Here is a 461,373-nt window from a genome sequence, read left to right on the forward strand (position 1 = left end):
CGCGGTGCCGTGCAGCAGATCGGCGAGGCGCGGGCCGCCCGCCACCACCACGGTGAACACGCCCTGCATCCGGCCGCGCATGTCGTCCGTGGCGGCCGACTGGAGGATCGTCCCGCGGAAGACCATCGAGACCATGTCGGCGACGCCCGCGAGGGCGAGGAAGGCCGCCGCCCACCACAGGCTGGGGCTGAGGCCGAATCCGGTGATGGCCACGCCCCAGGCCACCACGGCGGCGATGACCATCAGACCGTGGCGGCGAGCGCGGGAGAAGGTGCCGGACAGCAGGCCGCCGGCCACCGCGCCGAGCGGGATCGCGGCGAAGAGCAGGCCGAGCGCGAATCCCTCGCCCCAGGGCGCGTAGGTGTCCGAGGCGAGCTGGGGGAAGAGCGCGCGGGGCATGCCGAAGACCATGGCGATGATGTCCGCGAGGAAGGACATCAGCAGGATGCGGTGGGCGGCGATGTAGCGGAAGCCGTCGGTCACATCGCGCCATCCGGCCCGCCGCCCGCCGCCCGTTCCGCTCTTGGCGAGGGGCGGCAGGGCGGGCAGCCGCCAGACGGCCCACAGGGTGACGCACAGCGCCACCGCGTCGAGCAGGTAGAGCGTGGGCAGGCCGAGGACGGGGATCAGGGCACCCGCGAGCAGCGGGCCGATGATCATGCCCGTCTGGGCGACGGTGGACTGGAGGGCGGCCGCGGCGGGCAGCTCGTCGGCGGGGACCAGACGGGCGACGGAGGCGTTGCGGGCCGGGGAGTTCATCCCGAAGAAGCCCTGCTGGGCGGCGAGCAGCACCATGAGCACCGCCACCGAGTCCAGACCGGCGAAGGACTGGGCCCAGAACAGCACCGAGGTGACGGCGATGCCCGCGTTGGTGATGAGCATCAGGGTGCGCCGGTCCATCCGGTCGGCGATCACCCCGCCCCACAGTGCGAAGACCACCAGCGGGAGGAGCCCCACGAAGCTGGCGTAGCCGACCCAGGCCGAGGAACCGGTGATGTCGTAGATCTGCTTGGGTACGGCGACGGCGGTCAGCTGACTGCCGATGGCGGTGACGGTGGTGGAGCTCCACAGCCGGCGGAAGGGGCGGTGGCGCAGCGGCCGGGTGTCCATCACCCAGCGGCGCCAGCCGGATCTCGGCGGCGGGGCGGGGGCGTCGTCCTCGCCGCCGGGGGCCGCGGGGGCGTCGTCCTGGGCGCCTGGGGCCGCGCCGCCGTCGCCGGCGGTGGGTTCTATCTCGTCGTCGCTGCTTCGAGCGGTCTCCACGGCTGGTTCGATTCCTCCTACACGCACTCGGGCCGGGAACCATTGTGACGATCTCCGGCCCGAGCCGTGGCCCCGTCTCAGCCTCCGGCCGCGTGCCGCATCGGCGGCCGGCGGTGGATGGTGCCGCTGGTCGAGGTCAGACGGGTGCCGCTGCCGCCCCAGCGGTCGGCGATGATCTCGGCCGCGATGCTGACGGCGGTCTCCTCCGGGGTACGGGCGCCGAGGTCCAGGCCGATCGGCGAGGCGAGCCGGGCCAGCGCCTCCTCGCCGAGGCCGGTGGCGCGCAGCCGGCGGAGCCGGTCGTCATGGGTGCGGCGGGAGCCCATGGCGCCGACGTAGGCCAGCGGCAGGCGCAGGGCCACCTCCAGCAGCGGCACATCGAATTGGGGTCGTGGGTGAGCACGCAGACCACCGTGCGCTCGTCGATCCGGCCCGCCTCCGCCTCGGTGCGCAGATAGCGGTGCGGCCAGTCGGTCACCACCTGGTGCGCCTCGGGGAAGCGGCGCGCGGTGGCGAAGACCGGCCGGGCGTCGCACACGGTGACGTGGTAGCCGAGGTACGCGCCGATCCGGGCCATGGCCGCCGCGAAGTCGACGGCGCCGAAGACCAGCATCCTCGGCGGGGTGGCGTGGACGGAGACGAACAGGGTGAGTTCCTCGTCCATGCGGGTGCCGTCGTAGCCGTAGCGCAGGGTCTCGGTACGCCCGCCGGCCAGCAGTCCGCGGGCGTCCTCGGCGACGGCCGCGTCCAGCCGCCCGGAGCCGAGGGAGCCGGAGGTGCCCTCGGGCCGTACGACGATGCGGCGGCCCAGCCGCCCCTGGGGGTCGGGTCCGTCGACCGCCACGCAGATCACCTCGGCCACCGGCTCCCCGGCGGCCACCGCCGTGGCCACCTCGCCCAGTTCGGGGAAGCCGGCCGGGTCGATCCGCTCCACATAGACATCGATGATTCCGCCGCAGGTCAGCCCGACCGCGAAGGCGTCGTCGTCGCTGACGCCGTAGCGCTCCAGCACAGGCGTGCCGCTGTCGGTCACCTCCTGGGCCAGTTCGTAGACGGCGCCTTCGACACAGCCGCCGGAGACGCTGCCGATCGCGGCGCCGTCCGGCCCGACCAGCATGCTCGTCCCGGGCGGCAGTGGCGAGGAATGCCAGGTCGCCACCACCGTGGCGCGGGCGAACGGCTCGCCCTCGCCCCACCATCGGTGCATCTGAGCTACGACGTCTCGCATGGAATCCTGCTTCCCCTCGCCAGCAATGTAAGAGGTTGATACATTCAATGTATGAGCCTCTCACATCACTCACCGAGTAGCGACATCACCTTGCGGATCAACGGCACGTCCCACTCCATGACCATCGACAACCGGGCGACGCTGCTGGATGTGCTGCGCGAGCGACTGGGGCTCACGGGCACCAAGAAGGGCTGTGACCACGGTCAGTGCGGGGCCTGCACCGTGCTGCTCGACGGTGAGCGGGTGAACAGCTGCCTGATGTTCGCGGTGGCCGCCGAGGGGCGCGAGATCGTCTCGATCGAGGGGGTGGCGGATCTGGCGGACGGCGCGGCGCTGCATCCGGTGCAGCGGGCGTTCCTCGACCACGACGGGCTTCAGTGCGGCTACTGCACCCCGGGCCAGATCTGTTCGGCCATCGGGGCGCTGGGCGAGGCCGCCCGCGGCTGGCCCAGCCATGTCACCGAGGACACCGCCGCCGGTATGGCCGCCGTCTCGGAGCTGGACGCGCGGGAGGTGCGCGAGCGCATGAGCGGCAACCTGTGCCGCTGCGGTGCGTACAACGGCATCGTGGACGCCGTCCTGGAGGCCGCGGGCGCCCAAGGCCCGCAGGACGCCGCCACCGCCGCCACGAGCGGTGCCGGAGGCGCCCGATGAAGGAGTTCGCCTACGCCCGCGCGGGCGACGCCGACGAGGCGGCCGCGCTGATCGCCGAGCGCCCCGACGCCGCCTACCTCGGCGGGGGCACCAATCTGGTGGACCTGATGAAGCTCGGTGTCACCGGCCCCGGGCTGCTCATCGACGTCTCCCGGCTGCCGTACGACACGATCGAGCACCGCGCCGACGGCTCGGTGCTCATCGGCGCCACCGTGCGCAATGGCGAGCTGGCGGGCGATCCGGGCATCCGCGACCGCTTCCCGCTGCTGTCGCAGGCGCTGCTGGCCGGGGCCTCCGGGCAGCTGCGCACGGTCGCCACGGTGGGCGGCAATCTGTTGCAGCGCACCCGTTGCGGCTACTTCCAGGACGTCACCAAGCCGTGCAACAAGCGCGCACCGGGCACGGGATGTCCGGCGATCCAGGGCGCGCACCGCGACCTGGCCGTGCTGGGCACCTCCGAGCACTGTGTGGCATCCCATCCGTCCGACATGGCGGTGGCGCTGGTGGCGCTCGACGCGGTGGCGCACGTGCGGTCGGTGGACGGCGGCTCGCGCACCGTTCCGGTGGCCGAGCTGTATCTGCTGCCCGGCGACACACCGCACCAGGAGACCGTCCTGGACCACGGCGACCTCATCACCGCCGTGGAGCTGCCCCCGCCGCCGCCAGACGCCCGGATGCGCTACCGCAAGGTGCGTGACCGCTGGTCGTACGCCTTCGCGCTGGTCAGCGTCGCCACCTCGGTGTCCATGGCCGAGGACGGCTCGCTGACGGACGTGCGGATCGCGCTCGGCGGGGTGGCGCCGCGCCCGTGGCGCGCCCGGATCGCCGAGGAGCGGCTGCGCGGCGGCCGGCCGGACGAGGAGACGCTGCGCGAGGCCGCGCGGGCCGAGCTGGCCGGGGCGCGCCCGCTGCCGGACAACGCCTTCAAGGTCGACCTGGCCGTTGATCTGATCGTCGCGGGCGTCCGCGACCTCGTCGCGAGGAAGGATCGCGCATGACCACCGTCGAACAGAGCATCGGCGCCCCGATGACCCGGGTCGACGGCCTGGCCAAGGTGACCGGCGCGGCGCGCTACGCCTATGAGTTCCCCACCCGGGACGTGAGCTACGTATGGCCGGTGCAGGCGACCATCGCCCGCGGCCGGGTGACGGAGGTGGACCCGGCCCCCGCCCTGGCCCTGCCCGGGGTGCTGGCGGTGCTCGACCACACCAACGCCCCGCGGTTGAACGCCGAGGCGCAGGCGAGCGCGGACCTGTTCGTGCTCCAGTCCCCTCAGGTGGCGTACCACGGCCAGATGGTGGCCGCCGTGGTGGCCACCTCGCTGGAGGCGGCGCGCGAGGGTGCGGCGGCGGTCCGGGTGAGCTACGAGCGGGAGCCGCACGATGTGGTGCTGCGCGCCGGCGACGAGCGGCTGGAGATCCCCGAGACGGTGACCGACGGCTCCCCGGGCCTGGTCGAGCGCGGCGACGCCGACGCGGCGTGGGCCGCCGCCCCGGTGCGGGTGGACCGCACGTACACCACCCCGGTCGAGCATGTGAGCCCGATGGAGCCGCATGCCACCATCGCGGTGTGGGACGAGGAACGGCTGACGCTGTTCAACTCCGACCAGGGTCCCTACATGAGCGCGCAGCTGATGTCCGCGCTGTTCGGGATCGAGCTGAGCGCGGTGGAGATCGTCGCCGAGTACATCGGCGGGGGCTTCGGCTCCAAGGGCATTCCGCGCTCGCCGACCGTCCTGGCGGCGCTGGCCGCGCGGGCCGTCGGACGGCCGGTGAAGATCGCCCTGACCCGGCAGCAGATGTTCCAGCTGATCCCCTACCGCTCCGCCACGATCCAGCGGGTGCGGCTGGGCGCCGGGCGCGACGGCCGGCTGACGGTGATCCAGCACGAGTCGGTGCAGCAGCGGTCGGCCCAGGTGCCGTTCGCCGACCAGACGGTGTCCTCGACGCGGATGATGTACGCGGCGCCCCACGCCCGTACCACGGTCAAGGTGGCGCCGCTGGATGTGCTGACGCCCGCCTGGTTCCGCGCCCCCGGTCACACCCCGGGCATGTTCGCGCTGGAGTCGGCCGTCGACGAGCTCGCCGAGGCGCTGGGCATGGACCCGATCGAGCTGCGGATCCGCAACGAGCCGGAGACCGATCCGGAGAGCGGTAAGCCGTTCAGCAGCCGCGGCCTGGTGGAGTGTCTGCGCACGGGCGCGGCCCGGTTCGGCTGGGAGCACCGCGATCCGGCTCCGGGGATCCGGCGCGAGGGGCGCTGGCTGATCGGCACCGGGGTGGCCGCCTCGCACCACCCGGACTACACCTACCCCTCCTCCGCGGTGGCGCGCGCCGAGCCCGACGGGACGTACCGGGTGCACATCGGCGCGGCCGACCTCGGCACGGGCGCGCGCACCGTCCTCACCCAGGTGGCGGCCGACGCGCTCGGCATTCCGCCGGCGCGGCTGCGGCTGGAGATCGGCCGGGCGTCGCTGGGCATGGCCCCGTTCGCGGGCGGTTCGCTCGGCACCGCCTCATGGGGCTGGGCGGTGGACAAGGCGTGCCGTGCGCTGCTCGAGGAGCTGGACACCTACGGGGGTGTGGTCCCGGACGGCGGTGTGGAGGTGCGGGCCGACACCACCGAGGACGTGGGGCGGCAGGCGGATCTGTCGCGGCACACCTTCGGGGCGCAGTTCGCCCAGGTGCGGGTGGACATCGACACCGGTGAGATCCGGGTGGACCGGATGCTGGGGGTGTTCGCGGCCGGGCGGATCGTCAATCCGCACACCGCGCGCTCGCAGTTCCTGGGGGCCATGACGATGGGTCTGTCGATGGCGCTGCTGGAGATCGGCGAGGTCGATCCGGTCTTCGGCGACTTCGCCAACCACGACTTCGCGGGCTATCACATCGCCGCCCACGCCGATGTCCCGAAGCTCGACGTGATGTGGCTGGAGGAGAGTGACGAGACCGCCAACCCGGTGGGCGCCAAGGGCATCGGCGAACTGGGCATCGTGGGCGCGGCGGCGGCCATCGCCAACGCCTTCCACCATGCGACGGGAGAGCGGGTACGGGATCTGCCGATCCGCCTGGAGCGTTCGCGGGAGGCCCTGCGGACGGCTCGCGCCGCCGAAAGGCACAGGCCAGGGGCCGGAGAGCCAAAGCCGCGGGTCGGGTAGGGTCAGCCGGATGGCACCCACCCAAAGGGGACGCGCCACCTACCACCACGGCGATCTGCCCGCCGCGCTGGTACAGGCGACCCTGGAGATCGTCGACGAGGTCGGGGTGCGTGGCTTCTCCGTGGCGGAGGCCGCGCGCCGCACCTGTGTGAGCCCCGGTGCGCCGTACCGTCATTTCGCCGACCGGGACGCGCTGCTCGCGGCCGCCGCGCTGGAGGTCTCGCGGCGGCTGCGGGCCATCTACGTGGAGACCGTGGCCGAGGTCGAGTCCGCTCAGGAGCGGCTGGCGACGGTGGCGGGCAGCTTCGTGCGCGCGGCCGCCCGCTACCGCGGCGGCCTGGACATCCTCTTCGCTCCGGGGCTGCGGGCCACCCATCGGGAGCTCCAGGACAGCAGCAGGGAGTTCGTCGGCCTGCTGCTGCCGAGCGCCTTCGAGGTGATCGCCCCGGACAAGGGCGCGGAGGCCGCCGTCGCACTGCTGGACGCCCTGCACGCGCTCGCCCGCGGCTATGTCGCCCAATTGCTGGAGGGCAAGTTCGGCGATCCGGACGAGGTCGTCGAGAACATCGCCGCCCGTGCGACCCAGGCCGCGCGGGCGCTGGTGGCGGGCTACGGCCTGCCGTCCGGGCCGGGTGGAGAGGAGGGCCCGGCCCGCTGACGAGCGGGCGGAATGCCCGGGGCGCTTCGCGTCCGCGCTCGCCGTACGCCGTCGGCGGGCTGCACCGCCGGGCGGACTTCCTCGTGCGGGGCGGAGGCGACTGGCCCGACGTTCAAGTCGCCGGCCACGGGGTGAGGCGGCCCCGGCTCCACGGGTGAGGCCGCCTCAGCTCACCGGGGGAGGCGGGTTCAGCCGCCGAGCGCGTTGCCGAGTCCGCCGAGTACTCCGCCGAGGGTGTCCCCGACCCCGTCCACCAGACCGCCCACCAGGCCCTTGCCGTGCTCACCGCTCTGCTCGGGGGTCTGCGAGGGCTGGCTGGGCTGCTCCGAGGGAGCGATGGTCGGTTCGGCGCTCGGGGTCGTCCCACTCGGCGCGGAGGGATCCTCGGTGACCTGGTCGCCCCGCTGGGCCGGGGCGGGGGCCGCCTCGCTGGGCGTGTCCTTGGAGGGGTTCGCGTCCGGAGTGGCCGGGGTGGTGTGCCGCTGCCTGTCGTCGCCGCCGTCCGTGGCGCCGCCGCCGGGTGTGGCGGTGGCGTCCGTGTCATCGGAGATCGGCTTGGGCTTCCCGGACTCGCTGGGCGAGACATGGTTCTGCGACGGCGTGGGATCCACGGCGGGATCGATATGCGCCGGGGCCTGGTCCTGCTGGGTGCTCAGCTCGGCGCGGGCCTCGACGGACTTGTCGCCGCCGAGCGCCACGTGAAGTCCGATGGCTATGGTTCCGGCCACTCCGAGGGCGGTGGCCGCCTTCAGCGTGGTGGCACGCGCCTGCTGTGCGGCGGTCGGTCGGCTGTGTCGACCCATTTTCGCTGCTCTCCCCGTTGTGGCAAGGGTGGGTGTAGTGCGCCGGAAGGTCCGGTTCCGCCGGGGAAAGATTATCCGACGCACAGGTTTTCACAGTAAAGAACGAGCCAGATGATAACCACCACCCCCCGGTGCACGGCCACCCGCACACCGGGGGAGGTGTGTTCACGGCGTCCGCGCGGCCTCCGGATAGAACTCGCGGGAGCCACCCTGGCCGTCCTTGAGCTTGCCGAGCAGGCTCGCCGGATACTCGATGACCCAGTAGCTCACCGTGGCGGCGGCCACGGCCACCACCAGCACGATGACCACGGCCAGCGGGAAGCCCTCCGGCCCGTCGGGGGGCAGCAGCCCGGCGTTGTACAGGCCCAGCATGATCGGCTCATGCCAGACGAACAGGCTGTAGCTGGCCAGGCCGACACCGGTGAGCCAGCGGGCCGTGAGCCATGAGTGCCACCGGCCCCGCCGCCGCACATGGATGGTGCTGTACAGCAGCGCCATCCACAGCAGGGCGGACAGCGGGTGGAAGAAGGTGGTGGGGAAGTCCTCCGCCTCCGTACCGGTCAGCGACAGCAGGTACAGCCCCGCGACGGCGGCCACCCGCAGCGGGATCGCCACCTTCCCGTCGAGCCGTCCCCGCTCGCCGAGGGCGACCATCAGCACCGCGAGGCCCATGCCCACCGCGAACCCGCCGAAGCGGGCCTGCGGACCGAAGTACACCGGCCATTCGGTGTGCGGTATCTCCAGCCCGTAACGGGCCACGGCGATCCACACGAACGGCCCGATGTACAGCAGGGCGCATCCCGCGGCGCACACCGCCACCCGGCTGGACCGCCGGCGCAGCGGACGGCAGGCGCGGACGGCCAGCGGCCCGAGCACCACCATGGCCAGATAGAACATGATTTCCAGCGACAACGACCAGGTGGGGCCGATCGTGTAGAAGATCTGCTCCTTGTCGAAGACCTGGGTGAAGGTGAGATGGCGCAGCAGATCGGACCACTCGCCGGGCAGGGTGGGGTTGCGGGTGGCCCAGATGAACAGGATGGCCAGGAAGTACAGCGGGACGATCCGGATGGCCCGCCGGAAGAGGAACACCCGGCCCGGCCGGGTCGAGCCCCCGTCGATCGCCGCCCGCGCGTACGACAGCGTCAGCAGATAGGCGGACAGGACGAAGAAGAGGTCGATGACCTCCAGCGACACCAGCGCGTTGGCGTACCGGTTGGGCACCGGTGAATGGGCGCCGTCCCGGTCGTAGGTGAAGTACTGCTGCCAGACGTGGAAGACGACCGTCAGGAGCGCCGCCATTCCCCGGAAGCCCTGGAGCTCCGCGTTCCTGCGGTTCGGGGAGGACGCGCTCTTGGCGGACGTGCTCGGGACGGACGTGCTCGGGACGGACGTGGCCTTCGGCCGCGGCCGGCCGTTGACCGCGGTGGGGGCGGCCGTCGTGGACACCGTGCTCATATCCGCTTCACCGCCTTCTCACCGGGCCGCGGGGTGACCCGCCACTGGCGGTCCCGCAGCACCTCCTTGAGGAGCGACTGGCGGGCCACGATGTTCTTGAAGTGGCTGTAGAAGAAGGTCGACACCAGCAGGTACCGCCAGAACCAGGCCCGGTGGCGGCGCAGTTCGGGCGCCGCCAGCCGCCAGGCGAACAGCGCCTGTACCACCCCGGCGGACAGCGTGAACAGCGTGGCCAGCAGGCAGACCGGCACCGCCCAGTCGAGCTGGTCCACTCCCCCCGCCCGCCACGCCGAGTACAGCAGTACGGGCAGGATCTGCAGGGTCAGCCACGGCTGGAGCTCACGCCAGCCCAGCAGCACCAGCAACCCCGCCTTCTGCCGCCTGGTGAACGCGGAGGAGCGCAGCGCGCGCCACAGGTACTTGAGCGACACCTGGAGCCAGCCCTGTGCCCAGCGCGACCGCTGGTTCCACAGCGCCTTGAGGGTGGTGGGCGCCAGTTCGCGGGAGATGAGCGTGCGGTCGGTGGCGATCCGGGCGCCCTCGTGCAGGGCGCGCATCGAGGAGTCGATGTCCTCGGTGAGCATCGTGCCGTGCATCCGGGTCCGGGCGAGCAGATCGGTGCGCCAGAAGCCGTTGGAGCCGCCGAAGACACCGAAGGAGTAGAGCCGGGTCCGGCCCGGGTGGCTGACGGCGTAGATGGCCTCGAACTCCACACCCACCAGCTTGGACACCCAGGAGCTCTCGCCGTTGCGGATCACGCAGTGGCCCTGGACCACGTCGTAACCGTGGGACAGCCAGTGCCAGGCGTGCTGGAAGGCGTCCGGGGCCGGGTGGTGGTCCGCGTCGAAGATGCCGACGAACTCACCGCGCACCCGGGTGACCGCGGCGTTGACGTTCTGCGCCTTGGAGGTGCTGCCCGCCACCGGCATCAGCACCAGTCGCGGGTCGCGGCGGGCCATCTCCCGCAGGGTCTCCTCGACGGGCATGGGGTGCGGCGTGTTGTACGCGAGCACGATCTCCAGCTCGTTGGGGTAGTCCAGGCGCAGGAAGGACTCGATGGTGTCGACGATGGTCGCGGCCTCGTTCGGCAGATAGGCGGCGATGACCGCGCTGGCCGGTGGATACGGCTGGGCGGGCCGTTCGGGCCGGGGTTCGGCGTCGAGCGAGAAGAGGCACTCCAGCACGATCAGCCCGGCGGAGAGCACCAGGCCGGACACCACGATCCAGTAGGCGGCCGAGCCGATGTCCCAGCCCAGCTCGTACATCCGCTGGTAGAAGAGGAAGGGGATGCCCACACCGACGAGCAGCACCAGTAAGGGCGAGAGCACCGACAGCGAGGTGCGCAGCGCGGCGGCGAGCGGGCGCCGCCGGCGGCGGTGGCTGCCGCGCATCCACGCCGCGTACTTGACCGGCCGCAGATCCCGGTGGCGGATGGATTCGTTGACCGCGTTCCGGGCGTTGGCGACGGCCTGGGCCCGGTCCGCGCAGTCGGCCAGCGGGGTCCAGCCGATCGCCGGGGTCAGCCGTACGTTCTCATCGGCGACCACGAAGCGGGTGCCGGCCACGGCGTTGGCGAACTTCTGGAGTTCGCGGCGCGCGGTGTCCTCGTCCACACCGGGCATCAGCATCAGCAGGTGGCCGTCGTCGTCCCAGCCGAGCCGGTCGCAGACGCCGCCCAGCTTCTCCGCCACTCCCGCGAGGCGTTCGGCGACCTCGCGGCGCACCCGCGGCCCCAGCCGGGCCTCGAGGGCGGCTATCTCGGCGACACCGACCATGGCGACGACACCGCCGCTGCGGCTGTCGTCGACACGTTTGAGTTCCCGGTCGAGTTCGCCCAGGAAGTGGGGCTGGGAGTACAGGCCGGTGCGCGGGTCGAGCAGCAGGTTCTCGACGGGGACCGGGACCCGGCGCAGCTTCGCCTCGATCCGGGCGGAGAGTTCCACGGGATCGGAGCTGTCCGGTACGCAGTCGTCGGCGCCGCCGCGCAGCATGTCGGCCACACCGGTGGGGCCGGACGCGGAGGTGACCATGACCAGGGGGAGCGCTCGTCCCGCGGGCACGGAGCGGACCTCCTGAATCACCTCCAGCCCGTCGTGGGCCTCGTCCAGGGCGACGATCGCGTCCGGAGGGGACTGCCGTATCCGGCGGCCGACATCGCCGGGCTCCGCATGGCTCACCTCATGCCCGGTCGATATGAGTGTCCGTGTCAGCTGGTCGAGTCTGGGTCCCGGGGTGCCGACCGCCAGCACATGCCCGCTCGCTCCCGCCACCTCGCCGCGGGCGGCGGGTACGGGCTGCTGGGATTCGCGTGATCGTGGGTGGTGCGAAGTGAGCACCTGAGGGGTTCCTTTCGTGAGGAGACGTACGTCACCGAACGGGCCGTGGGGCGCGCGGACATTCCGGCCGGGGCATGACACACCACATGGCCCCTACGCATACGCGTACGGGCAGGCCGGATGACGGCGTCGCCGGGACGGCCGGGGCGATCGGCCGTTCGGTGGTTGAGAGGCGGCTATGCCGCGGCCGTGGCCGATCCGCGCGGGAAGAGGTGAGGTCTCCGGCGGGATCTCGGGCAGGTGAGCGCGACGGCGGCAGGGCCTCTGGACACGCGTACGTGCTCCAGCGAGTAGCGCATATGGTCCCATCCTGTTCGGATCGTGGGGGGCGGACCGAACGTCACCAGTGCGAGTCGACCGATCTTTTGGGCTGACCGGTCGGAAACTCCAGTCTCATCGATCACTACAGAACCACACAACACATCGAGGTAACACTCTCATTAATCAATGGCCGCGTTCCGCATGTCTGTTGAGCCCTATCGGAGCCCTGTCGGCGCGCCGTCGGCTCGGCGTCGGTGCCGTGTCGGTGCCTCGTCGGTGCCGTGGACCAGTGTTTTCCCAGCACCACATGCGGTATTGAACGCGGAAGGGACAACGCCATGCGGAACACACGGGTCTTGATTTCCGGGGCGAGTATCGCCGGGCCCGCCCTCGCCTACTGGCTGGACCGTTATGGCTGCCAGGTCACGGTCGTGGAGCGGGCCGCCGGGCCCCGGCCGGGCGGACAGGCGATCGACGTGCGGGGCCCGGCGCTGGAGGTGTGCGAGCGGATGGGTGTGCTGGAGGAGATCCGCGCGCACCGCACCGGACTGCGCGGCATGTCGATGGTCGACGACGACGGGAAGGAGCTGTACAGCACCACCGGACACACCGCCAGTGGCGGGGATCTCAGCCGCCCCGACATCGAGATTCTCCGGGACGACCTGGCCTCGGTTCTCCTCAGCGCGCAGGGTGACGGGATCGAGTACCTCTTCGGCGATTCGATCGTCTCGCTCGCCCAGGGCCCGGACGGGGTGGCGGTCACCTTCCGTCGGGGCGCCTCGCGCACCTTCGACATCGTGGTGGCGGCCGAGGGGGTGCACTCCGCCACCCGGGCGCTGGTCTTCGGCCCGGAGGAGGACTACCTCCGCCATCTGGGGGGTTATCTGGGGGTGTGGACGGTGCCGAACTATCTGGGCCTGGACCGCTGGCAGGTCGTCTACGAGATGTCCGGCGGCATCTGGGGCGGCATGGTGATGAGTGTCCGCGACAACACCGAGGCCCGGGTCTACATCGGCGTCGACTCGGACGAACCGCCCGCCCGGATGCTGGGCTCCCGGAGCGTCTCGGAGCAGAAGCGGATGGTGGCGACGTGGTACGAGAACGCGCGCTGGGAGATGCCCCGGCTGCTGGAGTACATGTGGGGGGCGCCCGACTTCCACTTCGACGCGGTGGCCCAGATCCATATGGACTCCTGGTCCCGTGGCCGGGTGGCCCTGCTGGGCGACGCCGGCTACTGCGGCTCGCCCATGGCCGGACAGGGCAGCAGCCTGGCCCTGATCGGCGCCTATGTGCTGGCGGGCGAGCTCAAGGCCGCCGACGGCGACCACACCGCGGCCTTCGCCGCCTATGAGCGCGAACTGCGCGACTACGTGGCCGCCAACCAGCGGCTCGCGCTGGCCAACAAGGACCGGCGGGAGGCACGGCGCGCCCTGGCCGGGCAGGAGCCGGACACCCACCCGACCAATATCCAGGGCCCCTTCTACGAGGTGGTCAACTCCTACACGCTCAGGGACTACTGACCGCGGGTCCGGGCGCCGTGGCCGCCTTGGGACCCCTCGTCCAGGAGAGCGCGGCTAGGACACCACGTCCTTGCGGGCGAAGCCACGGAAGGCGAGCGCGAAGAACACCAGCGCGTACGCGAGGGACACCGAGACGCCCTTCACCATTCCGCCCCACTCCAGGTGGGGCTGGAGTGCGTCCGCCCACGCGAACTGCCAGTGCGAGGGGAGGAAGTCGCGCCAGGAGCCGAGCGCGGTGACCGCGTCCAGCACATTGCCCACGATGGTGAGCCCCACCGCACCGCCCACCGCACCCAGCGGCGCGTCCGTGACGGTCGAGAGCCAGAACGCCAGGGCGGCCGTGACCAGCTGGGACAGGAAGATGTACAGCACCACGAGGGCGAGCCGGACCAGGGCGTCCCCGATGGGCAGCTCACCGCCCGTGGGAATCCGCAGCGGCCCCCAGCCGTACGCGACCGTGCCCACCGCGAGCGCGACCAGGGGTAGCAGCACCATCGCGGCCGCGCTGAATCCGAGGGCGACCGCGAGCTTGCTCGCCAGCAGCCGGGCCCTGGGCACCGGCGCGGCCAGCAGATAGCGCAGCGAGGACCAGTTGGCCTCGGCGGCCACGGTGTCACCGCAGAACAGTGCCACCGGCACGACCAGCAGAAAGGCGGCCGAGACGAACAGCGCGGTGGCCGCGAGGTTGGCGCCGGAGGCGGTGGCCGTGTCCATCAGGCTGATCCGGTCGTCCCGCCCCTCGGGGGTGCCGCCGATGGCGAACGCCGCGACGAGGACGAACGGCAGCGCCGCCAGCACCACCGCCATCACCAGGGTCCGGCGCCGGCGCAGCTGCCGTACGGCCTCGACCCGCAGCGGCAGCGTGTGGCGGGCCCGGTAGCCGGGCGCGACCTGGGACAGGGAACTCACGCGGATCCTCCTTCGATCAGCGTCAAGAAGGCCTCTTCCAGACGTCGGTTGGGCCCGAAGCTGGTCACCGGGATCTCCAGCCGCACCAGTTCGGCGAGCAGCCGCGCCGGCGCGGCCCCGTCGAGCTGGACGAGCAGCCCGTCGGCGGTGCGGCGGGCGGACCCGATGCCGGGCAGCGCGTTCACCTTGTCCATGAGGGCCTCGCTCAGCTCGCCCTCGTGGCCCACCAGCACACTGCCGCCGGTGCCGGTGATCTCGCCGACCGGGCCTGCCTGGATGAGCCGGCCCCGGTCCATGACGACCAGGTGGGTGCAAGACTGTTCGACCTCCGCCAGAAGATGGCTGGAAACGATCACCGTGCGGCCCGCGGCGGCGTACCGGATCATCACCTCGCGCATCTCGCGGATCTGCGGCGGGTCCAGGCCGTTGGTCGGTTCGTCGAGGATCAGCAGATCCGGCAGGCCCAGCATGGCCTGGGCGATGGCGAGCCGCTGCCGCATGCCCTGGGAGTAGGTGCGCACGGCACGCTCCAGCGCGCTGCCCAGGCCCGCGATCGCAAGCGCCTCCTCAACATGGGCGTCGGCGGCGGGGCGGCCGGTGGCCCGCCAGTACAGCTCGAGGTTGGCCCTGCCGGTCAGATGCGGCAGGAAGCCCGCCCCCTCGACGAAGGCGCCGACGCGGGAGAGCACGGGCGCACCGGGCCTGATGGCCTGGCCGAAGACGCGGATCTCGCCGCCGTCGGGGGTGATGAGCCCCATCAGCATGCGCAATGTGGTGGTCTTGCCCGCGCCGTTGGGCCCGAGGAGCCCGAGCACCTGCCCCTTCTCGACGCGGAAGGACAGATCGCGCACCGCGTAGCGGTCGGCGGACCTGGCGTAGCGCTTGCTCAGGCCGGTGATCTGGAGGGGGACGTCGGCCAGTTCGGGGTCGGGCGCGGGAGCGGCCGTACGCCGCCTGCCGGTCAGCAGCAGCGCGAGCGCCACCACGGCTCCGGCCAGCGGCAGCCCCCACACCCACAGCGGCAGCGGGGCGGGCTGGGTGTGCACCCCGGGCGCGGTGGGGACCGTCAGTCCGCCGTCCACCAGCCCGACCGTGTAGGTGGCGGGCTCGGCCGGGGAGGCGTAGGCGAGGTCGGTGGAGGCGAGGACGAGCCGCAGCCGATGGCCCGCGACGAGCTCGTGGTCCACGGCGGGCAGCCGGACGGTGACGGTACGGCCCTTCTTGGCACCGGTGACCCTCAGGGGCGCGACGAGCTGCTCGGGCAGCACCTGCTGCCCGTCGGGTCCCACGTCGTACACCTTGGCGAAGAGGACGGCGTCCTCCGTGTCGGCCTTCACCCGCACCCGCACCTCGGGCGATCCGGTGATCCGCAGGGTGCGGTCCAGCGGCGCCGAGTCGAACCGGGCGAACTGGCCGGGGACGTCGAGGGAGAGGCCGACGCCGAGCGAGGACGCCTGGGACAGCCCGGCCACGCCCGGCACCGTGGAGACAGAAGGCGGTCCCGCCCCGGGCGGGTTGGCGAACGACTGCTCACGTCCGCGCAGCGCCACCGTCCGTCTCCCGTCGCCGAGGCCCGGGTAGCGGTCGCCGGTGGCGCCGCGCAGCTGGAGCGCGCCGTTGGTGGTGTCGACGCCCCCGGTGCGGCTGATCCGGAAGGCGGGTCCGGTGTCGGTGCCCTTGTCGCCCTTGAGGTAGCGGTCGAACCAGGCACGGGTGCGCGCCGCCACCCGTGAGGTCTCGCGGTCGCCGCCATCATGTCCCCCGGCGGTCCAGTCGACGGCGACCGGCGCTCCGCCGGCCCGGATCGCCTTCGCCATGGCATCGGCCTGGTCGAGGGGGAAGAGGGAGTCGGCCTGGCCCTGGAGGATCAGGGTCGGGACCTTGATCCGGTCGGCGACGGCGAACGGGCTGCGTTCCTCGAGCAGCCGGCGGGCGGCGGCGTCCGGCTTTCCGGCGACCGCGACCCGCTCGTACATCTCGCACAGTTCCTTCTCGAAGCGGCCGCAGCTCCAGCCCTCCTGGTCCGTCGCGCGGTTCGCCACTCCCCCGCCGTCGCCGTCCTCGTTCCCCGCGCCCTCCGGGGCCTGGGTGAGGCCGGCCGACCCGGTGGTGAAGAACAGCCCGGCCCACAGCTTCTTGTAGACACCGTGGGGGAAGAGCGCGTCGGCGAGGTTCCAGTAGGTGATCTCGGGCGCGATGGCGTCCACCCGGCGGTCGTACCCGGCGGCCAGCAGGGAGATGGCCCCGCCGTAAGAGGCCCCGGCGACACCCACCCGGGGGTCGCCTTGGCCGTCGAGCCGCACCTCGGGGCGTTGGGCCAGCCAGTCGACCAGCCGCCGGACATCGGCCACCTCGTGGTCGGGGTCGTTGAGCCCGATCTTCCCGGTGGACCGGCCGAATCCGCGTGCCGACCAGGTCAGCACGGCATACCCGTCGCGGGCCAGCGCTTCGGCCCGGTCTCGTACGTCGTCCTTGCTGCCGCCGAAGCCGTGGCCGAGCAGGACCGCGGGCCTGCGGCCGGCGCCCGCCGTGAAGTACGAGGTGTCGATGCGCGCGCCCGGCATGTCCAGCACGCGGTCCTCGCGGTGGACGGCCGGCCCGTCGTCGGGGGCGGCGACCGCCCAGGTGCCCGCGCCCACGAGGACGGCCGCGGCGGCCACGACGGCGGCCGGACGCAGGCCCCGCGGCCGGGTCTTTCGGAGTTTCATGTCTGCACCCTAGAAGCAGGAGGCGAACGCCGGAGCTGACATCAGACGGATTCTCGTCCCCTCCCCGGGGTGTACCCGGACACCCGCCGTACACCCGGCGCGGTATGCCCCGGGCCCTGGCATCCGGGCTTTTGGCGCCGCCTGATGATGCTCCATAAGATGCGGCGGTGATCATAAAGAAACGTCTGGCGACAGGCGCGTTGGGGCTGCTCGCGGCTCTCGCCTGCGGCCTGATATCCCCTCCCGCCGCCATGGCCGGTGAACCGTCGGCCGATTCCCCCAAGGTCGAGCTGGTGCTCGACGTCAGTGGCTCCATGCGGGCCCGCGACGTCGACGGCGCCTCCCGGATGGCGGCCGCGAAGCAGGCGTTCAACGAGGTGCTGGACGCCACACCGGAAGAGGTACGGCTGGGCATCCGCACCCTCGGCGCCAACTACCCGGGCAAGGACCGCGAGACCGGCTGCCAGGACAGCGAACAGCTCTACCCGGTGGGCCAGGTGGACCGCACCGAGGCCAAGGCGGCCGTCGCCACGCTGAGCCCCACCGGCTGGACGCCCATCGGACTCGCGCTGCGCGGGGCGTCCAAGGACCTCTCCAGCGGCGAGGGGACCCGCCGGATCGTACTGATCACGGACGGCGAGGACTCCTGCGGCCTGCCCGATCCCTGCGATGTGGCCCGGGAACTGGCCGCCCAGGGCACCCATCTGGTCGTCGACACGCTCGGGCTGACGCTGGACAGCAAGGTCCGCGAGCAGCTCAGCTGCATCGCCGAGGCCACCGGTGGCACCTATACCGCGATCCAGCACCGGGACCAGCTCTCCAGCCGTATCAAGCAGCTGGTCCGGCGCTCCGCCGACACCCCCGCGGAGGCACCCACGCCGGTACAGGGCGCCGCGCAGTGCGCCAAGGCCCCGTACCTGGGCTCGGGCCTCTACAGCGACCGGGAGAGCTTCGGCGAGCACCGCTGGTACCGGATGCGGGTGGCGCCCGGTCAGGAGCTGCGGGCCTCGGCGAGCGTGGCCGCGGACCGTGCCGTCGACCCCGACTACGGCGTTCTGCTGCGGGCGGTGACCCCGGGCGGCCGGGAGCTGGTGCGCGGCAGTGAGGCGGGCAGCGGCCGTACGGACGTCATCTCCAGCGGGCTGCGCTATCCGATCGCCGACGCGGACGACGACGAGGACACCACCGAACGGACCGTGTGCCTGGAGCTGAGCCAGTCGTTCTCCGCACCCGCTTCCGTCAAGCGCACTCCGGGCCTTCCGGTGGAGCTGGCCGTCGATGTGGTCGGCAACGACGATCCGCCCGCCGACGTGGCCGCCTTCGGCCTGGGCCGCGGCTGGGTGCTGCTGGGCGTGCTCACCGTGGGCGGACTGCTCGTGGGGTTGCTGTGGGGCTGGCTGGCCCGCTGGCGTGTCACCGTCTGGAGGACCAACTGATGCGAGCCCTGCGTACCGTGGGCGCCGCGCTCACCCTGTGCGCCGCCGCCTGGCTGACCGCCGCCGCCCCGGCGGCCGCCGACAGTGCGGACGGCAAGGACGGCAAGGACGCGCCCACCGAGGCGGGCACGGACTTCCGTACCGCCACCGAGATCGAGCCGGGTCAGAAGGCCACCGCGGCGGCCTCCACCGGCGACTATCTGTACTGGGTGTTCCCGGCCGCCGCCGGGCAGGTCCCCAAGGTCGAGGCGACGCTGAAGCTGCCCGACGCGTCGAGCCGGCACGGCAGCGCCACCTGGCAGCTCGATGTCTACGACGGTCTGCGCCGCCACCAGGCGTGTGCCTCGGGCACACCGACGCGCAAGGCGGCCCAGCAGGACGAGTCGGTCACCGTCAGCTGCACCCTGCGCCAGGTGCGGTCCTGGTCCGAACGCTGGGCCAACGACCCGCTCCAGGGCGCCTATTACGTGCGGCTCACCGTCGTCGACCTGCCCGACCAGGACCTCGGGCTGCCGATCGACGCCGAGGTCGAGGCGTCCGTGGGGGACACGGGCGGGGCACACGCCGACGGCGGGGACGTGACCCCGCTCAACCCGGTGCTACGGGCCGGCACGGCCCCCCAGACGGGCTCCGAGTCGACGGACGACACGTCCTCGGATTCCCCGTCGGGTGCCGAGGACGACGGCAAGGACGGGGACGTGCCGCACGCGGTCGCCGAGCCGGAGGACGGCTGGGGCTCCGGCTGGTGGTCGGACCGATGGGTGTGGACCGTGATCGGCGCGGCGCTGGCGGCGCTCGCCGGGGTGGGCGGCTACACCCTCACCCGGGGGCCGCGATCCTCGGGCCGCCCACCGATCGACGCTTGACCCGATATCGAACCTATCCACCCCATCCAACCTATCCGACCCATCCGTCCTACCTGTCTTGCCTGTCCCACCTGTCCCATCTGGCCTGATGTCCGGAATCGGCGCGCGGTCCGCACGAGACAACCGTGCGGACCGCGCGCCGAACCGGGGCCCGTTCGCCCCGCTGCTCAGGAATAGTTCTTGCCCATGAGGTGTGCGAAGTCTTCGGGGGCCGCATCGAATCCACGAATAGCGCTCTGAATTCCCCATTCCCCCGAGTCGCCCCGGGTGAATACCGCGACCGTGGCGGCAGTGGCTTCCGAGACACCGGTGAAGTCGCTCTTAATGAGCTCGGTGTATCCGTCGAGAATCCGGACGCTGGTGTTCGGGACATCTCCGAACGTCTTCCGCCCCGAGCGCTGCTGGATGGCTATCCCGACGACCACCCGCGAGTATTCGGACGACAGCCGTTCGAGTTCGAGGGTCATGGACTCGTCGGTGCCCAAGCCCTGACCGGTACGGCTGTCCCTGTTGAGGTTGATGGTGCCGTCCGGTGAGCGGCTGTCGAAGTGGACGAGATAGGCGGGCTCACCGTACGGATCCGTGGCGCGGTATGTCCCGGCCACGATGTCGAGATCGTTGGGCGGCTCGCCGGTGGGACTCGGATCCCACTTGAGCGCCACCTCGATTTTCCGAAGCCCCTTGTTGAGACCAGTCACCCGGACTTCCCTTCCCTGGAACCGTGGAGATGTTGAATGCGCGTGGCGTCAAGCCTATCGCGAGCAGGGCGAGTTGAGGTTTTTCCGACAGCCGCGTGCGGCACCCCGCCGAGGGGTCTCTACTATGGGCCTCCGTACTAACGGCGGAAGGAAGCGTCCATGCGACGGTTGGGGGAGCTCGAGGCGGAGATCATGGACCGCCTCTGGGCTTGGCAGCGTCCCACCACGGTGCGCGAGATCGTGGACGACATCAACGATCACCGCCCGGTCGCCTATACCACGGTGATGACCGTCGCCTCCATCCTCTACAACAAGGGCTGGCTGCTGCGCGCCAAGGAGGGCCGGGCCTGGGTGTACTCACCGGTCCGCAGCCGCGAGGAGTACACCGCCGCCCTGATGGAGGACGCGCTCAGCACCAGCGAGGACCGCTCCGCCGCCCTCACCCACTTCGTCGAGCAGATGGGCCCGGAAGAGGTCAGCGCGCTGCGCAAGGCCCTGCGGGCCGCCGGGCGGCGCACCCAGTCGTGACCGCATGTCGACGGCCGCCGTTTGGCGCACTCTTTTTGCCAAGTGTTGACCGTTCCGTGGGTGTACCGGCAGCGTCACGCGCGATTCGGCCTCTATCGGCGCCACCCGGAGTCACACCTTTCCCCTAAGCCGGTTAGTACACGCACGGACCCCCGGGAGGTCGCCCGAGGCCCTCAGCCCTCCCGCATCGCGAGCCTGGCCAGCATGTTCTTCGCCTCCTCGGCCACCTCGGCATCCGCGACTACGTCATAGCGCGAGGCCACGATCTGACTGCGGGAGGCGAAATCGCGCTGTCCTCCGGTCATGGCATGACCGACAAAACCAAAGATCGCGCCGAAAATCGCCCCATAGACGACACCGCTCACCAGCAGCGCGATCACACTGTGGGTCCCCGCGGCGAACACCGTCAGCAGCAGTCCGACGAGCAGCCCGAACCAGGCCCCCGTACCGGCCCCGGCCAGCGCGGCGCGGCCCCGGGTCAACCGTCTGAGGACCGTCTCGACCATCCGCAGATCGGTGCCGATGATGGCGATGTGCTCGACCGGGAACTTGTTGTCGGCCAGGAAGTCGACCGCGCGCTGGGCGCCGGCGTAGGTCGGGTACGAGCCGACGGCCGGACGGTCGACCGCCTCCGACGGCGGTTGCTGGGTCATCGCATGGCTCCCTCCGTCAAAGAGAGCGTGCGCCCGCTCCGCGCCCCTCGCAACGGGAGCCCCTCGGGGGAGAGCGGAAGAACGCCCGCGGACGGTTCACGCCGCCGGAATTCCCTCAGCACTCCCCGCGCCTTTTTCCCGACCGGGACAACGGCGCACGATTCCCGGAAGCGGCCGGTCCTTTCCGTCGTGCGGAAAGCAAGCGGGGAAGGTGAGCGGGGCCGTGCGGACCTTACGTGTCGCGGGCGAGTGCCTCGATGTCCGCGGCGCTCGCCGGGCCCGCCGCGCCCCCGAGGAGGCGCGGCGGGCCGGCGATGTCAGCGGCGAGTGGATCGGGGCCGGGCGGGGCCGGTGCGCTCGGCGTGGTCGGCGGGGCTGGTCTGATCGGTGTGGAGGAGGGAACGCACCATGCGGCAGGTGGTGGCGGAGGGCGGATGCACCCCGATCCGCGCCGCGGTGGAGCGTATCTTGCGGTTGGGCGCCTGCTCGGGGCGGTAGACACCGGAGTTGAGCAGCGCGATGGCCAGGCGCATGGCCTTCAGACGGCGGTTGTGGGACTCGTACCACTCACGCGGGCGCCCTGCGGGCATCCGCTTCTTCGGCAAGGTCGGAAAGCTCGGCAGATCCTGAAGAGGGGGTCCGGCAACGGCCATCGGCAGCCTCCTGAGATGGTCGGGAAACCTTCCCTTCAACTGCCTCCATTCTACGTCCGGGCACTGACAAAGTCCCCTGGTCAGGCGCCGTTCCGGGGCATTGTCGCGATACCGTGTGCGGCATGGAGATCTGGATCAATCCGGCATGCTCGAAGTGCCGTAGCGCACTGACCCTGCTCGACGCGGAGGGCGCCGGCTACACCGTCCGCCGCTATCTCGAGGACGTCCCCAGCCAGGACGAGATCCGCGCGGTGCTCGGCCGGCTCGGGCTGGAGCCCTGGGACATCACCCGGACCCAGGAGGCCGCCGCGAAGGAGCTCGGTATGAAGGACTGGCCACGTGAGGAGGGCGCACGGGACCGCTGGATCGCGGCGCTCGCCGAGCACCCCAAGCTCATCCAGCGCCCCATCATCACGGCGGACGACGGTTCGGCGGTGGTGGGGCGTACCGAGGAGGCGGTACGGGAGGCGCTGTCCCGGTCCCGGGGGTGACCGGCGTGCGCGCGCCCCGGCGTCCCGTCGACGACACGGGAGGCCGGGGCGTGCGGTGCCCGGTACGGAAACCGCCTCGGTACAGAAGCTGTCTCGGTACAGAAGCCGCCTCGGTGGAGTCGCCTCGGTACGGAGCGGCCTCGGTGCGGTGGCCTGCTCAGCGGCGCCGCGAGGAGGCGGGCGGCTGCGGGCGCAGCAGGAACCGCTGCGTCTTGCCGCTGGAGGTCTTCGGCAGTTCGGCCACGAAGTGGACCTTCCGCGGATACGCGTGCTTGGCGTACCGCTCCCTGACCAGCTGCTGAAGCTCGGCGGCGAGCGCGTCGCCCGCCTCGGCGCCGGGGTACGGCACCACGAACGCCTCCACCACCTCGCCGTACTCCTCGTGCGGTACACCGACCACGGCGGCCTCCGCCACCGCGGCGTGCTCCAGCAGCACGGTCTCCACCTCGAAGGGGCCGATGCGGTAACCCGCCATCAGGATGACGTCGTCGCCGCGCCCGGAGAAGAACAGATCGCCGTCCGCGTCCCGGGAGGCGGTGTCACCGGTGTAGAACCAGCGCCCGTCGGGGCTGAACTTGTCGGCGCTCCGCTCGGGGGCGCCGACGTAGCCCTTGAACCACATCAGCGGGGATTCGGCGATGTCCACCACGACCCGGCCGGGGACACCGGTGCGGGCGGGCGCGGAGTTGGTGTCCTCGCGCAGCACCTTCACCTCCCAGCCGGGCAGCGGACGGCCCATGGAACCGGACTTGATGTCGTCGCGCAGGGCCGGGTGCCAGGCGTGGGCGACCATCATGCCGCACTCGGTCGAACCGTAGTGGTCGCGCACCGGGACGCCGAGCGTCTCCCGCGCCCAGTCGACGACGTCCGGGGGCAGCGGTTCGCCGGCCGCGGAGCAGCAGCGCAGGCGCAGATCGCCGGGGGCGGGGATGCCGGAGCCGCGCAGCTTCCGGTAGACGGTGGGCCCGGCGGTGAAGTTGGTGACGCCGAACCGGGAGAGCACCTCCCAGGTGGACTCGGCCGAGAACAGGCTGTTCAGCAGCAACGCGCGCTGCCCGAGGGCGAGGGGGGCGATGATCGCGTAGTAGAGGCCGTACGCCCAGCCCGGGTCGGCGGCGTTCCAGAACACATCGGTGGGCCGGTGGTCCAGGCCGAACTGCTGGTACATCACGAAGCCCGCGACGGCCCGCAGCGGGATCGGGACGGCCTTCGGGGTGCCTGCGGTACCGGAGGTGAACAGCTCCACGATGAGCCCGTCGCCGCCCACGGCCACCGGCTCGGACAGCGGGGCGTGAGACTCGGCCAGCTCCGCGAAGGACAGATCGGTCCCGGTGACGGGCCCGGTGGTGACGATCCGCCAGGGGCGCTCGTCGGGGAAGCCCGACTCCGGGTCCAGCTTGGACCGCTGATCGGCATCGGTGATCACGACCTTGGTGTCGTTGCCCTTGATCCTCAGCGCGATGGCCGGCGGGGCGAACGCGGTGAACAGCGGCACCTGGACGGCCCCGAGCCGCCAGATCGCGAGGGAGGCGACCAGCAGTTCGGCGGATTTGCCCATCAAGGTGGCGACGCGGTCGCCCACTCCGACTCCCAGGGCGGCCAGGGCACCGGCCATACGTGACGAGCGGTCACGAAGCTCCCCGTACGTCAGGTCGTGGCCGGTCATGTCCTTGCCCACCACCGTGAACGCGACCGCGTCGTCCGGATGGCTGTCGCACAGCAGGTACGCGGTGTTCGCCGCAGGCTCACCGAAGGTCTTGAGCAGGTCAGCCATGCGCTGTTCTGGGCTGGTCAAGAGGGCTCCTAGTGCTGGTATCCACGAGTGGCGCCGGACGGGAGGAAGAACCGGCGCCCGGCTCGGGGAGCGCGGACGCGCCTGGCCCTCCGGGGGGGGCTGTTCCCGGGTGTGCCGCACCGAAGTCCCGGACCGGCGGCGGCCTCCCGTTGGCCTGTACACGCTATCGCGCTTCCGCATCGGCCCGGCAGCCGTACCCCGGTACCGAGACCGGGACGATATCGGCAGGCCGGAGCGGAGGGCGCTGGGTCGGGCACCGCGCGGGTAGCGTGGCCGCCATGTGTGTCTCCATGGACCGGGCCGAGTTCTCCGGCACGACGGTGTACGCCGGACGCCGCCACCATCCGGCACACGGTCTGATCCACGTCCTGGGCTACCAGAACACGGCGCACAACCTCGCCGACGGCCCCAACGCCATGCTGCTGCATCTGCCCGCCCTGCCCATGACCCGGGAGAACTTCCTCTCGGCCGGCCGCTGCCAGGACATCCTGACCCGGATGGTGGACGCGGTGCGCCCGCGCCCGGTGGCCGCGGACGACCAGATGGCCTGGATGGGATGGGAACCACGCCCGGCGGTCGAGGTGTTCGACCACGACGTCTACACGGTGCTGCTCGCCGCCGACGCCACGCTCATCCCGTCCGCGCTCACCCGCGTCCCACGGCGGAAGCGGCCCCGGATCGACCCGCGGCTGCTGGAGTTCTACGCGGACCGGTACCCCTGCCACACCCTCGCGGTGTGCTGTTTCGACAACGCCGACGCGCGGCGCGCCAAGCCGCTGCTGATGTGGTACGAACCCCTCGAACCCGATCGGCTGACCGTGCCGGCGCTGGACTGCCACACGGGCGGCCCGCCCGATCCGGACGCGGAGGTGGCCGTGGACCACTGGGTGCTGTTCGGCACCGACGAGGCCCCGGAGGGATGGGGCGAGCCCGTGGACTACCCCGCCGGGATGCGCCATGAGTTGCGCTCGTACCTTCCCGGCACCGTCGTGGGCGCCTACTTCGGCGACCGGCTGCTGAGCAACGGCGACTTCGCCATCGGCCATGACGACCTCCTCGCCGGGGATCTGAGCCGGGTGCGACGACTGCGGCCCGGCTGACCACGGCGGGCCACGGCCTCCTTCGCGACGGCCCCAGCCGTCACCGCTCCACTCTGGCGTCACTTTCTGCCCCGCCTTACCGTGGGGCAGCGGTAGGCATACCGCCCGCACGGCTTGTCATGTTCGAGCTCCACGACGCCCGACACGAGGTGAGCCTTGTTCCTCCGCCGAAGACACGCCCGCCGGCTGACCGTCGTCGCCACCCTGCTCGCCACCGCGGCGGCCCTCGCCGCCGGACCCGCGCGGGCCACCCCCGACGGCACACCGTCGGCCGGCCCTGCCCGGCCACCGCTGGTACGGCCGATCGACCCGCAGAACTGGCGCAACCCCGACGACATGACCTGGGCCGACTACCGTGCGGTCCCCGGAACACACTGGGCGGATCCCACCGTCGAGCCCACCCGGCGCACCTTCAAGGGCGCGCTGGTGCTCCTGGACTACCCCGACGAGGAGTTCACGGTCAGCCAGCCGGCCGGGTCCACCCTGTTCGGCAATCCGCAGCCCAGCGCCTCCGATGTCCCCCGCGACCGCCTCCCCCGCTTCTACCAGGACTTCCTCAACAAACCGGGGCCACTCAACCACGGCCACACCATCAACGAGTACTGGATGGAGGACTCCGGGGGCCGCATCGGTGTCGAGCTGACCGCCTTCGGTGTGTACCGCATGCCGGACCCGTCCTACCGTTACGGCGTCGAGAACTCGATGAACCCGGGCGCCTGCCCGGCCGGGGACACCTGCGGCAAGGACATCCGGGCCGACGGCAGGGCCGCCTGGGTGGCCGATGTCGGCGCCGGCGAGGCGGACGCGTTCGACTTCGTCTTCTATCTCACCGCCGGACAGGACGAGTCGTCCACCTGGCAGGAGTTCGGCCCGATGAAGTTCCCCGGCGCACAGGACATACCGGCCGCCTGGGGCCCGCCGAACCCCGCGGGCGACAACTCCGCCCGGACCCGCTATGTGCCGTGGACGTCCTGGCAGGCCGCCGCCCGTATCTGGCCCAACGCCTCGAACGGGTCGTCCGTGCAGGCCGAGAGCTCCGGTATGGCGGTGTACGCCCATGAACTCAGCCACATCCTGGGCATCGCGGACAACTACAACAACCCGTACGGCACCCCCCTCAGCCGCGCCTACACCGGCATCTGGAGCATGCTCTCCCGCGGCTCCTTCAACGGCCCCGGCGGCCCGCACAGCCGCTGGCGGATCCCGGCCACGGCCGGGGGCTCGATGGGCTCCCAGCATGTGCTGCGCGACAAGCTGAAGCTCGGCATCGTCGACGACAAGAACGTCCTGCGGCTGGACCGGGACGCCCTGAAGAGCTCCGGCCTCGTCGTCGCCCGGGTCACCGCACGCTCGGCGCCACCGGGCGAGAAGGGGCTCTCCGGAGTCAACATCGCCCTGGGCGACGATCTCTCACCGCCCTGCGACCTCGCCACCGACCCCCTGTGCGACGGCGGCGGCTACGACAACTACACCGTCGAGGTCGTCGACCGCATGGGCATGGACTCCTTCACCCCGGACCACGGGGTGCTGCTCGCCAAGACCAAGGACGAGGACCGGGCCCCGTTCGCCTGGGTGGTCGACGCTCATCCCGAGGACATCGACCTGGTGGACTTCCACCGCCCCGACGGTACCGCCCAGAAGATCACCATGGGCGACTACCGGCAGCTCAGCGATGCGCTGTTCCACGCCGGAGCCGACTCCGGCAGCCAGTACGAGTACCTCGACCCGGCCAACCGGCTGCACTTCTACGTGCTCGACCTCGAGCGTGACAGGTCCGGAGTGCTCTCGTACACCGTCGCCGTGCGGTCCCTCGACGGCGCCGGACCGCAGCGCCGCGATCTGACGCTGCACCGCGGCCAGGCCACGGGGGACGCCTCCCGCTCCCGGGCCGTGTGCACCTTCGGCCTCGACAACACCACACGCGCCACCGGCGGACCGGCCGGTGCGCCCGCCACCTCGGTGGACTCGGATGTCTACCGGCTGTCGGCGAAGGCCGTCGGCCGGGGCTGGTCCGCCTGGCTGCCCAACCGTCTCGCCACCGCCAGGGCAGGTGGATCGGTGGATGTCGAGGTGGCCGTGGCCGCGGAACAGGACGCCGCACGGCAGGGCACGGTGGTTCTCACCGCCCGTTCCGAAAGCGATCCGCACCGGACCGCCAAGGCGCTGTGCCGGCTGTCGGGCCACCGGTAGCGCGCGACCGGTGACGGCCCGCCGGTAGAACGGATGGGTGGTGGCCCACCGGCACCCGGCGGGCCACCACCGATGCGGTCGGTGTGCGGCGGTCCTATCGCGTCTCGTCGGCCTTGGCCGTCTGGATGGGCACCCGGAGGGTGTCGGGCTCGCAGCCCGCCGTACCGGCGATGATCCGCGCCGCCCCCTTGGTGAGCGGCACCAGGCTCTGCTCGTCCACCTTGTCCGGGGTGTCCCGCGGATCGAAGATGTACATGGGCGTGGTGATCAGCTGCACCAGCGGCACGCCCGTGTAGTAGAAGTAGGCGCCGTCGGTGGCCGGGTTCGGCGCGAAGGCGGTCGGCGACAGAATCCACGAGCGGCGCAGGTCCTCCGCCGCCAGGGACTCGGCCACCAGCCGCTCCAGCTCGGGCGCCTCAGTGGTGAACCACCAGCGCACCTCGGGGTCGTCGGTGGGCACGACCTCTCCGTCGACCACATCCGCCTGACGTGCCGCGTGTTCCAGATGCATTTCCAGCACGACCTGGGGAAACAGCTCGGGATGGGCGGCGATGAACGCCTGTGTGCCCGCGGCGCCCGCCATATGGCCGGACGTCAGCACGAACAGCATGTTGTGCGGCCGCAGTTCCTGGGGCACCGACGCCCAGAACCTGGCCTGCGCCAGGACGAGCGCGACCCCGGAGGCGTCCTCCACGGCCGACGCCCAGGGACCGTCATGGTGGGATCCGACGATCACCCAGTGGTCGGAGGCGCCGGGCAGTGTGCCCACCACATTGTGGGTGGTTTCCTCGGTGATGGTGGCATCGGAGACGATCCGCCCCTCGCACTCCCCCGACGCCATCAGCTCGCGGACCCGCCGTCCGTCCTTGCCGCTCAGCCAGATGCCGGGGACGGAACGCGGTTCGGCGTCATAGGGCCAGTAGAAGTCGCTGGTCTCCCAGGGCAGTCCGGTGAGCAGGCCGACATAGGCCGTGGCGCCGTCCTTGATGGCGATGTCGAAGTCCAGCACATGGGGGAGGTCGAACGGCACGGTCTGCACGAGGTCGGGGAACACGCCCTCGGGATCGTAGGAGCCGGTGGCGCGGGCCTGCACCTCGGTCTGCGGCAGGCGGGTGAAGCCGATCTCCTGGACCGCGATGGAACCCCGCACCTCCCCGTCCGCCATCCGCACCAGCCGACCCTCGGTGCCCTCGGTCGGGGTGGTGTACGGCAGCGCGAGTCCCTCGAAACGGATGAGCTCATCGGCCCGGCCGGCGGGCCAGATCTCGAAGGCGGCGGACCGCGGCCGCCAGATCGGCGTGGCCAGCGGCTCCAGCCGGACGTCCGCCAGCCCGATCTCCCGGAACTGTTCCGCGGCCCACTCCTCGGTCCAGCTGTCGGCCGGATAACCGGCGCGGCGGATGCCCTGGCTGACGATCAACTCGATCCAGGACATCATCTCCTTCGACGTGGGTGCCCGATCGATGTACTTCTCCAGCGCGGGCCAGCCGCTCATCGCCATCCTCCTCATCGCCAAGGTCCGGTTCATGGTCGAAGGGCGGACTAAAGCTGGACTAACGCGATGCCAGTGCGTCCCCCTTTTTCCGCGGCGCCCTTTTCCACCGCACGAGAGGGTTCCGCCGCACGAGGAGATTCCGCCGCATGGGGAGACTCCACCGCCTGGGGAGACTCCACCGCACGCGCAGGCCAAGCCGGGCGTTAGGCCCACTTTGGTGACGGCGCAAATGATGGTCGCCGTATCCGAACAGGCCGCTTATGAGGTGGCTCAGCCGCAGGTCAGCGCCCGATTGAGGGTTGGGAGTCGAGTGTGCGTACCGAGAAGTCAGCGGAACGGGACCCGCGTGGCGCGGTCCGGCGAAGGAGGGGGAGCCGACGAGTCCCGGCCGGTGTCATGGGCGCGGCCGCGGTCGGCCTGGTCGCCCTCACCGTGTCCCCGGTGAACGCCGAGCCGGATACTCGAGCCACATCGCCACGGGGCAGGAATCCACTCCCCTCTCCCCCGCAGATCCACGCTCTCGACTTTCTGCTCGGCTCCTACACCTGCGACTACACCCCACCGCCGGGCGGCAAACCGGCGGTGCTGCGTCTGACCACGAAGCGGGCGATGGGCGGGCATTACCTCTACACGGACGCCAGCCTCGAACCCGGAAACGTCGTCGGCCGCTCGTCCTTCGGCTGGAATCCGGTCGACGGGAAATTCATCAACCAGTACCACGACAACTGGGGTTCGTCCGGAAACTACACCTCCCCCGGCTGGAAGGACGGCCATCTGATATTCAAGGGCCCCCTCACCCAGGTGATCACGCCTAATGCCACCGGGCAGACATCGGGCGTGAAGCTGGATCTCGTGGACGACTATCAGGTGCTCGATCGAGGACATTTCAGGGACACCACGAGCTTCACCTTCCCCGACGGAAGTACCTTGCAGGGCAGTTACGACTGCCGCCGCCAATAGCGTTCAGCATTCCGGACCGAGGGTAGTGGGGGTGGCCGACCATGGCGGGCAATGAAGAGAAACTGCTCGACTATCTGAAGCGGGTGACGGCGGATCTGCGTCAGACGCAGCGCCGTCTCAAGGACGTCGAGTCCGCGGGACATGAGCCGGTCGCGATCGTGGGAATGTCCTGCCGTTTCCCCGGAGGCGTACGGTCCGCCGAAGACCTGTGGGAACTGGTCGCCGCCGAGCGGGACGCCATCTCGGAACTCCCCACCGACCGCAATTGGGACCTCGAGAACCTCTTCCACCCCGACCCCGAGCACCCCGGGACGAGCTATACCCGCGAGGGCGGCTTCATCGACGACCCGGCGGGATTCGACGCCGCGTTCTTCGGCATCAGCCCCCGCGAGGCTCTCGGAATGGCGCCGCAGCAGCGGCTGGCCCTCGAGGCATCCTGGGAGGCGATCGAGCACGCCGGGATCGACCCGGAGTCGCTGCGCGGCAGCCGGACCGGCACCTTCATCGGCTGCGATCACCTCGACTACTGCTCCGACGCCTCCCAGGTGCCCGAGGGCTCGGCGGGCTACTTCACCATCGGCAACTCCGCCAGCGTGGTGTCCGGCCGAGTGGCGTACGCCCTCGGTCTGGAGGGAGCCGCGGTGACCGTGGACACCGCGTGCTCCTCCTCCCTGGTCGCCCTGCATCTGGCCTGCCAGGCGATCCGGCAGGGTGACTGCGACACGGCGCTGGCCGGGGGCGTCGCCGTGATGTCCTCGACGGCGCCGTTCATCGGCTTCAGCGAATTGCGCGGGCTCGCCCCCGACGGCAGATCCAAGGCGTTCTCGGCCGACAGCGACGGTATGACCCTGGCGGAAGGCGTGGGCGTCCTGTTGCTGGAGCGGCTGTCGGACGCGCGGCGCAACGGCCACCGGGTGCTTGCCGTGGTACGTGGCTCGGCGGTCAACCAGGACGGCGCCAGCAACGGCCTCACGGCGCCGAACGGGCCCTCCCAGCAACGGGTGATCCGGCAGGCCCTCGCCAACGCCCGGCTGTCACCGTCGGACGTGGACGCGGTCGAGGCGCACGGTACGGGCACGACGCTGGGTGATCCGATCGAGGCCCAGGCGCTGCTGGCCACGTATGGCCAGGACCGGCCCGAGGGACGTCCGCTGTGGCTGGGCTCCATCAAGTCCAACATCGGGCACGCCCAGATGGCGGCGGGCGCGGCCGGTGTCATCAAGATGGTGATGGCGATGCGGCACGGGGTGCTGCCCGCCTCGCTGCACATCGACGCACCGACACCCCATGTCGACTGGAGCGCGGGCGATGTCCAGCTGCTGACCGAGGCGCGGGAGTGGCCGCGCGCCGAGCATCCACGCCGGGCGGGCGTCTCCTCGTTCGGCATCAGCGGCACCAACGCACACGTCATCATCGAGCAGGCCCCCGAAGAGCCGGCGGCGGCTCGTGGCACCGTCGAGACCGATCCCGTGGACGGGCCGGTGCCGTGGGTGGTCTCGGCGCGCGGTGGCGAGGCACTGCGCGGTCAGGCACGGGCACTGGCCGACCGGGTGACCGCCGACCCCGACGTGAGCGCTGCGGAGGTTGGATGGTCGCTGCTGCGCTCCAGGACACTGTTCGACCACCGGGCCGTACTCATCGGCCAGAACCGCGAAGAACTGCTGGCAGGACTGGACGCACTGGCCGCAGGAGAACCGCATCCGGGTCTGGTCCACCCCGGAAAGGCCGCCGACACCGCCGGACAGACCGTCTTCCTGTTCAGCGGACAAGGCAGCCAACGCCCCGGCATGGGCGCCGACCTGTACAACCGCTTCCCCGTCTTCGCCGAAGCCTTCGACGAAGTCTGCGGCCTGCTCGACCCACATCTGGACCGCCCACTGCGGGAACTCGTCTTCAACCACGAGCCAGAACAGGCAGCGCTGCTGGACCACACCACCTACGCCCAAACCGGACTGTTCGCCCTGCACATCGCCCTCGCCCGGCTACTCGCCTCCGTCGGCATCCACCCGGACGTGGTCATCGGACACTCCATCGGGGAAGTTGCCGCCGCCCACATCGCCGGAGTCTTCAACCTCCCCGACGCCTGCCACCTCGTCGCCGCCCGCGCCACCCTCATGGGAGGGCTCCCCGCCGGCGGAAGCATGGCCACCATCGCCGCCACCCCCGACGAACTCGCCCACGACCTCACCACCCACAACGGCCACGTCACCATCGCCGCCCACAACACCCCCGGCAACACCGTCATCTCCGGACCGACCGAGCCGGTGGCCGAGATCAGCGCCATCTGGGCAGCCAAGGGCCGCAAAACCCGGACACTCACCGTCAGCCACGCCTTCCACTCCCCCCTGATGGACCCCATCCTCAAACCATTCCGGGACCAGATCAGCGGACTGACCTACCACCACCCCACCATCCCCCTCATCAGCAACCTCACCGGACAACCAGCCGACAACCACATCACCACCCCCGACTACTGGGTCCAGCACATCCGCCAACCCGTCCACTTCCACCAAGCCATCACCCACACCGCCCCCCAAACCCGCATCTTCCTCGAACTCGGCCCCGACCCCACCCTGACCACCGCCACCCACCACACCCTCCACCACCACCCCACCCACCAACCCACACCCCTCATCACCTCCACCCTCACCCGCAAACACCCCGACACCCACGCCCTCACCCACACCCTCGCCCGCCTCCACACCACCGGCGCGAACGTGGACTGGACCAGCTGGTTTCCCACCGACCCGGCCCCCCGGGTGGTCGGGTTGCCGACGTATGCCTTTCAGCACCAGCGCTTCTGGCTGGCCCCGCCCGCGGCCCGTACGAGCTTCGAAGGGGCGGCCGAGGACCCGGCCGAGGCACAGCTCTGGCATGCCATCGAAGAGCTCGACGTCGACACCCTCAGCAGCACACTTCAACTGGAGGAGGGCGGCCCCGGCGTCGACGCCCTGCTGCCCGCGCTCCCCATACTGTCCACCTGGCGGCGCCGGCACCGGGAACGCTCCACCATCGACTCCTGGCGCTACCGGACCACCTGGCAGCAGCTCCCCGACCCGGCCACACCGGCCCTGACCGGCACCTGGCTGGTGGTCGCCCCGACCGGTCAGCTGGAACACGCCACGGTCCGGGTCACCGTCCAGGCGCTTCAGGCGCACGGCGCCACCGCGCTCCCGCATGCGGTCGGCACACATGACATCGATCGCGCCGCGCTCCGCGAACGTCTGGACCGGCTGACCGAGGACGCCCGACCCGCCGGGGTCATCAGTCTGCTCGCCCTCGATCAGGACCCGCTCACCGACCACCCGGCAGTGCCCGCCGGGCTTGCCGCCACCACCGCGCTCCTCCAGGCTCTCGGCGACGCCGGAATCAGCGCGCCCCTGTGGTGTCTCACCCAGGGCGCCGTCGCCACCGGCCGCAACGACCTTCTCCCCCACCCCGAGCAGGCGCAGATCTGGGGACTCGGCCGCGTCGCCGCGCTGGAACACCCGCAGCGTTGGGGCGGCCTCATCGATCTGCCCGCCACCATGACCCACCACACCGCAGGTCGGCTGGCAGCCCTTCTCGTACCCGGACAGTCCGAGGACCAGGTGGCCATCCGTACCACCGGGACATACGCGCGCCGCCTCGTCCGGGTGCCCGCCGCCGACACCAGCCCGGCCCCTTGGGAACCGTCCGGCACCACGCTCATCACCGGCGGCACCGGCGGTCTCGGCGCCCAGATCGCCCGCTGGCTGGCCCACCGGGGCGCGCCCCACCTCCACCTCATCAGCCGCTCCGGCCCCGACGCCCCCGGCGCCGCGGAGCTCAGCGAGGAGCTCACCGCGCTGGGGACGGCCGTCACCATCACCGCCTGCGACGCCTCCGACCGCACCGCACTCCAACACCTCCTCGACACCATCCCCGCCGAACACCCCCTCACCGCCGTCATCCACACCGCCGGGACGATGGAACTGGGACAGATCGACGAGCTGGACCCGGGACGGTTGCAGTCCGTACTGCGGTCCAAGGCCCTGGCCGCCACCCATCTGCATGAGCTCACCCAGGAGCTCGATCTCACCGCCTTCGTTCTCTTCTCGTCGAACGCCGCCACATGGGGCAGTGGCCGGCAGGCCGCCTACGCCGCCGCGAACACCTACCTGGACGCGCTCGCCGCACACCGCCGCGCCCGGGGACTGGCCGCCACCAGCCTTGCCTGGGGCCCGTGGGGCGAGGCAGGCATGGCCGCCGACCAGCACACGCTCTCCCACCTCAAGCGGCGCGGTCTCTCGCCCCTCACCACCGACCTCGCCGTCAAGTCGCTGCATCACGCCCTGACCCACCACGACACCGCCGTCACGATCGCGGATGTCGACTGGGAGAAGTTCGGCCGTACGTTCACCGCGCAACGCCCCAGTCCGTTCCTCAGCCGACTGATGACGTCCAGTGCGGAGCCCACCACGCCCGCGGCAGCCGCCGACGACAATCCGCTGCGGCAACAGCTCGGCTCGGCACCCGCGGCCCAGCGGCACCAGATCCTGGTCCGCCACATCCAGACCCTGGCCGCGGCCATCCTCGGCCACTCCGGTCTGGACGCGATTGCCCCCGTCCAGCCCTTCCAGGAGCTGGGCTTCGACTCCCTCACCGCGGTGGAGCTGCGCAATCAGCTCGCCACCACCACCGGCCTCCCCCTCGCCCCGGCGCTGGTCTTCGACCATCCGACGCCGAACGCGCTCGCCACCTATCTGTGTGCCGAACTCGCGGGGCAGAAGGCCGCCGTCACCCCCCACATGTCGTCCGCGTCCGCGGCCGCCCAGGACGAGCCGATCGCGATCGTCGGCATGGCCTGCCGCTACCCGGGAGGCGTGCGCTCACCGGAGGGACTGTGGGAGCTGGTCGTCGCGGGCCGGGACGCCATCGGAGGGATGCCCACCGACCGCGACTGGGATCTGGCCACGCTCTTCGACCCCGACCCCGAGCGTCTGGGCACCAGCTATGCGCGTGAGGGCGGCTTCCTCCACGACGCGGCCGGATTCGACGCGGCGTTCTTCGGCATCAGCCCGCGTGAAGCGCTCGCCATGGACCCCCAGCAGCGGCTGCTCCTCGAAACCGCCTGGGAGACCTTCGAGAACGCGGGCCTCGACCGGGACACGCTCGCCGGCAGCGACACCGGCGTCTTCACGGGCGGCACCTATCAGGGCTACGGGGCCTCCGGAAGCTCCTCGGCGCAGGAGGTCGAGGGGTATCTGCTGGCGGGCGGTACGCCGAGCGTCATGTCCGGCCGGGTGGCGTACGCGTTCGGCCTCGAGGGCCCGGCGGTCACGGTGGACACGGCGTGCTCGTCCTCGCTGGTGGCGATGCATCTGGCGGCCCAGGCCCTGCGGCAGGGCGAATGCTCCATGGCGCTGGCGGGCGGTGTGACGGTGATGGCCACGCCGACCACCTTCATCGAGTTCTCCCGCCAGCGTGGACTGGCGGCCGACGGTCGGTGCAAGCCGTTCGCATCGGCGGCCGACGGCACCGGTTGGGGCGAGGGCGCCGGACTTCTGCTGCTGGAGCGGCTGTCCGACGCACGGCGCAACGGCCACCGGGTACTGGCGGTGATCCGGGGCTCGGCGGTCAACCAGGACGGTACGAGCAACGGCCTGACCGCGCCGAACGGGCCCTCCCAGCAACGGGTGATCGGCCAGGCGCTCGCCAACGCCCGGCTGTCGCCCGCAGAGGTCGATGTGGTGGAGGGACACGGCACCGGGACCACGTTAGGTGACCCAATCGAGGCACAGGCGCTGCTGGCCACGTACGGCCAGGACCGGCCCGAGGGACGTCCGCTGTGGCTGGGCTCCATCAAGTCCAACATCGGCCACACCCAGGCCGCCGCCGGAGTGGCCGGTGTCATCAAGATGGTGATGGCGATGCGGCACGGGGTGCTGCCCGCCTCGCTGCACATCAACGCACCGACACCCCATGTCGACTGGAGCGCGGGCGATGTCCGCCTGCTGACCGAGGCGCGGGAGTGGCCGCGCGCCGAGCAGCCACGCCGGGCGGGCGTCTCCTCATTCGGCATCAGCGGCACCAACGCACACGTCATCGTCGAGCAGGCACCCGAAGAGCCGGCGGCGGCCCTTGGCACCGTCGAGACCGAACCCGTTCACGGGCCGGTGCCGTGGGTGGTCTCGGCGCGCGGTACCGAGGCACTGCGCGGTCAGGCACGGGCACTGGCCGACCGGGTGACCGCCGACCCCGGAGCAACACCGGCCGAGGTCGGATGGTCGCTGCTGCGCTCCAGGACACTGTTCGACCACCGGGCCGTACTCATCGGCCAGAACCGCGAAGAACTGCTGGCAGGACTGGACGCACTGGCCACAGGAGAACCGCATCCGAGTCTGGTCCACCCCGGAAAGGCCACCGACACCACCGGACAGACCGTCTTCCTGTTCAGCGGACAAGGCAGCCAACGCCCCGGCATGGGCGCCGACCTGTACAACCGCTTCCCCGTCTTCGCCGAAGCCTTCGACGAAGTCTGCGGCCTGCTCGACCCACACCTCGAACAGCCGCTACGGCAGGTGACCTTCGGCACCCACCCCGAACAGGCAGCACTGCTGGACCACACCACCTACGCCCAAACCGGACTCTTCGCCCTGCACATCGCCCTCGCCCGGCTACTCGCCTCCGTCGGCATCCACCCGGACGTGGTCATCGGACACTCCATCGGGGAAATCGCCGCCGCCCACATCGCCGGAGTCTTCAACCTCCCCGACGCCTGCCGCCTCGTCGCCGCCCGCGCCACCCTCATGGGACAACTTCCCCCCGGCGGAAGCATGGCCACCATCGCCGCCACCCCGGACGAACTCGCTCACGACCTCACCGGCCATGACGGCCAGGTGACCATCGCCGCCCACAACACCCCCGGCAACACCGTCATCTCCGGACCGACCGAGCCGGTGGCCGAGATCAGCGCCATCTGGGCGGCGAAGGGCCGCAAAACCCGGACACTCACCGTCAGCCACGCCTTCCACTCCCCCCTGATGGACCCCATCCTCAAACCATTCCGGGACCAGATCAGCGGACTGACCTACCACCACCCCACCATCCCCCTCATCAGCAACCTCACCGGACAACCAGCCGATGACCACATCACCACCCCCGACTACTGGGTCCAGCACATCCGCCAACCCGTCCACTTCCACCAAGCCATCACCCACACCGCCCCCCAAACCCGCATCTTCCTCGAACTCGGCCCCGACCCCACCCTGACCACCGCCACCCACCACACCCTCCACCACACCACCCACCAACCCACCGACCACCCCACACCCCTCATCACCTCCACCCTCACCCGCAAACACCCCGACACCCACGCCCTCACCCACACCCTCGCCCGCCTCCACACCACCGGCGCGAACGTAGACTGGACCAGCTGGTACCCCGCAACCCCCACCCCCCGCACCATCGACCTCCCCACCTACGCCTTCCAACACCAGCACTACTGGCTGTCGTCCGCCTCCTCCGCAGACCCAGCGCACCCGACGCCCACCGAGGCGGCGCTGGTCGACCGGGAGTTCTGGGAGGCGGTGGAGCGCGAGGACCTGGAAGCCCTGGCGGCGACCATCGACTCACCGGCGGACCAGCAGCCCATGCTGAGCGCGGTCCTCCCGACCCTGTCCGCCTGGCGGCGGCACCACCGGGAGCAGTCGGTCATCAGTTCCTGGCGGTATCAGACCGTCTGGAAGCCCCTTTCCGCTCCCTCCGCGCCTCCGGCCCTCGCCGGCACCTGGTTGCTGATCATCCCTGCTGGTCAGTCCGACCACCCTGCCGTGGCGGCCGCCGAGCATGCGCTGGCCTCCCACGGCGCCACCCCCCTCCACCATGTGCTCGACACCCGGGCCATCGATCGCGACGCCTTGGTGGCACACCTCAGCCGTCTGACCGTCGAGGGCGGATTCGCCGGTGTGCTGAGCCTGCTCGCGCTCGATGAGGAGCCGCACCCCGAATACGCCGCCGTTCCCTCCGGGCTGGCCGCCACCACCACACTCGTCCAGGCCCTCGGCGACGCCGAGATCCCGGCGCCCCTGTGGTGCCTCACCCAAGGCGCCGTCGCCACCGGTCCCGGCGATCCGCTTCCCAGCCCGCGGCAGGCGCAGGCTTGGGGGCTCGGCCGCGCCGCGGCCCTGGAGCACCCTCGCCGCTGGGGTGGCCTGATCGACCTGCCGACCGCCATCGACCACCACACCTCCGGCCGTCTGGCCGCCCTGCTCGCCCCCGGTCAGCCGGAGGACCAGACCGCCATCCGCGCCACCGGCAGCTACGCCCGGCGCCTCCGCAGGGCCGGTACCCCCACTACCGCCCCCAGGACCTGGCAGCCCATGGGCACCACGCTCATCACCGGTGGCACCGGCGCTCTCGGCGCCCATGTCGCCCGCTGGCTCGCCCACCGGGGCGCCCCCCACCTCCACCTCATCAGCCGCTCCGGCCCCGACGCCCCCGGCGCCGCGGAACTCACCCAAGAACTCACCACCCTGGGCACGACCGTCACCATCACCGCCTGCGACGCCTCCGACCGCACCGCACTCCAACACCTCCTCGACACCATCCCCGCCGAACACCCCCTCACCGCCGTCATCCACACCGCCGGGACGTCGGACACGGAGCTCATCGCCGGTCTGGGACCGGAGCGGCTTCAGCATGTACTCGGGGCCAAAGCCCTGGCGGCCGCCCATCTGCACGAGCTGACTCAGGGGCTGGACCTCAGCGCCTTCGTGCTCTTCTCGTCCGGTGCGGCGGCGTGGGGCGGCAGTCGGCAAGGCGCCTACGCCGCCGCGAACACCTATCTCGACGCGCTCGCCGCACACCGCCGCGCCCGAGGACTGGCCGCCACCAGCCTCGCCTGGGGCCCGTGGGGTGAGGCAGGCATGGCCGCCGACGAAACCGCGCTCTCCTTCTACGGCCGACGTGGGCTGTCACCGCTGAGCCCCGATCTGGCCGTGGCATCGCTCCAGTACGCCCTGGACCACCGTGACACCACGATCGCCGTCGCGGACATCGACTGGGAGCGGTTCCCGACGGCCTTCACCGCCCAGCGCCCCAGCCCGCTGTTCGACGACCTGATCGCCGTCACCGAGAACCCGGCCGGGCGACCCACCGGCGCGTCCACCGCCACGTCGCTCCAGCAGCGGCTCTCCGACTGCACCCCCGACCAGCAGCACCAACTCCTGCTCGAACGGATCCAGTCCCTCGCCGCCTCGATCCTGGGGCATTCCGGGCCGGACGCCATTCCGCCCACCCAGCCCTTCCAGGAGCTCGGGTTCGACTCCCTGACCGCCGTGGAGCTGCGCAACCAGCTTGCCACCGCCACCGGGATCGACCTCGCGCCCACACTCGTCTTCGACCACCCCACACCCAACGGGCTCGCCACCTATCTGCGCGGAGAGCTCACGGGCCGGCGGACCGACGTACCCGCTCACAGCCCCGTCGCGGCCGCCCAGGACGAGCCGATCGCGATCGTCGGCATGGCCTGTCACTACCCCGGCGACGCCCACTCCCCGAAGGATCTGTGGGACCTGGTCACCGCCCACCGGGATGCCATCGCGGAGATGCCCGCCGACCGCAACTGGGATCTGAACGCCCTCTACCACCCCGACCCCGACCACGCGGGGACGAGCTACGTCCGCGAGGGTGGTTTCCTCCACCAGGCGGCCGAGTTCGATCCCGCGTTCTTCGGCATCAGCCCGCGTGAGGCGATCGCCATGGACCCCCAGCAGCGGCTGCTCCTCGAAACCGCCTGGGAGACCTTCGAGAACGCGGGTCTCGACCGGGACATGCTCGCGGGCAGCAATACGGGAGTGTTCGCGGGGGTGACGTCCCAGGACTATCTGTCCCTCACCGGTGATACGGCGAGCGACGTCGAAGGCTATGTCGCCACGGGCAATATCGGCAGTGTGGTGTCAGGGCGGGTGGCCTACTCGTTCGGCCTCGAAGGCCCGGCGGTCACGGTGGACACGGCGTGCTCGTCCTCGCTGGTGGCGATGCATCTGGCGGCCCAGGCCCTGCGGCAGGGCGAGTGCACCTTGGCGCTGGCGGGCGGTGTCACGGTGATGGCCACACCGGGCGCGTTCATCGAGTTCTCCCGCCAGCGCGGACTGGCCCCCGACGCCCGGTGCAAACCGTTCGCGGCAGCGGCGGACGGCATGGTGTGGGGCGAGGGCGTCGGTCTCGTACTGCTGGAGCGGCTGTCCGACGCACGGCGCAACGGCCACCGGGTGCTTGCCATGGTACGTGGCTCCGCCGTCAACCAGGACGGTACGAGCAACGGCCTGACCGCGCCGAACGGCCCCTCCCAGCAACGGGTGATCCGGCAGGCCCTCGCCAACGCCCGGCTGACGCCGTCCGATGTGGACGCCGTCGAGGCGCACGGTACGGGCACGACGCTGGGTGACCCGATCGAGGCACAGGCGCTGCTGGCCACGTACGGCCAGGACCGGCCCGAAGGACGTCCGCTGTGGCTGGGCTCCATCAAGTCCAACATCGGCCACACCCAGGCCGCCGCCGGAGTGGCCGGTGTCATCAAGATGGTGATGGCGATGCGCCACGGCGTGCTGCCCGCCTCGCTGCACATCGACGCACCGACACCCCATGTCGACTGGAACGCGGGCGACCTGCGGCTGCTCACCGAACCCGTCCCCTGGCCCCAGGACGAACGGCCACGCCGGGCGGGCGTCTCGTCCTTCGGCATCTCTGGTACGAACGCCCACCTCATCCTCGAGCAGGTTCCTGAGCCGACCGAGCCCGCTCCCGTATCGAACGCCGGCGGTGTGGTGCCCTGGGTGATCTCCGCACAGAGCGACGCGGCGCTACGGGGCCAGGCGCGGGCCTTGACCAGGCGCATCATGGACGACCCCGACGTGAGCGCTGCGGAGGTCGGATGGTCGCTGCTGCGCTCCAGGACACTGTTCGACCACCGGGCCGTACTCATCGGCCAGAACCGCGAAGAACTGCTGGCAGGACTGGACGCACTGGCCACAGGAGAACCGCATCCGAGCCTGGTCCACCCCGGAAAGGCCACCGACACCACCGAACAGACCGTCTTCCTGTTCAGCGGACAAGGCAGCCAACGCCCCGGCATGGGCACCGACCTGTACAACCGATTCCCCGTCTTCGCCGAAGCCTTCGACGAAATCTGCGGCCTCCTCGACCCACACCTCGAACAGCCGCTACGGCAGGTGACCTTCGGCACCCACCCCGAACAGGCAGCACTGCTGGACCACACCACCTACGCCCAAACCGGACTCTTCGCCCTGCACATCGCCCTCGCCCGGCTACTCGCCTCCGTCGGCATCCACCCGGACGTGGTCATCGGACACTCCATCGGGGAAATCGCCGCCGCCCACATCGCCGGAGTCTTCAACCTCCCCGACGCCTGCCACCTCATCGCCGCCCGCGCCACCCTCATGGGAGGGCTCCCCGCCGGCGGAAGCATGGCCACCATCGCCGCCACCCCTGACGAGCTCGCCCACGACCTCACCGGCCATGACGGCCAGGTGACCATCGCCGCCCACAACACCCCCGGCAACACCGTCATCTCCGGCCCCACCGAACCAGTCACCGAGATCAGCGCCATCTGGGCAGCCAAGGGCCGCAAAACCCGGACACTCACCGTCAGCCACGCCTTCCACTCCCCCCTGATGGACCCCATCCTCAAACCATTCCGGGACCAGATCAGCGGACTGACCTACCACCACCCCACCATCCCCCTCATCAGCAACCTCACCGGACAACCAGCCGATGACCACATCACCACCCCCGACTACTGGGTCCAGCACATCCGCCAACCCGTCCACTTCCACCAAGCCATCACCCACACCGCCCCCCAAACCCGCATCTTCCTCGAACTCGGCCCCGACCCCACCCTGACCACCGCCACCCACCACACCCTCCACCACACCACCCACCAACCCACACCCCTCATCACCTCCACCCTCACCCACAAACACCCCGACACCCACGCCCTCACCCACACCCTCGCCCGCCTCCACACCACCGGCGCGAACGTGGACTGGACCAGCTGGTACCCCGCGACCCCCACCCCCCGCACCATCGACCTCCCCACCTACGCCTTCCAACACCAGCACTACTGGCTCGCCCCGCCCGCCCCTCGCGGCGACGGCCACACCAACAGCCACACCAACGGCCACGTCCGGGCCGAGGCCAGGCTCTGGGACGCCATCGAGAAGCTCGACGTCAGCGCCCTCACCAGCACACTCCAACTGGAGGAGGGCGGCCCCGGCGTCGACGCCCTGCTGCCCGCGCTCCCCATACTGTCCACCTGGCGGCGCCGGCACCGGGAACGCTCCACCATCGACTCCTGGCGCTACCGCGTCACGTGGAAGCGTCTGCCGGACCTCGCCACCGCGCCGACGCTCGGCGGGACCTGGCTGCTCCTCGTCCCGTCCGGGCTGGAGGAGCACCCGGCCGTCCACGCCGCCGCCCAGGCGCTCGACGGCCATGGCGCGGCCCATGAGGTCCTGTCGGTCGATGGCGCGGACGCCCAGCGCGACGCCCTCACTCCCCGGCTCTCACACCTGACCGATGGCGGCACACCCGAGGGTGTGCTGAGTCTGCTCGCCCTCGACCAGACGCCCCACCCCGGCCATCCGGCCGTCCCCATGGGGCTGGCCGCCACGGCCGCTCTTGTCCAGGCCCTCGGCCAGACGGGACTCATGGCGCCCCTGTGGTGCGTCACCCAGGGTGCGGTGGCCGCCGTCGCCACCGATCCGCTCCCCCACCCCCACCAGGCGCAGATGTGGGGTATGGGCCGGGTCGCGGCCCTGGAACACCCCCGCCTCTGGGGTGGTCTCATCGACCTCCCGACCGTCCTCGACGCCCGCACTCCGGCCCGTATCGCCGCCGTGCTGGTGCCCGGTCAGCCGGAGGACCAAGTAGCGATCCGCTCCACCGTCCTCGCCCGCCGGCTGGAGCGCGCGGTCGGCACCGACACCGTGTCCACCGCGTGGCACCCCACCGGTACGACCTTGATCACCGGTGGTACCGGCGCTCTCGGCGCCCATGTCGCCCGCTGGCTCGCCCACCGGGGCGCGCCCCACCTCCACCTCATCAGCCGCTCCGGCCCCGACGCCCCCGGCGCCGCGGAACTCACCCAAGAACTCACCACCCTGGGCACGACCGTCACCATCACCGCCTGCGACGCCTCCGACCGCACCGCACTCCAACACCTCCTCGACACCATCCCCGCCGAACACCCCCTCACCGCCGTCATCCACGCGGCCGGTGTCGCGGAGAACACCCCGCTGGCCGAGCTCGACCTGTCGCGGATCGATGCGGTGCTGCGGCCCAAGGCGCTCGCCGCCACCGTGCTCCATGAACTCACCGAGGATCTCGACCTCAGCGCCTTCGTGCTCTTCTCATCGGGTGCCGCCACGTGGGGCGGTAGCCGACAGCCCTCCTACGCCGCCGCCAACGCCTACCTCGACGCCCTCGCCGAGCACCGCCGCGCCCGGGGGCTCCCCGCCACCAGCGTGGCCTGGGCGCCGTGGAGCGAGGGGGGCATGGCCGCCGACGAGGCCGTCGTCGACTACTACCGCCGGCGCGGAATGCGTCCTCTCGACACCGATCTCGCCATCGCCTCGCTCCAGCACTCCCTCGACCACGGCGACACCACCATCGCCATCGCGGACATCGACTGGGAGAGGTTCCCGGCCGGTTTCACCGCACAACGGCCCAGCCCGCTGCTGTCCGGCCTGGCCGCCGCGGCGGCACCCACCGATGTCGTCCCGGACGCCACCGCGGCCATGAGCGGCTCACTTGCCCGGCAACTGGCCACTGGCACCCCCGCCCAGCGGCATCAGCTTCTCCTCCATCACATCCGCACGCATGCCGCCGCGATCCTCGGCCACTCCACCGTCGACGCCGTCCCGCCCGCCCAGCCGTTCCAGGAGCTGGGGTTCGACTCCCTCACGGCGGTCGAATTCGGGCATCGGCTCTCCGCCGCCACCGGTGTCGAGCTTCCGCCCACCCTCGTCTTCGACCACCCCACGCCCAAGGAGCTGGCCGACTTCCTGCGCGAGCGGCTCGTCGAGGGGGAGCTTGCCTCGGAAGGGCATCTGCTGTCCGAGCTCGACCGGTGGGACGCGGTCTCGGAGCCCTCAGCGGTGGACGAGGCGGCCCGGCGGCGGATCACCGGGCGGCTGCGGCTGCTGCTGGCCAAGTGGGGTGAAACGGAGGGGGAAACCCGGCGTTCCGCGGCCCACAGCGAGCTCGAGGCGGCGACGGCGGAAGACATCTTCGACCTCATCTCCGACGAGTTCGGAAAGTCGTGAGCCCGATGACCCCCATCCTCCGCGACGCGCCAAGGAGCCTCCGCTAGATGTCGAACGAAGAGAAGCTTCTCGACCACCTGAAGTGGGTCACGGCCGAGTTGCGCCAGACCCGTGAGCGTCTGCGGGAGGCCGAGTCCGCCGAGCCGGAGCCCATCGCGATCGTCGGCATGGCCTGCCGCTATCCGGGTGGGGTGCGGTCGCCGGAGGAGCTGTGGCGGCTGGTGCGGGACGGTGCGGACGCCGTCTCCGGCTTCCCCACGGACCGGGGGTGGGACACCGAGGAGCTGTTCGACCCGGATCCCGAGCGCTACGGGAAGTCCTATGTGGACCAGGGCGGGTTCTGCTACGACGCGACCGCATTCGACGCGGCCTTCTTCGACATCAGCCCCCGCGAGGCCCAGGCCATGGACCCCCAGCAGCGACTGCTGCTGGAGACCGCGTGGGAGGCGTTCGAACGCGCCGGACTCAGCCGGGAGTCGCTGAGCGGCAGCAACACCGGTGTGTACGCCGGGGTGGGTTCGCATGACTATCTGTCGGTCATCGGCGACATCACCAGCGAGGTGGAGGGCTACGTCGGCGCCGGGAACCTCGGCAGTGTGGTGTCCGGCCGGGTCGCGTACGCACTCGGCCTCGAGGGCCCGGCGGTCACGGTGGACACCGCGTGTTCCTCGTCGTTGGTCGCCATCCATCTGGCCTGTCAGGCGCTGCGGCAGGGCGAATGCGATCTGGCCCTGGCCGGCGGGGTGGCCGTGATGGCCACACCCGGCGCCTTCATCGAGTTCTCCCGGCAGCGTGGCATGGCCCCGGACGGCCGCTGCAAGCCATTCGCGGCGGCCGCCGACGGCACCGGCTGGGGCGAGGGCGCCGGGCTGATCGTTCTGGAGCGCCTGTGTGAGGCGCGGCGCCGCCATCGCCGCGTCCTCGGGGTGATCCGGGGTTCGGCGGTCAACCAGGACGGCGCCAGCAATGGCCTCACGGCGCCGAACGGGCCCTCGCAGCAGCGGGTGATCCGGCAGGCGCTGGCCAATGCGCGGCTGTCCACCGCCGAGGTGGACGCGGTCGACGGACACGGCACCGGGACCACCCTCGGCGACCCGATCGAGGCCCAGGCGCTGCTGGCCACGTACGGCCAGGGCAGGCCGGAGGGACGTCCGCTGTGGCTGGGCTCGGTCAAGTCCAACATCGGCCACACCCAGGCCGCCGCCGGTGCGGCCAGTGTGATCAAAATGGTGATGGCGATGCGGCATGAGCTGCTGCCCGCCTCACTGCACATCGATGAGCCGACGCCCCACGCCGACTGGACGTCGGGTGCGGTGCGGCTGCTGACCGAGCCGGTTCCCTGGCCGCGTGGGGACCGTCCGCGCCGGGCCGGGGTGTCCGCGTTCGGCATCTCGGGGACGAACGCCCATCTGATCCTGGAGCAGGCCCCCGAGGAGACCGGAACCGACCCCGAACCCGACACCTCGCACAACGACGGCACGGCGACACCCGGTGTGGTGCCATGGGTCGTGTCCGGGCGCGGCACCCACGCATTGCGCGGCCAGGCACGAGCACTGGCCGAGCGGGTAACCACCGACACCACCCTCTCACCGACGGACATCGGATGGTCACTGATCACCACCCGATCCGTCTTCGACAACCGCGCCGTCATCGTCGGCCACCACCGCGACGAACTCCTCGCCGGACTCAACGCCCTCGCCACCGGCGAAACCCACCCCAACCTCATCCAACCAACCACCACCACAAGCAACCCCGGCACAGACGGCACCGGACCCGTCCTGGTCTTCCCCGGCCAAGGCTCACAATGGCTCGGCATGGGCGCCGGACTCCTGGACGCCTCACCCGCCTTCGCCACCCGCATCGCCGAGTGCGAACAAGCCCTCACCCCACACATCGACTGGTCATTGACCGACGTCCTGCGCGGCGGAATCAACGCCGCCGACCTCACCCGCGTCGACGTCGTCCAACCCGCCCTCTGGGCCGTCATGATCTCCCTCGCCACCCTATGGGACCACCACGGCCTCACCCCCACCGCCGTCATCGGCCACAGCCAAGGCGAAATCGCCGCCGCCTGCGTCGCCGGAGCCCTCACCCTCGACGAAGGCGCCCGCATCGTCGCACTCCGCTCCCAAGCCCTACGCCGCCTCGCCGGCCACGGCGCCATGGCCTCCCTGACCATCAACCCCGACCACGCCACCGCATTCCTCACCAACCTCGGCACCCACGCCGCAGACGTCGCCATCGCCGCCATCAACGGACCCGGCTCCATCGTCATCTCCGGACCACCCGACCAAATCACCCACACCATCACCGCCTGCGAACGCACCGGCCACCGCGCCCGACTGATCGACGTCGACTACGCCTCCCACAGCCCCCAAGTGGACCAGATCGCGGAGGAGCTGAGGGAGGTGCTGTGCGGTATCGAACCCGTCCAGGCGGAGATGGCGTTCTACTCGACCGTCACCGGCGCCCGCATGGACACCAGCGGGCTCGACACCGCCTACTGGGTGACGAACCTCCGCGAGCAGGTGCGCTTCGCCGACGCCGTACGCGCCCTGCTGGACGACGGCCACCGCGTGTTCATCGAGGCCAGCACCCACCCCGTCCTCACCATCGGCATGCAGGAGACCTTCGAGGAGGCGGGGGTCGACGCGATCACCATCCCGACCTTGCGGCGCGACCACGGTGGCCCGGCCCAGCTGGCGCGGTCGGTGGCGCAGGCGTTCACCGCGGGCGTCGAGGTGGACTGGACCCGCTGGTTCCGCACCGACCCCACGCCCCGCGTCATCGACCTGCCGACGTACGCCTTCCAGCGCCGGCGGTACTGGCTGGACGGGCGTGGTGGCCACAGTGGCGACCCGGGCGATCTCGGGCTGGGGCGCGCCGGGCATCCGCTGCTCGGCGCCGCCGTGGAGCTCGCCGAGGGCGGTGCCCATGTGCTCACCGGCCGGCTCTCCCCGCGGACCCATCCGTGGCTGAACGACCACCGGGTGCTGGACACCGTCCTGCTGCCGGGCACCGCCTTCGCCGAACTCGCCCTGCACGCGGCCGCGCGGACCGGCTGTGACCATGTGGCGGAGCTGACCCTGCACGCGCCGCTGGTGATTCCGGAGGGTGAGGCGGTCGATGTGCAGATCGCCGTGGCCGCGCCCGATCACACCGGGGAACGGCCGATCACGGTGCATGCGCGGCCGGCGGCCGACGACGCCGGCGACGCGGCCTGGACCCGGCATGCCACCGGGGCGCTGGCCACCTCGGCCACGGCCGGCTCCTCGGCGCTCGACGCTGCCTGGCCGCCACCGGGGGCCACGCCGCTGCCCGTCGAGGACTTCTATCGGCGGCTCGCCGACCACGGCTACCACTACGGACCGTCCTTCCAGGGGCTCACCGCCGCCTGGCGGCTGGACGGCGATGTCTACGCCGAGGTGTCCCTGCCCGAGGGGGAGCGCGCCGGCGCGGCCGCGTACGGTATCCATCCCGCCCTGTTCGACGCCGCGCTGCACGCCCGCGCGCTGGACGTCGACCCGGACTCCGAGGACGCCCACCGGATCCTGCTTCCCTTCACCTGGAGCGGTCTGCGGCTGCGCGCCACCGGGGCGGACACCCTGCGCATCCGTATCAATCCGACGGCACCGGACCGGCTCACGCTGATCGCGGCCGATCCGACCGGCGCCACGGTGGCCGTCGTGGACGACCTGATCCTGCGCCCGGTGCCGGACGGACAGCTGGGCCGGGCCCGTTGGGCGGGCAGGAACTCGCTGTTCCAGCCGGTCTGGACGCGGATGACACCGGCCGAGGGCGCCGCCGCGTTCCGTTCGGCCGTCATCGGCCCGGAGGGCGGTCCGCCGGCCGATGCGCTGCCGGACGCCCCTCGTCTTCCGGATCTCACCGCCGTGCGGACGGCCGTGGCGGACGGGGCCCCGGCCCCCGAGGTGGTGTTCGCCTTCTTCGGCTCCCCCGCCAATGGCCGGGGCGGTCCGGTGGAGCGCGCCCACGACCTCGGCAAGGAGGCCCTGGGGGTGTTGCGGGAGTTCCTCGCCGCCCCCGAGTTCACCGGCGTCCGGCTGGCGGTGGTCACCCGTGGGGCGGTCGCGCCGCGCGGCCATGACGATGTCCACGACCTGCCGGCCTCCGCTGTCTGGGGTCTGGTGCGCAGCGCCCAGTCGGAGAACCCGGGCCGGGTGCTGCTGCTCGACCTCGACGAACGGGACACTTCGCGACGGGCGCTGGCCGGTGCGGTGGCCTCGGGCGAGCCCCAGCTGGCGCTGCGCGACGGCACGGCGTACGTACCGCGGCTGGTTCATGACGACGCGGCCAGGCGCCTCACCCCTCCGGATGGTTCGGGCGCCTGGCGTCTGGGACTGACAGGCCAGGGCAGCCTGGACCATCTGGCCCTGGTCGACTGTCCGGACAACACCCGCCCGCTGGGGCGCGGCGAGGTCCGGGTGGCGCTGCGGGCGGGCGGTGTGAACTTCCATGACGTCGTCGTGGCGCTGGGCATGGTGGAGGACCCCAGGCCGCTCGGCGGCGACGGTGCGGGGGTGGTCGTCGAGGTGGGGCCCGGGACGGCTGGGTTCGCGGTGGGCGACCGGGTGATGGGGCTGTTCAACGGCACCGGGCCGCTGGTCGTCACCGACATCCGGATGATCACCCCGATCCCCGCCGGATGGTCCTACGCGCAGGCGGCGACCATGCCGTCCGCCTTTCTCACGGCCTACTACGGTCTCGTCGATCTCGCCGGGCTGCGGGCCGGGGAGAAGCTGCTGCTGCACGCGGCCACCGGTGGTGTGGGGCTCGCGGCCGGGCAGCTGGCGCGCCACTGGGGGGCCGAGGTGTACGCCACCGCGGGCCCCACGAAGTGGCATGCTCTGCGGGAGCGCGGTTTCGACGACCGTCACCTCGCCTCCTCGCGCACTCTCGACTTCGAGGAGCGGTTCCGCGCCGCCGCGGGATCCGTCGATGTGGTGCTCAACTCCCTGGCCGGTGACTTCGTGGACGCGTCCTTGCGGCTGCTGGCGCCCGGCGGTCGCTTCATCGACCTGGGCAGGACCGACATCCGCGACCCCGGGCAGGTCGGCGCCCGGTATCCGGGGGTCGTCTACCGTGCGTTCGACCTGGTGGGCGACGCGGGGCCTGACCGTATCCAGCAGATGCTGGCCGAGTTGTCGGCCCTGTTCGCGGACGGGACGCTCCAGCCGCTGCCGACCACGCTGTGGGACATCCGCCGGGCTCCCGAGGCGTTCCGCCACTTCAGCCAGGCCCGTCACATCGGCAAGATCGTCCTGACGCTGCCCACCGCCCTCGACCCGGAGGGCACGGTCCTCATCACTGGTGGCACGGGCACCCTGGGCGCCGCCACCGCCCGCCATCTGGTCGTCCACCACGGCGTACGGCGGCTGCTGCTCCTCAGCCGCCGGGGCCCGGACGCCCCGGGTGCCGCGGAGCTGGCGGCCGAGCTGACCGGGCTCGGCGCGCGCGTCTCGATCGCGGCGTGTGACGCGGCCGACCGGGGTGCCCTGGCCAAGCTGCTGGAGACGGTTCCCGACCGCCATCCGCTCACCGCCGTCGTCCACGCCGCCGGGCTGCTGCGCGATGCCACGGTCGAGGCGCTCACCCCCGATCAGCTGGACGAGGTGCTGCGGGCGAAGGCCGACGCGGCGTGGCATCTGCACGAGCTCACCCGGGACGCCGGGCTGTCGGCATTCGTGTTGTTCTCCGCGGCCGCCGGGCTGCTGGGCGCCGCCGGACAGGGCAACTACGCCGCGGCCAACGCCTTCCTGGACGCGCTCGCCGTGCACCGTCATGCCCAGGGTCTGCCCGCCATCTCCCTCGCCTGGGGGTACTGGGCGCAGGCCACCGGCATGACCGGAGGGATGACCGACACCGACCGGGCGCGGCTGGCGCGGTCCGGCATGCTGGGGCTGGAGACCGAGCTGGGCCTGGCGTTGCTCGACATCGCCCTCGGCAGTGGTCTTCCCGCGCTGGCGCCCATCCGGCTCGACCTGGCCGCCCTGCGGCGTGAGGCCGGTGTCGGAGAACCGCCGGCCCTCTTCCGGAGTCTGGTGCGCGGCGCCACCGCGCAGGCGGCCACCGGAGCCGCCGGCACGGGCGGAGCGGCGCCGGCGGAGGCGTTCGCCGCCCTGTCCGAGGAGGACCGGCAGCAGGCGCTCCTCAGGCTGGTGCGCAACGCCACGGCGACGGTGCTGGGCCATGACACGGCGGATTCCATCCACCCCGCCCAGAACTTCCGGGAGCTGGGCTTCGACTCGCTCACCGCCGTGGAACTGCGGAACCGGCTGGGCGCCGCCACCGGTCTGCGGCTGCCCGCCACGCTGGTCTTCGACCACCCCACGCCCACCGCGGTGGTGCGGCTGCTGCGGGAGCTGCTGGCCCCGGCCGGGGTGACACCGATGGCCTCGCTCCGCACCGGTCTCGACACCCTCGACACGGCCTTGGCCGAGGGGATCCCCGACCGGGAGCAGCGGGCCGGGATCGCGGCGCGGCTGCGGGAGCTGCTGCGCAAGGTGACCGGCCCGGCGTACGGAGCCGACGGGGACGACCCCGTCCAGGAGGATCTGGCGTCGGCCAGCGACGAGGAGTTGTTCCGGGCGCTCGACAACGAGCTGACCGTCTCCTCCGACGACGGTCCCCGGTGAAGCGGGACCGCGGAACCAGACCGTTGAACCACACCGCCGAATCAAGACCGCCGAATCAGGACCGCTGAATCAGGACCGCCGTGACGATCGGGTTGATGCGATATGACGGATGACGAGAAGCTCCGCAGCTATCTCAAGCGGGCGACCGCCGATCTGCGTCTGGCCAGGCGGCAGTTGCGCGAGGTCGAGGACCGCGCCCGGGAGCCCATCGCCGTCATCGGGATGGCCTGCCACTTCCCCGGCGATGTGGCGACCCCCGAGGACCTGTGGCGGGTGGTGGCCGAGGGGGTGGACGTCATCTCCTCGTTCCCCGAGGACCGTGGCTGGGACCTGGAGAACCTCTATGACCCGGATCCGGAGAACGCCGGTACCAGCAGCGCCCGCGAGGGCGGCTTTCTGCGCGATGTGGCCGATTTCGACGCCGAGTTCTTCGGGATCAGCCCGCGTGAGGCCGCGGCGATGGATCCGCAGCAGCGGCTGCTGCTGGAGACCGCGTGGGAGGCGTTCGAGCGCGCGGGGCTGACGCGGGAGGCGCTGAGCGGCAGTGACACCGGGGTGTACGCCGGGGTGGACTCGTATCACTATCTGTCGCTCATCGGCCAGACGACGAGCGACTCGGCGGGCTATGTGGCCACCGGGAACCTCGGCAGTGTGGTCTCGGGCCGGGTGTCGTACTCGTTCGGTCTGGAGGGGCCCGCGGTCACGGTGGACACGGCGTGCTCGTCGTCGCTGGTGGCCACGCATCTGGCGGTGCGGGCGCTGCGGCAGGACGAGTGCTCGCTGGCCCTCGCGGGCGGGGTGACGGTGATGGCCACGCCCGGTGGGTTCACCGAGTTCTCACGTCAGCGGGCGCTGTCCCCGGACGGGCGGTGCAAGGCGTTCGCCGCGGCGGCGGACGGCACGGGCTTCTCCGAGGGCGTCGGCCTGGTGCTGCTGGAGCGGCTGTCGCAGGCACGGCGCAACGGCCATCGGGTGCTGGCGGTGATCCGGGGTTCGGCGGTCAACCAGGACGGCGCCAGCAACGGCCTCACGGCGCCGAACGGACCCTCCCAGCAGCGGGTGATCCGGCAGGCGCTGGCCGACGCCGGGCTGTCGCCGTCCGAGGTGGACGCGGTCGACGGACACGGCACCGGGACCACCCTCGGCGACCCGATCGAGGCCCAGGCGCTGCTGGCCACGTACGGCCAGGGCAGGCCGGAGGGACGTCCGCTGTGGCTGGGCTCGGTCAAATCCAACATCGGGCACACCCAGGCCGCCGCCGGAGTGGCGAGCATCATCAAAATGGTGCAGGCCCTGCGGCACGGGGTGCTCCCTCTCTCGTTGCACATCGACGAGCCGACACCGCATGTGGACTGGGGCACGGGTGCGGTGCGGCTGCTGACCGAACCGGTCGAGTGGGCGGCGCACGGGCGGCCGCGACGTGTGGGTGTGTCGTCGTTCGGCATCTCGGGGACGAACGCCCATCTGATCCTGGAGCAGGCCCCCGAGGAGACCGGAACCGACCCCGAACCCGACACCTCGCACAACGACGGCACGGTCACACCCGATGTGGTGCCATGGGTCGTGTCCGGGCGCGGCACCCACGCATTGCGCGGCCAGGCACGAGCACTGGCCGAGCGGGTAACCACCGACACCACCCTCTCACCGACGGACATCGGATGGTCACTGATCACCACCCGATCCGTCTTCGACAACCGCGCCGTCATCGTCGGCCACCACCGCGACGAACTCCTCGCCGGACTCAACGCCCTCGCCACCGGCGAAACCCACCCCAACCTCATCCAACCAACCACCACCACAAGCAACCCCGGCACAGACGGCACCGGACCCGTCCTGGTCTTCCCCGGCCAAGGCTCACAATGGCTCGGCATGGGCGCCGGACTCCTGGACGCCTCACCCGCCTTCGCCACCCGCATCGCCGAGTGCGAACAAGCCCTCACCCCACACATCGACTGGTCATTGACCGACGTCCTGCGCGGCGGAATCAACGCCGCCGACCTCACCCGCGTCGACGTCGTCCAACCCGCCCTCTGGGCCGTCATGATCTCCCTCGCCACCCTATGGGACCACCACGGCCTCACCCCCACCGCCGTCATCGGCCACAGCCAAGGCGAAATCGCCGCCGCCTGCGTCGCCGGAGCCCTCACCCTCGACGAAGGCGCCCGCATCGTCGCACTCCGCTCCCAAGCCCTACGCCGCCTCGCCGGCCACGGCGCCATGGCCTCCCTGACCATCAACCCCGACCACGCCACCGCATTCCTCACCAACCTCGGCACCCACGCCGCAGACGTCGCCATCGCCGCCATCAACGGACCCGGCTCCATCGTCATCTCCGGACCACCCGAGCAGATCGCCCACACCATCACCGCGTGCGAACGCACCGGCCACCGCGCCCGACTGATCGACGTCGACTACGCCTCCCACAGCGCCCAGGTCGATGAGATCGCGGAGGAGTTGCATGAGCTTCTGGCCGGGGTCAAGCCGGTGCCGGGCCAGGTGGCGTTCTACTCGACGGTCACCGGGGCCCGCATGGACACCAGCGGGCTCGACACCGCCTACTGGGTGACGAACCTCCGCGAACAGGTGCGCTTCGCCGACGCCGTACGCGCCCTGCTGGACGACGGCCACCGCGTGTTCATCGAGGCCAGCACCCACCCCGTCCTCACCATCGGCATGCAGGAGACCTTCGAGGAGGCGGGGGTCGACGCGATCACCATCCCGACCCTGCGGCGCGACCACGGTGGCCCGGCCCAGCTGGCGCGGTCGGTGGCGCAGGCGTTCACCGCCGGTGTCGAGGTGGACTGGACCCGCTGGTTCCGCACCGACCCCACGCCCCGCGTCATCGACCTGCCGACGTACGCCTTCCAGCGTGAGCGGTACTGGCTGGACGGCGAGGGCGGACCGGGTGGCGATCCGGCCGGCCTGGGGCTGACCTCCGCGGGCCATCCGCTGCTCGGCGCCGCCGTGGAGCTCGCCGACGGCACCACCCATGTGCTCACCGGCCGGCTCTCCGCACGGTCCCACCCGTGGCTGGCCGAGCATGTGGTGGCGGGCACGGTGCTGGCGCCGGGAGCGGTGCTGGTGGAGTGGGCGCTGCGGGCGGCCGACGAGGTCGGCTGCGGCGGGGTGGAGGAGCTGGCGTTGCAGGTTCCGCTGGCGCTTCCCGAGTCCGGTGGGCTGCGGGTGCAGGTGGTGGTCGGTGCCGCGGCGGAGGACGGTCGGCGCGAGGTGCGGATGTACTCCCGTCCCGACCGCCCCGGCCGCCCCGGCCGCTCCGACCGCTCCGACCGCCCGGACCGCGTCGGCCAGGCCGTCGATCCCGGCCCGGACGCGGAGTGGCGGTGCCATGCGGTGGGTGTGCTGGCGCCCGCGACCGAGGTCCCCGCGCCGGTGGAGGGCCTGGAGGGGGCCTGGCCGCCCGTGGGCGCCGAGCCGTTGGACGTCGACGCCTTCTACGAGCAGGTGCTGGCGGCGGGGTACGGATACGGTCCGGCGTACCAGGGGCTGAAGGCCGCGTGGCGCCATGGCCGGGATGTCCTCGCCGAGGTGACGCTGCCCGAGGCCGCGGGAGGACGGGGCGGATTCGGCATCCATCCGGCGCTGCTCGACGCGGCGCTGCATCCGTCGCTGCTGATGGACCGGCCCGAGGGGCAGGAGGACGACGGCCGGGTGTGGTTGCCGTTCGCCTGGAACGGCGTGTCGCTGTGGGCCACGGAGGCGGCCACGGTACGGGTACGGCTGTCGCGGGACGAGGAGCGGCAGTCGCTGCGGCTGACGGTGGCCGACACGGTGGGCGCTCCGGTGCTCACGGTCGACTCACTGGTGACCCGTCCGGCCCCGACCGACCAGTTGCGTACGGCTGCCGCCGCGCGGGGCGTGGACGGGTTGTTCAGGCTGGAGTGGGCTCCCCTGCCCGCTCCGGCCACCGAGCCGTCCCCGAAGTCGGTGGTCGGCGACGGCGGCTGGGTGGTGCTGGGCGAGGACCGGCTGGGGCTGGCAGAGCCGGTCGCGGCGGGTCTCACCGCTGATGCCGTGGTGTGCCATCCGGATCTGGAGGCGCTGATCGCGGCCGTCGACGCGGGCGAGGCCGCCCCCGCGGTCGTCCTGACCCATCCGCAATCCACCGGGGACGGCCACGGGGACGGGCTGGGGGCGGCCGAGGAGTTGCTGGGGCTGGTGCAGTCCTGGCTGCGGCGGCCGGCGCTGGCCGAGACCCGGCTGGTGGTCGTCACACGGGGTGCGATGGCGACGGGTCGTGCGGGCGACGACGCCGCGCTGGATCCGTCCGGTGCCGGTGTCTGGGGTCTGGTGCGCAGCGCCCAGTCGGAGAACCCGGGCCGGTTCGTGCTGCTCGACCTCGACGCCAGCAACTTCGCCGAGAGCCACCTCGACGCCAGCAAGCTCGACGCGAGCCGCGAGGGCCGCGAGGGCGTCGTGGCGGCCGTGGTCCGCGCCATCGATCTGCACGAGCCCCAGGTGGCGGTGCGGGACGGACGGGTGCTGGTGCCCCGGATGGTGCGTGCGGGAGCTGCCGCGCCCGGCCCGGCCGTCGATGAGCCGGCCGAGGGCGCCGTCGGGATCGACACCGATGGCACCGTACTGATCACGGGAGGCACCGGCACCCTGGGCGCTCTGGTCGCCGAGCACCTCGTCCGCGCCTGGGGGGCCAGGCATCTGCTGCTGGTGAGCCGGAGCGGTCCGGACGCCGCCGGGGCCAGTGAACTCGTCGACCGGCTGGCGGAGTTGGGCGCTGACGTGCGGATCGCCGCGGCCGATGTCACCGACCCGGACGCGGTGGCCGGTCTGGTGGCCGGGGTCGATCCGGCACATCCACTGACCGGTGTCGTCCACGCGGCCGGGGTGCTGGACGACGGCGTCCTCACCACCCAGACTCCGGAGCGGCTGGCGCGGGTGTGGCGTCCGAAGGCCACGGCCGCGGCCCATCTGCACACCGCGACGGCGGAGCTGCCGCTGTCCTTCTTCGTGATGTTCTCCTCCACGGCGGGCACGCTGGGCGCCTCCGGGCAGTCCAACTACGCCGCGGCGAACGCCTACTGCGACGCTCTGGCCGCCCGGCGCCGCGCCCTGGGCCTGCCGGGTCTTTCGGTGGCGTGGGGCCTGTGGGCGGACGCCAGCGGGATGACCGGACATCTGGGGGAGGCGGACCGGGCCAGGATGGCCCGGTCGGGCATCGGGGCGATGTCCAGCGAGCGGGCGCTGGGGCTGCTGGACGCCGCCGTGCGCCACGGCCATCCCCATCTGATCGCCATCGACCTGGACGTCCGTGCGCTGGCCGGGCAACCGGCCCTGACCCTGCCCGCTCCCCTGCGGGCGCTCACCGGGGGCGGTGTGGCCCGGCGCACCGCGGCCACCGCCCGGCCGCACACCGACTGGGCCGGTCATCTGGCCGGGCTGCCGCTGGAGGAACAGCGCCGCACACTGCTCCATCTGGTGCTCACCCATGCCGCGGCGGCGCTCGGCCACTCCGACCCCGGCCGGATCCAGACCGAACGCGGCTTCCTGGATCTGGGCTTCGACTCGCTGACGGCGATCGAGCTGCGGAACAGGCTGACCGCCGTGACCGGTCTGCGGCTGGCCACCACCCTGATCTTCGACCATCCGAATCCGGCCGCCCTCGCCGCGCATCTGCATGAGGAACTGGCGCCCGAGGACGTGGATCCGCTCACCCCGGTGCTGGGCGACATCGACAGGCTGGAAAGCGCGCTGCTTTCCGTGGCCCGGGACGAGGCGGCACGGGAAACCCTGCACCAGCGCCTGCGAACCACATTGACGAGGCTGGGCGCGCCGCACGGCGACGTAACGGACGAAGGTCCGGCGGCCGGCCGTATTCAGGACGCCACCACGGCCGACGAGATCTTCCAGTTCATCGACCAGGACCTCGGCCGCAAAAGCGACGGAGAGCACGCCCATGGGGGTACACGGTGATTGATGAGCGAAGCCGTAAGAAGCTCATTCTCGAGCACAGCCGCCGGATGAACGCCGCGGATGTCGACGGGCTGCTCGAACTCTACGCGGACGAGGTCGTTTTCGAGGATCCGGTCGGCTCGGGGCGCAGGACCGGGCGGGACGCCTTGCGTGCGCATTTCGAGGAGTTCATCCGGGCGGGTATCACCGAGATTCCCGGCGAGCCGGTGGCGGGGCAGGACGGTGCGCACGTCCTGGTGCCGGTGACGGCCACGATGGACTATCTGCCCAAGGGTCCCGGCTTCGCCGAGCGCGGCTGGCTGGCGGCCCCCGACGCCCCGGAGAACGCCCGTATCACCTGGGATTACGTGCTGATGATGCGCACCGGGTCCGGTGGTCTCATTCAGGAATTGCAGATGTTCTGGGGGAGGTCGGACATTGGCATCGCCAGCTGATCCCCCACGGTCCCGGCACCGCACAGGAGGCGTTCATGGCCGATGAGGCGACTCTCAAGAAGATGGCTCTGGAATACGCGCGGCGGATGAACGCCGGTGATGTCGAGGCGGTATTGGAGCTGTTCTCGGACGATGTCGTCTTCGAGGACCCGGTCGGCGCGCCCCCGCTCATCGGAAAGGACGCCCTGCGCGGACATATCGCCTGGTCCATGGAATGCCAGGTGCATGAGGTCCCGGGCCGTCCGGTCACCTCGATGGACGGTCGCAGGGTGGTGACACCGACCACGGTCACGGTGTACGCGCCGGCCAAACTCACCTTCAACATCATCGGTGTGATCGAACTCGATGATGACGGTCTGGCCCGTCATGCCCAGGCGTTCTGGGGCATCACGGATACGAAAGTGGGCGACGGTCCAGAACTCACCGGTGTCGCGCATTTCATGGCGGTCACCCAGAACCTCGCCAAGATGGTCCAGGCCAAGGGCAGCCCCAGTCCGACGTAACAGGCGTAAGCGGTGAAGGGACGAAAGCGAAACCATGACCGAACCGAAACACGGAATCGTTCTGGGCGGCGGCTGGGCGGGAATGCTGGCTGCCCATGTGCTGGCCCGCCATCTGGAGCGGGTGACCGTCGTGGAGCGTGATGTGCTGCCGGACGGCCCCCGGCACCGCAAGGGATCGCCGCAGGGGCGCCATGTCCATGTGCTGTGGTCCAGCGGTGCGCGCATCATGGACACGCTGCTGCCGGGCATGATCGACCAACTGCTCGACGCGGGCGCCCGCCGGATCGGATTCCACCAGGACCTGGTGACCTTGACGTCCCACGGCTGGCAGCACCGCTTTCCACCGCGGCAGTTCGCCCTCATGTGCACCCGCCCGTTCCTGGACTGGAAGGTGCGCGAACGCGTGCTGGCCACCGGGCGGATCGCGGTGCGGCAGCGCGCCGAGATCCTCGATCTGGTCGGTGACACCGAGCGGGTGACCGGGGTCCGGGTGCGCGACATGGACAGCGGCGTGTCGGAAACGCTGGAGGCCGATGTGGTGATCGACGCCTGCGGGCGCGGTTCACGGCTCAGGCACTGGCTTACCGCGCTGGGCCTGCCGCCGCTCGAGGAGGATGTCGTCGACGCGGGCATCGCGTACGCGACCCGGGTGTACCAGGCGCCGCCGGGCGCCGCCGCCGGGTTCCCGGCGGTCAATGTGGCCGCCGACCACCGGCTGCGCGAGCCGGGCCGGTTCGGGGTGGTGTATCCGCAGGAGGACGGCACCTGGATGGTGACCCTGTCATGCACCCGTGGCGCCGGCCTGCCCACCCATGACGAGGACTTCCTGCCCTACGCCCGGACGCTGCGCCATCCGCTGGTCGCCGATCTCATCGGCCTCGCCGAGCCGCTGACCTCGGTGGCCGTCTCCCGGGTCGGCGCCAATCGGCGGCTGTATCCGGAGCGGCTGGACAGCTGGCCGGAGGGGCTGCTGGTGCTCGGGGACGCGCTGGCCGCGTTCAATCCGATCTACGGCCACGGGATGAGCTCCGCGGCCCGCGCGGCCGCCGCGCTGGACACCGAGCTTCAGCGGTCCGGGACCGGCGGCGGGGCGACCCGGCGGGCCCAGCGGGCGATCAGCGCGGTCGTGGACGATCCCTGGATCATGGCCGCGTCCAAGGATGTGGAGTATGTCAACTGCCGTATGAACACGACGGATCCACGGCTGACGGGCGGGGTCGTGGCGCGGCAGCGCTTCTCCGATCTGATCGCCGACCGGTCGATCCGCGCCTCGGCGGTGTGCGATGTGGTGACCGATGTCATCAGCCTGACGGCACCGCAGTCCGAGCTGGCGTCCAGCGGCTTTCTGTCGCTGATGCAGAAGGACCGGGTCCTCCCGGAGCTCACCGAGCCGCCGCTGACCCCCGATGAGCTGGCGCTGGTGAAGCTCAATCCGCGCAGCACGGTGGGTGCGGGCGGGTCATGAGCAACGAGGAAAAGCTCGTCGACTATCTCAAGTGGACCACGGCCGAGCTCCATGAGACCCGGCAGCGGCTGCTGGAGGTCCGGGCGGACCTGACGGAGCCGATCGCCATCGTCGGCATGGCCTGCCGCTTCCCCGGCGGGGTGCGCACCCCGGCACAGCTGTGGGACCTGGTGGCCGACGAGCGGGACGCCGTCTCGAGCTTCCCCACCGACCGGGGCTGGGACCTGGAGAACCTCTACCACCCCGATCCGGAGCACCACGGCACCTCGTACGTCCGGGCGGGCGGCTTCGTCCATGACGCGGCCGACTTCGACGCGGAGTTCTTCGGCATGGATGCCCGGGAGGCGGCGGCGGTCGAGCCGCAGCAGCGGATGCTGCTGGAGCTGGCGTGGGAGGCGACGGAGAGCGCGGGCATCGATCCGCACACCCTGCGGGGCAGCCGGACCGGCGTCTACACGGGGGTGATGTACCACGACTACGCCTCGCGTCTGGACGAGATCCCCGAGGGCCTGCTGGGCCATGTGGGCAACGGCAACGCGGGCAGTGTGTCCTCGGGCCGGGTGGCCTTCACCCTCGGTCTCCAGGGCGCGGCGGTCACCTTGGACACCGCGTGTTCGTCGTCGCTGGTGGCGATGCATCTGGCGGCCGGAGCGCTGCGGCGGGGCGAGTGCACGCTGGCGCTGGCCGGTGGCGCCGCCATCATGTACACCGCCAGCGTGTTCCAGGTGGCCTCCAGTCAGCGCCAGTTGTCGCCCGATGTCCGGTGCCGGTCGTTCGCCGACGCCGCCGACGGCATGGTGTACGGGGAGGGCGCCGGTCTGGTGCTGCTGGAGCGGCTGTCGGACGCGCGGCGCAACGGCCGTCCGGTGCTGGCCGTGATCCGCGGCTCGGCGATCAACCAGGACGGTGCCAGTACGGGCATGGCCGCGCCGAACGGCCCCGCCCAGCAGCAGCTGATCCGCGACGCGCTGGCGGACGCCCGGCTGTCCACGGGCGACGTGGACGCGGTGGAGGCGCATGGCACCGGTACCGCGTTCGGCGACTCCATCGAGCTCCAGGCGCTGCTCGCCACGTACGGCCGGGACCGCCCGGACGACCGGCCGCTGCTGCTGGGGTCGATCAAGTCGAACATCGGCCATACGCAGGCCGCCGCCGGGATGGCCGGTGTGATCAAGATGGTGATGGCGATGCGCCGGGGTGTGCTGCCCCGTTCGCTCCACATCGACCGGCCGACCCGGCTGGTGCGGTGGCGCAAGGGCGCGGTGCGGCTGCTGACCGAGCGGATGGAGTGGCCACGGGTGGCGCGGCCGCGTCGGGCCGGTGTGTCCTCGTTCAGCGCCAGCGGCACCAACGCCCATGTGATTCTCGAGGAGTTCACCGAACCGGCGGAGGGCGCTCCCGGCGGCGGTGGTGCCCACGACCCGGGGGTGGTGCCGTGGGTGCTGTCCGCGCGGAGCGTGGCCGCGCTGCACGGTCAGGCCCGTGCGCTGGCCGCGCACACGGCGGCGGCCGGTCCGGGGCTGTGCCCCGCCGATGTGGGGTGGTCTCTGGTGACCACGCGGTCGTCGTTCGACCACCGGGCGGTCGTGGTCGGCCGGGGGCCGGACGAGTTGAGGGCGGGGCTGGTGGCGCTGGCGGCCGGTGCGCCGCACCCCTCGGTGGTGGGCCCGGAGGCGGCCGGTACTGGCGCGGCGGCGGCCTCGACGGGCGGGACGGTGTTCGTCTTCGGCGGTGAGGGCGGTCACCTCCCCGGCACCGGCGCCGGACTGTACGACCGGTTCCCGGTCTTCGCGGCGGCCTTCGACGAGGTCGGTGAGATGCTCGGGGTGAAGGGCGAGCACGACGCGTCCTCCCGGGCCGGGATGTTCGCCCTGTACATCGCGCTGGCCCGGCTGCTGGCCTCGGCGGGGGTGCGCCCCGACGGGGTGCTGGGCCATGGTGTCGGTGAGATCGCCGCAGCGCATGTCGCCGGTGTTCTGGACCTGGCGCACGCCTGTCGGCTGGTCGCCGCCGGCACCGATAGGAGCACGGTGAACGGTGCGCGCCCGCCCACGCCCTCACTGGACGAGGCCACCGCGGTGTGGGAGCTGGGAGGCGGGGCGGCGCCGCCGTCCGCCCCGGCGGCGCTGGTGCTGTCGCCCTTCCGGGGCGAGGGGTGCGAGGTGCGGGCGCTGATGCGCGGCCTGGCCCGTACGCACACCATGGGCGCCACGGTGGACTGGGCCGCCCTGTTCGGCGGCGGCCCGGCTCCCCGTACCGTCGCACTGCCCACCTACGCCTTTCAGCGACAGCGCTACTGGCTGGAGAACGAGGTTCCGGCTCATGCCGTGCCCAGGGCGGAGAGCTGGGCGGACGCCGAGTTCTGGGATGCCGTGGAGCGTACCGACACCGCGGCGCTGACCCGGGCGCTCGAGGTCCCCGCCGGCCGGCGGGACGCGCTCGCGGAACTCCTGCCCGCGCTCGCCACCTGGCGGCGGCAGCGGCAGTGGCGCTACCGCATCGCCTGGACGTCCCTCGCCGATCCGGTGGCGCCGCGGCTGACCGGCAGCTGGCTGGTCGTGACGTCCGGCGGCACCACGGACGGCGCCACAGTGCCCGCCGTGGCCGCCGCACTGCGTGCCCACGGCGCCGAGACCATCACGCTCGCCCCGGACACCACACCGTCAAACGAGGCGACCCGGGCCCGGCGGATGGCCGGGGCCGTCGCCGGACGGCCGGTCGCGGGGGTGCTCTCCCTGATGGCCGTGGACGACGGCCGGCCACCGGCCGAGGACGGACGGAGCCCGGCGCTCGGCACCACCGTCGAGTTGTTCGGGACGCTGCGGCGGGCCGGGATCGAGGCCCCGGTGTGGCTGGCCACCCGCGGTGGCGTCAGCGTCGACCTGGGCGATCCGATGTGCCGTCCGGAGCAGGCCGCGCTGTGGGGTCTGGGCGGTGCGCTGGCGGTGGAGCGGCCGCGCTGCCGGGGCGGGCTGGTCGATCTGCCGGCCAGGTTCGACGACCGGGCGGGACGGCGGCTCGCCGGGGTCCTGGCCGGGTCACACGGCGAGGCGGAGGTGGCCGTGCGGGCCGACGGCTGCTTCGCCCGGCGCCTGGTGCGCGACGTACCCACGCTCCCCGTCTCCCCTGTCCGGCGGTTCCGGGGAACGGCCCTCATCACGGGTGCCGCCTCCGCTCTGGGCGGGCACACCGCCCGCTGGGCGGCCGAGGCGGGCGCCGAACACCTCCTGCTCATCGACACCGCGCCACCGGCCGCCGCCCTGACGGACGAGCTGCGCGCCTCGGGCGTACGGGTGTCCGTCGCCACCGTGGACGTGGCCGATCCGAAGGCGCTCGCCGCGGCCGTCGCGGGCATTCCGGCGGACCTCCCGCTGACGGCGGTGCTGTATCTCACGGCGCCGCTTTCCGAAGAGACGGGGCAGCTGGAGGTGGCGCGGATCGAGCGTGAGTGGGCGGCGACGGTGGCGGGCGCGGTCAACCTCTGTGCCCTCGCCGACGGCCATGAGCTGTCGGCCTTGGTGCTCGGCTCCTCGGTGACGGGCGTCCTGCCCAGCCCGGGACTGGGCAACCAGGCGCCGGCCCACGCCTACGTGAGCGCGCTCGCCCAGGAGTGCCGGGCCCGGGGCGTTCCGGCGACCTCGGTGTGCTGGGGTTCGATCGACGATCCCGACACGGCCGTCGGCGCCGCCAAGCAACTCCGGAGCAACGGGATGTCCGCACTGCCGCAGCGCTCGGCCGCCGCCCTGCTGCGGCAGGCGGTCACGGCGGACACGGCGTGCGTGGTCATCGCGGACATCGACTGGACCTGGATGCGCGCACACGCCGCGGAGCTGGGCACGCATCGGCTCTTCGACGACCTTTCCGGCCTTCGGCCACGCCGCACACACACCGCGGTCGGTGACCACGCCGACCAGCCCCAACCAGGCGGGAGCATCCGATGAACTCACACACCACAGTCAACAACCACCCCAGCGGCGACGCCGCCGGCCCCCAAGGAGACGGATCCGCGATGCACACGGACAACAGCGAGAGCGCACTCGACGGGACGGCGCTGCACCAGGCGCTCGCCATCGCCACGGCCGAGGAGCGCGAGGACATCATGCGGGAGACGGTACGCGCGCAGCTCGCCGACATCCTCGCACCCGCCGCGATCGACGACGACAGCAACTTCCTGGAGAGCGGGCTCACCTCGCTGACCGCTCTGGAACTGACGCGCAATCTGATGACGCTCACCGACGTGGAGATCCCCCTCGTCGCCATTCTGGAGTACGCCACCCCCGCCCAGCTCGGCCACTACCTCGCCGAGGCGTACGCCGCGGTCAACACCGGTGACAGCGCCACCGCGTAGTCCAGCCCCGGGATGGCACAGCGCCGCGCGGGAGGGGGAGGTCCCCCCTCCCGCGCGGCGCTTCCCGGTATTGCCACGCGGCCGAGCCAGGGGTCAGAACGCGCACTCCACATGCTTGATGGCCTCCACGAAGCTGGCCACCAGCCGCCGCGGCTCCCCCACCGTACGGATCTCCGGCAGCCGGCTGAACAACTCGCGGAAGAGGACGGTGACCTCCATCCGGGCGAGATGGGCGCCCAGGCAGAAGTGCGGTCCGACCGACCCGAAGGTCAGATGCGGATTGGGGTCCCGGGTGATGTCGAACCGATAGGGGTCGGTGAAGACCGCCTCGTCCCGGTTGGCGGACCAGTAGAAGAGCAGCAGCTTGTCGCCCTCCTGGAAGCGGTGGCCGTTCATCTCGCAGTCCCGGGTGACGGTCCTGCGCATCCAGTTGATGGGGGTCGCGACCCGCAGGATCTCCTCGACCGCGCGCGGCGCGTACGCCTCGAAGTCGGAGAGCAGCAGCTTCCGCTGCTCCGGATGCTCGGTGAGCAGCACCAGACCACGCGAGATCGCGTTGCGGGTCGTCTCCATGCCGGCGACGACGAGCAGGATGAAGAACGAGGAGAGTTCCTCGGGGCTGAGCCGCTCACCGTCGATCTGCGCCTGCACCAGCCGGGTGATCAGGTCCCCCGTGGGGTTGCGGACGCGGTCGGCGGCGAGCCGCGAGATGTAATCGGCCAACTCGTGTGAGGTCTTCAGCAGGGCGGCGGTGGCCTGATCGGCCCGGGGCACGTATTCGGGGTCGAAGGTGCCTACGATGATGTTGGACCGGTCGTAAATGAACTCGTAGTCGTCGCTGGGAATTCCCATCATTCCGCTGAGCACCGCGATCGGCATGACCGCGGCGACCTTCCGGACGAAATCGCCAGGACCTTCCGCGACAAGGTCGTCGACAATCTTCCGGGCCGCCTTGTGGGACGCCGCCTCGAACTCGGCGGCCATTCCACGGCCGAACGCACGGGAGACCAGCCGGCGCAGCCGGGCGTGCTGGGGATTGTCCATATTGATCATCGACCCGAAGAAAGCGTTGAACTCCTTTGGCAGATCGATGATGCTGATCGCGGTGGGCAGGGAGCCGAAGTCCTGCGGGCGCCGGCTCACCTCGGCGATGTCCGCGTGCCTGACCAGCGCGTAGTAGCCGGACCCGCGCCCGAACCCGGGCATGACCGGCTCACGGAAGCGTACGGGCCGCGGTCGTCGGCGCAGCGCCGCGAAAGCGGCGTCACGATCGCCGTAGGGCCGTGCCCAGAAGGACAAGTCGGTGAGGTCGATGTTGTCGACATGGTCGAACCTGGATTCCGGGGGATACACGGCGCCTCACTTCAGCTCGGGATCTACGGTCGGCGATGGGGGTGGGCCGGCATTAGGCATGAATCGCCCGGCGGATCAGCATCTCGCATTCCGCTTAAGTGCCGCTAATCCGCGCGCACTTCATCTCCACGGCCGTCGAACCGGAATGGGCGGCCCGGCTAGAATTCCATTATGGATCTTTCCGTGCCCGTAACCGACGATGTGACATTGCATGTCCGGCACCGGCCGGGAACGGCGCCGTCCCCGGGGTCGCTTCCCTTTCTCCTGGTCCATGGCATGGCGTCGAGCGCCCGGCTGTGGGACGAGGTCGCCGACCATCTGGCCGCCGCGGGCCATGCGGTGTACGCGGTGGATCTGCGCGGCCACGGCGACTCCGATACGCCGGAGACCGGGTACGACACCCCGACCGCGGTCGCGGACCTGGTGGCGGTGGCCGCCGCCCTCGGGCTGGACCGGGTGGTGGTGGCCGGTCACTCGTGGGGCGGCAATGTCTCGGTGCGGCTGACCGCCGAACACCCGGAACTGGTCGCCGCGCTGGCCCTCGTGGACGGCGGCTGGCTGGAGCCGGCCACGTCGTTCCCCTCCTGGGACGCGTTCGTCGGGGCGTTGCGGCCGGCGTCCCTGGAGGGCGCCACCGTGCAGAGCGTGAGCGACTACTTCCGCGCCATCCACCCGGACTGGTCCCCGGCGGCGATCGAGGCCGCGGTGGCCACGATGCGGGTGAACCCGGACGGGTCGCTGTCCCGGCGCATGTCCACCGAGCAGCACATGTCGATCCTGCGCAGCATCTGGAACGAACCACCGGGGCCGTGGTACGCGGCCATCGCCGTGCCCACCCTGCTGATGCCCGCCATTCCCAAGGGCGCGGACGGGAAGTGGGCGGACCGCATCCGCTCCCGCATCAGGGAGACCACCGCCGAGCTGCGCCACGCCACGATGCGGGAGTATCGCGACTCCGAGCACGATCTGCACGCCCAGCACCCCCGGCGGGTGGCCGAGGACCTGCTCGGCCTGGCCCACGGCGTCCAGCCGGTCCGAACCGCTCGTTGACCGGCAGCGCGAACCCCCCGTACGCGGACGGTACGGGGGGTTTCCGTGCGCGGTGGCCGGGGTCCACGGGGCCCCGGCCGCCGGTCAGACGCCGAGCTCGCGGTCGATGAGGGCGAACACCTCATCGGCGGTGGCCGCCGCCAGGTCCCGCTCGTCCGCCGGTTCACCGGCCTCGTCCCCGGTGTCGGTGTACTTCCACACCATCGCCTGCAACCGGTTCACCAGGCCGGCCCGCCGCGGGTCCGCGGCCGGCAGTCCGGCCAGCGCCGTCTCGATCTCGTCGATGTGTCCGGAGACCGGATGTGCCGTGGCGGCCTCTCCCGGGTCCACCTCGGCCAGCAGATGGCCCGCCAGCGTCCGGGGGGTCGGGTAGTCGAAGACCACCGTCGTCGGCAGGCTCAGCCCCGTGGCGGCGCGCAGCCGGTTCCTGAGCTCGACGGCCGCGATGGAGTCGAACCCCAGCTCCTTGAACGGGCGGTCCGGCTCGACCGACTCCGGCGCCGGATAGCGCAGTACGGCGGCCACATGGGCGCGCACCAGCGCCAGCAGCCTCTCGTCCCGCGCGTCCCCGGCCAGGGCGGCCAGCTCCCGCCGCAGCGCCGACGCCTCGTCGGTGCGGGTCTCGCCGGCGGGTTCCCGCGCGGCCTCGATGGCCCGGCGGGCGGCCGGGACGGCGTCGAAGAGCCTGCTGGGACGGGCGAGGGTGAACAGCGGCGCGAAGCGTTCCCACCCCACGTCGGCGATCGTGACGCGGGGGTCGTCGTGGTCGAGCACCTGGCGCAGCGCGGTCAGCGCCAGCCGGGGGTCCAGCGGGTACAGGCCCTGCCGCCGAGAACGCTCGGTGTGCGCGGCCGCGCCGGACACGTCGGGCGTGTGGGGCGCATCGGGCGCGTTGGGTTCATCGGGTGCGCCGGACACGTCGGGCGCGTTGGGCACATCGGGCGCGTCACCGCCGTACGGCAGATCCCACAGTCCCCACGCGATCGAGATGGTCGCCCGGCCGTCGGCCCGGTCGCGCTGCGCCAGCGCGTCGAGGCAGGCGGCGGCGGCCGCGTAGGAGCCGTGGTCCTTGCTGCCCCAGGACGCGGCGACGGTGGAGAAGTGGACCACGGTGTCCTCGGGACCCGCGCCGCACAGTTCGTCCAACTCCCTGTTTGCACAGTCGAGTTGGGCACGGACCTCCTCGGCCAGCCGCTGGGGGGTGAGCTCCGTCAGCGGGGCCAGCCCGCCGGAGGACGAGGTGTGGATGATCGTCCCGATCCGGCCGTCCGCCCCCGCCACCCGCTCGACGAGACGCGCGGCGCCTTCCCGGTCGGCGGGCGCGTGGTCCGCGACGGTGAGCCGGGTGCCGAGCGCGTCCAGTTCGGCCGTCAGCTCCACGGCGCCGGTGGCGTCGCCACCTCCGGGGGCCAGCATCACGATGTGGTCCGCGCCGTCGGCGGCCAGCCGGCGGGCCACATGAGCGGCGGGGCCGTCCACGGCTCCGGTGATGAGCACGGTGCCCCGGGGTTCCCAGGCGCGCCCCGGGGCGCGGCCGCCGGTCGGGGCGGGGACCAGCCGGCGGCCGTACGCACCGGTCGCGCGCAGCGCCGCCTCGTCCTCACCGGACGCACCGGTGAGCAGGGCGCGCAGCCGGTCGGCGTCCAGGTCGCCGGGGCCGGGGGGCAGATCCACCAGCCCGCCCCACCGGTCGGGGTGTTCCAGGGCGGCCACCCTGCCGAGCCCCCACAGCTGGGCCTGATGGGGAGCGTCCAGGGGGTCGGTGTCGTCGATGGAAACCGCACCGCGGGTGACACACCACAGGGGCGTGGCGACGGGGGTGTCCACCAGCGCCTGGAGCAGGGTGAGCGTGCCCGTCAGGCCGGTGGCGACCCCGGGGAGCGGTGGCGGCGCGTTCTCCTCCAGGGCCAGCAGCGACAGAACGCCCGTCGGCGGCGCCTCCTCCGCGTACCGGGAGCGCAGCAGCGCGGCGAGCTCCTCCCGGCCGGTGTCCTCGGCCATCTCCAGCCGGCGCACCTGGCCACCGCCCGCGCCCAGCGCCCGTACGCAGGCGTCCGTCCAGCCGTCGGCGCCGCCCTTCGGGTGGACCACGAGCCAGGAGCCCACATCGGCGGGGGCGCCGTCGGTGACGGGCCGCCACTCGACGCGGTAGCGCCAGGAATCGACGGCGGAGCGCTCACGCCGGCCGCGACGCCAGGTCGAGAGCGCGGGGAGTACCGTGCCCAGTGAGGTCCGGTGGCCGGTGTCGTCCGGGAGGCTCAGCGTCTCGGAGAGGGTGCGCAGATCCTCTTCCTCCACCGCGGCCCAGAACCGGGACTCCGCCTCGTCCGCCGGTGCCCCGGTGTCGAAGGACACCGAGTCGGCCAGCCAGTACCGCTCCCGCTGGAAGGCGTAGGTGGGCAGTTCGACGGTGCGCGGGGCGGCCGGGCCGGTGGGGTGGAGGGTGGTCCAGTCGACCTCGACCCCCGCGGTGAAGGCCGAGGCGAGCGACTGGACCAGCCGCGCCCGGCCGCCGTGGTCGCGCCGGAGCGTGGACACGGTGACCGCGTCGGCCCCGGCCTCCTCGAAGGTCTCCTGCATGCCCACGGTCAGCACGGGATGGGTGCTGCTCTCGATGAACACCCGGTGGCCATCGGCCAGCAGCGCCCGGACGGTGTCGGCGAACCGCACCGGCTCCCGGAGGTTGGTCACCCAGTACCCGGTGTCCAGCCCGGTGGTGTCGATCCGGCCGGCGGTGACCGTGGAGTAGAACGCCACCTTCGACGCGGCCGGACGCACACCGGCCAGAGCCTCCGTCAGCTCCTCGGCGATCTCGTCCACCTGGGGGCTGTGCGAGGCGTAGTCCACCTCGATCGGCCGCGCCCGCTCGCCCGCCTCCCGACACGCCGCCACGGCGTGCGCCACCTGCTCGGGCGGCCCGGAGATCACCGTGGAGGAGGGGCCGTTGACCGCCGCCACGCCGACCGCGGCGGCCTGGTCGCCCAGCCCGGCCAGCAGCTTTCCGGCCTGCTCCTGGCTCACTCCGAGGGAGGCCATCGCTCCGCCACCGGCCAGCCGCCGCAAGGCCTTGCTGCGCAACGCCACGACCTTCGCACCGTCCTCCAACGACAGGGCCCCGGCCACCACGGCCGCCGCGATCTCGCCCTGGCTGTGCCCGATCACCGCCGCGGGGCGTACGCCGTGCCCGGCCCACACCGCGGCGAGCGACACCATCACGGCCCACAGGACGGGCTGCACGACATCGACCCGGCCCAGATCGGCCGCCCCGTCGGCGTCGCGCAGCACCTCGGTGAGCGACCAGCCGACGTACGGCGCCAGCGCCCGTTCGCACTCCGCCACGCGGGCCGCGAACGCGGGCGAGGCGTCGAGCAGTCCTGCCCCCATACCGGCCCACTGCGAGCCCTGGCCGGGGAACACCAGTACCGGGCCCAGGTCCCCGGCGGTCGCGGCGCCGCCGGGGTGGACCAGGCCCGGGTGGGTCCCGCCGGCGGCCAGCGCCTCCACGGCCGCCATCAGCTCCTCACGGGTCTCGCCCACGGCCACCGCCCGGTGGTCGAACACCGACCGGGTGGTCACCAGCGACCAGCCCACATCGGCGGCGGACGGCCGCGGATCGCCGGCCATCCGCCGCGCGAGCGCCGCCGCCTGTCCCCGCAGGGCCTGGGCGCTACGGGCGGACAGCACCCACGGCACCACCGCCCCCGGCACCTCGGGAGCGGGCTCGGCGGAGTCGGCGAGGGCGGCGTTGGGCTCGGCGGAATCGGCGGAATCGGCGGAGTCGGCGGGCTCTGCTGGCTCGGCGGGCTGCGCGGGCTCTGCCGGGGGGCTCGGCTGGGGAGCCTGTTCCAGGATCAGATGGGCGTTGGTGCCGCTGATCCCGAAGGAGGAGATCCCGGCCCTGCGGGGACGTTCGCCGCCGGGCCAGGCCACCGGTTCGGTCAGCAGCCGCACTCCGCCGCCTGCCCACTCCACGTGCGGGGTCGGCTCATCGATGTGCAAGGTGACCGGCAGGGTCTCGTGCCGGAGCGCCATCACCATCTTGATCACGCCGGCCACACCGGCGGCCGCCTGGGTGTGGCCGATGTTCGACTTCAACGACCCCAGCCACAGGGGCCGTTCGCGGGGCCGGTCCTGTCCGTAGGTGGCCAGCAGCGCGTGTGCCTCGATCGGGTCGCCGAGGGAGGTGCCCGTGCCATGGGCCTCCACCGCGTCGACCTGGTCGGGGGCGAGACGTGCGTTGGCCAGTGCCTGGCGGATCACCCGTTCCTGCGATACGTCGTTGGGCGCGGTCAGACCGTTGCTGGCACCGTCCTGGTTGACCGCCGAGCCCCGGATCAGCGCCAGCACCCGGTGGCCGTTGCGCCGGGCGTCGGACAGCCGCTCCAGCAGCACCAGTCCGACGCCCTCGGAGAAGCCGGTGCCGTCCGCGGCCGCCGCGAAGGACTTGCAGCGCCCGTCCGGGGCCAGTCCGCGCTGCCGGGAGAACTCGGCGAAGGCGGTCGGTGTGGTGAGCGCGGTGACCCCGCCCGCGAGCGCCAGATCGCATTCGCCCTGCCGCAGCGCCTGGCTCGCCAGGTGCATCGCCACCAGCGACGAGGAGCACGCCGTGTCCACGGTCACCGCCGGCCCCTCCAGGCCGAAGGTGTACGCCACCCGGCCGGACACCACACTGGTGAGGCTGCCGGTCGTGGCATAGCCCTCGAAGCCCTCGGGGACCCGGGGCATCCGGGAGAGATAGTCCTGGCTGGACACGCCCGCGTACACACCGGTCCGGCTGCCCTTCATCGTCACCGGGTCGACACCCGCGCGTTCGAACAGCTCCCAGGCCACCTCCAGCAGCAGCCGCTGCTGCGGATCCATCGCCAGGGCCTCGCGCGGGCTGATCCCGAAGAACTCCGCGTCGAAGCGGTCGGCGCCGTCCAGGAACCCGCCGTGCCGGACATAGCTGGTGCCGGGGTGGTCGGGGTCAGGATGGTAGAGGCCCTCCAGGTCCCAGCCGCGGTCGGTGGGGAACGCGGTGATGCCGTCGCCGCCGGAGGCCACCAGCTCCCACAGTTCCTCGGGGCAGCCGACACCGCCCGGATAGCGGCAGGCCATGCTCACGATGGCCACCGGCTCCTGGGACCGTTCCTCCATTTCGCGCAGCCGTTGGCGGGCCTGCCCGAGATCCACCGTGACCCGCTTCAGATACTGGCGGAGTTTGTCTTCCGTACCCGACATCAGTCCTCACTCACGGTCAAGAGGGCAGTTCCCTGTCGATGAACGCGAACAACTCGTCGTCCGAGGCGGAGTCGAGGGCGTCCCCGTCCACGGGCCGGCCGGGGGCCTCGGCCGGCGTGTCGTCGTTCAGCCGCCACAGCAGCGCCTCCAGGCGCTTCACCAGCCGGCCGCGGGCTTTGGCATGGATCTCGTCATGGGCCTCGTCGTGGGCCTCGGCACGGGAGGTGAGCCGCGCGATCGCGGTTTCGAGCCGCTCCAGCTCACCGAAGACGGGCGCCGAGGTGTCCGCCCGCGCGGGGCACAGCTTCTCGCGCAGTTCGGCGGCGATGGCCGAGGGTGTCGGATGCCTGAAGACGACGGTGGCGGGCAGCCGCAGCCCGGTGGCGGCGGCGAGCCGGTTGCGCAGTTCCACCCCGGTCAGCGAGTCGAAGCCCAGGTCCTTGAAGGGGATGTCCCCCGGGACCGCGTCGACGTCGGTGTACCCCAGGACCGCCGCGGCCTGGGTGCGCACCAGGGTGAGCAGCATCCGGTGCTGCTCCTCCGCGGTCAGCGCCGCGAGCCGGGCGACCAGACCGGCGGCCGGTGCCGCGGTGGCGGCGGTACGGCGTGTGGCCACGCCGTTGTCGAGAAGCGTGCGCAGCAAGGCGGGCAGGGCGTCCGCGGGCGCGGGCTGAGCGGCCAGGGCTCGCAGGTCGAGCTGGACGGCCGCGGGCTGCGGGGCGCCGTGCCAGCAGGCGGCGTCCAGCAATCCCAGCGCCTGCTCGCCGGGCATGGCGGCGATACCGGAGCGGGACATCCTGGCCAGGTCGGCCTCGTCCAGGTGTCCGGTCATGCCGCTGGCGTCCGCCCACAGCCCCCAGGCCACCGAGACCGCCGGGAGGCCCATGGCCTGGCGGTGAGTGGCCAGGGCGTCGCAGAAGGCGTTGGCGGCGGCGTAGTTGGCCTGTCCCGGGCTGCCCATCACTCCCGCGGCCGAGGAGAACATGACGAACATGCCCAGCCGCAGCTGCGCGGTGGCGGCGTGCAGATGGGCCGCGGCCGCGGCCTTGGGCCCCCACACCCGCGCCAGCCGCTCCGGGGTCTGCGCGGGGAGCATCGCGTCGTCCAGCACACCCGCCGCGTGGACGACACCGGTCAAGGGGTGTGCGGGGTCGACGCCCGCGACGAGGTCGTGCACCACGGCACCATCGGTGACGTCCGCCGCCACGATACGTACGTCGGCGCCCAAGTCGGTGAGCCGGGCCGCCAGCTCCCGCGCTCCCGGCGTGTCGGGACCGCCCCGGCTGACCAGCAGCAGATGGCGAATGTGCCAGCTGCGCACGAGGTGCTCGGCCACATGTCCACCGAGGGTGCCGGTGCCACCGGTGATGAGCACGGTGCCATCGGGGTCCACCGGGGCGGGCACATCCAGCACCAGCTTGCCCGTGTGCTTGGCCTGACTCAGATACCGCAGCGCCTCACGCGCCCGGCTGAGCGGCCACGCCCGCACCGGAGGCGGCACCAGCACACCGGAGGCGAACAACCCGCCCAGCTCCCGCAGCATCTCACCGATACGGTCCGCACCGGCATCAGTGATCAGGTCGTAGACCTGGTACCTCACCCCGGGGTGCGCCTCCGCGATCCGCTCGGGGTCGCGGATATCGGTCTTGCCCATTTCCATCAGCCGGCCGCCTTCGCGCAGCAGCCGCAGGGAGGCGTCGACGAACGGCCCGGCAAGACTGTTCAGCACCACATCCACACCCCGGCCACCCGTGGCCTCCCGCACCACACCCTCGAAATCCAGATCGCGCGACGAGGCCCGATGCGCCTCATCAATACCCATCGCCCCCAGAACCGCATGCTTGCCAGGACTCGCCGTCGCGTAGACCTCCGCACCCAGATACCGCGCGATCCGCACCGCCGCCATCCCCACACCACCGGTCGCGGCATGAATCAACACCGACTCCCCCGGCTGAAGCCGGGCGAGGTCCGTCAGTCCGTACCAGGCGGTCAGATAGGCCACCGGTACGGCCGCCGCCTGCCGGAAGTCCCACCCGTCCGGGATCGGCGCCAGCAATCGCGCGTCGGTGACCGCCAGTGGTCCGAACGACTGGTCGAGGACGCCCATGACCCGATCGCCCACGGCCACGTTGACCACATCGGGACCGATGTCCACCACCACACCGGCACCCTCGCCGCCGAGTCCGGTCTGGCCGGGCACCATGCCCAGACCGACCAGCACATCACGGAAGTTGACACCGGCGGCACGTACGGCGACCCGCACCTGGCCCGTGCCCAGGGGCTCCAGCACCTCGGGGCAGGCCACCGGTACGACGTTCTCCAGGGTTGCCGTGCCCGCCGTGTCCAGCCGCCACGCTTCCGGCTGTGCCACGGGGCCCACCAGCCCAGCGCCTCCGATACCGGCATGGACCAGGCGGGGCACCAGCACCCGTCCCGCGCGCAGGGCCAGCTGGGGTTCGTCCATCTCCACGGCCCGCGCCACGGCGATGCGCACGGCGTCGGCGCGGGCGGCGGCGCCGGTGTCGGTGCCAGTGCCAGTGCTGGGCTCGGTGGCAGTGTCAGTGGTGCGGGCATCGGCATGGCGGTCGTCGTCGCGGTCCAGGAGCACGAACCGGCCCGGGTTCTCCGACTGCGCGCTGCGTACGAGGCCCCACACAGCGGCCCCGGACAGGTCCACCCGGGTGGCGCTCTCGGGGCCGTCGACCGCGACCGCGTCTCGTGTGACCACCACCAGCCGGGCGTCGGCCAACCGCGGTTCGGCCAGCCAGCCCCGCACCAGCTCCAGCGCCCGTTCCGTCACAGCCAGCGCCTCGGCAGACGTCCCCTCGGCGCCCTCGCCGGTGGTCGTCATGTCGGCGAGAACGACCGACGGGGTGGACTCCTCGTCATCGAGCGCGTTGATCAGCGCGGCCAGATCCGGGTGACCGCCGGCGCCCAGGACGGCCCAGCCGTCGTCACCGGCCGCCGCGTCCTCGGCCCCGGCTCCGGTCCCGGTTCCGGCTCCGGCCCCGGCCACGAGCGGCAGCGGCGTCCAATCGACGGTGAACAGGCTGTCCGTTCCGTGGCCGCCGTGGCTCACCGCGGCCCGCAACTGATCGGCGTTCGCGGGTCGCATCGCCACGGAGTCGACGGTCAGCACCGGCGCGCCGACGGCGTCCGCCACGGTCAGGCGCAGTGCGCGCTCGCCCTCCGCGTTCTCCTGGTGGGGAGAGAGCCGCACGCGGACCGTGGTCGCCCCGGCGGCCCACAACCTCACGCCGTTCCAGGCGAACGGCAGCCACACCCGGCCATCGGTGGGTTCGGTACCGGTCTCGGTGTTGTCCGTGTCGAGTCGGCCGACCAGCAGGGCGGGGTGCAACGCGGCGTCCAGCAGTGCCGGGTGGATACCGAATCCGGTCTGCTCTCCGGCGGCCTCGGGCAGGACCACCTCGGCGCACACATCCGCCCCGTCCCGCCACACGGCCCGCAGCCCCTGGAACGACGGCCCGTAGCCATATCCGGAGGCCGCGACCCGGTCGTAGAACCCCTCGACGCCGAGCGCCGTCGCACCGGCCGGAGGCCACGCCCCGCCCAGCCCCGACACCTCGTCACAGCGGTCAAGGCGATCAAGACGGTCCGACGGCGGGCTCAGCACACCCTCCGCATGGCACACCCACTCCGTGGCAGGGGGCCCTTCACCAGCAGGGCGGGAGTACACCCGCACATCGCGCCGCCCGTCCTCGGTGGCCTCGCCCACCACGATCTGCACCCGCAGCCCGCCCGACGACGGCAGGACGAGCGGCACCTGAAGGGCCAGTTCCTCCACACCGCCACAGCCGACCTCATCGGCCGCCCGCAGCACCCACTCGGCCAGCGCCGCACCCGGGACCAGCGCCGCGTCCGCGACCACATGCTCGGCGAGCCACATCTGCGTACGCGCCGAAATCCGGCCCGTCAGCACATGGCCACTGCCATCGGCCAGCTCCACAGCGGCACCCAGCAGCGGATGCCCGGCGGAGACCAGCCCGAGGTCGGCCGGATCGCCGGCGCGGCGGTCGGGGCCGTCGAGCCAGTAGCGCTCGCGCTGGAAGGCGTAGGTGGGCAGATCGACGGTACGAGGCGTGGGGTCGGTCGGAAACGCCGCCCGCCAGTCGACGTCGACCCCGGCGACGAACGCCTGGGCGAGGGAATGGACGAGCTGGGCCTGACCGCCATGGTCACGGCGCAGGGTGGGCACGGTGACGGCGGGGACCCCGGCTTCCTCGAAGGTCTCCTGCATCCCAAGAGTGAGCACGGGATGGGTGCTGGCCTCGATGAACACCCGATGCCCATCCGCCAGCAACGCCTGGACGGCCTCGGTGAAGCGCACCCGCTCCCGCAGATTCGCCACCCAATACCCGGTGCCCAAATCGGTGGTGACGGCCCGACCACCGGTCACGGTCGAGTAGAACGCCGTACCGGAAACGGACGTCTCGAGCGGCCGGACACCCGCCAGAGCCTCGGTCAACTCCGCACGGATCTCATCCACCTGCGGACCATGCGAGGCATAATCCACCTCGATCAACCGCGCCCGAACCCCACGCTCCTCACACGCCGCCACCACAGCAGCCACCTGCTCCGGCGGACCCGAAACCACCGTAGAAGACGGCCCATTCACAGCGGCAACGCCCACTGCGTCCGCCCGCTCCCCCAGGTCGGAGAGCAACTCCCCCGCACGCTCCTGGCCCACCCCCAGGGACGCCATCGCCCCGCCACCAGCCAACCGCCGCAGAGCCTTACTCCGCAGCGCCACCACCTTCGCACCATCCTCCAACGACAACGCCCCCGCCACCACAGCCGCCGCGATCTCACCCTGGCTATGACCCACCACCGCAGCAGGGCGCACCCCGTGCCCCGCCCACACAGCGGCAAGGGACACCATCACCGCCCAGAGGACGGGCTGGACCACATCCACCCGCCCCAGATCCGCCGCGCTCTCCGTCCCGCGCAGCACATCCGTCAACGACCAATCGACATACGGCAAAAGCGCCCGCTCACACTCCTCCACCCGCGCCGCGAACACCGGCGACACCTCCAGCAGCTCCGCCCCCATACCGGCCCACTGCGAACCCTGCCCCGGAAACACCAACACCGGACCCACACCCCCCGGCGACGCGGCCGTACCCGACTCCACCAGCCCCGGATGCGATACCCCCCGCGTCAACGCCTCCAACCCCGCCACCAACTCACCACGGCCCTCACCCACCGCTACCGCACGATGCTCGAACACCGACCGCGACGTCACCAACGACCACCCCACATCGACGGACGAGAGCTCGGAAACACCGCCCACGCGTTCAGCCAACGCCGTGGCCTGGCCGCGCAGTGCCTCCGCGCTCCGCGCCGACAGCACCCACGGGACCGCGTCCCTGTCGGAGGGCGCCGACTCCGTCCGCTCGTCCTCCTCGGGCGGTGCGGGCGCCTGTTCGAGGATCACATGGGCGTTGGTGCCGGAGGCTCCGAACGAGGACACCCCGGCCCGGCGCGGACCCTCACCCATCGGCCACTCCACCGCCTCGGTCAGCAGCCGCACCGCACCACTGCCCCAGTCCACATGCGGAGTCGGTTCATCGATGTGCAGGGACGCGGGCAGCAGTCCGTGGCGCATCGCCTCCACCATCTTGATCACACCAGCCACACCGGCCGCCGCCTGCGTATGCCCGATGTTGGATTTGATCGAACCGAGCAGCAACGGCCGCTCCACCGAGCGTTCCTGCCCGTAAGTGGCCAGCAACGCCTGCGCCTCGATCGGATCACCCAACGTCGTACCCGTACCATGCGCCTCCACCACATCCACATCCGCAGCCGACAACCCCGCACTGGCCAACGCCTGACGAATCACCCGCTGCTGCGAAGGACCATTCGGCGCAGTGAGCCCGTTCGACGCACCATCCTGATTGACCGCCGAACCCCGGACCACCGCCAACACCTCATGACCATTGCGCCGAGCATCCGACAACCGCTCCAGCAACAAAACCCCCACACCCTCACCCCAGCCAGTACCGTCCGCAGCCGCAGCAAACGGCTTGCACCGACCATCAGGCGCCAGCCCACGCTGACGCGAGAAACCAGTGAACACATCCGGCGTCGCCATCACCGTCACCCCACCCGCCAACGCCAACGTGCACTCCCCCCGCCGCAACGCCTGCGCCGCCAGATGCATCGCCACCAACGACGACGAACACGCCGTATCCACCGTCACCGCCGGACCCTCAAACCCCAGCGAGTACGCCACCCGCCCCGAAACCACACTCCCCGAGCCCGCGAGCATCGCATAGCCCTCGAGCTTCGCATCCGCACCACTGCTCAGCCCGGCCGCGTAGTCGTGGTACATCACGCCCGCGTAGACACCGGTCGGACTGCCCTTCAACGACACCGGATCGATCCCCGCCCGCTCCAGCACCTCCCACGACGCCTCCAACAACAACCGCTGCTGCGGATCCATCGCCAACGCCTCCCGCGGACTGATCCCGAAAAACGCCGCATCGAACGCATCAGCGTCATACAGGAACCCACCCTCGCGCGCATACGACGTACCGGGGTGGTCGGGATCCGGATGAAACAACCCCTCCAGATCCCAGCCCCGGCCGGTCGGAAACTCCCCCATCACGTCTTTCCCCGAGGCGACGAGGTCCCACAGCGCTTCGGGAGAGTTCGCACCACCCGGGAAACGGCAGGCCATCGCAACGATCGCGATCGGCCCGTCCGCATCGGCCGCCACCACCACAGAAGCACCCGCGCCGGCAGTCGTCTCACCCATCAGCCGGGCACACACATACTCCGCCAACACCCGAGGCGTCGGATAGTCGAACACCATCGTCGCCGGCAACCGCAACCCCGTCACCGACGACAACCGATTACGCAACTCCACCGCCGTCAACGAATCAAAACCCAACTCCCTGAACGCCGCATCCACCCGCACCTCACCCGGCGAACCAAACCCCAACACCACCGCCACACCACCCCGCACCACCTCAACCACCACATCCAACCGAGCCTCAGCACCCAACCCCCTCAACCGCTCCACCAACCCCGAAACCCCCACCTCACCCACCGCCAACCGCCGCCTGACACGACCCACCACCAAACCCCGCAACACCGCCGGAAGACCTCCACCACCCACCCCAGCCGGATCGAGGTCCACGGCCACCACCAGCGGGTGCGCGCGGCGGCACGCGGCGTCCAGCAGGGCCAGCCCACGCTCGGCGGACAGCGGCCTCATTCCGCGCAGTCGTGTCAGGTCCGCCCGGCCCATGTGTCCGGTCATCTCGCTGGCCTGCGCCCACAGCCCCCATGCCAGGGACAGTCCGGGCAGTCCCAGCGCCCGTCGATGGGCGGCCAACGCATCGAGGAACGCGTTGGCCGCCGCGTATCCGGCCTGACCCGCGTTACCCACGACACCGGCGGCCGACGAGAACATCACAAACATGCGGAGCGGCAGATCCGCCGTGGCGCGGTGCAGATGGGCGGCCGCCGCGGCCTTCGCCGCCCACACCCGCGCGAGTTGCTCCCGCGTCTGCGAGGTGACCACCGCGTCATCCAGCAGCCCCGCCACATGAAGGACACCGGTCAGCGGATACGCCGGGTCGATACCGGCCACCACATCGGCCACCGCGTCGGCGTCCGCGACATCCACCGCGGCGATCCGTACCCGAGCGCCCAGGCCGCTCAGCCGCTCGGCCAGCTCCGGCGCGCCGGGCGCGTCCGCACCACGTCGGCTGACCAGGACCAGATGCTTGACCTGCCACGTACGCACCAGATGCTCGGCCACCAGACCGCCCAGCAGGCCCGTACCGCCGGTGATCAGCACCGTGCCGTCGGGGTCGAGCCCCCCGGGGACCGGTCCTCCGGAAACCGCCTCGTCGGCGGGGCCGGTGTCACGCGCGCGCGTCAGCCGGGGCACCACCATCCGCCCGGCTCGCAGCACCGCCTGTGGCTCATCCGCGCGTACGGCACGGACCACGGCGTCCGCCACATCACGCCAGGTCGGATCGGCGACCGGATCGAGGTCGAGGAGGACGAACCGGTCCGGGTGCTCCGCCTGCGCACTCCGCAGCAGGCCCCACAGCCCCGCCGCGGCCACGTTCAACGCCCCGTCAGCATCACCGTCGCCGTCGTCGCCCGAGTCCACGTCTCCACGACGGCCGACCGGCACCGCACCGCGCGTCATCACCACCAAATGGGCGTCGGCCAGCCGCGGTTCGGCCAGCCACCCCTGCACCAGCTCCAGCGCCCGGCCGACGGCAGCCAAGCCATCAGCCGCCGTCGCCATCGTCACCGAGCCGTCCTCCGCCTGGCTGCCGTCTGCCGGCAGGTAGGTCAGGGCGAACGCGGGAGGTGCCGCACCGTCGTCCATCGCGGCCACCAGCGCTTCGAGACCCGGATGGCACACCACACCCCCGCCGCCGAATCCAGGTTTCCCGGCCAAGCGCAGGACGTTCTGGCCCAGCACGGCCCAGCCCTCACCGTCGGAAACGTCCGCATCGGGCACGGCGGGCATGGGAACCCAGTCCAGCGTGAACAGCCCATCCACCCCACGCCCGCCCCCGGCCCGCAACTGGCCGGGGTCGGCGGGGCGCATGGTCACGGAGTCGACCGTCAGCACCGGGGCGCCCATGGCATCGGTCACCACCATCCGTAGCCCGCGCTCTCCCTCCGCACCGTCCTGATGGGGAGAGAGCCGGACCCGGATGGTGTGCGCCTCGGTGGCCCACAGCGACACGCCGTTCCAGGCGAACGGCAGTCTCATCCCCTCGTCGTCGGCCGGCTCCGCGTCGGCTGCGAGCAGCATGGGGTGCAGGGCGGCGTCGAGCAGCGCCGGGTGGATGCCGAACCCGCCCGCGTCCCCCGCGACCTCGGGCAGCGCCACCTCGGCCAGGAGGTCCGCGCCGTCCCGCCACACGGCCCGCAGCCCCTGGAACGACGGCCCGTACGCATAGCCCACCGCCGCGGCACGCTCGTAGAATCCCTCGACATCCATAGGGCTCGCGCCCTCGGGAGGCCAGGCTCCCGCCACCTCCTCGACCGCGCTCGGTGCGGGCGACGGGCTCAGGACGCCCTCCGCATGGGACACCCAGTCCGGATCCGCGCCGGGCTGGACATCACGGTCGGGCCGGGAGTACACCCGCACATCGCGCCGCCCGTCCTCGGCGGCCTCGCCCACCACGATCTGCACCCGCAGCCCGCCCGACGACGGCAGGACGAGCGGCACCTGAAGGGCCAGTTCCTCCACACCGCCACAGCCCGCCTCATCGGCCGCCCGTAACGCCCACTCCACCAACGCCGCGCCCGGTACCAGCGACGCTCCGGCGACCACATGGTCACCGAGCCAGCCGCCGCCGGTGGCCGACACCCGTCCGGTCAGCACCAGCCCGCCGTCGGCGAGACCCACTGCCGCCCGCAACAACGGGTGCTCCACCCGCTGCAACCCCGCCCCGCCCACATCGCCGACCCCACCAGCGGCGGCGGCCCAGTAGCGTTGGCGCTGGAAGGCGTAGGTGGGCAGATCGACGGTACGAGGTGTGGGGTCGGTCGGAAACGCCGCCCGCCAGTCGACGTCGACCCCGGCGACGAACGCCTGGGCGAGGGAATGGACGAGCTGGGCCTGACCGCCATGGTCACGGCGCAGGGTGGGCACGGTGACGGCGGGGACCCCGGCTTCCTCGAAGGTCTCCTGCATCCCAAGAGTGAGCACGGGATGGGTGCTGGCCTCGATGAACACCCGATGCCCATCCGCCAGCAACGCCTGGACGGCCTCGGTGAAGCGCACCCGCTCCCGCAGATTGGCCACCCAATACCCGGTGTCCAAATCGGTGGTGACGGCCCGACCGCCGGTCACGGTCGAGTAGAACGCCGTACCGGAAACGGACGTCTCGAGCGGCCGGACACCCGCCAGAACCTCGGTCAACTCCGCACGGATCTCATCAACCTGCGGACCATGCGAGGCATAATCCACCTCGATCAACCGCGCCCGAACCCTGCACTCCTCACACGCCGCCACCACAGCAGCCACCTGCTCCGGCGGACCCGAAACCACCGTAGAAGACGGTCCGTTCACAGCGGCAACGCCCACGGCGGCCACCCGCTCCCCCAGACCCGACAGCAGCTGCTCCGCACGCTCCTGGCCCACCCCCAGGGACGCCATCGCCCCGCCACCAGCCAACCGCCGCAGAGCCTTACTCCGCAGCGCCACCACCTTCGCACCATCCTCCAGCGAGAGCGCCCCCGCCACCACAGCCGCCGCGATCTCCCCCTGGCTATGACCCACCACCGCAGCAGGACGCACCCCATACCCCGCCCACACCGCCGCCAACGACACCATCACCGCCCAGAGAACGGGCTGGACCACGTCCACCCGCCCCAGATCCGCCGCACCCTCCACACCGCGCAGCACATCCGTCAACGACCAGTCCACATACGGCGAAAGCGCCCGCTCACACTCCCCCACCCGCGCCGCGAACACCGGCGAGACCGCCAGCAGCTCCGCCCCCATACCGGCCCACTGCGAACCCTGCCCGGGGAACACCAGCACCGGACCCACATCACCCGGCGACGCGGCCGTACCCGACTCCACCACCCCCGGATGCGACACCCCCCGCGCCAACGCCTCCAACCCCGCCACCAACTCACCACGACCCTCACCCACCACCACCGCACGATGCTCGAACACCGACCGCGACGTCACCAACGACCACCCCACATCGACCGACGAGAGCTCGGAAACACCCCCCACCCGCCCCGCCAACGCCGCCGCCTGACCCCGCAACGCCCCCACACTCCGCCCCGACACCACCCACGGCACCACACCACCCACGCCACACGACACCGCCCCCACCAACGGCACATCCTCCTCAGGAGCCTGCTCCACAATCACATGCGCATTGGTGCCACTGATCCCAAAAGACGACACCCCGGCCCGGCGCGGGCGCTCGGCCGCCGGCCACTCCACCGCCTCGGTCAGCAGCCGCACGCCTCCGCCGTTCCACTCCACATGAGGCGTCAGCTCATCGACATGGAGGGTGGCCGGGAGCATGCCGTGCAGCAGGGCCATCACCATCTTGATCACACCGGCCACGCCCGCCGCACCCTGCGTATGGCCGATGTTGGACTTCAGCGAGCCCAGCCACAGCGGCCGGTCCTCCGGACGGTCCCGGCCGTAGGTGGCGATCAGCGCGTCGGCTTCGATCGGGTCACCCAGTTTGGTGCCCGTGCCATGGGCCTCCACCGCGTCCACCTCGGACGGGGCCAGCCGGGCGCCGGCGAGCGCCTGGCGGATGACGCGCTGCTGCGAGGGGCCGTTGGGCGCGGTGAATCCGTTGCTGGCGCCGTCCTGGTTGATGGCTGAGCCCCGGATCAGCGCGAGTACCTGGTGGCCGTTGCGCCGTGCGTCGGACAGCCGCTCCAGCAGGAGGAGTCCGACGCCTTCGCCCCATCCCGTTCCGTCGGCGCTCGCCGAGAACGCCTTGCACCGGCCGTCGAGGGACAGCCCTCGTTGCCGGGAGAAACCGGTGAACACCTCGGGGGTGGTCATCACCGTCACCCCGCCCGCCAGGGCCAGGGTGCACTCCTCCTGCCGTAGTGCCTGGCAGGCCAGGTGGATCGCGACAAGGGATGAGGAGCACGCCGTCTCCACTGTGACGGCCGGTCCCTCCAGGCCGAGGGTGTAGGACACCCGGCCGGACAGCAGGCTCGGTGCGTTGCCCGCGTATCCCTCGGATCCGTTCTGGGCATCGCCCGCCGCGCCGCCGCCGGTGGTCGCCGTGCCGGCGTAGACGCCCGTCCGGGAGCCCTTCAGGGACACGGGGTCGATACCCGCTCGTTCACATGCCTCCCAGGCGGTTTCCAGCAGCAGTCGCTGCTGGGGGCTGGTGGCGAGCGCCTCGCGCGGGCTGATGCCGAAGAACTGGGGGTCGAACCGGTCGGCGTCGTCCAGGAATCCGCCCCGGCGGACGTAGGTGGTGCCGGGGTGATCCGGGTCAGGGTGATAGAGGCTGTCGAGGTCCCAGCCCCGGTCGGTGGGGAAGTCCCCGATCGCGTCCACCCCCTCGGCGACCAACCGCCACAGCTCCTCGGGCGTTGTCACCCCGCCCGGGAAGCGGCAGGCGATGCTCACGACGGCGATCGGCTCCTGGTTCCGCTCCTCCGCTTCGCGCAACCGCAGACGCGTATCGTGCAGATCCGCGGAGACGCGCTTGAGGTACTCGACCAGTTTCTCTTCGTTCACATTCACCATGAGGTTTCACCCGGTCCTCAGCGGTCGTCGCGTCCGGCACATTCAGGACACGCCCAGTTCGTTGTCGATGAATTCGAGAACCTGGGCCGCGGACGCGGACTCCAGCCTCTCCGCGGCGGTCATCTCTTCCTCCGCCGGCTTTCGTGTCGCCTTCCACTTCGCCAGCAGGCTCTCCAGCCGTGCCGTGATCGCCCCCGCGTCGCCGTCCGCCATGTCGAGGCCGACCAAGGTGGCTTCGAGCCTGGCCAGTTCGTTGAGGACCGGATCGGCGCCGTCCCGGCCCGGTGCGGAACCGACCGCCGGGGCGATGCGCTCCAGCAGGTAGTCGGCGAGCACGGCCGCTTCCGGATAGTCGAAGACAAGGGCGGCGGGCAGCCGCAGACCGGTGGCGGCGGCGAGCCGGTTGCGCAGTTCCACGGCGGTCAGGGAGTCGAAGCCCAACTCCTTGAAGTTGGTGTCGGCCTGCACCGTGTCGGTGTCGGCGTGTCCGAGCACGGTGGCCACATGGCCACGGACCAACCGCAACACCACGCGGTGCTGCTCCGCGGCGGACAGGCCCGCCAGTCGATCGGCCCAGTCGTCCGGCCGCGCTTCGGCCGCCGCAGCGGTACGCCGCGTCGCCGCACCGCCGACGCCGGAGGCACCGGAGGCGGCGAGGGCGCGGAGGGTGGCGGGAAGCGTGTCGGGGGGCTGGGTGGCCAGGACACGTGTGTTCACATCCGCCGCGACCAGCTGGTGGCCGCCGTGTTCGGCGGCCGCGTCGAGCAGCCGAAGGGCGTGGTCGGCGGCCATCGCGGTGACGCCGGAGCGGGACATTCGGGCCAGGTCCGCCTCGGCGAGAGCGCCCGTCATCTCGCTGGACTCGGCCCACAGGCCCCACGCCACCGAAACCGTCGGCAGGCCCAGGGCCTGGCGGTGGGCGGCGAGCGCGTCGCAGAAGGCGTTGGCGGCGGCGTAGTTGGCCTGTCCCGGGCTGCCCATGACTCCGGCGGCCGATGAGAACAGTACGAACGCGCCCAGCCGCAGATGTGCCGTAGCGGCGTGCAGATGTGCCGCGGCGGTGGCCTTCGCCGCCCAGACCCGTGCCAGCCGCTCGCGCGTCTGCGCGGTGACCACCGCGTCGTCCAGCACACCGGCGGCGTGGATCACGCCGGTCAGCGGATGCCGCGGATCGACACCGGCCACCAGGCCGGTCACGGCGGCCGCGTCGGTGACATCGGCGGCGACGATCCGTACCCGCGCGCCCAGGTCGGTCAGCCGGGTGGCGAGATCCTGGGCGCCCGGCGCGTCCGGGCCCCGGCGGCTCACCAGCAGCAGATGCCCGATCCGCCAGACCCGCACGAGATGTTCGGCGACCAGTGCGCCCAGCGTGCCGGTGCCACCGGTGATGAGCACGGTGCCGTCCGGATCCACCGCGGCGGGGACGTCCAGCACCAGCTTTCCGGTGTGCTTGGCCTGGCTGAGATGGCGCAGCGCCTCGCGTGTCCGGCCGAGTGGCCAGGTCCGCACCGGCAGCGGCCGCAGGGCTCCCGTGGTGAACAGCTCGCCCAGTTCGCCCAGCATCCGGCCGATGCGTTCGGGCCCGGCGTCGGTGATCAGGTCGTAGACCTGGTACGTCACCCCCGGGTGTGCCTCCGCGATCCGCTCGGGGTCGCGCAGGTCGGTCTTGCCCATTTCCATCAGCCGGCCGCCTTCGCGCAGCAGCCGCAGGGAAGCGTCGACGAACGGTCCGGCAAGACTGTTGAGCACCACATCCACACCCCGGCCACCCGTGGCCTCCCGCACCACACCCTCGAAATCCAGATCGCGCGACGAGGCCCGATGCGCCTCATCGACACCCATCGCCTCAAGCACCCCATGCTTCGCCGGACTCGCCGTCGCATAGACCTCCGCACCCAGATACCGCGCGATCCGCACCGCCGCCATCCCCACACCACCGGTCGCGGCATGAATCAACACCGACTCCCCCGGCTGAAGCCGGGCCAGCTCCACCAGCCCGTACCAGGCCGTCAGGAACGCCACCGGCACCGAGGCCGCCTGCTGATGGGTCCACCCGTCGGGAACGGGCGCCACCATGCGGGCATCGGTCACCGCCGTCGGGCCGAACGCGCGGTCGAAGACCCCCATGACCCGGTCGCCCACCGCGAGCCCTGTCACCTCGGAGCCGACGTCCACCACCACACCGGCACCCTCGCCGCCGAGCCCGGTCTGGCCCGGGACCATGCCCAAACTGATGAGTGCGTCCCGGAAGTTGATACCGGCCGCGTGCACCGCCACCCGCACCTGCCCCGGTCCGAGCGGCTCCAGCACCTCCGGACACGGCACCGGCTTCACGTTGTCCACCGTGGCCGCCCCGGTCAACTCCAGCCGCCACGCGGGCTGCCCCACCAGTGCGGAAACACCCCCGCTGCTCACGCCACCGGCACGCATCAGCCGAGGCACCCGGACACGTCCCGCCCGCAGCGCGACCTGCGGCTCGTCCATGCGCACCGCGCATGCCACGGCGCTGTGCACACCCTGGCCGAGCGGCTCGGAGTCCGGGTCGAGATCGACCAGAAGGAAGCGCCCCGGGTGCTCCGCCTGTGCACTGCGCACCAGTCCGCACACGGCGGCCCCGGCCACGTCCACGCCGCCCTCCCCGGCACCGTCCGTCTCGGACCCGCCGATCGCCACCGCTCCGCGTGTGACCAGCACCAGCCGGGCGTCGGCGAGCCGCGGTTCGGCCAGCCACCCCCGCACCAGTTCCAGCACGCGCTCCGAAGCCGCCAGGCCGGCGGCCGCCAGGTCGGTAAGCGCGTCGCCGTCGGCGGGGCCGCAGAGGGCGGGCACATACGCGATGGCCACCGAGGGGGCGGGGGCGTCACCGTCGAGGGCGGAGACCAGGGTCTCCAGACGCGGATGGCGTACCGCGCCCGGCGCGATCGGCTCGCACTCCCGTGGGCCGATAACCACCCACCCGTCGGCCTCCGCCGGGTCCGGTTCCTGTCCTGCCGCCTCGCTGTCCTGTGCCGGGCCGGGCAGGGGCGTCCACTCCAGGGTGAACAGCCCGTCCGCCTCGGGTCCGCCGGAGGTCCGCAGCTGGCCGGCGGCGGCCGGTCGCATCACCAGCGAGTCGACGGTCAGCACCGGCCCGCCCACGGCGTCGGCCACCATCACCCGCAGACCACGCTCGCCCTCGGCGCCACCCGCCTCTCGCTGTTGAGGAGAGAGCCGGACCCGGACGGTCGTGGCGCCGCCCGCCCACAGCGACACGCCACGCCACGCGAACGGCAGCCAGACCCGGCCGTCGTCGTGCCCCTGCTCGGGCCGGTCGAGGAGGAACGCCGGATGGAGCGCGGCATCCAGGAGCGCCGGGTGGATACCGAAACCTTCCGGGGCTCCGGCGGCCTCGGGCAGCGCCACTTCGGCCAGCACATCCGCACCGTCCCGCCATACCGCCCGCAGTCCGCGGAACGACGGACCGTATGCGTATCCCGCCGCCGCGGCACGCTCATAGAACCCGTCCAGCCGTACGGGCTCCGCGCCCACCGGGGGCCATGTCCCGCCCGGCTCGTCCATCGGGCCCCGCGCGGGGCTGAGCGCGAGGCTCTCCGGTGACGACGACGGGGATGGCGGGGACGGTGGCGATGGCGGGGACTGCGGCCCCAGGACGCCCTCGGCATGGCACACCCAGTCCGGGTCGGCGCCGGGTTCGACATCGTGGTCGGGCCGGGAGTGGATCCGCACATCACGCCGCCCGTCCTCGGTGGCCACGCCGACCACCACCTGGACGCGCAGCCCACCGGACCCGGGCAGAACGAGCGGAACCTGGAGCGCCAGCTCCTCCACCCCACCACAACCCGCTTCGTCGGCCGCCCGCAGCGCCCACTCCACCAGCGCCGCGCCCGGCACCAGCACGGTGCCCGCCATCACATGCTCGGCCAGCCAGCCCCTGGCGCCCCCGGCGGAGATCCGTCCGGTCAGCACCAGCCCGCCGTCGGCGAGTCCGACGGACGCGGGCAGTTGCGCATGCTCGACCCGCTGTAGTCCGGCGGCCCCCACGTCCCCGACGCCACCGCCCGCGGCCAGCCAGTAGCGCTCGCGTTGGAAGGCGTACGTCGGCAGATCGATCCTCCGTGGGGCAGGATCGGCCGGGAACCAGCGGGCCCAGTCGACATCGGTGCCATGGGTGTGCAGGTGGGCGAGGGCGTGGCCGAGTGCCTGGACATCGGACCGTTTACGGCTCAGGGTGGCCGTCACCAGCGGGCTCGGCCGCCCGGCCCCGCTCTCGTCGGACCCGCCCTCGCCGGTCCCACACTCATCGGTCCCGCCCTCATCGGCATCGGCCGTGGCATCGTCGGCGGTGAGGTGTTGAAGGGTGTGTTGGGTGGCGGTGGCCAGGACCGGGTCGGGGCCGAGTTCGAGGAAGACCCCGGTTTCGGGCGCGATATGGGTGATGGCGGGGTGGAAGAGGACGGGCCGGCGGATCTGCCGCACCCAGTATTCCGGTGTGGCCATCACCTCGTCGGCTGGCTCACCGGTCAGGTTGCTGAGCACTGGAAGGGTGGGCCGGTGAAAGGTCAGACCGTCGATGGCCTGCGCGAACGGCTCCAGGATGGGATCCATCAGCGGGGAGTGGAAGGCATGGCTGACGGTCAGCGTCCGGGTCTTGCGGCCCCTCGCTGCCCAGATGGCGCTGATCTCGCCGACCGGTTCGACCGGACCGGAGACGACGGTGTTGCCGGGGGTGTTCAGGGCGGCGATACCGACCCGCCCGTCGTATGCGGCCAGATCCTCGGCGAGTTCCTCGGCGGTGGCCGCGATGGTGGCCATGCCTCCGCCAGCGGGAAGTCCCCCCATCAGGGTGGCGCGGGCGGCGACGAGACGGCAGGCGTCGGAGAGATCGAAGACCCCGGCGATATGGGCGGCCGCGATCTCCCCGATCGAATGCCCGATCACCACATCCGGGCGTACGCCGACCGAGGCGAGCAGCCGCGCCAGGGCGATATGCAGGGCGAACAGTCCGGCCTGGGCATAGGTGGTGTGATCCAACAGCCCCGGCCGCCCGGCCACACCGTGGAAGACCACCTCACGGAGGGGATGGTGCAGGTGAGGATCGAGCAGTCCGCAGACCTCGTCGAACGCCGTGGCGAACACCGGGAACCGGTCGTACAGCTCGGCTCCCATCCCCTGGCGCTGGCTGCCCTGGCCGCTGAAGAGCCACACCGTCTTGCCCGAGGCTGTTCCACCGTCGGGGAGCACCACGCCCGGATGGGGTTCACCGGCCGCCAGGGCCTCCACGGCGCCCATCAGCGCGTCGCGGTCGTCGCCCCAGGCCACCGCCCGGTGTTCGAACAGCGACCGCGTGGTGGCAAGCGACCAGCCCACATCGACCGCCGACGCCTCCGGGTCCCTGGCCACGCGTTCGGCCAGGGCCATGGCCTGGCCGCGTAGCCCTTCCGCGCTCCGCGCCGACAGCACCCACGGGACCGCGCGCATGTCGGGGGATGCCACAGGCTCGGTCGTGACACGGTCGGCCGGGCCGGGGGCTTGCTCCAGGATGAGATGGGCGTTGGTGCCGGAGGCGCCGAACGAGGACACCCCGGCCCGGCGCGGACCCTCACCCATCGGCCACTCCACCGCCTCGGTCAGCAGCCGCACCGCACCACTGCCCCAGTCCACATGCGGAGTGGGCTCGTCGATGTGCAGGGACGCGGGCAGGGTTCCATGGCGCATCGCCTGCACCATCTTGATGACGCCGGCGACTCCGGCCGCCGCTTGGGCGTGTCCGATGTTGGATTTGATCGAGCCGAGCAGCAATGGCCGCTCCACCGAGCGTTCCTGCCCGTAAGTGGCCAGCAACGCCTGCGCCTCGATCGGATCACCCAACGTCGTACCCGTACCATGCGCCTCCACCACATCCACGTCGGATGGCGATAACCCAGCAGTGGCCAACGCCTGACGGATCACCCGCTGCTGCGAAGGACCATTCGGCGCAGTGAGCCCGTTCGACGCACCATCCTGATTGACCGCCGAACCCCGGACCACCGCCAACACCTCATGACCATTACGCCGAGCATCCGACAACCGCTCCAGCAACAAAACCCCCACACCCTCACCCCAGCCAGTACCGTCCGCAGCCGCAGCAAACGGCTTGCACCGACCATCAGGCGCCAACCCACGCTGACGGGAAAAACCAGTGAACACATCCGGCGTCGCCATCACCGTCACCCCACCCGCCAACGCCAACGTGCACTCCCCCCGCCGCAACGCCTGCGCCGCCAGATGCATCGCCACCAACGACGACGAACACGCCGTATCCACCGTCACCGCCGGACCCTCAAACCCCAGCGAGTACGCCACCCGACCCGAAACCACACTCCCCGAGCTGGCCAGCATGGCGTAGCCTTCCAGCCGCGCGTCGCCACCACTCAGTCCGGCCGCGTAGTCGTGGTACATCACGCCCGCATAGACACCGGTCGGGCTGCCCTTCAACGACACCGGATCGATCCCCGCCCGCTCCAGCACCTCCCACGACGCCTCCAACAACAACCGCTGCTGCGGATCCATCGCCAACGCCTCCCGGGGGCTGATCCCGAAAAACGCCGCATCGAACGCATCAGCGTCATACAGGAACCCACCCTCGCGCGCATAGCTGGTACCCGGGTGATCGGGATCCGGATGAAACAACCCCTCCAGATCCCAGCCCCGACCGGTCGGAAACTCCCCCATCACGTCACGCCCCGAGACCACCAGATCCCACAGCCCCTCGGGCGAGGTGACGCCACCCGGGAAACGGCAGCTCATCGCAACGATCGCGATCGGCTCGTCCGCATCCGCCGCCGCCACCACAGAAGCACCCGCGCCGGCAGTCGTCTCACCCATCAGCCGGGCACACACATACTCCGCCAGCACCCGAGGCGTCGGATAGTCGAACACCATCGTCGCCGGCAACCGCAACCCCGTCACCGACGACAACCGATTACGCAACTCCACCGCCGTCAACGAATCAAAACCCAACTCCCTGAACGACGCATCCACCCGCACCTCACCCGGCGCACCAAACCCCAACACCACCGCCACACCACCCCGCACCACCTCAACCACCACATCCAACCGAGCCTCAGCACCCAACCCCCTCAACCGCTCCACCAACCCCGAAACCCCCACCTCACCCACCGCCAACCGCCGCCTGACACGACCCACCACCAAACCCCGCAACACCGCCGGAAGCCCCCCACCACCCACCCCAGCCGGATCGATATCGGCGGCGACACAGAAGGGGCTGTCCTGCGCGCAGGCGGCATCGAGCAGGCCCAGCGCCTTCTCGCTGGACATCGCGGCGATGCCCGAGCGGGACATCCGGGCGCGGTCCGTCGCCACGAGTTTTCCGGTCATCCCGCTGGTCTGGGCCCACAGGCCCCAGGCCACCGAAAGTCCCGGGAGGCCGAGCGTCCGGCGGTGGGCGGCGAGGGCGTCGCAGAAGGCGTTCGCCGCCGCGTAGTTGGCCTGTCCCGGACTGCCCAGGACCCCGGCGGCCGAGGAGAACATGGCGAACAAGGACAGCGGAAGGTCTGCGGTGGCGCTGTGCAGATGCGCCGCGCCCGTCGCCTTGGCCGCCCACACCCGGGCCAGCCGCTCGGGTGTCTGGGAGGTGACCACCGCGTCGTCGAGCAGGCCCGTGGCGTGGATGACACCGGTCAGCGGATGCTCGGCATCGATTCCCGCCACCAGCTCGGCCACCGCCGGCCCGTCCGTGACGTCCACGGCGGCGATCCGCACCCGCGCGCCCAGCTCCTCCAGGCGGGCGGCCAGATCGCGGGCCCCCGGAGCGTCCGGCCCGCGACGGCTCACCAGGAGCAGATGGCCGACCTGCCACGTACGCACCAGATGTTCGGCCACCAGGCCGCCCAGGGTGCCGGTGCCGCCCGTCACCAGCACGGTGCCGTCCGGATCGAGCGCCGCCGGGGTGTCCGGAGCCTTCGGGTCCCGGTCGGCTGAGGCACGGACCAGTCGCGGCACCCACACTCGTCCATCGCGCACGGCCAGCTGCGGCTCGTCCGCCTCCAACGCCCGTGCGACGGCGCCCCGTACGCTGTCTGCGGTGACGTCGGAAGCCGGGTCGAGGTCGAGCAGGAGGAAGCGCCCCGGGTGCTCCGCCCGCGCACTCCGCAGGAGACCCCACAGCCCGGCGGCGGGCACATCCGTACCACGCTCGGCATCGGTGACGGCGACCGCGCCACGCGTCACCACCACCAACCGGGCATCCGTCAGCCGTGGCTCGGCCAGCCACCGCTGCACCAGCTCCAGCGCGCGTTCCGTCATCGCCACACCGTCGGCCGCCATGTCGGCCACGGCTTCGGCGCCCGAGCGCGGGAACTCGGCGAGAACCACGGCCGGGATCGGCCCCTCGCCATCGAGTCCCGCGAGAAACACCTCCAGATCCGGGCGCGCACCCTCGGTCGCCAGCACCGCCCAGTCGTCGGGCTCGGCCATCGGCCCGTCAGTCCCCGTCGGCTGCGGCAAGGGGGCCCAGTCCAGGACGAACAGACCGTCGGCACCACGCGTCGCCACGGCCCGCAACCGATCCACGTCCGCCGGACGCGTCGCCAAGGAGTCGACCGTCAGGACGGGGGCACCCACGGCGTCGGCCACCACCACCCGCAGCCCGCGCTCACCCTCCGCGCCGTCCCGACGCGGGGACAGCCTCACCCGTACGGTGCTCGCTCCGGCGGCCCACAGCGACACCCCGTTCCAGGCGAACGGCAGCCATACCTGTCCGCCGTCCCGCTCGCGCTCCCACTCGATTCCGGTATCGAGCAGGAGCGCCGGGTGCAGGGCCGCGTCGAGCAGCGCCGGATGGATACCGAACCCGTCCGCGTCCCCCGCGGCCTCGGGCAGCGCCACCTCGGCCAGGAGGTCGGCGCCGTCCCGCCACACGGCCCGCAGCCCCTGGAACGACGGCCCGTACGCATAGCCCGCCGCCGCGGCACGCTCGTAGAACCCCGTCAGGTCCACCGGTTTCGCACCCGGCGGCGGCCATGCCCCGCCCAGCCCCTCGACCGGCTGACCCATACCTTCCGATGCCGGGTTGAGCACTCCCTCCGCATGGCAGACCCAGTCCGCGTCGGCGCCGGCTTCGGCCTCGCCGTCCGGGCGGGAGTAGACCTGCACACCGCGCCGTCCGTCCTCCGCCGCGGCGCCCACCACCACCTGGACCCGCAGTCCGCCCGTCTCCGGCAGCACGAGCGGTACGTGCAGCGCCAACTCCTCGATACCACCGCCGCCGACCTCGTCGGCCGCCCGCAACACCCACTCCACCAACGCCGCGCCCGGGGCCAGGACGGCGCCCGCGACGATGTGTTCACCGAGCCAGCCGTCACCGCCACAGCCGCCGCCACCGGCCGCGATGCGCCCGGTAAGCAGGTGGCTGCTCCCATCGGCCAGCTCCACGGCGGCGCCCAGCATCGGATGGTCCGAGGGGGCCAGGCCGAGGTCGCTGGGATCACCGACCGCGCCGGACGGGTTCATCCAGTAGCGCTGGTGCTGGAAGGCGTAGGTGGGCAGATCGACGGTACGAGGCGTGGGGTCGGTCGGAAACGCCGCCCGCCAGTCGACGTCGACCCCGGCGACGAACGCCTGGCCTACCGACCGCAGAAGCTGCCCCTGCCCACCATGGTCACGGCGCAGCGTGGGCACCGCGACCGCCCCCACACCCGCCTGCTCAAAGGTCTCCTGCATTCCGACGGTCAGTACGGGATGCGAACTGGCCTCGATGAACACCCGATGCCCATCCGCCAGCAACGCCTCGACCGCATCGGCAAACCGCACCCGCTCCCGCAGATTCGCCACCCAGTAGTCCGTATCCAACACGGAGCCATCCACCCGGCCACCAGTCACCGTCGAGTAGAACGCCGCACCCGACGCGGACGCATCAACCGGCCCAACACCCGCCAGAGCCTCGGTCAACTCCTCACGGATCTCATCCACCTGCGGACCATGCGAGGCATAATCCACCTCGATCAACCGCGCCCGAACCCCACACTCCTCACACGCCGCCACCACAGCAGCCACCTGCTCCGGCGGACCCGACACCACCGTGGACGACGGCCCATTCACAGCCGCTACACCCACCGCGTCCGCCCGCTCCCCCAGATCGGAGAGCAACTCCCCCGCACGCTCCTGGCCCACCCCCAGGGAAGCCATCGCCCCACCACCAGCCAACCGCCGCAAAGCCTTACTCCGCAGCGCCACCACCTTCGCACCATCCTCCAACGACAACGCCCCCGCCACCACAGCCGCCGCGATCTCCCCCTGGCTGTGACCCACCACCGCAACAGGACGCACCCCATACCCCGCCCACACCGCCGCCAACGACACCATCACCGCCCACAACACCGGCTGCACCACATCCACCCGCCCCAGATCCGCCGCACCCTCCACACCGCGCAGCACATCCGTCAACGACCAGTCCACAAACGGCGAAAGCGCCCGCTCACACTCCCCCACCCGCGCCGCAAACACCGGCGACACCTCCAGCAGCTCCGCACCCATCCCCACCCACTGCGAACCCTGCCCCGGAAACACCAACACCGGACCCACACCACCCGTCAACGCCGCCGCACCCGACTCCACCACCCCCGGATGCGACACCCCCCGCGCCAACGCCTCCAACCCCGCCACCAACTCACCACGACCCCCACCCACCACCACCGCACGATGCTCGAACACCGACCGCGACGTCACCAACGACCACCCCACATCCACCACCGACACCCCCGAAACCCCACCCACCCACCCCGCCAACGCCGCAGCCTGCCCCCGCAACGCCTCCACATTCCGCCCCGACACCACCCACGGCACCATGCCCGTCTCGCAGGACACGGCCCCCACCAACGGCGCATCCTCCTCAGGAGCCTGCTCCACAATCACATGCGCATTGGTGCCACTGATCCCGAACGCGGACACACCGGCCCGGCGCGGCCGCTCGTTCCTCGGCCACTCCACCGCCTCGGTCAGCAGCCGCACCGCGCCACCGGACCAGTCCGCGTGCGGGGTCGGCTCATCGACGTGCAAAGTGGCCGGCAGCTGTTCGTGCCGCAGGGCCATCACCATCTTGATCACACCGGCCACACCCGCCGCACCCTGCGTATGGCCGATGTTGGACTTCAGCGAGCCCAGCCACAGCGGCCGGTCCTCCGGACGGTCCTGGCCGTATGCGCCGATCAGCGCCTCGGCCTCGATCGGATCACCCAGCGTCGTACCCGTGCCATGGGCCTCCACCGCGTCCACCTCGGCGGATGACAGCCGGGCGTTGATCAGCGCCTGGCGGATCACCCGCTGTTGTGAGGGCCCGTTGGGCGCGGTGAGGCCGTTCGACGCGCCGTCCTGGTTGACGGCCGAGCCTCGGATGACCGCGAGCACCTGATGGCCGTTGCGCCGTGCGTCGGACAGTCGCTCCAGCAGCAGAAGGCCCACGCCCTCCGAGAAGCCGGTGCCGTCCGCGGCGGCGGCGAAGGGCTTGCAACGGCCGTCGGGGGCCAGTCCGCGCTGGCGGGAGAACTCCACGAAGGTGTTCGGCGTGGTCATCACGGTCACGCCGCCGGCCAGGGCCAGGGTGCACTCCCCCTGCCGCAGCGCCTGGCAGGCGAGATGCATCGCGACCAGCGATGACGAGCACGCGGTGTCCACCGTGACCGCCGGCCCCTCCAGGCCGAGGGTGAAGGCCACCCGGCCGGAGACGACGCTCAGGGTGTTTCCGGTGAGCAGGTATCCTTCCGCGCTCTTCTCGATCCGCGGGGTGCCGAAGCCGAGGAGGCCGGCGCCCGCGTAGACACCGGTGGGGGTGCCCTTCAGCGTGGTGGGGTCGATTCCGGCGCGTTCGAGCAGTTCCCAGGAGACTTCCAGCAGTTGGCGCTGCTGGGGTTCGGCGGCCAGGGCCTCGCGCGGGCTGATGCCGAAGAACGCGGCGTCGAAGCCGTCGGCCCGGTCGAGGAATCCGCCGTGGCGGACGTAGCTGGTGCCGGAGTGGTCGGGGTCCGGGTGGTAGAGGGTCTGGGTGTGCCAGCCGCGGTCGGTGGGGAACTCGCCGATGGCGTCCCCGCGGGAGGCGACCAGCTCCCACAGGTCCTCGGGCGAGGCGATCCCACCGGGGAACCGGCAGGCCATGCTCACGATGGCCACCGGCTCCTGGGACCGTTCCTCCAACTCGCGAAGTCGTCGGCGGGTCTGTCCCAGGTCGGCCGTGACCTTCTTGAGGTACTGGCGGAGCTTCTCTTCGGTACCCGACATCAGTTCCGCTCCTCCATCAGGGCAGTTCACGGTCAATGAGCTCGAACATCTCGTCGTCCGAGGCGGCTTCGAGCGCTTCCAGGGCATCGAGGGTGCCGAGGGCGTCGAGGCCCGTCGCGCCGTCCGGGTCGCCGGCCCCGCCACGGTTCCATTTCGCCAGTAGCCCACTCAGCCGTTGGGTGATCCTCTGCCGCCCTTCGTCGTCCGTGACGAGGGTGGCCAAGGTGGTGTCCAGCCTGGCCAGCTCGCCCAGGACCGGGTCGACGGTGTCGCGCCCCGGTGCGGCTCCCCCGCCCGGGGCCAGCCGTTCCAGCAGGTGGTCGGCGAGCACGGCCGCCTCCGGATAGTCGAAGACGAGGCCGGCGGGCAACCGCAGACCGGTCGCGGCGGCAAGCCGGTTGCGCAGTTCCACGGCGGTCAGGGAGTCGAAGCCCAACTCCTTGAAGCTGGTCTCCGCCTGCACGGCGTCCACGTCGGCGTGTCCGAGGACGGTGGCCGCGTGGCCACGGACCAACCGCAGCACCTCGCGGTGCTGTTCGGCCATGGACAGGCCCGCGAGTCGGGCGGCCCAGTCGATCTGCCGGTCCTCCCCGGCGGCCGCCGCGGTGCGCCGACCGCCACCGCCGCCGGTGGCGGCCAGGGCGCGCAGCGCGGCGGGCATGCTGTCGGCGGGCAGTTCGGCGAGGGTGCGGGGGGCCACGTGGGCGGCGACCAGGTGGGCGCCGCCGTGCTGGACCGCGGCGTCGAGCAGGGCCAGGCCGTGCCGGGTGGTCAGCGCCGCGACGCCGGTACGGGCCATCCGGGCCCGATCCGCCTCGGCCAGGTGGCCGGTCATCCCGCTGGCGTCGGCCCACAGGCCCCAGGCCACCGACACCCCCGGCAGTCCGGCGGCCCGGCGGTGGGCGGCGAGCGCGTCGCAGAAGGCGTTGGCGGCGGCGTAGTTGGCCTGGCCGGGGCTGCCGAGTGTGCCCGCCGCCGAGGAGAAGAGGACGAACATGCCCAGCCGCAGATGGGCGGTGGCCGTGTGCAGATGGGCGGCGGCCGTGGCCTTGGCGGTCCATACCCGCGCCAGCCGTTCGGGGGTCTGTGCGGTCACCACCGCGTCGTCCAGCACACCTGTGGCGTGGATGACTCCCGTCAGTGGATGCTCGGGGTCGACACCCGCCACCAGGTCGGCCACCGCCGAGGCGTCGGTGACATCCACGGCCGCGATCCGCACCCGTGCGCCCAGTGCCTCCAGTCGGGTGGCCAGGTCGCGGGCTCCCGGGGCGTCCGGCCCGCGCCTGCTCACCAGCAGCAGATGGCCGACCTGCCACGTGCGGACCAGGTGTTCGGCCACCAGGCCGCCCAGGGTGCCGGTGCCGCCGGTGATGAGCACCGTGCCGTCGGGGTCGACCGCGGCGGGGACGTCGAGCACCAGCTTGCCGGTGTGCCGGGCCTGGCTCAGCTGCCGTAGCGCGTCCCGCGCCCGGTCGAGCGGCCAGGGCCGTACGGGTGCGGGCCGCAGCGCTCCGGTGGCGAACAGCTCGCTCAGTTCGCGCAGCATCTCCCCGATGCGATCCGGACCGGCGTCGGGGACCAGGTCGAAGCCCCGGTAGCGGACGCCCGGGTACGCGGCCGCGAGCCGCTCCGGGTCACGGATGTCGGTCTTGCCCATTTCGGAGAGCCGTCCGCCGTCGGCCAGCAGCCGCAAGGAGGCGTCGACGAACGGCCCGGCGAGGCTGTTCAGCACCACGTCGACGCCACGTCCGCCGGTGGCCTCGCGGAACACCTCCTCGAAGTGCAGATCGCGCGAGGAGGCGCGGTGCGCGTGGTCGATGCCCATCTCCGCCAGCACACCGTGCTTGCCGGGGCCTGCCGTGGCGTAGACCTCGGCGCCCAGGTGGCGGGCGATCTGCACCGCGGCCATGCCGACGCCGCCGGTCGCGGCGTGGATCAGCACCGATTCGCCGCCCCGCAGCCCGGCCAGGTCCACCAGTCCGTACCAGGCCGTGAGGAACACCACCGGTACGGCGGCCGCCTGGCGGAAGCTCCAGCCTTCGGGGATCGGCACGACCATGCGGGCGTCCGCCACCGCCCACGGGCCGAACGCGCCCTCGAACAGGCCCATGACGCGGTCGCCCACCGCGAGCCCGGTCACTTCCGGGCCGATGTCCACGACCACGCCGGCGCCCTCGCTGCCGCGGAACACCCCGCCGCCGGGGTACATCCCGACGACGATCAGCGCATCGCGGAAGTTCATGCCCGCCGCGTGCACCGCGATCCGGACCTCTCCGGGCCCCAGCGGTTCCAGCGCCTCGGGGCAGGGCACGGGTGTCACATTGTCCACGGTGGACGCGCCGCGCACGGCCAGCCGCCACGCGGGCTGCCCCACCGGGCCCACCAGACCGCCGCTGCCCGGGCCGCCGGCGCGCATGAGCCGGGGTGCCCACACCCGGCCGGAGCCCACGGCCACCTGCGGCTCGTCCATGGCGACGGCCCTTGCCACCCCGTCCTGTACCGCCGCGCCGATCTCGTCGGGGCCGGTGGCGGCGCCGTGCGGATCGAGGTCGAGCAGGATGAACCGGTCCGGGTTCTCCGCCTGCGCACTGCGCACCAGCCCCCACACCGCGGCCCCGGCCGGGTCCACGGCCTCGGCGCCCGGGTCCTGCCCCATGGTGTCACCGGCCGCGACCGCGCCGTGTGTCACGACGACCAGGCGGCTCTCGGCCAGCCTGGGTTCGGCCAGCCAGTCCCGCAGCAGGTCCAGTGTCCGCCGTACGGCCGCGAGGGCTTCCGCTTCGGCGGCACCCGCGTCGGTGGCCGTCCGCGCGGTTGGCACGGCGGCCAGGACCACCGGTGGCACGGGCGCCTCGGCGTCGATCGCCGCGACCAGCGACGCCACGTCCGGGTGGCGGACCACACCGGGTGTGGCCCACTCGTCCTCGAAGCCCAGCGCCGCCCAGGCGCCGTCCCCGGCCACCGGCTCGGGCAGGCCCGTGCCGGCGCCGGGCGCCGTGGTGGGGAGCGGGGTCCAGCCCAGTGTGAACAGCCCGTCCACGGCACCTCGGCCGGTGGTCCGCAGCTGGTCCGTACGGGCGGGGCGCAGCACCAGCGAGTCGACCGTCAGGACCGGGTCGCCCACGGCGTCGGCCACGGTCATCCGCAGCGCCCGCTCGCCATCCGCGCCCGGCTCACGCGGGGACAGCCGGACGCGTACGGTGGTCGCTCCGGCGGCCCACAGCGACACCCCGTTCCAGGCGAACGGCAGCCACACCCGGCCGGTGTCCGGCTCCTGTCCGGGTCCGGCGGTGAGCAGGCCCGCCGGGTGCAGCGCGGCGTCCAGCAACGCCGGGTGGATGCCGAATCCGGTCCGGTCGCCCGCGGCTTCGGGCAGCGCCACCTCGGCCAGTACGTCCGGGCCGTCGCGCCACAGCTTGACGACGCCCTGGAACGCGGGCCCGTAGCCGTACCCGGCGGCCGCGGCACGCTGGTAGAAGCCGTCGGTGTCCACCGGCTCGGCGTTCGCCGGGGGCCAGGCCCCGGAGGGCTGGGGTGCCGGTGGATCCTGGGGCCCGAGTACGCCGACCGCGTGGCACACCCAGGCCGGGCCGGCGGTGGCTTCGGCGTCGTGGTCGGGCCGGGAGTACACCCGTACGTCGCGGCGTCCGTCGTCGGCGGCCTCCCTCACCACCACCTGGACGCGCAGCCCGCCCGTGTCGGGGAGGACGAGCGGGATCTGGAGGGCGAGTTCCTCCACGGTGCCGCAGCCCGCCTCGTCGGCGGCCCGCAGCGCCCATTCGACCTGGGCCGCGCCCGGCACCAGCCGGGTGCCCGCCACCACGTGGTCGCCGAGCCAGCCGGCGCCGCCACCGGCCGTCAGCCGTCCGGTGAGCAGATGGGTACTGCCGTCGGCGAGTTCCACGGCCGCGCCGAGCAGCGGGTGGTCCGATCCGACCAGGCCGAGGTCGGTGGGGTCGCCGCCACGGCCGGCGCTGCCTTCGAGCCAGTAGCGCTCGCGCTGGAAGGCGTACGTGGGCAGCGGAACCGTGCGGGGCGCGGGGTCGGTGTGGAACAGGGTGGTCCAGTCGACGTCGGTCCCGGCGGTGAACGCCTGGGCCAGGGACCGCGTCAGCTGGGCGAGATCGCCGTGGTCGCGGCGCAGGGTGGGCACGGTGACGGCGGTGACGCCGGCCCGCTCGAAGGTCTCCTGCATGCCCATGGTGAGGACGGGGTGGGTGCTGGCCTCGATGAACACCCGATGCCCGTCCGCCAGCAACGCCTCGATCGTCTCCGCGAACCGCACCCGCTCCCGCAGATTCCGCACCCAATAGCCCGTATCCAGGACGGAGGCATCGGCCCGGCCACCGGTCACCGTGGAGTAGAACGCCACCCCGGCCCCGGACACCCCGACCGGCTCCACCCCCCTGAGCACCTCGGCCAGCTCCCCGGCGATCTCATCGACCTGCGGACTGTGCGAGGCATAATCCACCTCGATCATCCGGGCGCGTTCCCCGGTGTCCCGACAGGCGGCCACGGTGGCGGCCACCTGCTCCGGCGGCCCGGACACCACAGTGGATGCGGGACCATTGACCGCGGCCACCACCACAGCGGCGACCCGGTCACCCAGCCCGGACAGCAACTCCTCCACCCGCTCACAACCCAACGCCAGCGAGGCCATGGCCCCACCACCGGCCAGCCGCCGCAACGCCCGGCTGCGCAACGCCACGACCCTCGCACCGTCCTCCAAGGACAACGCCCCCGCCACCACAGCCGCCGCGATCTCGCCCTGGCTGTGGCCCACCACAGCAGCAGGACGCACCCCGTACTCGGCCCATACGGCGGCCAGGGACACCATCACCGCCCACAACACCGGCTGCACCACATCCACCCGCCCCAGGTCGGCGGTGCCATCCACCCCCCGCAGAACATCGGTCAGCGACCAGTCGACATACGGCGCCAGCGCCCGCTCACACTCCGCCACCCGGGCCACGAACACCGGCGAAACATCCAGCAGACCGGCACCCATACCGACCCACTGCGAACCCTGACCGGGGAAAACCAGCACCGGACCCACACCACCACTCACCACCGCACCGGGGCCCACCACACCCGGATGGCTCTCCCCTGCCGCCAACGCCTCCAGAGCGGCACTGAGTTCGGCACAATTCCCGCCGACCACCACCGCACGGTGGTCGAACAGCGTGCGGGAGCGGATGAGGGACCAGCCCACCTCGGCGGACGATGCCGAGGGGCCGGTGGCCAGCCGCGCGGCCAGCGCTCGTGCCTGGTCCCGCAGCGCCGTGGCGCCCCGCGCGGACAGCACCCAGGGCACCACCCGGGGGCCGTCGGGTTCGGGCTTCGGCCGCTGCGTGTCGGGGGCCCGGTCGGGGGCCTGCTCCAGGATCACATGGGCGTTGGTGCCGCTGATGCCGAAGGAGGAGACGGCCGCGCGCCGGGGCCGCTCGGCCCGTGGCCACTCGACCGCCTCGGTCAGCAGCCGCACTCCGCCGTCGTCCCATTCCACATGCGGGCTGGGTTCGTCGATGTGGAGCGAGGCGGGCAACAGCCCGTGGCGCATCGCCATCACCATCTTGATCACACCGGCCACGCCCGCGGCGGCCTGGGTGTGGCCGATGTTGGACTTGATGGAGCCGAGCCACAGCGGACGGCCCTCCGGCCGCTCCCGCCCGTAGGTGGCCAGCAGCGCCTGGGCCTCGATGGGGTCGCCCAGAGTGGTTCCCGTGCCGTGCGCCTCCACCGCGTCCACCTCGGCCGGGGACAGCCGCGCGTTCGCCAGCGCCTGGCGGATCACCCGCTGCTGCGAGGGCCCGTTCGGCGCGGTGAGCCCGTTCGACGCACCGTCCTGGTTGACCGCCGATCCCCGGATCACCGCAAGCACCTCACGGCCGTTGCGGCGGGCGTCCGACAGCCGCTCCAGGACGAGCAGGCCGATGCCCTCGCCCCAGCCGGTGCCGTCGGCCGCCGCGGCGAACGGCTTGCACCGGCCGTCCGGGGCCAGTCCGCGCTGGCGCGAGAACTCCACGAAGGTGTTGGGGGTGGCCATCACCGTCACTCCGCCGGCCAGGGCCAGAGTGCACTCGCCCTGCCGCAGCGCCTGCGCCGCCAGATGCATGGCCACCAGCGAAGAGGAGCAGGCCGTGTCCACCGTCACCGCGGGCCCCTCCAGGCCGAAGGTGAACGCCACCCGGCCGGAGGCGATGCTCGGTGTGCTGCCGGTCATCAGACGGCCCTCGACGCCCTCCGGGGTGCGGCCGAGGAAACGGCTGCCGTAGTCGTCGTACATGACCCCGGTGATCACCGCGCTCCGACTGCCCCGCAGGCTCACCGGGTCGATGCCCGCGCTTTCGAACGCCTGCCAGGCGGTCTCCAGGAGCAGCCGCTGCTGTGGGTCGGTCGCCAGTGCCTCGCGGGGGGAGATGCCGAAGAACTCGGCGTCGAACCGTGGGGCCTCGTAGAGGAATCCGCCTTCGCGGGCGTAGCTGGTGCCGGTGTGGTCGGGGTCGGGGTCGAAGAGGCCCGCGAGGTCCCAGCCGCGGTCCCCGGGGAACTCGCCGATCGCGTCCACGCCGTCGGCCACCAGCCGCCACAGCTCCTCGGGCGAGCCGGCCCCGCCCGGGTAGTGGCAGGCCATGCCGACGATGACGATGGGATCGTCGTCGGCCGCCGCGGCGGTGGCCTCCGGCGGGAGCGGCGCCGCGGCCGGTGCGCCGGTCAGCCGCTCCCGCAGAAAGCCCACGAGGGCATCGGGGGTCGGATAGTCGAAGATGACGGTGGCGGGGATCCGGATGCCGGTGGCCGCGTTGAGCCGGTTGCGCAGGTCCAGTGCGGTGAGCGAGTCGAAGCCGAGCTCCTGGAAGGCCTTGTCCGGTTCGATGGCCTCCGGTGCCGGATGGGCGAGCACGGTGGCGACCTGATCGCGCACCAGCTCTTCGACGAGACGGTCCCGTTCCCCGGCTGGCAGCCCGGCCAGCCGCTCGGACAGGGAGTGCGCCCCGGTGGTGTGCGGGGCCCGCGTGGGGGCGTGCACCAGCCGTCGCAGCACGGGCGGAAGCGGCCCGGTGGCGGCCCGGGTGCGCAGCGCCGCGAGGTCGAAGCGCGCGGGGACGAGCGTGGGGTGGTCGGTGGTGAGTGCCGTGTCGAGCAGGGTCAGCGCCTGCTCGTTGGAGACGGGGGCGATACCGGAGCGGGCCATCCGGGCCAGGTCCGCGTCGTCCAGGTGGCCGGTCATGCCGCCGGCGGACGCCAGCAGCCCCCAGGCCAGCGCGTGGGACGCCCGCCCCTCGGCGTGGCGGTGTTCGGCGAGGGCGTTGAGGAACATGTTGGCGGCGGCGTAGTTGGCCTGGCCGCCGTTGCCCATGATGGCGGCGGCGGAGGAGAACATCACGAACGCGGCCGGATCCATGGTCCGGGTGAGCCGGTGCAGATGCCATGCGGCGTCGAGCTTCGGGGCGAGTACGGTGTCGAGCTGCTCGGGTGTCATGGAGGTGACCACGCCGTCGTCGAGCACCCCAGCGGCGTGGACGACGGCCGTCAGCGGATGTGCTTCGGGGAGGGTGGCGAGCAGCGCGGCCAGCGCCTCGGGGTCGGCGGCGTCACAGGCGGTGACGCGTACGTCCGCCGCGCCCAGCGAGGTCAGTTCGTCCGCGAAGGCGTCGATGTCCTCCGTGATGCCACCGCGCCGGCTGACCAGCAGCAGATGGCGCACGCCGTGCGCGGTGACCAGGTGCCGGGCCACCAGCCGGCCCAGCGCTCCGGTACCTCCGGTGATCAGTGCCGTGCCATCCGGGTCGAGGGCGCGGGCCGGGGTGTCGCGGTCGGGGCGGACCCTGACCAGACGGGGCACGTGGGCCGTTCCCGCCCGTACCGCCAGCTCCGATTCGGCAGCGGCCATCGCGGCCGGGAGGGCGGTGCGCAGGGCATCGCGCGACGCGGTGTCGTCGTCCAGGTCGAGCAGCCAGACGCGCTGCGGGTGTTCCGCCTGGGCGGCGCGGACCAGCCCCCAGACGGGCGCGGTGGTCAGGTCGGCGGGCGCGTCCCCGGGGCCGGTGGCGACCGCGCCGCGGGTGGCGATGACCAGCCGGGCCCCGCTGAACCGCTGGTCCGTCAGCCAGGTGCGCAGGGCGCCGAGGACGGGATGGACCGCCGCGCGGACCCGGGCGGGCGTCTGGTCCGGGTCGTCCGCCGAGGTGTCCGGTGCGCCGGGGCATGCCAGGACGACGACGTCGGGGACCGGCTCTCCGTCGTCGAGGGCGGCCCGCAGGGCGGCCAGATCCGGATGTGCCGGGAGGCCCAGGTCCGGCTCCCGCGCTCCGACGAGCACCCAGCGCGCCGTGGGCGCGGCCGCTTCGGCGGAGACCGGGTAAGGCTGCCAGTCCAGGCGGTACAGGGGGGCGTCGGCGGTGGCGGAGCGGGCGGAGCGCCAGCGGTCGGCGGGGACCTCACGCAGCCCGAGGGAGTCGATGGTGGCCACGGGCGCGCCGTGGTCGTCGGCCAGCCTCAGGGCGACGGTGTCCGGGGCGGTCGGGGTGATGCGCACGCGGAGCCGGGTGGCGCCGGGGGTGAACAGCCGCACCCCGCCGAAGGAGAACGGCAGTCGGACGGTCGCCTCCGGGCCGTCCGCCACACGGCCGCCGTGGAAAAGCTCCTCCACCGGGTGCAGGGCGCTGTCGAGCAGGGCGGGGTGCACTCCGTACGCGTCGGCCTCGCCGCGCCGTTCCGGGGCCAGTCGTACCTCGGCGAACATCTCCTCGCCGAGCCGCCACGCGGTGTGCAGTCCGCGGAAGGCGGGCCCGTAGGCGTATCCCTGGGCGGTCAGGCGCTCGTACAGGTCCGCCACGTCGACCGGGACGGCCCCGGCGGGCGGCCAGGCCGTGGTGGGCGGTTCCGCCGCGGGCGGTGGCGTGGCCGCGTCGGCCAGTACGCCGGTGGCGTGGTGGCGCCAGGCGGCCGCGCTGTCCGGGCCGTCGTCGGCGGGGCGCGAGGCGATGGTGACGGTCCGCCGCCCGGTTTCGTCGGGGGCGGTGACGGCGAGCTGGATGCGTACCGCGCCGGAGGCGGGCAGGATCAGCGGTGTCTCCAGGGTGAGGTCCTCGATCAGCTCCCGGCCGGTGTGCGCGGCGGCGAGCAGGACCAGCTCCAGCAGGGCCGTACCGGGCAGCGGGACGCTGTCCGCGATGGTGTGGTCGGCGAGCCAGCTGTGGGTGTGCGGGGACAGCCGTCCGGTGAGCAGCAGCCCACCGTCGGGTGTCTCCACGGCGGCCTGGAGCAGGGGGTGGTCGGTGGTGCCGAGGCCGACGGCGCGTACGTCGGCGGTGGCGTTCGGGGCGGGCCGCCAGTACCGCTGCCGCTGGAACCGGTAGGTGGGCAGGTCGACCCGGCCCGCGTCCTCGGGGAGGGCGGCGGCGAAGTCGACCGTGGCGCCGTCGATGTGCGTCAGGGCGAGCGCGGTCAGCAGCGTGCGGGGCTCGTCGCGGCCGGGGCGCAGGGCGGTGGCGAACACGGGGGCCGGGTCGGGGGCGTCCGAGGTGTCCTGGGCTCCGGGCGCGCCGGTGGCGAGGGCGTCCTGGGCCATGGTGGTGAGGACGGCGTCCGGGCCGAGTTCGAGGTAGCGGGTCACGCCCTCGCCGTGCAGGGTGCGCAGACCGTCGTGGAACCGTACGGGCCGGCGGACGTGGCGTACCCAGTACTCGGGGTCGCGGAGCTGTTCGGGGTCGGCCTGCCGGCCGGTGACGCCTGAGATCACCGGGATGCGCGGTGGGTGGTAGGTGAGCCGCCGGGCCACGTCGCGGAAGTCGTCGAGCATGGGGTCCAGGAGCGGTGAGTGGAAGGCGTGGCTGACGCGGAGCCGCTTGGTGCGGTGCCCCCGCTCCTTCAGGGTGCGGGCGATCTCATCGACGGTTCCGGCGGCTCCGGACACGACCACCGAGGTGGGGCCGTTGACCGCGGCGAGCGCCACGCGGTCCTCGCGGCCGGCGAGCAGCGGGACGACCTGTTCCTCAGTGGCTTCCACGGCGGCCATGGCGCCACCGGACGGCAGCGCCTGCATCAGCCGGCCGCGGGCGGCCACCAGCGCGCAGGCGTCCGGAAGGGACAGGACGCCCGCCACGTGCGCGGCCACCAGCTCGCCCACGGAGTGGCCGGTCAGGAACGACGGGGTGAGGCCGAACGACTCGACGAGCCGGAACAGCGCCACCTCGACCGCGAACAACGCGGGCTGGGCGAACGCGGTCCGGTCCAGCTCCTCGGCGTCGTCCCCGAACGCCACGCCCTTCAGGGGCCGTTCGAGATGCGTGTCCAGCGCATCGCAGACCGCGTCGAACGCCTCCGCGTACACGGGGTAGGCGTCGTACAGCCCACGGCCCGTGCCGGGGCGTTGGCTGCCCTGTCCGGTGAACATGAGGGCGGTGCCGCCGGAACGGGTCGCCGCCGTGGTCCGGGTCAGTCCGGGGTGGCTTCGGCCGTCGGCCAGCGCCCGCACGGCGGCCAGCAGTTCGTCATGGCTGTCGCCGATGGCCACGGCCCGGTGTTCGAAGGCCGACCGGGTCCGGGCGAGCGACCAGCCCACATCGGTCACGGGCAGCCCGGGGTGGGCGGTGAGATGTGCGGCGAGGGCCTCGGCCTGGTCCTGTAACGCCTGGCCGGTGCGGGCGGACACCACCCAGGGCACCACGCGGCCGCCCAGTGGCGGTGCGGTGCCCACTGGCGGTGCGGTGCCCAGTGACGGTGCGGTGCCCGCGGCGGTCGGCCCGGGGGTCCGGTCCGGTGCGGGGGGCTCGTCCGCGGGGGCCTGTTCGAGCAGCAGGTGGGCGTTGGTGCCGGAGATACCGAAGGAGGACACCGCGGCCCGGCGCGGCCGCTCGCCACGCGGCCAGCCGACCGCCTCGGTGAGCAGACGTACGGCACCGGTACCCCATTCGACATGGGGCGTGGGCCGCTTGACGTGCAGGGTGGCGGGCAGTGTCTCGTACCGCATCGCCATGATCATCTTGATGACGCCGGCCACGCCCGCGGCGCCCTGGGTGTGTCCGATGTTGGACTTGACCGAGCCCAGCCACAGCGGCCGGTCCTCGGGCCGGTCCCGGCCGTAGGTGGTGAGCAGCGCCTGGGCCTCGATGGGATCGCCGAGCCGGGTCCCGGTGCCGTGCGCCTCCACCGCGTCCACCTCGGCCGGGGACAGCCGCGCGTTCGCCAGCGCCTGGAGGATGACGCGCTGTTGGGAGGGTCCGTTGGGCGCGGTCAGACCGTTGGAGGCGCCGTCCTGGTTGATGGCCGAGCCCCGGATCAGCGCCAGCACCCGGTGGCCGTGGCGCCGTGCGTCGGACAGCCGCTCCAGCAGCACCAGGCCCACGCCCTCGGAGAAGGCGGTGCCGTCGGCGTCGGCGGAGAACGCCTTGCACCGGCCGTCGGGCGCCAGTCCGCGCTGCCGGGAGAACTCGGTGAACACGTTCGGGACGGCCATCACCGTCACCCCGCCGGCCAGGGCCAGGGTGCACTCGCCCTGCCGCAGCGCCTGGCAGGCCAGGTGCATCGAGACCAGCGAGGACGAGCACGCCGTGTCCACGGTGACCGCCGGCCCCTCCAGGCCGAGGGTGTACGCGACCCGGCCGGAGAGCACACTGGGCGCGTTGCCCGTCACCAGATAGCCCTCGGCGCTCTTGTCGATGTGCGGGGTGCCGAAACCGGGGAGCGCGGTCCCGGCGTACACGCCCGTCGAGGAGCCTTTCAGCGAGACCGGGTCGATTCCGGCGCGTTCGAGAAGCTCCCAGGCCACCTCCAGCAGCAGCCGCTGCTGCGGGTCGATCACCAGCGCCTCACGCGGGCTGATCCCGAAGAACTCCGGGTCGAACCGGTCGGCGTCATAGAGGAAACCGCCCTCACGGGCGTGGCTGGTGCCGGGGTGGTCCGGGTCCGGATGGAACAGCCCCTCCAGGTCCCAGCCGCGATCGGTGGGAAACTCCGCCATCGCGTGTGCGCCGGAGGCGAGCAGCCGCCACAGCGCCTCGGGCGAGTCGGCCCCGCCCGGATAGCGGCAAGCCATGCCGACCACGGCCACCGGCTCCTGGGAACGGTCCTCCATCTCGCGCAGCCGCTGACGCGTTTCGTGCAGATCGCCTGCCACTCGCCTCAGATAGTCGACCAGCTTCTCTTCACTAGCGTGCGTCACAGAGGGTCACCCGGCCTTCAGCGAAGGGCGCGCCACGTTGTTCATGACAGGCCAAGTTCGTTGTCGATGAATTCCAGAACCTGATCGGCGGTCGCCACCTGCAACCGCTCCACGGCGTTGCCGTCGTCCGCCTCCGCCGACGAGCACAGCGCCTTCCACTTCGACAGCAAGGTCTCCAGCCGGGCGGTGACCGCGCCGGAGTCCACGTCCTCGACAACCACGGCCGACAGGCTGTTCTCCAGCCTGACCAGCTCGTTGAGGACGGGGTGGGGTACGTCGGGGCCCGAGGCGGCCGGCTCACCGTCCGGCGAGAGCTCCCGGCGCAGATGCTCGGCCAGCACCGCCGACTCCGGGTGGTCGAAGACGAGGGCCGCGGGCAGCCGCAATCCGGTGGCGGCGGCCAGCCGGTTGCGCAGCTCGACGGCGGTCAGCGAATCGAAGCCGAGGTCCTTGAACGACGCGTCCGGCTGCACCACACCCGGATCGGCGTGGCCGAGCACCGTGGCCGCGTGGGTACGCACCAGGTTGAGCAGCAGCCGGTGCTGTTCGGCGGGCGGCAGCCCCCTGAGCCGGCCCGCCCAGTCGGTGGGCTGCCCACCGGCGGCCGCCGTGGGCCGGGGCCGTCCGCTGCCGCCGACGGTGGCGAGGGCCCGCAGCGGACTGGGCAGGGTGCCGGGGTTCTGGGCGGCGAGGGAGCCGGTGTCCAGGCGGAGCGCCAGCAGATGCGGGTGGCCGTGCCGGCAGGCCGCGTCCAGCAGCGCCAGACCCTCCTCGGTGCTGTTGGCCTTGATGCCGAGACGGCCGATCCGGGCCAGGTCGGCGTCGGCCAGCCGCGCGGTGAGACCACTGGTGGCCGCCCAGAGACCCCAGGCCACCGAGACCCCCGGAAGCCCCGTGGCCTGGCGGTGGACGGCCAGCGCGTCGCAGAAGGCGTTGGCGGCGGCGTAGTTGGCCTGGGCGGGAGTGCCGAGATCCGAGGCGAAGGAGGAGAACATGACGAACATGCCCAGCCGCAGATGCGCGGTGGCGGTGTGCAGATGGGCCGCGGCCGCCGCCTTCGCCGCCCAGGCCCGCGCCAGACGCTCCGGGGTCTGCGCGGGGAGCATCGCGTCGTCCAGCACACCCGCCGCGTGGACGACACCGGTCAGGGGGTGTGCCGGGTCGACGCCCGCGAGCACCTCGGCCACCTGCGCCGCGTCACCGATGTCGCGCGCCAGGATCCGTACGTCGGCGCCCAGGTCGGTGAGCCGGGCCGCCAGCTCCCGCGCGCCCGGCGCGTCGGGACCGCCCCGGCTGACCAGCAGCAGACGGCGAATGTGCCGGCTGCGCACGAGGTGCTCGGCCACATGTCCACCGAGGGTGCCGGTGCCGCCGGTGATGAGCACGGTGCCATCGGGATCCACCGGGGCGGGCACGTCCAGCACCAGCTTGCCCGTGTGCTTGGCCTGACTCAGATACCGCAGCGCCTCACGCGCCCGGCCGAGCGGCCACGCCCGTACCGGAGGCGGCACCAGCACACCGGAGGCGAACAACCCTCCCAGTTCTCGGAGCATTTCGCCGATACGGGATGGACCGGCGTCGGCGATCAGATCGTACGCGTGGTAGCGGACACCGGGGTGCTCGGCCGCGATCCGCTCCGCGGCACGGACATCGGTCTTGCCCATCTCCAGCAACCGGCCGCCCCCGCCCAGGAGGCGGAGCGAGGCGTCCACGAACTCCCCGGCGAGGCTGTTGAGCACCACATCGACGCCCCGGCCACCGGTGGCCTCCCGGAACGCCTCTTCGAAGGCGAGGTCGCGCGACGAGGCCCGGTGGGCCGCATCGATGCCCATCTCCTCCAGCACCCCGTGCTTCGCCGGACTCGCCGTCGCGTAGACCTCCGCGCCGAGATGCCGGGCGATCCGCACGGCGGCCGTTCCCACACCACCGGTCGTGGCATGGATCAGCACGCGCTCGCCCGCCTGGAGTCCCCCCAGCTCCACGAGCCCGTACCAGGCGGTGAGGAACACGACGGGGACGGCGGCCGCCTGCCGGAACGTCCAGCCTTCGGGGATGGGTACGACCGTACGGGCGTCCGCCACGGCCAGCGGGCCGAACGCGCCCTCGAACAGGCCCATCACCCGGTCGCCCACAGCGAGACCGGTCACGCCGGGGCCGACGTCCCGCACCACACCGGCGCCCTCGCTGCCACCGAACACCGCATCCCCGGGGTACATCCCCAACACCATCAGCGCATCGCGGAAGTTGACGCCCGCCGCGTGGACATCGATCCGAACCTGGCCCTCCCGCAGAGGTGCCAGGGCCTCCGGGCACGCCACGGGCCGCACACTGTCCACCGTCCCGGCGCCCTCGAGTCCGAGCCGCCAGGCGGACTGCCCCACCGGGACCGCCAGGCCCGCGCTCGGCGCGGCGCGCACCAGCCGAGGCATCAGCGCCCGCCCGGCGCGCAGGGCCAGCTGCGACTCGTCCATCTCGATGGCGCGCGCCACGGCGTCGGTCACGAGGTCGGCGGACACCTCGGCGTGGGGGGCGAGATCGAGCAGCAGGAAACGGCCGGGGTTCTCGGTTTGCGCACTGCGCACCAGACCCCAGACAGCGGCGCCCGCCACATCCACACCGTCGGCCACGAGGTCACCACCCGGGTCGCCGGTCGCGACGGCGCCACGCGTCACCACCACCAACCGGGCCTCGGCCAGGCGCGGCTCGGCCAGCCAGCTCCGCAACAGCTCCAGGACCCGTTCCGCCGAGGCCAGCCCGTCGGCCGCCATCCCGCCATCTCGGGCACGGACCGCCTCGGCGGGCTCGAGTGCCAGGACGACGGCGGGGGCGGGGGCGCCCGCGTCGAGCGCGCTGATCAACGCCCGCGGATCCGGATGGCATACGGCGGCGGACCCGGCCGGAGCCCGGTCCTCGGGCCCCAGGATCACCCAGCCGGTGTCGTCGGCCGTGTGATCCGCGGACCGCCCGTCGCCATTGGGCGGCGCGGGAACCGGCAAGGGGGCCCAGTCCATGACGAACAGCCCATCCCCGCCCGGCCGTTGGGCCATACGGAGCTGATCGGCGTCGGCGGACCGCAGCACCACCGCGTCGGCGCTCAGCACCGGGGCGCCCAGGGCGTCCGCCACGGTCACCCGCAGCGTACGTTCCCGCTCCGCGCTCGGCCCGTACGGAGAGATCCGCACCCGTACCGTGCTCGCCCCGGCCGCCCACAGCGACACCCCGTTCCAGGTGAACGGCAGCCACACTCGGCCATCGGGCGACCCGGCGTCGCTCGGTGAGCCATCGGTCAGCAGCACGGGATGCAGGGCGGCGTCGAGCAGCGCCGGGTGGATACCGAACCCCGTCCGCTCCCCCGCGGCCTCGGGCAGCGCCACCTCGGCCAGCAGATCCGCGCCGTCCCGCCATACCGCGCGCAGTCCCTGGAAGGCCGGACCGTACGCGTACCCCGACGCCGCGATGTGTGCGTAGAAGTCCACGGGGTCGATCGGTTTCGCACCCGCCGGTGGCCATGCCCCACCCAACTCCGCTCCTGGCGTGGAGCCGTCGGGAGGTGGGCTCAGGACGCCTTCCGCATGGCACACCCACCCGGCCGCCGTGTCGGCGTCGTCATCAGGGCGCGAGTACATCCGCACATCGCGCCGGCCATCGGCGCCCGGCCCGCCGACGACCACTTGCAGTCGGACCCCGCCACTGGGCGGCAGCACGAGCGGTACCTGGAGCGTCAGCTCCTCCACACCACCGCAGCCGACCTCATCGGCGGCCCGCAGCGCCCACTCCACCATGGCCGTCCCCGGCACCAGCGCCGCGCCCGCCACCACGTGGTCGGCGAGCCAGCCATGGGACTGCGCCGAGAGCCGTCCCGTCAGCAGATGCCCCTGGCCGTCGGCGAGCTCCACGGCGGCGCTCAGCAGCGGATGGCCCGCGGCGACCAGTCCGAGGTCGGTGGGGTCGGCACCCCGGCCACTGAGTCCGTCGAGCCAGTAGCGCTGGTGCTGGAAGGCGTAGGTGGGCAGGTCGACGGTACGCGGGGTCGGGTCGGCCGGAAACGCGGCCTTCCAGTCGACGTCGACCCCGGCGATGAACGCCTGGCCGAGGGAGTGGAGGAGCTGGGCCCGGCCACCGTGGTCACGGCGCAGTGTGGGCACCGCGACCGCCTCCACACCCGCCTGCTCAAAGGTCTCCTGCATTCCGACGGTCAGTACGGGATGCGAACTGGCCTCGATGAACACCCGGTGACCATCCGCCAGCAACGCCTCGACGGCGTCGGCGAACCGCACCCGCTCCCGCAGATTGCGCACCCAGTAGTCCGCGTCCAGGCCAGCCGCATCGACTCGGCCACCGGTCACCGTCGAGTAGAACGCCACCTCATCCGCGCCACCGACGACCGGCCGGACACCGGCCAGAACCTCGTTCAACTCCTCACGGATCTGATCCACCTGAGGACCATGCGAGGCATAGTCCACCTCGATCAGCCGGGCACGCTCCCCCACGTCCTGGCACGCGGCCACCACACCGGCCACCTGCTCCGGCGGACCAGAAACCACCGTGGACGAGGGTCCATTCACAGCGGCCACACCTACTCCACCGGCCCGATCACCAAACCCCGACAGCAGTTCCCCCGCCCGCTCCTGACCTACGCCGAGCGACGCCATCGCCCCGCCCCCGGCCAGCCGCCGCAACGCCCTGCTCCGCAACGCCACGACCTTCGCACCGTCCTCCAAAGACAGCGCACCCGCCACAACAGCCGCCGCGATCTCACCCTGGCTATGGCCCACCACCGCCGCAGGACGCACCCCATACCCCGCCCACACCGCAGCCAACGACACCATCACCGCCCACAACACCGGCTGCACCACATCCACCCGCCCCAGATCCACCGCGCCCTCCGCACCACGCAACACATCCGAAAGCGACCAATCCACAAACGGCGCCAGTGCCCGCTCACACTCCGCCGCCCGCGCCGCGAACACGGGCGACGCTTCCAGCAGCTCCGCCCCCATACCGGCCCACTGCGAACCCTGACCGGGGAAGACCAGCACCGGACCCACACCACCCGTCAACACCGCCGCACCCGACTGCACCACACCCGGATGCGACACACCCCCCGCCAACGCCTCCACACCCGCCAACAACTCCACGCGGTCAGCACCCACCACCACCGCCCGATGCTCAAACACCGACCGCGCCGTGACCAACGACCACCCCACATCCACCGACGACAGCTCGGACGCACCCCCCACCCACTCAGCCAACGCCGCAGCCTGCCCCCGCAACGCCGCCACACTCCGCCCCGACACCACCCACGGCACCACGCCCATCTCGCAGGAGACCGGAGGTTCCTCCTCAGGAGCCTGCTCCAGGATCAGATGGGCGTTCGTGCCGGAGATGCCGAACGAGGACACCGCCGCACGGCGGGGGCGTTCCAGCCGGGGCCACTCCACCGGCTCGTTCAGCAGCCGCAGCCCACTGTCCGCCCAGTCCACATGCGGGGTGGGCTGGTCAAGGTGCAGGTTCGCGGGCAGCCGGGGGTGCCGGAGCGCCATCACCATCTTGATCACACCCGCGACACCGGCCGCCGCATGCGTATGGCCGATGTTGGACTTCAGGGAGCCCAGCAGCAGGGGCCGGTCTGCGGGGCGGTTCTGGCCGTAGGTGGCGATCAGGGCCTCGGCCTCGATCGGGTCGCCGAGTTTGGTGCCGGTGCCGTGTGCCTCGACAGCGTCCACATCACCCGGCGTCAACCGTGCGTTGGCCAGTGCCTGCCCGATGACGCGTTCCTGGGCCACGTCGTTGGGTGCGGTGAGGCCGTTGCTGGCGCCGTCCTGGTTGACCGCCGAGCCCCGGATCACCGCCAGCACCCGGTGGCCGTTGCGCCGCGCCTCCGAGAGCCGCTCCAGCACCACCACGCCGACGCCTTCGGAGAAACCGGTGCCGTCCGCGTCGGCGGCGAAGGACTTGCACCGGCCGTCCGGGGCCAGTGCGCGCTGCCGGGAGAACTCGGTGAACATGATGGGGGTGGCGAGTGAGGTGACACCGCCCGCCAGGGCCAGGGTGCATTCGCCCTGCCGCAACGCCTGCACCGCCAGATGGATGGCCACCAGCGAGGCCGAGCACGCGGTGTCCACCGTCACCGCCGGCCCCTCCAGGCCGAAGGTGTAGGCCACCCGGCCCGAGATCACGCTGGTGAGTCCGCCCGTGGTGGCGTAGCCCTCGAATCCCTCCGGGATGCGCGGTGCCCGGGACAGATAGTCCTGGCTGGACACCCCGGCGTAGACACCGGTGCGGGTTCCCTTCAGCGACACCGGGTCGATACCGGCCCGTTCCAGGGACTCCCAGGCCGTCTCCAGCACCAGCCGCTGCTGCGGGTCCATGGCCAGCGCTTCCCTGGGGCTGATGCCGAAGAACGCCGCGTCGAACCGGTCCGCCGCGACAAATCCGCCCTGGCGGACGCAGCTGGTGCCGTAGTGCTCCGGATCGGGGTGGTAGAGGCGCTCCAGATCCCAGCCGCGGTCCGTCGGGAAGTCCCCGATGGCGTCGACACCCGAGACGAGCAGTTCCCACAACTCCTCCGGGGAGGTGACCCCGCCGGGGAAACGGCAGGCCATGCCGATCACGGCCACCGGTTCCTGGGCACGCTCCTCCACTTCGCGCAACCGCAGACGCGTATCGTGCAGATCGGCGGAAACGCGCTTGAGGTACTCGACCAGCTTCTCTTCGTTCGCCATGAGGGGTCACCCGGCCTTCAGCGATCGTCGCGCCCGGCACATTCAGGACACACCAAGCTCGTTGTCAATAAACTCAAGGACCTGGTCCGCGGAGGCGGACTCCAGTCTTTGGGCCGCGCTCATTTCATCCGTCGGCTGCCGTGGCAACTGTGTGCTCGGAGGGTGAATCGCGGTGGGGGCGGGGGTGGCGGCGGTGCCGTCGGAGGACAGCCGTCGCACAAGGTGGTGGGCGATGCCTTCCGGCGTCGGATATCTGAAGATGAGGGCCGCGGGCAGCCGCAGCCCCGTGGCGGCCGCGAGGCGATCGCGCAGTTCGACCGCGGTGAGGGACTCGAAGCCCAGCTCCTTGAAGTTGGCGTCGGCGTGCACGGCCTCGGCATCGGTGTGGCCCAGCACGGTGGCGGCGTGGTCGCGTACCAGTGCGAGGAGTGTGCGATACCGGTCGACGGCCGACAGCCGCGCCAGCCGGGCGGCCCAGTCGGCGGACGAGGCCCCGGCGGCGGCCGCGGCGCGCCGCCGTACGTTTCCGCCACCGCCGGTTCCGGCGGCCGCATGGCCGGTGTTCGCCGAGCGCAGCTGCTCGGCCTCCGCGGGGCGCAGCACCAGCGCGTCGATCGTCAGGACCGGGGCGCCCACGGCGTCGGCGACGACGACCCGCAGTTCACGCTCGCCCTCAGCGGTCCGCGGACGGGGGGTGAGTCGGACCCGTACGGCCGTGGCCTCGGCCGCCCACAGGGACACACCGCTCACGGTGAACGGCAGCCACATCCGCTTCTCGTCCGCCTCGGGGCCAGGGCTCGCGCCGAGTTGGCCGGTCAGCAGCGTCGGGTGCAGCACCGCGTCCAGCAGGGCGGGGTGAATACCGAATCCGCCGGGCTCTCCGGCGGCCTTGGGCAGCGCCACCTCTGCCAGCAGGTCCGCGCCGTCCCGCCACACCGTGCGCAGCCCCTGGAACGCGGGGCCGTACCCGTAGCCGGATGCGGCGATCCGCTCGTAGAAGCCGTCGGTGTCCACCGGCCGTGCCTGTGGCGGGGGCCATGTTCCGGGCAGCTCCCCTGCTCGGCTCCCCGGTGCGGCGGGGCCGAGTACGCCCACGGCGTGGCACCTCCAGTCGGCGTCCCCACCGCTGCGAGAGCCGTCGCCCGGTCCTGAGTAGACCGCGATGTCGCGGCGTCCGTCGTCGGCGGACGGGCCCACCACCACCTGGACGCACCGCCCGCCCGTCGCGGGCATCACCAGCGGCAGCCGCAGCGCGAGTTCCTCCACCGCACCGCAGCCGGCCTCGTCGGCCGCCCGCAGCGCCCACTCCATGAGCGCTGCCCCGGGCACCAGGGCCACGTCCGCCACCACGTGGTCGGCGAGCCAGCCGTGTGTCTGCGGGGAGAGGCGTCCGGTCAGCACATGGCCACTGCCGTCGGCGAGCCGCACCGCGGCGCCCAGCAGCGGATGGTCCGACCCGACCAGGCCGAGGGCGGCGGGGTCGCCGCCGGGTCCGCCGGGGGCGTCCAGCCAGTAGCGCCGGCGCTGGAAGGCGTAGGTGGGCAGGTCGACCGTTTGAGGCGGGGGGTCGGCCGGGAACGCGGCCCGCCAGTCGACCTCGGCCCCGGCGAGGAACGCCTGCGCGACGGACCTGGTCAGCTGGTCCAGGTCCCCGTGGTCCCGCCGCAGCGTGGGCACCGCGGCGGCGTCGCTCTCCGCGTGCTCGAAGGTCTCCCGCATGCCCATGGTGAGGACGGGGTGGGTGCTGGCCTCGATGAACACCCGGTGCCCGGCGCCCAGCAACGCCTCGATCGCCTCCGCGAACCGCACCCGCTCCCGCAGATTCCGCACCCAATAGCCCGTATCCAGGACGGAGGCATCGGCCCGGCCACCGCTCACCGTGGAGTAGAACACCACCCCGGACCCGGACACCCCGACCGGCTCCACCCCCCTGAGCACCTCGCACAGCTCCCCGGCAATCTCATCGACCTGCGGACTGTGCGAGGCATAGTCCACCTCGATCATCCGCGCCCGCTCCCCCGCCTCCCTACAGGCGGCCACCACGGCGGCCACCTGCTCCGGCGGCCCGGACACCACAGTGGATGCGGGACCATTGACCGCGGCCACCACCACAGCGGCGACCCGGTCACCCAGCCCCGACAGCAACTCCTCCACCCGCTCACAACCCAACGCCAGCGAGGCCATGGCCCCACCACCGGCCAGCCGCCGCAACGCCCGGCTGCGCAACGCCACGACCCTCGCACCGTCCTCCAAGGACAACGCCCCCGCCACCACAGCCGCCGCGATCTCTCCCTGACTGTGGCCCACCACAGCGGCAGGACGCACCCCGTACTCGGCCCATACGGCAGCCAGGGACACCATCACCGCCCACAACACCGGCTGCACCACATCCACCCGACCCAGATCGCCCGCGCCGTCCACCCCCCGCAGAACACCCGTCAGCGACCAGTCGACATACGGCGCCAGCGCCCGCTCACACTCCGCCACCCGGGCCGCGAACACCGGCGAGGCATCCAGCAGCCCGGCACCCATACCGACCCACTGCGAACCCTGACCGGGAAAAACCAGCACCGGGCCCACACCACCACTCACCGCCACACCGGGGCCCACCACACCCGGATGGCTCTCCCCTGCCGCCAACGCCTCCAGAGCGGCACTGAGTTCGGCACGACTCCCGCCGACCACCACCGCACGATGGTCGAACACGGTCCGGGTGGTGGCCAGTGACCAGCCCACGTCCCGGGGTGACAGCGTCTGGTCGGCGGCCGTGCGGGCGGCCAGTGCCCGTGCCTGTCCCCGGAGCGCCTCGGCGCCGCGGGCGGACAGCACCCAGGGCACCGGCCCGTCGCCGCCGTCCGGCTGTGCGCCGGTGGGAGCGGTTTCCGGCTCGGGGGCCTGTTCCAGGATCAGGTGCGCGTTGGTGCCGCTGATGCCGAAGGAGGACACACCGGCGCGGCGTGGGTGTTCGCCGCGCGGCCACTCCACCGGCTCGGTCAGCAGGCGCACCGCACCGCTGTCCCAGTCGACATGCGGGCTGGGCGTGTCGATGTGCAAGGTGGCGGGCAGCAGTCCGTGCCGCATGGCCATCACCATCTTGATGACGCCCGCCACGCCGGCCGCCGCCTGGGCATGGCCGATGTTGGACTTCAGCGAACCCAGCCACAGGGGCCGGTCGGCGGGACGCCGCTGCCCGTAGGTGGCGAGCAGGGCCTGGGCCTCGATGGGGTCGCCCAGGGTGGTTCCGGTGCCGTGCGCCTCGACGGCGTCCACGTCGGGCGGCGACAGCCGGGCGTCGGCGAGGGCCTGGCGGATCACTCGCTGCTGGGAGGGGCCGTTGGGCGCGGTCAGACCGTTGGAGGCGCCGTCCTGGTTGACGGCCGAGCCGCGGATCACCGCCAGGACCGGGTGGCCACGCCGCCGGGCGTCGGACAGCCGCTCCAGCAGCAGCAGACCCACGCCTTCGCCCCATCCGGTGCCGTCGGCGGCCGCCGCGAACGGCTTGCACCGCCCGTCGGGGGCCAGCCCCCGCTGGCGGGAGAAGCCGGTGAACATGCCGGGTGAGGCCATCACCGTCACCCCTCCGGCCAGGGCCAGCGCGCACTCGCCCTGGCGCAGTGCGCGCACCGCCAGATGGACGGCCACGAGCGACGACGAGCACGCCGTGTCCACCGACAGGGCGGGTCCCTCCAGGCCGAAGGTGAACGCCACCCGGCCGGACGCCACGCTCACGGTGCCACCGGTCAGCAGATGGCCGTCGAGTCCCTTGGGCGCCTCGTGCAGCCGGGGTCCGTAGTCCTGCTGCGTCACTCCGACGAACACCCCGGTCGGGCCGGCCCGGAGGGTGGCGGCGCGGATGCCCGCCCGTTCGAAGGTCTCCCACGCGGTTTCCAGCAGCAGCCGCTGCTGTGGATCGGTGGCCAGCGCCTCCCGGGGGCTGATCCCGAAGAACTCCGCGTCGAATTCCGCTGCGTCGTACAGGAAGCCGCCCTCGTGGGCGGTGCTGGTGCCGGTGCGGTCCGGGTCGGGGTCGAGAAGTCCGGCCAGGTCCCAGCCGCGGTCCCGGGGGAAGTCCCCGATCGCGTCGACGCCCTCGGACACCAGCCGCCACAGCGCCTCGGGCGAGTCGGCCCCGCCCGGGAAGCGGCAGCCCATGGCCACCACCGCGATCGGCTCGTCATCGTCGCGCGATGCGGGCGCCGCCCACGCGGGCGGGGTGGCCGACGGACCGGGAGCGGGGCTGGTGCGGGCCCGCAGATGTTCGGCGACGGCCAGTGGTGTGGGGTGGTCGAAGGTGAGCGTGGCGGTCAGGGACAGTCCGGTGGCCGCGCCGAGCCGCTCGCTCAGTTCGGTCGCCGCCAGCGAGTCGAAGCCCAGCTCCTTGAAGGTGAGGCCCGGATCGACGGCGGCCGGATCGGGGTGCCCGAGGACGAGGGCGACATTCGTCCGTACGGTGTCCAGCGGATCGCGGTCCCGCTCCGTGGCGCCGGGCCCGGCCGTTTCGGTGGCCGGCGCCGGGCCCGGTGTGGCGCCCGGCTGGGCGGCCGGGGTGGCCGGCTGGGCGGCCGGGGTGGCCGGCGCGGTGGCTTCGGTGGCGGGCCAGTAGCGGTCCCGCTGGAAGGCGTACGTCGGCAGGGGGACCCGCCGCCGGGGGTGCCCGGCGGCGCGTCCCCAGGCCACCTCGGCACCGCGGACATACGCCTGGGCCATGGCGGCGGCGAAGGTGCGCGCCTCGGGCCGGTCACGGCGCAGCGCCGCCACGGTGGCGGGCCGCGGCCGGCCGGGGGCCGGTCCGGGCCGTGCGGTGAGGCATTCGCGAGTCATGGCGGTGAGGGCGGCGTGCGGTCCGAGTTCGAGGAAGGTGGTGACACCGTCGTCCAGGAGGGTGTGCACGCCGTCCATGAACCGCACCGCGTGGCGGGCGTGCCGGGCCCAGTAGGCCGGTGAGGCGAGTTGGGAGGCGGTGGCCGGCCGTCCCGTCACATTGGAGACGAGGGGGATGGCCGGCGCGGCGAAGGTCAGCCTGGAGGCGACGGCGCGCAGTTCGTCGAGGATGCCGTCCATGTGCGGCGAGTGGAAGGCGTGGCTGACCTTCAGCAGCCGGACCTTGCGGCCGCGCTCGCGCCAGGCGGCGGCGGTCTCGTGTACGGCGTCGTGGTCGCCGGAGATCACCACGGACATCGGCCCGTTGACGGCGGCCAGGTCCAGCCGGCCCTCCCGTCCGGCGAGCAGTCCGGCGAGCAGTCCGGCGGCCTCGTCCGGACCGGCCTGCAACGCGGCCATGGCGCCCGCCGCCGTGACCGACTGCATCAGCCGGCCGCGGGCGGCCACCAGGGTGCAGGCGTCGGGCAGGGTGAGCACACCGGCCACGTGGGCGGCGGCGATCTCGCCGACCGAGTGGCCCATCACACGGTCGGGGGTGAGCCCCCAGGATTCGGCCAGCCGGTACAGGGCCACCTCGATGGCGAACAGCGCGGGCTGGGTGTACGAGGTCCGGTCGAGCAGGGCCGCCCGCGGCGAGGGGTGCCGGGCGAACATCACCTCGCGCAGCGGCTCTTCCAGATGCGCGTCCAGGCAGTCGCACACCTCGTCCAGCGCCGCGGCGAAGACCGGGTAGGCGGTGTACAGCTCGTGGCCCATGGCCGGGCGCTGGCTGCCCTGGCCGCTGAAGAGGAACGCCAGGCCGCCGTCCGTGGTGCTGCCCCGGACCGCCGCGGCGGTGTCCGCGCCGTCGGCCAACGCGTCCAGCCCGCCGAGCAGTTCGTCGGCGCCGTCGCCGAGGATCACGGCGCGGTGGCCGAAGGCGGTGCGGGTGGTGGCCAGGGTGTGCGCGATGTCGGCCGGGGGAAGGCCGGGGTGGTCCGTCAGGTGGTCCCGCAGGCGCCGGGCCTGGGCGCTGAGCGCCGCGGGGGTCTTCGCCGAGAGCGGCCAGGCCAGCACGGGCGGCGCGGCGCCGGGCGCGATCGGTTCCGGCGCGGAGGCGGCTGCGGGTGCTTCGCCGAGTACGAGGTGGCAGTTGGTGCCGCCCATGCCGAAGGAGCTGACCCCGGCGAGCAGTGGCCGGTCCGGGCGTGGCCAGTCGGTGAGCCGGTCCTGGACCCGCAGTCCGAGTTCGGTCAGCGGGATCCGCGGGTTCGGGGCGGTGAAGTGGAGACTGGGCGGGAGCTGCCGGTGCCGGATGCCGAGGGCGGTCTTGAGCAGTCCGACGATGCCGGCGGCGCCCTCGAGGTGGCCCACGTTGGTCTTGGCGGAGCCGACGAGCAGCGGTGTGCCGTCCGTCCGGGCGGTGCCGAGCGCGGCACCGAGCGCGGCCGCTTCGACGGGGTCGCCGACAGGGGTTCCGGTGCCGTGCAGCTCGACGTACTGGACCTCGTCGGGGGAGACTCCGGCGCGCCGGTGGGCCGTGCGCACCACCTCCTCCTGGGCCGCCGGGCTGGGGGCCGTCAGTCCGTCGGTGGCGCCGTCGTTGTTGACGGCGCCGGCGTGGATGACGCAGTACACCGGGTCACCGTCGCGCACGGCCGCGGCCAGTGGTTTGAGGAGGACCACCGCGCCGCCCTCGCCCCGGACGAAGCCGTTGGCGCGGGTGTCGAAGGTGTGGCAGCGCCCGTCCGGGGAGAGCCCGCCGAACTGGGCTGCGGCGGCCGCCATGCTGTCCTCGGTGAGGATGAGGTTGACACCACCGGCCAGCGCCAGGGCGCACTCCCGGCGCCGCAGGCTCTCGCAGGCCGTGTGCACGGCCACCAGCGAGGAGGACTGCGCGGTGTCGACGGTGAGGCTCGGGCCGCGCAGACCGTAGCCGTAGGAGACCCGGTTGGCGATGATGCTGCGGTGGACGCCGGTCATGGCGTGCCGGGTGGCCTCGGCGGGGGTGTGCCGGCGCAGCACGGTGGCGTACTCGTCCCAGATGGCGCCGACGAAGACACCGGTCGCGCTGTTCTTCAGCGTTCCGGGTCGGATGCCGGCGTCCTCGAACGCCTCCCAGGCGAGTTCGAGCATCAGCCGTTGCTGGGGGTCCATGGCCGTCGCCTCGCGGGGCGAGATGCCGAAGAAGGAGGCGTCGAAGGTGTCGACGCGGTCCAGGAAGCCGCCGTACCAGGTCGGTTCCGGCCGGTCGGAGCCGTCGGAGCCGTCGGGGCGGTCGGCGGTGGTGCCGGTCCGGCGGCGGTCCTCCGGCATGGTGGTGACGGCGTTCCCGCCGTGCCGCAGCAGCCGCCAGAAGGCTGACGGGCTGGGTGCCTGCGGCAGGCGGCAGGCCATTCCCACCACGGCGACGGGTTCCGTGTGCTGAGGTGTCCGGGTGGCCGTGGCGCTATCCATCGCACCCCATCCGGCGCTCGGAGAACATCGGCGTGTTCTTGGTCATGGGCGGTACTCCCGCTCCGGATTGATGATCGGTGCCAGCACGTGGCCCATCGTGCGGCGCTGTTCTAAAGCAAGACCAAATAGGTCACGGCCGGTGACTTTAGAGACGCGTTACCGGAATCCCTGACCATCGCTGAGCGGGTGAGCCTTTATGCGTCCTTGGCCGACCCCATCCAACGAGCACACAGGAGGAGTGCCATGACCTCTTCATCGGCCGTGCCGCCGGGCGGCACCGTGTCGGACTACTACAGCTCGCTGGGACCGCTTCTCCAGATGGCGTGGGACGACAACTTCCACTTCGGCTACTGGGACGGCCCGTCAGATACCAGTTCGGTCGAAGAGGCCACCGACCGCTTCACGGATCTGCTCATCGAACGGCTGCGGGTGGGTCCGGGAGCCCGGGTGCTGGATGTCGGGTGCGGAATCGGGAAACCGGCGATGCGGGTGGCGTCCACCACCGGCGCCAATGTCCTGGGCATCACGATCAGCGAGCTCCAGGTCAAACAGGCGACCGAATCCGCCCGGGTGGCCGGACTGTCCGGCCGGGTGGCATTCCAATACGCCGACGCCATGGCCATGCCTTTCGAAGACGCGTCTTTCGACGCCGTACTCGCATTCGAATCGATCAATCACATGGACCGTCCGACGGCGCTGCGCGAGATGGCCCGGGTGCTGGCGTCCGGAGGCCGGCTGGTGCTCACCGATGTCACCGCGCCGGAGGACGGCAGCTACCAGCCGGACGGCGATCCCGGCGTGGTCACCTCGCTGACCCGGCTGGACGACTGGCCCGGTCTGATCGGCGACGCGGGGCTGGTGCTCGACGAACTGGCCGATGTCACCGAGAACACGAAGGACACCGCGAACCGGATGATCGACGGGATCCTCCGCTGTCGCCGGGAGTTCGAGGCGCGACACGGCGTCAGCGTGCAGGAGGTGCTGGACGCCGCCAAGTCGGCACTGCCCACCGTTCCCAGTGCCGGCTGTGCGATCGTGGTCGCCCACAAGCCCTGAATCGACAACAAACCACGGATATTCGACCAGCCGTTCATGAGTGCCACGCAGCCGGAATTTCCCCCTCCTCATCAAAGCGGCGCCAAGGGACCCACGAACTCGCAAGACACGCTTGTCCCGCCGGACATCATCCGCGTATTCTCTTTCGCGACTACAGCACCTCATGTGCAGGTATCCGGACTCCGATCTTCCGGAACTGTTTTGCGAATACTCGCTCCGCACCGTCGAGGAGACGCCTCGAGGGCGCTTATATCCGGATTCTAGGCGAGGTGGGTAGTCATAGGACTCGCTTACGATGTGGGACACCTGCCGACGACATCACTTTCGTCCGTTCTCCGATTCCTCGGCAGGCCGCGACAAAAGAGGGGTGAGTAATGGCAGTCGCGAACGGCGTGCGTCAGGGGATCCGGCGGCACCACCCGTTCCCGGACGGCGCGGGACGACGATCCGCACGGACCGCCGGAGCCCACCCCGTACACGCGTTCACTTCCAGAACCAGACGGACCTCGCCCTTGGTATCGAGAGAAATCACAGACAACCCCGCGGGCACTTCCGGCAACGGCGCCGACTGTCCCATGACCGCACTCGTCGGCGACTCGGATGGGGCACATTGTGCGATATGAGATCATGGGTCCCCTTCGTGTGGTGGAAGGGGACAGGAAATTAACCATCAGGGCGCGCAAGATCGAGGTCCTGCTGACGGTCCTCCTCGTCCGCGCCGATCAGGTGGTCCCGATCGACCAGCTCATCACCGAGATCTGGGGGGAGGACCCACCGCGCCGGGCGATCGCCGGGCTGCATGTGTATGTCTCCCAGATCCGTAAGTTCCTGCGCCGGCCCGGCCAGAGCGAAAGCCCCGTTCTCACCCGCCCGCCGGGATACGTTCTGCGGCTGGGGCCCGATCATCTCGACTTCCACTGCTTCGAACGACTGGTGTGCGAGGGCCGGGACCAGCTGAGGGAGCGGCGTTATCAGCAGGCCACGGCCACTTTCGAAGGCGCGCTCGATCTCTGGCGCGATCCGTTGCTGGACGACGTATGCCACGGGCCGATTCTCGAGGGCTTTCAGACCTGGCTGAAGGAAGCCCGCCTGGAATGCATCGAGATGCTGACGGATTCCCGGCTCATGCTCGGCCGCCACCGCGAGCTGGTGAGCGATCTGTACCAGCTGACCACCGAACACCCGCTGCGGGAGGCACTGCACCGTCAGTTGATGCTGGCGCTCTACCGCTGTGGCCGCCGGGCGGACGCCTTGCATGTGTATCAGGCGGCGCGCAAGACGCTCAACGAGGAACTCGGGCTCGAGCCGTGCCGGGCCCTACAGGACATGCAGCGGGCCATCCTCACCTCGGACGACCGACTGGAACTGCATGTGCCCGCATGAGAAAGACGTGGAGGAGGTGGGCGTATGAGCGATCACATCAGTTGTCTGTCCGACGGCAGCCCGATCGAGGTCGTCCTCGAAGGCGGACCGGACGATCTGCCCCGGGCATTCCGTACCGGGCGGTCGACCCTGACCACCAGGAAGCTCAAAATCCAGCACCGCAATGGATACGAGCATTTCGAACTCGTCAACGAATCCGCTGACATCACCCCAGCGATCTTTCGCTGGACCATGCGGACGAAAATCGCCGAGTAGCGTCCATGGTCACCTCACGATGGCGCGGGGCCGTGGTCGCCGCGCTCGCGATCGCGGCATCCCTCGCCGCACCGCCCGCCGGACCCGCGTCGGCCCGGACCCCGGCCGAGTCCGCCGGCCCGGCCGGGGTCCGGGTGGTGGACGGACGTACCCAGCCGGTCTTCTCGTACTCGGACGCCGTGCGTGAGCACCTCATGGTCCAGGCGCCGGTCGACAGTGACGGCGATGGGCGCCGGGACCGGATCGCGGTGGACATCATCCGGCCGAGGGAGACGCGGCAGGGGCTCAAGGTGCCGGTCATCATGTCGGCCAGCCCCTACAACGACACCGTGGGCCGCGGATTCGAGTCGGAGCGCAAGCTCTACGACGCCCAGGGCGCCCCGGTCGGGTTCCCCCTCTTCTACGACAACTACTTCGTGCCGCGCGGCTACGCCGTGGTCGATGTCGACATGACCGGCACCGGCAGATCCGACGGCTGTCCGACGGTCGGCGGCGCCTCCGATGTGGCGGCCGCCAAGGCGGCGATCGACTGGCTGGGCGGCCGCGCCACGGCGTACGCGGCCGACGGCAGCGAGGTGAAAGCCTCCTGGTCCACCGGCAAGGTGGGCATGATCGGCCACTCCTACGAGGGCACACTGGCCAACGCCGTGGCCGGCACCGGGGTGGAGGGGCTGGAGACCATCGTCCCGATCTCCGGGATCAGCTCGTGGTACGAGTTCGCCCGCTCGGGCGGCGCCAAGCACTGGAACGGCTTCGCCTCGTGGCTGACCACTGCGCTGGACTCCGACCCGCCGAGGAAGTGCCAGGCGGTGCGCGACCGGCTGCAGGCCGGTGAGGACGACGCCACCGGCAATTACAATGCCCACTGGCACGAGCGCGATTACATCGCGCGGCCCGCGCCCGAGGTGAACAAGGTGCGCGCGAGCGTCTTCGCGGTGCATGACACCAATGACTACAACGTCAGGATCGACCAGTTCGCGAACTGGTGGGCCCCGCTGGCCGAGCGCGATGTGCCGCGCAAGCTGTGGCTGGGCCGCTATGGGCACACCGATCCGTTCGACTGGCCCGGCCGGCGCGCGCTGTGGGTCGACACCGTGCACCGGTGGTTCGACCACTGGCTGTACGGCCTACGGAACGGAATCATGGACGAGCCGCGGGTCGATCTCCAGACCGGCCCGGCCACCTGGACGACCCGGGCCGACTGGCCCGCGCGCACCTCCCCGGTCTCTCTGCGCCCCGGCCCCGACGGCTCACTGGCGCTGGGCCCCACGGGCGGCACCGGCACCTTCACCGACACCAAGCTGAGCGAGGCGGACCTCACCGCCGACCCGTCGGCGAGCCGTCCGGGCCGGCTGGTGTTCCGCACCCCGCCGCTGCGCACCGGAGTGCGGCTCTCCGGCACGCCCACCGTGGATCTGCGGGTCACGCTCGACAGACCGACGTCCAACCTCACCGCGCTGCTCGTGGACTACGGCGAGGACGAACGCATCGACTGGAACCGCAACGAGCCCGCGAACGGAATCCACGACGGTCTGCGGGGGCTGGACGAGGAGTCCTGCCACGGGGAGAGCACCGCCCAGGACGACGCCTGCTACCGCAAGACCGCCAATGTGACGGCGCGCAAACCCTCCGAGGTGATCGCCCGGGGCTGGCTGGACGCCCAGAACCGCCACTCGATCACCACCCCCGAGCCGCTGACCCCCGGCCGGTCCTACCGGATCACCTGGAAGACAACGCCGGACGACTACGAGATCAAGCCGGGCCATCGGCTGGGGCTGGTCCTCGGCGGCACCGACGCCGACTTCCTCTACTACGAGGACCCGACCGGGGCGAAGGTGACGGTGGACCTGGGCGGCAGCCGCGTCACCGTACCGGTGACCGCCGCTGACGGGCTCCGCGCCTCCCGGTAGCCGCCCGCGCGTTGACGGGTCCCGGGCCGCCACCGGTCCGGGCTCAGCCCGGGATCCAGGCGTGGATCACATGGGCGCCCAGGTCGGGGGGTCCGGTGGCGGTGCGGTGGCCGCTTGCGTACCGGTCCGTGAGGTCGCGGTAGCGGATGTCCTCGCGCGCGGAGAAGCCCAGCCGGCCCAGTTCGGCGGCGAGTTCCCCCGGGGTGAAATAGCTGAGAAAGGGCTCGCCGGCCTGGGCGGCCCATGCCGCGCGGGCCTCATGCACGGCGCGTTGCTCCGGTGGCAGCGCGTCCGGCGGCTCACCGTAGTCGAAGACCACTCCGGAGCCGCGCGGCAGGGCGGCGATGAGGCCGAGCGTGCCCAGTACGGCGGTGTGCGTCAGATACGGCACCACGCCGAGCCAGACGAAGAACGCCGGGCGGGCCGGGTCGAAGCCCACCGCCGTCAGCCCGTCGGCCAGGCCCTGCCGCTCGAAGTCGACCGGTGCGAACGTCAGCGACGCCGGTACGGGGATCTCCACGGCGGCCAGCCGGTCCCGCTTCCACTCCTGGGTCGCGGGATGGTCCACCTCGAACACCCGTAAGCCCTCCGCCTGGTACGGGTTGCGGCAGCCGAAGGTGTCCAGCCCCGCTCCCAGCGCCACCGCCTGCCGCACACCGCGCGCCACGGCGGCCGCGACGGCGTCCTCGGCGTACCGCGCACGGGCGGCCACGGACAGCCGCACATCCTCCCGCTCGGGCCGGAAGGCCGCCTCGAGGGCGGGGTCGTCCGCGTCGGCGGCGAGGATACGGAGCGCCAGCGGATCGTGGAACACCCGGCCGCCCTCCAGCTCCTGGTGGGCCGCGCGGAACGCGGCCGCGCCGCGTGCGGTGATGCTGGGCCGGCCGATCCGCATGGCATGTCCTCCCCCGGGATCGCGCGCCACCACGCGCGCGACACACCCCATGGTGTCAGCTCCGCACCCCGCGCACACCGCCAACGGGCGACCGGTTCCACGGGCGCGCTGTTCCAGTCGGGTGCAACCGGTCGGCCGATCCGGTGAAGCCGCGCACCGCTCCGCGCGTCTCTTCTCCGCCGGGCAATAAATATGACAATCCGACAATCAGAACAAAACGGTCCGGCATGGTCCGGACCAGTGCGGAGCGCACCGTGTCCCATCACCCTCACCCTCGGACGGCACTGCTGGCCGTCGCCCTGCTCGGCGCCGTCACCGCGTGCGGCAGCGGGACACCGGCCACCCCCAAGGCCGAGGAGAAACCCTCGAAGAAGGCGGGAGTCACCAAGAGCGGGTCCCCACACGACTTCACCCTGGTGGCCACCGGCGATCTGCTGGTGCACGCCTCGGTCATCCGGCAGGCACAGGCGGACGCGGGCGGCGACGGATATGACTTCCAGCGCATGATCAAGGCGGCCGCGCCCGTTGTCGCCCAGGCCGACCTGGCCATCTGCCATATGGAGACGGTCTACGGGGCCGCCCAGGGCCCGTTCACCGGCTATCCGACCTTCAAGACGCCCCCGCAGCTCGCCTCGGCCGTGAAGAGCCTCGGCTACGACTCCTGTTCCACGGCCTCCAACCACACCCTCGACGCCGGTCCGGAGGGGGTGGTCCGCACCCTCAAAGCCATGGACAAGGCCGGGCTCAAGCACGCCGGATCGGCCCGGTCCGCCGCGGAGAGCAGCCGTCCCACGATGCTGCAGGCCGGCGGCGCCAAGGTCGCCCAGCTCGCCTACGCCTACGGCACCAACGGCATCCCGGTCCCCAAGGGCAAACCGTGGCTGGTCAACCTGATCGATCCGGCGCGGATCATCAAGGACGCGCGGGCCGCCCGGCGCGCCGGCGCCGATGTGGTCGTCGTCAGCATGCACTGGGGCACCGAATGGCAGCAGGCACCGGACAAGCTCCAGCTCTCCCTCGCCAAGAAGCTCACCGCCTCCCAGGACGGGGACCGTCGCGACATCGACCTGATCATCGGCACCCACGCCCATGTGCCGCAGGCGTACGAGAAGGTCAACGGCACCTGGGTGGTCTACGGCATGGGGGACCAGATCGCGGGTGTGATGCCCGACAAACGCGGTCAGATGGGCTCGGCGGCCCGCTTCACCTTCACCCCGCCCGCCGCCCCGGGCAAGGCGTGGAGGGTGAAGAAGGCGGAGTACATCCCGCATGCGGTGGACAACGATCCGATCAGCCTGGTGAACCTTCCCCGGGCCCTGGAGAAGAACCCCGGCAACCCGGGCTACACCAGCAGCCTGAGCACCATCCAGGAGGCGGTGCTCAGCAGGGGTGCCAAGAAGGACGGCCTCACCATGGGCCGCTGACCCGGCGAGGGCGGCCTGCTTACTCCTTCTGCTCCCCCTGCTCCCCCTGGTCCGGCGGCGGGCCGAGCCCTTGTGTCCCCTCGGTCCGCCGGGTGCGGAAGGCCAGCTTGTCGTTCTCCACCTCGACCCGGACCTGGCTGTGCGCGGGCAGCGTGCCGCCGAGCAGCATCCGGGAGAGTGGGTTGTCGACCTCGCGCTGGATCGTCCGGCGCAGCGGCCGGGCGCCGTACTCCGGCTGGTGTCCGTGCCGGGCCAGCCATTCGACGGCGGCCGGGGTGAACTCCACGCCGACGTCCTGGGCGTGCAGCCGGCGCCGGGTCTCCTCCAGCAGCACATCGGCGATCTGCCGCAGCTGGTCGTCGGCGAGCCGGCGGAAGATGACGGTCTCGTCGATGCGGTTGAGGAACTCCGGCCGGAAGTGTTCCCGCAGCGGGCGCAGCACCCGCTCCCGGCGCGCCGCCTCGTCGGCCTCCTCGTCACCGCCGCCGAAGCCGAGGCGGCCGCCGCGGCCGGTGATGGCCTCCGAGCCGAGGTTGCTGGTCATCACGATGACGGTGTTCTTGAAGTCGATGGTGCGGCCCTGGGAGTCCGTGAGCCTGCCGTCGTCGAGCACCTGGAGCAGGATGTTGAAGACATCGGGGTGCGCCTTCTCCACCTCGTCCATGAGCAGCAGCGAGTAGGGCTGGCGGCGCACCGCCTCGGTGAGCTGCCCGGCCTCCTCGTGCCCGACGTATCCGGGGGGCGCGCCCACCAGCCGGCTGACGGTGTGCTTCTCCTGGTACTCGCTCATGTCGAGGCGGACCATGCGGTCCTCGCTGCCGAAGAGCGCCTCGGCCAGTGCGCGGGCGAGTTCGGTCTTGCCGACGCCGGTGGGGCCGAGGAAGAGGAAGCTGCCGCTGGGGCGGTTGGGGTCGGCGAGCCCGGCGCGGGCACGGAGCACGGCGTCGGCCACGGCGGACACGGCCTCCTCCTGCCCGACGACCCGCCGGTGGAGGTGCTCCTCCAGGCCGAGCAGGCGTGCGCGCTCCTCCTGGGTCAGGCTGGAGACGGGGATTCCGGTCTGCCGGGAGACGATCTCGGCGATGTCCTCGACGGTGACCTCGGCGACGCGCCCGCCGTGGTACTGGGTGCCGGACGCCTCGGCGATCCGGGCGTTCAGTTCGGCGATCCGGTCCCGCAGGGCGGTGGCGCGTTCGTAGCTCTCGGACGCGACGGCCTGGTCCTTGTCCCGGGTGAGCTGCTCGACCTCCCGCTCCAGGGCGCGCAGATCGGTGCCGCGGACGCTGGAGCGCAGCCGTACCCGGGCCCCTGCCTGGTCCATGAGGTCGATGGCCTTGTCGGGCAGGAAACGGTCGGTCAGATAGCGGTCGGAGAGCTCGACGGCCGCGAACAGCGCCTTGTCGGTGTAGCGGACCTGGTGATGGGCCTCGTAGCGGTCGCGCAGGCCGTGCAGGATGGCGACGGCGTCCGTGGGGGTGGGCTCGGGGACCATGATGGGCTGGAAGCGGCGGGCGAGCGCGGCGTCCTTCTCGATGTACTGGCGGTACTCCCGGAGCGTGGTCGCGCCCATCACATGGAGTTCGCCGCGGGCCAGCGCGGGCTTGAGGAGGTTGCTCGCGTCCATCTGGCCGCTCTCGCCGCCACCGCCGCCGCCCGCGCCGACGACCGTGTGCAGCTCGTCGATGAAGATGACGAGCTCGTCGGAGTTGCCGCGGATCTCGTCGATGATGCTGGTGACGCGTTGCTCGAAGTCGCCGCGGAAGCGGGTGCCGGCCACGACGCTCGCGATGTCGAGCTGGACGACCCGGCGGCCGAGCAGGATGTCCGGCACATCGGCGTCGGCGATCCGCTGGGCGAGCCCTTCGACGACGGCGGTCTTGCCGACGCCCGCCTCGCCGATGAGGACGGGGTTGTTCTTGCCGCGCCGGGCGAGCACCTCGATGCTCTGCTCGATCTCCTCGTCGCGGCCGATCACCGGGTCGATCCGCCCGTCGCGGGCCAGTTCGGTCAGGTCACGGCCGAACCGGTCGAGGGTGGGGGTCTTGGGCTGCTCCGCGACGGGCCGCTGATCGGCCGCGGGGGCGCTCGGTGTGAGGCCGCCGGTTTTGGGTGGTCCGGTGGGCCGGGGCTCGAAGCGGGCGGCGTTGAGGATCTGCCCGGCCGTGGACTCGCGGTTGGCGGCGAGCGCGATCAGCACGTGTTCGGGGCCGATGTAGGACGATCCGCGCGAACGGGCTATCTCATGGGCGTCGAGCAGTGCCCGCTTGACGGCCGGGGTGACGGCGACCGAGTTGCGCGGCGGCCCGTCGCCCGCCTCCCGGTCGATATCCGCGGCGATCCGGTCGGGGTCGGCTCCGGCGCGCGAGACCATGGTCCGGGTGGGTTCGGCGGTGAGCGCCGCCCGCAGCAGATGCTCGGTGTCGAGGTCGGTGCTGCCGTGTTCGGCGGCGTAGGACGCGGCGGCGGAGACCAGGTGCCGCGCGTTCTCGCTCATCAGCCGGCCGAAGTCGACATGGCGTGAATCGGGCCGCTGCCCGGCCGGCCCGGTCCCGAGGAAGCGTGCGAGGAAATCGCCGAGTGGGTCCGGCCCGAAGTCTTCAGGGCCCTGGGGCGGGCCCTCGTTCCCACTGCCCATATGACCATTTTAATGGCGATCGACCCTGATGTCCGTTCCGGATCGGTTTCACGGACCGTTCCCCGGCGGTTTCCCGGGCGGGCGGAGCGTCGAGGCGGCCGCCCGGCGGCCTCAGCGCTCGGCCGGGTGGCGTTCGAGGACGACCAGAGCGGCGTCATCGCCCTGGTGGCCGCCGATATGGCTGAGCAGATCGCGGTGCAGACGGTCGACGAGGTGCTGGGGGCCGTCGACGTCCCATCCGGGGAGCCGCTCGGCGAGCGGGTAGAAGGTGCCCTCGGCGTCCCGCGCCTCGACGACGCCGTCCGTGTAGAGCAGCAGCTGGTCGCCCTCGCCGAAGGGGAAGTCCGCGGCGCGGTAGCCGTCGGACGCCAGGTGGCCGAGGCCCAGCGGCAGGGCGGGCGCCGGGCCCGCCAGCTCCTTGACCTGGGAGTCGCGCAGCAGGATCGGCGGTGGATGCCCGCAGTTGACGAGGCGGACCACCGGCTGGTCGTCGGGGATCTCCAGCACCGCGGCGGTGACGAACGACTCCCCCGCCCCGGGCGCCTTGCCCAGGGGCTCGGTCCGCTCGGCGGACAGGGTGGTGTCCAGGTAGGCCACCAGATCGGTCAGCGGTACCGGCCAGTGGGCGAGCGCGCGGAAGGCACCGAGCACCAGGGAGGCGTCCGCGACGGCGGTCAGCCCGCTGCCCCGGACATCGCCGATGATCAGGCGGGTGGTGTTCGAGGTGCGCGCCGCCGCGTACAGATCGCCGCCGATCTCCGCCTCCGGCTCGGCCGCCAGGTAGACCGACGCGATCAGCAGCGGGCCGATCCTGCCGGGCAGCGGGCGCAGCAGCACCCGCTGCGCCACGTCGGCCACCGCCCGCACCCGGTTCAATTCGCGTCTGTGCCGGTCCAGGACCGCGCGGAACAACACGATCAGCGCGGAGGCCAGGACCAGGGTGATGACCTCGGTCAGCCGGCCGGGCCGGCCGAGGAGGCCCATCGAGGCGTTGGCGCTGATCTGTGCGACCACGGCCAGCCCACCGACGCACGCGGTGAGCAGGGGCCCGGCGAACGACGCGGTCATGGCGGGGGCCGCGATCAGCAGCGGGCTGAGCCGCACGCTGGCCGGGGTCAGCACATCGCCGAGCATGATCGCCACGATGGCCAGCAGGGGAATCACGACCAAGACGTGGGTCCGCCACCTTGGCCGGCGCAGATCCGAGGGACCTTGCCGCGTGTGCACATGTCTTGCTTACGCCTGTCCGTGGCCCCCGCGCCAGCCGGACCACCCGAGACGAGAAGATCAGTGCATGGCGGAGCTGACAGACTTCGAACAACAGCGCGACCGGCTGTGGGCCGTCGCCTATCGCATCACCGGCTCGGTGGCCGACGCCGATGACGCGGTGCAGGAGACCTGGCTGCGCTGGCAGGCGCTGCCCGGGGACGAGGTCGCCGATCCCCGTGCGTATCTGACCACCGTCATCAGCCGGATCTGCTACGACCTGCTGCGCTCGGCACGGGTGCGGCGCGAGGCGTACATCGGCCCCTGGCTGCCCGAGCCGGTGGTGACGGCCGACGGTCCGGAGGACCGGGTGGCGCTCGACGAGTCGGTGGGGCTCGCGATGCTCACCGTGCTGGAGCGGCTGACCCCGGCGGAGCGGACCGCGCTCATCCTGCACGACGTCTTCTCGGTGCCCTTCCCCGAGATCGCCGAGGTGGTGGGCCGGAGTCCGGAGTCCGTACGGCAGCTGGCCTCGCGTGCCCGTAAGCGGGTCCGGGCGGAGGCGCCGCGGCGCTCGGTCGACCGGGGGGAGCACCGCCGGGCCGTGGAGGCGTTTCTCCAGGCGGTCATGGGCGGCGACCTGGACGGGCTGCTGGAGATCCTGGACCCGGAGGTCGTCTGGCGTTCGGACGGTGGCGGCAAGGTGACGGCTGCCCGCCTCCCGGTCCTGGGCCACGAGAAGGTGGCCCGCTTCGCCTACCGGCTCACCCGTGCTTTCGACACGGGCACGATGGTGGTGCACCGGCGCGAGGTCAACGGCGCCCCGGGCGTGGTCATGGTCGACCACGCGGACGGGCAGGCCGCCGTCTTCGCGTTCACGGTGCACCACGGCCGGATCACCGAGATCGACGCGATCCTCAACCCCGACAAGCTGCGCCACCTCGACCCGCGGACCGTGTGACCGGTATCACCGTCACACCCCGGGCCGCCCTGCCGTCCTCCTCGTGGAAACCGCCCAAGGAGGAGTCGGCGACGTCCGTGTCCGACGCGCCCCGGACGCTGTCAATCGAGGCGCCGGCGCGGGCGGGGCCACCGGACGCCGCCGGACGCCGTGACCGCCAGGACGCCCAGGAGGGCGAGTGCGGCGGCGGGGGCGAGGACCGCCCAGGGGGCACGCTCGGCGTAGGGGTGGTTCTCGGCCAGCAGCCGACCCCACTCCGGGGACGGCGGCTGGGCGCCCAGGCCGAGGAAGCCCAGCGAGGCGAGGGCGAGCGCCACGGACGGCAGCCGCAGCAGGGCGTGGCGGACGACCGGGGGCAGGACGGCGGGCAGCACGTGGCGGCGCAGCAGATGGCGGCGGGAGGCGCCCAGCGCGCGGGTGGCGGCCAGATGCGTGGCGGCGCGCTCCTGCCGCAGCAGGGCGGAGGTGTGCGCGGCCAGCGGCGCCCAGGCGACGGCGGCCACGGCCAGCGCGGGGGTGTACGGGCCGCGGCCCGCCGCCCCGGCGACCAGGAGCCCGGCGAGCACGGGCGGCACCGCGTTCACCGTCTCGACGAGTCCGCCGGACAGCCGGGGCAGCAGTCCGAGCACTACCCCCGCCACCAGTGCGGCGGCGCTCACCGCCACCGCGAGCGCGAGCGTGGACAGCGCGCCGTGTGCCACCCGGGCCAGCAGATCGCGGCCGAGCGCGTCGGTCCCGAAGGGGTGCGCCCAGGTCGGGGCGGTGAGCCGGGCTGCGGTGTCCACGGCCAGCGGGTCGCGGAAGGCGCCGAGCACCACGACGGCGAGCAGGAGAGCGCCGTAGAGCAGCGGAAGGGAGCGTGCGGACGGCGCGGACGGCACGGACGGCCGGTCCAGCGAGGGCAGCGCCCCGTCCCGCAGCGCGGGCCCGAGCAGCGGCCGGGCCGCGAGCCGGGCGAGACCACCGGCGGCGGCCGCGAGCAGGACGAGGACGAGGGTGCCCGCCTGAAGGTTCGGCAGGTCCTGGGCGATGGCCGCCTGGAGGGTGAGCCGGCCGAGCCCGGGGATGTCGAAGACCTGCTCGACGGCGACCGCGCCCCCGGTGAGCCCGACCACGAACAGCCCGATGTTCGGCAGCACTCCGGGCACGGCACGGCGCAGCGCCTGGCGGGCGATCCGCCGGGCGGGCAGTCCGCGCGCGGCGGCGGCCCGTGCCCAGGGTTCGGCGAACGCGCCGGGCAGGGCGTCGTCCAGCACCCGGCCCAGCAGGGCGCCCGCGGGCAGGCCGAGGGCGAGCGAGGGCAGCACCATCCACCGTGGCCCGTACCAGCCGACGGCGGGCAGCCAGCCGAGCCGCACCCCGACCACGGCCGCCAGTACGGACGCCAGCAGGAACTCCGGCAGCGCGGCGAGCAGCGCGCCGCCGCTTCCGGCACCGGCCCGGCGCCGGGCGGCCCGCCGCCGCGGCCCGAGCCACAGCGTGCGTGCGCACACCGCGGCCGCGGTGACCGCCGCGACCACCAGCGCCCCGCCCATGAGCAGCAGCGAGACGCCGAACGCCTCGGCGACCGTGGGGGTCACGGCCGTCCCCGAGAGCCAGGACCGGCCCGCGTCACCGTGCGGCAGTCCGGCGAGCCACCTGCCGAGCAGCCGCAGCGGCCCCGCGTCGAGCCCGAGTTGGGAGCGCACGGAGTCCAGGAGTTCGGGGGTGGGGTCGCGTTCGGCGTCGCGCGCTGTGAGGACGGTGCGGGCGGGGTCGGTGCGGGACAGCCAGGGCAGCAGGCCGATGGCGCACAGCAGCGCCGCCGCGAGCGCGACGCGCCACAGGACGACCAGCCCGGTGGACCGCTCCCGGGCCCGTGCGCCGCTCACCGCCGCGTACCGGTGCCGACGAGCGTGCGCTCGTACGGATCGAGGATCACACCCCGCACCGAGGCACCGACGCCGTGCAGGATCCGCTGATGGACCAGCGGCACGACCCCGTCCGTGCGCAGGACGGCGGTCTGCGCGGCCAGGGCGGCGCGGTGGCGCGCGGCGGCATCGGCCTGGGCACCGGCCTCGGCGACGGCGCGGTCCACGGCCTTGTCGCACACCCCGGCCAGGTTGTAGCCGCCGTCGCAGGTGAAGTCGTCAGCGAGGTAGGAGACCGGGTCGCCGGTGTCGAGCATGGTGTTGCGGGCGGCCACCACGGCGTCGAACTTCCCGGCCAGGGCGTCGCTTTCCAGCCGGGAGTACTCCCGCACCTCCAGCCGCACGCTGAACCCTGCCGTGCGCAGCTGCTGTTGCAGCACCTGGGCGACCTCGGGCAGCTCGGGCCGGTTGTCATAGGTGGCGAGGGTGACCGAGGTGTGGTCGGCCCGCGCGGCGGCGGGGCGGCCGGATAGCCGGGGACGCTCGCCCGCGGCCCAGGTGAGGGCCGGGCCGAACAGGCCGCGGCCGGTGTCGGCGTGGCCCTCGTACACGTCCTCGGCGAGGGCGGCGGCGTCGACGGCCTGACGGGCAGCGGCGCGGACGGCGGGGTCGGCGAAGGGCCCGGACCGGGTGTTGAGGAAGAGGGCGGTGGTGCGGGCGGTGGGCACCTCGCGCAAGGTGGGCCGGTCGAGGGTGGCCGCCTGGGAGACCGGGACGGCCTCGGCTATGTCCACCTCGCCGCTGCGCAGCGCGTTGGTGCGGGCCGTGCCGTCGGCGATGAACCGGACGTCGATGCCGGAGGCGTGGGCCAGACCGCCCCAGTAGTCGTCGAAGCGGTGGAGGGTGGCGCGGGTGGCGCCGGTCGTCTTCGCCAGGGTGAAGGGCCCCGTGGCGGTGCCGGCCGGATCGACCGCCGCTTCCCGGCCCGCCGTGCCGCCACCCGCCGTGCCGCCACCCGCCTTCGGCGTACCGGCCTTGGTCCGGTACGCCTTGGGCGACAGGATGGCCAGGCTCGGGCTGGACAGCCGCAGCGGCAGCGCGGAGTCGGCGGCGCCGGTCGTGATCCGGACCCGCCGCTCGTCCACCGCCTCGGCGCTGAGCGTGACCCCGGTGAGCGCGGCGGGCAGGGGATCGGCCCGGCCGGCGTGGGTGAGGGCGCCCGCCACCGCCGCCGGGGTGACGTCGGTGCCGTCCTGGAACCGGGCCTCGCGCAGGGTGAACACCCAGCGGCGCGCGCTCTCCCGGGTCCAGGACTCGGCGAGTGCGGGTCCCGCGTCGCCGTTGCCGTCCAGCCGGGTCAGTTCCTCGGTGACGCCGAGCCGGCTGAGCAGGGTGGCGTCGGCGCCGTACGGGGAGAAGCGCTCGGCCGGCGGGAAGGCCAGCGCGACCCGGAGGCGGCCGCCGCCCGCCCCGGCCCCGGCGTCGTACGGCGAACCGTCACGGGCCGCGAAACAGCCGGAGAGCAGCGGGAGGAGCAGCAGCGCGGCGGCCCACCGGCGGCGGACAGGGTGCATGGGCGTGGTTCTCCAGGGGCTGCGCGGACACGGGCGTGCGCGGAAGCGGCGGAACAGAACGCTATCTGATTATCATTTCCATCAACTCACGGGCCCCCGAGGGGCATGGGGACCTCGAAGTGGACGACGCCGTTACCGCCTCCGGGCGCCTCCCGCTCATCGCAGACCACCTTTCCCAGCGACCGCCAGAACGGCTCGGCGCCCGGCACCCCCGGATCGGTGTGCAGATAGACCGCGCGATAACCGCCGTCCGCGGCGGCGAAGTCCAGCAGCGCGCCCACCAGCCGCCGGGCCAGCCCGTTGCGCCGGTGCGCGGGACGCACGTAGACCCGGCGCAGCTGGGCGGTCTCCCCCGACGGATAACGCCCGGCCAGCCACGCGGGGTTGGGCGGATGGGCCGGGCCCCGGGAGTCGAGCGCGGCGGTCGCCACGACCGCCCCGTCGCCCTCGTCCACCGCCACCAGCAGGGTGTGGCGCCCGTGGTCCAGATACGCGGCGGCGGGATCGACGATGTCGGCGTGCCAGCGCGGCACATAGCCCGTGCCGAAGTCGCGGTAGACGGTGTCGAGCATCACGCTGCGGGCAGCGTCGAGGTCGTCGGGGGTCGCGGTCCTGATGCGGTAGCTGGGCACCTGCACATCGTACGCAATAAGCGGGTGCGATCACCGTACTGGCAGACTGGGCCGGGAGCGGAGGAGGGGCGGATGGGGCGGGCACGGCCGTCGCTGCAGGAGCTGATCCAGCGGCGCGAGAACGCCGGATTCGTGGGCCGGCGCCGGGAACTGGACGCGTTCCGGGACAACTTCGGGCTGCCGCCGGAGGAGGGTCGGCACCACTTCGTCTTCCATGTGCACGGCCATGCGGGCGTGGGCAAGACCTGGCTGGTGCGCCGGCTGGAACAGGTCGCCCGCCAGGAGTACGGCGCGCTCACCGCCCGCGTCGACGAGACGGTGGGCTCGGTCCCCGAGGCGATGGCCGCGATCAGCGCCCAGTTCCACCGGCAGGGGAAGGAGTTCACCGCCTTCGACCGCCGGCTCGCCACCTATCGGCAGCGCCGCCACGAGGCGGAGTCGGCACCGGACCCGGCCGAGCGGCCGGGACCCAGTACCGGCAGCATGGTCGCCGCGCGGACCGGTCTGGCCGGCCTCGGGCTGGTGCCGGGCGTCGGGGCGCTGGCCGGCGCGGTCGACCCGGTGCCGCTCGCCGAGGGCACCGACCGGCTGCGGGCCGCACTCAGCTCACGGTTCCGCGACCACAAGGACGTCCAGCTGGTGCTGGACCCGGTGGAGGCCCTGACCCCGCTGCTGGTGCGGGAGTTGTCGGAGGCGGCCGCGGCGGTCCCGTGGCTGGTGCTGTTCTTCGATACCTACGAACGGGTCGGCGCACTGCTCGATCCCTGGCTGCACACCCTGCTGACCAGCGAACGCCTGGGCAGGCTCCCCGCGAACACCGTGCTGGTGCTGGCCGGGCAGACCCGGCTGGACCCCGGCCGCTGGGGCGAACTGGCCGATGTGGTCGCGGAGCTGCCACTGGAGCCGTTCACCGACGCGGAGGCCCGGCACCTGCTCACCGCCAAGGGCATCACCGAGGAGCCGGTGGTGCGCGAGGTGCTGCGGCTGTCGGGCCGGCTGCCCGTCCTGGTGTCCACCCTCGCCGAGAACCCGGGGACCTCCGGCGACCTGGACGACCCCAGCGCCACCGCCGTCGAACGGTTCCTGAAGTGGGAGCCCGATCCGGTGCGCCGCGCCGCCGCCCTGGCGGGCGCGCTGCCCCGGCGGTTGAACGAGGACGTCTTCCGGGCGGCGGTGGGCGAGGAGGCGGCCGGGGCCGGGCTGTTCGGCTGGCTGCGGGCGCTGCCGTTCGTGGGCGGTCGCACCGGGTCGGCCCGTTACCACGACGTGGTCCGCGCCCCGATGCTGCGACTCCAGCGGACCACCTCACCACAGCGGTGGAGCGAGGCGCACACCCGGCTGGCGGAGACCTTCGCCGGGTGGCGGGAGACGGCCGCCGGAGGGCTCGACCCGCGCGACGGGTGGAAGCTGGACGCCTGGAGCGGACCGCGTCTGGAGGAGTGGTACCACCTGCTGTGCGCACGGCCGTCGGCGGCACTCCCCGGAGCGCTGCGGGACGGCATCGACGCCTGCGACGCGGGACCGGCGGTGGCCCGGCGGTGGGCGGCCACCCTGGCCGAGGCGGGCGAGGACGCCGACTCGGACGAGGTACGCGCCTGGGGGCGGCGCCTGGAGGGGGCGCTACGGGACGAACGGCGGCGCGGCATCGAGGCGATGGGACTGCTGCTGGCACGGGCCGGACTGGACACCGCCGGCCGGGCCGCGGCGCACGTGGTCCGGGGCTGGCACCGCCGGTCGGTCGAGGAGAACGACGCGGCGCTGGAGGACTTCCGCCGAGCGATCGAGCTGGACCCCGAAGACGTGCGGGCGCACTTCGGATGCGCCGCGATCCACCGGCTGACCGGGGACTTCACCGCGGCGATGGACGCGCTGGACCGCGTGGACGCGCTGGAGCCGGGCGCCACCTGGGTCCAGCGGGAGCGCGGGGAGACCTGCCGCCGGGCGGGCCGGTACGAGGAGGCGCTGGCCCTGCTCGACCCGGTGATCGAGGCCGATCCGGGGGACCATGTGGCGCTGGGCAGCCGCGGCCGGATCAAGGCGGTGCTCGGCCGGCCCCGGGAGGCCCTGGCGGACCTGGACCGGGCCATCGCACTGAACGGCGACTACACCTGGGCCCTGGTCCGGCGGGCCCGTGTCCGCAGCGCCCTGGGCGACACGGCGGGCGCGCTGGACGATCTGGACCGGGCGGAGGAGCTCGCCCCGGACACCCCCGGAACACTGGGCGAACGCGGTGATGTCCACCGCTTCGCGGGCCACTACGAGGAGGCCATCGCGGCGTACGACCGGGCACTGGCCCTCGACCCCGGCTACGCCTGGGCCCTGGGGAGCCGGGCGATGGCCCACGAGGGGCTGGGCAGACGGGCACAGGCGCTGGCGGATCTGGCACGTGCGGTGGAGCTGAACCCCGGCTACGCCTGGGCCGTGGCGCAGCGCGAGCGTTTGCTGAACTCACCGGAGGGCGGACGGCACGACCGACCGGTGTGACCTCCCGGCACCCGTGTCCCGCGTCCTGTCGTCGCGGCCGGTCACTGGCTCTGTCGTGAGGTGCGCCCGGTGAAGCAGGACGACACGATGCCGCGTAGGGCGCGCAGCACGGCGCGGCAGCACGCCGGGCACCGGGACGGGCGAGCCCGGCGGACCGGGTGCGGTACGGCCGCCGGAGCCGGTACGGCCTCGGGGCCGGACACGTCCTGAGCGGTGGCGTCGACCGCGGCGGCCGGAGCCGCCGGGGCCGATGAGGGCGGTGAGGGATCGGCGGTCCGCGCGACGGCGGGGCGGCGGGCGGCCTCCGCGCGCATCATCGCGCGCATGGCGGCATAGACATCGGTGGGCATGCGGATACTCCTGCGGTCTCGGACGTCCGACGGCTGGCCGGGCAGGGCGCACCGCATCCGGAATCCGCGGCACGGCCGCGGAAACGGATGGCGGAGGACCCGGGCCCGGTCAGCAGCGCAGTACGACGGACCGCGAGGAGAGCCGCCCGGTCGGGGCGTCACCCCCGGCGCCGAACGCGCGGACACCGGTCGCGTGGTCGGCGAGGCGACCACGGACCACGACGAGCCCGAGGGGGCCGGGGGACGTCGAGAGGGACCGATGAGCGCCGAGCGAAGCACCGTGCACCAACCGCCCGGCGTGCCGCGCCGGATGCCCGCCACCGTCCCGAGCGGAGAACACGGCCGACGCCGACGCCGAACGCTCCTCCTCGACATCCGGCCCGACCGGAGCGAGGACGGGAGCGCCCGCGGGGGTGGATGTGGCGAGGGCCGGGGCCGGGACGGAACCGGGCACGGCCGGAAACGGGGTGCCGGACGCGACCGAGACCGGAGCACCGGGCACGGCCGAGACCAGGGTGCCAGGTGCGGCCGAGACGGGGGTGCCGGGTGCGGCCGAGACCGGGGGGCCAGGTGCGACCGCGACCGGGGGGCCGGACCCGACCGAGACCAGGGTGCCGGACGCGCCCGAGACCAGGGTGCCGGACCCGACCGAGACCAGGGTGCCAGGCACGGCCGAGACCAGGGTGCCAGGTGCGGCCGGAAACAGGGTGCCGGACGCGACCGAGACCGGAGCACCGGGCACGGCCGAGACCGGGGTGCCAAGTGCGGCCGAAACGGGGGTGCCGGGTGCGGCCGAGACCGGGGGGCCAGGTGCGACCGCGACCGGGGGGCCGGACGCGACCGAGACCAGGGTGCCAGGCACGGCCGAGACCAGGGTGCCGGACGCGACCGAGACCAGGGTGCCAGGCACGGCCGAGACCGGAGCACCGGGTGCGGCCGGAAGCGGGGTGCCGGGCGCGGGCCGGGCAAGGCCCGTGGTGGGCGAGTCGCGGACGGCGCCCAGGGGCAGTACGGCGTGCAGCAGCGTGACCGCCAGCAGCAGAAGGACGGCGGCCGCGCACGGGCCGCCGCGCACCGCGGGGCGGTTCATCCTGCGGCCGTGCACCATGCGGCCTCCCTCGCTGAATCCCCCTCCAGGGAACCCCGCACAGCGGAAGACGGCACTCCGATTACCGGGAAAAGTCCGTACTTTCACCCGTGTCAGTTATCTCCTCGAACACGCATATCGTCGCATTTCGAGGAGTCACCGGCCGCCCTGGGGCGGTCATTCGAGCAGCGTGGCCGGTGCGGCCTGCCGCCAGGAGTCGAGCAGGATGTCCCGCAACTCGTCCAGGTCGTCCAACGCCGCGAGCCGCACCCTCACCCACGCCGAGCTCGCCTCGTGACCGGCGACCCAGAACTTCTCCGGCTCGGCCAGCACCAGCTCCCCGCGCTCCTCCTTGGGGCATCTGACGGCCATCGAGGTCTCGTCCTCGGGCAAGGTGGCGAACATCTTCCCGGCGACCCGGAAGGTGGGCATCGACCAGGCGATCTTCTCTGTGGTCTGCGGCAGCGACAGGGCGATGGTACGGACATCGTCGGACGTGATCATGGCCCGACGGTAGAGCACCCCACCGACAACGCCGACCAGCCGCCCAGGCGCCCGCGGGAGGCCGGTCCGCCGCCTGGGCGCGGCAGGGCGGCGCGGTCGGTCAGCCCTCCGACCGGGCGTAGTGGATCGCGATCCGCGCGCCGAGGCGCGCGTTGTTCTTGACGAGGGCGATATTGGTCCGCAGGCTCTCCCCTTCGGTCAACTCCACGATCCGGCCCAGCAGATACGGGGTCGCGTCCTTGCCGCCGATCCCCGCCTCCGCCATCTCGGCGAGGGCCCGCTCGATGATGCCGTCGATCCGCTCGGCGGGGATCTCCTCGGCATCGGGGACCGGATTGGCGATGCTCAGCCCCGCCGTCATGCCCAGCTCCCATTGGGCGCGCATGATGGCGGCGATCTCCTCGGGTGAGTCGGCGCGCAGCGGGGAGCGGAAGCCGCTCACCCGGGAGTAGAAGGCGGGGAAGTCGTCGGTGCCGTAGGTGAGCACCGGAACGCCGAGGGTCTCCAGCTTCTCCAGGGTCAGCCCGATGTCGAGGATGGACTTGACCCCGGCGCTGACGACGGCCACCGGGGTGGTGGCGAGTTCGGTGAGATCCGCGCTGATGTCGAAGGTGCGCTCCGCTCCCCGGTGCACCCCGCCGATGCCGCCGGTGACGAAGACCCTGATCCCGGCGAGCGCGGCGAGCCGCATCGTGGACGCCACGGTGGTCGCGCCGTGGCCGCCGCGCGCCATGACATGGGCGAGGTCGCGCACGCTGACCTTGGCGACGTCGGGGCTGGTGGCCAGCAGTTCCAGATCGGCCCGGCCCAGACCGGCGCGCGGGGTGCCGTGGAGGACGGCGATGGTGGCGGGGACCGCGCCCTCGGCGCGGATGATCTCCTCGACCTCGGTGGCCATCTCGACGTTCTGCGGATACGGCATGCCGTGGCTGATGATCGTGGACTCCAGCGCGACCACGGGGCGGCCGTCGCGCAGGGCCTGCGCGACCTCCTCGGTGAGGGTCAGCCGGGGGTGGGGCGTGGTCATGTGGTCCTCCGCAGCGGGGCGTTCAGCGCGTCCTCGATCAGACGCGGGGTCAGGTCGGGCCGTACGGTGGCGGGGGTGGCCACGGTCAGCGCGGCGGCGGCGTGGCCGTAGCGGGCGGCGCCGGCCGGGTCGGCGCCGGTGAGCAGGGCGTGCGCGAACGCGCCGAGCATCGCGTCCCCGGCCCCGGTGACGTCCTGGACCTCGGCCGGTGGCGCGTCGAGCGGCACCCGGTCCGCGCCCTCGGTGCTCAGCAGGGAGCCGCGCGCGCCGAGCCGCACCCACACATGGCGGACCCCGCGCTCGTGGAGGTCGGCCACGGCGCGCAGCAGCTCGCGGTCGTCGCCGCCGGCCGTCCCGGCGAGGTCACGGCCGGTGAGCGCGGCCAGCTCCGCCACGTTCGGGGTGACGGTGAAGACCGGCCGCCGGGCGGCGAACAGCGGGGCCAGCAGGGCCGCCTTGGGGACGCTCACCGGGTCGATCAGCGTCCGCACCCCGGTGGCCGAGGCGATGTCCAGGACGTACGACAGGGTGCGGGGGGAAAGGTTCCCGTCCAGCACCAACAGGCCGGCGTGGCCGATGAGGTCACGCGCGCGGTGGAGGTGTTCGGGGCTCAGCGCGTCGGTGGCGGCCATGTCGGCGATGGCCACGACCAGTTCGCCGTCCGCGTCCAGCACCGCCGTATAGGTGCCGGTGGGGTGCGGGCCGCGGTGCACATGCTCGACGCGCACTCCGGCGGCCTGGGTCTCCGTCAGCAGCCGCTCCCCCGCCGGGTCCTGCCCGACCGCGGCGATGAGATGGGTGGGGGTGCCCAGCCGTGCGAGGTTCTCGGCGACATTGCGGGCGACTCCGCCGGGGCTGGTGTGGGACCGCCCGGGATTGCTGGTGCGGTAGGCGACGGGTGCCAGGCTGCGCACCTTGATGTCCACATTGGCCCCGCCGATGACCACCACCGCGTGCTCCTGGCGGAGGATGTAGCCGCGCCCCAGGATGGCGCCCTTCTTGCCCAGGTTGGAGAGGTGGACATTGACCGCGGCCCGGGTGGTGCCGAGGGCGTCGGCGATGGACTGGGCCCCGGCCAGCGGGTCCCGCCGCAGCAGCGCGAGAATCTCGCGTTCCCTGCGCGTCAGCGTCATGTTCAGCAGAGTAAAGAACTCTTGGCCCGGTAAACAGACCGCCGGCGCCCGCCGGCCGGCCCGGGAGGTCCGATGATCGGCCCTGGAGATCGTCGAGGAACGGCGGATGACATCCTGGAAGGCCATGGCGCGCCGGACACTGTCGGCAGCGGCCCGGGAACCTGTCCGGTGACGAGGAAGAAGACCGATGAGACTCTGCTTTCTGGTGGAGGAGCGCTATCGCCATGACGGCATGCCCCGTGAGGTGATCCGTCAGCTCTCCGCCTGGGGGCACCAGGTGGACGTGGTCCGGCCGGGCAGTTCCCTGATGCGGATGTCGGACGCGGTGCGGGCGGGGAGCCATGACGCCTGGGTGCTCAAGACGGTGTCCGGTGGCCCGGGGCTGACGCTGCTGGAGGCCGCGGCGGCGGTCGGGCTCACCACCGTCAACGACGCCCGTTCCATCCGTGGCGTACGGGACAAGGCCCTGGCGGCCGCGATCGGACGCAGCCGCGGGCTGCCGATGCCGCAGACCTACGCGGCGGCCCGGCCCGAGGCGCTGGAGAAGATACCGGAGGCGGAGTTCCCGCTGGTGGTCAAGCCCGCGAACGGCAGCTCCGGGCGGGCCGTGCGGTTGGTGCCGACACCGGACCGGCTGCGGGCGCTGCGGGCCGAACTGGCCGCGGAAGAGGGGATGCTCATCGCCCAGCCCTATGTGCCGAATTCGGGCATCGACCTCAAGGTGTACAGCGTGGCCGGGGAGTTGTACGCGACCGAGCGGGTGTCCCCGCTCTCCCCCGACCGGGGCGTACGGGGACGGCGGGTACCGCTGTCCGCCGAGGTGGCGGCCATCGCCGCCGAGGTCGGCACGGTCTACGGTCTCGATCTGTACGGGGTGGATGTGCTGCTGGGCCCGGACGGCCCGGTGATCGTCGATGTGAACGACTTCCCCAGCTTCAAGGAGGTGCCGGACGCGGCGGCCGAGGTGGGGCGCGCGGTACTGGAGTTGGCGCGCCGGGGCGGCGTCCGGTCCGGGGCCGGGGCCGTCGGCGTCCGCGCCGAGCCGGGGCCGGCTCCGGAACCGGTCCCGGCGGCCACGGGCACGGGCCCGGCCACGGACCTGATGACCGCGACGGTGGGCGGCGGCCGATGAGGATCGGTCTGATCACCGCCGACCCGGGCCATCAACTCCTCGCCGACACCACGGATCTGCTGGTCCCCCGCCATGAGGTGGTGACACTCGACCCGGGCGGCCACGTCTGCCCCGGGGAACTGGCGGATGTCTATCTGCTGAAGGCCCGGACACCGCGGGCGCTGGCCCTCGCGGCGTCCCTGGAGCGGGCCGGCGCCTCGGTGGTGAACTCGGCCGCGGCGACCGCGCGGTGCCAGGACCGGACGGTGATGGCCGAGCTGGCGCTCCGCGCCGGTCTGCCGTTCGCCCGCACCCGGACCGTGGCCTCCCTGGCCGGCCTGGCGGCGGAGCGGCTCCACCGTCCCGTTGTCGTCAAGAGCCGCCACAGCCGCCGCCATGACCTGGTGGCCCGCGTGGACGACGCCGCGCGGCTGAGCGCGCTGAGCGCCGACTGGGCCGATGAGCCCGTGGTGGTGCAGGACTTCGTCCCGAACGATGGCTGGGACCACAAGCTCTGGGTGGTCGCGGGCAGGGTGTTCGCCGCGCTGCGCCGGTCGGAGCTGGCGGCCGGCGGCCGCGGCCCGGCCCTGCCGCTCGCCCCGGACGCGCTGCCGTCCGGCTGGCTGGAACCGGTGCGCCGGGTCGGTCCGGTGTTCTCGCTGGACGTCTACGGCGTGGATCTGATCGACGCGGGTGGCGGCACCCCGCTGATCGTGGACATCAACGCCTTCCCGGGGATCCGCGGTCAGGCCGGCGCCCCCGAGGCACTGGCGGCCCTGGCCCTGCGGGTCGCCGAACGGGGCGGGCGCAGCACCCCTCATGCCATGACCGACACGACGGAAATACTGGGGGAGCCCCGTCCGAAATAGGGGTTGTCGCAGGTCGGACCGGACCGGCAGGGTGGTCTACTGGTCTCCGCGCGGTCCGAGGCACACGCGCGACAGCCCACGACAGCCGCCGCGGAACGCGCGGCACGAAAGGACATCAGGTGACCGCAAACCCCACCGGCACAAGCCTGTGGATCAGGCAGTTCCACCCCGCGCCGAACGCGGCGACGCGACTCGTCTGCCTGCCCCACGCCGGCGGGTCCGCCTCCTACTACTTCCCCGTCTCCAAGGCGCTCTCGCCCACGGTCGACGTACTGGCCGTGCAGTACCCGGGGCGGCAGGACCGGCGCAACGAGAAGTGCATCGACAACATCGCCGAGCTGGCCGACGCCCTGGTGCCCGAGCTGCTGCCGTACACGGACAAGCCGCTGGCCCTTTTCGGCCACAGCATGGGCGCCACCCTCGGCTTCGAGGTCGCGCTGCGCCTGGAGCAGAAGGGCGTGGTGCCGCTGGCGCTGTTCGCCTCGGGGCGGCGCGCCCCCTCCCGCCACCGTGACGAGACCGTGCACCTCAGGGACGACGACGGGCTGATCGCCGAGATGAAGGCGCTCAGCGGCACCGAGGCGCAGGTGCTGGGGGACGACGAGATCCTCCGGATGGTGCTGCCCGCGATCCGCAGCGACTACAAGGCCGCCGAGACCTATCGCTACACCCCCGGTCCGCAGCTGGCGGCGCCGATCCACGCGCATGTGGGGGACGACGACCCCAAGGCGAGCGTCGAGGAGGTCCGCGCCTGGGGCGAGCACACCACCGGCGGATTCGACCTCCAGGTCTACTCCGGCGGCCACTTCTACCTCAACGACCAGGCTCCGCGGGTCATCGCGTCGATCCGGCAGGTGCTGACCGCGCAGGCGTCCTGAGCCTCGGCCCGACCCGGGTCACCGGGTGACCGCCCCGACGGTGCGCAGGGCGATATCGCCGGCGACGGCGGCGTACCGCGAGGCGGTCATCCGTGCGGGCGGTGGGCCGCCGCGGTCCGTATGTAGTCCTCGACGGTGGCCTCCAGGCCCACGTCATGGCCGGCCCGCTCGCACAACCGCCAGCGGTGTTCGAGCAGTTCGTAGTAGATCTGCGCGGTGTCGGTGGCACCCCGCAGCTCCCGGGGAACCATCCGTACGGTGGGCCGGAAGACATCGCGCACCCAGCGGTGGGCGAGTACCTCCGGGCGCGCGCCGAGCGGATCGCCGGGCGCGTAGTCGTCCTGGGTGGCCATCCAGGTCTCCAGGTCGTTCAGGAGGCTGCGGGCCTGGTTCTCCTCCGCGTCCAGTCCGGTCAGCCGCAGCAACTGCCGCTGGTGGTGGCCCGCGTCGACGACCTTGGGCACGAAGGTGACCGTGTCGCCGTCGGGTGAGCGCTCGATCTGCATCTCCGCCACGTCGAACCCGAGGTCGTTCAGGCGCCGGACGCGCTGGTCGATGGCGTGGCGCCGGGCGAGCGGATAGACCGACTGGCGGGTCAGTTCGTGCCACAGCTCGCGGTAGCGCTCGACGATGGCCTGGCCGAAGAGCACCGGGTCGACCGAGGGGTGCAGGGAACCGCTCGCCTCCAGGTCCATCAGCTCGCCCGCGATGTTCACCCGCGCCACCTCGACGTCGTACTCCCGCTGTCCGCTGGTGAGTCTGGGCTGGATCTGCCCGGTCTCGGCGTCCACCAGATAGGCGGCGTAGGCGCCCGCGTCGCGCCGGAAGAGGGTGTTGGACAGCGAGCAGTCGCCCCAGGCGAAACCGGCCAGGTGCAAGCGCACCAACAGCACGGCGAGCGCGTCCAGCAGCCGTCTGATGGTGCCCGGCCGCATCGTCGTCTCGAACATCGACCGGTAGGGCTGCGACCCCACCAGATGACGGGTGATCAGTGCCGGTTCCAGCGGTTCGCCGTGCTCGTCGGTGCGCCCGGTCACCACGGCGAGCGCGTCCACGGCGGGGACGGTGAGCCGGTCCAGGTCGCGCAGCAGTCCGTACTCCCGTACGGCCGCCCATTCGCCGACCTCCTTGACCGCGACGATCTCGCCGCCCGCCTGGGCGAAGCGGACGACATGGCGGGAGATGCCCCGGGGCAGCGGGATCAGATGCTCATCCGGCCACTCCTCCAGCGGAATGTGCCACGGCAGATCGAGCAGGGACGCGGGATGCTCCGGCGACGTGGCGGTGATCTGCAACTCCATGGCACCCCAGTGTGCGGCACGGATAACCACAAGTGGACAGAATCTGTCCAGATACATACGCTGAAGATCCAATCGGACAAGATCTGTCCGTTTAGGGAGGCCGCCACGACAGGACCGAGACCCGAAAGGAGCCCCTGCCATGAGCCATCTCGCCGGCACCACCGCAGTGATCACCGGGGGCGACGAGGGCCTCGGTTACGCCATCGCGGACGCCTTCGCCGTGGAAGGCGCCGATCTGGTGCTGCTCGCCCGTGACCGGGACACACTCGACCGGGCCCGACAGTCCCTGGCCGGACACGGCACCACCGTGCGCACCCTCTGCGTCGACCTGGCCGACCCCGGCGGCGCGACCGCCGCCGCGCGGCAGGTACTCGCGCTCACCAGGCGGGTGGACACCCTGGTCAACAACGCGGGCACGGCACATTTCAGCCCGCTCGCCCAGACCTCGGCCGAGTCCTTCGACGCCATGCTCCATCTCAACGTCCGGGTGCCCTTCCTCCTCGCCCAGGCACTGCTGCCCGCGCTCATCGAGGGCCGCGGCAGCATCATCAACATCAGCAGCTACTGGGCCCACAAGATGTCCGCCGACGGCCCGTCCGCGGCCTACTCGGCCACCCGCGGCGCGGTCAACGCGATGACCAGGGCGCTCGCCAGTGAACTGGGCCCCTCCGGCGTCCGGGTCAACGGCATCGCCCCCGGCGCCGAACGCGCCCCGGCCTGTGAACGGGACCGCCTCGCGGCGACGCACGCCGAGGAGCACGGGACCGCTGACGGCCACGCCCCGGACGCCCGTCTCCTGGGCCCCGGCGAACCCCGTGAGGTGGCCGCCGCGGCGGCCTTCCTCGCCTCCCCCCAGGCCGGCTGGACCACCGGCACCATCATGAACGTGGACGGCGGGCCCACCGTACGGTGACGGCCCTGGCAGGCTCCGGCGGTCGGCAAGACCGGGGAAACGGCCGGGGAAAGCCTTCCCGGCCTTCGGCCACACCCCCGGTGCCCACCGTGCGCTCGGCTGACCGGCGCGCTCTCGTTCAGTCCTCGGCGAGGACCACGACCGTATCGCCCTCCTCCAGGGTCAGCGGTGCGGTCTTGGACGGGTTGAGGTGGACGCCGTAGAGCGGTGGCTGGTCGCCGTGCCGGGCCAGCCGGTAGCCGATGGCCGTCTCGCCCCGCTGGCGGGCGGCCTCGATGACGGTGGCGAAGTTCGCCTCCGCGCCCGGTATCAGATAGCCGGCCGCCGGCTTGAGGTAGATCTCGGATCCCTGCGGGTCGAAGAGGTCGGCGAACACCGCGTACAGATGGCGGTTCTCGGTGAGCTGGGTGAGCAGCAGGCTGATCACCTTGGTGGAGACGATGAAGTCGTCGGCCTTGGTGACCTGTGCCACCTCGCGGTTGGCGTCGTCGTGCATCTCGGTGACGATCGAGTACGGATCGCCGAGCTGGATCTCGATGTCGCGCAGGTGCAGCAGGGTGACCAGGGTGCGGTCGTCGGCCCGCCCGGGGTCGATCCCGTCGTCCGTCAGCACCACGATATGGCGGTAGCCGTCCAGCCCGAGCGCCTCCAGCGAGGGGCGGCGGGTGGGTTCGCAGTGCTTGAATCCGACCGTGAGGTTCCGCAGTTGCCGGTTCATCTCCTCGCGGGGCGGGCGCGGGGCCGCGATGTCCACCACCGACCCGGGCTTCACCAGCAGGTCGAGCTGTTCGATGATCTTCTCCGCGCGGGAGTTCCAGCCGATCAGCAGCGTCCGGTCCGGGACCGGCGGCCGGACCTCGGCCGCCGCGATGGCCTCGCGTACGATCCGGGGCCGGGTGGCCGCCGCCTGGATGAGCAGATCGTCCTCCGCGAGCATCAGCAGCCGGTCCCCGTGCCCGATCACGGTGTCCATGGCGGGGTTGACCAGCGCCTCGCCGTCCGCGCGGTGCAGACCGATGGGCACCCCGAGTGCGAAGGCGTTCAGCGACTCCCCGTAGGTGGAGCCGACCAGCGCGGGCTCGTCCCAGGGGTAGATCTCATTGCCGACGAAGCTGAGCAGTTCGTTGAAGACGGTGGACAGACCGGACTGCCGGTGGGACTGCACGATCAGCCCGACCGCGATGTCATCGGCGTCGATCACCAGCGCGGTGTCCCCGGCGGCCAGCCGGGCGGCCGCCAGGTTCGCCGAACTCTGCACGGCGGCCACCACATTGGGGCGCGGCCCGGACCAGGTGCGGCTGTTCAGCAGCAACAGCGACTTGATGACGTCGATGTCGCTGTCGTCCCCGACCGGGGAGAGCACCATGATGGACTTGGCGGTGTCCGGGCTCACCAACTCCAGGTCGCCGCGCTGGAGCGGATTGCCGGAGCGGCAGATCACCCGGGTCTTCCCGGTGTCCGGGATACGGCGCCGGATCTCGTCCTCCATGTCGACCTTGTCCCGGTCGGCGAGGATCACCACACAGGAGCGCCGCTCGCTCTGATTGGCCTCCACCAGCTCGGCTATCACCGTGAAGACCTGTTCCGACCAGCCCAGCACAATGGTGTGACCGTGCTCGATCAGCCGTGATGTGCCCTTGCGCAGCTCGTGGATGCGGGCCTCCAGGCCGGTGGTCATCACACCGATCAGCGCGCTGACGATGAAGATCCCGCCGATGGTCACGATGAGCATGAGGATCAGGAACAGCGGCCGGCCGGTGTCCCCGCCCATCGTCCCCGGGTCGAGGGTGCGCAGCAGGCTCATCCAGACGATGCCCAGCCAACCGCCATTGTCCTCGGTGTCCTTGCGGGCGAAGGCGACCACCACACCGGAGACCAAGGTGATCAACGCCAGGGAAGCCAGCCCCAGCCAGCCGATCAGCGCCGGGGTGCCACGGTCCATCGTCCCGTCGAACCAGTACCGCAGCCGCTCCCGCAGCCTTTTCATGCCGCACTCCTCCATCGCCCACAACGCCGCCAGGGGCCCAACGGCCCCTGGTGAGCGGTGTGCTACGGCATGGTGCGCGGCGGTCAGCCGGGGAGGTCGTCCCACTGGTCGAGGAGGTCGTCGCCCTCGAGGTCGCCCAGCGCGGCCACCGGGTCGGTCAGGGGCTGTTCGGCCCAGATGATCTTACCGTTGGGGGTGTAGCGGGTTCCCCAGCGCTGGGCGTACTGGGCGACGAGGAAGAGCCCCCGGCCGCCCTCGTCGGTGGTGGCGGCGCGGCGCAGATGGGGCGAGGTGCTGGAGCCGTCGGCCACCTCGCAGACGAGGGTGCGGGCGCGCAGCAACCGGACGCGGAGAGGGGCGGATCCGTAGCGGACGGCGTTGGTCATCAGCTCGCTGAGGATGAGTTCGGTGGTGAAGCCGAACTCCTCCAGGCCCCATGCGGTGAGTCGCCGGGCCGCCTCGTTGCGGATGCGGGCGACCGCGGCGGGGTCGGCGGGCAGCTCCCATTCGGCGACGTGTCCGGGGTCCAGACGGCGGGTGCGGGCGACGAGGAGGGCGATGTCGTCGCCGGGGTGGTCGGAGGTCATGGCCTGGAAGACGGCCTGACAGGTCTCCTCCGGGGTGGCCTCGGGGAGCCCGGTGAGGGTGGTGCGCAGCTCCTCGAGCCCCTCGTCGGCGTCCCGGTCCCGGTCCCGGACCAGTCCGTCGGTGAACAGGGCCAGCCGGCTGCCCTCGGGCAGCTCCAGCTCGGCGGTCTCGACGAGTTCGCCGCCGAGGCCCAGCGGCGGGGCGAGGGGGACGTCGGGGAAGGTGACCTCGCCGTCGGGGAGGACCACCGCGGGGCCCGGGTGACCGGCGCCCGCCACCGTGCAGCGGCCGGAGACCGGGTCGTAGACGGCGTACAGACAGGTGGCGCCACCGATCCCCGGGGCGTCGGAGCCCGCGGCGGCCTGGTCCTGGTCGAACCGGCTGACCAGCTCGTCGAGATGGGCGAGGAGTTCGTCGGGCGGCAGGTCGAGGGCGGAGAAGTTGTGCACGGCGGTGCGCAGCCGGCCCATGGTGGCGGCGGCGTGCAGTCCATGGCCGACGACATCGCCGACGGCGAGGGCGACCCGGGCGCCGGGGAGCGGGATGACGTCGAACCAGTCGCCGCCGGCCGAGGACCGGGCGGGCTGGTAGCGGTGGGCCACGTCCAGGGCGTCCTGTTCGGGCAGGCCCTGGGGCAGCAGACTGCGCTGGAGGGTGACCGCCATGGCGTGTTCGCGGGTGTAGCGGCGGGCGTTGTCGATGGCCACGGCGGCGCGGGCGACCAGCTCCTCGGTGAACGCCACGTCGTCCTCGTCGAACGGCGCGGACTTAGCCGAGCGCCAGAAGGTGGCGAGGCCCAGGGGGACGTCCCGGGCCCGCAGCGGGACGGTGATCATCGAGTGGATGCCATAACGGACGATCCTGGCCGCCTGTTCGGGGTCCTGCTCCCGCCATCCCGCGCGGGTCCGCAGATCCGCCTCGAGCACCGGCCGGCCCGCGCCGAAGCCCAGCGCCTGGGGCGCGGTGCCGGTGTAGGTGATCATCTTGCCGGTGCGCCACAGCGGATGGTCGGCCCGGACGCCACGGATGGCGGTGCGGCGCATGGCGCCGTCCGCGGGCTCGTCGCCGCGCAGCACGGGGTCCACGAGGTCGACGGTGGCGAAGTCGGCGAACCACGGGACGGCGAACCCGGTCAGCTCCTCGGCGGTGCGCACCACATCGAGGGTGGTGCCGATCTTCGCGCCGGCCTCGTAGAGCAGCCTCAGCCGCCGCTCCGCCACTTCGGCCTTGCCGGACAGCGCGCGCAGTTCGGTGGAGTCGCGGAGGGTGGCGACGCTCCCGGACACCCCGCCGTCCCCTCGGGTGGGGCGCTGGTTGACGACGAGCAGCCGGTCCCCGGCCGGACGCACCTCGTCGGTGGCGGCCCGGCCCGAGGCGAGCAGGTCGGCGGTGCCCGGTTCGAGGCCGAGCTCGGTGACGGGGCGGCCCTCGGCGTCCGGGGGCAGCTCGAGCAGGCGGCCGGCCTCGTCGTTGGCGAGGACGAGGCGGCCCTGGCCGTCGACGATGAGCACACCTTCCCGGACGGAGTGGAGCACGGCGTCGTGGTGCTCGTACATCCGGGTCATCTGGGCGGGGCCGAGTCCCCGCGTCTGCCGCCGCAGCCGTCTCCCGACCAGCGCCGTGCCGCCGGTGGCGAGCGCGAGCGCGCCGGCCGCGGAGCCGAGGACGAGCGGCAGCTGGTGCTCGACCCGGCCGGTCGCGTCCGAGCCGGTCAGGCCGGCGCAGACCACGCCGGCCACGGTGCCGTCGCTCCTGGTGACCGGGACGGTGGCCTGGACCTCCCGGCCCAGGGGCCCCTGGACGGACTCGGTGACGATCCTGCCCCGGGCCGCGGACCGGAAGTCGGCGACGAGCCGCTTGCCGATGAACTCCGGCCTGGGGTGGGTGTAGCGGATTCCCTTGGTGTCCGCCACGACCACGAAGTCCACACGGGCCTGCCGCCGGGTCTGCTCGGCCCGCGGCTGGAGCCGGGCGGTCGGATCGTCGGTGCGCAGCGCGGCCACGACCTCCGGCGAGGTGGCGAAGGTCTGGGCAACGGCGGTCGCGCGGCCCATGGCCTCCCGCTCGCTGTCGCTGCGGGCCTGGAGGACGAGCGCGGCGGTCGCCGCGGCGATGAGCAGGCCGACGAGCACCACCTGGACGGCGAAGACCTGTCCGGCGATGCTGCGCACCCCCAGCAGGGAGCCGAAGCGCTTCCGGGAGGGGGCGGGCGGGGAGAGCCTTGATCGACCGAAATCTCCGATCACGTCCCCCTTACTACCATTCACCACCTCGCGGTCGTGCCGCCGGGCGGGGCCGGACCAGGGGCGTTCCGGTCTCCGATACGTATCGGTACGGCGGGTGGCGGCTCGCGCACGCGACGTTCACCGGCGGCGCCTGGCCACGTGACGCCGGTCACACATCAAGCCGACGGGCCACATCGCGCATCGTCGCCCGGGTGGCGCCCAGATCCGCCCGCGCCCGGTCGGCCACCAGATAGAGGAAGACACCCTGGCGGGCGCGCCGGCTGAGCGGGCGGATCACGTGGTACTCGGTGTCCAGTGTGACGACGATGTCCTCGAGGCGCTCCGGGTCGTAGCCGAGCAGCTCCAGGGTGGACAGCTTGGCGCGCAGCACGTCGGTGTCCCCGTAGGCCACCTTCTCCAGGTCCGGTCCGCGCGGGGCCTGGACGGCGCCCAGGCTGATCCGGCTCAGATAGTCGACGAGCGAGGCCGCCAGCGCTCCCTCGCACCCCATCACCTCACGCAGCGACTCCTGGATGTCGGTCATGACCGCCGCCCTCCCGGGACCTGCATGTCCATACATTTCATCCTCGCACAGGGTTCGTTGGCGCACCCCCGCACGCGATTCCCCCGTCCCGTACGGCACCACCCGTGGTGGCCGGCCGCCGATCGTCCTATCCTGACCAGGCATGACGCAGGATTGAATCGTTTTTCCCGCTGGAGGGCGCATGACCGTCGGCAGCACCCCGTCCCGGGCCGTGGTGGTGGGCACCGGATCCCGGGCCCAGATGTTCACCGAGGCACTGGCCCGCCGTCCACAGCTGCGGGTCGCCGCGCTGTGCGATCCGAACCCGGTGCGCATCGCCCACCACCAGCGGCTGCTGAAGGATGCGGGCGAACCGGAGGCGGCCGCCTGGAGCCCGGATGAGTTCGAGCGGCGGCTGCGCGCGGACGACATCCAGGAGGTCGTGGTGACCTGCGTGGACGCGCTGCACGACGCGTACATCGTGCCCGCCCTGCGAGCCGGCTGCCGGGTGGTCACGGAGAAGCCGATGACCACCGACGCGGCCAAGTGCCGCCGCATCCTGGACACGGTCGAGGAGACCGGCAACCATCTGGCGGTCGCCTTCAACTACCGCTTCAACCCGGTCCACGAGGAGGTCCACCGGCAGCTGTCCGGCGGTGCCATCGGCCAGGTGCTGTCGGTGCACTTCGAGTGGCTGCTGGACACCCGGCACGGGGCCGACTACTTCCGCCGCTGGCACCGCGAGAAGGAGCACAGCGGCGGGCTGATGGTGCACAAGTCCAGCCACCACTTCGACCTGGTCAACTGGTGGCTGGGGGCCCGGCCCGAGGAGGTGTTCGGCTACGGCGGGCTCGGCTTCTACGGCCGTGCGGCCGGCGAGCGCAGCGGCTACCGGCGCGACTACGAGCGGGCCCACGGCGCCGCCGCCGCCAAGGACGACCCGTTCGCGCTGGAACTGGCCGAGAACGACGCGCTGCGCTCGCTGTACCTGGACGCCGAGGGCGCGGACGGCTACCACCGCGACCGCAATGTGTTCGGCGACGGCATCACCATCGAGGACGACATGGCGCTGCTGGTCCGCTACGACACCGGCGCCACCATGACGTACCACCTGACCGCCTACTCCCCCTGGGAGGGCTACCGGGTGATGTTCAACGGCACCCGGGGCCGGCTGGAGCTGGAGGTGGAGGAGAGCAAGTGGCAGCCGCCGCTGCTGGGCACGGCCTCCGGCCGCGGCACCATCCACGGCGACCAGGCGCTCGCCAACGCGGGCGGTCCGCGGCTGGTGCTGCGGCCGCTGTGGGAGCCGCCGCGGGAGGTGGAGCTGCCGGAGTTCGACCACGCCGGGCACGGCGGTGGCGACCAGCGGATGCTCGATGTGCTCTACGGTCCGGTGGACCCGGCCGCGGCCGCCGGGGCGGACGCCTCGGACGCCTCGGACGCCTCCCGCCGGCGGGCCACCGAGGAGGACGGGGCGCTCGCGCTGGTCACCGGGCTCGCTGCCAACCAGTCGTTCGCCGACGGGAAGCCGGTGGCCACGGCGGATCTCGTGGCGCGGTAGCCGGGGAGTTGGGTCCGACGCGGCTCATCCCGCCCCCGGCTGAGGCAGGATGAGCCGCATGGACACGGAAACGATCAGAACACCCGGCGCGCCCCGCTTCCGGGGTGCCGCGCGGCGCCGCCGAAGACTTCTGCCGGTCTCGCTCGCGGCGGCCGGTCTGCTCACCGCCTGCGGTACGCAGACCTCGTCGGGGGTCGCCGCGGTGCCCGACGAGGCCACGTCCCGCCCGTCGGGCCCCGTCGCCGTCGAATCGCTCACCGTCACTCCGCCCACCGCCTCGCCCACCGCTTCCCCGGTCTGCCCCGACTCGGGGGTGCTGCTGCGGGCCGCGGAGGCCGACGCGGCCATGGGGTTGCGGGTGCAGACGGTCGAGCTGGTGAACTGCGGCAAGCGGGACCGTACGGTGAACGGCCATCCGTCCGTCCAGGTCCTCGACGCGGACCTGGAACCGCTGGAGGTCACGGTCGGCCACGGGACGTCGGGCATCGCCACCATCGGCGGCTTCGAGACCGCCACCGGGCCGGTGCGGCTGAAGCCCGGTGAGCGGGCGGTGGCGCGGCTGGTGTGGCGGAACACGGTGACGGAAGGCACGCGCCCCGCCGCCGACGGGCGCTATCTGCGGATCGCGCCGAACGGCGACGGGAGGGACTGGCAGACCGTGCCCGACCACATCGACCTGGGCACCACCGGCAAGCTGGGCGTGAGCGCCTGGGCCCGGCCCACGGCGTCCGCTCCGGCCGAGCCCCGCCCGTAGCGCCGCCGGTGGCGCCCGCCGGTGACACCTGACGCCCGGCGTCCGTCGTCGCGTCAGTCCGGGGCGGGCAGCCCCCCGGCCTGGTGGGGCGTCAGCTCCAGTCCCATGTGCTGGGCGAGACCTACGGCCAGGGCCGCCACGGTCGGATGCCGCCAGACGAAGTCGCCCGCGAGCTTGATGTCCAGTCCGGTCTCCAGGCGGACCCGCAGCTCCATGGCGAGCAGCGAGTCGAAGCCCAGCGACTTCAGCGGGGTCTGCGGATCGAGGGTGGTGCTGCTGAGCCGCAGCACGGCGCGGATGTGCTCGGTCAGCCAGGACTCCAGCGCGGTGCGGCGGGCCGGACCGGCCGGGAGGGCGGCCAGCCGGGCGCGGATGTCGTCGCCGTTCTCCCCGGTGGCCGCCGGAGTGCCCGCGCCGGAGGTGAGCGGGGTGAACAGGGAGCTGTGGCGGCCGGCGGCGGGGATCCAGGTGTCCGGTTCACCGGGGAGCACACCGGTCCGTACCCGCCGGTGGGCCAGGAGGTCGCCGAGCGCCCGCAGCCCCTCGTCGGTGGCGATGGTCCGGTAACCGCGGTCGGCGAAGCCGGTGGCCACCCCGGTCTCGCCCCACGGGCCCCAGTTGACCGCGAGGGTGGGCAGCCCGCGCGCCGAGCGCCACGCGGCGAAGTCGTCCAGCCAGGCGTTGGCGGCCGCGTAGGCGCCCTGCCCTGGGTTGCCGAGGAGGGAGGCCATGGAGGAGTACACCGTGAACCAGTCGAGCCGGTGTCCCTCGGTGGCCTGGTGCAGCCGCCACGCACCGGTGGCCTTCGGCGCCCATACGCGGCACAGCTGGTCCTCGCGGAGGGTGGTGACGGCCGCGTCGTCCAGGACCATGGCGCAGTGCACCACGCCGCGCAGCGGCGCCCGGTCCTCGGCGGTGGCGGCGGACACGAGCCGGCCGGCCGTGTCCGGGTGGCCGATGTCGCCGAGCACGACGCTGATCCTGGTGCCGTGGGCGGAGAGTTCGCCGAGCGTCCGCGCGGCGGCGCCGTCCGGCCCGGTGCGCCCGTTGAGCACCAGATGGCCCGCGCCCCGCCGGGCCAGCCAGCAGGCAGTGGCGAGCCCGAGGCCGCGCAGGCCGCCGGTGACGATGTACGTCGCGCCCTCCCGTACGATCGGCGGCCCGTCCGGCAGCACCGCGTCGGCCTGGCCCTCCTGCGGGATGGTCAGCACCAGCTTGCCGATGTGGCGGGCGCCGGCCATCTGCCGGAACGCCTCGGTGGCCTCGGCCAGCGGATAGGTGGTGCAGCGCAGCGGCTTGAGACGGCCCTCGGCGAACGCGGCGAGCACCTCCCGCAGCATCGTGGCGTACACCCGCGGGTGGGCCAGCTGCACCTCTTTGAGGTCCACGGTGGCGAAGGTGATGTTGTGCCGCAGCGGGGCGAGCCCGAGCGGGGCGTCGGAGAGGATGTCGCGCACGCCGAGTTCGACGAAGCGGCCGAACGGGCGCAGACACTCCACCCCGGCCCGGATGGCGGCCCCGGCGAGGGAGTTGAGCACCAGGTCCACGCCCTCGCCCCCGGTGGCCTCCTTGACCTGGTCGCGGAAGTCCAGCGATCTGGAGTCCATCACCTGGGCGATGCCCATGGCCCGCAGAAAGCGCCGTTTCTCCTCGCTGCCCGCCGTGGCCAGCACCTCGGCGCCCAGCAGCCGGGCGACCGCGATGGCGGCGAGTCCGGTGCCGCCGGTGGCCGAGTGGATCAGCACCCGCTCCCCCGCCGCCACCCGGCCGACGTGGCGCAGCGCGTACCAGGCGGTGAGGAACGCGATCGGCAGTCCGGCGGCGGTGGCCGGGTCCATGCCCTCGGGGAGGGGGCCGGTGCGGTCCGCGGGGACGACGAGGAACGATCCGAAGGCGCCGCCGTGCACATCGGCCGCCACCACGCGGTCGCCGGTGCGCAGCTGGTCGACACCGGCTCCGACCGCGGTGACCTCGCCCGCGCATTCGAAGCCGAGCCGGTAGCGGACGTCCTCGTCGCCGGGGAGCAGGCCCATGGCGGTGAGGACATCACGGAAGTTCAGGCCCGCGGCGAGCACCCGCAGTTCCACTTCGCCGGGTCCGGGCGGGCGGCGGGGGGTGACGGTGAGCTCCAGGCTGCCGAGGTCACCGAGGCGGCCGGCGCGCAGCCGGAAGCCGTCGGTGCCGCAGCGCACGGTGCGGGCGGCGGCGGTGGTCCGCTCGGTGTCGGTGAGGGGCGCGTAGGCCAGCTCGGCGGCGTAGCGGGCCCCCTCGCGCAGCGCGATCTCGTCCTCGGGGCCGTCGGCGAGGAGTTCGGCGGCGAGGGTTTCGGCGAGCCGGTCCGGGGCGGCCGGGTCGGTGTCCACCGAGGTGGTCCGCAGTTCGGGGTGTTCCAGGGCCAGCACCCGCAGCAGTCCGCGCACCGCGCTCTGTCCGGGGTCCGCCGGATCCCCGGGGGCCACGGTGCGGGCGCCGTGGGTGACCACGTACAGGCGGGGCGGTTCGGGGCAGCCGACGGTGAGTGCCTGGGCGGCGGCGAGCAGTCTGCGGACGCGGCGCAGCCCGTCCTGGGGGCCGCTGTCGGCGGGGCGCCGACCACACAGGAGCACCACGGCGCGCGGCCGGGCTCCGGAGCGGGGCAACCGGCCGGTGAGGGCGTCCCGGAACGTGTCGAGCCCCTCGTCGGTCAAGGGCGCGTCCCACACCCGGGCGGTGGCGCCGGCCGCGCGCAGGGCTTCGGCGACCGGGCGGGCGGTGCGGTCCGCCTCGCCGACGAGCAGCCACCGCCCCGGGGGGCGGGTGGCCGGGGGCCGGGTGGCGCGCCGCCAGCCGATCTCCAGGAACCACCGGTCGGTCTCGGCCGTGCGGGGCGCGGTACTGCCGACGGCCCGCAGGCCGTCGATGGCCAGGACCGGCCGGCCGGCCGCGTCGAGCAGGCGGATGTGGCCGACGAGGGTCCCCGGTCCGGCCTCGGTGAGACGGGCGTGGCAGTACACGGCGGTCTCGGGGTCCCCGAGGACGCGGACGCTGTGGATCCGGGAGGGCAGCATGAGTCTGCGGTCCTCCTCCTCGAGCAGTCCGGCGACGGGGAGTTGGGCGCACAGGTCGACCAGGACGGGGTGGATGCGCAGGCCGTGGCCGGGGGTGCGGGCGGTTTCGGGGATCCGTACCCGGGCCCAGAAGCTGTTGCCCTGGCGGGAGGTGGACACCTCGGTGAGACCTTGGAAGGCCGGTCCGTGCGCCACGCCCCGGGCCCGCAGTCCGGCGTAGAGGGCGTCGGGTTCGACGGGGAGCGGATGGCGCAGGGCGAGGGTCTCGACGGAGGCGGCGCGGGAGCGCGGGGGTACGGCGAGCCGGCGCAGTACCGCGGTGGCCTGCCGCACCCAGGCGCCGTCCTCGCCACGGCCGAAGATCTCGCATTCGGCGCGGTCGGTCGCGGCGACGGTGACCGTGGTGGACAGGTCGGTGTGCTCGGCGAGCCGCAGCACTTCGTGGAAGCGCAGATCGGTGACCTCGACCTCGGTGGGCGCGGCGGTGAAGACCTCGCAGGCGGCGGTGAGCGCGAGGGCGTAGGAGGCGGCTCCGGGCAGCACGGGCGCGCCGAGCACCCGGTGGTCGTCGAGCCAGGGCAGGGGGCCGGTGCCGGTACGGGCGCGCCAGGAGTGGCGGAGGGGGTCGCCGGGCACTTCGGTGTGCGCGCCGGGCAGTGTGCCGTCCGGGGCCGGGTCCGCCGGGGCGTCGGAGGATACCGCCCCGGTGGTGTCGGCCCAGTGGCGGGTGCGGTCGAAGGTGATGGTGGGGACGTCGGCGAGGGCGGCGTCCGCGTACCGGGCGGACCAGTCGACGGGGACGCCCGCGCAGTGCAGGGCGGCCAGTTGGGTGTGGAAGGTGGCCGGCTCGTCCTCGTCGCGGCGCAGTGTGGGCAGGACCACGGGGTTCTCGACCAGTCCGGTCAGACCGCTGTGCAGGGGGTGGGTGACGACCGGGTGGGGGGATATCTCGACGTACACCAGGTGGCGGTCGGCCGCCGCGGCGGCGACGGCGGCGGCGAACCGCACCGGCCGGCGCAGGTTGGCGCACCAGTAGTCGGCGTCGAAGGCGGGCGGGGTGTGCGGATCGTCCAGGACGGTGGTGTAGAAGGGCACCTCCGGCGGGCGGGGGGTGAGGTCGGCCAGCGCGGTGTGCAGATCGGGCAGGAGCGGATCCACCTGGGGTGAGTGCGAGGCAACGTCCACGGCGATCAGGGCGGCGGGCACGGAGCGGGCCTGCCAGTCGGCGACGAGCCGCTCGACCCGTGCGGTGTCCCCGGCCACGACGGTGGAGCCGGGCGCGGCCATGACGGCGACGGTGACCGCCGCCGCGGCGCCACAGGCGTCGAGTTCGGCCTGTATCTCCTCGGCGCCCAGGCCCACGCCGGCCATCGCGCCGTTTCCGGCGACGCGGGTGAGCAGCGCGGAGCGGCGGCAGATCACCTTGGCTCCGTCGGCCGGGGAGAGCGCCCCGGCCACCACGGCGGCGGCGACCTCGCCCATGGAGTGGCCGATGACGCCGGCGGGCTGGACGCCGTGGGCCCGCCAGGTGGCGGCGAGCGCGGTCTGGAGGGCGAACAGCACGGGCTGCACCCGGTCGCAGCCGGTGACCGGCTCACCGGAGCGGACGATGTCGAGCACCGAGAAGCCGGACTCGGCGGCGATGAGGGCGTCGGCCTCGGCGAGCGCCTCGGCGAAGGCCGGTTCGGTCTCCAGCAGCCGCCGTCCCATACCGGGCCACTGGGAGCCCTGACCGGAGAACACCCACACCGGCCGGCGGGTGACCTCGGCGCCCACCGCGCCGGTGACCACACCGGGGTGGGCCCGGCCGGCGGCGAACTCCCGCAGAGCGCCGACGAGTTCGGCGCGCGAGGCGGCGGTGACGCCGAGCCGGCCGCGCCCGGCGCTGCGGCGCAGCGCGAGGGTGTGGGCGATGTCGCGCAGCGGGGTGTCCGCGCCGTCGCCCTCCAGCCAGTCCGCCATGCGGCGCGCGGCGCCGGGCAGCGCGGCCGGGGAACCGGCGGGCACGAGAAACACCTGCGGGACGGTGCGGGTGGCGAGCCGGGGCCGCCGCGCCGGGCGGGGCGCGGGGGCGGCGGGAGGTTGTTCCAGCACCACATGGGCGTTGGTCCCGGAGAAGCCGAAGGAGGACACGGCGGCCAGCCGCGGACCGGTGCGCACCGGCCAGGGGGTGAGCTCCCGGGGAATGAAGAAGCGGGTCCCCTCGGCGGTGATGGCCGGGTTCCAGCGGGTGAAGTGCAGATTGGGCGGGATCAGTCCACGGCCCAGGCACAGCACGGCCTTGATCATCCCGGTGACACCGGCGGCGGGTTCCAGATGGCCCAGGTTGGTCTTGACCGAGGCGAGGGCGCAGCGGTCGCGGCCGGTTCCGTAGACCTGGGCGAGACTGGCGAATTCGACCGGGTCGCCGACGGGGGTGCCGGTGCCGTGGGCCTCGACCATGCCGACGTCGGCGGGGTCGACTCCGGCGCGGCGGAGCGCCTCCTCGTACAGGGCGCGCTGAGCGGTGGCCGAGGGCGCGGCGAGCCCGTCGGAGTGGCCGTCCTGGTTGACGGCCGAGCCGCGCAGCACGGCCAGGATCCGGTCGCCCTCCCTCAGGGCGTCGGTAAGGCGTTTGAGGACGACGATGCCGCAGCCCTCGCCGCGTACGAAGCCGTCGGCGGCGGCGTCGAAGGCGTGGCAGTGGCCGGTGTGCGAGAGCATGCCCATCCGGTCGAACGAGCGGGTGATGCGGGGCTCGAACATCAGGGTGACACCGCCGGCCAGGGCCAGGTCGCATTCGCGGGTGCGCAGCGCCTGGGCGGCCAGGTGGACGGCGACCAGGGAGGACGAGCACGCGGTGTCCAGGGCGACGCAGGGGCCGTGGAGGCCGAGGAGGTAGGAGATCCGGCCGGCCGCGACGCAGTGCGCGTTGGCCAGAGCGGAGCCCTCGAGCGCACGGGGGTGCCGGTCGAGGCGGTGCATGTAGTCGTTGTAGCTGAGCCCGGTGAAGACGCCGGTGGCGGTGGAGCCGAGCCGGTCGGGGGGCATACCAGCGTGTTCCAGGGCCTCCCAGGCCACTTCGAGCAGCAGCCGGTGCTGGGGGTCGAGGACGTCGGCCTCGCGTCCGGAGACGCCGAAGAAGTCGGCGTCGAAGCCGGACACGTCGCGCAGGTATCCGCCGCGCACCGGCGGTGCGGCCTGGGGCCGGGCCGTCGTGGCGGGCTCGGCCGCCCAGAGCTCGGCGCGCTCCGGCGGGAGGTCGGTGACGGCGTCACGGCCGTCGGCCAGCAGCCGCCACAGGGCGGCGGGTGAGTCGGTGTCACCGGGAAGCCGGCAGCCCATGCCGACCACGGCGATACGGTCCGGGGGCGGGCCGGAGGCGGGGGTGTGCTCACTCATCGGGGTCTCCATGGGTGGTGCGCGGCCCGGGGTGGGGGCCATGGGGTGGAGATCGCCGGGGGACGGACTCATATGGTGTCCGGGCCACCCAGCAGCATCGCGTGCTTCACCCCACCGATCTGGTAGTTGAAGCTGAGCGCGTAGTCGAAGTCGAGGGGACGGGTGCGGGTGCCGGGGACGGGATCGAAGGGGAGTCCGTCCGCGGGCTGTTCGCAGTTGGTGGTGGGGCACACCTCGCCGAACTCCATCATCATGCAGGTCAGGGCGAGGCCGAGGCAGCCGGCGGCTGCTCCGTGGTGGCCGAAGCAGCCCTCCTGGGACGAGAGCAGCACGGTGGAGTCGGGGCCGTAGAGCTCGCGTACGGTGTTGGCCTCCAGCGCGGTGACCGCGGCGCCGCCGTCGCTCGCGCCGTTGATGTACGGCACCTGCTCGATCCGCCACCGGTCGCCCAGGCAGGCACGGACCGCCCTGGCGAGCTGGGTGCCGGTGTCGTCGGTGGCGAGCGGGTTGGCCAGGCCGTCGCGGGTGAGGGCGGTGGCGAGCACGTGGCCGTAGAGGTGGGCACCGCGCCGCTGGGCGTGTTCCCGGCTCTCCAGGACCACGGTGGCGGATCCCTCGCCGTAGTTGACGCAGTCCGCGCGCCGGTCGTAAGGACGCATCAGGGAGCTCATGGACGGCAGCAGATCGGGCATTCCGGCGGCGTCCATCGCATCGCGGGCGTGGAGCGCACCGCGCAGCAGCCGCCTGCCCTTGCGGATCAGGTCGAGGCTGGAGACGTCGACGCCGGTCACCACCGCGATGTCGATCTCGCCGGCCGCGATCAGACGGCGAGCGTTGCCGATCTGCACGGCGGCGGACGAGCAGCCGCAGGACACGGTGAAGCAGGGGCCGACGGTTCGGGTCAGCGCCCCTTGGACGACGGCGACGTCGGAGGGTGACACGGACTGTTCGGCCGCGACGAAGATCTCGAGGGCGTCGAAGGCGGACATGGATTCGGCGTCGAGGCCGAGCAGTTTCAGATAGCTGTCCACATTGGCGTCCACGCTGCCGCGCCCGACGAGCACCGCCGCCTCGCGCAGGTCACCGGCGTGGACGTCCAGCTCGGCGTCGGCGCACGCCTCGACGAGGGAGACCAGGCCGTACCGATGGGCGTCGGTGTAGTGGCGGGAGAAGAACTCGGGGATATCGGGGAGGCGTTCCTCGAACTGCCCGGCGCTGAGGTCGACCGAGCCGAAGTGGATGCCGTTCCGGACGAGGACGGTGCGGCCGTGGGAGGCGATGTCCCACACCTGGGCCGCGGTGAAGACGGGTTCGGCGCCGCCCGGCAGACAGAAACCCAGGCCGGTGACGACGGCGTCCCGCGCGTTGCCGGCGCCGCCCGGGTCCGGCCGGGGCGCTTTCACCGTGCCCTGCCGGGGCTGGTCCGTGCCCTGCCGGGGCTGGAGAGAATCATGACGGTGTTTCCTTTCGCTCACACCGGAGTGCTGAGTCGCCGGTACGGCGAGTGGCCGGATACGCGATGGCGCCGCCGGTGGGCCGGAATCGGTGCACCGGCGAATTCGGCGCATGCGGCGCGGCACGGGAAGTACGCGAAGCCTTTTCCGTTGCATCGTGAGCCGGTTCCGCCCGGAGCCGCTCGTCGTTCGGAAAGGACGGTGGAATAGCTGAGGCTACGCCTCTGGGGTGCGGTCCGGTAGGTGGTGTCGTATCACCGGAGGCGGATTCGGGCGGTCCGGAGCACCGCTGCCGTACCCCCGGAGCCCATGCCGCGCGACCCCGGTGAAAAGGGGGCTCGTGTTCGGGCGCACGCCCCCTCTTGCGGAACCTTCCTGAAAGAGCGTACGGAAAAGGGCGCCTCGGGCATTCAATGAGCAGGCGTCGGTTCCTGCGCGCGGAAGGGCCTCCGCGCGCAGGGAGCGAAGAATGAACCGCAAAGGACGGCAAAAGATGACACATCAGTCCGTACCGTTCGACGATCTGGACCGGAAGATCGTCGCGGCGCTGGTCGCCAACGCCAGGACGAGTTTCACCGAGATCGGCGCCGCGATCGGACTCTCGGCCTCCGCGGTCAAACGCCGCGTCGACCGGATGCGGGAGACCGATGTGATCACCGGCTTCACCACCACCGTGCGCCCGGCCGCCCTCGGCTGGCGGACCGAGGCGTATGTGGAGGTGTACTGCGACAGCGCGGCACCGCCCCGGCGCCTCGCGGAGGTCGTACGCGACTATCCGGAGATCATCGCGGCCATGACGGTGACCGGCGGCGCGGACGCCCTGCTGCATGTCATGGCCACCGATGTGGAGCATTTCGAGGAGGTGCTGGAGCGCATTCGGGCCGAGCCCTTCATCCGTCAGACGATCAGTTACATGGTGCTGTCCCATCTGCTGACGAGCAGTCCGGAGGCCGGTGCGGCCCCGCCCTCGGCCGCGCCCGCGCCCGCGACGCAATGAACCGGCGCGGACCCGCCCCAGCGCGCAGCATCGGTGCGTCAACACGCAGTTTTCCTTTCTTGTCTCCCCTCTCCTCCGCTTTCTACCTTTGAGGTATCCCCGGTCGCCCGCGGCAGCGAGAGGAATTCTCCATGTCCCCCACCCGTGTGTCGCGCCCCAGGCGCTTTTTGACCTGTGCCCCCAGATATTTCGATGTGCGGTATGCCATCAATCCCTGGATGCGTGCGGACACCGAGGTCGACACCGACCTCGCCCGAGCACAGTGGGAGACCCTGATCCGCGCCTACCGCGACCACGGCCACCGGGTGGACCACATCGAACCGGTGGTGGGGCTGCCGGACATGGTGTTCGCCGCGAACTCGGCCCTCGTCCTGGAGGGCCGGGTCTTCGGCTCCCGGTTCCACGCACCGCAGCGCCGGCCGGAACAGCTCGCCTACGAGCGGTGGTTCAAGGCGGCCGGGTTCGATGTCCACCCGCCGGAGTCGGTGTGCGAGGGCGAGGGCGACCTGGTGCCGGCCGGGCCCTTCGTCCTGGCGGGCACCGGCTTCCGGACCACCCGGGCGGCCCATCAGGAGGTCCAGGAGTTCTTCGGGGTGCCGACCATCAGCCTGCTGCTGGTGGACCCGTACTTCTACCACCTGGACACCGCGCTGTTCGTGCTCGACGACCGGAACGACGGCGGGAACATCGCCTACTACCCGGAGGCGTTCTCCCCCGGCAGCCGTGAAGTGCTGCGGCGGCTCTACCCCGACGCGCTGATCGCCACCCGCGACGACGCCATGGCCTTCGGGCTCAACGCGGTCTCCGACGGCCGCCACGTCTTCGTCGCCCCCCGCGCCACCGGCCTCATCGACCAGCTCACCGACCGCGGTTACGTCCCCGTCCCCGTCGACCTGTCGGAGCTGCACAAGGCCGGCGGGGGCATCAAGTGCTGCACACAGGAGATTCGCTGATGACCGCCACCACGCCCGGCACGGCTACCACCGCCGCCACCTCCGCCACCGCCCGCGCGGCGGGCGCCGACCGCCCTGACCTCCCCGCCCGCTCCTCGCGCGAGCTGATCCGCGCCGAGGAGACCTCGCTGGCGCACAACTACCATCCGCTGCACGTGGTCGTCGCCCGCGCCGAGGGCGTATGGGTCTGGGACGTCGAGGGGCGCCGCTATCTGGACATGCTGGCCGGCTACTCGGCCCTCAACTTCGGCCACCGCCACCCGGCGCTCATCGAGGCCGCCCACCGCCAGCTCGACCAGCTCACGCTGACCTCACGGGCCTTCCACAACGACCGGCTAGCCGGGTTCGCCGAAGCGGTGGCGGAGCTCACCGGGCTCTCCATGGTGCTGCCGATGAACACCGGCGCGGAGGCGGTGGAGAGCGCCATCAAGGTCGCCCGCAAATGGGCGTACGAGGTGAAGGGCGTCGCCCCGGACCAGGCCACCATCGTGGTGGCGGCCGACAACTTCCACGGCCGCACGACGACGATCGTCGGATTCTCCAGCGACCCCGTCGCCCGCGACGGCTTCGGCCCGTTCGCCCCGGGCTTCCGCGTCGTGCCGTACAACGACCTCGCGGCGCTGGAAGCCGCCGTCGACGCGACCACGGCGGCGGTCCTCATCGAACCCATCCAGGGCGAGGCGGGCGTCGTCATCCCCGATGACGGCTATCTGCGGGGGGTGCGCGAGCTGACCCGGCGCACCGGGACGCTGTTCATCGCCGACGAGATCCAGTCCGGCCTCGGCCGCACCGGCACCACCCTGGCCGTCGAGCACGAGTCGGTGACGCCGGACGTCCTGCTGCTCGGCAAGGCGCTGGGCGGCGGCATCGTGCCGGTGTCGGCGGTCGTGGCCGACCGGGCGGTGCTCGGGGTGCTGCGCCCCGGCGAGCACGGCTCCACCTTCGGCGGCAACCCGCTGGCCGCGGCGGTCGGCTCGGCCGTCGTCGATCTGCTGCGCACGGGCACCTACCAACGCCGGGCGGCGGAGCTGGGCCAGGTGCTGCGGGACGGACTGGCCGCGCTGACCGGCAAGGGCGTCGTGGGCTACCGCTGCCGCGGACTGTGGGCGGGCGTCGACGTGGACCCCGCCCTCGGTACCGGCCGCGAGGTGAGCGAGCGGCTGATGGCCGAGGGGGTCCTGGTCAAGGACACCCATGGCTCGACGATCCGCCTGGCACCGCCGCTGACCATCACCCGCGAGGAGCTGGAGTCGTCGCTGGCGGCGCTGGAGAAGGTGCTCGGCTGATCGACCGGTCGCCCGTTGTGGTGCGACTGGGGGTGCCCGGGTGCCTGGGTGCCGGGAGCCGCGCTCGGTGGCGGGGCGCGGGAGGTGTCCAGGCACCGAGGCCGCCCAGGCACGGAGCGCGCCCCAGCGCGGGACGTATCCCAGCACGGGACGCGCCCCAGCGCAGGACGTACCCGAGCACGGGAGTGCGCCAGCGCGGGACATACCCCAGCACCGTGGCATACCCCAGCGCGGGACGCACCCCAGCACGAGGCGTGCGCCAGCACGACACGTACCCGAGCACGAGAAGTGCTCCTCAGCGCGAGACGTACCCAGCACCGGGCATACCCCAGCACGAGACGCATCCCGCAGGTGCGCGGGGTCCGGCCAGCCGCGCCGCCGGGCCCCGCGCGCCGCCAGATCGCCGTGCCGCTTCCCAGTACGCGCCACAGGGCACGGTCTGGCCCCGGAGCGCGGCCGGTGGGCGCCAGGGGAGGCAGAGTGGAAGGTGGTGGGACCCGCGTGGTCCGGCAGGCACCGCCGCCGAGCGGGACGTCGGCCGCGTCCGCCGCGTCCGCCGGATCCGTGGCCACCAGAAGCGGCCATTCGCAGGTGAGGAGCAGGCCATGGCGCACACAGTGGAGTGGACGGTCCACCTCTACCTCTCCGAGGACGAGGGGAGGACCACGGCGCGCGTGGAACTGGAGACCGGGGCCACGGCGCTCACCGGCCGGGGACTGGCCCGGTGCAATCCGGACGACGAGGACGTGCCGGTGATCGGCGATGAGCTCGCGGCCGGGCGGGCGCTCAGCGATCTGGGGCAGCAGCTGGTGCACGCCGCCGAGCGGGACCTGGAGAGCGTGGGCGCGCCCCCGGCCTCGCGCAGGCCGCGGCCCGGCTACGGCTGGATCGCCTGAGGCACCGCGGATACGGCCGGCACCGCGGGTACGGCCGGCGCCCGGACGCCCTCGGCGTCGGGCCGGGCGGGCGCCGCCCGGTCGACGTCCTCGGCCGCCTTGGCGAGCAGATCGAGCATGGCCAGCTCGGCGCCGGGCGCGTCGCGGTCCCGTATGGCCTCCAGCACCCGGCGGTGGCTGGGCACGGGGTCGTCGGCGTCGCCGTGGGCGTGCACCAGGCGGTCGCGCTCCCGCAGTCCGGGCTCCAGGATCAGCTCGAGGCGGGCGAGGAGTTCATTGCCGGTGGCGGCGAGCAGCGCGCGGTGGAAGGCGGCGTCCGCCTCCGCCTCGGCCGCCAGATCGCCGCGGGCGCGCTCCATGGCGGCCAGCGCGGTCTCCAGCTCGGTCAGGTGGGCGTCGGTGCGGCGCAGCGCCGCGCGGTGGGCGGCGGCGGGTTCGACGACGGCGCGGATGTCGGTGAGGTCGCGCATCAGCCGCCGTCCGTCCCCGCCGGCCATGCGCCAGCGGATCACATCGGCGTCGAGGAGGTTCCAGGCGGAGCGGGGGCGGACGAAGGTGCCGCGCTTCTGCCGGGCGTCGATGAGGCCCTTGCCCGCGAGCACCTTGAGGGCTTCGCGCATCACCGTAAGGCTGACGTCCAGTTCCTCGCCCAGGGCGCGGACGTCGAGGATGTCGCCCTCGGCGAAGTCTCCGGTGACGACGCGGGCACCCAGCCGCTGGACCACTTCGCCGTGCACGCCTCGGCCGGCATAGGACGCCATGGGGTCTTCTCCTCGGGGAAGGCCGGATGAACGGGGTCGGAAGCCACCCGTCGTCCGTCCACCCTAGCGTCGGCCATTATTTATGGATACATCTTGACAGTCCGTTGACGCCCCCCGGACGATGAACCGATCCCTCATCGCCGAGCCGCCGACCGCGGGGAGTCCCCTGTGACGCTGTCGCCGCATCTGCCGGACAAACTGACCATCTCGCTGTGGGACTTCAGCTGGTACACCCGCACCGGCCCGGGTGAGCCCTTCGCCGACCTCGACCGCGCCTTCGAGGAGGCCGTGACGCGCGGCTACAACACGGTGCGTATCTGCGCCATGCCGTTCCTCCTCTTCGGCTCCCGGCTCGACACGGCCAAACTGCGGTTTTCGGGGCTGGGCGGCGCGTACGGGCAGCGGATGCGCTGGTACGACGTGGGCGGCGGCGGCGAGATCGACGGACGGGCCCGGCTGCGCGAACTGTTCGAGGCGGCCCTGCGCCATGACTGCTTCGTCATCCTCTCCAGCTGGGAGTACCAGCAGAGCCCGGCGTTCGGCGAGGGCCGCGCCTGGTTCGACGCGCTGATGGCCGTCGACCCCGAGCGGCGCGCCGAGGTGCTCGCGGACGCGCTCGCCGATCTGATCGACTTCCTGGTGATCCACGGTCTGGACGACCGGATCGCCTTCACCGAGCTGCACAACGAGGTCCAGGGCAGCCGGCTCACTGACGGGCTTCAGGGCGCGGACAAGGTGGTCGCCCTGCGGCCGCGGCTGGAGCGGGGCATCGCCCGGTTCAAGGAGCGCCACCCCAACCGGCCGGTCACGGTCAACTACGCCAAGGTGCCGGTCGGTTCGCTGCGCGGGGTGCCCCGCGAGGTGGATGTGGCGGTCTTCCACCCCTATGTCTACGGGGTGCTGGACGAGCTGTTGACCACCTTCGCCGTGCGCGACCGGGGCCGTCCCTTCCCCCAGGAGCCGGTCCGCCGGGAGCTGCTGCGCCCCGGCGCCCCCGATCTGGCCGACTGGGCTCCCCCGCCCGGCGATCGCTGGCGGCTGGAGGCCACCACGGTCGGCCCCCGTGAGATCTACGTCCACGACTGGTGCGACCCCGCCCGCTGGGACGCCTGGCTGTACGACCGCTATGCCGTGCACCGTACGGCGATGGACCAGCGGCTGGTCACCTGGATCGAGGCGGCCGCGGACTGGGCGGCCGGAAGCGGGGTCCCGCTGGTCTTCGGCGAGGGCTGGATCGGCTACACCCCGCTGCACGGGACCTTCGAGGAGGGGCCGGTGGGGGCCGCGTTCTGCCGCCGCGCCGTGGCGGAGTCGGCGCGGGTGGGCGCGTGGGGCGCGGTGGTGTGCTCCAACGCCGCGCCCCAGCACCCGATGTGGCAGGACATCGCGCTCCAGCGGGAGTGCAACGCGGTGCTGCGCGGCTGACCCGTGCGGCCGCCCACCGGCCGCGGACCCGCTGCCCCTTGCGCATCGACTGCGAACCGGCGCTCACTCGTGCGCCGCTGGAGCCGCGTTCGCACCGGTAAGCACCCGCCCCGAGGGGTACGGACATCACATCTCCTGTGGCGGTGACGGCGGAAAGGGCCCGGATGTGACGACGTCCCCAGCGGATTCCCCAGACCATGCCGCCGGGCGGGTCCGGCGCCGTGCGCTGGTGGCCGGTTCGGTCGGCAACCTCATCGAGTGGTACGAGTTCGGTGTCTACGGTTTCTTCGCGACGATCATCGCCGCGAACTTCTTCACCCCCGACGGGGGCAGTGAGCTCGAGGGCCTGGTCAAAACCTATGCCTCCTTCGGGATCGCGTTCTTCTTCCGTCCCGTCGGCGCCGCCGTCTTCGGCCGGGTCGGCGATCGGATCGGCCGTCGGCCCACGCTGATCCTGGTGCTGCTGCTGATGACCGGCGCCACGACGCTCATCGGCGCGCTGCCCACGTACGACACACTGGGCGCGGCCGCTCCCTGGCTGCTCACCCTGTTGCGCATCCTCCAGGGGCTGTCCGCGGGCGGGGAGTTCGGCGGCGCGGTGTCGATCATGACGGAGTTCGCTCCCCCGGGCCGGCGCGGGCTGTACGGGGCGTGGCAGTCGTTCACCGTGGCGCTGGGGCTGCTGGCCGGGGCCGGTGCGGCGGCGCTGTCGGCCACCGTGATGAGCGAGGAGTCGCTGGGCGACTGGGGGTGGCGGGTGCCGTTCCTGCTGACCCTGCCGATCGGGCTGGTCGCCCTGTGGCTGCGGCTGAGGCTGGAGGAGACCCCGGCCTTCCGGGCGGCGGCGGGCAGTCAGGCCACCGCGGCGGCGGACGGGGAGGCCACCACCGCGCCGGACCCGGTGGCGCCGCCCACCGGGCCGGAGCGGGTGGCGACCCCCCGCGAGGTGGCCGGGGCCGTCGTCCTGGGCGCCGCGCGCATCATGGGCTGGGCGGCGGCCGGTTACACCTTCCTGGTCGTCATGCCGTCGTACCTCCAGGCCACCTTGAACGCCACCTTCCAGCAGGCGCTGGTGGCCACCGTGGTGGCCAACGCCGGCTTCGCGCTCTCCATCCTCCCCGCCGGTCTGCTCAGCGACCGGATCGGGCGGCGGCCGGTGATGCTGACCGGGGCGGTGCTGGTGGTGGTGCTGGCCTTTCCGCTGCTCCATGTGGTGCAGCAGCCGGACGGCTCGGCGTTCACCCAAGGAGTGGCGGTCTTCGTCGCGGGCGTGGTGGTGGGGCTGATGGCGGGCCCGGGGCCGGCCATGCTCGCCGAGATGTTCCCGACCCGGGTCCGCTACACGGGGCTGGGGCTGGCGTACGCGCTGTCCAACGCGGTGTTCTCCGGCTGCGCGGGGCTCATCGTCACCGAGGTCGTCAAGCGCACCGGCGAGGTCGACATCCCGGCCTACTACACGGCGGTGACCTGCGCCGTCAGCGTGCTCGCGCTGCTCACCCCGCGTGCGCAGGACCGCCACGGCGCGCCGCGCGGCCGGGCGCGGGCGGCCGACGGGAACCAGCGGCAGGAGGAAACGCCATGCGGGTGATCGGCCTGATGTCGGGCACGTCCCATGACGCGGTCGACGCCGCGGCAGCCGATCTGGTGCTGGACGGCGACACGGTGGTGCTGGCCCCGCTGGGTCTGGTCAGCGAGGCGTATCCGGAGGAGCTGCGGTCGGCGCTGAGCGCCGCGCTGCCCCCGGCGGCGACCACCATGAAGGAGGTGTGCGCACTGGACACCCGTATCGGCCAGGCGTTCGCCTCGCTGGCGGCCCGCGCCGACCGGGAGCTGTGCGCCGGGCGCGCGGATCTCATCGGCTCGCACGGTCAGACGGTGTACCACTGGGCCGAGGGCGGGCGGGTGCACGGGACGCTGCAACTCGGCCAGCCCGCCTGGATCGCCGAGGCCACCGGCCGCCCGGTCGTCTCCGATCTGCGCGCCCGCGATGTGGCCGCCGGCGGCCAGGGCGCTCCCCTGGTCAGCCTGGTGGACGCCCTGTGGCTGCGCGGGCGGCCCGGTGTCCGCGCCGCCCTGAACCTCGGCGGGATCGCCAACATCACGGTGGTGTCGGGCGCCGGGGATCCGCTGGCCTTCGACACCGGCCCGGCCAACGCGCTCATCGACGCGGCCGCCCGGGACCTGACGGGCGGCCGGCTGGACCATGACGCGGACGGCGCCATGGCGGCGCGCGGCACCGTCCACGGGCCGCTGCTGGAGCGGCTTCTGGCCGAGCCGTACTATGCGCTGCCCGCGCCCAAGACGACCGGCAAGGAGCTGTTCCACGGGTCGTATCTGCGGGCTGCCCTGGCCGCCGTGGGCCCGGTGCCGGACGACGACGTGGTCGCCACCGTCACCGAGCTGACCGCCCGCACCGTCGCCGACGCGGTGCGGTCGGTGCACGCCACGGAGGTGATCGCCTCGGGCGGCGGCACCCGTAACCCCACCCTGATGGGGGCGTTGCGCCGGGCGCTGGGCGGCATCGCGCTGCGGACCTCCGACGAACTCGGCCTTCCGGCGGCGGCGAAGGAGGCGTACGCCTTCGCCGTCCTCGCCTTTCTGACCGCCCATGGGCTGGCCGGTACGGCTCCGAGCTGCACCGGGGCCCGTCATCCCCGCGTGCTGGGGTCGATCACACCGGGGCGCCGCGGCCTCACCCTGCCCGCGCCGGGACAGCAGGCGCCCACCCGGCTGGAGATCTTCCGGCGCTGAGCGACGGTGGCCGAATCTCGTCCACCGACGGTCCGAAATCGGTGACGGAGTCTCCCTTCTCCTAGCGCGTCCCGACCGCGCCCGAGGTACGTTGGGAGGGTCTGTTAGCGGATGGGGTGAACGCGACTGAGCGACCCCCTGGTTGCCGGCGGGGGGCCGAGGGGGCTGACGGGGGGACGGGGGCACGTGGCGGAATCCGGAACGGGTGTGGGCTTCAGAGGCCGCAGCGGGATCATCAGTCTGGTCGGTGAATGCCTCAGGCTGGGGCCCACCGACGAGCGGCCGGTGACCATGCTGCTGGGGCCGCGCGGCAGCGGGGCCAGCGAGGCCCACGGCGCGCTGATGGAGCGGTTCGGCCCCGAGACACCGTTCGCCTATGTCAATCTCGGCGGTGAGCAGTCCCTGCTGCCGCGGTACGCCCTGGCGCTGCTCGCCCGCCAGCTGGAGCGCAAGCTTCCGCGCTATCGCCGCTCCCACTTCCCCCGGCTCACCCTCGGCCTGCTGGCCTCCGACCATCAGCTGCGGATGACCAGCCTCGAGGAGGGGCGGCGCACCATCCGGCGCGAGCTGGACGCGTTCCAGGAGCAGGCGGAGGCGCGCTACGGCGACTACCTCGCCGCCTTCTTCGAGGTGGCCGGGGGCGCCGTGGGCGCCCCCGACGGCGCCTCCACGGCGGCGCTCGCGCTGCTGCGGGACGCGCTGCGGCGCGGGCGAAGACGGCTGCCGGGCCGCAAGTTCACCAGCAGCGCCGCCTGGTACGGCGACCATCGGCTGCTGCGCAGCCGGGACCCGTGGGAGGCTCTGGTCGAGCTCAACCTGTGGCGCCACGACGGGGACGAGGACGATCAGGAGCGGCTGGACCGGGTGCTGTTCTCCGCCCTGCTGGAGGACATGCGCAGCAATGTGCGGCACTCGTTCATGCCCCGCTCCTATCTGCTGCTGCTGGACAACTCCCATACGGAGTACGGGCGCCGGTTCCTCGATCTGCTGATCCGCGCCCGCCATGACGACGTCGTGGTGGCGGGCGCCGACTGCGATCCGCTCACCGTCGTGGCCAGCTCCAACCGGTGGCTGCCCCGCTGGGGCCCGGCCACCGGCGATCAGTGGCCCTGGCGGCTGCGCGGCCCGGACCGGGCCTCCCTGGAGGACTGGCGGGAGCACCGGCCGGGCCGGGACAGCGATGACACCTGGTGGTATCCGCTGCGGCTGCGCGACCTCAATCTGGACGAAGTGCGCGTCCGCATCGAGCTGGAGCTGCACCACCACCCCGACCTCGCGCCGTTCACCCGGCTCGCCCCCTTCATCCACCGGCTGACCGGAGGGCTCCCCCGGGCGGTGAGCCAGATCCTGGAGCTGCTCCGGCACTCGGCCGTGCCCACCGAGGACGGCGCCGAGCAGGACCGCTGGCTGCGCACCCTGCCGGATCGCACCCCACGGGAGGGCGAGGACCCGCGGACGCTGGCGGAGGCCGCCCTGGACCATCTGCTGCGCGGTCTGGGCCCCGCGCAGCGGGTGGCGCTGGAGGAGTGCGCCGCGGCGCGCGACCTGTCCATCGGCACCCGGCTGCTGGGCTCGGGCGACTCGCTGTTCGGCGAGGTCCGCGGCCGCTGGCTGTTACAGAGCCCGGGGATGGTGTCCTCGTCCCTCCACCCCTGGCTGCGGCGGCTGCTGCTGTGGCGGCTGGCCGGGCGTCCGGACGACTGGGACGCGGTGCACGAGCTGCTGGCCGAGCACTTCAGGTCCGAGGGCCGCACCGTCCAGGAGATGTACCACCGGCTGGCGGCGGAGCGGATCGACGAGGTGACCGGGTATCTGGTGGCGCGCTTCCCGGCGGTGCCGGCGGCGCAGTGGATCAGTGAGTTCAACGCCATCACGACCGCCCCGAACCGGCTGGGCCAGGCCGGCGGGCCGCTGGAGCTGCTCGCCGGTCTCGCCCCGGACCATCCCCCGGAGGCGGTCACCGCCGCCTCGGTGGTCCGGGAGCTGATCACGGTGCGCTGGGTGTGGAGCGATCCGCTCGCCGACCCCGGGATGCGGTTGAACAACCTGATCGCCGACGGGTTCAACCAGCTGTCCCGGCTGCGCAGGAATGACGTGGTGTCCCTGTTCAACGAGGCGGAGCGGTACCGCCACTGGCGCCATCCGCTGACGTCCACGAGCGAAGGGTGAGACCGGTGCCGAGACTCGAATGGCCACTGCACATCGTGCGCCGGGTGGTGATCGGCGTGATCGTCGTCGCGGTGCTCGCGGTGGCCGTCCCGCTCACCGTGAACTGGATCGACGAGCGGCAGGCCCGGTGCGGCGACGGCGTCGTCAAGGTGGACGGCGACGAGTGCGTGGGCGTCACCGACGGCTCGTACGTTTTCGCCGCGCATCTGAAGCCCGTGGAGGAGAAGGTCAAGGCGGAGAACGACCGGGTGGACAAGAGCGGCGACAAGTACGTCAGCGTCGCCTACATGACCTCGTTCACGCTGACCGACGACGACAGCAACTCCGCGGAGTCGGTCCGGCACGAGCTGGAGGGCGCGTATCTGGCGCAGTACCGGCACAACCGCGGAGACCTCTCCTCCTCCCCCAAGATCAAGCTGCTGATCGCCAATATGGGCAGCAACGCGCATCACTGGGAGCACACCGTCGACGAACTGATCGACCGGAAGACCTCGGACGACGAGCTGGTCGCGGTCACCGGGCTGGGCCCCAGCGACACCCAGAATCTCGACGCGCTGAGGCAGCTGTCGGACCACGGTCTCGCCCTGGTCGCCAGCACCATGACGGCCACCAACTTCAAGGACATCAAGGGGTTCGTCCGGGTCACCCCGACCAATGTGGACGAGGCGTACGCCGCCTCCGCCTATCTGAAGAGGGAGAAGGTCCGTACGGCGGTGGTGGTCCAGGACGACGCGTCGGACAACGACTACGCCAAGACACTGGGGGACGCCTTCACCGAGGTCTTCCAGGACATCAAGGGCCACCGGCTGGTGGCGGACCGGATGACCTATGACTCCTCGGTGCGCGGCACCTGGCAGAACGAGCTGCGCATCATGCCGGGGCAGCTGTGCGACCAGAAGCCGCAGGCGGTCTTCTTCGCGGGCCGCGGCAAGCACCTCACCCGGTTCCTGGACGCGATCGCCAACCGTCCGTGCCAGGAGCGGACGTTCAAGGTGATCACCGGTGACGACACCACCAACCTCACCGCCGAGGACCTCGCCCACGCCGCCGAGAGCAAGGTGGAGGTGTACTACACGGGTCTGGCGCACCCCGATATGTGGAACGAGGACCCCACCTCCGTCTCCGGCCCCTCGGCCCGCCACTTCCAGCCGGGCGGGTCGCTGGACACCTGGTTCCCCACCGATCAGCGCCAGGACGGCCAGGCCATCATGGCGCATGACGCGGTGCTCACCGCCGCCCAAGGCATCCAGATGGCGGCGCTGGGCGAGGTGACCGGGGAATCGGTGGCCCGGATGTTCCACCAGATGAACGCCCGTCAGCGGGTGCCGGGCGCCAGCGGGTTCATCTCCTTCCAGAACGACGGCAATCCGCGCAACAAGGCCATTCCGATCCTGCACCTCAACGCCAAGGGGCAGGCTGAACTCGTGGAGGTCTCGGCGCCGCGGGGCGAGCCGGACAGGAAGCGGTGACGGTCAGCCGGCGTCCCCCTTGGGCTTCTCGTCGTCGACGATCTCCGCGTCCACGACGTCCTCGTCGGACGACGGGTGGGCCCGGCCCCCGCCGTCACCGGAGGAGCCGGCCGAGGAGCCGGCCGCGGAGCCGCTCGGTCCGCCGCCGGACGAGGACGGCTGGGCCTGGGCGTAGATGGCCGTGCCGATCTTCTGCCCGACGGCGGCGGTCCGCTCGGTGGCCTCGCGGATCGCGTTGGTGTCCTCGCCCTCGAGCGTCTTCTTCAGGTCCGCCACCGCCGCCTCGGCCTCCTGCCGCACGTCCTGCGGCACCTTGTCGGCCTGGTCGCGCAGCAGCCTCTCGGTCTGGTAGACGAGCGACTCGGCCTGGTTGCGGGTCTCGGCGGCCTCGCGGCGCCTGTGGTCCTCCTCCGCGTAGCTCTCGGCCTCCCGCATCATGCGGTCGATGTCGTCCTTCGGCAGCGCGGAGCCACCGGTGACGGTCATCCGCTGCTCCCGGCCGGTGCCCAGGTCCTTGGCCGAGACGTGCATGATGCCGTTGGCGTCGATGTCGAAGGCGACCTCGATCTGCGGCACGCCGCGCGGGGCCGGGGGCAGGCCGGTCAGCTCGAACATGCCGAGCTTCTTGTTGTACGCGGCCATCTCCCGCTCGCCCTGGAAGACCTGGATCTGCACCGACGGCTGGTTGTCCTCGGCCGTGGTGAAGACCTCCGAGCGCTTGGTCGGGATCGTGGTGTTGCGCTCGATCAGCCGGGTCATGATGCCGCCCTTGGTCTCGATGCCCAGGGACAGCGGCGTGACGTCCAGCAGCAGGACGTCCTTGACCTCACCCTTGAGGACACCGGCCTGGAGGGAGGCGCCGATGGCCACGACCTCGTCGGGGTTGACGCCCTTGTGCGGCTCCTTGCCGGTCAGCTCCTTGACCAGGTCGGTGACGGCGGGCATCCGGGTGGAACCGCCGACCAGGATCACATGGTCGATATCGGAGGTCTTGATCCCCGCGTCCTTGATCGCCTGGTGGAAGGGGGCCTTGCAGCGCTCCAGGAGATCCTCGGTCAGCCGCTGGAACTGCGAGCGGGTGAGCTTCTCGTCCAGATGCAGCGGACCCTCGTCGGACGCGGTGATGTACGGCAGGTTGATCGTGGTCTCGCTGGCCGCGGAGAGCTCGATCTTGGCCTTCTCGGACGCCTCGCGCAGCCGCTGGACCGCCATCTTGTCCTTGGACAGGTCGACGCCGTAACCGCCCTTGAAGCGGGTGACCAGATGGTCCACGATCCGCTGGTCCCAGTCGTCGCCGCCGAGGTGGGTGTCGCCGTTGGTGGCCTTGACCTCCACCACCCCTTCGCCGATCTCCAGCAACGAGACGTCGAAGGTACCGCCGCCGAGGTCGAAGACCAGGATGGTCTGGTCGTTCTCCTTGTCCAGTCCGTAGGCGAGGGCGGCGGCCGTCGGCTCGTTGATGATCCGCAGCACCTTCAGCCCGGCGATCTCGCCCGCCTCCTTGGTGGCGGTGCGCTGGGAGTCGTTGAAGTACGCGGGGACGGTGATCACGGCGTCCGTGACGTCCTCGCCGAGGTACGCCTCACCGTCGCGCTTGAGCTTCTGCAGCACCCGCGCGGAGATCTCCTGCGCGGTGTAGCGCTTGCCGTCGACGTCGCCGGTGGCCGGGAACCGCCAGCGGTCCTCGCCCACGTGGCGCTTGACCGAGCGCGCGGTGCGCTCCACGTTCGTCACCGCCTGACGCTTGGCGACCTCCCCCACCAGCACCTCGCCGTTCTTGGCGAAGGCCACCACCGAGGGCGTGGTCCGGGCGCCCTCGGTGTTGGTGATGACGGTCGGCTCGCCGCCCTCCAGGACGGATACGACCGAGTTCGTCGTACCCAGGTCAATACCGACTGCGCGAGTCATCTCAGCACTCCTCCCGGTCTGCCTCCCAGTATCCCAAAAGGGGATATTCCGGATGGCGTACGGAAGCGGGCCGGGATTCAGTCCCGTAGGTGGTCGACCTCGCGCATCTTGTTGGTGGCGTCCAGCGCGGCGACCTTGTAGGACTCGGCGAAGGTCGGATAGTTGAACACCGCGTCCACCAGATAGTCGACGGTGCCGCCGCAGCCCATCACCGCCTGGCCGATGTGGATCAGCTCGGTGGCGCCGGTGCCGAAGCAGTGCACCCCGAGCAGCCGCCGGTCCTCCGGCGAGACCAGCAGTTTCAGCATGCCGTGCGCATCCCCGACGATCTGGCCCCGGGCCAGTTCGCGATAGCGCGACACGCCGACCTCGAAGGGCACCTTCTGCTCCGTGAGCTGGTCCTCGGTGCGGCCGATGAAGCTGATCTCCGGGATGCTGTAGATCCCGATCGGCTGGAGATCGTGGATCGGGTTCACCGGCTCCTGGCAGGCGTGGTATGCCGCGTTCCGCCCCTGTTCCATGGAGGTCGCGGCCAGGGCGGGGAAGCCGATGACATCGCCGACCGCGTAGATGTGGGGGACGGCGGTGCGGTAGTGCTCGTCCACCGCGATCCGGCCCCGCCGGTCGGCGGTCAGCCCCGCCTTGGCGAGATCCAGCCCGTCGGTGAGCCCCTGGCGCCCCGCGGAGTACATCACCGCGTCGGCGGGGATCTTCTTGCCGCTCTCCAGGATGGTCAGGGCGCCGCGCGGATGGCGCTCGACCGCCGCCACGGTCTCGCCGAAGCGGAAGGTGACGGCCAGGTCGCGCAGCCGGTACCGCAGCGCCTCGACGATCTCGACGTCGCAGAAGTCCAGCATCCCCTCGCGCTGCTCGACCACGGTGACCTTGCTGCCCAGGGCGGCGAACATCGAGGCGTACTCGATGCCGATCACCCCGGCGCCCACGATGACCATGGAGCGCGGCACCCGCTCCATGTTGAGGACGCTGTCCGAGTCCATGATCGTCCGCTCGTCGAACGCCACGCTCGCGGGGCGGGCCGGACGGGTGCCGGTGGCGATCACGATATGCCGCGCGGTCAGCAGCTGTTCATGACCGGTCGCGTCGGTGACGGCCACCGTGTGGTCGTCCACGAACCGCCCGGTGCCCGGGAACAGCGCGACCCGGTTGCGGGACAGCTGGCTGCGGACGACGTCCACCTCACGGCCCACCACGTGCCGGGTACGGGCCGTCAAGTCGGCGACGGTGATCTCCTCCTTGAGCCGGTAGCTCTGGCCGTACAGATCCCGCTGGGTCAGTCCGGTGAGATACAGCACCGCCTCGCGCAGGGTCTTCGACGGAATCGTGCCGGTGTGGAGGGAGACCCCGCCCACCATCTCCGTCCGGTCGACGACGGCCACCCGGCGACCGAGTTTGGCGGCCGCGATGGCGGCCTTCTGGCCGCCCGGCCCGGACCCGATCACAAGCATGTCAAAGTCGTTCACGGACCGAGTCTGGCATCGGACGACGGCCCGCTGGAAGAGCGAGCCACCGGTCAACCGGCCTTCGTGGCAGGCGACTTGGGGCGCGCTATCCGGTGTGGGGCCACAGCCGGCCGTGGGCGTCCCGGGCCAGCGGGGTCACGGACGTCAGCAGGACGAGGCCGACCAGTGCGACGGGCAGGGCGGGCGCGGCCGGCGCGGCCCAGGACACCAGAACCCCGCCGGCCGCCGCGCCCACCACCAGGGCCCCCAGCAGCGCGGCGCTGAGCCGGCGCACCTTTCCGCTGCGCGCCGCGTCGACCAGCAGCCCGGTCAGGATGCCGGTGAGATAGGTGGTGGAGAGGCCGGGCGGCCCGATGGCCCGCACCAGACCGCTCTGCCCGCCCATGGCGAGCGCGGCCACCGCCAGCAACCCCAGCTGCCGGCCGCCGACGGGGTGGCCGCCGGCGGTCGCCCATCCCGCCCACAGCCCGCCGAGCGCCACCAGCTCCACCGCGAGCGCGCACCGGGCCCGCCAGACCGGCCGTGGGCCGCGGACGATCCGGCCGCTCAGCAGCGCCCCCGCGATGTAGCCGGCCATGGCGACCGCGGAGTCCCGGGCCCGCGCCGGGTCCGGGGACGCGGTCGACATGCCGAGCAGGGAGAGGTTGGCGGTCATGACGCTGGTGAAGACGCCGCCCAGGGCCAGGAAGCTCATCGCGTCCATCGCCCCGGTCGCCACGGTCAGCGCCACGGCGGCCGCCACTCCCCGGGCGTCGCCGGCCCGGCCCGGACGCCGTCCCTGCGCGGTGGGGCCGGTATCGGTCTGATCGGCCATCGGCAACCCTCCGGCCACCCCGGGTGCCCCCGGCGGCACACCGGAAACACGCGCACCGGACACAGGTGTGCCGGAAAAGCAGGCGCACCGGACACAGGCGCACCGAGGCCGGTCAGGAGCCGGCCGGGGCGGCGGAGGCCCGCCGCCGGCGGTGTTTCGCGGCCTTGGCGCTGTTGCCGCACAGCCGCATGGAGCACCACCGGCGCCTTCGGCCCGGCGTGTGGTCGAGGTAGAGCATGGTGCACAGCGAGGAGTCGCAGGCCCGCAGCGCCCCGCGCCGCTCCGGGTCCCCGAGCAGCGCGATCAGATCGCGTACCACGACCGACTGAAGCTCCCGCCCGGACAGGGGCCGATCGGCTCCGTCGACCGCGACACCGGTGCCGGTGGCCCTCAGCCGCGGCTGCGGCGGGGCGGGGCGCGCCCGGTCGTTGAGCAGCGCCACGGAACCGGCGGACGGGGACCGGCCGTGGACGACCGCCGCCACCACGTCGTACGCCGCCTCGCGCAGCGTCCGCAGTTCGGCGAGGAACTCATCGGTGACGTCCTGGTCGCGCAGGACCAGCCCGACGCCCGCGCACCACTCCCGCAGCCGGTCGAGGGTGCCCAGCCGCTCGATCGGGACGCTGCTCCGCCGCCCGAGGGTCGCGACCAGGTTCAGGGCGAGGCTGCCGGCGTCGAAGCGCAGTGCCCGCAAGCGAACCGTCACCCGCGGCCGCGGGACCGGCTCCGTCGAGGAATCCATGCGCTTATAGTAACCGCCTGAAGGGTTACCAAGCGGCTGAGGGTGAAGGGGACATCATGCGGATCGCGGTCATCGGCGCGGGTGGCGTCGGCGGATACTTCGGCGCGCGGCTCGCCGCGGCGGGGGACGACGTGACCTTCGTGGCACGCGGCCGGCATCTCGCGGCGATCCAGGAGAAGGGGCTGACGGTGCGCAGTCCGCTGGGCGAGCTGCGGGTGACGCCCGAGGCGGTGGTGCCGGCCGTCTCCGACCTCAAGGCCCCGGACCTCGTCGTGGTGGCGGTGAAGCTGTGGGACACCGAGGACGTCGCCCGGCAGCTGGCACCCCTCGCCGAGCGCGGCGCCACCGTCGTCTCGTTCCAGAACGGCGTCCAGAAGGACACGGTGCTGCGGCGCCATCTGCCGGCCGCATCCGTCCTCGGCGGGGTCGGCTACATCTCGGCGTTCATCGAGGAGCCCGGGGTGGTGGTGCACAACGGCACACTGCAACGGCTGGTGTTCGGGGAGTACGACCGCGCCGAGTCCCCGCGGGCCCGCCATTTCCTCGACCGCTGTCTGGCGGCGGGTATCGACGCGGAGATCAGCGGCGACATCGAGCGCACCATCTGGGAGAAGTTCGTCTTCCTGGTGGGCCTGTCCGGCACCACATCGGCGGTGCGCCGGCCGATCGGAGTGGTCCGCGCGCACCCGGGGTCGCGGACCCTGCTGCGCGAGGTGATGCACGAGGTGGTCGCCGTGGGACGGGCCAAGGGAGTGGCCCTGGACCCCGGTTTCGCCGACGACCGGCTCGCCTTCTGTGACGGGCTGCCCGCCACGATGACGTCCTCCATGCACAACGACCTCGTCCACGGCAACCGTCTGGAACTCGGCTGGCTCAGCGGAGCGGTGGCCGAACTCGGCGCCGAGCTGGGGGTCGCGACCCCGCGCAACCGGGCCATCGCCGAGATCCTCTCCCCCTACGCGCTGGGCGATCCGGACGCGGCGGGCGGCGCGGAGGTCACCGCAGCAGGGGCAGCTTCCCGATGAGCTTGCTCACCTTGTTCCGCGGGCCGACGAGGCTGATCGCGAGATAGTCCAGGTCCTCGCTCTTGGTGCCGGCCAGGCTCTCGAGGTACGCGTCGTAGACCCGTGAGGTCTGGGCCTGTCCGGGCATGTCGACCAGGAACAGGTCGTCCTTCCCGGTGGCCTTGGCGCGCAGCTCGCGCAGCGCCTCGGGGCCGGCGGCCAGGATCGAGCAGCCGGCCCACGGCAGCCCCGGGTGGCCGGCTCCGGACCCGTCCGTGCCGTCCGGCCCCAGCAGCTCCGGCATCGCCCGGCCGACGGCGGCGGCCATGCAGGCGGCGGCGTTCACCGCCCGGCCCGCCGGCAGTCCCTCGGCCACGACGATCACCCACTTCAGCTTCGCCTGCCGGGTGGACTGGTCGGTGCGCACGTCCTCATCGGACAGCTGGGGAACGGACACGAGCGGCACTCCTTGTCGATGACTAATGTGGTGGACGGTACCCATCCATCCGTGTCCTGGCGTGGCTCGCCGAATTTCCTCAGGCAAAGGAGCGCTTTCGTGGAACTTGATGCACTCGACCGTGCTCTTTTGCGGGAGCTGCAGAACGATGCGCGCCAGACCAATCGCGAGCTGGCCCTGCGGACAGGGGTCTCGCCGTCGACCTCCCTGGAGCGGGTCCGGGCACTGCGGGAGCGCGGCATCATCAGCGGGTATCACGCCGCCGTCGACCTGGAGGCGGTCGGCCGTCCGGTCCAGGCGCTGATCTCGGTGCGGATCCGCCCGCCGTCCCGGCCGGTCATCGAGGGCTTCCGCGAATGGGCCGCCCGGCTGCCGGAGACCATCGGCCTGTTCGTCACCTCCGGCGCCCATGACTTCCTCATCCACGTGGCGGTGCCGGACACGGGCGGGCTGTACGCGTTCGTGATCGACCGGCTCACCGAGCGCCGTGAGGTGGCGGATGTGCAGACCACGATGGTGTACGAACACGCCCAGTCGCGGTGTATCGACCCCGCCCCGGCCGAGCGCCCCGCGCCCTCCCACCGCAGGCGCTAGGGCGTGTTTCGAAAGTAGCGCCGTCCGCCCGGAGGGCGGGCCCCGCGGCGTCTGGTGCGTGTGATCGCAAGGCGGAGGGTCGTCCTCGTAGTGGGCCTACTCGGACGATCCCGACAACGCGGCGAGCGCGCGTGCCAGGCGTCGCGGGGCAGGCGGGACTTTCGAAACACGCCCTAGGCGCGCGGGCGGGCGGGCGCCACCGAGGTCGCGGTGGCGCCCGCCCGGGGGTACGTACGCCGATGGCGGTCAGGAGCCCGTCGCCGCCGTCGTCTTCTCCGGCCGCGGCTCGGCGGTGGCCGGGGCGTGGCGCACCCACAGCGGCCGCAGCCGGCGGGTCAGCAGATAGAGCACCGCGGCGACGGCCGCCGCGACGAACATGCTCAGATCTCCCGCGTGCGGATGGGCCGAGGCGAACGCCCCGGTGTAGAGGTCGGACCGCCAGAACGGCACCGAGGCCAGCACCCCGCCGCCCCAGGCGACGATGCCCCAGGAGAGCACCCGTCCGCGGTCGTACAGCTCGGCGATCCGGCCGGGGTCACTGCGGCCGCCCACGTGGTAGTCGAGCAGCAGCACGGTGGCGAACGGCGCGATGAAGTACGCGGTGAGGTTGAGGAACACCGCGAACTTCTGCTCGGTCCCGGAGTGTCCCCACAGGCTGATCCCGTACGCCAGCGCGCAGATGAGGGTGACGGCCTGGGTCCGGGTGACCGGCACCTTCAGCGTCTGGACGGAGATGGCGCCGCCGTAGACGTTGAGGAAGTTCTGGGCGAGGGCCGAGAGCCCGATGGCGATCAGGGCGGGGACGGCGAACGGCCCGGTCAGCTGGTGCAGGGCGGTGATGGAGTCGGTGCTGGTGGCGTTGGAGCCGAGGAGCACACCGAGGATGCCGAGCCAGCAGATGGTGACGAAGTTGCCCAGTCCGGTGTACCAGGCGGTGCGGCTCACCACGCGTGGCGTATCGGGCAGATAGCGCGAGTAGTCCGAGGCGAACGGCGCCCAGGCGACGAGGAAGGAGAGGAACCAGCCGCCGAAGGTGATCCAGCCGCCGGTGGAACCGATGTAGTCCGGCGCCTTGGGATCGGCGCCGAAGGTGCCCGCGCCCCGCGCCAGGGCCACCACCGTGATCATGACGAACAGCGGAGTGAGCACATAGGTCAGCACCCGCTGAAGGAAATTGATCATGTTGTAGCCGTAGATGGACACCACCAGCTCGATCAGGGTGAGCGCCAATCCACAGACCCAGAAAGGCAGATGGGTCAGTTCGGAGATGGCCTTGCCGCCGAGGATCACGGTGACGGCGGCCCAGCCGACCCCGGCGAACACGTTGATGTACGCCACCGGCAGGAAGTTGCCGAAGAAACCGAGCGGCCCGCGCGCCTGGATCTGCTGGGGCACCCCCAGCCGTACCCCCATCCGGGACATCACGGCCATCAGCAGTGCGCCGAGCCCCGCGCCGACCACGATCGCGACGACGGCGGCGCCGAAGCTGAGGCCGAGTCCGACCGCGCTGAACCCGAGCAGGATGACGGGGAAGTTGAGACCGGCGGCGAACCAGACGAAGAACTGCGAACTGGGCTTGCCGTGCCGCTCGTTGTCGGGGATGTGGTCGACCCCGAAGGGCTCCACCTTGGTGACCGCGCTGCCGTACACCGGCGCCGGGTCGTCGTGGGTCATGGGGGTGCTCCTGTGCGGGAGGAGGGGACGTCAGGGGGTGGTGCGGGCCCGGTGGATCTGCGGATCGAGGCAGCGGCGTCTCACCACGGCAGGGGCGCGGTGTGGGAGATGTCGAAGAAACCGCCGCCGCTGTAGACCAGCGGGGCCAGCTCCTCGTGGCGGGCGGAGACCACCCGGCCGGTGAAGACGGTGTGGCTGCCGGCCTCCAGCCGCTCGCCGATCTCCACCTCCAGCTGGGCGCAGGACCCGTCGATCAGCGGGGCGCCGAAGCCACCGGGGGTCCAGGACAGCCCGGCGAACTTGTCGTCCGCCTTGGAGGCGAAGGTCTTGGCCACGTCGAGCTGGCCGGCGGCGAGGATGTTGATCCCCAGATGGGTGGCCCGGTGCAGCGCGGGGTGGGTCGCGGAGCTGCGCTGGACGCAGACCAGCACCATCGGCGGGTCCAGCGAGATGCTGGCGAAGGCGTTCACCGCGAGACCCCGTGGCCTGCCGTCGTCGTCGCAGGTCACCACGGTGACACCGGTGATGAACTTACGGTGCACCCCGCGCACCAGGTCGGCGTCGACGGCCGCCTGCTGGGTGGTGGTGATGATCCCGAGAGCCTCCAGCAGCTGGCGGGGGTCCCAGGTCACCCACTCCTCGCTGACCACCCCGTGGTCGAAGCGGGTGAAGGTGGCGCCGGAGACCTCGACCGGCCGGCCGGTGGCCGGCACTCCGAGGAAGTCGCCGGTGTGACTGCCGGTGCTGCGCCAGCGGATCGCCAGCGTTTCGCCGTCCTCCACGATCTCCTCGATCTCGGTACGGAGATCGGGAAAGGCCTGGCGGATGGCGCGGATGGACTCCTTGAACTGCTCTCGGTCCTGGGGGGCCGCGGCGGGGCCGCGACGGCGTACGTAGGCGGGGCTGAGCAGGTCGTCGAGCACGTCGACCTGGCCCCGGTCCCAGACGGCCTGCCAGGTGGAGCGGATGCGGGCGGTGCGGTCAAGAGTATGCGTCATGCCGTGTTCCCTCAGTCAGCTCTTGTATGGCAGAGGACCGTAGAAAGGCCATCAGCTGCTGTCAACACCCTGAGCCGAATGAACCGGAAACGGACCTGGGACTCCCTGACTGAACAGCAAAGACACAGGTCAAAAGTTGTTGCCTGGGCCGTGACCCTTGACGGGGCCAGAAATGGACTCCTAGCCTCCCTGCCATGGCACAGCGTGACCCGGAAGAACAGGACGGACGCTGCATGCGCTTCTCGATATTCCACAACCTCGGTGCCCCGGGCCGTCTCGGCGAGTACGCCGACGTCATGGCCGAGGCACGGGAGTTCGCGGTCGCCGCGGACCAGGCGGGCTTCTGGTCCACCTGGTACACCGAGCACCACTTCGGGCACGAGGCGATCGAGATCACCCCGAACCCGGTGCTGATGGGCGCGGACATCGCCGCGCGTACGACACGGATCCGGATCGGCCAGGCGGCCTCCATCGCCACCTTCTGGCATCCGCTGCGGCTCGCCGAGGACATCGCGATGCTCGACCAGCTCTCGGGGGGCCGGGTCGAGGTCGGCCTCGGCCGGGGGCTGTACGGGCGTGAGGCACTCAACCTCAACGCCCTGGCCGATCCGCGCGACCAGGAGCAGAACCGCGCCCTGTACGACGAGACGGTGGAGGTGCTGCGCAAGGCGTGGAGCGGCGAGTTCTTCTCGCACCGGGGTCGCTTCTACGAGTTCCCCGCCCCCGGGGTGAAGTGGAACCATCCCCTCTCCCCCGCCACCCCGGAGTACACCGAGGCCGGTGTCATCACCAAGATGCAGGTCACGCCGTTTCCGTTGCAGCGGCCGCACCCGCCGCTGTGGCAGGTCATCGACAGCCCCCGCTCGATCAAGGCCGCCGCGGCCGACGGCGTCCAGGGGATGTTCTGGCTGCCGCCGGTCTCCGCGCTCAAGGAGCGGTTCGAGCTCTACCGGGACACCGCGAGCCAGGCGTCCGGCCGCAGCTACGCGCTCGGCGAGGGCATCGGCCTGGTGCGCGATGTGTATGTCGCCGACACCGTGGAGCAGGCACGCGCCGAATTCGAAGAGGCGCTGATGACCACCTACCGGTGGATCATGCACTGGCGGGGGCTGGCCAACCTCATGGAGGCGGGCGAGGAGCTCACCGACGCCCATGAGCTGTCCTTCGACTTCCTCCAGCGGCGCAATCTGCTGGTCGGCACCCCCGAGTACGTCGCGGAGAAGATCGCCGAACTGCGCGACGAGGTGGGCCTGGAACATCTGCTGCTGTGGACCACCCACCCCGGTCTGCCGCACCGCAACGCCATGCGCAGCCTGGAGCTGTTCGCCGAGAAGGTCATGCCGCAGTTCACCACCGGCGGCGCTCATGGCTGAGGCGCTGCTGCGCAAGGTCGTCACCGTCACCGATGAGCTGCTGCTGGAGCTCGGCCGCCCGGTCGCGGTGCCGGTGCGCCGGGCCGCGGCGGCCGCGGTGATCCGCAACCCCTGGGCCGGTGCCGGCTTCGTCGCCGATCTGGGGCCCGAGGTCGAGCGGATCGCACCGGGGCTGGCCCGGCTGCTCACCGGCCGGATCAGCGAGGCGCTGGGCGGGGTCGACCGGATCGAGTCCTTCGGCAAGGCCGCGATCGTGGGGCTGGACGGGGAGATCGAGCACGGCGGCGCGCTGATCCACACCCCCTTCTTCGGCAATGTCCTGCGTGAGCTGACCGAGGGCACCTCGATCATCGTCTTCAGCGACGACCGGCTCGCGGCCGGTGAGCCGCTGACCGTGCCGCTGTGGCACAAGACCGCGGCCGCGACCCGCTCGCACTACCTGACCTGCCAGATCCGCATACCCGACGCGCCCCGCCCGGACGAGATCGTCGTCATCGCGGCCGGGGCGTCCGGCCCACGCCCGAACGCCCGGATCGGGGACCGCTCCACCGACCCCCTCATCCGCCTCGCCGACCTGGACGACCTGGAGACCGTGACGTGAACCTCCGCAAGATCATCACCTTGACCGAGGACATCCACAGCGAGGGCGGCCGCCCGGTGGACCCGCCGGCCCGTACGGCGGTGGTGCTCGCCGTCATCGAGAACCCGTGGGCCGGACAGGGCTTCGTGGCCGATCTGCTGCCCGGGATCGACGAGGTGGCGCCGAAACTCGGCGAGCTGCTGGCCCCGCGCGTGGTCGAGGCGCTGGGCGCGCCGGTGGAGGCGTACGGGAAGGCCGCGATCGTGGGGCTGGACGGGGAGATCGAGCACGGCTCCGGGCTGATCCACACCCTCAAGTTCGGCGACCACTTCCGGCGGGCGGCGAACGCGACGACCCTGCTGCCGGCCGTGGAGAAGCGGGCCGCCGCGGGAACGGTCTTCGACATTCCGCTCAAGCACGTCACCGACGCCACCATCCGCTCGCACCACCAGAGCATCGAGGTGCGGGTGGCGGACGCGCCGCGCGCCGACGAGATCGTCATCGGGCTCGCGGCGGCCGCCCAGGGCCGCCCCCAGGCCCGGCTGGCCCCGCTGTCGACGGAGCGGTGAGCGCATGGTGAGTGACATGGGCAGGTCCCCTGCGGGCGCGCGGGCGCGCGTCCCGGCCTCCCGGGCCGGGCACCGCCCCGCCGCGGCGGCCACGGCCGGCACCGAGCCGTCGGCGCGCACACCTCAGGCGCGCGCCGCGGACGCGCCCGCGGACCCTCCCCGCGCTGCGGCGCGACCGGAAGGCCCCCGCCGGGCGGCGCGGGCCGGTGCCCCGGTGCCGGTGGCGCTGAGCCACGAAGTCCACGGCGACGGCCCCGGGCTGGTGCTGCTGCACGGCGTGGGTCTCGACCGCCGGATGTGGGACCGCTGTCTGCCGGCTCTCGCGGCCCGGCACCGGGTCACGCTGGTCGATCTGCGCGGCCACGGCGACTCCCCGCCCGCGGCGGCCGGGGTGTCCCTCGCCGAGCTGGCCGCGGATGTCGGGGCGCTGCTGAGCGGTCCCACGCATGTCGTCGGCTTCTCGCTCGGCGCCCTGGTCGCCCAGCGGCTGGGGCTGGACCGGCCGGACCTCACCGCCTCGCTCACCCTGGTCAGCTCGGTCGCGGACCGGTCGGCCGAGGAGCGGGCCGCGGTGGCCCGCCGCCAGGAGCTGGCCGCCCAGGACTTCGGGGCGTCCGCGCGGGCGGCGGTCGACCGCTGGTTCTCGCCCGCCTGGCGGGAGCGGGAGCCCCAGCTGGCGCGGCAGGTGCTCGACACCCTGCTGGCCAACGACCGGGCCTGCTACCTCGCCTGTTACCGGGTCTTCGGGACGGCCGACGGCGAGCTGTGGCCGGGGCTGCCCCGGATCGCCGCCCCCACCGTGGCGGTGACCGGCGAGCGGGACCCCGGTTCGACCCCGGCCATGTCGCACCGGCTGGCCGAGCGGATCCCCGGCGGCCGGGCGGTGATCGTGGCCGGCGCCCGCCACCTGCTGCCGCTGGAGTGCCCCCAGGAGCTCACCGACGTGATCCTCGCCCACACCGGAAACGCCGCCGGAAACCCCACCGGAGCCCCCGCCGGAAACCCCAGCGGAGCCGCAACCGGAACCCCCACCGGACAGGAGTCCCACCGCTCATGAACCCCCTGCCGCGCCATGACCACTACATCGCGGGCGAGTGGACCGCCCCCGCCGACGGCGGCTACTTCACCAGCCTCAACCCGGCCACCGCCGAGCCCTGGTACGAGGCGGCGAGCGGCACCGCCGCCGATGTGGACCGCGCGGTGGGTGCCGCCCGCGCCGCCTTCGAGGATCCGCGCTGGCGCGATCTGAGCCAGACCCGGCGCGGGCGGCTGCTGCGGAACCTGGGCGATCTGATCGGCGAGCACGCCGAGCGGCTGGCCCGTACCGAGACCCTCGACAACGGCAAGCTGCTGCGCGAGATGCGGGCCCAACTCGCCGGACTGCCGGAGTACTTCTACTACTACGCGGGACTCGCCGACAAGATCCAGGGCGAGGTGATCCCCGGGGCGAGCCGCGAGCTGCTCAACTACACCCTGCGCGAACCGGTGGGCGTGGTCGGCGCCATCACCCCCTGGAACTCCCCGCTGCTGCTCACCGCCACCAAGCTCGCGCCGGCGCTGGCCGCCGGGAACACGGTGGTGGTCAAGCCCTCGGAGCACACCTCGGCCTCGCTGCTGGCGCTGGCGCCGCTCTTCGCGGAGGCGGGTTTCCCGCCGGGGGTGGTCAATGTGGTCACCGGGTACGGCCCGGACGCGGGCGGACCGCTCACCGAGCACCCGGACGTGGCCAAGGTGACCTTCACCGGCTCCTCGGAGACCGGCCGCCGGATCGCCCGGACCTGCGCCGACCGGCTGATCCGCTGCACCCTGGAGCTCGGCGGCAAGTCGCCCAACATCATCTTTCCGGACGCCGACCTCGGCTCGGCCGCCATGGGGGTGATCGCGGGGATCTTCGCGGCCGCCGGCCAGACCTGTGTGGCGGGCAGCCGGGTGCTGGTGCACCGGGAGGTGTACGACGAGGTACTGGAGCGGGTGACGGCACGGGCGGCCACGATCCGGATCGGCGATCCGCTGGCGGAGACCACCGAACTCGGCCCGCTCGCCATCGCCGAGCAGCTGGACAAGGTCGAGTCCTACGTCGAGCTGGGGCGGGCCGAGGGCGGAAAGGTGGTCTGCGGCGGCAGCCGGCCCCGAACCGGCCTCGCCGGGTACTTCTACTCCCCCACCGTCTTCACCGGCACCGACAACGGGATGCGGATCTGCCAGGAGGAGATCTTCGGGCCGGTCGCGACCGTGCTGCCCTTCGACTCCGAGGAGGAGGCCCTGGCGATCGCCAACGACTCCGCGTACGGCCTGGCGGCGGGCGTGTGGACCCGGGATGTGAACCGGGTGCACCGGATGGCCGCGCGGCTGGAGGCCGGGACGGTGTGGGCGAACACCTACCGCTCGATGTCACCGATGTCCCCCCGGGCCGGGTTCAAGACCAGCGGGATGGGGACCGAGCACGGCACGGAGGTGATCCGGGAGTACACCCGGCTGAAGAGCGTCTGGATCAACACCAGCGAGGAGCCGGCCGGGGATCCGTTCATCCTGCGGTCCTGAGCCGAGCCGGCTACCCGGAAGAGGGTTCTTGTATGGCACAACACCCGAGTATGTCCGCGGCTGCCGCCACGGTCCCGTCCTCAGTTGACGGGAAGCGATGGTCACATCTAGGGTCACGTGCCATGCAACGACCCGCCGGAAAGCGGCTTCAGCAGACCAGCATGCAGGCGAGGGTCGCCGAAGAGCTGCGGCAGATGATCATCAGTGGTGAGCTGCCGCCCCGCTCCAGCCTCTCCGAGATGGCGCTGTCCGAGACCTTCGGCGTCAGCCGGACGCCCATCCGCGAGGCCCTCAAACAGCTCCAGATCGAGGGACTGGTCGAAGTGCGGCCGCGGGTCGGCACGTTCGTCGCCGTACCGTCCCGGCGCGAGCTGACCGAGCTGTTCCAGATGAAGGAGCTGCTGGAGGGCGCCGCCGCCCGGCTGCTGGCCTTCCGCGGGAACGTGCCCGAAGTGGAGCGGCTGGAAGCCACCATGACGGCGGCCGACGCGGCCGTCCGGGACGGCGACGCCGAGCGGTACGCGGCGCTGGTCCACGAGTTCCACGACGTGATCGTGGTGGGCGCGGACAACAGCAAGCTGGAGGCCCACTACCGCACCCTGATGAACCAGCTGGCCTACGCCCGGCTGGTGCGCACCTCGCTGTCCCGGCCCGGCCGGCTGGTCGAGTCCGACGATGAGCACCACCGCGTCCTGAGCCTGATCCGGGCCAAGGACGGCGACGGTGCGGAGCGGGTGATGCGGGAGCATGTGCGCATGAGCCACCAGGCCCTGATGGCGGGCATGGACGAGCGCCGGGCCGACTGAAGCGGGCCCCGGCGCCCGTCCGCCGTCACGGCGCCGAGTCGGCCAGCGCGTGTCCGATGTGCCGGGTCGCCTCGTACAGCTCCCGGTACAGCGGGTAGCGGGTGTCGTAGACCGCACGCCACTCCTCGTCCGGTGCGACGGTCGCGACCACCGGGTTCCAGTCCTCGGTGTCGGCGCCGAGGGCCCCGGCCACCAGGGCGGCGTCGCCGAAGGATGCGCCGACGGTCTCGGCGGGGACGCACTGCGGCCGACCGGTCGCCGCGGAGACGGTGGCCGTCCACAGGCTGCGGGCGCCGCCGCCGACCGCGACCAGCCGGTCGATCCGGGCCCCCGCGTCGGCGAACGCCTCCAGGTTGTGGCGCACTCCGAACGCGGTGGCCTCCAGCGCCGCCCGGTACAGCTCGGCGCGCCCGTGGTGCAGGGTCAGCCCGATGACGGTGCCCCGCGCCCGGGGGTCGAACACCGGGGTGCGCTCCCCGGCGAAGTACGGCAGCATCAGCAGGCCGCGCGCTCCCGGCGGGATCCGCTCGGCCTCGGCCAGCAGGGTGGCGAAGTCCGAGCCGGTGAGGTCGCGCAGCCACTCGGTGAGGCTGCCGGAGGTGGCCATGCCGGCCGCGAGGCAGTAACTGCCGGGCCGCACCCCGGTGGTGCCCCACAGCGCGGGGTGGCGCATCGGCCGGTCGCCCATGGCGGTGAGGAACATGGTCGAGCCGTACATCACCATGGTGTCACCGGGGTCCAGCGCCCCCACGCTGGCGGCCTCCGCCCACGCGTCGATGGTGCCCGCGGTCACCGGCGTCCCCTCGGGCAGCCCGGTGGCCTCGGCGGCGGCCGCGTGCACGGTGCCGACCACCTCACCGGGCCAGGCGAGCTCCGGCAGGCCGAGGCCAGGGGCGACCCGCTGGGCCCAGTCCTCGTTCCAGCGCCGGGCGTCGAGGTCGTAGAGCGGATCGCACTGGCTGGCCGAGTGGTGGTCCAGCCGGTACTCCCCGGTCAGCCGGTGCACCAGCAGGCTGGAGGCCATGAAGAACCGGCGGGTGCGCCGCCACACCTCCGGTTCCCGGCGGGCGAGCCAGCGCAGCTTCGGGCCGACCGCCTGGCTGGTGAGCGGGGAGCCGCCGCGGGCCAGGATCTCCGCTGCGCCGAGTTCGGCGGTGAGCTCGGCGATCTCGGCGGTGGCGCGGGTGTCGACGCCGTACAGGATCGCGGGGCGCAGCGGCCGGCCGGCCGCGTCGGCGGGCAGCAGACACGGCCCGATGCCGGACACCCCGACGCCGGCCACCGCCCGCGCGGCCACGCCTTCGGCGGCCAGCAGTTCGCGGACGACAGCGGTGAAGTCGGCCCACCACACGGTCTCGGCGTCGTGCTCGAACCACCCGGGCCGGGGTGTGGCGGTGCGGTGCGGGCGGGTGGCGCGGGCGAGCACCCGGCCGTCGGCGCGGACCACCACACCCTTGGACGAGCCGGTGCCGATGTCCACCCCGAGGAAGAGCGGATCACTCATGGCCGGCCGCCGCACGGGCCGAGCGCGGCGCGGAGCGCGGCCGGTTCCTGGCGCCGAGGAGGCGTTCGCACGAGGTGGTCAGGGCGGTCTCGCCGAGGGGCTGCTGCTGCCGCAGCGAGGTGACGGGCACCGACGGGCTCCTTCCGACGGGTGGGCGGCACTGGTCAACGGTTGACCGTTGACCTCATCATCGCCCTTCGCCACCGGCCCGGAACAGTGCCGCCCGGCGGAAGCGGGACCCCCGGAAGTACCGGGGCCCGGACGCCGATCGTGGCGTACGTTGGCAGAAGGCCCACGGCGAAGGTGGCCGCTCCCCTCCCGCACTCGGACTCCTCACGGCCCTCGGAGGCTCTTCACGGGATCACTCGGGGTACTCCTCAAGGGATCAAGACCATGAACGATGTGCGCAGACGTACGGTGCTCGCCGCGGCCGGGGGGACGGCCATCGCGGGCAAGGCCGCGACCGCACGGGCCCAGGGCCCGCCCGCCTCCGCCGACGGGGCCCGGCGGGCGCAGGCGGAGCCCGGTCCCCATGAGGCCAGGATCCAGGCCCTGCTAGGGCGGATGACCGTCGACGAGAAGCTGGGCCAGCTCCAGCAGCTGGCCTGGACCGGCGCCACCGGACCCGGCGGCGGGCAGACCGCCGCCGCGGAGAAGGCGGCCCGCAGGGGCAGGCTGGGCTCCGTGCTCAACATCTACGGCGCCCGGACCACCAACACCCTGCAACGGATGGCCGTCGAGAAGTCCCGGCTGGGCATTCCGCTGATCTTCGGGCTCGACGTCATCCATGGCATGTGGACCACCTTCCCCATCCCCCTCGCCCAGGCGGCCGCCTTCGACCCCGCGGTGGCCGAGCGGGACGCGGAGGTGTCGGCGAAGGAGGCCCGCTCCAACGGGGTGCACTGGGCGTTCTCCCCGATGATGGACGTCACCCACGAACCGCGCTGGGGGCGGATCGCCGAGGGCGGCGGCGAGGACCCGTATCTGACGGCGGCGCTCGCGGCCGCCAAGACCCGCGGCTACCAGGGCGAGGACCTCAGCTCCCGGCACCGCCTCGCGGCCTGCGCCAAGCACATGATCGCCTACGGGGGCGTCGAGGGCGGCCGCGACTACAACACGGTGGACGTCTCCGAGGCCCGGCTGCGCAACCTCTACCTGCCCCCGTTCAAGGCGGCCGTGGACGCCGGGGTGGCCACCGTCATGGCCGGCTTCAACACCGTCAGCGGAGTTCCCGCCCACGGCTACCGGCACGCGCTGACCGAGATCCTCAAGGAGGAATGGGCCTTTACCGGCTTCGTCGTCAGCGACTACGACGGCGTCGAGGAAATGATCGTCCACGGCTATGCCGCCGACCGCGCCGACGCCGCCCGGCTGGCCTTCGACGCCGGGATCGACATGGAGATGGCCAGCACCACCCTCAACGAATACGGCAAGCGGCTGCTGCGCAGCGGGCGGATCACCACCGCCCACCTGGACGAGGCGGTGGCCCGCGTCCTGCGCCTGAAGTTCCGGCTCGGGCTCTTCGACCACCCCTACGCGGACGAACACACGGCGATCGCCGGACCCACCAAGGCGTCCCGGGCGGCGGCACGCGCGGCGGCCGCGCGCACCATGGTGCTGCTCAAGAACGAGAAGTCCACGCTCCCGCTCGGCAGGTCGGGCTCCATCGCCGTGGTCGGGCCGTTCGCCGACTCCACCGATCTGCGCGGCTCCTGGGCCGGTACCTGGGCCGAGGCGTATCCCCCGGTCACGGTTCTGGACGCGGTCAAGGACGCGGCCCCGAAGGCTCATATCAGCCATGAGCGAGGCGTGGCCGCCTCCGGCCGGAACACCAGGGGCATCGCACGGGCGGTCTCGGCGGCCAGGGCGACGGATGTGACCGTGGTGGTGGCCGGCGAGGCGGCGACGCTCAGCGGGGAGGCGGCGGTGCGCAGCGACCTCGGGCTGCCCGGCGCGCAGGAGAAGCTGATCAGCGCCATCGCGGACACCGGCGCGCCGTTCGTGGTGGTGCTGCTGAGCGGACGCCCGCTGACGATGGAGGGCTGGCTGGACCGCACCCCCGCCGTGCTCCAGGCGTGGCATCCGGGCATCGAGGGCGGCAACGCCATCGCGGACGTGCTCTTCGGCACCGTGAACCCCGGCGGCAAGCTCCCGGTGACCTTCCCGCGCACCGTCGGGCAGATCCCCCTCTACTACAACCACGAGAACACCGGACGCCCCTACGACCCGCACAACCACTACACCTCGGGGTACCTGGACCTGGTCAACGGGCCCCAGTTCCCCTTCGGCCACGGCCTCAGCTACACCACCTTCGACATCGGCGAACCCCGGCTCAGCGTGAGCCGCGTCCGGGCCGAGGCGCTGCGCAAGGGCGACACCGTGGAGGTGGCGGTCCCGGTGCGCAACACCGGGCGCCGCAGGGGAGATGAGGTGGTGCAGCTGTACATCCGCGATCCGGTGGCGAGCATCGTGCAACCGGTCCGCAGGCTCAGCGGCTTCCGCCGGGTCAGTCTCGGCGCCGGCCAGGCCACCACGGTCCGCTTCCGGCTGAGCGCCGAGGAGCTGGGCTTCTGGACGCAGGACCCGCACGGCAGGTTCCTGCTCCAGAAGGGCGAGATCCAGGTGTTCGCGGGCAACAGCTCGCGGGCGCACCAGAAGCGGATCCTCACCATCATCTGAACATCATGCGCGGGACGTCATGCGCGGGAACGTCATGCGCGTAAGCGACTTCACAGCGCCGCGGCCGCGTTACTTGTAGGGTGCATGCTGACCGCTACGCACCCCGGAAGACGCCCTTGATGACCGCCGCGCCCCCGCCCCCGACCACCACGACGACCGGGCGGGACCCCGCGGCCCACCGCATGGCCCGCCCCCGCCCCGGTGGGGCGGAGGTCCCGTGGGCGGTGTGATCACCGGCTTCGGCGTCATCGCGACCATCATCGTCACCGGCTATGTCATCGGGCGCCGCGGCTCCTTGGGCGACCACGGCCGGGATGTGCTCACCAAGCTCTCGTTCGATGTCGCCTCCCCGGCCCTGATGTTCACCACGCTCTCCAAGGCCGACCTGTCCGTCATCGTCTCCACCCCGCTGCTGGTGACGGCCCTGAGCACCTTCGTCGTCGCGGGGGCCTTCGTCACCGTCGGCGCCGTGCGGCGGTGGAGCGTCGGCCGGACGACGATCGGCGCGCTGTGCGCGAGCTATGTCAACGCGGGCAACCTCGGCATTCCCATCGCCATGTACGTCCTCGGGGACGCCACCCTGATCGCGCCGGTGCTGCTCTTCCAGCAGCTCGTGATGACCCCGATCGCCCTGACCGTCATCGATCTCAGCCGGCCCGCCCAGCGGACCTCGGCGGTGCGCAGGCTGACCACGCCGTTCCGCAACCCGATCGTGATCGGCTCGCTGTCCGGTGTCCTGGTGGCCGCCGCCGGCTGGCATGTCCCCGGGCCGGTCATGGAACCGCTCTCGCTGCTGGGCGGCATGTCCGTGCCCGCCGTACTGCTGGCCTTCGGGATCTCGCTGCCGGGCAGCGAACTCCCCGGACGTGGCGCGGAACGCGGGCCGGTGCTGCTGTCGGTGGCGCTGAAGTCCTTCGCCCAGCCGGTGGTGGCCTGGGCCATCGCGGCGGGGGTATTCCGGCTGAGCGGTCCGGCGCTCTTCGCCGCCGTCGTGACCTCCGCGCTGCCGGCCGCCCAGAACCTGTTCACCTATGCCGCACGGTATGAGACCGCCACCGTCCTGGCCCGGGAGTCGATTCTGCTGTCCACCCTGCTCGCGGCACCGGTGCTGATGACGGTCGCGGTGCTGCTGGGCTGAGTGAGGCCCGGCGGCGGCCGGCGCACCGGGGCGTATCGCACCGGTGTGCCGCTCGGCCAACCCGCCGGGAAGAACGCCTGGTTTACCCCTCGGGGCCCAGGGCAGGCGGATACTCGTGCTTCGGACCGCAGGCACGCACCGCGGGAGCAGTCTGTACTGCTCCGGACCGCGGCGGCGCGCCGGTCCGCACGTCCCCGTAAACCTCCCGCGGTGCACCCCAGGTCCCAGGCGACCCGTCAGCCCATCGCAGGAGGTGTGTTCCGTGACGACCGCGACGCAGGACATGGCACGACCCCGGACCGGCCCCGGGAAGCACCCGCATGACGACGCGCCCGACACCAGCGCCGAGTTCGCGCAGCTGGCCCGCCTCCCGGAGGGGCCCGAGAAGGAGGCGCTGCGCGGGCGGGTGGTGGAGGCGTGGATGCCGATGGCCGAGCGGCTGGCCCGGCAGTACCGCAACCGCGGCGAGTCCCTGGAGGACCTCCAGCAGGTGGCGGCGCTCGGCCTGGTGAAGGCGGTCAAGCGGTACGACCCGGAACACGGCACCGCCTTCGTCGGGTTCGCGGTGCCCACCATCGTCGGTGAGATCAAGCGTCACTTCCGGGACCACCTGTGGGTGCTGCACGTCCCCCGCCGGGTCCAGGACCTGCGCAACCGGGTGCGGGCCGCCGACCGGGAGCTGTCCCATTCGCTGGACGACCGGCCGCCGCGGGCCCAGGACATCGCCGAGCGCACCGGTCTGACCGAGAAGGAGGTGCGCACCGGTATGGAGGCCATGGGCAGCTTCACCCCGCTGTCCCTGGACGCCCAGCTGCCCGGCTCCGACGACGGCTACTCCCTGGCCGACACGCTCGGCGCCCAGGAGCCCGCGTACGACCGGGTGGTGGACCGCGAGGCCGTACGGCCCGGACTCACCCGGCTCCCCGACCGGGAGCGGCAGATCCTCTACCTGCGGTTCTTCTGCGATATGACCCAGAGCCGGATCGCCGAGCAGCTGGGCATCTCCCAGATGCACGTCTCACGGCTCATCAACCGCACATGCTCGACGCTGCGCGCCCAGGCGCTGGCCGAGGCCGGCTGAGCCGAAGCCCCGCGTTGCGCCGCTGGAACGATGTGCATCGCCTCAGTGGGTGACCGCGGCGCCGTGGGGAGCGAGGACTCCCGCCGCCGGCTGCGAGGGTCGGGGCGGCGGATGACGGACGCCCGAACGAAGGAGACGAAAGCCAGTGAACACCCTTCCCGATCGTCCCCCTCCGGTGCACGTCCCGGAACTCCTCAAGGGGCAGAAAGCGCTGGTGACCGGGGCCAACTCGGGAATCGGAAAAGCGACCGCGATTGCCCTGGGGCGCTCCGGCGCGGAGGTGGTGGTCAACTACGTCAGCGACCGGCCCGCCGCCGAGGCCGTCGTCGCCGAGATCAAGGGCCACGGGGTGCGGGCCTACGCCCACCAGGCGGATGTGTCCCAGGAGGACCAGGTCGTCGACATGATGGCCACGATGATCGACCGCCTGGGCACGATCGACGTTCTCGTCACCAACGCGGGACTGCAGCGCGACGCCCCGACGACGGAGATGACGCTGGCGCAGTGGGAGAAAGTGATCTCGGTCAACCTCACCGGCCAGTTCCTGTGCGCCCGGGAGGCGATCAAGGAGTTCCTGCGGCGCGGAGTGGTTCCGGAGGTGTCGCGGGCGGCCGGGAAGATCATCTGCATGAGCTCGGTCCACCAGACCATCCCGTGGGCCGGCCATGTGAACTACGCGGCGGCCAAGGGCGGCGTGGCGATGCTGATGGAGACCCTGGCCCAGGAGTTCGCGCCCCAGCGGATCAGGGTGAACGCCATCGCGCCGGGCGCCGTCAAGACCCCGATCAACCGCAGTGCCTGGGAGACCCCCGAGGCACGGGCCGCGCTCGGGGAGCTGATCCCGTACGGCCGGATCGGTACCCCTGTAGACATCGCCAACGCCGCCGTCGTCCTGGCCTCCGACCTGTGCGACTACGTGGTGGGCACCACCTTCTACGTGGACGGCGGCATGACCCTCTTCCCCGGTTTCGCCACGGGCGGCTGAGCCGGGACGGGGCGGGGCCTGGGAAGGCGGGTGGGGCCCGGGAAGGCGGGTGGGCCGTCCGGACCACCGGGCCGGCCGCGTCACTCGTGCGCACCGTTGCGGTTTCCGCGCGGCCGGGTACCCATGTGGTTCCCGCAGAGATCGGCGCATCTTCCCAAGGAGCCGCAGTGAGAATCGGCGTGTCCACCTTCGTCACCGACCAGGGCGTCCAGCCCGTCCCCCTGGGGCGGGCCCTAGAGGAGCGCGGGTTCGACTCGCTCTTCATCGCGGAGCACAGCCATATCCCGGTGGAGCGCCGCACCCCCTATCCGGGTGGCGGAGAGCTGCCGGAGATCTACTACCGCACCCTCGACCCGTTCGTCACCCTCAGCGCGATCGCGGCGGTCACCCGGTCGCTGCTGCTGGGGACCGGTGTCGCCCTGGTGGCGCAACGGGACCCGATCATCACCGCCCGGGAAGTGGCCTCCCTGGACCTGGTCTCCGGCGGAAGGGCGGTCTTCGGGGTCGGTATCGGCTGGAACCGCGAGGAGATGGAGAACCACGGCACGGATCCGGCCACCCGGGGCCGGCTGGTGAACGAGCGGCTCCAGGCCATCATCGCGCTGTGGACGAAGGAGAAGGCCGAATTCCATGGGGAGTTCGTGCACTTCGACCCCGTGTACCAGTGGCCCAAGCCGGTCCAGCGGCCGCATCCGCCGATCTATGTGGGCGGCGGTGAGGGCGCGTTCCGGCGGATCGCCGCCCTCGGCGACGCCTGGCTGGCCAACAGCGAGTCGCCCGACGCCCTGCGTCCGCAGATCGAGCGGCTGCGCGAGGTGGCCGGCCGCGAGGTGCCGGTGACGGTGTACGCGGTGCCCGAGGACCCCGACGCGCTCGAGGGATATCAGCGCCTCGGGGTGGAGCGGGTGCTGTTCTATCTGCCGACGGTGCCGGAGGCGGAGACGATGACACGGCTGGACGCGATGGCACGGATCGCCGCCCGGTTCCAGTGAGCCGCCGAGGACCACGATGCCGAAGATGACGAGCGCGCAGGCGCGCGAACGTTTCGCACGGGCCCCGCTGGCCCGGCTGGCGACCGTCGGCACCGGGGACCGCCCGCATCTGGTGCCGGTGGTCTTCGCGCTGACCGGTGACACGGTGGTGATGGCCGTCGACCACAAGCCGAAGCGGACGACTCGGCTGAAGCGCCTGGACAACATCCGCGCACACCCCGCGGTATGCCTCCTGGTGGACGACTACGACGAGAACTGGGACCACCTGTGGTGGGCGCGGGGCGACGGTACGGCCCGCGTCCTGCCGCCGGCGGACGAGTCGGCGCTGTCCGCGGGTCACGTCCGGCTGCTCGTGGACGCCTATCCCGCCCAGTACCGGGACCGGCCGCCGCGCGGGCCGGTCGTGGAGGTCGCCGTCGAGCGGTGGAGTGGCTGGCGGGCCGTATGAGCCCGGCGTCCAAAGCCGCGTCGGCGCGTGGACCCCGCGTCAGGGCGTGGACTCCGCGTCGGCGCGAAGTCTTCGCGTCGGCGCGTGGTCTCCGCGTCAGGGCGTGGACTCCGCGTCAGGGCGTGGTCTCCGCCATCCTCGCGAACTCGCTGCCCAGCTGGGACATGGCGTGGTCGTACTCCTCCCGGGAGACGGCCTCCCGGAGCGTGGCGAGGACCGCCCGGACGCCTCGGCCGGCCTCCGTCTCGGACAGCCCGGTGCGCTCCCGCACCCTGCGGATCGACTCGTCGACGTCGAAGACCTCCATCTCGTCCCGCCCCCGCCGGAGGGCTTCGCGGAGGCGCTCGGGCAGCTCCGAGGCGAGATCGCGGGCCTCGCCCGCGCTCAGCCGGGCCGCGAGGGTCTCGAGCGTGGCGCGGGTGACGTCGGCCGCTTCCTGCCGGGAGAGCTGGGTGCGGTCCGCCACGGCCTGGAAAAACTCCCTGTCGTCCATGCGGGCCTCCCTCTGACGCGCACCAGGAACCGCCTCACCACCACCTTGCCACGCGCGTCCGCCACCCGCGAGGCACGTCCGGACCCGCCCGGACGCCGGAGGTGTCCCGGTGGCGCGGTGTCATCAGGCGCCGGGACGGGCACGGGGGGACGATGGTGGTGTGGGCTACGGCCGTCATGTTCCCTCAAGGAGGTGGACGACCATGACTTACTCCTCCGACACTCCGCACGGCGCCGGCCGGCCGAGAGAGGAACCCTATGGTCAGCCGGGACAGCGGCCCTTCGGTGAGGGCGACCCGTACGCGACGGTGCAGAACGTCCTGTCCGACGCCGCCTGGCAGGTCCTGGTGACCGCCGGTGTGGTGGCGATCGCGCTGGGTGTCATGGTGCTGGCGTGGCCGGGGGCCACTCTGGCGGTGGTCGGCGCCCTGTTCGGCGCCTATCTGGTGATCAGTGGGGCCTTTCAGCTGGCCGGGGCCTTCGGTGCGCACATACCGGGACATCTGCGGGTGCTGAGCTTCATCACCGGGGCGCTGAGCGTGCTGCTGGGACTGCTGTGCTTCCGGGGTCCGGCCCAGTCGATCCTGCTGCTCGCGCTGTGGGTCGGCTTCTCCTGGCTGATCCGGGGCGTGATGCAGACCGCCACCGCCATCTCCGGCGAGGGCATGCCCGCCCGGGGCTGGCAGCTGTTCCTCGGCGCGATCACCATCCTGGCCGGGATCATCCTGATCGTGGCGCCCTTCGGCTCGATCACCGCGCTCACCGTGGTGACCGGCATCTGGCTGCTCGCGCTCGGCATCATCGAGGTCATGCACGGCATCCAGTTGCGCGCCCGCCTCGGCGGCCGCGGCGCTCCCCGCAAGGAACACCGGGGGCTGCACTTCCCGTTCCGCTCGCAGCCGCATCCTCAGCCGTAGCCCGATCCGCGGCCCGGTCCACGGCCCGGTCCGGGTCAGCGGGTCTGCACCCACCACGCCATCAGACCGATGGCCGCGGTGCCGCACGCGTACGACGCGCCCCGGACGAAGTTGGCGGCGGCGAGCCGGCCGTATCGACGCCATCTGCTGCTGGAACGGCTGGGTACCGGTGGGCGAACCTCCATGGTGTGCATATGGAGCCCCTTTCGTGAGCGTACGGACAGTGACTGTCCGACACGAGGGAACGACGCGCTGGAGAAAGCATACAAAAGTGTGAACTTGCACCATGCGCCGGACGCGCCGAGAAAATCCCTTTCGACACGATTTCAGGACACCGTCGTGCAGCGTGGGTTGCGGGCCGCGGGGACACTACGGGTGGCGGTGTTCCAGTCCGAGATCCCCGGCCACCGGCTCACCGCGGTCACCGCGGTCACCGCGGTCACCGCGATGGTCACGCGTGCCAGCGCAGCACCGCGCCCAGGCCACCGGCGGGCCCCGGCACTCCCTCGGGCACCAGCAGCACCTCGGTGTCGGCCACCGCCGCGGACCGCATCAGCGCGTCGTCCACGCGCGCCGGTTCGGGCGCGCGGACGCCCATGGCGCGTGCCTGGGACCGCTGCACGGCCAGCTGATCGGCGCCGGGGCCGATCCACACCTCATGGCGCATGTCGCCCCCCTCGTGCCCCAGCAGCAGCGTGGCCGCCTGATGGCTGCGCATGACCTCCACGACCGCCGGCACCCCCTCCGCCGCCCCGCTGCTCGGCGTCGCGGTGGCGTCGTGCCCGCCCAGGCCCGGCCCGCCGGGGCGGCCCCGCCCGGCGCGGAAGAGGTCGAGGACCGACTCCAGATGGGCACGGGCGTGCTCCGCCCGCGCGTGGGCGATCTCCACATCGAGCAGCTCGGAGCAGCCGGCGGCCCTGCTGCCGTGGCGCATCTCCGCCACCTGGTCCCGCAGCGGCTCGGGCAGCCGGTCGCGTACCGCCCGGCGCCCGCGCGGGTCACCGGCCAGGACCAGCAGCTCGGCCTCGCCGTCGGCCCACCGCCGCTCCAGCTCGTCGGCCACCCGGTCGGCGGTCTGCTCCCAGGTGTTCCCGACCCGGTTGCGGTAGTGCCACTCCTGGCGGTCGGCGGGCACCGACCGGTGGCCCCGGCCGTACACCCTGCCGCCCGCGGCGCGGCCCGCCGGGCGGGTACCGGTGTCGTCCCGCAGTTCCAGATCGGCGCCCGCCTGGTCGACGAGGGCCACCAGACAGACCGGCCACTCGCCGCGCAACGAGGCCAGCGGCGCCACCCGGGGCAGCGCGGACCAGGAGGTCTCGACATCGAGCGGGGCCGTGGCCAGCGGCAGGTCGAGCAGCACCTCGCCGCCCGTCGCGAACAGCGCCCGCCCCGCGGAGGCCCTGGCCTCCTGCTCATCGGCCAGCCGCGCGACCACCGCGTCACAGGTGGCGCGGTCGGCGCCCTGGCCGGCCAGCTGGTCCGCCACGAACCGCTCCCGCAGTCGGCGCCGCCTGGGCGCGTCCTCCATGGTGCGGGAGGTGTCCATGTACACGCACGCCCATGGACCGGGGCGGTCGAACAACGGCTTCAGGAATCCAACGTCCATGACCTCCCCCAAACCCGGGGAACCACACGGCCGGAACCGGTCGACCCGACGTCCTCGGATCGCGGTTCCACTCCTGTCCCCAGCATCCCTCCACCTCACCGGGATCGCCAGGGACGACTAGAATCGCTGTCATGGCTCGCTCCAACGAGGAGGTCGAAGCCCTCCTGCGTGAGTACGCCGATCTCCTCCTGATCACGGGCGGGGACGCGTACCGGGCGCGTGCCTATGAGAAGGCCGCCCGCGCGATCGGCGGCCATCCGGCCGACATCTCGCAGTTCGACGCCAAGGGGTTGCGGGAGATCCCCAATGTGGGCCGGTCGATCGCCGACAAGGTGGTCGAGTATCTGCGCACCGGGACCATGCCCGCCGTCGAGGAGGCGCGCGCCGCGATCCCGGCCGGGGTGCGGGAGCTGACCGCCATCCCGGCGCTCGGCCCCAAGAAGGCCATGATCCTCTACGAGGAACTGCGGATCTCCTCGATCGACCAGCTGGCGGGGGCGATCGAGGAGCATCAGCTGCGCGATCTCAAGGGCTTCGGGCCGAAGTCCGAGGAGAACATCCTCCACGGCATCGAGATGATGCGCGCCGCCGGCCGGCGCATCCCGCTCCACGAGGCCATGGAGGTGGCCGATGACATCGTCTCCGCACTGTCCCGGGTGCCCGGCTGCCGGCGGTGTGCGTACGCGGGGTCGCTGCGCCGGATGAAGGAGACCGTGGGCGATGTGGACATCCTGGTCGCGGCGGAGGAATCCGGCCCGTTCATGGAGGCGTTCACCGGGCTGCCGCTCACCTCCGAGGTGATCGCACACGGCGGGAAGAAGACCTCGATCCGCACCACGAAGGGGCTCCAGGTGGATCTGCGGGTCCTGCCGCTGGACTCGTGGGGCGCGGGGCTGCTCTACTTCACCGGCTCCAAGGCGCACAACATCCGCGTCCGCGCGATCGCGGTGCGCCATGGCCTCAAACTCTCCGAGTACGGCCTCTTCGAGACCAGGAGCGGGAAGACCGTCGCCTCACGGAGCGAGGAGGACGTCTACGCCCGGCTCGGCATGGACTGGATCCCGCCGACGCTGCGCGAGGACCGGGGCGAGGTCAAGGCCGCCCTCGAAGGCCAACTCCCCCGGCTGGTGACGGAATCCGATCTGCGGGGCGATCTGCACACCCACACCGATCTCACCGACGGGCTGGAGCCGCTGGAAGCCATGATCGACAAGGCGGAGCGGCGCGGATACGCGTACTACGCCATCACCGATCACGCGCCCAAGCTGTACATGCAGCAGATGACCGAGGAGAAGATGCTGGCCCAGCGGGAGCGGGTGCGCCGGCTCGACCGGGGACGCGGCCGCCGGGACACCCGGCTGCTGCACGGAGTGGAGCTGAACATCGACGCCGACGGGGACGTGGACTGGCCGCCCGACTTCCTCGACGACTTCGACCTGTGCGTGGCCTCGGTGCACACCCATTTCGGCCAGCCCCGCGACGTCATGACCCGGCGGCTGGTGAGGGCCTGCGAGAACCCGAACGTCCATGTCATCGGCCATCCGACGACCCGGCTGATCGGCAAACGGCCGGGCATCGACGCCGACTTGGACGAGGTGTTCGACGCCTGCGCCCGCACCGGCACCGCGCTGGAGATCAACGCGCATCCGGACCGGCTCGACCTGTCGGACGAGAACATCCTGCGGGCCAAGTCGCACGGGGTGGTGTTCGCCCTGGACAGCGACGCCCACTCGACCCGGGACCTGGACAACATGCGGTACGGGGTGGGCATGGCCCAACGGGGCTGGCTCACCCCGGACGACATCATCAACACCTGGCCGCTGACCCGGCTGCGGCGTTTCCTGCGCAAGGACACGGGGCACCAGCCTGCCACATGAGCACCTTCGAACCCGCACACTCCTACCCCGCCCGTCAGGCCCCCGCCGCCGGAACCCTCGCCGGGCTGGACGAACGGCTGATCCACTGCCGCGCCTGCCCCCGGCTGGTCGAGTGGCGGGAGGAGGCCGCCCGCACCAAGCGCCGGGCCTTCGCCGACTGGGACTACTGGGGGCGGCCGGTGCCCGGGTTCGGGCCGCCGGACGCCGCGGTGGCGCTCGTGGGGCTCGCACCGGCCGCCCACGGCGCCAACCGCACGGGCCGGATGTTCACCGGCGACCGCTCCGGCGACTTCCTGTACGCGGCGCTGTACGACCTGGGGCTGGCCAACCAGCCCACCGCCACCCACCGCGACGACGGCCTGGAGCTGCGCGGGGTCAGGATCACCTCGCCGGTGCACTGCGCCCCGCCCGCCAACCGGCCCACCCCCGAGGAGCGGGACACCTGCCGCCCGTGGCTGGCCCGGGAGCTGCGGCTGCTGCGGCCGACGCTGCGGTCCGCCGTGGTGCTCGGCGCGTTCGGCTGGCAGGCCGTGATGCCCGCGCTGGCGGAGGCCGGATGGGCCGTGTCCCGGCCGCGTCCGGTGTTCGCGCACGGCGCGCGGATCACCCTGCCGGCGGCCGACGGCGGGGCGCCGCTCACGCTCTTCGGCTGCTATCACGTGAGCCAGCAGAACACCTTCACCGGACGGCTCACCCCGGCCATGCTGCGCGAGGTGCTCGCCGCCGCGGCGGAGGCGGCCGGACTACCGGTCCCGGGCCCCGGCCCGTCCTGACGGCGGCGGCCGGATCAGTCGCGTCCCCGGGCCGAACCGCTGCCGGTGTCCCCGGCACCCGCGTCGCCCGCTCCGGCACCGCCCGCCGCGTCACCGGCACCACCGGCGGCGTCCCCGCCACCTGCGCCGCCATCGGCGCCGATGACCGCACCGGTGGCCTCCAGCGCGGCGGTCACCGGCTGGAAGAACGTCTCGCCGCCCTGGGTGCAGTCGCCACTGCCGCCGGACGTCAGTCCGACCGCCGCGTCCCCGGCGAACATCGCACCGCCACTGTCGCCGGGCTCGGCGCACACATCGGTCTGGATGAGGCCGTTGACGATATCGCCGTTGCCGTAGTTCACCGTGGCGTCGAGGCCGGTGACCGTGCCGTCGGTGACGCCGGTCGTGGAGCCTGAGCGCCGCACCCGAAGACCCACGCTCGCCTCGACGGCGCGCCCGATCTCCTGGGTGCTGCCGTCCCCCAGGTCGACCGTGCCGACCGCCTGGGTGGTGGCGTCGTCGTACATCACCAGCGCGAAGTCGCTCTCCGGGAACCGGGAGTCCCGCACCGTACCCACCTGCTGGGCCCCGGCCTGGTCCGCGCTCCAGGTCCGGGACGCGTTGCCACAGTGGCCGGCGGTCAGGAAGCCCGGTGCGCCGTCCACGCTGACGTTGAAGCCCAGCGAACAGCGGGCGCCGCCGCCGAAGATGGCATCGCCGCCGTCGAGCCCTCCGGCCGCGTCCCCGCCCCCGCCGGCGTCCCCCGCACCTCCGGCACCGGCACCGCCCGCGCCCTGGTCCCCCGCGCCTGCGGCACCGGCACCGCCCGCGCCCTGGTCCCCCGTGCCGCCGTGGTCGCCGGGCCGGGCCGTCCCACCGCCGTCGAACCTCCTGAACTCGCCCTCGGTGCGCTTGACGCTCACCGTGCCCGCCATCCGGTCCGTGGTCCCGGTCAGCGCGGCCCACTTCGCGCCGGTCACCGTACGGTCGGCGGTCACCTGGACCGTGTTGGTCACCGGGTCGATCGACCAGGCGGTGCCGGGGACCGACGCGTCGCTGCTCAGCGTCTTGGCGGCGGCCTTCAGATCGGCCATGCTGTTCCGCACGACCTTCGCCACGGCGCCCTTGGCCCGGACGTCCTCGGCGGCGTCCTCGTTCAACACGTTCATGACCAGGCGGCGGTTGGTGGTGTCGTAGTACCAGCCCGCGCCGTCCGCACCGAGGTCCGAGGCGAGACTCCGCGCGAGCTTCACCGCGACCGGGGACGAGAAGGCCGTGGCGCTCGACGTCCTGTCCTGGCTCGCGTTGGCGTGGGGCAGCGCAATGGCCGCCGCCCCCAGCGCGGCGAGGGCGGCTCCGGACAGGACGAGGTTCCGCTTGTTCACACGTCGATGGCTCAACTCACTGACCTCCAGTCGGGGATGCGCGGCGGGCGGGTGCCGAGCGCCTGCCGCGTTCCGCCCCGCCCCGCGCGGGGCCACCACGTCGTACGCGGGGGCGTTGACCCCGTTCTCATCCGTACTCACGGTGTGATGAATGGCTGCGCCGAACGCTCCGGACGGGTAGGCTCCGCCGGTTCGGCCGACCTCGGTCGGATCGTCGGCCGCGGTGGTCGGCAACGCCACCGCGTTCGACTCCCGAAGCCTCGCATGGCTCCATTGGAGGTTGCGTCACACATCGCGCGAGTTCTGGTGACACATCTTGACGCCCCGTTCAGGTGGATGAAGCATGCATCCGGCAAGAGCGCTCTCAACCCCCCGCATCTTTCACTTCCTGAACTCAGGAGAGTCGTGTCATGACGTCATCCCCCACAGAGTCCTCGTCCCGCCCGGAGCCAACCTCCGCCACGGAGTCCTCCTCTCCGCGCCGGTCCGCGGTCGGCCGCCGGGCCGTCCTCGGCGCCGCGGCGGCCGCATCGGCTCCCGCCCTGCTCGGCCTGTCCACCCCGGCGTCCGCGGCCCCGGCGTCCGCCGCCCCGGCCGCCGCCACGTCGTCGCGCAGAAGCCCGCGGGCCCTGCCGGGCGGCGGCGACCTGGGCCCGAACGTCATCGTCTTCGACCCCGCCACGCCCGGTATCCAGGCCAAGCTCGACGAGGTGTTCAAGAAGCAGGAGTCGGCGCAGTTCGACACGGGACGCTACGCCCTGCTGTTCAAGCCCGGCACCTACAACGGCCTCAACGCCCAGATCGGCTTCTACACCTCGATCGCCGGACTGGGACTGTCCCCCGACGACACCACCATCAACGGCGATGTCACGGTCGACGCCGGGTGGTTCGACGGCAACGCCACGCAGAACTTCTGGCGTTCGGCGGAGAACCTCGCGCTCGTCCCCGTCAGCGGCACCAACCGCTGGGCGGTGGCGCAGGCCGCGCCCTTCCGGCGGATGCATGTGCGCGGCGGGCTCAACCTCGCCCCCGACGGTTACGGCTGGGCCAGCGGCGGTTACATCGCCGACAGCCGCATCGACGGCCAGGTCGGACCGTACTCCCAGCAGCAGTGGTACACCCGCGACAGCGTCGTCGGCGGCTGGCAGAACGCCGTGTGGAACATGGTGTTCTCCGGTGTCGAGGGCGCGCCCGCGCAGAGTTTCCCCGACCCGCCGTACACCACGCTCGACACCACCCCGGTCTCCCGGGAGAAGCCCTTCCTGTACCTCGACGGCGGCGACTACCGGGTCTTCCTGCCCGAGAAGCGGACCGGCGCCCGCGGTGTCACCTGGGGCAACGGCACCCCCAGGGGCACCTCGCTGCCCCTGTCGCAGTTCTATGTGGCCCAGCCCGACGTCACCGCGGCCACCCTCAACGAGGCGCTCGCCCAGGGCCTCCATCTGCTGCTCACACCGGGCATCTACCACCTCGATCAGCCGATCCAGGTGGACCGGGCGAACACCGTCGTCCTCGGGCTCGGCTACGCCACGCTCGTCCCGGACAACGGCGTCACCGCGCTGAAGGTCGCGGACGTCGACGGGGTGCGGCTGGCCGGTTTCCTCATCGACGCCGGGCCGGTCAACTCCGAGACTCTGCTGGAAGTCGGCCCGGAAGGGGCCTCGGCCGACCACTCGGCCAACCCCACCACCGTCCAGGACGTGTTCATCCGCATCGGCGGCGCGGGCCCCGGCAAGGCCACCACCTGCATGGTGATCAACAGCCGGCACACCATCGTCGACCACACCTGGGTCTGGCGCGCCGACCACGGTGACGGTGTCGGCTGGGAAACCAACCGCGCCGACTACGGAGTCCGGGTCAACGGCGACGACGTCCTCGCCACCGGCCTGTTCGTGGAGCACTTCAACAAGTACGACGTGCAGTGGTACGGACAGCGGGGCCGGACCATCTTCTTCCAGAACGAGAAGGCGTACGACGCCCCGAACCAGGCGGCCATCCAGAACGGCTCCATCAAGGGCTACGCGGCCTACAAGGTGGCCGACTCGGTGACCGAGCACGAAGGATGGGGGCTCGGCAGCTACTGCTACTACAACGTCGACCCGAGCATCGTGCAGCACCACGGCTTCGCCGCGCCGAACGCGGCGGGGGTGAAGTTCCACAACCTGCTGGTGGTCTCGCTCGGCGGCAACGGCCAGTACGAACGCGTCATCAATGACACCGGCTCTCCCACCTCGGGCACCTCCACCGTGCCGTCCACCGTGGTCTCCTATCCCTGATCTACGATGCCTCGCGGGCCGGTGTCCACCGCGCACCGGCCCGCGAAGAGCCGATACCCAGGAAGGACCACCACGCCATGGCCACCACATCCGTGCGCGACCGTTCCACGATCCTGGTCCTCAACGGACCCAATCTGAACCTCCTGGGCCGTCGGCAACCCGAGATCTACGGCACCGACACCCTGGCCGACGTCGAGAAGCTGGTCGCCGAGACGGCCGCCCCGCACGGTCTGACGACCGACTGCCGGCAGAGCAACCACGAGGGCCAGCTGATCGACTGGATCCACGAGGCCCGTGAGCACCACGCGGCCGTCATCATCAACCCCGCGGGCTACTCCCACACCTCCGTCGCCCTGCGCGACGCCCTGGCGACCTGCGACGGTCTGCCGATCGTGGAGGTGCACATCTCCAACATCCACCAGCGGGAGACGTTCCGGCACCACTCCTATGTCTCCGCGCTGGCCGACGGGGTGATCGCCGGATGCGGTGTGCAGGGCTACGCCTTCGCCGTCGAGCGGGTGGCCGCCCTGCTCGCGGCCGCCAGGCAGGCGTAGTCGCCGGGCCGTACCGGGCCGTGGTCGGGGCCCGGTACGTCAGGCCCTGATCACGCGGACACCGGCCTCGGTGTACGGGGCGACCAGCTCCTCACCGGCCCCGGTGTCCGTGACCAGAACATCGATCTCCTCCAGCGCGCAGATCCGGGCGAACGCCCGGCGGCCCAGCTTGGAGCTGTCGGCCACGACCACCACCCGGGCGGCCCGCGCGGCCATGAGGTGGTTGATGCTGGCCTCGCCCTCATGGTGGGCGGTCGCGCCCTGGGCGGTGTCCAGCGCGTCCACGCCGAGGATCGCCAGATCCAGCGAGACCTGGTCCAGCACCCCGTTGGCCAGCGGCCCCATCAGCTCGAAGGACTGCGGACGGGCGACCCCGCCGGTGAGCACGATCTTGACCTGGGGGCGCACCGCCAGTTCGCTGGCGATGTTCAGGGCGTTGGTGACGACCGTGACGGCCGGGCCGCCACCGGGCGCGGACAGATCGCCGCGGGTGGAGAGGGCTCGGGCGACCTCGGTGGTGGTCGTCCCGCCGTTGAGGCCCACGATCGAACCGGGCTCGGCCATACGGGCCGCCGCGGCGGCGATCCGCTGCTTCTCCGAGGCGCGCCGGGCGGTCTTGTAGCGCAGCGGAAGGTCGTACGAGAGGTTGTGCGCCACCGCACCGCCACGGGTACGGCTGAGCATCTGCTGCTGGGCGAGTTCATCCAGGTCACGCCGGATGGTCGCGGCGGACACCGCCAGCTCGGCGGCCGCCTCCTCGACATCGATACTGCCGTCCCTGGCCAGCAGATCCAGCAGGGCGTTCCAGCGCTCGGGCCGTTTCACGCCGCTCACCCTACCCTCGCACCCCTCCGCTCTGGACTTCCATGCGTGATCCTGCGCATTATCAGCTCGTACGAAACAACTCCGCGCAACTTCGGGCGGCGCCGCTGCCCGGGTCATCCGTGCGACGAGGGGAGTCCCATGAGCCACACCGAGGCCGAGATCGCGAGCCAGCCCGACTGCTGGCGGCGCGCCATCGCCCTGGCCCGGGAGCCGGAGGGGCCCGTACGGGAGGCGCTGCCCCGGCCGGGTGAGCGGGTCGCCGTCGTCGGCTGCGGCACCTCGTGGTTCATCGCCCAGTCGTACGCGGCGCTGCGCGAGGCGGCGGGCCAGGGCGAGACGGACGCGTTCGCCGCGTCGGAGATGCCCTCCGGCCGCGCCTACGACCGGGTGCTGGCGCTGTCCCGGTCCGGCACCACGACCGAGGTGCTGGAGCTGCTGGGCGCGGTGCGCGGCCGGGTGCCCACCACCGTCATCACGGCGGTCCCCGGCTCCCCGGTCGTGGGCGCCGCGGACGCCGCGGTCGTGATGGACTTCGCCGACGAGCGGTCGGTGGTGCAGACCCGCTGGGCCACCAGCGAACTCGCCCTGCTCCGCGCCCACCTGGGCGCGGAGCTGGAGCATCTCGCGGCGGACGGCGAGGCGGCGCTCGCCGAGCCACTCCCCCAGGCGCTCGTGGACGCCGGGCAGTTCACCTTCCTCGGCCGGGGCTGGACCTACGGGGTCGCCCAGGAGGCCGCGCTCAAGATGCGCGAGGCGGCGGGGGCGTGGACCGAGGCGTACCCGGCCAAGGAGTACCGGCACGGCCCGATCAGCGTGACCGGCCCGCACAGCGTGGTGTGGTGGCTCGGCGAGGGCGCCTCCGATGTGACGGACGAGGAGATCACCCGGACCGGTGGCCGGGTCGCCGGACACGGCCGCGATCCGCTGGCCGAACTGGTGGTGGTGCAGCGGCTCGCGGTCGCGATCGCGGCGGCCCGCGGGCTCGACCCCGACGAGCCGCGCCATCTCACCCGCTCGGTGATCCTCGGCTGAGCCGGGAGGAGCGGGCGGAGCACGGGAGAAGGCCGAAGTCGGAGTCGGGCGGAAGGAGCCGGGAGATGCCGCTGGTGGCCACCGGAGAGATCGTCGGGACGGCCGTGCGGGCCGGGCTCGGCGCGGGTGCGTTCAATGTCATCCAGATCGAGCACGCCCAGGCGATCGTGGCCGGGGCGGAGGCGGCGGGCGCGCCGGTGATCCTCCAGATCAGCGAGAACGCGGTGCGGTATCACGGCGCCCTGGCCGCCATCGGGCGGGCGGCGGTGGAAGTGGCCCGCGCGGCCCGGGTGCCGGTGGCCGTGCACCTGGACCATGCCACCGGGCCCGAGCTGGTGCGGGAGGCGGTGGGCCTGGGCTTCGGCTCGGTGATGTTCGACGCCTCGCGCCTGGATTACGACGGCAATGTGGCGGCGACCGCCGAGGTGGTGGCCGACTGCCATGCCCACGGGGTGTGGGTGGAGGCCGAGTTGGGCGAGGTGGGCGGCAAGGACGGCGTCCACGCACCGGGCGCCAGGACCGATCCGGCCGAGGCCGCCGCCTATGTGGCGGCGACGGGCGTGGACGCGCTCGCGGTGGCGGTGGGCACCTCGCACGCCATGGTCGTCAAGGCGGCGGTGGTGGATCTGGCGCTGGTCGCGGCCCTGCGCGCGGCCGTGCCCGTACCACTGGTGCTGCACGGCTCCTCCGGGGTGCCCGAGGCCGATCTGACCCGGGCGGTGGAGGCGGGGCTGACGAAGGTGAACATCGCCACCCATCTGAACGTGGCCTACACCCGGGCGATCCGCGACCATCTCGCCGGCCACCCCGATGTGGTCGACCCCCGCCGGTATGTCGCGGCGGCGCGTGACGCGGTGGCGCGGGAGGTGACCCGGCTGCTGAGGCTGGTGCGGGCCACGCGCTGAGCGGCGCCGCCGGTGAGCCGATGACTTTCCCCGGGCCGGGCGGTCTCCACCGGTGAACACCACGCCAGGAGGTGGACGTTGGCCGCACCCGAGCCCGAGAACCCGCCCACGCCGTACCCGCCCGCGCCGTACCCGGCCGTGCTGGTCCTGGACCGGCCGGTCACCCGCGCCGAGGTGGAGCGGCTGTGCGAACGGCTGCGCGCCCTGGTGCGCCACCGGCCCGGCCCAGGGCCGGTCACCGTGGACGTGGGCGGGGTGCGCCGGCCGGACCTGACGGTGGTCGAGGCCCTGGCCCGGCTGCGGCTGACCGCCCATCGGCTGGGGTGCGGCATCCGGCTTCGCGGCGCAGGCGGCGAACTGCGGCGGCTGCTCGCCTGGACCGGGCTGGACGAGGCCCTGACGGCTCCCGCGGCGTCAGGCCACGCCCTGGGGCTCGAGCCGGGCGGGCAGACCGAACAGCGGGAAGAGGCGCTCGGTCTCCAGGAAGGAGTTGAGCCCGGTGATCCGGCCGCCTGATATCTCCAGGACCTGGAGCGCCCAGGGCTCATGGCCGCCACCGGCGCCGCCCGGACGGTACTGGCCGAAGGCGGGCATGCCGTTGGCCACGGTCGGGACCAGGCGCGAGCCCCGGCAGCCGATGCCATGGCCCACCAGCCATTGGCGGATGTGCTCATGGCCGCGCAGCCACAGCTCGTACGGTGGCATGGAGAGGGTGGCGTCCTCGTGCAGCAGGGCGGTGAGGGAGTCCAGGTCATAGCGCTCGAAGGCGTCCACATAGCGGGCCAGCAGCGCGCGCTGCGCCTCGTCCAGCGGCTCGGCCGGGTCGGAGTCGCTGATCCCGCTCGCGGCGAGGGTGGCCCGCGCCCGCTGGAGCGCGCTGTTGACGGACGCGACGGTGGTGCCCAGCAGCTCGGCGACCTCGCTCGCCTTCCAGGCCAGCACCTCGCGCAGGATCAGCACCGCCCGCTGGCGGGGTGCCAGATGCTGGAGCGCGGCGATGAACGCGAGCCGCACCGCGTCCCGCTGGGCGGCCACCTCGGCGGGGTCTCCGCCGTCCGGCAGCACCTGGCCGTCGGGGACCGGCCCGATCCAGGTGGCCTCCGGCTGCTCGACGAGGGCGGCCGGGAAGGGGGTGGCCGCGGAGGTCAGATCCATGGGGCGGGCCCGCCGCTTACCGGCGCCCAGCATGTCCAGACAGACATTGGTGGCGATGCGGTAGAGCCATGATCGCAGCGCGGACCGGCCCTCGAAGCGGTCCAGGCCCCGCCAGGCGCGCACCATCGTCTCCTGCACCGCGTCCTCGGCCTCGAAGGCCGAGCCCAGCATCCGATAGCAGTAACCGGTCAGCTGCGTGCGGTACGGCTCCAGCCGGAGCTCGACACCGGCCGCGCCGTCCACCGCCACCACATCACCCATCGCCGCACCTCATCGCTGCTCGGAACCGCCGCTCGGACTCCCGTGGGTGAGAAACGTAGCGGGCACCACTGACAACGGCGCGGAGCTGGGCATTCGCGGAGGTGTCCGAGTGCGCCGGACGGGTGCCTCAGGTCACCGGGCGGGCGGTGACCATGGCCGCGTGCACCTGGTGCCCGCCGCTGGCGATCATCCGCACCTCGGCCCGGTCGCTGATCTCCGCCCGCACGATGCCGGTGTCGTCCGCGTACACCGGGTGACCGCCCGGACCGCTGCTGTCCGTGCGGTGCACCATGACGACGTCCGCGGCCTCCGGGTCCGGGGTGGTCGTATCCACGAAGACCAGCTCATACCTCTCTCGGCTCCGCATCACGTCCTCCTCCGCACCGACCCGCCCCCGCCATCTCAAACCATGACATTCCACACTATCGCTCGGCTCCGGGAGCGCAAGAGGTTCGAAGGACAGGCCCGTCGAGGTGGGACACGGCGTCCAGCTTGGTCGGCAGCACCGCCTCCAGTGCCTTGGGGGTGAGTCCGCGGAACATGCCGTCACGTGTCGCGCCGGCCGCGTGGATGACGCCCCGCAGCGGAAGGTCCGCCGGTATCCGGGAGAGCAGTCCGTTGACGGCGGCGACGCCGACGGCCGCACTGCCCGCCAGCACGCCGTAGGCCGTGCCCGCGTGCCGTGACAGGGCCGAGCCCACCACCCCGCCGGCGCCCGTGACATCGAGGAGCAAGACCGTCCTTCGCCTCGATGGCCACCTCCGCGGCGGGGACGGAAAGGAGTGAACGGCCGCCCGGCCCGGTGGGCGTCGTCAGGGCCGGGCTTCTGCAGGGGCGGAGGTCTGGTCGGTGGCATCGGCGTCCTCCTGCTCCGCCGTGACCCTCCCGATGCCCAGCAGCGACGCCAGGAGGGGGCCGAACAGCGTGGCCACGACGATGGAGCCCAGGGTGATGGCCCAGGCGAACGGGCCGAGCGGGGTGCAGTCGAAGAACTGGCTGACGCCCGGGGTCTGGATGATGGCGACGAGCACCGCGGCGGAGCCCAGACCGGCGATCAGCACATGCCGGTCCCGGCCGCCCGCGGTCAGGGTCTGCGCCAGCTGGGTGCCGACCAGGGCGGCGAGCGCCACCGTACCGGCCCGGCGGGTTCTGCCGGTGACCCGGCCACCGGTCCACGCCAGTCCGGCGCCGGCGGCGGTGATGACGCCCCGCAGCAGCATCTCCTTGGTCAGCGCCACGCCCAGGGAACGGCTGGGGCCCTCCTTGAGCAGCCGTTCGCCGGTGTGCCCGGTCGGCTCACGCACCGCGATGGCGAGCGCGGGCGCGAGGTCGGTCAGCAGGTTGACCAGCATGATCTGACGGGCGCTCAGGGGTGTGGAGCCGGTGAGGGCGGAGGTCGCCACGCTGAAGGTGACCTCGCCGAAGTTGCCGCCGATGAGGATGGCGAGGGCCACCCGGACCGAGGCCCACATGGCGCGCCCCTCCATCAGGGCCGAGACGATCGTCTCCAGGCGGTCGTCGGTGACGACCAGGTCCGCCGCGGCGGTCGCGGCGGGGGTGCCGCGCCGTCCCAGGGCGATGCCGATGTCCGCGAGCCGGATGGCGGGGGCGTCGTTGGCGCCGTCCCCGGTCATCGCCACCACCCGGCCCAGGCGCTGATACGCCTGGACGATACGGACCTTGTGGTGCGGGCTGCACCGGGCGATCACGTCCACCGTCGGCAGCAGTTCGTCCAGCCGCGCGTCGTCCATCTCGTCCAGCTCCGGGCCGGTGCACACCATCGGCTCGGGGACGTCCATGATGGTGGCCGCGATGGCGTCCGCGGTGGCGGGGTGGTCGCCGGTGAGCATCACGGTCTGCACCCCGGCCTCGCGCAGCCGCGCGGTGGCGGGGGCGGCGCTGGTGCGGACGGGGTCGGCGAGCGCGATGAAGCCGAGGAACTCCAGGTCCCTGACGGTCTCGTCGGTCAGCTCCTCGTCCTGACGCATCGGGCGCTCGGCCACCGCCAGCACCCGCCGCCCCGCACCGGCCAGCTCCTCCGCGGCCTCGGTCAGCTTCCCGATGCCCTCGGCGTCCAGTTCGGCGGCCCGTCCGGTGCCCGGTACGCGCCACCGGGCGACCCGCTCCAGGACGCCCTCGGGCGCCCCCTTGACGCTGAGCAGCGCACCGTGCGCGGTGCGCCCGGCGGTGGCGTGGTAGGCGCGGGAGGGTTCGAAGGGCAGCGCGTCGGTACGCCGCCAGCGGGGCGCCCCGCGCCGCACCCCGACCCCGGCCCGGCGCGCCCCGGTGCTCACCGCGCGGTCGGTCCGGTGCGCCATGGGTTCGGCCTGGCGGGCCGGCGGGGTCGCGCGCAGGGCGGCGGCGAGCACCGCCTTACGGGGCGCGTCGAGCCGGTCGGCGGGGAGCGGGCCGGCGCCGTCGCTGACCGCCGCGAGCTGGAGGTTGCCCTCGGTGAGGGTCCCGGTCTTGTCGAAGCACAGCACGTCGGCGCGGCCGAGCGCCTCGATGGTGCGGGGGTTGCGGACCAGCGCGCCGAGGTCGGCCAGCCGCCGGGCGGCGGCCAGCTGGGCCGCGTTGACCAGGAACGGCAGCCCTTCGGGGACGGAGGCGACGGCGAGGTTGACGGCCGAGGCGAGGTTCTTGGTGAGCGGGAGGCCGTGCAGCAGCCCGGCCCCGGTGACCGCGGCGGCGGAGCCCAGCGCGATGGGCACGCTGGACCGGGTGAGCGAGGTCAGCCGCGCCTCGACACCGGTGACGGGCGCGGCCTGGCGGGCGGTGGCCAGGCTGCGGCCCACCTCGGTGGCCGGTCCGGTGGCCACGACGACGGCCACGGCGCGCCCCGCGGAGACCGTGGTGCCCTCGTAGAGCATCGACCGGCGCTGGGTGATGTGCCCGCCGACGACCGGCGCCGGGTCCTTGGGGACCGGGAGGGACTCGCCGGTCAGCGAGGACTCGTCGGCCTCGAGCCCCTCGGCCTCCAGCAGCCGGCAGTCGGCGGGCACCACGTCCTCGGGGCCCAGTACGACGATGTCGCCGGGGACGAGGTCTCCGGCGGTCACGAGGCGTTCGGTACCGCTCCGGCGGACCCGGGCGCCGATGGCCGACCGGGCGAACAGCTCGGACAGCGCCCGCTCGGTCCTGACCCGCTGGAATCCGCCGACGAGGGCGGAGGTGCCGGTGATGGCGGCCACCAGCGCGGCGTCGGTGCGCGAGCCCACGGCGGCGGCCAGGGCGGCCCCGGCGGCGAGGACCGGTGTCAGCGGGTTGGCCAGCTCCTCGATGAACGCGGCGGGCAGGCTGGTGCCGGTGGGCTCGCCCCGGCGCGGCCCCTGGCCCGCGCGGGCCGCCGCCTCCTGCGGGGTCAGACCGTCGAGCCCGGTGCCCAGACGCTCCAGGACGCGCGGTACGGGCATCAGATACCAGGGGGTGGTGGTCACCGGAGGGTCCATGGGGCGGGCGAGGAGCTGGCGCACCCGCCAGTTGCCCAGGGCGAAGGCCAGGGTCCCCGCGGTGGTGCCCGCCGCCGCGCCGCGCGCGGCGGCCTGGTCCGGGGCCGCCTGGAGGGCGGCCACCGCGCCGATGGCGCTGCCGCCCGCGGACAGCAGGGCGCTCTCCCGGTCGACCCGCGCGGCGACCCCCACGGCGTCCACGATGAGCCCGGCCGACTCCAGGTCGGCGCCGACGAGCAGATGGGCTCCCCAGGCCGGGGGCTCGCCCTCGCGGTGCACCCCGATGCCGCAGTCGGCCGCTCCCAGCGCCCGGCGGTTGCCGGAGAGCAGCAGCACGACCGCGCCGTCGGCCTGAAGGGAGCGTACGGAGGCCACGAGACGGCCGCCGGACGGCGCCACCGCGTCGGCGAAGGTGATGCCCGTGGGATGCGGCCGGTCGGTGGCCAGGACGATGCGCGCGCCCGCCCGGCGGGCGGCGGCCGCCACGGCCTCGGCCCCGGGGACGGTCTGCGGCGCGAGGCCCACCACCGCCTGGAGCCTGCGCCCCCGGGCCAGGCCGAGCACCCGCTCGCTGCCCCGGCGGCGGAGCCTCGCCGCGGTCTGCCGGCCGGTGCGGCCGGTCAGCTCGAGACGGTCCAGGGGGCCGAGCACCCATCCGTTGTCGCGGCGGATCTCCAGGGGCTGATCGGCGTCGAAGAGGCCGAAGAGCCGCCCGGTGGTCCGCTCGGGTTCGGCGCCGCCGAGGAGTTCCAGGTCGACGGGCTCGTAGCGGTCGCCGCGCAGGGCCTCCTCGTCCAGCACCACGGTGTCCACCCGGCCCAGCCGCCGCAGACAGCTGCGGTCCATGGCCAGGACGCCGCGCAGCGCCAGGAACCGGCCGAGGCTGGTCGCGAACCCCTCCCGGCCGGCCCCCGGCGCCTTGGGCACGGACGCGAAGGCGACGGCCAGGGCGCGCCGTGGGCGGGCGAAGGGGGCGGCGAGGGCACCGGCCACGGCTCCGGCGGCCATGGAGCGCTCCGCGAAGCGCTCCACGGTGTCCTGGGGGGACGGTCCCGGCCGCTCGACCACGATCGGCTCGGCCCGCACGTCCTGGGGGCCGTGCACCAGCTGCGGCTCCATCGCGGCCCAGGCCCGGCCCTCCGCCTCCGCCTCCCGCCACAGGGCCATCCGCTGGAGGAGGTCGAGCGCGAGCCCGCCGCCCCGGGTGGCCACGCTCTGGGCCAGCGCGCTCAGCACCGGCAAGGCCGCCTCGGTCGGCTCCCCGCGGGTGATGGCCAGGGCCAGCCGCCGCAGGCGGGGGTGGTTCTGGACGACGGACACGGTCGCGGCCACCTCGGCCGGCAGCCGGAGCCAGGGGGCCAGCCGCAGGGCGGTGGCGACGCTCAGCCCCGCGACGTCCGCGGCCACCACGGCCAGGGACTGGGCCGCCTTCGGGCCGCCGGAGGGATGGCGTGGCTCCGGGGCCCACTCGTCGAACTCCTCGGGGCGCGCGGCCGGCTCCTGGGCCTCCGCGCGCTCGATCCGGGCGAGCAGGGTCTGCTCGGACGGGGGCGGTCTGTCCACGGCCACCACGACGCGTTCGGAGGGCGCGTTCACCCGCGCCCACCGCACCCGCGGATGCTCCTCGAGGGCCTCTTCCACCCGGCGGGCCACTCGCTCGCCGCCGATCCCGTGCACCCCGCGGACCTCGATGTAGTACCGCCCCGGAGAGGACCAGATCCCCCGCTGGGAGGGCCGGACCAGCCGTGCGACGGCTCCGGCGGCATCCCGCACGCCCGCGGCCACGCCGCCCTTGATGGGGGCGAGCAGGGCGGGCGGCAGGGGCAGGCGCAGTGCTGACAGCGGTGACATCGAGGGGACCTCCGCTCTCCGGGCAGCCTGCCCGGTTCATCCCGATTACCCTGAAAAGGGAAGAAGATTCCATTCGCCATCACCGTGTGGACGTGAGACCAGTGACCACTCCCACCCCTTCACGCAAGCGCGGCTCCCCGGCCGCCAAGAAGACGGCCCCGGCGCGCGGCGGCGGCACGTCGTCGAAGTCCAAGGCCGCGTCGGGCACATCGCGGTCCTCGCAGCCGAAGAAGGCGGCGAAGTCCACCTCGTCGTCGCGGAGCACGCAGCGACAGCGGACCGCGAAGGCCGCCGCCAAGGCCCCCGTGGAGGTCTCGCGCGGCGACGGCAAGCGCACTCTGAGCGTCACGGTGCCCACGCTCGACACCATGGGCCACGCCACCAAGGAGACCCTCGGCACCGTCGGCCACGCCACCAGGGACACGCTCGACACCGTGGGCCACGCCACGAAGGAGACCTTCGGCACGGTCGGCCACGCCACGACCCGCGCGAGCGGCGGCGCGGCGAAGGCGGCGCTGAAACCGGTCGAGGTGGCCCGCCGGGTGCTGCCCGCCAAGGGCGGGCTGCCGCTGTACCTGGGGCTCGGCGCGCTGGGTGCCGTGGAGGTCATCGAATGGCCGGTGGCCGTCGGCATCGGCGTCGGTTACGCGGTGCTGCGCAAGGGGGGCATCATGGCCCCACCGGCCGAGAAGCACCCCGAGGGCCGCGCCGAAGGGCGCACCGAGAGCCGTCCGAAGAGCCGCTCCTCGGCCCGCAAGCCCGCCAAGGCCGCGGCGTAGCGCCCGGCCGGCGGCCCCGCACCGTGCCCGGACCGGAACGGAAAGCGGGCAGAAAGCGGGCACGACTCTGTGGAAAACGGGCACCCCATAGTCGCCATGGCGTTGGTATACACCAGGAAGCGGACCTAAACACCCGTCACTGAATTCCCCCTGGGGTCCGGCGCGTTGCTCCCCCGTGGCGCGCGGACCCTCCGTCACCTGGGGGTTCACCCGAGGCGGACGACCACTCCGTCAGAAAACGACCGAAAGCGGTGACTCCTCTTGGCCCTCCCCCACAGCGCTCAGGGTCCCTCTCGAGTGCCCGGACAGGCAGCCGTCACCCCGCGGCATGCCACCGGAATGGCCACCCTCGCCCCCGACCTCCATGTGATAGCCGGGGACGAGGACTTCTTCCGGCACTTCGGCGCCTCTTCCGCCGAGTTGTGCGGCCGGAGCCTGTTCGACCTGCTGCATCCCAGCACCCCCTCCGTCCTGCGGGAACACTTCTCGCGGCTGCACGACGGACGGCGCACCCGCTTCACCGAGCGCGTCCTCGGCTACCGCTCCCGCGACCGGGTGTTCTCGGGCAAGCTGACCGGCACGGCCATCCAGGGCCGGTCCGATCGGCTCGCTGCCATCGTCGTGATGGTCAAACCGGATGACGAACGACCCGAGGAGGAAACGACCCCCGCGAACCAGAAGCTGCTGTCGGCGCTGGAGGCCCGGATACTGGAGGGCGTGGCCACCGGCGCGTCCACCGTCCAGATGGCCGCCAAGCTGTATCTCAGCAGACAAGGCGTCGAATACCACGTGGGAGCCATGTTGCGGAAGATGAAGGCACCCAACCGGGCGGCCTTGGTCTCCCGCGCCTACGCGTCGGGCATGCTGACCGTGGGCACCTGGCCGGCCCAGGTGCGCCCGGAATTCATCAAGTGACGTACGACACCTGAGATCTGACCCTCCGAAAGCCCGGGGCGGCCGCCCCGGGCTTTCGTGTCCGGCCGCCCGGCCGGTACGTCACCGGGCCCGGCGTGGAACGCCTCCGCCGCTCAGTAGGCTGAGACGGCCATGCGTTCCTTTCCCTCCGGTCCGCGCACCGCGCGACGACGCCCCCGCCACCGGCCGCCACGCGGCCTCGTGTCCGCCGTGGTGGCCGCGTGCGCCGCCGTCGCCACCGCGGGCTGCACGGCCCAGGCCGGGGTGCGGGACGACGGTACGGCGCCCACGCTGTCGGCCCCGGCCAGCGCGGTTCCGCTGTGGCCCGGGTACACCCCGCCGGCCACGTCCGCACCCGCTCAGGAATCCGACCTCGCCCGCTATCTGCCGGTGGACGAGGTCCAGGTGCCTGCGGGCGGGCTGGCCGCCCTGTCCGCGAAGAACCTGCTGCTCCACGACCCCAATGTGCCGTCGCTGGTGCAGAAGGAGATCTCCGCCTGCCCCGCTGACGGCACCTGCCCGCTGCGGGACGCCGTGCACCGCGATCTGACCGGCGACGACCGGGACGAGATGGTGGTGGCGGTCGATCTGCCGAGGTTCGAGCGGACGTTGCTCCAGGTCTACACGGCCTCGGGCCACACGGTCCGCCCCGTGCTGATCTACTGGGGCCCGCAGGGCCTCACCGGCGAGACCCGCGGCCGCGATCTGGTGATCAGCGCGATCGGCGAGGACGGCCGGGTCACCACCCGCTTCCGCTGGAACGGCAGGGTCATGGCGGCCGTGACACCCGCGGGCGGGACGGGCACCCGGCCGGACTTCCCCGGGGCCGTACCGGCCGTGCCGGATGCGGTATCGACCGTGCCGCAGTCCGTGCCGACCGTGCCGGACGCCGTACCGGACGACCGCGGCGCAGTGGACACGGCCCCCCGTACGGAGACGAGGACGACGCGATGACCACCGCCACCCCACCCGGCCCCGCCCCGGGCCCCGGCTCCCCGACCGAGGCGCATCTGCTGCTCGTCGAGGACGACGAGGTGATCCGCAATACGGTACGGATGTCCCTGGAGCGGTACGGCTTCACCGTGTCCACCGCGGGCGACGGCCTCACCGGTCTGGAGATCTTCCGTGAGCGACAGCCCGATCTGCTGCTCCTCGATGTGATGCTGCCCGAGCTGGACGGCATCGGACTGTGCCGCAGGGTCCGCGAGTTGAGCCTGGCGCCGATCCTGATGATGTCCGCGCGCGGTGACGCCCTCGACGTCGTCTCCGGTCTCGAGGCGGGTGCCGACGACTATGTCGTCAAACCGTGCGAGTCCGCCGTCCTGGTGGCCCGTATCCGCTCGCTGCTGCGCCGCGCCTCCTTCACCCCGATGGCCCGCGGCCCGCGCGACGAGGCGCGCGGCGGGGCGCCGGAGGCGGACGGCGCGGCCCGGCCGGACACCCTCGTCTTCGGCGAGCTGACCATCGACACCCTTGGCATGGAGGTGTGCCGCGCGGGAGAACCGCTGGCCCTGACCCCCACCGAACTGCGGCTGCTGCTGGAGTTCGCCGGCTCGCCCGGTGTGGTGCTGGAGCGCCGTACGCTGCTCAGCCGGGTCTGGGACCACGCGTGGCAGGGCGACACCCGGGTGGTCGACCTCCATGTGCAGCGGCTGCGGGCGAAGATAGGCGCCGAACGGATCGAGACGGTCCGCGGCTTCGGCTACAAACTGCGGCGCTGACGATGACGCTGAGATGGCGGATCGTCGCGCTGGTGGCGGCGGCGACCTGTGCCGCCGCGGCGGCGGTCGGGGTCCTGGTGCACCACGCCTCACGCGACCGCGAGCTGTCCCAGGCGCGCGACGGGGCCCGCACCACCCTCGACCACGCCGCGCTCATCTACGCCCGCACCGGCGGCGTCCAGGGCTCCGGTGCCGTGCTGGACGCCCCCGGGCTCCCCGCCGGGCTGCGGCGCCTGGTGGCCAAGGGGCATCAGGGCACCGAGTTCGTCACCGGCCCGGACGGACCCGCGATGTGGGCGGCCCGGCCCGCCGATGGCCAGGTCCTGTCCGTACGCGTCGACATGAAGACCGCGATGCGCAACATCGGTGCGCTGGACACCAACATCATCCTGGCCGGGCTGATGACCACCGCCGTGGTGCTGCCCCTGGGGGTGCTCACCGCCGAGCGGATGAGCCGGCGGCTGCGGCTCGCGGCCGCCACCGCGCGGCGGATCGCGGCCGGGGACCTGGACGCCCGGATCTCCGCCGCCACCCGCCCGCACGACGAGATCGCCGAGATCTCCGGGGCCGTGGACTCGATGGCCGCCGCGCTCCAGGAACGGCTCCTGGACGAGCAGCGGTTCACCGCCGATGTGGCCCATGAGCTGCGCACTCCGCTGATGGGTCTGGTCACCGCCGCCGAGCTGCTCCCGCCGGGCGAGGCGGCCGGGTATGTGAGCGACCGGGTACGGGTGCTGTCCACCCTGGTCGAGGACCTGCTGGAGATCTCCCGGCTGGACGCGGGGGCGGAGGAGGCCGATCTGTCCCCCTGTCCGATGGGGCCGGTACTCGACGAGGCCATCACCGGCACCGGGCTGCCGGCCCGGCTGCGGACCGGCGCGGCGCCGGACGCCGGGCAGGCGGACGCCGGGCAGCCGGACGCCGGGGAGGGCCCGAAGGTGTGGACCGACCCCCGCCGGCTGGCCCGCATCGTCGCCAATCTCGTGGTCAACGCCCATCGCCACGGCCGGGAACCGGTCGAGGTGACGGTGGCCGCGGACGGCCGGACCGTGACGGTCCGCGACCACGGCCCCGGCTATCCGGACGACCTGCTGGAGAGGGGCCCGCAGCGGTTCCGCACCGGGGTCCGGGAGCGGGGCCGGGGCCATGGCCTCGGGCTGACCATCGCGGCCGGGCAGGCCAAGGTCCTCGGCGCCACACTGGAGTTCGGCAACGCGCCGGACGGCGGAGCGGTCGCCACGCTGCGCCTGCCCGAGGGGCCGGAGCCCGGACCGATACAGGACTGATACATCGTCGAGCGGAAGTCGAGGCGTGTCAGCGTCCCCGCCGAGACCTCCCGTTGCGGTTTCGAAGATCTTCGCTGAGGAGGATGGCGCCGACCCCCGCGAATCCTCGCGGCCGGGATCGACGGAGGAGCAATCGGTATGGCAGGTCCCCTGACGGCCCTAGGCGCACGACGCGCACCGGACCCGGAGTCGGCGCCGCAGGACTCCAGCCCCCCGGGGCGGCGGCGCCGGACGAAGGGACGCGGGAAGGGGAAGCGGACCGGCATCCGGCGGTTCTTCACCTGGCGGAAGCTGATCGCCTATGTGGTCGGTCTGTTCGCCCTGCTGATCGGGGCGTTCACCGTGCTCTACTACTCCATCGAGGTCCCCGAGGCCAACGCCCAGGCGAAGGCGCAGAGCAACGTCTACAAGTACAGCGACGGCACGATCCTCGCCCGCACCGGCGAGATCAACCGCGAGATGGTCTCCCTCGACCGGGTGCCCACGGGCGTGCAGCACGCGTTCGTCGCGGCCGAGAACAAGTCCTTCTACCAGGACCCGGGCGTGGACCCGATGGGCATCGTGCGCGGACTGGTCAACACCGTGACCGGCAAGGGCACCCAGGGCGGGTCGACCATCACCCAGCAGTACGTCAAGAACTACTACCTGAGCCAGGAACAGACCGTCACCCGCAAGATCAAGGAACTGGTGATCTCCCTCAAGGTCGACCGGAGCAGCTCCAAGGAGGAGATCCTCCGGGGCTATCTGAACACCAGCTACTTCGGCCGCGTCGCCTACGGCGTCCAGGCCGCCGCCCGCGCGTACTACGACAAGGACGTGGACGACCTCGACATCGCGGAGGGCGCGTATCTGGCGGCGCTGGTGCAGGCCCCCAGCCAGTACGACTGGGCCGTCGCGACCCCCAAGGCGAAGCGCCTGGTCACCCAGCGCTGGAACTATGTGCTGGACAACATGGTCGACATGCACTGGCTGGACGCCGCACAGCGGAAGCGGATGCGCTTCCCCACGCCGGTCGCCCCCGAGCCCGCCCCCGGCCTCAGCAGCCAGGCCGGCTATCTGGTGGACGCCGCCCGCAATGAGCTGATCGCCGCGGGCGTCAGCGAACAGGAACTCGCCGCGGGCGGCTGGACCATCACCCTCTCCATCGATCCGGCCAAGCAGCGGGCGCTGGAGGAGACGATGCGGCAGGGCCTGGACGGCTCCGCCAAGGGCAAACAGGGCCGTGCGGACGCCGCCGCCACCCAGGGCGGCGCGGTCTCGGTGAACCCGGAGAACGGGCACATCGTCGCGCTCTACGGCGGCCGGGACTACACCGAGCACTATCTGTCCAACGCGACCCGCGGCGACTACCAGGTGGGTCCGGTCTTCGAACCGGTCATCACCGCCGCGTCCATCGACACCAAGGCGCGGAAGAAGCCGACCGCGGACAGGCTGAGCGCGGTCAAGAGCACCGCCCGTGCGCTCGGCATGGACACCGACAGCGGCGGCTTCGACAAGGAGCAGTCGGTCGAGCTGGGGCTGATGGGGTCGAGCCCGCTGAGGATGGCCGGTGTCTACGCCTCCTTCGACCACGAGGGCAAGCGGATCACCCCCAGCATCGTGAAGTCCGCGCGGCGCGGCGACGAGACGGCCGATCCGCCGGACGCGGTGGGCGATCGGGCGATCGCCCCGGCGGCGGCCCGGCTGATCACCCGGAGTCTCATCGACGGCGACGGCGGACCGGACGCGGTACGCGCGATCAACCGGCCCGCGGCGGGCAAGGGCGGGGTGTCCGACGACAAGCGGGCGGCCTGGTACGTCGGCTACACCCCGGACCTGGTCACCGCGGTCGGCCTGTTCGGCGAGGACCCCACCACGCGAAAGCAGATCCGGTTGCCGAACGCCGGTGTCCAGCGGGTCGCCGACCTGTGGAACCGCTACACCGGCAAGGCGCTGAGCGGGGTGCCCGCCGCGTGGTTCGACTTCGGGGAGGGCTCGGTTCCGGTCCCGGCCCAGACGGTGGCTAGCGCACGGTGAGGGTGGCGGCCAGGCCGCCGGAGACCAGCGCGGCCCCGAGGAGACAGGCCAGGAGCAGCCGGCGGCGCAGCGTCCGGTAGACCTCCTGGTACTCCGCCCGCAGCTGCTCGCAGCGCCGCACCACCGTGCGCAGGTTCCGCTCGGTGACGGCCAGCTGGTCCTGGACGTAGAGCCGTTCGACCTCCGCCCGCTGGGCGGAGGTCAGCCAGTCGAGCCGACCGGTGAAGCGGCGGGCCCGCTCCCGGGCCGCGTCCCGCTCCGTCTGGAGCAGCAGATAGCCCTCGATCTGGTTGATTCCGGCGGCGATACCGGGGGACTCGGCGGCTCGGGCCATGCTCACGCCACACTCTCCTTCTGACCGACATCGGGATGGTGCAGATCGAACGCGGGGGATTCGGAACGGATCTTCGGCAGGCTGACGAAGTTATGGCGCGGCGGCGGACAGGAGGTCGCCCATTCCAGCGAACGGCCATAGCCCCAGGGGTCGTCGGCCTCGATCTTCTTGCCGTACTTGGCAGTCTTCCAGACGTTGTAGAGGAACGGCAGGAACGACAGGCCGAGGACGAAGGAGCTGATGGTCGAGATGGTGTTCAGCGTGGTGAAGCCATCGGCGGCCAGATAGTCGGGAATTCTGCGGAGCATTCCCTCGGCGCCGAGCCAGTGCTGCACCAGGAAGGTGCCGTGGAAGCCGAGGAAAAGGGTCCAGAAGGTGATCTTGCCGAGCCGCTCGTCGAGCATCTTGCCGGTGAACTTGGGCCACCAGAAGTGGAATCCGGCGAACATCGCGAAGACGACGGTGCCGAAGATGACGTAGTGGAAGTGAGCCACCACGAAGTAGGTTTCCGAGACGTGGAAGTCCATCGGCGGCGACGCCAGGATCACACCGGTCAGACCGCCGAAGACGAAGGTGATGAGGAAGCCGACCGCCCAGAGCATCGGGGTCTCGAAGCTCAGCGACCCCTTCCACATCGTGCCGATCCAGTTGAAGAACTTGATACCGGTGGGCACGGCGATCAGGAACGTCATGAACGAGAAGAACGGCAGCAGCACACCGCCGGTGACATACATGTGGTGCGCCCAGACGGTGACCGAAAGGCCCGCGATGGAAATCGTCGCGGCGATGAGCGAGACATAGCCGAACATCGGTTTCCGGGAGAAGACCGGAATGACCTCCGAAATGATGCCGAAGAACGGCAGGGCGATGATGTAGACCTCCGGGTGGCCGAAGAACCAGAAGAGGTGCTGCCAGAGCAAGGCCCCGCCATTGGCCGCGTCGAAGACGTGCGCCCCGAATTGGCGGTCCGCCTCCAGGGCGAACAGCGCCGCCGCGAGCACCGGGAAGGCCAGCAGCACCAGCACACCGGTCAGCAGCACGTTCCAGGTGAAGATCGGCATCCGGAACATCGTCATGCCCGGGGCGCGCATGCAGATGATCGTGGTGATGAAGTTGACCGAGCCGAGGATCGTGCCGAAGCCGGAGAGGGCCAGACCCATGATCCACATGTCCGCGCCCACACCCGGTGAACGCACCGCGTCCGACAGCGGGGAGTAGGCGAACCAGCCGAAGTCGGCCGCGCCCTGCGGGGTCAGGAAGCCGCCCACCGCGATCAGCGAACCGAACAGGTACAGCCAGTACGCGAACATGTTCAGCCGCGGGAACGCCACATCGGGTGCACCGATCTGCAACGGCATGATCCAGTTGGCGAACCCCGCGAACAGCGGGGTGGCGAACATCAGCAGCATGATCGTGCCATGCATGGTGAACGCCTGGTTGAACTGCTCGTTCGACATGATCTGCGTCCCCGGACGGGCCAGCTCGGCGCGCATCAGCAGCGCCATCACCCCGCCGAGGCAGAAGAAGGCGAACGAGGTGATCAGGTAGAGCGTGCCGATCGTCTTGTGATCGGTGGTGGTCAGCCATTTCACGGCCGTGGCCCCCGGCCCGGGGCGGCGTGACGGCGGGGCGGCCGGCGCCGCCGCGACAACGGTGTTGTTCCTCATGATCGCTAGGTGTCCGGCACCCCGTGGATCGTCACTCCGACGGCCGGTCAGAACTATCTGCCGCGAGGTGTGATGATCTGCGGTGTGCCGGACACCTTCGGATCATGAGCACCGACGACGCCTTCGACGCCGCCTACCGTGAGCATTACTGGGCGGTCAGCCGTTTTGTGGCACGGCGGCTGGACGACCAGGCATGGGACGTCGAGGAAGTGGTCGCCGAGGTCTTCGCGGTGGCCTGGCGCCGCCGGGTCGAACTGCCCGAGTCACCCCTGCCGTGGCTGTACGGGGTGGCCCGGCACTGCCTGGCCAACACCGTGCGCGGCAAGGGCCGTTACCGCAGACTGCTGCTCAAACTGGGCCACCACGAGGTGACGCGCGGCGGGCACACCGTGGCGAGCCCGGACGCGGAACGGCCCGGCTCCTGGGTGCTGGAGGCGCTGTCCCGGCTCGCCGAGGCCGATCAGGAGGTGCTGCGGCTGACGGCGTGGGAGGAGCTGACCGTCGAGGAGCTCAGCACCGTGCTGGGGTGCGGCCGGTCCGCCGCGGCCATGCGGCTGCACCGGGCGCGGCGGCGGCTGCGGGAGCAGATAGAGACCCTGCGCCGGGACGACCGGGTCTCGCTGGGGTGCACGAGCGGCAAGGGCGAGATGGCCGATAAAGCCAATAAGGCCAATAAGGCCTATAAGGATGGACACGCATGACCGACGAACTGGATCTGCTCCGCGAGGCCAACCCCGTGTCCGCCGACACCGGCCGTTGGCGGGACCGGCCGCTGGACGCGCGCGCCGAGCTGCTGCTGCGGCAGCTGGCGTCCCGGGACCGGGGGCGCCGTACCGTCCGGCGCGTGGTCTGGAGCCTGGAGGCCGCGGCGGCCGCGACGATCCTCGCCCTCGCGCTGACCGTCCCGGGCACCGGCTCCTCCCCCGCCGTGGCCGCGTCCAGGCCACTGCCGCTGGTGGCACACGCCTCCCGCGCCGACGTACCGCTCGCCGCGATCGTCCGGCGGGCGCGGGCGGCGGCCGAGGAGTCCCCGGCGAAGAGCGAGCGAGGCAGCCATATCCAGTCCTGGTCGCTGGGGATGGCGTCGGGGAAGGACCCGGTGACACTCCCCCAGGAGTCACTGACCCGCTGGAACGCGGACGGCAGCGGTTCGCTGCTGGTGGTGGCCACCGATCCGCGCCACCCGGGCCGCCCCGTGATCGAGGACGGTCCCCCGCCGCGCACCGTCAACGACGGCAAGGTGCTGCGCAACGAGCGCTATCCGGCCGGTATCGGCGGCGCCAACGAGAACTACTTCGAGGACCCCCCGTCCGGTGCCCAGGCGCTGCGCGAGTATCTCGCCGTCTGGACGCCGGGCGCGGACCGCGACCCGGCGGACCTGATCTCGGCCGTGCGGTCCTTCCTCTCGGTGTGGACCCCGGGGCCGCGCCAGAGGGCGGACATCCTCACCCTGCTGTCCGGGATCGAGGGGCTGCGCCCGGCGGGCAAGGTCACCGACCGGCTGGGCCGGGAGGGACAGGGGTTCCGGTTCACCACCACCCCGGGGGGCCGCTATCTCATCGTCCTCGACCCGGACGACGGCAGGGTGCTGGACGTCGAGGAGACCGTCACCCGGGACGATCCCGAGTACCGGGTGAAGGCGGGCGATGTCATGTCCTACACGGCCTGGATCTCCTGACCGGGCAGGACGAGCGGCGGATCGCGCGGGCGGGCGTCAGGCGTCGTCCTGCTGGCAGTGCGGGCACCACAGGGTGGTCCGCCCGGCGATCCGGGCGCGGTGCAGCGGACGGCCGCAGCGGGGGCAGTGCGGGTCCGGATCGTCACGCCGTCCGGTGAGCCAGTCCGGGTCGTCCGGCACCCGCCCCACCCGCACCGAAGCGCGCAGCACCTCGCGCAGCGCGGTGTGCAGCCGATCGTGCTCCTCGTCGGTGAGCGTGTTCACCGGCCGCCGCGGATGGATCCGCGCCTGCCACAGGATCTCGTCGCCGAGCAGATTGCCGAGTCCGGCGATCACCGCCTGGTCGGTCAGGGTGGCCTTGACGCGTCCGTGCCGCCCCGCCAGCAGCCGGTCGAGCCCGGCCCGGCTCAGGGAGAGCGCGTCCGGGCCCTGGTCGCCGAGGATCCGGTCGACGTCGGCGTCGGTGGCGGCGAGCCAGACGCCCTGGAGCTTGCGCTGGTCCTCGTAGCCGAGGCGGTGTCCGTCGTCGAGGTCGAAGGCGACGCGTTCGAACCGGCCGACCGGTTCGGAGTCCGCCCCGCAGACCAGCCGCCCGGTCATGCCGAAGTGCAGTACGAGCGTGGGGCCGTCGGTGGGGGCGATGAGCCACTTGCCGTGGCGGCGCGGCGCGGCGAAGCGGCGGCCCTTGAACTCGCGCTTCAGCCCCTGCGCGGTCACCCCGTGCAGTACCCCCGGATCTGCCACCTCGGCCCGCTCGACGCGGCGGCCCTGGGCGCAGGAGACCAGCGTCCGCCGGAACCCCTCGACATCCGGTAGCTCGGGCATAGCGTCAGGCTACGCCAGGGGCTTACATCCCGCGTCGCCAAGAAACATCCCCTTCGGGTAGTTTCATCGGATAAAGTACCGAAATATGCGATGCATGCGCTCCGGCCGGAGGGCGAGCGGTCGCAGCCAGACGCTTTTCGCGGTCACCCGGTGTCTGCCGTTTCTGGTCCTGGCGACGGTGCTCGGCATCGAGCTCTCCCCCGCCCACGTCGTCTACACCGGCCCCCTGCTCTCCCCGGCCCCGGCGCTGGCGGCGGTGACCATGGGCCCGGTCGGCACCGGCGGGGTGGCGGGCCTGGCGGGCGTGGTCAGCGCGATCACCGCCACCCACAACCACGCCTGGGGCAGCCAGCAGGTGTACGCGAATCTGCTGGCCCTGCTGGTGGTGGCGGTGGCGAGCGTGGCCACCAGCGCGGTACGGGTGCGCCGGGACCGTGAGCTGACCCGAGTCCGCCGGATCGCCGAGGTGTCCCAGAACGTGGTGCTGCGGCCGCTGCCCGCCCGGTTGGGCGCGGTGAACACCGCGAGCGTCTATCTGGCGGCCGAGCGCGGCGCGCGGATCGGCGGGGACCTCTACGAGGCGATGTGCACCCGCTACGGGGTGCGGCTGATCGTCGGGGATGTGCGGGGAAAGGGGCTTGCCGCGGTGCGGTCCGCCGCGGCCGTCGTGGGCGCCTTCCGGGAGGCGGTGCACTACGAGACGGACCTCGCCGAGGTGATGCGCCGCTGCGCGGCCGCGCTGGCGCGTGAGTACGAGCTGTTGGACCGCTCCCAGCTACGGGACGCGCGGGAGCTGGAGGAGCAGTTCGTCACCGTGGTCCTCGCCCAGGTGCCGGACGAGTCGATGGTCCAGCTGATCAACCGGGGCCATCCGCCGCCGCTGATGATGCGCCGGCGCGAGGTGCGCGCCCTGGGCCCGGTGCGCCCGCTGCCGCCGCTCGGCCTCGAGGAGTTCCTCACCCCTCCCCCGATCGGCGTCGAGACCTTTCCGTTCCTGCCCGGTGACCGGCTGTTGCTGCACACCGACGGAGTGATCGAGGCCCGTAACCGCCGCGATGAGTTCTTCCCGCTGGCCCGGACCATGGCGACGCTGGACGGCACCACCCCGGCCGAGTACCTGGACCGGCTGCGCCAGGCCCTGGTCCGGCATGCCGGGGGCCGGCTGGCGGACGACGCGGCCATGGTCCTCGTCGAGCGGGCCGCCGACGGCACGGCGCCGCCGGCCCGCGTCGACCACGTGGGCATGGACTGACCACATGGGCTGGGACCGACCACGTGGGCTTGGACTGACCACGTGGGCATAGGGTTGACGCCCTCGCGGAGCGCGACGACACTGTCAGGGACGGTCACGATGGTCAGCGCCCACCGTGCGGAATCCCCGCTGAGGTGGGTCATCGGCCCCGGCTCGCTGACAGGCAACCCTTCTCCCGCGACGGGGTGCCCCCGGGTGACGACCGGGTCTCGTCGACGTGGACGGGACAAGCGCGGTCTCGCTGCCTCGCGAGCCCGATGATGATGGGATCGGTGGAGATGCCCAGGACCGACAGCCACGGGGAAGGCGCCCGTCGGCGTTCCCGGCCGTCGTCCCCGTTCCGCCGTCCCCGTCCCCTGACCCGGCGCCTGCACATCGATCTGCTGCGCATCTGCAGCGCTTCCAGTCCAGCCGGCTGAATCGACACGGTCACCGAGCGCGGCCCCGCGCATCGGCGGGTCGGGTGTGTCCCGGCACCGCCCCCGGCGGGTGCGCCGCGCGGGTTTCCCTTCCATCGCGCCATCGGCGCCGCCCAGGCCGGCGGGGCCGGGGCTCCTTCACTGCCTTGGAGAGCCATGTCCGAGACGTCTCCGCTCAGTTCAGGTCCTGCCGCTCTTCTCGATCCCGACCCCTGCCGGCCCCGCCCCCGGACCGCCCCGCCCACTCCGCCGCACCGCTTCCGCAGCCGCATCGGCGTCGACCTGGCCGGGGGCTTCTATCCGGCGCCGCATCGCTATCGGCTCTATCTCTCCGCGAGCTGTCCGCTCTCGCTGCGCGTCTCCATCACCCTGGACCTGCTCGGGCTGCGGGACACCATCACCACCACCCTCCTCGGGCTCCCGGGCGAAACCCCCGCGGCGTTCGCCTCGCTGCGCGGTGCCTACGAGGCCACCTGGCACCGCTACAGCGGGCCGGTGGACGCGCCCGCGCTGTGCGACCGCTGGACCGGACGTGTCGTCAGCAACCACACGCCCGACATCCTGCGCGACCTCGCCGGCCATCTGAGCGACCACGTCGGAACCGACCGTCCCCGGCTGCGTCCGGCGGCTCTCGCAGCGGACATCGACGCCCTCCGCGAACTCCTCGACACGGACATCACCCATGCCGCGCGGCAGGCCGGGACCGCGCCTGAGGCGGAGTGCCGGGACGCGGCGCTGGAGCGGCTGCTGACGGCCCTCGGCCGGCTCGACCGCAGGCTGGCGTCCGCGCCGTACGCACTGGGCGACGAGCTGACCGCCGCCGATGTGGACCTGTGGGTGGCCCTCGTCCAGCTCGACACCGAGCACCGGCTCCAGCTGGCCGCCGACGCGGCCCACCGGGTCTCCCGCCACGAGCGGCTGCGCGCCTATGTGCGGCGGCTGCACGCCCATCCGGCCTTCCACACCACGCTTCCGGAGGCCCTCCGGGCCGGTGTGTCCTGAGTCCGCCGCTCCGGTCGCCGCCGGCCGTGACGGCCGGGGGCGACCGGAGCGACCAGGGCGACCAGGGCGTTCAGTCCGCTCAGGACAGGGCGGCGCGGGCGCCGCCGAACTCCCCCACCGCGCGGGCCACGATGGCCTCCAGCCGGGCGTGGTGGGCGCCGCGCCAGTAGACCCGGTCGCAGACCGTGCAGCGGGCGAAGACGTCGTAGGTGCGCCGGGTCCCGTGCTGGAGCCGCTCCCGGACCGCCTCCTTGTCGGCGTCCTCCAGCGAGCCGTTGCAGGCGGTGCAGCGGGTCCAGGGGGCCAGGCTCGGGGTGAACCGGCCGAGGACGTCCCGCAGCTGCTCATCGGGACGGTCGCTGTAGACGTACGCCCCGGCCCACAGCTCGCGGCGGCGCAGCAGCCCCCGGTCGCGGGAGAGCAGCACCCGGCGCTGGGCGGCCGAGCGCGCGGCCAGCTCGGGGTCGCCGACGTCCTCGCTCTCGTACGCGGCGTCCACGCCTAGCAGCCGCAGCCGGCGCGCGAGCGTGCCCAGGTGCACATCGAGCAGAAAGCGCAGCGGCGCCCCCGGCACCCGCTGCGGGCGGACCACCGGGTGGACCTCCACGGTCTCCCCCGCGCCCGGCACATGCGAGACGGCGGTCTCCTCGCCGTCCACCAGCAGCCGGCCGACCTCGGTGAGTGGGACCCCGAGCGACTCGACGACATGGCCGAGGGTGGAGACGCCGTCGGTGGCGACCGCCGTCCAGGGGCGGCGCCGCTCCGGGACGGCGAAGAAACGCAGTTCAGGGGCGAGGCTGAGATGGATCTCGGGTCCGTTCACACCGCCAGCATGCCAGGCGTGCCCGGCCGGGGCGACGGCGTTTCTCCCGGGCGGCGCGACGGGCCCCGTGATCGCGGGCCGGGGGCGTCAGCGCGCCGGCGGGGCCGCCTTGGCCTGGTCGCGCCGTCGCTTGCGGCGCCAGGCGACCATCCGCAGACACTCCTCGTGCGTCACCCGGCCCAGGAGCGCCCCGCCGAACACCACGAATCCGACCCCGACCAGCCAGGACTGGACGACCAGCACGGTGCCGACCGGACCGTAGGAGACCGCGCTGGAGGCGATCAGCGGGGAGAACACCAGCTGGGAGAAGAACCGCAGCCCCAGCAGCCCGACGCTGGTGGCCAGCGCGCCCGGCAGCAGGGCGCCCCAGCTGATCCGCCCGCCCAGCAGCAGCCGCTGTGACCACCAGAAGAACAGCACCGTGCCCACCACCGCCACCAGCAGCCGGGAGACGCCGGGGGCCAGATGGGCGGAGAGCAGCAGATAGCCGATCAGCGCCACGAGCCACACCAGATGGCGCCAGACGGTGTGCCAGCGGCCCGCGGGCAGCTCCCACACCTTCTCGTAGCCGACCTGGAGCACGGTGCCGAAGCGCAGTCCGAAGATGGCCAGCGTGGCCAGACCGAAGGCGGTGGTGGACTCCAGCGCCTGCTTGGGCGGGGCGAACAGCCGCTGCACCTCGTCCCGCGAGGTCGGGGAGAGTCCGAGCCCCTCGGCCAGCCACTGGGCGAACCCGAGCCGGTTCACCGGATCCGCCGCGGCGACCACGATCAGCAGGGGCACCAGGGTGAGAAAGCCCAGGGCGGCGAAGCCCATCGCGCGGTGCAGCAGCTCGAATTCGCTGCCCCGCCGCCATCCGCGTCCGATCGCGGACCGCTGGACCACGTCACGCAGCCGCCGCCACCACGCCCGGGGGCCCCGGGCGCCGGACGCGGACGGATTCTCGGACATGCCCACGGGTGCCGGTCAGTACGGGTGCCGGTCGGGCTTGTCCGTCCACGCCTGGTACGCCTCGGCACCCATCTCCGGGTGGATCTGCTCGATCAGGATGGAGCGCTGGTCCATGGGCTTGCGGAAATCCTCGTACATGAACGAGTCGTCGAAGCCGATCTTCGCGGTGGCGGCCGGATCGCAGCTGAAGTAGACGGCGTCGATCCGCGACCAGTAGATCGCGCCCAGGCACATCGGGCACGGGGCGCCGCTGGTGTAGAGCGAGCAGCCCTGGAGCATCCGGGCGCGCTCCGGCACCGGGTCGGCGGACCCCTCGGGGCGCGGCACGAGCGCCAGTGTGCTCTCGTCGACGTGTTCCGGGGCTATCGCCGGCGCTTCGGGGTTGAGCACCTGGATCGCCTTGCGGATGGCCTCCACCTCGGCGTGGGCCGTGGGGTCGCCGGTGAGCAGCACCCGGTTCTGCCCGCGGGCGATGATGTCGCCGTCCCGGCTGATCACCGCGCCGAACGGGCCGCCCCAGCCGTTCTCCACCGATTCGGTGGCCAGCCGTACCGCTTCGGCGAGGAACTCCCGCTTCGCCATCCGCACCTCCGCTCGGCGCTGTCGTGCCTGTGCTGGACACACTGCGGAACGCTCGATTTGTCCAGGAACGTGACCAAGAGTACTCGCCATGGATCGCGGTGCAACCCTCGGCCGCGGCCCCGGACCTCACGGTGGGTCAGGGCCCGGACGGTGGGTCAGGGCCCGCACATCAAGCCGGGGCCATGACCGGGGCACCGCTGTCCGCGTCGATGACGCTGACCCGGACGGCGGGCTCGTCCACCGTGTCCAGGCTGGCCGCGGCGTCCACCGCGAACAGCACCAGAACGGGCCGCGCGGCCGCGCCGCCCCCGTACACCCCGGCGAACTGGAGGATGCGCCAGCCGTCGTCGTCCCAGTGGTCCAGCAGCGCCGACCGCACCACGCGGGAGGCGCTCTGCCAGGCCCGCGAGCGCTCCAGCAGTTCGACGGTCGCGGCGAGCGGGACCGCCGCCGACGCCGCGGTCCCGGCGAGCGGATGTCCGGCGATCCGCAGCCGCAGCCGGCGCAGCGGCATCCGCCACCGGCGGTCCACATCCGCGGTGAGGCCCGTCAGCACCGCCGCCGCGGCCAGGACCAGGCAGGACGCCGCGGCCGGACGGCGGGCCGCCGCGTCCCACCAGGGCTGCTGGGCCAGGGCCGCCGCGATCCCGCCCGCGAGGACCACGGCGGCGCGGGCGAAGGCGCGCCAGGTGGGCGGGGCGTCCTGCCGTGCCGTACAGCCGCAGGAGGATCCGGGCGCCGCGGCGCGGGCGTAGCCGAGGTAGCCGAGGAAGGCCGCGCCGAGGAGGGCGGCCGCCACCCCCGGGAACGGGGTGGCGGGCGACGCCGGCAGCGCGGCGGCGAGGAGGAGTTCCGCCGCGCCGAGGACGCGGAGGGCCGGCGCGGCCCGGCGGCCGTCGCGCAGCAGCCGCGCGAGCGCGGTACGGGGCGCCTGCCGGGCGACGCCCCGGCCGAACAGCTTGCCCGCACCGGCCGGGCCCAGCACCCCGGCGAGCAGCAGCGGCGCGAGGGCACAGACCAGGGCGCTCACCGCCGGCTCCCCGCGGCGGGGGCGACCGCGACCCGGACGAGGTCCACGGAACCGTCGGACGGCCGCCAGGCGCCCAGGACCTGGGCGCTCTGCCCGATGGTGAGCCGGGACAGATCGGCGGTGGGCGAGGCGCCGCCGTACGAGGCACTGGTCCGCTCCGGCATGAGGTTGCCGACGATCTCGTGCTGCCCGTGGGCGAGATGCAGCCGGGCCTTCTCGATGCCGCGGATGGTGGCGTGCAGGTTGACGATGTTGACCCACACGGCGTCGGCGGCGAGGGTGCCGTCGGGCAGCGGGACGCCGCGGGCGTAGAGCCCGTCGCCGGTCTCGATGTCGGCCGCGGTGGTGGCCCGCGCCTTCCAGACGCTGGTGGCGCCCGTGACCCGCACCCGGAAGTGGTCGCCGTAGGAGCCCGCGACCCGCAGGACGTCGTGATCGATCCCGGTGATCCGCCCCTCGGCGAAGGCGCTCTCGGCCACCGCGGGGTCCAGCGGGCGGATGGGCGCGGCGAAGGCGGCGTCGGCGTCCACCGCGCCCAGGGCGGTCGCCCCGACGACTCCGGTGCCGAGGACTCCGGCGCCCAGAGCCCCCGTGCCGACGACTCCGGTGCCGATGACCGTGGCGCCGCGGAGGGCGGCGGCGGTGAGGAAACGACGGCGGTCCAGGGGGCCGCCGGTTCGGTACGCGCTCATGGGCGGGCCCGCCTCATTCGAAGATGGAGACCGGCAGGGTGCCGGAGCTCAGGCTGCCGATGGCGGAGAAGGCCGCGGGGGTGAGGTCGATGACCCGGTTGGTGCGGCATACGTCGTCGCAGCAGGTGGACTCGGAGCAGAAGCTGCGCGTGCGCGGACCGCAGTCGCTGACGGTGACGCAGACGCTCGCGCCCGAGCAGTCGTGGCGCACCTTCATCACCGAACCGCAGCCACGCCGTGGTATGTCCTCGCCGCACAGATCCGGCCGGGTGATGTCCCAGCACGCCTTGGAGGCGTTGGGCCAGGCGGCCTGAAGCGCACTGGACCGGCAGGTGCCGCACGCCCCGCCGCCGGCCGCGGCGCACGGCCCCCAGGCGTTGCCACAACAGAACCAGGTGGCCTCGCCGTTCCAGAGTTTGGTCGATCCGCACGCCATGCCGCAGTCCTCCCGGCTTCGGTCCGGCCCCCCGGAGCAGCACCATCATGCGTGGGGCCGGGAGCCACCGCCACGGGAGGGCGCCCGGTCGGAGTCCTCACCGCCGCTCGACGATCGTCATGCCGACGGCGGCCGGATCGGCGCCCGAGCGTTCCATCAGCGTGCGCAGGACGTGCGCGCCGAGGTCGGCGGGGTGGACGGCGGCGAGCCCGCCGTTCCGCCGCCCCACCGGCGTCCGCACCGCTTCGACGATGTATGCCTCGGCCATGGCAGCTCCTCGGGGTCCCTCAGGTCATGACGGTCCTGCGGTCGTGGTCTCGCGGGCGGTCGTGGTCGCGCCGAGGGCCGTGGTGGTGCTGACGGCCGTGGTCGCGCTGACGGTCGTGGTCGCGTCGCGCGGAGTGATGCCGTCCAGGACCATCGACAGGTACTGGCGGGCGATCTCCTCGGGGCTGTGCTGCCCGCCCGGCCGGTACCACGACGCGGCGACCCAGACGGTGTCGCGCAGAAAGCGGTACGCCAGCCGGATGTCGAGGTCGGCGCGGAAGACCCGCTCGGCCACTCCGCGCTCCAGAGCGCCCAGCCACGCCCGCTCGAACTTCCGCTGTGACTCGGTGAGATAGCCGAAGCGCGGCTGGGCGGACAGGTGCTTGGACTCCTTCTGGTAGATCGCGACGGCGGCGCGGTGCCGGTCGATCTCCCGGAAGGACTCGGTGACGAGCGCCTCGACGGTCTCCCGGGGGCCGAGCCCGGCGCCGAGCACCGCCTCGTATCCGGCCCAGAGCTCGTCGAGGAAGGTGGAGAGGATCTCGTCGACCATCGACTCCTTGGAGTCGAAGTGGTAGTAGAGGCTGCCCGCGAGCATCCCCGCCTCGTCCGCGATCCGGCGGACGGTGGTCGCGTTGTACCCGTGCGCGGCGAAGACCTCCGCCGCGGTCGAGAGCAGTTCGCGCCGTCGCTCGGGGGACGCGCTCACGGTCGGCTTCTTCCCGCCGTTCTTCCGAGTGTTGTTCTTCTGGCTGTTCTTCTCGTTGTTCTTCGCACTGTTCCCGGTGGAAGCGCGGTTCCTGGTGGAGTTCGGCACCTTCTCATTCTCGCCCCATGGGCGCGGGGCCCGCGCGCCGCGCTCCGCCCGGGGTCCCCGGTGATCTGCCGTGTCCGCGTCCTCGCGCCCTGACCGGTTGTGATCCATGCTGTATCGACCGTAGTTGAGCGAACAGCGAGGTATGCGCGGATGCACCGGCCCCGGCCCACTCTGGAGAACGTGGCGCGGCGTGCGGGTGTCTCGCGCGCCACGGCCTCCCGTGTCGTCAACGGTTCCACCAAGGTCGGCGAGGACAGCCGTGAGGCGGTGCTGAACGCCATCCAGGAGTTGGGCTACGTCCCCAACCAGGCCGCCCGCAGCCTGGTCACCCAGCGCACCGACTCCTTCGCGCTGGTGCTCCCCGAGGAGCCGGGCCGGGTCTTCTCGGACGACCGGTTCTTCCCTGGTGTGGTGCGCGGGGTGAGCCAGGAGCTGGAGTCCGCCGACAAGCAGCTGGTGCTGATGATGGCCCGCTCCCCCGCCAGCCGTGACCGTATCGAGCGCTTCGCCCTGGCCCGCCATGTCGACGGGGTCATGGTCGCCTCGATGCACGGCGCCGATCCGCTGCCGGCCGCGCTGGCCCGGATGGGTATCCCGGTGGTCTGCAACGAGCGGGTGCTGGGTCCGGCCTCGCCGCCGTACGTGGGGGTGGACAACGCGGCGGGTGCGGCGCTGGCCGTGGAGCACCTGGTCCGCTCCGGGCGCACCCGTATCGCCACGGTCGCGGGCCCGCAGGACATGGTGGCCGGCATCGACCGGCTCGCGGGCTACCGGGCGGCGCTGGCCGGGGCGCGGCTGGAGGCGTGCGTGGCGGTCGGGGACTTCACCCAGGAGTCCGGGGCGGCCGCGATACGCGAACTGCTGGACCGCCGGCCGCGGCTGGACGGCGTGTTCGTGGCCTCCGACCTGATGGCGATCGGGGTCCTGCGGGCGCTGCGCCGAGCCGGCCGGCGGGTGCCGGACGACGTGGCGGTGGTCGGCTTCGACGACATCGAGCCCGCCCGCTACACGGAGCCCGCGCTCACCACCGTGCGCCAGCCGATCGGCGGCATCGGTCGCCGGCTGGCCCGCCAGCTGCTGCGCCTGGCCGCCGGAGAGACCATCGAACCGGCACTGGTGCTTCCCACGGAGCTAGTGGTGCGCGAGTCGGCGTAGCCAAGCCGCACCACGGAAGCGCTGCCCGACGGGCCGCCTCCCGACGGGCCCGGCCCGGGGCAGCGCCCCGGTACCCACTCCATCGCGCCACCCCGGCGTCCCAGGAGCGGCGCTCCGGCCCGTGAAGCGGCATCCGGGCTGAGGCGGCACCCCCGGCGGCCACCCGCATCCCCCGTAACGGCGGCGCCCCCGCACCGTGCGGCAACGCCCCGACGTCCGCGACACGTCCTGGGCGAGGCCCGGCAACGCCCACACGGGACGCGCAGCCTCCCAGGCGAATCCCGGGTGATCTCGGGCGACGCCCGGCGACCCTCTTGGCCGCACTCGCGGACGCGCCGCCGCGCCCCCATGGCGGCACCCAGACGTCCGCAGGACAGCCGTCCAGGCCGAGGCAGCACCACCCGGCGGCGCACCGGGCGGGAACCGCCGCGCGGGAGCCACCGCACGGGGACCGCCGCACGGGGGCCCCACGCGGGAGCCGCCGCGCGGGAGCCCCACGCGGGAACCCCCACGCAGGGACCGACCGCCACACGGGAGCCGCCGCGCGGGAGCCACCGCACGGAAACCACCACGCGAGAACCACCGCACGGGAACCACCGCACGGGAAACCCCCACGCGGAAACCACCACACGGGAACCACCACGCGAGAACCACCACGCGGAAACTTCCACGCGAGAACCACCACGCGGAAACCGCCACACGGAAACCACCGCACGGGAACCCCAACGCGGGAACCCCCACACGGGAGCCGCCGTTCCGGTCAGTCGCTCCCGGCGTACCGCGGCAGCAGCGCCCGGAACTCCCTCTCGAACGCGTCGTAGCGGCGCCGCAGCTCCCCGCCCGGCCAGTCCTCGGGCAGCAGCCGGGCGGGGAGGACGGAGTCGGCGAGGAGATGGCGCAGGGCCGCGGCCGCGACGGTGAACCGCTGGGCCGGCCCCTCCGCGTCGTCCAGTGCCGTCCCGAGCAGCCTGGCCTGGCGGGCCCAGCCGTCCAGGTCCCACAGCCGCGCGGCGAGCCCGGCCGGATCGGCCTCCGGCGCGCCGGTGAACCAGCGGCACTGCTCGGCGACGACGTCCGGGCGCGGGCGGATCAGATTGGCGGGGCGCATCCAGGTGCCCTCGCGCAGTTCGGCCAGGCGCAGGGTGGCCATGGCCTGGCGGAGGGCGGCGCGCTCGGCCGCCTGGCGCCGGTCGGAGGTGACGACCGCGATCTCCCAGCCGCCGTCCCAGCGCCGGGTGCGCGGGGCGCGGCTGTCGTCCTGCCGCGCCTGACGGGCCAGCAGCCGCTCGGTGAGCCGGTAGGTGCCGCCGTGCTGCTCCAGGTCACCGGCCGCCACCATGCGGGTGAGCGCGACCCGGATGGTGCCCTCGGCGGTGCCGAAGAGCGCGCCGACGCGCACCAGCGCGCGGGCGGGCAGCTGGGGCGGGTGATGGCCCAGCAGGGTGCTGAGCACGATGGAGCGCGCGGTCAGCGGCCGCAGGCTGGGCGTTCCGGTGTCGTCCATGGTTACCGGAAACCCTATCCATTACAGTTCTGAAGCGCGCATGATGGAAGTGTAAGACGGATCGACCGGCCGGCCGCGGGAGACCGTGCGGGAGACCGCCGCGAACGAGGAGATGTCTGCCATGAGCGCTACGCACGAGGTCCTCAACCAGGTCCCGCCGCTCGTCGGCTTCAGCACGGCGGACGATCCCGCCCTGATGGAGGCCCTGCGGCGGGACGGCGGCGGCTGGGCCGAGCGGGAGGTGCGGGAGCTGGGCGCGCGGGCCGGTTCCGCCGAGGTCCAGGAGTGGGCGCGGCTGGCCGAGGAGCACCCCCCGGTGCTGCACACCCACGACCGTTACGGCCATCGCGTCGACGAGGTCGAGTACCACCCCGCCTACCACCAGCTGATGGGCGCCGCCGTGGCGAGCGGCCAGCACGCGGCCGCCTGGAGCGAGAGCCGCCCCGGCGCCCATCTGGTGCGCGCGGCCAAGTTCTACGCCTTCGCGCAGGCCGAGCCCGGCCATGGCTGCCCCATCTCCATGACGTACGCCGCGATCCCGGCGCTGCGCGCCGAACCGGAGCTCGCCGCCCGGTACGAACCGCTGCTGGCCGCCCGCGCCTACGACTTCGGGCTGCGGCCGCCGCTCGGCAAACAAGGTCTGATCGCGGGCATGTCGATGACGGAGAAGCAGGGCGGCTCGGACGTCCGCGCCAACACCACCCGGGCCGTGCCGACCGGGGACGGCGGCTATGTCCTCACCGGCCACAAGTGGTTCACCTCCGCGCCGATGAGCGACGTCTTCCTGACGCTGGCCCAGACGGAGGAGGGGCTGACCTGCTTCCTGGTGCCCCGGGTACTGCCGGACGGCAGCCGCAACCCGCTGCGGCTGATGCGGCTCAAGAACAAGCTGGGCAACCGCTCGAACGCCTCGGCCGAGATCGAGTACGAGTCCGCCGTGGCCTGGCGGGTCGGCGAACCGGGCCGCGGGGTGCGGACCATCGTGGAGATGGTCAACGTCACCCGGCTGGACTGTGTGATCGGCTCGGCCGCCGGTATGCGGGCCGGACTGCGGCAGGCGCTGCACCACGCCGAGCACCGCCGGGCGTTCGGCGCCGAGCTGGTCGACCAGCCGCTGATGCGCAACGTACTCGCCGATCTGGCGGTCGAGTCGGAGGCGGCCACGACGCTCGCGATGCGGCTCGCGGCCGCCCTGGACCGCGCGGAGGCGGGGGACGAGGGCGAGGCCGCGCTGCGCAGGCTGGGGCTCGCGGTGAGCAAGTACTGGGTGTGCAAGCGCGGTTCCGCCCACGCCGCCGAGGCCCTGGAGTGCCTGGGCGGGAACGGCTATGTGGAGGAATCCGGGATGCCGCGCCTGTACCGCGAGGCGCCCCTGCTGTCGATCTGGGAGGGCTCGGGGAACGTCGCGGCGCTCGACGTGCTGCGGGCGCTGGGCCGGGAGTCGGGCGCGCTGGAGGCGTTCCTGGCCGAGGTCGGCGCCGCCGCCGGGGCCGACGCCCGGCTGGACGCGGCCGTGGACCGGCTGCGCGGGCTGCTGCCCCAGCTCGCCGATCCGCAGCGGGCGCAGCTGCTGGCGCGCCGCCTTGCCGAGCAGATGACGCTGGTGCTTCAGGGCAGCCTGCTGGTGCGGTACAGCCACCCGGCGGTCGCCGACGCGTTCTGCGCCTCGCGGCTCGACGGCGACTGGGGGCACGCCTTCGGCACCCTGCCGCCGGGGACGGACACCGAGCCGATCCTGGAGCGGGCCCGCCCCAAGGCCGAGCGGTGACGCCGTGAGGTGAAGCCGTGGACCGGGCGGGGTGAAGCCCGTGAACCGGGGGACCTCCTGCGGAATCTCCGTCAGAAGGTCCCTAAACCTCGATGCGCAAAACTTCGCGGGATTCCCCCATTCGGGGGAATCCTGGTGTTCGTACGGCTGGCAGGCGCCCGTTCGGCCGAACATCTCCTCGTGAAACGATGGCAGCGATTATGGCGTGCGGGGGTCCTGACCACTGCCCTTGTTCTCGCCTCGGCGGGGGCGACGGCCCTGGCCGAGGCGGACGGTGACGGCCCGGCGGCCGTGCCCGCCACCGCTGGACCGACGGCCGGTCCCCGGCCAGGGGCCAGGACCGAGGTCCCGGGCGACGGACCGCGCACCTCGGTGAGGATCAGGGTCGGTCCGGGCCTGTGTGTCTGCGTCGCCGCCTCGGTGGGCCGGGCCCGGCTCATCGCCCGGTACGGCTGGTGCCCCCATCCGACGCCCACGCCGACCCCTACGCCCACGCCGACCCCCACTCCGACTCCGACGCCCACGCCGACTCCCACCCCCACCCCGTCCGGCACGCCGAGCCCCACCCCCACCCCCACCTCGACTCCGACGTCCGCCCCGAGCCCCGCTCCCACACCCACCCGGACGCCCCGGCCCCCTGCGCGGCTCCCCACGCCGGGCCCCGCACCCGCGCCCGCGCTTCCGCTGCCGTCACCGCCCCTCCGCAGCACGCCTCCGGCATCGCCCTCCGAGCCGGTTCCCACCCCGACCAGGACCCGTGCCGTCGAGATGCACGCGTATCAGAAACCCGCACGCGACAAGCCCGACAACGGGACCTCCGTGGTCACCTTCACCCTGCTGCTCACCGCGCCCGCGGTCCTCGCGGCCGCGGCGCTCCGCCCGCGTTCGCGCTCCGCCGCCCGCGGCGGGCGGCGCGGCTGACGGCGCACCACCGAACCGCCGAACCGCTTGGGAGGCTGTCCATGCCCGAATGGCTGATTATGACCCTGGTGATGGCCGGGACCTGCGCGGTCGTGGTGACCGGGGCGGTCCTCAACGCCCGCCGATTAGGGAGCGAGGACGATCCGGACGAGACCCCCGATGTCCTGGACTACATGATCATGATGATCGGCGTGGTCTACGCGATCGTGCTGGGCCTGGCGATCGCCGGCGTCTGGGAGTCGCGCGGCGCCGCGCAGGACGGGGTCCGCACGGAGGCGCAGGCGTTGCACGAGGTGACCGAGCGGGCGAGCGTCTACCCCCGCCAGGTGCGCGACCGCATCGGCGACGACGTGGACGCGTATGTGCGCCATGTGGTGCGCACGGAGTGGAAGGTGATGCTCGACAAGGGCGAACTCACCGACCGCGGCGACGAGCTGCTGGCCACCCTGCGCCGCGATGTCACCCACGCGACCCCGCACAGCGCTCTCCAGTCGCAGGCGTACCAGCCGATGGTGGACCAGGTGGCCGCCGTGGACGACGCCCGCGGCGCCCGGCAGCAGAGCGCCGGGCCGACGATGCCCCATCTGGTCTGGTTCGGACTGGTGCTGGGCGCGGCGCTGGTGATCGGGCTGGTCTTCACCCTCCAGATCCGCCGTTCGCCCCGGGAGCTGATGCTCGCGGTGATGTTCACCGCGCTCATCGTCTTCCTGCTGTTCCTGGTGTGGGACTTCGACGAGCCCTTCGGACGGTCGGTCGGCGACTCGACCGCGCCCTTCACCGATCTGTTCCCCAGCGCACGGGGAGGGTCTTGAGCCCGTTCTGGAAGTTGGAGGTGAGCCGCACCGGCTCACCCGCCCGGCGCAGCCCCGGCAGCCGGTCCAGGGCGGCGCGCAGCATGGCCCGCATCTGGACGCGGGCCAGATGCGCGCCCAGGCAGACGTGCGGTCCGAAGCCGAAGCTCAGATGGTCGTTGGGGGCGCGGACGATGTCGAACCGGTCGGGGTCGGTGAAGACCGTCTCGTCGCGGTTGGCCGAGGCGTGGAAGACGACGACCTTCTCGCCGCGCCGGATGAGCCGTCCGCCCAGCTCCACATCGCGGGTCGCGGTGCGCCGGAAGTCGATGACGGGCGGCCAGAAGCGCAGCATCTCCTCCACCGCCGAGCCGGTGAGTTCGGGCCGGTCGCGCAGCAGCCGCAGGCTCTCGGGATGGTCGAGCAGGGTGAGCAGTCCGCCGGGGATGCCGTTGCGCAGCGTCTCGTTGCCCGCCACGGCGAAGAGGAAGAACATGTTCTCGAACTCGTCCCGGCTCAGTCCGCCCTCCCGCATCCGCGCCATCACACTGCCCGGCCGCGGCCGCTCGGCGAGTGCGTGGGCGTAGGCGAACATATCGGCCAGGGCCTCACGGGAGCGTGGGTTCATCGGCCGGCCGTCGGGACGTCGCGGCGGCCGGGCCGGCCGGTGGGCGAGGGCGGCCCGACCCATGGGGCTCAGCTGCTCCCCGGCCGCGGTGGACGATCCGGCGTGGTCGGCGTCCTGGTAGCCGATGACACGGCTCGCCCAGTCGAAGAGCAGCCGGCGGTCCCCCTCGGGGACGCCCATCACCTGGGCGAGGGTCCACACCGGAAGATCGGCGGCGAGCTCGACGAAGTCGGCCTCGCCGCGCGCGGCCACGGAGTCCACGAGCGCCACCGCCCGCTCCTCGATGACCGCCTCCAGCTCCCGTACGGCGCGCGGGGTGAAGGCCGCGGCGACGATGCGGCGGGTGCGGGAGTGGTCGGGCGGGTCCTGATTGAGCATCATCGCCCGCACGAACTCCAGATCGGCGGGGGTGTCGGGGTCGCGGATCTGGGTGGCCCCGAGGTGGGAGGAGAAGACCTCGGGGGTGCGCAGGACGTACTTGACGTCGGCGTGCCGGAACACGGCCCAGAAGCCGGGGCCGGCGGGCCAGGCCCCGACCGACGGTTCCTCGATCCGGCAGACGGGGCGGGTGGCGCGCAGCTCGCGGAAGAGCGCGTAGGGGACGCCGGTGGCGTAGGTCTCGGGAAGGAACGCCTCGACAGGGTGCACAGCCGAGACCGTACGGCGCCGCCCTCCGGGCCCGTCAAGACGCCTGAGCCCGCGGCCTGGACGCCCCGGACCCACCGGACCCGTGCGCCGGCCGGACCCCTGAGGCCCCTACGCCTCACCGGGCCCTATGGCACGGGCACCGGGAGGATCCGGCGCAGCGGGTCCTCCGGCAGCCGGCCGTGGGCCTTCCACTCCCGCGGATAGCCGACCGAGACCTCCTGGAACTTCACCCCGTCCTCGACCGTGGTCCGGGGGATGTGCAGATGGCCGTAGACGACGGTCTCGGCCCGGAACCGCACATGCCAGTCGGCGGTCAGCTCGGTGCCGCACCACAGCGCGAAGTCGGGGTAGCGCAGCACCCGGGTGGGCAGCCGGGTCATCGGCCAGTGGTTGATGAGCACGGTCCGCAGCTCCGGGTCGACGGCCGCCAGCCGGGCCTCGGTCTCGGCGACCCGGGCCCGGCACCACGCGTCGCGGGTGGGGTAGGGGTCGGGGTGCAGGAAGTGCTCGTCGGTGCAGACCACCCCCACGTCATGGGCGTGGGCCAGCGCGGCCTCCTTGGTGGCCAGGCCGTCGAGGCGGAAGGTGTAGTCGTAGAGCAGGAACAGCGGCGCGACGACCAGCGGTCCGCCGATGCCCTCCCAGAGGGGGTAGGGGTCCTCGGGGGTGACGATGCCCTTCGCGCGGCACATCTCGACCAGTGCCTCGTAGCGCGCCACCCCCCGGGCTTCCAAGGGGTCCTTGGGATGGGTCCACAGCTCGTGGTTGCCCGGGGACCAGATGACTTTGGCGAACCGCTCGCTCAGCAGCCCGAGGACCTCCTCGATCTCGGAGAACACCTCTCCGACGTCCCCGGCGACGATCAGCCAGTCGTCGTCGGAGCCGGGCCGCAGCCGCTCCACGATCGCGCGGTTCTCCGGATAGGCCACATGCAGGTCACTGATGGCGAGGAGTTCGCCCCCGTGGGTGCCGCCCATTGTCTCTCCTGTCGTACGGTGGCGGTCATGACGCGGTCGCCGGTGTGCCGGCCCCGCGGTACGGGCCGGGTGATCACCGGACCGTACCTGGCGCTAGCCTCGCAGATGTGGTGGACAAACTCCCTCCGTCTTTCGAACGCGGAACCGACGGACCCAAGGTCATCGTCGCCGGACTGGACGGTTCCGAATCCTCCTGGCGTGCCACGGCCTACGCCGCCGGGCTGGCCAGACGCCAGAACGCGCTGCTCGTCGTGGTCTATGTGCAGCCGGTGCTGGCCGCCGGGGCGGCGCTGGGGGCGTCGGTGGCCGACACCACCGGTGAGGTCGCCGAGGAGCTGATGCGCGAGATGCGGGAGGCCACCGAGCGGCTGCGCGGGGTGTTCGAGGTGCGCTGGGAGTTCCACACCTTCCGCGGCGATCCGTACAACGGTCTGGTCCAGGCGGCCGATGAGCTGAAGGCCGACGCGGTGGTGGTGGGCGCGTCCGAGCAGGCCGGGCACCGCTTCGTCGGCTCGGTGGCCGTGCGGCTGGTCAAGACGGGGCGCTGGCCGGTCACCGTGGTGCCCTAGGGCGTGTTTCGAAAGTCCCGCCTGCCCCGCGACGCCTGGCACGCGCGCTCGCCGCGTTGTCGGGATCGTCCGAGTAGGCCCACGACGAGGACGACCCTCCGCCTTGCGATCACACGCACCAGACGCCGCGGGGCCCGCCCTCCGGGCGGACGGCGCTACTTTCAAAACACGCCCTAGGGGCGCGGCCGGCTCGCGGAGCCCGGCGCGGTGGGGCACGGTGGGAGAGGTGACGGGACCGCCCCGGACACCGGGCGGACCGCCCTGCCCGGAGGGTGCGTACGGGCGTGTCAGCCGGCCTTGTCCTCCAGCCGGAATCCGACCTTCAGTCCCACCTGGTAATGCGCGATGCGCCCACCTTCGAGGTGCCCACGGATCTCCGTGACCTCGAACCAGTCCAGCTCGCGGAGCGTCTGGGAAGCCCGGTTGATGCCGGTCCTGATCGCGTCGTCGACGCTCTCGGTGGACGAGCCGACGAGTTCCGTCACTCGGTACGTGTGGCAGGACATACGCCTCTCCCCTCAACACGACCCCCCTCCACCGTGCACCGCGCAGCCTGACTCCGCGACTTTACAGGGGGTACGCGGGCCGCGAGCCATGGCGGCCGCGGCGCGCGCCTTCCGCGCCTTCGTCGCTGCCGCCGTCCGTGGGCTCGGTCTGTGCTCAGCCGCGTGGGAGCACGGTGGAGAGCACCGACGGCAGCGGGTACCAGTCGGCGGTGGCGAAGCTGGCGTGTCGCGCGGCGAGTTCGGACACCCGGGTCCGCGCCTGGGCCTCGGTGGGGTTGGTGCCGTCGATGGCGGGGGCCACCTGGTGCGCGTCGGTCATGATCAGCAGGTAGTGGCGGTCGTCGTACCAGGCGGTGTCGATACCGCCGGTGACATACGCGGACGCGTCCCCGTCGTAGAGCACGAACCACGGCCGGAGGGTGGCGTCGGTGTAGCGGGTGCGCGGGTCGTCCGGGGCGGCGCCGTGGACGGCGGGGAAGGCGGCGGCCTGGGCGAGCTTCCCGGCGGCGGACAGGTCCCGCAGATGGGTGGCGTACTCCCGGTCGGTCCACAGGGTGTCCAGGGGGTTGTTCTCCTCGACCGTGCCCGGGATCAGCTCGACGACGAACTTACCCGCGAGCGCGGAGCGGGACGGCCAGCCGTCCGCCCGCACCGCCTGGTCCAGGTCGGCGTGGCCGCCCACCACGTCCGCCGGGCGCAGCAGCGCGTCGCCCAGGGTGGCGCCGAGGAGGGCGTCGAGGTCGGCCGGGCCGCGCCCCGCCTTGCCGTAGAAGCCGTCCTTCATCTCGACCTTGACGAGGATCGGGCGGTGTCCCGGATGGGCCTCGTGCCAGGCCCTCATGTTGGCGAGGCAGCCGGCCAGGCTCTGGTTGCGGGCCTTGGTGCGCAGCTCGGCCGGGCCGGCGGCGTTCTCGCAGTTGTTGGCGTTGCCGAGCGGGTTGCTGTGCGAGACCCGCCAGCCGGGGCCGAACACATTGGTCCACACGTCGAGTTCCAGGAGCGAGGCCCCGGAGTCCAGCGCGTCGGCGAAGTAGGGGTACGTGGCCTGTTCGTACGCGTTGTGCACACCCACCGAGGTGGTGGCGGAATACGCCGGATCGTCCGCGGCGGACTCGGCCCCCGCCGGTGCCGGTGTCGTCAGACACAGTGCGGCGGCCGCCGCGGCGACCGCCACCTTTCCCGTGCGCCGGACATGACCGCGCGCCTGTCTCCCCGCCCTGCCCATGTGTCCCCACCCTTGTCGACGTCCCGGCCAACTGGGCAGCAGCGTACGGGAGTCGGCTCATGGGTGACGAGGGGCACCGGGCACAGCGGACCGGGCCCGGCGGCGGGTACCGCCGCTGAGCCCGGCTGAGTCCGTGTCATGTGCCGTGTATCACACGGCGGGAGTCGTGCTGTCCGGCGGTCAAGGGCGCTCCCGTCCGGGAGTCGATGATGACGGTCCGTCCGGGGTCAGGGGCGCTCGCCCACACCGGTCGTGGCGGCCTCGCGCGGCCGTCCGCCGGGCAGCTTGGAGGCCAGCGGGGCGGTCTGCTCCATACCGGTGCCGCGCCGCAGCCCGGTGAGGAACTCCCGGAGCGTCTCGACGGCGGTGTGCCGGGGCCGCCAGCCCAGTTCCCGCTGGGCGCGGGAGGTGTCCATCAGCGGGAGCCGCAGGGCGGCGTCGAACAGCTGGGGCGAGGGCGGCAGCAGATGCAGATGCCAGGCGGTGGCCATGGCCGAGCGGGCGGCGACACGCGGAATCCGCACCGACCGGGCGTCGAGGAGGCCGGCCAGCGTCTCGCCGTCGACCGGCGGTTCGGCCGCGAGGTTGAAGGCGCCGCGCACCTCCCGGCCGAGCGCGAGCCGGTACGCCTCGGCGACGTCGTCGGTGTGCAGGATCTGCAACCGCAGACCGGGCAGGTCGAAGACGGCGGGCAGGAAGGTGGAGCGGATCAGCCGCCGGGGCACGAACGGCCCCATGAACAGCCGGCGCTGCTCGGCCGCCGACTCCTCCTTGAAGAGGAAGCCGGGCCGCATCCGCACCACCCGGATCTGCGGATGCTCCAGCTCGAAGGCGTCGAGCAGCCGCTCCACATACGCCTTCTCACGGCAGTACGCGGCCTCCGGCCAGCCGTGGGTGGGCCAGGACTCGTCCACCGGGCGGCCGTCCTCGGGGCCGGGCGAGTAGGCGCCCACCGAGGACGCGTACACCAGCACCGGCACCTCGGCCCGCGCCACCGCCTCGAAGACCCGGGTGGCGCCGAGGACGTTGGTGTCCCAGGTGACGGCGGGCCGGTGGCTGGGCTGGATCAGCCAGGCGAGGTGGATGACCGCGTCGGCGCCCTGGAAGTGCCGTACGAGACCGGCCTCCTCACCGGCGTCCCGCCCGATGTCCGCCCGTGCCCAGGTCGTCTTCGGCGGCGCCCAGTTCGGCACCCTGCGGGCGATGCCCACGATCGACTCGATGTCCGGGTCCTCACCGAGCGCGCGGACCACGCTCGTACCGGCGTTGCCGGTGGCCCCGATCACCACTACGCGCATTCCCTGCTTGAGGCCCATGTGTCCGCTCCTTCCGGCCGCGTCGTGCCGTCAGCCGTCCCGGCCGACCAGATCCCGCGCGGCCGCCACGATCGCGTCCGCGTCGATCCCCGCGTCGTGCAGCTGCTCGGCGGGGGTGGAGGAGGCCGGCATGGTGCGCACCGCGAGCCGGACCAGCCGGGGCACCGGACGGCCGTCGCCGAACGCCCCGAGCACCGCGTCGCCCAGTCCGCCCTCGGGGTGGTGGTCCTCCACGGTGATCAGCCGCCCCGTCACCTCGGCGGCGGTGCGCAGTGTCTCGGCGTCCACCGGCTTGAGCGAGTACAGGTCGATGACGCGGGCGGGGATGTTCTCCTGGGCCAGCCGGTCGGCGGCCTCGATCGCCTCGTGCAGGGTGACGCCCGCGCCGACGAGCGTGACCCGGTCGTCCTCGGTGGCGCGGACGACCTTGGAGCCGCCGATGGGGAAGGTCTCCGAGGGCGGGTAGATGACGGGCGTTCCGCCGCGGCTGGTGCGCAGATAGCGGATGCCGGACCGCTCGGCCATGGCCGCGGTCAGCTGGGCCGTCTGGTTGGCGTCGCACGGGTAGAGCACCGTGCTGCCGTGCACCGCCCGCAGGGCCGCCAGGTCCTCCAGGCCCATCTGCGAGGGCCCGTCCTCGCCGATGGCCACCCCGGCGTGGGAGCCGATGAGGTTGAGGTCGGCGTGGCTGATGGAAGCCATCCGGATGAAGTCGTAGGCGCGGGCGAAGAAGGCCGCGAAGGTGGCGACGTACGGGTTCCAGCCGCGGGTCTGCATGCCGACGGCGGCGGCCACCAGCTGCTGCTCGGCGATGAAGAACTCGAAGTACCGCTCGGGGTGCTCCTTGTGGAAGTACTCCAGGCGGGTGGAGTCACCCACCTCGCCGTCGAGTGCCACCACATCGCCGCGGGCGGTGCCGACGGCGGCCACCGCCTCCCCGAACGCGTCACGGGTGGGGACCGAGTCGCCGGTGTTGTAGCGCGGCAGGGCCAGCGGGCCCTCGGCGGAGGGCCGGGTGGGGGTCACCGTGGGCGGGCCGAGCACCGGCACGGCCAGGTTGCGTACGCCGCCGAGCTCGGCGATGGCCTCGTCCGCGTTCTTCAGCGGTTTGCCGTGCATGCCCTCGCGGTTCTCCACCGAGGCGACGCCGCGGCCCTTCATGGTGCGGGCGATGATGGCGGTGGGGCGGCCGACGGTGGACAGCGCCTCGCCGTACGCGCGGTCGATGGCCTCGATGTCATGGCCGTCGATCTCGACGGTGTGCCAGTCGAAGGCGCGGATGCGCCGGGCGTAGGCGTCCAGGTCCCATTCGTGGCGGGTGGGTCCGCGCTGGCCGAGCCGGTTCACATCGATGATGGCGATGAGGTTGTCGAGCCGCTCGTAGCCCGCGTGCTCGAACGCCTCCCACATCGATCCCTCGGCCATCTCGCTGTCCCCGCACAGCACCCAGACGCGGTAGGGCAGGTGGTCCAGCCGTTTGCCGCTCAGCGCCATGCCCACGCCGTAGGGCAGGCCCTGGCCGAGCGATCCGGTGGCCACGTCCACCCACGGCAGCCGGGGAGTGGGGTGGCCCTCCAGCCTGCTGCCGCGCTTGCGGAAGGTGAGGAACTCCTCGTCCTGGAGGGCGCCGGCCGCCTTGTAGAGCGAGTAGAGCAGCGGGGAGGCGTGGCCCTTGGAGAAGATCAGGTGGTCATTGCCCGGGTGGTCGGGCTGCTCGAAGTCATAGCGCAGATGGTTTCCCATCAGGACGGCCATCAGGTCCGCCGCCGACATCGACGACGTGGGATGGCCGGACCCGGCGGCCGCGGCGGCGCGCACCGAATCCACACGGAGCTGCTGCCCGAGCTCGCTGAGCTGTTCGTGTCGCATTGTTCTCCTTCCAGGTATGCGCCGGGAGTCAGCCGCTGCCCGCGCGCACCGTCTGCGCGACCTCGGGCGACTCGGTGTCCAGCGGCACCGCCCACGGCGGGATCACGCCCAGCTGCACCCCCTGGCGTGGCAGCACCGCGTCGAGCAGCCAGTCGGCGGTGACCCGCACGCGGTTCCCCGGCATCGCCATCAGGTGGTAGCCGCGGGTGACCGCGTTGGCGACCGGCCCGGACAGCGGTATGTGCAGCGGGTCCGCGGCGGCCTGCACCCCGCCCAGGTCGACGGTGAACCCGAGGTCATGGTGTTTGTACGGCTTGGGGGTGCCGCGCCCGAGGGAGGCGAGCACGTTGTGGCCCGCGATCTTCCCCTGTCGCTGGGCGTGCTGCGCGGTCATCGGGGTGAACTGGCCCGGCCGGGTCAGATCGGGCACCGCGGCGGCGTCTCCGCAGGCCAGCACGTCCGGGTAGCCGGGCACGGCCAGATACTGGTCGACCCGCAGCCGGCCGCGTTCGGTCGGCAGCCCGAGCTGCTCCACCAGCGGGTCGGGGCGTACCCCGACACACCAGATCAGCGACCGGGTGTCGATGAACTCGCCGTCGTCCAGCAGCACCCCGTCCTGGGTGGCCTCCTTGACGGTGGTGCGGGTGCGTACCTCCACACCGCGTTCGCGCAGCACCCGGTCGGCCGTGCGGGACAGCTTCTTGTCCAGCTCCGGCAGCACCCGGGGGGCGATGTCGAGCAGCAGCCAGCGGGGGCGCGGCGCGCCGCGCAGGGTGGTGTTCTTCCGCGCGATCGAGTCCGTGAAGAGCACCCCGTGGGCGGCCACCTCGGTGCCGGTGTAGCCGGCGCCGACCACCACGAAGGTGCGCCGGGCGGCCCGCTCTCGCGAGTCCTCCACGGTGCCGGACATCTCCATCTGCCGGGTGATGTGGTCGCGCAGGAAGAGCGCCTCCGGCATACCGCGGAAGCCATGGGCGTGCTCGGCCACCCCGGGGATGGGCAGCAGTTTGTTGACGCTGCCGACGGAGAGGACGAGCCGGTCGTAGTCCATCTCGCCCGGCCGGCCGTCGGGGTCCTGCCAGGAGATCCGGCGGGCGTCGAGGTCGACGCCGTGGACCTCGCCCAGCACCAGCCGGACATGCGGCAGGGTGCCGGTGAGGGAAACCGAGACCCGGCGGGGTTCCAGGACCCCGGCGGCCACTTCGGGCAGCAGTGGCAAATACAGGAAGTAGTCATTGGGGTTGATCAGGACGATGTCCGCCGCGCCGCGCAGGGTGCGGGAGAGCGTACGGGCGGCCTGATAACCGGCGAATCCGGCACCTACGATCACGATGCGTACTGGGCTCACACGAAACTCCCGGGCGTACGGGGCCAGAGCGCTCCAAGTGCCCGTGAGAGCCCGGACCAAACGTGTGGCCCGGCCGGTCCCGCCCCCCGGACCCGGGCCGGGAAGGTTCGGCGCGGTCCCGGGGACGGGAACGGGGACCAGGGACGACGCGGTCCCGGGGACGGGGACGGGACGTTACCGGGGGATCAGCGGCGCGGGCGGGCCGTGGGCCGGTCGACCGGTTCGTCCCAGTCGATGCGGTAGCCGGTCAGCCAGTCCGGGGCCCCACCGCCGGACCGGTCGAGCTTGCGCGGCATGGTGACATCGCGCAGGGCCCGCGCCATGGGCCCCGGCGTCCGGCGGGCCATGCCCGCGCCGGCCGCGGCGACCTTCTCGACCCGCTGCCGGCGCAGCGCCTCGTACGCGGCGAAGGCCGAGCGGGGCGTGCGCAGATCGCGCAGGCATTTGGCGAGCACCACACCGTCCTCGATGGCCATCGACGCGCCCTGCGCGGCGTTGGGCGCGCAGGCGTGCGCGGCGTCGCCGACGATGACCATGCCCTCCTCGGACCAGGTGGGGGTGGAGACGAGGTCGTAGGCGGCGGTGGCCACGATGGAGTCACCGGTGGCGCGGACCAGGTCGGCGGCGGGGGTGTGGTCCTCGGCGAAGAGCGTCAGCAGCCGCTCCCGCCACTGCTCGGGGGTGACGGCGGCCAGCTCGGCCTTGGACATCTCCTCGGCCGGGGCGTTGCAGAACCACCAGACCTCACCGTCCGGGGCGGTGGTGCAGCCGAAGAACGCCTGCTTGCCGAAGATCATGGTGTAGGTGTCCGGGTCCGGGGGCGAGTCGGCGTCGCGGGTGTAGCCGCAGACGGTGTGCCGGCCGGTGTAGCGGGGCCGGGGCGCCCCCGCGTCGATGACCCGGCGGATGCGCGAGCGGATGCCGTCGGCGCCGATCAGCACGTCGCCCACGGCGCGGCCGCCGTCCGCGAAGGAGCCGACGATCCGGCCGTCGGGGCCGGTATGGGCGGCGAGCAGCCGCTTGCCGTACTCGATGCGCACTCCGCGGCGCACCGCCTCCTCGCGCAGCACCCGGGCGAGCGTGGCGCGTTTGAGTGTCACGGAGCCGAGGCCACCGTCCTGCGAACCGGACATGGGCCGGTCGCCGAGCCGCTTGCCGGTGTTGCTGATGAAGCCGACGCGGCCGGCCGGGAAGGAGTTCTCCAGCACGGGTCCGTGGGCGTCGATGGTGCGCAGTGCCTCCAGGCCGTTGGCGGCGACGACGAGGAACGCGCCCGCGTCGGCGGCGTCCGCTGGGTAGGCCTCGTAGACGACCGCGTCGATCCCGGCTTTCCGCAGGGCCATCGCGGTCACCGTGCCGGCGATGCCGCCACCGATGATCAGGGCTGTGGTCATGGTGCTCCGTGACGTGGCGTGGGGTGTCGTGTCGTGGGATTGCGACAGCACCATATGGCGGGGCCGGGCTCCCGGGGTCAAGAGCGGGGAATCAACTGACCGGTGGCAGGGTCCGGTTGACACGGCGGTGGTTTCCCGCTGTCGGTGCCCGCTGTGTGAAACTGCCGGTGCCCGCTGTGTGAACAGCCCGCTATTTGAGGAGCCGGGAGAGCCGACGGTCGGCGAGCGGCTTGCCGCCGGTCTGGCAGGTGGGGCAGTACTGCAACGAGGAGTCGCGGAAGGACACCTCGCGGACGGTGTCCCCGCACACCGGACACGGCTCTCCGGTGCGCCCGTGCACCCGCATCCCGCCACGCTTCTCACCCTTGAGGTCGGTGGCGGCCAGACCCGCCGACCGCTCGACGGCGGAGCGCAGTGTGGTGCCCATCGCCTCGTACACTCCGGCGATCTCCTCCTCGGTGAGGTCCGAGGCCAGCCGGTAGGGCGACATCCGGGCGGCGTGCAGGATCTCGTCGGAGTAGGCGTTGCCGATGCCCGCGATGACGCTCTGGTCGCGGAGCACCCCCTTGATCCGGTGGCGTGCGCCGCGCAGCAGCCCGGCGAACGTCTCCAGGGTGAAGGAGTCGTCGAGCGGGTCCGGGCCCAGCCGGGCGATCCCGGGAACCTCTCGGGGGTCGCGGACCACGTACACCGCGAGCCCCTTGCGCGTCCCGGCCTCGGTGAGGTCGAAGCCGGAGCGCTCCGGGCCGGCCAGGAGCAGCCGCAGCGCGAGCGGGCCCTTGCCGGGGCGGGGCGGGGCCTCGGGCAGCCCGTCCCGCCAGCGCAGCCAGCCCGCCTTGGCGAGGTGGACCACCAGATGGGGGCCGTCGGTGGCCAGGTCGAGGAACTTGCCGTGGCGGGCCGCCGCCGTGACGGTGCGGCCCTCGAGCGCGCTCGGCGGCGGGTCGTAGGTCTTCAGGACGCTCACCGCGACGGGGAGGACACGGGCGATCTCCCGGCCGGCGGCACGCTCGGCCAGGATCGCGGTGAGGGCCTCCACCTCGGGCAGCTCCGGCATGCCACCAGTGTGCCGCAGGGCCGGACGCGAAACCTTCGGCCGCTCCTCGGAAGGCCGGTTACCACTGGCGCACCGCTCCGGGCTGCGGCACCGCGCGCCCTCCCTTACGGTCGCACGTGTCCCCTCTCATCCCGTCTGCCCCTGTACGGAGCGTTCCCCATGGCCGACACCCGACAGCAGTCCGTTCTCGACGAGGCGACACGCGGCGGTGCGACACGCGGCGGTGCGACAGGACACGGGGCGACGGGCGGGACGTACGCGCCGGGCGGGACGTACGAGGGTTATGAGGCGTACGAGGGCGGCAGCCCCGAGGCCGAGCGGCGCCGCTTCGAGAAGCTGGTGCGCGAGCTGTTGCGGGTGCAGGGGCCGGCCCCTGGCGGTCCGGGCGGCTCGGGCGGCCCGCGGCTGCCGCGCGCCGTGCCCGCCGAGGCGGCCCTGGGCGTGGAGAACGCCCGGCTGCGGTTCCGTGACGACCTTCCGCCGGAGCTGTGCGTGGGATACGTCCGGCCGGGCGCCGAGTACCCGGCCGTGGTGCGGCTGTCCACCGCGAGCGGCGCCGAGCGGCACGACGCCTCGCCCTATCTGCGCAGGATGGCGGTGCGGGTGCAGGCCGGTCCCGAGGAGATCCACGATCTGCTGACCACCAGCTTCCCGGTGGCCCACGCCGCCGACGCACGCGAGTTCATCGCCTTCGCCAAGGTCACGGCGGGCGCCGGGAGCACGGTGGAGAAGGCGTTCGGACTCTTCGTCCGGCTGCCGCTGGCGGTGGGCTGGGCGACCGCCGACCGGATGCGCCGCAACGTGCGGATCGCCACCCGCCATACGGTGGGTTCGCTGGCCCGTGAAACCTTCTGGAGCCGGGGCGCGATCCTGTGGGGCCCGGCCGGTCCGGTGCGGTACCAGCTGCGTCCGGCGCCCGGCGGCATGCCCGCTCCGCCGCCCGACCGCGGCGACCCCGACTATCTCCACCGCGAGCTGGCGATGCGGCTGTCCACCGGCGACATCGCCTTCGAGCTGTGTGTGCAGCGCTATCTGGACGACCGCCGCACCCCGGTCGAGGACGGTTCGGTGGAGTGGCGGGAGAGCGACGCGCCGGTCGTCCCGGTCGCGATGCTCACCGTGCCGCGCCAGGACCTGGACAGCGCCCGGTCCCGGTCCGTGGCCCGCCGGGTCGAGCGGCTGGCGTTCAACACCTGGCACACCACCGAGGAGTTCCGGCCGCTGGGCAACCTCAACCGGGCCCGCAAGGCCGCGTACGAGGCCGCCGCGGCACACCGCCCCGAACCGCGCCCGCACACGGCCGAACCGCGGCGCGACGCGCTGCTGTGCGCACCGGTGCGCGCGGCCCTCGGCCTGGTCGACCGCTGTGTGCCCTGGCACCGGCTGCCGGCCCCGCTGGGGCTGCTCAACCCGGCCGCGCTGGGCCGGACACTGCGCCGGCTGGGCCTCGTCGGCGCGGATGTGCCCGAGGAGCCGCTCGTCGGCGCGGACGTGCCCGACGTCATCGGCGTGGACGTGCCCGACAAGGCGCTCGTCGGCGCGGACGCAGCCGAGGAGCCGCCGCGCCCCGGTCCCGCCTCCGCCCCGGCCGGGGAGCGGCGGCCCGGCACGGCGGCCGCCCGCTGACCGTGCCGGGGCCGGGCGGGGACACGTGTCCGGAGGACGGCGGCCGCCCCCTGACCGCTCCCCGGGCGGGCCGCGCCCGACTGGACCGGTTTACCGACGCGCTATCGTGTGGCGGTTCACACGGGACGGACGGCGGGGAGCGGTGGCATGGACAGCGAGGCCGGGACGGATCCGCCGCGGCGCGTGACCATCAGGGACGTGGCGGCGCGGGCGGGGGTGTCCAAGGGCGCGGTGTCCCTCGCCTTCAACGACCGCCCCGGGGTCTCCCGGGCCACCCGGGACCGCATCTTCGCCGCCGCCCGGGAGCTGGGCTGGTCGCCCCATCTCTCCGCCCGGTCGCTGTCCAACTCCCGTGTGGAGGTGGTCGGTCTGGCCATCGCCCGCCCGGCCCGGATGCTGGGTCTCGAGCCGTGGTCCATGGAGTTCGTCTCGGGCATAGAGAGCGTGCTGGCCGAGCGGTCCTGCTCGCTGCTGCTGCGGCTGGTGCGGGATGTGCGGGAGGAGATCACGGTCCAGGAGGCGTAGTGGCGGGGGCGGCAGGTCGGCGGGTCCATCCTGGTGGACCTGCGGGACGGCGATCCGCGTGTCCCCGCGCTGCGGCGGCTGGGCCTGCCCGCCGTGGTGGCCGGACACCCGTCGCTCGCGGACGGGTTCACCTCGGTGTGGACGGACGACGCCACGGCGGTCACCGAGGCGGTGCGCTATCTGGTGGCCCTGGGCCACCGCCGGATCGCCCGGGTGGGCGGCGCCCCCGGTCTCGGGCACACCACGATCCGCACGGCCGCCTTCGAGACCGCCGTACGGGAGGCGGGGCTGGGCGAGGGGCGCACGGTGGCCACCGACTTCTCGGGCGAGGAGGGGGCGCGGGCCACCCGTGCCCTGCTGGCCTCGGCGGACCGGCCCACCGCGGTCCTCTACGACAACGACATCATGGCGGTGGCGGGACTTTCGGTGGCGGCCGAGATGGGGCTCTCGGTGCCGGCCGATGTCTCGCTGCTGGCCTGGGACGACTCCCAGCTGTGCCAGTTGACGCACCCCACGCTGTCGGCGATGAGCCATGACGTCTTCGGCTACGGGGCGCAGGTGGCCCGTAGCCTCTTCGACGTCCTGGACCGGGCGGCCCCCCGCGCCCACCAGGCCCCCACCCCGGCCCTCACCCCCCGGGGCAGCACAGCCCCGCCGCGCCGCCGGGAGCCGTGACCCCCGTCGGGCGACCCGGGGAGCGGGCCGGGATGTGAACCGGTTCAGTCCCGGCGGCAGGCCCTCGTCTCATGGACTCCGGCCACCGTATGACCCGGTGCGTGGCGGGCACCCGACGCGGGTGGTACGGATACAGGCAGGCCGAAGGCAGACAGGCTCAGGGAGCGGCCCCCATGGAGTGGTTCACCTCACCCGACTACTGGCTGAGCCGACTCGTCTTCCAACGGGGGCTGGCCGCCATCTATCTGGTCGCCTTCTGGGCGGCGGCCCGGCAGGGCCGGGCCCTGCTCGGCGAACAGGGGCTGACCCCGGTGCCGCGCTTCCTCGCCCGGGTGCCGTTCCGGCGGTCGCCCAGCCTGTTCCATCTGCACTACTCCGACCGGTTCTTCGTCTGCTGCGCCTGGCTGGGGGCCGCCCTGTCGGCCGCGCTGCTGGCGGGGGCCGGGGACCAGGTGCCACTGGCGGTGGCGATGGTGGCGTGGCTGGTGCTGTGGCTGCTGTATCTGTCGATCGTCAACGTGGGGCAGGTGTGGTACGGCTTCGGCTGGGAGTCGCTGCTGCTGGAGTCGGGCTTCCTCGCCGTCTTCCTGGGCAATGAGCACACCGCGCCGCCCGTGCTCATCCTGTGGCTGCTGCGCTGGCTGCTGTTCCGGGTGGAGTTCGGCGCCGGGCTGATCAAGATCCGTGGGGACCGCTGCTGGCGCGACCTGACCTGCCTCTACTACCACCATGAGACCCAGCCGATGCCGGGGCCGCTGAGCTGGTTCTTCCACCATCTGCCGAAACCGCTGCACCGGGTGGAGGTGGCGGCCAACCATGGGGCGCAGCTGATCGTGCCCGTGCTGCTGTTCACCCCGCAGCCGGTCGCGAGCGTGGCCGCCGGCATCATCGTGGTCACCCAGCTGTGGCTGGTCGCCTCCGGGAACTTCTCCTGGCTCAACTGGCTGACGATCCTGCTGGCGCTCCCGGCGGTCGACGGGCGCCGCGCCGCCGAGGTGCTGGGGCTGCCCCGGCCGCCGGCCCCCGCCGCGCCCCCGGTCTGGTACGAGGCGGTGGTGCTGGCCGCCACCGCGCTGGTGCTGGTGCTCAGCTACTGGCCGGCCCGCAATCTGCTCTCGGGCCGCCAGCTGATGAACTACTCGTTCAATCCGCTGCACCTGGTCAACACCTACGGGGCCTTCGGCAGCGTCAACCGCAGCCGGCAGGAGGTGGTGATCCAGGGCACCGACGATCCGGTCCTCACCCCGCACACGGTCTGGAAGGACTACGAGTTCCGGGGCAAGCCGGGCGATGTGCGCCGGATGCCGCGCCAGTACGCCCCGTACCATCTGCGGCTGGACTGGATGATGTGGTTCGCGGGGATCTCGTCCGCCTACGCCGGGTCCTGGTTCACCCCGTTGATCGGCAAGCTGCTGGTCAACGACCGGGCGACGGTGAAGCTGCTGCGGGCCACCCCCTTCCCGGGGACGCCGCCCACCCATCTGCGCGCGCGGCTGTATCTCTACCGCTTCACCACGCCTGAGGAGCGGCGGGCCACCGGGGCCTGGTGGCACCGGACCCTGCTGGGCGAGTACCTGCCGCCGGTCAGGCTGGAGGAGACGGAACAGTCGGAGCGCCCGGCCTGACGCCCGACGCGCGGGGCGCGGTGGAGCACGCCACGGGCGGCGGCCCCAGGACCTCGCCCTCCGTTCACCTGGATCTCACCTGGACTCCCCCGGCCGCTTTCCGAGGCCGTCCACCCTCCTCAATGGAAGCGGATGTCTGGATTCCGCATCGAGCATCGACTATCGAGTTCCCCAGTGAGGTACCACCCCATGGCCGAGATCCTGACGACCGTCCTGGGCAGGCTGGCCCGTATCGCCCTCGAGGCGCTGGTCGCCCATGTCACCAAGAAGGTCCTGACCGCCGTCTTCGCCCCGGCCGCCCCGGCCGCCGCCTGAGGCGACGGCCGAAGGGCGCGCGGGATCGCCCCCGCCGTCCCACGCCCCTCAGCGGTCCCGAGGGGCGGCCCGGTGCACCGGGCCGTGGGCGGTCAGACAGTGCTCCCCGTCCTCCCGCCCCCGTGGGGCCAGGTCGTCCAGATGGTCGACCTGGAGCGTGGTGTGAGTGATCCCGTACTCCTCGCGCAGCACCGCTTCCAGGTCCTCCCGGACGGCGTGGCAGTCGCCGTCCGCCGCGACCAGGACATGGGCGGAGAGCGAGACCTCACCCGAGGTGATCTGCCAGACATGCAGATCGTGCACCTCGGCCACCCGTCCGTGGGCGACCATCCGGCCGCCCACCTCATCGGGCTCGACACCGGCGGGGGCGGCCTCCAGCAGCACCCGTCCGGAGGCCCGCAGCAGGTCCACGCCCGCCTTGACCATGAGGACGACCACCACCAGACCGGCGATCGCGTCGGCCCGTGCGAAGCCCGTCGTCAGCACCACCAGTCCGGCGATGGCGGTGGCGACGAAGGCGTAGAGATCGTTGAGCACATGCTGGAAGGCGCCCTCGACATTGAGCGAGGCGCGGTTCGCCCGCGACATGCACCACGCGGCCGCGAGATTCACCACCACACCGGCCAGCGCGGTGGTCAGCACCAGACCACCGGTCACCTCGGGCGGATCGATCAGCCGCGCCACCCCCTCATAGCCGAGATAGGCGCCGAGCAGCAGCAGGGAAAGGCCATTGGCCTGGGCGGAAAGAATTTCCGACCGTTTGAGCCCATAGGTGTATCCGCCACGTGCGGGGCGCGCCGAGAGCCGGATGGCGATGAGCGCGAGAACGATCGAGGCGGCGTCGGTGAGCATATGGGCCGCGTCGGACAGCAGCGCCACCGAACCGGCGATGATCCCGACCACGACCTCGATCACCATGAAACCGCTGATCAGCGCGAGGGCGATGGACAACCACCGGCGGTCGGCGTGCTCCGCCACCCCGTGCGTGTGGCCGCTGTGCCCAAGTCCGCCGTGCCCCTCGCCGGGTCCGTGCGTATGCGCTCCCACCCGCTCCTCCTCGGATCGTCTTCGGCCCAGCGCAATTGAAACAGCCTCGGGTGGAATTCACCAAAGGCTGCAATGGACACGGTTATCAATAAACTCTGGCGAATGGCTTTCATGAACGCGGCAACGCTTTTCATTTCCGGGTACGGAATGGGTGCCCGGCCGGTCACACGGGCGGGGCCACCACGGAGTCGCTGACATGTGCGACACCACGCCGATGCGGGTGAGACCGGCATGCGGAAGGTGACCCGGCGGGGCACGGCGCGTTGTCGGAATATGACGACGACGATGCGACGCCGTTCTCTCTCGCAGCCGAGCAGAGCGCTGGACCGGAGCACCGAAGGCGACGGAACGGTTCATCAGACCGTTCACACCTCCACATCCGTACCGATCTACGCCGCGCTGGTCGAGCGCTGGGCATCCGCGGGGCGGGCGGTCCCCGGGCGCTACGACCGCGAGTGGGCCGAACTGGTCAGCTGTCCCGCCTGGCCGGACCGGGTCCGTGCGGCGGCCCGCCCGGCGGGACGGCCGTCCGCCGACTGAGCCACCGCCCGTCCGCCGACCGAGCCACATGCCGTCTCACCGCCCGTCCGCCGACTGAGCCACGTGCCGCCTCACCGGCCGTCCGCCGCACGGCCACCGACCGGTGCGCCGTACGGCTCATCGCGCGGGGGCGCGGACGCGGCTACTCGTCCCCGCCCTCCAGGCCGCCCTCCGTCTCCAGGTACAGCTCCCGCACCCGCTCCAGCACCTCCGGGTCGGGCTCGGCCCACAGTCCGCGGCTCTCGGCCTCCAGCAGCCGTTCGGCCATGCCGTGCAGCGCCCAGGGGTTGGCCTGCTCCAGGAAGGACCGGTTCTCCGGGTCGAGCAGATAGGTCTGGGCGAGCTTGTCGTACATCCAGTCGGCCACCACACCCGTGGTCGCGTCGTAGCCGAAGAGGTAGTCGACGGTCGCGGCGAGCTCGAAGGCGCCCTTGTAGCCGTGACGGCGCATCGCCTCGATCCAGCGCGGGTTGACCACCCGGGCGCGGAAGACCCGTGAGGTCTCCTCGTGGAGGGTGCGGGTGCGGACCGTCTCGGGGCGGGTGGAGTCGCCGATGTACGCGGCGGGAGCGGTGCCCTTGAGCGCGCGCACGGTGGCCACCATGCCGCCGTGGTACTGGAAGTAGTCGTCGGAGTCGGCGATGTCGTGCTCGCGGGTGTCGGTGTTCTTGGCCGCGACCGCGATCCGGCGGTAGGCGCTCTCCATCTCGGCCCGCGCCGGGCGCCCCTCGAGACCACGGCCGTAGGCGTAGCCGCCCCAGACCGTGTAGACCTCGGCGAGGTCGGCGTCGGTGCGCCAGTCCCGGCTGTCGATGAGCTGGAGCAGTCCGGCGCCGTAGGTACCGGGCCGGGAGCCGAAGATCCGGGTGGTGGCGCGCCGCTCGTCACCGTGTTCGGCGAGGTCGGCGCGGGTGTGCGCCCGTACGTAGTTGTCCTCGTCGGTCTCGTCGAGGGAGGCGGCGAGCCGTACGGCGTCGTCGAGCAGTCCCACGACGTGCGGGAAGGCGTCCCGGAAGAACCCGCTGATGCGCAGGGTGACATCGACGCGCGGACGGCCCAGCTGGTCGAGCGGTACGGGTTCGAGTCCCGTTACGCGTCGCGAGGCGTCGTCCCACACCGGGCGGACGCCCAGCAGCGCCAGCGCCTCGGCCACGTCGTCGCCGGAGGTGCGCATCGCGCTCGTCCCCCACAGCGACAGGCCCACCGACATCGGCCACTGGCCGTCGTTGTCGGCGCGGTAGCGCTCCAGGAGCGAGTCGGCGAGCGCCTGGCCGGTCTCCCAGGCCAGCCGACTGGGCACGGCCTTGGGGTCCACGGAGTAGAAGTTGCGGCCGGTCGGCAGGACGTTGACCAGCCCGCGCAGCGGTGAGCCGGACGGGCCCGCGGGGACGAATCCGCCGGCCAGGGCGTGGACGGCGTGGTCGATCTCGTCCGTCGTGGCGGCCAGCCGGGGCACGACCTCGCGGGCGGCGAAGCCCAGCACGGCGGAGACGGCGGGGCGCTGCTCCACGGGCAGCGTGAGCACGGCCTTCTCGGCGGCCTCCGGCTCCCATCCGGCGTCCTCCATCGCCTGGACCAGCGCGCGGGCCCGCTCCTCTGCCTCGTCGGCGCCGGTGCGGGTGGCGGCCGACTCGTCGAGGCCGAGCGCCTCGCGCAGGCCGGGGAGGGCGGTCGTACCGCCCCAGATCTGGCGGGCGCGGAGGATGGCCAGGACGAGGTTGACGCGCTCGGGCCCGGTCGGGGCGGTGCCCAGGACGTGCAGGCCGTCGCGTATCTGGGCGTCCTTGACCTCACACAGCCAGCCGTCGACGTGCAGCAGGAAGTCGTCGAAGCCGTCGTCGTCCGGCCGCTCCTCCAGGCCCAGGTCGTGGTCGAGCCGGGCGGCCTGGATGAGGGTCCAGATCTGGGCGCGGATGGCGGGGAGCTTGGCCGGGTCCATCGAGGAGATGGCGGCGTACTCGTCGAGGAGCTGCTCCAGCCGCGCGATGTCGCCGTAGGAGTCGGCGCGGGCCATCGGCGGGACGAGGTGGTCGACGAGGGTGGCGTGGACACGGCGCTTGGCCTGGGTGCCCTCGCCGGGGTCGTTGACCAGGAAGGGGTAGATCAGCGGCAGATCGCCGAGCGCGGCGTCGGGGCCGCAGGCGGCGGACAGTCCGGCGTTCTTGCCCGGCAGCCACTCCAGGTTGCCGTGTTTGCCCAGGTGGACCATGGCGTCGGCGCCGAAGCCGCCGTCCGCCCGCGGGGTGGCCATCCAGCGGTAGGCGGCCAGGTAGTGGTGCGAGGGCGGCAGATCGGGGTCGTGGTAGATGGCGATGGGATTCTCGCCGAAGCCGCGCGGGGGCTGGATGACGACCAGCAGGTTGCCGCGGCGCAGCGCGGCCAGGACGATCTCGCCCTCGGGATCGCGGCTGGTGTCGACGAACATCTCGCCGGGCGGCGGGCCCCAGTGCTCCTCGACCGCGTCCCGCAGCTCCCGCGGCAGCGTGGCGTACCAGCGGCGGTAGTCGGCGGCCGGGATGCGGACGGGGTTGCGGGCCAGCTGTTCCTCGGTGAGCCACTCCTGGTCGTGGCCGCCCGCCTCGATGAGGGCGTAGATCAGCTCGTCGCCATTGCCGGAGCCCAGGCCCGGGAGCGCGTCCGGCCCGTCCTCGGGGCCGAGGTCATAGCCTTCGGCGCGCAGCCGGCGCAGCAGGGCGACGGCGCTCGCGGGGGTGTCGAGTCCGACGGCGTTGCCGATCCGGGAGTGCTTGGTGGGGTAGGCGGAGAGGACGAGCGCCAGGCGCTTGTCGGCGGCGGGGATATGGCGGAGCCGGGCGTGTCGTACCGCGATCCCGGCGACCCGCGCGGCGCGCTCGGCGTCGGCGACATAGACCGGCAGCCCGTCCTCGTCGACCTCCTTGAACGAGAACGGCACGGTGATGAGCCGCCCGTCGAACTCGGGGACGGCGACCTGGGTCGCGGCGTCCAGCGGCGACAGCCCCTCGTCGTTCTCCTTCCACGCGGCGCGCGGCGAGGTCAGGCACAGCGCCTGGAGCACGGGCACGTCGAGCGCGGCCAGCGCGCCCGCGTCCCACGCCTCGTCGTCACCGCCCGCGGACGCCTCCGCGGGGCGGGTGCCGCCGGCCGCGAGGACGGTGGTGACGACGGCGTCGGCCGCGCCCAGGGCCTCGATCAGCTCGGGTTCGGGGGCCCGCAGCGAGGCGACGAACAGCGGCAGCGGGCGGCCCCCGGCGTCCTCCACGGCCCGGCACAGGGCCTCGACGAAGGCGGTGTTGCCACTCATGTGGTGGGCGCGGTAGTAGAGCACCGCGACGGTCGGGCCGGTGGCGTTCTCGCGGGCGGTGCGCTCCAGCGGGCCCCAGGTGGGCGCGGGCGCCGGCGGTTCGAAGCCGTGGCCGGTGAGCAGCACGGTGTCGGAGAGGAACCGGGCGAGCTGGTCCAGGTTGCCGGGCCCGCCGTGGGCGAGGTAGGCGTGGGCCTCGGCGGCGATGCCGACCGGGACCGTGGACGCCTCCATGAGCTGGGCGTCGGGCGCCTGTTCACCGGTCAGGACGACGACGGGGAGGTCGCCCGCGAGCAGGGTCTCGAGCCCCTCCTGCCAGGCGCGGATGCCGCCGAGGAGCCGGACGACGACGAGTTCCACGCCGTCGAGGAGCCCGGGGAGGTCGTCGAGGGCGAGGCGGGCCGGGTTGGCGAGGCGGTACGGCACCGGGCCCGTGGCGGCACGGGCGCTGAGCAGGTCGGTGTCGGACGTCGACAGCAGCAGAATCATGCGGCGGCAGGCCTTCCTCGGGGTCCGCGCCCCGGGCGGGTTGAAGACGGCGGCAGTTCCTGGCTCGCCCGGCCGCCGCCCTGAGGGCAGCCGCCGCGCTCACAGTGGCGGGACCGCGCCGGATTTCCACCGGCTTCCTGCCGTGAGTGCCGTCTTGTGCGTCCGGCGGGCCGGGATCGACCCGCCGCTGAGCATAGTAGGCGTTGCTGACCTGCCACGGGACGGTGAGTTCCGGCCTGGCCGGGGCGGTGGGCCGGACCGGATCGTCGGTATGCTCGCCGCCATGCCCCTCCCCCCGACAACCACCCCACCAGGGGATGAAACCCCCGTGCGCGGACGCGATGACGCCTGTCCGGGCGCGCTGCGGCTGCACCCGGCGGACGACGGCTCGCTCGCCCGGATCCGGGTGCCGGGCGGTCTGCTGACGATCCGTCAGGCGCGGGCGGTGGGGCGGCTGGCCGAGGAGTTGGGCGACGGCCGGCTGGACATCACCTCACGGGGCAATCTCCAGGTGCGCGGTCTGGAGGCGGGGTGCGGCGCCGAACTGGCGGCCCGGCTGCGGGCGGCCGGCCTGCTCCCCTCGGACCGCCATGACCGGGTGCGCAACGTCGTGGCGTCGCCGCTGTCCGGTCTGGACGGCAGGGGGCACGCGGATGTGGCGGCGTGGGTACGGGAGTTGGACACCGTGCTGTGCGACGACACACCCGCGGGGCACGGGGAATTGTCGGGCTTGTCGGGCCGGTTCCTGTTCGCGCTGGACGACGGGCGGGGCGATGTGGCCGCGTTGGGCGCGGATGTGACATTGATCGCAACGCCGGACGGCGGAGCCGTGTTGCGGGTCGGGGGTCCACTGCCGTGTACGGGTGTGTCGTCGCCGTCGCCGTCGACTGCGGCGACGACACACCCGGACACGGCACCGCGGCGAACGCCGCGTACGGACGGCTCCGACCTGCCCGACGGCGACGCGGGGGCGAGCGCCGGCGACGCGGGCGTGGCGGGCGTCGCCACGGACGGGCCGGTTGCGGGCGGCGATCTCTGGGTGCGGAGCGGGGACGCGCCGCGGGCGGCCGCGCTGGCCGCGGTGGAGTACCTGGCCAAGGCCCGCGAGAGCGGCACCCGAGCGTGGCGGGTACGCGAACTCCCCGCGCGACACGCCGTGACGGCCGACGGTTTGGCCGCGCGACTCGCCGACGCGGGCATCGAGGCCGTACCGGTGGAGCGCGGACCAGCCGGTGCCTCCGCCGCACCCCCCGCCCCCGGGCCGGTCCCCGGCCCGCACGGGCGCCACGCGCTGTCCGTCGTCCTCCCCCTGGGCCGGGTGAGCGCCGCGCAATGGCGGCTGCTCACCGCGCTCGCCTCCCGGGGCGGGGCGGATGAGCTGCGTATGACACCCTGGCGCGGCGTGGTGCTCCCCGGGTTCTCCCCGGCCGACGCGCGCGGTGCCGCGCTGGAACTGTCCGACGCGGGACTGGTGACCGTGCCGGACTCGCCGTGGCTCGGGGTCGGCGCGTGCACGGGACGCCCCGGCTGCGCCAAGTCCCTGGCGGATGTGCGGGCCGACACGGCGCGCATGGTGTCGGGCACGGCGCGGGCGGTCGCGGACGCGGCGCACCCGGCGCACCTGGTCGACGCGGCGCACCGTGTCGCGGGCGCGTCGTCCGGCGGCGGCCGGCCCCGGGGCGACCTGGCCGGGGACGTCCGGACTGACGGCGGCCGGTGCGGGGACGACCGGTGCGGGGACGACCGGTGCGGGGACGGCCGGACCGGGGGCGATCCGCTGCCGACCGGGCCCGGTCCGCTGCCGGTGTACGTCTCCGGCTGTGAACGGCGCTGCGGTCACCCCGGGGGCCGCTATGTGGACGCGCTGGCCACCGGCGACACGGCCTACCGGGTCACCGTACGGGGCGCGGGAGACGACACGCCGGAGGCGGACAGCGTGGATGTGACAGCAGAGCAATTGGCCGGCGCCGTGGCGGCGGCCCGTGGAACGACATGATCGAGGACACCGTGTTCGACTACGAGAAGGACGGGGCGGCCATCTACCGCGCGTCCTTTGCCACCATCCGTGCCGAGGCCGACCTCGGCGGGCTCCCCGCCGACGTCAGCCAGGTGGCGGTGCGGATGATCCACGCCTGCGGCATGGTCGACCTGGTCAAGGACCTCGCGTACACGACCGGGGTGGTCTCCCGCGCCCGCGCCGCGCTGCGGGCCGGCGCGCCCGTGCTCTGTGACGCGCGCATGGTCGCCAGCGGGGTCACCCGCAAGCGGCTGCCCGCCGACAACGAGGTGCTCTGCACGCTCGCGGATCCCGCGGTACCGGAGTTGGCGCGGCGCATGGGCACCACGCGCAGCGCCGCCGCGCTGGAGCTGTGGCGGGACCGGCTGGACGGGGCGGTGGTGGCGGTCGGCAACGCCCCCACGGCGCTCTTCCGGCTGCTGGAGATGATCGACGAAGGCGCGCCGTGGCCGGCGGCCGTGATCGGTGTGCCGGTGGGCTTCATCGGCGCCGCCGAGTCCAAGGAGGCGCTGGCCGGCCATCCGGCGGCGCTCGACCACCTGGTGGTGCACGGCCGGCGCGGCGGCAGCGCCATCGCCGCGGCCGCGATCAACGCGATAGCGAGCGAGGAAGAGTGAGCGAGCAGCAGACCGGCCGGCTCTACGGTGTGGGGCTCGGCCCCGGCGACCCCTCCCTGATGACCGTACGCGCCGTGGAGGTCATCACCGAGGCCGATGTCATCGCGTACCACAGCGCCCGGCACGGCCGCAGCATCGCGCGCTCGATCGCCGAGCGGTACCTGCGGCCCGACCACATCGAGGAGCGGCTGGTCTACCCGGTCACCACGGAGTCCACCGACCACCCGGGCGGCTATCGCGGCGCGCTGGAGGAGTTCTACGCGGACGCGGCCGCCCGGCTCGCCGCGCATCTGGACGCGGGGCGCACGGTCGCGGTGCTCGCGGAGGGCGATCCGCTCTTCTACGGCTCGTACATGCACATGCACAAGCGGCTCGCCGACCGCTACCCCACCGAGGTCGTCCCCGGTGTCACCTCGGTCAGCGCCGCGGCCGCCCGGCTGGGCACACCGCTGGTGGAGGGCGAGGAGGTGCTGACGGTCCTCCCCGGCACGCTGCCGGAGGAGGAGTTGACGGCCCGCCTGGCGACGGCGGACGCGGCGGCGGTGATGAAGCTCGGCCGGACCTTCCCCACGGTGCGGCGGGCGCTGGAGCGGTCGGGGCGGCTCGCGGACGCGCGCTATGTGGAGCGCGCCACGATGGACGCGGAGCGGACCGCCCCGCTGGCCGAGGTCGACCCGGAGTCGGTGCCGTACTTCTCGATGGCGGTGCTGCCCAGCCGGGTGGACGCGCCGCGCGGCGGGTCCGGCGCGGGTGAGGTCGTGGTCGTCGGCCTCGGCCCTGCCGGTCCGCTGTGGCTCACCCCCGAGGCACGGGCCGAACTGGCCGCCGCCGAGGACCTCGTCGGCTACACCACCTATCTGGACCGGGTACCGGTCCGCCCGGGTCAGCGGCGCCACGCCTCCGACAACAAGGTCGAGGCCGTACGCGCCGAATTCGCCCTCGACCTCGCCCGGCGGGGCCGGCGGGTCGCCGTCGTCTCCTCCGGCGACCCGGGCGTGTTCGCCATGGCCACCGCCGTCCTGGAGGCCGCCTGCGAGGACCCCTACCGCGAGGTCCCGGTGCGGATCGTGCCCGGCATGACCGCGGCCCACGCCGCCGCCGCCCGGTCCGGCGCCCCGCTCGGCCACGACTACGCGGTGATCTCCCTCTCCGACCGGCTCAAGCCCTGGGAGGTCATCGCCGAGCGCCTGCGCGCCGCCGCGGCGGCCGACCTGGTGCTCGCCCTCTACAACCCCGGCTCGCGCAGCCGCGTCTGGCAGGTGGGCAAGGCCCGCGAACTCCTGCTGGAGCACCGCGCCCCCGACACCCCCGTGGTCCTGGGCCGCGACATCGGCGGCCCCGGGGAACGCGTACGGATCGTCCGCCTGGCCGACCTCGACCCGGCCGAGGTCGACATGCGCACCATCCTCCTGGTGGGCTCCTCCCAGACCCGCACGTCCCGCCGCGGCGACGGCACGCAGGTCGTCTGGACCCCGCGCCGGTACCCGGAGGCGTAGCCGCCGGGTAACGCGGGTCAGCCCAGGGTCGTCCGCAGCCAGGCGGCGGCTTCGGCGGGGGTTTCGGCCACGGGGACGCCCTCGGGGGCGGGCGGGCGGCGGACGAGGACGACCGGGAGGGCGGCGGCGCGGGCCGCGGTGAGTTTGGGGGCGGTGGCGTGGCCGCCGCTGTCCTTGGTGACCAGGACGTCGATGCGGTGGCGGCGCAGCAGCTCCGTCTCGCCCCCGAGGGTGAACGGGCCGCGGTCCAGGATCACCTCCATGCGGGGCGGGGCCGGCGGCTCGGGGGCGTCGACCGACCGGACCAGGAACCACTGCTCGGTCAGGTGGGCGAAGGTGGCCAGGCCCATCCGTCCCGTGGTGAGGAAGATCCGCTCTCCCAGGTCCGGCAGCAGCCGCGCGGCCTCGGCCAGCGAACCCGCGGAATGCCAGCGGTCGCCCGGACCGGGGACCCAGCCGGGGCGGCGCAGGGCGAGCAGGGGAACATGGACGTCGGCGGCCGCCTGGGCCGCATGGGAACTGATCGTGTCGGCGAAAGGATGGGTGGCGTCGATGAGCGCGTCCACCTGGTGCTCGCGCAGCCAGCGGGCCATGCCCTCGGCGCCCCCGAACCCGCCGATCCGCACCTGCCCCACGGGCAGTCGCGGTGCGGCGACCCGGCCCGCGAGGGAGCTGGTCACGCGCAGGGCGGGGGCGTCGGCGAGTTCCTCGGCGAGGCGGCGCGCCTCGGTGGTGCCGCCGAGGATGAGCACATGGCGCGCCGGTGCGCTGTTCATCGGGTGCCTTTCGTCGTCCGTGCGCCCGTCATCGTATGCGCGGCGGCCGGCCCATGGCTGAGGCGGAGGCCAGGACCGAGGCGGCCGGGGGGCGGGGCGCGCAACTGGAGCGGACGGGGCTGCGGCACGGCTGGACCACCGGGGCGTGCGCGACGGCCGCGACGACGGCCGCGTACACCGCCCTGCTCACGGCGGAGTTCCCCGATCCGGTGACCATCGCACTGCCCAAGGGGCAGCGGCCCGCGTTCGCGCTCGCGGCCGAGGAACTGACGGCGGACCGGGCCATGGCCGCGATCGTCAAGGACGCCGGGGACGATCCGGACGTGACCCACGGAGCGCTGGTCAGGGCCACCGTACGGGCCCTGCCACCCGGCCGCGGCGTGGTCTTCCGGGCCGGTCCGGGCGTCGGCACGGTGACCCGGCCCGGACTGCCGCTCCCGGTGGGCGAACCGGCCATCAACCCCGTGCCGCGCCAGATGATGCGCGACCACATCGCCTCGGTCGCGGCCCGGCACGGCGCAACCGGCGACGTCGAGATCGAGATCTCGGTGGACCACGGCGAGGAGATCGCCCGCTCCACCTGGAACCCGCGACTGGGCATCCTGGGCGGGCTGTCCATCCTCGGCACGACGGGCATCGTCGTGCCCTACTCCTGCTCGGCGTGGATCGACAGCATCCGGCGCGGAGTGGACGTCGCACGCGCGGCGGGCCGCCGCCATGTGGCGGGCTGTACGGGCTCGACGTCCGAGAAGGTGGCGGTGGCCGTGCACGGACTGCCGCAGGACGCGCTGCTGGACATGGGCGACTTCGCGGGGGCGGTGCTGAAGTATCTGCGCCGCCACCCGGTGGACCGGCTGACGGTCGCCGGCGGCTTCGCCAAGCTCTCCAAGCTGGCCGCCGGGCATCTGGACCTGCACTCCTCGCGGTCCCAGGTGGACAAGGGGTTCCTTGCCGAACTGGCCCGCCGTGGCGGGGCGGACGAGGCTCTCGCGGAGGCGGTGGCCACGGCCAACACAGGGCTGGAGACGGTCCAGCTGTGCTCCGCCCACGGCGTGCCCCTCGGCGACCTGGTCGCGACGGCGGCCCGCGACACGGCACTCGGGGTGCTGCGCGGCGCACCGGTGGCGGTGGACGTGATCTGCATCGACCGCGCGGGCACGATCGTGGGCCGTGCGGAGCCGCGGGGTCCGCGAGGCCGCTGAGCGCTGTTCGCGACGCCTGGCGCGGCGCCGGCGCGGCGGGTCGTGCCGATGCGGCGTGTCGTGCCGATGCCGGCGCCGCCGCTTGGGGCGCCATCCGCCGGCGCGGCGGCACACCGACCTGCTGGCTCGGCGACACGCCGACGCAGCGGCCCGCCGACTAGCGGCACACCGACCAGCAACCCGTCGGCGCGAGACAGCCGGGGCGGCGGCACACCGGTGTGGCGGCACGTGGGCACCACGTGATTCGGCTGCCGCCCGTCACCCGTGAGGCGCGGGTGCGGACGGTGCGAACGGGGGAGGCGGCCCGCCGCCACGCCCCGCCATACTGCGCCGGTGCGCCGGCCACGCTGCGGGCCCCGCGCGCCATGCGTCGCACGGGACCGTGCGACGCCGCTGCCGGTGCACTGCGCGGGCGCACCCCGCACGCCGTCGGCGGCGGGTGGCGGCAGGCGGGGGCCCAGCCGCGCCGGGGGCCGGCTCAGACGACGGGCGGGTGGCAGGGCTCGTGCGGGCGCTCGCGCTCCGGGGAGTAGAGGTGGCTGTCGCGGAACTGCTCCGCTCCGAGGGTGCGGCCCACCATGATGACGGCCGTCCGCACCACGCCCGCCGCCTTCACCTGCTCCGCGATGTCGGCCAGCGTGCCGCGCAGCACCAGTTCGTCGGGGCGGCTGGCCATGGCGACCACGGCCGCCGGGCAGTCGGCGCCGTAGTGCGGGAGGAGTTCGTCGACGACGCGATCCACATAGCGGGCGGCGAGATGCAGCACGAGCAGGGCGCGGCTGCGGCCGAGGGTGGCCAGGTCCTCGCCCTCGGGCATGGGCGTGGCCTGCTGGGCGACGCGGGTGAGGACGACGGTCTGGCCGACGGTCGGCACGGTCAGCTCACGCTTCAGCGCCGCGGCAGCGGCAGCGAAGGCCGGGACGCCCGGAACCACCTCGTACGGAATGCCGGCGGCGTCGAGGCGGCGCATCTGCTCGGCCACGGCGCTGAACACCGACGGATCGCCGGAGTGCAGCCGGGCCACGTCATGGCCCGCCCGGTGCGCGGCCACCAGCTCGGCGGTGATCCGGTCGAGGTCGAGCCGGGCGGTGTCGACGAGGCGGGCGTCCGGCGGGCATTCGGCGAGCAGTTCACGCGGCACCAGGCTGCCCGCGTACAGGCACACCTGGCAGCGGGCCAGGGTCCGTGCGCCGCGCACCGTGATCAGATCGGCGGCACCGGGGCCCGCGCCGATGAAGTACACCGTCATCGCGTCTCTCCTTGAGCGGCTTCAGCAGGTGGTACGAGGAGCCGCCGATCGGCGAGTCCGCCGACACCGCCCTCGGCTCCGGCCGAACTCCCCACTGCCGAGGGCCCGGCGGGCTCGCGGGGCTCAGCCGGAACGGCAGGGGCGGCAGGCCCAGCGGGGGCCGCAGACCCGGCGGAAGCGGCGAGCCCAGCAGGCCCGGCCGCAGGCCCGGCGGGGGCGGTGAACCCAGCAGTGACAGCGAGCCCAGCAAGAGCGGCGGCGGCCGCAGACCCAGCAGACCCGGCAGGAGCCGCAGGCCCGGCGGGAGCGGCCGGCCCAGCAGACCCAACCGGGACAGCGAGCCCAGCAAGAGCGCGGGCGGCCACAGGCCCAACAGACCCAGCAGACCCGGCAGGCCCAGCGGGAGCGGCAGAGGCGGCGGCAGCCGCAGGCCCGGCAGGCCCAGCAAGGGCCGCGGACCCGGCAGGCCCGGCGGGCCGGTGGGGGGTGTCCGGGGTGGTGTGCGGCTTTGTGGCGGTCCATTGGGTGACCGGCATCGCCTGGCGCCAGCCGGTGAAGGTGCCGACCGGGGTGGCGTGGGATACGGCGAGGCGGATCAAGTCGCCGCCGTGGCGGCGGTACCAGTCGGCGAGCAGCGCCTCGGACTCCAGGGTCACCGTGTTGGCGACGATCCTGCCGCCCGGCGGCAGCGCGGTCCAGCACGCCTCCAGCACTCCGGGGGCGGTCAGGCCGCCGCCGATGAACACCGCGTCGGGGGTGGGCAGTCCGGCCAGGGCGTCCGGGGCGGCCCCGGTGACCACGGTCACCCCGGGCGCCCCGAGGGCCGCCGCGTTGCGGCCGATGCGCTCGGCGCGCACCGGATCGCGTTCCACCGAGACCGCCCGGCAGGTGCGGTGGGTGCGCGTCCACTCCACGGCAATGGAGCCCGAGCCGCCGCCGACGTCCCACAGCAGCTCCCCGGGGGCGGGGGCGAGCGCGGCGAGCGTCGCGGCCCGCACATGGCGCTTGGTCAGCTGGCCGTCGTGGTCGTACGCCGCGTCGGGCAGTCCCGGCGCGAGCGACAGGCGCGGGGCGCCGGCCGCCGGGGCGCAGTCGACGGCGATGACGTTGAGGGGGTCGCCGGGCGGATGCGGCCACTCCTCGGCCGTCCCCTCCACACAGCGTTCCCGCGCGCTCCCCAGCTGTTCGAGCACCCGCATCCGGCTCGGGCCGAAACCGCGGTCCCCGAGCAGCCGGGCCACCTCGGCGGGGGTGTCGGCGCCCGCGCTGAGCACGAGCAGCCGCCGCCCCGCGTACAGCTCACGGGTCAGCGTGGCCAGTGGCCGGCCGACGAGGCTGACCACCTCGGTCTCCTCCAGCGCCCAGCCGAGCCGGGCACAGGCCAGGGAGACCGACGACGGATGGGGCAGCACCCGCAGCCGTTCGGCGCCCAGCAACTCGGCCAGAGTGCGGCCGACGCCGAAGAACATGGGGTCGCCGCTGGCCAGCACACACACCCGCCGCCCGGTGTGCGCGGCGAACAGCCCGGGAACGGCGGGGCGCAGCGGCGAGGGCCAGGGCACCCGTTCACCGGGGCACTCCGGCGGCAGCAGGCCCAGGTGGCGCCGGCCACCGATGACCACCTCGGCCGTGCGCAACGCCTCGCGGCCCGCGGGACCGAGCCCGTCCCAGCCGTCGGCGCCGATGCCGATGACGGTCACGGGGGGAGGCGGCGGGCTCACGGTGGTCACCTCACGGGTCGGGGACAGTCCCCGAAACTCTACTGACCTACTGACCTGCTACGACGCCCCGGCCCCCGGCTCCCGCTCCAGCCCCTGCGTCTGCGTCTGTGCCTGTTCCCGATCCCGATCCCGGTCCCGTGCTTCATCCTGCTCCTGCTCCTGCTCCAGCTCGGCCAGCGCGAGCAGTTGCTCGACGGTCATGTCCTCGGGGATCGGCACCGGCGCCGGGGTGCGCAGCGGTGGCTGCCAGCCCTCGTCCGGGGCCCAGCGCCGTATGATCCGGGCCGGTGCCCCGGCCACCACGGCGTGGTCGGGCACCTCGCCCCGTACGACCGCGCCTGCCGCGACCACCACATTGCGGCCCAGCCGGGCCCCGGGCAGGATCACCGCGCCCGCGCCCAACCAGCTGCCGGGGCCGATGTGGACGGGCGCGAAGCGCGGCCACTGCCGGCCGATGGGCTGGTCCGGATCGTCGTAGGAGTGGTTGTCGCTGGTCACGTAGACGTACGGACCGCAGAAGACGTCGTTCCCGAACTCCACGGGCACGGAGGCGATCACATGGCTGCCCCGGCCCAGCACCACGCCGTTGCCGATGCGCAGCACGGGGTCGGGGCCGAGGTCCACGCCGGGCATCATGCCGGCGGTGAGGGTCACCTGCTCGCCGATGACGCAGTGCTCGCCGAGTTCGATCCACGGTTCGCCGAAGACGGTGCCCTGGGGGAACGCCAGCCGGGTGCCGGCGCCGATGCGGCGGAAGCGGTACGGGCCGGGGCGCTCGGCCGTCACCGCGCCGGCCCGCTGTACGGCGCGCCATCCGCGGTGGACCAGACGGGAGGTGGCGCGTCCGCGCCAACCCCGCCAGGATGAGAACAGGTTCCCGTTCTTCGGCATTCGCCCACCGTATCGGCCCAACGCCGGGACCGTCCGTCTCACCCCGGCGTCCCGCTCACCCCGGCGTCCCGGGCGCCTCACCGACGCCCCCGCGCCCCGCGCAGTACGCAGTCGCCGCACAGCCCACCGCCCGGCACCCGGTAGTAGAGACAGCAGGTGCGGCGCCGGTAGCCGAGCGGCGCGAAGGGCGTCGGGGGCGTCAGGGTGCCGGTGTCGCGCAGCGGTGGACGGACAAGCTGGGCACGCGCCAGTTCGGTGGCCCGGTCCGCCGCCTCCGGAAGGCCGTGCGTCCGGCACCAGTCGTGCAGCACCCGCAGCGAACCGGCGAGCGCGGAGGCGGCGTTGCCCCAGAGCAGCCGCCCCGAGACCCGGTACGCCCGCTCGACGGCGTGGTGCAGCGGCGTCAGATGGACGTACGCCGCGGTGCCCATCCGACCGGCGAGCCCTCCCGGTTCGCCCATCACCGGCGGCATCGCGCCGGGCCACCACAGATCGTCGGGGGCGGTGCGCTCGGGGTTCCACCACAACCGGTCGGGCCGCAGGTGGGGCACCCGGCCGGAGAGGGCCGCCGGGCCGAGCGCGAGGGACCACATCCGGGCGGCGAGTCCCTGGAAGGCGAGCGAGGCCGCGACCCTCGGCTCCTCGGTGCGCAGGCTCGCGGCGACCGCCTCGACGCGGGCGCGCAGCACCGGCCCGGCGGCGCCCTGGCCGGTCAGCCGGTACGCCTCGCCGATCCGCGCGTACCCCTCCTGGTGTGGCTCGCCGGTGCCGGTGCGCAGGGCGAAGAACGGACCGACCCGCCCCGCCCCGGACAGCGGCGCCTCATCCACCGTCGACCGACGGTCCGCCATCGACCGGCACTGCTCCACCCTCGACCGACGGCCCACCATCGACCGGTGCTCCACCGCCGGCCCGCGCTCCGCCCTCGGCCGACCCCTGGAAAGCCGCCAGCAGCCGGTCCGCCGCCAGCGTGGCCGTCAGTGTGCCGTCGCGGACCTGCTGTTCCAGCCCGGGCCCGAGCCGCCGCACCTCGGGGTGGGCGTGCAGCCGCGCGAGCAGCTGGTCGCGCACCATCGACCAGGTCCAGTCGACCTGCTGGTCGCGCCGCTTGGCGTGCAGCGCGCCGGTGGCGTCCAGCACCCGGCGGTGCTGTTCCAGGCGCTCCCACACCACGTCGAGCCCGGTGGACTCGCGTGCGCTACAGGTGAGCACCGGCGGGTTCCACGGCGCGTCCGGCGGCTGCAACAGCCGTAGCGCGCCCGCGAGTTCGCGGGCCGCCGACTTGGCGTCCCGTGCGTGGGGGCCGTCCGCCTTGTTGATGGTGACCACGTCGGCCAGCTCCAGGACGCCCTTTTTGATGCCCTGGAGCTGATCGCCGGTGCGGGCCAGGGAGAGCAGCAGGAAGGAGTCGACCATATTGGCCACCGCGGTCTCGGACTGGCCCACGCCGACGGTCTCCACCAGCAGCACGTCGTAGCCCGCGGCCTCCATGACGACCATGGACTCGCGGGTGGCCCGTGCCACCCCGCCCAGCGTGCCGGCGCTCGGCGAGGGCCGTACGAACGCGTCGGGGTCGACCGCCAGCCGCTCCATCCGGATCTTGTCGCCCAGGATGGAGCCGCCGGTGCGGGTCGAGGAGGGGTCGACGGCGAGGACCGCGACCTTGTGGCCGGCCCCGGTGAGCATGGTGCCCAGCGCGTCGATGAAGGTGGACTTGCCCACCCCGGGCACCCCGCTGATGCCGATCCGCCGCGCCCCGCCGGTGTGCGGCAGCAGCTCGACCAGCAGCCGCTGGGCGAGGTCGCGGTGGTCGGGCCGGGTGGACTCGACGAGCGTGATCGCGCGGGCGATGTACGCGCGTTTGCCGTCGAGCACACCCTTGGCATACTCCTCGAGGTCGATCGTCCGCGGCATTACAGCTCGTGGCCGAGGTCGGCGGCCAGCTTCCGCACCAGGTCGTGGGCGGCGTCGGGGATGACCGTGCCCGGCAGGAAGACGGCGGCGGCGCCGGCCTCGTGCAGGGTCTGGACGTCCTGTGGCGGGATGACCCCGCCGACCACGATAGTGATGTCCTCGCGCCCCGCCTCGGCCAGTTGCTCGCGCAGCGCGGGCACCAGCGTGAGGTGGCCGGCCGCGAGCGACGACACGCCGACGATGTGCACATCGGCCTCCACCGCCTGCCGGGCGACCTCCTCCGGCGTCTGGAACAGCGGGCCGACGTCGACGTCGAAGCCCAGGTCGGCGAAGGCGGTGGCGATCACCTTCTGGCCGCGGTCGTGCCCGTCCTGGCCCATCTTGGCGACCAGGATGCGGGGGCGGCGGCCCTCCTCGCGCTCGAACGCCTCGACCAGCGCGCGGGTGCGGTCCACACCGGACGACGGTCCGGCCTCGTCTCGATACACACCGGAGATCGTACGGATCTGGCCGGAGTGGCGGCCATAGACCTTCTCCAGCGCGTCGGAGATCTCCCCCACGGTCGCCTTGGCGCGGGCGGCGTCCACGGCCAGCGCCAGCAGATTGCCCTCCAGGCCGCTGCCGGGGCCGGACTCGGCGGCGCGGGTCAGGGCGCGCAGCGCGTCCTGGCAGACCGTCTCGTCGCGCTCGGCGCGCAGCCGCCGCAGCTTCTCGATCTGCTGGGCGCGCACCGCGGAGTTGTCGACCTTGAGGACCTCGATCTGCTCATCGCTGTCGACGCGGTACTTGTTGACCCCGATCACCGGCTGGCGACCGGAGTCGATGCGCGCCTGGGTGCGGGCCGCGGCCTCCTCCACGCGCAGCTTGGGGATGCCCGCGTCGATGGCCTTGGCCATGCCGCCGGCCGCCTCGACCTCCTCGATGTGCTGCCAGGCCCGCCGCGCCAGGTCGTACGTCAGCTTCTCGACGTAGGCGCTGCCGCCCCACGGGTCGATGACCCGGGTGGTGCCCGACTCCTGCTGGAGCAGGATCTGGGTGTTGCGGGCGATCCGCGCGGAGAAGTCGGTGGGCAGCGCGAGCGCCTCGTCGAGGGCGTTGGTGTGCAGCGACTGGGTGTGGCCCTGGGTGGCGGCCATGGCCTCCACGCAGGTGCGCGCCACGTTGTTGTAGACGTCCTGGGCGGTCAGCGACCAGCCGGAGGTCTGCGAATGGGTGCGCAGGCTGAGCGACTTGGGGTTCTTCGGGTCGAACTGCTGCACCAGCTTGGCCCACAGCAGCCGCGCCGCCCGCAGCTTGGCGATCTCCATGAAGAAGTTCATGCCGATCGCCCAGAAGAACGACAGCCGGGGCGCGAAGGCGTCCACGTCCATCCCGGCGTCCAGCCCGGCCCGCAGGTACTCCACACCGTCGGCGAGGGTGTAGGCCAGCTCCAGATCGGCCGTGGCACCCGCTTCCTGGATGTGGTAGCCGGAGATGGAGATGGAGTTGTAGCGCGGCATCCGCTGCGAGGTGAAGGCGAAGATGTCGGAGATGATCCGCATCGACGGCTGCGGGGGATAGATGTAGGTGTTGCGGACCATGAACTCCTTGAGGATGTCGTTCTGAATGGTCCCGGCCAGCTTCTCGGGCGGTACGCCCTGTTCCTCGGCGGCCACGATGTAGAGCGCGAGCACGGGCAGCACCGCGCCGTTCATCGTCATCGACACGCTCATCCGGTCCAGCGGGATGCCGTCGAAGAGCTGCCGCATGTCGTAGATGGAGTCGATGGCCACGCCCGCCATGCCGACGTCACCGGTGACCCGGGGGTGGTCGCTGTCGTAGCCCCGGTGGGTGGGCAGGTCGAAGGCGACCGACAGGCCCTTCTGGCCGGCCGCGAGGTTGCGGCGGTAGAAGGCGTTGGACTCCTCGGCGGTGGAGAAGCCCGCGTACTGCCGGATGGTCCAGGGCTGGTTGACGTACATCGTCGGGTACGGGCCGCGCAGATAGGGCGCGGCGCCGGGGTAGGTGCCCAGGAAGTCGACGCCCTTCAGGTCCTCGGCGGTGTAGAGCGGTTTGACCCCGATGCCCTCGGGGGTGTCCCACACCAGGTCCTCCACGCCCTTGCCCACGCTGTTCTGCAGCGCGGCGGCCCAGTCGCCGGAGCCGGGCACCGGGCCTTCGGCCGGTCCGTCCAGATCGACCGCCGAGAAGTCGGGGATCTTCCCCGGCTCCGCCGGAGCGCCCGCCATCACGCCACCCCCATGGTGTCCAGAGCCGAGGAGAGCACCTCGACCGCGTCGCAGCCCGCGAAGACGTATCCGTCCACGCCGGCCCGCTCGTACTCATCCTGTCGTGTCCCCGGCCGTCCGGCCAGGTAGACCTGTGCCGCACCGGCGGCCTTCAGCCGCTCGGCCACGGCGGCCGCCTCCTGCGCGTACAGCGTGTCGCTGGAGCACAGGCAGGCCACCCGGGCGCCGCTCGCGGTGAACGCCTCGGCGACCGTCTCGGCGGTCACGGTGACCGGTTCGTGGACCGCCTCGATCCCGCCCGCCTGGAAGAGGTTGACGGCGAAGGAGGCGCGGGCGGTGTGCGCGGCGGCGGGGCCCAGCGCGGCCAGGAAGATCCGGGGCCGGGCGCCCTCGGCCGCCAGATGCGCGTCGGAGCGGGTGCGCAGCGCCTCGTACGCCTCGTCGCGGCGCACCCTCGGCAGTCCGCCGCCGGGCGGCTCGGGCGCGGGCTCGCGCTCGACGGGCCGCTCGGCGAGGTTCGGGAACTCGCTGACGCCGGTGATCGGCTCCTTGCGGCGGGCGAGGTCGCGGGTGCGGCGGGCCCAGGTCTCGGCGAGCCGGTCGCGTACCAGCCCGGAGGCGAGGGCCGCGGCCATGCCTCCGGCGCGCTCGATCTCCTGGAACCAGGCCCAGGCGGCGCGGGCGACGTCGTCGGTGAGCTTCTCGACGTACCAGGAGCCGCCGGCCGGGTCGATCACCCGGGCCAGGTGCGCCTCCTCCAGCAGGATCGTGGAGGTGTTGCGGGCGATGCGGCGGGCGAAGTCGTCGGGGAGGCCGAGGGCGCTGTCGAAGGGCAGCACGGTGACCGCGTCGGCGCCGCCGACGCCCGCCGCGAGGCCGGCCACGGTGGTGCGCAGCATGTTCACCCAGGGGTCGCGCCGGGTCATCATCACCGGGGAGGTCACCGCGTGCTGACGCTGGGCGCGCGCCTCGGACGGCGCGCCGCACGCCTGCGCCACGCGCGCCCACAGGCGCCGGGCGGCCCGGAACTTGGCGATGGTGAGGAACTGGTCGGCGGTGGCCGCGTAGCGGAACTCCACCTGGGCGCAGGCGGCCTCGACACTCAGCCCGGACTCGGTGAGGGTGCGCAGATAGGCCACCGCGGCGGCGAGGGAGCAGCCGAGCTCCTGGGCCGCCCCGGCGCCCGCCTCGTGGTACGGCAGCGCGTCCACGGCGAAGGTCCGTACGCCGGGGTGGTCGCGGTCACAGGTCCGCGCGAGGTCGGCCGCGGCGGCCAGCTGCCCGGCCAGGTCGTCGTCGCGTCCGGTGCGGGCCGCCAGCCCCAGCGGATCCGCGCCGAGGTTGCCGAGCGCGGCGCCCGGCGGCACCTCGCGCTCGGCGTAGAGCCGCAGCAGCGCGCGGGCGGCGTCCGCGAACTCGGCTCCCGCGTCGAGGACGACGGGGGCGAGGTCGAGATAGACCCCCTTGAGCGCCTCGGGCAGGGCGGCCACGGGCACCCCGGCCGCGCCGACCGCGAGCCAGACCGAGCCGGCGCCGTTCTCCAGGTCGGCGAGGACCGCCTGGTTGGTGCGGACCGGATCGGGGTGGGCGTGACGCTGCCGTACGTCCCAGCCGGAGAGGGCGGAGCCCTCGGCCCGGCCGCCGCGCACGAAGGGCGCGAAGCCAGGGAATCCGGGGTCCTGGGGGGCGTCCTGTGCGGTGTAGAGCGGGCGGACGGTGATCCCGTCCTCGAGCGCGGTCGCGAGGGCCTCTTCGGCCTCGGCGCCCGCGGCGTCCGAGGTGCCGGTTTTACGCAGCACGCCTTCGACGAGGTGGCGCCATTGGTCGCGCGTCACTTCCGGGAAATCGTCGGCTAGGGAAAGCCCGTCGGGGAGGACCGTCATAGGAGGAGGCTAATGGGATCTTCTCAAGCCACAGCAGAGGTTCAGGCTGTGAGCTTACTCTCGGGACCGGAATGCCAATTCCGTCCGATTAAGCGCCGATAAGGCCAAAAACCCGAGGGGTCTTAGGGGTTGCGCCCCGATACGGCAGGGGTGGGGCGTGAGGGGCACCCTCGGCTCCGCTCGGAAACGGCCGTCGACACGAGGCACATGTCGTGCATACAGCGGCCCGCCCGGTGCGACGGGGGATGCACACCGGGCGGGCTCAAGAACCTTTCTACCCCATCCTCCCGGGGTCACGCATCAAAAACGTGTACGCCTCCCCGGTTCACCAGGCGACAGGGAGCGAGATCAGGCCACGCGCGCGGATGGACGGCCGCCACCGCAGCCGCTCCCTCGGGACGTCCAGCCGCAGCCCCGGGAAACGCCGAAGCAGCGCGGCCAGAGCGGTTTCCGTCTCCATCCGGGCGAGGGGCGCGCCGAGGCAGTAGTGGATGCCGTGACCGAGCGCAAGATGACCTGACCGGCCAAGATGTGGATTGAACACGTCCGGATCCTGGAAATGGGCCGGATCGCGGTGTGCGGAGGCCGTCGAGAGCAGCACGGTCTCCCCGGCCGGGATGGTCACACCGCCGATCTCGATGTCCTCCAGGGGGAAGCGGCGGATCGCCAGCGACGCCGGGCCCTCGTACCGCGCCAGCTCGTCGAAGGCGGCCGGAAGGCCGCCCGGATCCTCGCGCAGCTCCTGGAGGACCTGGGGGTGGTCGAGCAGGGTGAGCACCGAGTTGGCGATGAGATGGACGGTGTTCTCGTAGCCCGCGAGGAGGATGAGGAAGGCGAGCGAGGTCAGTTCGTCCTCGGTGAGCCGGTCGTCACCGTCCCCGGACTCGTCGTCCCGGACCCGGATGAGGTCGGACAGCAGGTCGTCGCCGGGTTCGGCGCGCTTCGTCGCGATGAGCCCGGTGTAGAAGCGGAGCATGCTGCCGACCGCTTCCTTCGCCGCCCCCGGCCGCGCCGGGTCGGGTGTGATCAGGGCGTCGCTCCAGGCCCGGAAGTCGCGCCGGTCCTGTTGCGGTACGCCGAGCAGATCGCAGATGACGATGATGGGCAGCTGTCCGGCGTAGGCGGCCAGCAGGTCCGCACGGCCGTCGGCCTCGATGGCGTCGAGCAGTTCGTCGGCGATCCGCCGGACCGGTTCGCGCATCTTCTCCACACGGCCGGGGGTGAACGCCTTGACCACCAGCCGGCGCACCCGGGTGTGGTCCGGCGGGTCCATGTTGAGCAGGTTGCGGTCCAGGGCGGGCGGCAGGGCGAAGCCGCTGAAGTTGCCCGGGGCGGCGTGCCGCTTGTCCAGGGCGAGGCGCGGATCGGCGAACAGCTGCCGCACGTCCTCGTAACGGGTCACCAGCCAGGCGGGCCGTCCGTCGGTGCCGGCGATCCGGTGGACCGGGCCGGCCTCGCGGAGCGCGGCCAGGGCCGGATAGAGGTCCTCGATCATCGGGGCGGTGTCAACGAGTTCCAGGCCGTCCGTTCCGGCGGCGTTCGCGGTGTTCTGCATGGATCCCGACTCTAGGCGGTGGTCTCTTCCCGGCCTGGACGGACGGAGCGTTCCAGCCCGTCCAGGCGATGTGCGCGGCCGCGCGTCGTGGTGGCCGGGAGGCGGCGCCGGGACTGAATCTCCCCGGCGCCGCCTGTGCCACGGGCGGCCCCGACCCCCGTCCAGGGCCACCTCGTCTGTGATCCCCCCTCACCGCCGCTCGGCGGCGGTCTCCTCCCTCAGTTCCGCCAGCACCTCGTCCACCAGCGGCAGGCGGTAGACGTCGGCGACGCGGGCCAGATGCTCGTGCTCGTCCACCAGTTCGGCCCCTGTCGTCAGCACCACGCTGTCCGCCGCGGACTCCGGTAGGTGTCCGCTTGCTTGGTTCAGCAAACCGCGTCTGAGCGCCGCCGCTTCCACTACGGCAGCAAGTTGCCAATCGTCGAGTCCGGCCGCGCTGGCCTTGACATGCGCGATCTCCATCACGCGGGCCTCCGCGTGACGCCGTATGGCGCGCTGGACGTCCCGGATCTCCGCCATCTGCCGGTTGGCCCGCCACTCCAGATCCGCGAAGGGCCACCAGCCGGTCCAGCGGGAGCGCCCCATGGACACCTCGGGGGCCTGCGCGGTGACCTCCCGCCACAGCGGCCGCAGCCGCCGGAAGCGGCGCCACGCGGCGGCCCGCGGCCCCACGGCGGGGATGGCGAACCCGGCCAGCACCAGGAGGGCCGCGACCGAGGCCGTCAGCGGGGCCACACCGTTGGAGAGCCAGTACAGCTCACGGCCCGCCCAGGAGAAAACAAAACCGATCAGCTTGCAGGCGCAGTACGCCAGGCCCAGCCAGCATCCGGCGGCGAGCACCCGCAATCCACGGGCCAGCCATGAACCGCGCAGGCTGGCGGCATAGCGCGGGCACAGGATGCCCAGTCCCGCCAGACCGGCTCCGAAAATGGCCAAATAGAGCACCAGGAAGAGGACCACACCGGGGGCGTCGGCATACGCGGTGCTGAAGTCGCGGGGGTGTTCCACGGCGTCCGGGCGGCCGACCGCGAAGCCGATGATCGCCACGGTCCAGGCCGCGGTCACGGCGCCGACCACCACGCCGGACCGCATCGCCGACCCCGTCCAGCGCAGCAGGAGCACCAGCGCACCGGTGGCGAACACCACGACGGAGGAGTACAGGAAGACCATGGCGAGGTTGGCGACGCCCACCAGGCGGTCGAACCAGCGGTAGACGCTGGGCGCGGAGAACAGGAACACGTTCGCCACGGACGCGGTCATCACGCAGGCCAGGCCGAGATCGGCGTTGGCGCGGTCGCGGAACCAGGCGCGGGCCTTGTATCCGGCCATCGTCCACGCGGCGATGCCGAAACACAGATACACAAGGTCAAACATCGCTCGTGTCACCCCGTTCACCGGGTAAGCCACCGTCGGTGCGGTCGGCGCCGTCGGCCCGGTCGGTGCGCACATGGCGCAGCGCCGGACCGAGGGCCGCGGCGAGGTCGGCCGCCCGGCCCTGGAGCGGCAGTCCGTGGTCCGGCGAGGTCGGCACCACATGCTCCATCAGCAGGGTGCCCAGCACCTCGGTCTCGCGCTCGGTGAGGTTGTCGTAGCAGTGGTGACGGGCGAAGTCCGGGGTCATCCCCAACCGGCGCATCGCGGTGGTCACATCCACCGACGGCGTCCACATCCGCAGCGCGTCCTCGGTGACCGCCGGGTCCTGCTCGTGTCCGAGCAGCAGATGGCCGATCTCGTGCAGCACGATATGGATCTGGTGCCAGGGGGACGTCCGGAGCTCGTAGAAGATCCAGTAGTCCTCGTCGGTGGAGGCGGTCATGCCCGACACCACACCGCCCAGGCTCATCGGCACCATATGGACGGGGCGTCCGACGCGGCGGGCGACGATGTCGCACAGACCGGGCAGGTCGGTGGAGGCGGGCAGTCCGAGCTCCTTGATGAGCTGTTTGCAGCGCCGCCGTATCCGGCCCATTCTCATGCCCGTACCGCCCTCGTATCCGGTCCGCCGCCAGGAGGTGAACAGTTGCTGCGGGTCACTGCCGGCCATGCGTCGCCCCGTCGTCCGGACCGCCCGAACCGTCCGTCCCCCCGGCGCCGTTGGCCCCGTCCGGCCCGGCCGGTTCGGAGGATTCGGGCGGTTCCGGCGGGAGGTTCATCTGCTGCCGGAACTGGGAGATGATCGTGGTGAGGCTGTCCTGGACCTCTGGCGGGAGGCCCACGGCGCGCAGCGCGATGCTGCGGACCCGCTTGTCGCGCATGGCGACGAGGAACCGTACCTCTTCCTCGACCCGCTCGGCCTGGGAAGGCGACAAGTCGCCCAGCAGATAACCGACGGGCACGGCGAAGAACTTGGCGAGCGCCCGCAGCACGTCCGGGCTGGGGTTGGTGCGCTTGCCGTTGCGCAGCATCGACAGGTACTGCTCGGTGAGGGTCGTCTCGCCGTACTCGTCGCCACCGCTGATCGCCTCGGCCACATGGGCGTTGGTGTACGGGGCGCCCGGCGGGTGCATGGTGGTGAACAGGTAGTTGAGCCGGTCCGCCAGCGGGCTGCCGGCCGCGTCCGGTGACCTGTCGGCACCCACTGCCATCTGCGCCCCCTCACGACTGCTCCCCGGGGTCGAACGCCCTCACGGTTGGTTAAGGCGGACGACATCCCGAGATGCATCCTGTCATGTCCGGCGCGAGGCGACCAGCCCACTCCCGGATCGCGGGGGCGGACGACTTAACTACCAGTTGGTAGCCGAGCCGGGAGGGTGATCCACAAGGCGAGGGAGGCGACCGGGCCGGCGGCCGGGATGTCCGCTTGCTGCCAGCGGCCGCGGCCGGAGAACCGGTGCCCTCCCCGCTCTCAGCGCTCGCGCCGGGCCATCAGTCCACGCTCTGGAGGATGTGCGGCTCGGCGAGGTCGTCCTCGTAGCCGGCCAGGCGAATCGGCGCGGAACGCGCCCACACTTCCAGACTGCCCACCTCCACGGCCCGCACGAACCGCCCGCTGTTATCCGCGTGCGCGTCGTCGCTCTGTGTTTGTTCGGGGGTCACCGCGCACTCCCTCGTGTCGCTGAACCGGATCTGTCGTCAGGTTAACCAGCGCCTGAACGCTCCGCGCGTCGATTCTCAGGGAGTGGACAAGGCGTCGGCGACGGGGCCCCGTTCCTGGTCCGGTGGCCGCGCGCCGACCTCCGTGGTGAGCTGGTACGGACGAGACCCACCGAACTCGTCTCACTGGGTGGACAGGGCGGTGGCCCAGGCGACATGGCCGTCGGGGCGCACCAGGACCGTCCGCCGGCCGGTCCAGCCGTCATGGGCGGTGGTGGGCCGTGCGGTCACCACCCGTAACCGGTCCGGGCCCCCGGCCGTCGCCTCGGCGGCGGCGCGGGCCTCGGCGGCGCCCGGACCGGCGGCCGCTTCGCGCTCCGCGGCGCGCCCGGTGCCGCCGCCGGGGCCGTCACCGGCGGGGTCGACGTGCAGCAGCAGGAAACGCCCGTCGGCCAGCAGCGGGTGGAGGCTGGGCTCGGGCGCCCCGTCCAGTCCCAGGTCGGGCGCGCGGGTACCGGCCAGTGCGTCGCTCTCCGCTGCCCGCCCGGTGGCCGGATAGGCCACGTCCAGCGCGGACAGCTCCCCCGCGAGCTGCCGGTTCACCGCCGGGTGGGTGGCCAGCAGGCGGGAGAACACCGACCGCAGGGCGCGCACGTCGGCCGTGTGCGTGGTGCCGAGCACGGTCTGGGCCTGGGTGTTCTCCAGCAGCGCGGCCCCCACGGGATGGCGTTCGGCGTGGTAGGTGTCCAGCAGTCCGGCGGGGGCGTGGCCCCGGCAGACCGCGGCCGGCTTCCACCCGAGGTTGAAGGCGTCCTGGAGCCCCACGTTCAGGCCCTGGCCGCCCATCGGCATGTGCATATGCGCGGCGTCCCCCGCGAGCAGGGTGCGGCCGTCGCGGTAGCGGGCGGCCTGCCGGGCGGCATTGCCGAACCGGGACAGCCAGCGGGACACCCGCATCCCGAAGTCGGTGCCCGCGACCTGGCGCACATGGCCGCGCAGCTCCTCCAAGGTGAGCGGCCGGTCGGCGGGAACGGTGCGGGAGTCGCCGGTGGAGTCCGCGATGCGATGCCATCCGTCGGACATCCGGACGATCAGGATGCTCCCGTGCTCATTGTCGACGGAGCGGGCCGAGGGCGGCGCGTCGAGCATCACGTCACCGAGGAAACCGGTCACGGTGGCCGAGGTGCCGGGGAAGTCGATACCGCCGGAGGTCCGTACGGTGCTTCCGGGCCCGTCGCAGCCCACCACCCATGCCGCGCGCAGGGTGTACCTCCCGTCGGGGCCCGCCACGTCCACCTCGGCGCCGTCGGCGTCCTGGCGCACCTCCAGCGCCCGGTGCTCCCAGCGGATCTCCCCGCCCAGCGCCCGCAGCCGCTCCTCCAGCAGCTGCTCGGTGCGGAGTTGCGGCAGGACCAGCGTGTACGGGAAGCGGGTGCCTGGAGCAGTTGCTGCGAGCGGCCGCCGACGAGCGCTACCCCTCCGTAGCCGCGGTCGCCCAGCACGTCGGCGACTTCGAGCACCGCTTCCGGCATGGCATCGGCCTGATCATCAGCGGACCGGAAACGACACCCTGACCCGCGGCGGGCCCCGGTCCGTCCGGGCCGGCCGGTGGCCGATGACGCGTGCCGAGGGGCGTTCCGGGATACCCATCACGCATGAGACGCATCAGTGACTTCGACCGCCGGCTGTTCGCGCGGGTCGCGGCGAGCCGGCTTCGCGGGGCCCATCCGCTGCTGCCCCGGCTCAGCCGGGCGGCCGACCACGGCCGGCTGTGGTTCGGCACGGCCGGAGTGCTCGCGACGGTCGGCGGGCGCACCGCGCGGCGGGCCGCGCTGCGCGGGATCGGTTCGCTGGCCGCCGCCTCACTCGTGTCGAACGTCGTGGTCAAGTGGACCGTGGAACGCCAGCGTCCGGTCCTGGACGTGGTGCCCCTGGTGCGCCGGCTCCGCCGGCAGCCGTGGACCAGCTCCTTTCCCTCCGGGCACTCCGCCTCCGCCGCCGCCTTCGCCACCGGGGTGGCCCTGGAGTCGTCGCGGTACGGCCTGCTGGTCGCCCCGCTCGCCGCCGCGGTCGCCGCCTCCCGGGTCTACGTGGGCGTCCACTACCCCAGCGATGTGCTGGCCGGTATCGCGCTCGGCGCCGGTGCCGCCGCGCTGACCTGCCGCTACTGGCCGCCGCGCCCCGAGGCCCCGGCGCAGGCCCGGCCGCGGATCTCGGCGCCCGCCCTGCCCAAGGGCGAGGGGCTGGTGGTCCTGGTCAACCAGCGGGCCGGCGTGGCCACTGCCGCCGGCGGGTTCACGGTGGCCGAGCAGCTGCGGGTGCTGCTGCCCGCCGCGGAGATCCTGGAGTGCGGGCCCGGGGACGACTTCATGGACCTGCTCGGGCAGGCCGCCCGGCGCGCCGCGGACCGGGCCGGGGCGCTCGGCATCTGCGGCGGGGACGGCAGCGTCAACGCGGCGGCGACGATCGCGGCCGAACGCGGACTGCCGCTCGCGGTGTTCCCCGGCGGCACCCTCGACCACTTCGCGCTGGACGTCGGCGTACCGGCCTTCGAGGACACCGCGCACGCCGTGACCGAGGGCGACGCCGTGGCCGTGGACCTGGGCCGCGCCACCCCGCTCGCCGGGGGCGGCGGGACCAGCCAGTTCGTCAACACCTTCAGCCTCGGCTTCTACCCGGAGCTGGTGCGGGTCCGGGAGAGCCTGGAGGGGCGGCTCGGCAAGTGGCCCGCGGCCGCCGTCGCGCTCGCCCGGGTGCTGCGCACCGCGAGCCCCATGGAGATCCAGGTCAACGGGCGGCAGCGGCGGCTGTGGATGCTGTTCGCCGGCAACGGCGTCTACTCCCCCGAGGGGTTCGCGCCCGCCTACCGTCAGCAGCTCGACGACGGGCTGCTCGATGTGCGGGCGATCGACGGGGAGGAGCGGCTGGCCCGCACCCGGCTGCTGATCTCGGCGCTCACCGGCACGCTCGGGCGGTCGCACGTCTACACGACGCGGCGCATGCGCCAACTGCGCCTGTCGGGCCTGGACGGCGTGAACAGCAGGGCGTACGACGGAGAGGTGGCCTCCGACCCCGCGCAGGAGCTGCTCATCGACACATGGCCGGGGGCGCTCACCGTCTACCGCCCCGCCGAGCCGCAGAACGAACTGCTCCAGCGGGCCCGTACGGCCGCCGCGAAGGCCCCCCATCGGTGGAGGGCACTACTACGCAAGTAGTACTCGGAAGTCTGTGCTCAAGGACGACGACGGGGGGACCTCTCACCGTCGAGGATGAGGTCATGGATGACGACCGATCGGCCCAGGGGGCCGCGACGTGACCTCCCTCGCGCTGTCCGTGGTGCTGGCCCTGGCCTCGGCGGTCTGCTACGCCGCCGGAGCCATACTCCAGGAGCATGTCGCGGCAACGACGCCGCGCCTCACGTCCGCTCCGCTGCGGCGCGGGAGCTGGTGGACCGCGGTGACCCTCAACGGGGCCGGTGCGGTCCTCCATGTGATCGCCCTGGCCTACGGCCCGCTGAGCGTGGTGCAACCCCTGGGGGCCCTGACGATCGTCTTCGCCCTGCCGATGGCGGCGCTGTTCGTCCGCCGCCGGGTCGGCGCGTCCGGCTGGCGGGGCGCGCTGCTGGCGACCGTAGGGCTGGCCGGGCTGCTCTCGCTGACCGGCTCCGCGCAGGCCCAGGCGCTGACCGAGCGGGAGGGCGGCTGGCTGATCACGATCACGGTCGCCGTCATCGTGGGGCTGGCCGGGACGGCCCGGTTGCTGCGGTCGCCCGGTTTCCGCGCCGTGCTGCTGGCGGTGGCCGCGGGGACGGCCTTCGGCGTCTCGTCGGTGTGCACCAAGAACGTGGCCGTGGAGTGGACCTGGGACGCGTGGCAGGACGCCCTGCCCGGCCTGGTCATGATCGGGCTGCTGGCCTCCAGCGGGGTGCTGCTGTCCCAGGCGTCGTACCGGGGCGCCGGGCTGGCCTCACCGCTGGCGACGGCCACCGTGGTCAACCCCGTGGTCGCCACCGTCGTCGGCATCGCGGCGCTGGGCGAGCACTTCCGGTACGGCGCACCCGGCGCCCTGCTCGCCGTGCTCGCCGCCCTCGTCGCGAGCACCGGCCTGGTCATGCTGACGGTGCACAACGTCGAGGCGGAGGCCGAGGCCGCAACGGCCGCCGGGGACGCACAGACCGCACCGGCCGGGGCCGTCGCCGCGGCCGTCGAGGGGCCGGACGCCCCCGGACCCGGCGGACCCGGCGGGCCCGACGCGGCCGACGGCAATGGCGGGCCGGAGGCGCCGGAGGGGGCCGCCGGGCCTGGCCCGCAGGAGGGGCTGGCCGGTCCCGCCGGGCCCTCCGAGCCCGGTCCGCCGCTCCGTCTGCCCCACCCGATCCCCCGCCAGGCCACCGGCGAGGACGACCCCGTCCCCCGGCTGCCCGACTGCGGCGAGGCCGTACTGCGGGCGCACGCCCAGGCGCCCCGCATCCTCACGCGATGAGCGGTGCTCTCAGGCGGTGCGGTTCCGGCCCACATAGACGTTCCGGGCCCGGTAGTAGGTGTCACCGCTGGGGCCGGAGGAGCCCGAGGAACCCTCCATCTGGAGGTTGATGATGAGCCAGAGCGGTTTGCCGACGAATCCGGCCCCACGGTGGACCGCTTTCCAGACCCCGTCGAGATAGTAGTGAATGTCCACATCGCTGCCGTTCACCTTGGTGATCCAGGCGCGATAGGCATGCCAGTCGCCCGGTGCGGAAACTCCGACAATGGTGCTCGATACGTCCGATGAGGTGCGGAAGGTGTTGAACCAGTTGTTGGAGTTCCCCTTGAATTCCAGGATGTCGCTCTCCGGCGGCCAGTTGTTCACCCCGGTGAGCCAGAAGGCGGGCCAGGTCCCCGCCGCGCTGGGCGCCTGGAATTCGCCCTTCACCTCGTAGTCGGGGAACTGGTCGGTCACCACGATCTGGTTCTTGGCGTGCACCGCGCCGGAGTGATACCGGATCGGCAGATACGGGGAGGCGGAGCTGGTGCCCTCGTCCCAGGTGATCCGGGCCGCCTTCAGGGTGAGCACTCCGGAGGCGAGCGTGATGTGGTTGTGGTCGCTCGTGCTGCCGTACATCCGGGCGCTGCCGTTGTGGTCGGAGCCCCAGGGGTAGAGGTAGTTCCACTCCGATTCGAAGGCGCTGTAGCTGCCGAAGGATCCGTTGATCACGTCTTCCCAGGTCGCGGCCGGGGCGGCGGCCGCGGGGCGGGGCCATCCGGCCAGGGCGGCCGCACCGCCGAGGGCCGCCGCCCCACCGAGGAATCTCCTGCGTCCGTACGACTCGCTCCGTGCTGACATGCCGTTCACGGCTGCCTCCCGAAGTTCGAAACTTCGAACACAAGCCAACAGGAGTCATCACAATCCCAACGGGCTCGTACAACGTCAACCGCCGCCGTCGCACGTATTTTCCAACCGGCCCTCCACGGGGTAGGGGTGTGGAGATCACCCGCTCACTAGGAGACCCCGTGACCGACAGCGCTCCCCCAAGTCCAGCCCGCACCCCATGGCGAGCCGTGATCGGCGGCTCGATCGGCAATCTCGTCGAGTGGTTCGACTGGTTCGTCTACGCGAGCTTCGCCACCTACTTCGCCGGAGCCTTCTTCCCCAAGGGCAACGACACCGCACAGCTCCTCAACACCGCCGGGATCTTCGCGGTCGGCTTCTTCATGCGTCCCGTCGGCGGCTGGCTGCTGGGCCGGTTCGCCGACCGGCGCGGCCGCAAGGCGGCGCTCACCCTGACCGTGACGCTGATGTCGGCCAGCGCGCTGCTCATCGCCATCGCCCCGACCTATGACCAGGTCGGCTACTTCGGGGCGGCCGTGCTGCTGGTGGCGCGGCTGCTGCAGGGGCTGTCGGTCGGCGGTGAGTACGCGGCCAGCGCCACCTATCTCACCGAGGCGTCCCTGCCCGGCCGCCGCGGCTTCGTCTCCAGTTTCCAGTACGTGTCGATGACGATGGGTCAGCTGATCGGCCTCGGCCTCCAGATCGTGCTGCAGCACACCATGTCCGATGACGCGCTGCACTCCTACGGCTGGCGCATCCCGTTCATCTTCGGCGCCGTGGCCGCGGCCGTGGTCTTCTGGCTGCGGCGCAACCTGCTGGAGACCGATGTCTACACCGAGGAGGACACCCGTCAGGACAACGAGCGGGGGACGCTCGGCGAGCTGCTGCGCCACCGCAGGGAGGCGGCGCTGGTCATCGCGTTGACCATGGGCGGCACGGTGGCGTACTACACGTACACCACGTATCTCACCAAGTACCTGTCGAACACGGCCGGGATGAGCAAGTCCGACGCGTCGCTGGTCAGCTTCTGTGCCCTGTTCCTGTTCATGCTGTTGCAGCCGCTGGCCGGATCGCTCTCGGACCGGATCGGACGCCGTCCGCTGCTGATCACCTTCGGTATCGGCTCGATGCTCGGCACCGTCCCCATCATGACCGCGCTGTCGCACGCCGACTCCTTCGTCGGGGCGCTGCTGCTCTCGCTGGCGGCGCTGGTCATCGTCACCGGCTACACCTCGATCAACGCCGTGGTGAAGGCCGAGCTGTTCCCCACCCATGTCCGGGCGCTCGGGGTCGCCCTGCCGTACGCGCTGGCGAACGCGCTGTTCGGCGGCACCGCGGAGTATGTGGCGCTGTGGTTCAAGAAGGGCGGTGCGGAGTCCGGGTTCTACTGGTACGTCTCGGCGTGTGCCGCCGTCTCGCTCATCGTCTACCTCACCATGCGGGAGACCCGCGACACCGCTCTCACCCGGGACCGGGCCGACGGCCCGGCCGCCTCGGGGAAGCAGCAGAAGAGCGCGGTGTGACGCCGCGACGGCGGGCGGGCGCCGGCTAGCCGACGGCCACGCTCATCTGGGCCCAGACGACCCGTCCGCCGTTCAGGCCCGGCCGGTCCCCCCACGCGTCGACCAGGGCGCGGACCAGCGCGAGTCCGCGTCCGCTCTCATCCTCCAGACCGGCCACCCGCGGTGTGGGGACGGCCGGTCCGCCGCCTTGGTCGGCGACCTCGACATACAGCATCCGCCGCTCATGGGCGCGCAGCAGACAGAGGATCTGCTCGCTCCCGGTGTGCACCAGGGCGTTGGTGAACAGCTCGGACATCACCAGCTCGGCGGCGTCGCAGACATCCTCCCGGAACCCCCACTCCGGCACCCGCGACCGCACCCGGTGCCGGGCGACGGCGACCGAGGTCCCTCTGGCGGGCAGCTGGAACCTCTCTTGACGGAGGGCGGAGTCAACGCTCCCGGCGTCCAGGTGGTGGGCCATCGTCGAGCGTTGACGCAATGCCACGGCCATGTGCCTTCCGTCCGTCTACCTGTGGGGGCGTGAATGCCGTACGTGAATGCCGCAAGTACGCGACACAGCAGTCACGTTGGACTGGTCACACCTGTCACTATCGTTGCTGTAAGCATCAGTTGGCAAGGTGCGATCTGCAAAATGCAGAATAGCCAGAGCACTCTGTTCCCCTCACCTCGCACATGGCACACTGACTCCTGAAAAGACCGTCCCAGGAGGTACGACGTGGGTGAAGCGCGATCTGCCCCGACCGTCGGGCAGATGGTCCTCGGCATGCGACTGCGGGACCTTCGCGAGAAAGCCGGCGTCAGCTACGACCAGGCTGCCAGGGCGCTGCACGTCAACCAGACCACGGTGCGCAGGATGGAGAAGGCCGAGGTCGGCCTGAAACTCCCCTACGTCGAGAAGCTGCTCCAGACCTACGGCGCCGAGCAGGAGGAGATCGACTCCTTCCTGGCACTCGCCGAGGAGGCCAACAGGCCCGGCTGGTGGCACCGGTTCCGCGATGTGCTGCCGGACTGGTTCAGCCTCTATGTGAGTCTCGAGGGCGCGGCGAGCCGCATCCGCGCCTATGAGCCGCACTTCATCCCCGGGCTGCTCCAGACCGAGGAGTACGCCCGCACCCTGCTCTCCATCGGCTTCCCCCACGGGTCCGACCGGGAGCTCGACCGCCGGGTGGCCCTGCGGATGGAGCGCCAGGAGTTGCTCAACCGCCCGGACGGGCCCCACCTGTGGGTCGTGATGGACGAGACGGTGCTCCGCCTGTCCATCGGCGGCCCGGACGTGATGCGCGCCCAGATCGACCACCTGATCGAGGCCGCTCAAAGACCCAACGTCACCCTTCAGGTGGTGCCGTTCTCCGCCGGCCCGCACCCGGGCATGGGCGGCCCCTTCCAGCTCTTCCGGTTCCAGATCCCGGAACTGCCGGACATCGTCTACGCCGAGGGCCTGACCGGCGCCGGCTATCTCGACCAACGCTCCGATGTGGTCGCCTATTTGGAAGCCCTTGACCGCATGGGCACCCAGGCCACACCGGCGCGGCGCACGGAGAGCTATCTCCGTGGGATTCGCGAGGAGATCTGACTGTGGATCAGGTACATGTGTACAACGGCATGCCGGCCAAACATCTGGGGACCGAAGGCTGGGCGAAGCCGTGGAGCGGTCCCAATGGCGGTGCCTGCGTAGAGGCCCTGAGGCTGAGCGACGGGCGGGTCGCCCTGCGCCAGTCGACCGACCCCGACGGCCCTGCCCTGATCTACACCCACCATGAAATGGAGAAGTTCATCCAGGGCGCCAAGGCCGGCGCCGCGGATTTCCTTCTCTCACGTCCAGAACCGAACCTGACCACTTCGGCGGGTACCGCACCGGAACGGAGGGCCGCGTGACCGACTACGGACTCGCCCCTGGCCACATCGACACCACCAAGCCGCACCCGGCTCGGATGTACGACTTCTACCTCAACGGCAAGGACCACTACGAGGTCGACGCGGAGGCCGCCGGGAAGGTGCTGGAGGTCTATCCGACCGTCCGGCTCAACGCCACCGTCAACCGGGGCTTCATCCACCGCGCCACCCGCTGGCTGGCCCGGGAGGCGGGGATACGGCAGTTCCTCGACATAGGCACCGGCATCCCCACCGAGCCCAACCTCCACCAGGTCGCCCAGGAAGCCGCCCCGGACGCCCGGGTGGTCTACACCGACAACGACCCCATCGTGCTGGCCTACGCCCAGGCGCTGCTCACCGGCACCCCCGAGGGCCGTACGGCGTACGTGGAGGCGGATGTGCGCGACCCCCAGCGGATCATGAGCGCCGCCGAGCTGCATGAGACGCTGGACCTGGCCAAACCGGTGGCGATCTCGGTGAACGCGCTCTTCCACTTCATTCCGGAGGAGGACAAGCCCTACGAGATCATCCGTGAGCTGATGGCGCCCCTGGCCTCGGGCAGCTATCTGATGCTCACCCACTCCACCCATGACTTCTCGGAGGAGACCTGGCGGAACGTCGTCCAGGTCTACGCGGAGAGCGGGATCTCCTTCACCACCCGCTCCAAGAGCGAGGTCGGGGCCTTCTTCGATGGTCTGGAGCTGGTCGACCCGGGCGTGTCCGAGCCGCAGCACTGGAAGCCGGACGCCGGGGAGCGCCCGGAGGACATCCGCAGCGCGGACATCAACATGTGGGCCGGAGTGGCCCGGAAGCCCTGAGTCCCGGCCATCGTGCCCCGGCCGGCCGGGGCATGACGGCCGGGACTTCGCGGCGCGGTGCTACGGCGCTTCCGCGCCGTCGCCGACCGTGAAGCCCAGTATCGCGCCCCCGCCCGCCCGCGACCGGGCGAAGACGGTGCCGCCGTGCGCGAGGGCGACCTCGCGCACGATGGCCAGGCCCAGTCCCGAACCGGGCAGGCTGCGCGCTCCGGGCGCGCGGTAGAAGCGGTCGAAGACGCGCTCGCGGTCCTCCTCGGCGATGCCCGGACCCCGGTCGCGGACCTCTACCCGGCGGCCGCTGATCACCACCTCGACGGGCTCGGTGCCGTCCTGGTCGAACTTGGCGGCGTTCTCCACCAGGTTGGAGATCGCCCGCTGGAGGGTGGCCGGGCGGCCCGTCAGCCGGGTGTCGCCCTCGGCCCGTACGGTGATCTCCCGGCCGGTGCGGCGCCGGGCGAGGGTCACGGCGGTGGTGGCCACCTCCGCCAGCGAGACCTCCGTACGGGGCTCGTCGTCCCGCTGTCCGGCCGCCAGCTCCACCAGCTCGTTGACCAGGTCGGTCAGCTCCCGGGTCTCCCCCGCCAGGTCGGCCAGCAGATCCTCGCGCGCGGGCCCCGGCAGCTCCTCGAAGCGGCGCAGCAGCGAGACGTTGGTGCGCAGCGAGGTCAGCGGGGTACGCAGCTCATGCCCGGCGTCCTGGACCAGCCGGCGCTGGTCGTCCTTGGAGCGCGCGAGCTGTCCGAGCATGCCGTCGAAGGCCCGCCCGAGGCGGCCCACCTCGTCGTCCCCGGCGACCGGCACCGCCACCTCCATCCGGCCCGTGGCGGCCACGCTCTCGGCGACCCGGGTCAGCCGCACCAGCCGCCGGGTGATCCGCCCGGCCAGCCACCAGCCGGCCAGTCCGGCGGCCAGGATGACGGCGACCACGAACAGCGCGGTGCGCTTCTGGAGCTCCCGCAGCAGATCCTCGGTGTCGCTGAGCTGCTGGGCCACCTGGACCGCTCCGGTGCCGTCGCCCACGGCCACCGTGGCCATCCGGTACTGCTCCCCGCCGATGCCGATCTCGCGCCGCACCAGGGTGCCCGCCGTCCGGGAGGCGGCGATCCCGCGGTCCTCGTCGGCCACCGGCAGCGGGGGCTTGCCCGCGTCGTAGACCGTGCCCCGGCCGTTGATCACCTGGACGTCCATCCGGCTGATCCGGCGCAGATCGTCCCTGAGGTCGTACGGGACGGGCACGGCGGACTCGGAGGGGTACTGCCGCAGGACCACCTTGTCGCCGCGGACCTGGCTGCGCAGATCGTGGACGACATCGTCGAACGCCGACTGCTGGTCCACCCGCACCAGCCCGGCCGCCGCGTCATAGCTGAGACCGCCGACCAGGAGCGTGACCACGGAGGCCACCGCCGCGAAGGAGAGCGCGAAGGTGGTCCGCAGACTGGGCCGCCCGCGGCGGAGCGGCCAGAGCCGCGCCATCACTCCTCCCGCAGGGTGTAGCCGACCCCGCGCACCGTGTGGATCAGCGGGGTGCGTCCCTCCGGATCGACCTTGCGGCGCAGATACCCGATGTAGACGGCGAGGTTCTTCGAGCCCGGTCCGAAGTCGTAGCCCCAGATGCGGGCGTAGATGGTGGTGTGGTCCAGCACGATGCCCGCGTTGCGCGCCAGCAGCTCCAGCAGGTCGAACTCGGTACGGGTCAGCTCCAGCTCCGTATCGCCGCGCCAGACCCGCCGCGCCCAGGGGTCCAGCCGCAGATCCGCGACCTCCAGCACCCCGTCGACGGCGGCGTCCTCCGGCGCGGTCTCCGGGGCGGGGGCGGCGCGGCGCAGCAGCGCGCGCAGCCGCGCGAAGACCTCCTCGACCTCGAAGGGCTTGGCCACGTAGTCGTCCGCGCCGGCGTCCAGGCCCTCGATCCGGTCGGCGGTCTCGACCCGCGCGGTGAGCATGAGGATGGGGGTGCGGTCGCCCTCGGCGCGCAGCACCCGGCACACCTGGAGTCCGTCCACGCCCGGCATCATCACATCCAGGACGATCACGTCCGGACGCTCTCGGTGGATGGCCGCCAGCGTCGCTATGCCGTCGGGCACGGCGGTGACGCGGTACCCCTCCAGGGTCAGGGCGCGTTCCAGGGCCTGGCGGATGGCACGGTCGTCCTCGGCGAGCAGCACGGTGTTGGTCACACCATTGAGTCTGCCAAGGTCACAGCTGTGCCCGCGCCGGGCGGGGGTGCCGGGCGGGGCTTCTTACCCCGCTCTCACCTTCTTCACGCGACCGGCTTACCGGGCCCGGTCAAGGTGTCCGCCAGGTTCCGTGGGGAACTCGCCCCGGGGATGCAACCGGCCGGAGAAGAACACCGCATGAAGATCGCTTTGTTGCTGCACAACGCCTACGGGATCGGCGGAACGATCCGGACCACGATGAATCTGGCGGCGGCGCTCGCCGACCGCCATGACGTGGAGATCGTCTCGATGATGCGCCATCGCCAGACGCCGCGTTTCGCCCTCGACCCCCGGGTGCGGCTGGTCCCCCTGGTGGACACGCGCCCGGACGGCGAGGACGCGAAGGACCCGCTGTTCTCCCAGGCCAGCCAGGATTTCCCGGCCGCCGAGAAGCGGCACCACCAGTACAGCCGGCTGATCGACACACGGGTGGCGGCGTATCTGCGCGGCTGCCCGGCCGATGTGATCATCGGCACCCGGCCGGGGGTGAACGTCTACATATCCCGCTTCGCCCCGCGCCGCGCGCTGCGCATCGCCCAGGAGCATCTGCGGCATGACGCGCACAGCAAGAAGCTGCGGGCGGAGCTGGCCTCGCACTACCGGGCGCTGGACGCCGTCGTCACCACGACCGAGGCGGACGCCGCGGTCTACCGCGCGAAGATGCCGATGCCGGGGGTGCGGACGCTGGCGATACCCAACAGCGTCCCCGAACCGGCCGTCGCCCCTTCCGAGGGCACCGCGCCGGTGATCGCGGCGGCCGGGCGGCTGGTCCCCGGCAAGCGCTTCGACCTGCTGATCGACGCCTTCGCCACGGTCGCGGAGAAGTACCCGGACTGGCAGCTGCGGATCTACGGCGGGGGCGCGGAGAAGGAACGGCTCGCGGCGCGGATCGAGCGGCTGGGCCTGACCGGGAGCGCGGAGCTGATGGGGTCCCGCTCCCCCATCGAGGCGGAGTTCGCGAAGGCGTCGCTGGTCGCGGTCGCCTCGGACGCCGAGTCGTTCGGGATGACGATCGTGGAGGCCATGCGCTGCGGGGTGCCGGTGGTGAGCACCGACTGCCCGCTCGGCCCCGGCGAGATCATCCAGGACGGGGTCACCGGACGGCTCGTCCCCACCGGTGACGAGCAGGCGCTGGCGAACGCCCTGATGGACCTGATCGCCGACGCCCCGGGGCGGCGGGCGATGGGCGCGGCCGCCCTGGAGCGCTCCCGGGCCTACGACCCGGCGCCGATCGCCCAGCGCTACGACCGGCTCTTCACGGAGCTGGAAGCGAGCCGGTTCGCCCGCTCCTGGGAGCGCGGCCGGGCCACCACCCGCACCCGCTTGGGGCGCCTGGCCCGTCGCCTCGGCGTCTCCCCGGGCCGTCGCCGGGCCCCGGCGGCGCGCAAGGAGGCGAGCGCATGACCGCTGGAGCCGCGGCCGCCTGAGCGGCGCCCGGCGCTGCCGGGGCGGCTACCAGGACGTCGGGGCGTAGTCCTTCAGGAAGCAGCCGAAGAGGTCCTCGCCGCGCTCGCCCCGCACGATCGGGTCGTAGACCCGCGCCGCGCCGTCCACCAGGTCGAGGGGGGCGTGGAAGCCCTCGGCCGCCAGCCGCATCTTGTCCGGGTGCGGGCGCTCGTCGGTGATCCATCCGGTGTCGACGCTCGTCATCAGGATGGCGTCGGTCTCGAACATCTCCCGTGCGCTGGTGCGGGTCAGCATGTTCAGCGCGGCCTTGGCCATATTGGTGTGCGGATGGCCCGCCCCCTTGTAGCCGCGGCCGAACTTGCCCTCCATCGCGGATACGTTCACCACGTACTTGCGCCGGGCGGGCGAGGCGGCCATCGCCGGGCGCAGCCGGCTGACCAGGATGAACGGCGCCGTCTCATTGCACAGCTGCACCTCGAGCAGCTCCACCGGGTCCACCTCGTCGACCCGCTGCACCCAGGTGTTGGTCGGGTCCAGGTCCGGCACCAGCCCGCCCGCGTCGATCGCGGTCCCGGCCTCGATCCGGGCCGGTGAGGCGGAGCCGCGGGTGAGGGCGAGGGCGGTGAGGTCCTGCGGGGTGAGCGCGCCGTCCCGTGGAGTGCGCGGCGCCGGCAGGGCCGCCTGGGCGCCGCTGCCGAAGGCGCCCAGGACCAGGGACTCGGGAAGCTCCCCGGCCGGGAGCGGCGCCGACTCGCCCGCTATCAGCTCCGCGTACGCCTGGGGCGTGCGGCGGACGGTCTGGGCGGCGTTGTTGATCAGGATGTCCAGCGGGCCGGCGGCGCTCACCGTGTCGGTCAGCGCGATGACCTGGGCGGGGTCACGCAGATCGATGCCGACGACCTTGAGCCGGTGCAGCCACTCGCCGCTGTCCGGCATGGCCTTGAAGCGGCGGATGGCATCGTTGGGGAACCGGGTGGTGACGGTGGTGTGGGCGCCGTCGCGCAGCAGCCGCAGCGCGATATACATGCCGATCTTCGCGCGGCCGCCGGTGAGCAGCGCACGACGGCCGGTGAGATCGGTCCGCGCGTCGCGGCGGGCCCGGTTCTCGGCGGCGCAGTCACGGCACAGCTGGTGATAGAAGGCGTCGACCTCGACATACCGGGCCTTGCAGACATAGCAGGAGCGGGGGCGCCGCAGGATGCCCGCGATTTCCGTGGAGACGGAGCTGGTGAGCGCGCGGCCCAGCGTCTCGTCGTCGATCCGGTCGGCGGCACCGGTGGCGGTGGCCTCGGTCACGGCCTTGTCATGGGCGGTCTTCGCGGCCCGCCGCTCCTGGCGCCTGCGCTGCTTCACACTGCGGTAGATCCCGGAGGTGGCCCGGCGGACCGCGATCGCGTCCGGGTGGTCGATCGGCAGCCGGTCGAGTTCCGCGAGGACGCTCAGACAGGTCGCCAGCCGCTCCGGGTCGATGCCCGGCTCCTCGGCCGCCGCCCGCTCGGCCCGGCCCTCGTCAGTCACCGTCATCGCCGCTGCCGCTTTCTGGTTCGCCTGATCCCCTGGATAACGGCGAAACTTTACGGAAGCCGGGGCACATGCGCCAAACCGCGGCCCGCCTCCCCCTCCGGACCCGCCGCCGCCCGGGTCGTCCCGTGGGACACCACTCGGCGCCTCGGACGCCGGCACCGCCGCCGGATTGGCCGAAACCGCTCCCCGCGAAGAGCGGACCGGTCCCGCCGGCCCCCTCGACGTCCCGGCCGACGGTGTCAACCTCCGACCGGCATAAGCCACCGTCACACCCCGTATGCGGGCGGGACGAACGCGTCACCACAAGAGGGTTCTCAGGCAATAGTCTCGGCATACAGGCCGTGGCTGAGGAGGCACCCATGGAGACCGGCGAGCGCGAGCAGGCATACGCACGGGCACGGCAGGAGGCCGAGCGGCTCACCGCGAACGGAATCCAGGGCGTCGCGCTGACCTGGGTGGACAACGCGGGTCTGACCCGGGTGAAGTCCGTGCCCGCCGCGCGGCTGCCGCAGGCCGCGCGGCGCGGGGTCGGGATGTCCCCCGTCTTCGACGTCTATCTGGTGGACGACTCCATGACCACCAGCCGCCATGTCGGCGGCCCCGACGGCGATCTGCGGCTCTTCCCCGACCTGGACCGGCTCACCCCGCTGGCCGCCCAGCCCGGCTGGGCGTGGGCCCCGGTCGACCGGTACGACCAGCGGGGCCGGGCGCACCCCGTCTGCCAGCGGCTGTTCGCCCGGCGGATGGCCGAGCGGGCGCGGGAGCGGGGGCTGACCGTCCGCATGGGGTTCGAGACGGAGTGGGCCGTCACCTCGGGCGATCCGGACCAGGACCCCCCGCGCTACCCCACCGCGGGTCCCGCGTACGGCATGGCGCGGATGACCGACCTCTCCGACTACCTCGCCGGGCTGCTGGGCGCGCTGGAGGCACAGCGCGTCGAGGTGCACCAGCTGCATCCGGAGTACTCACCGGGGCAGTTCGAGGTGTCCCTGGCGCCCGCCGATCCGGTCGGCGCGGCCGACCTGGCCGTGCTGGTGCGGGAGACGGTCCGGGCGTGCTCCGGGCGCGCCGGGCTCAACCCGGTGTTCGGGCCCGTGGTGGAGGCGGGCGGGGTGGGCAACGGCGCCCATCTCCATCTGAGCCTGTGGCAGGGGGACCGCAATCTGTGCCGGGACGGCGACGGGCCGCACGGTATGACGGCGACCGCCGAGGCGTTCCTCGCCGGGGTGCTGCGCGCGCTGCCCGCCCTGCTCGCCATCGGCGCCCCCTCCCCCGCGAGCTATCTGCGGCTCGAACCGTCCCGCTGGGCCGGCGCGTACCAGTGCTGGGGCCTGGAGAACCGGGAGGCCGCGGTGCGCTTCATCACCGGCGCCCCGGACGACCCGGGGGCGGCCAACGCCGAGATCAAGTGCTTCGACCCGGCGGCCAACCCCTATCTGGTGGTGGGCGCGGTCATCGCCGCGGGCCTCGGCGGGCTGGACTCCGGGCTCACCCTGCCCCCGCCGGTCTCCGGCGACCCGGCGGTCGAGGGCCGCGAGCGGCGGCTGCCCACCTCGCTGCTGACGGCGCTGGAGCACTTCGAGGACGCGACGGTGCTGCGCGAGGCGCTGGGCGATCCGCTCTTCGAGTCCATCGCCGCGGTGCGCCGGGCGGAGGCCGCCCTGTTCGAGAAGTCGTCCCCCAGGGAGATCGCGGTCGCGACGCGGAGGCGGTACTGACCCATGGAGGCCGCCGAGCAGACGGATCCGACCGAGCCGCCGCTGCCGCCCCTGGTGGACCACCACTGCCACGGGGTGGTCCGCTCCGAACTGGACCCGGCGGCGTTCGAGGCGTTCCTGACCGAATCCGACGCGCCCGCGGCGCTCGGCACCACGTTCTTCGACAGCCAGCTGGGGTTCGCGGTGCGCCGCTGGTGTCCGCCGCTGCTGGATCTCGAACCGCACTGCTCGCCCGCCCGCTACCTCGCCCGGCGGCGTGAGCTGGGCGCGCCGGAGGTGACCCGGCGGCTGCTGAGCGCCGCCGGGATCACCGAGTTCCTGGTGGACACCGGGCTGCCGGGCGATCTGACCACCCCTCGGGAACTGGCCGTCGCGGCCGGCGGCACCGCCCATGAGATCGTCCGGCTGGAGCAGCTGGCGGAGCGGATCGCCGACACCTCGCCGACCGCCGACGACTTCCTGGCCGGGGTGACGGACGGGATACGGGAGGCGGCCCGTACGGCGGCCGGTTTCAAGTCGGTGGCCGCCTACCGCTACGGACTGGACTTCGAGCCCGATCCACCGGACCCCGGCGCCGTGCACGCCGCCGCCGGGCGCTGGCTCGGCCGGCGCGGGCAGGACGGCACCGCCGCCCGGGTCACCGACCCCGTGCTGCTGCGTCATCTGCTGTGGTCGGCGGCGTACACCGGGCTGCCGCTGCAACTACACACCGGATTCGGCGACCCCGATCTGCGGCTGGACCGCTGCGATCCGCTCGCCCTCACCGACTTCGTCCGCGCCGTGCGCCCCACGGGCTGCACGCTGATCCTGCTGCACGGCTATCCGTACCACCGCGGCGCCGCCTATCTGGCCGCCGTCTTCCCGCATGTCTACGCCGATGTGGGGCTGACCCTGTCGCACACCGGGGCGCGGGCCGGGGCGGTGCTGGCCGAGATGCTGGAGCTGGCCCCCTTCGGCAAGGTGCTCTTCTCGACCGACGCCTATGGGCTGCCCGAACTGTACGTGGTGGGGGCGCGGCTCTTCCGGGAGGCGCTGACCGGGCTGTTGACCCACTGGGTGGCGGAGGGCGCCTGGTCCCGCCGGGACGCCCGCCGCGTGGCGGCGCTGCTGGGCGCGGACAACGCCCGCCGCGTCTACGGCCTCAGCACTCCCACTCACCGCGACGGCTAGACGAGTAGTTCCGATATGGCTCAGTGGTCGTAGGCGATCAGTGAGCGGGTGATGGGTGCGCCGATGCTGCGGTTCTGCCATATCGCGCAGGTCATCGCTAGGATCCGCTGAGCCACGCGGACGCCGACGCCTTCGATGGTCCGGCCGCCATGCTGTTCCAGGTCGAGCTGGCCCTTGAGGGTGTCGTTGACCGACTCGATCAGCTGGCGCACCGTCTTGAGCAGGCCCTCTCCCGGCCGCGGGGTGCCGCGGTTGCGGTAGGAGGGCCGTAGCAGCTGGATGCCGCGGGCGGCCAGGAAGCGGTCCAGTTCGGCGGCGATGTAGCCCTTGTCAGCCAGGATCAGCAGGCCCGGACGGTCAGCGGCCAGGTGCGGTTCATTGTCGATCAGCGCGGCCAGCACCTGCCGCTCGTCGATCTTGGGGTCAGCCAGAGCCCACGCGACGGGCAGACCGGCCGGGGTGCACACCAGGTGCAGCTTCAGGCCCCAGTAGAAGCGTGAGTGGGATCGGCAGTAGCCGTAGTTGGCCCATCCAGCCAGGTCGGAGCGTTTCACGGTCTCACGCGAGCGAGCGCACTCAACGGGCGTGGAGTCCACGATCCACACCGGGTCCAGCCACAGGTCGCAGTCGCTGGCCAGGGACCGGATGGCCTGCTTGACCAGACCCAGGGCGGCCCGCAGACGCTTGTTGTAGGCGGGCCGCTGTGGCAGGTAGGGGAACAGCCCGTGCAGGTGGGCGTGGGCGAAGCGCAGCCAGCGAGCCTCGCAGTGAAAGCCCAGCATGGCCTGGGCCACGGCCAGGGTGATCAGTTCTGCGTCGGTCAGCCGGGGCGGCCGACCACGCCACCGCGAGGTCTTCAAGCGGTCGTCGATGTGCACATACAGTGCGGTCAAGAGGGTGTCTAACTCGGTCGTCACAACCCGATGTTGGACACCCTCCCCGCGTTCGTGAACCCCGCATTCGGAACTACTCGTCTAGGTGTGCTGCCCGGGGTCGTTGGTGACGGGCGACCTCGCGGCGGACGGGCTGCGCGCAGCCCGTCCGCGCCCGGAGGCGGCGGCCCGGAGACACGGCGGGCGGCTGGACGCCGACCCGCGCGCGCCCAGCGGCGGGCGGCGGGAGGGCCGGGCGGCACACCGCCGCGGGCGCATCGCGCGGGGACGAAAGGCGGGGTGCGTGCCCGGCGCGGAGCGTATCCGCAGTACCGTGCCCGGCACGTACTCGACCGTGCACCGGAGGAAATCGCATGCGGATCGGCGGCACGACCGTCCTGCTCACCGGGGCCACCGGCGGCATCGGGCAGACACTGGCCCGCGCGCTCGCGGCCAAGGGCGCCAGGCTGCTGCTCACCGGGCGCCGCGAGGAGGTGCTGCGACCGCTGGCCGAGCGGCTGGGCGGCCGGGCGATCGTCGCCGATCTGGCCGAACGGTCCGATCTGGAGCGCCTCGTCGAGGAGGCGGCCGAGGCCCGGATCCTCATCGCCAACGCCGCCCTGCCCTCCAGCGGCCCGGTCCTGGAGTACCGGTCGGAGGAGCTGGACCGCGCCCTGGACGTCAATCTGCGCGCGCCGATGCTGCTGTCCCGGATGATGGCGCCGCGCATGGTGGAGTCGGGGTCCGGCCACCTGGTGATGATCGGCTCGCTGTCCGGCCGTACCGCCTCCCCCGGCGCCGCGCTCTACAACGCGGCCAAGTTCGGGCTGCGCGGGTTCGCCCTCGGGCTGCGGCAGGACCTGCACGGCACGGGGGTGGGGGTCTCGCTGGTGCAGCCCGGATTCGTGGGCGACGCCGGGATGTTCGCCGAAGCGGGCGTGTCCACCCCCGCCGGGGTCCGTACGATCTCCAGCCGGCGGGTGGCGGCCGCGACCGTCCGGGCGATCGAGCGGAACCGGGCCGAGGTGAACGTGGCCCCGCTGGAGCTGCGCCTGGGCAGCGCCCTCGGCGGGCTGTTCCCGAGCCTGGCCGAGCGGGCCCAGCGCGGTGCGGGCGCCGCCACGACGTCCCGCCGGCTCGCCGACGGACAGCGCGACAAGCGATAGCGCCGTGGCCGTGCGCGGGCGGTGCCGAAAAACCGTCCGCGCAGGGGCCATTGACACCACCCTGCCCCCGTGCCAAAGTTTCGCGACCTTGGTCAGACAACGTTGTCAAACGGAGGTGCGTCCCATGCGGTCGCTGATCGGTGGAATCCGTGCCCGTGCGGCGGGCACGGTCGCGGGCGTGATGACGGCGGCGCTGCTGGGCGGCGGTCTGCTGGGACCGCCAGGGGCGGCGGCCGCCGCCCCTCCGGCCGACCCCACCTCGCTGGTCCATCCGTTCGTGGGCACCGAGAACTTCGGCAACACCTTCCCCGGGGCGAGCGCCCCGTTCGGCATGGTCCAGGTCAGCCCGGACACCGGCGGTCAGGGCGGCTACGACTACGACCAGAACGCCATCCACGGCTTCAGCCAGACCCATCTGTCCGGCGTCGGCTGCGGGGTGGCGGGTGAGCTGCCCATCATGCCGACGACCGGCGCGGTCACCGACGTCGACCCGGACCACTACCGCTCCACCTACAGCCACGACGACGAGGAGGCCACCCCGGGCTACTACCGGGTGGGCCTGAAGAGCTACGACATCGACGCCGAGCTGACCGCGACCCAGCGCACCGGCTGGCAGCGCTACACCTTCCCGGCCACCGGCGCGGCCAATGTGCTGTTCAACACCGGCAAGGCCAACCAGAAGGTGTTCGACTCGGAGATCCGCGTGGTCGGTGACCGGACCGTCGAGGGCCGGGTGCGGGCCGGCAACTTCTGCGCCGGGAAGGACCAGCACACCGTCTACTTCACCGCCACCTTCGACCGCCCCTTCGCCTCCTACGGCACCTGGCGCGGCACCACCCCCACCCCCGGCTCCCGCGAGGCGGCCGGAGAGGGCGGCAACGGCGCCTGGGCCACCTTCGACACCACCCAGGACCGGGATGTCGTGGTCAAGGTCGGGCTGTCGTACACCGGGCCGGAGGGCGCGGTCAAGAACCTCGCGGCGGAGACCGGGGACTCCTACGACTTCGACGCCACCCGCGCCGCGCTGCACGACACCTGGCGGGAGAAGCTCGACGCGATACGGATCGGCGGCGGCACCCAGGAGCGGCGCAGCGCCTTCTACACCGCGCTGTACCACGCCCAGCTGCACCCCAATGTGGCGGGCGACGTGGACGGCCGCTACACCGGTTTCGACGGTGCGACGCACACCGCCTCGGGCTACACGCCGTACCAGAACTTCTCGCTGTGGGACACCTACCGGCCGCAGAACCAGCTGCTGGAGCTGCTGGAACCGGGGGTGGCCCGCGATGTCGCGCTGTCCGTCGTCGGCATCGGCCGGGACGGCGGCTGGCTGCCGCGCTGGGCGCTGGCCAACAGCGAGACCAACATCATGACGGGCGACCCGGTGACCCCGTTCCTGGTCGAGGCGTGGTCCAAGGGCCTGCTGGCCGGGCACGAGGAGGAGGCGTACGCGCTGCTGAGGAAGAACGCGACCAGCACCCCGCCCGCCGATTCGCCCTACAACGGCCGCTCCGGCATGGACTACTACCGCGAGCTGGGCTACGTCCCCTCGGGACTGGAGCTCGGCACCGACTGCGCCCACAAGGGCGGTGACAACGACTGCGTCCACCCCGCGTCGGCCACCCTGGAGTACTCCGCCGCGGACGCCGCGCTCGCCCTGATGGCCCGGGGGCTCGGACACCGCGCCGACGCCCGGATGTTCGCCGAGCGCGGCCAGACGTACCGCACGCTGTGGGACCCGTCGATCGGGCAGTTCCGGCCGCGCACGGCCGACGGCGCGTGGGTGACCCCGTACGACCCGGTGGCGGCGGGCCGGCAGTTCCACGAGGGCGGCGCCTACCAGTACCAGTGGCTGGTGCCGCAGGACCCGGCCGGTCTGGTGGAGCTGATGGGCGGCAGGCGCGCGACCGAGCGGCGGCTGGACGACTTCTTCGTCTACGACAAGCTGCTCACCGACCCGTCGGGCACCGCCCGCCAGGACTGGATCTCGGCCCCCTACGACTACTACGGCAAGCCCACCTACAACCCCAACAACGAACCCGATCTGCATGCGCCGTACATGTATCTGTGGGCGGGCGCGCCCGCGAAGGCGGCCACCGCGGTGCGGGCGGCGATGACCCTGTTCACCACCGGGCCGGACGGGATGACCGGCAATGACGACCTCGGCACGATGTCGGCCTGGTACGTCTTCTCCTCGCTGGGCCTGTACCCGACGATGAGCGGCGGCAACTTCCTCGCCGTGTCCAGCCCGCAGTTCGCCTCGGCGGTGGTCCGCGTCGGGCACTACGGCACCCGGCAGGGCGGCACGCTGACCGTCACCGCTCCGGGCGCGAGCGACGCCAAGCGCTATGTGCGGAGCGTCTCGCTGAACGGCCGGAACGTGGCGCGCACCTGGCTGGACTGGGACCAGGTCGCGCACGGCGGGAAACTGGCCCACCGGCTGTCCACCGAGCCGTCGGCCTGGGGCACCGGCCGGGGCGCGGAGCCGCCGTCGGTGGGGGCCATCCGCAAGGGCTGATACCGGCCGGTTGTGGTGTAGGTTCTAGGGCCCGCCCGGACATTCGGGCCATGGGGGGTGTGTTCGAGCGAGGGAGCGGGTCCATGCGTGCTGTGGTGTTCGACGACTTCGGGCGCCGGCCCGAGGTCCGGAGCGTCGAGGATCCCGCTCCCTCCCCGCGCGGCGCGGTGATCCGGGTCGAGGCGACCGGGCTGTGCCGCAGCGACTGGCACGGCTGGATGGGACACGACCCGGACATCCGGCTGCCGCACGTGCCCGGCCATGAGCTGGCCGGGGTGATCGAGGAGGTCGGCCCCGGCGTCCTCAACTGGCGGCCGGGGCAGCGGGTCACCGTGCCGTTCGTCTGCGCCTGCGGGCGCTGTGCCGCCTGCGCGGAGGGCGACCAGCAGGTGTGCGAACGGCAGACGCAGCCGGGGTTCACCCACTGGGGCTCGTTCGCCGAGTACGTCGGGATCGAGAACGCCGATGTGAACCTGGTGGGCCTGCGGAACGAGCTGTCCTTCACCACGGCCGCCGGTCTGGGCTGCCGCTTCGCGACCGCCTTCCGCGCCGTCGTCGCCCTGGGCCGGGTCGCCCCGGGCGAGTGGGTCGCGGTGCACGGCTGCGGCGGGGTGGGGCTGTCGGCCGTGATGATCGCGGCCGCGGCCGGGGCCCGGGTGGTGGCAGTGGACATCTCCCCGCGAGCGCTCGCCCTGGCCGACCGGTTCGGCGCGGCGGTGTGCGTGGACGCGGCGTCCACTCTCGGCTCGGTGGCGGAGGCGGTCGCGGACGCCACGGGCGGCGGCGCCCACCTCTCGCTCGACGCGCTGGGCTCGCCGCGGACCTGCGCGGCGTCCATCAAGAGCCTGCGCCGCCACGGCCGCCACGTCCAGGTCGGGCTGCTGCCACCGGCCGCCGGGACGCCGATGATCCCGATGGACCGGGTCATCGCACTGGAGCTGCGGCTGCTGGGCAGCCACGGCATGGCCGCGCACGCCTACGGCCCGATGATGGCGATGGTCGAGGCCGGTTCGCTGCGGCCGGATCTGCTGGTCACCGATGTCATCGGGCTCGACGAGGCCCCGGAGGCGCTGGCCACGATGGCGTCCGGGGCCAGGAGCGGGGTCACGGTCATCGAACCGCACCGCGCCCGCCCCTGACGGGTACACCGCACCGCGCCCGCCCCTGACGGGTACACCGCACCGCGCCCGCCCCTGACGGGTGGGCTGACGGGCCGTTCCGCACGGCCCGTCCGTCCGGGCGGCGTCAGTCCAGGCCGGTCAGGTCGAGCCGGTCCAGCCGTGCGGGGTCGGCCAGCACGTCGATCGCCGCGATCCTCCCGTCCACGACCGTGAAGGCCAGGACCGAGAACGGCCGCCCCGCCCGGGAGCCGACCACGCCCACGGCGCCGTTGACGAGCGCGGGCCGGGTGAGCACACCCGTGCCGCCGTGGCGGGAGAAGGTGAGCGCCTGGTCCGCCACGGCTGCCGCGCCCCGCACCTCACGCGGGGCGAGGGCGGCCGCGCCGCCGTAGTCGGCGCGCAGCACCACATCCGGGTCGAGCAGCGCGATCAGCCCCTGGAAGTCGCCCTCGTGCGCGGCGGCGAGGAAGGCGTCCACCACCGCGCGCTGCCGGGCCAGGTCCGCGTCGGGGACCGGGGCCGCGCCCCGCACCCGGCGGCGGGCGCGGCTGGCGAGCTGACGGGCGGCGGCCGGGGTGCGGTCGACGATGGGGGCGATCTCGTCGAACGGCACACCGAACAGATCGTGCAGGACGAAGGCCAGCCGTTCGGCCGGGGCCAGCGTCTCCAGGACGACCAGCAGGGCGAGGCCGACCGAGTCGGCCAGCAGCGCGCGGTCCTCGGGGCCGGGCCCGCCCTCGCCGCTGATGACCGGGTCGGGGAGGCGCACCCCCAGTGGCTCCTCGCGCCGGGCGGTGCGGACGCGCAGCATGTCCAGGCAGACCCGGCCGACGACGGTGGTCAGCCAGCCGCCCAGGTTCTGCACCGCGCCGGTGTCGGAGCGGCTGAGCCTCAGCCATGCCTCCTGGACCGCGTCGTCCGCCTCGCTCAGCGAGCCCAGCATGCGGTAGGCTACCGCCCGCAGATGGCCGCGGTGGGCCTCGAAGCCCTCCGCCAGAAGGTGGTTGTTCTTCATCGCTCACATCCCCTTGTCGCGGGCCGCACCGTCGCGGGCCACACCGTCTTGACGGATGAGCCGGGTGCGATGTGACAGGGCGATGGAGCCGGCCCGGCGGGCGAGGCGGCCGTGGCCCCTCACCCGCCCTCGTCCCGGCTCACCTCACCGGGGAAGCCGCGCCTCTCACCGGGGGAGCTGCGCCTCGATCGCGGTGACCACCTCGGCCGCCTCCGGCTCGGTCCGCGGCCGGAACCGGCCCACGACCTCACCGGCCGGCGAGATCAGGAACTTCTCGAAGTTCCACTGCACATCCCCCGCCTCGCCCTGCGCGTCCGGCGTCCGCGTCAGCTCGGCGTAGAGCGGATGCCGCTGCTCGCCGTTGACATCGGTCTTCTCCAGCAGCGGGAAGGACACCCCGTAGGTCGTCGAGCAGAACGTCTGGATCTCCTCGCTGGTCCCCGGCTCCTGCCCCGCGAACTGATTGCACGGAACGCCCAGCACGGTGAACCCGCGCCCGGCATAGCGCTGCTGCAACCGCTCGAGCCCCTCGTACTGCGGGGTGAGACCGCACTTGGACGCCACGTTGACCACCAGCAGCGCCGCGCCGCGATGCTCACCGAGGGAGGTCGGCTCGCCGGTGAGGGTGCGCAGGGGAATGTCGTACAGGCTCATGGGATCAACCGCCTTCGTCGTTCGATGGACGAGCCCAATCTATGCGCCGGCCGGATCATCCGGTGGCTCGTCCTCGCCGTGCTCCGCACGTGATGCGAGACAACGGTGGGGCGGACCACAGGGCCCGCCCCACCGCCGTTTCGGACCGGAGGATCACTCCGGCGGCGTCGGCATGTCGGGGGCGCGGTACATCGCCTGGATGTCGAACTCCAGCTTGACCGTGGGGCCGACCACGGCGATGCCACGGGCGAGCATGTTCCGCCAGTTAAGGGTGTAGTCCTCGCGGTGCAGTTCGGCGGTGGCGAGGGCCGCGCAGCGCAGTTCCTGTTCGTAGCCTCCGTTCACGGCGCCGAGGTAGGTGGTGTCCAGGGTCACCGAGCGGCTGACGCCGTGCATGGTGAGGGGGCCCTGGATGGTCCACTTGGGTCCGCTGCGCCAGGTGAAGCGGTTGCTGACGAAGTGGATCTCCGGGTAGTTCTCGACGTCGAGGAAGTCGGCCGAGCGCAGGTGGTTGTCGCGGGTGTTGTTGCCGGTGCTGATGCTGGAGGCGTCGATGACGACCTCGACGCGGGAGTCCTCCATCCGCTCGGCGACGTGGATACCGCCCCGGAAGCGGGTGAAGCGGCCGTGCACATTGGCCATGCCGACGTGGCGGGCGATGAACCGGATCGCGGTGTGCGGCGGGTCGAAGAGCCAGGTGCCGGGCGGGGGGAGTTCCAGCTGCTGGGAGGGCTCCAGCTGCACCCTGCGGGCCGGTTCGCACTGGCCCGGGGCGATGTCCACGGTGAAGCGGTTGGGCTGGAGACCGCTTCCGGTGACCAGCACGGTGTACGTCCCCGGCTCGAGCGTGGCGAGGAACAGTCCGTGCGGATCGGTGGTGGCTCTGGCCACGGTACGGGCGGCGCCACGCGTTTCGGTGACGGTCACCTCGACGCCGCCCATGGGCTCGCCGACCGGATCCAGGACCTCGCAGCTGAAGGCTCCGGCGCCCACGGGCATGGGCATCCGGAGCGCTGGTCCACGGTCCGGGCGCTTGGTGCGCCTGCGCCGCAGCAGTCCGAGAGGCATTGCAGTCATCTCACTAACGGTTATCTGGGTACGGGGGTGTCCATGATGGTGCTTCACGGTGCACCGCGAACGCCCGGGGGGTGGATGTCGGCCGCGTCCGACGATCTTGCGCGCCGCGCCGCTCGGCAACTCCCCCCTGCGCGAACGGGTTTCGGCACGCCGCGGCCCCACCGGGCCGGCGGCCCGCGCGGCGGCCGGGTCATGGCGGTACCGGAAGTCGCGGGCGTACGGAATAAACCAGTCGTAGGGGCGGAAACAGTCACCACGGGGGCCGGTGACGACGAATCCGGCACGCGGTCACAGAGGGGGAACGGTGACGCGAGACGACAGCACCGACGGCGAGGCGGCCGCGGACCGGCTGCTGATCGTGGAGTACGAGCAGGTGAAGGAGGAACAGCGGGCGCGGATCGGGTTCCGCGACAATCTGCTCTACGCGACGCTCGCCTCGATGGCGGCCATCATCACCTTCTCCCTCCAGGGGCACGGACGTCCGGAGCTGCTGTTGCTGCTGCCCCCGGCGTCGACGCTGCTGGGCTGGGCGTATCTGGTCAACGACGAGAAGATATCGGCCATCGGGCGGTATGTCCGGGAGGATCTGGGGCCGCGGCTGGGGACGCGGGCGGCTCCGGGCCGGCCACCGGTGTTCGGCTGGGAGCGGGCCCATCGCGACGACGGCCGCCGGGTCTCCCGCAAGCGGCTTCAGCTCGCGGCCGATCTGCTGCTGTTCGGGGTGGCGCCGATCGCCGCCCTCACCGTGTACTGGACCTCGGAGCCGGTGCGGGCGGTGCTGCTGGCGGTGTCGGTGGCGGAGGTGGCGCTGGTCGCCGTGCTGGCGGTGCAGATCGTGCTGTACGCGGATCTGCGCCGGCCCTGAGCCATGGGGCGCACGGGGGCGGGTCGGGTCCGTAAGGTGGTGCCGGAGGCTGTCCCAGGCGGAGCATCGCCCTCGTACCGGGCGTACTTGGGTGCTTGGGTGATGCGACAACGCGGCGAGCGGCCGTGCCAGGCGCCGGGAGCAGGGCGCCTCCTTTGACGACAGGCCCTAGGGGGATACGTGGGCGCTGGTGACAACGGGGTGGCGGCGCGGGCCGATGTGGTGGTCCTGACCGCGCTGGAGGTCGAGTACCGGGCGGTCCGCGCCCATCTGGAGGATCCGCGCCCGGACCGGGCGGAGCGGGGCGCGCTGTTCGAGCTGGGCGTGTTCCGCGACGGGCCCGCCGCGCGGACGGTCGCCCTCCATATGACCGGTCCGGGGAATCCGGGCGCCGCCGCCTCGGTCGAGCGGGCCGCGGCGCTCTTCGCGCCCCGGGCGGTGCTGTTCGTGGGGGTCGCGGGCGGCCGTAAGGACGTCGCGCTGGGGGATGTGGTGGCCGCCGACTCGGTGTACGACTACGAGACCGGCAAGGACACCGAGACGGGGTTCCTGCCCCGGCAGAAGACCTATCAGTCGGCGTACGGCCTGGTGCAGCTGGCCCGGCTGGTGGCGGCGGGCGACACATGGCAGCGCCGGATCCCCCCGGGGGACGGCGCCCCGCGCCCCCGCGCCCATGTGAAACCCCTCGCGGCGGGCGGGCGGGTGGTGGCGCACCAGCGCTCGGACGTCGGGCTGAGGCTGGCGGCCGGCGCGGGGGACGCGCTCGCGGTGGACATGGAGGGCTTCGGCTTCCTCGCGGGCGCGTATGTCAACCAGCATCTGGACGCGCTGGTGATCCGTGGCGTCTCGGATCTGCTCGGGGACAAGGGCGAGGCGCACGACGAGCGCTGGCAGCCCGTGGCGTCCCGGCACGCGGCCGCCTTCGCCTTCGAGCTGATCGGCCGGCTCCCGGTGGCCCCCGACGCACCGGCGGCCCGGCCGTCCGCCGCCCGTACGCCGCCCCGGGCCGCCGTACCGCGCGGACAGCGGCTGACCATCCACGACCTCGGCGGTCTCGCGGACACCTTGCTGGCCGTGTCCGGGATGACCTCGCCCGCCCGCTGGCAGCAGCTGCTCGATGAGCTGCCCACCGTCGGCACCGCGGTGGGCCGCCAGTCGGCGAGCCGCCCGGAGGCCCTGTCCCTGCTGCGCACCTGCGAGGCGCGCCGGGCGCTGCGGGAGCTGGTGGAGGTGGTCGCGGTGCTCGCCCCGGACGATCCGGCGGCCGCCGAACTCGCCCGGCGGGTCGAGGAGCTGGGTCTGGAGTGACCCTTCTCACCCTCCCGTCCCGGCGGCCAACCTTCCGCGCGGGGGTCCGTGCTCGCCCCGGCCGCCGAGGGACGGCGGCCGTCACCCGGCGCCGCCGGAAGCGTCCAGGTGGGCCCCGCGAGGACGGCTCGCCACCGCGCGGAGGTACGCTCCCCGGGCCGGTCGCCGGGAGGTGTCGCCGAGGCGGCGGGGGCCGTCCGGGGGCGGCGGGCGGCGCCGCGGACATCCTCGCCCCGGGGTGTCAGGAGAGGCTCGCGGGGCATACAAGTTGTCCGGAGTCCGGGCGGGTGGCGCCCGTGTGGGGGAAGGGCTCCGGCGGGATCATCGGCGGCGGGGACCGGTGATGCGGCCTCGGGGGAGGGCAGCGCATGGCGGTCATGGGGGAAGGTGGCCTGAAATCGGTCGGCAACCTCGTCACGGCGTTGAAGGAGTTCCGCTGTCTGACGGATCCGGATCTGCGCTCGCTGTGCCTGGATCTGGTCGCCATGGAGCTGGAGATGACCAGCCTGCCCGTGCGCGCCCACCGGGTGACCGACTACTTCCTGGTGGAACTGGCCCGCGAATGCCTGGAGAACGCGCGGGTCATGCACGCGCTACGCGCGTCCCTCGCGGTGCTGGCGGCGGCCGACGAGGACGCCATGAAGCGGCTCGACTCGGTCATGGAGCAGATGACGGCCCGTCCGGCGCTGCCTGGGGCCGCCGTCGCGAAGCTGCGGTCGCTGCTGGAGGAGCTGGAGGTCGAGCAGCTCGGCCAGTTGTGCCGCATGGCCGCGGGCCCGCTCCAGGACGTCCCGGCGGTCACCGGCCCCTGGCACGCCTTCGAGGTGCTGAGCCGGATGAACGCGCAGCCGGGCGGGCTGCCGCCGCAGCTCGCCCTGGTGGAGTACCTCGCGGCGGCCGCGCGTCCGCTGCGCAGAGCCGACGAGCTGCGCGAATGGGCCGATGAGCAGGCCCGGGAGCTGGGTCTGACGCCCCAGCTGCGGTCGCTGCGTCAGCAGGTGGGGCACGCCGCCCCGGCCGGGCCGGTGGACGCCTATCTGGTGATCCGGCTGCTGCCGCGGGAGGAGTCGGGGGCTTACGAGCTCTCGTCCTGGTACCAGTACGATCCGACCGGCTGGCATCCGGTCCGCGGCCCGGTCGCCCAGGTCACCTCACAGACGGCGGAGCGGGCGGTCCAGACGCTGGTGTACGAGGCGGCCGAGGAGTGGGACGACGCACGGGCGATCCACGTGGAGTTCATGCTCGGCCCGGATGACCTGAATCTGCCGGTCCACCGCTGGCGTCTGGAGCTCGACAGCGAGCTTCCCACCCCGCTGTACATGGACCACCCGGTGGTCGTACGGAGCCTGGAGAGAAGCCGGACCAGACGCTGGCACCGCGAGTGGAAGCAGCGCTGGAACCTCTTCGAGCGGCAGCCCGAGCGCGCCAGACAGCTCGTCGTGGACGGCGCGGACCCGGACAGTCCGCGCTCCGGCGACCCCACCGCCCTGCTGGCCCGGCTCAAGGCCGATCCGCATGTGGTCGCCCTGGTCCTGACCTCGCCCCCGGGCACCACCCCCGAGGGCAGCGCGGAGGCGCTGGCCGCCTGGCGGGCCGGGATCCCGCTGGTCGCCTGGGACGGCCGGAGGGTCCGGGACCCCCGCTTCGTCGAGCGCCTGAGACAAAAACCGGCCGACGCCAGCGGGGACCTGGCACGGCTCCGCGAAGCCGTGACAGAGTTACGTCTGGACGCCCATACGATCGACGCCGCGGAGCGGGAGCACCACCTCGGGCAGCATGTGGTGCTCGTCTGGGACGACCCGACCCGCCCCGTGGAACCGCAAGGACGCATGACGGGGCCGGACGAGGGGGTGGGTGCTCGATGAGCGACGGAGAGCCTGCGCGACGGCACAACGGACAGATCCACCCTGATGCGGCCGCCTCGGGCGCGCCGCCGTCCGGGATACCCCGCCCCTGGTGGATCTACCAGGGCACCGGGCGCCCGCTCCGCGATGTGAGCCTGGAGGAGATCCTTCCGCCGCCGCCCCCGTGGCGTACCTTCGACGGGGTCTCGGCCTGCCCGGTGGACGGCGACGGCGCGCCCGGCGCGTTATCGGACCCCGAGGACCCGCCCGCCGAGCCCCCGGCGCCGCCGGAGGACGAACAGGACACCGCCCGGCGGATGGGCACCGCTCCCCTGGGCCTGCGCTCGGACCCGGAGGAGGCCGATCTGGTCAACGCGGCGCTGATCCTGAGGCGTCCCCTTCTGGTGACGGGCCGTCCGGGCACCGGCAAGTCGACGCTGGCGTACCGCATCAGCCGGGAACTGGGCCTCGGCCGGGTGCTGCGCTGGCCGATCACCACGCGATCCACCCTGCGGTCCGGGCTGTACGGCTACGATGCCGTCGGCCGGGTGCACGCCGCCGCGGCCGGTCAGGCGTCGGAGGGGGACACGCACGAACCCGGACCGGAGGACATCGGCGACTTCCTCCAACTCGGCCCCCTGGGCACGGCGATGCTGCCGCACCGGCTGCCCCGCGTCCTGCTCATCGACGAATTCGACAAATGCGACATCGACCTGCCCCATGACCTGCTCGACATCTTCGAGACCGGCGAGTACACCATTCCCGAGCTGGTGCGCATCCGCAGGCGCCGCCCGGCCGTATCGGTCCTCACCGACGATCCGGAGCGCAGTACCGTCATCGCCTCGGGGCGGGTGCGCTGCCGCGCCTTCCCCGTCGTCGTCATCACCAGCAACGGCGAACGGGAGTTCCCGCCCGCGTTCCTGCGGCGCTGTCTCCAGCTCCGGCTGCCCGACCCGGACGCGGACCGGCTGGCCGCGATCGTAGCCGCGCATCTGGGACGGGCCGACGATCCGCGTGCGCGGGAGCTGATCCAGATGTTCGTCGAGCGCAGCGAGCGCGAAGGCGGGCTCGCCGCCGACCAGTTGCTCAACGCGGTGTACCTGGTGACGTCCCAGTCACATGGTCCGGGGCCCGAGTGGGAGGAGCTGCTGCAAGCCGTCTGGCACCGGCTGGACAGCGCAGCGGGCTCGACATGACACATGACCCAGGCGGCAGGCCCGCCGGGCCCGGTCCGCGGGACCTCGACTGGCGACAGCTGGCCGACGCCCTGTGGCTGGCGGCCTGCACGGCCGGACGGGACCCTGGCCCCGGACGGCCGGCCCCCGGCCCCCTCCCCGGCACACCGGAGGCGGACCCTCCGCCGCCCGGCGCCGAACCGTCCGGCGAACGGCCCGACGAGCCCTCCGGCGAACCGCTTCCGGAGCCTGCCGGGGAGCGGCCGGTGCCCGAGGGCGGGGACGGGCCCACCGGCCCGGCGCCGCCCCGTCCCGCGGAGCTGGCCGGCGTGGCGGCGTCGCCCGGTGAGGCGGAGCCGGTGACCGTCGCGGAGACCTTCGCGCCCGTGCGCCGGCCGTCCGCCGATACCCCGCCGCTGCCCGAGCGCGCCCTGTCCCGGGCGCTGCGGCCGCTCAAGCGCACCTCGCCCTCGCCGGTCGAGACGGAGGTCGACGAGGAGGCCACGGCCGAGCGGGCGGCACGCGAGGGACTGTGGGTGCCCGCCTGCGTGCCGGTGCGCGAGCGCTGGATGGACGCCGTCCTGGTGCTGGACTGCGGCAGTTCGATGGTGGTGTGGCGGCGGACGGCCGCGCGTCTGGCCACCGTGCTTCGGCGCACCGGAGCCTTCCGGGATGTGCGGGTGCACCGGGTGAACACCGACCATCCGTGGTCCGAGGACCGATCGCCGGTCGACGGCATGCCGCCGCGCGGCAAGCGGACGGTGCTGGTGCTGACCGACGGCATCGGCGCGGCCTGGGCCGACGACAGCGCCCGGCGCGCGCTGGCCCGTTGGGCGCGGCACGCGTCGGTCGCGGTGCTGCACGTCCTGCGCCAGGGCCGCTGGCACCACACCGGTGTGGCCCCGGAGCGGGTGCGGGTGCGGGTGCCCGAACCGGGTGCGCCCAACGGCACCTGGCGGCGGGCGGACGGCGGCCCCTGGCCGGGCGGCGCACCGCCGGTTCCGGTGCTGGAGCTGGACGCGCGCTGGATGGCCAACTGGGCGCGGCTGGTGGCCCGGCCGTCGGTGCGCGGCGAGGACACGATGGCACTGCTGCCCGGCGCGCCGGCCGAGCGCTGGGAGCCCGAACCGGAACCGAGCGCCTGGGACCGCGTCTTCCGGTTCCGCGCCACCGCCTCGCCGAGCGCCTTCCGGCTGGCGTCCCGGCTGGCCGCCGCCCCGTTGAACATCCCCGTGATGGAGTTCGTCCAGGGGATCCATCAGCCGGAAGGCAGCCCCGGCGATCTGGCCGAGATCCTGCTGGGCGGGCTGCTGCGCAAGGTGGCCACCGCCGACCCGCTGGACGAGACGGGCATCGGCTACGAATTCCACGACGGGGTACGGGAGCTGCTGCTGTCCGCCGGGCTGCGGGACGAGTCGCTGTACATCCTCGGCAGCGTCCTGGACCGGCTGGGCCGCCGCTGGCAACCGCTGCTGATGCTGCGCGATCTGCTCAACCACCCCTCAGGGTCGGTGCGGGACCTGCCCAGGACGGAGCGCCTGCTGCCGTACATCCGCCTTCAGGAGCAGGTCTACCAGGCGCTCTCCGGACCGTATCTGGAAGGTGCGCGCTCCTTTCGCGCCCTGGTCCTGGCCCATCAGGCGCTCGTCCGCTCGGGGGAAAGCCGACCCGATCCAGTTGAAGACGCATCACACAGGGGAAAACATGTGGTCTCCGAGGCGGTTGGGATGACTGACTCCACGACTCCCCGAGCCGATCCGCTGTCCCAGGCCGACGATTCACCATCCCCGCCGGCGCACGGCACGCCGGGCCCGGCGGGGGAGCATCCGAGAGGAACATTCGTGTCCGTGACCGCTGCCCGGTCCCTGCCCGCGGCGGAGCGCCGCGCCGGGGAACCCCCGGCCATCTGGGGCAACGTACCGCCCCGGAACAACAACTTCACCGGGCGGCAGTCGTTGCTCGACACGCTCCACCAGCGGCTGCGCAGCGAGGGCACGGCCGCCGTGCTGCCCGAGGCCCTGCACGGGCTCGGCGGGGTGGGCAAGTCACAGATCGCCCTGGAGTACGTCCATCAGCACGCCGCCGACTACGACGCGGTGTGGTGGATCCCGGCGGAGCGCCCCGAGCAGATCCGCCAGGCGCTGGTCCAGCTCGCCGACCGGCTCGGGCTGCACGCGGGCATGGAGGCCAACACGGCCGTGCCGAGCGTGCTCGACGCGCTGCGCACCGGACGCCCGTGCCGCAACTGGCTGCTGGTCTTCGACAACGCCGAGGAGCTGGAGACGGTGCGGCCGTTCTTCCCCGCCGGCGGGCCGGGCCGGATCCTGGTCACCTCCAGGAACGCGCAGTGGTCGCGCGCCGCCCGCACCGTCGAAGTGGACGTCTTCGAGCGGGAGGAGAGCATCGAGCTGCTGCGCCGCCGGGGGCCGGAGCTGCCGCGCGACCAGGCGGACCGGGTCGCCGACGCGCTGGGGGACCTGCCGCTGGCCATCGAGCAGGCGGCGGCGTGGCTCACCGAGACGGGTATGCCGGTCGACGAGTATCTCCAGGTCTTCGAGGACGAGCGGGCCGATGTCTCCACCCGCCGCAGCGAGCTGCTGGCGGCGGGCGTTCCGGTGGACTATCCCGAACCGGTCGCCGCCGCCTGGAACATGTCGCTGCGGCGGCTCGCCGAAACCCATCCCGGCGCCCTCCAATTCCTCCAGATGTGCTCGTTCTTCGCCCCCGAGCCGATCTCCCGCCGGCTGTTCTCCGGGGTGCGGGGCGTCTCCCTCTCCCCCGAGCTGTCGGGGGTGCTCCAGGACCCCATCAAGCTCGGCCACGCGATCCGTGAGATCAACCGCTACGCCCTGATCAAGATCAACCACCGCAGCAACACGATCGAGATGCACCGGCTGGTGCAGGCCGTGCTGATCGGCCAGATGTCCCCGCAGCAGCAGGCGGACATGCGGCACAGCGCCCATGTGCTGCTGGCCTTCGGCGATCCCAATGAAGTCTCCCCGCCGAACTGGGGTCGGTACGCCGACCTCCTCTCCCATGTCCGGGCCTCGCGCGCGATGGAGTGCGACGACAAATGGGTGCGGCAGATGGTGCGGAACCTGGTCCGCTTCCTCTATACCTGGGGGGACCACCAGGGTGCGCTGACCCTTGGTAACCAGGTGCGGCGCAAATGGGTGGAGACGCTCGGCGAGGACAGCCCGGAGACGCTGGCCGTCTCCCGGACCCTGGGCCATGTGCTGACCGTGCTCGGCCACTTCGAGGAGGCCCGGGAGCTCAACCGCCGGACACTGGAGCTGCAGCGCGCCACCGAGGGCGACGACCACGAGAACACCCTGGTCAGTCTGGGCGCGGTCGCCGTCGACGCCCGCTACCAGGGCGACTACGCACGATCCGTGGCGCTGGAGAAGGACCGCTGGACCAGGACCCTGCGGCTCTTCGGCGACGAGGACCCCTACGCCATCGCCGCCGCGAACGACTACGGCGTGGCGCTGCGCGCGGCGGGGGACTACGCACGCGCCCGGGAGCTGGACGAGGGCGCCCGGCGCACCGCCGGTCTGGTGCTCGGCGAGGACGCCCTGCTGACCATCCTGGTGGAGGCGAACCTGACCATCGACGTCCGCGAGAGCGGCGACTACCTGGCCGCCCGCGACATGCTGGAGCAGACCTGTGACCGCGCCCGCCGGGTGCTCCCGCAGAACGCGCCCATCCTGGTCTACGCCCTGCGCAACCTGGCCGTGGCGCGTCGCAAGGCGGGCGACCACGAGGGCGCCCTGGACCTCAGCCGGGAGGTGCTGGAGCGCTACCGGCTGCGCTACAGCGAGCCCAACCTCCACATCACCACCACGGCCCTGAACCTCTCGATGGATCTGCGGCAGACCGCCGACCTGGAGGGCGCCCGTGAGCTCGGCCGGAAGTGCCTGGAGGACATGCGCGTCTCCCTCGGGGAGCGGCATCCGGTCACCATGAGCGCGGCGACCGACCTCGCCGTGACGCTGCGGCTGCTGGGCGAGACGGACGAGGCGCTCGCGCTGAACAAGGAGACGCTGCCGGTGCTGGTCGAGCAGTTGGGGGCCGACCACCCCGTGGCGCTGGCCTGCGCCATCAACATGGCCAGCGACCACTACACCCTGGCGGACTACCAGGAGGCCCACGACCTGGACACCGAGACCCTGGCGGCCTGCCGGTCCCGGCTGGGCGCGGACCATCCCACGACGCTCGCCTGTGCGGTCAACCTGTCGGCGGATCTGCGGGCGCTGGGCGAGGGCAGGCAGGCGGAGGAGCTGCACCAGGACGCGCTCCGCCGGATGCGCCAGGTGCTGACCGCCGGCCATCCGGCGACGGTCGCGGCGGCCCGGGGCATCCGGGCGGACTGCGATATGGAGGCGATCGCCGTCTGAGTCGCCACCGAGCCGCCACCTGAGGCGCCGTCCGACCCGCTGACCGCGTCGCCTCCGAGCCACCGTCCGCGTCGCCGTTCGGGCGGGCCGCTCCGCGGGCCGTTCACCGGCGCGTGCGGGTGCCGATCCACCGCGCCAGCGACACCGGATCGGGACCCGTGCCCGCCGCGGTGCGCACCTCCCGGTGGACGGCCAGGACCAGCTCGGGGTGGCTCAGCAGCGTGGTCCTGGCCGTGCCGGCCGGCAGGCTGAGCGCGAGCCCCGCCCATGCCGCGATGTCCTCCGGGTCCGCCTCCACCCGGCCCCGGTAGCCGCGCAGCGCGGCGGCGGTGTCCCCCGCGGCCCAGTCGAGGTCGGCCCGGTCGGGGGCGTCGCCACCATCGGGCGTCCCCGCTCCCCCGCCTGCACGCAGCCGGGCGAACCCCGCCGGGTCCCTGAGCCGGTGCCGGGCGAGCGCGGGGCGCGTCAGCGCCTCGGTGGGGGCCGGCCGGACCGAGGTCCCCGGCGGTTCCCGGGGCGGCGCGGTCCGCTCCCGCCAGGCCCGTGCCCACCGGGCGAGCTGCCCGGGGTCCGGCCGCAGATGGCGCATCCGGTGGACGATCCGGTGGTCGTCGATCAGATCGGCCGCCAGGCGCCCCGGCAGGGCCGGCACGGGCCGCACGAGCCACTCGGCCAGCCGCTCCTCCAGCCGGTGCAGGAACTCCCGTCCCGTGGGCGTCAGCTGGGCGTGGCTGAGGAGCGTGCGCAGCCCGGCGGAGGTCTGTGCCCGGCGCAGGGCGAACTCGAACGCGGCGGTGGACCGGGCCGGCCCGGCCTCGGCGCGGCGCATGCGGTCCTGCCAGAATCCGGTCACGCCCAGGAACGCGTACACGCCCTGGAGGAGTCCGCGCAGGGGCCTCGGGTCCAGCCGCCAGGGCGCGTAGTGCACCTCCTCCAGCCCGTGTTCGATGAGCGGCACCAGGTCCATCAGGGCGCTGAGTTTGATGTGCTGGGCCTCGTGCACCAGCGCGGTGGCGAGGGCCAGCGCGTCCGTGGCCCCGCCCAGCAGCACGCATCCGTACGCCTCGGGTGAGGAGGCGCTGAACGGCTCGGGCCAGGCCACATAGGGCACGGGCACGACGGAGGTGAGGCAGGCGCCGATTCCCCCCGGATCGACATGAGGCTGTTGGGCGACCAGCCGCCAGGCGCTGTCGAATCGTTCCTGCCAGTCCGCCCGTTCTCCGTCGGTGAGCCGCTCCGGACCTCGGATCCGGAGAAAATCGCGATAGGGATCGATGTCATCGACAAGGGGTGCGCAGACAATTCCCCGGTGTTCTCCGCGCAGTCGCCGCAGACCGTACCAACCAGGGGCCTCGGCGGAGAAGTCGGCGGGCAGCGTCACAGAATGGGGGCCGGATAACACCGCCGCCTTCCGATCGGTCATGACGACTTCCACGACATCGGCCTCATGGGGAATGCGGGCGAATCCCAGGGCCGGCAGCATCACCCCGCGATCGCGCACCGGGACGGCGATACGGAAGTCGATTCCGGCGAGCAATGCGGCGGAGGCGGCCATGGCATGCAGATATCCCACCGTGCTCCACAGCGGTTCGTTTCCCGATTCCAGCCCGCGCAGTCTGCGCAGACAGCGGTTGAGCCACACTCCCACGGTGGGGTGCAGCAGCAGCCCCTCCACGGCGGCCGGAGAGCGGCGCTCGGCCTCGATCAGCAGGTGCCAGGCGTGCCGGGGCGAGGGGAGTGGGCCGGGCAGGGCGGGGTGCGCGGGGGCGATGTCCACCAGGGCGCGCAGCAGCAGCATGGCCCGGCTGCGCTGTCCCGACCTCAGCTCGGCCACGGCCGCAGGGCCGCCCGAACCCCGCGCCAACTCGGCGAAACCCTCCGCCGACAAACGATGGTTACGACCTCGTGTGGCGGAGAACGCCATGGCCGCCTAACTCACACAGACGTTCGACGCCGACGAGTTGCCGTTGACCGTCGGCGGGAACTGGACGACGTCCAGCAGCCGCTCCGTCACCGCGGAAAGCCCCTCGTGCCGCTCGAGGTCTGCGAGTGTCGCCCCCGAAAGGTCCAGCAGCTCCGTCTCGACCTCGGTCGCGACCCGCTCCATGACACCGTCCCCCTCCGGACGCTCCCTACCGGCTCCTATGAGGCATCCCCATGGTGGCCTACCCCTCTTGATTGCGAAAGGGTGAACACGGCCAGTCGGCGGCCGCCCCATCAAGATTTTCGGACACTTCCCCGCACGCGGACGCGCCTCGATATGCCGGTGTCACCCACCCGTTCCGGAGCGCACCGCCTCGACCTCGAAGACGCCTCCGCACACCCGGAAGGAGCGCGCCGAGGTCTTCATCGCGTCGAAGGAATCCGGCGGATAGACCCGGATCCGCTCGGGGGCGCGCCGGCACGGGGTGTCGGTCATGCCCTCGTTGAGCGTGTGCAGGTCGGCGGAGGCGCTGCCGCCGGGCGGCAGGGTGACCGTGGAGCGCGTGGGGCCGCGCCGGGTGGCGGGGTCGCCGATCGCGGAGCCGCCGGAGTCGAGCAGCGAGACCCCGGGATATCCGGTGAGGGTGCAGGTGGTGGCGGACGTGTTGGTGAACACCAGGGGCAGATGCACATTGCCGGCGCCCACGTCCACCCGGCCGGCCGACAGCGTCAGCTGCGTCCGGGAGCAGACGCGGCGGGCCCCGGACGCCGCGGCGGGCTGCGAGGAGGAGGCGCGCGAGGGCGCCGGGTGCGCCGAGGGCGGAGCGGACCGCGCGGTGTGCGAGGCGGACGGTCCGTCGGACGCGGTCCCGCTCCCGGGAGCGGCGGAGGAGGCCGCCGGGGCGGACGAAGGTGGCGCGGCGGAGGAGGCGGAGGTGACGGACGAGGCGCGCCGCGCGGAATCCCCGTCCCCGGTGTCGCTGCCGCACGCGGTGGCCGTGGCCAGCGCGCCGACCAGCAGGACGGATAAGACCGGCGGACGGAGCGAGCGGGGTCGCGATGCCGTCGTACGCCGAGGAGCCGAACCGTTCCGTGGACCCATGAGCGACCTCCCGAGGTCAGCCGTCGGCCGGGGCACCGGCCGCGGGTCGAGTGCCCCGGAGCCTGTGGTGCATGCCCCCTCCGGTCTCCCTTCCCCGTGTGGGCGGCCTCATGTCCGGGCGATGTCCGGGCGCACGGTGGGGAACGGAGCACAGGGGCGCACGGGCAGGAGGCGCCGGCCGCGGCGGCGTACGGGCACAGGAGCGTTGGCGTACGGGCACAGCGGCGTCCGCCGCGGCGGACGGCCGCCGCGGACGCTCCTTCGCCTCAAGGGGCCTTAGATCACCAAATGGGCCTTGGAGTGGGTGACTTCCTCGATGTCACCACCCGCCTTGCCGATCAGCCGGTGGGCCAGGTTGGTCAGCGCCCGCGCCGCCGCGATCTCCTCGCCGACCCTCGGCTGTGCCGGGTCGTCGGGATTCCGGTTGGCCCGGCCCTGAGCCAGCATCTCCGTGCCGTCGTGCATCCTCAGCCGGACGACCGCTTCGGTCAGCGGGCCGATCTCACGGAACTCCATCTGGATGTCGCATCCCACGATCGTCTCCATCGCGATCACCTCCTGCGTCACCTTCCAGAATGCGCCTCCCCCGTCTCTCCAGTCGACCGGGACAGCAACTCCACCACCTCGGCGTCCGTCGTCTGGGAGAAGTCCCGGTACCACTCCCCCACCGCCGCGAAGTCCGGGGGCGTGGAGAGGGCCACCACCTCGTCCGCGTCCTCGCGCAGCGTCGCGACCGCGTCCGGCGGCGCCACCGGGACGGCCAGGACCACCCGTGCGGCTCCCTGGGCCCGTGCGACCCGGCAGGCGGCCTGGGCCGTGGCGCCGGTCGCGATGCCGTCGTCCACGATGACCACCGTCCGGCCCTCGACCGGGATCCGCGAGCGGCCCCGGCGGAACCGCCCGGCCTTGCGGGCCAGCTCCTCCCGCTCGGTCCGCTCCACCTCGGCGAGGTCCTCCTCGTCGACCCGGCTCATCCGGACGATCGCCTCATGGACCACCCGCACCCCGCCCTCGCCGATCGCGCCGAACCCCAGCTCGCGGTGGTACGGCACGCCGAGCTTGCGGACGATGATCACGTCCAGCGGGGCATGGAGCGCTCGGGCCACCTCGTAGGCCACCGGCACCCCGCCCCGCGGCAGCCCGAGCACGACCGGTCGCTCATCGCCCAGGGGCCGCAGCGCCTCGCCGAGGCGCCGCCCGGCGTCCACCCGGTCGGTGAAGATCATGGTTCACCCCCGCGATGTGGGACTCGTCCGCGTAGGCCGGCCGGCGGGCCCCGGCGGCCCGCCAGAGCGCGCGAAAACCGGGGGCTCCGGCACCCTGGAGGTATGGAGCACACCACCGGCCCGGACGAGTCCGGATACCCCGTCTTCGTCGAGTCATTCGACGCCGACAGCCGCTACCGGCGGGTGCGGCTGCGCGGCCTGGGCTGTGAACCGCTCGAACGGGAGGAGTTCGAGCCGCGTGTCCGGCAGGTCTTCCCCGATATCGACCTCGACGACCCGGACCAGGTCCACTGGGCGGACCGGCCCGGACAGTGGCCGCCCTGGCATCCGGGCGAGGCATGACCGTCCTGGTCGGCACCTCGGGATGGCAGTACCGGGACTGGCGCGGCGGGCTCTATCCGCAGGGCTGTCCGCAGCGGCTGTGGCTGGAGGAGTACGCCCGCGCCTTCGACACGGTGGAGAGCAACAACGCCTTCTACCGGCTGCCCACGTACGACCAGTTCGCCGCCTGGCGGGAGCGCACCCCCGAGGGCTTTGTGATGGCGCTGAAGGCGAGCCGCTACCTCACCCACATCAAGCGGCTGCGGGATCCGGACGAGCCGGTGCAGCGGCTGATGTCCCATGCGGCCGGGCTCGGCGACCGGCTGGGCCCCGTGCTGCTCCAGCTGCCGCCCACCCTGCGGGCCGACGGCGAGCTGCTGGACCGCTGTCTGAGCCGGTTCCCCTCCGGGACGCGGGTGGCCGTCGAACCGCGGCACACCTCCTGGTGGACCGAGGAGATCCGCGCGGTGCTGGAGCGCCGCGCGGCCGCGCTGTGCTGGGCCGACGCCGGTTCCCGCCCGGTCACCCCGCTGTGGCGGACCACCGGGTGGGGGTATCTGCGCTTCCACGGCGGCCGCGCCGAGCCGGCCCCGCGCTACGGACACCGGGCGCTGGCCACCTGGGCGCGGCGGGTCCGGGACACCTGGCCGGCCGACGCGGAGGTCTACGCCTACTTCAACAACGACACGGGCGGGGCCGCGGTACGGGACGCGGTCGTCTTCGCCCGCGCCGTCGCCGGGCTCGGCCGCCCGGTCAGCGGCACCCCCTCGCCATAGCGCGGGTGCCGCTGACCGGGCGGCCTCACTCCTTCACCGCCCCGCCCAGCATGCCCTCGATGAACCGGCGTTGCAGCGCCACGTAGACCACGACCACCGGCAGCGCGATGAGCACCGAGGCCGCCGCGAGCAGCGCCGCGTCGGAGCTGTGCTGGCCCTGGAAGAAGGCGAGCCCGAGGGGGACCGTGCGATGGGCCTCGTCGCTGACCATGACCAGGGCCATCAGGAACTCGTTCCAGGTCCACATGAAGGTGATCACGACCATGGTGGAGATCGCCGGGCGGCCCATCGGGACCAGCACGCGCCACAGCGTGGTCCAGGTGGTGGCCCCGTCGAGCCGGGCCGCCTCGATCACCGCCCGTGCGCTGCCGCGGAAGTACGTGCGCATCCAGAAGACCCCGAAGGCCAGGGACTGCGCGGTCTGCGGCAGGATCAGCGCCCAGTAGGTGTCGGTGAGTCCGGCGTAGCGCAGATCGAAGTAGAGCGGGACGACCAGCGCCTCCTGGGGCAGCGTCAGCCCGATCACGAAGAGGTAGAACAGCACCGTGGAGCCGGGGAAGCGCATCACCCCGAAGGCGTAGGCGGCGAGGACGGCCAGCACGGTGGTGGCGGCCACCACGACCGCCGTGACCAGGACCGAGTTCCCCAGATAGGTGCCGAAGTGGCCACGGCTCCAGGCATCGGCGAAGTTGTTCCAGTGCAGACCGCCCTTGGGCAGCGAGAAGCCGGTGTCCAGGGAGCTCTGTGAGCCGAAGGCCGTGGCGAGGACGCCGATCACGGGGGTGAGCGCGATGACGGCGAAGAGGGCGAGGATGCCGTAGGTGACGGTGCGTTCCAGGCGTGTCGTCATGCCCGCCGCCCTTCCACGAGCCGGGCGGCCGCCACCGTCAGGACGAAGATCAGGACCGTGAGGGCCACGCCGACGGCGGCGGCCGAGCCGACCTGGTTGGTCTCGAAGGCCCGGTGGTAGACCTCGTAGGCGGGTACGGAGGTGGCGTTGCCGGGGCCGCCGCTGGTGGTGATGTAGATCAGGTCGAAGTTGCGCAGCCCGGCCACGATGGTCAGGGTCAGCGCCACCGCGATCTGCGGCCTGAGGCCCGGCAGGGTGACGGCGCGGAACTCGCGCAGCGGACCGGCGCCGTCCATCCGCGCCGCCTCGTACAGCTCGCGTGGGATGCGCTGGGCCCCGGCGAGGAAGAGGACCATGCACAGTCCGGTGCCGACCCAGGTGCCGACGACGCCGACGGCGGGCAGCGCCCAGGTGTAGTCGCCGAGCCAGGGGCGGGCGAGGCCGCCGAGGCCGACCGCGCGGAGGAGGTCGTTGAGCAGCCCGTCGGGGGCGAGGATGGAGCGCCAGGCCACGCCGACCACGATCAGCGCCAGGACCTGCGGAAGGAACAGGACGGTGCGGAAGAAGGTCATCCCGCGGACCCGGGCCCGGGACATCACGGCGGCCAGCAGCAGCCCGATGGCCACCGGCAGCGCCGAGTAGAAGACGAGCAGCAGCAGCGCGTGGAGGAAGGGGGCGCGCAGGCTCGGATCGCTGAACAGCGCGCGGTAGTTGTCGAATCCGGCGGGGGTGGCGACCGTCAGCCCGTCCCAGTGCACGAAGGACAGCCACACCGACTGTCCGAAGGGGTAGAGCAGGAAGACGGCGTACACGGCGAGGGCGGGCAGGATGTAGAGATAGCCGATGGCGCGCGGCTCACCGGGTGCCCGGCGGCGGTAGGCCCTGGTCGGGGCGGTGAGCCTCATCGGTTGCCCGCCGATGTGTGCTGCTCGCGCTGCTTCCTCATGAAGGCCCCGTAGTCCTTCTGCAAGGTCGCGGCGAAGGCGTCCGGGGAGGTCTTGCCGCTGATCACCCCCTGGAGGGCGGCCGAGAGCGTGTCGTAGAAGCTCGGGGTGGTGTAGTCGAGGTACGGGACGAGTCCGTCGGCGGCGCTCAGCCGCTTCCAGCCGGCGATCATCTGGCCGTCGGCGCTGTCCGGGGCGACCCGCGCCGCGGCCTGCGCGGGGACGGCGGGCAGCACGCCGTGCCGGGTCATGACGTCGGCGGCGTGCGCGTCGGTGAGGAAGTCCAGATAGGCGGCGGCCACCTCCGGGTGGCGGGAGCGGGAGGTGATGGACCAGGCCAGCCCCTGGCCCCCGGTGGTGACGGGGTTTCCGCCGGCCTTGGCGGGCGGGGGCGGCATGATGCCGAGCCGGTCGCCCATGGACTTCTTGAGGTCGGCCAGCTGCCAGGTGCCGGTCAGCAGATACGCGCCGTCGCCGGAGGCGAACTTCTTGGCCGCGTCGTCGTAGCCGAGTCCGTTGGCGCCCTTGGGCAGATAGCCGCGTTCCGTCCAGTCGGCGAGGGTCGCCGCGGCGCCCTTGGTGGCGGCGTTGTCGAAGCCGTCGCCGCGGCCGAGGACGGTGTCACGGGCACCGGCGGCGCCGAGCTGGTCGTGCAGCACCCCGAAGGTGTGGATGGCCGGGTACTTGTCGAGGTTGCCGAACTGGATCGGCAGTTCGCCCCGCTTCTTGAGCCGGGCCAGGCCGTCGGTGAACTCGCCCCAGCTGCGCGGGGGTTCCAGCCCGGCCCGCCGCAGCAGGTCCTTGTTGTAGTACAGGCCGATGTACTCGCCGGTCTGGGAGATGCCGTAGAGCCGCCCCCTGCCGAAGTCGCCGCCGTCGGCGGAGACCCGGTTCAGGTTGAGCAGTGTGGCGGGGTAGCGGGTGTTCCAGTCGTAGATCCCGGCGTAGTTGTCCAGCGGGGCGAGCAGCCCGGCCCGGACGAAGGCGACCATGTCCGGGTAGCCCTGGTTGGCCTGGATGACATCGGGCGGGTTGTTGCCGGAGACGGCGAGCTTCAGGGTGGTCTTCAGATCGGTGAAGCTGCGGGCGACCCGCTTGATCCGCACATTGGGGTACTTCTTCTCGAACTCCCGGTTCAGCTGCTGTATCTCGCCGTTGGTCCCGCCGCGTATCTCCTGGTCCCATACGGTCAGCGTGGTCTTTCCGGCCCTGGCCGGGTCGGGTACGGCGGTGGCCGCGCCGGTCCCGGCACCGGCGGCCCCCGAGCCGTCGGTGCCGGGCACACAGCCCGCGGCGAGCAGGACGGCACCGACGGCGAGCGCGGCCGGGGCGGCTCTGCCACGTATGCGGCGGCGCGCCCCGGTACGGGCGAGTTCCATGGGGTTCTCCTCGATGCGTCTGATCAGGGGCCGTCAGGACCGTTGGGCACTGTCATGCACCCGGAAGCCGATGGTGGGCAGCGCCCGCAGCCGCGGGCAGTCGCTCACCCGGTCCGGGATCAGATCGCCCAGGAAGGCGTAGCGGCGGGCGAGCCCGGCCGCGTCCGCGTGGCGGTCGGCCGACCGGCGCGCCCGGCTCCACCAGGCGGCCACCTCCGACCAGCCGGGAGCGGCCAGGGAGCCGCCGAAGTGCTGGACGGAGAGGGCGGCGGTGAGGTTGGCGAAGGCCAGCCGGTCCACGAGCGGCCAGCCCGCGAGCGTTCCGGTCATGAAACCGGCGACGAAGACATCGCCCGCCCCGGTCGGGTCGAGCGCGTCCACGGACAGTCCGGGCACCTCGGCGCGCTCCCCGGTGAGCGAGTCGATGGCCACGGCGCCCTCGGCGCCCCTGGTGACGACCGCGATCGGCACCAGCTCGGCCAGGGCGCGCACGGCCCGCTCGGGGCTGTCGGTGCGGGTGTAGCGCTGGGCCTCGGCCGCGTTGGGCAGGAAGGCGTGGGCATAGGGCAGGTCGGGCAGTGCGGCGGGGTCCCAGCGGCCGGATTCGTCCCAGCCGACATCGGCGAAGATCTTGGCTCCCTGGGCGTGCGCCCGGCGCACCCACTCCTCCTGGCGCCCCGGTTCGAAGGCGGTCACACAGGCGCGGGAGCGGGGCGGCGCGCCCTGGGCGGCGGGCGGCGGGGCCGGGTGTTCATGGGTGACCATGGTCCGCTCGCCCTCGTACGCCATGGAGACGGTGACCGGGGAGTGCCAGCCGGGGACGCGCCGGGAGTGGGTGAGGTCCACGCCCTCGCCGAGGGCGAGGCTCTCCCAGCAGTAGTCGCCGTAGACATCGGTGCCGAAGGCGGCGGCGAGGGTGGTGTGCAGCCCCAGCCGGGCGAGCGCGGTGGCCATGTTGGCGATGCCGCCGGGGCTCGATCCCATGCCGCGCGCCCAGGACTCGGTGCCGCGGACGGGGGCGTGGTCGAGCCCGGTGAAGATGATGTCCAGGAACACGGTGCCGGTGAGGTAGACGTCGTGCTCGGGGTCCGCGGGAGCGCGCAGCGCCGCCAGCGGGTCGATCGGTTGGATCGGATCGGGTGTTCCGGCCGTGGTGCTCACCGACGTGCCTTTCCTTGTGCGGCATGACCTGTTCGCGCCTGGGGCCCTTCTGACGGGGTGGCGTGAGCGACACCTTGCACCTCACCTGCGGTGAATGCAAGAGGTCAATCACAGTCGCGCAGACTCGCTCATCTGGAGTAGGTTGCCACCATGCTGCGAGAGACCCGCCACGAGAAGCTGCTGAGCATCCTCGGCGAGGAGGGCGTGCTGCCCATCGGGGAGATCGCCACGCGTCTGGGCGTCAGCGAGGCCACCGCCCGCCGGGACCTCACCGAGCTGGGCCGGGCCGGCCGGCTCACCCGGGTCTACGGCGGCGCGGTGGCCGCGCCCACTCCGGACGAGGAGCGTCCGTTCGGCGAGGTGGCGGTCGACGACCTGGACGACAAGCGGGCCGTCGCCCGCGCCGCCGCGGAGCTGGTCGCCGACGGCGATGTGCTGCTGCTGGACATCGGCACCACCACCCTCCAGCTCGCCAAGCTGCTGCGCGGCCGTCCGGTCACGGTGGTGACCAGCAATCTCGCGGTCTACGACGAGCTGCGCGACGACCCGAAGGTGACCCTGATCCTGCTGGGCGGGCAGGTGCGCGCCAACTACCGGTCCGTGGTCGGCTTCCTCACCGAGTCCAACATCCGTCAGCTGCGGGTCGGCCGGCTCTTCCTCGGCGCGAGCGGGGTGCTCCCCGACGGCAGCGTGCTGGACAGCACCCATGTGGAGGTGCCCGTCAAACGGGCCATGCTCGGCGCCACCCGGGAGGTGGTGCTGCTGGTCACCGCGGGGAAGTTCCCCGGTGACACCGGCCTCGCCCGGATCTGCGGGCCGGAGCGGATCGACACCCTGATCACCAACGAGACATCCGACCCGGCGACGCTCGCCGTGTTCCGCGAGGCCGATGTGGAGGTAGTGACCGTATGAGGCTGACTGTGCTGGGCGGCGGCGGATTCCGTATGCCCCTGGTGTACCGGGCCCTGCTCGAGGACACCGGGGACGAGGCCGGACGCTGCACCGAGCTGGTGCTGTACGACACCGACCCCGGCCGGCTGGACGCCATCCGCGCAGTCCTGGCCGAACAGGCCGAGGGCCGCCCCACCGCGCCCGCGGTCCGGGCCACCACCGATCTGGACGAGGCGCTGCGCGGCGCCGACTTCGTCTTCTCGGCCATCCGCGTCGGCGGCCTGGAGGGCCGGGCGCGCGATGAGCGGATTCCGCTCGGCGAAGGGGTGCTGGGGCAGGAGACGGTCGGCGCGGGCGGGGTGCTCTACGGGCTGCGCACCCTGCCGGTGGCGCTGCGGATCGCCGAGCGGATCGCCACCGTGGCCCCGGACGCCTGGGTCATCAACTTCACCAACCCGGCGGGCATGGTCACCGAGGCGATGCAGCGGGTGCTCGGCGATCGGGTGATCGGCATCTGCGACTCCCCGGTCGGTTTGTGCCGCCGCGCCGCGCGGGCGGTCGGCGCCGACCCGGACCGGGCCACCTACGACTATGTGGGCCTCAACCACCTGGGCTGGCTGCGCCGGGTGGTGGTGAACGGCCGGGACCGGCTGCCGGAGCTGCTGGGCGACACCGCCGCGCTGGAGTCGTTCGAGGAGGGCAAGCTGTTCGGCGCCGAGTGGCTGCGGGCGCTCGGCGCGCTGCCGAACGAGTATCTGCACTACTACTACTTCAACCGGGAGGCGGTGGCCTCGATCCGTCAGGCCCCGGCCACCCGTGGGGAGTTCCTCCGCGAGCAGCAGGCCCGGTTCTACGCGACGGCCGGCTCCGGAGCCGCCGGGGCGCTTCAGGCGTGGGAGCGCACCCGGCTGGAGCGCGAGGCCACGTACATGGCCGAGAGCCGCGAGGCCACCGGCGGCTGGGAGCGCGACTCCTGCGATCTGGACGGCGGTGGCTACGACCGGATCGCGCTGGCCCTGATGCGGGCCATCGCCCGCGATGAGCGCGCCACGCTGATCCTCAACGTGCGCAACCGCACGGCCGTCCCCGGTCTGGACGAGGACGCCGTGGTGGAGGTGCCCGCCGTGGTGGACGCGGGCGGGGCGCGCCCGCTGGCGGCCGGCGCGGTGGCGCCGGACCAGCTTGGCCTGATGCTCACCCTCAAGGCCGTGGAGCGCGCGGCCATCGAGGCGGCCACGACCGCGGCGGGCACCGAAGCGGGCACCGATTCGGGCATCGCCCGCGGTGCGGCCCTGCGGGCCCTCGCTCTGCATCCGCTGGTTGATTCGGTCAAGGTCGCGGGCAGGATTCTGGATGCCTCCGGGGCGCTCGACCGCCCATAGCACATGTCCGTTCGGGCATTCCCCAGTATCTGAACACGCCCGGTTGGGCTCCGTTCACGTCCTCTTTCGGTAATCGGGCGAGAAACGGGCCCACCGGGCGGAGAACCAGGCATCCGAGTTCCTCACCGTCCGTTGCCTCACCCCTGCTGAACTGCCAAGATAACGATCGTGAAACGGGCGCATACGGTCACGATCTCTCCTGCGCCAAGGCTGGCGGCTCTCGTTGCGTGCTTGTAAAACTGCCACGCAAGCTCGAAAGACCAAGGCAGGAGGTGCGGCGTGGACGCGGAGGAACGCCGTCGGGAGATCCTCGACACGGCTCGCCGTGCCGGCGTCGTGGACGTCGGCAAACTCGCCGCCGACCTCGGGGTGTCCAAGGAGACGGTGCGCCGCGATCTGCGTGTGCTGGAGCAGCACGGACTGGTGCGGCGCACCCATGGTGGCGCGTACCCCGTGGAAAGCGCCGGTTTCGAGACCACCCTCGCCTTCCGTACCACCATGCATGTGCCGGAGAAGTCGCGGATCGCGGCGGCGGCGGCCGATCTGCTGGGCGATGCCGAGACGGTCTTCATCGACGAGGGGTTCACCCCGCAGCTGATCGCGGAGGCCCTGCCCCGGGACCGGCCGCTCACCGTGATCACCGCTTCCCTCGCGACCGCCACCGGCCTCGCTCCCCGTGACAACACCACCGTGCTGCTCCTCGGCGGCCGGGTGCGCGGGGGCACGATGGCCACCGTCGACCACTGGGCGACGCATATGCTTTCGGGCTTCGTCATCGACCTGGCCTTCATCGGCGCCAACGGCATCTCCCGCCAGTACGGCCTGACCACCCCGGATCCGGCGGTCAGTGAGATCAAGGCGCAGGTGGTGCGGGTCTCCCGGCGGAAGATCTTCTCCGGGGTGCACACCAAGTTCGGAGCCGTCAGCTTCTGCCGGTTCGCGGATGTGTCGGATTTCGAAACCATCGTGACCGACACCGGTCTACCGCTGACCGAGGCACATCGCTATTCGCTGCTGGGCCCGCAGATCGTCAGGGTCTGACGTCCCTCCTCCGCTGTTTTTACTTTTTCCCCCGTCCCTTCGATTGGACCCGTTATGCCAGTCCTGACTCTTCGTGCTGCCCGGATACCGGTGGTGGCCCTGACCGCGGGCGCGCTCCTGACCGGTTGCGCCGGTATGGGAGGCGGCAGCTCAGGCGATAAGACCGTCAATGTCCTGATGGTGAACAACCCGCAGATGGTGGATTTGCAGAAGCTCACCAAAAAGTACTTCACCAAGGAAACGGGCATCACGGTCAGGTTCACGATGATGCCGGAGAACGAGGTCCGCGACAAGATCAGTCAGGACTTCGCCAACCAGGCCCGCCAGTACGACGTGGCCACCATCAGCAATTACGAGGTGCCCTTCTACGCGGAGAACGACTGGCTGCTGCCGCTCGACTCCTACGCGGCCAAGGACAAGGCGTTCGACCAGAAGGACATCCTCCCCTCGATGCGGGAGTCGCTGACCGCCGAGGACGGCAAGCTCTACGCCGAGCCCTTCTACGGCGAGTCGTCGTTCCTGATGTACCGCAAGGACATCCTCGCCGAGAACCATCTGAAGATGCCCGAGCACCCCACCTGGCAGCAGGTCGCGGACATCGCGGCCAAGGTGGACGGCTCCCGCAAGGGGATGAACGGCATCTGTCTGCGCGGACTGCCCGGCTGGGGTGAGCTGATGGCCCCGCTGACCACGGTGGTCAACACCTTCGGCGGGACGTGGTTCACCAAGGACTGGAAGGCGCAGCTGGACTCGCCCGAGTTCACCAAGGCGACCAAGTTCTATGTCGACCTGGTGCGCAAGCACGGTGAGGCCGGTGCGGCCCAGTCGGGCTTCGCCGAGTGCCTGAACAACCTCACCCAGGGCAAGAGCGCCATGTGGTACGACGCCACCTCGGCCGCCGGGTCGCTGGAGGCCGCCAAGTCCCCCGTCAAGGGCAAGATCGGCTACGTCCAGGCGCCGGTGGAGAAGACCGAGAGCTCCGGCTGGCTCTACACCTGGGCCTGGGGCGTCCAGAAGGCGTCGCGCCACCCCGACAACGCCTGGAAGTTCATCTCCTGGGCCTCCAGCAAGGAGTACGAGGCCCTGGTCGGCAAGGAGTTCGGCTGGTCCAACGTGCCCGCGGGCAAGCGGTCGTCCACCTACACCAATCCGGACTACAAGGACACCGCCGGCACCTTCTCCGAGGAGACCCGTAAGGCCATCACCAGCGCCAAGCCACGTGATCCTGGGGTGCAGCCGCGGCCGACCATCGGTATCCAGTTCGTCGACATCCCCGAATTCGCCGATCTGGGCACCAAGGTGGCCCAGGAGATCAGCGCCGCCATCGCCGGAAAGCAGTCCGTCGAGACGGCATTGAAGAATTCGCAGAAGCTGGCCGAGAAGGTCGCCGAGGAGTACCGATGAGTAACCCGACGACGGCAGTACCCGTACACGACGAGCGGCCACCGGCCGCGGCGGCCCCCGCCGCCGCCAAGCGCCCCGGGGCGCCGAGGAACCGGGCCCGGGAGTGGGCCACCCGGGCGCCGCTGCTGCCCGCGCTGATCTTCCTGATCGTGGTCACCCAGCTTCCGTTCGTGGCGACCCTGGTGATCTCGCTCTTCGACTGGAACTCCTTCCGTCCCGACCGCCGTGAGTTCGCGGGACTGGAGAACTACAAGACGGTGCTGAGCGATGAGGCACTGCGCGACTCCATCGTCACCACCGTGCTGCTGACCGCCTCCGTGGTGATCGTCAGCGTGGTGCTGGGGCTGCTGCTGGCGCTGCTGCTGGACCGCAAGTTCCGCGGCCGGGGCCTGGTCCGCACCATGCTCATCGCACCGTTCCTGCTGGTGCCGGTGGCCTCCGCGCTGCTGTGGAAGCATGCGCTGTACAACCCCGAGTACGGCCTGTTCAACGGCGTGCTCAACTGGCTGGGCGGGCCCCAGCCGGAGTGGCTCACCGATACTCCGCTGATCGCGGTGGAGGCATCGCTGATCTGGCAGTGGACACCGTTCATGATGCTCATCCTGCTGGCCGGACTCCAGAGCCGCCCGCTGGAGACGATGGAGGCGGCCCGGCTGGACGGGGCCGGCAACTGGCAGATCTTCCGCTATCTGACGCTGCCGCATCTGCGCCGCTATCTGGAGCTGGGCACGCTGCTCGGGTCCATCTACATCGTGCAGAACTTCGACGCCGTGTTCACCATGACCCGCGGTGGCCTGGACACCGCCAACCTGCCCTACACCATTTACGAAACCTTCTACAACGCCCACGAGTACGGGCTGGCATCGGCCGCGGGTGTCGTGGTGGTGATCGGCACGATCATCATCGCCACCTTCGCGCTGCGCGTGGTTTCGTCCCTCTTCCGTGAGGAGGTGTCCCACGCATGACCGCCGTGAGCACCCCGGTGACCATCACCCCCGTGACGGACGCGGCCCGCCGGGCCAAGCGGCGCGGTGCGGCACTCGGCCTGCTGGCCTGGTTCGTCGGCATCGTGTTCGTCCTGCCGGTGCTGTGGATGCTGCTGACCTCGTTCCACTCCGAGGCCGACGCCGCCACCAACCCGCCGTCGCTGACCGCTTCGCTGACCCTCGACGGGTACAAGGAGTTCTTCGGCTCGGGCGGCGGGGCCAGCCCGTGGCCCTCGCTGCTCAACTCGCTGGGCACATCCCTCTTCTCCACCTGCTTCGTGCTGCTGCTGGCGCTTCCGGCGGCGTACGCGCTGTCGATCCGGCCGGTGCGCAAGTGGACGGATGTGATGTTCTTCTTCCTGTCCACCAAGATGCTGCCGGTGGTGGCCGGACTGCTGCCGATCTTCCTGTTCGCCAAGGACATCGACTTCCTGGACAACGTCTGGCTGCTGGTCATCCTCTACACCTCGATGAACCTGCCGATCGCGGTGTGGATGATGCAGTCCTTCCTCGCCGACGTCCCGGTGTCGATCATCGAGGCCGCCCAGATGGACGGGGCGCGGCTGCCGACCATCCTGTGGCGGGTCGTCGCCCCGATCGCGGGGCCGGGCATCGCCGCCACCTCGCTGATCTGTTTCATCTTCAGCTGGAACGAGATGCTCTTCGCCCAGGTGCTCACCGGTGTGGTCGCCCAGACCGCCCCGGCGTTCCTGACCACCTTCGTCACCAGCCAGGGCCTGTTCCTGGCCAAGGTCTGCGCCGCGTCGATCGTCATTTCCCTCCCGGTGCTCGCCGCCGGTTTCGCCGCCCAGGACAAGCTGGTTCAGGGCCTTTCGCTAGGAGCAGTCAAATGAGGGCCGCCGTCATCGAAGCCCCCGGCAAGGTCACCGTCACCACCGTCGCGGACCCCACCCCGGGGCCCCGTGAGGTCGTGGTGGACGTGGCGGCCTGCGGGCTGTGCGGCACCGACCTGCACATTCTTCAGGGGGAGTTCGCGCCCACGCTGCCCATCGTCCCCGGGCACGAGTTCGCCGGTGTGGTCGTGGGCATCGGCAGCGGTGTCACCGAGGTCGCGGTGGGCGACCGGGTCGCCGTGGACCCCTCCCTGCACTGTCATGAGTGCCGTTACTGCCGGATCGGCCGGGGCAACCTGTGCGACAACTGGAACGCGATCGGGGTCAGCGTCCCCGGCGGGGCCGCCGAGTTCGCGGTGGCCCCGGTGGCCAACTGCGTCAAGCTGCCCGAGCACGTGGAGGTGGCCGACGCGGCCCTGATCGAGCCGCTGTCCTGCGCGGTGCGCGGCTATGACGTGCTCAACGGCAACCTGGGCGCCGAGGTGCTCATCTACGGCTCCGGCACCATGGGGCTGATGATGCTGGAGCTGGCCAAGCGGACCGGCGCCACCAGCGTGGACGTGCTCGATGTCAACGCCGAGCGGCTGGCCACCGCCACCACCCTCGGCTGCAGCCGGGCCGCCGCCTCGGCGGACGAGCTGGACCAGCCGCGCGGCTGGGACGTGGTCATCGACGCCACCGGCAACCAGGCCGCCATCCAGGACGGGCTGGGCCGGGTGGCCAAGGCCGGCACGTTCCTCCAGTTCGGCGTCTCCGACTACGCGACGCGGGCCGTCATCGAGCCGTACAAGATCTACAACCAGGAGATCACCATCACCGGCTCCATGGCCGTGCTGCACAGCTACGAGCGTGCCGCCGGGCTGTTCGCGACCGGGGTGCTGGACCCGCAGATCTTCATCAGCCACCGGCTGCCGCTGGAGGAGTACCCCAAGGCGCTCGACCAGTTCCAGTCGGGCCAGGGCCGCAAGATCGTGGTCGTCCCGTAACCGTACGTGGTTGACGGCCCAAGCCCGGGGCACCAGGCTTGGGCCGTCGTCAATCATGATCGGGAGAGGGCGGGACATGGGCAAGGGCCACGCGGTGGTGGTGGGCGGAGGACTGGCGGGCACGCTGGCGGCGGGCGCGCTTCTCGGCCACGTCGAGGGGGTCACCCTCGTGGAGCGCGACCGCTATCCCGAGCAGCCCGTCTTCCGCAAGGGCGTACCCCAGGGCCGCCATCTGCACGTCTTCCTCAGCGGCGGGCGGCGCGCCCTGGAGGAGCTGTTCCCCGGGCTGGGAAGCGAACTGGAGGCGGCCGGCGCGCACCGCCTCGAAGCGCCGCGCGATGTGATCACCAAGGCCCCCAACGGCTGGCAGCGCCGCTACCACGAGGGCAGACACATCACGACCAGCTGCACCCGGGCGCTGTTCGACGCCACCGTACGGGCGCGGGTGCTGACCGAGGCCGAGAGGTCCGGGACCCGGGTGGAGGTGCTCCAGGCCACCGAGGTCATCGGGCTGCTCGGCGGCGCGGACCGGGTGACCGGCGTACGGGTACGGGCACGGGACGCCGGACACGCCGAGCGGGAGCTGCCCGCCGATCTGGTCGTCGACGCCTCGGGGCGCGGCTCGCGCGCCCCCCGGTGGCTGGCGGAACTGGGCGCTCCGGTGCCGCGCGAGGAGGTCGTCGACGCCGGGATCGGCTACTGCACCCAGATGTTCCGGCCCGCCGAGCCGCTGGACATGGTGATGGTCATCCAGCCACGCCCGGACTGTCCGCGCGGCGCGGCGTGGTCCCCCGTCGAGGACGGCAACTGGCTGCTGACGCTGTCGGGGGTGCGGGGTCAGCATCCGCCGACCGAGGGCTCGGAGGTGCCCGGCTTCGTCAAGTCCCTGGGCGAGCCGGCGCTCTACGAACACCTGCTGACCTGTGAGCCGGTCTCCCCGCCGTACGGATTCCGCGACACCTCCAACCGCCGCCGCCACTACGACGCCCCGGGCGGGGTGCCCGAGGGGTTCCTCGCGGTCTCGGACGCCGCCTGCACCTTCAACCCGGTCTACGGACAGGGCATGTCGGTGGCCGCCCTCAGCGGACTGGCCCTGCGCCGCTGCCTGGCCGAGGGAGGTCTGCGGCCCGGTTTCGCGGCCACCGCGCAGCGCGCCGTGGCCCGCGCGAGCGACACCGCCTGGCTGACCGCCGTCGGCGCGGACCGCCCGTACGCCACGGACGCGGACGCGACACCGCCGGGCGCGGCCGAGCGGCTGCGGAGCTGGTACTTCGGGCGGCTGGCGGCTCGGGCGACGATCGACCGGGTGGTGGGCGCGGCGTTCCGGGACGTCACATACCTGGCCGCGGCCCCGTCCCGCCTGATGTCCCCCGCCGTCGCCCTGCGGACGGTGCTCCTGCCAAAGGCCCGCGGCCTCACGGCCCCGCCACTGCGCGTGGAGACCTGACCCCGGCCCGCGCACCGGCGCCCGCCGGAGGCCCAGCCCCCGGACGCCGGTGTCGCGGGCTTCATCCCCGCCCCCGCGGGGGACAGGCCCCGGCCCGGTGCCGCGGGCCTCGCCCCGGCTCCCGCGGGGGCAGGCTTCGGGTTCCCGGTATCGCGAGGCCGCGCCCCAGCGCCCCGCCAGGCACATGAGCCCAGCCCACGGCCCGGCATGGCGGCCCGGCTCGCAGGAGCCTCCGCCCCACCCCTGGCCCACCCGGGGCGGCCCCGCCCCGCGAGGGGGCGGAGCCCCCGGACCCCCGCCCCGCCCCCGTGCAGGAGATCCGGGTTTACGCACCGGGTACTGCCGGACGGAGGCCCCGGCGGACCCCCGTCCCGCCGGGACCGGTGGCCCCGGGCTCCTCGCAGGACAAGCCCCGGCCCCCGTATCGCGGGGCGGCGCCCCAGTCCGCCGGACACATAGGGCCCTGCCCGCCGCCGGACTGCCTGGACCGGGGTCCGCGCCCCGCCCCAGGCCCCACCGGCAGCGGCCTCGGCCTCCGGTCGTGGAGCCCGGCGCCCCCTGCCAGGCTCTCCGAAGCCACGTCCGGAAAGCGCCCGGAGGCGGAGGGCGGCCCGAGTGGGGCCGGGAGAGCCGCGGTCCCGAGGGGGTGCACTCAGGCGGTGGCGTCGCGCAGGTGTGCCGCGGCGGCCTGCTCCAGGTGGACCAGGTCGCTGCTGACCGTGGCGAAGGTGAAGCCCTGGGCCAGGCGCTTGGCGGCCGTCGCGCCGTCGGGGCAGTGGATACCGGCGGCGATGTTCGCGGCCCGCGCCTCCTCGGCGACCTTCGCCAGGGCCGCGTCGAACTTCTCCGCGACCGAGGTGTCGGTCGAGGTGCGGCCGCCGAGCGCGATGGTGAGGTCGGAGGGGCCGATGTAGACACCGTCGAGCCCGTCCGTCGCGCAGATCTCCGCCGTGTTGGCCAGCGCCTGGGCCGTCTCGATCATCACGATGCAGGCGACCTGCTCGTTGGACTCGGCGGGGGTGGGGCCGACCCGCAGGCCCGAGCGCATCGGGCCGTAGGAGCGCACCCCGAGCGGGGGGTAGCGGCAGTAGCTGACCGCGGCGGCCGCCTCCTCGGCGCTGTTGACCAGCGGAACGATGACCCCACGGGCGCCGGCGTCGAGGGCCTGGCCGATCCAGAAGCCGTCGTTGGCCGGAACGCGCACCATTCCGGCGGAGGTGCCGCGGGCGTCGATGGCGGTCATCGCGCCGAGGGTGCCCTGGTAATCGAGGAGGCCGTGCTGGGCGTCGACGCAGATGTAGTCGTAGCCGAGCCCGGCCAGGCGCTCGGTGCCGACGGGGTTGTCGAGGACGACCCAGTAACCGATGATCCGCTGGCGGGCGCGCAGCCGGGCCGCGAAGTCGGCGGGGGAAGTGTTCATGCTGTCAGCTTCTCTCGTTGTGTCTCGGGGGCGGATGCGGGGGTGGTCATGGGGATCCGGGGTGCGTCGCCCGGCGTTCCGGTGTTCCGTTGTTCCGGTGTTCACACCACGGCGTTCACCGGGTCCTCTCCCCGCAGGACGCGCACCACATCGGCGGCCACGGTGGTGCCCATCGCGGCGTTGGCCTGCTGGGTGAACGCGGCGCAGTGCGGGGTCAGCACCGCGTTGGGCGCGGTGAGCAGCGGATTACCGGCCGGGGGTTCGGTGGCGAACACATCGATACCGGCCGCCGCGATATGCCCGCTGTGCAGCAGTTCGGCGAGGGCCTCTTCGTCGATCAGCCCGCCCCGCGCCGTATTGATGACACAGGATCCGGGCTTCATGGCCGCCAGTTGGGCGCGGCTGAGCAGCGGTCCGCCCGAGGGCACCGGCAGATGCAGGGTGAGCACATCGGCGGCCGCGATCAGCTCCTCGAAGGTCACGGACCGCACCCCCTGTTCGGCGAAGACGGCCGCAGGAAGGTGCGGGTCGTAGGCGATGAGGTCCATGTCGAAGCCCCGGGCGCGGCGGGCGACGGCCTGCCCGATCCGGCCGAAGCCGACGATGCCGAGGGTGCGCCCGGCCAGTTCGGGCCCGAAGAAGCGGTCCCAGCGGCCGCCGGTGACCGAGGCGTGCGCGGGCACGATGCGCCGTACGGCGGCCAGCAGCAGGGCCATCGTCATATCGGCGACCGCCGTGGTGTTGGTTCCGGGAGCGTTGACCACGCGGACGCCGTGTGCGGCGGCCGCGGCCAGGTCGATGTTGTCGGTGCCGACGCCGTGTTTGGCGACGACCTCCAGCCCCGGCGCCGCCGCCAGGACCGCCGCCGTCACCGGGTCGAGCCCGACGACCAGCGCCCTGGCGCCCTCGGCCTCCTCGATCAGCTGCCGTTCGGTGAGCGGATGCGCCGCCCGTGCGGTGCGCACCGGCACCCCGGCGGCCGCGAACACCTCCCAGGGCTCGCTCGCATGCTGTCCGAAGCTCGGTGTGGTCACCAGGACGCCATGGCCGGTGGCCGCACCGGACCCGCCCGCCCCGCTCGGCTCACGCAACTCGCTCAACTCAATCAACTCCCTCAACTCCCCACCCCGAGCCCGAGGACATCGAGGACCGAATAGACACCCAGCGCGCCGATGGCCGTACTGCTGAGCACCAGCGCGCCGTTCAGCACGGGGTTGGCGCGGAACCGCCGATCGACTTCCGTGCTGCGCAGCCGCCATACCGCGATCACGACCGCGAGCAGGAAGATCCCGCCCGCGATACCTCCGGCCTGCACCATCAGCACCGGCTCCTGGAGATAGAGGTAGAACGCGGCCCACAGGGGCGGCAGGACCACGGTGAGCAGACGGATGACGCGCTGCCGGGCCTTGACGTCCCGCCAGTCGAACACGCCGAGCAGGCCGAGGGTGTTGGTCCACAGCCGTGGCACGCTCGCGGTGGAGGCGATGATCGTGGAGTAGAGGACGGCGATGGCACCGGCCAGGAAGAGGTACTTGCCGGCGGGGCCGAGCGTGTCGGTGTACATCCGGGACAGCGTGGTGATCATCTCGTTGCCCTCGGGCACCAGGTTCTGCCGGTGCAGGATGGCCGCGCCGATTATGTAGAAGGAGAGCGTGCACAGGGTGCACACGGCCCATGAGGTGAGCGCGTCGATGCGCATCACCCGGATCCAGCCCTCGGCGCGCCGGGCCCGTGCCTCGGTGCCGTCGTCGGGGCCGGTCCAGCGGGCGTACCCCTTCTCCAGACACCAGTAGGTGTAGGTGGTCATCTCATCGGCGCCGACGCCGGTGATGCCGAACATGGCGACGGCGAAGCCGAGCGTCCCGGCCGGGATGGACAGGGTCAGTCCGGAGGCCAGGTCGGAGCCGCCGTACGGGAACTCGGTCCAGGGCAGTCCGACCGCGAGGGCGACGGTGGAGAGGGTGAAGAGGACGACGGTGATGAACCCGGCCTTCTCCACCATCCCGTAGCGGTTCGTATACATCAGCGCGACGACGGACACCACGACGATCACGGTCCAGGCGGTGAGCGAGGTCCGGCCCAGCGGTTCGCCCCCGATGGGGGCGAGAATGCTGAAGGCCGCCGCGGCACCGCCGATCATGCCTCCGCGCTGGAGCATCTTGGCGAAGTCCATGAGGATCCACAGCACGTTGATCCAGCCGACCCGGCCCACTCTGGGGGCGACCTGGCTGTAGCCGGCCAGGGCCGTCTTGCCGGTGAGGATGGTCCAGCGGGCCAGCTCCATCTGGACCCACACCTTGACCAGCGCGCTGGCGATGACCAGCCACAGCAGGACGAAACCCGCCTTGGCGCCCAGTGAGGTGGTGGTGATCAGCTCGCCGGACCCGACCACGGCGGCGGAGAGGATCATTCCGGGGCCCAGCCGGCGCACCGTGCCGCGTAGATCGCGCGGCGGCTCCTTGATGTCGCTCGCCCGCAGTGCGTACGGATCGTCGGACGGCGCCTCGTCCTTCGGCCCGACCTGCGTCGGCACACTCTCCGCCGTCATACGACCTCCCCGCTCCGTGCGTGTTGTGTGCGGAACGCTCGCACGATTGCACGTAACGCGCAAGAGTCTGCGCAGTGTCCACCATGAAACAGCGCGGAATGCGCAGACTGATAGTGTTGCTCAGTGCTGCGCAGCGTCGCGCGGAGTGAGCGGAAGGATGGGCCGCCATGACTCAGGAGGCCGGGGCGGAGGAGCGCAGACGGCTGCGCGCCGGGGACCGCCGGGAGCTGATCGCCCGAATGATCCGGACCGATGGCACGGTCGTGGTCGAGGAGCTGGCCCGCTCGCTGGAGGTGACCCCCTCCACCATCCGCCGGGACCTCGCACTCCTCACCGAACAGGGCACCATCGCCCGTACCTACGGCGGCGCGATGAGCGCCGGTCACACCACCGAGCCCAGCCTCGGGCAGCGCAGCGGGCTCGCCGTCGCCGAGAAGGACCGCATCGGGCGCTGGGCGGCCGCGCGGATCGGGCAGGGCGACACCGTCATCCTCGACGCGGGCACCACTACCGGACGGCTCGCCCACCATCTGCGCGCCCGCACCGACCTGACCGTGATCACCAGCGGGCTCACCGCGCTGCGCGAGCTGGCCGAGGCGGACGGGGTCGAGCTGATCACCCTCGCCGGGACGCTGCGCCACGTCAGCCAGGGCTTCGTCGGGCCGCTCGCCGAGCTGACCCTGTCCCGGCTGACCGCGGACAAGGTCTTCCTCGGCGCGGACGGGCTGGACGCGCGGCTGGGCATCTGCGAGGCGAGCCTGCAACAGACCTCGCTCAAGGAGATGATGGCCGACCGCGGCAAGGAGCTGTACGTCCTGGCCGACAGCAGCAAGCTCGGCCAGGCCCCGTTCACCGCCTGGGCCCCGCTGGACCGGGCGTGGACGCTGGTCACCGACAGCGGCGCCACCGACGCCCAGCTCGCCCCCTTCCGCGCGCTGCCGGACACCGAGGTGATCACCGTCTGACGACGTGCCGCCCCGCGCCCACCTCTAACGGTGTGTCATCCCCCGGCAGCCGCACCTCGGCCCGGGTGCCTGGCGGCACCAGCACCTCGACCACCAGCTCCTCGCCCCCGCGCCGCCAACCCGCCTCGGCCCTGCCGTACGGGGTCGCTCCGCCTTCCGTCGGTCCGCGCCTGCACCGGGCTGCCGACACAGCCCGCCGCTGTGCGGGGCCGGCCCGTCGCGAGGGAGCGGGCCGGGAGCCGTGCTCCCGGCCCGCTCACCCGGGTCAGTCCTGGTACAGGCGCGGTGCGGCCGCCGCGCCCACGAGGCCGAAGCTGTCCTCGACCTCCGCCTTCTCGGCGGCGTTCGGGTAGGGGTTGGTGCAGGAGGTGCCCGCGCTGGCACCGGACATCAGGCTCGAACACGGCCCCGGCTTGACGTCCGGCAGACCGAGGATGTGGCCGAGCTCGTGTGAGGAGATCCGCACCGTGTTGTGGCCCTCGTCGACGGCCTGGCGGCCGAAGTAGATCGTGCCGCTGCCCAGACCGGTCGACAGGGTCCGGGGCCAGCCGTTGTCCGCGATGATGCGGACGTTGGCCCGCTGCCCGGAGGCGGCGGGCTTCAGCTGGACGTTGACCACGCTCTCGTTCCAGACCGCCGCGCCCTTGGCCACGGCGTCTTTGAATTCGGCGGCCCCGCTGGCGTCGTACGTCACGACCCGCGCGGCGGCGGTGTGCTCCGCCGGGGCGGCGGGAGCGGCCACGGCCTGCCCGGCCGCCAGGGCGAGCACCGCCGTCACCGCGGCGGGTAAGGCGCGGACGGGCAGGACACGGACGCGCTTGCTGGATCTCACGATCGGCCTCCTCGTGGGGTAAGGATGGACAAGGCGAGTGGGCATGAGCATGGCACGTGCCCGTCTCCTCGGCCACTGTGCCCGCACACCGTGCCCCATCCGGACGGTTGTCCACAGCCGGTCGGCGCGCGTACGCCGGGCCCCCTAGAATCGCCGGATGGCTCTCCCCGACACCGGCCCCGAGATGAGCGACGCGCCCGCCACCGACAGGAGCGACGCGCTCGGCGTTCTGCACCGCGTCTTCGGCTACGACTCCTTCCGGGGAGGTCAGCAGGAGATCATCGACCATGTCGTGGCCGGCGGCGACGCGCTCGTCCTCATGCCGACCGGCGGCGGCAAATCGCTGTGCTACCAGATCCCGGCGCTGGTGCGGAAGGGGGTCGGCGTCGTCGTCTCCCCCCTGATCGCGCTGATGCAGGACCAGGTCGACGCCCTGCGGAACCTCGGGGTCCGGGCCGGTTTCCTCAACTCCACCCAGGATCTGGACGAGCGGCGGCTGGTCGAGGCCGAGTTCCTCGCGGGCGAGCTGGACCTGCTCTATCTCGCGCCGGAGCGGCTGCGGGTGGAGTCCACGCTGCGGCTGCTGGAGCGGGGCACCATCTCGCTGTTCGCCATCGACGAGGCGCACTGTGTGGCGCAGTGGGGGCATGACTTCCGGCCCGACTACCTGGCCCTGTCCGAGCTGCACGAGCGCTGGCCCACGGTGCCCCGGATCGCGCTGACCGCGACCGCCACCGAGGCCACCCACGCCGAGATCGCCTCCCGGCTCAAGCTCCAGGACGCCCTGCACTTCGTGGCGAGCTTCGACCGCCCGAACATCCAGTACCGGATCGCCGCCAAGAACGAGCCCCGGAAGCAGCTGCTGGAGCTGGTGCGCACCGAGCACGCGGGCGAGGCGGGCATCGTCTACTGCCTGTCCCGCTCCTCGGTGGAGAAGACGGCCGAGTTCCTGGTCGCCCAGGGCGTCGACGCGCTGCCGTACCACGCCGGGCTGGACGCGGCCACGCGCGCCGAGCACCAGGCGCGTTTCCTGCGCGAGGACGGCCTGGTCATGGTGGCCACGATCGCGTTCGGCATGGGCATCGACAAGCCCGATGTGCGGTTCGTGGCCCATCTGGACCTGCCCAAGTCCGTCGAGGGCTACTACCAGGAGACGGGCCGGGCCGGGCGGGACGGCCTGCCGTCCACCGCATGGCTGGCGTACGGACTCCAGGACGTCGTCCAGCAGCGGAAGATGATCGACACCTCCGAGGGTGACGACGCCCATCGGCGCCGCCTCGGCGCCCATCTCGAGGCGATGCTGGCGCTGTGCGAGACGGTCGAGTGCCGCCGGGTGCGGCTGCTGGCCTACTTCGGCCAGGAGTCCGCTCCCTGCGGCAACTGCGACACCTGCCTCACGCCCCCGGAGTCCTGGGACGGCACCATCGCCGCGCAGAAGCTGCTGTCGACGGTGGTGCGGCTCAAGCGGGAGCGCAACCAGAAGTTCGGCGCGGGCCAGATCATCGACATCCTGCTCGGCAAGAAGACGGCCAAGGTCATCCAGTTCGACCATGACGCGCTGTCGGTGTTCGGCATCGGCACCGAGCTGCGCGAGGCCGAATGGCGCGGGGTGGTGCGGCAGTTGCTCGCTCAGGGGCTGATCGGCGTCGAGGGGGACTACGGCACGCTGGTGCTCACCGACGCGAGCGCGGAGGTGCTGAACCGGCGGCGCGAGGTCAGGCTGCGGCGCGAGCCGGAGAAGGCGTCGCGTGCCGGAAAGGGGAAGTCGGCGGCTTCGGGTTCGGCTTCGGGTTCGGGCAAGGCCAAGAAGGCTCCGGTGGATCTGCCGGAGGAGGCCGTCCCGGTCTTCGAGCGGCTGCGCGCCTGGCGTGCCGCGACCGCGAAGGAGCAGGGCGTCCCCGCGTATGTGGTCTTCCATGACGCCACCCTGCGCGAGATCGCGACCCGTTCCCCGGCCACGCTGGAGGAGCTCGGCACGGTGAGCGGGGTCGGTGAGAACAAGCTGGCCAAGTACGGCCAGGGGATTCTGGACACCCTGGCCTCCTGAACGGGCGGCCCACAGCCCGCTCCCGGCGAGCCGGGAGCGGGCTGCGGCACGTTGTGGCTACAGCTCCTTGATGCGGATGTCACGGAAGGAGATCACATCGTCGGTGCTGTGGGTCTGCAGACCGATGTATCCGGAGGCGTACCGACGGCCGTCCGTGCCGGGGTCGCCGGCGCGCGGCGGGGTGAACTCCTGGCCGCCGGTGTTCTCGAACTCATTGATCAGCACACCGTTGCGGTAGATCGAGTAGTGCTGACCGACCACCCGGATCTCATAGTCGTTCCAGCTGCCCTTGGGGGTGACCCCGGCGCCGCCGAGCCCGACCCGGTCGAAACCGTAGATCGAGCCGGTCTTGTACATATCGCCGTCGGGCCGGTCGAGGATCTGCACCTCGTGCCCGTACGTGATGGCGACCCACTCCGGGCGGGACTCCTCGGGGTGGTCGTGCACATTCGGGAAGCGCACGAAGACACCGCTGTTGGCGTTGCCGGTGCCGGGTGCGTCATCGCGGAACTGGAGCTTCAGCGAGAAGTCGTCGTACGTCCGCTGCGGGAACCACAGCATGCCCATGCCCTCGACCGTGGAGCTGCTGGTGATGCTGCCGTCGTCGTTGAGACCGAAGGCCCCGCCGCCCACGTGTTGCCACGCCTCGAAGGACTTCTTGGTGCCGTCGAACAGCGGTCGGTAGCCCTCGTTCTCACCGGGCTCGCCGATGCCGGACTGCCGGGCCGCCTTGTTGATCAGCCGGTATTCGCGCTGGTCGATGACGCCGTCGGCGAGCAGCTTGTCGGTGACGGCGGTGACGTGCTTGAGGAAGAGGGCGTGCGAGGACCAGTCCTTCTCGTCCTCGATCAGCTCGTTGATGGTGCACCGGCCGCGGGTGATGCGGTTGGGGACACCGGTGTCCACCGTGCCGACGATCACGGTGAGCCGCTCGTCCCACTCCGGGCACGCGGGTGCGGGCACTCCACCGCCCTCGGCCACGGTGAACGCGATCTGCCGGGCGGTGGCGGTGTTGCCCGCCGTGTCGGTGGCGCGGTACGCGACGGTGTGGCGGCCCACCCGGTCCACCACCACGGGAGTGGTGTAGGCGAGATACGGCCCGCTGTCCAGGGAGTACTCGACCTTCTCCACCCCGGAGTCGTCGTCGGCCGCGGTGAGCGTGACCTTGGCGCTGCCGACATAGGCGCCGTCGGAGTTCTTCGTCCCGCCGACCTCCGCCGAGACCACCGGGGGTGTGGTGTCCTGGCTGGGCGGGGCCACCACGGTGAAGTCCACCGACTTCACCTCCGACACGTTCCCCGCCCGGTCCACGGCCCGGTAGCGCACCGTGTGGTCACCGGTGTCATGGACCATCACCGGGCCGGTGTACGGCTGGAAATCCCCCTCCCTTAGGGCGTAGTCGATCCGGTTGACCCCGGATCCGGTGTCCGAGGCGGTGATGGTCACGGTGGCCATGCCGAGGTACGCGCCGGAGGGGTCCTGCTCACCGGAGACGGTGGCGGAGGTCGCGGGCGGTGTGGTGTCATCCGTCGGCGGCGCCACCAGGCGGAAGTTCACCGACTTCACCTCCGACACGTTCCCCGCCCGATCCACGGCCCGGTAGCGGAGGGTGTGCGTGCCGACCTCGTGGACCATCACCGGGGCGGTGTACGGCTGGAACGCCCCGTCCCCTTCGGCGACCTCGATCCGGTCCACGCCCGAGCCGGCGTCGGTGGCGGACACCGTGACGGTGGCCATCCCGATGTAGGCGCCGTCCGCGTTCCGCTCGCCCTCGACCTTCGCCGAGACCTCCGGCGCGGTGGTGTCCTCGCCTCCGCCGCCGTCGGTGACCACCAGGACGCCCTGCATCTGGCCGTGGCCGGGGATGGTGCAGTGGTAGTGGTAGCGGCCGGGGCTGAGGGTGACCTCGGCGGTGTGCTTGCCGCCGCTGTCGTCCGAGGGGTTGGCGAGGATGTTCAGCGCGACGTCGTTGTTGTACTCGGGGTCGGAGACGTCGAAGGTCAGGGTGTGCGGCATCCCGGTGGTGTTGCCGGTGGCCGTGCTGTTCTCGAAGACGATGGTGGCCTTCCCGGCGACCGCGGTGGTGGGCGCCGAGGTGTACGCGGTGATGTCGTCGCCCGCGGTCCAGGTGAGGGTCTGCGGTACGGCCTGCCGGGTGTCGTCCCGCCCGTAGGCGGCCGTCGCCGCCGCCGAGCTCAGCCCGAGGACCATGAGCAGCGCGGCGAGGAGCGCCGTCCAGGGTCTGCTGGGGCTCTGGCGCCTTCGTTTCACGGTCACTCCGCCTTCCTGGCCAGATCCTGGGCGAGCGGCGTGGGCTCGCCACCGGTGTAGGTGATGTGCCACAGCGCCGACTTGGAGTCGGAGGTGAAGAAGCCGCGCCCGTAGTCGAGGACGTAGAGCGAGCCGTCCGGGGCGAACTTCCAGTCCATGAGGTTGCGGATGCCGTTGGCGCCCACCGGGATGATCTGCCTGAGGGATTCGGCGTGCACCGGCAGCCCGCCCTTGCCGACGGTCTTGGGGTCGGTCAGCACCGCGTGGCGCGGCTGGTCGCCGTCGTAGAAGTCGCCGACGAACCACTTGCCGTCCCAGTAGGCGGGCCACTTGGTGGTGGAGTCGCTGTCGGCGTCGTAGCGGTAGACCGGGCCGTTCATGGTGGCCTGCCCGCCGCCCTTGAGCCACGGCAGCAGGTAGGTGGCCTTCGACGTCTCGTAGCTGGGGATGCCGTTCGCGTCCCGCGGGTAGTCGGGGGCGCCGCCCTGGGGCGAGTACCAGATGGTGTTCGCGGTGACCGGCGGCAGGTTCACCAGGCCGTCGTTGTTGGGGGACTCGTTCTTGGGGTGGTCGCAGTCGTACCACCCCAGGGGCTTGGTGGGATCGGGCAGGTTCCGGTCCCGGTAGGGCTGTTTGTTGCCCATGCAGAACGGCCAGCCGTGGTTGCCCGCCTTGGTGATGGCGGCGAAGGTGTCGTACTTGGCCGGGCCCCAGGTGGTGCTGGGCTCGCCCGCGTCGGGGCCGACCCACCCGGCGTAGAGGATGTCGGTCTTGGGGTCCACGAAGATCCGGGCCGGGTTGCGCACCCCCATCACATAGATCTCGCCACGGGTCTTGCCGCCGCCCTCGTCGGGCTCCTCGCCGGTGAAGAGATTGCCCTCGGGGAGGGTGTAGGTGCCGTCGTCCTCGGGGTGGATCCGCAGGATCTTGCCGTTGAGGTTGTTGGTGTTGCCGGCGGTGCGGCGGGCGTCGGCGAAGGAGACGCCCTTGTAGTTCGGCTGCGGGTTGTTGCCGGAGTAGCCGTCGCTGAACTGGGAGGAGTTGTTGTCCCCGGTGGCGATGTAGAGGTTGCCCTTGGAGTCCCAGGACATCCCGCCGCCCGCGTGGCAGCAGCTGTGGATCTGGACCGGCCAGGAGAGCAGGACCTTCTCCGAGCTCAGGTCCAGCTTGTCGGTCGTCAGGTCCAGGGTGAACCGGGAGACGCGGCGCTCGGCCATCCGGGTGTCCCGGTTGATCCGGGAGTGCGGGGTGTAGTGGAGATAGACCCAGCCGTTGCTGAGGAAGTCCGGGTCCAGCTCGATGCCGAGCAGCCCCTCCTCGTTCTTGACCAGCTCCTCGCCGCCGCCCTTGTTGCCGAAGACGGTCAGGGCGCCGGCGAGGGTGACCTTTCCGGTGGCGGGGTCGTAGACGTGGATCTGGCCCTGGCCCTTGCCGATCTCCGGGTCGTTCCAGTCGGTGACCACGGGCGCGCTGTTGTCACCGCCGCCCCGGCCGATGTAGAGCACCCGGCCGTCCTTGGCCACGACGAGGCCGTGCGGCTCGCCGATCTGGTCGGACTGGCCCGGCTGATTGGGCTTGGTGACGCGCTCGGCCTCGTAGTTCGCGGAGATGGTGGCCTTGCAGTCGGCGCGGGAGAGACGGGTGGTCCACATCAGGGCGCCCCGCAGATGGGCCCGGAAGTCGGTCTCCTGGAAGCTGGAGACCGTACCGCCCATCCCGGTGTAGAAGGAGCGGCCGCCGTCGTAGTCCCGGCACCAGGAGATCGGGTGGTCCCAGCCGTTGGCACCGGCGCCCGGCTGGTAGCTGGACTCCCGGACCCGGGCCACGGTGTGCACCGTGCCGGAGGGGTTGTCCCGCCAGTTGAGCCAGGTGTCGGTGCGCTTCCACTCCACCGGCAGCTCCTTGGTGGCCGGGTGGACGCGGTCGCCGACCTCCACCACGGCCCGCTGGGCGGTGGCCGGGCTCGTGGTGGCGGGGCGGGCGCCGATGAGCCCGGTGAACCAGTCGGAGTACGGCTCGTTGCGGGCCGCGTCACGGATGCCGAGGAAGCCGCCACCCGCCTCCATGTACGCCTCGAGCCCCGCCTCCTGCTCCGGGTCGAGCACATCCCCGGCGCCGGTCAGGAAGACCACGGCGTTGTACCTGCCGAGCCGGGGCTTGGTGAAGACCGAGGCGTCGGCGGTGGCGTCGACGGTGAACCGGGTCTCCGCCGGGCCCTGGTTGCCGATCTTCTCGATGGCCTCGATGCCCGCGTTCACCGTGGCCGGCTCGTCCCCCGCCGAGCCGTGGAAGACCAGCACCCGGACGTCGGCACCGCCGGGCGGGGACGGCAGCGTGAGTGGCGCACGATCCTCGGGCCGGGCGCTGGCGGGGGTCCCGCCCAGCAGGCTCGCGGTGAGGGCGCCGAAGAGCAGTGCCGCCATCCCCGCGCGTCTCTTTCGCAGCCGACCGGCTGTCAGTCCCGTCCCTTTGGAGGGCATTTGGTACGGTATGTCCCGCATTGGTCACCCATCCCTCTCCTACCGGAAACACCGCTGAAGGAAGCTAGACGGCTTTTCGCAACCCGCCAATAGCTATGACCGCAACTCAACGAACTTTGTCCTGAGTGTGGATGAACGAGGATCCCCCGGCTACCGTGAGAAACGCCCCCGGGGCAGCTGCGCATCGTCAACGGCAGGGGAATCCACGGCGATTTGGGAGAACGATGAGCGACGCACCCGGTATCACCTCCAGACGCGGTCTCAGCAGACGGCTCTTCACCGGCGGCGCGGCCGCCGCGGCCGTCGGACCGCTGGCCCTCACCTCCCCCGCCGCGGCGAAGGCTCCGGCGGCTCCGGCGGCTCCGGCGGCTTCGGCGGCTCCCTCAGGGGGAGTCCGGACGGCGGCCGCGGGCGGGGTGGTCCGACATCTCACGCTCTACGCGGAGAAGCTGCCGGACGGCCAGATGGGCTACGGACTCGAGAAGGGCAAGGCCACCATCCCCGGTCCGCTGATCGAGCTGACCGAGGGCGACACCCTGCACATCGAGTTCGAGAACACCATGGACGTCACGGCCAGCCTCCATGTGCACGGTCTGGACTACGACGTCGCCAGCGACGGCACCCAGCTCAACCGCAGCGCCGTGGAGCCGGGCGGCACCCGCACCTACACCTGGCGCACCCACGCCCCGGGCAAGCGCGCCGACGGCACCTGGCGGCCGGGCAGCGCGGGCTACTGGCACTATCACGACCACGCGGTGGGCACCCCGCACGGCACCGGCGGCCTGCGCAAGGGGCTGTACGGCCCGGTGGTGGTGCGGCGGGCGGGCGACATCCTGCCGGAGAAGCAGTTCACGATCGTCTTCAACGACATGACGATCAACAACAGGTCGGGGCATGACGCCCCCGAGTTCCGGGCCACGGTGGGCGACCGTGTCGAGATCATCATGATCACGCACGGCGAGTACTACCACACCTTCCATATGCACGGGCACCGCTGGGCGGACAACCGCACCGGACTGCTGGCGGGCCCGGACGACATGAGCCGGATCATCGACAACAAGATCACCGGGCCTGCCGACTCCTTCGGCTTCCAGGTGATCGCCGGGGAGAACGTCGGCGCGGGCGCCTGGATGTACCACTGCCATGTCCAGAGCCACTCCGACATGGGCATGGCCGGGCTGTTCCTGGTCGCCAAGCCCGATGGCACCATCCCCGGCTACGACCCGCACCGGCTGAGCGCGCACCGCCCGGGATAGCCGCCGGAACGGGCGACGGGGCGGGCCCGGCGGCCCGCCCCGTCCCCGTTCCGTCGGGTCCGGTCACATGTTCTCAGGCGGTGTGCAGCTTCAGGCCGTACACCGACAGGATCTCGTTGACCGGCTGGTACCAGGTCTCGCCACCGCTGGTGCAGTTGCCCCAGCCGCCCGAGGTCACGCCCTGGGCCTGGTCACCGCTGATGAACGAGCCCCCGGAGTCGCCGCCTTCGGCGCACACACTGGTCTTGGTCATCTGGTAGACGGCGCCCTGGCTGTAGTTCACCGTCTCGTTCTTGGCCAGCACCGTGCCGCAGTGCCAGTGGGTGGTGGAGCCGGAGCGGCAGATGGAGGCGCCGATCGGGGCCTCGGCGGAGCCGCGGACCAGCGCGTCCGACACGGTGCCCCAGCCGAGCACCACCGGCACGGTCCACCAGCCGCTGCCGACGTTGACGTACGCGTAGTCATTGCCGGGGAAGGAGGAGCCCTGGAAGTTGCCGATGTACGAGCCGTCCCAGCCGCTGACCGAGGCCCCCTTCTGGCCGCAGTGTCCGGCCGTGACGAAGCCGCCCTGGACCGAGAAGCCTATGGAGCAGCGCACATTGCCGGTGTAGTACGGGTCGCCGCCGACCGTGCCGGCGGCGAAGGTCGTCGGCGCTTGGGCGGGGGCCTTCTCGACGGTGACCGGGACCGACGCCGAGCGCTCGGCGTCAGTCAGGAACGCGCGGACATCGGCGTCGGCTTCGTGTCCGGAGCGGACCCGGACCACGACCCCGCCCGCCCGGGGGTCGACGCTCCAGCTGCTCACCCCGGCCGGGGCGGCCTTCTTCTCGGCCTTCTCATCGATGCGAGCCTTGGCCTCGTCGAGCGCGTCGGCGCTGTGCCGCACGATCCGGGTGGTGGCGCCCGTGGCCCGTACCGACGCGGCCCGATCGGCGCTGGTGACGCCGACGACCAGCTTTCCGCTGTCCGCGTCGAACCACGAGCCGCCGTAGGAGGTGCCCGCGGCGCGCTTGGCCTTGGGCTCCAGCTTCATGGCGGCGGCCTCCTGGCTCAGCCGCGTGCGCGCCTGGTCCGCGGTGAGGCCGAGGTCCTGGCCGACCGCGCGGACAAGTGCGGCGGACGGCGCCGCCGCGGCGGCGGGCTTGGCCTCGGAGCGGTCGGCGCCGGACGCGGCGGCGGCGGTCGAGAACGCCCCGCCGGCGCCCGAGAGGGCGCCCAGAACGAGCAGTGCGGACAGTCCGGCACGGACAACGGGCTTCCGTCTCATGGAAGTTCCCCTTCTGCTGGGCAGGTGAGAGCGCTTTCACGACTCGATCGCGCAGAGCCTAGCGAGCCACGGAGAAAAGTCCAGACCATGACCGTACTCGGTCATGGTCGGCGCGGTGATCCCGTCGGCGCGGTGATCCCGTCGGCGCGGTGGCCACATCGGCTTGAGGGGGGTCGACCGCGGGCTCAGGTGGTTTCGTCCGGATTCCAGTTGAGCAGCCGCACCTGGGCGACGGTGCGGACGTGGCGGCGCATGGCCGCGGCGGCGGCCTTGGGCCGGCTCTCGGCGATGGCGTCCAGGATGCGCTGGTGCTGGGCGAGCGAGCGCCGGGGGCGGCCGGGCTGGCGCAGCGACTCCTCCCGGCTCTCGGTGATCTGGTCGGCGATCGAGCGCATGAACTCGGCGAGCAGCGGGCTGTGCGCCGCCGCGGTGACGGCGGCGTGGAAGCGGCGGTCGCCCTCGATGCCGTGGCGCCCGCACTCGATCTCGTCCTCCATCCAGTCCAGCGCCTGCCGCAGGGCCGTGAGGTCGTCGTCGGTGCGGCGCTCGGCGGCGAGTTCGGCGAGCTTGGTCTCCAACGCCTCACGGGCGTCGAGGACATCGGGCAGCCGGCGGCGGCGCTCCATCAGCCGCTCGACGGGCTCGGTGGCAAGGCTGTCGCGCAGCAGGCACATCCCGCCGCCCTGGCGCACCTCGACCAGCCCCTGCACCTCGAGGACGACGATGGCCTGTTTCACGGAGGCGCGGCTGATCCCGAGGCGCTGGGCCAGCTCGCGCTCGGTCGGCAGCCGGTCGCCCGCGCGCAGCCCGCCCTCCTCGACATAGGCCCGCAGCCGCTCCAGCACCTGCTCGTACAGGCGTTGACGGTTCATCGGGCGCAGCGCGTCCCCGGTCATGCGGACTCCCCCCATCGCGGTTCGTGATCGCCCCGATCCGCAGCGTAGCACCGGGTGGCGCGGTGGCCCTGTGGGGCGGTGGAGCATTGGTCGATTGGTCAATTGGCTAAGCCAATTCGCCACCGACGTCTTGACTGTTGAACCACCCGGCCCGCAACGTGAGTCAGCCAGCGGCCACTTGGCCCGACCCGTCCCGGTCCGCCGACCGGGCCCCAGCGACCGGGAGCCCTCGATGTCCGACGAACTGATATCGATACTCGTGCTGGTGGTGGTCTTCGTCATCGCCACCGCCCGGTCGATCAACATGGGCGCCCTGTCCTTCGCCGCCGCCTTCGGTGTGGGCGAGCTGGTCGCCGACTTCGACGCGGACCACATCTTCGCCGGGTTCCCGGGCGATCTGTTCGTGGTGCTGGTGGGGGTGACGTATCTGTTCGCCCTCGCCCGCGCCAACGGCACCACCGACTGGCTGGTGCACGCCTCGATCCGGCTGGTGCGCGGGCGGGTGGCGCTGATCCCGTGGGTGATGTTCGCGATCAGCGGGGTGCTGACCGCGATCGGGGCGGTGAGCCCGGCGGCGGTCGCGATCGTCGCCCCGCTCGCGCTCTCCTTCGCCGCGCGGTACCGCATCAGCCCGCTGCTGATGGGCGCCATGGTGGTGCACGGCGCCCAGGGCGGCGGCTTCTCCCCGATCAGCATCTACGGCTCGATCGTCAACGGCATCGTGGAGCGGGAGAAGCTCCCCGGCAACGAGGTCACGCTGTTCCTCGCGAGCCTGGTGGTCAACCTGGTCATCGCCGCCGTCGTCTTCGTCGTCTGCGGCGGGCTGAAGCTCCCCAGGAGTGCCGTCGCCGCCGAGGAGGAGGCGGGCGCGGCCGAGGCGGAGAGCCGTCTCTCCCCGGCCCGTATCGCCACGCTGGTGGCGCTGGTGGCGCTGGTGGTCGCGGTGCTCGCCTTCGATCTGGACGCCGGACTCACCTCGATCACGCTCGCCGTGGTCCTGAGCGTCTTCTGGCCGGACCACGGCAAGCGGGCCGTGAACGAGGTCACCTGGCCCACCGTGCTGCTGATCTGCGGCGTCCTCACCTACGTCGGGGTGCTGGACGAGATGGGCACCATCGACTACGCGGGCAGGGCGGTCAGCGACATCGGGGTTCCGCTGCTCGCCGCCGTGCTGCTCTGCTACATCGGCGCGATCGTCTCCGCGTTCGCGTCCTCGGTGGGCATCATGGGCGCGCTGATCCCGCTCGCCGTGCCCTTCCTCGCCCAGGGCGACATCGGCGCGGTGGGGATGATCTCGGCCCTCGCGGTGTCGGCGACCGTCGTGGACGTCAGCCCGTTCTCGACCAACGGAGCGCTGGTGCTGGCCAACGCGCCGGACGTGGACCGGGACCGGTTCTTCCGGCAGCTGATGATCTACGGCGGGATCATGGTGGTCGCGGTCCCCCCGGTCGTCTGGCTGACAATGGTGGTCCCAGGTCTGGGCTGAGGGGGTTCGGCCGAGGCCGAGGCCGGGCCGGAGTTCAGCCGGGCGACAGCGGCAGCCACTTCGACTCGCCCGGGGCCACGGTCAGCGAGCGGTCGGCGAGCCGCACCTCGATCGGGGGCTCTTCCGAGTCCGGCACACTGATCCACAACCTCCCGGCCCGCACCCGCAGGGCGACGCCCCAGTGGCCGCGATAGCGGATCGCGAACCGGTACTCCGACAGTGCGGACAGTGCGGAGAGCCCCGGCAGCTCCGACAGCTCGGGGAGCGGCACCGGGTCCAGCCACAGGGCGTCCTCGCGGGTCTCCAGCCCGGTCAGGCCGCGCTGCACCAGGTCCAGGGTGCCGCCCATGGCCCCGAGGTGGATCCCCTCGCCGGTGGTGCCGCCCTGGACGTCCGCCACATCGCCGAGCAGCGCCTCCTGGCAGTGCCGCCACGCGTCGGCCCGGCGCGCCCGCACCAGCACCCAGCCGTGCACCAGCTCGCTGAGGGTCGAGCCGTGGCTGGTCCGGGGCAGGTAGTAGGCCACGGTGGCGCGCCAGACGTCGTCGTCCAGGGCGTACCCCAGCCGCCGGAAGAGCGCCGACAGTTCGGCCGGGCCGAAGAGATAGCCGAGCATCAGCGCGTCGGCCTGCTTGGATGCCTGGTAGCGGTTGACGGAGTCGCCCTCGGACTCCAGGATCCGGTCCAGCCGGCGGATGTCGCCGTAGCGGGCGCGATAGCCGTCCCAGTCGAGTTCGGCCAGCTCCCCGTAGCCGTCGAACTGGCTGATGACGCCCCGGTGGAAGGGGACCAGCAGCCGCCGTGAGACGTCCTCCCAGCGCTCCGGTTCCGCGCGGTCCAGGCCCACCCGCTCGAACAGCTCGCGCCGGCGCGGCTCGGGCAGGGTGCGGGCCAGCTCCAGGGCCCGGTCGAGCACCCAGGCGGCGGTGACGTTGGTGTACGCGTTGTCGTCGATCCCGGCGCGGTCGACGCCCGGGTAGCCGTCGTGGTACTCGTCGGGCCCGACCACTCCGCGGATGCGGTACCGCCCGCGGTCCGGATCGAACACGGCGGTGTCCGCCCAGAAGCGGGCGATCTGGAGCAGCATCTCCGCGCCCTTGGTGTGCAGGAAGTCGGTGTCGCCACTGGCCTGGCAGTACTGCCACACGTTGTACGCCACCGCGGAGCCGACGTGCTGCTGGAGCCGGGAGCGGTCCGGCAGCCAGCGGCCGGAGCGCGGGTTCAGATGCAGCGTCTGGGTCTCCTCCCGCCCGTCGCTGCCGCTCTGCCACGGATACATCGCCCCGGCCCGCCCGGCGTCCGCGGCGGCCCGGCACGCCTGGCGCAGCCGCCGGTGGCGGTAGTGCAGCAGGGCCCGGGAGACCTCGGGGAAGTGGAGGTTCAGATACGGCAGCACGAACAGCTCGTCCCAGAAGACGTGTCCGCGGTACGCCTCGCCGTGCAGGCCCCGGGCCGGGACGCCCACGTCCAGTTCCGCAGTGTGCGGGGAGAGCGTCTGCAGGACGTGGAACAGGTGCAGCCGCAGGATGTGGCCCGCCTCGCCGGGCACCTCCAACGCGGCCTCGCGCCACAGGTGTTCCCATGCGGTGCGGTGGGAGGCGAGCAGCTTGCCGAACCCCGGCGCCCTGGCCACCCCGTCGAGCGCGGCCCGGACCGGATCGCCGGTCGCGGGGTCCTTGGAGGTGTGCACCGCCACGGTCTTCTCGATGGTGACGGGGGCGTCCGGCGCGACCGGTACGGCCAGGGTGCGCAGCGCCGCGCTCTGGGTGACCCGCTGCCCGGTGCCGGTGGGCACGCCCTGGACGGCCCGGGTGCGCGCGGCCATGGCCACCCGCACCTCGGAGGCGGTGGTGCGGCAGCTCAGCCATACGGTGTCGGGGCCGGCGGTGCCGGTGTGCCGGTCGCCGAGATGGCAGCCGGCCAGCGCGCCGTAGCGGGCCACGCCCGTGTTGGCCACGGCGCCGTCGAGCCCCGACTCCAGTTCGAGGGTGCCGGACCAGCCCTCGGCCCGGAAGGTGGTCCGCATCGCCGCCAGGTGCGGGTCCCCCATGTGGACGAGGCGCTGCTGCTCGACGTGGAGCACCCGGCCGTGCCGGTCGGTGAACCGCAGCCGCCGGAGGAGGGTGCCGTGCCGCAGGCCGAGGGTCTGCCGGTAGCCGGTCAGCTCGTCCCCGTCGGGCGAGAGCCAGCCGCCGGGGCCGGCCGGCCGGTCCGGGTCGCGGACGCGGTAGCGCAGCGGCAGCCAGTTCGGCAGGTTGACCAGGTCCTCGTTCTCGACCTGCCGTCCGCCGACCACCGAGATCAGCCGGTTGTAGCAGCCCGCCACGTAGGTGCCCGGGTAGTGGGTCTCATCGGCGGTCACCTCGGGGGCCGCCCCCCGGGTGGCGAGATAGCCGTTGCCGAGGGTGCACAGCGACTCCCGCAGCCGCTCCTCGCCGGGCTCGTAGCCCTCGTACTCCCACACCCAGTCCGACACGGCCGCTCACCGGCTCTCCTCCCTCGACACCCCCATTGTGATCCGGGCCGGAGGGCTTCACCGGTTGCGCCGCGCCCCGCGCGCGGCGGAGACGGGGGTCTGCCGGCCGTGGCACCACAGGACGGACGGGCGGCCGCGCCCGAAGATGGTTGGAGTCAGTGGGCTGACTCCTTCGGTGCGGCCGTCCGTCCGTCTTCCCCCCACCTGTGTGGAGGACCAGAGTGGACCACGGCCGCACGGGGCGGCAGGGCTGCGCGGCCCTTGATCGAGGGCCGTTGGGCCCTAGCGACCCGTCGTCATGTGCCCATCCGCCCCTCGGGCGGCGACGGGAAGGTGACGGCAGGCCCTGGCGCGGACCCGACCGGCGGCACCATCCGGGGTGAGGCGTGGTCAGCGGCCGAGCTGGGCACCGCCATTGATGTGCAGGACCTGGCCGGTGACATACGCGGCCTCCGGGGAGGCCAGATAGCGGATGGCGGCCGCGATCTCGCCGGGCGTCCCGGGCTGTCCGGTGAGCGTCTGCCCGATCTGCTGGGCGATGAACTCGGGTGTGCCGCGCTCGCCGAAGAACTCGGTGTCCTCGACATAGCCGGGGGCCACCGCGTTGGCCGTGACGCCCTCCGGGCCGAGCCGCTTGGCCAATTCGAAGGTGTAGGCGTGCAGCGCGGCCTTGGTGCCGCCGTACGATCCGGGGCCGCGCAGCGCCGCGACCGAGGACAGGTGGACGATCCGGCCGCCGGGCCGGGTGAGGTGGGGCAGCAGCGCCTCGGTGAGCAGCACGGCGGTCAGCACGTTGGCCGCGAAGTTCCGCCGGTACTGGTCGGCGATGCCCTCGAGGGTTCCGTCGTGGGTGGCCGCGACATTGCCGCCGGCGTTGGTGACGACGACGTCGACGGCGCCGTCCGCCGCGATGGTCTCGGCGGCGCGCCGGGTCTGCGCCGGGTCGCTGAGGTCCGCGTCGGCCCAGGTGACCAGGCCGGTGCCGTGGGCGGCGTTGAGCTTGTCGGCCGCCGCGCGCAGCACGTCGGCGCGGCGGCCGAGGATGACCACCCGGTCGCCGTCGGCGGCGAAGGTCTCCGCGGTCGCCAGTCCTATGCCCGTACCGCCGCCCGACACCACGATCCGTCGCCCCATCACGGGCCTCCTTATGCAGCTTGTTGAATAACAGTCACATCCGTGAACGCGTGAACGCGACGTTAGGGAGAAAGCGCATTCCCGTCAAGGTTCCGGCATCCGCCAGCCGACCCCTGTTGCCTTGCGTTCACTATTGACAGGTTCTGTTGGAGATGGCGCAATGGCGGCGCTCCACTTGTCCCAAGAGCTGTTCCAGCAAGGAGGACATGTGCGTTTTCGTTCGTCTTTCACCAGATCCATGGTCGCGACCGTGACCTTGGCGCTTGGTGCGCTCGGTCTGCTGACCGCTCCGGGTCCGGCCGCGGCCGACACCCCCTCCGACGACCCTCCGGTCATCCACGGCCTCCGCGGCGACTACTACCTCCAGTCCGCCGAGGGGGCCTTCGACTTCCATGAACTGAAGGCCACCAGCCTCGACCCCGCCCTCGACTTCGACAATCTGGAGCCGCGGCTACAGGTCACCACCGGACGGGCCGACGACGTCAGCGTCCGCTGGACCGGCCGGATCACACCGGAGCGCTCCGGCGCCCACACCTTCTCGATCACCGGCGACAACGGCTTCCGGCTGTGGATCGACGGCGAACCGGTCATCGACCACTGGGTGGACGACTGGGACAAGGAGCAGACCTCCCAGCCCGTCGAGCTCACCGCGGGCAGGGCGTACGACATCAAGGTCGAGTACTTCGAGCACTACGGCGGCTCCAACCTCCATCTGTCCTGGACCCCGCCCGGCGCCGCCAAGGCGCCCGTACCCACGTCGGCCTTCCAGGTGCCCGCGGACTTCGTCTACGACGGCCCGGTGACCAGCGCCGTCCAGTCCGACGGCCGTACCCTGCTGCTGGACTTCGCCCAGCCCCTCACCACTCCCCCGGCCGGTCTGACATCGCATCTGACCGCCGTCATCGGCGGCGCCGACTGGCCGCTCGGCCGCGCCCGGCTGGACCCGGCCGACCCGTCCCGGCTGCTGCTCACCCTGAAGGAGCCGGTGGTCGGCCAGGGCGGCGAGGCCGTGGTGCGCTACGACGGCGAGGGCGGTCTCGAGGACGCCGACGGCGCCATCGAGCCGTACGTCTCCTTCGGCGGCAACGAGTCGACGTACCAGCTGAGCACGGACTGGGCGAAGGACGTCAGCGCCGACAACGCCCATCCCGAATACCCGCGCCCGCAGCTGACCCGCGATCAGTGGCGCAACCTCAACGGCAGCTGGCAGTTCGCCGCCGCCGAAGAGGGGCAGGCACCGCCCGTCGGGAAGAGGCTCAAGGAGCGGATCCTGGTGCCGTACCCGGTGGAGTCCCAGCTCTCCGGCGTGGAGCGCCATGAGGACCGCATGTGGTACCGGCGGACCTTCACCGTTCCGGCCAACTGGAAGGTCGGCCAGGACAAGCGGTTGCGGCTGAACTTCGACGCCGTGGACTGGCAGGCCCAGGTGTACGTCAACGGCACCCAGGTGGCCGACCACCGCGGCGGTTACGACCGGTTCAGCGCCGATGTCACCGACGCCCTGCGGCCGGGCCGCACCCAGGAGCTGATCGTCGGCGTCTACGACCCGACCGACGCGGCCGACGGCGAGGACCCGCCGCTGGGCAAGCAGCGCCTCGATCCCAGCGGCATCTGGTACACCCCCTCCTCCGGGATCTGGCAGACCGTCTGGATGGAGCCGGTCGCCGCCGACCACGTGGACACCCTCAAGCTGATCCCGGACGTCCCCGGCGAGTCCCTCACCACCGAGGTCCGCGGGGTACGCGACGGCGTTCCGGTCACCGCCACCGCCTACGACGGAAAGCGCGCGGTCGGCACCGCCACCGGACGCACCGGGGCGCCGCTGACCGTCCCCGTGCCCACCCCGCACCTGTGGTCCCCCGATGATCCGCATCTGTACCGGCTGAAGGTCACCGTCGGGCGGGGCGGATCGGCGGACCGGGTGGAGAGCTACTTCGGCATGCGGAGCATCGCCGTGGGAGAGGTGGACGGGAAGCAGCGCATCCTGCTCAACGGGAAGCCCGTCTTCTCCATGGCCACCCTCGACCAGGGGTACTGGCCCGACGGACTGCACACCGCGCCGACCGACGAGGCGCTCGCCTACGACCTGAAGATGCACAAGCGCCTGGGCTTCAACTCCGTGCGCAAGCACATCAAGGTCGAACCCGACCGCTGGTACTACTGGGCCGACCGGCTGGGCCTGCTGGTGTGGCAGGACATGCCGTCCATGAACGCGGTCGCCCCCTCGGAGAAGGCGCAGGCGCAGTACGAGCACGAGATGAAGCGGATGATCGACCAGCACATCAGCAGCCCGTCGATCGTCATCTGGGTCACCTTCAACGAGGGCTGGGGCCAGTACGGCGGCTCGAAGGTGCCGGCGCTCGCGAAGAGCTGGGACCCCAGCCGGCTCGTCAACGGGGCCAGCGGCTGGAACGACACCGGAAACGGCGACATCGCCGATGTCCACGCCTATCCCGCGCCGGGCGATCCGCGCCCGGACGCGACACGGGCGGCCGTCACCGGCGAGTACGGCGGCCTGGGCCTGGCCATACCGGGCCACGCCTGGCCCGTGCGGCACACCTACGTCGGCGTGGACCGAGACCAGTTCACCGACGAGTATCTGAAGCTGCTGGACAAGGTGCGCGGGCTGATCGCGTGCAACGGCAGCAGCGGGGCCGTCTACACCCAGATCGTGGATGTGGAGGGCGAGCTCAACGGGCTGCTCAGCTATGACCGCAAGGTGATCAAAGCTGATGTGAACCGGCTGCGCACGGCGCATCAGGCGCTGATCCACGACGCGGAGGACCCGGCGTCCATGGAGTGCACCGGGTAGGCGTCAGCACGCCCGGACGGACCGGGCCCCGGGCGGGGCGCCATCGCAGGGCGCCCCGCCCGTCAGGGCCCACCGTTGTCACGCGATCACCCGGCTGTCACCTGCCGACTTTGAGCGCGAAGTGGACGAGCGGACCCGCGAGGGTGACGGTGCCCTTGCCGTAGGCGGAGTTGTACCGCCCGGTGCCGCCGACGATCCGGGTCGTGGCGGTGGCGGTCTTGTCGCCCTTGTGGGTGACCTTGTCGCTGAGCACCAGCCACCCCTTCTTCTTCAGGTGCAGCACCCGCGCGCACCGGACGACCACCGTGCTGCCGGTGACCCTGACGGTGTCGCAGCGCACGGTGCCGTCACCGGCGTACGTCTTCTTCTTCTCGGTGTACAGCTTCAGCCGGGTCTCCCAGCGGTCGCCGGGCTGGACCCGCTTGGGCTTGGTGTCGCTCACGGCGACGCCGAGCAGATTGACCTTCTCGGTGTTCCCGGCCGCGGCGGCCTGCGCGGCGGCGGCGGGAAGCAGGGCCAGGACGGTGGTCATCGCGGCGGTGGCGACGGCGCCACGGACAACGGAAGTGAGCATGGACGTCATCTCACGTCCGTGATCGCCCCCGGGCAAGGCGACCCGGCAATACGATCCGGTATTCCACCCGGCCGGAGGAACCGGGGGCCGTCCGGCTCCTCCCGCTCCTCCCGGCCCCCGGCCGTACGGAGCGGCAGGTCACCGCGCGGCCAGCGCCTCGATGGCGGCGATCGTGCGGTCCACCACCACGTCGTACAGCCTGTTCTGCGCCCCCGGCAGCCTCGGCAGCAGCGGGGCCACCGCTTCCCGCTCCTCCTGGGGGTAGCGGGCCAGCGCCTCGCTCAGGGCGTCGAGTTTGTGGGCGGAGACGGGGCCGCGGTGGGTCTCGTAGACCGCGTGGCCGATGACGGTGGAGCCGATGAGGGTCACGGCCAGCGCGAGATCGTCCTCGGCCAGCCGCAGTGGGCGCAGCAGCCGGGTGAGGGTCACCAGGGAGGAGACGCGGGCGGGCTGCTGGGTGGCGGCCATGTAGGGGAGCAGCTGGCGGTAGGGCAGCAGATAGTCGCGGCTGTCGTGCATCCAGGCGCGCAGCCGCTCCTGCCAGGTTCCACCCGGCAGGTCCTTGTGCTGGGCGTCAGCCATGACGCGGTCGGCCACGGCCTGGAGGAGGTCGTCGCGGTCGGGGAAGTAGCGGTAGAGCGCCATGGGGGCGGAGCCGACCGCCTCGGCGACCCTCTTGACGGTCAGCGCGACCTCCGGTTCGCGGACCGCGAGTTCCGCGGCGGAGCGGACGATCTGCTCACGCGACAGGCGGGGCGGGCGTCCGCGTCCCCTGCGGACGGTCTCCTCCGCGGCCTCGGCCATCCGGTGTCCTTTCGCTCGCCCCCGTCGTGCCAGGTGCCAAGGCTACGCATGTCCGCTCGGGTGCCGCTCAGCCGTCCGCCGTCTTGAACGCCACCCCGCGCCGTGCCAGCGTGACGAACCGTCCGGATCGTCCGAGCCCCCGGGAGACCCTCGATGACCGCGTCCGACCTGCCCGTGGACATCGTGCGCGCCCGCCGCCACGGCATCGCCGATCTGCTGGCGCGCACCGCGGCGCGGCTGCCCGGCAAGACGGCGGTCGTGGCCGGCGCGCTGCGCCAGACCTACGCCGAACTGGACGCGCTGGTGAGCCGGACGGCCGGGGCGCTGGCGGCGCGGGGCATCGCCAAGGGCGATCGCGTGGTGCTCCTGGCCCGCAACTCCCACGGCTATGTGGTGGCGTACTTCGCGCTGGCCCGGCTGGGCGCGGTGTCGGTGCCGGTCAACTTCATGCTGACCGCGCCCGAAGTGGCGTATGTGCTGGACCACTCGGGTGCGATCGGGATCATCGCGGGCACCGAGCTGCTGGATGTCGCCGAGGGCGCGCTGGCCGAGGCCGCGCCGCCCCGGATCGCGCTGCGCGCGGCCCTGGGCGGCGGACGCGAGGGGTGGGAGGACTTCGCCGCGCTGGGCGCGGAGCGGGGGCATCCGGTGCCCGATCCCGCGCTGGGCGACGACGACCCGGTCCAGCTGATGTACACCTCGGGGACCGAGTCCCGGCCCAAGGGCGCGATCATGACGAGCCGCAATCTGATCGCGCAGTATCTGACGGCGATCGTCGACGGCGGGATGTCGCCGGACGATGTGGAGATCCATGCGCTCCCGCTCTACCACTGCGCCCAGTTGCACGCCTTCCTCACCCCCGACATCCAGCTGGGCGCCACCTGTGTGGTGCTGCCGGGTCCGGACCCGGCGGCGCTGCTGGCCACGATCGAGGCGGAGCGGGTGACCAAGCTGTTCGCCCCGCCCACGGTGTGGATCGCGCTGCTGCGCCATCCGGAGTTCGCGGTCCGCGATCTGTCGTCGCTGCGCAAGGGGTACTACGGGGCGGCGCCGATGCCGGTCGCGGTGCTGGCCGAGCTGCGCCGGCGGCTGCCGGGGCTGGCGCTGTACAACTTCTACGGCCAGACCGAGATGTCCCCGATCGCGACCGTACTGGGCCCGGCCGACCAGGAGCGCAAGGCCGGTTCCGCGGGGCGGCCCGCGCTGAACGTCGAGACCCGGGTGGTCGACGAGGCGGACCGGCCGGTGCCGCCGGGCACGGTCGGCGAGATCGCGCACCGGGGCCCGCACACCATGCTCGGCTACTGGCGGGATCCCGAGCGCACCGCGGAGGCGTTCCGGGGCGGCTGGTTCCACAGCGGCGATCTGGGGGTGCTGGACGAGGAGGGGTGCCTGACGGTCGTGGACCGCAAGAAGGACATGGTCAACAGCGGTGGGGAGAACGTCTCGGGGCGTGAGGTGGAGGAGGTGGTCCACGCCCATCCGGCGGTCGCGGAGGTCGCGGTGTTCGGGGTGGAGCATCCGTACTGGATCGAGGCGGTGACCGCGGTGGTGGTGGTCGTGCCGGGGCGTCAGGTGACGGCGGAGGAGATCCTCGCGCACTGCCGCGCACGGCTCGCGGGGTTCAAGGTGCCCAAGTTCGTGGTGTTCGCCGAGGCGTTGCCGAAGAACCCGAGCGGCAAGATCCTCAAGCGCGAACTGCGGGAAAGCTACCGCGCCTTGGGCGAGGAACCGCTGGACGGACGTATTTGACGTACTGGTTACACAATTTATGCGACACTGCTGCGGCACCTGCTGTGCATCGGCCATGCCCTACGAAGGACCACCGTGACTTCCTTACCTCCGTCTCCCGACACCCCTGGAGCGGCCGTGGCCGCCCGGCCGCCGCGCTCCGGCCCGGTGGTCGCCGTCCTGGCCTTCGGCGGGATCGTCGTCTCCCTGATGCAGACCCTGGTGGTGCCGCTGGTGCCGGATCTCCCGGCACTGCTGCACACCTCGGCCTCGGACGCCTCCTGGGCGATCACCGCCACCCTGCTCGCCGGCGCCGTGGCCACCCCCGTACTGGGACGGCTCGGCGATATGTACGGCAAGCGGCGGACGCTGCTGATCAGCCTGTCGATGCTGGTGATCGGCTCGGTGGTGTGCGCGCTCTCCGACGCGCTCGCACCCATGATCGTCGGCCGTGCGCTCCAGGGCTTCTCCGCGGGGGTGATCCCGCTGGGCATCAGCATTATGCGGGACGAGCTGCCCGCCGAGCGGCTCGGTTCGGCCATGGCCCTGATGAGCTCCTCGCTGGGGGTGGGCGGCGCGCTCGGCCTGCCCAGCGCCGCGGCGCTGGCCGAACACGCCGACTGGCATGTGCTGTTCTGGGTCTCGGCGGCGCTGGGCGCGGTGGTGATCGCGCTGGTGCTGACGCTCGTACCGGAGTCCACGGTGCGCGGCGGCGGGCGGTTCGACCTGGTGGGCGCCGTCGGGCTGTCGGCCGGGCTGCTCTGTCTGCTGCTGGCCATCTCCAAGGGCGCCGACTGGGGCTGGGGCAGTGGTGCCACCACCGGTCTGTTCGGCGCGGCGGTGGTCGTGCTGGCGCTGTGGAGCCGGTGGGAGCTGCGGGTGAGCGGGCCGCTGGTGGACCTGCGCACCACCATGCGCCGTCAGGTGCTGCTGACCAATCTGGCCTCCGTCGTCATCGGCTTCGCCATGTTCGGGATGTCGCTGGTGCTGCCTCAGCTGCTCCAGATGCCCGAGGCGACGGGGTACGGGCTGGGCCAGTCGATGATGGCCGCCGGTCTGTGCCTGGGTCCGTCCGGTCTGGTGATGATGGCGATCTCGCCGCTGTCGGCGCGGATCACCAGCACCTGGGGCCCCAAGGTGTCGCTGATGCTCGGCGCGGGGGTGATCGCCGCCGGGTACGGGGCGGGCGTCTTCCTGATGGACGCCGTGTGGCAGATCCTGATCGTGTCGTGTGTGATCGGCGCCGGGATCGGCCTCGCGTACTCGGCCATGCCCGCACTGATCATGTCGGCCGTACCGGTGTCCGAGACCGGCGCGGCCAACGGCCTCAACACCCTGATGCGGTCCATCGGCACCTCGACCGCCAGTGCGGTGGTGGGCGTCGTGCTCGCCCATATGACCACCGCCTTCGGACCCGTCGACCTCCCGTCCCTGAACGGCTTCCGCACCGCCTTCGTGATCGGCGGCATCGCCGCGCTGGTGGCGCTCGCGGTCGCCGCGCTGCTGCCGGGCCGCCGCCCGGCCCGGGTCACCGCCGCGCCGGAGCGGCCCGGCACCCCGCAGACGGTGGCGGGCGGCTGACCGCGAAACCGGCGGACGAGGTCACTCCGCGGCCGCCCGTATCACCCCGTCCGCTCGCGGGCGCCGGGCTGGTACGGGCGGCTTTGTCGTGGCGGGGTCGTATACGGGCCATCATGTGGACAGCGGTTGACGGAACGGGCTCGTGCGGTGCTGAATGATGCGAGTGAGGACTGAGCTGCCCCTGGTCACGCGCGACCACATCGACTTCGGTCGGGTGTGGTCCGCTTCCTGTTCCGGCTGACCCCGGCAGCGGGCCGTCCCACCGGCCCCTCGCTCTCCCGGTCCCAGGCCCCCTCGCCTGTCTCCCGCGCCTGACGCGCCATCACCCCCGGTACCGCGCCCGGACACGCCCGGCGTGTTCCCGCGTCCGGGCGTCACCCCCTTCCCGTCCTTCCTGCCTTTCCTGCCGTTTCCGCCTTCCGAAAGGTCACCCCATGCCCGTGGAGTTCCTCGGCATCGCCGCCACCAACGACGGCTCGGAGACACGTCCGCGCTCCGGCGCGGCCTTCGACAAGGAGTACACCCTGCGGCTCGCCAGGGCCCATGAGGACCACGGCTGGGACCGGGTGCTGTTCGCCTACGGCTCCGGCTCGCCCGATCCCGCGCCCGCCGCCGCGTACATCGCCAGCAGGCTGGACCGGCTCCAGATCCTGCTGGCCCACCGGCCCAACGTGTCGTATCCGACGTACGCCGCCAAGACGTTCGCGACGCTCGACCGGATCAGCGACGGCCGGCTCACCGTGCACTTCATCACCGGCGGCAACGACCATGAGCAGCGGCGCGAGGGCGACACCCGCACCAAGGACGAGCGCTACGCGCGCACCCGTGAGTACATCCGGATCGTCAAGAAGATCTGGACCACCCATGAGCCCTTCGACCACGAGGGCGAGCACTACCGCTTCCACGACTTCGTCAGCGATGTCTTCCCGGTCCAGCAGCCGCGCCCGAACGTCTCCTTCGGCGGCTCCTCCCCCGCGGCCTACGCGGCGGGCGGCGCCGAGGCCGACATCTACTGCCTGTGGGGTGAGCCGCTGGAGCGGACCGCCGAGCAGATCGAGGCGGTGAAGGCGGCGGCCGCCGCGGCCGGGCGGACCGATGTGCCGCGGATCCAGGTGGCGTTCCGGCCGATCATCGCCCCGACCGAGGAGCTGGCCTGGGAGAAGGCGCACCGCACGGTGGACGCCATCCGGACCCGTAAGGAGCGGGGCGATGCGACGACCGTGCGCCACCACCGCCGGGGGGCTCCGGAAAACGTCGGTTCACAGCGGCTGATCTCCATCGCCGAGGCGGGTGAGCGCTACGACCGGGCGCTGTGGACCCCGACCGCCGCCGTCACCGGTGGCGCGGGCAACTCCAACGCGCTGGTGGGCACGCCGGAGACGGTGGCGCAGGCCCTGCTGGACTACTACGACCTGGGCGTGGACATCCTCTCCGCACGCGGCTACGACCTGCTGGACGACGCGATCGACTTCGGCCGGTACGTCATCCCGATCGTCCGCGAAGAGGTCGCCAAACGCGACGCCGAACGCGCGGCCCGGGGCCCGCAGACCCTCGCGGCGGTGCGCTGATGACCTCCGTGGCCGAACCCCCGCCACAGCTGACGGTGGTCCGGGTGACCGTGGACGATCCGCGGGTCGAACCGCTGCTGCGGGAGCTGGCGTACGAGTACTCCACCCGCTACGGCAGGGCGGCCGACGGTGAGCTGAACCGCTATCCGGCCGAGGAGTTCGCCCCGCCGCACGGGGAACTGCTGCTGTTGATGGAGGGCGGCGAGCCGGTCGCCGGGGGCGCGTACCGGCGGTACGACGCGCACACGGCGGAGCTCAAGCGGATCTGGACGCACTCGGGCCATCGGCGGCGCGGGCTGGCCCGCCGGGTGGTGGCGGAGCTGGAGCGGTCGGCCGCCGAGCGCGGCTACCGCCGGATCTACCTCACCACCGGACCCCGCCAGCCGGAGGCGCGCGGGCTGTACCTGGCCACCGGCTACACCCCGCTGTTCGATATCTCGGCCGACCCGGAGACCATCGGCCCGCTTCCCTTCGAAAAGGCGTTGTAGGCCCGGCGGGCCCCGTCCGTGGGCCCATCCGCACACGCATCCGCACGCCCATCCGTCCGCCCGCCCGGCCGCTCCGGGCGGGCGGACGCATTCCCCCATTTACGGTTGACAGTTCTGTGTCAACTGTTCGCGGACCTCCGCGAACACGGTTTTAGGATGCGGTAATTCTGCCGCGTCCGCGACCGTCCGAAGGCCTGCCATGACCAAAGCCCTGAACGTCGACGCACTCCCCGATCCGGCCGTGCTCAAGCGCGCCCGGCGACGGCGTCCCGGACTGCTGGTGGCCAATGCGATCGTGCTGGTACTGGCCGCGATGGCGGTAACCACGATATGCACCAACCCGCGCTTCGAATGGCATACGGTCGCGAAGTACTTCTTCGAGATCAGGGTATTGAAGGGCATCGGCGTCAGTATCGGAATGACCGCGGCGACCATGGCGCTCTCCCTGGTGTCCGGCACCGTGGTCGCTCTTATGCGCATGGGCGAATCCCGGCTGATGTCCATGACCGCGGCCGCCTTCATCTGGGTTTTCCGCAGCATTCCGATGCTGGTGCAGCTGCTTTTCTGGTACAACCTGGCGGCTCTTTTCCCCACGCTGTCCCTCGGAATTCCCTGGGGACCGCGTTTCGTCACCTTCGACTCGAACACCGTCATCGGCCCGCTGACCGCCGCGGTCATCGGCCTGACGCTCCACGAGACCGCCTACATCGCGGAGTTGATCCGCTCGGGACTGCTCTCCGTGCCCGATGGACAGCGACAGGCGGCGTCCGCACTGGGATTGACGCCGACTCAGGTCTTCTTCCGCATCACCCTCCCCCAGGCGCTGCGGGTGATCGTCCCGCCGATGGGAAATGAGCTGATATCTCTCCTCAAGGCCACCTCCCTGGTCAGCGTGATCACCCTGGCCGACCTGCTCTACTCGGTACAGCTGATTTACGCCAAGAACTTCCAGACCGTTCCCCTGTTGATTGTGGCCGCCATCTGGTACATGATCATCACCGGCGCCATCACCCTTCTGCAGCAGCGCCTGGAGCGACGTCTGGGACGACACACCCTGATTGCGGCCGACAAGGCCGGGAAAGTGAAGAGGATCGAGCACTCGGTATGACCATGGCACCGGAAATGACATCGCAGGCCATCGTCTCCCTGCGCGGGATCCGCAAGTCGTTCCGCGGCACCGAGGTGCTGCACGGTATCTCCCTGGATATCCACCGGGGCGAGACGGTCTGCCTCATCGGCCCCTCCGGATCGGGCAAGAGCACGCTGCTGCGCTGCGTCAACCACCTGGAGGTGCCGGACCAGGGCGTGGTGGTGGTCGACGGCAGCGTCATCGGCTACCAGCTGCGCGGCCGCACCCTGCACGAGCTGGGCCCCAGGGAGCTGGCCACCCAGCGTTCGACGATGGGCATGGTGTTCCAGAGCTTCAATCTGTTCCCGCACCTCACCGCCCGCGAGAACATCGTGGAGGCCCCGCGCCGGGTGCTCGGCCTGTCCAAGGCCGCGGCCGACGCCCGCGCCGAGGAGCTGATGACCCGGGTGGGGCTCGCGCACAAGCTCGACAGCTATCCGGAGAAGCTCTCGGGCGGCCAGCAACAGCGGGTGGCGATCGCCCGCGCCCTGGCGATGCGCCCCAAGGTGATGCTCTTCGACGAGCCGACCTCCGCCCTCGACCCCGAGATGGTGCAGGAGGTGCTCGGCGTCATCAGGGACCTGGCCCGCGAGGGCATGACGCTGATCGTCGTCACCCATGAGATGCGCTTCGCCGCCGATGTCGCCGACCGGATCGTCTTCATGGACGACGGCCGCATCGTCGAGGAGGGCGCCCCGGAGCGGCTGCTCCGCGCCCCCTCCCACGACCGCACCCGTACGTTCCTGTCGAAGGTCAGCGCATGAGCACCGAACTCCCCCTGCCCGCCAAGACCGTCGAGCGCCTGAAGCTGTGGGACTCCTACCGCTCGTACCAGTACCTGGAGGCCGGGCAGGACTTCCGCGCCTTCGAGCTGGCGCCCGCGCTCGGCCGGGTCCCCGGGGCCGCGCTGGAGTGGAGCGAGGACGTGGAGTCCCGCGCGCGGGACTTCGAGGAGCGCCATCCGGTGGTCTCCGCCCATGACCACCTCTCGCTGCGCCCCGCCGACCCCGGGGACTTCGCCGAGTACCGCCGCCAGGGCCGGGAGTCGATTCCCTACGAGGGCATCGCGCACTCGGGGGTGGACCTGTTCTTCGACGGCGGTCCGGCCGCGGTGAGCATGATCCGCTCCCATGCCCCCTGGGACTGGGACGACACGGTCAGCGATCTGGCCATGCGCCAGGCCGACCTCGCCCACCAGCGGCTGGTGGCGCCCGTCCGCACGCTTCAGGACGCCGATCGGGCGCGGGCCGGCCACCAGGTGGGGGTGGTGCTGACCCTGGAGTCCGCCTCCCCCATCGGCAATGACGTCGACCGGCTGGATCTGCTCTACGGCCTGGGCGTGCGGCTGCTCGGCCTGGTCTACAGCGAGAGCAACCAGCTCGGCTCGGGGCTCGCCGACACCGGCGACACCGGTCTGACCCTGCTCGGCCGCCGCGCGCTGCGCCGGATGAACGACCTCGGCATCATCGTCGACGTCTCGCACACCGGGGACGCGACGGCCCTGGACGCCGTGCGCCGCTCCACCGCGCCCGTAGTGATCACCCATGCCGGGTCCCGGGCGCTGTGGCCGACCCCGCGGATGAAGCCGGACGATGTGATCCGGGCCTGCGCCGGGTCCGGGGGGTTCATCGGCGTCGAGGCGGCGCCGCACACGACCATCACCGCCCGGCACCCCCGGCACAGCCTGGACTCGGTGATGGAACACGTCGAGCGCTGCATCGATCTGGTCGGCATCGACCATGTGGCCTTCGGCCCGGACACCAACTTCGGCGACCACACGGCCTGGCACCGGACGTTCGCCCCGCTCTTCGGCAAGGACGACGCGCACGACGGCAAGGCCCCGGAACTGCCGCCGCACGAGCAGGTCGACTACGTACGCGGCTGCGAGAACCCGGCGGAGGCCGTCGGCAACATGATCCGGTGGCTGTTCGACCACGGCTACTCCGAGGCGGACGTGGCCAAGCTGGCCGGGGGCAACGTACGGCGCGTCGCCGAGACCGTGTGGGGTCGCTGACCGGTCCCGCCCTTCCGCTTCCGCTGTCCCCCACCCCCGGAAATGGAGCAAGCCATGCGCAACCGTCCTCATGCCGCCGCGTGCGCCCTGCTGGCCTCGCTGACGCTCACGCTGTCCGCCTGTTCGGTGGACGACACCCCCGGCGACGGCAAGGCCAAGAAGAGCGGTGCGGCGGCGACGCTCGCCCCCGAGCCCAAGGACAGCGCCCTGGCCGCGCAGGTGCCCGCGGCGTACACCAAGAAGACGCTGGTCATGGGCGTCAGCGAGTACGCGCCGTATGTCACCTTCGGCTCCGACGGGAAGATCACCGGGCTGATCCCCGATCTGTCCGCGCAGCTCTCCTCGCTGCTCGATGTGAAGATCAAGGTGGAGCGGACCACCTTCGACGCGGTCATCCCCGGGCTGAAGTCCGGCCGGATCGACCTCAGCGCGCCCTCGGGCGACTTCACCGAGCGCCAGCGGGAGGTGGACTTCGCCGACTTCGCGCAGAGCAGTGTGACGCTGATGGTGACCAAGGACGGCTCCTTCCACCCCGGAAACGGTCTGGAGGTGTGCGGGCACAAGGTCGGCGTGGAGAAGGGCGCCGGAACGCAGAACGTGCTCGCGGCGCAGAACAAGCGGTGTGCCGCGAAGGGCAAGCCGTCGGTGGACGCGAAGCTCTACACCGATCTGCCCGCCGCGACGCTGGCGCTCCAGAGCAAGCGGATCGACGCGGTGGCCGCGCCCAGCGCCTCCAACACCTCGGTGAGCCAGAACTCCGATGACCGCTTCGAGACGATCGAGCTCAAGGACATGCTCGACCTGCCCGCCGCGACGGCCATCTACGGCATCCAGGCCAAGAAGGACTCCGGACTCGCCCCGGTGATCGTCAAGGCGCTGCGGAAGATGTACGAATCGGGCACCTACGCCAAGCTCTTCGGCCAGTGGGGGCTGCCGCTGTCCACGGTCACCAAGGACCAGATCGCCCTCAACGGCTCCACGCAATCCCAGACCCAGTGAGGTCGTCCATGGCACGAACCCGTCAGACCGAACCGGCCGGAGACAGAGCGCGGGCGGCCCGGGAGGAGCCCGCCCGGCTGCTGGACGAGCGGGTGTGGCGACGCACCCTGCGCGTCCCCGTGCGGGACGGAATCGTCCTGGCCGCCGACCTGTTCAGCGCCGAGGAGCACCCCGGGCCCCGCCCGGTCATCCTGGAGCGCACCCCGTACGGCCGGCGCGAGATCCGCGGCTCGGACCGCAGCCGCCACGACGAGCCGGTGCCGACGCCGGAGGAGACCTCCGCGTTCTTCGTCCGCGCGGGCTACCACGTGGTCCGGCAGGACTGCCGGGGCCGCGGCGATTCGCAGGGCACCTTCGTGAAGTACCTGGGCGAGGGGCCGGACGGCGCGGACACCATCGACTGGATCGCCGCCCAGCCGTGGTGCGACGGCCGGGTGGCCATGATGGGGGTGTCCTATTCGGCACACGCCCAGACGGCGGCCGCGGCCGAGTCCCCCGCCGGGCTGGCCGCGATGTTCCTGGACTCCGGCGGCTTCGCCAGCGCGTACGAGGCCGGTATGCGGATGGGCGGCGCCTTTGAGCTGAAGCAGGTCACCTGGGCCTTCCGGCACGGTGAGGAGAGCCCGGAGGCGGCGCGGGACCCGCTGGTCCGCGCGGCGTTCGCGGGGACGGATCTGCGCGACTGGTTCACCGTGCTGCCGTGGCGGACGGGCGCATCGCCGCTGCGTCAGGTCGGAAGTTACGAGCGCTATCTGCTCGACCAGTGGCGGCATGACGCCTTCGGGGCGTACTGGCGGCAGCCGGCCATCTACGGACGCGGCCACTACGACCGCTTCCCCGATGTGCCGACCCTGCACATGTCGAGCTGGTACGACCCCTATGTGCGCTCCACGATCGAGAACTTCACCGCCATGGGCCGTCTCAAGCGGTCCCCGGCCTATCTGGTGATGGGGCCGTGGACGCACGGGCTGCGCTGTGTCACCTTCGCCGGCGATGTGGACTTCGGCCCCGCCGCCACCTTCAGCGGCAATGTGGACACCTCGTATCTGTCCTTCCGGCAGCGCTGGTTCGACGCGGTGCTGCGGGGTGGCGATCCGGAGTCGATCCCGCGGGTCCAGTACTTCCTGATGGGCGGTGGCGACGGCCGGCGAGACGAGGCCGGGCGGATGCGGCACGGCGGCCGGTGGCACACCGACACCCAGTGGCCCCCGGCCGGGACCCGGGAGACCGCGTTCTACTGCCACCCCTCGGGCGAGCTGAGCCGGGAGCGGCCGACGGCCGAACACGCCTGGGTGGAGTACGACTTCGACCCCAGCGATCCGGTGCCGACCCTGGGCGGTCAGGTCACCTCCGGGGAACCGGTGATGGTCGGCGGCGCCTTCGACCAGGTGCCGGACGAGCGGTTCTACGGCGCCCGCCCGCCGTATCTGCCGCTGAACTCCCGGCCCGATGTGATCTCGCTGGTCACCCCGCCCCTGGCGGAGCCGCTGGAGGTGGCCGGGCCGGTCACGGCGCGGCTGTTCGTCTCCTCGTCCGCGCCGGACACCGACTTCACGGTGAAGCTGGTCGATGTGCACCCGCCGAACGAGGACTATCCGCACGGCTTCGCCATGAACCTCACCGAGGGCATCTTCCGCTGCCGCTTCCACGCGTCGTTCGAGCATCCGGAGCCGCTGGAGCCGGGCGAGGTGTACGAGATCGAGATCCCGGCGCCGGACACCGCCAACCGCTTCGAGGCCGGGCACCGGCTGCGGGTGGACATCTCCTCCAGCGACTTCCCCCGGTTCGACGTCAATTCCAACACCGGGGTGCCGGAAGCGGTGAGCCGCCGCAAGGTGGTCGCCACCAACCGCGTCCACATGGACGCCGGGCGCCCCTCGGCGGTGCTGCTGTGGACCCGGCCGGGCTGAGGGACCTCAGCGCATGATGGTCGCCAGCACGTCCTGCCCCAGCCGGAGCAGAGTGCTGGTGGCCAGCCGGTGGTAGACGTACTTGCCCTCGCGCTCGGACTCGATGAGCCCCGCGTCCCGCAGCTGGCGCAGGGTGCGGGAGACCTGCGTATCGGCGAGCCCCAGCCGCTGGGCCAGTTCGGAGGTGGTGATGGGCTCGCCCAGCAGATGGCGGCACAGCTCCATGCGGCCCAGTGACGCCAGCGCGGACATCCGGGCCCGCAGCTCCGCCTGGGTGAGCTGATCGGCCGCCCCGCCCTCCTGGGCGGCGAACTGGAGCACCACCGGGTGGGACTCCTCGTCCTTGACGGTCAGATGCGGCCAGACGTGGACGGAGGGGATCAGGAAGAGCGGGCGCGGGCCGATCTCGATCTCGGCGACGGCCAGCTTGTCGTAGCGCACCCGCGAGCCGCCCCGGGAGACCACCGCGGTGGGGCTGAGCCCGGCCAGCACCTCGGCCAGACCGCGCCGCCGCACATCGGTGCGGACCCGGGCGGCGGCCGACTCCAGCCGGTCGCGGACGGTGCGCCACTCGGAGGCGAAGAACGCCCCGGCGCAGGAGTCCAGGAAGTCCAGCAGCCGGCCGCGCAGCCCCTCGGGCGAGGCCACCAGGTCATGGGCCAGCTCCCCGCGCCGGAAGGACCGCCGCTCGCACTGGGCCACATAGCGGCCGGCGGCCTCCGGGTCGGTGAGCAGACAGCGGGCCGGGGGCACGGCCTCGCGGAAGCCGAGCACGCCTTGTGAGCACAGCTCCACGAACTCCTCGAGCGGCAGCTTCTCCAGATGGCGCAGCTCGTCCTCGAAGGGCTGGTCCAGCGGGAGCTCCAGCGGGAACAGCAGCCGGCAGCGAAGGCGGGCCCACAGCGGCGACAGGGCGCTCATCTCATGGGCGAGGGAGGGGGCGAGCGCCGTCCCGAGCCGCTGCGTCCAGCGCTGGGCCTCGGGGTGGTGGTCGGGCTCGGCCATGATGTGCAGCACCGACATGAGCTCGGCCAGCGCCGAGCGGCCGACGTGCACATCGGCCGCTCGTGCGGACTGGAGGTTGAGCGTGATCCCCACACCCGCACATTACTCGGCGGGTGTCTCAGGGGCTGTTCACGGGGCCCGGTCGCGGGGCAGCAGGGGGCCCAGCGGGCCGAGGTCCAGATTCAGGTCGTCCTCGGTCAGCCCGAAGTGTTCCCGCAGCTCGGCCATGTTCCGCTCCAGGGCCATCAGCGTCAGCCCGAGCTTCTCGATCTGCTCGTCGCTGATGCCGCCCTGGTCGACGCGGCGCAGCGCCTGCCGCTCCATGAGCTGCCGCAGCAGCTCCACGATGGTGAGCACCAGACCGGCCAGGCTCTTGCGGACCGACTCCTCGTCCACTTCGATCCGCCGGCCGGGCCGGGGGGCGCGGTCAGCCGGACGGTCAGCCGTCATAGCGATCCCCCTCCCCCTCGTGCGCCACCCGTGCGCCGTCCGTCCCCCGTGCGTCGTCCTCCACCCGTACGGAGGCGATCAGGGCGCGCAGGGAGATGCGCACCAGGTCGATGTCGGCGATGGTCAGGGTGATCTCCCCGGCGATCACCACGCCTCCGGCGAGCACCCGGTCGAGCAGATCGACCAGGGCCACCTCGCGCCGCTCGATCGCGCGGGTCATGACGGCGTCTCCGCCCGCCGGACCTCGCCCGCCGGCTGCGGCGGGGCGGTGAAGGAGTACGGCGGCCAGGGGCCGCTGAGCTCCAGGGTGACGGTGGGGTGGCGCTCCTTCAGCGCGGTCACCGCGTCGGTGAACTCCTCGGTGCGGTCGTCGGGCACCAGATAGGAGTTGTTCAGCACCATCCACCCCTCGTACGCGGCCAGCGCGGCGTCCTGCGGTGGGTGCGCGGCCGTGGCCACCGCCAGCGCGGCGAGGGAGGCGTGGATCTCCTCCGCCCGCTCGGTCGCGCGCAGATGCGCGGTCTCCTGGTCCTGCCGCTGGGCCCGCCGGCGCATCAGATAGGCGGTTCCGGGGCTGTCCCCGCCGCTTTCGCCCTCGTCCGGGTCGGGCAGGAAGGACGCGGGGTCGACATACGCCTTGACGCCCCACTCGGTGCGGCCCGTCACCCGCCGCAGCGTGGCCGTGAAGTCCTCCCGGCGCTCCTCGAGCATCGCGCGGACCCGGTCGTCGTCGTGGTAGAGCGTGGCGAAGCGCAGCGGGATGACCTGGCCGAGGCGGGCCGCGCCGTTGATCACCCGGTGGTGGGCGCGGGCGGTGCGCTCCAGCCACTCCAGGTCCTCCAGATGGTCGCGCAGCGCGTCCTCGTCGAAGTCCGCCAGTGGTACGGAGCCCACGACGGCGGCCAGTCCCGCGCGCTCGACCAGGCGCACCGGCTCGTCCGCCACACCGGTGAGCCCGTGCGGGGGTGCGCCGCCCACAGGGGCGGCCGTCACCGCGTACAGCCAGGTGGCGAGGGGTTCGGTCACGGTCCGTCCTCCCGCTCCGCGCCGCGCTCTTCCTCCCGCCGTGCGCCGCTTCCGTCCTCCAACTCGCCGACGCGGCGCCGCAGCTGTTCGTTCTCCTCCAGGACGTCCCGGGCGTGGGAGGAGAGCGTGGGATCGTGTTCCCACCAGTCGATGCCCATCTCCTTGGCCCGGTCCACGGAGGCGACCAGCAGCCGGATCTTGATCGTCAGCAGTTCGATGTCCAGCAGGTTGATCTGGATGTCACCGGCGATGACGATGCCCTTGTCCAGCACCCGCTCCAGGATGTCGGCCAGGCTGGAGGGTTCGGCGCCGCGGCCGGCGGGTTCGGGTGCGGCGCCGGCGCGCCGGGCCGGCGCGTTCCAGCCGGGGCTCTGGGTCATGTCCGGTTCTCCGCCCTGCCTCGGGGATAGCGCTCGGTGCGGCGGTAGGTGACCAGCTCGCCGTGGTCGTCCAGTTCGACGCGGTATTCGGCGAGGATGTCGGTGGAGTCCGGTATCCGGTGGGTCTCCACGACCTCGATGCCGATGGCCCAGCCGTCCTCCCGGTGCTCCAGCGAGGTGACGCCCTCCGGGTCCCGCCCGGTCAGCTGCGCCACATGGTGCGCGGCGCGCCGCGCGGCGCCGCGGGCGTCCAGCGCGGGGCGGCGCGGGGGCCGCTCCCGCTCCGGGTCGCGGGGCCGTTCCTCGCGGTGGACCTCCTGGCGGGACCGTTCCTCGCGGTGGCGCTCCTCGTGCGGCCGTTCCTCGTGGGACACGGTCATACCTCCATGCCCCCGCCGGGCGGGCCCTGGGACATCAGCCTGCGGACCAGTTCGTCCTCCTCCCGGGCCGCCTCCTCCTCGGTGAGCTCTCCGCTCTCCCGCGCCTCCGCGACCTCTTCCAGCCGCTCCTTGATCACCTCGGGGTCGTACAGCTGCCGGTGGGCCTCCTCCCGGAGCCGCTCGGCGACCCAGGCGACCCCGCGCACCGGGGCCAGCGGCAACGTGGCCAGTCCGGTGAACAGTCCCATGGCTAATCGTCGCCTTCCTTGCGTTCGAGCAGGGCCTCGGCCACGAAGTCGTACGGCGCCAGCGGGCCGAGCAGGCGCATCCGCACCCGGCCGTGCCAGTGTTCGGCGAGTTCCTCGGCCGCTGCCTCGAATGCCCGCCGCCTCGCGTCCGCCACCAGGAACGAGGCGTTGACCAGCCCTTCGGCGGACGCCGGCTCCGCCGACGCCGAGGCCAGCGCGTGCGGCGCCAGCCGGCGCTCGATCTCCAGCGCGTCCACGCTCCGCTTCGCGGCGATGCTGTCCATGACGAGCCGGCCGAGCTGGATCCGCTGCTCGTAGCCCGCCTCCTCCGGCAGCCCCCGCAGCTCCTCGCGGAGCCGTGCGGCCTCCGGCTGTTCGGTCACCACCTCGCGCAGCACCGCGTCCTCCTCGTACCGGGCCCGCACGGTGAACTGCGCACAGCCCCGGAGATGGTTGAGGCCGCGGGCGAAGTCGTCGTGCCCCTCGGTCAGCAGCTCGTCGGTCACCGCGCCGGTGTCGCGCACCACCGTGCCGAACCGGAACGGCAGCACGGGGGGACCCTGCGCGGCCAGGGTGTCCAGCACCCTGGCGTGGGCGCGCAGATCGTCGGGGGTGCCCAGCGGTTTGTCGACGGGCACCTCGCTGACCACGGCGGCCTGGCCGCCGTAGCGGACCAGGGTCACCGGGGCCTCCGGGTCGCCGACCGCGGGCAGGTCCTTGACCGACTCATCGGCCCGGTCGTCCGTGACGACCCCGTAGACGTAGCAGGCACGTTTCTCCTCGGCCATCACCGCTCGCGCTCCCTGTGGCTGGTGGAACCCCTCGTGCGCCGGGGCCGCGCCCGCTCCCCGGCCTCGGGTTCCCGGTCCTCGTCGGCATCGCCCTGGAGCAGATCCGAGACCGACTCCTTGACGCCTTCCAGGGCGCCCTTGGTCTTCTTCTTGCCGCCGCTCTCCTGGAGCTGGTCCATGAGGCCGGGCAGGCCATGGGTCTCGGTGCCGCTGCGGGCGATGTCGAGACGGTTGGTCGCCTCCGCGAACCGCAGATACGTGTCCACGCTGGCGACGACGATCCGGGCGTCGATGGTCAGGATCTCGATGCCCACCAGGGACACCCGCACGTACACATCGATGACCAGGCCCTTGTCCAGGATGAGGTCGACCACGTCGACCAGGGCGCTGGAGCTCGCCCGGTCCAGATACTGGCTCTGCTGCTGGCGTGCTACGGTCACCGCGCTCACCCGTTCCGGGGGCGGGGTCCGTCAGCGGCGGGTGCGCCGCCGCACGGGCTCCTCCTCGTACTCCTCCTCGTCGTATTCGTCCTCGGGCTCCTCGGGCTCCTCGCCCTCCTCGTACTCCTCCTCCGGCTCCTCGTCGTATTCCTCGGACCCCTCGGGCTCCTCGCCCTCCCCCTCGCGTTCCTCTCCGCGGTCCTCGGCGGGCTCCCGCCCCTCTTGGTCCCGCTCGTCCTCCTCCACGACCTCGCCGTCGCGCACCACGCCGCGCCAGCCCACGACCTCGTCGGGGGCGAGCAGCACCTCGCGCATGAGATGACGGCGGAAGTGCTTCATCTCCAGCCGCACCCGGCGGCCCTGGGCGCGCCAGAGGTTGCCGGTGCGCTCCATGAACCCCTGCGGCCAGTACTCCAGGACGAACAGGATCCGGGTGAGCTCCGGGGCCAGCTCGTGGAAGGTGATCGTGCCGTCCACATGGCCCTTGTCGGCCCGCGACGTCCAGATGATCCGCTTGTCCGGCACCTGCTCGACGACCTCCGCCCGCCACTTGCGGTGCGACCAGAAGACCTGGGCCTTCCACTCGGACTCGGTCCGGGCCTCGTCCTCGTCCTCGTTCTCGACGGCTTCGACCTTCTTCATGTACGAGGGGAAGTTCTCCCACTCCGTCCAGAGGTTGTAGGTGAGGGAGAGGGGCGCACCCACATCGATCTGCTCCACGATGTTGGTGACCTTGAGCTTCTTCCCGCCCTTGCCGCCACCGTCGCCGCCGCCACCGCCGAGGCCCGGGATCACGCTCTTGACCTTGTCGACGACCTTCTCCTTGACCTGCCCCTTGACCTGTTCCTTGACCTGGTCCTTGGCCTTGTCGACGACCTTGCCCCTGACCTCGTCCTTGACCTGCTCCAGTCCGCCCTTCAGGGGTTTCAGCGGTCCTGGGAGCCCGCCGCCACCGGGGTTGTTCTTGCCCAGGTGGGTGACCGATTCCAGGGCTCTTTCGCCCAGTGCGGCCAGCAGGCCCTCCGCTTCCTTCAGCAGGCGGTCGGTGGGCAGGTCCCGGGCGCTGCGCCCACCGGCCCGCCCCTTGTGCGTTTCCTCAGCCATGGCCCTCACCTCGGCGTCGCCGCGCGGACCCTTCGGAGCCGGTCCGCCTCCTGGCCCGCGGCTCCTCCTTGTGCTCTTCAGGCTCCTCGTGTTCCTCGTGTTCCTCGTGTTCCTCGTGCGTCCCGGCCTCCGGCTCCCGGTCGCCCGCGGCGTGGGTGCGCAGCGACGAGGCGCGCTGCTCCAGCCGGTCGCTCAAGGAGTCGATGCGGTTACTGGCCGCCGACATGGCCGCCTCCCGGCCCGCGGCCACCAGCCGGCCGCCGATCTCCTGGCCGAGCCTGCCGAGCTCGGAGGACTTCAGCTGCTCGACGCCCGGCGGACTGATACCGGAGGTGAGGCGCTTGCCCGCGGCGAGACCGGCGAGGGCGAGGACCAGGGTCCCCTTATGGCCGCGTCCGAAGAGATAACCGCTGATGAAAGCCAGTGTCACATGGCAGTTCTTCATGATCGCTCCTCCTCCCGGCGGAGAACAGGGAGCCACTTGAGGGCATATAACCGAGTATGGAGCATTTCACCCTATTCAGTGACCTTCTGGATCACGGACGAGGATCCATCAGGCCGCGAGCACCGGATGCAGCACCACCTTGGTGTAGCCCTCGACGCGCTTGTCGAACTTCTCGTACGCCTGCGGCGCCTGATCGAGCGGGAGTTCATGCGAGACCACGAAGCTCGGCCTGGCCCGGCCGGCGATGATCAGGTCGCGCAGCTGGCGGTTGTAGCGCTTGACGTTGCACTGGCCCGTGCCCATCCGCTGGCCTTTTTCGAACATCCGCCCGATGGAGACCAGCAGCTGACCGTGTTTGGCGTGCTCATCGGGGGCACCGGGGTCGGAGGGGACGTACAGCCCCGGCACACCGAGCCGTCCGGTCGCCCGCACCGTCTCGACCAGCGAGTTGAGCACCACCCCGGGTTCCTCATGACCGGCGTCGCGCGCCTGGGCCTGGTACCCCACGGCGTCGATGCCCTTGTCGGTGCCCTCGCCGCCGGTGCGGTCCTTGATCTGTGCCACCGGATCGCCCTGGGTGAAGTCGATGGGGATGGCGCCGATCTCCTTGGCCTTGTCCAGCCGCTCGGGGACCCGGTCGACCACGAACACCTTGGCCGCGCCGCGCAGCAGCGCCGAGTAGGCGGCCATCAGTCCCACCGGCCCCGCGCCGTAGACGACCACGCTCTCGCCCGGGGAGACCTCGGCCAGTTCACAGCCGTGGTAGCCGGTCGGGAAGATGTCGGCGAGCAGGATGAAGTCGCTCTCGAACTCCTCGCCCGGGGGCAGTCTCAGGCAGTTGAAGTCGGCGAACGGCACCCGTAGCCGCTCGGCCTGACCACCCGTGTAGGGGCCCATCGCCACATAGCCGTAGGCCCCGCCCGCGAAACCGGGGTTGACGGTGAGACAGAAGCCGGTGTCGCCCGCGAGGCAGTTCTTGCAGAATCCGCAGGCCACGTTGAACGGCATGACCACACGATCGCCCTTGGACAGCGAGGTGACGCCGGAACCGGTCTCCTCGACGACGCCGAGGTTCTCATGGCCGAAGACGATGCCGGGCTCGGCCGTCGTACGGCCCTCGTACATATGCAGATCCGAGCCGCAGATCGCGCTGGACGTGACGCGCACGATCACATCGTTCGGACGCTCGATCCGGGGATCGTCGACGTCCCTCACGGCCACCGAGTAGGGCTTCTCATAGACGACGGCCTTCACCTGGATCACCTCCGCGTCGATCGCCGGCGAGCGGTGGTGGCGGACGTGCCGTAGGTCCCAGGGTGTCTCGGCCACCACCGGGTACTTCCAGCGAACCGCCGTCGGACGCCCGGCGCAAGCGGGTCCCGGCACGGCCCCCGCGGCCCCGCCAGGTCCGCTAGTCGACCGTGACCCAGCCCAGGGTGCGCTGGACGGCCTTCTGCCAGCCCGCGTAGCCCTCCTCCCGGGCCTCCTCGCCCCACTGGGGCTCCCAGCGCCTGGCCTCCCTCCAGTGCGAACGCAGCTCATCGGTGTCCCGCCAGAACCCCGTGGCCAGCCCCGCGGCGTAGGCGGCGCCCAGGGCCGTGGTCTCGGCGATCACGGGGCGGCTGACCGGTACGCCCAGCACATCGGCCTGGATCTGCATGCACAGCTCGTTGTCGGTGACCCCGCCGTCCACCCTCAGCACGTCGAGGTGGATGTCGGCGTCCCGCTCCATGGCCTCCACCACGTCCCGGCTCTGGTAGCAGATCGACTCCAGGGTGGCCCGCGCCAGATGGCCATTGGTGTTGTAGCGGGTGAGACCGACGATCGCGCCCCGCGCGTCGGAGCGCCAGTACGGCGCGAAGAGGCCGGAGAACGCGGGCACGAAGTACACACCGCCGTTGTCCTCGACGGTGCGGGCGAGCCGCTCGCTCCCGGCGGCGTCGTCGATCATCTTCATCTGGTCGCGCAGCCACTGGACGGCCGAGCCGGTGACGGCGATCGAGCCCTCCAGGGCGTAGACGGGAGGGCTGTCGCCGAACTGGTACGCCACGGTCGTGAGCAGTCCGCTGGCCGAGCGGATCAGCTCCCGCCCGGTGTTGAGCAGCAGGAAGTTACCGGTGCCGTAGGTGTTCTTGGCCTCGCCGGGGGCGAAGCAGACCTGGCCGACCGTGGCCGCGTGCTGATCGCCGAGGACACCGGTGATGGGGGTCGCGGTGCGCAGCGGACGGGAGGTGCGGGCCTTGCCGTACGCCTCGGGATGGGAGGAGGGGTTGATCGTGGGCAGCATGGCCCGCGGGATCCGGAAGAGCTCCAGCAGTTCGTCGTCCCAGTCCAGCGTCTCCAGGTTCATCAGCATGGTGCGGCTGGCGTTGGTGACATCGGTGGCGTGGATGCCGGCGTTGGGACCACCGGTGAGGTTCCACAGCACCCAGGCGTCGGTGTTGCCGAAGAGGGCGTGGCCGCGCTCGGCGGCCTCGCGGACGCCGTCGACGTTCTCCAGAATCCATTGGATCTTGCCGGCCGAGAAGTAGGTGGCCGGCGGCAGCCCCGCCTTGCGGCGGATGACCTCGCCCTTGCCCTCCCGTTCGAGGGCGGCCGCGATGGCGTCGGTGCGGGTGTCCTGCCAGACGATGGCGTTGTAGTACGGGCGGCCGTCGCGCGGATCCCAGATCACCGTGGTCTCGCGCTGATTGGTGATGCCGATCGCGGCCAGGTCGGTGGGGGAGAGTCCGCAGGCGCGGATGGCGTTCTGCATCACGGAGTTGGTGCGCTCGTAGATCTCCACCGGGTCGTGCTCGACCCAGCCGGCGCGCGGCAGGATCTGGCGGTGCTCCAGCTGGTACCGCGACACCTCGTCGCCGTCATGGTTGAAGATCATGAAGCGGGTGCTGGTGGTTCCCTGGTCCACCGCACCGACGAATTCCGGCATGCTGCCGCCTCTCGTGGGTGGGTCCGGCCGGACCGGCTACTCGGGTGCGGGCGCGCGGCCCGGCTCCGGCGGTGCGGGCATCGGGAGGTAGCGGCTGATCAGGACCTTGTACAGGGCGGCACCGACGAGCCCGCCGACCAGCGGGCCCACGATGGGCACCCAGAAATAGAAGTTCCCGTACTGGTCCCGCCAGGCGCTGTGGTAGCCGGTGATGAAGCTGGCGAGCCGGGGACCGAAGTCACGGGCCGGGTTGATGGCGTACCCCGCGTCGGCGCCGAACGCCATGCCGATCGCGACCACGATCAGGCCGGTGATGAAGGGGCCCATATTGGCCTTCGGTGCCGAGTTCAGCACATCGGTGACGGCGAAGATGAGCAGCACCAGGATCGCGGTGCCGATGATCTGGTCGCGCAGCGCCCCCCATTCGCTCACCGGGAGTGAGCCGTTGCCGGGCAGGGTGGAGAAGACGAACTGGGTCTTGAAGGTGTGCCCCGGGTCGGCGGCCGCCAGCGCCTCGGTGTAGTTCCAGCGCACCAGCAGGGCCGCGACGAACGCGCCCAGCGTCTGGGCCACCGCGTAGGGCAGGACCTTGGACCAGGGGAAGTCCTTGAAGGCCGCCAGCGAGAGGGTGACCGCCGGGTTGATATGGGCCCCGCTGAGCCGCGCCGCCACATACACGCCCAAGGTGACGCCCAGACCCCAGGCCCAGGAGATGGAGTCGTGGTCGCCGAGAGCCCCCGGCGGCTTGGTCAGCGCACCCCCGGCCACGACCTGGGCCACCACACCGCAGCCGAACAGGATCAGGATCATCGTGCCCGCGAACTCCGCGCAGAGCTCGCCGAGCAGTCCCGGCATCGAGCGGTTTCGCTTGGGGGCCGTCATGGGCCCATCGTGGTCCCGCGGTGGTGCGGTGGCCCGTCCTGCTGGGCCGTCCGGGGCACGGACGGCGAAACCGGGTCTGTACGGATCGGGGTGCCGCCCTGTACCAAGGTCATGACAACATCATCATCGCCCCTCCAGATCACCGCCCTTCCAGACCATCGCCATCATCGCCCTCCAGCGGGAACAGGACGACACGGATGCCGACCACCGGAGCCCCGACGAACTGGGCGGGGAACATCACCTTCGCCGCCGCCCGGCTGCACCGCCCGGACACCGCCGACGAGCTGCGGCGGATCGTCGGATCCGCCGACCGGGTGCGGGTGCTGGGCACGGGCCACTCCTTCAACCGCATCGCCGACACCGACGGCGATCTGGTGAGCCTGGACCGGCTGCCGCACCGGGTGGAGATCGACCCCGGGAAGCGCACGGCGACCATCGCGGCCGGTATGCGCTACGCCCATGTGGCCGAGGCCCTGCACGCGGAGGGTTTCGCGCTGGCCAACCTGGCCTCGCTGCCGCACATCACGGTCGCGGGGGCCTGTGCCACCGCCACCCACGGCTCGGGGAGCACCCAGCGCTGTCTGGCGGCGGCCGTCGCCGGGCTGGAGATCGTCGGCCCCGGGGGCGAGGTGACCCTGCTGAGCCGGGACGAGAACCCGGACCGGCTGAACGGGGCCGTGGTCGGGCTCGGCGGGCTGGGCGTCGTCACCGCCATGACGCTGGACATCGAGCCCACCTACGACGTGGCCCAGTGGGTGTGGACCGGGCTTCCGCTGGACCGGCTGGACGACAGCTTCGAGGAGATATTCGGCGCCGCCTACAGCGTCAGCGTCTTCACCGACTGGCGCTCGGGTGAGGGGGTGGTGTGGCTGAAGTGCCGCACCGACCTGCCCGACCCCCCGGAGCCGGGGCAGCCGTGGCTGGGGGCCCGCCCGGCCGACCGCCATCACCACCCGGTGCCCGCGATGCCGCCGCGGCACTGCACCGAGCAGTTGGGCGCGCCGGGGCCGTGGCATGAGCGGCTGCCGCACTTCCGCCCGGACTTCACCCCGAGCAACGGCGATGAGCTCCAGTCGGAGCTGCTGCTGCCACGCGAGGCCGCCTCGGCGGCGTTCGCGGCGCTGCGCGGCCTCGGCGACCGGATCGCGCCCGTGGTGCAGGTGTCCGAGGTCCGTACGGTCGCGGCGGACGAGCTGTGGCTGAGCCCCGCGTACGGCCGGGACAGCGTCGCCTTCCACTTCACCTGGGTCCCCGACCACGAGGCGGTGATCGAGGTGGTGGCCGCGATGGAGGCGGAGCTGCTGCCGCTGGGGGCGCGGCCGCACTGGGGCAAGCTGACGGCGGCCGCGCCGGAGCGGATCCTCTCCTCCTACGACCGGGCCGCCGACTTCGCCCGGCTGCTGGCCGACCACGACCCGGCGGGGAAGTTCCGCAACGCCTATCTGGAGGACTACTTCCCCACCGGGTGACACCGCCGGTCCACCGGGGGACGCCGCCGGTCCACCGGGCGACAGCGGCTCCGCCGGCCGCCCGGGGACGGCGGCGCCACGCGGCCCTCAGCCGGTCCAGGACCACTCGGCGACCTCGGGCATATCGGTGCCGTGCTCGCGGATCCAGGCGTGGTGGCGGGTGCGGGCGTCCTGCATCCGCTGCCGTACGGCCGTGGCGCGCACCGCGAGGCCCGGGGTCCGGTCGATGACGTCCATCACCAGCCGGTAGCGGTCCAGATCGTTGCGCACCACCATGTCGAACGGCGTGGTGGTGGTGCCCGCCTCCTTGTAGCCGCGCACATGCAGGTGCGGGTGGACGGCGCGGCGGTAGGCCAGCCGGTGCACCAGCCACGGATAACCGTGGTAGGCGAAGATGACCGGCCGGTCGCGGGTGAACAGGGCGTCGAACTCGTGGTCCGTCATCCCGTGCGGATGCTCCTCCTTGGGCAGCAGCCGGGTCATGTCGACGACGTTGACCACGCGCACGGCCACATCGGGCAGGTGGCGGCGGAGGATCCCGGCGGCCGCGAGGACCTCCTGGGTGGGCACGTCGCCGGCGGCGGCCAGCACCACGTCCGGCTCCCCCGCGCCGTTCTCGGTGCCGGCCCACTCCCAGGTCCCGGCGCCCCGGGCGCAGTGGGCGCGCGCCTGGTCCAGGTCGAGCCAGTCGAAGCAGGGCTGCTTGCCCGCGACGACCACATTGACGTAGTCACGGGTGCGCAGGATGTGGTCGGTCACGCAGAGCAGGGTGTTGGCGTCCGGCGGCAGATAGACGCGCACCACCGCGGGGCTCTTGTTGAGCACATGGTCGACGAACCCGGGGTCCTGGTGGGAGAAGCCGTTGTGGTCCTGGCGCCACACATGCGAGGTCAGCAGGTAGTTCAGGGAGGCCACCGGGCGCCGCCACGGCAGTGCGCGGGAGGTCTTCAGCCATTTGATGTGCTGGTTGACCATGGAGTCCACGATGTGCACGAACGCCTCGTAACAGGAGAAGAGGCCGTGCCGCCCGGTCAGCAGATAGCCCTCCAGCCAGCCCTGGCACAGGTGCTCGGAGAGGACCTCCATGACCCGGCCGTGCCGGCCGAGGTGCTCGTCGGTGGGGAGGGTGGCCTCCTGCCACGCCTTGCCGGTGGCCTGGAAGACGGCCTCCAGCCGGTTGGAGGCGGTCTCGTCCGGGCCGACGATCCGGAAGTCGCGGCGGGCCTCGGTGTCCGCCATGACCTTCGCCAGCAGCCCGCCGAGCACCCGGGTCGGCTCGTGCAGGGTCGCCCCGGGGTTGTCGACGGGGACCGCGTACCGCTCCAGGCCGGGCAGCGGCAGCGAGCGCAACCGCAGCCCGCCGTTGGCGTGCGGATTGGCGCCCAGCCGGCGGTCGCCCCGCGGGACCTCGGCGAGGACCTCCGGTACGGGCCGCCCGTCGGCGTCGAAGAGCTCCTCGGGACGGTACGAGCGCAGCCAGCGCTCCAGCTGCCGCAGATGCTCCGGGTTCTCCCGGACGCCCGGCAGGGGCACCTGGTGGGAGCGCCAGGTGCCCGCCACGGGAAGTCCGTCGACCTCCTCGGGGCCGGTCCAGCCCTTGGGCGTACGGAGTACGAGCACCGGCCAGCGGGGCCGCTCGGCGATGCCCTCCGCGCGGGCGGTGCGCTGGAGCAGGGCGATCCGGTCCAGCGCCTCGTCCAGGGCGCGCGCCATGGCCCGGTGCACGGCGAACGGTTCGTCCCCGGCGACATGGACCGGCTCATGGCCGTACCCGCGCAGCAGCTCGTCGAGTTCGGTCCGGGGCAGCCGGGCGAGCACCGTGGGGTTGGCGATCTTGTAGCCGTTGAGGTGGAGGATCGGCAGCACGGCGCCGTCGTGGACCGGGTCCAGGAACTTGTTCGCGTGCCAGGAGCCGGCCAGCGGCCCGGTCTCGGCCTCGCCGTCGCCGATGACGCAGGCGACCAGCAGCCCGGGGTTGTCCAGCGCGGCCCCGTACGCGTGGGCGAGGGAGTAGCCGAGCTCGCCGCCCTCGTGGATGGAGCCGGGCGTCTCGGGGGCGACGTGGCTGGGCACCCCGCCGGGGAAGGAGAACTGGCCGAAGAGCCGGGCCATGCCCGCCGCGTCCCGGCCGACGTCCGGGTAGGTCTCGGAGTAGCTGCCGTCCAGCCAGGAGCCGGCGAGCACCGCGGGACCGCCGTGGCCGGGGCCCCAGACGCAGATGGCGTCCAGGTCGCGGTCCTTGATGACGCGGTTCAGGTGGGTGTGGATCAGGTTCAGCCCCGGTGAGGTGCCCCAGTGGCCCAGCAGCCGGGGCTTGATGTGGTCCGGGCGCAGCGGCTCGGTCAGCAGTGGATTGGCCAGCAGGTAGATCTGGCCCGCGGCGAGGTAGTTGGCGGCGCGCCAGTGGGCGTCCAGGGCGCGGATCCGGTCGTCGGAGAGTCCACTTCCCGGCGTGGCCGTCGTGGCCGTCGCGGTCGTCGTGGTCGGTGCGTCTGGCATGGACCCCTCTTTCCCTCGTGGGGTGTACGGACTCGTGGGCGGGGTGTGGTGGGACTGATGTACGGATGTGGGCCGGCTGGTCGCGCCACCGGCCGTTCAGACCCGCTCCGGCACGATCACCACCGGGCAGGGCGCGTGGTGCAGGGCCGCGTGGGCGATGCGGCCGAGTTGCAGCCCGAAGGTGCGACCGTGGCCGCGGCGGGCGCCGAGGACCAGCAGATCGGCGGTGGCCGCCGCCTGGAGGAGCACCTTGCGGGCCGGTCCCTCGGCCGTCTCGGGGTGGACGGTGACCTCGGGGTGGTCCCGTCGGGAGGTCCGCAGGGCGTCGTCCAGCGTCCGCTCCGCCCGTGCCCAGTGGGCACGGACCGGGTCCCCGTCGATCAGCAGATCATCCGTCACCTCGCCGGCCGGGCAGCGCCACGCCCGAACGGCCTCCAGCACCCCGCCGCGCGCCGCGGCCTCGCGGAAGGCGAACCGGGTCGCGGCCGACGGACCGGCCGTCTCGCCCACGCCCAGCACGATCCGGCCGAAGGCACCGCGCCGGTTGGGCTCCCCGCCGCGTACGACGGTCACCGGGCACGCGGCGCGGCCGGCGAGCGCCAGGCTCACCGAGCCGAGCAGCAGCCCGGCGAGTTCGCCGCGCCCGCGGGAGCCGGTGACCAGGCCCGAGGCGTCCCGGCCCGCGCGCAGCAGCGCGGCGACCGGGTCCTCCGGCAGCACCTCGGCCAGGAGCTTCACATCGGGTCCGTACCGGCGGGCGCGCTCCGCCGCGCAGGCGGCGATCTCCTCGGCCCTGGCCTGCTCCCAGGGGCGCTCGGGGTCGGCGGCGGGCGCGATGCCCTCGTACCGCTCCCATAGGGAGGCGTGGATCAGCCGCAGTGGCACCCCGTACCGGGCCGCCGCGGCCACCGCCCAGTCCACCGCCCGGAGGCTGTGGTGCGAGCCGTCGACGCCCACCACCAGGGGGTGCTCCACCGTTCCCACCACCTTCCGCGCGGCAGTGCCCGTGCTGTCCCGGGGACGCGGTCTCCCGCCCTCGCCCCAGCCTCGCGCCCGCGCGGGACCGGGCGCGAGAGGCGGTTCGGCCCCGCCGAGGGTCGTTCGGCCCAGGGCGCCCATGCGGGCCGAACGGTCCCGAGCGGACCCCGGGCAGCCCAAGAGAACGGCCTGGGCGCCGTCCGAAGCTGGGACCGGATCGGGGAGGCAGGGATGAAGCACCGCAAAATCGGCAACGTGATGACCGACGATGTGGTCCGGGTGAGCTCCGGGACCTCGTTCGACGAGGTCGACGCGCTGCTCTCGCGGCACCGCATCAACGGACTGCCGGTGGTGGACGAGGACGACAAGGTGGTCGGCGTGATCACCGGAACCGATCTCAGCGCTCCCGCCCCGACGGCCGGGCAGCTGATGTCGCGCCCCGCGATCACCGTGCGGCCCCAGGACAGCATCGTGGACGCGGCCCGCGCGATGGACCGCCATCGCGTCGAGCGGCTTCCCGTGGTGGACGAGGAGAACCGGCTGATCGGCATCGTCACCCGCCGGGACCTGCTGCGCGTCTTCCTCCGCCCGGACGACGAGATCCGCGCCGAGGTGATCGACGAGGTGCTGGTCCGCTCGCTGTGGCTCGGCCCGCAGTCGGTCGCGGTCACCGTGACCGACGGGGTCGTCCGGCTGGAGGGACAGCTCGACCGGCACAGCGAGATCCCCATCGCGGTCCGGATGGCCGGACAGGTGGACGGCGTGGTGGCCGTCGTCGACCGGCTCACCTACCGGGTCGACGACTCCGCCGACCGGGGAGGCGCACGGCGATGACCGATCCGGCCGGGCCGGTGCGGAACGGACGGGTGCGGTACGGGCGGGTGGTGGTCGGCCTGGACGGCTCCGACAGCGCCTGGGCCGCGCTGGACCGCGCGGTCACCGAGGCGCGGAGCCGTGGCGCCGTGCTGGAGATCGTGCACGCCTGGCCGTGGGCCCGTACCGACCCGCTCGCCTTCGACCCGGAGAGCGAACCGCGGCGTCCCCCGGTGGAGATCGCCAGGACCGTGCTGCGGCTGGCCGAGGCGCGGGCCCGGGAGCGCGAGCCTGGGCTGCGGATCGTACCCACGTTGACGGCACGGGACGCGGTGCCCGAACTGCTGCGGATCGGCGCGGACGCGGCGCTGATCGTCATCGGCACCCGGGGGCTGGGCGGCTTCACCGGACTGCTGCTCGGCTCGGTCGGACTGCGGCTGGCCGCCCACACCCGGCGCCCACTGCTGGTGGTGCGCGGCGGGGCACCGGCGGCGTACGGGCCCGAGGGCCACGGCAAGGTGCTGGTCGGGCTGGAGAGCGGCACGGACGGGGCGGCGGCCCGGTTCGCCTTCGAGGAGGCGGTCCGGCGCCGGGCCCGGCTGCGAGTGCTCTACGCCTGGTCACGGCCGCGGGTCCGCGCGGGCAGCGTCGCCGCGGGCGATCACACCCTGCCCGTACCGGGGGTGGCGGCGCCGGGAGCCGAGCCGGAGCAGACGGTGCCCCAGGGCGTGGTAGCCGCCCTGCGCGAGGAGTTCGGCCAGGTACGGGTGCGGGAACACACCGCCCACGGCACCCCCGCGCAGGCGCTGGTGGAGGCGTCACGGGCGGCGGACGTCCTGGTGCTCGCCGTACGACGGCGAACGGCCCGCCTCGGAATGCGCCTCGACCCGGTCACCCACGCGGTACTGCACCACGCACACTGCCCGGTACTGCTGGTGCCGGTCGCGTAGGCGGGGGCGGGGGCGCGGGCGACGAGGCCGAGGGATGGGGGTCGACGAGGCCAGGGCGGGCTGGGGCGCGCGGCGAGGCCGAGGCTGGGGGGACGGGGCGGGCGGGGCGACGAAATTGTCGCGCAATGGCCCGGTGGCGCGCTCCGCGCCAGGCCGACCGGACCGGGGCGACGCCCGGCGGCGGGCTCCGGGCCGGGGACGGCGAGGCCAGGGCGGGCTGGGGCGGGCGACGAGGCTCGCCGGCGGTGCCCGGTGGCACGCTCCCGGGCGGGGCGACGACGCTTGCCGCGCGGTGCCTAGTGGCACGCTCCCGGGCGGGGCGACGAGGCCGGGGCGATGGCCTAGTGGCTCACCCCCGGACCGGAGGCGACGAGACCGGGGCGATGGCCCGGTGGCGCGCCGGGCCGACCGGACCGGGGCGACGCCCGGCGGCGGGCTCCGGGCCGGGGACGGCGAGGCCAGGACGGGCTGGGGCGGGCGACGAGCTCGCCGACGGTGCCCGGTGGCACGCTCCCAGGCGGGGCGACGACGCTTGCCGCGCGGTGCCTAGTGGCACACCCCCGGACCGGGGGCGACGAGGCCGGGGCGATGGCCTAGTGGCTCACCCCCGGACCGGAGGCGACGAGACCGGGGCGATGGCCCGGTGACGCGCCAGGCCGACCGGACCGGGGCGACGCCCGGCGGCGGGCTCCGGGCTTCGGAAAGGGCCGGATGACCTGGCCCCGGGGGCTGCCGCGGGACCGGTCGGCCCTGTCGGGCAGGGCCCGGTCATGGTCCGCTGGAAGTGGCACCGGGGGCATCCGGCAGACGCGGAGAAGCGGACGTCCGAGTGCCGCGCACCGCGCAATCAGGGCCCGCGAGAAGCGGGCGCCCCCGGCGCCCCCGGGTGGGCACTTCCCGGCGGTGGCCGGGGGCGAGCCGAAGGGCGGCGCGCCACTGTCGCCGAGGGGGAGCGCGCGGGCCGACGAGGGCCGTGGTCGGTGTGGCAGCGCCGCCACGTGAGTGGCGGGCACGTCCGACCGGCGGCGCACGGCGGACTGGAACTCCCCCGGAGGCGGACCGGGCCGCCGTGCCGCCGAGTGGCCCGTGCCGGGAAGAAGGAGGCAGCGATGGCGCGTCCCGTCACCGTCGGACTGGACGGTTCCCCCGAGAGTATGGCCGCCGCCGGCTGGGCGGCCCACGAAGCCCGTTCGCGCGGGGCGCCGCTGCGGCTGGTGAACGCCTGGCCGGGGCCCGACCAGATGGAGCTGACCCCGGGCCGGGAGGCGGCCTGGCACTACTGGGCCGAGCGCGCCCTGCGTTCGGCGCGCGCCGAGCTGGACGCCGACCACCCGGAGCTGGCGATCCTCACCGACCAGATCCCCGGCTGGCCCGCGCCCGTTCTGCTGGCCGAGGCGGAGCGGGCCCAGCTGCTGGTGGTGGGGTCCCGCTCGATCGGCGCGGTCGCCGGCTTCTTCCTCGGCTCCGTCGGCCTGGAGCTCGCCGCTCGTGCGGTGACCCCCGTGGTCCTGGTGCGGTCGGACGGGCACGAGGCACGGGACGGCGATGTGGTGGTCGGGGTGGAGCCGGGCGAGCCGGGCGAGGACATCCTGGAGTTCGCCTTCGACGCCGCCGCCCGGCGCGGCGGTGTGCTGCGGGCCGTGTACGCCAGCCGGGTCCCCGCCATCCGGGGCGACGCCCCCTGGGTGGTGGACGTGGGGCTGAACGATGCGCGCAAGGAGGCGGAGCACGCGCTGAACGAGGTGCTGGCGCCGTGGCGGAATACGTTCCCCGAGGTGCGGATCTTCGAGGAGATCGCCTCGGACAGCCCGGCCCGGCGGCTGGTGGGCGCGGCGGCGGGGACGGCGCTGATGGTCGTGGGCCGCGGTCCGCGCCATGTGGGGTTCGGCCCCCGGCTGGGGCCGGTCACCCAGGCGGTGGCACACCACGCCGCCTGCCCGGTGGCGGTGGTGCCCCAGCGATGACACCTCGGAGCGCACGGCGGCGGACGAACGGCAACGAACAGCGACGGCGAACAGCGACGTACAGCGAAGGCAACCGGAGGAGCCATGAAAGCACTCGTCTTCCACGGGCCGGAGCAGTGCGCCTGGCAGGAAGTGCCCGACCCCGAACTCCAGGCCCCCACCGACGCGATCGTACGGATCGGCACCGTGACCGTCTGCGGCACCGATCTGCACATCCTCCGCGGCGAACTGCCGGAGGTGAGCCCCGGCAGGGTGCTCGGCCATGAGGGGGTCGGCGAGGTGGTCGAGACCGGCGCCGACGTCCGCGGGATCCGCCCCGGCGAGCGGGTGCTCATCTCGTGCGTGTCGGCCTGCGGCCACTGCCGCTTCTGCCGGGAGCGCGCCTACGGGCAGTGCCACGGCGGCGGGGGCTGGATCCTGGGGCGTACGGTCGACGGCACGCAGGCCGAGTACGTCCGGGTGCCGTTCGCCGATCTGTCCACGCATCCGCTGACGGGCGCGGCCGAGCGCCCTGACGCCGTGCTGCTGTCGGATGTCTTCCCCACCGCCTACGAGGTGGGCGTCCTCAACGGCCGGGTGGAGCCGGGCGATACGGTCGTGGTGGTGGGCGCCGGGCCGGTCGGGCTGGCCTCGATCGCCACCGCGCAGTTCTTCTCCCCCGGCCGGATCATCGCCGTCGATCCGGTCCCGGCCCGGCTGGACGCCGCCAAGCGGATCGGCGCCGACGCGGTGGCGGATTCCGCCGAGGGCCCGGAGCGGCTGGTGGACGACCTCACCGAGGGGCTCGGGGCCGATGTGGTGATCGAGGCCGTGGGGAGTCCGCGGAGCTTCGAGAGCTGCACCCGTATGGTGCGGCCGGGCGGCAGGATCGCCAACGTCGGGGTGCACTCCCGGCCCGCGACGCTCCACCTCGAAAAGCTGTGGTCCCAGAACGTGACGATCACCACCGGGCTGGTCGACACCTACTCCACCGCCACCCTGCTCGCCCAGCTGGCCGCCGGGCGGCTGCCCGCCGCCACGCTGATCACCCATCTCCTGGAGCTGGACCAGATGGAGGAGGCGTACGACGTCTTCGCCCGCGCGACCGACACCGGCGCGATCAAGATCGCGCTGGGCGAGGCGGCCCGACCGCTGGTGGCGCGGGAGCGGTGAGCGCGGAGGCGATGCGCATGGGAACGCCCATCACCGTCGGCGTCGACGGTTTCCCCGAGAGCCCGCGGGCCGCGCACTGGGCGGCGCGCGAGGCGCTGCTGCGCGATCTGCGGCTGCGTCTGGTGCACGCCTGGAGCCTGCTGTCACCCGCGGCCCCGGCCTTCTCCCCCGAGGAGGACCGCAACTACTGGGCGCAGCGCCTGCTGACCGACCTGGTGGGCGAGTTGCGCGACGCCCATCCGGGGCTGCGGGTCACGGCCGAGCTGGTGCCGCGGGAGCCCGTGCCGGCGCTGCTGGCCGCGGCCCGGGACGCGGAGATGCTGGTGCTCGGATCGCGCGGGCGCGGCACACCCGGCGGCTTCCTCCTCGGTTCGACCGGCCGTCACCTCCTGGCGTACGGGGAACGGCCGGTGGTCATGGTGCACGCCGACGACAGCCCGCTGACCGCCGATGTGACCGTCGGGGTGTCCCTGCGGCGACCGGACGAGGCGGCGCTGCGGTTCGCCTTCGACGCGGCGGCGCGGCGCGGCGGTGTGCTGCGCGCAGTGCACGCGGACGCCGACGCGGCGGCGGCCGAGGAATCAGGACCGGCGGACGCGGCAGGGGGGCCGACGGACGCGCTCGACGCGGCGCTGCGCCCCTGGCGGGAGAAGTACCCGGGGGTTCCGGTGGCGGAGGTGCTGGTCCCGGAGCGCCCGCCGCCCGGTGTGGTGCACGCCGCACGGGGCTCGGGACTGCTGGTGCTGGGCCGCGAGGAGAGGGAGCCGGGCCCCGTCCCGTATCTGGGCTCGGTGATCCACGCGGCGGTGCACCACGCCCCGTGCCCGGTGGCGGTCGTGCCGTGCGGCTGACGTCCGAAGGGAGCTGAATGTCCCAAGGCCCGAAGGGAGCCGACGTCCAAAGGTCCGAAGGGAGCCGACGTCCAAGGGAAGCCGATGTTCGCAGGGAGGCGAGAGCGACGATGTCGGAGGCGATGACCACCGACCTCTACGAGGTCACGATGGCCCTGTCGTACCTGCGCGAGGGCATGACCGCCCCGGCCACCTTCGACCTCTACGCCCGCCGGCTGCCGCCCGAGCGGGGCTTCCTGGTCGCCGCGGGCCTGGAGCCCGCGCTGGAGTACCTGTCCGGCTTCCGCGTGGAACCGGAGGACGTGGCGGCGTTCGCCGCGGCGATGCACCGTCCGTACGAGGACCTGGAACCCTTGCTGGGGCTCGGTTTCGACGGCGAGGTGCGCGCGGTGCCCGAGGGGCGGATCGTGCTCGCCGGGGAGCCGCTGCTGGAGCTGACCGCGCCGCTGCCGCAGGCCCAGCTGGTCGAGACGTATCTGCTGGGGCAGCTGAGCCATCAGACCACGATCGCCTCCAAGGCCGCCCGGTGTGTGCTCGCGGCGCGCGGGCGCCCGGTGGTGGACTTCTCGCTGCGCCGCACCCACGGCCCCGGGGCCGGGATGCAGTCGGCGCGGCTGGGCGCGATGGCCGGGTTCACGGCGACCAGCAATGTCGCGGCGGCCCACGCCTACGGGATCGCCGCCACCGGGACGATGGCGCATTCGTACATCGAGGCGTTCCCGGACGAGGAGACCGCGTTCCGCGCGTTCGCCCGGACCCATCCCGGCCCGGTCACCTTCCTGGTGGACACCTACGACACGGCGACAGGAGTGGCCACCGCGGCGCGGGTGCTGCGCGAGCTGGCTCCCGGCCCCGGCAGCGCGATCCGCCTGGACAGCGGCGACCTGGGCGAGCAGGCGGTACGGGCGCGGGAGATCCTCGACGCGGCGGGGCTGCCCGAAGTGCGGATCGTGGCGAGCGGCGGGCTCGACGAGTACGCCGTGGCGGAGCTGATCGACTCGCAGGCGCCGATCGACGTCTTCGCCGTGGGCACCAGGGTCGGGGTGTCGGCCGACGCCGCCTACCTCGACACCGCGTACAAGCTGGTCGTCTACGACGCGGAACCGGTGATGAAACTGTCCTCGGCCAAGGCCACGGCCCCCGGTACCAAACAGGTGTGGCGCCGCCCCGGCTACGCCGATGTGATCGGCGAGCGGGACGAACTCCCGCCCCACGGCGGGGCGCCGCTGCTGGAGACCGTGATGCGGGAGGGCCGGCGGACCGGAGCGCCCGACACCCTCGACCACGCGCGGCGGCGGTTCGACGCCGACCTCGCGGGGCTGCCGCCGCAGGCCCGGCGGATCCACCATCCGGTCCCGCCCCGGCCGGCCACCTCCGCCCGGCTGGCCCGGCTCGCGGGACAGGTGCGGCACCGGCTCGAGCACCGCATCGAGCACCGGATCGAGCACCGGCCGGCGGCCGGCGGCGAGGCCGGCGGACAACAGGCAGCGTGACCAAGGAGGATGCCGTGCCCCGGAGTGCGCACATCGTGAGCGATGTGATGACCCATACCGTCGTCGCCGTCGGCCGCGAAGCGCCGTTCAAGGAGATCGTCAGAACGCTGGAGCAGTGGCGGGTGAGCGCCCTGCCGGTGCTGGAGGGCGAGGGCCGGGTCATCGGCGTGGTCTCCGAGGCCGATCTGCTGCCCAAGGAGGAGTTCCGCGACAGCGACCCGTCCCGGGTGGAGCGGCTGCGCGATCTCCCGGGCGTCGCCAAGGCGGGCGCGGTGACGGCCGACGAGCTGATGACGGCCCCCGCCGTCACCGTGCACGCGAGCGCGACCCTCGCCGAGGCCGCACGGATCATGACCCATCAGCGGGTCAAGCGGCTCCCGGTGGTGGACGAGGAAGGCCGTCTCGAGGGCATCGTCAGCCGCGCCGACCTGCTGAAGGTGTTTCTGCGGCCGGACGAGGACATCGAGGAGGAGGTGCGCCACGAGGTGGTGGCCCACCTCTTCCCGGCCACGGGGGAAACCGTCCGGGTGAGCGTGAACGAGGGCGTGGTCACGCTCACCGGACGGGTAAGGGAAGCCGTCCTCATCCCGGCGGCGGCCCGCCTCATCCGGGCGATCGAGGGCGTGGTGGACTTCGACAACCAGCTCACGGCCGCGCCCCCGACGACCCGGCGGCACTAAGGTCTGCCGATCTCCGTGAGCCCGCCCCCAACTGGGGGCGCCCAGGTGCCCAGGGCTCCTGGGCCAGGCCCTCGACCGGTCCCCGGCGGCGAGGCGGGCGATCCGCGCGCGGTGCCGCTGCCACTCCCGGATCTCCGCCCGTAGCCGCTGGTCGACATGCGCGACTGCCGCGGCGAACTCCTCCTCGTCGGCCTGTAGCAGCTCCCGCACACGCGCCGGCGGGACCCCGGCCTCGGCGAGGGGGCCGGACCCCCATGCGCGGTGTCCCGCACGGCGGTGGGTCACCCCATGTGGCGGCTCCAGCGTGGGCCGACCTCGGCCCAGGCGCGTCCCCACTCCTGTGCGCGGGCGCGGTCCAGCCGCCAGCGCACCAGGCCGCGCCCGGCCAGCGACACCGCGCCCACGCCCGCCGCGGCCGATGTCCCGGCGAGCACCGCGCGGGTCGCGATCTGCTCGGGGGTGGGCGGCTGCTGGACCAGCCGGCCCCGTCCGTCGGTCCACACCTCGGCGGCCGTGCCCGCCCTGCTCCCCTCGTGGACCTTCGCCGCGCCGGTGTGGACGGCGCCGTCCGGGCCGGTCCAGCGGACGACCGCGCGCACCTGGCCGGTGGTGGACCCGTCGGCGGCGGGCTGGACGGCGGGCGCGTCCTCCTTCAGCACCGCGGGCACCCGGTGCCGGTCCGCCCGCTCCTGCCGCAGTGACGCGTCCACGGCGGTGCCCGCGGCCACCCCGGCCGCCGGGCCGCCGACCGCCATCACCAGGCCGGTCACGAGCACGACCCACGCCTCGATCACGTCCGAGCGGCGTCTGAGCGGATTGCGCCGCCACCGCCACATGCGCCGCCCCCGCACTTCCGTGCCCATGCCGCGACCGTCGCACGAGCGGGGAGGGCGGGACGAGGGCCGGGCAGCCCTCTTGGGGGCCCGTTCGGCCCTGGTACCGCCCTGACCTGCTGCGCCACGATTCCCACCGGGGGCCGGGCGGACGGCGGACGAACAGTGCGAGAGCCATGACCGAGACACGAGGGACACGGGCGGCACCGGCGACACCCATCAGGGTGTTCGTACTGGACGACCACGAGGTCGTCCGGCGCGGACTGCACGATCTGCTGGACGCCGAACCGGACATCGAGGTGGTCGGCGACGCCGGGACCGTCGACCACGCGCTGGCCCGGGGCCCGGCGCTGCGCCCCGACGTGGCCATCCTGGACGTCCGGCTGCCGGACGGGGACGGCGTCACGGTCTGCCGTGAACTGCGCTCCCGCATGCCCCGTCTGGCCTGTCTGATGCTGACCTCGTTCGACGACGACGATGCGCTGCTGGACGCGATCATGGCCGGGGCGGCGGGTTATGTGCTCAAGCAGATCAAGGGGTCGGACCTGGTCTCGGCGGTGCGCACGGTGGCCTCCGGCCAGTCGATGCTGGACCCGGCCACCACCGCCCGGCTGATGCGCACCCTGCGCGGTGACGCCACCCCGCCGGAGCCCAGGGACGAGGTGCTGGCCGGACTGTCCCCGCGCGAGCGGGAGATCCTGGTGCTGATCGGTGACGGGCTCACCAACCGGGAGATCGGCAAGCGGCTCTTCCTGTCCGAGAAGACGGTCAAGAACCACATCTCCCGGCTGCTGGCCAAGCTCGGCGTGGAGCGCCGTATCCAGGCGGCGGTGCTGGCGACCCACTCGGCCCCGCACCCGGCCGACGACCATCCCGGATGACCCGGCCCGGGACCGTACGACCCGTACGACCTGTTCAACCCGTCCGTACGACCTGTTCGACCCGTTCGACCCGTTCGACCCGTACCGCCAACGGCCCACCCGCGAGGAGGGGACCCCATGCAGCCCGCAGCGCTCGACGCGGCGATCCTGGAAAAGCTCATCTCCGCGGCCGTGGCCGCTCCCTCGATGCACAACACCCAACCGTGGCGCTACCGGCTGAACCCCGACACCGTCACCCTGGAGGTCCGGGCCGCCCCGGAGCGGGGGCTGCGGTTCACCGACCCCATGGGGCGGGGCCTGAGCGTCTCCGCCGGGGCCGCCGTGTTCAATCTGCGGGTCGCCGTGGCCCACTTCGGCTGGGACCCGGTGGTCCGGCTGCTGCCGTGCCGCTCGCAGCCCGATCTGCTGGCCACGGTGCGCCTGGCCGCCTCTCCTCGTGATGGGGCCGGACGCCACGACGACCCGCACCAGGACCTGTACGACGTCATCTGGCGGCGGCACAGCAGCCGCTCCCCCTTCTCCGGACGCCGGCTGCCGCCACGGGTGCTGGGCGAGCTGGCGGAGGCGGCGCGGGCAGGCGGCACCACGCTCCGGGTGGCGGACCCCGAGGAGACCGCGCGGCTTTTGCGGCTGACCATGGAGGCGGAGCGGCGCGCCCACGAGGACCCGCGCCGGCTCGCCGAGAGCCGCGACTGGGTCCGCGACACCGGACCGTACGGAATCCCCCCGGCCGCCCTCGGCCCACGGGATGCCACCGGGCGGCTGCCGATGCGCGACTACCTCGGCTATCCGGGCGCGGGGCCGGACGGCCACTGGGACAGCCACCAGGACGGCCGTCCGCCCGCCGCGGTCTTCGAGAGCCGCCCGATCATCGCGGTGCTGACCACCGACCAGGACCGGCGCACCGACTGGCTGCGGGCCGGACAGGCGCTGGAACACGTGCTGCTGCTGGCCACCTCGCACACGGTCCGGGCATCCCTGCTGCACCAGGCGCTGGAGTGGTCCGATCTGCGGTGGTCGCTGAGCGACGGCCACCGGACGCCCGGCCATGTGCAGATGCTGATCCGGCTGGGTTACGGACCGTCCGGAGCAGCCACGCCTCGTACGGGGGCGGCCGATGTGCTCGAGGGAGAGACTCCGACGCGGGCCGACGACCGGGTCGGCTGAGGGACGGACACCAGCACGACCAGGCACGGAGCACTCTTGGGCAGCCGGGGAGCGCCAGGGTCGGCCGGGTGCTGCCGAAGCCTGCCGGGCCGGCCGGACGCGGCCGACTGCGACCCGTACGACCCACGCGGCCGAAAACACCCCCGGACAGCCGGGAGCGTCAGGGTCGGCCGGAGTCGGCCGGGAGCGGACACGGCGGCGGGAGCGGCGGGCGGCCCGGAGTCGGCCGGGAGCGGCCGGAGTGGGCGGCGGGCGGCCGGAAACGGACACGGCGGCAGAACGGCAGACGGCCGGGGCGGCGAGGCGAGGAGGAGCGGGGCGGGGGCGGCCGCGCCCGTCCGCGGTGGGGCTCGTTGCGGCCCGCAGGCCACAGCGAGCCGCGGCGGGCGTGTCCTACCGCGCCGCCTGCGCGGCGGGCGGGCCCTGTCACTCCGGGAGCGGGACGGCCCACACCAGGCGGGTGCCACCGTTGGGGGGCTCGCTCAGCTTCAGCTCGCCGCCCAGCTTCTCGGCGCGCTCGGCCAGGTTCCGCAGTCCGCTGCGCCGGCCGCCCCCGGGGATGCCCACCCCGTCGTCCGTGACGGTGAGGGTCAGCCGACCGGACGCCACGACCAGCGATATCTCGGCGGCACCGGCCCGTGCGTGGCGGGCGACGTTGGACAGCGCCTCGGCGAGGACGGCCACCATGTCGTCCGCGACGGAGTGCGGCACATCGGTGTCGACCAGTCCCTCGGTGCGCAGCGAGGGGGTGAAGCCGAGCGCGGGCACGGCCTCCTCGATGGTCTTGGCCGTACGGACCCGCAGCCCCTGGACGGCGGGGCCCGCCTCGTGCGAGCGCAGTCCGAAGATGGTCGAGCGGATGATCTTGATGGTGTCGTCCAGGTCGTCCACCACCCGCAGCAGTCGTTCGGAGCCCTCCGGGTGCTGGACGAAGCGCAGGGTGGACTGGAGCGTCATCCCGGCGGCGAACAGCCGCTGGATGGCCAGGTCGTGCAGATCGCGGGCGATCCGGTCGCGGTCCTCGAGCAGGGCGAGCTGCTCGGCGTCACGCCGCCGCTCGGCCAGTTTCATCGCGATCGCCGCCTGGCCGGCGAAGCCCAGCAGGGTATCGGTCTCGATCTGGGTGAAGGCGGGGCTGTCCGCCGTACGGGCCAGCGAGAGCACCCCGCCCACTCCGTCGCTCGTCCGCATCGGTACCGCGACGGCCGGGCCGAGCCCCTCCCAGCGCTGCGGTCCGGCGGTGATCCGCGGATCGTTCTGGACATCGGTGCTGGTGACCGGCTCGGAGGCGGTGAAGGCCGCCCCGCCGAAGGTGCCCTTGCGGGGCAGCACCAGACCGCGGTGGGCCTCGGCCTCGGTCCCCGCCGCCAGCGCGACCTGGAGCTCGTCGGAGCCGGCCACCGGCAGCATCAGCACGCCCAGATCGGCGGAGAGGATCCGGCGGGCGTGCTCGACGATCAGCTCCAGGACCGTGGTCTCGTCCACTCCGGACAGCAGACTGCGGGTGACCTCGGCGTTCGCCTCCAGCCAGCGCTGGCGGTGGCGGGTCTCCTCGTACAGCCGGGCGTTCTCGATGGCCACTCCGGCGGCCACGGCCAGGGTGGACAGCACCGTCTCGTCCTCGCCGTCGAACTCCTCACCGCCCCGCTTCCCGGTGAGGTGGAGATGGCCGAAGACCTCGTCCCGCACCCGGATGGGCACTTCCAAGGAGGACCGCACCGGCGGGCGGTTCGGCGGAAGGCCGTGGCAGGCCGGATGCTCCGAATTCCCGTCCGGCGGCAGCGGCTGCGGCTGCGGCTGCGGCAGCGGGTGGCGGATCAGCTCCCCCAGGACGCCGTGGCCGGACGGCAGCCGCCCGGTCGGCTCGGTCCGCTCCTCGGCCACGCCCGCCGGGACGGAGGCGGCCAGCCGCTGATCGTCGCCGATCACGCTCAGCGCCCCGTGTTCGGCGTCCACCAGCACCACCGCGGCCTCGACGATCCTCCGCAGCACATGCGACAGATCCAGCTCCCGGCCCACCGAAAGAACCGCCTCCAGCAGGCTGTGCACCCGGTCCTGCGTGCCGCGCACACCGTCGATGCGCCCCTGTAGCTCTTCCAGCAGTTCGTCCAGCCGTAGCCGGGGCGGGTACTCCGTACTCCTCGCGCTCTCCATACCCACGGTGCCTCCGTCGGCCTCACCGCGCTCGGCGCGGCATTCCGCACGGCCCTCACTCTCTTCACGGTAGCCGCGCCCGGCGGCCGGTGAGTGCCGTGCACCGGGATGACCTGGTCGGGCGGGTCGCGCCCCCGGGTCACCCGAGCGCGGGGCCCGCCCCCTCCGGCCCCCGGACCAGCTCTTCGAGCCGGTCAAGGAAGATCCGCTGCTTCGCCACGATCTTCCGGCGGGCCTCGTCCGGGCCGAACCAGGCGACCCGGTCGACCTCGGGGAATTCCCGTATCCGGCCGGAACCCCTCGGCCACTCCATGGCGAACGTGCCGGGAGAGATCCCCTCCGGATCGAGATCGCCCTTCAGCGCCCAGACGGTGACGTACTTGCCCCCGGTCTGGGTCACGGAACCGAGCGGCATCAGCCCACCGTCGGGCGGCGGCGTGCCGAGCTCCTCCTCGAACTCCCGGCGCGCGGCGGCCTCCGGGGTCTCGTCCCCGTCGTACTCCCCCTTGGGCACCGTCCAGGCGCCCTCGTCCTTCGCGGCCCAGAACGGGCCGCCCATATGGGCGAGCAGAACTTCAACGGCCGGGTCGGCCGGGCCCGTACCCCGGTACAGCAGGATTCCGGCGCTGCGCTTACGCGTCACAGCGCCCAGTGTGCGCCCACGCGCCCACACCCCACAGTCGGCGGGCCGGGTCCGCCGGTCAGCCCTTGCGGGCGTATCCGAGGTAGGTGACCAGCGGCCGGGCGTCCGGGGCGAGGACGAAGTCGACGATCGGCGGGATCTGCTCATCGCTGATCCGCCCCCGGCGGCGCGCCATGGTGGCCTTGACCAGGCTGCGCGGGTCCTTGGGCTTGAAGTCGCAGATGTCCTCGTTGCGCAGGCCGTGCCGGTCCAGCGCGGTGGTCAGCTCGGCGGGGGTGCGCAGCCGCGCCGCCGTATAGCGGCCGGCCGGCATGATCCGGGTCATCGGGAGGCGCTGGAAGGCGCCGAGGTAGATCAGCCGGGAGAGCAGGGTGCGGTTGACGGTGTCGTAGATCAGCACACCGCCGGGCCGCAGCACCCGGGCGGCCTCCGCCAGCACCCGGTCCAGCTCCGGGGTGATCTCGAAGGTGTCGGCGTAGTAGGCGAGGTCGAACGCGCCGTCGGCGAGGCCGAGTTCCTCGGCGGGCGCGGTGCGGTACTCGATCCCCGAGTGCCCGCCCTCGCTCGCAGCGCCCGCAGCGCCCGCCTCGCGCGCCATCTCGGTGGCGGTGGCGGAGGGGTCGACCGCGACGACGCCGAAGCCGAGACCGGCCAGCCCGCGGGCCAGCAGCCCGCGGCCGCTGCCCACGACCAGGGCACGGCTGCCGGACGCGGACAGGCCCACGCGCTCGACGGTGGTGCGGACGTATTCCAGGCGGGTGTCCTGGAAGGAGACGGCCCTGATCTGACGGCCGTCGACGGCCTCGGGCGACCGTGAGTCCAGTTCGATGTGCGGGGCGGCGGCCATCGTCTTCTCCCTCACGCGTGTGCGGACACGGGTGTGCGGATTCACCGGTACCTGGGGTCGCCGCCCGGACGGACCGGACGGGTTCCCCGAGGAAACCTAACATCATGAGTTCCCTCAGGGAACTCGGGTAGGCTCGTGTCATGACCCGTACTCCGCTCGCCGACGTGGCCTGTTCGATCGCCCGCGCCACCGATCTGTTCGGCGACGCCTGGACGGCGCTGATCATGCGAGATGTGCTCACCGGGGTCACCCGCTTCGACGACCTCGCCCATGACCTGGGCATTTCGCGCAAAGTCCTGGCCGCCCGGCTGTCCCGGCTGGTCGAGGAGGGGGTGCTGGTCCGGGAGCGGTACCAGGAGCGGCCGCCGCGTGAGCACTACCGCGCCACGCTCAAGGGCGAGGAGCTCTATCCGGTGCTGCTCGCCCTGATGGAGTGGGGCGACCGCTGGTACGCCGGCCCGGCCGGGCCGCCGGCCCGGATCCGTCACCTCGGCTGCGGCCTCGACACCACACCGGTGTCCGTGTGCGCCCACTGCGGCGAGCCGCTGACGGTCGGCAACACCACCCAGCTCCCGGGCCCCGGCGGGCGCACCGGACCCGGCACCCGTGTCCTGGGGCCGCTGCTGGCCGCCCGGGAGGACGAGGCGTGACCGCGCACCCGGCGGCGGCGGAGGTTTGAGACAACGGCAAGGGGCACTCGGCACAGCAGCCGGGCACCCGACTACGAGGAGCGCCGACCATGCGCTACGAAGAACTGACGGGCCTGGTCCAGGCCCGCGCCCAGCTCCCCGACCGTCAGTCGGCCGAACGGACGGTACGGGCGACGCTCGAAACCCTCGCCGAGCGCATCCCGGGCGGGCTGGCGAACCATATGGCCGCACAGCTGCCGCAGGAGGCGGGCGAGCCCCTGCGCCGGATCGCCGCCTCCCAGGAGGGCACCCCTGAGGAGCGGGAATACCGGCGGGAGCACGGCGAGCGGTTCGACCTCACCGGTTTCGCCGGCCGGATCGCCTGGCGCACCGAGCACACCGAGGAGGAGGCGCTGCGCGAGGCGGCCGCCTTCTTCGAGGTGCTGGACTCGGCCGTGGACCCGGAGCTGATGGAGAAGCTCTACGGCGTGCTGCCGAGCGACATCCGGGAGCTGCTGCCGGAGGCGGGGGCCGAACAGGGTACGCGGCGCGAGCAGACGTAAGCACCCCGCGCCACGGCGGGAGCGGACGTCAGCACCCCGCGCCACGGCGGGAGCAGACGTCAGCACCCCGCGACACGGCGCGAACGTAAGCATCCCCGCGACACCCTCGGCAGGAGTCATCAGCCCGCCGCGAGGAGCAAGCACCGCGCCACCCCGCAGCCGCGCCCCGCCCCTGGCCCCGGGCGTCGCGCCCCTCACTCCGTCTGCCCCGGGTGGTCGGGGTGGCCGTGGCGCGGCGGGGGGCTCGGCTCGGCCGCCGTCTGCGGCGTCACCGGCGAACCGCCGCGCGGCGGCGAGGGCCGCTCGGGGAGCGGCTCGGCACCCGGCTCGCCCGGCGAGGGGGTGGCGCCGCTCTCCAGCTGGCGCAGGCGCGCCGTGAGCACCTCGACGACCGGAAGGCGGTCGGCGTGGGAGCGCTCGTACTCCAGCAGTTGCCCCAGCTGCTCCGCACCGAGGCTGCGGATGCGGTGCTGGAGCGCGCTGAGCGGCAGATGGTCGTAGTCGGCGAGCGGCAGTTCGTCGTGGGTGCTCATCCGTTCTCCTCCCGGGCCCGCCGCGGATGGGTGTGCGGGTGGCTTCGCGGACCGGTCTCCGCTGCCGAGGGTCGAGCGGGTACCCGCACACGTCGAACGAAAACGGCATAACGGACGAGCGGTGGCGGGAGGGAACCGCCACCCCGCTGCCCCGCCGCACGCGGCGCGTTGCCGTGGCGTGATCGTCTTGCCAGGCTGTCCCCATGCCGATCACCGACCTGTCCGAGCTCGTCGACGAACTGCTCTCCGGGACCCGCCCGCTGCCGATCATCCCCGCGGGCGTCCCCGTGCTGCGCCAACCGGCCCTGCCGTACGAGGGCCAGCTGGCCGCGGACCAGCTGGACCGGCTGCTGGCGGCGATGCGGGAGGCGATGCACTCCGCGCCCGGCGTGGGGCTCGCCGCCCCGCAGATCGGTGTGCCGCTGCGGCTCGCGGTGATCGAGGACCCGGCGGAGGTGACGGCCGAGGTGCGGGAGGCGCGCGGCCGGGTGCCGCAGCCGTACCGGGTGCTGGTCAACCCCGTGTACGAAGCGGTCGGCGACGGCCGGGCGGCGTTCTTCGAGGGGTGTCTGAGCATCCCGGGCTGGCAGGCCGTGGTCAGCCGCCCGGACCGGATCCGGCTGCGCGGGCAGGACGTGAGCGGACGGGAGCTGGACGAGGAGTTCACCGGCTGGCCCGCGCGGATCGTCCAGCACGAGACCGACCACCTCGACGGCGTCCTCTATCTGGACCTGGCCGAAACCCGTTCCCTGTCCTCGGCCCAGGCCGTCAGCGACTACTGGTCCCAGCCCACCCCCGCCGCCGCGGCCCGCTCGCTGGACTTCCCACTCCGGACCACCGCCGACGACAACAGCGGCAACGACAACGGCAACGACAACAGGGGTGCTACCGCTCCGTAACCACGGGCCGACCCGCGGCATGTGTTCGTCATCGGCTGGCAGTCGCCGAATCACCACGCGGACACTGTGACGTACGTCGCCACGGCAAGACTGGTGAACGCCGGCGGTACGCGCCGCCTCCGCGTACCGCACCGGCGAGTGAGGCGTTTCTTCCCGCGTTCCTCCCCGCGTTTTTCCGCTGTTCCCCAGTCCCCACCGCTCCTGACGTCCCTCGAACGGAGAACAGGAATGTCCGGAATACCCGTGCTGACGACGTCCACCGCAACGCCGCCCACCAGCTCGTACGTCACCTCGATCGCCCACACCCCGGAGCAGGTCCACGCCGCGCAGCGACTGCGCTACCAGGTGTTCGGTGAGGAGCGGGGAGGCACGCTGGACACGGCGGTCGACGGCCGCGACGTGGACGAGTTCGACGAAGTCATGGACCACCTGATCGTCACGGACACGGCGACGGACACCGTGGTCGGCACCTATCGGCTGCTCCCCCCGGGGCGCAGCGAACGGCTCTACTCGGACACCGAGTTCGATCTGCGCGGGCTTCCGGCCGAGGTCCGCTCGTCCATGGTCGAGGCGGGCCGCGCCTGTGTGCACGCCGACCACCGCTCGGGCGCCGTCATCAACCTCATGTGGGCCGGGCTGGCCCGCTACGTCCTGCTGTCCGGCCACCGCTATCTCGCGGGCTGCGCCTCGGTCCCGCTGGCCGAGGGCGAGCGGGCCGCCGCGAGCGCCTGGCTGCTCGGTACCACCAAGCACGCCGCCCCGCCCGAGCTGCGGGTCCACCCGCACGACCCCTGGATCCCCTCGCGGCCGCTGGACACCGCGGCCGGCTACGCCGAGCTGCCGCCGCTGCTCCGCGGCTATCTGCGGATCGGCGCCTGGATGTGCGGCTCCCCGCAGCACGACCGGGCCTTCAACGACGCCGACTTCTTCGTGCTGCTGGACACCGAGCGGATGAACGACCGCTACCGACGCTATTTCCTGGGCGCATCCCGGTGACCGTGCCACTCGGGAGGACCGTGCCACTCGGGAGGACTCTGCCCGCGCACGCCTGGGCGGCCTGGTCACCGTGCACCACCGGCTGTGTCACCCACGCCGCCCAGCGCGTCCCCGCCACCCGCGTCGCCCGGCGGGCCGCGGTCTTCGGCCGGTCGGTGCTGGGCGCGCTGCTGTGCGGCCGGCGGATCGCCGAGCCCGAGACGCTGCGCATCCGTGCGGCGGCGGTCCTGGACTCCCTCGGCATCCGGCTGGAGGTGGCGGGCGGCACCACGCTCAGCGCCCCCGGCGGCACCGGCACGCTCGTCGTAGCGAACCACATCTCCTGGCTGGACATCGTCGCGCTGCTCGCGGTCGAGCCGGTGGTCATGCTGGCCAAACGGGAGATCGCGGGCTGGCCGCTGGTCGGTCCGCTGGCCACCCGTGCGGGAACGCTCTACATCGACCGCGGCTCGCTGCGCGAACTCCCCCGTACCGTACGGGAGATGGCGGCGCTGCTGCGCGCGGGCCGGTCGGTGATGGCCTTCCCGCAGGGCATCACCTGGTGTGCGGGGACGGGCGGCAGCTTCCGGCGGGCCACCTTCCAGGCCGCGCTGGACGCGGGCGCGCCGGTGCGTCCGGTGACGCTGGACTACGTCCAGCACGGTGTCCCGACCACGGTGGCCGCCTTCGTCGGCGAGGACGACTTCGGCACCTCGCTGCGCCGGGTGATCCGCGCCGACGGGCTCACGGTGCGGGTGGCCGTGCACCGGCCGCTGCGGCCGGTGCACTCCGCCGACGACCGGCGCGTCCTGGCCGCGCGGGCGCAGGCCACCGTGTGCGGGGCGCGGCTGCCCGTGCACGGCTGACGGTCCGTATGCCCCGGACACCGGGTGTCCGGGGCATACCGGCACGGCGGCGGCGAACCGCGCGACGGAAGGGGGCGGGCCCATGGGCCCGCCCCCTTCCGCATGTGGTCACGGCTTCTCGTCCGACTCCGTGACGGTGGGCGCGTCGCCCGAGCCGAAGTCCACCACGACCTCCGCGCCATCCGGCAGCCGTACGGTGACCGTGAGTCCCTTCACCTCGGCGGTGGCCAGACCGGCGAGGGGGGCGGGGTCGCGTTCCCCGGTGAGCGAGGCCAGTGCCACGAAGAGGGTGCCGGCGGGGTCCTCGGGGCCGGCCGGCTCCTCGCCGACGGTGCCGGTGAGCTCGGGCACGAGGGCCCACGGCCCGTACGCGGTGCCCTGCGGCGCCCTGACCGCGCCGGCGGTCTGCCAGCCGTGCAGTCCGAGGAGCTGGCCGGTCACCTCTTCCCCGGCCAGCCGTATCTCGGGGCCCCGCTCGGTCTCCGCCGGGGTGCCCGGGGGCAGGGCGACGGCCCAGCCGCTGTGGTGGATCCGGGTTCCGGCGGGGACGCCCACGGTGCGGTGGACGCGCACTTCGAGCCGGCCGCGGACGAGGGTGAGGCTGTCGATGCGGGCCGAGGGCAGGATGGGGCCACCGCCGGGGAACAGCGGGACCTGGGAGGAGGCGATCCAGTCGGGGCCCGCGGCCAGCGGCTGGATGCGCGGCCGCTTGCTGCGCGCTCCGCGCACCTCGAGGGCGATGTGGTTGTCGGGGGTGTTGTCCGCGCTGGTGGGGCCGGTGCGGGTGGAGTAGGCGAGCCGGGCGTAGAGGGGGTCGGGCGCGCTGTCGGCGCCCCAGGTGTAGCTGCCGTGGTTGTGCAGCCGCACCAGCCCGTCCCGTCCCGTGGTCTGGATGAGGAATCCGGGGGCGGGCAGCGCCAGCGCCCGGTCCGGCCCCTCGACGGGCGCCGCCTCCTCGGGCGCGGTCCACACCGGGTGGTCGGGCGGGAGCAGCAGGGCGAGGAACCCCTTCGAGGCCCAGTAGGGCGAGCCGGGCCCGGAGTAGCGCTGGAGCGTGGCCGCGTGCGGCCCGTACCAGCCAAGGCTCAGCACCCCGTCCCGGGTCAGCGCGCCACGGTCCAGGAAGTGGCGCAGCGCGCCGCTGAGGACACGGCGGGTGGCGCCGGGGGCGAGGGGGGTGTGGCCGGTGAGGGCGCCGAGGCCCACCGCGGCGCCGGCGGCGAAGCGGTAGGTGAGGGAGCGGCCGTGGTGGATGGGGGCGCCATTGGCGTCGAAGAGCAGCGAGAAGCTCTCGAGGAAGGTGTGCAGCCGGGGGCCGAGCCGGTCCAGCAGCGCGCCGTCGGCGGCGAGATGGGCGTGGAGCAGCGGATACATGTGCAGCGCCCAGCCGTTGTAGTGGTCGAACGACCGGGCGTCGCCGTCGGAGTACCAGCCCTGGCCCCGGTACCAGCCCTCCAGGAGGTCGAGCCCCCGCTCGATGGCGCGGGCCGTCTCGGTGTCACCGCGGCCGACGGACTCCAGGAAACCGGCGACGGTGAGGGGGAAGAGGTACCAGTTGTTGGGGGCGGGCTGGTGGCGGAGCGCGCCGCGCAGCCACTCCTCGGTGCGGTCCTGGGCGTCGGACGACAGGGCCTGCCAGGTCCACGGCGCGGTCAGCCGCAGGCCCAGGGCCACGGACGCGGACTCCACCATGGGCTGGCCGTGGGCGGGGAAATGGCCGATCACCGGCCAGGACTCGGCGTCGTCCCGTCCGGGGGCGAGGGTGCCGCGGGCGATCCCGGCGGTGTAGCGCTCCAGGATGGAGTGCGGGTCGCTGCCCGAGGACCCTGCGGCGCGTAAGGCGGCGAGGAGGAAGGTGCGGGCGAACCCTTCGAGTCCGTCGGAGCGCACACCGGACTGCGACGGGGGGCCGGGGAGGTCGATCAGGCCGTGGCCGGGGGTGGCGTAGCGGAGGGCGGCGTGCAGCAGACCGTCGGCGACGGCCTCCCAGTGGGCGCGGGTGTAGCCGGTGTGGGGGCTGAGGGCGCGGTCCTCGGCGGGGAGCGGGAAGGGCAGTTCGGGCATGGCGGGGTGTGCCTCCTGGGGGTCGGGCGGGGTACGCCGATCAGTGGATCATCCCCGAGCGTACGGGGTGGGCGCGCTGCGCGACCGGCGATGTGGTGCTCAGCGGGTGGTGACGCCACGTGCCCGCAGGGCCGTTCGCAGGGCCCGGATCGCGTAGTAGGACCGCGATTTGACGGTTCCGGGTGGCACCCCCAGCACCCGGGCCGCCTGATCGACGCTGTGGCCCAGGTAGTACAGGTGCAGCAGCACCTCCCGCTGCCGGGGCGTCAGATCGGCCATCGCGTCCGTCACCACCTGGGCGGTGAGCGTCCGATCGACCGCGTCCGGTGCGGTCACCCGCCCCATGTCCGCCTCACCGGCCGTCTCCACCGGCCGCCACGCCTGGGCCCGGTCGTCGTCGGTCACCAGATCGCCGACCACGGCGAGCAGCCGGGATCGGGCGGTGTCGTCCATGGGGCCGATGTCCGTAGGACACTGCCAGGCGCGGATGGCCACCTCCTGCACGATGTCCTCGGCCCGGTGCCAGTCCCCGCCCAGCATCCGGGCGGCCAGGCGGTGCAGCGCCGAGCCGTGCCGTTGGTAGAGCGTCCGTAACGACGTGTCGGCGTCGGTCGTCATGGCCGCCACACGGATGTTCATCGTCCCCCCGGGGTTGATGCGTCGGTGGCGCGAGAGTAAAAGGGGCACGACGCCGATTGAGTGACGAAAGACTGACGCCGTCCCGCGGCCGGAAGCACGCCGTGCCCGAAACGGGCTCCACTACGATCCCCCCTTGTGCGATTTACGGTGTTAGGCCCGGTCAGGGCGTGGCGTGCGGACGCCGAACTGGAGCTGGGGCCGCCCAAGCAGCGAGCGCTGCTGGCGTTGTTGCTGGTGCGGGCGGGACAACCGGTGGCGCTCAGCGAGATCGTCGACGTGCTCTGGGCGCAGGCTCCGCCGAGCACCGCGGTGAACGTGGTGCACCGCCATGTGGGGTCGGTGCGCCGGCTGCTGGAACCCGGTCTGCCGGCCCGGACCGAGGGCAGCCGGCTGGTGCGCAGCTCCGGCGGCTACCGGCTGAACACGGAGCCGGACACGCTGGATCTGCTGCGCTTCCGGCAGCTGAGCGAAACGGCCCGGCGCACCGCCGCCGCGGGGGCACCGGAGCGGGCGGCCGGTCTCTTCACCCAGGCGCTCGCCCTGTGGCGGGGGCCGACCGCCACCGGGGTTCCCGCCGACATCCAGGCACATCCGGTCTTTTCCGGTGTCGACCGCGAACTTCTGGCCGTCGCCAAGGAGGCCGCCACGACGGCGCTGGACTCCGAGGTCCCGCAGCGGCTGCCCGCCGTCCTCCAGCAGTTCGCCGCCCACCACGCACTGGACGAGACCCTTCAGGCCCAGCTGATCCGGGTGCTCGCCGCCACCGGACGGCGGGCCGAGGCGCTGGAGGTCTTCGCGGCCGCACGGGACGGGCTGGCGGAGCAGCTCGGCGTGGCCCCCGGCCCCGAACTGCGCGCCGCCCACCGCCGGCTGCTGTCCCGGTCGGCCCCAGCGGTCCCCCTCGCGCCGGCCGAGCCGGGCCATCCGGGGGCGCCGGGCCCTATGGCCGGGCCGAGCCATCCCGCCGAGCCGAGTCATCCCGCCGAGCCGAGCCGTCCGACGGCGCCGGCCGCCCCGGCCGTGCGGCCCGCCCAACTGCCGCCCGATCTCACGGCGTTCAGCGGACGGCGGGCCGAACTCGCCGACATCCACGCCCTGCTGCCCGAGGGCGCCGAGAGCGGGTCACCGGCTCCCTTGGTGATCAGCGCGATCGACGGGATGGCCGGGGTCGGCAAGACCACGCTGGCCGTGCACTGGGCCCACCGCATCGCCCACCGTTTTCCGGACGGACAGCTCTACGCCAATCTGCGCGGCTTCGATCCGGCCGGTTCGATGATGTCGCCGAACGAGGCGCTGCGGACGTTCCTGCACGCCCTGGGGATTCCGCCGAACCGGGTGCCCGCGGACCTGGACGCCAAGACCGCGCTGTACCGCAGTCTGCTGGCGGGGCGGCGGACGCTGGTCCTGCTGGACAATGTGGTGGACTCCAGCCACGTCCGGCCACTGCTGCCCGGCTCCCCCGGCTGTCTGACCATCGTCACCAGCCGCAATCAACTCCACGGTCTGATCGCGAGCGAGGGGGCCCGTCCCCTTACTCTGGGCCCGCTGTCCGCCGCCGAGTCCCATGAGGCGCTGGCCCGGCGGCTGGGCGCGGACCGGGTCGGCGCGGAGCCACGGGCCGTGGCGACCATCGTCCAGCTGTGCGGGCGGCTGCCGCTCGCACTGGCGGTGGTGGCCGCCCGTGCCGCGACCCGTCCGTCCTTTCCCCTTTCTTCCGTCGCCGCGGAGCTGCTCGCAAGCCGGGGAAACCTCGACGCGTTCGCGGGCGCCGATCCGCACACCGACGCACGGACCGTCTTCTCCTGGTCCTACCGGGCCCTGGACCCGGAGGCCGCCCGGCTGTTCCGGCTGCTGGCCCTGCATCCTGGCCCGGATGTCTCCACGGCGGCGGCCGCGAGCGTGGCCGGACGCCCGCTCCGCGCCACCCGGGCCCTGCTGGCCACGCTCACCGGCGCCCATCTGCTGGCCGAGCACGCCCCGGGCCGCTACACCTGCCACGACCTGCTGCGCGCCTACGCCATGGAGCTCGTCCAGGACCACGACACGGACGAGACCCGCCGGGCCGCCCGGCACCGCATGTTCGACCACTATCTGCACACCGCGCGCACCGCCGCCACGCTGCTCGCCCCGCACCGGACCGAACCCTTGCCCCTGTCCCCGCCCCGGCCCGACGCCGCACCCGAGCACCTCGACGGCCAGGACCGGGCCGAGGCATGGCTCGCGGCCGAGCGGACCGTTCTGCTGTCGGCCGTCGAGCACGCACGGGATCACCAATTCCCCCGCCACGCCTGGCAGTTGGCCGTGACGCTGGAGCTCTTCCTGGACCGGCGCGGCCACTGGCAGGAGCAGACCGCCATCCAGCGCACCGCGCTGGGGGCGGCCCGCGCCCTGTCCGACCGGCTCGGCCAGGCGCACACCCACCGCACCCTGGGGTTCGCCGAGGGGCGGCTGGGCCGGTACGACGAGGCGGACGGCCATCTGGAGCGGGCCCTGGAGCTGTTCGGGAAGCTCGGCGAGGGGGACGGCCGGGCCCGCACCCTGCGCGCCATGGCCTTTCTGGCCAACGCCCGCGGCCGCCACCAGCGGGCGCTGGACCACTACGGGCCCGCGCTCGACCACTACCGCGCCTCGGCACACCTCAGTGGTCAGGCCAGTGTGCTCAATGAGATCGGCTGGACCCATATTCTCCGCGGTGCGTACGAGCGCGCCCTGACCCACTGCCGGCAGGCGGTCGAACTGCACCGGCGGATCGGTGACTCGGCCGGCGAGGCCGCCGCGCTGGACAGCGTGGGATACGCGTACCACCACATGGGCCGGTATGAGCACGCCCTCACCTCCTACCGTCGGGCGGTCGCCATCTACCGCGAGATCAGCGACCGGTATCTGGAGGCCGACACCCTGACCCACCAGGGGGACACCCGGCTGGCCCAGGGCGACCTGGCCACCGCCCTCGCCGACTGGCGGCTGGCCCTGGAGATCCTCCAGGAGCTGAACCACCCCGATGCCCGGATCCTCGGCGGCAAACTGCGGCAGTACCGGCAGTGGCCGCATCCGGCCCCGGCGCGCGGCGGATGACGGGGTCTGGGGGGCGTGGTGTTCCTCGCTGTCGCGGCCACGGCGGGGGCCTTACGGATCGTCGGGACGGTGTGCGACCGGCCCGCTCGGGGCCCGGCCGTGTACCGGGTTCTCCCTGTCGTACGGACGCGCCCGGCGCATTGCTCAACCGGGCGTGGAAAAAACCGTACGGCCCTCCGTACGGTCCTCCGGACGGCGGCCGCGCAGAGTACCAGCGATCAATGATCTCTGTCCCGGCTTTATTCACTGGTGATGAGGTCTCCACGACCAGGCCACACAAGGCACTAGCGTCCGGTGTCACTCCGAACCAAGGAGGGCGCTGTGCGATCCGCAAACCTCACCAGATACATCGCCTCCAGCCGTACCATCGGCACCGGTCTCATCATCGGTGCGCTCGCCGTCACCCTGGCGGCGATCCTCGTCCCGGTGTCGCTGTTCGGCGAGAGCAGCGCCGCCGTGCCGCGCAACGGCGTCACGGACGACGGCGGGGGGACGGTCAGCACGCAGTACGGACCGCTGACGGCCACTGACCGGGACTTCGTCCGCAAGGTCAGGCTCGCCGGCACATGGGAGCTCCCGGCGGGGCGCCTCGCGCAGGAGCGGGGCGACCGGGACGCCGTGAAGACCGCCGGTGAGCATCTCATCGAGGGACACACCGAACTCGACCGCCGGTCCGAGGAGGTCGGCCGGGCGCTCGGCATCCAGCTGCCCACTCAGCCCAACGCGCAGCAGCAGGGCTGGCTGGACGAGATGACAGACGCCGGCAGCAGCGCCGAGTTCGAGCGGGTGTTCGCCAACCGGTTGCGCGCCGCCCACGGCAAGGTGTTCAACCTCGTGGCGCAGGTGCGCGCCGAAAGCCGCAACTCCATGGTCAGATCTCTGGCCACCAGGGCCAATGCCATCGTTCTCGACCACATCACGGTCCTCGAGGACACCGGGCTCGTCGACTTCGACGCCCTCTAACGACTAAGTGAAGTGATCTCATGAGGCAACGAACCCACAAACGCGGGCGGTTCACCAACAAGACCGTCGCCGTCGTCGCCGCTCTGGCGCTCGGTGGCGGCGGGGCAGCGATCGTCGCCGCGAACGCGTCGGCCCATGGCGACAGGGGCGGCTCCGGCCGGAACACCACCGTGTCCGCGCGGGCGGGGACGATCCAGTGCCCCGATGTGGGCCAGAAACTGAGCCACGTGCCGGCCAAGGCCAGGCCCGAGGTCGACAAGAACCTGGCCGAGCTGGACAACCAGGTGGCCACCGCGTACCAGCGGATGAACCGGCAGCGCGGTTCGAGCCAGGCGGTGCTCTCCCGGCTCAACGACGAGCGCTCCCGGACACTGGACGACATCGGCTCGGCCATGGGCGGCGACAACACCCAGCTCCGGGGGATGACCGACTGCACCTGGCAGGAGGTCGCCACGACCACGGGCGGCAAGGGCCGGTTCGGCCGGCCGGGCGGCGGGCGCGGCGGGCAGGGCGGCGACCAGCAAGGCGGCGACGGGCAGGGCGGCGACGGGCAGGGCGGCGAGGGCGCCAACGAGGTGCCCGGCAACGCGGGCGGCCAGGCGGGCAACGGGCCCTCGCAGGACGACTTCGTCGACATCACCCAGGTGCGGCCGAACGTCCAGGAGCCGCCGCGGGCCCGGAAGAACGGCTCCACCGGCACCTTCACCTCCGACTGCGGCGTCGGCGACCCGGCCCTGCGCAACAGCGACAACGTCATCGTCGCCCCCGGAGTGGGCAATGGCGCCCACCACATGCACGACTACGTGGGCAACGACAGCAACAGCGCCTTCGCCGACAACCGGACCTTCGAGCAGGCGGGCACCTCCTGCGCCAACGGCGACAAGTCGACCTACTACTGGCCGGTCCTGCGCGCCCAGGACGGTACGAACGAGGCGGACGCCGATCAGCTCGGCGGCGGGCAGGAAGGCAACGTCGGCACGATCCTGACCCCCAAGAGCTCCACGCTCGAGTTCCGGGGCAACCCGCGGAGCAAGGTCACGGCGATGCCGAAGTTCCTGCGGATCATCACCGGTGACGCCAAGGCGTTCACCAACGGCGACGCCAACGCCAACGCCTCCTGGAGCTGCACCGGCTTCGAGGACCGGCAGCTGACCGACAAGTACCCGCTCTGCCCCGAAGGCAGCTCCGTCACCCGCACCTTCGACTTCCAGAGCTGCTGGGACGGCAAGAACATCGACAGCGCCAACCACCGTGACCACGTGGCCTTCGCCGCTGAGGACGGCTCCTGCCCCGACGGCTTCCAGGCCATCCCCCAGCTGGTGAACACGATCACCTACGACGTGCCGGCCAACACCCCGTACGCCGTGGACGGCTTCCCCGAGCAGTTGCACAAGCCCATCACCGACCACGACGACTTCATCAACGTGATGCCGGACGACCTGATGAACAAGGCGGTGGACTGCATCAACCGCGGCAAGCAGTGCGGCTGATGGACCAGGATCACCAGGAACACCAGGATCACCAGGCGCGCGCCGGCCGGGAGGCCGGCGCGCGCCGCGCTGCCACCGGGCCGGCCCCGCGGGGGGCGTCGCCCGCCGGGACGGGAGGCTGAACCAACCGCCGCCCCCTCGCGGGCGATCCGCCGGCCCTCGTCGACGACGCGAACCGCCGGCCGCGCGAGCGCGGCCGGCGGTTCGTCGTGTTACCGGTCAGAGTCCGTTCACGCGTGCCTCCCGGGCGATGCCCAGCGGCCGGACGCCGGGGGGCGCACCGGTGCGGACCCGGCGGCTCACCCGGGACGCGTGGCGCCGTATCCGGTCCATCTGCGCCATCAGCCTGCGGCCGCGCAACGCCATCTCCAGCTCGAAGCGTATGCGGGGGTCGCGCAGGCCCGGCCCGAAGAGCTTCTCGATCTGGCGCAGCCGGTACCGCACGGTCTGCGGATGCACCTTGAGGGCCTTGGCCGCCTCGGGCGCGCCGCCGCCCTCCAGCCAGGCCAGCAGCGTCATCTGGAGGCGTTCGCTCTGCCGGGGGGTCAGCCCGGCCAGCGGTTTGAGCCACCGCGCGGCCAGCGCCCGGACCAGTGACTCGTCCTGGAGGAGCAGCAGCATCGACAGATGGTCGTCGACGAAGAGCACCCGGGCCTCGGGGCCCGAGCGGGCGGGTGCCAGGGCCAGCAGGCGCCGTGCCCACCGCACCGACGAGGCCACGTCACCCAGCGGCACCACATGGCCCACGGCCGCGGTGCGGCCGCGCAGCGCGGTCTCCAGCGCCGCCCGGGTGCCGGGCTCGGCGGAAACGTCCCGCTCCGGGTCCCGGTCGCCTTCCCGGTCGCCTTCCTGGGCGGTGGCGGTGGCGGTGGCAGGGTCCGGGGCGGGTCCCGGGTCGGTGTCCGGGTCGGGGATCAGCAGGCACAGCTCGTCGCCGACCGCGCCGATGAGGGTGTCTCCCAGCACGGCGGCCGGCTGCGGTGCCTCGCCCGGCGTGGGCAGGGCGATGGCCAGCACCGTCTCGGGAAGCGGCCACCGGGCGGCCCGGGAGAGCTCCATCAGGGTGCGCTCGGAGACCGCCACCTCACCGATGAGGGCCTCGAAGAGGTCGCGCCGGGCCCGCTCGGGCGGCACCTCGGCCAGCGCCTCTGCGCAGGCGCCGTCCTGGCCGGTCCTGTCCTCGCCCGCCGTGCGGTGGCCGAGTGCCGTCAGGAGAGCCTGCTCGACTCCCCGTCGGACCTTGTCTCGCCCTAAGTTCTCCAGAAGTGCGGCGAATCCCGGAATTCCGTGCCGAAGGCTCTCAATCAACTCGTCGGCCAGGGAGGGGAGTTCGTTGCGCGGAACGCGGGTCCACTCGCCACGGGGGCGGGACCGGATGCGGTTCACGAGTTCGCCCATCATTACCTCGTTCTTGCCGGGGGGAGACCTGGCCGTTGGGGGTCGGCCAGGTCCGTGGAGGTTGTCTCCGTCACCGGTTCGTCCAGTACCGGTCGGGAGTCGAGGGTCCTCCGCTACGTCATAGAGGAACCCACCCCCTCCCGGTCCCGGCACTTTGCTGGATCTTTGCCATGGTGATGACAGTGGATCAGCCGGGGACGGGGTGAGCACGGTGCGTCCACGAGAAGTTGTCACGTTACGACAAATCTTATGGAGATCATGTGTACTTCCGAGAAGCTGCTGCCCCCAAGACGACGTTGACGTATCTCGTCACCCGCGCGAATCCGCGCGATCGGGAGGCTCCCATGTCCATGTCCCAAACGCCGCTCCCCTCCCCGCAGGGGCGCCACGGGGGACGCCGGGCCCGTGGCGGACGACGAGCCGCTCGCCGGACTCAGCAGCGTGATCCATCCGGGCTCGGATGGCCGCGCGATGTCCGGATCTACGCCATTATCGGCACCGTCGCGCTGTCCCTGTACGTGGCGTGGGACGCCGGCGCGTTCTCCCAGACCTTCGCGTTCCTGGACTTCGGCGCGGGGGTGCTCGCGCTGGTCTGCCTGACATCGGCGGTGCTGTGGGGGCTCGCCGCGACCGACCAGCTGATCCTGCACACCCACCAGCGACTGATCGCCCAGGCCATCCACCGGGCGGCCGCGGTCGCCGGTCTGCTGTTCCTGGTCCTTCACATCTGGGTCAAGATCGCGGAGAGCCACACCGACGCCACGACCGTCGCGCTGCCGTTCGCTGACGCAAATCAGCCGGTGCTGATCGGACTCGGCACCATCGCGGGCTATTTGTTCGTGATCGCGGCGGTGACCGGTGCGGTGCGCGGTTCGTTCGCCTCTGCGGGCCACTCCCGCTGGCGGTACCGCTGGTGGCGGGCGCTGCACGTGGGCGCCTACCCCGCGTGGTGCGCGGCGCTGATCCACGGGCTGAAGGCGGGGCGTGCCGCCAAGACCTGGGCGACCTACGGCTACCTCGCGGCCCTGGCCGGTGTCGCCGTCGCGCTGTGGCTGCGGCTGGTGACCCGGCGGCGCCAGGACATCGACCGGGCGGACGGCATCGAGGTCAGGAACCCTCCCGCCCGCAGCATGCGGGCGGCCGGTCCCCGGCGGGCCGACCCCACCGTGCCGCGCCCCCGCCCGGCCGCATCCGGGCGGCGTGCGGGCCGGCCGCTCGGCGCCTCGCGCGGGTGGGGCCGGTGATCACGACAAAACCCGGACTCGCCTGTGTCGATCCGCCCCGGCTGCTGGCCGGGCTCGACGAGGTGTACCGGCTGGACCGGGTCGGCCATCTGACCGTGCACGGCACCATGCCGGCCCTGCGGGCGGACGAACTCGTGGCGCTCGCGGAGAACATCGATCTGCGCGGGCGCGGCGGGGCCGGTTTCCCCTTCGCCAAGAAGGTCTCGGCCGTTGTCGAGTCGGCCGGCCGGCGCGAGGGCCGCTGCGCCGTCGTGGTCAACGGCAGTGAGGGGGAGCCCAGTTGCCTCAAGGACACCGCGCTGCTGCTGCACACCCCGCATCTGGTGATCGACGGCGCCGTACTGGCCGCCGAGGCGATCGGCGCCGAGGAGGTCGCCATCGCGGTGCACCGCCCGGATGTCGAGGAGTCCCTGGCCGCCGCGATCGCCGAGCGCGGTCCCAGCGGGGTCCCGGTCTCGGTGAACCGCACCCCGGACCGGTTCGTCGCCGGTGAGGGCGGCGCCGTCATCAACGGCATCAGCGGCGCCCCGGCCATCCCCAACGGCCGGAAGATCCGGACCAGCGACAGCGGGCTCGGCGGTCTGCCCACCCTGCTGTCCAACACCGAGACCTTCGCCCAGCTCGCCGTGGCGGCGCGGATGGGCGCCCTGCCGTACCGCTCGGTGGGACTGCCCACCGAACCGGGCACGACGCTGCTGACGGTCGGTGGCACGTATGTGATGGAGACGCCCACCGGAGTGCCACTGACCTACATCCTGGAGCTGTGCGGCCTCACCCCCGGGCAGGCGGTCCTGGTGGGCGGCTATCACGGCAAGTGGCTGGCCCCGGGGAGCATCAACGCCGCCACCATCTCCCGGGAGTCCATGCAGACGTACGGCGCCCGGCTGGGCGCCGGGGCGGTGCTGCCCATCCCCGAGAACACCTGCCCGCTGGGTGAGACCGCGCGGGTGGCGCGCTGGCTGGCCGCCGAGACGGCCGGTCAGTGCGGGCCCTGCTTCATCGGGCTGCCGGCGCTCGCGGACGCCCTCGGCCAGGTGGAGCGCGGGGGCGGCCAGTCCGCGATCGACAAGGTGCGCGCCTACGTCACCTCGGTGCGCAAGCGCGGGGCGTGCGGCCATCCCGATGGCACCGCCGGTTTCGTGGCCACCGCGCTGGACGTGTTCCCGGAGGAGTTCGAGGCCCATGCGCGCGGCACCGGCTGCGGACGGCCGACGGTGGGGGTGCTGCCGCTGCCACCGGACGCGCCACCGTCCGCGCCGCCGTCCGCCCCGTCGGGCCCCGCGGCGCGCGACCGGCGGCCCCAGCGGGGGCCGACGGAGAAGCTCCTGGTGGACTGGTCGCTGTGCCAGGGCCATGGGCTGTGCGCGGACATCCTGCCGCCCGAGGTGCTGACGCTCGGGATCGACGGCTATCCGGCCTCGGCCACGATGGATGTGCCCCGGCAGCTGCGTGCGCAGGCGGTCCGCGCGGTCCGCCGCTGCCCCGCCCTGGCGCTGCGCATCGAGGAGTAGCGACAGGGCGACGCACACTCCTGCGGTTTGTGCGTCCGGTGACAAATTCCGCGGCCGCTGAGTGCCGGCCGGCGCGGGCTCCGTATGCACATGGCGTCGGCGTGATCACCGCCGGACCGGTCGAGACTGCAGAGGAATGGTCATGGAGAAGCGGCGTCACATCGCCTACGCCGGGGTGTCGGTAGCGATGGTTCTGCTGACGGCGGCGTGCGGCAGCGGCGAGGACAACACGGCGGGCAGCGCCAACGTGCAGCCGGCGGGTGGCAGTCAGACCGTGGGTGCGGGGGCCTCCGCGTCGCCGGGTGCGGGGGCGGGTGCGGCGGCCGGCGACATCGGCGCCGGCGCGGGTGACGAGGCCACGCGCACCGGGCCCGCGAAGCGGTTGACGGTCGAGAAGAACGCCGAGCTCGGCTCGTTCGTCACCGACAGCGAGGGCTGGACGCTCTACCGGTTCGACGAGGACACCCCCAAGCCGGCCAAGTCCGCCTGCAACGACGACTGCGCCACCAAGTGGCCCGCGGTGCCCGCGGACGACGCCACGGCCACCGCCGGTATCGACTCCGGCGCACTCGGCTCGGTCACCCGCTCCGACGGCAGCAAACAGCTGACGCTGGCGGGCTGGCCGGTCTACCGCTTCGCGGGCGACACCGAGCCGGGCGACACCAAGGGCCAGGGCGTGGGCGGTACGTGGAACGCGCTGGCGCCCGACGGCAAACCGGCCGGCAAGGCCGCGGCCACGGACGACAGCCTCCAGCTGATGGTCAGGAACGACGCCGAACTCGGCAAGGTCATCGTGGACGGCGACGGCATGACCGTCTACCGGTTCGACAAGGACAGCGCCTGGCCGATGAAGACCGGTTGCCTCGGTGCCTGCCTGGACACCTGGAAGCCGGTCAAGGCCGTGGACACCACCAAGGTCGCCGGGGTCGACGCCGCGAAGGTCACCTCGTTCAAGCGCCCCGACGGCACCCGGCAGGCGGCGTTCGACTGCTGGCTGCTCTACACCTTCACCGGGGACGAGAAGCCGGGTGACATCAATGGCCAGGGTGTGAAGGGCACCTGGTTCGCGGTCACCGACAAGGGCAAGAAGGCCGGCCGGTAACGATCCGGGTCCGGACCGCCCCACTTCCACCGGGAGGTTGATGTGTCACTCGCACTCCGTGCCACCACCGTCTGCGCCGCCTTGCTGGTTCTGGGCGGTTGCGGTGGCGGCGGGGCACACGGCACCGCGCACGAGCGGACGGAGACCTCCCCCCTCGCCAAGGCGTTCGCCGAGCCCGGCACCCCGGCGCCGCTGACGAAGATCGCCGACGCCATCGGCTGCGAGGCCACGGTCATCACCGAGGCGGAGGAGCTGCGCCAGGGCGCCTGCGGGTCCGGTGGGAAACGGTTCACGATGGTCACCTTCGCCACCGACAAGGGGCAGCGTGACTGGCTGGCCACGTCGAAGGACTACGGGGGCATATACCTGGTCGGCAAGCGCTGGTCGGTCACCGGTCTGTCCATGGGCTCGCTGGAGCCCCTGCGCCAGAAGATCGGCGGGTCCCTCGAGAAGGGGATGTCCATGTCCCACGACGGATCCCACGGCGGGAACCCGGGGAGCGCGATGGACGGGATGGGAAGACCGGACGGCTCGTCGGGCCACTCCGGGCACGACGGCGAGAAGTGACCTGAGCGCCCGCCGACCAGGCGATGGGCGCCTACCGGCTGGTCAGGCCGCGTGCGAATCCGCCCACTTGACCAGCCCCGGATCGGCGAGGGTGGGGACCCACGCGTCGACCGGAGGGGGCTCGTCCAGCGGTTTCCGCGGTCCGACGCCGAGCACCCTCAGCCCGGCGCGCGAGGCGGACAGAAACCCGCAGTGGGAGTCCTCCACCGCCAGGGCGTCCTCGGGGGCCGCCCCGCACAGCCGGGCGGCCTCCAGATAGACATCCGGGTACGGCTTGGGCCGCACCTCCCCCTCGGGGACCAGCACATGGCCGAAGTACCGCAGCAGCCCGGCCTTGGCGAGCCCGTCCTCCACGACGTCCCGCGGGCAGTTGCTGGCCACGGCCAGCGGCGCGAAGGCCGCCGCCTTGGCGACCAGTTGGGGCGCCCCCGGCATGGTGACCGGGTCGTCGGCCACCAACCGGCGGAAGGCGTCCAGGAGTTGTCCGGTCATCTGGTCGGCGAGTTCGGGGCGCCCGGCGAATTCGGCCAGCATACGGCCGCATTCGGTGTAGTGGAGCCCCTTCGTGCGCCGGGCGAATTCCTCGTCGGGGGCGGTTCCGTGGTTTCTGAGCACCACTTCGCGCGCCTCTTCCCAGTGTCGTTCGGAATCCATCAGGGTGCCGTCGCAGTCGAAGACGATGGCGGCTGGGGTCCATCCGAGAAGCTTTTCGGCTGTCATCTGTCTGCCGTTCCATGGGAGGTGGAGGAATCGGCGCAGGAGATACCTGTACCTGCGGGGAGCCGTGCGGTGGAAATGACCTGGCGGCTCAGAAGGGCGCTGTGCGCCGACCGCTGCTGTCGTACAGGCCGAGAGTCTCGCCTGCCCGAAACATAACGATCACTACGTTAGTTAGATGACCCGCAGTAAGCAAGAGGTCACTGAGTGTCGGCGTTTTGTTCGTCGGTCAGGCTGTTCGTCGGTCGGCCTGTTCGTCGCCAAAGAGTTCGTCGCACAGCGCGTTCGCCGGTCAGAGGTACTGGAGCACACCGACCGCCGTGCAGATGTCGGCCTGGCGCAGCCGGAAGACGCAGGTTCTGCCGTGGGAGGTGCACTCGATCACGGCCGGTGGAATCGACTCGGTGAACCGGATCGCCTTCATCCGGCAGCCGACGGGCCGGATCAGCGTGGAACCGGTGGCCAGCGCCGCGGCCTGCCGGGCGCCCTCCAGCAGTACCAGGCCCGGCACATGGTCGCTCCAGTGGTCGAAGAAGAACGGATGGCGGGGGTCGGCGGGGTCGAGGTAGACCACTCCCCCGTCCCGCACCACCAGCACGTCCCGGGCCGAGGGAACGGCCAGTTGCGCAGGTGAGGGCCGCACCGCGGCACGCAGCCTGCGGCGCGCGGTGTGCCCGTGCGCGGCGGCCCGGGTCTCCGCGTAGGTGGTGCCGTCGAGGAAGCGCGCGGTGCCCCCGGCCCAGGCGAAGAGCTTGCCACCGGCCGAGAGCACGACGTCCAGCCGCATCCCCGAGACATAGCGTCCGCAGGGCGAGGTGCGGACGTCGGTCACGGCGGCCCGGCAGGTGATGTCGGAGGCGCCGTACGGGGCCCGGGGCTCGGTCTCGGGGTCGAGGCGGTAGGAGAGGTCCCGGATCAGGAAGTGCGCTCCCGCGGGCACCGCGTAGTACCGCGTGGGGATGTAGATCCCCAGCTCCCGCAGGGTTTCGGCGATCATCAGCGGATGGTGCCGGCCGTCCCCGCCGTGCGGGAAGGTGGGATGGGACCTCGGCCACTGGGCGGCGGCCTCGAACCGGCCGTCACCGTGCGTACGCACATCGGTGAGCAGCACCTCGGCCACCGAGACCCGGTGCACCGCCTCCCGCGCCACGGTGCGGGACCAGCTGAGCGGCCGCCCGATGGGATCGGGCGGCTCCGAAAGGCCATGAGCCTCACGAACGATCACCATAAAATACTAATAATGTTTGACCTATCTCGCCTCATCACCATCGCGGGCCGAAAGTCCGCTAAGTTCTCCCCGTCACATCCGACGGGCTGCTGAAGGACGGCGAACACGTGCAAGAACGGGCCGCGCAAACACGCCGATCCCTTCTGGAGGCCGCCGCGTTCCTTTTCGATGAACGGGGATACGCCGGAACGAGCATCAGCGACATCACCTCCCGGTCGGGCCACACCAGCGGCGCCATCTATTTCCATTACACGAGCAAGGAGCGGCTCGCCCTCGCCGTGGTGGAGGAACACTTCGCCACCTGGCCCCCGCTGATCGAGGGATACGCCGCCCTCGACGTGCCTCCCCTGGAGCAACTCGTCCGGCTCAGCTTCGCGGTGGCCCGCGCCTTCCGCGATGACATCGTGGTCCGGGCCGGCGCCCGGCTGTGGGCCGAGCGCACCCTGATCGAGGCGCCCATGCCACCGCCCTTCGTGGGGTGGATCGACGCCGTGGGGCAGCTGTTGGAGAAGGCGCGGGCCGAGGGCGATCTGGCGCCGCACGTCGAGCCGCTGGCCGCCGCCCGGACCGTCGTATGCGCCTTCTTCGGGCTGCACACCGTGTCCGAGGCCCTCGACGGGCGGCGGCTCGTCGAGGACCATCTGGCCGATCTGTGGACGCTGCTGCTGCCCTCGCTCCAGGCCCGGCCCGGGGACACGGCGAGGCTGCTGGCCCTCGCCCGCCCCGGCACCCCGCCGCCGTCAGAGTGAGGCGCCCGCGCACATCACCACCGTCTGGCCGGTGACCGCGCCACCCTCCGGGCCCAGCAGGAACGACGTCAGCCCCGCCACCTCCTCCGGACGCACCAGCCGACCCAGCGGCGGCATCACCGGCGGGGTGCGGCTGCGGCCGGGGTCCCGCAGCATGGGGGTGTCCGTCGGCCCCGGCGCCACCACGTTCACCGTGACCGCCCGGGGCGCCAGCTCGGCCGCCCAGGACCGGGCCAGGGCGGGCAGCGCCGCCTTGGTCGCGGCGTACTGGCTCTTGCCCGGGACACCCGTCATCGTCCGGCTGCCCACCAGCACCACCCGGCCGCCGTCCGCGATCCGGTCCACCAGCGTGTCGACCAGGACACTCGCCGCCTGCACATGGATCCGCCACATGAGGGCACCGTCCTCGGCCGCCAGCTCCCCCAGCCGCGCCGAGCGCTGCACACCCGCCGCGTGCACGATGGCGTCCACCCCGGACACCGGGGCGAGCACCTCGGGCAGCGCCTCCGGCCGGGACAGATCGGCCGGGATCCAGTGCAGCTGTGGAGCGGTGTGCGCGGGGGCCGTACGGCTGATCCCGGTGATCCGCCACCCCTCGTCCAGCAGCCGGGCGGCGACGGCGGCGCCGATACCGGAGCTGACCCCGGTGACCACGGCGTGGCGGGGCTCAGACATCGGCCGCCCAATCGACGGCGACCCGCACGTACTTGATGGCCTGGCGGTGGTACGTGTACGCGATGTGCAGCGTGCCGTCGGGCCCCTGCCGGATGGTGGGGTACGACAGCTCGCGGTTGAGCCGGTCGCGTGAGTTGTTGGTCAGGCAGTGGCCGTCACCGGTGTCCAGATCGCGCCGTACGGGCCAGGTCAGGCCGTTGTCCGAGGACAGCGCGAGGGTCATCGGGGCCCGCGGCGCGCCCCAGAAGGCGCCGGGTGCCGCATCGTCGTGTGCGGCGGCCGGGGCCGGGGTCCGGCCGGTGTGTCCCTCGTCGTCGATCTCGTCGTAGAGGGAGACCCGGCGGGCCGTGGCGTCCGCCTGGCTGCTGTGGTTGTAGACCAGCGCGAGTCGTCCGTCGGCGAGCGGGACGTACTGCACGGAGGAGTTGTTGTTGGGCAGTTCGGTGCGGACCGGCTCGCTCCAAGTCTCCCCGCCGTCGGTGCTGTGCGAGCGGTACACCGCGTCCGCCCAGCGGCTGCGGAAGAGGGCCAGCACAGTGGTGTCCGGCAGCTGGTGGACGTTCATGTGCACACAGCCGGTCGAGCCCGGCACCGGCCGCTCACGCCAGGTCCTCCCCTGGTCGTCGCTGATCATCACCGCGCTGGTGTCATGGTCGCCGACCCATTTGACACCGGGGGTGGCCACGCAGTGGAACACCGGCAGCAGCCACCGCCCCGAGTCCAGGACGGCCACCGGCTGACGGATGAACACCCCACCCGCCTCGGTGGCCGGGAAGAGCGTGCGCGGCGCGTCCCAGGTGACACCCGCGTCGGCGGACACCCGCAACCGGACCTCCGCCGTGTCCTGGTCACCGGCGCGCTGGGCGGTGTAGAGCAGCCACAGCTCACCGGCCGGGGTGGGGAACAGCAGCGGGTTCTGCTCCGAGCGGGTGGCGTCATCGGAGAGCCGGACCGGCTCCGTCCAGGTGTCGGAGCCCGGGGCAAGCCGGGAGAACCACACGGAGATGTCCGGCACGCCCTCCTGCGTGCCGCCGAACCACACGCATCCGAGGTCCCCTCCGGGCAGCACGGTGAGGTTGGCGGCGTGGTTCTGTACGGCGGGCGCCGGCAGAAACGCCTCGACCCGGGCCGGATCACCGGCCCGGGGCCGCAGCCGTCCGTCGGCCTGTGCACGGATATCGGTGGACACGGGGTCTCCTCAGCGGTGGGTGTGGGTGGGTGGGTGGTGCGGTCATGCTCATGGGCGTGGCCGGACTGCGGATCGGTTGGTTACGCCGGGTGGGTGGACGGGTGCGTGGCCCGGTGGGGCCCGGTGGGCGGCCGGGTGGGGGTCCGGTGCGCGGCCCGGTGGAGGTCCGGTGCGCGGCCGGGCACCATCGCACGGCCAGACGAGGGCCCGGCGAGCGGGCCGCCGCATGGCCCGGTGCACGGCTCCGCCGGAGCCCGGCACGTGCCCCCGGCGGAGCCCAGCGGGTGGCTCCCCCTGCAGGTGCGTGGCCCGGTGGGGGCCCGGTGCGCGGCCGGGCACCATCGCACGGCCAGACGAGGGCCCGGCGGGTGGGCCGCCGCATGGCCCAGTGGACGGCTCCGCCGGAGCCCGGTACGTGCCCCGGCGGAGCCGGCGGGTGGCTCTCCCCGCTCGGCCCTTCCGGGAACCTGTGCGTACGGCCTGCCACGTGTGACCCCGCTGCGTACGGCCTGCCACGTCCGACCCGGCCACGGTCCGTGGCCGTCCGGCCGGGACCAGTGCGGGCCGGTCCGGTCCGGCCGCGCCGGGGGCCTCGGCCGCGGCCGGGCGGAGCGTCCCACCGCGAGGCGAAGGCGGCGGTGCACAGGCCCCATGGCCGAGCCACGACGGAAGGACCCTGTGGCCCATGACCGAGCCACGCACAGCGACAGCCCACCGTGGCCCATGACCGAGCCACGACGGCAGGACACCATGGCCCACGACCGAACCACGCACAGCGGCAGCCCACCGTGGCCCACGACCGAACCACGGCGGCGGCGGGGGCACCGTGGGCATCGCATCAGCGGTTGTACGCGGGCATGGGGCCGCGTAGCCGGGCCCCCACCTCGTCGCACGCCGCCGTCACATCCGCCGGGAGCGGACCCGCGGCCGCGGCGGCCAGGTTGGCGCGGAGGTGTTCCACGCGCGAGCCGCCGAGCAGCAGCGCGTCCACCCCGTCCCGGCCGAGCAGCCAGCGCAGTGAGAGGTCCACGAGCGGTATGCCCGCCTCCTCGGCGATCCGGGACAGGCTCCGTACGGCCTCGAAGAGCCCGGGGTCCCAGTAGCGCTGCCGGTACATGGCGGCCAGCCGGGAGTCGCCGAAGCGGCCCGACTCCGGCTGCTCCTCGAAGGCATGACGCCCCGTCAGTAGGCCGCCGCCGAGCGGGTTGTAGACCATCGTGCGCAGTCCGCTGGTGGCCGCGTACTCCAGGTACTCCTCCTCAACACGCCGCGCCAACAGGTTGTAGAGCTGCTGGGCCACCACCGGGCGCGGCGCGCCGACCCGCTCGGCGGTGTGGGTGAGCTCGGCGATCTGCCAGGCGGCGTAGTTGGAGACGCCGAGCGCCCGGATCTTGCCCTCGGCGACGAACTCGGCGACCGTGCCGAGCGTTTCCTCCAGCGGTGTGGAGCGGTCGGGCTGGTGCAGATAGAACAGGTCGACGTGGTCGGTGCCCAGGCGGCGCAGGCTGCCTTCCAGTGCCGCGCGCATCCCGCGTGCGGACAGTGGCGCGTGGTCGCCGGTGTCGGGGTGCGGCATCCCGGCCTTGGTGGCGAGCACGATACGGTCGCGGCGGCCGGGGAGCAGCTCGGCCAGGATGGTCTCGGTGGTGCCGCCCGCGTAGGCGTTCGCGGTGTCCACCCCGGTCACCCCGGCGTCCAGCGCGGTGTCCAGCATCTCGGCGGCGCCCGCGCGGTCCACCGTGTCACCGAAGGTCATGGTGCCCAGCACCAGTCGCGACAGCGGCACCGGGATTCCGGGCAGGGCCGTCCCGCCGGGCGCTGCCTGGGTGGTGGTGTGGGTCTGGGGCGCGTGCGCGTTCACTGCGTTGCTCCTGGTTCCTGGTCGGTGGCGATCGCGGACACGAGGGCGCGCGGTTTGCGTCCCCGCATGGTCGTCGGGTCGAGCGCGGCCCGCCGCAGCGCCCTGGTGTAGGGGGCGGCGGGCGCGGAGAGCACCGTACGGGTCGGCCCGGACTCGATGATCCGCCCACCGCGCATCACCACCACCTCGGAGCTGATCTCGCGGACCACTCCGAGGTTGTGGGAGATGACGATGCAGGCGAGCCCCTGTTCGGCCTGGAGCTCCCGCAGCAGCTGGAGCACCTGGGCCTGTACGGAGACGTCCAGCGCGGAGGTGGCCTCGTCGCACACCAGCAGTTCGGGGCCGCTGGCCAGGGCGCGGGCGATACCGATCCGCTGCCGCTGGCCGCCGGAGAACTCGGCGGGGCGCCGCTGGAGGGCGGTGGCGGGCAGCCCCACCTGGTCGATGAGGGCGGCGGCGCGGCGGGCGCGGTCGGCCCGGGAGCGCATGCCGTTCAGCCGCAGCGGCTCGGCCACGATCTCCTCGGCCGTCAAGTGCGGGTCCAGGGAGCCGTAGGGGTCCTGGAAGACCATCTGGACCCGTTTGCGCAGCGGGCGCAGCCGCCGCTCGGGCAGGCCCGCGATATCGGTCCCGTCGAGGAGGATCCGCCCCTGGGTGGGGCGCAGCAGCCGGACGATGGAGCGGGCGACGGTGGACTTGCCGCAGCCGGACTCGCCGACGACACCGAGCGATCCGCCGGGCGGGACGGTGAAGCTGACGCCGTCCACCGCGCGGAAGACACCGTCGGCGACCGGGTATTCGACCACCAGGTCCTCGACGGCCAGCAGGGGTGTGGTCACAGCGCCTCCTCGGCGGCAGAAGCGGCGGATGCGGGAGTGGCGGATGCGGGAGTGGCGGATGCGGGAGTGGCGGATGCGGGAGTGACGGCGGGGGTCTCGTCCCAGGGGCCCAGGGTGGGCACGGCGGCGAGCAGATCGCGGGTGTACCGCTCGCGGGGGTGGTCCACGATCTGTTCGACCGGTCCGGACTCCACGAACCGGCCGCCGCGCATGACGTGGATGCGGTCGGAGACCAGCCGGGCCACGCCCAGGTCATGGGTGATCATCAGGATGCCGACGCCGGTGCGCTCCTGGAGCTCCATCAACAGGTCCAGGACGCCGGCCTGGACGGTGACGTCGAGCGCCGAGGTCGGCTCGTCGGCCACCAGCAGCCGGGGCTCGGCGGCCAGGGCGATGGCGATGAGGACACGTTGCAGCATGCCGCCGGAGAACTGGTGGGGGTAGGCGCCCCAGCGGGTCTCGGGGCGGGGGATGCGTACCCGGCCGAGCAGTTCGACGCCCTTGGCGCGGGCCTCGGCGCGGGACATCCCCGGGTGGCGCAGCCGGAGCGCCTCGCCCAGCTGGCGGCCGATGGTGTGCACCGGGCTGAGCGCGGTCATCGGGTCCTGGGGGATCAGCGAGACCCCGCGGCCGCGGATCCGGCCGGCCGCCTTGGGGTCGGCGATGACGTCGACACCCGAGATCCGGGCCGTCCCCGACAGGACGGCGAGCCCTTCGGGCAGCAGCCGCAGCAGTCCCATGGCGGTGGTGGACTTGCCGGAGCCGGACTCGCCGATGATCGTCACCGTCTCGCCGGCGCCGATGGTGAAGCCGACCCCGTCGACCGCGCGCACCACACCGCGGTCGGTGATCAGCTCGATCTGCAGGTCCTCGACCTCCACCAGGGGGGTCGGGGCGCTGGTGTCCCTGGTGTCGCTCGTGTCGCTCGTGTCGCTCATCGGGAGCCCTCCGTCGTACGTCGGCGGGTGCGGTCGCGCAGTCCGTCGCCCAGCAGGTTGACCCCGACCACCAGCAGCACGATGACGAGGCCGGGCAGGGTCACCAGCCACCAGGAGGTGGTGATGTAGTCCTGGCCGTCGGAGATGATCCGGCCCCAGGTGGCGAACGGCCGCTGGGGGCCCGCGCCCAGGTAGCTGAGGGCGCTCTCCAGCAGCACCGCCTGGGCGAGCAGCAGCAGGACCACGAGCGATGCCTGGCGGACGATGTTGGGGATGACATGGCGGGCCAGGATGGCGATCCGGGGCAGGCCCAGCACCTGGGCCGCGGCCACATATGGCTTCTCCCGCTCGACCAGCACCAGCGACCGGGTCAGCCGGGCCACCTCGGGCCACTGGGCGACGGCGATGACGCAGGTGATGACGGTGACGGAGGGGCCGAAGAGGGCGACCACGAGCAGCAGCATCATCAGCAGCGGCAGCGACATCTGGGCCTCCAGCAGCCGGGAGACGACGGCGTCCACCCAGCGGCCGTAGTACCCGGCGGCGGCGCCCGCGACGACGCCGATGAGGCCGGAGACCACGACGGCGAGCACACCGATCGACAGCGACACCTGGCCGCCGTGCAGCACCCGGGAGAGCACATCCCGGCCGAGCTGGTCGGTGCCGAAGAGATGGCCGTCGGTCAGCGGGGCGAGCCGGCGCCGGGACAGGTCCTGGTCGTTCGCGCCGGGCAGGGGCAGCACCTGGGCGAGGGCGACGGGGACCACCACCAGCGCGGTGCACACCGCGCCCACCCACAGTTTGAGGCTCGCGCTGCGGCGGCGCCGGGTGGCGGTGGCGCGGGCCAGGTGCTTGGCGGTGACCGCGCTGGGGCGGGGCGCGGGGCCGGCTTCGGCGGGGGCCGGGGGTTCGAGGGCGCCTTTCATCTCAGGCCGCCTTTCCCAGGCGCACCCGCGGGTCGAGCAGCGGGTAGGCCAGGTCGATGAGGAGTTGGACGAGGACCGCCAGGGCGGCGGTGACCAGGACGGTCGCCTGGATCAGCGGATAGTCGCGGGTTTCCAGGGCGCGGACGACCAGCGAGCCGACACCGGGCCAGCCGAAGACCACCTCGACCACCACGACGCCGTTGAGCATCGCGGCGAACCGGGTGCCGAGCGCGGTGAGCACCGGGATGGCGGAGTTGCCCATGGCGTAGCGCCAGGTCAGCGCCGCTTCGGAGACGCCGCGGGAGCGGGCGACGGTGATGTACGGCGAGGCGAGGGCGGACACCATCTCGCGGCGGACCAGCCGGGAGATCAGCGCCATCTGGAGGATGGCCACGGTCACGGTGGGCAGCACCAGCCCGCCCCAGGTGGTGAAGCCGGAGGCGGGCAGCACCGGTATCAGCACGGCGAAGACGGTCAGCAGCATCACGCCGATCCAGAAGTCCGGCATGGACTGCCCGGCGATGGTCAGCACATTGGCGCCCAGCTCCCGCTTGGTGTCGGCGCGGCGGGCCATCCACACCCCGAGTGGCACGGCCACCAGCGCGGTGAGGGCGATCGCGGAGAGGGAGAGGGTGACGGTGTACGGCACCCGGTCGAGCACCACGTCCAGGGCGGGGGCGTGGAAGGAGTAGCTGGTGCCGAGGTCGCCGGTGACCAGGTCGCGCAGGAAGACCCCGTACTGGGTGAGCAGTCCGCGGTCGAGCCCGAACTGCTCCCGGATCCGGGCGAGGTCGGCGCTGGTGGGGTTGGGCCCGGCCAGGGCCGCGGCGGGGTCGCCGGGGGCCATGCGGACCAGGACGAAGACGGTGGAGAGGGTCAGGAAGACGGTCAGGACGCTCTGGCCCAGGCGGCGTATCAGATAGCGCGCCATGGCTCAGCCCTCCAGACGCACGGCGGCGAGGTCGTAGGAGTTGAGCTGGAGCAGCCGCACATCGCGCACCCGATTGCGGCGGGCCAGCACCACATCGGGGACGAAGGCCCACAGGCAGGGCCGGGTGTCCCAGATCTGCTTCTGGACGGCGGCGAGCTTGGTGTTCCGCGTCTTCTCATCGGTTTCGGAGGAGGCGTCGGCCAGCCGGGCGGCGATCTCGGGGAAGACATAGCCCTGGTAGGTGTCCCGGGTCCGCTCCTTCTCCGGGGTGCCGCCGTACATGCCCTGAAGGCTCGTGGAGGCGTGGCCGGTGGGGACGGAGAAGCCGTTGCCGAGGACGTCCCAGTCGCCGCGGCGGCCCTGCCGCCACTGGAGGATGTCGCCGCCCGGTTCGAACTGCTGGAGGGTGGCGCGGACGCCGACGTCGCGCAGCATCTCCAGGACGGCCTCCATCACCGAGGTGTCCGCGGGGAACTCCCCGGACTCCCAGATGATCTTCACTTTGAGGTCGCTCGCGCCCAGCGCGGCGAGGCGTTTGCGGGCCTCACCGGGGTCGTGGACATAACGGCCGGTGCGCACCGAGCCCTTCAGCGCGAGCGGGACGACGCCCTCGGCCTGCTGGGCGGAGCCGGTGAGCACATCGCGCACCAGGGACTCGCCGTCGATGGCGTAGCTGAGCGCCTCGCGCACCCGGGGGTCGGCCAGCGGGTGTCCGCGCGGTTTGCGGAAGTTGAAGAACAGCTGGTTGACGCGGGTGCCCGAGGTGCGGTCCAGCACCACCCCCGGCAACCCCTTGAGCTGCTCGGCGGAGTCGGGGGTGATGGTGTCGATGACGTCCAGCTCACCGCTGCGCACCGCGACGACACGGCTGGACTCCTCGGGCACGAAGCGCACCCGGACCCGGCCGACGGCGGGGCGCCGCCCCCAGTACCGGGGGTTGGCGGCCAGCGCGTACTCACCGGTGCCGGAGTTGGCCGAGGTGACCACGTACGGGCCGGAGCCCACCCCGCCGGACAGCTCCCCGGCCCGGTTGGCGGCGGCGGGGCTGATCAGGATGTTGGCCATGAGCTGGTCGAGGATGGGGACCGGGCGCTTGGTGTGCAGCCGGAAGGTGCGCTCGTCGACCGGCTCGACGGTGGGCATCTCGGGGAAGAGGCCGACGATGAACGAGCCGTTGACCCCCGCGTACATCTTGAGCGCGGTCGAGACGTCCTTGACAGTGACCGGAGTGCCGTCGGAGTAGCGGGCCCCCTGGCGCAGTCGCACCGTCCAGGTGGTGGGCTCGGTCATCTCGAAGCGGTCGGCGAGCACCAACTCGGGCCGGAGCCCCTCGCCGATCCGGGTGAGCGCCTGGCGCACCGCGCGCTGCACCGTGACCGCCGCGTCGAACTGGTTGAGCTTGTTGTCCAGGCTGACCAGTGAGCGGTTCAGCCCGAGGCTGATGGCGCCGGGCCCGGGGGCGCCGGTGGGGCCCGCGCACCCGGTGAGCGGGGCGAGGGCGATACCTGCTGAGGCGCCTGCTGACAGGCGCAGCACGGACCGGCGGCTGAGTGCCGGACCAATGGGGATACGGGTCATCGTTGACCTCTCGGCGGTTCTGAGGCGAGCGACCGGCTCGCTCGATCCGTGCGGCGCCCGGATGACGGCCGTACGGGTCAAGGTGTCGCGGCGGTCACCGTGACATGACTGCGCGCTTTACGCAATAGCTCTCGCGCACTTCGCGCAACGTATGCCATCATCGGGACCGCGGAGACGGCGTCCACGACATCGGATCACTCCGTCCGTCATGGTCATTTGAGGAGGTACCGGTATGACGACCGGCCAGAGGCTAGTGGCCATCGCGGATGACCTGTCCGGCGCCGCCGAAACGGCCGCCGCCCTTGATTCGCGCACAACGCGCAGCTACGTAGTGCTCGTTGGGAACGGTGAGGGGGGTGGCCGTGAGCGGGTTGACGGTGAACGGGTTCGCCGTAAGGGGGTTGACCGTGAAGAGGTTGACCGTGAGCGGGTTCGCCGTAAGGGGGTTGACCGTGAAGGGGCTGGCCGTGAAGGGGTGACGGCCCTGCGTCCACCCGATCCCGGCGAGGCCATCGTCCTGGACCTCGACTCCCGCTACCGCCCGGCCGCCGAGGCGGCCGAGGCGGTCCGCGACGCGCTGCGGCTGTCCTCGCCCGGCGGGGACACCCTGGTGCTGAAGAAGATCGACTCGCTGCTGCGGGGCAACCTCGCGGCCGAGGTCGCCGCCCTCGCCGAGGACGGCGCGGGCGTGGTGCTCGCCCCCGCGCTGCCGGTGGCCGGGCGCGTGGTGCGCTCGGGGGTGGTCCACATCGACGGGGTGGCGCTCCACGAGGGCGACGCATGGCGTTCGGAGACCACGCCCGCGCCGCGTTCGATCGCGGACGCCCTCGGCGGGCTCCCCACCACGCCGATCCCGCTCACGACCGTACGGGCCCCCGGCCACTCCCTGCTGTCCGCGCTGCGGACGGCCACGGACGACGGACGGGTGGCGGTGTGCGACGCGGAGACCGACGCCGACCTGACCGCGATCGTCGAGGCGTCACTCGCCGCCGGGCCACGGCTACGGCTGGTCGGCTCCGGCGGACTGGCACTGGCCCTCGGCCGCCACCTGGCGGGCGCGCCCGCAGCCACCACGCCCTCCACCACCGCGCCCTCCACCACCGCGCCGTCACCGGCCACGGCGCCCCCTGCCGCCCCGACGCCGCCACCGGACACCGCGTCCTCGGCCACCACCACTGCGCCGTCACCAGACACCGCACCCGACACCACCACCCCGACACCGCCACCAGCCACGGCATCCCCCGCCACCGCCCCGACACCGCCACCGGACACCGCGCCCTCGGCCACCACCACTGCGCCGTCACCAGCCACCACGCCCTCCACCACTGCGCCATCACCGGCCACGGCGCCCCCTGCCGCCTCGACGCCGTCACCGGACACCGCGCCCCACACCGCCACCCCGACACCGTCAACGGACGCGGCGCCCCCCGCCACCACACCCGCACCGCCACCAGACACCGCGTCCCCGGCCACCACCACTGCGCCGTCACCAGCCACCGCACCCAACACCACTACCCCGACACCGCCACCGGCCACCGGCCGCCACGTGCTGGTCGTCGTCGGTACGGCCGAACCGGCGGCCGTCGAGCAGATCCGGCGTCTGGTCGAGGATGGGGCGACGCACCACCCACTCCCGCTCGCCGAGCTGATCGCGGACGGCCCGCCGGTGCGGCTGCCCCCGATGACGGCCCCGGTCACGGTCGTCTCCCTCGCTGCCCCGACCGGCCCGACCGGTTCCCAGCCGGCGGCTCCCGACCCGGCGACGCCGCATGCGCCCGCCGCCGCACCGACCTCCGCACGCGTGCCCCTGCCTGCCGCGACACCACCGTCCGGCGGCGGAGCCGACGACCACACAGAGCCACATCACACAGGACCGGATCGCACAGAGCCGGGTCGCACCGGGCCGGGTACGCGGTCCGGGCCCGTGTCCGCCCGGCGGCTGGTGCACGGCCTCGCCCGTGCCGTCGCCGTTGCCGTCGCCGCGCACCCCGGCGCCGTCGATCTCGTACTGACCGGCGGTGAGACGGCCCGGCGGGTGCTGGACGCGCTGGCGGTGACCGAGCTCGCCCCGGTCGGCCAGGTGCACCACGGCGCCGTCCATCTCTCCACCCCCGACGGGCGATCCGTCGTGACCCGACCGGGCAGCTTCGGGTACCCCGACTCCCTGCGCCACATCGTCCGGGCGCTGCGCCCCCACTCGACCGAACGGAAGGTCAGCCCATGAACGCCTCCACCCATCTCGCCTCCACCGGGGCCTCCGGCGCGGACGCCGGTGCCCCGCTCCCGCTGATCGCGGTCACCATGGGCGACGGCGCCGGCATCGGACCCGAGGTGGTCGTCCCCGCGCTGCTCGACCCGGACACGCTGCGGCGCTGCCGCCCGGTGGTCATCGGGGACGCGGAGCGGCTACGGCAGGCGGCCCGGCTGCGGGACATCAGCTGCGAGGTCGTCACCGTGGCCACGCCCGGCGAGGCGGTGTTCACCCCGGGCCGGATCAACGTCATCGACCTCGGGCTGCTCCCGGCCGATCTGCCCTGGGGCACACTCTCGCCAGTGGCCGGGGACGCGGCCTACCAGTACGTACGCACCGCCGCCGAACTCGCCATGAACGGCGAGGTGCAGGGCATCTGCACCGCACCGCTCAACAAGGAGGCGCTGCACGCGGGCGGCCACGTCTACCCCGGCCACACCGAACTGCTGGCCCGTCTCACCGGGGTCGAGGAGGTGTCGATGATGCTGGCCACCCCCACGGTGAAGGTCATTCACGTCACCACCCACATCGGGCTCATCGACGCGGTGCGGAAGATCGAGCCCGGCCTGGTCGAGCGCACGGTGCGGCGCGGCCATGAGGCGATGGTGCGCGCCGGCACCCCCGAACCGGTGATCGGGGTGTGCGGGATCAATCCGCACGCCGGTGAGAACGGCCTGTTCGGCTACGGCGAGGAGGAGGAGAAGATCGTGCCCGCGCTGGAGGTGCTGCGCGCCGACGGCATCGACGCCCGCGGTCCGCTCCCCGCCGACACCGCCTTCTTCCTGGCCGGGCGCGGCGACTACGACCTGATCGTGGCGATGTACCACGACCAGGGGCACGGCCCGGTCAAGGTGCTGGGCCTGGAGGCCGGGGTCAATCTGACCGTGGGTCTGCCCGTCATCCGCACCTCCGTCGACCACGGCACCGCCTTCGACATCGCCGGTACGGGCACCGCCGACGCCGGTAGCATGATCGAGGCGCTCCGGCAGGCCGCCGAGATGTCGCCGACCCCGGCCCGCTGACACCGAACCTACGTTGAGGAACGCGAGTGATATGCCGGTGAACGGAGCGCGGGCCCGGCGCGACCAGATCGTCCACCTCGCCACGACCACGGGCCTGACCAGTGTGGAGGAGCTGTCCCGCGCCTTCGGTGTCACCGCCTCCACCATCCGCCGCGACCTCGCCCAGCTCACCGCGGACGGGCGGCTGGCGCGCACGTACGGCGGGGCGATGGCCCTGGTCGCCCACCCGGAGGCATCGCTGCGCCAGCGCACCGGCGAGGCGTTCGAGGCCAAGCGGGCCATCGCGCGCTGGGCGGCGTCGAGGGTCCGCGCCGGGGAGACGGTGCTGCTCGACGCCGGGTCGACGGTCGGCGCCCTCGCCCATGAGCTGCGCACCGCCGAGGGGCTCACGGTGGCCACGACCGGGCTCACCGCGCTACAGGAGCTGGCCGATGTGGAGACCGTGCGGGTGGAATGCCTCGGCGGCACGCTCCGGCCGCTGAGCCAGAGCTTCCTCGGCCCGCTCACCGAGGCCGCCCTGGAGCGCATGACCTTCGACCGGGTCTTCCTGGGCGCGGACGGGGTGACGGCGGAGCACGGCATCTGCGAGGCGGAGCTGCGCCAGACCCGGCTCAAGGAGCTGATGGCCCGCCGGGCGGAGGCGGTGTACGTGCTGGCGCACTCCGCGAAGATCGGCCGCCGCCCCTTCCACACCTGGGTGCGGCTGCCGCCCGGCTGGACGCTGGTGACCGACGGGGGCGCCGACGCCGACGAGATCCGGGCGCTGCGCGCCCAAGGGGTCGAGGTCGTCGAGGCGGTCTAGCCGGGCATAGAGGACACAGGCCACAAAAGCGGGCATTTTACCAGATACGATGTGGGTAGCCGCCGGTCCGGAGCTACGGGTCCGGACCAGGAGAACGTCGCATGGCGACGGCGACGCCGGCGACGCCGCTTCCGCCGGGCGGAGGACTTCGTGCCCGCCTTCCCCGCCGCCCCCGCGTTCGGCGCCGAGGCCATGCGTACACCCCAGGGGACCGGGGCACCCGCCCCGGAGATGACGTGGCCACCCGTCGTACAGCATTGGAGGACACCGTGGCACGGCAGACCGACCCGACCCCCATCCACTCGACGCAGCGAGAACCCGGGCCGCCGTCTCCGACCCCCTCGCCCGGTCCGGGTGGCCCGGAACCGGGTCCCGCACCGGGCCCCGTGCCCGGCCCGCCCCCGGGCCCGCCGCCCGACCCGATTCCCACCCCTCCGCCCGAGCCGCCGCCGAACCCCACACCCGGCCCCACCCCGGGTCCCTCCCCCGATCCGGTACCCAAGCCGCCGGGGCCCGATCCGGTCCCGGACCCCTCACCGGCACCGGGCCCCCTGACCTGACGTCGTCGACCGGGGGCCGGGGACCGGGGGTCCAGGGAACCCGGACACCCAGGGAGCCCGGGGCCGGAACGCCGAGGTCCAGGGGGGCGCCCGGGTGGCGTAACAGCGGTGGGTGCCGTGGCGGCCGAGGTGGGATCGTCGGAGCGGAAAAGGAGGAGCCGATGTCCACCACCGCTCCGGTCCGTCCCGTCCTCGAGCCCGCCGCCGCGGCGTTCGCCGAGGCCACCGCCAAGCCGCCGTACCTGTACCAGATGACGCCCGCCGAGGGCCGTCGCACGGTCGACGAGGTGCAGTCCGGTGAGGTGACCAAGCCGGAGGTGGACGAGGAGTGGATCAGCGTCGGCGGGATTCCGGCGGGCGGTGTGAAGGCGCGGATCGTCCGTCCGCCGGAGGCCGTCGGCACCCTTCCGGTGATTCTCTACATCCACGGCGCGGGCTGGGTGTTCGGCAACGCCCACACCCATGACCGGCTGGTCCGGGAGCTGGCGGTCCGGGTCGGCGCCGCCGTGGTCTTCCCCGAGTACGACCTCTCCCCCGAGGCCCACTACCCGGTGGCGCTGGAGCAGAGCTACGCCGTGGGCCAGTGGATCGTGGCCCACGGCGAGGGGGCGGGGCTCGACGCCTCCCGGATCGCGGTGGCAGGGGACTCGGTGGGCGGCAACATGGCCACCGCCCTCACCCTGCTCGCCAGGGAGCGCGGCGATCTGTCGCTGGTCCGGCAGGTGCTCTTCTACCCGGTGACCGACGCGCGTTTCGACACCGACTCCTACGAGCAGTTCGCCGAAGGCTACTTCCTCACCCGCGAGGCCATGAAGTGGTTCTGGGACCAGTACACCACCGACCCGGCGCAGCGCTCCGAGATCACCGCCTCCCCGCTGCGCGCCACCCCCGACCAGCTCGCCGGACTGCCGCCCGCCCTGGTCATCACCGGTGAGGCGGATGTGCTGCGCGACGAGGGCGAGGCGTACGCGGCGCGGCTGCGGGAGGCCGGGGTGCCGGTCACCGCCCTGCGGATGCAGGGGATCATCCATGACTTCCTGATGCTCGACGCGCTCCGCGACACCCAGGCCGCACGGGCCGCGCTCACCCTGGCCGTGGACACCCTGCGGGACGCGCTGGGCACCGCCCCGCCGGACACCCTCGCACCCGGCGCCCCCGCACCGGGCGCCCCCTGAAAGTCCCCGCTCAGCTCACGGCGCCACCCTTGGTCTGCTTGGCCTGCCGTTTGAGTTCCTGCTTGTGGGCGCGGACCTTGTCCAGCGACTCGGGTCCGGTGATGTCGGCCACCGAGCGGTACGCCCCCTCCTCCCCGTAGGCCCCGGCGGCCTCGCGCCAGCCCTTGGGCCGCACCCCCAACCGCTTGCCCAGCAGCGCGAGGAAGATCTGCGCCTTCTGCCTGCCGAAACCGGGCAGCTCGTGCAGCCGCTCGAGCAACTCCGCACCGGAGGAGACGTCGCGCCACAGGGCCGTCGGGTCGCCGTCGCAGTGCTCGGCCAGATACCGGCACAGCTGCTGCACGCGCCCCGCCATCGCGCCCGGGTAGCGGTGCACGGCGGGCTTCTCGGACAGCAGCGCGGCGAACCCCTCGGGGTCGTGGGCGGCGATCTCATGGGCGTCCAGATCCTCCCGGCCCAGGCGCCGCGCGATGGTGTACGGACCGGAGAACGCCCACTCCATGGGCACCTGCTGATCGAGCAGCATCCCGATCATCAGGGCCAGCGGGTCGCGTTCGAGCAGGGCGTCCGCCTCGGGCCGCTGGGCGAGACGAAGGCGTACGTTCATCCCCTGCGCATACCCGCCCACAACCGGGATGAACCGAAGAAAGAACGCATCCAACCCAAAGGCAGGCACTCGGTCACCAATTTGGTCGAATTGCGAGGTGTGAGGGCTCATGCGAATCTGGTGGCGACCGCCGTGACATCGGACCACGGAGGCGAGTGACCATGTCAGCAACCGCGACTCGCCAACGACGCCATGACGACACTCCCGACACCGGCGGTGCCTTCCTGCGTCTGGCCCGGCTCCCGTCCGGGCCCGAACGCGACGCGCTGCGCGAGGCGATCATCTGCGCCTGGCTGCCCGTCGCCAAACGCCTGGCGCTGCGCTTCCGCAACAAGGGCGAGAACATGGAGGACCTCACCCAGGTGGCCTCGCTGGCCCTGGTGAAGGCCGTCGACCGCTACAACCCCGAGCTCGGACACGCCTTCCCCTCCTATGCGATCCCCGTCATCACCGGTGAGCTCAAGCGCCACTTCCGCGACTATCTGTGGACGCTGCACATCCCGCGCAACATCCAGGAGGTCCGCTCCCGCACCCGCTCCGCGCGCGACGCGCTGGAGCAGGAGCTGGGCGGACGCACCCCCACCGTCACCGAGATCTGCGTCCGCACCGGTATGCCCCAGGAGGATGTGAAGGCCGGTCTGGAGGCCAGCGCCTCCTGCACCCCGCTCTCCCTCAACGCCGCCGTCCAGGGCGCCGAGGAACGGCTGCTCGCCGAGACGGTGGGCGCGGACGACGCCGCGATCGAACGCGTCGTCAACCGCGAGGCGCTGCGGGTGCTGATCGCCGAGCTGTCGGAGCAGGACCGCTACGTCCTCTACCTGCGGTTCTTCGCCGGGCTTTCGCAGAGCCAGATCGGCGAGATCCTGGGCTTCTCGCAGATGCACATATCCCGCAGGCTCTCCCGGCTCTACAGCGAACTGCGGCAAGGGCTCATGGCCTACACGTAGCAGTACCACCAGCCCCGCGACCCCCGGCAGGAGGTGGCCGATGCGCTCCGAGACCGCCCGGATCGCCGCGGACGACGCCATGCTCGTGGGCGATCTGGCCCTTCCCGGCCACCCCCTCGGCGTCGTCGCGTTCGCCCACGGCAGCGGCAGCTCCCGGCACAGTCCGCGCAACCGCGCGGTGGCCCGGGTGCTCCAGGACGCGGATCTGGCCACCTTGCTGTTCGACCTGCTCACCGAGGCCGAGGAGCGGGTGGACGCGATCACCGCCGAGCTGCGCTTCGACATCCCGCTGCTGGGCCGGCGGCTGATGGCCGCGGTGGACTGGCTCGCCGGGCACCCGGCTGTCTCCGGGCTGCCGGCGGGGCTGTTCGGCGCCAGTACGGGCGCGGCCGCGGCGCTGACGGCCGCGGCGGAGCGGCCGGAGCGGGTGGCGGCGGTGGTCTCCCGCGGCGGCCGGCCCGATCTCGCGGGCGGCGCGCTGAACCGGGTGCGGGCACCGGTGTTGCTGATCGTGGGCGGTGACGACCACGAGGTGCTGCGGCTCAACCAGCAGGCGGCCGCCATGCTCGCCGCCCCGCACGAGATCCATGTGGTGCCCGGGGCGAGCCATCTGTTCGAGGAGCCCGGAACCCTGGAGCAGGCCGCCGAGGCGGCGCGCGACTGGTTCACCCGGATGGCCAAGCGCCCGGCCCGGGGCGCCAAGCGGTGACCCCAGGTCAGGAAGGCTCGGTCAGGAAGGCTGGGACTGGGAAGGTCAGGACCCTGGGGGCCGGGAACCGAGCACCTGGCGCAGGTCGAAGGAGACCGGCTCCTCCAGCTGTTCGTAGGTGCACTGACCGGGCTCCCGGTCCGGCCGCCAGCGCCGGAAGCGGGCGGTGTGCCGGAAGCGGTCGCCCTGCATGTGGTCGTAGGCCACCTCGCACACCCGCTCGGGGCGCAGCGGCACCCACGACAGGTCCTTGACCCCGGTCCAGCGGCTGGGCGCGCCCGGCATCCGGCCCTGGGCATGGGCCTCCTCACGCGCCCAGTCGGCCCACGGGTGGCCTTCGACGGTCTCCATGCGCAGCGGCTCCAGTTCGGCCAGCAGCTCCTGGCGGCGGCGCGTGGAGAAGGCGGCGCAGACGCCCACATGCTGGAGGCGGCCGGCACCGTCGTGCAGGCCGAGCAGCAGGGAGCCGATGCCCTGGCCGGACTTGTGTATGCGGTAACCGGCCACCACGCAGTCGGCGGTGCGCTCGTGCTTGACCTTGACCATCACGCGTTCACCGGGCCGGTAGCCGAGGTCCGGGCGTTTGGCCACGATTCCGTCCAGCCCCGCCCCCTCGTACTGCTCGAACCACTGCCGGGCCAGCTCCGGATCGTCGGTGCAGGGAGCGATGTGCACCGGGTCCGCGGCGTCGCGCAGCGCCTCGGTCAGCGCCTCGCGGCGCTCGCTGAGCGGGGCGTCCATCAGCGAGGCGTCGCCGAGTGCGAGGAGGTCGAAGGCGACGAAGCTCGCCGGGGTGCGCTCCGCCAGGAGCCGCACCCGGGAGTCGGCGGGGTGGATCCGCTCCAGGAGGGCGTCGAAGTCCAGCCGTGCGCCGCGCACGATGACGATCTCGCCGTCCAGGACGCAGCGCGGCGGGAGGTGGGCGAGCAGCGCCTGGACCAGCTCGGGGAAGTAGCGGGTGAGCGGCTTGGTGGTGCGGCTGCCGATCTCGATCTCGTCGCCGTCGCGGAAGACGATGGCCCGGAAGCCGTCCCATTTGCCCTCGTAACGCATTCCGGGCGGGATCCTGGCCACGGCCTTGGCCAGCATCGGCTCGACGGGAGGCATCACCGGAAGGTCCATGATGTCCGATTGTGCGCCTGTGGCGGGCCGCGCGCCCGTCGCGGCGGTGCGCGCCGGGAGGCGGCCCGGGGCGGGCGGGCCTAGCGTGGCCGTATGGGAGAGTCGGTGGAGCTCACGGTCGGCGGGCGCACGGTGCGGGTGACCAACCCGGGGAAGGTGTACTTCCCGGAGCGCGGGTTCACCAAGCTCGATCTCGCCCGCTACTACCTGGCCGTCGGCGAGGGCGCGCTGCGGGCGCTGCGGGACCGGCCGACGACGCTGGAGCGCTACCCGGACGGGGTGGACGGGGAGTCGTTCTTCCAGAAGCGGGCGCCGAAGAACCTCCCGGAGTGGATTCCGACCGGCCGTATCTCCTTCCCCAGCGGGCGGCACGCGGACGAGATCTGCCCCACCGAGCCGGCCGCCGTCGTATGGGCGGCGAACCTGGGATGTCTGACCTTCCATCCGTGGCCGGTGCGGCGCTGGGACACCGAACACCCCGACGAGCTGCGGATCGACCTGGATCCCCAGCCGGGCACCGACTACGCCGACGCGGTACGGGCCGCCGGCGAGCTGCGCGAGGTGCTGGACGAGCTGGGGCTGCGGGGGTGGCCCAAGACCTCGGGCGGCCGGGGGCTGCACGTCTTCGTCCCGATCGCGCCGGAGTGGACCTTCACCCAGGTGCGGCGGTCCGCGATCGCGATCGCGCGGGAGCTGGAGCGGCGGGCTCCGGAGCGGGTGACCACCGCGTGGTGGAAGGAGGAGCGCGGCCGGAAGATCTTCGTGGACTACAACCAGACCGCCCGGGACCGCACCATCGCCGGCGCCTACTCGGTACGCCCCCGCCCCCATGCCCCGGTCTCCGCGCCGCTGTGCTGGGAGGAGGTGCCCGACGCCCGGCCGCGCGACTTCGACGTGGCCACCATGCCGGTGCGCTACCGCGAGCGGGGCGATGTGCACGCGGACATGGAGCGGCACGCCTTCCGTCTGGAGGCCGCGCTGGAGCTGGCCGCGCGGGACGAGCGGGAGCACGGTCTCGGCGACCTGCCCTATCCGCCGGAGCATCCGAAGATGAAGGGCGAGCCGAAGCGGGTGCAGCCGAGCCGGGCCAAGAAGTGATGGCCTGATCCGCGCGACGGCGGGTATCGCGCCCGTGTCCGTCTTCGCGCGCCCCGGCCGCCATCGGGTGGCGGTGCGTCCGCACACCGCCCCCGGCGTCTCCCCGAGCGCCTACCGCGGCACGTCCCCGGGCGCCTACCGCGGCACGTTCCGGGGCAGCGCACCCCGGTCGGCACCGTCCCGTACATGGTCGGTGCGGTGCGCGGTGTCGCGGTCGCTGTCCACCGTGAGTACGGGCCTCTCCGGCGGCCGGGGGCGGCGCAGCCGGGCCAGCAGCAGGGCCACATCGTCGTCGGGTGCCCCGTGCAGCGCGGCCAGCACCTGGTCGCAGATCCGCTCCAGCGGGCCCTGGTGCCGGCGCAGCAGCTGGACCAGGGCGTGCAGTCCGACGTCGAGGGACTGATGGCGTTGTTCCACCAGGCCGTCGGTGAACAGGGCGAGCAGCGCGCCTTCGGCCAGCTCCCGTTCGACCGAGGCGAAGGGCACGCCGCCGACGCCGAGCGGTGCGCCGGTGGGGAGGTCGATGAGCTCGGCGTCGCCGCCGGGCTGCACCAGCACCGGGGGCAGATGGCCGGCGGTGGACATCTCGCACCGCCCGGTGCGCGGGTCGCAGACCGCGTAGAGGCAGGTGGCGATGGACTCCCCCAGGCTGGGCGTGATCTCGTCGAGATGGCACAGCAGCTTGGCCGGGGGCAGATCGAGCCGGGAGAAGGCCCGGGTCGCGGTGCGCAGCTGGCCCATGATCGCCGCGGCGTGGATGCCCTTGCCCATCACATCGCCGACCACCAGCCCGACCTTGCCGTCCGGGAGGGGCAGCACATCGAACCAGTCGCCGCCGGCGGTGCTGACCGCGGGCAGATACCGGGAGGCGATCTCCAGGCCGTCCATATCGCGTGGCTGCTGGGAGAGCAGGCTGCGCTGGAGGGTGAGCGCGGCGTCCCGTTCGCGGGCGTAGAGCCGGGCGTTGTCGATGCACATGGCGGCGCGGATGGCCAGTTCGCAGGCGAGGGTGCGGTCCTCCTCGTCGAAGGGCTTGGGGTTGATGGTGCGGTGCAGGCTGAGGGTGCCGAGCACACTGCCGCGGGCGATCAGCGGGGCGGCGATGTAGGAGTGGACGCCCTCGCGGATCAGCACCTCGGCGGCGGTGTCGTCACGGGCGATCCGCCGCACGTCCCGCTCGGTCACGTACGGCAGCAGCATCGACCGGCCGTCGCGGACGCACTGGGTGATCAGCCGGGTGGGGTCGTAGCGGGCGATCTCACCGACCGGGTCCGCCGCGTGGACGGCGTCGGTGGGATAGCCGGCGGCGACGGCGAGCGCCCGGAAGCGGGCGGAGCCGTCGGTCCACACCCGGGGCGTGGCCTCGCGGTGCACCACGGAGTCCAGGACGTCGACGGCCGCGAGGTCGGCGAGCCGGGGCACCGTGACATCCGCGAGTTCCTGGGCGGTCTGCCGCAGATCCAGCGTGGTGCCGATGCGGACGCTCGCGTCGGCGATCACGGCGAGCCGCTCCCGCGCCTCGGCGACCTCGCTGGCCTCCCGGTGGCGCCGGGAGATGTCCATGACCGAGGCGGCGATGCCCAGGATCCGGCCGCTGGGGTCCTCCAACCGGTAGTACGACTCCGACCAGGCGTGGTCGTGGTCGGGGTCGGCGGGGGTCCGGCCGACGCTCTGCTGGTCCAGCAGCGGTTGACCGGACTCCAGCACATGCCGCATGGCGGCCTCGATGGCCTCGCTGTCGAGTCCCGGCAGCACCTCCCCGATGCGGCGGCCGCGCACCTGGGTCTCGGTGGTGGCGTTCATCTGCTCCAGGGCCGGGTTGGCGCGCAGCCAGCGCAGCTCGGTGTCGAACACCGCGAGTCCCACGGGCGACTGTTTGACCAGGAAGCCGGATACGGCCAGATCGGTCTCCAGCCGCCGCACGGTCCCCTCGTCGGCGGCCAGCCCGAGGGCGTAGACATCACCGTGCACATCGCGCAGGCCCATGGTGCGGAACTCCACCTTGAGGGTGGAGCCGTCCGGGAGGCGGACCGGGAAGACACCGGCCCAGGTGTCGCCCGCCCGTACCCGCGCGAAGAGCTCCACGGCCGCCCGCCGGTCCTGCGGGTGGACCAGCAGCTTGTCCGCACGGCGCCCCAGCGCCTCGGCCGCGGAGAAGCCGAACAGCTGCTCGGCCTCCGGGCTCCACAGGGCGATCCGTCCGTCGGCGTCCAGTACCACGGCGGCGACCCGCAGCAGGTCGAGCACCCCTCCCGGGCCGGCCGCCAGGCTGCTGGCGCCCGCCTCGCTCCCCTGGTCAACACGGTCATACGTGGTCATACCGGCACCTCACCGGCTCGCCGTGTCCTCCTACTGTCATACCTCGCCCGGCGGGCCACCGCACATGGATGGGCCACGGGCGCGGTGCGGATTCCGGTTCCGGCTCCCCCGGCTCCTGCTCCTGCTCCTGCTCCTGCTCCTGCTCAGATGGTGAAGGGCCGCTGCCGGGCGAAGGCGGTGTTCGGCGCACCCGCCTGGAAGAGGTTGGGCGTCTGGTCGGGCGGCATCCGCTTGACGATCTCCCGGTGCAGTCCGCGGTAGCTGCCCGCGAAGGCGCCGCCCCGCCAGACCTCCAGCAGGGTCCCGGTGAACAGGCCGTTGACGATCCCGTCGGCGGAGGTCTGGTTGTCCTGGCAGCCGGAGATCTCCAGCACGCTGGCGTCGATCCTCGCGAGGTCCTTGGCGGTGCGGGTGTTCTGGATGCGGTCGTAGACCTCGCGGTCGCGCCGGTAGACGGCGGACTGCACCGACTGGGGCATGGCCCGGATCCGGCGGCCGACCTCCTCGGGATCGGCGGTGCTGAAGCGCCGGTCGAGCTCCTGGGGGCTGAGCATCTCGGTCAGCAGCCGGGCCACCGTGCCGCTGTGGCAGCTGTCGGAGAGCAGCCAGATCCGCACCCCCTTGGCGAACTTCCCGAAGAGCTCGAAGAGCTCGTCGTCGACCAGCTGACGGTCGTAGAGCACCCAGGTCTCGTCGAGGCGGTCGCCGGTCTCGTCGTGGTTGAGATCGGGCACCTGGCCGCCGTGGCCCGAATAGGTGAGGAAGAGGATGTCCCCCTCGGCCAGCCGCCCGGCGGCGGCCTCCAGGGTGGCGGTGACCGTCTCGGCGGTGGCGGCCTGGCTCAGCAGCGGATCGGTCACATCGAACCCGGCGGCGTCGGCGAGGCGGGCCATGTCCATGGCGTCCTGCTCACAGGCGCCCAACTCACCGTTCCAGCCGCCGTACGCGGCCGCGTCGACCTGGTTGAGTCCGATATGGACGGAGAGACCGGTTGCCATGGGGGGCTCCTTGGGTCGAGGACGAGCGGCGGCTCACCACCGCTCGCCACGAAGCGATGAGTCGCCACGAAGCGATGATGAGGCGCCGCGCCCCGCCATGCCCTGTTCTCCGGCCCCATCCGGAGGAGGCTCGCGATACGGCCTCAGCCTTTCCCGCACCCTTCGCACGCCCCTCGTACGCCCTTCGGCTCCCTCCCGGCCGTCAGGCCCGGCGCGGCCGCAGCACATCCGGGAGGCCGGGGCGGTCGACGGCCTCCTCGAGCGCGGCGCGCAGGGTACGGCTGTCGGTGAGGCCGCCGCCGGGCCGGATCAGCCAGACATGGCCCTGCCGGACGCAGCCGGGCCTGGGGCAGCGCAGCACCCGGCCCGGTCCGGCGGCGGCCACCGTGCGGCGGCGGGCGTACGCCGTCCCGACCAGCCAGCTCTTCCACTCGGCCGCGGCTCCCGGCGGCACGAGGAAGGAGAGCACATGGCTGGCGGTGGCGAGCATCACCGGCCCCGCCGCGTCGCGCCGCCGCAGCGCCTGGACCACCGCGCTGCCGATGTCGCCGGACATCCGCACCAGATCGAAGACCCGGCCCACCGGCAGATCGGCGAGGCCGTTGCCGCTGGCCCACTGCAGCCGCACCCGTCCGGGGTCGTCGCTCGCGGCCAGCAGCCATTCGGCCGCGTCGGCCTCCACCGTGACCCGCATCCGGCGGTCACCGTGCGCGCCCGCGGTCATGAGGCGGTCCCCAGCGGCAGGGTGAACCACACCTTCTTCCCCCCGGCTCCCGGATCGGGCGGTTCGGTGCCCCAGTCGCCCGCCAGGTCGTCCACGATGGCCAGCCCCCGTCCGGACTCCTCGGTCGGCTCGGGCTGACGGACGACCGGGATCACGGGCGAGCCATCGGCCACCTCCACCCGCAGCTCACGGCCGTAGCGTTCCAGCGAGACGGTGATGGTGACGGTGTCGGCGGGGCCGGAGCTGCCGTGTTCCACGGCGTTGGCGAACAGTTCGTTGGTGGCGAGGACGACATGGTCCACGACCCCGCCGAGCCGCCAGTCGCGCAGATGCGCGGCCACCATCCGGCGTACGGCGGCGGCGCGGTCGGGGAGGGCGGGGAACTCCGCCCGGAAAAGCCGGCGGGTGTCCAGCGGGATCACCGTCCTCTCCCCTCCGGACAGGGGAACGGGGATCGCCGCACCGGCCGGCCCGGTAACCGGCCCGGTAACCGGAGCGATGACCGGCCCGGTGGCCGAAGGGGTTCGCGGGCGGTTCGCGGAGACCGCGACACCGCGGGTCGCGCCCATCGTCTCGCCCTCCTCATCGGCCGACGCCGGCCGGTGTGACAGTCCTGGAAAGGATCGGCTCACGGTGTCGGTCCTCACGGTCCTCGGCGGTCTGTGGGCTCTGATGGCATACATGCACCTGGAGTGATTGATGTTCCGGCGAGCGGGTAAGCGCATTCTGGCGACCGACGGCGTGGCATCTGGGCTGGTGACAGGTGGTGCGCGCACCCCGCCCGACCCGCCTGGACCAGCTGCCACGGACGGAGACGGCCCGGTCGCGGTGAGTGCCGGATACCGGCATGGTTCCTCCTTCGAAGGCAGCGCAAAGCGCCATCGGTCGCCGTTCATGTAGACAAACGGTTGGACCGGCCGGTGGGCGAGAGGGCATGGGGGTTGTCCGGTTGTACGGGCGTAGTGGTTCGGGCTGTACGGTCCGGACGTGGCAAGCGTGAGCGACGACCGCGAGAGGCGGCTCCGCCCGGGGGAACGGTCCGGTGTGGACGGCAAACGGGTCCTGGTGACCGGAGGCTCCCGGGGACTGGGTGAACAGATCGTACGGCTACTCGCCTCGGATGGGGCGCGGTTGGCCACCTGTGCGCGGACGCCGGAGGGGCTGCGCTCCCTCACGGCGTCCCTGAGCGCCGAGGGACACGGGGAGTTGTTCACCCGTACGCTGGACGTCACCGAGCCGGAGATGCTGGAGGAGTTCGTCACTGCGGCGGCGGAACGTTTCAGCGGGCTGGACGGCGTGGTGGCCTGCGCCGGCGGCGCCCGCGGCCGCGGCATCGAGGAGGCCGACGCCCAGGACTGGTCGCTGACCTGGGAGATGAACGTCGGCCATACGGCCCGGCTGGTGAAGGCCGCGGTACCGCATCTGCGCCGCGCGGGCGGCGGCTCCGTCGTGGTGATCGCCTCCATCTCCGGCTGGAAGCCGGGCCCCCAGGCCCAGTACGGAGCGGCGAAGGCCGCCCAGATCCACCTCGCGGCCTCACTCGCCCGCGAACTGGGCCCGGACGGCATCCGGGTGAACACCGTCTCCCCGGGGTCCATGCTGATCCCGGGGAAGCGGTGGGACCGGATGCGCACCGAAGACCCCGAGGCCTGGGCCCGGTTCACGGCCGAGCTCCCGGGCGGTGAACCGGTCACCCCGCAGGAGGTCGCCCGCGTCGTGGCGTTCCTGCTCTCGGACGCCTCGAGCGGGGTCTCCGGTGCGCATCTGCCCGTGGACCGGGCCCAGAACGCCCCCACACCAGGAGGCTATTGACCCCCTTGTGGGGAACGAGGGAGGTCCGACCCTCAGGCGGCCGCCCCCAGCACCGTCCGGGAGCGCTGCTCGAAGTCCCGGACCATGGGCTCCCCGCGGTGCGGCCGCAGCCGGGTGCGGAAGTCGCGCAGGGCCTGGATGGAGCGCTCGCTGTGCACCCCGCTGAGCGTGTCCAGCGCCTCGCCCGCGGTGCCGATGGCCTCGTCCAGCCGGTTCTGCTGGAGATAGGCCGTGGCCAGCACGGATCTGCTGATGGCCTGGCGCCGGCGCCGATCGGCGTTGGCGCGTACGGACTCGGCGGCGGAGTGCTCGGCCGCGGACGCGTTGCCCAGGTCGCGGAAGCACAGCGCCGCCTCGGCCGCCAGATAGTGGTGGTCGAGGAAGCGCACCCAGGGCGACTCCTGTTCGGGGCCCTGGCTGGCCTCCAGCCGGGCCTCGGCCGTGCGGAGCGACTTGGACGCCTCCCGGGGCTGGTCCAGCGCGGCGTAGCCACGGGCGGCCATGGCGTGCAGCCGCATCAGCCCCAGCGGGCTTCCGGCGTGCTTGGCCGTGGCGATACCGACCCGGGCCAGTTCGACCCCCGCCTCGGGCTGGCCCAGGTTGGTCGCCAGATGGGAGAGACCGGCCAGGATCTGACCGCCCAGGACCCGGTCGCCGCCCTCGGCGCACAGCCGCAGCGCCTGGGTCATATAGCGCTGGGCCAGGCCGTATTCGGCGTTGTCGTAGCTGCTCCAGCCGGCCATCGCGGCCAGCTTGGCCGCGGCGGTGAACAGCTGGCGCCGCTCCTGCGGTGGCGCGCCGCGCTGCTGGAGCATGGGCACGACCTCGGTCGACAGATAGAGCACGATGCTGGCGCGGACCTGGCCGCCGCCGAAGCGATTGTCCATCTCGTCGAACATGTTGATCGCTGCGTGGACCTGTTCGACGCGGCCGCCTTCGGCCGCTGGGGTGAGCCGGGCGGTGTCCTGGTTCTCGACCAGCCACAGCAGCCATTCGCGCTGCGGGGTCACCAGCGCGCCGGCGACGAAGGGCACCGCACCCAGCAGGCTGCGGCGGGATATGTCGGTGGAGCCGAGTTCGGCGAGCGTGTGCAAGGTTTCTGCTACGTCCTCCCGGTAGGCCAGCGCGCGGGCGACGACCGGGCGCTGTCGGTCGGAGATGAATCCCAGCTCGGCGGGGGCCACGGGCCTGCCGAGCCGGTGGGAGAGCACGGCGGCGATCAGCTCCGGCGTGGTGCCACGCGGCTGTCCGCCTTGCAGCCAGCGGGTGACGGACGCCTTGTCGTAGTTCGACTCGCGCCCCTGCCTACGGCCCAGTTCATTGACCCGGTGGGCCAATGAGGCGTAGGAGCACCCGGATTCCTTCAGTGCGGCGGCCAACGCGGCGTTGACCGCGGCGCCTTGGCGCCCGCTTACCGGCTGTGCGTGATGCGTCACCGTGACCGTCCCTGGTTCGAGCCACGGCAGTGCACGGGATCCCCGCCGTGCGGCGCCGACCCGTCGGCCGGTGACCTCAACGACGCTGTGGACATGGGTAGTTGGGAGCCCTCGCCATGGAGGGTGAGATGGGTCACGTGCTCACTATGAGTGGTGATGCCGTCACGCCGCAAGCTTCGTTCTGATAATTTCAAAGCGATCCACTCGCTCTGTCTGTGTCATCCATCGCGTGGCACACTGTGCAGGCATATGACAGCCATTCCTCCGGGAGGCGGGACGTGAGCGAGGCACGGCCGGCCGGCGCCGCCCCCACCGTTTTGCGCAGAGTCCTGGGCAAGCGTCTGCGGTTTCTGCGCGAACGGGCGAAGGTGTCGTTCGAGGAAGCCGCGAAAGCCATCGAGGTCACCCCGTTGACCGTGCGCAGGATGGAGAAGGCGGAAGTCGGCCTCAAGATCCCGTATGTGAAGGAGCTGCTGCGGAACTACGGCGTCCGCGGTGCGGAGATCGATGATTTCCTGGCCCTGGCGCGGGAGGCCAACCAGCCGGGGTGGTGGCATCAGTTCCGCGATGTGCTCCCGGACTGGTTCAGTGCCTACGTCAGCCTGGAGAGTGAGGCCACCGTCATCCGGGCGTACGAGCCCCACTACGTCCCCGGGCTGCTTCAGACAGAGGACTACGCACGAGCGGTCCTGCGCATGGGCTTCCCCCATGACACCGAGGAGGAGCTGGAGCGCCGGATCGCGCTGCGCGTCAAGCGCCAGAGCCTGTTCACCAAGCCGGACGCGCCGACCATCTGGGCGATCCTCGACGAAACGGTGCTGCGCCGCCCGGTCGGCGGCCTGCAGGTGATGCGCGACCAGATCGACCACCTGATCGGCACCTTGGAGATCCCCAAGGTCAGGCTGCAGATCATGCGGTTCACGGCGGGGCCGCACCCCGGAGCCTTCGGCCCCTTCCACTACTTCCGCTTCGGATTCTCCGAACTGCCGGACGTCGTCTACACCGAGAGCCTCACCGGGGCGGTCTATGTGGACAAGCCGGCCGAAGTCGTCGCCTATCTCGAGGTCCTGGACCGGATGGCGATCCAGGCCGAGCCGATCGGCGACACCAGCACCATCCTGGCCGAACTGCGTAAGGAGATCTGAGATGCACGACCCCGTCTACAGCGGAATGCCGGCCACGGACCTGGGCACGGAGGGCTGGGAGAAGCCCTGGAGCGGGTCCAACGGCGGCACCTGCCTCGAGGCCAAGCGGCTGCCGGACGGGCGGGTGGCGCTGCGCCAGTCCACCGACCCGACCGGGCCCGCGCTGATCTACTCCCGCTCGGAGATGGCGTCCTTCCTGGCGGCGGCGAAGGCCGGCGAGGCGGACTTCCTCATCTCGTAGCGCGGGCCCGCGCACGGCCGGCCGCCCCGGTCGGCCTCGTCCCCAGCGAAAACCACTACGCCCGCACAACCGCACAACCCCGCAGCGCACTCCCGTCCCCGCCGTCCCGCCACGCACACTGAAGACGCCGTGGCGGGCGGCGGTGTCGTCCCCTCTTGCGCAGCGACGGGACCAATGGGACGACGGGATGCCGGAATGAACCTCGACCACGCGGTGGCACGGCACCGCACCCTGATCGTCGAGGGCTGCGACGGGGTCAGCAGGGACGCGTTGCTGACCGGGCTCGCCCGCCGGCACGGCTACACCGTCACCCGCGCCTCCCCCGACCTCCCCCATGTCGATCCGGTCCGGCCCTACCGCGAGCTCCTCCAGCACCACGGGGCGCTCGCCGTCGACGCCGGTCTGGTCGGCGAGCTCGTCTACGGGCCGCTGCGCCGTGGGCACTCCCGGGTGACCTGGATCCAGGCGTTCGACTTCGCCGAGGCGGTGGCCGAGCGCCACGGCGCCTTCGTCCATATGACGGCCCCGGTACCGGTGCTGGCGGACCGGCTGGCCGCGTGCGGCGCCCCAGCGGCGGCGCTCGCGGAGATCGACGCCGCGGTGACCGGCTATGACCACGCCTTCTCCACCCTCGCCGAGCACGCCCCGGTGCTCACCGTCGAGGAGCGGCCGGCCTCCGGCGGCGGCCCGGACCCCGATCCGGGCCGCGACGAGGCGGTGGCCGAGCCCCCGGTGGCCTCGTTCGCCCGGCGCCTGCCACGCATCCGCTCCCCCGTGCCGTTCTGCGCCCCGCATCGCTGAACTCCCTTGCATCGGCCTTACGTTGGTGCCCCACGACCCGCAGACGCACGGCAGGAGACCGGCTCCATGACAGACGGCTCGTCCACCCCCGACCCGCAAGCCCTGACCAAGATCGACACCACGGTGCCGCATTCGGCCCGGATCTGGAACTACTGGATGGGCGGCAAGGACAACTACGAGGTCGACCGGATCGCCGGTGACCAGTACCGGGAGGTCGCCCCGAACATCGAGACCATGGCCCGCGCCTCGCGCGCCTACCTCATCCGCACCGTCACCCATGTGGCGGGCGCCTGCGGCATCCGGCAGTTCCTGGACATCGGCACCGGGCTGCCCACCTACGACAACACCCACCAGGTCGCCCAGCGGGTGGCGCCCGAGGCCCGCATCGTCTACGTCGACAACGACCCCCTGGTGCTCCGGCACGCGCAGGCGCTGCTCACCAGCAGCCGGGAGGGGGTGACCGACTACATCGACGCGGATCTGCACGAGCCCGAGCGGATCCTGGAGGCCGCGGCCAGGACACTCGACTTCGACCGGCCCATCGCCCTGATGCTGATGGGCATCCTCGGCCATATCCAGAACTACGCCGAGGCGGTGTCGATCGTGCGCCGGCTGCACGAGGCGTTACCGTCCGGCAGCTACTTCGTGCACTACGACAGCACCGACACCGACCAGGCGCTCAAGCAGGCCCAGCAGGGCTACGACGACACCGGCGCCGTTCCGTACGTGCTGCGCAGCGTGGCGCAGATCAGCCGCTTCTACGAGGGCCTGGAGCTGATCGAGCCCGGTATCGTGTCCTGTCCGCTGTGGCGGCCCGGCCACGCCGAGACGGCCATCGAGACCACCGATGTCCACGGGGGCGTGGCGCGCAAGCCGTGACGGCGGTGACGACCAAACGAATGGTTCGGCCACCGGGGAGGTAACCCCCGCCCCCGTCGCGTCGTCAGACACGGCGCCGGGAAGCCGAGGCGGAGGGACGCGCGGGTGTTCGACGTCGGAGCCTGGAGAGTGCCCTCCGTCAAGCGGCTGCTGCGGGAGTCGGTCGCCGATGCGCCCGCGGTGGTACGGCAGCGCCGCGGCTCCCGGGACGAGGCCCCGGGGCGGCCGCGGCACCTGGCCATCATCATGGACGGCAACGGCCGCTGGGCCGCGCTGCGCGGCCTCTCCCGCACCCAGGGCCATCAGGCGGGGATCCTGGCGCTGCCGCGGGTGGTGGACACCGCCCTGGAGGAGGGCATCGAGCACCTGTCGCTGTTCTTCTTCTCCACCGAGAACTGGAACCGGCCGCGCGGCGAGGTGGCCGCCCTGATGCGGCTCACCGCCCAGCTGGCGGACGTCTTCCGCGGCTACGGCGAGCGGGGGGTGCGGCTGTGCTGGCTGGGCTCGGAGGCCCGGCTGCCCGCGGCCACGCTGGCCGCGCTGCGCCGCGCGGAGGCCGAGACGCGGCACAACCGCGCCATGACACTGGCCTTCTGCTTCAACCACGGCGGCCGGGAGGAGATCGCCCGCGCCGCCGGCTCGCTGGCCCGCGCCACGGCGGACGGCGCGCTGGACCCCGGGCTCATCGACGAGGCGCTGTTCACCCGCCATCTGCCGCACGCCGATCTGCCGGACATCGACATGCTGGTGCGCACCTCCGGGGAGCGGCGCATCTCCAACTTCATGCTCTGGCGGGCGGCCTACGCGGAGCTCTTCTTCGTCGACACCCTCTGGCCCGACTTCACCGGTGAGGAGCTCCGCGCGCTGCTGGCCGCCTTCGCCGCCCGTGACCGGCGCTTCGGCGCCGGCGTGGGCCCTCCTTAGCGGATCTGGACGCCGGAGACGGTGCGGGCGATGACCAGGCGCTGGATCTCGCTGGTGCCCTCGAAGATCGTATAGATCGCCGCGTCCCGGTGCATCCGCTCGACCGGGTACTCGCGGGTGAAGCCGTTGCCGCCGAGGATCTGCACCGCCTGGGCGGTGACCTGCTTGGCGGTCTCGCTGGCGAACAGCTTGG

At 72.5% G+C, this 461,373-nt stretch carries 327 protein-coding genes, 7 pseudogenes and 2 riboswitches (2 of these 336 only partly in view); of the genes and pseudogenes, 167 read left to right on the forward strand and 167 right to left on the reverse strand.

Annotated elements, in window-relative coordinates; all coding sequences use genetic code 11:
* Together PS467_RS03725 and PS467_RS03730 are read right to left on the reverse strand one after the other, a co-directional pair.
* Window positions 1-1,263: the 5' portion of an MFS transporter gene (locus tag PS467_RS03725; RefSeq protein ID WP_311033965.1), read on the reverse strand. Its footprint begins 111 nt before the window's first position; 1,263 of the gene's 1,374 nt are visible here — the first part of the coding sequence; it begins with the start codon at window positions 1,261-1,263; its stop codon lies beyond the left edge, outside the window.
* A 77-nt stretch (window positions 1,264-1,340) separates the two neighbouring features.
* A pseudogene (locus PS467_RS03730) lies at window positions 1,341-2,491 on the reverse strand (XdhC family protein).
* A 51-nt stretch (window positions 2,492-2,542) separates the two neighbouring features.
* On the opposite strand from PS467_RS03730, the gene PS467_RS03735 reads away from it, so the two are divergent.
* Genes PS467_RS03735 through PS467_RS03750 form a run of 4 tightly spaced genes read left to right on the forward strand, consistent with a single transcriptional unit; the run spans window position 2,543 to window position 6,960 of the window.
* Window positions 2,543-3,145, forward strand: coding sequence for a (2Fe-2S)-binding protein (locus PS467_RS03735; protein WP_311033966.1), 603 nt, complete (start codon window positions 2,543-2,545; stop codon window positions 3,143-3,145).
* Window positions 3,142-4,143, forward strand: a complete 1,002-nt coding sequence (locus PS467_RS03740) for an FAD binding domain-containing protein (RefSeq protein ID WP_311033967.1) — start codon at window positions 3,142-3,144, stop codon at window positions 4,141-4,143. Before PS467_RS03735 ends, PS467_RS03740 begins: the two co-directional genes overlap by 4 nt.
* Window positions 4,140-6,302: a xanthine dehydrogenase family protein molybdopterin-binding subunit gene (locus PS467_RS03745; protein ID WP_311033968.1), complete on the forward strand. Its 2,163-nt coding sequence runs from the start codon at window positions 4,140-4,142 to the stop codon at window positions 6,300-6,302. The genes PS467_RS03740 and PS467_RS03745 overlap by 4 nt, the downstream gene beginning before the upstream one ends.
* Window positions 6,303-6,312: 10 nt before the next feature.
* On the forward strand, window positions 6,313-6,960 hold the full coding sequence (locus tag PS467_RS03750) for a TetR/AcrR family transcriptional regulator (protein ID WP_311033969.1): 648 nt from the start codon (window positions 6,313-6,315) through the stop codon (window positions 6,958-6,960).
* Window positions 6,961-7,148: 188 nt separating this feature from the next.
* On the opposite strand, the gene PS467_RS03755 is transcribed toward PS467_RS03750, so the two are convergent.
* The 3 genes from PS467_RS03755 to PS467_RS03765 all read right to left on the reverse strand — a co-directional run bounded on the left by PS467_RS03755 (window position 7,149) and on the right by PS467_RS03765 (window position 11,557).
* Window positions 7,149-7,763 carry an extensin gene (locus tag PS467_RS03755; protein WP_311033970.1) on the reverse strand — a complete coding sequence of 205 codons (615 nt, stop codon included), beginning with the start codon at window positions 7,761-7,763 and terminating at the stop codon, window positions 7,149-7,151.
* Between the two features lie 165 nt (window positions 7,764-7,928).
* Window positions 7,929-9,221, reverse strand: a complete 1,293-nt coding sequence (locus PS467_RS03760; protein WP_311033971.1) for an acyltransferase family protein — start codon at window positions 9,219-9,221, stop codon at window positions 7,929-7,931.
* Entirely contained in the window at window positions 9,218-11,557 is a 2,340-nt protein-coding gene (locus PS467_RS03765) for a glycosyltransferase (RefSeq protein ID WP_268969991.1), read from the reverse strand. Before PS467_RS03765 ends, PS467_RS03760 begins: the two co-directional genes overlap by 4 nt.
* A gap of 599 nt (window positions 11,558-12,156) precedes the next feature.
* On the opposite strand from PS467_RS03765, the gene PS467_RS03770 reads away from it, so the two are divergent.
* Window positions 12,157-13,338 carry an FAD-dependent monooxygenase gene (locus PS467_RS03770; protein WP_311033972.1) on the forward strand — a complete coding sequence of 394 codons (1,182 nt, stop codon included), beginning with the start codon at window positions 12,157-12,159 and terminating at the stop codon, window positions 13,336-13,338.
* 54 nt (window positions 13,339-13,392) lie between these two features.
* Here the strand turns inward: PS467_RS03770 and PS467_RS03775 are convergent, their stop codons facing one another.
* Window positions 13,393-14,247, reverse strand: coding sequence for an ABC transporter permease (locus tag PS467_RS03775; RefSeq protein WP_311033973.1), 855 nt, complete (start codon window positions 14,245-14,247; stop codon window positions 13,393-13,395).
* The gene (locus tag PS467_RS03780; protein WP_311033974.1) at window positions 14,244-16,955 is read right to left on the reverse strand and encodes a CocE/NonD family hydrolase; all 2,712 of its coding nucleotides are present in this window, start codon (window positions 16,953-16,955) and stop codon (window positions 14,244-14,246) included. Before PS467_RS03780 ends, PS467_RS03775 begins: the two co-directional genes overlap by 4 nt.
* 167 nt (window positions 16,956-17,122) lie before the next feature.
* On the opposite strand from PS467_RS03780, the gene PS467_RS03785 reads away from it, so the two are divergent.
* Both PS467_RS03785 and PS467_RS03790 read left to right on the forward strand, forming a co-directional pair.
* Entirely contained in the window at window positions 17,123-18,391 is a 1,269-nt protein-coding gene (locus PS467_RS03785; RefSeq protein WP_311033975.1) for a VWA domain-containing protein, read from the forward strand.
* Window positions 18,391-19,257, forward strand: coding sequence for a hypothetical protein (locus PS467_RS03790; RefSeq protein WP_311033976.1), 867 nt, complete (start codon window positions 18,391-18,393; stop codon window positions 19,255-19,257). The genes PS467_RS03785 and PS467_RS03790 overlap by 1 nt, the downstream gene beginning before the upstream one ends.
* A 167-nt stretch (window positions 19,258-19,424) precedes the next feature.
* Here PS467_RS03790 and PS467_RS03795 read toward each other — a convergent pair.
* Window positions 19,425-19,961: pseudogene (locus tag PS467_RS03795) on the reverse strand (TerD family protein); the annotation flags it as partial.
* Between the two features lie 153 nt (window positions 19,962-20,114).
* Here PS467_RS03795 and PS467_RS03800 point away from each other — a divergent pair.
* Window positions 20,115-20,483: a BlaI/MecI/CopY family transcriptional regulator gene (locus tag PS467_RS03800; protein WP_268969998.1), complete on the forward strand. Its 369-nt coding sequence runs from the start codon at window positions 20,115-20,117 to the stop codon at window positions 20,481-20,483.
* Window positions 20,484-20,656: 173 nt separating this feature from the next.
* Here the strand turns inward: PS467_RS03800 and PS467_RS03805 are convergent, their stop codons facing one another.
* The gene (locus PS467_RS03805; protein WP_311033978.1) at window positions 20,657-21,136 is read right to left on the reverse strand and encodes a YflT domain-containing protein; all 480 of its coding nucleotides are present in this window, start codon (window positions 21,134-21,136) and stop codon (window positions 20,657-20,659) included.
* Between the two features lie 317 nt (window positions 21,137-21,453).
* Window positions 21,454-21,789, reverse strand: coding sequence for a hypothetical protein (locus tag PS467_RS03810; RefSeq protein ID WP_311033979.1), 336 nt, complete (start codon window positions 21,787-21,789; stop codon window positions 21,454-21,456).
* Between the two features lie 122 nt (window positions 21,790-21,911).
* On the opposite strand from PS467_RS03810, the gene PS467_RS03815 reads away from it, so the two are divergent.
* Window positions 21,912-22,280 carry an arsenate reductase family protein gene (locus tag PS467_RS03815; RefSeq protein ID WP_311033980.1) on the forward strand — a complete coding sequence of 123 codons (369 nt, stop codon included), beginning with the start codon at window positions 21,912-21,914 and terminating at the stop codon, window positions 22,278-22,280.
* Between the two features lie 157 nt (window positions 22,281-22,437).
* On the opposite strand, the gene PS467_RS03820 is transcribed toward PS467_RS03815, so the two are convergent.
* The gene (locus PS467_RS03820) at window positions 22,438-24,075 is read right to left on the reverse strand and encodes an AMP-binding protein (protein WP_311033981.1); all 1,638 of its coding nucleotides are present in this window, start codon (window positions 24,073-24,075) and stop codon (window positions 22,438-22,440) included.
* 278 nt (window positions 24,076-24,353) lie between these two features.
* On the opposite strand from PS467_RS03820, the gene PS467_RS03825 reads away from it, so the two are divergent.
* Both PS467_RS03825 and PS467_RS03830 read left to right on the forward strand, forming a co-directional pair.
* Window positions 24,354-25,175 (forward strand): hypothetical protein, encoded by an 822-nt coding sequence (locus PS467_RS03825; protein WP_311033982.1) that lies wholly within the window; start codon window positions 24,354-24,356, stop codon window positions 25,173-25,175.
* 156 nt (window positions 25,176-25,331) lie between these two features.
* Window positions 25,332-27,365, forward strand: a complete 2,034-nt coding sequence (locus PS467_RS03830; protein ID WP_311033983.1) for a M6 family metalloprotease domain-containing protein — start codon at window positions 25,332-25,334, stop codon at window positions 27,363-27,365.
* Between the two features lie 94 nt (window positions 27,366-27,459).
* On the opposite strand, the gene PS467_RS03835 is transcribed toward PS467_RS03830, so the two are convergent.
* Entirely contained in the window at window positions 27,460-28,860 is a 1,401-nt protein-coding gene (locus PS467_RS03835; RefSeq protein ID WP_311033984.1) for a M28 family metallopeptidase, read from the reverse strand.
* A gap of 396 nt (window positions 28,861-29,256) precedes the next feature.
* Between PS467_RS03835 and PS467_RS03840 the strand changes: the two genes are divergently transcribed.
* From PS467_RS03840 to PS467_RS03880, 9 genes and pseudogenes are all read left to right on the forward strand, one after another.
* Entirely contained in the window at window positions 29,257-29,820 is a 564-nt protein-coding gene (locus PS467_RS03840; RefSeq protein WP_311033985.1) for a hypothetical protein, read from the forward strand.
* Between the two features lie 41 nt (window positions 29,821-29,861).
* Window positions 29,862-44,129, forward strand: coding sequence for a type I polyketide synthase (locus PS467_RS03845; RefSeq protein WP_311033986.1), 14,268 nt, complete (start codon window positions 29,862-29,864; stop codon window positions 44,127-44,129).
* Between the two features lie 77 nt (window positions 44,130-44,206).
* Window positions 44,207-50,785: a type I polyketide synthase gene (locus PS467_RS03850; protein ID WP_432280716.1), complete on the forward strand. Its 6,579-nt coding sequence runs from the start codon at window positions 44,207-44,209 to the stop codon at window positions 50,783-50,785.
* A gap of 102 nt (window positions 50,786-50,887) precedes the next feature.
* Window positions 50,888-56,731 (forward strand): type I polyketide synthase, encoded by a 5,844-nt coding sequence (locus PS467_RS03855; protein ID WP_311033988.1) that lies wholly within the window; start codon window positions 50,888-50,890, stop codon window positions 56,729-56,731.
* Window positions 56,732-56,778: 47 nt separating this feature from the next.
* Window positions 56,779-57,165 carry a nuclear transport factor 2 family protein gene (locus PS467_RS03860; protein ID WP_311033989.1) on the forward strand — a complete coding sequence of 129 codons (387 nt, stop codon included), beginning with the start codon at window positions 56,779-56,781 and terminating at the stop codon, window positions 57,163-57,165.
* Between the two features lie 35 nt (window positions 57,166-57,200).
* On the forward strand, window positions 57,201-57,668 hold the full coding sequence (locus tag PS467_RS03865; RefSeq protein WP_268970010.1) for a nuclear transport factor 2 family protein: 468 nt from the start codon (window positions 57,201-57,203) through the stop codon (window positions 57,666-57,668).
* A 34-nt stretch (window positions 57,669-57,702) separates the two neighbouring features.
* Window positions 57,703-59,133: an NAD(P)/FAD-dependent oxidoreductase gene (locus PS467_RS03870; protein ID WP_311033990.1), complete on the forward strand. Its 1,431-nt coding sequence runs from the start codon at window positions 57,703-57,705 to the stop codon at window positions 59,131-59,133.
* Window positions 59,134-59,135: 2 nt separating this feature from the next.
* Window positions 59,136-63,074: pseudogene (locus tag PS467_RS03875) on the forward strand (type I polyketide synthase); the annotation flags it as partial.
* Window positions 63,071-63,481 carry an acyl carrier protein gene (locus PS467_RS03880; protein ID WP_311033992.1) on the forward strand — a complete coding sequence of 137 codons (411 nt, stop codon included), beginning with the start codon at window positions 63,071-63,073 and terminating at the stop codon, window positions 63,479-63,481. The pseudogene PS467_RS03875 and the gene PS467_RS03880, both read left to right, overlap by 4 nt.
* 93 nt (window positions 63,482-63,574) lie before the next feature.
* On the opposite strand, the gene PS467_RS03885 is transcribed toward PS467_RS03880, so the two are convergent.
* Complete coding sequence (locus PS467_RS03885) at window positions 63,575-64,834, reverse strand: cytochrome P450 (protein ID WP_311033993.1); 1,260 nt, start codon at window positions 64,832-64,834, stop codon at window positions 63,575-63,577.
* A gap of 171 nt (window positions 64,835-65,005) precedes the next feature.
* Here PS467_RS03885 and PS467_RS03890 point away from each other — a divergent pair, with 171 nt between their 5' ends.
* The gene (locus tag PS467_RS03890; RefSeq protein WP_311033994.1) at window positions 65,006-65,884 is read left to right on the forward strand and encodes an alpha/beta fold hydrolase; all 879 of its coding nucleotides are present in this window, start codon (window positions 65,006-65,008) and stop codon (window positions 65,882-65,884) included.
* An 84-nt stretch (window positions 65,885-65,968) separates the two neighbouring features.
* On the opposite strand, the gene PS467_RS03895 is transcribed toward PS467_RS03890, so the two are convergent.
* From PS467_RS03895 to PS467_RS03920, 6 genes are read right to left on the reverse strand one after another with little or no spacing between them, the layout of a single operon-like run.
* Complete coding sequence (locus PS467_RS03895; RefSeq protein WP_311033995.1) at window positions 65,969-71,104, reverse strand: type I polyketide synthase; 5,136 nt, start codon at window positions 71,102-71,104, stop codon at window positions 65,969-65,971.
* A gap of 16 nt (window positions 71,105-71,120) precedes the next feature.
* Entirely contained in the window at window positions 71,121-83,354 is a 12,234-nt protein-coding gene (locus PS467_RS03900; RefSeq protein ID WP_311033996.1) for an SDR family NAD(P)-dependent oxidoreductase, read from the reverse strand.
* Between the two features lie 42 nt (window positions 83,355-83,396).
* Window positions 83,397-95,624, reverse strand: a complete 12,228-nt coding sequence (locus PS467_RS03905; RefSeq protein ID WP_311033997.1) for an SDR family NAD(P)-dependent oxidoreductase — start codon at window positions 95,622-95,624, stop codon at window positions 83,397-83,399.
* Between the two features lie 16 nt (window positions 95,625-95,640).
* Entirely contained in the window at window positions 95,641-107,790 is a 12,150-nt protein-coding gene (locus tag PS467_RS03910; protein WP_311033998.1) for an SDR family NAD(P)-dependent oxidoreductase, read from the reverse strand.
* 41 nt (window positions 107,791-107,831) lie between these two features.
* Window positions 107,832-114,515 (reverse strand): SDR family NAD(P)-dependent oxidoreductase, encoded by a 6,684-nt coding sequence (locus PS467_RS03915; protein WP_311033999.1) that lies wholly within the window; start codon window positions 114,513-114,515, stop codon window positions 107,832-107,834.
* A 42-nt stretch (window positions 114,516-114,557) separates the two neighbouring features.
* Window positions 114,558-121,832 carry a type I polyketide synthase gene (locus tag PS467_RS03920; protein ID WP_311034000.1) on the reverse strand — a complete coding sequence of 2,425 codons (7,275 nt, stop codon included), beginning with the start codon at window positions 121,830-121,832 and terminating at the stop codon, window positions 114,558-114,560.
* Window positions 121,833-122,075: 243 nt separating this feature from the next.
* On the opposite strand from PS467_RS03920, the gene PS467_RS03925 reads away from it, so the two are divergent.
* The 4 genes from PS467_RS03925 to PS467_RS03940 all read left to right on the forward strand — a co-directional run bounded on the left by PS467_RS03925 (window position 122,076) and on the right by PS467_RS03940 (window position 126,436).
* A complete protein-coding gene (locus tag PS467_RS03925; RefSeq protein WP_311034001.1) occupies window positions 122,076-122,888 on the forward strand; it encodes an SAM-dependent methyltransferase in 813 nt (270 codons plus the stop codon).
* Between the two features lie 627 nt (window positions 122,889-123,515).
* Window positions 123,516-124,271, forward strand: a complete 756-nt coding sequence (locus PS467_RS03930; RefSeq protein ID WP_432280534.1) for an AfsR/SARP family transcriptional regulator — start codon at window positions 123,516-123,518, stop codon at window positions 124,269-124,271.
* Between the two features lie 24 nt (window positions 124,272-124,295).
* Window positions 124,296-124,526 carry a DUF5988 family protein gene (locus PS467_RS03935; RefSeq protein WP_268970023.1) on the forward strand — a complete coding sequence of 77 codons (231 nt, stop codon included), beginning with the start codon at window positions 124,296-124,298 and terminating at the stop codon, window positions 124,524-124,526.
* A 5-nt stretch (window positions 124,527-124,531) separates the two neighbouring features.
* Window positions 124,532-126,436 (forward strand): Xaa-Pro dipeptidyl-peptidase, encoded by a 1,905-nt coding sequence (locus tag PS467_RS03940; protein WP_311034002.1) that lies wholly within the window; start codon window positions 124,532-124,534, stop codon window positions 126,434-126,436.
* 43 nt (window positions 126,437-126,479) lie between these two features.
* Here the strand turns inward: PS467_RS03940 and PS467_RS03945 are convergent, their stop codons facing one another.
* On the reverse strand, window positions 126,480-127,331 hold the full coding sequence (locus PS467_RS03945; RefSeq protein WP_311034003.1) for a class I SAM-dependent methyltransferase: 852 nt from the start codon (window positions 127,329-127,331) through the stop codon (window positions 126,480-126,482).
* A gap of 227 nt (window positions 127,332-127,558) precedes the next feature.
* Between PS467_RS03945 and PS467_RS03950 the strand changes: the two genes are divergently transcribed.
* Window positions 127,559-128,755: a CapA family protein gene (locus tag PS467_RS03950; RefSeq protein ID WP_311034004.1), complete on the forward strand. Its 1,197-nt coding sequence runs from the start codon at window positions 127,559-127,561 to the stop codon at window positions 128,753-128,755.
* A 19-nt stretch (window positions 128,756-128,774) separates the two neighbouring features.
* On the opposite strand, the gene PS467_RS03955 is transcribed toward PS467_RS03950, so the two are convergent.
* The gene (locus PS467_RS03955; RefSeq protein ID WP_311034005.1) at window positions 128,775-131,390 is read right to left on the reverse strand and encodes an ATP-dependent Clp protease ATP-binding subunit; all 2,616 of its coding nucleotides are present in this window, start codon (window positions 131,388-131,390) and stop codon (window positions 128,775-128,777) included.
* A gap of 111 nt (window positions 131,391-131,501) precedes the next feature.
* Complete coding sequence (locus PS467_RS03960; protein ID WP_432280535.1) at window positions 131,502-132,560, reverse strand: PP2C family protein-serine/threonine phosphatase; 1,059 nt, start codon at window positions 132,558-132,560, stop codon at window positions 131,502-131,504.
* A gap of 124 nt (window positions 132,561-132,684) precedes the next feature.
* Here PS467_RS03960 and sigJ (PS467_RS03965) point away from each other — a divergent pair, with 124 nt between their 5' ends.
* Window positions 132,685-133,557 carry an RNA polymerase sigma factor SigJ gene (gene sigJ, locus PS467_RS03965; protein ID WP_311034006.1) on the forward strand — a complete coding sequence of 291 codons (873 nt, stop codon included), beginning with the start codon at window positions 132,685-132,687 and terminating at the stop codon, window positions 133,555-133,557.
* Between the two features lie 101 nt (window positions 133,558-133,658).
* Here sigJ (PS467_RS03965) and PS467_RS03970 read toward each other — a convergent pair whose 3' ends face one another.
* From PS467_RS03970 to PS467_RS03980, 3 genes are all read right to left on the reverse strand, one after another.
* The gene (locus PS467_RS03970) at window positions 133,659-135,428 is read right to left on the reverse strand and encodes an ABC transporter permease subunit (RefSeq protein WP_311034007.1); all 1,770 of its coding nucleotides are present in this window, start codon (window positions 135,426-135,428) and stop codon (window positions 133,659-133,661) included.
* Window positions 135,425-136,981, reverse strand: a complete 1,557-nt coding sequence (locus PS467_RS03975; RefSeq protein ID WP_311034008.1) for an ABC transporter substrate-binding protein — start codon at window positions 136,979-136,981, stop codon at window positions 135,425-135,427. The genes PS467_RS03970 and PS467_RS03975 overlap by 4 nt, the downstream gene beginning before the upstream one ends.
* An 86-nt stretch (window positions 136,982-137,067) precedes the next feature.
* Window positions 137,068-137,613, reverse strand: a complete 546-nt coding sequence (locus tag PS467_RS03980; protein WP_311034009.1) for a GNAT family N-acetyltransferase — start codon at window positions 137,611-137,613, stop codon at window positions 137,068-137,070.
* Window positions 137,614-137,685: 72 nt separating this feature from the next.
* On the opposite strand from PS467_RS03980, the gene PS467_RS03985 reads away from it, so the two are divergent.
* Window positions 137,686-140,097, forward strand: a complete 2,412-nt coding sequence (locus PS467_RS03985; RefSeq protein WP_311034010.1) for a tetratricopeptide repeat protein — start codon at window positions 137,686-137,688, stop codon at window positions 140,095-140,097.
* 41 nt (window positions 140,098-140,138) lie between these two features.
* Here PS467_RS03985 and PS467_RS03990 read toward each other — a convergent pair whose 3' ends face one another.
* From PS467_RS03990 to PS467_RS04010, 5 genes are all read right to left on the reverse strand, one after another.
* Window positions 140,139-140,447: a hypothetical protein gene (locus PS467_RS03990; protein WP_311034011.1), complete on the reverse strand. Its 309-nt coding sequence runs from the start codon at window positions 140,445-140,447 to the stop codon at window positions 140,139-140,141.
* A gap of 109 nt (window positions 140,448-140,556) precedes the next feature.
* Entirely contained in the window at window positions 140,557-141,555 is a 999-nt protein-coding gene (locus tag PS467_RS03995) for a hypothetical protein (protein ID WP_311034012.1), read from the reverse strand.
* 156 nt (window positions 141,556-141,711) lie between these two features.
* Window positions 141,712-142,038, reverse strand: coding sequence for an MmcQ/YjbR family DNA-binding protein (locus PS467_RS04000; RefSeq protein ID WP_311034013.1), 327 nt, complete (start codon window positions 142,036-142,038; stop codon window positions 141,712-141,714).
* 100 nt (window positions 142,039-142,138) lie between these two features.
* Window positions 142,139-143,065: a pseudouridine-5'-phosphate glycosidase gene (locus PS467_RS04005; RefSeq protein WP_311034014.1), complete on the reverse strand. Its 927-nt coding sequence runs from the start codon at window positions 143,063-143,065 to the stop codon at window positions 142,139-142,141.
* The gene (locus tag PS467_RS04010; protein WP_311034015.1) at window positions 143,062-144,198 is read right to left on the reverse strand and encodes a PfkB family carbohydrate kinase; all 1,137 of its coding nucleotides are present in this window, start codon (window positions 144,196-144,198) and stop codon (window positions 143,062-143,064) included. Before PS467_RS04010 ends, PS467_RS04005 begins: the two co-directional genes overlap by 4 nt.
* A 187-nt stretch (window positions 144,199-144,385) precedes the next feature.
* Here PS467_RS04010 and PS467_RS04015 point away from each other — a divergent pair, with 187 nt between their 5' ends.
* The 3 genes from PS467_RS04015 to PS467_RS04025 all read left to right on the forward strand — a co-directional run bounded on the left by PS467_RS04015 (window position 144,386) and on the right by PS467_RS04025 (window position 147,056).
* On the forward strand, window positions 144,386-145,330 hold the full coding sequence (locus PS467_RS04015; RefSeq protein ID WP_311034016.1) for an ATP-grasp domain-containing protein: 945 nt from the start codon (window positions 144,386-144,388) through the stop codon (window positions 145,328-145,330).
* Window positions 145,327-146,178, forward strand: a complete 852-nt coding sequence (locus PS467_RS04020) for an ATP-grasp domain-containing protein (protein WP_311034017.1) — start codon at window positions 145,327-145,329, stop codon at window positions 146,176-146,178. Before PS467_RS04015 ends, PS467_RS04020 begins: the two co-directional genes overlap by 4 nt.
* 119 nt (window positions 146,179-146,297) lie before the next feature.
* Entirely contained in the window at window positions 146,298-147,056 is a 759-nt protein-coding gene (locus PS467_RS04025) for a thioesterase II family protein (RefSeq protein WP_311034018.1), read from the forward strand.
* Window positions 147,057-147,142: 86 nt separating this feature from the next.
* Here the strand turns inward: PS467_RS04025 and PS467_RS04030 are convergent, their stop codons facing one another.
* Complete coding sequence (locus PS467_RS04030; protein WP_311034019.1) at window positions 147,143-148,357, reverse strand: DUF4032 domain-containing protein; 1,215 nt, start codon at window positions 148,355-148,357, stop codon at window positions 147,143-147,145.
* A gap of 139 nt (window positions 148,358-148,496) precedes the next feature.
* Here PS467_RS04030 and PS467_RS04035 point away from each other — a divergent pair, with 139 nt between their 5' ends.
* A complete protein-coding gene (locus tag PS467_RS04035; RefSeq protein ID WP_311034020.1) occupies window positions 148,497-149,270 on the forward strand; it encodes an SDR family NAD(P)-dependent oxidoreductase in 774 nt (257 codons plus the stop codon).
* 118 nt (window positions 149,271-149,388) lie between these two features.
* Here the strand turns inward: PS467_RS04035 and PS467_RS04040 are convergent, their stop codons facing one another.
* The 3 genes from PS467_RS04040 to PS467_RS04050 all read right to left on the reverse strand — a co-directional run bounded on the left by PS467_RS04040 (window position 149,389) and on the right by PS467_RS04050 (window position 154,614).
* Entirely contained in the window at window positions 149,389-151,257 is a 1,869-nt protein-coding gene (locus PS467_RS04040) for a CASTOR/POLLUX-related putative ion channel (RefSeq protein ID WP_311034021.1), read from the reverse strand.
* 83 nt (window positions 151,258-151,340) lie between these two features.
* A complete protein-coding gene (locus PS467_RS04045) occupies window positions 151,341-154,016 on the reverse strand; it encodes a SpoIIE family protein phosphatase (RefSeq protein ID WP_432280717.1) in 2,676 nt (891 codons plus the stop codon).
* Between the two features lie 223 nt (window positions 154,017-154,239).
* Complete coding sequence (locus PS467_RS04050) at window positions 154,240-154,614, reverse strand: hypothetical protein (protein WP_311034022.1); 375 nt, start codon at window positions 154,612-154,614, stop codon at window positions 154,240-154,242.
* A gap of 181 nt (window positions 154,615-154,795) precedes the next feature.
* On the opposite strand from PS467_RS04050, the gene PS467_RS04055 reads away from it, so the two are divergent.
* Complete coding sequence (locus PS467_RS04055; protein ID WP_311034023.1) at window positions 154,796-156,154, forward strand: Gfo/Idh/MocA family protein; 1,359 nt, start codon at window positions 154,796-154,798, stop codon at window positions 156,152-156,154.
* Window positions 156,155-156,212: 58 nt separating this feature from the next.
* On the forward strand, window positions 156,213-156,908 hold the full coding sequence (locus PS467_RS04060; RefSeq protein WP_311034024.1) for a DUF4232 domain-containing protein: 696 nt from the start codon (window positions 156,213-156,215) through the stop codon (window positions 156,906-156,908).
* Between the two features lie 53 nt (window positions 156,909-156,961).
* On the opposite strand, the gene PS467_RS04065 is transcribed toward PS467_RS04060, so the two are convergent.
* Together PS467_RS04065 and PS467_RS04070 are read right to left on the reverse strand one after the other, a co-directional pair.
* Window positions 156,962-163,336, reverse strand: a complete 6,375-nt coding sequence (locus tag PS467_RS04065) for an SDR family NAD(P)-dependent oxidoreductase (RefSeq protein ID WP_311034025.1) — start codon at window positions 163,334-163,336, stop codon at window positions 156,962-156,964.
* A 68-nt stretch (window positions 163,337-163,404) separates the two neighbouring features.
* A complete protein-coding gene (locus tag PS467_RS04070; RefSeq protein WP_432280718.1) occupies window positions 163,405-164,739 on the reverse strand; it encodes a beta-ketoacyl synthase N-terminal-like domain-containing protein in 1,335 nt (444 codons plus the stop codon).
* A 544-nt stretch (window positions 164,740-165,283) separates the two neighbouring features.
* Between PS467_RS04070 and PS467_RS04075 the strand changes: the two genes are divergently transcribed.
* The 4 genes from PS467_RS04075 (at window position 165,284) to PS467_RS04090 (ending at window position 168,922) form a co-directional block, all read left to right on the forward strand.
* On the forward strand, window positions 165,284-165,787 hold the full coding sequence (locus PS467_RS04075; protein ID WP_311034026.1) for an Lrp/AsnC family transcriptional regulator: 504 nt from the start codon (window positions 165,284-165,286) through the stop codon (window positions 165,785-165,787).
* Between the two features lie 131 nt (window positions 165,788-165,918).
* Complete coding sequence (gene ddaH, locus PS467_RS04080; RefSeq protein WP_311034027.1) at window positions 165,919-166,740, forward strand: dimethylargininase; 822 nt, start codon at window positions 165,919-165,921, stop codon at window positions 166,738-166,740.
* Window positions 166,740-168,026, forward strand: coding sequence for an ornithine--oxo-acid transaminase (rocD, locus tag PS467_RS04085; RefSeq protein WP_311034028.1), 1,287 nt, complete (start codon window positions 166,740-166,742; stop codon window positions 168,024-168,026). The genes ddaH and rocD overlap by 1 nt, the downstream gene beginning before the upstream one ends.
* A 605-nt stretch (window positions 168,027-168,631) precedes the next feature.
* The gene (locus PS467_RS04090; protein WP_268970056.1) at window positions 168,632-168,922 is read left to right on the forward strand and encodes a DUF1876 domain-containing protein; all 291 of its coding nucleotides are present in this window, start codon (window positions 168,632-168,634) and stop codon (window positions 168,920-168,922) included.
* Here the strand turns inward: PS467_RS04090 and PS467_RS04095 are convergent.
* The gene (locus tag PS467_RS04095) at window positions 168,904-169,683 is read right to left on the reverse strand and encodes a FadR/GntR family transcriptional regulator (protein WP_311034029.1); all 780 of its coding nucleotides are present in this window, start codon (window positions 169,681-169,683) and stop codon (window positions 168,904-168,906) included. The two genes, PS467_RS04090 and PS467_RS04095, sit on opposite strands and share 19 nt — an antisense overlap.
* A 168-nt stretch (window positions 169,684-169,851) precedes the next feature.
* Here PS467_RS04095 and PS467_RS04100 point away from each other — a divergent pair, with 168 nt between their 5' ends.
* The 5 genes from PS467_RS04100 (at window position 169,852) to PS467_RS04120 (ending at window position 177,497) form a co-directional block, all read left to right on the forward strand.
* Entirely contained in the window at window positions 169,852-171,108 is a 1,257-nt protein-coding gene (locus PS467_RS04100; protein WP_311034030.1) for a cellulase-like family protein, read from the forward strand.
* Between the two features lie 166 nt (window positions 171,109-171,274).
* Window positions 171,275-172,696 carry an MFS transporter gene (locus PS467_RS04105; protein WP_311034031.1) on the forward strand — a complete coding sequence of 474 codons (1,422 nt, stop codon included), beginning with the start codon at window positions 171,275-171,277 and terminating at the stop codon, window positions 172,694-172,696.
* Window positions 172,687-173,859 (forward strand): anhydro-N-acetylmuramic acid kinase, encoded by a 1,173-nt coding sequence (locus PS467_RS04110; protein ID WP_311034032.1) that lies wholly within the window; start codon window positions 172,687-172,689, stop codon window positions 173,857-173,859. The genes PS467_RS04105 and PS467_RS04110 overlap by 10 nt, the downstream gene beginning before the upstream one ends.
* Window positions 173,860-174,045: 186 nt before the next feature.
* The gene (locus PS467_RS04115; protein ID WP_311034033.1) at window positions 174,046-176,028 is read left to right on the forward strand and encodes a hypothetical protein; all 1,983 of its coding nucleotides are present in this window, start codon (window positions 174,046-174,048) and stop codon (window positions 176,026-176,028) included.
* 5 nt (window positions 176,029-176,033) lie between these two features.
* Window positions 176,034-177,497 carry an ABC transporter substrate-binding protein gene (locus tag PS467_RS04120; protein ID WP_311034034.1) on the forward strand — a complete coding sequence of 488 codons (1,464 nt, stop codon included), beginning with the start codon at window positions 176,034-176,036 and terminating at the stop codon, window positions 177,495-177,497.
* A 3-nt stretch (window positions 177,498-177,500) separates the two neighbouring features.
* Here the strand turns inward: PS467_RS04120 and dnaK are convergent, their stop codons facing one another.
* From dnaK to PS467_RS04140, 4 genes are all read right to left on the reverse strand, one after another.
* On the reverse strand, window positions 177,501-179,405 hold the full coding sequence (gene dnaK, locus PS467_RS04125) for a molecular chaperone DnaK (protein WP_311034035.1): 1,905 nt from the start codon (window positions 179,403-179,405) through the stop codon (window positions 177,501-177,503).
* Window positions 179,406-179,482: 77 nt separating this feature from the next.
* Window positions 179,483-180,886 carry a Si-specific NAD(P)(+) transhydrogenase gene (gene sthA / locus PS467_RS04130; protein ID WP_311034036.1) on the reverse strand — a complete coding sequence of 468 codons (1,404 nt, stop codon included), beginning with the start codon at window positions 180,884-180,886 and terminating at the stop codon, window positions 179,483-179,485.
* Between the two features lie 85 nt (window positions 180,887-180,971).
* On the reverse strand, window positions 180,972-181,700 hold the full coding sequence (locus PS467_RS04135; protein WP_311034037.1) for a YoaK family protein: 729 nt from the start codon (window positions 181,698-181,700) through the stop codon (window positions 180,972-180,974).
* Between the two features lie 112 nt (window positions 181,701-181,812).
* A complete protein-coding gene (locus tag PS467_RS04140; protein ID WP_311034038.1) occupies window positions 181,813-182,442 on the reverse strand; it encodes a CGNR zinc finger domain-containing protein in 630 nt (209 codons plus the stop codon).
* 56 nt (window positions 182,443-182,498) lie between these two features.
* Here PS467_RS04140 and PS467_RS04145 point away from each other — a divergent pair, with 56 nt between their 5' ends.
* Window positions 182,499-183,467: a ketopantoate reductase family protein gene (locus PS467_RS04145; protein WP_311034039.1), complete on the forward strand. Its 969-nt coding sequence runs from the start codon at window positions 182,499-182,501 to the stop codon at window positions 183,465-183,467.
* On the opposite strand, the gene PS467_RS04150 is transcribed toward PS467_RS04145, so the two are convergent.
* Window positions 183,439-183,903 carry a DUF2000 domain-containing protein gene (locus tag PS467_RS04150; protein ID WP_311034040.1) on the reverse strand — a complete coding sequence of 155 codons (465 nt, stop codon included), beginning with the start codon at window positions 183,901-183,903 and terminating at the stop codon, window positions 183,439-183,441. The two genes, PS467_RS04145 and PS467_RS04150, sit on opposite strands and share 29 nt — an antisense overlap.
* A gap of 99 nt (window positions 183,904-184,002) precedes the next feature.
* Here PS467_RS04150 and PS467_RS04155 point away from each other — a divergent pair, with 99 nt between their 5' ends.
* Complete coding sequence (locus tag PS467_RS04155) at window positions 184,003-184,497, forward strand: Lrp/AsnC family transcriptional regulator (protein ID WP_311034041.1); 495 nt, start codon at window positions 184,003-184,005, stop codon at window positions 184,495-184,497.
* Window positions 184,498-184,743: 246 nt separating this feature from the next.
* Here PS467_RS04155 and PS467_RS04160 read toward each other — a convergent pair whose 3' ends face one another.
* Both PS467_RS04160 and PS467_RS04165 read right to left on the reverse strand, forming a co-directional pair.
* A complete protein-coding gene (locus PS467_RS04160) occupies window positions 184,744-186,171 on the reverse strand; it encodes a purine-cytosine permease family protein (RefSeq protein WP_311034042.1) in 1,428 nt (475 codons plus the stop codon).
* Between the two features lie 80 nt (window positions 186,172-186,251).
* Complete coding sequence (locus tag PS467_RS04165) at window positions 186,252-187,169, reverse strand: flavin reductase (RefSeq protein ID WP_311034043.1); 918 nt, start codon at window positions 187,167-187,169, stop codon at window positions 186,252-186,254.
* A 194-nt stretch (window positions 187,170-187,363) separates the two neighbouring features.
* Here PS467_RS04165 and PS467_RS04170 point away from each other — a divergent pair, with 194 nt between their 5' ends.
* From PS467_RS04170 to PS467_RS04195, 6 genes are all read left to right on the forward strand, one after another.
* Window positions 187,364-188,542 (forward strand): LLM class flavin-dependent oxidoreductase, encoded by a 1,179-nt coding sequence (locus PS467_RS04170; protein ID WP_311034044.1) that lies wholly within the window; start codon window positions 187,364-187,366, stop codon window positions 188,540-188,542.
* Entirely contained in the window at window positions 188,535-189,143 is a 609-nt protein-coding gene (locus PS467_RS04175; RefSeq protein WP_268970073.1) for an amino acid synthesis family protein, read from the forward strand. The genes PS467_RS04170 and PS467_RS04175 overlap by 8 nt, the downstream gene beginning before the upstream one ends.
* Window positions 189,140-189,691, forward strand: coding sequence for an amino acid synthesis family protein (locus tag PS467_RS04180; RefSeq protein ID WP_311034045.1), 552 nt, complete (start codon window positions 189,140-189,142; stop codon window positions 189,689-189,691). The genes PS467_RS04175 and PS467_RS04180 overlap by 4 nt, the downstream gene beginning before the upstream one ends.
* Before the next feature lie 16 nt (window positions 189,692-189,707).
* Window positions 189,708-190,748: an alpha/beta fold hydrolase gene (locus PS467_RS04185; RefSeq protein ID WP_311034046.1), complete on the forward strand. Its 1,041-nt coding sequence runs from the start codon at window positions 189,708-189,710 to the stop codon at window positions 190,746-190,748.
* Window positions 190,745-192,232, forward strand: a complete 1,488-nt coding sequence (locus PS467_RS04190) for an aldehyde dehydrogenase (protein ID WP_311034047.1) — start codon at window positions 190,745-190,747, stop codon at window positions 192,230-192,232. The genes PS467_RS04185 and PS467_RS04190 overlap by 4 nt, the downstream gene beginning before the upstream one ends.
* Window positions 192,233-192,354: 122 nt before the next feature.
* Entirely contained in the window at window positions 192,355-193,038 is a 684-nt protein-coding gene (locus PS467_RS04195) for a GntR family transcriptional regulator (RefSeq protein ID WP_268970077.1), read from the forward strand.
* A 25-nt stretch (window positions 193,039-193,063) separates the two neighbouring features.
* On the opposite strand, the gene PS467_RS04200 is transcribed toward PS467_RS04195, so the two are convergent.
* Window positions 193,064-194,542 (reverse strand): FGGY-family carbohydrate kinase, encoded by a 1,479-nt coding sequence (locus PS467_RS04200; RefSeq protein WP_311034048.1) that lies wholly within the window; start codon window positions 194,540-194,542, stop codon window positions 193,064-193,066.
* Window positions 194,535-194,672 (reverse strand): hypothetical protein, encoded by a 138-nt coding sequence (locus PS467_RS04205; protein ID WP_311034049.1) that lies wholly within the window; start codon window positions 194,670-194,672, stop codon window positions 194,535-194,537. The genes PS467_RS04200 and PS467_RS04205 overlap by 8 nt, the downstream gene beginning before the upstream one ends.
* Window positions 194,673-194,935: 263 nt before the next feature.
* Here PS467_RS04205 and bglX point away from each other — a divergent pair, with 263 nt between their 5' ends.
* From bglX to PS467_RS04235, 6 genes are all read left to right on the forward strand, one after another.
* The gene (bglX, locus tag PS467_RS04210) at window positions 194,936-197,221 is read left to right on the forward strand and encodes a beta-glucosidase BglX (protein WP_311034050.1); all 2,286 of its coding nucleotides are present in this window, start codon (window positions 194,936-194,938) and stop codon (window positions 197,219-197,221) included.
* 217 nt (window positions 197,222-197,438) lie between these two features.
* Complete coding sequence (locus PS467_RS04215; protein WP_311034051.1) at window positions 197,439-198,359, forward strand: AEC family transporter; 921 nt, start codon at window positions 197,439-197,441, stop codon at window positions 198,357-198,359.
* Between the two features lie 262 nt (window positions 198,360-198,621).
* The gene (locus PS467_RS04220; protein WP_432280536.1) at window positions 198,622-199,440 is read left to right on the forward strand and encodes a SigB/SigF/SigG family RNA polymerase sigma factor; all 819 of its coding nucleotides are present in this window, start codon (window positions 198,622-198,624) and stop codon (window positions 199,438-199,440) included.
* A 145-nt stretch (window positions 199,441-199,585) separates the two neighbouring features.
* Window positions 199,586-200,425 carry an SDR family oxidoreductase gene (locus PS467_RS04225; protein ID WP_311034052.1) on the forward strand — a complete coding sequence of 280 codons (840 nt, stop codon included), beginning with the start codon at window positions 199,586-199,588 and terminating at the stop codon, window positions 200,423-200,425.
* 167 nt (window positions 200,426-200,592) lie between these two features.
* The gene (locus tag PS467_RS04230) at window positions 200,593-201,417 is read left to right on the forward strand and encodes an LLM class F420-dependent oxidoreductase (RefSeq protein ID WP_311034053.1); all 825 of its coding nucleotides are present in this window, start codon (window positions 200,593-200,595) and stop codon (window positions 201,415-201,417) included.
* 16 nt (window positions 201,418-201,433) lie between these two features.
* Window positions 201,434-201,865, forward strand: coding sequence for a TIGR03668 family PPOX class F420-dependent oxidoreductase (locus PS467_RS04235; RefSeq protein ID WP_311034054.1), 432 nt, complete (start codon window positions 201,434-201,436; stop codon window positions 201,863-201,865).
* Window positions 201,866-201,980: 115 nt separating this feature from the next.
* Here PS467_RS04235 and PS467_RS04240 read toward each other — a convergent pair whose 3' ends face one another.
* Window positions 201,981-202,358 carry a DUF2267 domain-containing protein gene (locus tag PS467_RS04240; protein WP_311034055.1) on the reverse strand — a complete coding sequence of 126 codons (378 nt, stop codon included), beginning with the start codon at window positions 202,356-202,358 and terminating at the stop codon, window positions 201,981-201,983.
* 202 nt (window positions 202,359-202,560) lie between these two features.
* Here PS467_RS04240 and PS467_RS04245 point away from each other — a divergent pair, with 202 nt between their 5' ends.
* Entirely contained in the window at window positions 202,561-203,274 is a 714-nt protein-coding gene (locus PS467_RS04245) for an HdeD family acid-resistance protein (protein WP_311034056.1), read from the forward strand.
* Window positions 203,275-203,309: 35 nt separating this feature from the next.
* On the opposite strand, the gene PS467_RS04250 is transcribed toward PS467_RS04245, so the two are convergent.
* The 3 genes from PS467_RS04250 to PS467_RS04260 all read right to left on the reverse strand — a co-directional run bounded on the left by PS467_RS04250 (window position 203,310) and on the right by PS467_RS04260 (window position 204,880).
* A complete protein-coding gene (locus PS467_RS04250; protein ID WP_164502469.1) occupies window positions 203,310-203,468 on the reverse strand; it encodes a hypothetical protein in 159 nt (52 codons plus the stop codon).
* 132 nt (window positions 203,469-203,600) lie between these two features.
* Entirely contained in the window at window positions 203,601-203,729 is a 129-nt protein-coding gene (locus PS467_RS04255; RefSeq protein ID WP_311034057.1) for a hypothetical protein, read from the reverse strand.
* A complete protein-coding gene (locus PS467_RS04260; protein WP_311034058.1) occupies window positions 203,726-204,880 on the reverse strand; it encodes a baeRF2 domain-containing protein in 1,155 nt (384 codons plus the stop codon). Before PS467_RS04260 ends, PS467_RS04255 begins: the two co-directional genes overlap by 4 nt.
* A 131-nt stretch (window positions 204,881-205,011) precedes the next feature.
* On the opposite strand from PS467_RS04260, the gene polX reads away from it, so the two are divergent.
* Together polX and PS467_RS04270 are read left to right on the forward strand one after the other, a co-directional pair.
* Window positions 205,012-206,757: a DNA polymerase/3'-5' exonuclease PolX gene (polX, locus tag PS467_RS04265; RefSeq protein WP_311034059.1), complete on the forward strand. Its 1,746-nt coding sequence runs from the start codon at window positions 205,012-205,014 to the stop codon at window positions 206,755-206,757.
* Complete coding sequence (locus PS467_RS04270) at window positions 206,754-207,530, forward strand: uracil-DNA glycosylase (RefSeq protein ID WP_311034060.1); 777 nt, start codon at window positions 206,754-206,756, stop codon at window positions 207,528-207,530. The genes polX and PS467_RS04270 overlap by 4 nt, the downstream gene beginning before the upstream one ends.
* Window positions 207,531-207,544: 14 nt before the next feature.
* On the opposite strand, the gene PS467_RS04275 is transcribed toward PS467_RS04270, so the two are convergent.
* Window positions 207,545-208,909, reverse strand: a complete 1,365-nt coding sequence (locus PS467_RS04275) for a S1 family peptidase (protein ID WP_438829325.1) — start codon at window positions 208,907-208,909, stop codon at window positions 207,545-207,547.
* A 395-nt stretch (window positions 208,910-209,304) separates the two neighbouring features.
* On the opposite strand from PS467_RS04275, the gene PS467_RS04280 reads away from it, so the two are divergent.
* Window positions 209,305-211,170: a pectate lyase-like domain-containing protein gene (locus tag PS467_RS04280; RefSeq protein ID WP_311034062.1), complete on the forward strand. Its 1,866-nt coding sequence runs from the start codon at window positions 209,305-209,307 to the stop codon at window positions 211,168-211,170.
* A gap of 77 nt (window positions 211,171-211,247) precedes the next feature.
* Window positions 211,248-211,724, forward strand: coding sequence for a type II 3-dehydroquinate dehydratase (gene aroQ, locus PS467_RS04285; protein WP_268970093.1), 477 nt, complete (start codon window positions 211,248-211,250; stop codon window positions 211,722-211,724).
* 39 nt (window positions 211,725-211,763) lie between these two features.
* On the opposite strand, the gene PS467_RS04290 is transcribed toward aroQ, so the two are convergent.
* Entirely contained in the window at window positions 211,764-212,549 is a 786-nt protein-coding gene (locus tag PS467_RS04290; protein WP_268970094.1) for a DeoR/GlpR family DNA-binding transcription regulator, read from the reverse strand.
* Window positions 212,550-212,687: 138 nt separating this feature from the next.
* On the opposite strand from PS467_RS04290, the gene PS467_RS04295 reads away from it, so the two are divergent.
* The 3 genes from PS467_RS04295 (at window position 212,688) to PS467_RS04305 (ending at window position 215,002) form a co-directional block, all read left to right on the forward strand.
* Entirely contained in the window at window positions 212,688-213,581 is an 894-nt protein-coding gene (locus tag PS467_RS04295; RefSeq protein ID WP_311034063.1) for an SIS domain-containing protein, read from the forward strand.
* Between the two features lie 65 nt (window positions 213,582-213,646).
* Window positions 213,647-214,486, forward strand: coding sequence for a class II fructose-bisphosphate aldolase (locus PS467_RS04300; protein WP_268970096.1), 840 nt, complete (start codon window positions 213,647-213,649; stop codon window positions 214,484-214,486).
* Window positions 214,487-214,564: 78 nt separating this feature from the next.
* Window positions 214,565-215,002: an STAS domain-containing protein gene (locus PS467_RS04305; RefSeq protein ID WP_311034064.1), complete on the forward strand. Its 438-nt coding sequence runs from the start codon at window positions 214,565-214,567 to the stop codon at window positions 215,000-215,002.
* Here PS467_RS04305 and PS467_RS04310 read toward each other — a convergent pair.
* The 4 genes from PS467_RS04310 to PS467_RS04325 form a co-directional block, all read right to left on the reverse strand.
* Window positions 214,901-215,902 carry a sigma-70 family RNA polymerase sigma factor gene (locus PS467_RS04310; RefSeq protein ID WP_311034065.1) on the reverse strand — a complete coding sequence of 334 codons (1,002 nt, stop codon included), beginning with the start codon at window positions 215,900-215,902 and terminating at the stop codon, window positions 214,901-214,903. The two genes, PS467_RS04305 and PS467_RS04310, sit on opposite strands and share 102 nt — an antisense overlap.
* A 127-nt stretch (window positions 215,903-216,029) precedes the next feature.
* Window positions 216,030-216,269 carry a DUF6296 family protein gene (locus PS467_RS04315; RefSeq protein WP_311034066.1) on the reverse strand — a complete coding sequence of 80 codons (240 nt, stop codon included), beginning with the start codon at window positions 216,267-216,269 and terminating at the stop codon, window positions 216,030-216,032.
* A gap of 55 nt (window positions 216,270-216,324) precedes the next feature.
* Window positions 216,325-216,636, reverse strand: coding sequence for a KR domain-containing protein (locus PS467_RS04320; protein WP_311034067.1), 312 nt, complete (start codon window positions 216,634-216,636; stop codon window positions 216,325-216,327).
* A 78-nt stretch (window positions 216,637-216,714) separates the two neighbouring features.
* Complete coding sequence (locus tag PS467_RS04325) at window positions 216,715-221,202, reverse strand: HAD-IC family P-type ATPase (RefSeq protein ID WP_311034068.1); 4,488 nt, start codon at window positions 221,200-221,202, stop codon at window positions 216,715-216,717.
* A 92-nt stretch (window positions 221,203-221,294) separates the two neighbouring features.
* Between PS467_RS04325 and PS467_RS04330 the strand changes: the two genes are divergently transcribed.
* The 6 genes from PS467_RS04330 (at window position 221,295) to PS467_RS04355 (ending at window position 227,919) form a co-directional block, all read left to right on the forward strand.
* Window positions 221,295-221,981, forward strand: a complete 687-nt coding sequence (locus PS467_RS04330) for a hypothetical protein (RefSeq protein ID WP_311034069.1) — start codon at window positions 221,295-221,297, stop codon at window positions 221,979-221,981.
* Window positions 221,982-222,278: 297 nt separating this feature from the next.
* Window positions 222,279-222,896: a helix-turn-helix transcriptional regulator gene (locus PS467_RS04335; protein WP_268970103.1), complete on the forward strand. Its 618-nt coding sequence runs from the start codon at window positions 222,279-222,281 to the stop codon at window positions 222,894-222,896.
* A gap of 132 nt (window positions 222,897-223,028) precedes the next feature.
* Window positions 223,029-223,850, forward strand: a complete 822-nt coding sequence (locus PS467_RS04340; RefSeq protein WP_311034070.1) for a hypothetical protein — start codon at window positions 223,029-223,031, stop codon at window positions 223,848-223,850.
* On the forward strand, window positions 223,847-224,617 hold the full coding sequence (gene cseB, locus PS467_RS04345; RefSeq protein ID WP_311034071.1) for a two-component system response regulator CseB: 771 nt from the start codon (window positions 223,847-223,849) through the stop codon (window positions 224,615-224,617). The genes PS467_RS04340 and cseB overlap by 4 nt, the downstream gene beginning before the upstream one ends.
* Before the next feature lie 2 nt (window positions 224,618-224,619).
* Entirely contained in the window at window positions 224,620-225,903 is a 1,284-nt protein-coding gene (locus PS467_RS04350; protein WP_311034072.1) for a sensor histidine kinase, read from the forward strand.
* A gap of 138 nt (window positions 225,904-226,041) precedes the next feature.
* On the forward strand, window positions 226,042-227,919 hold the full coding sequence (locus tag PS467_RS04355; RefSeq protein ID WP_311034073.1) for a transglycosylase domain-containing protein: 1,878 nt from the start codon (window positions 226,042-226,044) through the stop codon (window positions 227,917-227,919).
* Here PS467_RS04355 and PS467_RS04360 read toward each other — a convergent pair.
* Both PS467_RS04360 and ctaD read right to left on the reverse strand, forming a co-directional pair.
* The gene (locus tag PS467_RS04360; RefSeq protein WP_311039760.1) at window positions 227,906-228,253 is read right to left on the reverse strand and encodes a hypothetical protein; all 348 of its coding nucleotides are present in this window, start codon (window positions 228,251-228,253) and stop codon (window positions 227,906-227,908) included. The two genes, PS467_RS04355 and PS467_RS04360, sit on opposite strands and share 14 nt — an antisense overlap.
* A gap of 2 nt (window positions 228,254-228,255) precedes the next feature.
* Window positions 228,256-229,920, reverse strand: coding sequence for an aa3-type cytochrome oxidase subunit I (gene ctaD / locus PS467_RS04365; RefSeq protein ID WP_432280537.1), 1,665 nt, complete (start codon window positions 229,918-229,920; stop codon window positions 228,256-228,258).
* Window positions 229,921-230,024: 104 nt separating this feature from the next.
* Between ctaD and PS467_RS04370 the strand changes: the two genes are divergently transcribed.
* Window positions 230,025-230,621 (forward strand): RNA polymerase sigma factor, encoded by a 597-nt coding sequence (locus tag PS467_RS04370; RefSeq protein ID WP_311034074.1) that lies wholly within the window; start codon window positions 230,025-230,027, stop codon window positions 230,619-230,621.
* Window positions 230,618-231,598, forward strand: a complete 981-nt coding sequence (locus PS467_RS04375; protein WP_311034075.1) for a CU044_5270 family protein — start codon at window positions 230,618-230,620, stop codon at window positions 231,596-231,598. Before PS467_RS04370 ends, PS467_RS04375 begins: the two co-directional genes overlap by 4 nt.
* A gap of 36 nt (window positions 231,599-231,634) precedes the next feature.
* Here PS467_RS04375 and PS467_RS04380 read toward each other — a convergent pair whose 3' ends face one another.
* Complete coding sequence (locus PS467_RS04380; protein WP_311034076.1) at window positions 231,635-232,423, reverse strand: Fpg/Nei family DNA glycosylase; 789 nt, start codon at window positions 232,421-232,423, stop codon at window positions 231,635-231,637.
* An 85-nt stretch (window positions 232,424-232,508) separates the two neighbouring features.
* On the opposite strand from PS467_RS04380, the gene PS467_RS04385 reads away from it, so the two are divergent.
* Together PS467_RS04385 and PS467_RS04390 are read left to right on the forward strand one after the other, a co-directional pair.
* A complete protein-coding gene (locus PS467_RS04385) occupies window positions 232,509-233,675 on the forward strand; it encodes a PP2C family protein-serine/threonine phosphatase (protein ID WP_311034077.1) in 1,167 nt (388 codons plus the stop codon).
* A 92-nt stretch (window positions 233,676-233,767) separates the two neighbouring features.
* Window positions 233,768-233,914, forward strand: a riboswitch (SAM riboswitch).
* A 336-nt stretch (window positions 233,915-234,250) separates the two neighbouring features.
* Entirely contained in the window at window positions 234,251-235,096 is an 846-nt protein-coding gene (locus tag PS467_RS04390; RefSeq protein WP_311034078.1) for a glutathione S-transferase C-terminal domain-containing protein, read from the forward strand.
* 79 nt (window positions 235,097-235,175) lie between these two features.
* Here the strand turns inward: PS467_RS04390 and PS467_RS04395 are convergent, their stop codons facing one another.
* The 8 genes from PS467_RS04395 to PS467_RS04430 form a co-directional block, all read right to left on the reverse strand.
* Entirely contained in the window at window positions 235,176-235,919 is a 744-nt protein-coding gene (locus tag PS467_RS04395) for a Mut7-C RNAse domain-containing protein (protein ID WP_268970115.1), read from the reverse strand.
* An 87-nt stretch (window positions 235,920-236,006) separates the two neighbouring features.
* A complete protein-coding gene (locus PS467_RS04400) occupies window positions 236,007-236,870 on the reverse strand; it encodes a YhjD/YihY/BrkB family envelope integrity protein (protein WP_311034079.1) in 864 nt (287 codons plus the stop codon).
* Between the two features lie 15 nt (window positions 236,871-236,885).
* A complete protein-coding gene (locus PS467_RS04405; RefSeq protein ID WP_311034080.1) occupies window positions 236,886-237,452 on the reverse strand; it encodes a nucleoside deaminase in 567 nt (188 codons plus the stop codon).
* A 169-nt stretch (window positions 237,453-237,621) separates the two neighbouring features.
* On the reverse strand, window positions 237,622-238,482 hold the full coding sequence (locus PS467_RS04410) for a MauE/DoxX family redox-associated membrane protein (protein ID WP_311034081.1): 861 nt from the start codon (window positions 238,480-238,482) through the stop codon (window positions 237,622-237,624).
* Window positions 238,479-239,174, reverse strand: a complete 696-nt coding sequence (locus tag PS467_RS04415; RefSeq protein WP_311034082.1) for a cell wall protein — start codon at window positions 239,172-239,174, stop codon at window positions 238,479-238,481. The genes PS467_RS04410 and PS467_RS04415 overlap by 4 nt, the downstream gene beginning before the upstream one ends.
* A 13-nt stretch (window positions 239,175-239,187) precedes the next feature.
* On the reverse strand, window positions 239,188-239,610 hold the full coding sequence (locus PS467_RS04420; protein ID WP_268970120.1) for a septal ring lytic transglycosylase RlpA family protein: 423 nt from the start codon (window positions 239,608-239,610) through the stop codon (window positions 239,188-239,190).
* Between the two features lie 97 nt (window positions 239,611-239,707).
* Window positions 239,708-239,878 carry a thiolase family protein gene (locus tag PS467_RS04425; RefSeq protein ID WP_311034083.1) on the reverse strand — a complete coding sequence of 57 codons (171 nt, stop codon included), beginning with the start codon at window positions 239,876-239,878 and terminating at the stop codon, window positions 239,708-239,710.
* 24 nt (window positions 239,879-239,902) lie between these two features.
* Window positions 239,903-240,586, reverse strand: coding sequence for a TetR/AcrR family transcriptional regulator (locus tag PS467_RS04430; protein WP_432280719.1), 684 nt, complete (start codon window positions 240,584-240,586; stop codon window positions 239,903-239,905).
* 258 nt (window positions 240,587-240,844) lie between these two features.
* On the opposite strand from PS467_RS04430, the gene PS467_RS04435 reads away from it, so the two are divergent.
* Entirely contained in the window at window positions 240,845-241,849 is a 1,005-nt protein-coding gene (locus PS467_RS04435) for a LacI family DNA-binding transcriptional regulator (protein WP_311034084.1), read from the forward strand.
* A 760-nt stretch (window positions 241,850-242,609) separates the two neighbouring features.
* Here PS467_RS04435 and PS467_RS04440 read toward each other — a convergent pair.
* Window positions 242,610-243,353: a PaaX domain-containing protein, C- domain protein gene (locus PS467_RS04440; protein WP_311034085.1), complete on the reverse strand. Its 744-nt coding sequence runs from the start codon at window positions 243,351-243,353 to the stop codon at window positions 242,610-242,612.
* Between the two features lie 121 nt (window positions 243,354-243,474).
* Between PS467_RS04440 and PS467_RS04445 the strand changes: the two genes are divergently transcribed.
* The 3 genes from PS467_RS04445 to PS467_RS04455 all read left to right on the forward strand — a co-directional run bounded on the left by PS467_RS04445 (window position 243,475) and on the right by PS467_RS04455 (window position 246,854).
* Entirely contained in the window at window positions 243,475-245,121 is a 1,647-nt protein-coding gene (locus tag PS467_RS04445; protein WP_311034086.1) for an acyl-CoA dehydrogenase family protein, read from the forward strand.
* A 768-nt stretch (window positions 245,122-245,889) separates the two neighbouring features.
* Entirely contained in the window at window positions 245,890-246,042 is a 153-nt protein-coding gene (locus PS467_RS04450; RefSeq protein WP_311034087.1) for a hypothetical protein, read from the forward strand.
* A gap of 41 nt (window positions 246,043-246,083) precedes the next feature.
* A complete protein-coding gene (locus PS467_RS04455) occupies window positions 246,084-246,854 on the forward strand; it encodes a bestrophin-like domain (protein WP_311034088.1) in 771 nt (256 codons plus the stop codon).
* On the opposite strand, the gene PS467_RS04460 is transcribed toward PS467_RS04455, so the two are convergent.
* Entirely contained in the window at window positions 246,817-248,109 is a 1,293-nt protein-coding gene (locus PS467_RS04460) for a cytochrome P450 (RefSeq protein ID WP_311034089.1), read from the reverse strand. The two genes, PS467_RS04455 and PS467_RS04460, sit on opposite strands and share 38 nt — an antisense overlap.
* Before the next feature lie 125 nt (window positions 248,110-248,234).
* Window positions 248,235-249,086, reverse strand: coding sequence for a metallophosphoesterase family protein (locus tag PS467_RS04465; protein ID WP_268970129.1), 852 nt, complete (start codon window positions 249,084-249,086; stop codon window positions 248,235-248,237).
* 107 nt (window positions 249,087-249,193) lie between these two features.
* Here PS467_RS04465 and PS467_RS04470 point away from each other — a divergent pair, with 107 nt between their 5' ends.
* Window positions 249,194-249,655, forward strand: a complete 462-nt coding sequence (locus tag PS467_RS04470) for a universal stress protein (RefSeq protein WP_268970130.1) — start codon at window positions 249,194-249,196, stop codon at window positions 249,653-249,655.
* Window positions 249,656-249,942: 287 nt separating this feature from the next.
* Here the strand turns inward: PS467_RS04470 and PS467_RS04475 are convergent, their stop codons facing one another.
* The 7 genes from PS467_RS04475 to PS467_RS04505 form a co-directional block, all read right to left on the reverse strand.
* Window positions 249,943-250,161, reverse strand: coding sequence for a dodecin (locus tag PS467_RS04475; RefSeq protein ID WP_268970131.1), 219 nt, complete (start codon window positions 250,159-250,161; stop codon window positions 249,943-249,945).
* A 154-nt stretch (window positions 250,162-250,315) separates the two neighbouring features.
* Window positions 250,316-251,386, reverse strand: coding sequence for a phosphatidylinositol-specific phospholipase C domain-containing protein (locus PS467_RS04480; RefSeq protein ID WP_311034090.1), 1,071 nt, complete (start codon window positions 251,384-251,386; stop codon window positions 250,316-250,318).
* A 227-nt stretch (window positions 251,387-251,613) separates the two neighbouring features.
* A complete protein-coding gene (locus PS467_RS04485; protein ID WP_311034091.1) occupies window positions 251,614-252,702 on the reverse strand; it encodes an NAD-dependent epimerase/dehydratase family protein in 1,089 nt (362 codons plus the stop codon).
* A 30-nt stretch (window positions 252,703-252,732) separates the two neighbouring features.
* Window positions 252,733-254,571: a transketolase gene (locus PS467_RS04490; protein ID WP_311034092.1), complete on the reverse strand. Its 1,839-nt coding sequence runs from the start codon at window positions 254,569-254,571 to the stop codon at window positions 252,733-252,735.
* Between the two features lie 28 nt (window positions 254,572-254,599).
* Window positions 254,600-255,919 (reverse strand): NAD(P)/FAD-dependent oxidoreductase, encoded by a 1,320-nt coding sequence (locus PS467_RS04495; protein ID WP_311034093.1) that lies wholly within the window; start codon window positions 255,917-255,919, stop codon window positions 254,600-254,602.
* A 185-nt stretch (window positions 255,920-256,104) separates the two neighbouring features.
* Window positions 256,105-257,313 carry an FAD-dependent monooxygenase gene (locus tag PS467_RS04500; protein WP_311034094.1) on the reverse strand — a complete coding sequence of 403 codons (1,209 nt, stop codon included), beginning with the start codon at window positions 257,311-257,313 and terminating at the stop codon, window positions 256,105-256,107.
* A 190-nt stretch (window positions 257,314-257,503) separates the two neighbouring features.
* The gene (locus PS467_RS04505) at window positions 257,504-258,370 is read right to left on the reverse strand and encodes an Fpg/Nei family DNA glycosylase (RefSeq protein ID WP_311034095.1); all 867 of its coding nucleotides are present in this window, start codon (window positions 258,368-258,370) and stop codon (window positions 257,504-257,506) included.
* A 159-nt stretch (window positions 258,371-258,529) separates the two neighbouring features.
* Here PS467_RS04505 and PS467_RS04510 point away from each other — a divergent pair, with 159 nt between their 5' ends.
* The 4 genes and pseudogenes from PS467_RS04510 (at window position 258,530) to PS467_RS04525 (ending at window position 263,136) form a co-directional block, all read left to right on the forward strand.
* Window positions 258,530-259,996, forward strand: a complete 1,467-nt coding sequence (locus PS467_RS04510) for a catalase family protein (protein WP_311034096.1) — start codon at window positions 258,530-258,532, stop codon at window positions 259,994-259,996.
* A 147-nt stretch (window positions 259,997-260,143) separates the two neighbouring features.
* Window positions 260,144-261,196: pseudogene (locus PS467_RS04515) on the forward strand (LacI family DNA-binding transcriptional regulator).
* A 173-nt stretch (window positions 261,197-261,369) separates the two neighbouring features.
* A complete protein-coding gene (locus tag PS467_RS04520) occupies window positions 261,370-262,821 on the forward strand; it encodes a lipase maturation factor family protein (protein ID WP_311034097.1) in 1,452 nt (483 codons plus the stop codon).
* A 189-nt stretch (window positions 262,822-263,010) separates the two neighbouring features.
* Window positions 263,011-263,136, forward strand: a complete 126-nt coding sequence (locus PS467_RS04525) for a hypothetical protein (protein ID WP_311034098.1) — start codon at window positions 263,011-263,013, stop codon at window positions 263,134-263,136.
* A gap of 48 nt (window positions 263,137-263,184) precedes the next feature.
* On the opposite strand, the gene PS467_RS04530 is transcribed toward PS467_RS04525, so the two are convergent.
* Window positions 263,185-264,183, reverse strand: coding sequence for a cation diffusion facilitator family transporter (locus PS467_RS04530; protein ID WP_311034099.1), 999 nt, complete (start codon window positions 264,181-264,183; stop codon window positions 263,185-263,187).
* Window positions 264,184-264,468: 285 nt separating this feature from the next.
* Between PS467_RS04530 and PS467_RS04535 the strand changes: the two genes are divergently transcribed.
* Window positions 264,469-264,723 carry a hypothetical protein gene (locus PS467_RS04535; protein ID WP_311034100.1) on the forward strand — a complete coding sequence of 85 codons (255 nt, stop codon included), beginning with the start codon at window positions 264,469-264,471 and terminating at the stop codon, window positions 264,721-264,723.
* 142 nt (window positions 264,724-264,865) lie between these two features.
* Here PS467_RS04535 and cobN read toward each other — a convergent pair whose 3' ends face one another.
* Window positions 264,866-268,495 (reverse strand): cobaltochelatase subunit CobN, encoded by a 3,630-nt coding sequence (gene cobN / locus PS467_RS04540; RefSeq protein WP_311034101.1) that lies wholly within the window; start codon window positions 268,493-268,495, stop codon window positions 264,866-264,868.
* Window positions 268,496-268,548: 53 nt separating this feature from the next.
* A riboswitch (cobalamin riboswitch) is annotated at window positions 268,549-268,635 on the reverse strand.
* A gap of 131 nt (window positions 268,636-268,766) precedes the next feature.
* Here cobN and PS467_RS04545 point away from each other — a divergent pair.
* From PS467_RS04545 to PS467_RS04555, 3 genes are read left to right on the forward strand one after another with little or no spacing between them, the layout of a single operon-like run.
* Window positions 268,767-270,491, forward strand: coding sequence for a ferredoxin-like domain-containing protein (locus PS467_RS04545; protein ID WP_432280538.1), 1,725 nt, complete (start codon window positions 268,767-268,769; stop codon window positions 270,489-270,491).
* The gene (locus tag PS467_RS04550) at window positions 270,488-271,129 is read left to right on the forward strand and encodes a precorrin-8X methylmutase (protein WP_311034103.1); all 642 of its coding nucleotides are present in this window, start codon (window positions 270,488-270,490) and stop codon (window positions 271,127-271,129) included. Before PS467_RS04545 ends, PS467_RS04550 begins: the two co-directional genes overlap by 4 nt.
* Window positions 271,126-272,625, forward strand: a complete 1,500-nt coding sequence (locus PS467_RS04555; RefSeq protein WP_311034104.1) for a precorrin-2 C(20)-methyltransferase — start codon at window positions 271,126-271,128, stop codon at window positions 272,623-272,625. The genes PS467_RS04550 and PS467_RS04555 overlap by 4 nt, the downstream gene beginning before the upstream one ends.
* Window positions 272,626-272,642: 17 nt before the next feature.
* On the opposite strand, the gene PS467_RS04560 is transcribed toward PS467_RS04555, so the two are convergent.
* The gene (locus PS467_RS04560; RefSeq protein ID WP_311034105.1) at window positions 272,643-273,401 is read right to left on the reverse strand and encodes a cobalt-precorrin-6A reductase; all 759 of its coding nucleotides are present in this window, start codon (window positions 273,399-273,401) and stop codon (window positions 272,643-272,645) included.
* Window positions 273,402-273,454: 53 nt separating this feature from the next.
* Between PS467_RS04560 and PS467_RS04565 the strand changes: the two genes are divergently transcribed.
* Window positions 273,455-274,603: a cobalt-precorrin-5B (C(1))-methyltransferase gene (locus PS467_RS04565; RefSeq protein WP_311034106.1), complete on the forward strand. Its 1,149-nt coding sequence runs from the start codon at window positions 273,455-273,457 to the stop codon at window positions 274,601-274,603.
* 478 nt (window positions 274,604-275,081) lie between these two features.
* Here the strand turns inward: PS467_RS04565 and cobM are convergent, their stop codons facing one another.
* From cobM to PS467_RS41915, 14 genes and pseudogenes are all read right to left on the reverse strand, one after another.
* Complete coding sequence (gene cobM / locus PS467_RS04570) at window positions 275,082-275,852, reverse strand: precorrin-4 C(11)-methyltransferase (RefSeq protein ID WP_311034107.1); 771 nt, start codon at window positions 275,850-275,852, stop codon at window positions 275,082-275,084.
* Window positions 275,853-276,343: 491 nt separating this feature from the next.
* Window positions 276,344-277,573, reverse strand: a pseudogene (gene cbiE / locus PS467_RS04575) (precorrin-6y C5,15-methyltransferase (decarboxylating) subunit CbiE); the annotation flags it as partial.
* A gap of 57 nt (window positions 277,574-277,630) precedes the next feature.
* On the reverse strand, window positions 277,631-278,464 hold the full coding sequence (locus tag PS467_RS04580; RefSeq protein ID WP_311034108.1) for an acyltransferase: 834 nt from the start codon (window positions 278,462-278,464) through the stop codon (window positions 277,631-277,633).
* 77 nt (window positions 278,465-278,541) lie between these two features.
* On the reverse strand, window positions 278,542-279,315 hold the full coding sequence (locus tag PS467_RS04585; RefSeq protein WP_311034109.1) for a (2Fe-2S)-binding protein: 774 nt from the start codon (window positions 279,313-279,315) through the stop codon (window positions 278,542-278,544).
* A complete protein-coding gene (meaB, locus tag PS467_RS04590; RefSeq protein WP_311034110.1) occupies window positions 279,287-280,378 on the reverse strand; it encodes a methylmalonyl Co-A mutase-associated GTPase MeaB in 1,092 nt (363 codons plus the stop codon). Before meaB ends, PS467_RS04585 begins: the two co-directional genes overlap by 29 nt.
* Window positions 280,378-282,606 (reverse strand): methylmalonyl-CoA mutase, encoded by a 2,229-nt coding sequence (gene scpA, locus PS467_RS04595; RefSeq protein WP_311034111.1) that lies wholly within the window; start codon window positions 282,604-282,606, stop codon window positions 280,378-280,380. Before scpA ends, meaB begins: the two co-directional genes overlap by 1 nt.
* On the reverse strand, window positions 282,606-284,489 hold the full coding sequence (gene mutA, locus PS467_RS04600; protein WP_311034112.1) for a methylmalonyl-CoA mutase small subunit: 1,884 nt from the start codon (window positions 284,487-284,489) through the stop codon (window positions 282,606-282,608). The genes scpA and mutA overlap by 1 nt, the downstream gene beginning before the upstream one ends.
* A gap of 325 nt (window positions 284,490-284,814) precedes the next feature.
* A complete protein-coding gene (locus PS467_RS04605) occupies window positions 284,815-286,044 on the reverse strand; it encodes a cytochrome P450 family protein (RefSeq protein ID WP_311034113.1) in 1,230 nt (409 codons plus the stop codon).
* Between the two features lie 189 nt (window positions 286,045-286,233).
* Window positions 286,234-287,418: an MAB_1171c family putative transporter gene (locus PS467_RS04610; protein ID WP_311034114.1), complete on the reverse strand. Its 1,185-nt coding sequence runs from the start codon at window positions 287,416-287,418 to the stop codon at window positions 286,234-286,236.
* Window positions 287,411-288,088, reverse strand: a complete 678-nt coding sequence (locus PS467_RS04615) for an ImmA/IrrE family metallo-endopeptidase (protein WP_268970158.1) — start codon at window positions 288,086-288,088, stop codon at window positions 287,411-287,413. The genes PS467_RS04610 and PS467_RS04615 overlap by 8 nt, the downstream gene beginning before the upstream one ends.
* Entirely contained in the window at window positions 288,075-288,629 is a 555-nt protein-coding gene (locus PS467_RS04620) for a helix-turn-helix domain-containing protein (RefSeq protein WP_311034115.1), read from the reverse strand. The genes PS467_RS04615 and PS467_RS04620 overlap by 14 nt, the downstream gene beginning before the upstream one ends.
* A 280-nt stretch (window positions 288,630-288,909) precedes the next feature.
* A complete protein-coding gene (locus PS467_RS04625) occupies window positions 288,910-289,080 on the reverse strand; it encodes a hypothetical protein (RefSeq protein WP_268970160.1) in 171 nt (56 codons plus the stop codon).
* Between the two features lie 180 nt (window positions 289,081-289,260).
* Window positions 289,261-289,797 (reverse strand): aromatic-ring hydroxylase C-terminal domain-containing protein, encoded by a 537-nt coding sequence (locus PS467_RS41910; protein ID WP_349256481.1) that lies wholly within the window; start codon window positions 289,795-289,797, stop codon window positions 289,261-289,263.
* Window positions 289,783-290,502: pseudogene (locus PS467_RS41915) on the reverse strand (FAD-dependent monooxygenase); the annotation flags it as partial. The gene PS467_RS41910 and the pseudogene PS467_RS41915, both read right to left, overlap by 15 nt.
* A gap of 20 nt (window positions 290,503-290,522) precedes the next feature.
* Between PS467_RS41915 and PS467_RS04635 the strand changes: the two are divergent.
* The 3 genes from PS467_RS04635 to PS467_RS04645 all read left to right on the forward strand — a co-directional run bounded on the left by PS467_RS04635 (window position 290,523) and on the right by PS467_RS04645 (window position 293,559).
* Window positions 290,523-290,651, forward strand: a complete 129-nt coding sequence (locus PS467_RS04635; protein ID WP_311034116.1) for a hypothetical protein — start codon at window positions 290,523-290,525, stop codon at window positions 290,649-290,651.
* A gap of 81 nt (window positions 290,652-290,732) precedes the next feature.
* A complete protein-coding gene (locus PS467_RS04640) occupies window positions 290,733-292,292 on the forward strand; it encodes a bifunctional phosphatase PAP2/diacylglycerol kinase family protein (protein ID WP_311034117.1) in 1,560 nt (519 codons plus the stop codon).
* A gap of 97 nt (window positions 292,293-292,389) precedes the next feature.
* Window positions 292,390-293,559 carry a DMT family transporter gene (locus PS467_RS04645; protein ID WP_311034118.1) on the forward strand — a complete coding sequence of 390 codons (1,170 nt, stop codon included), beginning with the start codon at window positions 292,390-292,392 and terminating at the stop codon, window positions 293,557-293,559.
* Window positions 293,560-293,568: 9 nt separating this feature from the next.
* Here the strand turns inward: PS467_RS04645 and PS467_RS04650 are convergent, their stop codons facing one another.
* Window positions 293,569-294,399, reverse strand: coding sequence for a twin-arginine translocation signal domain-containing protein (locus tag PS467_RS04650; protein ID WP_311034119.1), 831 nt, complete (start codon window positions 294,397-294,399; stop codon window positions 293,569-293,571).
* 167 nt (window positions 294,400-294,566) lie between these two features.
* On the opposite strand from PS467_RS04650, the gene PS467_RS04655 reads away from it, so the two are divergent.
* The gene (locus PS467_RS04655) at window positions 294,567-295,907 is read left to right on the forward strand and encodes an MFS transporter (protein ID WP_311034120.1); all 1,341 of its coding nucleotides are present in this window, start codon (window positions 294,567-294,569) and stop codon (window positions 295,905-295,907) included.
* A gap of 25 nt (window positions 295,908-295,932) precedes the next feature.
* Here PS467_RS04655 and PS467_RS04660 read toward each other — a convergent pair whose 3' ends face one another.
* Window positions 295,933-296,397: an ATP-binding protein gene (locus PS467_RS04660; RefSeq protein WP_311034121.1), complete on the reverse strand. Its 465-nt coding sequence runs from the start codon at window positions 296,395-296,397 to the stop codon at window positions 295,933-295,935.
* A gap of 225 nt (window positions 296,398-296,622) precedes the next feature.
* Here PS467_RS04660 and PS467_RS04665 point away from each other — a divergent pair, with 225 nt between their 5' ends.
* Genes PS467_RS04665 through PS467_RS04675 form a run of 3 tightly spaced genes read left to right on the forward strand, consistent with a single transcriptional unit; the run spans window position 296,623 to window position 298,597 of the window.
* Complete coding sequence (locus PS467_RS04665) at window positions 296,623-297,480, forward strand: Sco1979 family transcriptional regulator (RefSeq protein WP_311034122.1); 858 nt, start codon at window positions 296,623-296,625, stop codon at window positions 297,478-297,480.
* A 2-nt stretch (window positions 297,481-297,482) separates the two neighbouring features.
* Window positions 297,483-297,782 (forward strand): DUF397 domain-containing protein, encoded by a 300-nt coding sequence (locus PS467_RS04670; RefSeq protein ID WP_311034123.1) that lies wholly within the window; start codon window positions 297,483-297,485, stop codon window positions 297,780-297,782.
* Window positions 297,779-298,597 (forward strand): SAM-dependent methyltransferase, encoded by an 819-nt coding sequence (locus tag PS467_RS04675; RefSeq protein ID WP_268970170.1) that lies wholly within the window; start codon window positions 297,779-297,781, stop codon window positions 298,595-298,597. Before PS467_RS04670 ends, PS467_RS04675 begins: the two co-directional genes overlap by 4 nt.
* Before the next feature lie 60 nt (window positions 298,598-298,657).
* Here PS467_RS04675 and PS467_RS04680 read toward each other — a convergent pair whose 3' ends face one another.
* Window positions 298,658-300,070, reverse strand: coding sequence for a sensor histidine kinase (locus tag PS467_RS04680; protein ID WP_311034124.1), 1,413 nt, complete (start codon window positions 300,068-300,070; stop codon window positions 298,658-298,660).
* Entirely contained in the window at window positions 300,070-300,774 is a 705-nt protein-coding gene (locus PS467_RS04685; RefSeq protein WP_268970172.1) for a response regulator transcription factor, read from the reverse strand. The genes PS467_RS04680 and PS467_RS04685 overlap by 1 nt, the downstream gene beginning before the upstream one ends.
* A gap of 177 nt (window positions 300,775-300,951) precedes the next feature.
* Between PS467_RS04685 and PS467_RS04690 the strand changes: the two genes are divergently transcribed.
* Window positions 300,952-302,217: a glycosyltransferase family 4 protein gene (locus tag PS467_RS04690; RefSeq protein WP_311034125.1), complete on the forward strand. Its 1,266-nt coding sequence runs from the start codon at window positions 300,952-300,954 to the stop codon at window positions 302,215-302,217.
* Between the two features lie 48 nt (window positions 302,218-302,265).
* Here the strand turns inward: PS467_RS04690 and PS467_RS04695 are convergent, their stop codons facing one another.
* Entirely contained in the window at window positions 302,266-303,744 is a 1,479-nt protein-coding gene (locus PS467_RS04695; RefSeq protein WP_311034126.1) for an SDR family NAD(P)-dependent oxidoreductase, read from the reverse strand.
* A gap of 359 nt (window positions 303,745-304,103) precedes the next feature.
* Between PS467_RS04695 and PS467_RS04700 the strand changes: the two genes are divergently transcribed.
* Together PS467_RS04700 and PS467_RS04705 are read left to right on the forward strand one after the other, a co-directional pair.
* Window positions 304,104-305,462 (forward strand): type I glutamate--ammonia ligase, encoded by a 1,359-nt coding sequence (locus PS467_RS04700; protein ID WP_311034127.1) that lies wholly within the window; start codon window positions 304,104-304,106, stop codon window positions 305,460-305,462.
* Window positions 305,463-305,465: 3 nt separating this feature from the next.
* A complete protein-coding gene (locus tag PS467_RS04705) occupies window positions 305,466-306,632 on the forward strand; it encodes an amidohydrolase family protein (protein ID WP_311034128.1) in 1,167 nt (388 codons plus the stop codon).
* A gap of 20 nt (window positions 306,633-306,652) precedes the next feature.
* On the opposite strand, the gene PS467_RS04710 is transcribed toward PS467_RS04705, so the two are convergent.
* Window positions 306,653-307,549, reverse strand: coding sequence for an IS982 family transposase (locus PS467_RS04710; RefSeq protein WP_311034129.1), 897 nt, complete (start codon window positions 307,547-307,549; stop codon window positions 306,653-306,655).
* 329 nt (window positions 307,550-307,878) lie between these two features.
* Between PS467_RS04710 and PS467_RS04715 the strand changes: the two genes are divergently transcribed.
* From PS467_RS04715 to PS467_RS04725, 3 genes are all read left to right on the forward strand, one after another.
* Window positions 307,879-308,670 carry an SDR family NAD(P)-dependent oxidoreductase gene (locus tag PS467_RS04715; RefSeq protein WP_311034130.1) on the forward strand — a complete coding sequence of 264 codons (792 nt, stop codon included), beginning with the start codon at window positions 307,879-307,881 and terminating at the stop codon, window positions 308,668-308,670.
* Between the two features lie 124 nt (window positions 308,671-308,794).
* On the forward strand, window positions 308,795-311,188 hold the full coding sequence (locus tag PS467_RS04720) for a GH92 family glycosyl hydrolase (RefSeq protein WP_311034131.1): 2,394 nt from the start codon (window positions 308,795-308,797) through the stop codon (window positions 311,186-311,188).
* Window positions 311,189-311,271: 83 nt separating this feature from the next.
* Window positions 311,272-312,327 carry a zinc-dependent alcohol dehydrogenase family protein gene (locus PS467_RS04725; protein WP_268970179.1) on the forward strand — a complete coding sequence of 352 codons (1,056 nt, stop codon included), beginning with the start codon at window positions 311,272-311,274 and terminating at the stop codon, window positions 312,325-312,327.
* 106 nt (window positions 312,328-312,433) lie between these two features.
* Here the strand turns inward: PS467_RS04725 and sigJ (PS467_RS04730) are convergent, their stop codons facing one another.
* From sigJ (PS467_RS04730) to PS467_RS04740, 3 genes are all read right to left on the reverse strand, one after another.
* Entirely contained in the window at window positions 312,434-313,324 is an 891-nt protein-coding gene (gene sigJ / locus PS467_RS04730) for an RNA polymerase sigma factor SigJ (RefSeq protein WP_268970180.1), read from the reverse strand.
* A 165-nt stretch (window positions 313,325-313,489) separates the two neighbouring features.
* Entirely contained in the window at window positions 313,490-313,978 is a 489-nt protein-coding gene (locus tag PS467_RS04735) for a glutathione peroxidase (RefSeq protein ID WP_268970181.1), read from the reverse strand.
* A gap of 153 nt (window positions 313,979-314,131) precedes the next feature.
* Window positions 314,132-315,046 carry a YceI family protein gene (locus PS467_RS04740; protein WP_311039761.1) on the reverse strand — a complete coding sequence of 305 codons (915 nt, stop codon included), beginning with the start codon at window positions 315,044-315,046 and terminating at the stop codon, window positions 314,132-314,134.
* Window positions 315,047-315,359: 313 nt separating this feature from the next.
* On the opposite strand from PS467_RS04740, the gene PS467_RS04745 reads away from it, so the two are divergent.
* The 5 genes from PS467_RS04745 to fxsT all read left to right on the forward strand — a co-directional run bounded on the left by PS467_RS04745 (window position 315,360) and on the right by fxsT (window position 324,644).
* Window positions 315,360-315,920 (forward strand): hypothetical protein, encoded by a 561-nt coding sequence (locus PS467_RS04745; RefSeq protein ID WP_311034132.1) that lies wholly within the window; start codon window positions 315,360-315,362, stop codon window positions 315,918-315,920.
* A 180-nt stretch (window positions 315,921-316,100) separates the two neighbouring features.
* The gene (locus PS467_RS04750) at window positions 316,101-317,228 is read left to right on the forward strand and encodes a phosphorylase family protein (RefSeq protein WP_311034133.1); all 1,128 of its coding nucleotides are present in this window, start codon (window positions 316,101-316,103) and stop codon (window positions 317,226-317,228) included.
* Window positions 317,229-317,596: 368 nt separating this feature from the next.
* Window positions 317,597-319,093 carry a VMAP-C domain-containing protein gene (locus tag PS467_RS04755; protein ID WP_311034134.1) on the forward strand — a complete coding sequence of 499 codons (1,497 nt, stop codon included), beginning with the start codon at window positions 317,597-317,599 and terminating at the stop codon, window positions 319,091-319,093.
* Window positions 319,090-320,268, forward strand: coding sequence for an AAA family ATPase (locus PS467_RS04760; protein ID WP_311034135.1), 1,179 nt, complete (start codon window positions 319,090-319,092; stop codon window positions 320,266-320,268). Before PS467_RS04755 ends, PS467_RS04760 begins: the two co-directional genes overlap by 4 nt.
* On the forward strand, window positions 320,265-324,644 hold the full coding sequence (fxsT, locus tag PS467_RS04765; RefSeq protein ID WP_311034136.1) for an FxSxx-COOH system tetratricopeptide repeat protein: 4,380 nt from the start codon (window positions 320,265-320,267) through the stop codon (window positions 324,642-324,644). The genes PS467_RS04760 and fxsT overlap by 4 nt, the downstream gene beginning before the upstream one ends.
* A 103-nt stretch (window positions 324,645-324,747) precedes the next feature.
* Here the strand turns inward: fxsT and PS467_RS04770 are convergent, their stop codons facing one another.
* From PS467_RS04770 to PS467_RS04790, 5 genes and pseudogenes are all read right to left on the reverse strand, one after another.
* Complete coding sequence (locus PS467_RS04770) at window positions 324,748-326,478, reverse strand: aKG-HExxH-type peptide beta-hydroxylase (RefSeq protein WP_311034137.1); 1,731 nt, start codon at window positions 326,476-326,478, stop codon at window positions 324,748-324,750.
* A 96-nt stretch (window positions 326,479-326,574) separates the two neighbouring features.
* A complete protein-coding gene (locus PS467_RS04775) occupies window positions 326,575-326,751 on the reverse strand; it encodes a hypothetical protein (protein ID WP_311034138.1) in 177 nt (58 codons plus the stop codon).
* A gap of 162 nt (window positions 326,752-326,913) precedes the next feature.
* On the reverse strand, window positions 326,914-327,669 hold the full coding sequence (locus tag PS467_RS04780; RefSeq protein ID WP_311034139.1) for a DUF4232 domain-containing protein: 756 nt from the start codon (window positions 327,667-327,669) through the stop codon (window positions 326,914-326,916).
* A gap of 276 nt (window positions 327,670-327,945) precedes the next feature.
* Window positions 327,946-328,215, reverse strand: a complete 270-nt coding sequence (locus PS467_RS04785; protein ID WP_030825263.1) for a DUF1876 domain-containing protein — start codon at window positions 328,213-328,215, stop codon at window positions 327,946-327,948.
* 32 nt (window positions 328,216-328,247) lie between these two features.
* Window positions 328,248-328,895, reverse strand: a pseudogene (locus PS467_RS04790) (phosphoribosyltransferase); the annotation flags it as partial.
* A gap of 102 nt (window positions 328,896-328,997) precedes the next feature.
* Between PS467_RS04790 and PS467_RS04795 the strand changes: the two are divergent.
* Both PS467_RS04795 and PS467_RS04800 read left to right on the forward strand, forming a co-directional pair.
* Entirely contained in the window at window positions 328,998-329,237 is a 240-nt protein-coding gene (locus PS467_RS04795; RefSeq protein WP_268970191.1) for a hypothetical protein, read from the forward strand.
* A complete protein-coding gene (locus tag PS467_RS04800) occupies window positions 329,234-329,992 on the forward strand; it encodes a DUF72 domain-containing protein (RefSeq protein ID WP_311034140.1) in 759 nt (252 codons plus the stop codon). Before PS467_RS04795 ends, PS467_RS04800 begins: the two co-directional genes overlap by 4 nt.
* Before the next feature lie 25 nt (window positions 329,993-330,017).
* Here PS467_RS04800 and PS467_RS04805 read toward each other — a convergent pair whose 3' ends face one another.
* From PS467_RS04805 to PS467_RS04820, 4 genes are read right to left on the reverse strand one after another with little or no spacing between them, the layout of a single operon-like run.
* Window positions 330,018-330,842, reverse strand: coding sequence for a carbohydrate ABC transporter permease (locus PS467_RS04805; protein ID WP_311034141.1), 825 nt, complete (start codon window positions 330,840-330,842; stop codon window positions 330,018-330,020).
* Entirely contained in the window at window positions 330,839-331,747 is a 909-nt protein-coding gene (locus PS467_RS04810; RefSeq protein ID WP_311034142.1) for a carbohydrate ABC transporter permease, read from the reverse strand. The genes PS467_RS04805 and PS467_RS04810 overlap by 4 nt, the downstream gene beginning before the upstream one ends.
* Window positions 331,744-333,165 (reverse strand): extracellular solute-binding protein, encoded by a 1,422-nt coding sequence (locus tag PS467_RS04815; RefSeq protein ID WP_311034143.1) that lies wholly within the window; start codon window positions 333,163-333,165, stop codon window positions 331,744-331,746. Before PS467_RS04815 ends, PS467_RS04810 begins: the two co-directional genes overlap by 4 nt.
* 33 nt (window positions 333,166-333,198) lie before the next feature.
* Entirely contained in the window at window positions 333,199-334,326 is a 1,128-nt protein-coding gene (locus PS467_RS04820) for a carbohydrate kinase family protein (RefSeq protein WP_311034144.1), read from the reverse strand.
* A 150-nt stretch (window positions 334,327-334,476) separates the two neighbouring features.
* On the opposite strand from PS467_RS04820, the gene PS467_RS04825 reads away from it, so the two are divergent.
* The 8 genes from PS467_RS04825 (at window position 334,477) to PS467_RS04860 (ending at window position 343,317) form a co-directional block, all read left to right on the forward strand.
* Window positions 334,477-335,238 carry a DeoR/GlpR family DNA-binding transcription regulator gene (locus PS467_RS04825; RefSeq protein WP_311034145.1) on the forward strand — a complete coding sequence of 254 codons (762 nt, stop codon included), beginning with the start codon at window positions 334,477-334,479 and terminating at the stop codon, window positions 335,236-335,238.
* The gene (locus PS467_RS04830; protein ID WP_311034146.1) at window positions 335,235-336,599 is read left to right on the forward strand and encodes a 6-phospho-beta-glucosidase; all 1,365 of its coding nucleotides are present in this window, start codon (window positions 335,235-335,237) and stop codon (window positions 336,597-336,599) included. Before PS467_RS04825 ends, PS467_RS04830 begins: the two co-directional genes overlap by 4 nt.
* Before the next feature lie 279 nt (window positions 336,600-336,878).
* Window positions 336,879-337,640, forward strand: coding sequence for a DeoR/GlpR family DNA-binding transcription regulator (locus PS467_RS04835; RefSeq protein WP_268970199.1), 762 nt, complete (start codon window positions 336,879-336,881; stop codon window positions 337,638-337,640).
* 54 nt (window positions 337,641-337,694) lie between these two features.
* The gene (locus PS467_RS04840) at window positions 337,695-339,044 is read left to right on the forward strand and encodes an ABC transporter substrate-binding protein (protein WP_268970200.1); all 1,350 of its coding nucleotides are present in this window, start codon (window positions 337,695-337,697) and stop codon (window positions 339,042-339,044) included.
* The gene (locus PS467_RS04845) at window positions 339,041-340,009 is read left to right on the forward strand and encodes a carbohydrate ABC transporter permease (RefSeq protein WP_311034147.1); all 969 of its coding nucleotides are present in this window, start codon (window positions 339,041-339,043) and stop codon (window positions 340,007-340,009) included. Before PS467_RS04840 ends, PS467_RS04845 begins: the two co-directional genes overlap by 4 nt.
* Window positions 340,006-340,884 carry a carbohydrate ABC transporter permease gene (locus tag PS467_RS04850; RefSeq protein WP_268970202.1) on the forward strand — a complete coding sequence of 293 codons (879 nt, stop codon included), beginning with the start codon at window positions 340,006-340,008 and terminating at the stop codon, window positions 340,882-340,884. The genes PS467_RS04845 and PS467_RS04850 overlap by 4 nt, the downstream gene beginning before the upstream one ends.
* Window positions 340,881-341,870: a zinc-dependent alcohol dehydrogenase family protein gene (locus PS467_RS04855; RefSeq protein WP_268970203.1), complete on the forward strand. Its 990-nt coding sequence runs from the start codon at window positions 340,881-340,883 to the stop codon at window positions 341,868-341,870. Before PS467_RS04850 ends, PS467_RS04855 begins: the two co-directional genes overlap by 4 nt.
* A gap of 76 nt (window positions 341,871-341,946) precedes the next feature.
* The gene (locus PS467_RS04860; RefSeq protein WP_311034148.1) at window positions 341,947-343,317 is read left to right on the forward strand and encodes an NAD(P)/FAD-dependent oxidoreductase; all 1,371 of its coding nucleotides are present in this window, start codon (window positions 341,947-341,949) and stop codon (window positions 343,315-343,317) included.
* A 652-nt stretch (window positions 343,318-343,969) separates the two neighbouring features.
* Here PS467_RS04860 and PS467_RS04865 read toward each other — a convergent pair.
* The 3 genes from PS467_RS04865 to PS467_RS04875 all read right to left on the reverse strand — a co-directional run bounded on the left by PS467_RS04865 (window position 343,970) and on the right by PS467_RS04875 (window position 347,285).
* A complete protein-coding gene (locus PS467_RS04865; RefSeq protein ID WP_268970205.1) occupies window positions 343,970-344,737 on the reverse strand; it encodes an HpcH/HpaI aldolase family protein in 768 nt (255 codons plus the stop codon).
* A 101-nt stretch (window positions 344,738-344,838) separates the two neighbouring features.
* A complete protein-coding gene (locus tag PS467_RS04870; RefSeq protein WP_311034149.1) occupies window positions 344,839-345,837 on the reverse strand; it encodes a phosphoglycerate dehydrogenase in 999 nt (332 codons plus the stop codon).
* Window positions 345,838-345,851: 14 nt separating this feature from the next.
* Window positions 345,852-347,285 carry an Nramp family divalent metal transporter gene (locus PS467_RS04875; RefSeq protein ID WP_311034150.1) on the reverse strand — a complete coding sequence of 478 codons (1,434 nt, stop codon included), beginning with the start codon at window positions 347,283-347,285 and terminating at the stop codon, window positions 345,852-345,854.
* A gap of 167 nt (window positions 347,286-347,452) precedes the next feature.
* Between PS467_RS04875 and PS467_RS04880 the strand changes: the two genes are divergently transcribed.
* Window positions 347,453-348,250 carry a DeoR/GlpR family DNA-binding transcription regulator gene (locus PS467_RS04880; protein WP_311034151.1) on the forward strand — a complete coding sequence of 266 codons (798 nt, stop codon included), beginning with the start codon at window positions 347,453-347,455 and terminating at the stop codon, window positions 348,248-348,250.
* Here the strand turns inward: PS467_RS04880 and PS467_RS04885 are convergent.
* A complete protein-coding gene (locus PS467_RS04885; RefSeq protein WP_311034152.1) occupies window positions 348,240-348,440 on the reverse strand; it encodes an alpha-L-rhamnosidase C-terminal domain-containing protein in 201 nt (66 codons plus the stop codon). The genes PS467_RS04880 and PS467_RS04885 overlap by 11 nt on opposite strands.
* 75 nt (window positions 348,441-348,515) lie before the next feature.
* Window positions 348,516-349,082 (reverse strand): snapalysin family zinc-dependent metalloprotease, encoded by a 567-nt coding sequence (locus PS467_RS04890; RefSeq protein WP_432280539.1) that lies wholly within the window; start codon window positions 349,080-349,082, stop codon window positions 348,516-348,518.
* A gap of 157 nt (window positions 349,083-349,239) precedes the next feature.
* On the opposite strand from PS467_RS04890, the gene recQ reads away from it, so the two are divergent.
* Entirely contained in the window at window positions 349,240-351,129 is a 1,890-nt protein-coding gene (gene recQ, locus PS467_RS04895) for a DNA helicase RecQ (protein ID WP_311034153.1), read from the forward strand.
* A 57-nt stretch (window positions 351,130-351,186) separates the two neighbouring features.
* Here the strand turns inward: recQ and PS467_RS04900 are convergent, their stop codons facing one another.
* On the reverse strand, window positions 351,187-353,340 hold the full coding sequence (locus tag PS467_RS04900) for an OmpL47-type beta-barrel domain-containing protein (protein ID WP_311039763.1): 2,154 nt from the start codon (window positions 353,338-353,340) through the stop codon (window positions 351,187-351,189).
* 62 nt (window positions 353,341-353,402) lie between these two features.
* A complete protein-coding gene (locus PS467_RS04905) occupies window positions 353,403-355,823 on the reverse strand; it encodes a ThuA domain-containing protein (protein ID WP_311034154.1) in 2,421 nt (806 codons plus the stop codon).
* 281 nt (window positions 355,824-356,104) lie between these two features.
* Here PS467_RS04905 and PS467_RS04910 point away from each other — a divergent pair, with 281 nt between their 5' ends.
* On the forward strand, window positions 356,105-357,136 hold the full coding sequence (locus PS467_RS04910; protein WP_311034155.1) for a multicopper oxidase domain-containing protein: 1,032 nt from the start codon (window positions 356,105-356,107) through the stop codon (window positions 357,134-357,136).
* A 73-nt stretch (window positions 357,137-357,209) separates the two neighbouring features.
* Here PS467_RS04910 and PS467_RS04915 read toward each other — a convergent pair whose 3' ends face one another.
* On the reverse strand, window positions 357,210-358,403 hold the full coding sequence (locus PS467_RS04915) for a S1 family peptidase (protein ID WP_311034156.1): 1,194 nt from the start codon (window positions 358,401-358,403) through the stop codon (window positions 357,210-357,212).
* Between the two features lie 185 nt (window positions 358,404-358,588).
* On the reverse strand, window positions 358,589-359,299 hold the full coding sequence (locus PS467_RS04920; protein ID WP_311034157.1) for a FadR/GntR family transcriptional regulator: 711 nt from the start codon (window positions 359,297-359,299) through the stop codon (window positions 358,589-358,591).
* Window positions 359,300-359,531: 232 nt separating this feature from the next.
* Between PS467_RS04920 and PS467_RS04925 the strand changes: the two genes are divergently transcribed.
* Window positions 359,532-360,785 (forward strand): SLC13 family permease, encoded by a 1,254-nt coding sequence (locus tag PS467_RS04925; protein ID WP_311034158.1) that lies wholly within the window; start codon window positions 359,532-359,534, stop codon window positions 360,783-360,785.
* Window positions 360,786-360,819: 34 nt separating this feature from the next.
* On the opposite strand, the gene PS467_RS04930 is transcribed toward PS467_RS04925, so the two are convergent.
* Together PS467_RS04930 and PS467_RS04935 are read right to left on the reverse strand one after the other, a co-directional pair.
* Window positions 360,820-363,261 (reverse strand): glycoside hydrolase family 65 protein, encoded by a 2,442-nt coding sequence (locus PS467_RS04930; RefSeq protein WP_311034159.1) that lies wholly within the window; start codon window positions 363,259-363,261, stop codon window positions 360,820-360,822.
* Between the two features lie 390 nt (window positions 363,262-363,651).
* A complete protein-coding gene (locus PS467_RS04935) occupies window positions 363,652-364,395 on the reverse strand; it encodes an SDR family NAD(P)-dependent oxidoreductase (RefSeq protein WP_311034160.1) in 744 nt (247 codons plus the stop codon).
* 238 nt (window positions 364,396-364,633) lie between these two features.
* On the opposite strand from PS467_RS04935, the gene PS467_RS04940 reads away from it, so the two are divergent.
* The gene (locus tag PS467_RS04940; protein ID WP_311034161.1) at window positions 364,634-367,207 is read left to right on the forward strand and encodes a PA14 domain-containing protein; all 2,574 of its coding nucleotides are present in this window, start codon (window positions 364,634-364,636) and stop codon (window positions 367,205-367,207) included.
* Window positions 367,208-367,304: 97 nt separating this feature from the next.
* Here the strand turns inward: PS467_RS04940 and PS467_RS04945 are convergent, their stop codons facing one another.
* Entirely contained in the window at window positions 367,305-367,781 is a 477-nt protein-coding gene (locus tag PS467_RS04945; RefSeq protein ID WP_311034162.1) for a hypothetical protein, read from the reverse strand.
* A 138-nt stretch (window positions 367,782-367,919) separates the two neighbouring features.
* Window positions 367,920-368,585: a TetR/AcrR family transcriptional regulator gene (locus tag PS467_RS04950; RefSeq protein ID WP_311034163.1), complete on the reverse strand. Its 666-nt coding sequence runs from the start codon at window positions 368,583-368,585 to the stop codon at window positions 367,920-367,922.
* Window positions 368,586-368,738: 153 nt separating this feature from the next.
* Between PS467_RS04950 and PS467_RS04955 the strand changes: the two genes are divergently transcribed.
* The 9 genes from PS467_RS04955 (at window position 368,739) to PS467_RS04995 (ending at window position 380,005) form a co-directional block, all read left to right on the forward strand.
* The gene (locus tag PS467_RS04955; protein WP_311034164.1) at window positions 368,739-370,337 is read left to right on the forward strand and encodes a fatty acyl-CoA synthetase; all 1,599 of its coding nucleotides are present in this window, start codon (window positions 368,739-368,741) and stop codon (window positions 370,335-370,337) included.
* Window positions 370,338-370,412: 75 nt separating this feature from the next.
* Window positions 370,413-371,897, forward strand: coding sequence for an MFS transporter (locus tag PS467_RS04960; protein WP_311034165.1), 1,485 nt, complete (start codon window positions 370,413-370,415; stop codon window positions 371,895-371,897).
* A gap of 434 nt (window positions 371,898-372,331) precedes the next feature.
* Window positions 372,332-373,465 carry an LLM class flavin-dependent oxidoreductase gene (locus PS467_RS04965; protein WP_311034166.1) on the forward strand — a complete coding sequence of 378 codons (1,134 nt, stop codon included), beginning with the start codon at window positions 372,332-372,334 and terminating at the stop codon, window positions 373,463-373,465.
* Entirely contained in the window at window positions 373,465-373,953 is a 489-nt protein-coding gene (locus tag PS467_RS04970) for a GNAT family N-acetyltransferase (RefSeq protein ID WP_311034167.1), read from the forward strand. The genes PS467_RS04965 and PS467_RS04970 overlap by 1 nt, the downstream gene beginning before the upstream one ends.
* Window positions 373,954-374,152: 199 nt before the next feature.
* Window positions 374,153-375,061, forward strand: coding sequence for an amino acid ABC transporter permease (locus PS467_RS04975; protein WP_311034168.1), 909 nt, complete (start codon window positions 374,153-374,155; stop codon window positions 375,059-375,061).
* Window positions 375,058-375,846, forward strand: a complete 789-nt coding sequence (locus tag PS467_RS04980; RefSeq protein WP_311034169.1) for an amino acid ABC transporter ATP-binding protein — start codon at window positions 375,058-375,060, stop codon at window positions 375,844-375,846. The genes PS467_RS04975 and PS467_RS04980 overlap by 4 nt, the downstream gene beginning before the upstream one ends.
* Entirely contained in the window at window positions 375,843-377,096 is a 1,254-nt protein-coding gene (locus PS467_RS04985; RefSeq protein ID WP_311034170.1) for a dipeptidase, read from the forward strand. Before PS467_RS04980 ends, PS467_RS04985 begins: the two co-directional genes overlap by 4 nt.
* A 54-nt stretch (window positions 377,097-377,150) precedes the next feature.
* A complete protein-coding gene (locus PS467_RS04990) occupies window positions 377,151-378,095 on the forward strand; it encodes a transporter substrate-binding domain-containing protein (RefSeq protein WP_268970226.1) in 945 nt (314 codons plus the stop codon).
* An 8-nt stretch (window positions 378,096-378,103) separates the two neighbouring features.
* Window positions 378,104-380,005 (forward strand): CocE/NonD family hydrolase, encoded by a 1,902-nt coding sequence (locus PS467_RS04995; protein ID WP_311034171.1) that lies wholly within the window; start codon window positions 378,104-378,106, stop codon window positions 380,003-380,005.
* Between the two features lie 6 nt (window positions 380,006-380,011).
* Here the strand turns inward: PS467_RS04995 and PS467_RS05000 are convergent, their stop codons facing one another.
* The 14 genes from PS467_RS05000 to PS467_RS05065 all read right to left on the reverse strand — a co-directional run bounded on the left by PS467_RS05000 (window position 380,012) and on the right by PS467_RS05065 (window position 390,085).
* A complete protein-coding gene (locus PS467_RS05000) occupies window positions 380,012-381,103 on the reverse strand; it encodes a DUF5937 family protein (protein ID WP_311034172.1) in 1,092 nt (363 codons plus the stop codon).
* Between the two features lie 36 nt (window positions 381,104-381,139).
* Window positions 381,140-381,460: a gas vesicle protein K gene (locus PS467_RS05005; protein WP_311034173.1), complete on the reverse strand. Its 321-nt coding sequence runs from the start codon at window positions 381,458-381,460 to the stop codon at window positions 381,140-381,142.
* Window positions 381,450-381,680, reverse strand: coding sequence for a gas vesicle protein (locus tag PS467_RS05010; RefSeq protein WP_311034174.1), 231 nt, complete (start codon window positions 381,678-381,680; stop codon window positions 381,450-381,452). The genes PS467_RS05005 and PS467_RS05010 overlap by 11 nt, the downstream gene beginning before the upstream one ends.
* Entirely contained in the window at window positions 381,677-382,486 is an 810-nt protein-coding gene (locus tag PS467_RS05015; protein WP_311034175.1) for a GvpL/GvpF family gas vesicle protein, read from the reverse strand. The genes PS467_RS05010 and PS467_RS05015 overlap by 4 nt, the downstream gene beginning before the upstream one ends.
* Window positions 382,483-382,866, reverse strand: coding sequence for a gas vesicle protein (locus tag PS467_RS05020; RefSeq protein WP_311034176.1), 384 nt, complete (start codon window positions 382,864-382,866; stop codon window positions 382,483-382,485). Before PS467_RS05020 ends, PS467_RS05015 begins: the two co-directional genes overlap by 4 nt.
* Complete coding sequence (gene gvpO, locus PS467_RS05025) at window positions 382,863-383,246, reverse strand: gas vesicle protein GvpO (protein ID WP_311034177.1); 384 nt, start codon at window positions 383,244-383,246, stop codon at window positions 382,863-382,865. Before gvpO ends, PS467_RS05020 begins: the two co-directional genes overlap by 4 nt.
* On the reverse strand, window positions 383,243-383,494 hold the full coding sequence (locus PS467_RS05030) for a gas vesicle protein GvpG (RefSeq protein WP_268970234.1): 252 nt from the start codon (window positions 383,492-383,494) through the stop codon (window positions 383,243-383,245). Before PS467_RS05030 ends, gvpO begins: the two co-directional genes overlap by 4 nt.
* A 2-nt stretch (window positions 383,495-383,496) precedes the next feature.
* A complete protein-coding gene (locus PS467_RS05035) occupies window positions 383,497-384,282 on the reverse strand; it encodes a GvpL/GvpF family gas vesicle protein (RefSeq protein WP_311034178.1) in 786 nt (261 codons plus the stop codon).
* Window positions 384,282-384,725: a gas vesicle protein GvpJ gene (gene gvpJ / locus PS467_RS05040; RefSeq protein ID WP_268970236.1), complete on the reverse strand. Its 444-nt coding sequence runs from the start codon at window positions 384,723-384,725 to the stop codon at window positions 384,282-384,284. The genes PS467_RS05035 and gvpJ overlap by 1 nt, the downstream gene beginning before the upstream one ends.
* A 30-nt stretch (window positions 384,726-384,755) precedes the next feature.
* Entirely contained in the window at window positions 384,756-385,829 is a 1,074-nt protein-coding gene (locus PS467_RS05045) for an SRPBCC family protein (RefSeq protein ID WP_311034179.1), read from the reverse strand.
* Window positions 385,822-386,274 carry a hypothetical protein gene (locus tag PS467_RS05050; protein ID WP_311034180.1) on the reverse strand — a complete coding sequence of 151 codons (453 nt, stop codon included), beginning with the start codon at window positions 386,272-386,274 and terminating at the stop codon, window positions 385,822-385,824. The genes PS467_RS05045 and PS467_RS05050 overlap by 8 nt, the downstream gene beginning before the upstream one ends.
* Before the next feature lie 108 nt (window positions 386,275-386,382).
* Complete coding sequence (locus PS467_RS05055; protein WP_311039764.1) at window positions 386,383-387,528, reverse strand: glutathione-independent formaldehyde dehydrogenase; 1,146 nt, start codon at window positions 387,526-387,528, stop codon at window positions 386,383-386,385.
* 157 nt (window positions 387,529-387,685) lie between these two features.
* Complete coding sequence (glpK, locus tag PS467_RS05060; protein ID WP_311034181.1) at window positions 387,686-389,203, reverse strand: glycerol kinase GlpK; 1,518 nt, start codon at window positions 389,201-389,203, stop codon at window positions 387,686-387,688.
* Between the two features lie 36 nt (window positions 389,204-389,239).
* Window positions 389,240-390,085: an MIP/aquaporin family protein gene (locus PS467_RS05065; protein ID WP_311034182.1), complete on the reverse strand. Its 846-nt coding sequence runs from the start codon at window positions 390,083-390,085 to the stop codon at window positions 389,240-389,242.
* A gap of 197 nt (window positions 390,086-390,282) precedes the next feature.
* Here PS467_RS05065 and PS467_RS05070 point away from each other — a divergent pair, with 197 nt between their 5' ends.
* The gene (locus tag PS467_RS05070) at window positions 390,283-391,554 is read left to right on the forward strand and encodes an FAD-binding protein (RefSeq protein WP_311034183.1); all 1,272 of its coding nucleotides are present in this window, start codon (window positions 390,283-390,285) and stop codon (window positions 391,552-391,554) included.
* An 87-nt stretch (window positions 391,555-391,641) separates the two neighbouring features.
* Here the strand turns inward: PS467_RS05070 and PS467_RS05075 are convergent, their stop codons facing one another.
* Window positions 391,642-394,053 (reverse strand): phosphoketolase family protein, encoded by a 2,412-nt coding sequence (locus tag PS467_RS05075; RefSeq protein WP_311034184.1) that lies wholly within the window; start codon window positions 394,051-394,053, stop codon window positions 391,642-391,644.
* Between the two features lie 96 nt (window positions 394,054-394,149).
* A complete protein-coding gene (locus tag PS467_RS05080; RefSeq protein ID WP_311034185.1) occupies window positions 394,150-395,028 on the reverse strand; it encodes a universal stress protein in 879 nt (292 codons plus the stop codon).
* A gap of 234 nt (window positions 395,029-395,262) precedes the next feature.
* On the opposite strand from PS467_RS05080, the gene PS467_RS05085 reads away from it, so the two are divergent.
* From PS467_RS05085 to PS467_RS05115, 7 genes are all read left to right on the forward strand, one after another.
* Window positions 395,263-395,865 (forward strand): CBS domain-containing protein, encoded by a 603-nt coding sequence (locus tag PS467_RS05085; protein WP_311034186.1) that lies wholly within the window; start codon window positions 395,263-395,265, stop codon window positions 395,863-395,865.
* A complete protein-coding gene (locus PS467_RS05090) occupies window positions 395,862-396,794 on the forward strand; it encodes a universal stress protein (protein ID WP_311034187.1) in 933 nt (310 codons plus the stop codon). The genes PS467_RS05085 and PS467_RS05090 overlap by 4 nt, the downstream gene beginning before the upstream one ends.
* 1,109 nt (window positions 396,795-397,903) lie before the next feature.
* The gene (locus PS467_RS05095) at window positions 397,904-398,758 is read left to right on the forward strand and encodes a universal stress protein (RefSeq protein ID WP_311034188.1); all 855 of its coding nucleotides are present in this window, start codon (window positions 397,904-397,906) and stop codon (window positions 398,756-398,758) included.
* 84 nt (window positions 398,759-398,842) lie between these two features.
* Window positions 398,843-399,910 (forward strand): alcohol dehydrogenase catalytic domain-containing protein, encoded by a 1,068-nt coding sequence (locus PS467_RS05100; RefSeq protein ID WP_311034189.1) that lies wholly within the window; start codon window positions 398,843-398,845, stop codon window positions 399,908-399,910.
* Window positions 399,911-399,927: 17 nt separating this feature from the next.
* Window positions 399,928-400,761: a universal stress protein gene (locus PS467_RS05105; RefSeq protein ID WP_311034190.1), complete on the forward strand. Its 834-nt coding sequence runs from the start codon at window positions 399,928-399,930 to the stop codon at window positions 400,759-400,761.
* Between the two features lie 110 nt (window positions 400,762-400,871).
* Complete coding sequence (locus PS467_RS05110; protein WP_311034191.1) at window positions 400,872-402,254, forward strand: nicotinate phosphoribosyltransferase; 1,383 nt, start codon at window positions 400,872-400,874, stop codon at window positions 402,252-402,254.
* Window positions 402,255-402,268: 14 nt separating this feature from the next.
* Complete coding sequence (locus PS467_RS05115; RefSeq protein WP_311034192.1) at window positions 402,269-402,934, forward strand: CBS domain-containing protein; 666 nt, start codon at window positions 402,269-402,271, stop codon at window positions 402,932-402,934.
* A 281-nt stretch (window positions 402,935-403,215) separates the two neighbouring features.
* Here the strand turns inward: PS467_RS05115 and PS467_RS05125 are convergent, their stop codons facing one another.
* Window positions 403,216-403,797, reverse strand: coding sequence for an Rv1733c family protein (locus PS467_RS05125; protein WP_311034193.1), 582 nt, complete (start codon window positions 403,795-403,797; stop codon window positions 403,216-403,218).
* A gap of 146 nt (window positions 403,798-403,943) precedes the next feature.
* Here PS467_RS05125 and PS467_RS05130 point away from each other — a divergent pair, with 146 nt between their 5' ends.
* Window positions 403,944-404,648 carry a response regulator gene (locus PS467_RS05130; protein WP_311034194.1) on the forward strand — a complete coding sequence of 235 codons (705 nt, stop codon included), beginning with the start codon at window positions 403,944-403,946 and terminating at the stop codon, window positions 404,646-404,648.
* A 117-nt stretch (window positions 404,649-404,765) separates the two neighbouring features.
* The gene (locus PS467_RS05135; protein WP_311034195.1) at window positions 404,766-405,815 is read left to right on the forward strand and encodes an Acg family FMN-binding oxidoreductase; all 1,050 of its coding nucleotides are present in this window, start codon (window positions 404,766-404,768) and stop codon (window positions 405,813-405,815) included.
* Window positions 405,816-406,241: 426 nt separating this feature from the next.
* On the opposite strand, the gene PS467_RS05140 is transcribed toward PS467_RS05135, so the two are convergent.
* The 3 genes from PS467_RS05140 to PS467_RS05150 form a co-directional block, all read right to left on the reverse strand.
* On the reverse strand, window positions 406,242-407,969 hold the full coding sequence (locus tag PS467_RS05140; protein WP_311034196.1) for a sensor histidine kinase: 1,728 nt from the start codon (window positions 407,967-407,969) through the stop codon (window positions 406,242-406,244).
* A 139-nt stretch (window positions 407,970-408,108) separates the two neighbouring features.
* Entirely contained in the window at window positions 408,109-408,612 is a 504-nt protein-coding gene (locus tag PS467_RS05145; RefSeq protein ID WP_311034197.1) for an NUDIX hydrolase, read from the reverse strand.
* A gap of 58 nt (window positions 408,613-408,670) precedes the next feature.
* On the reverse strand, window positions 408,671-409,459 hold the full coding sequence (locus PS467_RS05150) for a methyltransferase domain-containing protein (RefSeq protein ID WP_311034198.1): 789 nt from the start codon (window positions 409,457-409,459) through the stop codon (window positions 408,671-408,673).
* 140 nt (window positions 409,460-409,599) lie between these two features.
* On the opposite strand from PS467_RS05150, the gene PS467_RS05155 reads away from it, so the two are divergent.
* Window positions 409,600-410,109: a winged helix-turn-helix transcriptional regulator gene (locus PS467_RS05155; RefSeq protein ID WP_268970258.1), complete on the forward strand. Its 510-nt coding sequence runs from the start codon at window positions 409,600-409,602 to the stop codon at window positions 410,107-410,109.
* An 89-nt stretch (window positions 410,110-410,198) separates the two neighbouring features.
* Window positions 410,199-410,651, forward strand: coding sequence for a DUF2267 domain-containing protein (locus PS467_RS05160; RefSeq protein WP_268970259.1), 453 nt, complete (start codon window positions 410,199-410,201; stop codon window positions 410,649-410,651).
* Window positions 410,652-410,845: 194 nt separating this feature from the next.
* Here PS467_RS05160 and PS467_RS05165 read toward each other — a convergent pair whose 3' ends face one another.
* Window positions 410,846-411,184, reverse strand: a complete 339-nt coding sequence (locus PS467_RS05165; RefSeq protein ID WP_311034199.1) for a DUF8129 domain-containing protein — start codon at window positions 411,182-411,184, stop codon at window positions 410,846-410,848.
* Window positions 411,185-411,387: 203 nt separating this feature from the next.
* On the opposite strand from PS467_RS05165, the gene PS467_RS05170 reads away from it, so the two are divergent.
* The 3 genes from PS467_RS05170 to PS467_RS05180 all read left to right on the forward strand — a co-directional run bounded on the left by PS467_RS05170 (window position 411,388) and on the right by PS467_RS05180 (window position 413,924).
* On the forward strand, window positions 411,388-412,083 hold the full coding sequence (locus PS467_RS05170) for a peptide deformylase (protein ID WP_311034200.1): 696 nt from the start codon (window positions 411,388-411,390) through the stop codon (window positions 412,081-412,083).
* Between the two features lie 228 nt (window positions 412,084-412,311).
* Window positions 412,312-413,079, forward strand: coding sequence for a GNAT family N-acetyltransferase (locus PS467_RS05175; RefSeq protein WP_432280540.1), 768 nt, complete (start codon window positions 412,312-412,314; stop codon window positions 413,077-413,079).
* 20 nt (window positions 413,080-413,099) lie between these two features.
* Window positions 413,100-413,924 (forward strand): lysophospholipid acyltransferase family protein, encoded by an 825-nt coding sequence (locus tag PS467_RS05180; protein WP_311034201.1) that lies wholly within the window; start codon window positions 413,100-413,102, stop codon window positions 413,922-413,924.
* 108 nt (window positions 413,925-414,032) lie between these two features.
* On the opposite strand, the gene PS467_RS05185 is transcribed toward PS467_RS05180, so the two are convergent.
* Both PS467_RS05185 and PS467_RS05190 read right to left on the reverse strand, forming a co-directional pair.
* Entirely contained in the window at window positions 414,033-415,988 is a 1,956-nt protein-coding gene (locus tag PS467_RS05185; RefSeq protein WP_311034202.1) for a DUF2264 domain-containing protein, read from the reverse strand.
* Between the two features lie 99 nt (window positions 415,989-416,087).
* Window positions 416,088-416,606, reverse strand: coding sequence for a sigma-70 family RNA polymerase sigma factor (locus tag PS467_RS05190; protein WP_311034203.1), 519 nt, complete (start codon window positions 416,604-416,606; stop codon window positions 416,088-416,090).
* Window positions 416,607-416,762: 156 nt separating this feature from the next.
* Between PS467_RS05190 and PS467_RS05195 the strand changes: the two genes are divergently transcribed.
* The 3 genes from PS467_RS05195 to PS467_RS05205 all read left to right on the forward strand — a co-directional run bounded on the left by PS467_RS05195 (window position 416,763) and on the right by PS467_RS05205 (window position 422,155).
* Window positions 416,763-419,702 carry an AfsR/SARP family transcriptional regulator gene (locus PS467_RS05195; RefSeq protein ID WP_311034204.1) on the forward strand — a complete coding sequence of 980 codons (2,940 nt, stop codon included), beginning with the start codon at window positions 416,763-416,765 and terminating at the stop codon, window positions 419,700-419,702.
* Window positions 419,703-420,023: 321 nt separating this feature from the next.
* Window positions 420,024-420,665: a DUF4142 domain-containing protein gene (locus tag PS467_RS05200; RefSeq protein ID WP_311034205.1), complete on the forward strand. Its 642-nt coding sequence runs from the start codon at window positions 420,024-420,026 to the stop codon at window positions 420,663-420,665.
* A 20-nt stretch (window positions 420,666-420,685) separates the two neighbouring features.
* Complete coding sequence (locus PS467_RS05205) at window positions 420,686-422,155, forward strand: DUF1996 domain-containing protein (RefSeq protein WP_311034206.1); 1,470 nt, start codon at window positions 420,686-420,688, stop codon at window positions 422,153-422,155.
* A 219-nt stretch (window positions 422,156-422,374) separates the two neighbouring features.
* Here PS467_RS05205 and PS467_RS05210 read toward each other — a convergent pair whose 3' ends face one another.
* A complete protein-coding gene (locus PS467_RS05210) occupies window positions 422,375-423,556 on the reverse strand; it encodes a PucR family transcriptional regulator (RefSeq protein ID WP_432280541.1) in 1,182 nt (393 codons plus the stop codon).
* A 341-nt stretch (window positions 423,557-423,897) separates the two neighbouring features.
* Between PS467_RS05210 and PS467_RS05215 the strand changes: the two genes are divergently transcribed.
* The 4 genes from PS467_RS05215 (at window position 423,898) to PS467_RS05230 (ending at window position 427,977) form a co-directional block, all read left to right on the forward strand.
* Complete coding sequence (locus PS467_RS05215; RefSeq protein ID WP_311034208.1) at window positions 423,898-424,797, forward strand: ferric reductase-like transmembrane domain-containing protein; 900 nt, start codon at window positions 423,898-423,900, stop codon at window positions 424,795-424,797.
* Entirely contained in the window at window positions 424,794-426,308 is a 1,515-nt protein-coding gene (locus PS467_RS05220; RefSeq protein ID WP_311034209.1) for an NADH-ubiquinone oxidoreductase-F iron-sulfur binding region domain-containing protein, read from the forward strand. The genes PS467_RS05215 and PS467_RS05220 overlap by 4 nt, the downstream gene beginning before the upstream one ends.
* A gap of 142 nt (window positions 426,309-426,450) precedes the next feature.
* The gene (locus tag PS467_RS05225) at window positions 426,451-427,410 is read left to right on the forward strand and encodes an SCO0930 family lipoprotein (RefSeq protein ID WP_311034210.1); all 960 of its coding nucleotides are present in this window, start codon (window positions 426,451-426,453) and stop codon (window positions 427,408-427,410) included.
* Between the two features lie 42 nt (window positions 427,411-427,452).
* Window positions 427,453-427,977: a hypothetical protein gene (locus PS467_RS05230; RefSeq protein WP_311034211.1), complete on the forward strand. Its 525-nt coding sequence runs from the start codon at window positions 427,453-427,455 to the stop codon at window positions 427,975-427,977.
* Between the two features lie 42 nt (window positions 427,978-428,019).
* Here PS467_RS05230 and PS467_RS05235 read toward each other — a convergent pair whose 3' ends face one another.
* Window positions 428,020-428,697 (reverse strand): HAD family hydrolase, encoded by a 678-nt coding sequence (locus PS467_RS05235; protein ID WP_268970273.1) that lies wholly within the window; start codon window positions 428,695-428,697, stop codon window positions 428,020-428,022.
* Between the two features lie 289 nt (window positions 428,698-428,986).
* Window positions 428,987-429,922, reverse strand: coding sequence for a ScbA/BarX family gamma-butyrolactone biosynthesis protein (locus PS467_RS05240; RefSeq protein WP_311034212.1), 936 nt, complete (start codon window positions 429,920-429,922; stop codon window positions 428,987-428,989).
* Between the two features lie 107 nt (window positions 429,923-430,029).
* Here PS467_RS05240 and PS467_RS05245 point away from each other — a divergent pair, with 107 nt between their 5' ends.
* Window positions 430,030-430,671, forward strand: a complete 642-nt coding sequence (locus PS467_RS05245) for a ScbR family autoregulator-binding transcription factor (protein WP_268970275.1) — start codon at window positions 430,030-430,032, stop codon at window positions 430,669-430,671.
* Here the strand turns inward: PS467_RS05245 and PS467_RS05250 are convergent.
* From PS467_RS05250 to PS467_RS05285, 8 genes are all read right to left on the reverse strand, one after another.
* Entirely contained in the window at window positions 430,663-431,346 is a 684-nt protein-coding gene (locus PS467_RS05250; RefSeq protein ID WP_311034213.1) for an SDR family NAD(P)-dependent oxidoreductase, read from the reverse strand. The genes PS467_RS05245 and PS467_RS05250 overlap by 9 nt on opposite strands.
* On the reverse strand, window positions 431,339-432,535 hold the full coding sequence (locus PS467_RS05255; protein WP_311034214.1) for a sialidase family protein: 1,197 nt from the start codon (window positions 432,533-432,535) through the stop codon (window positions 431,339-431,341). Before PS467_RS05255 ends, PS467_RS05250 begins: the two co-directional genes overlap by 8 nt.
* An 838-nt stretch (window positions 432,536-433,373) precedes the next feature.
* The gene (locus PS467_RS05260) at window positions 433,374-434,396 is read right to left on the reverse strand and encodes an aldo/keto reductase (RefSeq protein ID WP_311034215.1); all 1,023 of its coding nucleotides are present in this window, start codon (window positions 434,394-434,396) and stop codon (window positions 433,374-433,376) included.
* Window positions 434,393-435,235, reverse strand: a complete 843-nt coding sequence (locus tag PS467_RS05265) for an ATP-binding cassette domain-containing protein (protein ID WP_311034216.1) — start codon at window positions 435,233-435,235, stop codon at window positions 434,393-434,395. Before PS467_RS05265 ends, PS467_RS05260 begins: the two co-directional genes overlap by 4 nt.
* Window positions 435,232-436,173: an ABC transporter ATP-binding protein gene (locus PS467_RS05270; RefSeq protein ID WP_311034217.1), complete on the reverse strand. Its 942-nt coding sequence runs from the start codon at window positions 436,171-436,173 to the stop codon at window positions 435,232-435,234. The genes PS467_RS05265 and PS467_RS05270 overlap by 4 nt, the downstream gene beginning before the upstream one ends.
* Window positions 436,170-437,099, reverse strand: coding sequence for an ABC transporter permease (locus PS467_RS05275; protein WP_311034218.1), 930 nt, complete (start codon window positions 437,097-437,099; stop codon window positions 436,170-436,172). Before PS467_RS05275 ends, PS467_RS05270 begins: the two co-directional genes overlap by 4 nt.
* 1 nt (window position 437,100) lies before the next feature.
* Window positions 437,101-438,030: an ABC transporter permease gene (locus PS467_RS05280; protein WP_311034219.1), complete on the reverse strand. Its 930-nt coding sequence runs from the start codon at window positions 438,028-438,030 to the stop codon at window positions 437,101-437,103.
* A gap of 3 nt (window positions 438,031-438,033) precedes the next feature.
* Window positions 438,034-439,608 carry an ABC transporter substrate-binding protein gene (locus PS467_RS05285; protein WP_311034220.1) on the reverse strand — a complete coding sequence of 525 codons (1,575 nt, stop codon included), beginning with the start codon at window positions 439,606-439,608 and terminating at the stop codon, window positions 438,034-438,036.
* A gap of 232 nt (window positions 439,609-439,840) precedes the next feature.
* Here PS467_RS05285 and PS467_RS05290 point away from each other — a divergent pair, with 232 nt between their 5' ends.
* From PS467_RS05290 to PS467_RS05305, 4 genes are all read left to right on the forward strand, one after another.
* Window positions 439,841-441,832: a four-carbon acid sugar kinase family protein gene (locus tag PS467_RS05290; RefSeq protein WP_311034221.1), complete on the forward strand. Its 1,992-nt coding sequence runs from the start codon at window positions 439,841-439,843 to the stop codon at window positions 441,830-441,832.
* Window positions 441,829-442,881 carry a 4-hydroxythreonine-4-phosphate dehydrogenase PdxA gene (gene pdxA, locus PS467_RS05295; RefSeq protein WP_311034222.1) on the forward strand — a complete coding sequence of 351 codons (1,053 nt, stop codon included), beginning with the start codon at window positions 441,829-441,831 and terminating at the stop codon, window positions 442,879-442,881. The genes PS467_RS05290 and pdxA overlap by 4 nt, the downstream gene beginning before the upstream one ends.
* Window positions 442,882-442,912: 31 nt before the next feature.
* Window positions 442,913-443,683 carry a DeoR/GlpR family DNA-binding transcription regulator gene (locus PS467_RS05300; protein WP_311034223.1) on the forward strand — a complete coding sequence of 257 codons (771 nt, stop codon included), beginning with the start codon at window positions 442,913-442,915 and terminating at the stop codon, window positions 443,681-443,683.
* 721 nt (window positions 443,684-444,404) lie between these two features.
* Entirely contained in the window at window positions 444,405-445,418 is a 1,014-nt protein-coding gene (locus PS467_RS05305; protein WP_311034224.1) for an alpha/beta hydrolase, read from the forward strand.
* 10 nt (window positions 445,419-445,428) lie between these two features.
* Here the strand turns inward: PS467_RS05305 and PS467_RS05310 are convergent, their stop codons facing one another.
* Window positions 445,429-446,025, reverse strand: a complete 597-nt coding sequence (locus PS467_RS05310; RefSeq protein WP_311034225.1) for an HhH-GPD-type base excision DNA repair protein — start codon at window positions 446,023-446,025, stop codon at window positions 445,429-445,431.
* 161 nt (window positions 446,026-446,186) lie between these two features.
* Here PS467_RS05310 and PS467_RS05315 point away from each other — a divergent pair, with 161 nt between their 5' ends.
* Together PS467_RS05315 and PS467_RS05320 are read left to right on the forward strand one after the other, a co-directional pair.
* Window positions 446,187-446,972 (forward strand): SigB/SigF/SigG family RNA polymerase sigma factor, encoded by a 786-nt coding sequence (locus tag PS467_RS05315; RefSeq protein WP_268970288.1) that lies wholly within the window; start codon window positions 446,187-446,189, stop codon window positions 446,970-446,972.
* A gap of 40 nt (window positions 446,973-447,012) precedes the next feature.
* Window positions 447,013-447,681: a dienelactone hydrolase family protein gene (locus tag PS467_RS05320; protein WP_311034226.1), complete on the forward strand. Its 669-nt coding sequence runs from the start codon at window positions 447,013-447,015 to the stop codon at window positions 447,679-447,681.
* A gap of 45 nt (window positions 447,682-447,726) precedes the next feature.
* Here the strand turns inward: PS467_RS05320 and PS467_RS05325 are convergent, their stop codons facing one another.
* Window positions 447,727-448,803, reverse strand: a complete 1,077-nt coding sequence (locus PS467_RS05325) for an ATP-dependent DNA ligase (protein ID WP_311034227.1) — start codon at window positions 448,801-448,803, stop codon at window positions 447,727-447,729.
* A gap of 93 nt (window positions 448,804-448,896) precedes the next feature.
* Here PS467_RS05325 and ligD point away from each other — a divergent pair, with 93 nt between their 5' ends.
* Window positions 448,897-449,901 (forward strand): non-homologous end-joining DNA ligase, encoded by a 1,005-nt coding sequence (ligD, locus tag PS467_RS05330; RefSeq protein WP_311034228.1) that lies wholly within the window; start codon window positions 448,897-448,899, stop codon window positions 449,899-449,901.
* Window positions 449,902-450,036: 135 nt separating this feature from the next.
* Here ligD and PS467_RS05335 read toward each other — a convergent pair whose 3' ends face one another.
* From PS467_RS05335 to PS467_RS05350, 4 genes are all read right to left on the reverse strand, one after another.
* Entirely contained in the window at window positions 450,037-452,220 is a 2,184-nt protein-coding gene (locus PS467_RS05335) for a SpoIIE family protein phosphatase (RefSeq protein WP_311034229.1), read from the reverse strand.
* 143 nt (window positions 452,221-452,363) lie between these two features.
* On the reverse strand, window positions 452,364-453,218 hold the full coding sequence (locus tag PS467_RS05340) for a caspase family protein (RefSeq protein ID WP_311034230.1): 855 nt from the start codon (window positions 453,216-453,218) through the stop codon (window positions 452,364-452,366).
* Between the two features lie 202 nt (window positions 453,219-453,420).
* Window positions 453,421-453,942: a hypothetical protein gene (locus PS467_RS05345; RefSeq protein WP_311034231.1), complete on the reverse strand. Its 522-nt coding sequence runs from the start codon at window positions 453,940-453,942 to the stop codon at window positions 453,421-453,423.
* A complete protein-coding gene (locus tag PS467_RS05350; protein ID WP_268970295.1) occupies window positions 453,939-454,364 on the reverse strand; it encodes an ATP-binding protein in 426 nt (141 codons plus the stop codon). The genes PS467_RS05345 and PS467_RS05350 overlap by 4 nt, the downstream gene beginning before the upstream one ends.
* Before the next feature lie 574 nt (window positions 454,365-454,938).
* Between PS467_RS05350 and PS467_RS05355 the strand changes: the two genes are divergently transcribed.
* Window positions 454,939-455,754 carry an SDR family NAD(P)-dependent oxidoreductase gene (locus PS467_RS05355; protein WP_311039766.1) on the forward strand — a complete coding sequence of 272 codons (816 nt, stop codon included), beginning with the start codon at window positions 454,939-454,941 and terminating at the stop codon, window positions 455,752-455,754.
* Between the two features lie 32 nt (window positions 455,755-455,786).
* Here PS467_RS05355 and PS467_RS05360 read toward each other — a convergent pair whose 3' ends face one another.
* Window positions 455,787-457,190 (reverse strand): NsdA family TPR-like regulatory protein, encoded by a 1,404-nt coding sequence (locus PS467_RS05360; RefSeq protein WP_268970296.1) that lies wholly within the window; start codon window positions 457,188-457,190, stop codon window positions 455,787-455,789.
* 278 nt (window positions 457,191-457,468) lie between these two features.
* Here PS467_RS05360 and PS467_RS05365 point away from each other — a divergent pair, with 278 nt between their 5' ends.
* From PS467_RS05365 to uppS, 5 genes are all read left to right on the forward strand, one after another.
* A complete protein-coding gene (locus tag PS467_RS05365) occupies window positions 457,469-458,335 on the forward strand; it encodes a Sco1979 family transcriptional regulator (protein WP_311034232.1) in 867 nt (288 codons plus the stop codon).
* A 1-nt stretch (window position 458,336) separates the two neighbouring features.
* The gene (locus tag PS467_RS05370) at window positions 458,337-458,576 is read left to right on the forward strand and encodes a DUF397 domain-containing protein (protein WP_311034233.1); all 240 of its coding nucleotides are present in this window, start codon (window positions 458,337-458,339) and stop codon (window positions 458,574-458,576) included.
* A gap of 195 nt (window positions 458,577-458,771) precedes the next feature.
* Window positions 458,772-459,377: a hypothetical protein gene (locus PS467_RS05375; protein ID WP_311034234.1), complete on the forward strand. Its 606-nt coding sequence runs from the start codon at window positions 458,772-458,774 to the stop codon at window positions 459,375-459,377.
* A gap of 66 nt (window positions 459,378-459,443) precedes the next feature.
* The gene (locus PS467_RS05380; RefSeq protein WP_311034235.1) at window positions 459,444-460,256 is read left to right on the forward strand and encodes an SAM-dependent methyltransferase; all 813 of its coding nucleotides are present in this window, start codon (window positions 459,444-459,446) and stop codon (window positions 460,254-460,256) included.
* Between the two features lie 105 nt (window positions 460,257-460,361).
* Window positions 460,362-461,180: a polyprenyl diphosphate synthase gene (gene uppS, locus PS467_RS05385; protein ID WP_311034236.1), complete on the forward strand. Its 819-nt coding sequence runs from the start codon at window positions 460,362-460,364 to the stop codon at window positions 461,178-461,180.
* Here uppS and PS467_RS05390 read toward each other — a convergent pair.
* On the reverse strand, window positions 461,177-461,373 hold the end of the coding sequence (locus PS467_RS05390) for an acyl-CoA dehydrogenase family protein (RefSeq protein WP_268970303.1). It continues 1,030 nt past the right edge of the window; 197 of the gene's 1,227 nt are visible here — the last part of the coding sequence; the start codon falls outside the window, past its right edge — the gene reads right to left on this strand; it ends in the stop codon at window positions 461,177-461,179. The genes uppS and PS467_RS05390 overlap by 4 nt on opposite strands.

It is taken from the genome of Streptomyces luomodiensis (genome assembly GCF_031679605.1).
GTDB lineage: Bacteria > Actinomycetota > Actinomycetes > Streptomycetales > Streptomycetaceae > Streptomyces > Streptomyces luomodiensis.

Bases quoted from the DNA above. Each gene is read 5' to 3' on its own strand.
- PS467_RS03995 (WP_311034012.1), bottom strand. From the start codon at position 141,555: ATGGTGCACGGCCGCAGGATGAACCGCCCCGCGGTGCGCGGCGGCCCG.
- PS467_RS03975 (WP_311034008.1), bottom strand. From the start codon at position 136,981: ATGCACCCTGTCCGCCGCCGGTGGGCCGCCGCGCTGCTGCTCCTCCCG.
- PS467_RS04010 (WP_311034015.1), bottom strand. From the start codon at position 144,198: ATGACGCTGACGCGCAGGGAACGCGAGATTCTCGCGCTGCTGCGGCGG.
- PS467_RS04200 (WP_311034048.1), bottom strand. From the start codon at position 194,542: ATGAGTGATCCGCTCTTCCTCGGGGTGGACATCGGCACCGGCTCGTCC.
- PS467_RS05240 (WP_311034212.1), bottom strand. From the start codon at position 429,922: ATGGTGATCGTTCGTGAGGCTCATGGCCTTTCGGAGCCGCCCGATCCC.
- PS467_RS04040 (WP_311034021.1), bottom strand. From the start codon at position 151,257: ATGAAAAGGCTGCGGGAGCGGCTGCGGTACTGGTTCGACGGGACGATG.
- PS467_RS04850 (WP_268970202.1), top strand. From the start codon at position 340,006: ATGACCGCCGTGAGCACCCCGGTGACCATCACCCCCGTGACGGACGCG.
- PS467_RS05225 (WP_311034210.1), top strand. From the start codon at position 426,451: ATGGAGAAGCGGCGTCACATCGCCTACGCCGGGGTGTCGGTAGCGATG.
- PS467_RS04755 (WP_311034134.1), top strand. From the start codon at position 317,597: ATGGCGGTCATGGGGGAAGGTGGCCTGAAATCGGTCGGCAACCTCGTC.
- PS467_RS04810 (WP_311034142.1), bottom strand. From the start codon at position 331,747: ATGAGGCTCACCGCCCCGACCAGGGCCTACCGCCGCCGGGCACCCGGT.
- PS467_RS05250 (WP_311034213.1), bottom strand. From the start codon at position 431,346: ATGTCTGAGCCCCGCCACGCCGTGGTCACCGGGGTCAGCTCCGGTATC.
- PS467_RS03825 (WP_311033982.1), top strand. From the start codon at position 24,354: ATGTGTGTCTCCATGGACCGGGCCGAGTTCTCCGGCACGACGGTGTAC.
- PS467_RS04720 (WP_311034131.1), top strand. From the start codon at position 308,795: ATGCGGTCGCTGATCGGTGGAATCCGTGCCCGTGCGGCGGGCACGGTC.
- PS467_RS05110 (WP_311034191.1), top strand. From the start codon at position 400,872: ATGTCGGAGGCGATGACCACCGACCTCTACGAGGTCACGATGGCCCTG.
- PS467_RS04060 (WP_311034024.1), top strand. From the start codon at position 156,213: ATGGACACGGAAACGATCAGAACACCCGGCGCGCCCCGCTTCCGGGGT.
- PS467_RS04385 (WP_311034077.1), top strand. From the start codon at position 232,509: ATGCGATGCATGCGCTCCGGCCGGAGGGCGAGCGGTCGCAGCCAGACG.
- PS467_RS04855 (WP_268970203.1), top strand. From the start codon at position 340,881: ATGAGGGCCGCCGTCATCGAAGCCCCCGGCAAGGTCACCGTCACCACC.
- PS467_RS04955 (WP_311034164.1), top strand. From the start codon at position 368,739: ATGACCGCGTCCGACCTGCCCGTGGACATCGTGCGCGCCCGCCGCCAC.
- PS467_RS03755 (WP_311033970.1), bottom strand. From the start codon at position 7,763: ATGGGTCGACACAGCCGACCGACCGCCGCACAGCAGGCGCGTGCCACC.
- PS467_RS04250 (WP_164502469.1), bottom strand. From the start codon at position 203,468: ATGCACACCATGGAGGTTCGCCCACCGGTACCCAGCCGTTCCAGCAGC.
- PS467_RS05370 (WP_311034233.1), top strand. From the start codon at position 458,337: ATGCACGACCCCGTCTACAGCGGAATGCCGGCCACGGACCTGGGCACG.
- PS467_RS04925 (WP_311034158.1), top strand. From the start codon at position 359,532: ATGTCCGACGAACTGATATCGATACTCGTGCTGGTGGTGGTCTTCGTC.
- PS467_RS04975 (WP_311034168.1), top strand. From the start codon at position 374,153: ATGACCAAAGCCCTGAACGTCGACGCACTCCCCGATCCGGCCGTGCTC.
- PS467_RS03840 (WP_311033985.1), top strand. From the start codon at position 29,257: ATGGGCGCGGCCGCGGTCGGCCTGGTCGCCCTCACCGTGTCCCCGGTG.
- PS467_RS04095 (WP_311034029.1), bottom strand. From the start codon at position 169,683: ATGGCGTCCTATGCCGGCCGAGGCGTGCACGGCGAAGTGGTCCAGCGG.
- mutA (WP_311034112.1), bottom strand. From the start codon at position 284,489: ATGACGGTCCTCCCCGACGGGCTTTCCCTAGCCGACGATTTCCCGGAA.
- PS467_RS04260 (WP_311034058.1), bottom strand. From the start codon at position 204,880: ATGGACGTTGGATTCCTGAAGCCGTTGTTCGACCGCCCCGGTCCATGG.
- PS467_RS04020 (WP_311034017.1), top strand. From the start codon at position 145,327: ATGAGGATCGGTCTGATCACCGCCGACCCGGGCCATCAACTCCTCGCC.
- PS467_RS03930 (WP_432280534.1), top strand. From the start codon at position 123,516: ATGGGTCCCCTTCGTGTGGTGGAAGGGGACAGGAAATTAACCATCAGG.
- PS467_RS03945 (WP_311034003.1), bottom strand. From the start codon at position 127,331: ATGCGGATCGGCCGGCCCAGCATCACCGCACGCGGCGCGGCCGCGTTC.
- PS467_RS04510 (WP_311034096.1), top strand. From the start codon at position 258,530: ATGGCCGACACCCGACAGCAGTCCGTTCTCGACGAGGCGACACGCGGC.
- PS467_RS04705 (WP_311034128.1), top strand. From the start codon at position 305,466: ATGGAGGCCGCCGAGCAGACGGATCCGACCGAGCCGCCGCTGCCGCCC.
- PS467_RS04565 (WP_311034106.1), top strand. From the start codon at position 273,455: ATGGCTGAGGCGGAGGCCAGGACCGAGGCGGCCGGGGGGCGGGGCGCG.
- PS467_RS04175 (WP_268970073.1), top strand. From the start codon at position 188,535: ATGGCTGAGGCGCTGCTGCGCAAGGTCGTCACCGTCACCGATGAGCTG.
- PS467_RS04050 (WP_311034022.1), bottom strand. From the start codon at position 154,614: ATGACCGACATCCAGGAGTCGCTGCGTGAGGTGATGGGGTGCGAGGGA.
- PS467_RS05160 (WP_268970259.1), top strand. From the start codon at position 410,199: ATGCGCTACGAAGAACTGACGGGCCTGGTCCAGGCCCGCGCCCAGCTC.
- PS467_RS05035 (WP_311034178.1), bottom strand. From the start codon at position 384,282: ATGGCCGAGGAGAAACGTGCCTGCTACGTCTACGGGGTCGTCACGGAC.
- PS467_RS04605 (WP_311034113.1), bottom strand. From the start codon at position 286,044: ATGCAGAACACCGCGAACGCCGCCGGAACGGACGGCCTGGAACTCGTT.
- PS467_RS04360 (WP_311039760.1), bottom strand. From the start codon at position 228,253: ATGGCCCGAGCCGCCGAGTCCCCCGGTATCGCCGCCGGAATCAACCAG.
- PS467_RS05070 (WP_311034183.1), top strand. From the start codon at position 390,283: ATGCCGACCACCGGAGCCCCGACGAACTGGGCGGGGAACATCACCTTC.
- PS467_RS04235 (WP_311034054.1), top strand. From the start codon at position 201,434: ATGCCGAAGATGACGAGCGCGCAGGCGCGCGAACGTTTCGCACGGGCC.
- PS467_RS04905 (WP_311034154.1), bottom strand. From the start codon at position 355,823: ATGGCGGCACTGCTCTTCGGCGCCCTCACCGCGAGCCTGCTGGGCGGG.
- pdxA (WP_311034222.1), top strand. From the start codon at position 441,829: ATGAACGCCTCCACCCATCTCGCCTCCACCGGGGCCTCCGGCGCGGAC.
- PS467_RS03955 (WP_311034005.1), bottom strand. From the start codon at position 131,390: ATGGGCAGTGGGAACGAGGGCCCGCCCCAGGGCCCTGAAGACTTCGGG.
- PS467_RS03865 (WP_268970010.1), top strand. From the start codon at position 57,201: ATGGCCGATGAGGCGACTCTCAAGAAGATGGCTCTGGAATACGCGCGG.
- PS467_RS04435 (WP_311034084.1), top strand. From the start codon at position 240,845: ATGCACCGGCCCCGGCCCACTCTGGAGAACGTGGCGCGGCGTGCGGGT.
- PS467_RS05135 (WP_311034195.1), top strand. From the start codon at position 404,766: ATGCAGCCCGCAGCGCTCGACGCGGCGATCCTGGAAAAGCTCATCTCC.
- PS467_RS04295 (WP_311034063.1), top strand. From the start codon at position 212,688: ATGAGCCACACCGAGGCCGAGATCGCGAGCCAGCCCGACTGCTGGCGG.
- PS467_RS04935 (WP_311034160.1), bottom strand. From the start codon at position 364,395: ATGGGGCGACGGATCGTGGTGTCGGGCGGCGGTACGGGCATAGGACTG.
- PS467_RS04695 (WP_311034126.1), bottom strand. From the start codon at position 303,744: ATGACGGTGACTGACGAGGGCCGGGCCGAGCGGGCGGCGGCCGAGGAG.
- PS467_RS04490 (WP_311034092.1), bottom strand. From the start codon at position 254,571: ATGCGACACGAACAGCTCAGCGAGCTCGGGCAGCAGCTCCGTGTGGAT.
- PS467_RS03915 (WP_311033999.1), bottom strand. From the start codon at position 114,515: ATGGCGAACGAAGAGAAGCTGGTCGAGTACCTCAAGCGCGTTTCCGCC.
- PS467_RS04035 (WP_311034020.1), top strand. From the start codon at position 148,497: ATGAGCCATCTCGCCGGCACCACCGCAGTGATCACCGGGGGCGACGAG.
- PS467_RS05065 (WP_311034182.1), bottom strand. From the start codon at position 390,085: ATGACGGCCCCCAAGCGAAACCGCTCGATGCCGGGACTGCTCGGCGAG.
- PS467_RS04500 (WP_311034094.1), bottom strand. From the start codon at position 257,313: ATGACCACAGCCCTGATCATCGGTGGCGGCATCGCCGGCACGGTGACC.
- PS467_RS04740 (WP_311039761.1), bottom strand. From the start codon at position 315,046: ATGCCTCTCGGACTGCTGCGGCGCAGGCGCACCAAGCGCCCGGACCGT.
- PS467_RS04160 (WP_311034042.1), bottom strand. From the start codon at position 186,171: ATGACCCACGACGACCCGGCGCCGGTGTACGGCAGCGCGGTCACCAAG.
- PS467_RS04550 (WP_311034103.1), top strand. From the start codon at position 270,488: ATGATCGAGGACACCGTGTTCGACTACGAGAAGGACGGGGCGGCCATC.
- PS467_RS03815 (WP_311033980.1), top strand. From the start codon at position 21,912: ATGGAGATCTGGATCAATCCGGCATGCTCGAAGTGCCGTAGCGCACTG.
- PS467_RS04165 (WP_311034043.1), bottom strand. From the start codon at position 187,169: ATGACGCATACTCTTGACCGCACCGCCCGCATCCGCTCCACCTGGCAG.
- PS467_RS03835 (WP_311033984.1), bottom strand. From the start codon at position 28,860: ATGAGCGGCTGGCCCGCGCTGGAGAAGTACATCGATCGGGCACCCACG.
- PS467_RS05005 (WP_311034173.1), bottom strand. From the start codon at position 381,460: ATGACGGCTGACCGTCCGGCTGACCGCGCCCCCCGGCCCGGCCGGCGG.
- PS467_RS04525 (WP_311034098.1), top strand. From the start codon at position 263,011: ATGGCCGAGATCCTGACGACCGTCCTGGGCAGGCTGGCCCGTATCGCC.
- PS467_RS04825 (WP_311034145.1), top strand. From the start codon at position 334,477: ATGCTGCGAGAGACCCGCCACGAGAAGCTGCTGAGCATCCTCGGCGAG.
- PS467_RS04615 (WP_268970158.1), bottom strand. From the start codon at position 288,088: ATGGCCGGCAGTGACCCGCAGCAACTGTTCACCTCCTGGCGGCGGACC.
- PS467_RS05050 (WP_311034180.1), bottom strand. From the start codon at position 386,274: ATGAAGAACTGCCATGTGACACTGGCTTTCATCAGCGGTTATCTCTTC.
- PS467_RS04970 (WP_311034167.1), top strand. From the start codon at position 373,465: ATGACCTCCGTGGCCGAACCCCCGCCACAGCTGACGGTGGTCCGGGTG.
- PS467_RS04660 (WP_311034121.1), bottom strand. From the start codon at position 296,397: ATGGCCGTGGCATTGCGTCAACGCTCGACGATGGCCCACCACCTGGAC.
- PS467_RS04350 (WP_311034072.1), top strand. From the start codon at position 224,620: ATGACGCTGAGATGGCGGATCGTCGCGCTGGTGGCGGCGGCGACCTGT.
- PS467_RS05125 (WP_311034193.1), bottom strand. From the start codon at position 403,797: ATGGGCACGGAAGTGCGGGGGCGGCGCATGTGGCGGTGGCGGCGCAAT.
- PS467_RS04805 (WP_311034141.1), bottom strand. From the start codon at position 330,842: ATGACGACACGCCTGGAACGCACCGTCACCTACGGCATCCTCGCCCTC.
- PS467_RS03905 (WP_311033997.1), bottom strand. From the start codon at position 95,624: ATGTCGGGTACCGAAGAGAAGCTCCGCCAGTACCTCAAGAAGGTCACG.
- PS467_RS04390 (WP_311034078.1), top strand. From the start codon at position 234,251: ATGTCCGAGACGTCTCCGCTCAGTTCAGGTCCTGCCGCTCTTCTCGAT.
- PS467_RS04190 (WP_311034047.1), top strand. From the start codon at position 190,745: ATGAACCCCCTGCCGCGCCATGACCACTACATCGCGGGCGAGTGGACC.
- PS467_RS04340 (WP_311034070.1), top strand. From the start codon at position 223,029: ATGCGTTCCTTTCCCTCCGGTCCGCGCACCGCGCGACGACGCCCCCGC.
- PS467_RS05020 (WP_311034176.1), bottom strand. From the start codon at position 382,866: ATGACCCAGAGCCCCGGCTGGAACGCGCCGGCCCGGCGCGCCGGCGCC.
- PS467_RS03770 (WP_311033972.1), top strand. From the start codon at position 12,157: ATGCGGAACACACGGGTCTTGATTTCCGGGGCGAGTATCGCCGGGCCC.
- PS467_RS05185 (WP_311034202.1), bottom strand. From the start codon at position 415,988: ATGCCCGAACTGCCCTTCCCGCTCCCCGCCGAGGACCGCGCCCTCAGC.
- PS467_RS04195 (WP_268970077.1), top strand. From the start codon at position 192,355: ATGCAACGACCCGCCGGAAAGCGGCTTCAGCAGACCAGCATGCAGGCG.
- PS467_RS03810 (WP_311033979.1), bottom strand. From the start codon at position 21,789: ATGGCCGTTGCCGGACCCCCTCTTCAGGATCTGCCGAGCTTTCCGACC.
- PS467_RS04425 (WP_311034083.1), bottom strand. From the start codon at position 239,878: ATGGCCGAGGCATACATCGTCGAAGCGGTGCGGACGCCGGTGGGGCGG.
- PS467_RS04000 (WP_311034013.1), bottom strand. From the start codon at position 142,038: ATGATCACGTCCGACGATGTCCGTACCATCGCCCTGTCGCTGCCGCAG.
- PS467_RS04735 (WP_268970181.1), bottom strand. From the start codon at position 313,978: ATGAGCCTGTACGACATTCCCCTGCGCACCCTCACCGGCGAGCCGACC.
- PS467_RS05045 (WP_311034179.1), bottom strand. From the start codon at position 385,829: ATGGCTGAGGAAACGCACAAGGGGCGGGCCGGTGGGCGCAGCGCCCGG.
- PS467_RS05210 (WP_432280541.1), bottom strand. From the start codon at position 423,556: ATGATGGGCGAACTCGTGAACCGCATCCGGTCCCGCCCCCGTGGCGAG.
- PS467_RS03920 (WP_311034000.1), bottom strand. From the start codon at position 121,832: ATGGATAGCGCCACGGCCACCCGGACACCTCAGCACACGGAACCCGTC.
- PS467_RS04310 (WP_311034065.1), bottom strand. From the start codon at position 215,902: ATGGGTGATGTGGTGGCGGTGGACGGCGCGGCCGGTGTCGAGCTCCGG.
- PS467_RS03900 (WP_311033996.1), bottom strand. From the start codon at position 83,354: ATGGTGAATGTGAACGAAGAGAAACTGGTCGAGTACCTCAAGCGCGTC.
- recQ (WP_311034153.1), top strand. From the start codon at position 349,240: ATGGCTCTCCCCGACACCGGCCCCGAGATGAGCGACGCGCCCGCCACC.
- PS467_RS05150 (WP_311034198.1), bottom strand. From the start codon at position 409,459: ATGGCCGCCGCCCCGCACATCGAACTGGACTCACGGTCGCCCGAGGCC.
- PS467_RS04920 (WP_311034157.1), bottom strand. From the start codon at position 359,299: ATGACCGGGGACGCGCTGCGCCCGATGAACCGTCAACGCCTGTACGAG.
- PS467_RS05375 (WP_311034234.1), top strand. From the start codon at position 458,772: ATGAACCTCGACCACGCGGTGGCACGGCACCGCACCCTGATCGTCGAG.
- PS467_RS03805 (WP_311033978.1), bottom strand. From the start codon at position 21,136: ATGACCCAGCAACCGCCGTCGGAGGCGGTCGACCGTCCGGCCGTCGGC.
- PS467_RS05085 (WP_311034186.1), top strand. From the start codon at position 395,263: ATGAAGCACCGCAAAATCGGCAACGTGATGACCGACGATGTGGTCCGG.
- PS467_RS04760 (WP_311034135.1), top strand. From the start codon at position 319,090: ATGAGCGACGGAGAGCCTGCGCGACGGCACAACGGACAGATCCACCCT.
- PS467_RS04965 (WP_311034166.1), top strand. From the start codon at position 372,332: ATGCCCGTGGAGTTCCTCGGCATCGCCGCCACCAACGACGGCTCGGAG.
- PS467_RS05190 (WP_311034203.1), bottom strand. From the start codon at position 416,606: ATGACGACCGACGCCGACACGTCGTTACGGACGCTCTACCAACGGCAC.
- PS467_RS05235 (WP_268970273.1), bottom strand. From the start codon at position 428,697: ATGACAGCCGAAAAGCTTCTCGGATGGACCCCAGCCGCCATCGTCTTC.
- PS467_RS03780 (WP_311033974.1), bottom strand. From the start codon at position 16,955: ATGAAACTCCGAAAGACCCGGCCGCGGGGCCTGCGTCCGGCCGCCGTC.
- PS467_RS05165 (WP_311034199.1), bottom strand. From the start codon at position 411,184: ATGAGCACCCACGACGAACTGCCGCTCGCCGACTACGACCATCTGCCG.
- PS467_RS04560 (WP_311034105.1), bottom strand. From the start codon at position 273,401: ATGAACAGCGCACCGGCGCGCCATGTGCTCATCCTCGGCGGCACCACC.
- ddaH (WP_311034027.1), top strand. From the start codon at position 165,919: ATGTCCCCCACCCGTGTGTCGCGCCCCAGGCGCTTTTTGACCTGTGCC.
- PS467_RS03925 (WP_311034001.1), top strand. From the start codon at position 122,076: ATGACCTCTTCATCGGCCGTGCCGCCGGGCGGCACCGTGTCGGACTAC.
- PS467_RS04440 (WP_311034085.1), bottom strand. From the start codon at position 243,353: ATGGACGACACCGGAACGCCCAGCCTGCGGCCGCTGACCGCGCGCTCC.
- PS467_RS03760 (WP_311033971.1), bottom strand. From the start codon at position 9,221: ATGAGCACGGTGTCCACGACGGCCGCCCCCACCGCGGTCAACGGCCGG.
- PS467_RS03750 (WP_311033969.1), top strand. From the start codon at position 6,313: ATGGCACCCACCCAAAGGGGACGCGCCACCTACCACCACGGCGATCTG.
- PS467_RS04875 (WP_311034150.1), bottom strand. From the start codon at position 347,285: ATGACGGCGGAGAGTGTGCCGACGCAGGTCGGGCCGAAGGACGAGGCG.
- polX (WP_311034059.1), top strand. From the start codon at position 205,012: ATGGCTCGCTCCAACGAGGAGGTCGAAGCCCTCCTGCGTGAGTACGCC.
- PS467_RS05270 (WP_311034217.1), bottom strand. From the start codon at position 436,173: ATGAGCGACACGAGCGACACGAGCGACACCAGGGACACCAGCGCCCCG.
- PS467_RS04135 (WP_311034037.1), bottom strand. From the start codon at position 181,700: ATGGCCGATCAGACCGATACCGGCCCCACCGCGCAGGGACGGCGTCCG.
- PS467_RS04795 (WP_268970191.1), top strand. From the start codon at position 328,998: ATGGAGCACACCACCGGCCCGGACGAGTCCGGATACCCCGTCTTCGTC.
- sigJ (WP_268970180.1), bottom strand. From the start codon at position 313,324: ATGAAGAACAACCACCTTCTGGCGGAGGGCTTCGAGGCCCACCGCGGC.
- PS467_RS04280 (WP_311034062.1), top strand. From the start codon at position 209,305: ATGACGTCATCCCCCACAGAGTCCTCGTCCCGCCCGGAGCCAACCTCC.
- glpK (WP_311034181.1), bottom strand. From the start codon at position 389,203: ATGCCGGAATTCGTCGGTGCGGTGGACCAGGGAACCACCAGCACCCGC.
- PS467_RS05155 (WP_268970258.1), top strand. From the start codon at position 409,600: ATGACCCGTACTCCGCTCGCCGACGTGGCCTGTTCGATCGCCCGCGCC.
- PS467_RS05340 (WP_311034230.1), bottom strand. From the start codon at position 453,218: ATGGCAACCGGTCTCTCCGTCCATATCGGACTCAACCAGGTCGACGCG.
- PS467_RS04370 (WP_311034074.1), top strand. From the start codon at position 230,025: ATGAGCACCGACGACGCCTTCGACGCCGCCTACCGTGAGCATTACTGG.
- PS467_RS05280 (WP_311034219.1), bottom strand. From the start codon at position 438,030: ATGGCGCGCTATCTGATACGCCGCCTGGGCCAGAGCGTCCTGACCGTC.
- PS467_RS04990 (WP_268970226.1), top strand. From the start codon at position 377,151: ATGCGCAACCGTCCTCATGCCGCCGCGTGCGCCCTGCTGGCCTCGCTG.
- ctaD (WP_432280537.1), bottom strand. From the start codon at position 229,920: ATGAGGAACAACACCGTTGTCGCGGCGGCGCCGGCCGCCCCGCCGTCA.
- PS467_RS03745 (WP_311033968.1), top strand. From the start codon at position 4,140: ATGACCACCGTCGAACAGAGCATCGGCGCCCCGATGACCCGGGTCGAC.
- PS467_RS04405 (WP_311034080.1), bottom strand. From the start codon at position 237,452: ATGGCGAAGCGGGAGTTCCTCGCCGAAGCGGTACGGCTGGCCACCGAA.
- PS467_RS04860 (WP_311034148.1), top strand. From the start codon at position 341,947: ATGGGCAAGGGCCACGCGGTGGTGGTGGGCGGAGGACTGGCGGGCACG.
- cseB (WP_311034071.1), top strand. From the start codon at position 223,847: ATGACCACCGCCACCCCACCCGGCCCCGCCCCGGGCCCCGGCTCCCCG.
- PS467_RS03870 (WP_311033990.1), top strand. From the start codon at position 57,703: ATGACCGAACCGAAACACGGAATCGTTCTGGGCGGCGGCTGGGCGGGA.
- PS467_RS03740 (WP_311033967.1), top strand. From the start codon at position 3,142: ATGAAGGAGTTCGCCTACGCCCGCGCGGGCGACGCCGACGAGGCGGCC.
- PS467_RS04170 (WP_311034044.1), top strand. From the start codon at position 187,364: ATGGCACAGCGTGACCCGGAAGAACAGGACGGACGCTGCATGCGCTTC.
- PS467_RS05320 (WP_311034226.1), top strand. From the start codon at position 447,013: ATGCGCTCCGAGACCGCCCGGATCGCCGCGGACGACGCCATGCTCGTG.
- PS467_RS04910 (WP_311034155.1), top strand. From the start codon at position 356,105: ATGAGCGACGCACCCGGTATCACCTCCAGACGCGGTCTCAGCAGACGG.
- PS467_RS05090 (WP_311034187.1), top strand. From the start codon at position 395,862: ATGACCGATCCGGCCGGGCCGGTGCGGAACGGACGGGTGCGGTACGGG.
- PS467_RS05030 (WP_268970234.1), bottom strand. From the start codon at position 383,494: ATGGGACTGTTCACCGGACTGGCCACGTTGCCGCTGGCCCCGGTGCGC.
- PS467_RS03985 (WP_311034010.1), top strand. From the start codon at position 137,686: ATGGGGCGGGCACGGCCGTCGCTGCAGGAGCTGATCCAGCGGCGCGAG.
- PS467_RS04900 (WP_311039763.1), bottom strand. From the start codon at position 353,340: ATGGTCCTCGGGCTGAGCTCGGCGGCGGCGACGGCCGCCTACGGGCGG.
- PS467_RS04650 (WP_311034119.1), bottom strand. From the start codon at position 294,399: ATGTCAGCACGGAGCGAGTCGTACGGACGCAGGAGATTCCTCGGTGGG.
- PS467_RS05130 (WP_311034194.1), top strand. From the start codon at position 403,944: ATGACCGAGACACGAGGGACACGGGCGGCACCGGCGACACCCATCAGG.
- PS467_RS04485 (WP_311034091.1), bottom strand. From the start codon at position 252,702: ATGGGCCTCAAGCAGGGAATGCGCGTAGTGGTGATCGGGGCCACCGGC.
- PS467_RS04880 (WP_311034151.1), top strand. From the start codon at position 347,453: ATGACTCAGGAGGCCGGGGCGGAGGAGCGCAGACGGCTGCGCGCCGGG.
- PS467_RS04270 (WP_311034060.1), top strand. From the start codon at position 206,754: ATGAGCACCTTCGAACCCGCACACTCCTACCCCGCCCGTCAGGCCCCC.
- PS467_RS04455 (WP_311034088.1), top strand. From the start codon at position 246,084: ATGCCCGAATGGCTGATTATGACCCTGGTGATGGCCGGGACCTGCGCG.
- PS467_RS03940 (WP_311034002.1), top strand. From the start codon at position 124,532: ATGGTCACCTCACGATGGCGCGGGGCCGTGGTCGCCGCGCTCGCGATC.
- rocD (WP_311034028.1), top strand. From the start codon at position 166,740: ATGACCGCCACCACGCCCGGCACGGCTACCACCGCCGCCACCTCCGCC.
- PS467_RS05095 (WP_311034188.1), top strand. From the start codon at position 397,904: ATGGCGCGTCCCGTCACCGTCGGACTGGACGGTTCCCCCGAGAGTATG.
- PS467_RS04520 (WP_311034097.1), top strand. From the start codon at position 261,370: ATGGAGTGGTTCACCTCACCCGACTACTGGCTGAGCCGACTCGTCTTC.
- PS467_RS04815 (WP_311034143.1), bottom strand. From the start codon at position 333,165: ATGGAACTCGCCCGTACCGGGGCGCGCCGCCGCATACGTGGCAGAGCC.
- PS467_RS05315 (WP_268970288.1), top strand. From the start codon at position 446,187: ATGTCAGCAACCGCGACTCGCCAACGACGCCATGACGACACTCCCGAC.
- PS467_RS04620 (WP_311034115.1), bottom strand. From the start codon at position 288,629: ATGGCAGTGGGTGCCGACAGGTCACCGGACGCGGCCGGCAGCCCGCTG.
- PS467_RS04450 (WP_311034087.1), top strand. From the start codon at position 245,890: ATGCACGCGTATCAGAAACCCGCACGCGACAAGCCCGACAACGGGACC.
- PS467_RS05380 (WP_311034235.1), top strand. From the start codon at position 459,444: ATGACAGACGGCTCGTCCACCCCCGACCCGCAAGCCCTGACCAAGATC.
- meaB (WP_311034110.1), bottom strand. From the start codon at position 280,378: ATGCCGCGGACGATCGACCTCGAGGAGTATGCCAAGGGTGTGCTCGAC.
- PS467_RS04375 (WP_311034075.1), top strand. From the start codon at position 230,618: ATGACCGACGAACTGGATCTGCTCCGCGAGGCCAACCCCGTGTCCGCC.
- PS467_RS04240 (WP_311034055.1), bottom strand. From the start codon at position 202,358: ATGGACGACAGGGAGTTTTTCCAGGCCGTGGCGGACCGCACCCAGCTC.
- PS467_RS05325 (WP_311034227.1), bottom strand. From the start codon at position 448,803: ATGGACCTTCCGGTGATGCCTCCCGTCGAGCCGATGCTGGCCAAGGCC.
- PS467_RS04585 (WP_311034109.1), bottom strand. From the start codon at position 279,315: ATGGCGGACCGTCGGTCGACGGTGGATGAGGCGCCGCTGTCCGGGGCG.
- aroQ (WP_268970093.1), top strand. From the start codon at position 211,248: ATGGCCACCACATCCGTGCGCGACCGTTCCACGATCCTGGTCCTCAAC.
- PS467_RS04865 (WP_268970205.1), bottom strand. From the start codon at position 344,737: ATGAACACTTCCCCCGCCGACTTCGCGGCCCGGCTGCGCGCCCGCCAG.
- PS467_RS04610 (WP_311034114.1), bottom strand. From the start codon at position 287,418: ATGTTTGACCTTGTGTATCTGTGTTTCGGCATCGCCGCGTGGACGATG.
- PS467_RS04030 (WP_311034019.1), bottom strand. From the start codon at position 148,357: ATGGAGTTGCAGATCACCGCCACGTCGCCGGAGCATCCCGCGTCCCTG.
- PS467_RS05290 (WP_311034221.1), top strand. From the start codon at position 439,841: ATGACGACCGGCCAGAGGCTAGTGGCCATCGCGGATGACCTGTCCGGC.
- PS467_RS04400 (WP_311034079.1), bottom strand. From the start codon at position 236,870: ATGTCCGAGAATCCGTCCGCGTCCGGCGCCCGGGGCCCCCGGGCGTGG.
- PS467_RS03880 (WP_311033992.1), top strand. From the start codon at position 63,071: ATGAACTCACACACCACAGTCAACAACCACCCCAGCGGCGACGCCGCC.
- PS467_RS04380 (WP_311034076.1), bottom strand. From the start codon at position 232,423: ATGCCCGAGCTACCGGATGTCGAGGGGTTCCGGCGGACGCTGGTCTCC.
- PS467_RS04505 (WP_311034095.1), bottom strand. From the start codon at position 258,370: ATGCCGGAGCTGCCCGAGGTGGAGGCCCTCACCGCGATCCTGGCCGAG.
- dnaK (WP_311034035.1), bottom strand. From the start codon at position 179,405: ATGACTCGCGCAGTCGGTATTGACCTGGGTACGACGAACTCGGTCGTA.
- PS467_RS05100 (WP_311034189.1), top strand. From the start codon at position 398,843: ATGAAAGCACTCGTCTTCCACGGGCCGGAGCAGTGCGCCTGGCAGGAA.
- PS467_RS04700 (WP_311034127.1), top strand. From the start codon at position 304,104: ATGGAGACCGGCGAGCGCGAGCAGGCATACGCACGGGCACGGCAGGAG.
- PS467_RS04845 (WP_311034147.1), top strand. From the start codon at position 339,041: ATGAGTAACCCGACGACGGCAGTACCCGTACACGACGAGCGGCCACCG.
- PS467_RS05285 (WP_311034220.1), bottom strand. From the start codon at position 439,608: ATGACCCGTATCCCCATTGGTCCGGCACTCAGCCGCCGGTCCGTGCTG.
- PS467_RS04245 (WP_311034056.1), top strand. From the start codon at position 202,561: ATGACTTACTCCTCCGACACTCCGCACGGCGCCGGCCGGCCGAGAGAG.
- PS467_RS04800 (WP_311034140.1), top strand. From the start codon at position 329,234: ATGACCGTCCTGGTCGGCACCTCGGGATGGCAGTACCGGGACTGGCGC.
- PS467_RS04110 (WP_311034032.1), top strand. From the start codon at position 172,687: ATGCGGGTGATCGGCCTGATGTCGGGCACGTCCCATGACGCGGTCGAC.
- PS467_RS04475 (WP_268970131.1), bottom strand. From the start codon at position 250,161: ATGTCCTGCCACACGTACCGAGTGACGGAACTCGTCGGCTCGTCCACC.
- PS467_RS04780 (WP_311034139.1), bottom strand. From the start codon at position 327,669: ATGGGTCCACGGAACGGTTCGGCTCCTCGGCGTACGACGGCATCGCGA.
- PS467_RS03800 (WP_268969998.1), top strand. From the start codon at position 20,115: ATGCGACGGTTGGGGGAGCTCGAGGCGGAGATCATGGACCGCCTCTGG.
- ligD (WP_311034228.1), top strand. From the start codon at position 448,897: ATGGGAGAGTCGGTGGAGCTCACGGTCGGCGGGCGCACGGTGCGGGTG.
- PS467_RS05300 (WP_311034223.1), top strand. From the start codon at position 442,913: ATGCCGGTGAACGGAGCGCGGGCCCGGCGCGACCAGATCGTCCACCTC.
- PS467_RS05175 (WP_432280540.1), top strand. From the start codon at position 412,312: ATGTCCGGAATACCCGTGCTGACGACGTCCACCGCAACGCCGCCCACC.
- PS467_RS05275 (WP_311034218.1), bottom strand. From the start codon at position 437,099: ATGAAAGGCGCCCTCGAACCCCCGGCCCCCGCCGAAGCCGGCCCCGCG.
- PS467_RS03735 (WP_311033966.1), top strand. From the start codon at position 2,543: ATGAGCCTCTCACATCACTCACCGAGTAGCGACATCACCTTGCGGATC.
- PS467_RS04640 (WP_311034117.1), top strand. From the start codon at position 290,733: ATGAGACGCATCAGTGACTTCGACCGCCGGCTGTTCGCGCGGGTCGCG.
- PS467_RS04580 (WP_311034108.1), bottom strand. From the start codon at position 278,464: ATGCCGAAGAACGGGAACCTGTTCTCATCCTGGCGGGGTTGGCGCGGA.
- PS467_RS04915 (WP_311034156.1), bottom strand. From the start codon at position 358,403: ATGAGACGGAAGCCCGTTGTCCGTGCCGGACTGTCCGCACTGCTCGTT.
- PS467_RS03950 (WP_311034004.1), top strand. From the start codon at position 127,559: ATGGTCCGGACCAGTGCGGAGCGCACCGTGTCCCATCACCCTCACCCT.
- PS467_RS04005 (WP_311034014.1), bottom strand. From the start codon at position 143,065: ATGACCACGCCCCACCCCCGGCTGACCCTCACCGAGGAGGTCGCGCAG.
- PS467_RS05305 (WP_311034224.1), top strand. From the start codon at position 444,405: ATGTCCACCACCGCTCCGGTCCGTCCCGTCCTCGAGCCCGCCGCCGCG.
- PS467_RS04075 (WP_311034026.1), top strand. From the start codon at position 165,284: ATGACACATCAGTCCGTACCGTTCGACGATCTGGACCGGAAGATCGTC.
- PS467_RS04090 (WP_268970056.1), top strand. From the start codon at position 168,632: ATGGCGCACACAGTGGAGTGGACGGTCCACCTCTACCTCTCCGAGGAC.
- PS467_RS04840 (WP_268970200.1), top strand. From the start codon at position 337,695: ATGCCAGTCCTGACTCTTCGTGCTGCCCGGATACCGGTGGTGGCCCTG.
- scpA (WP_311034111.1), bottom strand. From the start codon at position 282,606: ATGGCGGGCGCTCCGGCGGAGCCGGGGAAGATCCCCGACTTCTCGGCG.
- PS467_RS05205 (WP_311034206.1), top strand. From the start codon at position 420,686: ATGAGGCAACGAACCCACAAACGCGGGCGGTTCACCAACAAGACCGTC.
- cobM (WP_311034107.1), bottom strand. From the start codon at position 275,852: ATGACGGTGTACTTCATCGGCGCGGGCCCCGGTGCCGCCGATCTGATC.
- PS467_RS05140 (WP_311034196.1), bottom strand. From the start codon at position 407,969: ATGGAGAGCGCGAGGAGTACGGAGTACCCGCCCCGGCTACGGCTGGAC.
- PS467_RS04940 (WP_311034161.1), top strand. From the start codon at position 364,634: ATGGTCGCGACCGTGACCTTGGCGCTTGGTGCGCTCGGTCTGCTGACC.
- PS467_RS05010 (WP_311034174.1), bottom strand. From the start codon at position 381,680: ATGACCCGCGCGATCGAGCGGCGCGAGGTGGCCCTGGTCGATCTGCTC.
- PS467_RS04185 (WP_311034046.1), top strand. From the start codon at position 189,708: ATGGGCAGGTCCCCTGCGGGCGCGCGGGCGCGCGTCCCGGCCTCCCGG.
- PS467_RS05215 (WP_311034208.1), top strand. From the start codon at position 423,898: ATGTCCATGTCCCAAACGCCGCTCCCCTCCCCGCAGGGGCGCCACGGG.
- PS467_RS04145 (WP_311034039.1), top strand. From the start codon at position 182,499: ATGCGGATCGCGGTCATCGGCGCGGGTGGCGTCGGCGGATACTTCGGC.
- PS467_RS03845 (WP_311033986.1), top strand. From the start codon at position 29,862: ATGGCGGGCAATGAAGAGAAACTGCTCGACTATCTGAAGCGGGTGACG.
- PS467_RS04725 (WP_268970179.1), top strand. From the start codon at position 311,272: ATGCGTGCTGTGGTGTTCGACGACTTCGGGCGCCGGCCCGAGGTCCGG.
- PS467_RS04300 (WP_268970096.1), top strand. From the start codon at position 213,647: ATGCCGCTGGTGGCCACCGGAGAGATCGTCGGGACGGCCGTGCGGGCC.
- PS467_RS04055 (WP_311034023.1), top strand. From the start codon at position 154,796: ATGACCGTCGGCAGCACCCCGTCCCGGGCCGTGGTGGTGGGCACCGGA.
- PS467_RS03890 (WP_311033994.1), top strand. From the start codon at position 65,006: ATGGATCTTTCCGTGCCCGTAACCGACGATGTGACATTGCATGTCCGG.
- PS467_RS04950 (WP_311034163.1), bottom strand. From the start codon at position 368,585: ATGGCCGAGGCCGCGGAGGAGACCGTCCGCAGGGGACGCGGACGCCCG.
- PS467_RS03855 (WP_311033988.1), top strand. From the start codon at position 50,888: ATGACGGATGACGAGAAGCTCCGCAGCTATCTCAAGCGGGCGACCGCC.
- PS467_RS05310 (WP_311034225.1), bottom strand. From the start codon at position 446,025: ATGAACGTACGCCTTCGTCTCGCCCAGCGGCCCGAGGCGGACGCCCTG.
- PS467_RS03990 (WP_311034011.1), bottom strand. From the start codon at position 140,447: ATGCCCACCGATGTCTATGCCGCCATGCGCGCGATGATGCGCGCGGAG.
- PS467_RS05345 (WP_311034231.1), bottom strand. From the start codon at position 453,942: ATGACCGCGGGCGCGCACGGTGACCGCCGGATGCGGGTCACGGTGGAG.
- PS467_RS04995 (WP_311034171.1), top strand. From the start codon at position 378,104: ATGGCACGAACCCGTCAGACCGAACCGGCCGGAGACAGAGCGCGGGCG.
- PS467_RS04545 (WP_432280538.1), top strand. From the start codon at position 268,767: ATGCTCGCCGCCATGCCCCTCCCCCCGACAACCACCCCACCAGGGGAT.
- cobN (WP_311034101.1), bottom strand. From the start codon at position 268,495: ATGATTCTGCTGCTGTCGACGTCCGACACCGACCTGCTCAGCGCCCGT.
- PS467_RS04775 (WP_311034138.1), bottom strand. From the start codon at position 326,751: ATGGAGCGGGTCGCGACCGAGGTCGAGACGGAGCTGCTGGACCTTTCG.
- PS467_RS04680 (WP_311034124.1), bottom strand. From the start codon at position 300,070: ATGGCGCGGCTCTGGCCGCTCCGCCGCGGGCGGCCCAGTCTGCGGACC.
- PS467_RS03895 (WP_311033995.1), bottom strand. From the start codon at position 71,104: ATGTCGGGTACGGAAGACAAACTCCGCCAGTATCTGAAGCGGGTCACG.
- PS467_RS04480 (WP_311034090.1), bottom strand. From the start codon at position 251,386: ATGGGCAGGGCGGGGAGACAGGCGCGCGGTCATGTCCGGCGCACGGGA.
- PS467_RS04355 (WP_311034073.1), top strand. From the start codon at position 226,042: ATGGCAGGTCCCCTGACGGCCCTAGGCGCACGACGCGCACCGGACCCG.
- PS467_RS04945 (WP_311034162.1), bottom strand. From the start codon at position 367,781: ATGCTCACTTCCGTTGTCCGTGGCGCCGTCGCCACCGCCGCGATGACC.
- gvpO (WP_311034177.1), bottom strand. From the start codon at position 383,246: ATGACCGTGTCCCACGAGGAACGGCCGCACGAGGAGCGCCACCGCGAG.
- PS467_RS04690 (WP_311034125.1), top strand. From the start codon at position 300,952: ATGAAGATCGCTTTGTTGCTGCACAACGCCTACGGGATCGGCGGAACG.
- PS467_RS04325 (WP_311034068.1), bottom strand. From the start codon at position 221,202: ATGTCACCGCTGTCAGCACTGCGCCTGCCCCTGCCGCCCGCCCTGCTC.
- PS467_RS05335 (WP_311034229.1), bottom strand. From the start codon at position 452,220: ATGACCACGTATGACCGTGTTGACCAGGGGAGCGAGGCGGGCGCCAGC.
- PS467_RS04980 (WP_311034169.1), top strand. From the start codon at position 375,058: ATGACCATGGCACCGGAAATGACATCGCAGGCCATCGTCTCCCTGCGC.
- PS467_RS04985 (WP_311034170.1), top strand. From the start codon at position 375,843: ATGAGCACCGAACTCCCCCTGCCCGCCAAGACCGTCGAGCGCCTGAAG.
- PS467_RS04140 (WP_311034038.1), bottom strand. From the start codon at position 182,442: ATGGATTCCTCGACGGAGCCGGTCCCGCGGCCGCGGGTGACGGTTCGC.
- PS467_RS04315 (WP_311034066.1), bottom strand. From the start codon at position 216,269: ATGCGGAGCCGAGAGAGGTATGAGCTGGTCTTCGTGGATACGACCACC.
- PS467_RS04445 (WP_311034086.1), top strand. From the start codon at position 243,475: ATGAGCGCTACGCACGAGGTCCTCAACCAGGTCCCGCCGCTCGTCGGC.
- PS467_RS03935 (WP_268970023.1), top strand. From the start codon at position 124,296: ATGAGCGATCACATCAGTTGTCTGTCCGACGGCAGCCCGATCGAGGTC.
- PS467_RS05075 (WP_311034184.1), bottom strand. From the start codon at position 394,053: ATGCCAGACGCACCGACCACGACGACCGCGACGGCCACGACGGCCACG.
- PS467_RS03860 (WP_311033989.1), top strand. From the start codon at position 56,779: ATGAACGCCGCGGATGTCGACGGGCTGCTCGAACTCTACGCGGACGAG.
- PS467_RS04415 (WP_311034082.1), bottom strand. From the start codon at position 239,174: ATGAGCGCGTACCGAACCGGCGGCCCCCTGGACCGCCGTCGTTTCCTC.
- PS467_RS04830 (WP_311034146.1), top strand. From the start codon at position 335,235: ATGAGGCTGACTGTGCTGGGCGGCGGCGGATTCCGTATGCCCCTGGTG.
- PS467_RS04420 (WP_268970120.1), bottom strand. From the start codon at position 239,610: ATGGCGTGCGGATCGACCAAACTCTGGAACGGCGAGGCCACCTGGTTC.
- PS467_RS04785 (WP_030825263.1), bottom strand. From the start codon at position 328,215: ATGGAGACGATCGTGGGATGCGACATCCAGATGGAGTTCCGTGAGATC.
- PS467_RS04015 (WP_311034016.1), top strand. From the start codon at position 144,386: ATGAGACTCTGCTTTCTGGTGGAGGAGCGCTATCGCCATGACGGCATG.
- PS467_RS04535 (WP_311034100.1), top strand. From the start codon at position 264,469: ATGCGACGCCGTTCTCTCTCGCAGCCGAGCAGAGCGCTGGACCGGAGC.
- bglX (WP_311034050.1), top strand. From the start codon at position 194,936: ATGAACGATGTGCGCAGACGTACGGTGCTCGCCGCGGCCGGGGGGACG.
- fxsT (WP_311034136.1), top strand. From the start codon at position 320,265: ATGACACATGACCCAGGCGGCAGGCCCGCCGGGCCCGGTCCGCGGGAC.
- PS467_RS04715 (WP_311034130.1), top strand. From the start codon at position 307,879: ATGCGGATCGGCGGCACGACCGTCCTGCTCACCGGGGCCACCGGCGGC.
- PS467_RS04465 (WP_268970129.1), bottom strand. From the start codon at position 249,086: ATGGGCGGCACCCACGGGGGCGAACTCCTCGCCATCAGTGACCTGCAT.
- PS467_RS04065 (WP_311034025.1), bottom strand. From the start codon at position 163,336: ATGAGTGAGCACACCCCCGCCTCCGGCCCGCCCCCGGACCGTATCGCC.
- PS467_RS03790 (WP_311033976.1), top strand. From the start codon at position 18,391: ATGCGAGCCCTGCGTACCGTGGGCGCCGCGCTCACCCTGTGCGCCGCC.
- PS467_RS05105 (WP_311034190.1), top strand. From the start codon at position 399,928: ATGGGAACGCCCATCACCGTCGGCGTCGACGGTTTCCCCGAGAGCCCG.
- sigJ (WP_311034006.1), top strand. From the start codon at position 132,685: ATGGCGGAGCTGACAGACTTCGAACAACAGCGCGACCGGCTGTGGGCC.
- PS467_RS05170 (WP_311034200.1), top strand. From the start codon at position 411,388: ATGCCGATCACCGACCTGTCCGAGCTCGTCGACGAACTGCTCTCCGGG.